This window comes from Taklimakanibacter lacteus (assembly GCA_003576695.1).
Lineage (GTDB): Bacteria > Pseudomonadota > Alphaproteobacteria > Rhizobiales > Aestuariivirgaceae > Taklimakanibacter > Taklimakanibacter lacteus.
Genome location: QOZQ01000003.1, coordinates 112,980 through 527,499, shown reverse-complemented (window position 1 = coordinate 527,499; position 414,520 = coordinate 112,980). Strand labels below are relative to the sequence as shown.

General features: G+C 63.1%; 394 protein-coding genes, 1 tRNA gene, 2 pseudogenes and 1 riboswitch (1 of these 398 running past the window's edge). Of the genes and pseudogenes, 162 read left to right on the top strand and 235 right to left on the bottom strand.

Annotation, left to right across the window (positions count from 1 at the left end):
- Positions 1–121 precede the first annotated feature (121 nt).
- The 3 genes from DT068_RS08150 to panB form a co-directional block, all read right to left on the bottom strand.
- Positions 122–781, bottom strand: a complete 660-nt coding sequence (locus DT068_RS08150) for a tetratricopeptide repeat protein (protein ID WP_162914059.1) — start codon at positions 779–781, stop codon at positions 122–124.
- 114 nt (positions 782–895) lie between these two features.
- Entirely contained in the window at positions 896–2,260 is a 1,365-nt protein-coding gene (locus DT068_RS08145; RefSeq protein WP_119389276.1) for a multicopper oxidase family protein, read from the bottom strand.
- 40 nt (positions 2,261–2,300) lie between these two features.
- A complete protein-coding gene (gene panB / locus DT068_RS08140; RefSeq protein WP_119389275.1) occupies positions 2,301–3,119 on the bottom strand; it encodes a 3-methyl-2-oxobutanoate hydroxymethyltransferase in 819 nt (272 codons plus the stop codon).
- A gap of 187 nt (positions 3,120–3,306) precedes the next feature.
- Here panB and msrB point away from each other — a divergent pair, with 187 nt between their 5' ends.
- Positions 3,307–3,765 carry a peptide-methionine (R)-S-oxide reductase MsrB gene (gene msrB / locus DT068_RS08135; RefSeq protein WP_368904539.1) on the top strand — a complete coding sequence of 153 codons (459 nt, stop codon included), beginning with the start codon at positions 3,307–3,309 and terminating at the stop codon, positions 3,763–3,765.
- On the top strand, positions 3,762–4,274 hold the full coding sequence (msrA, locus tag DT068_RS08130; RefSeq protein ID WP_119389274.1) for a peptide-methionine (S)-S-oxide reductase MsrA: 513 nt from the start codon (positions 3,762–3,764) through the stop codon (positions 4,272–4,274). Before msrB ends, msrA begins: the two co-directional genes overlap by 4 nt.
- A 41-nt stretch (positions 4,275–4,315) precedes the next feature.
- On the opposite strand, the gene DT068_RS08125 is transcribed toward msrA, so the two are convergent.
- From DT068_RS08125 to DT068_RS08105, 5 genes are all read right to left on the bottom strand, one after another.
- Positions 4,316–4,861 (bottom strand): NnrU family protein, encoded by a 546-nt coding sequence (locus DT068_RS08125; protein ID WP_368904538.1) that lies wholly within the window; start codon positions 4,859–4,861, stop codon positions 4,316–4,318.
- 11 nt (positions 4,862–4,872) lie between these two features.
- On the bottom strand, positions 4,873–5,448 hold the full coding sequence (locus DT068_RS08120; protein ID WP_119389272.1) for an NnrU family protein: 576 nt from the start codon (positions 5,446–5,448) through the stop codon (positions 4,873–4,875).
- Positions 5,449–5,511: 63 nt separating this feature from the next.
- Entirely contained in the window at positions 5,512–5,814 is a 303-nt protein-coding gene (locus tag DT068_RS08115; protein ID WP_162914058.1) for a hypothetical protein, read from the bottom strand.
- 95 nt (positions 5,815–5,909) lie between these two features.
- Positions 5,910–6,233, bottom strand: coding sequence for a hypothetical protein (locus DT068_RS08110; RefSeq protein ID WP_162914057.1), 324 nt, complete (start codon positions 6,231–6,233; stop codon positions 5,910–5,912).
- Positions 6,234–6,268: 35 nt separating this feature from the next.
- A complete protein-coding gene (locus DT068_RS08105) occupies positions 6,269–6,598 on the bottom strand; it encodes a hypothetical protein (protein ID WP_119389269.1) in 330 nt (109 codons plus the stop codon).
- Positions 6,599–6,861: 263 nt separating this feature from the next.
- On the opposite strand from DT068_RS08105, the gene DT068_RS08100 reads away from it, so the two are divergent.
- Complete coding sequence (locus DT068_RS08100) at positions 6,862–7,662, top strand: class I SAM-dependent methyltransferase (protein ID WP_119389268.1); 801 nt, start codon at positions 6,862–6,864, stop codon at positions 7,660–7,662.
- Between the two features lie 54 nt (positions 7,663–7,716).
- Here the strand turns inward: DT068_RS08100 and DT068_RS08095 are convergent, their stop codons facing one another.
- Both DT068_RS08095 and DT068_RS08090 read right to left on the bottom strand, forming a co-directional pair.
- Positions 7,717–8,481 (bottom strand): SDR family oxidoreductase, encoded by a 765-nt coding sequence (locus DT068_RS08095; RefSeq protein ID WP_119389267.1) that lies wholly within the window; start codon positions 8,479–8,481, stop codon positions 7,717–7,719.
- Between the two features lie 110 nt (positions 8,482–8,591).
- On the bottom strand, positions 8,592–9,119 hold the full coding sequence (locus DT068_RS08090; protein ID WP_162914056.1) for a hypothetical protein: 528 nt from the start codon (positions 9,117–9,119) through the stop codon (positions 8,592–8,594).
- Between the two features lie 95 nt (positions 9,120–9,214).
- Between DT068_RS08090 and DT068_RS08085 the strand changes: the two genes are divergently transcribed.
- Both DT068_RS08085 and DT068_RS08080 read left to right on the top strand, forming a co-directional pair.
- Positions 9,215–10,582 (top strand): 3' terminal RNA ribose 2'-O-methyltransferase Hen1, encoded by a 1,368-nt coding sequence (locus tag DT068_RS08085; protein WP_119389265.1) that lies wholly within the window; start codon positions 9,215–9,217, stop codon positions 10,580–10,582.
- Positions 10,579–13,155: a polynucleotide kinase-phosphatase gene (locus tag DT068_RS08080; RefSeq protein WP_119389264.1), complete on the top strand. Its 2,577-nt coding sequence runs from the start codon at positions 10,579–10,581 to the stop codon at positions 13,153–13,155. The genes DT068_RS08085 and DT068_RS08080 overlap by 4 nt, the downstream gene beginning before the upstream one ends.
- An 11-nt stretch (positions 13,156–13,166) precedes the next feature.
- On the opposite strand, the gene DT068_RS08075 is transcribed toward DT068_RS08080, so the two are convergent.
- From DT068_RS08075 to DT068_RS08060, 4 genes are all read right to left on the bottom strand, one after another.
- Positions 13,167–13,988, bottom strand: coding sequence for a class I SAM-dependent methyltransferase (locus DT068_RS08075; RefSeq protein WP_119389263.1), 822 nt, complete (start codon positions 13,986–13,988; stop codon positions 13,167–13,169).
- A gap of 73 nt (positions 13,989–14,061) precedes the next feature.
- Entirely contained in the window at positions 14,062–14,955 is an 894-nt protein-coding gene (locus DT068_RS08070) for a carbohydrate ABC transporter permease (protein ID WP_368904535.1), read from the bottom strand.
- A gap of 4 nt (positions 14,956–14,959) precedes the next feature.
- Entirely contained in the window at positions 14,960–15,919 is a 960-nt protein-coding gene (locus tag DT068_RS08065) for a carbohydrate ABC transporter permease (RefSeq protein ID WP_368904534.1), read from the bottom strand.
- A gap of 93 nt (positions 15,920–16,012) precedes the next feature.
- Positions 16,013–17,395 (bottom strand): ABC transporter substrate-binding protein, encoded by a 1,383-nt coding sequence (locus DT068_RS08060; protein ID WP_119389261.1) that lies wholly within the window; start codon positions 17,393–17,395, stop codon positions 16,013–16,015.
- Between the two features lie 226 nt (positions 17,396–17,621).
- Here DT068_RS08060 and DT068_RS08055 point away from each other — a divergent pair, with 226 nt between their 5' ends.
- Complete coding sequence (locus DT068_RS08055) at positions 17,622–18,401, top strand: SDR family NAD(P)-dependent oxidoreductase (RefSeq protein WP_119389332.1); 780 nt, start codon at positions 17,622–17,624, stop codon at positions 18,399–18,401.
- 10 nt (positions 18,402–18,411) lie between these two features.
- Here the strand turns inward: DT068_RS08055 and DT068_RS08050 are convergent, their stop codons facing one another.
- The 4 genes from DT068_RS08050 to DT068_RS08035 all read right to left on the bottom strand — a co-directional run bounded on the left by DT068_RS08050 (position 18,412) and on the right by DT068_RS08035 (position 21,649).
- Positions 18,412–19,890 carry an amidase gene (locus DT068_RS08050; protein ID WP_119389331.1) on the bottom strand — a complete coding sequence of 493 codons (1,479 nt, stop codon included), beginning with the start codon at positions 19,888–19,890 and terminating at the stop codon, positions 18,412–18,414.
- Positions 19,891–19,987: 97 nt separating this feature from the next.
- On the bottom strand, positions 19,988–20,725 hold the full coding sequence (locus DT068_RS08045) for a copper homeostasis protein CutC (protein WP_119389260.1): 738 nt from the start codon (positions 20,723–20,725) through the stop codon (positions 19,988–19,990).
- Positions 20,722–21,312: a type II toxin-antitoxin system VapC family toxin gene (locus DT068_RS08040; protein ID WP_119389259.1), complete on the bottom strand. Its 591-nt coding sequence runs from the start codon at positions 21,310–21,312 to the stop codon at positions 20,722–20,724. Before DT068_RS08040 ends, DT068_RS08045 begins: the two co-directional genes overlap by 4 nt.
- A 1-nt stretch (position 21,313) precedes the next feature.
- On the bottom strand, positions 21,314–21,649 hold the full coding sequence (locus DT068_RS08035) for a hypothetical protein (protein ID WP_368904532.1): 336 nt from the start codon (positions 21,647–21,649) through the stop codon (positions 21,314–21,316).
- A 137-nt stretch (positions 21,650–21,786) separates the two neighbouring features.
- On the opposite strand from DT068_RS08035, the gene DT068_RS08030 reads away from it, so the two are divergent.
- Complete coding sequence (locus DT068_RS08030; protein WP_119389258.1) at positions 21,787–23,412, top strand: N,N-dimethylformamidase beta subunit family domain-containing protein; 1,626 nt, start codon at positions 21,787–21,789, stop codon at positions 23,410–23,412.
- Here DT068_RS08030 and DT068_RS08025 read toward each other — a convergent pair.
- Entirely contained in the window at positions 23,409–23,831 is a 423-nt protein-coding gene (locus DT068_RS08025; RefSeq protein ID WP_119389329.1) for a VOC family protein, read from the bottom strand. The two genes, DT068_RS08030 and DT068_RS08025, sit on opposite strands and share 4 nt — an antisense overlap.
- 105 nt (positions 23,832–23,936) lie before the next feature.
- On the opposite strand from DT068_RS08025, the gene DT068_RS08020 reads away from it, so the two are divergent.
- Together DT068_RS08020 and DT068_RS08015 are read left to right on the top strand one after the other, a co-directional pair.
- The gene (locus tag DT068_RS08020; protein ID WP_119389257.1) at positions 23,937–24,719 is read left to right on the top strand and encodes a helix-turn-helix domain-containing protein; all 783 of its coding nucleotides are present in this window, start codon (positions 23,937–23,939) and stop codon (positions 24,717–24,719) included.
- A gap of 65 nt (positions 24,720–24,784) precedes the next feature.
- Positions 24,785–26,815 carry a molybdopterin-containing oxidoreductase family protein gene (locus DT068_RS08015; protein ID WP_119389256.1) on the top strand — a complete coding sequence of 677 codons (2,031 nt, stop codon included), beginning with the start codon at positions 24,785–24,787 and terminating at the stop codon, positions 26,813–26,815.
- 12 nt (positions 26,816–26,827) lie between these two features.
- Here the strand turns inward: DT068_RS08015 and DT068_RS08010 are convergent, their stop codons facing one another.
- The 3 genes from DT068_RS08010 to DT068_RS08000 are packed head-to-tail and all read right to left on the bottom strand — an operon-like array spanning position 26,828 to position 30,590.
- Complete coding sequence (locus DT068_RS08010; protein ID WP_119389255.1) at positions 26,828–29,137, bottom strand: xanthine dehydrogenase family protein molybdopterin-binding subunit; 2,310 nt, start codon at positions 29,135–29,137, stop codon at positions 26,828–26,830.
- On the bottom strand, positions 29,134–30,117 hold the full coding sequence (locus DT068_RS08005; protein WP_119389254.1) for an FAD binding domain-containing protein: 984 nt from the start codon (positions 30,115–30,117) through the stop codon (positions 29,134–29,136). Before DT068_RS08005 ends, DT068_RS08010 begins: the two co-directional genes overlap by 4 nt.
- Positions 30,114–30,590 (bottom strand): (2Fe-2S)-binding protein, encoded by a 477-nt coding sequence (locus tag DT068_RS08000; protein WP_119389253.1) that lies wholly within the window; start codon positions 30,588–30,590, stop codon positions 30,114–30,116. Before DT068_RS08000 ends, DT068_RS08005 begins: the two co-directional genes overlap by 4 nt.
- Before the next feature lie 165 nt (positions 30,591–30,755).
- On the opposite strand from DT068_RS08000, the gene DT068_RS07995 reads away from it, so the two are divergent.
- The 3 genes from DT068_RS07995 (at position 30,756) to DT068_RS07985 (ending at position 33,892) form a co-directional block, all read left to right on the top strand.
- Positions 30,756–31,376, top strand: a complete 621-nt coding sequence (locus tag DT068_RS07995) for a TetR/AcrR family transcriptional regulator (protein WP_119389252.1) — start codon at positions 30,756–30,758, stop codon at positions 31,374–31,376.
- Positions 31,377–31,486: 110 nt separating this feature from the next.
- Positions 31,487–32,653, top strand: coding sequence for a M20 aminoacylase family protein (locus DT068_RS07990; RefSeq protein ID WP_119389251.1), 1,167 nt, complete (start codon positions 31,487–31,489; stop codon positions 32,651–32,653).
- Positions 32,654–32,692: 39 nt separating this feature from the next.
- Entirely contained in the window at positions 32,693–33,892 is a 1,200-nt protein-coding gene (locus DT068_RS07985) for a diaminopropionate ammonia-lyase (RefSeq protein ID WP_119389250.1), read from the top strand.
- Between the two features lie 8 nt (positions 33,893–33,900).
- Here the strand turns inward: DT068_RS07985 and DT068_RS07980 are convergent, their stop codons facing one another.
- Positions 33,901–34,386 (bottom strand): Lrp/AsnC family transcriptional regulator, encoded by a 486-nt coding sequence (locus DT068_RS07980; protein ID WP_119389249.1) that lies wholly within the window; start codon positions 34,384–34,386, stop codon positions 33,901–33,903.
- A gap of 152 nt (positions 34,387–34,538) precedes the next feature.
- Here DT068_RS07980 and DT068_RS07975 point away from each other — a divergent pair, with 152 nt between their 5' ends.
- Entirely contained in the window at positions 34,539–34,997 is a 459-nt protein-coding gene (locus DT068_RS07975; RefSeq protein ID WP_119389248.1) for a VOC family protein, read from the top strand.
- A 77-nt stretch (positions 34,998–35,074) separates the two neighbouring features.
- Here DT068_RS07975 and DT068_RS07970 read toward each other — a convergent pair whose 3' ends face one another.
- Positions 35,075–35,899, bottom strand: coding sequence for an alpha/beta fold hydrolase (locus tag DT068_RS07970; protein WP_119389247.1), 825 nt, complete (start codon positions 35,897–35,899; stop codon positions 35,075–35,077).
- A gap of 119 nt (positions 35,900–36,018) precedes the next feature.
- Here DT068_RS07970 and DT068_RS07965 point away from each other — a divergent pair, with 119 nt between their 5' ends.
- A complete protein-coding gene (locus DT068_RS07965) occupies positions 36,019–37,002 on the top strand; it encodes a GlxA family transcriptional regulator (protein ID WP_119389246.1) in 984 nt (327 codons plus the stop codon).
- 54 nt (positions 37,003–37,056) lie between these two features.
- Here the strand turns inward: DT068_RS07965 and DT068_RS07960 are convergent, their stop codons facing one another.
- Positions 37,057–37,509, bottom strand: coding sequence for an SRPBCC family protein (locus tag DT068_RS07960; RefSeq protein WP_119389245.1), 453 nt, complete (start codon positions 37,507–37,509; stop codon positions 37,057–37,059).
- A gap of 53 nt (positions 37,510–37,562) precedes the next feature.
- Between DT068_RS07960 and DT068_RS07955 the strand changes: the two genes are divergently transcribed.
- Positions 37,563–37,910: an ArsR/SmtB family transcription factor gene (locus DT068_RS07955; protein ID WP_119389328.1), complete on the top strand. Its 348-nt coding sequence runs from the start codon at positions 37,563–37,565 to the stop codon at positions 37,908–37,910.
- Here DT068_RS07955 and DT068_RS07950 read toward each other — a convergent pair.
- Positions 37,907–38,908 (bottom strand): SIS domain-containing protein, encoded by a 1,002-nt coding sequence (locus tag DT068_RS07950; RefSeq protein WP_119389244.1) that lies wholly within the window; start codon positions 38,906–38,908, stop codon positions 37,907–37,909. The two genes, DT068_RS07955 and DT068_RS07950, sit on opposite strands and share 4 nt — an antisense overlap.
- A gap of 70 nt (positions 38,909–38,978) precedes the next feature.
- Between DT068_RS07950 and DT068_RS07945 the strand changes: the two genes are divergently transcribed.
- Positions 38,979–39,821 (top strand): PfkB family carbohydrate kinase, encoded by an 843-nt coding sequence (locus DT068_RS07945; RefSeq protein ID WP_119389243.1) that lies wholly within the window; start codon positions 38,979–38,981, stop codon positions 39,819–39,821.
- Here DT068_RS07945 and DT068_RS07940 read toward each other — a convergent pair.
- Positions 39,816–40,916, bottom strand: coding sequence for a LacI family DNA-binding transcriptional regulator (locus tag DT068_RS07940; protein WP_119389242.1), 1,101 nt, complete (start codon positions 40,914–40,916; stop codon positions 39,816–39,818). The two genes, DT068_RS07945 and DT068_RS07940, sit on opposite strands and share 6 nt — an antisense overlap.
- 242 nt (positions 40,917–41,158) lie before the next feature.
- On the opposite strand from DT068_RS07940, the gene DT068_RS07935 reads away from it, so the two are divergent.
- The 5 genes and pseudogenes from DT068_RS07935 (at position 41,159) to DT068_RS07915 (ending at position 45,174) form a co-directional block, all read left to right on the top strand.
- Positions 41,159–42,037, top strand: coding sequence for a transporter substrate-binding domain-containing protein (locus DT068_RS07935; protein WP_368904530.1), 879 nt, complete (start codon positions 41,159–41,161; stop codon positions 42,035–42,037).
- A 37-nt stretch (positions 42,038–42,074) separates the two neighbouring features.
- Complete coding sequence (locus DT068_RS07930) at positions 42,075–43,004, top strand: amino acid ABC transporter permease (protein WP_119389241.1); 930 nt, start codon at positions 42,075–42,077, stop codon at positions 43,002–43,004.
- Complete coding sequence (locus tag DT068_RS07925) at positions 43,001–43,771, top strand: amino acid ABC transporter ATP-binding protein (RefSeq protein ID WP_119389240.1); 771 nt, start codon at positions 43,001–43,003, stop codon at positions 43,769–43,771. The genes DT068_RS07930 and DT068_RS07925 overlap by 4 nt, the downstream gene beginning before the upstream one ends.
- 15 nt (positions 43,772–43,786) lie before the next feature.
- Complete coding sequence (locus DT068_RS07920) at positions 43,787–44,740, top strand: ornithine cyclodeaminase family protein (RefSeq protein ID WP_119389239.1); 954 nt, start codon at positions 43,787–43,789, stop codon at positions 44,738–44,740.
- Positions 44,741–44,779: 39 nt separating this feature from the next.
- Positions 44,780–45,174, top strand: a pseudogene (locus DT068_RS07915) (arginase family protein).
- On the opposite strand, the gene DT068_RS07910 reads toward DT068_RS07915, so the two are convergent.
- Complete coding sequence (locus DT068_RS07910; RefSeq protein WP_119389238.1) at positions 45,171–45,878, bottom strand: SOS response-associated peptidase; 708 nt, start codon at positions 45,876–45,878, stop codon at positions 45,171–45,173. The pseudogene DT068_RS07915 and the gene DT068_RS07910 overlap by 4 nt on opposite strands.
- 133 nt (positions 45,879–46,011) lie before the next feature.
- Between DT068_RS07910 and DT068_RS07905 the strand changes: the two genes are divergently transcribed.
- Positions 46,012–46,224 carry a hypothetical protein gene (locus DT068_RS07905; protein ID WP_119389237.1) on the top strand — a complete coding sequence of 71 codons (213 nt, stop codon included), beginning with the start codon at positions 46,012–46,014 and terminating at the stop codon, positions 46,222–46,224.
- On the opposite strand, the gene DT068_RS07900 is transcribed toward DT068_RS07905, so the two are convergent.
- A complete protein-coding gene (locus tag DT068_RS07900) occupies positions 46,221–46,742 on the bottom strand; it encodes a MarR family winged helix-turn-helix transcriptional regulator (RefSeq protein ID WP_119389236.1) in 522 nt (173 codons plus the stop codon). The genes DT068_RS07905 and DT068_RS07900 overlap by 4 nt on opposite strands.
- A gap of 84 nt (positions 46,743–46,826) precedes the next feature.
- On the opposite strand from DT068_RS07900, the gene DT068_RS07895 reads away from it, so the two are divergent.
- Complete coding sequence (locus tag DT068_RS07895; protein WP_368904529.1) at positions 46,827–47,270, top strand: DoxX family protein; 444 nt, start codon at positions 46,827–46,829, stop codon at positions 47,268–47,270.
- 144 nt (positions 47,271–47,414) lie between these two features.
- On the opposite strand, the gene DT068_RS07890 is transcribed toward DT068_RS07895, so the two are convergent.
- Positions 47,415–48,608 (bottom strand): lytic murein transglycosylase, encoded by a 1,194-nt coding sequence (locus DT068_RS07890; RefSeq protein ID WP_119389235.1) that lies wholly within the window; start codon positions 48,606–48,608, stop codon positions 47,415–47,417.
- A 362-nt stretch (positions 48,609–48,970) separates the two neighbouring features.
- Between DT068_RS07890 and DT068_RS07885 the strand changes: the two genes are divergently transcribed.
- Positions 48,971–49,507 carry an RICIN domain-containing protein gene (locus DT068_RS07885; protein WP_119389234.1) on the top strand — a complete coding sequence of 179 codons (537 nt, stop codon included), beginning with the start codon at positions 48,971–48,973 and terminating at the stop codon, positions 49,505–49,507.
- A gap of 40 nt (positions 49,508–49,547) precedes the next feature.
- Here the strand turns inward: DT068_RS07885 and DT068_RS07880 are convergent, their stop codons facing one another.
- A complete protein-coding gene (locus DT068_RS07880; RefSeq protein ID WP_119389233.1) occupies positions 49,548–50,801 on the bottom strand; it encodes a flavin-dependent oxidoreductase in 1,254 nt (417 codons plus the stop codon).
- 168 nt (positions 50,802–50,969) lie between these two features.
- Positions 50,970–51,869 carry a LysR family transcriptional regulator gene (locus DT068_RS07875; RefSeq protein ID WP_119389232.1) on the bottom strand — a complete coding sequence of 300 codons (900 nt, stop codon included), beginning with the start codon at positions 51,867–51,869 and terminating at the stop codon, positions 50,970–50,972.
- 110 nt (positions 51,870–51,979) lie between these two features.
- Here DT068_RS07875 and DT068_RS07870 point away from each other — a divergent pair, with 110 nt between their 5' ends.
- Complete coding sequence (locus tag DT068_RS07870; protein WP_119389325.1) at positions 51,980–53,026, top strand: zinc-dependent alcohol dehydrogenase family protein; 1,047 nt, start codon at positions 51,980–51,982, stop codon at positions 53,024–53,026.
- A gap of 18 nt (positions 53,027–53,044) precedes the next feature.
- On the opposite strand, the gene DT068_RS07865 is transcribed toward DT068_RS07870, so the two are convergent.
- Genes DT068_RS07865 through DT068_RS07850 form a run of 4 tightly spaced genes read right to left on the bottom strand, consistent with a single transcriptional unit; the run spans position 53,045 to position 55,560 of the window.
- A complete protein-coding gene (locus DT068_RS07865; RefSeq protein WP_119389231.1) occupies positions 53,045–53,461 on the bottom strand; it encodes a GFA family protein in 417 nt (138 codons plus the stop codon).
- A 14-nt stretch (positions 53,462–53,475) separates the two neighbouring features.
- Positions 53,476–54,237, bottom strand: a complete 762-nt coding sequence (locus DT068_RS07860) for a DUF899 domain-containing protein (protein ID WP_119389230.1) — start codon at positions 54,235–54,237, stop codon at positions 53,476–53,478.
- Between the two features lie 31 nt (positions 54,238–54,268).
- Positions 54,269–55,009: a hypothetical protein gene (locus tag DT068_RS07855; RefSeq protein WP_162914055.1), complete on the bottom strand. Its 741-nt coding sequence runs from the start codon at positions 55,007–55,009 to the stop codon at positions 54,269–54,271.
- Positions 55,010–55,026: 17 nt separating this feature from the next.
- Entirely contained in the window at positions 55,027–55,560 is a 534-nt protein-coding gene (locus DT068_RS07850) for an SRPBCC family protein (protein ID WP_119389228.1), read from the bottom strand.
- Between the two features lie 101 nt (positions 55,561–55,661).
- Between DT068_RS07850 and DT068_RS07845 the strand changes: the two genes are divergently transcribed.
- Both DT068_RS07845 and DT068_RS07840 read left to right on the top strand, forming a co-directional pair.
- Positions 55,662–56,882, top strand: a complete 1,221-nt coding sequence (locus DT068_RS07845) for a winged helix-turn-helix domain-containing protein (protein WP_119389227.1) — start codon at positions 55,662–55,664, stop codon at positions 56,880–56,882.
- A gap of 27 nt (positions 56,883–56,909) precedes the next feature.
- Positions 56,910–57,548 carry a Vgb family protein gene (locus DT068_RS07840; RefSeq protein ID WP_119389226.1) on the top strand — a complete coding sequence of 213 codons (639 nt, stop codon included), beginning with the start codon at positions 56,910–56,912 and terminating at the stop codon, positions 57,546–57,548.
- Here the strand turns inward: DT068_RS07840 and DT068_RS07835 are convergent.
- The 6 genes from DT068_RS07835 to DT068_RS07810 all read right to left on the bottom strand — a co-directional run bounded on the left by DT068_RS07835 (position 57,545) and on the right by DT068_RS07810 (position 62,812).
- Positions 57,545–58,480, bottom strand: a complete 936-nt coding sequence (locus DT068_RS07835) for a hypothetical protein (RefSeq protein WP_119389225.1) — start codon at positions 58,478–58,480, stop codon at positions 57,545–57,547. The genes DT068_RS07840 and DT068_RS07835 overlap by 4 nt on opposite strands.
- Positions 58,481–58,809: 329 nt before the next feature.
- On the bottom strand, positions 58,810–59,175 hold the full coding sequence (locus DT068_RS07830) for an MmcQ/YjbR family DNA-binding protein (protein ID WP_119389224.1): 366 nt from the start codon (positions 59,173–59,175) through the stop codon (positions 58,810–58,812).
- A 164-nt stretch (positions 59,176–59,339) separates the two neighbouring features.
- Positions 59,340–60,248 carry a sigma-70 family RNA polymerase sigma factor gene (locus DT068_RS07825; protein ID WP_162914054.1) on the bottom strand — a complete coding sequence of 303 codons (909 nt, stop codon included), beginning with the start codon at positions 60,246–60,248 and terminating at the stop codon, positions 59,340–59,342.
- Positions 60,245–61,000: an SDR family oxidoreductase gene (locus DT068_RS07820; protein ID WP_119389223.1), complete on the bottom strand. Its 756-nt coding sequence runs from the start codon at positions 60,998–61,000 to the stop codon at positions 60,245–60,247. The genes DT068_RS07825 and DT068_RS07820 overlap by 4 nt, the downstream gene beginning before the upstream one ends.
- Before the next feature lie 98 nt (positions 61,001–61,098).
- A complete protein-coding gene (locus DT068_RS07815) occupies positions 61,099–61,599 on the bottom strand; it encodes a methyltransferase family protein (protein ID WP_119389222.1) in 501 nt (166 codons plus the stop codon).
- Between the two features lie 73 nt (positions 61,600–61,672).
- Positions 61,673–62,812 (bottom strand): OpgC family protein, encoded by a 1,140-nt coding sequence (locus DT068_RS07810; RefSeq protein WP_119389221.1) that lies wholly within the window; start codon positions 62,810–62,812, stop codon positions 61,673–61,675.
- Between the two features lie 250 nt (positions 62,813–63,062).
- Here DT068_RS07810 and recQ point away from each other — a divergent pair, with 250 nt between their 5' ends.
- Positions 63,063–64,853 (top strand): DNA helicase RecQ, encoded by a 1,791-nt coding sequence (gene recQ, locus DT068_RS07805; RefSeq protein ID WP_119389323.1) that lies wholly within the window; start codon positions 63,063–63,065, stop codon positions 64,851–64,853.
- Between the two features lie 103 nt (positions 64,854–64,956).
- On the opposite strand, the gene DT068_RS07800 is transcribed toward recQ, so the two are convergent.
- Complete coding sequence (locus DT068_RS07800; RefSeq protein ID WP_368904528.1) at positions 64,957–66,057, bottom strand: lytic murein transglycosylase; 1,101 nt, start codon at positions 66,055–66,057, stop codon at positions 64,957–64,959.
- A gap of 130 nt (positions 66,058–66,187) precedes the next feature.
- Here DT068_RS07800 and DT068_RS07795 point away from each other — a divergent pair, with 130 nt between their 5' ends.
- The 3 genes from DT068_RS07795 to DT068_RS07785 all read left to right on the top strand — a co-directional run bounded on the left by DT068_RS07795 (position 66,188) and on the right by DT068_RS07785 (position 68,026).
- Positions 66,188–66,463 (top strand): type II toxin-antitoxin system Phd/YefM family antitoxin, encoded by a 276-nt coding sequence (locus tag DT068_RS07795; protein ID WP_438816416.1) that lies wholly within the window; start codon positions 66,188–66,190, stop codon positions 66,461–66,463.
- Complete coding sequence (locus DT068_RS07790) at positions 66,460–66,897, top strand: hypothetical protein (RefSeq protein ID WP_119389218.1); 438 nt, start codon at positions 66,460–66,462, stop codon at positions 66,895–66,897. Before DT068_RS07795 ends, DT068_RS07790 begins: the two co-directional genes overlap by 4 nt.
- A 91-nt stretch (positions 66,898–66,988) precedes the next feature.
- The gene (locus DT068_RS07785; protein WP_119389217.1) at positions 66,989–68,026 is read left to right on the top strand and encodes an MBL fold metallo-hydrolase; all 1,038 of its coding nucleotides are present in this window, start codon (positions 66,989–66,991) and stop codon (positions 68,024–68,026) included.
- A 52-nt stretch (positions 68,027–68,078) separates the two neighbouring features.
- Here DT068_RS07785 and DT068_RS07780 read toward each other — a convergent pair whose 3' ends face one another.
- Positions 68,079–68,519, bottom strand: a complete 441-nt coding sequence (locus DT068_RS07780; RefSeq protein ID WP_119389216.1) for a hypothetical protein — start codon at positions 68,517–68,519, stop codon at positions 68,079–68,081.
- A gap of 76 nt (positions 68,520–68,595) precedes the next feature.
- Complete coding sequence (locus DT068_RS07775) at positions 68,596–68,847, bottom strand: hypothetical protein (protein WP_368904527.1); 252 nt, start codon at positions 68,845–68,847, stop codon at positions 68,596–68,598.
- A gap of 309 nt (positions 68,848–69,156) precedes the next feature.
- Between DT068_RS07775 and DT068_RS07770 the strand changes: the two genes are divergently transcribed.
- Entirely contained in the window at positions 69,157–69,585 is a 429-nt protein-coding gene (locus DT068_RS07770; protein ID WP_119389214.1) for a hypothetical protein, read from the top strand.
- 58 nt (positions 69,586–69,643) lie between these two features.
- On the opposite strand, the gene DT068_RS07765 is transcribed toward DT068_RS07770, so the two are convergent.
- The 6 genes from DT068_RS07765 to DT068_RS07740 all read right to left on the bottom strand — a co-directional run bounded on the left by DT068_RS07765 (position 69,644) and on the right by DT068_RS07740 (position 75,783).
- Positions 69,644–70,051, bottom strand: coding sequence for a cupin domain-containing protein (locus DT068_RS07765; protein WP_119389213.1), 408 nt, complete (start codon positions 70,049–70,051; stop codon positions 69,644–69,646).
- 794 nt (positions 70,052–70,845) lie between these two features.
- Positions 70,846–71,346: a cupin domain-containing protein gene (locus tag DT068_RS07760; RefSeq protein ID WP_368904526.1), complete on the bottom strand. Its 501-nt coding sequence runs from the start codon at positions 71,344–71,346 to the stop codon at positions 70,846–70,848.
- Positions 71,347–71,493: 147 nt separating this feature from the next.
- Positions 71,494–72,096, bottom strand: coding sequence for a L,D-transpeptidase (locus tag DT068_RS07755; RefSeq protein ID WP_119389212.1), 603 nt, complete (start codon positions 72,094–72,096; stop codon positions 71,494–71,496).
- Between the two features lie 109 nt (positions 72,097–72,205).
- On the bottom strand, positions 72,206–73,078 hold the full coding sequence (locus DT068_RS07750; protein ID WP_368904525.1) for a DUF4253 domain-containing protein: 873 nt from the start codon (positions 73,076–73,078) through the stop codon (positions 72,206–72,208).
- Positions 73,079–73,258: 180 nt separating this feature from the next.
- Positions 73,259–74,044, bottom strand: coding sequence for a DUF899 domain-containing protein (locus DT068_RS07745; protein ID WP_119389321.1), 786 nt, complete (start codon positions 74,042–74,044; stop codon positions 73,259–73,261).
- 128 nt (positions 74,045–74,172) lie between these two features.
- Positions 74,173–75,783, bottom strand: a complete 1,611-nt coding sequence (locus DT068_RS07740) for a winged helix-turn-helix domain-containing tetratricopeptide repeat protein (protein ID WP_119389210.1) — start codon at positions 75,781–75,783, stop codon at positions 74,173–74,175.
- 78 nt (positions 75,784–75,861) lie between these two features.
- On the opposite strand from DT068_RS07740, the gene DT068_RS07735 reads away from it, so the two are divergent.
- Both DT068_RS07735 and DT068_RS07730 read left to right on the top strand, forming a co-directional pair.
- A complete protein-coding gene (locus DT068_RS07735; RefSeq protein WP_119389209.1) occupies positions 75,862–76,080 on the top strand; it encodes a hypothetical protein in 219 nt (72 codons plus the stop codon).
- A gap of 388 nt (positions 76,081–76,468) precedes the next feature.
- Positions 76,469–77,641: an aminotransferase class I/II-fold pyridoxal phosphate-dependent enzyme gene (locus tag DT068_RS07730; protein WP_119389208.1), complete on the top strand. Its 1,173-nt coding sequence runs from the start codon at positions 76,469–76,471 to the stop codon at positions 77,639–77,641.
- A 128-nt stretch (positions 77,642–77,769) separates the two neighbouring features.
- Here the strand turns inward: DT068_RS07730 and DT068_RS07725 are convergent, their stop codons facing one another.
- The 4 genes from DT068_RS07725 to DT068_RS07710 all read right to left on the bottom strand — a co-directional run bounded on the left by DT068_RS07725 (position 77,770) and on the right by DT068_RS07710 (position 83,075).
- A complete protein-coding gene (locus DT068_RS07725; protein WP_119389207.1) occupies positions 77,770–79,029 on the bottom strand; it encodes a three-Cys-motif partner protein TcmP in 1,260 nt (419 codons plus the stop codon).
- Between the two features lie 32 nt (positions 79,030–79,061).
- Positions 79,062–79,844, bottom strand: coding sequence for a DUF5131 family protein (locus tag DT068_RS07720; RefSeq protein ID WP_119389206.1), 783 nt, complete (start codon positions 79,842–79,844; stop codon positions 79,062–79,064).
- 327 nt (positions 79,845–80,171) lie between these two features.
- Complete coding sequence (locus tag DT068_RS07715; protein WP_368904524.1) at positions 80,172–81,278, bottom strand: DUF8611 domain-containing protein; 1,107 nt, start codon at positions 81,276–81,278, stop codon at positions 80,172–80,174.
- A gap of 168 nt (positions 81,279–81,446) precedes the next feature.
- Complete coding sequence (locus DT068_RS07710; protein ID WP_119389204.1) at positions 81,447–83,075, bottom strand: ABC-F family ATP-binding cassette domain-containing protein; 1,629 nt, start codon at positions 83,073–83,075, stop codon at positions 81,447–81,449.
- Between the two features lie 456 nt (positions 83,076–83,531).
- Between DT068_RS07710 and DT068_RS07705 the strand changes: the two genes are divergently transcribed.
- The 6 genes from DT068_RS07705 (at position 83,532) to DT068_RS07680 (ending at position 87,931) form a co-directional block, all read left to right on the top strand.
- Entirely contained in the window at positions 83,532–84,344 is an 813-nt protein-coding gene (locus DT068_RS07705) for a prephenate dehydrogenase/arogenate dehydrogenase family protein (protein WP_119389203.1), read from the top strand.
- Positions 84,345–84,349: 5 nt separating this feature from the next.
- Positions 84,350–84,712, top strand: coding sequence for an ArsR/SmtB family transcription factor (locus DT068_RS07700; RefSeq protein ID WP_119389202.1), 363 nt, complete (start codon positions 84,350–84,352; stop codon positions 84,710–84,712).
- Positions 84,693–85,172, top strand: coding sequence for an SRPBCC family protein (locus DT068_RS07695; RefSeq protein ID WP_119389201.1), 480 nt, complete (start codon positions 84,693–84,695; stop codon positions 85,170–85,172). The genes DT068_RS07700 and DT068_RS07695 overlap by 20 nt, the downstream gene beginning before the upstream one ends.
- Before the next feature lie 182 nt (positions 85,173–85,354).
- Entirely contained in the window at positions 85,355–85,930 is a 576-nt protein-coding gene (locus tag DT068_RS07690; protein ID WP_119389200.1) for a Spy/CpxP family protein refolding chaperone, read from the top strand.
- Positions 85,931–85,982: 52 nt separating this feature from the next.
- Positions 85,983–86,669 carry a response regulator gene (locus DT068_RS07685; RefSeq protein ID WP_119389199.1) on the top strand — a complete coding sequence of 229 codons (687 nt, stop codon included), beginning with the start codon at positions 85,983–85,985 and terminating at the stop codon, positions 86,667–86,669.
- A 5-nt stretch (positions 86,670–86,674) separates the two neighbouring features.
- The gene (locus DT068_RS07680; RefSeq protein ID WP_119389198.1) at positions 86,675–87,931 is read left to right on the top strand and encodes a sensor histidine kinase; all 1,257 of its coding nucleotides are present in this window, start codon (positions 86,675–86,677) and stop codon (positions 87,929–87,931) included.
- Positions 87,932–87,994: 63 nt separating this feature from the next.
- On the opposite strand, the gene DT068_RS07675 is transcribed toward DT068_RS07680, so the two are convergent.
- Together DT068_RS07675 and guaA are read right to left on the bottom strand one after the other, a co-directional pair.
- Positions 87,995–88,915 (bottom strand): SMP-30/gluconolactonase/LRE family protein, encoded by a 921-nt coding sequence (locus DT068_RS07675; RefSeq protein ID WP_119389197.1) that lies wholly within the window; start codon positions 88,913–88,915, stop codon positions 87,995–87,997.
- A 5-nt stretch (positions 88,916–88,920) separates the two neighbouring features.
- Complete coding sequence (guaA, locus tag DT068_RS07670) at positions 88,921–90,468, bottom strand: glutamine-hydrolyzing GMP synthase (protein ID WP_119389196.1); 1,548 nt, start codon at positions 90,466–90,468, stop codon at positions 88,921–88,923.
- Positions 90,469–91,052: 584 nt separating this feature from the next.
- On the opposite strand from guaA, the gene DT068_RS07665 reads away from it, so the two are divergent.
- The 8 genes from DT068_RS07665 to DT068_RS07630 all read left to right on the top strand — a co-directional run bounded on the left by DT068_RS07665 (position 91,053) and on the right by DT068_RS07630 (position 99,839).
- Positions 91,053–92,405, top strand: a complete 1,353-nt coding sequence (locus tag DT068_RS07665) for an ABC transporter substrate-binding protein (RefSeq protein ID WP_119389195.1) — start codon at positions 91,053–91,055, stop codon at positions 92,403–92,405.
- A gap of 245 nt (positions 92,406–92,650) precedes the next feature.
- On the top strand, positions 92,651–93,571 hold the full coding sequence (locus DT068_RS07660) for a carbohydrate ABC transporter permease (RefSeq protein ID WP_119389194.1): 921 nt from the start codon (positions 92,651–92,653) through the stop codon (positions 93,569–93,571).
- Complete coding sequence (locus DT068_RS07655) at positions 93,568–94,425, top strand: carbohydrate ABC transporter permease (protein WP_119389193.1); 858 nt, start codon at positions 93,568–93,570, stop codon at positions 94,423–94,425. Before DT068_RS07660 ends, DT068_RS07655 begins: the two co-directional genes overlap by 4 nt.
- Positions 94,426–94,448: 23 nt before the next feature.
- Positions 94,449–95,543: an ABC transporter ATP-binding protein gene (locus DT068_RS07650; RefSeq protein ID WP_119389192.1), complete on the top strand. Its 1,095-nt coding sequence runs from the start codon at positions 94,449–94,451 to the stop codon at positions 95,541–95,543.
- A complete protein-coding gene (locus tag DT068_RS07645; protein ID WP_119389191.1) occupies positions 95,543–96,613 on the top strand; it encodes a Gfo/Idh/MocA family protein in 1,071 nt (356 codons plus the stop codon). The genes DT068_RS07650 and DT068_RS07645 overlap by 1 nt, the downstream gene beginning before the upstream one ends.
- Positions 96,610–97,578, top strand: coding sequence for a threonine ammonia-lyase (locus DT068_RS07640; protein ID WP_368904523.1), 969 nt, complete (start codon positions 96,610–96,612; stop codon positions 97,576–97,578). The genes DT068_RS07645 and DT068_RS07640 overlap by 4 nt, the downstream gene beginning before the upstream one ends.
- Entirely contained in the window at positions 97,575–99,278 is a 1,704-nt protein-coding gene (locus tag DT068_RS07635; RefSeq protein ID WP_119389190.1) for a GMC family oxidoreductase, read from the top strand. Before DT068_RS07640 ends, DT068_RS07635 begins: the two co-directional genes overlap by 4 nt.
- A gap of 159 nt (positions 99,279–99,437) precedes the next feature.
- The gene (locus DT068_RS07630; protein WP_368904522.1) at positions 99,438–99,839 is read left to right on the top strand and encodes an endonuclease domain-containing protein; all 402 of its coding nucleotides are present in this window, start codon (positions 99,438–99,440) and stop codon (positions 99,837–99,839) included.
- A gap of 358 nt (positions 99,840–100,197) precedes the next feature.
- Here the strand turns inward: DT068_RS07630 and DT068_RS07625 are convergent, their stop codons facing one another.
- Complete coding sequence (locus tag DT068_RS07625) at positions 100,198–100,605, bottom strand: hypothetical protein (RefSeq protein ID WP_162914053.1); 408 nt, start codon at positions 100,603–100,605, stop codon at positions 100,198–100,200.
- A gap of 206 nt (positions 100,606–100,811) precedes the next feature.
- On the opposite strand from DT068_RS07625, the gene DT068_RS07620 reads away from it, so the two are divergent.
- Positions 100,812–102,464, top strand: coding sequence for an ATP-binding protein (locus tag DT068_RS07620; protein ID WP_162914052.1), 1,653 nt, complete (start codon positions 100,812–100,814; stop codon positions 102,462–102,464).
- A gap of 7 nt (positions 102,465–102,471) precedes the next feature.
- Positions 102,472–103,089 carry a response regulator transcription factor gene (locus DT068_RS07615; protein WP_162914051.1) on the top strand — a complete coding sequence of 206 codons (618 nt, stop codon included), beginning with the start codon at positions 102,472–102,474 and terminating at the stop codon, positions 103,087–103,089.
- 27 nt (positions 103,090–103,116) lie between these two features.
- On the opposite strand, the gene DT068_RS07610 is transcribed toward DT068_RS07615, so the two are convergent.
- A complete protein-coding gene (locus DT068_RS07610; RefSeq protein WP_162914050.1) occupies positions 103,117–103,461 on the bottom strand; it encodes a hypothetical protein in 345 nt (114 codons plus the stop codon).
- 720 nt (positions 103,462–104,181) lie between these two features.
- The gene (locus tag DT068_RS07605) at positions 104,182–104,463 is read right to left on the bottom strand and encodes a hypothetical protein (RefSeq protein WP_119389185.1); all 282 of its coding nucleotides are present in this window, start codon (positions 104,461–104,463) and stop codon (positions 104,182–104,184) included.
- 318 nt (positions 104,464–104,781) lie between these two features.
- Between DT068_RS07605 and DT068_RS07600 the strand changes: the two genes are divergently transcribed.
- From DT068_RS07600 to DT068_RS27940, 3 genes are all read left to right on the top strand, one after another.
- A complete protein-coding gene (locus DT068_RS07600; RefSeq protein WP_119389184.1) occupies positions 104,782–105,375 on the top strand; it encodes a thermonuclease family protein in 594 nt (197 codons plus the stop codon).
- Between the two features lie 341 nt (positions 105,376–105,716).
- Positions 105,717–106,121: a hypothetical protein gene (locus tag DT068_RS07595; protein WP_119389183.1), complete on the top strand. Its 405-nt coding sequence runs from the start codon at positions 105,717–105,719 to the stop codon at positions 106,119–106,121.
- Positions 106,122–106,400: 279 nt separating this feature from the next.
- Positions 106,401–107,180, top strand: coding sequence for a hypothetical protein (locus tag DT068_RS27940; RefSeq protein WP_162914049.1), 780 nt, complete (start codon positions 106,401–106,403; stop codon positions 107,178–107,180).
- A 114-nt stretch (positions 107,181–107,294) separates the two neighbouring features.
- On the opposite strand, the gene DT068_RS07580 is transcribed toward DT068_RS27940, so the two are convergent.
- Together DT068_RS07580 and guaB are read right to left on the bottom strand one after the other, a co-directional pair.
- Complete coding sequence (locus DT068_RS07580) at positions 107,295–108,587, bottom strand: RsmB/NOP family class I SAM-dependent RNA methyltransferase (protein WP_119389180.1); 1,293 nt, start codon at positions 108,585–108,587, stop codon at positions 107,295–107,297.
- A gap of 48 nt (positions 108,588–108,635) precedes the next feature.
- Positions 108,636–110,105 carry an IMP dehydrogenase gene (guaB, locus tag DT068_RS07575; protein WP_119389179.1) on the bottom strand — a complete coding sequence of 490 codons (1,470 nt, stop codon included), beginning with the start codon at positions 110,103–110,105 and terminating at the stop codon, positions 108,636–108,638.
- 365 nt (positions 110,106–110,470) lie between these two features.
- On the opposite strand from guaB, the gene DT068_RS07570 reads away from it, so the two are divergent.
- Positions 110,471–110,920 (top strand): BA14K family protein, encoded by a 450-nt coding sequence (locus DT068_RS07570; protein WP_119389178.1) that lies wholly within the window; start codon positions 110,471–110,473, stop codon positions 110,918–110,920.
- Positions 110,921–111,150: 230 nt separating this feature from the next.
- Here DT068_RS07570 and DT068_RS07565 read toward each other — a convergent pair whose 3' ends face one another.
- Together DT068_RS07565 and DT068_RS07560 are read right to left on the bottom strand one after the other, a co-directional pair.
- Positions 111,151–111,888 carry an RlmE family RNA methyltransferase gene (locus DT068_RS07565; RefSeq protein ID WP_119389177.1) on the bottom strand — a complete coding sequence of 246 codons (738 nt, stop codon included), beginning with the start codon at positions 111,886–111,888 and terminating at the stop codon, positions 111,151–111,153.
- Positions 111,885–112,913, bottom strand: a complete 1,029-nt coding sequence (locus DT068_RS07560; RefSeq protein WP_368904521.1) for a Ppx/GppA phosphatase family protein — start codon at positions 112,911–112,913, stop codon at positions 111,885–111,887. Before DT068_RS07560 ends, DT068_RS07565 begins: the two co-directional genes overlap by 4 nt.
- Positions 112,914–113,190: 277 nt before the next feature.
- Between DT068_RS07560 and DT068_RS07555 the strand changes: the two genes are divergently transcribed.
- From DT068_RS07555 to DT068_RS07545, 3 genes are all read left to right on the top strand, one after another.
- Positions 113,191–114,051: a sensor histidine kinase gene (locus DT068_RS07555; RefSeq protein WP_119389175.1), complete on the top strand. Its 861-nt coding sequence runs from the start codon at positions 113,191–113,193 to the stop codon at positions 114,049–114,051.
- Positions 114,052–114,065: 14 nt separating this feature from the next.
- Entirely contained in the window at positions 114,066–116,042 is a 1,977-nt protein-coding gene (locus DT068_RS07550; RefSeq protein ID WP_368904520.1) for an ATP-binding protein, read from the top strand.
- Between the two features lie 263 nt (positions 116,043–116,305).
- Positions 116,306–116,379 (top strand) — tRNA-Gln (locus DT068_RS07545).
- 101 nt (positions 116,380–116,480) lie between these two features.
- On the opposite strand, the gene minE is transcribed toward DT068_RS07545, so the two are convergent.
- The 27 genes from minE to DT068_RS07415 all read right to left on the bottom strand — a co-directional run bounded on the left by minE (position 116,481) and on the right by DT068_RS07415 (position 145,616).
- Positions 116,481–116,753 (bottom strand): cell division topological specificity factor MinE, encoded by a 273-nt coding sequence (gene minE, locus DT068_RS07540; RefSeq protein ID WP_119389174.1) that lies wholly within the window; start codon positions 116,751–116,753, stop codon positions 116,481–116,483.
- The gene (minD, locus tag DT068_RS07535; protein ID WP_119389173.1) at positions 116,750–117,565 is read right to left on the bottom strand and encodes a septum site-determining protein MinD; all 816 of its coding nucleotides are present in this window, start codon (positions 117,563–117,565) and stop codon (positions 116,750–116,752) included. Before minD ends, minE begins: the two co-directional genes overlap by 4 nt.
- 22 nt (positions 117,566–117,587) lie before the next feature.
- On the bottom strand, positions 117,588–118,295 hold the full coding sequence (gene minC, locus DT068_RS07530) for a septum site-determining protein MinC (RefSeq protein ID WP_119389172.1): 708 nt from the start codon (positions 118,293–118,295) through the stop codon (positions 117,588–117,590).
- Positions 118,296–118,448: 153 nt separating this feature from the next.
- Positions 118,449–120,569 (bottom strand): adenylate/guanylate cyclase domain-containing protein, encoded by a 2,121-nt coding sequence (locus DT068_RS07525; protein WP_119389171.1) that lies wholly within the window; start codon positions 120,567–120,569, stop codon positions 118,449–118,451.
- Entirely contained in the window at positions 120,566–121,693 is a 1,128-nt protein-coding gene (locus tag DT068_RS07520; protein WP_368904519.1) for an ABC transporter substrate-binding protein, read from the bottom strand. Before DT068_RS07520 ends, DT068_RS07525 begins: the two co-directional genes overlap by 4 nt.
- Positions 121,694–121,917: 224 nt before the next feature.
- Positions 121,918–122,196 carry a hypothetical protein gene (locus tag DT068_RS07515; RefSeq protein WP_119389170.1) on the bottom strand — a complete coding sequence of 93 codons (279 nt, stop codon included), beginning with the start codon at positions 122,194–122,196 and terminating at the stop codon, positions 121,918–121,920.
- Positions 122,197–122,287: 91 nt separating this feature from the next.
- On the bottom strand, positions 122,288–122,821 hold the full coding sequence (locus DT068_RS07510) for a hypothetical protein (RefSeq protein WP_162914048.1): 534 nt from the start codon (positions 122,819–122,821) through the stop codon (positions 122,288–122,290).
- Between the two features lie 16 nt (positions 122,822–122,837).
- Positions 122,838–124,034, bottom strand: a complete 1,197-nt coding sequence (locus DT068_RS07505; protein WP_119389168.1) for a gluzincin family metallopeptidase — start codon at positions 124,032–124,034, stop codon at positions 122,838–122,840.
- Positions 124,035–124,156: 122 nt separating this feature from the next.
- Positions 124,157–124,933 (bottom strand): TfuA-like protein, encoded by a 777-nt coding sequence (locus DT068_RS07500; protein WP_119389167.1) that lies wholly within the window; start codon positions 124,931–124,933, stop codon positions 124,157–124,159.
- 8 nt (positions 124,934–124,941) lie between these two features.
- Positions 124,942–126,153, bottom strand: coding sequence for a YcaO-like family protein (locus tag DT068_RS07495; RefSeq protein WP_119389166.1), 1,212 nt, complete (start codon positions 126,151–126,153; stop codon positions 124,942–124,944).
- Positions 126,150–129,209, bottom strand: a complete 3,060-nt coding sequence (locus tag DT068_RS07490) for an ATP-binding protein (RefSeq protein WP_119389165.1) — start codon at positions 129,207–129,209, stop codon at positions 126,150–126,152. Before DT068_RS07490 ends, DT068_RS07495 begins: the two co-directional genes overlap by 4 nt.
- A gap of 85 nt (positions 129,210–129,294) precedes the next feature.
- On the bottom strand, positions 129,295–129,981 hold the full coding sequence (locus DT068_RS07485) for an ABC transporter ATP-binding protein (RefSeq protein ID WP_119389164.1): 687 nt from the start codon (positions 129,979–129,981) through the stop codon (positions 129,295–129,297).
- Positions 129,978–130,727 carry an ABC transporter ATP-binding protein gene (locus DT068_RS07480; protein ID WP_119389163.1) on the bottom strand — a complete coding sequence of 250 codons (750 nt, stop codon included), beginning with the start codon at positions 130,725–130,727 and terminating at the stop codon, positions 129,978–129,980. Before DT068_RS07480 ends, DT068_RS07485 begins: the two co-directional genes overlap by 4 nt.
- Positions 130,720–131,655, bottom strand: a complete 936-nt coding sequence (locus tag DT068_RS07475; RefSeq protein WP_119389162.1) for a branched-chain amino acid ABC transporter permease — start codon at positions 131,653–131,655, stop codon at positions 130,720–130,722. Before DT068_RS07475 ends, DT068_RS07480 begins: the two co-directional genes overlap by 8 nt.
- 10 nt (positions 131,656–131,665) lie before the next feature.
- On the bottom strand, positions 131,666–132,586 hold the full coding sequence (locus tag DT068_RS07470) for a branched-chain amino acid ABC transporter permease (RefSeq protein ID WP_119389161.1): 921 nt from the start codon (positions 132,584–132,586) through the stop codon (positions 131,666–131,668).
- A gap of 241 nt (positions 132,587–132,827) precedes the next feature.
- Complete coding sequence (locus DT068_RS07465; protein ID WP_119389160.1) at positions 132,828–133,970, bottom strand: ABC transporter substrate-binding protein; 1,143 nt, start codon at positions 133,968–133,970, stop codon at positions 132,828–132,830.
- Between the two features lie 61 nt (positions 133,971–134,031).
- On the bottom strand, positions 134,032–135,258 hold the full coding sequence (locus DT068_RS07460; RefSeq protein WP_119389316.1) for a phenylacetate--CoA ligase family protein: 1,227 nt from the start codon (positions 135,256–135,258) through the stop codon (positions 134,032–134,034).
- A complete protein-coding gene (locus DT068_RS07455) occupies positions 135,255–136,067 on the bottom strand; it encodes an ABC transporter ATP-binding protein (RefSeq protein ID WP_119389159.1) in 813 nt (270 codons plus the stop codon). Before DT068_RS07455 ends, DT068_RS07460 begins: the two co-directional genes overlap by 4 nt.
- 94 nt (positions 136,068–136,161) lie before the next feature.
- Positions 136,162–137,478 (bottom strand): ABC transporter substrate-binding protein, encoded by a 1,317-nt coding sequence (locus DT068_RS07450; protein ID WP_119389158.1) that lies wholly within the window; start codon positions 137,476–137,478, stop codon positions 136,162–136,164.
- Between the two features lie 58 nt (positions 137,479–137,536).
- Positions 137,537–138,619: a branched-chain amino acid ABC transporter permease gene (locus DT068_RS07445; RefSeq protein WP_119389157.1), complete on the bottom strand. Its 1,083-nt coding sequence runs from the start codon at positions 138,617–138,619 to the stop codon at positions 137,537–137,539.
- A gap of 1 nt (position 138,620) precedes the next feature.
- Positions 138,621–139,580, bottom strand: coding sequence for a branched-chain amino acid ABC transporter permease (locus tag DT068_RS07440; RefSeq protein WP_119389156.1), 960 nt, complete (start codon positions 139,578–139,580; stop codon positions 138,621–138,623).
- Positions 139,577–140,374, bottom strand: coding sequence for an ABC transporter ATP-binding protein (locus DT068_RS07435; protein WP_119389155.1), 798 nt, complete (start codon positions 140,372–140,374; stop codon positions 139,577–139,579). Before DT068_RS07435 ends, DT068_RS07440 begins: the two co-directional genes overlap by 4 nt.
- Positions 140,371–142,338, bottom strand: coding sequence for an AMP-binding protein (locus DT068_RS07430; protein WP_368904516.1), 1,968 nt, complete (start codon positions 142,336–142,338; stop codon positions 140,371–140,373). The genes DT068_RS07435 and DT068_RS07430 overlap by 4 nt, the downstream gene beginning before the upstream one ends.
- A 278-nt stretch (positions 142,339–142,616) precedes the next feature.
- A complete protein-coding gene (locus DT068_RS27935) occupies positions 142,617–142,757 on the bottom strand; it encodes a hypothetical protein (RefSeq protein ID WP_162914047.1) in 141 nt (46 codons plus the stop codon).
- A gap of 214 nt (positions 142,758–142,971) precedes the next feature.
- The gene (locus DT068_RS07425) at positions 142,972–143,457 is read right to left on the bottom strand and encodes a GNAT family N-acetyltransferase (RefSeq protein WP_119389154.1); all 486 of its coding nucleotides are present in this window, start codon (positions 143,455–143,457) and stop codon (positions 142,972–142,974) included.
- Entirely contained in the window at positions 143,444–144,622 is a 1,179-nt protein-coding gene (locus DT068_RS07420) for a low temperature requirement protein A (protein WP_368904515.1), read from the bottom strand. The genes DT068_RS07425 and DT068_RS07420 overlap by 14 nt, the downstream gene beginning before the upstream one ends.
- 193 nt (positions 144,623–144,815) lie before the next feature.
- Positions 144,816–145,616: a DUF1194 domain-containing protein gene (locus DT068_RS07415; RefSeq protein WP_368904514.1), complete on the bottom strand. Its 801-nt coding sequence runs from the start codon at positions 145,614–145,616 to the stop codon at positions 144,816–144,818.
- Between the two features lie 185 nt (positions 145,617–145,801).
- On the opposite strand from DT068_RS07415, the gene DT068_RS07410 reads away from it, so the two are divergent.
- The gene (locus DT068_RS07410) at positions 145,802–146,713 is read left to right on the top strand and encodes a DMT family transporter (RefSeq protein ID WP_119389153.1); all 912 of its coding nucleotides are present in this window, start codon (positions 145,802–145,804) and stop codon (positions 146,711–146,713) included.
- On the opposite strand, the gene DT068_RS07405 is transcribed toward DT068_RS07410, so the two are convergent.
- The 5 genes from DT068_RS07405 to mtnA form a co-directional block, all read right to left on the bottom strand.
- On the bottom strand, positions 146,710–147,795 hold the full coding sequence (locus DT068_RS07405) for a sn-glycerol-3-phosphate import ATP-binding protein UgpC (RefSeq protein ID WP_119389152.1): 1,086 nt from the start codon (positions 147,793–147,795) through the stop codon (positions 146,710–146,712). The two genes, DT068_RS07410 and DT068_RS07405, sit on opposite strands and share 4 nt — an antisense overlap.
- Before the next feature lie 3 nt (positions 147,796–147,798).
- On the bottom strand, positions 147,799–148,644 hold the full coding sequence (gene ugpE / locus DT068_RS07400; RefSeq protein WP_119389151.1) for a sn-glycerol-3-phosphate ABC transporter permease UgpE: 846 nt from the start codon (positions 148,642–148,644) through the stop codon (positions 147,799–147,801).
- Between the two features lie 198 nt (positions 148,645–148,842).
- Positions 148,843–149,724, bottom strand: coding sequence for a sn-glycerol-3-phosphate ABC transporter permease UgpA (gene ugpA / locus DT068_RS07395; RefSeq protein ID WP_119389150.1), 882 nt, complete (start codon positions 149,722–149,724; stop codon positions 148,843–148,845).
- A 48-nt stretch (positions 149,725–149,772) separates the two neighbouring features.
- Complete coding sequence (gene ugpB, locus DT068_RS07390) at positions 149,773–151,083, bottom strand: sn-glycerol-3-phosphate ABC transporter substrate-binding protein UgpB (RefSeq protein WP_119389149.1); 1,311 nt, start codon at positions 151,081–151,083, stop codon at positions 149,773–149,775.
- A gap of 208 nt (positions 151,084–151,291) precedes the next feature.
- Positions 151,292–152,389, bottom strand: a complete 1,098-nt coding sequence (mtnA, locus tag DT068_RS07385; RefSeq protein ID WP_119389148.1) for an S-methyl-5-thioribose-1-phosphate isomerase — start codon at positions 152,387–152,389, stop codon at positions 151,292–151,294.
- Between the two features lie 231 nt (positions 152,390–152,620).
- On the opposite strand from mtnA, the gene DT068_RS07380 reads away from it, so the two are divergent.
- Positions 152,621–153,778, top strand: coding sequence for an IS110 family RNA-guided transposase (locus DT068_RS07380; RefSeq protein WP_119389147.1), 1,158 nt, complete (start codon positions 152,621–152,623; stop codon positions 153,776–153,778).
- A 555-nt stretch (positions 153,779–154,333) separates the two neighbouring features.
- Here DT068_RS07380 and DT068_RS07375 read toward each other — a convergent pair.
- Positions 154,334–155,002 (bottom strand): glutathione S-transferase family protein, encoded by a 669-nt coding sequence (locus DT068_RS07375; RefSeq protein WP_119389146.1) that lies wholly within the window; start codon positions 155,000–155,002, stop codon positions 154,334–154,336.
- Between the two features lie 86 nt (positions 155,003–155,088).
- On the bottom strand, positions 155,089–155,703 hold the full coding sequence (gstA, locus tag DT068_RS07370; protein WP_119389145.1) for a glutathione transferase GstA: 615 nt from the start codon (positions 155,701–155,703) through the stop codon (positions 155,089–155,091).
- Between the two features lie 106 nt (positions 155,704–155,809).
- Here gstA and DT068_RS07365 point away from each other — a divergent pair, with 106 nt between their 5' ends.
- The 3 genes from DT068_RS07365 to DT068_RS07355 all read left to right on the top strand — a co-directional run bounded on the left by DT068_RS07365 (position 155,810) and on the right by DT068_RS07355 (position 158,608).
- Positions 155,810–156,274, top strand: a complete 465-nt coding sequence (locus tag DT068_RS07365; protein ID WP_368904512.1) for a MarR family winged helix-turn-helix transcriptional regulator — start codon at positions 155,810–155,812, stop codon at positions 156,272–156,274.
- Positions 156,275–156,754: 480 nt separating this feature from the next.
- Positions 156,755–157,888 (top strand): type III PLP-dependent enzyme, encoded by a 1,134-nt coding sequence (locus DT068_RS07360; protein WP_119389144.1) that lies wholly within the window; start codon positions 156,755–156,757, stop codon positions 157,886–157,888.
- Between the two features lie 177 nt (positions 157,889–158,065).
- On the top strand, positions 158,066–158,608 hold the full coding sequence (locus DT068_RS07355) for a GNAT family N-acetyltransferase (protein WP_119389143.1): 543 nt from the start codon (positions 158,066–158,068) through the stop codon (positions 158,606–158,608).
- Positions 158,609–159,072: 464 nt separating this feature from the next.
- Here DT068_RS07355 and DT068_RS07350 read toward each other — a convergent pair whose 3' ends face one another.
- From DT068_RS07350 to DT068_RS07335, 4 genes are read right to left on the bottom strand one after another with little or no spacing between them, the layout of a single operon-like run.
- Positions 159,073–159,540, bottom strand: coding sequence for a GNAT family N-acetyltransferase (locus DT068_RS07350; protein ID WP_119389142.1), 468 nt, complete (start codon positions 159,538–159,540; stop codon positions 159,073–159,075).
- The gene (locus DT068_RS07345; protein WP_119389141.1) at positions 159,537–160,568 is read right to left on the bottom strand and encodes a histone deacetylase family protein; all 1,032 of its coding nucleotides are present in this window, start codon (positions 160,566–160,568) and stop codon (positions 159,537–159,539) included. Before DT068_RS07345 ends, DT068_RS07350 begins: the two co-directional genes overlap by 4 nt.
- A gap of 7 nt (positions 160,569–160,575) precedes the next feature.
- Positions 160,576–160,869, bottom strand: coding sequence for a type II toxin-antitoxin system RelE/ParE family toxin (locus DT068_RS07340; RefSeq protein ID WP_119389140.1), 294 nt, complete (start codon positions 160,867–160,869; stop codon positions 160,576–160,578).
- A gap of 3 nt (positions 160,870–160,872) precedes the next feature.
- The gene (locus tag DT068_RS07335) at positions 160,873–161,118 is read right to left on the bottom strand and encodes a type II toxin-antitoxin system ParD family antitoxin (RefSeq protein ID WP_119389311.1); all 246 of its coding nucleotides are present in this window, start codon (positions 161,116–161,118) and stop codon (positions 160,873–160,875) included.
- Positions 161,119–161,213: 95 nt separating this feature from the next.
- Here DT068_RS07335 and DT068_RS07330 point away from each other — a divergent pair, with 95 nt between their 5' ends.
- Positions 161,214–162,554, top strand: coding sequence for an aspartate aminotransferase family protein (locus tag DT068_RS07330; protein WP_119389139.1), 1,341 nt, complete (start codon positions 161,214–161,216; stop codon positions 162,552–162,554).
- Between the two features lie 316 nt (positions 162,555–162,870).
- Here the strand turns inward: DT068_RS07330 and DT068_RS07325 are convergent, their stop codons facing one another.
- Positions 162,871–163,680, bottom strand: coding sequence for a DUF8605 domain-containing protein (locus DT068_RS07325; protein ID WP_162914046.1), 810 nt, complete (start codon positions 163,678–163,680; stop codon positions 162,871–162,873).
- 9 nt (positions 163,681–163,689) lie between these two features.
- Entirely contained in the window at positions 163,690–164,724 is a 1,035-nt protein-coding gene (epmA, locus tag DT068_RS07320; protein WP_368904511.1) for an EF-P lysine aminoacylase EpmA, read from the bottom strand.
- A gap of 95 nt (positions 164,725–164,819) precedes the next feature.
- On the opposite strand from epmA, the gene efp reads away from it, so the two are divergent.
- Positions 164,820–165,392 (top strand): elongation factor P, encoded by a 573-nt coding sequence (gene efp, locus DT068_RS07315; protein ID WP_368904510.1) that lies wholly within the window; start codon positions 164,820–164,822, stop codon positions 165,390–165,392.
- An 870-nt stretch (positions 165,393–166,262) separates the two neighbouring features.
- Here the strand turns inward: efp and DT068_RS07310 are convergent.
- Both DT068_RS07310 and DT068_RS07305 read right to left on the bottom strand, forming a co-directional pair.
- Positions 166,263–166,751, bottom strand: a complete 489-nt coding sequence (locus tag DT068_RS07310) for a hypothetical protein (RefSeq protein WP_119389136.1) — start codon at positions 166,749–166,751, stop codon at positions 166,263–166,265.
- A 68-nt stretch (positions 166,752–166,819) separates the two neighbouring features.
- Complete coding sequence (locus DT068_RS07305) at positions 166,820–167,683, bottom strand: heme/hemin ABC transporter substrate-binding protein (RefSeq protein ID WP_119389309.1); 864 nt, start codon at positions 167,681–167,683, stop codon at positions 166,820–166,822.
- Between the two features lie 211 nt (positions 167,684–167,894).
- Between DT068_RS07305 and DT068_RS07300 the strand changes: the two genes are divergently transcribed.
- Positions 167,895–170,042 carry a TonB-dependent receptor domain-containing protein gene (locus tag DT068_RS07300; protein WP_368904509.1) on the top strand — a complete coding sequence of 716 codons (2,148 nt, stop codon included), beginning with the start codon at positions 167,895–167,897 and terminating at the stop codon, positions 170,040–170,042.
- A gap of 11 nt (positions 170,043–170,053) precedes the next feature.
- A complete protein-coding gene (locus tag DT068_RS07295) occupies positions 170,054–171,133 on the top strand; it encodes a DUF2218 domain-containing protein (RefSeq protein ID WP_368904508.1) in 1,080 nt (359 codons plus the stop codon).
- Positions 171,134–171,143: 10 nt separating this feature from the next.
- Here DT068_RS07295 and DT068_RS07290 read toward each other — a convergent pair whose 3' ends face one another.
- Genes DT068_RS07290 through DT068_RS07280 form a run of 3 tightly spaced genes read right to left on the bottom strand, consistent with a single transcriptional unit; the run spans position 171,144 to position 173,495 of the window.
- Positions 171,144–171,644 (bottom strand): hypothetical protein, encoded by a 501-nt coding sequence (locus DT068_RS07290; protein ID WP_119389135.1) that lies wholly within the window; start codon positions 171,642–171,644, stop codon positions 171,144–171,146.
- Positions 171,645–171,660: 16 nt separating this feature from the next.
- Positions 171,661–172,863, bottom strand: coding sequence for a class I SAM-dependent RNA methyltransferase (locus tag DT068_RS07285; protein ID WP_368904507.1), 1,203 nt, complete (start codon positions 172,861–172,863; stop codon positions 171,661–171,663).
- Positions 172,860–173,495, bottom strand: a complete 636-nt coding sequence (locus tag DT068_RS07280; protein WP_119389134.1) for a thiamine diphosphokinase — start codon at positions 173,493–173,495, stop codon at positions 172,860–172,862. Before DT068_RS07280 ends, DT068_RS07285 begins: the two co-directional genes overlap by 4 nt.
- 57 nt (positions 173,496–173,552) lie before the next feature.
- Positions 173,553–173,659: riboswitch (TPP riboswitch) on the top strand.
- A 152-nt stretch (positions 173,660–173,811) separates the two neighbouring features.
- On the opposite strand from DT068_RS07280, the gene thiB reads away from it, so the two are divergent.
- From thiB to thiQ, 3 genes are read left to right on the top strand one after another with little or no spacing between them, the layout of a single operon-like run.
- Entirely contained in the window at positions 173,812–174,810 is a 999-nt protein-coding gene (gene thiB / locus DT068_RS07275) for a thiamine ABC transporter substrate binding subunit (protein ID WP_119389133.1), read from the top strand.
- Entirely contained in the window at positions 174,786–176,366 is a 1,581-nt protein-coding gene (locus DT068_RS07270; protein WP_368904505.1) for an ABC transporter permease family protein, read from the top strand. The genes thiB and DT068_RS07270 overlap by 25 nt, the downstream gene beginning before the upstream one ends.
- The gene (gene thiQ, locus DT068_RS07265) at positions 176,363–177,058 is read left to right on the top strand and encodes a thiamine ABC transporter ATP-binding protein (protein ID WP_119389132.1); all 696 of its coding nucleotides are present in this window, start codon (positions 176,363–176,365) and stop codon (positions 177,056–177,058) included. Before DT068_RS07270 ends, thiQ begins: the two co-directional genes overlap by 4 nt.
- 19 nt (positions 177,059–177,077) lie before the next feature.
- On the opposite strand, the gene DT068_RS07260 is transcribed toward thiQ, so the two are convergent.
- From DT068_RS07260 to DT068_RS07245, 4 genes are all read right to left on the bottom strand, one after another.
- On the bottom strand, positions 177,078–178,994 hold the full coding sequence (locus tag DT068_RS07260) for a DUF2207 domain-containing protein (protein ID WP_119389131.1): 1,917 nt from the start codon (positions 178,992–178,994) through the stop codon (positions 177,078–177,080).
- 10 nt (positions 178,995–179,004) lie between these two features.
- Positions 179,005–179,571 (bottom strand): LemA family protein, encoded by a 567-nt coding sequence (locus DT068_RS07255; RefSeq protein ID WP_119389130.1) that lies wholly within the window; start codon positions 179,569–179,571, stop codon positions 179,005–179,007.
- 114 nt (positions 179,572–179,685) lie between these two features.
- Positions 179,686–181,494, bottom strand: a complete 1,809-nt coding sequence (locus tag DT068_RS07250) for a trimethylamine N-oxide permease (protein ID WP_119389304.1) — start codon at positions 181,492–181,494, stop codon at positions 179,686–179,688.
- Positions 181,495–181,760: 266 nt separating this feature from the next.
- Positions 181,761–182,246 carry a flavin reductase family protein gene (locus DT068_RS07245; RefSeq protein WP_119389129.1) on the bottom strand — a complete coding sequence of 162 codons (486 nt, stop codon included), beginning with the start codon at positions 182,244–182,246 and terminating at the stop codon, positions 181,761–181,763.
- 143 nt (positions 182,247–182,389) lie between these two features.
- On the opposite strand from DT068_RS07245, the gene DT068_RS07240 reads away from it, so the two are divergent.
- A complete protein-coding gene (locus DT068_RS07240; RefSeq protein WP_119389128.1) occupies positions 182,390–184,774 on the top strand; it encodes a trimethylamine N-oxide demethylase in 2,385 nt (794 codons plus the stop codon).
- A gap of 73 nt (positions 184,775–184,847) precedes the next feature.
- On the opposite strand, the gene DT068_RS07235 is transcribed toward DT068_RS07240, so the two are convergent.
- Positions 184,848–185,156, bottom strand: coding sequence for a GIY-YIG nuclease family protein (locus tag DT068_RS07235; protein ID WP_119389127.1), 309 nt, complete (start codon positions 185,154–185,156; stop codon positions 184,848–184,850).
- A gap of 83 nt (positions 185,157–185,239) precedes the next feature.
- Here DT068_RS07235 and DT068_RS07230 point away from each other — a divergent pair, with 83 nt between their 5' ends.
- Entirely contained in the window at positions 185,240–186,091 is an 852-nt protein-coding gene (locus DT068_RS07230; protein ID WP_119389126.1) for an LssY C-terminal domain-containing protein, read from the top strand.
- A gap of 7 nt (positions 186,092–186,098) precedes the next feature.
- Here DT068_RS07230 and DT068_RS07225 read toward each other — a convergent pair whose 3' ends face one another.
- Positions 186,099–187,211 carry a DUF2332 domain-containing protein gene (locus DT068_RS07225; RefSeq protein ID WP_368904503.1) on the bottom strand — a complete coding sequence of 371 codons (1,113 nt, stop codon included), beginning with the start codon at positions 187,209–187,211 and terminating at the stop codon, positions 186,099–186,101.
- On the bottom strand, positions 187,174–188,544 hold the full coding sequence (locus DT068_RS07220; protein ID WP_119389124.1) for a trimethylamine monooxygenase: 1,371 nt from the start codon (positions 188,542–188,544) through the stop codon (positions 187,174–187,176). Before DT068_RS07220 ends, DT068_RS07225 begins: the two co-directional genes overlap by 38 nt.
- A 158-nt stretch (positions 188,545–188,702) precedes the next feature.
- Here DT068_RS07220 and DT068_RS07215 point away from each other — a divergent pair, with 158 nt between their 5' ends.
- Positions 188,703–189,269 (top strand): hypothetical protein, encoded by a 567-nt coding sequence (locus tag DT068_RS07215; RefSeq protein WP_119389123.1) that lies wholly within the window; start codon positions 188,703–188,705, stop codon positions 189,267–189,269.
- Here the strand turns inward: DT068_RS07215 and DT068_RS07210 are convergent.
- Entirely contained in the window at positions 189,266–189,694 is a 429-nt protein-coding gene (locus DT068_RS07210; protein ID WP_119389122.1) for a VOC family protein, read from the bottom strand. The two genes, DT068_RS07215 and DT068_RS07210, sit on opposite strands and share 4 nt — an antisense overlap.
- Before the next feature lie 110 nt (positions 189,695–189,804).
- Here DT068_RS07210 and DT068_RS07205 point away from each other — a divergent pair, with 110 nt between their 5' ends.
- Both DT068_RS07205 and DT068_RS07200 read left to right on the top strand, forming a co-directional pair.
- Complete coding sequence (locus DT068_RS07205; RefSeq protein ID WP_119389121.1) at positions 189,805–190,056, top strand: type II toxin-antitoxin system Phd/YefM family antitoxin; 252 nt, start codon at positions 189,805–189,807, stop codon at positions 190,054–190,056.
- A complete protein-coding gene (locus DT068_RS07200; RefSeq protein WP_119389120.1) occupies positions 190,053–190,469 on the top strand; it encodes a hypothetical protein in 417 nt (138 codons plus the stop codon). The genes DT068_RS07205 and DT068_RS07200 overlap by 4 nt, the downstream gene beginning before the upstream one ends.
- Positions 190,470–190,479: 10 nt before the next feature.
- Here the strand turns inward: DT068_RS07200 and DT068_RS07195 are convergent, their stop codons facing one another.
- Together DT068_RS07195 and DT068_RS07190 are read right to left on the bottom strand one after the other, a co-directional pair.
- Positions 190,480–191,118, bottom strand: a complete 639-nt coding sequence (locus DT068_RS07195; RefSeq protein ID WP_119389119.1) for an NrsF family protein — start codon at positions 191,116–191,118, stop codon at positions 190,480–190,482.
- A complete protein-coding gene (locus DT068_RS07190) occupies positions 191,115–191,666 on the bottom strand; it encodes a sigma-70 family RNA polymerase sigma factor (RefSeq protein WP_119389118.1) in 552 nt (183 codons plus the stop codon). Before DT068_RS07190 ends, DT068_RS07195 begins: the two co-directional genes overlap by 4 nt.
- Positions 191,667–191,842: 176 nt before the next feature.
- On the opposite strand from DT068_RS07190, the gene DT068_RS07185 reads away from it, so the two are divergent.
- From DT068_RS07185 to DT068_RS07165, 5 genes are all read left to right on the top strand, one after another.
- The gene (locus DT068_RS07185; protein ID WP_119389117.1) at positions 191,843–192,112 is read left to right on the top strand and encodes a BufA1 family periplasmic bufferin-type metallophore; all 270 of its coding nucleotides are present in this window, start codon (positions 191,843–191,845) and stop codon (positions 192,110–192,112) included.
- Positions 192,112–192,396 (top strand): BufA1 family periplasmic bufferin-type metallophore, encoded by a 285-nt coding sequence (locus DT068_RS07180; protein ID WP_119389116.1) that lies wholly within the window; start codon positions 192,112–192,114, stop codon positions 192,394–192,396. Before DT068_RS07185 ends, DT068_RS07180 begins: the two co-directional genes overlap by 1 nt.
- 64 nt (positions 192,397–192,460) lie before the next feature.
- Entirely contained in the window at positions 192,461–193,315 is an 855-nt protein-coding gene (bufB, locus tag DT068_RS07175) for an MNIO family bufferin maturase (protein WP_119389115.1), read from the top strand.
- 7 nt (positions 193,316–193,322) lie between these two features.
- The gene (locus DT068_RS07170) at positions 193,323–194,099 is read left to right on the top strand and encodes an HvfC/BufC N-terminal domain-containing protein (RefSeq protein ID WP_119389114.1); all 777 of its coding nucleotides are present in this window, start codon (positions 193,323–193,325) and stop codon (positions 194,097–194,099) included.
- Positions 194,100–194,573 carry a DoxX family protein gene (locus DT068_RS07165; protein WP_119389113.1) on the top strand — a complete coding sequence of 158 codons (474 nt, stop codon included), beginning with the start codon at positions 194,100–194,102 and terminating at the stop codon, positions 194,571–194,573.
- 125 nt (positions 194,574–194,698) lie between these two features.
- On the opposite strand, the gene DT068_RS07160 is transcribed toward DT068_RS07165, so the two are convergent.
- Complete coding sequence (locus tag DT068_RS07160) at positions 194,699–195,526, bottom strand: SDR family oxidoreductase (RefSeq protein WP_119389112.1); 828 nt, start codon at positions 195,524–195,526, stop codon at positions 194,699–194,701.
- A gap of 77 nt (positions 195,527–195,603) precedes the next feature.
- Here DT068_RS07160 and DT068_RS07155 point away from each other — a divergent pair, with 77 nt between their 5' ends.
- Positions 195,604–196,479 carry an arginase family protein gene (locus DT068_RS07155; protein ID WP_119389111.1) on the top strand — a complete coding sequence of 292 codons (876 nt, stop codon included), beginning with the start codon at positions 195,604–195,606 and terminating at the stop codon, positions 196,477–196,479.
- Here the strand turns inward: DT068_RS07155 and DT068_RS07150 are convergent.
- From DT068_RS07150 to DT068_RS07120, 7 genes are all read right to left on the bottom strand, one after another.
- On the bottom strand, positions 196,476–196,883 hold the full coding sequence (locus tag DT068_RS07150; RefSeq protein WP_119389110.1) for a GFA family protein: 408 nt from the start codon (positions 196,881–196,883) through the stop codon (positions 196,476–196,478). The genes DT068_RS07155 and DT068_RS07150 overlap by 4 nt on opposite strands.
- Before the next feature lie 31 nt (positions 196,884–196,914).
- Complete coding sequence (locus tag DT068_RS07145) at positions 196,915–197,331, bottom strand: hypothetical protein (protein WP_119389109.1); 417 nt, start codon at positions 197,329–197,331, stop codon at positions 196,915–196,917.
- A gap of 74 nt (positions 197,332–197,405) precedes the next feature.
- The gene (locus DT068_RS07140; RefSeq protein WP_119389303.1) at positions 197,406–198,692 is read right to left on the bottom strand and encodes an FMN-binding glutamate synthase family protein; all 1,287 of its coding nucleotides are present in this window, start codon (positions 198,690–198,692) and stop codon (positions 197,406–197,408) included.
- Positions 198,693–198,980: 288 nt separating this feature from the next.
- Positions 198,981–199,838: a GltB/FmdC/FwdC-like GXGXG domain-containing protein gene (locus tag DT068_RS07135; protein WP_119389108.1), complete on the bottom strand. Its 858-nt coding sequence runs from the start codon at positions 199,836–199,838 to the stop codon at positions 198,981–198,983.
- A complete protein-coding gene (locus DT068_RS07130; protein WP_119389107.1) occupies positions 199,826–200,761 on the bottom strand; it encodes a class II glutamine amidotransferase domain-containing protein in 936 nt (311 codons plus the stop codon). Before DT068_RS07130 ends, DT068_RS07135 begins: the two co-directional genes overlap by 13 nt.
- Before the next feature lie 37 nt (positions 200,762–200,798).
- Positions 200,799–202,271: a glutamine synthetase family protein gene (locus DT068_RS07125; protein WP_119389106.1), complete on the bottom strand. Its 1,473-nt coding sequence runs from the start codon at positions 202,269–202,271 to the stop codon at positions 200,799–200,801.
- Positions 202,272–202,369: 98 nt separating this feature from the next.
- Positions 202,370–203,716 carry an NAD(P)/FAD-dependent oxidoreductase gene (locus DT068_RS07120; protein ID WP_119389105.1) on the bottom strand — a complete coding sequence of 449 codons (1,347 nt, stop codon included), beginning with the start codon at positions 203,714–203,716 and terminating at the stop codon, positions 202,370–202,372.
- 156 nt (positions 203,717–203,872) lie between these two features.
- On the opposite strand from DT068_RS07120, the gene DT068_RS07115 reads away from it, so the two are divergent.
- The 7 genes from DT068_RS07115 (at position 203,873) to DT068_RS07085 (ending at position 209,372) form a co-directional block, all read left to right on the top strand.
- Positions 203,873–204,628: a FadR/GntR family transcriptional regulator gene (locus DT068_RS07115; RefSeq protein ID WP_119389104.1), complete on the top strand. Its 756-nt coding sequence runs from the start codon at positions 203,873–203,875 to the stop codon at positions 204,626–204,628.
- Positions 204,629–204,769: 141 nt separating this feature from the next.
- Positions 204,770–205,627, top strand: coding sequence for a DMT family transporter (locus DT068_RS07110; RefSeq protein ID WP_119389103.1), 858 nt, complete (start codon positions 204,770–204,772; stop codon positions 205,625–205,627).
- A gap of 85 nt (positions 205,628–205,712) precedes the next feature.
- The gene (locus DT068_RS07105; protein WP_119389102.1) at positions 205,713–206,081 is read left to right on the top strand and encodes a nuclear transport factor 2 family protein; all 369 of its coding nucleotides are present in this window, start codon (positions 205,713–205,715) and stop codon (positions 206,079–206,081) included.
- Positions 206,082–206,144: 63 nt separating this feature from the next.
- Positions 206,145–206,951 (top strand): helix-turn-helix transcriptional regulator, encoded by an 807-nt coding sequence (locus tag DT068_RS07100; protein ID WP_119389101.1) that lies wholly within the window; start codon positions 206,145–206,147, stop codon positions 206,949–206,951.
- A 66-nt stretch (positions 206,952–207,017) separates the two neighbouring features.
- Positions 207,018–207,884 carry a phytanoyl-CoA dioxygenase family protein gene (locus DT068_RS07095; RefSeq protein WP_119389100.1) on the top strand — a complete coding sequence of 289 codons (867 nt, stop codon included), beginning with the start codon at positions 207,018–207,020 and terminating at the stop codon, positions 207,882–207,884.
- Between the two features lie 96 nt (positions 207,885–207,980).
- Complete coding sequence (locus DT068_RS07090; RefSeq protein WP_119389099.1) at positions 207,981–208,448, top strand: J domain-containing protein; 468 nt, start codon at positions 207,981–207,983, stop codon at positions 208,446–208,448.
- A gap of 15 nt (positions 208,449–208,463) precedes the next feature.
- Positions 208,464–209,372: an MBL fold metallo-hydrolase gene (locus tag DT068_RS07085; RefSeq protein ID WP_119389098.1), complete on the top strand. Its 909-nt coding sequence runs from the start codon at positions 208,464–208,466 to the stop codon at positions 209,370–209,372.
- A gap of 60 nt (positions 209,373–209,432) precedes the next feature.
- Here DT068_RS07085 and DT068_RS07080 read toward each other — a convergent pair whose 3' ends face one another.
- Positions 209,433–210,284: a carbon-nitrogen hydrolase family protein gene (locus DT068_RS07080; RefSeq protein WP_119389097.1), complete on the bottom strand. Its 852-nt coding sequence runs from the start codon at positions 210,282–210,284 to the stop codon at positions 209,433–209,435.
- A 70-nt stretch (positions 210,285–210,354) separates the two neighbouring features.
- Positions 210,355–211,227 carry a LysR substrate-binding domain-containing protein gene (locus DT068_RS07075; protein WP_119389096.1) on the bottom strand — a complete coding sequence of 291 codons (873 nt, stop codon included), beginning with the start codon at positions 211,225–211,227 and terminating at the stop codon, positions 210,355–210,357.
- Positions 211,228–211,438: 211 nt separating this feature from the next.
- On the opposite strand from DT068_RS07075, the gene DT068_RS07070 reads away from it, so the two are divergent.
- From DT068_RS07070 to DT068_RS07050, 5 genes are all read left to right on the top strand, one after another.
- Entirely contained in the window at positions 211,439–212,551 is a 1,113-nt protein-coding gene (locus DT068_RS07070) for a 2-aminoethylphosphonate--pyruvate transaminase (RefSeq protein ID WP_438816418.1), read from the top strand.
- 30 nt (positions 212,552–212,581) lie between these two features.
- Positions 212,582–213,847, top strand: coding sequence for a phosphonoacetate hydrolase (gene phnA / locus DT068_RS07065; protein WP_119389094.1), 1,266 nt, complete (start codon positions 212,582–212,584; stop codon positions 213,845–213,847).
- 14 nt (positions 213,848–213,861) lie between these two features.
- Positions 213,862–215,322, top strand: a complete 1,461-nt coding sequence (gene phnY, locus DT068_RS07060) for a phosphonoacetaldehyde dehydrogenase (protein WP_119389093.1) — start codon at positions 213,862–213,864, stop codon at positions 215,320–215,322.
- A gap of 61 nt (positions 215,323–215,383) precedes the next feature.
- Positions 215,384–217,060, top strand: a complete 1,677-nt coding sequence (locus DT068_RS07055; protein ID WP_119389092.1) for a Na/Pi cotransporter family protein — start codon at positions 215,384–215,386, stop codon at positions 217,058–217,060.
- A complete protein-coding gene (locus DT068_RS07050) occupies positions 217,057–217,863 on the top strand; it encodes a phosphodiesterase (RefSeq protein WP_119389091.1) in 807 nt (268 codons plus the stop codon). Before DT068_RS07055 ends, DT068_RS07050 begins: the two co-directional genes overlap by 4 nt.
- A 99-nt stretch (positions 217,864–217,962) precedes the next feature.
- On the opposite strand, the gene DT068_RS07045 is transcribed toward DT068_RS07050, so the two are convergent.
- The 7 genes from DT068_RS07045 to DT068_RS07015 form a co-directional block, all read right to left on the bottom strand.
- Positions 217,963–218,397: a TadE/TadG family type IV pilus assembly protein gene (locus DT068_RS07045; protein WP_119389090.1), complete on the bottom strand. Its 435-nt coding sequence runs from the start codon at positions 218,395–218,397 to the stop codon at positions 217,963–217,965.
- Positions 218,387–218,827, bottom strand: a complete 441-nt coding sequence (locus DT068_RS07040; RefSeq protein WP_119389089.1) for a TadE/TadG family type IV pilus assembly protein — start codon at positions 218,825–218,827, stop codon at positions 218,387–218,389. The genes DT068_RS07045 and DT068_RS07040 overlap by 11 nt, the downstream gene beginning before the upstream one ends.
- A 6-nt stretch (positions 218,828–218,833) precedes the next feature.
- Entirely contained in the window at positions 218,834–220,060 is a 1,227-nt protein-coding gene (locus tag DT068_RS07035) for a pilus assembly protein TadG-related protein (protein WP_119389088.1), read from the bottom strand.
- Positions 220,061–220,226: 166 nt separating this feature from the next.
- Positions 220,227–221,105, bottom strand: a complete 879-nt coding sequence (locus DT068_RS07030; protein ID WP_119389087.1) for an ABC transporter permease — start codon at positions 221,103–221,105, stop codon at positions 220,227–220,229.
- Positions 221,102–222,103, bottom strand: a complete 1,002-nt coding sequence (locus DT068_RS07025; RefSeq protein ID WP_368904499.1) for an ABC transporter permease — start codon at positions 222,101–222,103, stop codon at positions 221,102–221,104. Before DT068_RS07025 ends, DT068_RS07030 begins: the two co-directional genes overlap by 4 nt.
- Complete coding sequence (locus DT068_RS07020) at positions 222,096–223,181, bottom strand: ABC transporter ATP-binding protein (protein ID WP_119389085.1); 1,086 nt, start codon at positions 223,179–223,181, stop codon at positions 222,096–222,098. The genes DT068_RS07025 and DT068_RS07020 overlap by 8 nt, the downstream gene beginning before the upstream one ends.
- A gap of 184 nt (positions 223,182–223,365) precedes the next feature.
- The gene (locus tag DT068_RS07015) at positions 223,366–224,535 is read right to left on the bottom strand and encodes an extracellular solute-binding protein (RefSeq protein ID WP_368904498.1); all 1,170 of its coding nucleotides are present in this window, start codon (positions 224,533–224,535) and stop codon (positions 223,366–223,368) included.
- A 203-nt stretch (positions 224,536–224,738) separates the two neighbouring features.
- Between DT068_RS07015 and DT068_RS07010 the strand changes: the two genes are divergently transcribed.
- From DT068_RS07010 to DT068_RS06980, 7 genes are all read left to right on the top strand, one after another.
- On the top strand, positions 224,739–225,263 hold the full coding sequence (locus DT068_RS07010; protein WP_119389083.1) for a hypothetical protein: 525 nt from the start codon (positions 224,739–224,741) through the stop codon (positions 225,261–225,263).
- A gap of 6 nt (positions 225,264–225,269) precedes the next feature.
- Positions 225,270–226,187: an O-fucosyltransferase family protein gene (locus tag DT068_RS07005; RefSeq protein WP_119389082.1), complete on the top strand. Its 918-nt coding sequence runs from the start codon at positions 225,270–225,272 to the stop codon at positions 226,185–226,187.
- A gap of 157 nt (positions 226,188–226,344) precedes the next feature.
- Entirely contained in the window at positions 226,345–227,568 is a 1,224-nt protein-coding gene (locus tag DT068_RS07000; RefSeq protein WP_119389081.1) for a CaiB/BaiF CoA transferase family protein, read from the top strand.
- A gap of 51 nt (positions 227,569–227,619) precedes the next feature.
- The gene (locus DT068_RS06995) at positions 227,620–227,922 is read left to right on the top strand and encodes a virulence factor (protein ID WP_119389080.1); all 303 of its coding nucleotides are present in this window, start codon (positions 227,620–227,622) and stop codon (positions 227,920–227,922) included.
- Between the two features lie 23 nt (positions 227,923–227,945).
- Positions 227,946–228,914 (top strand): methyltetrahydrofolate cobalamin methyltransferase, encoded by a 969-nt coding sequence (locus tag DT068_RS06990; protein ID WP_119389079.1) that lies wholly within the window; start codon positions 227,946–227,948, stop codon positions 228,912–228,914.
- Positions 228,915–228,920: 6 nt separating this feature from the next.
- On the top strand, positions 228,921–230,954 hold the full coding sequence (locus DT068_RS06985) for an ASKHA domain-containing protein (protein ID WP_119389078.1): 2,034 nt from the start codon (positions 228,921–228,923) through the stop codon (positions 230,952–230,954).
- 155 nt (positions 230,955–231,109) lie between these two features.
- On the top strand, positions 231,110–233,131 hold the full coding sequence (locus DT068_RS06980) for a CHAT domain-containing protein (RefSeq protein ID WP_162914044.1): 2,022 nt from the start codon (positions 231,110–231,112) through the stop codon (positions 233,129–233,131).
- 64 nt (positions 233,132–233,195) lie between these two features.
- On the opposite strand, the gene DT068_RS06975 is transcribed toward DT068_RS06980, so the two are convergent.
- Complete coding sequence (locus DT068_RS06975) at positions 233,196–236,306, bottom strand: efflux RND transporter permease subunit (RefSeq protein WP_119389076.1); 3,111 nt, start codon at positions 236,304–236,306, stop codon at positions 233,196–233,198.
- Positions 236,306–237,415: an efflux RND transporter periplasmic adaptor subunit gene (locus tag DT068_RS06970; RefSeq protein ID WP_119389075.1), complete on the bottom strand. Its 1,110-nt coding sequence runs from the start codon at positions 237,413–237,415 to the stop codon at positions 236,306–236,308. Before DT068_RS06970 ends, DT068_RS06975 begins: the two co-directional genes overlap by 1 nt.
- 83 nt (positions 237,416–237,498) lie before the next feature.
- Between DT068_RS06970 and DT068_RS06965 the strand changes: the two genes are divergently transcribed.
- Entirely contained in the window at positions 237,499–238,104 is a 606-nt protein-coding gene (locus tag DT068_RS06965) for a TetR/AcrR family transcriptional regulator (protein WP_119389074.1), read from the top strand.
- A 63-nt stretch (positions 238,105–238,167) separates the two neighbouring features.
- Positions 238,168–238,983, top strand: coding sequence for an oxidoreductase (locus DT068_RS06960; RefSeq protein ID WP_119389073.1), 816 nt, complete (start codon positions 238,168–238,170; stop codon positions 238,981–238,983).
- Positions 238,984–239,050: 67 nt separating this feature from the next.
- On the opposite strand, the gene DT068_RS06955 is transcribed toward DT068_RS06960, so the two are convergent.
- Entirely contained in the window at positions 239,051–239,959 is a 909-nt protein-coding gene (locus tag DT068_RS06955; protein ID WP_119389072.1) for a LysR family transcriptional regulator, read from the bottom strand.
- A 69-nt stretch (positions 239,960–240,028) separates the two neighbouring features.
- Here DT068_RS06955 and DT068_RS06950 point away from each other — a divergent pair, with 69 nt between their 5' ends.
- Positions 240,029–240,829: a phytanoyl-CoA dioxygenase family protein gene (locus tag DT068_RS06950; protein WP_119389071.1), complete on the top strand. Its 801-nt coding sequence runs from the start codon at positions 240,029–240,031 to the stop codon at positions 240,827–240,829.
- Positions 240,830–240,979: 150 nt separating this feature from the next.
- Positions 240,980–241,702, top strand: coding sequence for an alpha/beta hydrolase (locus tag DT068_RS06945; protein ID WP_119389070.1), 723 nt, complete (start codon positions 240,980–240,982; stop codon positions 241,700–241,702).
- 6 nt (positions 241,703–241,708) lie between these two features.
- On the opposite strand, the gene DT068_RS06940 is transcribed toward DT068_RS06945, so the two are convergent.
- The 11 genes from DT068_RS06940 to DT068_RS06890 form a co-directional block, all read right to left on the bottom strand.
- Positions 241,709–244,585: a patatin-like phospholipase family protein gene (locus DT068_RS06940; protein ID WP_119389069.1), complete on the bottom strand. Its 2,877-nt coding sequence runs from the start codon at positions 244,583–244,585 to the stop codon at positions 241,709–241,711.
- Between the two features lie 16 nt (positions 244,586–244,601).
- A complete protein-coding gene (locus DT068_RS06935) occupies positions 244,602–246,125 on the bottom strand; it encodes a c-type cytochrome (protein ID WP_119389068.1) in 1,524 nt (507 codons plus the stop codon).
- 10 nt (positions 246,126–246,135) lie between these two features.
- Positions 246,136–247,713, bottom strand: a complete 1,578-nt coding sequence (locus DT068_RS06930) for a c-type cytochrome (RefSeq protein WP_119389067.1) — start codon at positions 247,711–247,713, stop codon at positions 246,136–246,138.
- Entirely contained in the window at positions 247,710–248,588 is an 879-nt protein-coding gene (locus tag DT068_RS06925) for a hypothetical protein (RefSeq protein ID WP_119389066.1), read from the bottom strand. Before DT068_RS06925 ends, DT068_RS06930 begins: the two co-directional genes overlap by 4 nt.
- Before the next feature lie 19 nt (positions 248,589–248,607).
- A complete protein-coding gene (locus tag DT068_RS06920; RefSeq protein ID WP_119389065.1) occupies positions 248,608–249,570 on the bottom strand; it encodes a hypothetical protein in 963 nt (320 codons plus the stop codon).
- Positions 249,567–252,029: a hypothetical protein gene (locus tag DT068_RS06915; RefSeq protein WP_368904497.1), complete on the bottom strand. Its 2,463-nt coding sequence runs from the start codon at positions 252,027–252,029 to the stop codon at positions 249,567–249,569. Before DT068_RS06915 ends, DT068_RS06920 begins: the two co-directional genes overlap by 4 nt.
- Before the next feature lie 443 nt (positions 252,030–252,472).
- A complete protein-coding gene (locus DT068_RS06910) occupies positions 252,473–252,784 on the bottom strand; it encodes a hypothetical protein (protein WP_119389064.1) in 312 nt (103 codons plus the stop codon).
- Between the two features lie 18 nt (positions 252,785–252,802).
- A complete protein-coding gene (locus DT068_RS06905) occupies positions 252,803–253,678 on the bottom strand; it encodes a hypothetical protein (RefSeq protein ID WP_119389063.1) in 876 nt (291 codons plus the stop codon).
- A gap of 138 nt (positions 253,679–253,816) precedes the next feature.
- Positions 253,817–255,367, bottom strand: a complete 1,551-nt coding sequence (locus tag DT068_RS06900) for a trimethylamine methyltransferase family protein (RefSeq protein ID WP_119389062.1) — start codon at positions 255,365–255,367, stop codon at positions 253,817–253,819.
- Positions 255,364–256,281: a pseudouridine-5'-phosphate glycosidase gene (locus DT068_RS06895; protein WP_119389061.1), complete on the bottom strand. Its 918-nt coding sequence runs from the start codon at positions 256,279–256,281 to the stop codon at positions 255,364–255,366. Before DT068_RS06895 ends, DT068_RS06900 begins: the two co-directional genes overlap by 4 nt.
- Before the next feature lie 82 nt (positions 256,282–256,363).
- A complete protein-coding gene (locus DT068_RS06890) occupies positions 256,364–256,759 on the bottom strand; it encodes a winged helix-turn-helix transcriptional regulator (protein WP_119389301.1) in 396 nt (131 codons plus the stop codon).
- Between the two features lie 108 nt (positions 256,760–256,867).
- Between DT068_RS06890 and DT068_RS06885 the strand changes: the two genes are divergently transcribed.
- A complete protein-coding gene (locus DT068_RS06885; RefSeq protein ID WP_119389060.1) occupies positions 256,868–257,470 on the top strand; it encodes an NADPH-dependent FMN reductase in 603 nt (200 codons plus the stop codon).
- Between the two features lie 125 nt (positions 257,471–257,595).
- Here DT068_RS06885 and DT068_RS06880 read toward each other — a convergent pair whose 3' ends face one another.
- Together DT068_RS06880 and gcvA are read right to left on the bottom strand one after the other, a co-directional pair.
- Positions 257,596–259,161 carry a trimethylamine methyltransferase family protein gene (locus DT068_RS06880; RefSeq protein ID WP_119389059.1) on the bottom strand — a complete coding sequence of 522 codons (1,566 nt, stop codon included), beginning with the start codon at positions 259,159–259,161 and terminating at the stop codon, positions 257,596–257,598.
- Positions 259,162–259,183: 22 nt separating this feature from the next.
- The gene (gcvA, locus tag DT068_RS06875) at positions 259,184–260,098 is read right to left on the bottom strand and encodes a transcriptional regulator GcvA (protein ID WP_119389058.1); all 915 of its coding nucleotides are present in this window, start codon (positions 260,096–260,098) and stop codon (positions 259,184–259,186) included.
- 218 nt (positions 260,099–260,316) lie between these two features.
- Here gcvA and DT068_RS06870 point away from each other — a divergent pair, with 218 nt between their 5' ends.
- Positions 260,317–261,897, top strand: a complete 1,581-nt coding sequence (locus DT068_RS06870; RefSeq protein WP_119389300.1) for a trimethylamine methyltransferase family protein — start codon at positions 260,317–260,319, stop codon at positions 261,895–261,897.
- Positions 261,898–262,414: 517 nt separating this feature from the next.
- On the opposite strand, the gene DT068_RS06865 is transcribed toward DT068_RS06870, so the two are convergent.
- From DT068_RS06865 to DT068_RS06785, 17 genes are all read right to left on the bottom strand, one after another.
- Positions 262,415–263,896 (bottom strand): aldehyde dehydrogenase family protein, encoded by a 1,482-nt coding sequence (locus DT068_RS06865; RefSeq protein ID WP_119389057.1) that lies wholly within the window; start codon positions 263,894–263,896, stop codon positions 262,415–262,417.
- Positions 263,897–263,905: 9 nt separating this feature from the next.
- Positions 263,906–264,730, bottom strand: coding sequence for an HpcH/HpaI aldolase/citrate lyase family protein (locus DT068_RS06860; protein WP_162914042.1), 825 nt, complete (start codon positions 264,728–264,730; stop codon positions 263,906–263,908).
- The gene (locus tag DT068_RS06855) at positions 264,727–265,524 is read right to left on the bottom strand and encodes an HTD2 family dehydratase (RefSeq protein WP_368904495.1); all 798 of its coding nucleotides are present in this window, start codon (positions 265,522–265,524) and stop codon (positions 264,727–264,729) included. The genes DT068_RS06860 and DT068_RS06855 overlap by 4 nt, the downstream gene beginning before the upstream one ends.
- Before the next feature lie 70 nt (positions 265,525–265,594).
- Positions 265,595–266,752 carry an acyl-CoA dehydrogenase family protein gene (locus DT068_RS06850; protein ID WP_119389054.1) on the bottom strand — a complete coding sequence of 386 codons (1,158 nt, stop codon included), beginning with the start codon at positions 266,750–266,752 and terminating at the stop codon, positions 265,595–265,597.
- A complete protein-coding gene (locus DT068_RS06845; protein ID WP_119389053.1) occupies positions 266,753–268,078 on the bottom strand; it encodes an MmgE/PrpD family protein in 1,326 nt (441 codons plus the stop codon). It abuts the gene before it with no gap.
- On the bottom strand, positions 268,075–269,229 hold the full coding sequence (locus tag DT068_RS06840; RefSeq protein WP_119389052.1) for a CaiB/BaiF CoA transferase family protein: 1,155 nt from the start codon (positions 269,227–269,229) through the stop codon (positions 268,075–268,077). The genes DT068_RS06845 and DT068_RS06840 overlap by 4 nt, the downstream gene beginning before the upstream one ends.
- A 111-nt stretch (positions 269,230–269,340) precedes the next feature.
- Positions 269,341–270,303 carry a LysR family transcriptional regulator gene (locus tag DT068_RS06835; RefSeq protein ID WP_368904494.1) on the bottom strand — a complete coding sequence of 321 codons (963 nt, stop codon included), beginning with the start codon at positions 270,301–270,303 and terminating at the stop codon, positions 269,341–269,343.
- 102 nt (positions 270,304–270,405) lie between these two features.
- Positions 270,406–272,313: a hypothetical protein gene (locus DT068_RS06830; RefSeq protein ID WP_119389050.1), complete on the bottom strand. Its 1,908-nt coding sequence runs from the start codon at positions 272,311–272,313 to the stop codon at positions 270,406–270,408.
- The gene (locus tag DT068_RS06825) at positions 272,310–272,774 is read right to left on the bottom strand and encodes a hypothetical protein (protein ID WP_119389049.1); all 465 of its coding nucleotides are present in this window, start codon (positions 272,772–272,774) and stop codon (positions 272,310–272,312) included. The genes DT068_RS06830 and DT068_RS06825 overlap by 4 nt, the downstream gene beginning before the upstream one ends.
- A gap of 34 nt (positions 272,775–272,808) precedes the next feature.
- Entirely contained in the window at positions 272,809–274,782 is a 1,974-nt protein-coding gene (locus tag DT068_RS06820; RefSeq protein ID WP_119389048.1) for a flotillin domain-containing protein, read from the bottom strand.
- 60 nt (positions 274,783–274,842) lie between these two features.
- Entirely contained in the window at positions 274,843–275,532 is a 690-nt protein-coding gene (locus tag DT068_RS06815) for a bacteriorhodopsin (protein ID WP_119389047.1), read from the bottom strand.
- A gap of 9 nt (positions 275,533–275,541) precedes the next feature.
- A complete protein-coding gene (locus tag DT068_RS06810) occupies positions 275,542–276,960 on the bottom strand; it encodes an ABC transporter permease (protein ID WP_368904493.1) in 1,419 nt (472 codons plus the stop codon).
- Positions 276,957–278,324 (bottom strand): ABC transporter permease, encoded by a 1,368-nt coding sequence (locus tag DT068_RS06805; RefSeq protein WP_119389046.1) that lies wholly within the window; start codon positions 278,322–278,324, stop codon positions 276,957–276,959. Before DT068_RS06805 ends, DT068_RS06810 begins: the two co-directional genes overlap by 4 nt.
- Positions 278,325–278,385: 61 nt before the next feature.
- The gene (locus DT068_RS06800; RefSeq protein ID WP_119389045.1) at positions 278,386–279,342 is read right to left on the bottom strand and encodes an alpha/beta fold hydrolase; all 957 of its coding nucleotides are present in this window, start codon (positions 279,340–279,342) and stop codon (positions 278,386–278,388) included.
- Between the two features lie 13 nt (positions 279,343–279,355).
- Positions 279,356–279,760: a hypothetical protein gene (locus DT068_RS06795; protein WP_119389044.1), complete on the bottom strand. Its 405-nt coding sequence runs from the start codon at positions 279,758–279,760 to the stop codon at positions 279,356–279,358.
- A 38-nt stretch (positions 279,761–279,798) separates the two neighbouring features.
- A complete protein-coding gene (locus DT068_RS06790) occupies positions 279,799–281,985 on the bottom strand; it encodes a YbhB/YbcL family Raf kinase inhibitor-like protein (protein ID WP_119389043.1) in 2,187 nt (728 codons plus the stop codon).
- Positions 281,986–282,087: 102 nt separating this feature from the next.
- Positions 282,088–283,236: an ABC transporter substrate-binding protein gene (locus tag DT068_RS06785; protein WP_119389298.1), complete on the bottom strand. Its 1,149-nt coding sequence runs from the start codon at positions 283,234–283,236 to the stop codon at positions 282,088–282,090.
- A 686-nt stretch (positions 283,237–283,922) separates the two neighbouring features.
- On the opposite strand from DT068_RS06785, the gene DT068_RS06780 reads away from it, so the two are divergent.
- From DT068_RS06780 to DT068_RS06765, 4 genes are read left to right on the top strand one after another with little or no spacing between them, the layout of a single operon-like run.
- The gene (locus DT068_RS06780; RefSeq protein ID WP_368904545.1) at positions 283,923–284,777 is read left to right on the top strand and encodes a metal ABC transporter substrate-binding protein; all 855 of its coding nucleotides are present in this window, start codon (positions 283,923–283,925) and stop codon (positions 284,775–284,777) included.
- Positions 284,774–285,673 (top strand): manganese/iron ABC transporter ATP-binding protein, encoded by a 900-nt coding sequence (locus DT068_RS06775; protein WP_119389041.1) that lies wholly within the window; start codon positions 284,774–284,776, stop codon positions 285,671–285,673. Before DT068_RS06780 ends, DT068_RS06775 begins: the two co-directional genes overlap by 4 nt.
- Positions 285,674–286,531: a metal ABC transporter permease gene (locus DT068_RS06770; RefSeq protein WP_119389040.1), complete on the top strand. Its 858-nt coding sequence runs from the start codon at positions 285,674–285,676 to the stop codon at positions 286,529–286,531.
- Positions 286,528–287,385: a metal ABC transporter permease gene (locus DT068_RS06765; RefSeq protein WP_119389039.1), complete on the top strand. Its 858-nt coding sequence runs from the start codon at positions 286,528–286,530 to the stop codon at positions 287,383–287,385. Before DT068_RS06770 ends, DT068_RS06765 begins: the two co-directional genes overlap by 4 nt.
- Positions 287,386–287,486: 101 nt before the next feature.
- On the opposite strand, the gene DT068_RS06760 is transcribed toward DT068_RS06765, so the two are convergent.
- Complete coding sequence (locus DT068_RS06760) at positions 287,487–287,924, bottom strand: Fur family transcriptional regulator (RefSeq protein ID WP_368904490.1); 438 nt, start codon at positions 287,922–287,924, stop codon at positions 287,487–287,489.
- A gap of 141 nt (positions 287,925–288,065) precedes the next feature.
- Here DT068_RS06760 and DT068_RS27930 point away from each other — a divergent pair, with 141 nt between their 5' ends.
- From DT068_RS27930 to DT068_RS06745, 4 genes are all read left to right on the top strand, one after another.
- Positions 288,066–288,806 (top strand): hypothetical protein, encoded by a 741-nt coding sequence (locus tag DT068_RS27930; RefSeq protein WP_162914017.1) that lies wholly within the window; start codon positions 288,066–288,068, stop codon positions 288,804–288,806.
- The gene (locus DT068_RS06755; protein WP_162914041.1) at positions 288,803–289,720 is read left to right on the top strand and encodes a homocysteine S-methyltransferase family protein; all 918 of its coding nucleotides are present in this window, start codon (positions 288,803–288,805) and stop codon (positions 289,718–289,720) included. The genes DT068_RS27930 and DT068_RS06755 overlap by 4 nt, the downstream gene beginning before the upstream one ends.
- Positions 289,717–290,139, top strand: coding sequence for a GFA family protein (locus DT068_RS06750; protein WP_119389036.1), 423 nt, complete (start codon positions 289,717–289,719; stop codon positions 290,137–290,139). Before DT068_RS06755 ends, DT068_RS06750 begins: the two co-directional genes overlap by 4 nt.
- 392 nt (positions 290,140–290,531) lie before the next feature.
- Positions 290,532–291,215: a Crp/Fnr family transcriptional regulator gene (locus DT068_RS06745; protein WP_119389035.1), complete on the top strand. Its 684-nt coding sequence runs from the start codon at positions 290,532–290,534 to the stop codon at positions 291,213–291,215.
- A gap of 198 nt (positions 291,216–291,413) precedes the next feature.
- Here the strand turns inward: DT068_RS06745 and DT068_RS06740 are convergent, their stop codons facing one another.
- The 8 genes from DT068_RS06740 to DT068_RS06705 form a co-directional block, all read right to left on the bottom strand.
- A complete protein-coding gene (locus DT068_RS06740) occupies positions 291,414–293,465 on the bottom strand; it encodes an ABC transporter ATP-binding protein (RefSeq protein ID WP_368904488.1) in 2,052 nt (683 codons plus the stop codon).
- On the bottom strand, positions 293,458–294,321 hold the full coding sequence (locus DT068_RS06735) for an ABC transporter permease (protein ID WP_119389297.1): 864 nt from the start codon (positions 294,319–294,321) through the stop codon (positions 293,458–293,460). The genes DT068_RS06740 and DT068_RS06735 overlap by 8 nt, the downstream gene beginning before the upstream one ends.
- Positions 294,318–295,259 carry an ABC transporter permease gene (locus tag DT068_RS06730; RefSeq protein WP_368904543.1) on the bottom strand — a complete coding sequence of 314 codons (942 nt, stop codon included), beginning with the start codon at positions 295,257–295,259 and terminating at the stop codon, positions 294,318–294,320. The genes DT068_RS06735 and DT068_RS06730 overlap by 4 nt, the downstream gene beginning before the upstream one ends.
- 146 nt (positions 295,260–295,405) lie before the next feature.
- The gene (locus tag DT068_RS06725; RefSeq protein WP_119389033.1) at positions 295,406–297,067 is read right to left on the bottom strand and encodes an ABC transporter substrate-binding protein; all 1,662 of its coding nucleotides are present in this window, start codon (positions 297,065–297,067) and stop codon (positions 295,406–295,408) included.
- Positions 297,068–297,122: 55 nt separating this feature from the next.
- Positions 297,123–298,304: a mandelate racemase/muconate lactonizing enzyme family protein gene (locus DT068_RS06720; protein WP_119389032.1), complete on the bottom strand. Its 1,182-nt coding sequence runs from the start codon at positions 298,302–298,304 to the stop codon at positions 297,123–297,125.
- Complete coding sequence (locus tag DT068_RS06715; protein WP_119389031.1) at positions 298,301–299,413, bottom strand: mandelate racemase/muconate lactonizing enzyme family protein; 1,113 nt, start codon at positions 299,411–299,413, stop codon at positions 298,301–298,303. Before DT068_RS06715 ends, DT068_RS06720 begins: the two co-directional genes overlap by 4 nt.
- A gap of 3 nt (positions 299,414–299,416) precedes the next feature.
- Entirely contained in the window at positions 299,417–300,100 is a 684-nt protein-coding gene (locus DT068_RS06710; RefSeq protein ID WP_119389030.1) for a GntR family transcriptional regulator, read from the bottom strand.
- Between the two features lie 66 nt (positions 300,101–300,166).
- The gene (locus DT068_RS06705; RefSeq protein ID WP_119389029.1) at positions 300,167–301,093 is read right to left on the bottom strand and encodes a LysR substrate-binding domain-containing protein; all 927 of its coding nucleotides are present in this window, start codon (positions 301,091–301,093) and stop codon (positions 300,167–300,169) included.
- A gap of 70 nt (positions 301,094–301,163) precedes the next feature.
- On the opposite strand from DT068_RS06705, the gene DT068_RS06700 reads away from it, so the two are divergent.
- Positions 301,164–302,054, top strand: a complete 891-nt coding sequence (locus tag DT068_RS06700; RefSeq protein WP_119389028.1) for a fatty acid desaturase family protein — start codon at positions 301,164–301,166, stop codon at positions 302,052–302,054.
- Here DT068_RS06700 and DT068_RS06695 read toward each other — a convergent pair.
- Positions 302,051–302,686, bottom strand: a complete 636-nt coding sequence (locus tag DT068_RS06695) for a DUF1638 domain-containing protein (RefSeq protein WP_119389027.1) — start codon at positions 302,684–302,686, stop codon at positions 302,051–302,053. The genes DT068_RS06700 and DT068_RS06695 overlap by 4 nt on opposite strands.
- Before the next feature lie 28 nt (positions 302,687–302,714).
- A complete protein-coding gene (locus DT068_RS06690) occupies positions 302,715–303,419 on the bottom strand; it encodes a corrinoid protein (protein ID WP_119389026.1) in 705 nt (234 codons plus the stop codon).
- A gap of 215 nt (positions 303,420–303,634) precedes the next feature.
- Between DT068_RS06690 and DT068_RS06685 the strand changes: the two genes are divergently transcribed.
- Both DT068_RS06685 and DT068_RS06680 read left to right on the top strand, forming a co-directional pair.
- A complete protein-coding gene (locus DT068_RS06685) occupies positions 303,635–304,909 on the top strand; it encodes a cysteine desulfurase-like protein (RefSeq protein ID WP_119389025.1) in 1,275 nt (424 codons plus the stop codon).
- Positions 304,910–305,001: 92 nt separating this feature from the next.
- On the top strand, positions 305,002–305,808 hold the full coding sequence (locus DT068_RS06680) for a hypothetical protein (RefSeq protein ID WP_119389024.1): 807 nt from the start codon (positions 305,002–305,004) through the stop codon (positions 305,806–305,808).
- Here DT068_RS06680 and DT068_RS06675 read toward each other — a convergent pair.
- From DT068_RS06675 to DT068_RS06650, 6 genes are all read right to left on the bottom strand, one after another.
- Positions 305,774–306,916, bottom strand: coding sequence for a PQQ-dependent sugar dehydrogenase (locus DT068_RS06675; protein WP_119389023.1), 1,143 nt, complete (start codon positions 306,914–306,916; stop codon positions 305,774–305,776). The two genes, DT068_RS06680 and DT068_RS06675, sit on opposite strands and share 35 nt — an antisense overlap.
- Positions 306,917–306,989: 73 nt before the next feature.
- Entirely contained in the window at positions 306,990–308,369 is a 1,380-nt protein-coding gene (locus tag DT068_RS06670) for an aminotransferase (RefSeq protein ID WP_119389022.1), read from the bottom strand.
- Between the two features lie 19 nt (positions 308,370–308,388).
- The gene (locus tag DT068_RS06665; protein WP_162914040.1) at positions 308,389–309,447 is read right to left on the bottom strand and encodes an ABC transporter ATP-binding protein; all 1,059 of its coding nucleotides are present in this window, start codon (positions 309,445–309,447) and stop codon (positions 308,389–308,391) included.
- A gap of 8 nt (positions 309,448–309,455) precedes the next feature.
- Complete coding sequence (locus DT068_RS06660) at positions 309,456–310,304, bottom strand: carbohydrate ABC transporter permease (protein WP_119389021.1); 849 nt, start codon at positions 310,302–310,304, stop codon at positions 309,456–309,458.
- A complete protein-coding gene (locus DT068_RS06655; protein ID WP_119389020.1) occupies positions 310,301–311,203 on the bottom strand; it encodes a carbohydrate ABC transporter permease in 903 nt (300 codons plus the stop codon). The genes DT068_RS06660 and DT068_RS06655 overlap by 4 nt, the downstream gene beginning before the upstream one ends.
- A 31-nt stretch (positions 311,204–311,234) precedes the next feature.
- Positions 311,235–312,464: an ABC transporter substrate-binding protein gene (locus DT068_RS06650; protein ID WP_368904486.1), complete on the bottom strand. Its 1,230-nt coding sequence runs from the start codon at positions 312,462–312,464 to the stop codon at positions 311,235–311,237.
- Positions 312,465–312,658: 194 nt separating this feature from the next.
- On the opposite strand from DT068_RS06650, the gene DT068_RS06645 reads away from it, so the two are divergent.
- Complete coding sequence (locus DT068_RS06645) at positions 312,659–313,840, top strand: ROK family transcriptional regulator (protein ID WP_119389019.1); 1,182 nt, start codon at positions 312,659–312,661, stop codon at positions 313,838–313,840.
- A gap of 130 nt (positions 313,841–313,970) precedes the next feature.
- Here DT068_RS06645 and DT068_RS06640 read toward each other — a convergent pair whose 3' ends face one another.
- The 8 genes from DT068_RS06640 to DT068_RS06605 all read right to left on the bottom strand — a co-directional run bounded on the left by DT068_RS06640 (position 313,971) and on the right by DT068_RS06605 (position 322,314).
- Positions 313,971–314,900, bottom strand: a complete 930-nt coding sequence (locus DT068_RS06640) for a glycosyltransferase family 8 protein (RefSeq protein ID WP_162914039.1) — start codon at positions 314,898–314,900, stop codon at positions 313,971–313,973.
- Positions 314,901–314,905: 5 nt separating this feature from the next.
- Positions 314,906–315,925 carry a betaine--homocysteine S-methyltransferase gene (gene bmt / locus DT068_RS06635; RefSeq protein WP_119389017.1) on the bottom strand — a complete coding sequence of 340 codons (1,020 nt, stop codon included), beginning with the start codon at positions 315,923–315,925 and terminating at the stop codon, positions 314,906–314,908.
- 52 nt (positions 315,926–315,977) lie between these two features.
- Entirely contained in the window at positions 315,978–316,814 is an 837-nt protein-coding gene (locus tag DT068_RS06630) for an MBL fold metallo-hydrolase (protein WP_119389016.1), read from the bottom strand.
- Positions 316,815–316,820: 6 nt separating this feature from the next.
- The gene (locus DT068_RS06625; protein WP_438816417.1) at positions 316,821–317,366 is read right to left on the bottom strand and encodes an RES family NAD+ phosphorylase; all 546 of its coding nucleotides are present in this window, start codon (positions 317,364–317,366) and stop codon (positions 316,821–316,823) included.
- Positions 317,332–317,703 carry an antitoxin Xre/MbcA/ParS toxin-binding domain-containing protein gene (locus DT068_RS06620; protein WP_119389014.1) on the bottom strand — a complete coding sequence of 124 codons (372 nt, stop codon included), beginning with the start codon at positions 317,701–317,703 and terminating at the stop codon, positions 317,332–317,334. The genes DT068_RS06625 and DT068_RS06620 overlap by 35 nt, the downstream gene beginning before the upstream one ends.
- A gap of 81 nt (positions 317,704–317,784) precedes the next feature.
- On the bottom strand, positions 317,785–318,729 hold the full coding sequence (locus tag DT068_RS06615) for a dimethyl sulfoxide reductase anchor subunit family protein (protein ID WP_119389013.1): 945 nt from the start codon (positions 318,727–318,729) through the stop codon (positions 317,785–317,787).
- A gap of 4 nt (positions 318,730–318,733) precedes the next feature.
- The gene (locus tag DT068_RS06610; protein ID WP_119389012.1) at positions 318,734–319,492 is read right to left on the bottom strand and encodes a 4Fe-4S dicluster domain-containing protein; all 759 of its coding nucleotides are present in this window, start codon (positions 319,490–319,492) and stop codon (positions 318,734–318,736) included.
- On the bottom strand, positions 319,489–322,314 hold the full coding sequence (locus DT068_RS06605; RefSeq protein ID WP_368904484.1) for a molybdopterin oxidoreductase family protein: 2,826 nt from the start codon (positions 322,312–322,314) through the stop codon (positions 319,489–319,491). Before DT068_RS06605 ends, DT068_RS06610 begins: the two co-directional genes overlap by 4 nt.
- Before the next feature lie 219 nt (positions 322,315–322,533).
- Between DT068_RS06605 and pdxR the strand changes: the two genes are divergently transcribed.
- A complete protein-coding gene (gene pdxR / locus DT068_RS06600) occupies positions 322,534–324,027 on the top strand; it encodes a MocR-like pyridoxine biosynthesis transcription factor PdxR (RefSeq protein ID WP_119389010.1) in 1,494 nt (497 codons plus the stop codon).
- Between the two features lie 6 nt (positions 324,028–324,033).
- Here the strand turns inward: pdxR and DT068_RS06595 are convergent, their stop codons facing one another.
- Complete coding sequence (locus DT068_RS06595) at positions 324,034–324,912, bottom strand: extensin family protein (RefSeq protein WP_119389009.1); 879 nt, start codon at positions 324,910–324,912, stop codon at positions 324,034–324,036.
- A 62-nt stretch (positions 324,913–324,974) separates the two neighbouring features.
- On the opposite strand from DT068_RS06595, the gene DT068_RS06590 reads away from it, so the two are divergent.
- The 13 genes from DT068_RS06590 to DT068_RS06530 all read left to right on the top strand — a co-directional run bounded on the left by DT068_RS06590 (position 324,975) and on the right by DT068_RS06530 (position 338,444).
- Positions 324,975–325,955 carry a DMT family transporter gene (locus DT068_RS06590; protein ID WP_162914038.1) on the top strand — a complete coding sequence of 327 codons (981 nt, stop codon included), beginning with the start codon at positions 324,975–324,977 and terminating at the stop codon, positions 325,953–325,955.
- A gap of 152 nt (positions 325,956–326,107) precedes the next feature.
- Positions 326,108–327,226: an alanine dehydrogenase gene (gene ald / locus DT068_RS06585; protein ID WP_119389007.1), complete on the top strand. Its 1,119-nt coding sequence runs from the start codon at positions 326,108–326,110 to the stop codon at positions 327,224–327,226.
- Positions 327,227–327,311: 85 nt separating this feature from the next.
- Positions 327,312–328,391 (top strand): flavodoxin family protein, encoded by a 1,080-nt coding sequence (locus DT068_RS06580; RefSeq protein WP_119389006.1) that lies wholly within the window; start codon positions 327,312–327,314, stop codon positions 328,389–328,391.
- 39 nt (positions 328,392–328,430) lie between these two features.
- Entirely contained in the window at positions 328,431–328,814 is a 384-nt protein-coding gene (locus DT068_RS06575) for a CidA/LrgA family protein (RefSeq protein ID WP_119389005.1), read from the top strand.
- Positions 328,811–329,530 carry an LrgB family protein gene (locus DT068_RS06570; protein ID WP_119389004.1) on the top strand — a complete coding sequence of 240 codons (720 nt, stop codon included), beginning with the start codon at positions 328,811–328,813 and terminating at the stop codon, positions 329,528–329,530. The genes DT068_RS06575 and DT068_RS06570 overlap by 4 nt, the downstream gene beginning before the upstream one ends.
- Positions 329,531–329,639: 109 nt before the next feature.
- Positions 329,640–329,921, top strand: coding sequence for a cupin domain-containing protein (locus tag DT068_RS06565; RefSeq protein ID WP_119389293.1), 282 nt, complete (start codon positions 329,640–329,642; stop codon positions 329,919–329,921).
- Between the two features lie 9 nt (positions 329,922–329,930).
- A complete protein-coding gene (locus tag DT068_RS06560) occupies positions 329,931–330,689 on the top strand; it encodes a Stf0 family sulfotransferase (protein WP_119389003.1) in 759 nt (252 codons plus the stop codon).
- 37 nt (positions 330,690–330,726) lie between these two features.
- The gene (locus DT068_RS06555; RefSeq protein ID WP_162914037.1) at positions 330,727–331,398 is read left to right on the top strand and encodes a 2OG-Fe(II) oxygenase; all 672 of its coding nucleotides are present in this window, start codon (positions 330,727–330,729) and stop codon (positions 331,396–331,398) included.
- Between the two features lie 82 nt (positions 331,399–331,480).
- Positions 331,481–333,241 carry a sulfoacetaldehyde acetyltransferase gene (gene xsc, locus DT068_RS06550; protein ID WP_119389001.1) on the top strand — a complete coding sequence of 587 codons (1,761 nt, stop codon included), beginning with the start codon at positions 331,481–331,483 and terminating at the stop codon, positions 333,239–333,241.
- Between the two features lie 30 nt (positions 333,242–333,271).
- On the top strand, positions 333,272–334,756 hold the full coding sequence (locus tag DT068_RS06545) for an MDR family MFS transporter (RefSeq protein WP_119389000.1): 1,485 nt from the start codon (positions 333,272–333,274) through the stop codon (positions 334,754–334,756).
- Between the two features lie 8 nt (positions 334,757–334,764).
- Complete coding sequence (locus DT068_RS06540) at positions 334,765–335,793, top strand: acetate/propionate family kinase (protein ID WP_368904482.1); 1,029 nt, start codon at positions 334,765–334,767, stop codon at positions 335,791–335,793.
- 131 nt (positions 335,794–335,924) lie between these two features.
- The gene (locus DT068_RS06535; protein ID WP_119388998.1) at positions 335,925–337,010 is read left to right on the top strand and encodes a TAXI family TRAP transporter solute-binding subunit; all 1,086 of its coding nucleotides are present in this window, start codon (positions 335,925–335,927) and stop codon (positions 337,008–337,010) included.
- Between the two features lie 45 nt (positions 337,011–337,055).
- Positions 337,056–338,444 (top strand): SEL1-like repeat protein, encoded by a 1,389-nt coding sequence (locus DT068_RS06530; RefSeq protein ID WP_119388997.1) that lies wholly within the window; start codon positions 337,056–337,058, stop codon positions 338,442–338,444.
- A 55-nt stretch (positions 338,445–338,499) separates the two neighbouring features.
- Here the strand turns inward: DT068_RS06530 and DT068_RS06525 are convergent, their stop codons facing one another.
- Positions 338,500–340,143, bottom strand: coding sequence for a L,D-transpeptidase family protein (locus DT068_RS06525; protein ID WP_119388996.1), 1,644 nt, complete (start codon positions 340,141–340,143; stop codon positions 338,500–338,502).
- Positions 340,144–340,208: 65 nt separating this feature from the next.
- Positions 340,209–341,558: a glutamine synthetase family protein gene (locus tag DT068_RS06520; protein WP_119388995.1), complete on the bottom strand. Its 1,350-nt coding sequence runs from the start codon at positions 341,556–341,558 to the stop codon at positions 340,209–340,211.
- Between the two features lie 171 nt (positions 341,559–341,729).
- On the opposite strand from DT068_RS06520, the gene DT068_RS06515 reads away from it, so the two are divergent.
- A complete protein-coding gene (locus DT068_RS06515) occupies positions 341,730–343,007 on the top strand; it encodes an NAD(P)/FAD-dependent oxidoreductase (protein WP_119389292.1) in 1,278 nt (425 codons plus the stop codon).
- A gap of 9 nt (positions 343,008–343,016) precedes the next feature.
- Here the strand turns inward: DT068_RS06515 and DT068_RS06510 are convergent, their stop codons facing one another.
- From DT068_RS06510 to DT068_RS06480, 7 genes are read right to left on the bottom strand one after another with little or no spacing between them, the layout of a single operon-like run.
- Entirely contained in the window at positions 343,017–343,748 is a 732-nt protein-coding gene (locus DT068_RS06510) for an aspartate/glutamate racemase family protein (protein WP_119388994.1), read from the bottom strand.
- A gap of 21 nt (positions 343,749–343,769) precedes the next feature.
- Complete coding sequence (locus tag DT068_RS06505) at positions 343,770–344,750, bottom strand: ABC transporter ATP-binding protein (RefSeq protein ID WP_119388993.1); 981 nt, start codon at positions 344,748–344,750, stop codon at positions 343,770–343,772.
- On the bottom strand, positions 344,740–345,726 hold the full coding sequence (locus tag DT068_RS06500) for an ABC transporter ATP-binding protein (protein ID WP_119388992.1): 987 nt from the start codon (positions 345,724–345,726) through the stop codon (positions 344,740–344,742). The genes DT068_RS06505 and DT068_RS06500 overlap by 11 nt, the downstream gene beginning before the upstream one ends.
- 42 nt (positions 345,727–345,768) lie before the next feature.
- Positions 345,769–346,968 carry an amidohydrolase family protein gene (locus tag DT068_RS06495; RefSeq protein WP_119388991.1) on the bottom strand — a complete coding sequence of 400 codons (1,200 nt, stop codon included), beginning with the start codon at positions 346,966–346,968 and terminating at the stop codon, positions 345,769–345,771.
- 19 nt (positions 346,969–346,987) lie between these two features.
- A complete protein-coding gene (locus DT068_RS06490; RefSeq protein WP_119388990.1) occupies positions 346,988–347,920 on the bottom strand; it encodes an ABC transporter permease in 933 nt (310 codons plus the stop codon).
- A 13-nt stretch (positions 347,921–347,933) separates the two neighbouring features.
- Positions 347,934–348,926, bottom strand: a complete 993-nt coding sequence (locus DT068_RS06485; RefSeq protein ID WP_119388989.1) for an ABC transporter permease — start codon at positions 348,924–348,926, stop codon at positions 347,934–347,936.
- A 58-nt stretch (positions 348,927–348,984) separates the two neighbouring features.
- Positions 348,985–350,577 carry an ABC transporter substrate-binding protein gene (locus tag DT068_RS06480; protein WP_119388988.1) on the bottom strand — a complete coding sequence of 531 codons (1,593 nt, stop codon included), beginning with the start codon at positions 350,575–350,577 and terminating at the stop codon, positions 348,985–348,987.
- Positions 350,578–350,799: 222 nt separating this feature from the next.
- On the opposite strand from DT068_RS06480, the gene DT068_RS06475 reads away from it, so the two are divergent.
- The 3 genes from DT068_RS06475 to DT068_RS06465 all read left to right on the top strand — a co-directional run bounded on the left by DT068_RS06475 (position 350,800) and on the right by DT068_RS06465 (position 353,811).
- Complete coding sequence (locus DT068_RS06475) at positions 350,800–351,558, top strand: GntR family transcriptional regulator (protein WP_119388987.1); 759 nt, start codon at positions 350,800–350,802, stop codon at positions 351,556–351,558.
- Between the two features lie 76 nt (positions 351,559–351,634).
- Positions 351,635–352,303, top strand: a complete 669-nt coding sequence (locus DT068_RS06470; protein ID WP_119388986.1) for a flavin reductase family protein — start codon at positions 351,635–351,637, stop codon at positions 352,301–352,303.
- A gap of 50 nt (positions 352,304–352,353) precedes the next feature.
- Entirely contained in the window at positions 352,354–353,811 is a 1,458-nt protein-coding gene (locus DT068_RS06465; RefSeq protein ID WP_368904481.1) for an amidohydrolase family protein, read from the top strand.
- Here the strand turns inward: DT068_RS06465 and DT068_RS06460 are convergent, their stop codons facing one another.
- Complete coding sequence (locus DT068_RS06460) at positions 353,812–353,994, bottom strand: DUF3008 family protein (protein ID WP_119389291.1); 183 nt, start codon at positions 353,992–353,994, stop codon at positions 353,812–353,814.
- Between the two features lie 64 nt (positions 353,995–354,058).
- Between DT068_RS06460 and DT068_RS06455 the strand changes: the two are divergent.
- Both DT068_RS06455 and DT068_RS06450 read left to right on the top strand, forming a co-directional pair.
- Positions 354,059–354,415: pseudogene (locus DT068_RS06455) on the top strand (ABC transporter permease); the annotation flags it as partial.
- Between the two features lie 240 nt (positions 354,416–354,655).
- Positions 354,656–355,489: a universal stress protein gene (locus tag DT068_RS06450; protein WP_119388983.1), complete on the top strand. Its 834-nt coding sequence runs from the start codon at positions 354,656–354,658 to the stop codon at positions 355,487–355,489.
- A gap of 75 nt (positions 355,490–355,564) precedes the next feature.
- Here DT068_RS06450 and DT068_RS06445 read toward each other — a convergent pair whose 3' ends face one another.
- From DT068_RS06445 to DT068_RS06415, 7 genes are all read right to left on the bottom strand, one after another.
- Positions 355,565–356,572, bottom strand: coding sequence for a sodium:calcium antiporter (locus tag DT068_RS06445; protein ID WP_119388982.1), 1,008 nt, complete (start codon positions 356,570–356,572; stop codon positions 355,565–355,567).
- A 204-nt stretch (positions 356,573–356,776) separates the two neighbouring features.
- A complete protein-coding gene (speB, locus tag DT068_RS06440) occupies positions 356,777–357,772 on the bottom strand; it encodes an agmatinase (protein ID WP_368904480.1) in 996 nt (331 codons plus the stop codon).
- Between the two features lie 3 nt (positions 357,773–357,775).
- The gene (locus DT068_RS06435; RefSeq protein WP_119388981.1) at positions 357,776–358,864 is read right to left on the bottom strand and encodes an ABC transporter ATP-binding protein; all 1,089 of its coding nucleotides are present in this window, start codon (positions 358,862–358,864) and stop codon (positions 357,776–357,778) included.
- A gap of 4 nt (positions 358,865–358,868) precedes the next feature.
- Complete coding sequence (locus DT068_RS06430) at positions 358,869–359,717, bottom strand: ABC transporter permease (protein WP_119388980.1); 849 nt, start codon at positions 359,715–359,717, stop codon at positions 358,869–358,871.
- Positions 359,717–360,571, bottom strand: coding sequence for an ABC transporter permease (locus tag DT068_RS06425; RefSeq protein ID WP_119388979.1), 855 nt, complete (start codon positions 360,569–360,571; stop codon positions 359,717–359,719). Before DT068_RS06425 ends, DT068_RS06430 begins: the two co-directional genes overlap by 1 nt.
- A 99-nt stretch (positions 360,572–360,670) precedes the next feature.
- The gene (locus tag DT068_RS06420; RefSeq protein WP_119388978.1) at positions 360,671–361,750 is read right to left on the bottom strand and encodes an ABC transporter substrate-binding protein; all 1,080 of its coding nucleotides are present in this window, start codon (positions 361,748–361,750) and stop codon (positions 360,671–360,673) included.
- A gap of 106 nt (positions 361,751–361,856) precedes the next feature.
- Positions 361,857–363,242: an aspartate aminotransferase family protein gene (locus DT068_RS06415; RefSeq protein ID WP_119388977.1), complete on the bottom strand. Its 1,386-nt coding sequence runs from the start codon at positions 363,240–363,242 to the stop codon at positions 361,857–361,859.
- Positions 363,243–363,540: 298 nt separating this feature from the next.
- Between DT068_RS06415 and DT068_RS06410 the strand changes: the two genes are divergently transcribed.
- The 5 genes from DT068_RS06410 (at position 363,541) to DT068_RS06390 (ending at position 369,172) form a co-directional block, all read left to right on the top strand.
- A complete protein-coding gene (locus DT068_RS06410) occupies positions 363,541–364,935 on the top strand; it encodes a circularly permuted type 2 ATP-grasp protein (RefSeq protein WP_368904479.1) in 1,395 nt (464 codons plus the stop codon).
- Positions 364,935–365,882 (top strand): alpha-E domain-containing protein, encoded by a 948-nt coding sequence (locus DT068_RS06405; protein ID WP_119388975.1) that lies wholly within the window; start codon positions 364,935–364,937, stop codon positions 365,880–365,882. The genes DT068_RS06410 and DT068_RS06405 overlap by 1 nt, the downstream gene beginning before the upstream one ends.
- Complete coding sequence (locus DT068_RS06400) at positions 365,879–366,688, top strand: transglutaminase family protein (protein ID WP_119388974.1); 810 nt, start codon at positions 365,879–365,881, stop codon at positions 366,686–366,688. The genes DT068_RS06405 and DT068_RS06400 overlap by 4 nt, the downstream gene beginning before the upstream one ends.
- A gap of 19 nt (positions 366,689–366,707) precedes the next feature.
- Positions 366,708–367,445 (top strand): proteasome-type protease, encoded by a 738-nt coding sequence (locus DT068_RS06395; protein ID WP_119388973.1) that lies wholly within the window; start codon positions 366,708–366,710, stop codon positions 367,443–367,445.
- A 116-nt stretch (positions 367,446–367,561) separates the two neighbouring features.
- Positions 367,562–369,172 carry an OpgD/OpgG family glucan biosynthesis protein gene (locus tag DT068_RS06390; RefSeq protein WP_119388972.1) on the top strand — a complete coding sequence of 537 codons (1,611 nt, stop codon included), beginning with the start codon at positions 367,562–367,564 and terminating at the stop codon, positions 369,170–369,172.
- A gap of 193 nt (positions 369,173–369,365) precedes the next feature.
- Here DT068_RS06390 and DT068_RS06385 read toward each other — a convergent pair whose 3' ends face one another.
- From DT068_RS06385 to DT068_RS06370, 4 genes are all read right to left on the bottom strand, one after another.
- Positions 369,366–370,982, bottom strand: coding sequence for an ABC transporter ATP-binding protein (locus tag DT068_RS06385; RefSeq protein WP_119388971.1), 1,617 nt, complete (start codon positions 370,980–370,982; stop codon positions 369,366–369,368).
- Positions 370,983–370,986: 4 nt separating this feature from the next.
- Positions 370,987–372,108 (bottom strand): ABC transporter permease, encoded by a 1,122-nt coding sequence (locus DT068_RS06380; protein ID WP_119388970.1) that lies wholly within the window; start codon positions 372,106–372,108, stop codon positions 370,987–370,989.
- On the bottom strand, positions 372,101–373,024 hold the full coding sequence (locus DT068_RS06375) for an ABC transporter permease subunit (protein WP_119388969.1): 924 nt from the start codon (positions 373,022–373,024) through the stop codon (positions 372,101–372,103). The genes DT068_RS06380 and DT068_RS06375 overlap by 8 nt, the downstream gene beginning before the upstream one ends.
- Positions 373,025–373,093: 69 nt before the next feature.
- Positions 373,094–374,674 carry a peptide ABC transporter substrate-binding protein gene (locus DT068_RS06370; protein ID WP_119388968.1) on the bottom strand — a complete coding sequence of 527 codons (1,581 nt, stop codon included), beginning with the start codon at positions 374,672–374,674 and terminating at the stop codon, positions 373,094–373,096.
- Between the two features lie 186 nt (positions 374,675–374,860).
- On the opposite strand from DT068_RS06370, the gene dxs reads away from it, so the two are divergent.
- On the top strand, positions 374,861–376,789 hold the full coding sequence (dxs, locus tag DT068_RS06365) for a 1-deoxy-D-xylulose-5-phosphate synthase (protein WP_119388967.1): 1,929 nt from the start codon (positions 374,861–374,863) through the stop codon (positions 376,787–376,789).
- Here the strand turns inward: dxs and DT068_RS06360 are convergent.
- Positions 376,786–379,515 carry a hypothetical protein gene (locus DT068_RS06360; protein WP_119388966.1) on the bottom strand — a complete coding sequence of 910 codons (2,730 nt, stop codon included), beginning with the start codon at positions 379,513–379,515 and terminating at the stop codon, positions 376,786–376,788. The two genes, dxs and DT068_RS06360, sit on opposite strands and share 4 nt — an antisense overlap.
- 125 nt (positions 379,516–379,640) lie before the next feature.
- On the opposite strand from DT068_RS06360, the gene DT068_RS06355 reads away from it, so the two are divergent.
- From DT068_RS06355 to DT068_RS06345, 3 genes are all read left to right on the top strand, one after another.
- Positions 379,641–380,843: a trans-sulfuration enzyme family protein gene (locus DT068_RS06355; RefSeq protein ID WP_119388965.1), complete on the top strand. Its 1,203-nt coding sequence runs from the start codon at positions 379,641–379,643 to the stop codon at positions 380,841–380,843.
- A 131-nt stretch (positions 380,844–380,974) separates the two neighbouring features.
- Positions 380,975–382,528 (top strand): D-aminopeptidase, encoded by a 1,554-nt coding sequence (locus tag DT068_RS06350; protein WP_119388964.1) that lies wholly within the window; start codon positions 380,975–380,977, stop codon positions 382,526–382,528.
- 20 nt (positions 382,529–382,548) lie between these two features.
- The gene (locus DT068_RS06345) at positions 382,549–382,770 is read left to right on the top strand and encodes an antitoxin (RefSeq protein ID WP_119389289.1); all 222 of its coding nucleotides are present in this window, start codon (positions 382,549–382,551) and stop codon (positions 382,768–382,770) included.
- A gap of 217 nt (positions 382,771–382,987) precedes the next feature.
- Here DT068_RS06345 and DT068_RS06340 read toward each other — a convergent pair whose 3' ends face one another.
- From DT068_RS06340 to DT068_RS27925, 4 genes are read right to left on the bottom strand one after another with little or no spacing between them, the layout of a single operon-like run.
- Positions 382,988–383,839 (bottom strand): CDP-alcohol phosphatidyltransferase family protein, encoded by an 852-nt coding sequence (locus DT068_RS06340; protein WP_368904478.1) that lies wholly within the window; start codon positions 383,837–383,839, stop codon positions 382,988–382,990.
- An 11-nt stretch (positions 383,840–383,850) separates the two neighbouring features.
- Complete coding sequence (locus DT068_RS06335) at positions 383,851–384,555, bottom strand: phosphatidylserine decarboxylase (protein ID WP_119388963.1); 705 nt, start codon at positions 384,553–384,555, stop codon at positions 383,851–383,853.
- Between the two features lie 50 nt (positions 384,556–384,605).
- Positions 384,606–386,516: an ABCB family ABC transporter ATP-binding protein/permease gene (locus DT068_RS06330; protein ID WP_119388962.1), complete on the bottom strand. Its 1,911-nt coding sequence runs from the start codon at positions 386,514–386,516 to the stop codon at positions 384,606–384,608.
- Positions 386,513–388,288, bottom strand: a complete 1,776-nt coding sequence (locus tag DT068_RS27925; RefSeq protein ID WP_162914035.1) for a LysM peptidoglycan-binding domain-containing protein — start codon at positions 388,286–388,288, stop codon at positions 386,513–386,515. Before DT068_RS27925 ends, DT068_RS06330 begins: the two co-directional genes overlap by 4 nt.
- Before the next feature lie 121 nt (positions 388,289–388,409).
- On the opposite strand from DT068_RS27925, the gene DT068_RS06320 reads away from it, so the two are divergent.
- Positions 388,410–389,000, top strand: a complete 591-nt coding sequence (locus DT068_RS06320) for an LOG family protein (RefSeq protein ID WP_119388961.1) — start codon at positions 388,410–388,412, stop codon at positions 388,998–389,000.
- A gap of 43 nt (positions 389,001–389,043) precedes the next feature.
- Here the strand turns inward: DT068_RS06320 and DT068_RS06315 are convergent, their stop codons facing one another.
- The gene (locus DT068_RS06315) at positions 389,044–389,985 is read right to left on the bottom strand and encodes a homocysteine S-methyltransferase family protein (RefSeq protein WP_119388960.1); all 942 of its coding nucleotides are present in this window, start codon (positions 389,983–389,985) and stop codon (positions 389,044–389,046) included.
- Between the two features lie 109 nt (positions 389,986–390,094).
- Here DT068_RS06315 and DT068_RS06310 point away from each other — a divergent pair, with 109 nt between their 5' ends.
- On the top strand, positions 390,095–391,198 hold the full coding sequence (locus DT068_RS06310) for a GlxA family transcriptional regulator (protein ID WP_119388959.1): 1,104 nt from the start codon (positions 390,095–390,097) through the stop codon (positions 391,196–391,198).
- Here DT068_RS06310 and rarD read toward each other — a convergent pair.
- From rarD to cysS, 3 genes are all read right to left on the bottom strand, one after another.
- Positions 391,136–392,074: an EamA family transporter RarD gene (gene rarD / locus DT068_RS06305; RefSeq protein WP_162914034.1), complete on the bottom strand. Its 939-nt coding sequence runs from the start codon at positions 392,072–392,074 to the stop codon at positions 391,136–391,138. The genes DT068_RS06310 and rarD overlap by 63 nt on opposite strands.
- Positions 392,075–392,165: 91 nt before the next feature.
- Positions 392,166–393,767, bottom strand: a complete 1,602-nt coding sequence (gene cimA, locus DT068_RS06300) for a citramalate synthase (protein WP_119388957.1) — start codon at positions 393,765–393,767, stop codon at positions 392,166–392,168.
- Positions 393,764–395,092, bottom strand: a complete 1,329-nt coding sequence (cysS, locus tag DT068_RS06295) for a cysteine--tRNA ligase (RefSeq protein WP_119388956.1) — start codon at positions 395,090–395,092, stop codon at positions 393,764–393,766. The genes cimA and cysS overlap by 4 nt, the downstream gene beginning before the upstream one ends.
- Before the next feature lie 402 nt (positions 395,093–395,494).
- Between cysS and DT068_RS06290 the strand changes: the two genes are divergently transcribed.
- From DT068_RS06290 to DT068_RS06275, 4 genes are all read left to right on the top strand, one after another.
- Positions 395,495–396,331: a DMT family transporter gene (locus DT068_RS06290; protein ID WP_119388955.1), complete on the top strand. Its 837-nt coding sequence runs from the start codon at positions 395,495–395,497 to the stop codon at positions 396,329–396,331.
- Positions 396,328–397,215, top strand: coding sequence for a DMT family transporter (locus DT068_RS06285; RefSeq protein WP_119388954.1), 888 nt, complete (start codon positions 396,328–396,330; stop codon positions 397,213–397,215). The genes DT068_RS06290 and DT068_RS06285 overlap by 4 nt, the downstream gene beginning before the upstream one ends.
- Positions 397,216–397,277: 62 nt before the next feature.
- On the top strand, positions 397,278–398,162 hold the full coding sequence (locus tag DT068_RS06280) for a DMT family transporter (protein ID WP_162914033.1): 885 nt from the start codon (positions 397,278–397,280) through the stop codon (positions 398,160–398,162).
- A gap of 104 nt (positions 398,163–398,266) precedes the next feature.
- Positions 398,267–398,575, top strand: a complete 309-nt coding sequence (locus DT068_RS06275; protein WP_119388952.1) for an alkylphosphonate utilization protein — start codon at positions 398,267–398,269, stop codon at positions 398,573–398,575.
- 79 nt (positions 398,576–398,654) lie between these two features.
- On the opposite strand, the gene DT068_RS06270 is transcribed toward DT068_RS06275, so the two are convergent.
- The 3 genes from DT068_RS06270 to DT068_RS06260 form a co-directional block, all read right to left on the bottom strand.
- Positions 398,655–398,933, bottom strand: a complete 279-nt coding sequence (locus DT068_RS06270; RefSeq protein WP_119388951.1) for a hypothetical protein — start codon at positions 398,931–398,933, stop codon at positions 398,655–398,657.
- 98 nt (positions 398,934–399,031) lie between these two features.
- Complete coding sequence (locus tag DT068_RS06265) at positions 399,032–399,400, bottom strand: DUF983 domain-containing protein (protein ID WP_119388950.1); 369 nt, start codon at positions 399,398–399,400, stop codon at positions 399,032–399,034.
- The gene (locus DT068_RS06260; protein WP_368904476.1) at positions 399,393–399,596 is read right to left on the bottom strand and encodes a ribbon-helix-helix protein; all 204 of its coding nucleotides are present in this window, start codon (positions 399,594–399,596) and stop codon (positions 399,393–399,395) included. The genes DT068_RS06265 and DT068_RS06260 overlap by 8 nt, the downstream gene beginning before the upstream one ends.
- 170 nt (positions 399,597–399,766) lie before the next feature.
- Between DT068_RS06260 and DT068_RS27920 the strand changes: the two genes are divergently transcribed.
- Entirely contained in the window at positions 399,767–400,114 is a 348-nt protein-coding gene (locus DT068_RS27920; RefSeq protein ID WP_162914032.1) for a hypothetical protein, read from the top strand.
- An 80-nt stretch (positions 400,115–400,194) separates the two neighbouring features.
- Here DT068_RS27920 and DT068_RS06250 read toward each other — a convergent pair whose 3' ends face one another.
- A complete protein-coding gene (locus tag DT068_RS06250) occupies positions 400,195–401,592 on the bottom strand; it encodes a class II 3-deoxy-7-phosphoheptulonate synthase (protein ID WP_119388948.1) in 1,398 nt (465 codons plus the stop codon).
- A gap of 265 nt (positions 401,593–401,857) precedes the next feature.
- Here DT068_RS06250 and DT068_RS06245 point away from each other — a divergent pair, with 265 nt between their 5' ends.
- Positions 401,858–402,139 carry a hypothetical protein gene (locus DT068_RS06245; RefSeq protein ID WP_119388947.1) on the top strand — a complete coding sequence of 94 codons (282 nt, stop codon included), beginning with the start codon at positions 401,858–401,860 and terminating at the stop codon, positions 402,137–402,139.
- Here DT068_RS06245 and DT068_RS06240 read toward each other — a convergent pair.
- The 3 genes from DT068_RS06240 to DT068_RS06230 all read right to left on the bottom strand — a co-directional run bounded on the left by DT068_RS06240 (position 402,132) and on the right by DT068_RS06230 (position 404,377).
- Complete coding sequence (locus tag DT068_RS06240) at positions 402,132–402,353, bottom strand: DUF2093 domain-containing protein (RefSeq protein WP_119388946.1); 222 nt, start codon at positions 402,351–402,353, stop codon at positions 402,132–402,134. The genes DT068_RS06245 and DT068_RS06240 overlap by 8 nt on opposite strands.
- A gap of 84 nt (positions 402,354–402,437) precedes the next feature.
- On the bottom strand, positions 402,438–403,874 hold the full coding sequence (gene xseA / locus DT068_RS06235) for an exodeoxyribonuclease VII large subunit (RefSeq protein ID WP_119388945.1): 1,437 nt from the start codon (positions 403,872–403,874) through the stop codon (positions 402,438–402,440).
- A 44-nt stretch (positions 403,875–403,918) separates the two neighbouring features.
- The gene (locus DT068_RS06230) at positions 403,919–404,377 is read right to left on the bottom strand and encodes a BA14K family protein (protein ID WP_119388944.1); all 459 of its coding nucleotides are present in this window, start codon (positions 404,375–404,377) and stop codon (positions 403,919–403,921) included.
- Positions 404,378–404,504: 127 nt separating this feature from the next.
- On the opposite strand from DT068_RS06230, the gene purD reads away from it, so the two are divergent.
- From purD to DT068_RS06205, 5 genes are read left to right on the top strand one after another with little or no spacing between them, the layout of a single operon-like run.
- Positions 404,505–405,776, top strand: coding sequence for a phosphoribosylamine--glycine ligase (purD, locus tag DT068_RS06225; protein ID WP_119388943.1), 1,272 nt, complete (start codon positions 404,505–404,507; stop codon positions 405,774–405,776).
- A gap of 16 nt (positions 405,777–405,792) precedes the next feature.
- Positions 405,793–406,950, top strand: coding sequence for an adenylate/guanylate cyclase domain-containing protein (locus DT068_RS06220; protein WP_162914031.1), 1,158 nt, complete (start codon positions 405,793–405,795; stop codon positions 406,948–406,950).
- 55 nt (positions 406,951–407,005) lie between these two features.
- The gene (locus DT068_RS06215) at positions 407,006–407,911 is read left to right on the top strand and encodes an alpha/beta fold hydrolase (protein ID WP_119388941.1); all 906 of its coding nucleotides are present in this window, start codon (positions 407,006–407,008) and stop codon (positions 407,909–407,911) included.
- Entirely contained in the window at positions 407,908–408,993 is a 1,086-nt protein-coding gene (locus DT068_RS06210; RefSeq protein WP_119388940.1) for a phosphotransferase family protein, read from the top strand. Before DT068_RS06215 ends, DT068_RS06210 begins: the two co-directional genes overlap by 4 nt.
- Positions 408,990–409,826 carry a patatin-like phospholipase family protein gene (locus DT068_RS06205; RefSeq protein ID WP_119388939.1) on the top strand — a complete coding sequence of 279 codons (837 nt, stop codon included), beginning with the start codon at positions 408,990–408,992 and terminating at the stop codon, positions 409,824–409,826. Before DT068_RS06210 ends, DT068_RS06205 begins: the two co-directional genes overlap by 4 nt.
- Positions 409,827–409,848: 22 nt before the next feature.
- Here the strand turns inward: DT068_RS06205 and DT068_RS06200 are convergent, their stop codons facing one another.
- Complete coding sequence (locus tag DT068_RS06200; RefSeq protein ID WP_119388938.1) at positions 409,849–410,307, bottom strand: nucleoside deaminase; 459 nt, start codon at positions 410,305–410,307, stop codon at positions 409,849–409,851.
- 31 nt (positions 410,308–410,338) lie between these two features.
- Here DT068_RS06200 and DT068_RS06195 point away from each other — a divergent pair, with 31 nt between their 5' ends.
- Both DT068_RS06195 and DT068_RS06190 read left to right on the top strand, forming a co-directional pair.
- Complete coding sequence (locus DT068_RS06195) at positions 410,339–411,142, top strand: pseudouridine synthase (protein ID WP_438816415.1); 804 nt, start codon at positions 410,339–410,341, stop codon at positions 411,140–411,142.
- Positions 411,143–411,343: 201 nt separating this feature from the next.
- Positions 411,344–411,976 carry a LysE family translocator gene (locus DT068_RS06190; protein WP_119388936.1) on the top strand — a complete coding sequence of 211 codons (633 nt, stop codon included), beginning with the start codon at positions 411,344–411,346 and terminating at the stop codon, positions 411,974–411,976.
- A gap of 16 nt (positions 411,977–411,992) precedes the next feature.
- On the opposite strand, the gene DT068_RS06185 is transcribed toward DT068_RS06190, so the two are convergent.
- Positions 411,993–412,412 carry a type II toxin-antitoxin system MqsA family antitoxin gene (locus tag DT068_RS06185; protein ID WP_119389285.1) on the bottom strand — a complete coding sequence of 140 codons (420 nt, stop codon included), beginning with the start codon at positions 412,410–412,412 and terminating at the stop codon, positions 411,993–411,995.
- 129 nt (positions 412,413–412,541) lie between these two features.
- Between DT068_RS06185 and rsmD the strand changes: the two genes are divergently transcribed.
- Complete coding sequence (rsmD, locus tag DT068_RS06180; RefSeq protein ID WP_119389284.1) at positions 412,542–413,099, top strand: 16S rRNA (guanine(966)-N(2))-methyltransferase RsmD; 558 nt, start codon at positions 412,542–412,544, stop codon at positions 413,097–413,099.
- A 1-nt stretch (position 413,100) separates the two neighbouring features.
- Here the strand turns inward: rsmD and mutL are convergent, their stop codons facing one another.
- On the bottom strand, positions 413,101–414,520 hold the 3' portion of the coding sequence (gene mutL, locus DT068_RS06175; protein ID WP_119388935.1) for a DNA mismatch repair endonuclease MutL. Its footprint extends 353 nt past the window's final position; only the last 1,420 of its 1,773 coding nucleotides appear in the window; the start codon falls outside the window, past its right edge; it ends in the stop codon at positions 413,101–413,103.

Here is a 414,520-nt window from a genome sequence, read left to right as displayed (position 1 = left end):
TCGGGATCATGCTTTTCCTTCCGCATGATCTGATCCGAAAAGTCGAGCAACTTTTCGGGATCATGCTTTTCCTTCCGCATGATCTGATCCGAAAAGTCGAGCAACTTTTCGGGATCATTCTCTATTTTTTCGCGCTCAAGAGCGGTGTCAGCACTTCCAGCAGCGTCTGGGCGCGCTGGCGCAGTTCCAAGGCTACGCCTTGATCGGCAATGATTGCGTTAAGATAGCGGTTCGCCATGGTGTAGTCGCCGGTGCGGTAGGCCGACAGCGCGAAGATCTCGCGCGCAAGCCCGCGCCAGGGGCTCTGCTCGTTGTCGAACGAGCCGAGCCTGGTGATGAGTTCGGCCGGGGCCAGCTTATCGACGAGCGCATAGCCCGCCCGCAGCCTGGCCAGGTCGCGGATCGATTGCTCGTTGTTCTGGTCGTTGGCGATGGCGTCATAGAGGGCAACACCTTCATCGGTCTTGCCGGCTGCCGTGAGCGCCGCCGCCTGGCGCAGGCTCGCAAGCTTGGCGTAGCCCTTGTGCTCGATCGCGGCAAAGGCGGCATCGGCATCCGCCGTCTTGCCCTCACCCTGGAGCTTGACCCCCTCGGTGAAGACGCGGGCGGCCGTTTCAGACTGGCTCAGCTGCCAATACTGCCAGCCCTTGAAACCCCCGACGCCGAGCACGATGGCCACTGCCAAGGCCGTGAAATAATTGCCATATTGAGCCCAGAGCTTCTTGGCCTGGTCTTGGCGGACTTCCTCGTCCACTTCTCTGAACAGCGATTCATCGCTCACTTTTGGGGGCTCCCGAATGACGGCTTTAAGGCTTTGATGAAGCTGCTAATTTAGCCAAACGGCCAAATCAAGGCAAATCGACCTCGCCGGCCCTGGCCGGCATTCCCGGCGAGATCAGCCGGTAACCTCGAAGGAGGTGATGAGGCCGGAATCGACCCGTTCCGCAATGGTGCTCTGGATGCCCCATTTGCCGGGATTATCGGCCACGAAGCCCAGCTTAACCTGCTTTTCGGCCGGGATCACCATCGTGTCGCGGAAAGGCTGCGGCTGCTCGTCGATGACCTGCCAGACATGGCCATGGATATGGAGCGGCTGGTCGAATTTGGTCCGGTTGTCGACCGCGAGGATCACCGTCTCGCCCCGCGCGAAGGTGGCCCAGGGGTCGGCTCCCAGGCCCGCCGTCCCATTGATGGCCCAGGCCATGCCTCTTTCGAGAAGGGACCTGAGGTCGAGCCTCTCGCCATCGAAGACCGCCCCCGTCATGCCGCCCTTCTCGCCACCTTCGAGAAGGAAGGGAACGGTCTTCGCCGCAGCCATGTCGAGACTGGCGGAAACCGGATTGGGCGGCAGGGCGAAATTATCGGGAAGTTCCGTTTTGACGGCGGGACCTTTGCGCTCGAGATAGGCCGCTTCGATGATGTCTTCGAACAAGTTGACGGCAAGCGTGATGCTTTCTTCGCCCTCCTCCACCAGGAGATCGCTTCTCTGCCCCGGCGCCAGGACAAGGCCCGAAGCACCCAGCTGGCGGGGTGGCACCGGCTGGCCATCCTCGGCGATCACCAGCGGATCGGCGCCCTTGACCAGCAGGGACATGGTGCGGACATTGGCGGCGTTGAGGACACGCAGGCGCACGAGCCCTGCGGGCATGTCGATCTTCGGGCGGTAGCTGCCATTGACCGTGAACCAGTTGCCGAGGCGTCCTTGCGCAATGGCGTCTTCGAGGTTGCCGAATGTGTCGGCCTCGATCTGGCCGTCATCGGTGAGCCGCCAGTCGTCGAAGACCAGCGTCGTGTCGGCGAGTCTGGTGAACGGCTCCTTTTCCTCGACCACCACCATCGCATAGAGTCCCATCTCGCGTTGCCGCGACACATCGGCGACCGGCGACAGCCAGAAGGTTCCGGCATCGGGGGCAGCGAAGACGCAGTCGAAGGCATTGTCCACGCCCGGCGCCACGCTGATGCTCATCATGCCGGAGGGGCCGCGGATGCCGTACCAATGCAATGCGACCGGCCTGTCGAGCTCATTGAGGAAACGCAGCTTGAGTTCCTCACCCTGGCGGGCGCGCAGCACCGGGGGCGGCCATTCACCGGACAGGCTTTCGAGCCGCGCCGCCGGACGGTCGCCCTCCATGAGCTTCGCTGCAACCGGACGCATCGTCAGGACGGTGAAGCCGTCTTCCGCCGTCTGGGCGAAAAGCCGACCAGGGAGCGCGGCAAAGGCAGCACCGCTTGCGACAAAGGAGCGCCGTGAGAGGATCATCGATCTCCCCCTTTACGATTCGGCACTCCTTATAGCAGGTTCAGTCCTTGATCTCGTAGGTATTCGCCGGCGCCGGGAAGCTCCGTGCACGGACTTCCGTCGCATAGGAGCTGATCGCCTTTTCAATGGCCTTGCCGACTTCACCGAATTCGCGCACGAACTTCGGAACGCGCGGCGACAGGCCCAGCATGTCTTCCATCACGAGGATTTGACCGTCGCATTGGGCCGAGGCGCCAATGCCGATGGTCGGGATCGGTATGGCCTTGGTGAGCTTCGCCGCCAAGGGCTCGACCAGCGCCTCGAGGACGACGGCGAAGGCGCCGGCTTCGGCCACCACCCGCGCATCCTCCTCGATCTCGGCCCACTGGTCACGCTTGCGACCTTGCGTCTTGAAGCCGCCCAGCACATTGATCGATTGCGGTGTCAGCCCGATATGCGCCATCACCGGAATGCCGCGCTCGGTGAGGAAGCGGATGGTTTCGCCCATGCGCCGGCCCCCTTCGAGCTTGATGCCGCCGCATTGGGTTTCCTTGATGATGCGCGCCGCGTTCTGGAAGGCCTGCGCCGGGCTCTCCTCATAGGATCCGAAGGGCATGTCAACGACGACGAGCGCCCGCTTGGCGCCCCGCATCACGGCGCGGCCATGCATGATCATCAGCTCGAGAGGCACCGGCAGGGTCGATTCAAAGCCGTGCATCACCATGCCCAGCGTGTCGCCAACCAGCAGGAAGTCGCAGTATTTATCGGCGATGGCCGCGGTATGGGCATGATAGGAGGTGAGCGCGACGATCGGCTCCCTGCCCTTGCGGGCGGTGATGTCGGGCGCGGTGAGGCGTTTCTGGTCGCTATGCAGTGACATAGCGGGGAACCTATCCCGCTCGGCTGCCTTGGGCAACCTGTTGATTTTGCACATCTGGTCCATGGTAAAGCCGCTTTCTGGCCGGCAGGGCGCGCATGGTGCATATGCTGTAACGAAGTGCCGGGGATCGACGAAAGAGCCGTCGAACCCCATATTAAGGCCCGAACTTCGGACATGGAGGACAATCTTGAAAACCTATAAGAAGACCAAGGAAGCCCTTTCCAGCCTGACGCCCGAGCAGTTTCGGGTCACCCAGAACAGCGGCACCGAACGCCCCTTCGCCAATGAATTCTGGGATCACAAGGAGCCCGGCCTCTATGTGGATATCGTCTCTGGCGAGCCGCTCTTCACCTCGCTCGACAAGTTCGACAGCGGCTGCGGCTGGCCGAGCTTTACGACGCCGGTCGATGCCGGCAATGTGGTCGAGAACCGGGACCTGAGCCACGGCATGATCAGGACCGAGGTTCGCTCGGCGCATGGCGACAGCCATCTGGGCCATGTCTTTCCCGATGGCCCGCGCGACGCCGGAGGCCTGCGCTACTGCATAAACTCGGCGGCGCTGCGCTTCATCCGGGTGGATGAGCTGGAAGCCGAGGGCTATGGCGACTATGCCAAGCTGTTTTCAAAGGAAGGAGCCCGCGCATGAGTGCCACGACTGAACGTGCCATCCTGGCGGGCGGCTGCTTCTGGGGCATGCAGGATCTCCTGCGCCGCTATCCGGGTGTTCTCTCCACGCGCGTCGGCTATTCGGGAGGTGACGTAAAGAACGCCACCTATCGCAATCACGGCAGCCACGCCGAGGCGATCGAGATCATCTTCGATCCCGCCAAGATCAGCTTCCGCGCGCTTCTGGAATTCTTCTTCCAGATCCATGACCCGTCGACATGGAACCGGCAGGGCAATGACATGGGTGCCAGCTATCGCTCGGCAATCTTCTACACGTCCGAGGAGCAGCGCAAAGTGGCGGAAGACACGATCGCCGATGTGAATGCATCGGGCCTGTGGCCAGGCAAGGTCGTCACCGAGCTCGCCCCTGTCGGCGATTTCTGGGAGGCGGAAGCCATGCACCAGGATTATCTGGAGCGCTATCCGAATGGCTATACCTGCCATTTCGTCCGCCCGAACTGGAAACTGCCGAAGCGGAACGCGGCTTGAGCAACTGAACCAGGTGCCCGCATCGGGCACCTGGATGTCGATCACAGCGACAAGGTCACCACCGGCACGCCCGTGAACAGCGGGTGGAGTTGCGCCACGACGCCATAGAGAGCGACGCCGATGACCAGCGAGATCACGTCATGGCCCTCGCGCACGATCGGCGACGGGCGCACGTCATTGACGACGCCGAGCGCCATATGCGCAAGCGCATAGACGAGCATGCCGCCGAAGAGGATGAGGCTTGCGCCATCGCCATTGGCGAGCAAATGGCCGACCGCCCAGAAGGCGACGGCCAGAGCCAGGGGAAAACGCAGCTTCTGGCGCCATGAGCCGCGAAACAGAAAAATCCCGAAACAGAGAAATGCCGGAAGGACCAGGACGAAGGTGGCGATCCTGCCCCAGGATGGCGCGTCATAGACGGGACTGAAGGGCGCCGTCCGCCAGCCCATGATGATGAGAACCAGCGGCAAGAGCGAGAGCAGGCCGAAGCCCGGCCCATAGAATTTGCCGAACCGCTGACGCCCTGCTTCGCGCAGGTGCGGGACAGCGAGGGTCAGGTGGCTGGCGGCAAAGAGGACTACGCCCAAGGCAAGCAGGATCATGTGAGGACGGGAACTTTGAACACGTAAGGATGGATGACGAAAAGGAAGACGAGATAGAGGATCACGCCGATGATCACGGCTCTGATATCCGACTTCACCTGCGGCTCATGCTGCGGAACCAGGCCTCTCGCCGTCGACAGGATGATGTCGAGCACGGCGAGCACCAGGATCGAGCCGAAGAGATACACATCCGGCCGCTCGCCATTGGCAAGAAGATGGGCAAGAGCCCACAGGCCGAAACCGATTGACATCGGCTGCTTCAGCCACAGTTTCAGATAACCCTTGCCATGCGAAGCGCCGATGAAGATGAAGGCCAGGAGCACCAGCCCCATCGCGGCATGGCGCGTCCAGGGAGCAGGTGTGTAGAGATAGTCGTCGGGCTCGAGCATGCCGCGCGTCGTATAGAAGCCATAGATCATGAGGCCGAGGCCGATGACGGAGACGAGCGAGAACAGGCCTTTATAAGGCCCTTCGCCCAGGCGCGCGAGCAGCCGATCGCGCGGCCCGCGCAACAGCATGGCCAACAGATGGGTGCCGATGAATATGACGATGCCGATGATGAGCAGGCTCATGATGGTTCCTCGCGAATGCTGGGTAATGTGGCCTGGTATGTCTTCCTGGTCTGCGCCGGCGGATCAGCGGCCGTAATAACGGCAACGCCAGCCTTTGCTGGTCCAACTGAGCATCAAGGTCGTGGCGTCGAACTGCTCGCGGCACAATTCATAGGCCTCGCTGCGCGACATCGCCTTGCGGCCCTTCTTGCCCTCACCCAGGCATATTGCCGTGGCACTGTCCGCGCTATTGATCACCTTGATGGGCGAGCGGCTGTAAAGGGTCGAGCAGGCCCAGGCCTGATCGTTCAACTTGGGATCCCAGTCGCGCGCCTCTGCCTCGCGCGTCGCGAAGGACAGTCCGGCGCAGAACGCCATGGCTGCCATGAACGCCGCTACGCGGCGGTGATTCTCTTGCCGTGTCATGGTCCGGCAAGTGTGCCACCAAACGCCCCCGGGGTGAAGTAGCGCCGCCGGACGTCTCAGTAGCGCCCGTAATAGAGGCAATGCCAGCGCTTGCCCTTCTTCTGGACGACGACGGTCGTGGCGCTGAATTTCCTCTTGCACCACTCGAAGACTTCCTTGCGGCTTGCCTCTGCGCCCGGCCCTTCCTGGCACACGATCTGCCCGTTCTTCTTGATGACGACACCGGTAATGTCCTTGCCGTAATGCGACCGGCAAATGGCCATGGCCTGTTTGTGCGATGGCCGCGCCGCCTCGGCAGGTGCCGGCATGTGGATCAGTGCCAGCAAGGAAAGCATGCCGGCAAATGTCGAAACAAGCACTGCTGCTCTGGTTACGGTCATGGGAATCTCTACCATGGGAAAAGTTGGTCAGTGACCTAGAAGCTGGTGCGCGGCTTATAGCGGCAAACCCAGCCACTCTTCTTCTTTTGAAGCATGATGGTTGTCGGACCAAATTTCTTCCGGCAACTCTCATAGGCCTCGGCGCGCGTCATCTCGCGCCTCACTTGCCACTGGCAGGTGAGCGTCCCGTTCTTGTTGACAATCACATTCGTAACCTTCTTGCCGTATTTGGCGCGGCAGGCGGCCATAGCCTGCTGGTGCGTGGGCTTCGCCGCCTCGGCGGGCGCCTGGATATCGCCGGCAACGAAGAGCAAGAGAAAAAGACAGGCGCCGAGCCGGATGCCCGCCGTCCAGAGCGATGACATGAAATCCCCCGGTTGTAGTTTACCAACGCCACAGTAGCGGGTCGGAAAGCTGCCGCAAGAGAAAAGGTTAACGCGGCGACGAGAAAATAAACCGAAACAATATCAATGTCTTATGCTCGCACCTGCGTCATTGCATTCCCAGGCAAAGACGGATTTCTCAATAATGCGCGCCGCCAAAAGAAAGAGTTCCCCTCGCCCATCAATATCGTATAGGTTGCGCCGCATTGGGCGCCCAATTCTCTTTCAAACTCACAAGGTGGAAGATGACTCAGACTGCCCAATTCGACGCCTGGAGCGCCGGCCAGAATTACGAACATTTCATGGGACGCTGGAGCCGCCAGATGGCGGCGAAGTTCGTTGCCTGGCTTGTGCCGCCGCGCCGCGCCAGCTGGCTCGAGGTCGGCTGCGGCACCGGCGCACTCACGGCAACTGTCCTCGCCGGCTGCAATCCGAAATCGATCCTGGCCACGGATCCCTCCAAAGACTTTATCGCCTATGCACATGCGCAGGCGAACGACAAACGGGTGCGCTTCGAAGTGGCGGACGGCCAGCAATTGCCGGCATCCAATGCCGATTTCGATGTGGTCGCCTCCGCTCTCGTTCTCAATTTCATTCCCGACAAGGCCAGGGCGCTTTCCGAGATGAAACGCGTGCTCAGGCCGAAAGGTCTCCTCTCCTTCTATGTCTGGGATTATCCGGGGGGCGGCATGGGGTTCATCGATGCCTTCTGGAAGGCTGCCGCCGCGATCGATCCCGGGGCCCGGGCGCTCGATGAAGGCACGCGCTTTCCGTTCTGCACGCGCCCCGGACTGGCCCAGCTCTGCGCCGATGCCGGCCTGCCGGCGCCGGTCATCGATGCGCTCGAGATCGAAACCGCCTTTCCGGATTTCGAATCCTTCTGGCGGCCCTTCACCCTGGGTGCGGGGCCGGCACCCGGCTATTGCGCGAAGCTGCCGGAGGAGGAGCGCAACCGCCTCAAGGCCAAGCTCGCCGAGATCGTCGGTGGCGATGGTCCCATCAATCTTGTCGGGCGCGCCTGGGCGGTGAAGACGACCTTGCCGTGATGCGATGCGGTGGCGCAATGAGAGAACAGGATGTGAAGGCGATCGTTATTCCAGCTATGTCCGGTTGATCGACACGCCGCCATCGACCATGAGCGCCGAGCCCGTCATGAAGCTCGATGCATCGGAGGCGAGAAACAGCGCCGAGCGGGCAATTTCCTCAGGCTCGGCGAGGCGCTTCAGCGCATGCAGTCCCTCGACGAAGCTCCTGATCTCGGGCGTGTTGATGACGCTGCGGCCCATCGGCGTATCGGTGCCGCCGGGCAGCAGCGCATTGGCCCTGATCCCTTGGGCGCCGAACTCCGCGGCGATGACCTGCATCAGTCCAACCAGGCCGGCCTTGCCCGCCGCATAGGCGCCAAGATTGGGAAAGCCCACCGTGTGGCCGACAAAGGTCGAGGTGAAGATGAGCGAGCCGCCGCCCCGCTCGAGCATCGCCGGAACCTGATATTTCGCCGCCAGGAAGGCGCTGGTTAGGTTGGTGTCGATCGTCTCGCGCCAGCCGGCGACACTTATTTCCGGGACCGGCACCATCTCTCCCATCGTGCCGGCATTGTTGAAGGCGATGTCGAGGCCGCCAAATTCTTCGCAGGCCTTGTCGACCAGCTTGCGGGCAACCTCTTCGCTCTTTACATCGCCGGCGACCGGGACGGCCACGCCACCGGCGCGCGTGATCTCATCGGCGGTTGCTGCGAGCTCCGCTTTACCCCGCGCACAGAGAACAAGCCGTGCTCCTTCCGCGGCAAAGAGCCTGGCAGCAGCACGGCCTATTCCCGAACTTGCACCTGTGATGATAGCGATCTTGTCGGCGAGAGATGGCATGAGAGGAGTCCTTCATTGAATGATGCTCCTTCCTGATCCCTCAGCCGGCGCAACGCAGCCCGTTTCATGCGCGGCAAAAATGAAAGGATGCCTATAATTGCGAGACGACGCTATCGGGCCCGTTTCGCGGCGAAGGTCTGCTGCACGCGCCAGCCATTTCCCGTCCACAGCTCATTGCGCCAGGCGAAGGACTCCGCCCCGATATCGGCGAAGGACCAGCGCATGCGCGGCACCTCGCCTTGCGTCGTCTCGAGCACCACCTCATCGCCGATCCGGCGCGCGATGAAAGTCCGCACCACATGATGCATCGGCCCGATCCAGGTCGATTGCCACGCCTCGATCGCCGGATCATAGAATCTGAGGCTGGTGCCATATTCATAGAGATCTGCGCTCCCGCCACGCTCCGCCCGCGGCGGCACGATCCAGATATCCTGGATGCCCCTGCCCTCGAGTATCCATGAGAAGTGCCATTCGCCGCGCTCCTCGCGGCTGAGCCTGCCCGCCTCGTCGAACCAGGAGACCACGAGATCCCAATCGCCGATGAAGGGCGAGAAGATGCGCTGTCCGGCCGGTATGTCGGGATGCGCGTTTTCGGCCGACAACGCCGCGAGGAACTGTGCCGTGGATGGAAGTGTCATCGTCTTTCGTCCCTGAACTTACCCTGGTCCGGTATAGCGGCAAAGACTGCGGACTTCACGCTGGATAAACTTCCGGTGCTCGGCTATCTGACGGCATGTTTCTGTCGATCGCCACCACGCACCGGCCGGCCACCGATCTGGGCTTTCTGCTCCACAAGCATCCCGACCGGCTGCATGAAGTCGAGCTCACCTTCGGCAAGGCCTGGATATTCTATCCCGAGGCCCGTGAGGAGCGTTGCGAAGCGGCCCTCGTTCTCGACATCGATCCCATCGGGCTGGTGCGCGGCAAGGGCCAGGGCGACGGCCTCCTCGATCACTATGTGAATGACCGGCCCTATGCGGCGTCCTCCTTCCTCTCGGTAGCCTTCAACAAGGCCTTCCGTACCGCCATGGCCGGCACCTGCGCCGTGCGGCAGGATCTTGCCGACAGCGCCATCCCGCTCGAGGCGGTGATCACGCCTGTGCCGATGCGGGGCGGCGAGGCCCTGGTGCGCCAGCTCTTCGAGCCCCTGGGCTGGAACATCGTCGTCGAAACCCTCGGGCCTGCGCAGAAACTCTATGCCCGGCTGAAACTTGCAGGCTCAGCGCGGCTCAGCACCTTGCTGACCCATCTCTATGTCCTGATCCCCGTTCTCGACGACACCAAGCATTACTGGGTCGGCGAGGATGAGATCGACAAATTGCTGAAGCGCGGCGAAGGCTGGCTCGACAGCCACCCGGCCAAGGACCTGATCGTCAGGCGGTATCTGCGCCATCGCGGCATCCTGGCGCGTGCGGCGCTCGAAAGGCTGGCGCCGCAGACGCAGGACGAGGCGGTCGAGCCCGAGGTCAAGACGGCGCCCGAGGAGACGCTCGAAGCCCCGATCCGGCTGCATGACGCGCGCCTCGAAGCGGTCACCGCGGCATTGCGGGCCATAGGTCCCAAGAGCGTGGTCGATCTGGGCTGCGGCGAAGGCAAATTGCTGCAGCGTCTGGTGCGCGAAAGCTGGGCGCGCCAGTTGATCGGCCTCGATCCGGCCATCCATGCGCTCGAACGTGCTTCACGGCGGCTCAAGCTCCAGCAGCCAGGCGGACCGCCGGAAGGCCGCATCGCGCTCATCCATGGTTCTCTCACCTATCGCGACGAGCGCTGGGCGGGCGCCGACGCGGCAGCCCTGGTGGAAGTCATCGAGCATCTCGATCCCGACCGCCTGCCGTTGATGGAGCGCATCGTGTTCGGCGAAGCGCGGCCGAGGACGGTGATCGTGACGACACCCAATGCCGACTATAATGCGCTCTTCCCGACGCTCGCTGCCGGCGCCTTCCGCCATCCTGACCATCGCTTTGAATGGACGCGCGCCGAATTCGGGGCCTGGGCGGACCGGATCGCTTCGGCTTACGGCTATCAGCCGGCGCTCAGCTTCATCGGCCCGGAAGATGCGCAATTGGGCGCGCCCTCGCAGATGGCGGTGTTCAGCCGATGAGGAACAGCGACCATCATATCGAGATTCCCGATTTCTCCCTGATCGTGCTCATCGGCTCGTCGGGATCGGGCAAATCGACCTTTGCAAGCAAGCATTTCCGGCCGACCGAGGTGATCTCGTCCGATCATTGCCGTGGCCTGGTCAGTGACGATGAGAATGATCAGAGCATCAGCGGCGATGCCTTCGACCTGGTGCGCGAGATCGCCGGCAAGCGGCTGAAGAACCGCCGGCTGGCGGTCATCGACGCCACCAATGTGCGCGCCGCCGACCGCAAGGGCTGGATCGAGCTGGCGCGCCGATGGCATGCCCTGCCGGTCGCCATCGTGATCGATCCCGGCATCGACATCTGCATCGAGCGCAACCGGACGCGGCCGGACCGGCCGTTCGGCGGCGAAGTGGTGCGCCGGATGGTCTCGGAAATACGCCGCGGCCTGCGCGGCCTCGAGCGCGAAGGCTTCCGGCAGGTGTGGAAACTCTCAAGCGCCGAAGCCGTGGAAGCTGCCACGCTGGCGCGCGTGCCGCTGTGGACCGACAAGCGCACGGAGCATGGTCCCTTCGACGTCATCGGAGATGTCCATGGTTGCGCCGATGAGTTGCAGGCGCTTCTTGCCAAGCTCGGTTATGAGGTCGCCTGGACCGGCAGCGCTGGAGAACGACAGGTTGCCGTCACGCATCCGCAAGGGCGCAAGGTGGTCTTTGTCGGCGATCTCACCGACCGCGGCCCAAACTCGCCCGATGTCCTGCGCATCGCCACGAGCATGGTGGCGGCGGGCATCGCCCATGTCGTGCAGGGCAATCACGACCGCAAGCTCGAGCGCTGGCTGGCCGGCCGCGAGGTCGCGATCGCGCATGGCCTGCAGCAGACGATCGACCAATTGCAAAGCGAGAGCGAGAGCTTCCGCGCAGCCCTGCCCAAATTCCTCAACCAGTTGCGCAGCCATGTCTGGCTGGACCAGGGCCGGCTTGCCGTCGCGCATGCCGGGATCAAGGCCGAGATGATCGGGCGCGGGTCCGGCGCCGTGCGCGAATTCGCGCTGTTCGGCGAAACCACCGGCGAGATCGACGAGTTCGGCCTTCCGGTGCGGGCCGACTGGGCCGCCCACTATCGCGGCGACACCACGGTCGTCTATGGGCACACGCCGGTTCTCGCAGCCGAATGGGTAAACAATACGATCTGCATCGACACGGGCTGCGTCTTCGGCGGCAAGCTCACGGCGCTGCGCTGGCCGGAGAAGGAGCTGGTCGAGGTCGCGGCCGGAAAGGTCTGGTGCGAGCCCGTGCGTCCGCTCGCTGCGAAGACAGCGGATGCCTCGGCGCAGGCCGCTGCCGACCAGCTTCTCGATATCATGGATGTGACCGGCCGGCGCTGGATCGATACCGAGCTCAGGGGCCGCATCGTGGTGGCGGAAGAGAATGCCGCCGCGGCGCTCGAGGTCATGAGCCGCTTCACGCTCGCCCCGCAATGGCTCGCTTACCTGCCGCCGACCATGTCGCCGTCGGAGACCAGCCTCGCCGAAGGCTGGCTCGAACGCCCGGAAGAGGCCTTCGCCCATTTCCGCGAGCGCGGCGTGGTCGAGGTCGTGTGCGAGGAAAAGCATATGGGCTCGCGCGCCATCATCGCTTTGTGCAGATCTGCCGAAACTGCCCGGGCACGCTTTGGTGTAACGGGGAATGAAACCGGCGCGATCTGGACGCGCACCGGCCGCGCCTTCTTCAGCGACGGCCAGATGACCGAAGGCGTCCTCGCCCGCCTGCGCGGGGCGGCCGATACCTTGAGCCTGTGGGAGGAACTGGGCAGCGACTGGCTGCTGCTCGACGCCGAGATCATGCCCTGGTCGGCCAAGGCGAACAGCCTCATCGAAAGCCAGTATGCGCCGGTCGCCACCTCATCCGCCGAAGGCTTCGCCGCGGTGAACGAGGCCCTGGACCGGGCCAGCGCCCGCTCCGGCGATTTTGCCGTATTGCGCGAGCGCTTCGCCGGGCGTGCGGAGCGCGCCGCCCTCTATGGCAAGGCCTGGGCGCCCTATGTCTGGCCGGTCACGGGCATCGGCGATCTCAAGATCGCGCCCTTCCATCTTCTGGCGAGCGAAGGGCGCGTGTGGTTCGACGAGGATCACGTCTGGCATATGACGCTCGCCGACCGTCTCGCCGATGCGGATGCCGGCATCGTCACCCGAACGCAGTGGCGTGTCGTGGCGCTCGCCGATGAAAATGCTTGCGCCGATGCCGTCAGCTGGTGGGAAAGCCTCACCGGCGCGGGCGGCGAAGGCATGGTCGTCAAACCGCGCAACTTCGTCAGCCGCGGAACGAAGGGCCTGATCCAGCCCGCCCTCAAGGTGCGCGGCCGCGAATATCTGCGCATCATCTATGGTCCCGAATATGATGCGCCGGACAATCTCGTCCGGCTGCGCCAGCGCGGCCTTGGCGGCAAGCGGGCGCTTGCCTTGCGGGAATTCGCCCTTGGCCATGAGGCGTTGAAGCGCTTTGTCGCGCGCGAGCCGCTGCGCCGCATCCATGAATGCGTCTTCGCCGTGCTGGCGCTGGAAAGTGAGCCGATCGATCCCCGGCTGTGAGTTGGCCGCGATCAATCGCTTCGGCGCGCCAGTATCGCAAAGCGCGAGAGCCGCTTTTCGCTCGCCAGCGCGGCCGCAGTTTCGAGGAAGCGCTGCTGGCCGAAATACGCCTCATCGCCTTCGATCTTGCGCAGATCGGCTTCCCGCCGCGCCCGGGCCGCGAGCCAGCCCGCGGCGTTCATGGCCATGTTGCGGGTGCGGTCCTCGACGCGCTCGACCTCGAAGCCCGCTTCTCTCAGCAACATCTCATCGAGCCCCTCGGGCACGAACATGAAAAGACCGATCGAGGCGCGGATGGCGATCTCGGTATTGGTGATCGGCCCCGTCAGCACGATCGGGTCGGTGAACAGCAACCGCCCGCCCGGCTTCAGCACGCGCCGCCATTCTTCCAGCACATGCGGCCGGTTGGGCAGGTGATTGATCGCATCGATGCAGGTGACGGCATCGAAGCTTTGCGCGGCGAAGGACAGACGCTCGCCGGCATTGCCCTCATAGAATTTGGTGCGGCCCTCATAGCCGAGCTCGCGGGCATTGGCCTTGGCGCTGGCGATGGCTTCGCTGTGCAGATCAAGCCCCGAGACATGGCATCCGGTCTTCTGGGCGATGCGCAAGGTCGGCTTGCCCGAGCCGCAAGCGATGTCCAATAACTGGCTCGATCTGGTGAGGCCCAGCCATGAAATGAAAAGGTCCTGCTCCTCGGCCGTCAGCCAGCCTGTCTGGCCGATATCCTCGCCAAAGGCCTCACGCCTTATGTCGCCATAGAGATCGGTCGCGAAATTGCGATAACTCGCACCGTAAAGATCGACGCGCTTGTCGGTTGGGGAGGTCTGCATAGCCTCGTCCTCGCCTTAATTGCGCACTCAGTCGATGGTTAGGCCGCACGAGCTGGAAATGCAAGCGAACCAACTAACCCTTCACGACGCCTTCCATCAGCCCCTTGAAGAAGAGCTTCTGGGCGAAGGTGAAGGCGACTATGCCGGGCGTCACAACCAGCACATAGACGGCGGCGAGTGCCGGCCATGACCACTGGCCGAGACCGCCCTGGGCGCCGGCGAGGACGACCGGCATGGTGCGCGCGATCTGGTCGTTGGTCAGCGTCGAGCACAGCAGGAACTCACCCCAGGCGGTGACGAAGTTGACGATGAAGATGACGACAAGGCCGTTGCGCGCCATTGGCAGCACGATTTCCCACAGGGTCCGGAACGGCCCGGCGCCATCAACCTCCGCGGCCTCCACCACCTCATGCGGCACCAGCTGGAACACGCTTCTCATGATGAGCACGCTGATCGCCAGATTGAGCGTCACATAAGGCAGGATGAGGCCGGACGTGCTGTTGATGAGATTGAGAAAGTCCTGGATCTCATAGATCGAGATGATCGACACGACGCGGGTCGGGAAATAGAGCGAGATCAAGAGCGCCGCCACGATGAGCCCGCCGCCCTTGGGCTTCATGTGCACGAGCGCATAGCCCGCCAGCACCGCGCAGACCGTGGTGATGATCACCGTGCCGGTCGTGACATAGATGCTGTTGAGAAGGTTGATCGGGAAAGTGTCGATCTTGTCGAACACATAGGCGTAGTGGCCGAAGTCGAAGCGCCGCGGCCAGAAATCGGGGCGCATGGCATCGGAGCGCGACTTGATCGACATCATCAGCACCCAGGCGAGCGGCGCCAGGATGACGATCATGAAGAAGTTGATGATGGCGTGGCGGATGATGGCGTGGCGGTTCTCGCGGAACCAGCCCGGCTCCGGCGTCACCCGGGCGGCACTGCGTTCTGTCGAAGCGAGGACCATGGTCATTGGGCTAACCCCTGGGTCGGAAGATGCGGATGAGGAAGATCATGACAATCATCATGCCGACCGCACCGATCATGCCGATCGCGGCGGCGAAACCCTGGCGCCACAGGCCGAGCTTGAAGGCCTGGTCATACATGAAGATGGTCCAGGTATAGGTCGGCGAGTCGCGGTTGAAGCCGCCGAAGATGAGATACTCGTCGATCACCGCCATCGCCGTTCCGAAGCGCAGCACCACCAGGATCATCATGATGGGGGCCAGCGCGGGGCGCGTAATGTGCCAGAAGATCGACCATTCGCTGGCGCCGTCGATGCGCGCCGCTTCCGGCAGGTCCCTGGGGATGGCGGCGAGGCCGGCGAGGAAGAAGATGGTGTGATAGCCGAGCCCCCACCACACTTCCATGATGGCGATGGCGGGCAGCGTCAGCGGCGTGCCGCCGAGCCATTGCGGCGCGTTCTGCAAGGTGAACAGGCCGAAGATGTCGACCAGCAGGTGGTTGATCGGGCCGACCTGGTAATTGTACATCCATTTCCACAGCACGAAGACGAGCGTGCTCGGGATGACCGCCGGGATCAGCAGCACGACGCGATAGACGGTGGCGACGCGCTGGTTGGACACCCTGTCGACCAGGATGGCGAGCAGCAAGGGCAGGATGATGGTTCCCGGCAGGAACATGATCGTGAACAGCGCCGCCCGCCACAGGCTCGCCCACATCAATGGGTCGTTGAACGCGGTGATATAGTTGGCGAGTCCGACGAACTTCGCCGGCTCGCTCGAGAGATACTGGTAGTCGGTGAAACTGATCCACAGGACCCGGAAGATCGGATAGGCCTGATAGCCGGCGAAGAACAATATGGCCGGCAGCAGAAACCACCAGGGTGTCATGCCATGGCGAAGCGCCGTCAGGCGCGCGCCGAAACTTTCGGCATGCCGAGCGGTCATCTGGTCGGACAAGGTCGTTTCTGCCATGCGCTATGCTAACGGAACAGACAGGCCAAGCACATCGGGGAATGACGAGGGAGAACCGGGGCGGCAAGCCGGCCCCGGTTCCCGCGCCCTCTCCTACTGCTTGCCGCGCGCGATTTCGGCCTGGACCGCGTCCACGACCTTCTTCAGCGCCGCCTTCGGATCGGCTTCCTCGCCCTTGAGATAGGTTTCCCAGATGGGCTTGCCGATGACGAATTGCTGCAGGCCGAAGATATGGTTGGTGATCGCCTTCGCCTTGTCGAGCTGGCCGCGCACCAACGGCACGAAGTCGAGCATCCAGTCCGGCTTGTTGGCTTCCCAGCCGGCATAGATCGACTTGTAGGGCGGCAGCTGGCCGGGATGCGCAGCCGACGTGCCGGCAATCGAATCCTGCCAGATCTGCGCATCATAGGTCAGCGCCTTGATGTACTCCGCCGCCTTCTCCTTGTTCTTGCCGTATTTGAACAAGGCGCAACCCGTCGTCCAGAACACGGTCGAGCCTTCGCCATTGGCGAATTTCGGCAAGGGCCCCATACGCAGCTGCTTGGGATCGTCCCAGTTCGACGCCATGCGCAAAGGCGCATTGAAGTACTTGCTGAAATAACCGACGCGCTCGGCGGCAAAAGCCACTTCGTCCGGCGTGCCGTTGACGCCGCCGTCGGAAGCGCCTTCGAGCAGGATGTCGGGGTGCGACACGCCCATGATGCTCTTCATCAGCTTCAGCGCTTCGACGGCCGCGTCGCTGGTGAAGTCGAACAGGCCTTCGGAGGTGTAGACGTTGCTGCTCATGCTGTGGGTGAAGGGCGCCAGCGACCGCCAACCATGCGAATCGAAGGTGGCGCCGAAGGGTGCCGCCTGCGATTCGACGATCTTCTTGGCGTTGGCGAGATGATCGTCCCATGTCATCGGCGCTTCATCCTTCAGGCCGGCCTTGGTCGTCACGCCCGAATGCCAGGAATTGCCGATGACGTCGAGGAAGAACGGCCAGCCATAGAGCTTGCCGTCGATCGTGTTCTCCTCGCGGATCGAGGGGATCATGTCGTCGATAACTTCCTTCGGGATGTAGTCGTCCCACGGCTCGATGACGTCGGCCGCCTTCATCGCCGACATCTCGACGAACGGCGTCTGGCCGACATAGACGTCCCAGGTGCTCTCCTTCTTCTTGGCTTCCGCTACGAAACGCTCGATGCCGAAGCCTTCGACGGGCGCGATCTGGTAATTGAGGCCGGGGAACTTCTCGTTCACCTTCGGGATGCCGGGGTGAAGATCCTCAATCCACTGATAGAAGGTCGGCGTCAACGGGCGGTCCTGCGCTCTGGCCGAGCCGATACCGTTCTTCGCCGCGGTTCCCACGCCGGCGAGGCCGAGACCGGCCACCAGGCTGCGCGTCAGGAATTCACGCCTGTCGATGCTTCCCTGCTGCAACAAACGGGCGAGAGTCTGCTGCAGTCTGTATTCCTCATCCTTGCGTATTGTCATTGTCTACTCCCGGAATTTGATCAGTCTTCTATGGACTTCATCTGCAGGCGAATGAATTCGCCTTCGCAACTTCCAACCCTGCAAGGGTTGCCGCCGGACTTGACTGCCGGCCTGGCTCACCGGCTCAACGCTCTTCGTGCCCTCCCCTCTCAAAGTCTCGACAGGGCGGAGCGGCTAGATTATCAGATAAACGCATCGTGCCAAGATGCCTTGCGAGGAGAAGCCCGTGAATGTGCTCGATCGTTTCCGTCTGGATGGAAAGCGTCTCTTCGTCACCGGCGGCAGCCGGGGATTTGGCCGGGTAATTGCGCTGGCGGCCGCGGAGGCCGGCGCCGATATCATCCTTAATGGACGCGAGTCCGCGGCCCTCGAGAAGACCGCCGCGGAGGTACGCGAGCGCGGCCGCCAGGCATGGACTTATCCGGCCGATATCGCCGTGCCCGAGATCTGCGAGGCGTTGTGCCAGCGCGTGCTCGCCGAAGCCGGCCCGATCGACATCCTCGTCAACAATGTCGGTGGCCGCAATCTCGATATCGCCGTCGAGGACACCGACCTTGCCACCTGGCGGAAATTCGTCGACCTCAATCTGACCCATTGCTTTCTCGCCACCAAGATCATCGGCGGCGCCATGCTCAAGCGCGGCTCGGGCCGCGTCATCAACATCGCCTCGATCAGCGGCATGATCGCCAATCGCGGCATTGGCGGGCGCCACTACGAGACGACCAAGGCGGCGCTCATCCATTTCACCCGCGCCACCGCGGCCGACTGGGCGCCGCGCGGCGTCACCGTGAATGCCATCTGTCCGGGCCTGTTCATGACCGAGCCCAATGTCGCCTGGGCCGAGAAGCATCCGGAAGTGATCGAGACCTTCGTGCGCCAGGTGCCGATGGGGCGTACCGGCGAGCCGCATGAGATCGGGCCGCTCGCCCTCTATCTCGCCTCGCCGGCCTCGAGCTATGTCACGGGCGCCGCCTTCGTGATCGACGGCGGCTATACGCTGTGGTGACGCAGGGTTTCTAGAGCTTGCACTTCTTGTAGCTATCCATCCACGGACGCCGGCGCTCGAATTCGGCGCTGGCCGCGAACACATCCTCATCGGCATAGCGCTTGCCGACGATCTGCAGGCCCACGGGAAGGCCGTTGTCGGCGAGGCCGGCCGGCACCGTCGCTGCCGGATAGCCGATGAAATTGATGAGATAGGTCATGCACCAGCCGATCAGGCGGTTGATCGGCTGGCCTTCGATCTCCCTCGGCCCCACCGTGTTGCCGTCGGTCGCATTATCGACCGCCAGGCAGGCGAGCGTCGGCGACACCATATAGTCATAAGTGTCGAGCACCGGGCGCAGCGCGTCGAAGACTTCCGTGCGCATGGCCTCATCGGCAAGATATTGCGCAGCACTCATGCGCCGGCCGATCTCGTCCCAATGCCAGAATTCGGGCGGGAAATCATCATGATGGTCGCGCATGAGGTCGATGCCCTGGCGCTTGAAGCCTTCCAGCGCCGCCACCTGCTTGGGCGCGATGAGCCGGCACCACATGTCGGAGAGCTCCATATGCGAGCGCGGGATATTGATCTTGACCTCCTCGACATGGGCGCCCGCTTCTTCGAAAGCCTTCAGTGCCTTGTCGACGACCGCGATGACCCGCTTGTCGACCGGGAAGACGCCATAGTCGCGCGTATAGGCGATCTTCTTGCCGGCGATCGATTTCCTGAGCGCGCCCATGAAGTCGACGCTACCTTCGATGGCGTAGGGATCACGCGAATCGTAGCCCTGCAGCACCGACATGGCGAGCGCCGAATCCTCGACGGTGCGGGTGATCGGGCCTTCGAAGATGAAAGGGATGTTGCCGCTGAAGGCATCGGGCCTGGTCACCAGGGGCACGCGGCCGAAAGCGGGCTTGTAGCCGAAGACGCCGCACCAGGAGGACGGGATGCGGATCGAGCCGCCGCCATCAGTGCCCTCGCACAGTGGCAGGAGGCCCGCCGCCACGGCGCCGGCGCTGCCGCCGGAGGAGCCGCCGGTATTCTTGGTCAGGTCGAAGGGATTGCGCGAAGGGCCGAACAGGTAATTGTCGCAAGTGCCCCGGAAGCCGAAGACCGGGCTGTTGGTCTTGCCGACCATGACGGCGCCTGCCCTCTCCATGCGCTCGGCAAAAATGCAATAGCTGTCGGCGACATAATCCTTGAGCGCGCGGATGCCGCCGAAGGTCGTGACCCAGCCCGGCTTGAAGTCGAAGCAATCCTTCATCGCGATCGGCACGCCGTGGAACGGCCCGACGGCGTCGCCGCGCATGATGGCCGCTTCCGCCTGCTTTGCCGCCTTGCGGGCGTCGTCATAGCCGAAAATGATAAGCGCGTTGATCTTCGAGTTATGTTTCTCGATACGTGCAATGGCGCTGTCCACCACCTCGACGGGCGAGACCTCCTTGCGGCGAATGCGTGCCGCCAGTGTCGTCGCCGAGTCCGCTTTAGCCAGCTCTTCCGTTGCCGACATCTTCATTTCCCCGTGATCTCGAATGCACATATCAAACTGACATGCACGGAGATGTCGAGCAACCTTGGCGCGAAGCGGCACGGCTATGCGAAAATCGCTACCCCGGCTCTTTCCCCATCACCGCGCGAATGATCGCCGCCGACGTGACGAAGCGATCATATTCGGGGGCGCGCAACTCGCCGCCCATATAGACATGGTGGCGGCGGAACTTCATGCCGCCGGCGACGGCCTCGCGGCCGGCGAAATGGATCTCGCGCGGCTTCGCCTCGGCAATGATCCGCACTGCATTGCGCGCATTTATGCCGCCGCCCGGCATGATGATGATCCGCTCGCCGGCGCGGCGGATGAGCTCGATGATGAGCGGCAAGCCTTCCAGCACGCTCGGCTCCTGGCCCGAGGTCAGGACCCGGTCGACGCCCAGGCCGATCAGCGTCTCCAGGGCTTCGAAAGGATCGCGCGTCATGTCGAATGCGCGGTGGAAGGTCACCGACAGCGGCCGCGCCCGGGCGATCAGTTCACGCGTGCGGTCGGCATCGACAATGCCGTCTGCCGTGAGGATACCGATGACGACGCCATCGGCCCCCTCCGCCCTGGCGGTGTCGATATCGGCCTGCATGACGGCGAGTTCATCGTCATCGAACAGGAAATCACCACCGCGCGGCCTGATGATGACCTGGAGGCCTATCCCCTCGACCTTGCGGGCTTCGCGGATCATGCCGCGGCTCGGCGTCGTGCCGCCCTCCAGCAGATTGGCGCATAATTCGGCGCGATGCGCTCCCGCTTCCCTGGCGGCGCGCACGCCCGCGATTGAATCCACGCAGATTTCATAAATCATTTTGATCTCATCACTTGTTGCCGCTCTTGCCGGTAAAAGAGCGCCCGCCCATCGGGAACCAGCTGCAGCAGTATATCGTAGTCAGCCACATTGGCAGTCAGAACGACGAACCCCAGCTTCAGCGCTTGCAGAAACAGCACACAATCATTGAGCGCCCTCAATTTCCGATCGACCGCATACCCTTGAAGGCGACAAAGGACGCCCGACAACAGCGCTGCTCTCCCGAGCACGTCGGAATCCGGCGTGTTGATCCGATGCGCCGGCATGGCTTGAATCTGTTTGCGTATCTCGTTGATGACTCCCGGCGTGCGGGGATCGTCGGGCCTCAACACACCGACGCTGTGCATCAACTCTTGTATCGCGATGGTCGAGTGGTTGATTTGCCGCCGTCGGATCAGTTCATCGAGAATAGCAGGCGATCTGTTCTGCATCTGATCAATATAGACACATGTATCGAGCAACAGTTCCTGCCCGGCCAGCTGATCCTCGGCAATGAAGGACAAATCCCGATCCGGTCGCCGAGCAAGTGTCCTCTGCGGATCGAAACGCGCCCAGCGTCGCGCGGCGTCAGAGTCGAATGCAGCCACCTCAGAAGCCGAGCTTGATGTCGGAATCCACTTTGCCCCGCGACTCCTTGAAGACCTCGGCGAACCTGTCCTCCAGCGCAATATTCGCCAAGGCGAACTCTATCAAGTCCGTGTCCGTTTCGATGCCCGTCCGCCTCTTGGCCTGATCTATCAGCTTCCGGCTGACTCTGCCGCCAATTCGACTGTCCTTCTCGTTCAACAATCCAGACCGCTCGGCAGCCTTGATGACGGGTTCAACGCGGGCGGCACGTAATTCAAGGTAGAGGCCGACGATGGTCTTTGCCGGCCTGGGCGACTGCCCACGGCGGCCGACATGGCGCTTGGCGATCTTGGACATCGGAAACCCTTCGTTGGACAATTTCCTGCTTTGTCTAACATAAGCCGCAACCTACCCCAGTTCAAGCGGCATCGCGCTATCGCCTCTGAACCCAAGCAGGCTTTTGAAATAGAAGAATATTTGCTACTGCGCTGCAGATGGTCGACGTTCGGCAGCCCTCCGATGAATGGCTCGCGCAAGCGGTGCTCGGTAACTACGCCGAACGTCCGCGCGCCGAAAATCTCGAGCGCCTGCGCATATGGTCCTATTGCGATGCCCAGTCCTATGCGCCGGGCGAGACGGTCAGGATTCACACCTGCACAAACGCCCGCACTTACAGTCTTCACGTCATTCGCGATGGCCTCGCGCAGGAAATGGTGCTCGAGCGGAAGGGATTGCCCGGCAAGCTTCATCACATTCCGGAAGACTGCTCGGTGAATGGCTGCTCCTGGCCGGTTGCCTTCGAATTCGAGATCGACGATGACTGGCGCTCAGGCGCCTATATCGTGCGCACGAAATGCCTCGATGGCACCAAGGTCGCCGACACGCATGATCATCTTTTCATCGTGCGGCCGAAGTCTGCCAAGACACTGCCGGGCCGCCTGCTCCTGATCGCCGCGACCTCGACCTGGACCGCCTATAATGACTGGGGCGGATCGAACCACTATCAGGGCTTCACCGGTCCCGAGGGCAATCTCTTTTCTGCCCAGCTCAGCATCCTCCGGCCTTTCGCCAGGGGTTTCATCAGCCTGCCCGCTGACGTGCCACGGCCGACGCTGATGGAGCCGCCCGGCAGGATGGCGCTGCCGTGCTATCCGCATATGGAATGGGCTTACGCCAACGGCTTCAGCAAGAAATATGCCTCGGCCGGCTGGGCCAGCTATGAACGGCATTTCGCGCGCTGGGCCGAGGCGCAAGGTTATCAGCTCGACATCATCGCGCAGAGCGATCTCCATTCCCGGCCGGAAATCCTGCCGGCCTATTCGTGTCTGGCGATGGTCGGCCACGATGAATACTGGTCATGGCAGATGCGCGATGCGATCGATGCCTATGTCGATCGGGGCGGGCATGTGGCGCGCTTCGCCGGCAATTTCATGTGGCAGATCAGGCTCGAGCAGGAAGACCGGATCCAGATCTGCCACAAGTATCTCGCGACCAGGAACGATCCCTATATGACGAGCGGGCCGCGCCATCTGGTGACCGAATCCTGGGAAGCCCGCGAGATCGGCCGACCAGGCGCGCTCACTTTCGGTTTGAACGCGACGCGCGGCCTCTATGCCGGCTGGTCCGGCTGCTCGCCGCGCGGCGCCAAGGGCTTCCCGGTCTATCGTCCGGAGCATTGGGCCTTCAAGGATACCGGCCTTTATTATGGCGATGTGCTGGGCGCGCAGTCGGTCATTTTCGGTTATGAGGTCGACGGGCTCGACTATGAGATCAGAGGCGGCCTGCCCCATGTCGCACCCGGCGAGCTGGCGCCCGAGGGACTCGAGATCCTGGCGCTCGGCCTCTCCTCGACCATCGAGGAAGGTCCGACCATCGTGCCGGGCAAGGTCTTCCTCGGCAGCGAGGACGCCGAATATGTCGCTTCCGTCCTCAAGGGCTCATCCGATGTGCCGGCAATCGAGGCCACCAAGCGCGGCTGCGGCATGATCGTGAATTTCCGGCGGGGCAAAGGCGAAGTCTTTCACGCCGGAACCTGCGAGTGGGTTGCGGGCCTCCTGCGCCGGGACGAGATGGTCATGCAGGTGACCCGCAATGTGCTCGACCGGTATTTGCGGCCTTAATCTTCCGGCAGGAAAGCCGGATTGTAGATGATCTCCCAAAGGTGATCGTCGGGGTCCTGGAAATAGCCGGCATAGCCGCCCCAGAAGGTCTTCTGCGCCGGCTTGATCTCGCGCGCGCCGGCGGCGATCGCTTGGCGCATCACCTCATCGACCTCCCTCTCGCTCCTCACATTGTGGCCAATGGTGAATTCCGACGGGCTACGGCCGATCTTGGCGACGCCGGCATCGTGAGCGAGATTGTCGCGTTCGAAGAGCGCCAGCTTCAGACCACTCTGCAGATCGATGAACACGACTGCGCCATGCTCGAACTCGGTCCCAATGATACCTTCGGTCGGAAGGCCGAGGCCGTCGCGATAGAAGCGCAAGGATGTTTCGAGGTCATCGACACCAATGGTCAATACGGCAATTCTCGGTTTCATCATGTCTCTCCTTCATCCGATGCCCATAATCTGGCCGTGCAGCGCCCCTGTTTCTTGAACAATTCGGCCAATCGCCTGTCCCGAAAAGATGCTACCCTGTCGGTCATGAAAGATGGAACCGCAGTACCGGCCTTGACTACCGGGTGGTTCACGGAGCGTCCCGTAGCACCAGCGCTCAGCGAGAGCTTCAGCCATGTGTGGACGCACCGGATGCCCGAGGTCGGTGCGCCGCCCGTCATCGTGACGCCCGATGCGACGATCGATGTGCAGTGGATCGAAGGAAAGCTCCGCGTCGCCGGGCCCGACAAGTCGCCACAGACGGAAGTCCTCAAGCCGGGTACGACCGTCATCGGTTTCCGGTTCCGCCCCGGTGCAGCCGCGCAATGGCTGGGCACGGCGGCGCATGAGCTGCGCGACCAACGCGTGATGCTGGATGATCTGTGGGGTGCAAAGGCAAGGAGGCTGGCGGACCATGTGGGCGGCGATGAGGACGTCACCGCGCTTATCGCTTCGCTCGAAGGCGCCTTGGCGGGTGCGATGCCGGCGCGCATTGCGGCAGACAAGGTCATGATCGCCGCCTTCACCTTGATCGAGAGAGGCCCGCCGCCCGGCGTGTCTCTCATCCCCTGGCTCGGCCGCGCATTGGCCCTGAGCGAGCGGACCTTGCGGCGCCGGTTCGACGAAGCCTTCGGCTATGGCCCCAAGACACTCGACCGTATCCTGCGCTATCAGCGCTTCCGCAAGCTCAGCCACAAGGCGCCCCGAACATCGACCGCGCTGCTGGCAGCTGAAGCAGGCTATGCCGATCAGGCCCATCTGGTGCGCGAGAGCCGCCGTCTGACCGGCCGGACACCTTTGGCGCTCGCCAGGATGCGGCGCTCCGGCTGATTGGCCTGAGCCGACATCCGCCAAGTGGACAGGCCGCGCGCCATCGCCTCATGCTATAAGGCGGCATGGCACAGTCCCAGATCATCAAGACCACCTGCCCGCGGGATTGCTATGATGCCTGCGGCATCACCGTCACGAAGCGGAACGGCGTCATCGCCAATGTGCTGGGCGACCCGGATCATGCGATCACGCGGGGCGCCCTGTGCGGGAAATGTGCGATCGCCTATAATGGCGCCTGGCGCGATCCGGCTCTGCGTCTGACCACGCCGCTGAAACGCGTCGGTGCCAAAGGCAAAGGCGAGTTCACAGCCGTCACCTGGGACGAAGCCCTGGGCGAGATCGCGGCGAAGCTCGGGCGCCTCATCGGGACCGGCAAGAGCCGCAGCATCCTGCACACGCATTATACCGGGACCGTCAGCCTCATCGGCGGCACTTTTCCCATTCGCTTGTTCAACCGCATCGGCGCCACCGAGGTCGATCCCGACACGGTGTGCAACAAGGCCGGCCATGCGGCGCTCGAGCTCGTCTTCGGCAGTTCCGCGGAAGGCTTCGACCCGCGCTCGGCGAAGGATGCAAACTGCATCATCGTCTGGGGCGCCAACCCGTCCCATTCCGCCCCGCACCAGGACAAGCACTGGCTGAAGGACGCACGCGCAGCCGGGGCCAAAATCATCGTCGTCGATCCCATCGCGCATGACACGGCGAAAGCGGCCGATATCCATCTGAAGCTCAGGCCCGGCAGCGATGCCGCACTCGCCTTCGCGCTGCTTCATGTCGTGCGCGCCAGAGGGCTTGCCGATGAGGCTTTCCTCACCCGTCATGTGCTCGGTTCCGAGGAGCTGATCCCGGCGATCGAGGCGATGACGCCGGCGCGCGCGGCGGAACTGTGCGGCGTGCCCGCGACGCTCATCGAAGAGGCCGCCATGGCCTATGCGGCGGGTCCCTCGCTTCTGTGGCTCGGCCAGGGCGTGCAGCGCCAGCCGCAGGGCGGCAATGTGTTCCGCGCCATCGCCGCCCTCATCGCCTTTACCGGCAATCTCGGCAAGAAGGGGGCAGGCTTCTGCTACCTGAATGGCGCGCAACTGCGCGGCATCGACCCGGCGAGCCTGACGGCGCCCGAGCTCGCCCGTGACGGCACGGGATCCATCAGCCATATGGACCTCGCCGCGGCGCTGGAAGACCCGGACAAGTCTCTCGCCTTCATCAACTGGAACAATAACCCCGCCGCCTCGTCGCCCGAGCAGAAGCGGCTGCGCCGGGCGCTCACCCGTGACGATCTCTTCCATGTCGCCATCGATCTCTTCCACACCGACACGACCAACTATGCCGATATCGTGCTGCCGGCGGCGAGTTTCCTCGAATTCGACGATCTCGTTTTGTCCTATTTCGACCTCACGGTGTCGGCGCAGGTGAAGGCGGCCGACCCGCCCGGCGAGGCGCTGCCCAATCAGGAGATCTTCCGCCAGCTTGCCCGCGCCATGGGCTGTGACGATCCCCTCCTGTTCGAACGGGATGATGATCTCATCGCCCGGCTCCTGGCGCAGACGCCCTATCGCGGCAACTTCGCCGATCTCGCGAAGCTCGGCACGGTGACCGTGTTTCCTGAACCGCGCATTCAGTTCGCCGATCTTGCCTTCGCGACACCGTCCGGGCGCATCGAGCTGGCGAGTGCCCGCGCCGAGCAGCAAGGTCTGCCGCGCCTGCCTCTGCCCCATGCCGATGCACCGCCCGAGCATGGGCGTTTGCGCATCCTCTCGCCCGCTTCCTTGTGGCTGATGAATTCGAGCTATGGCAATGACAAGGTCATCCGCCGCCGGCTCGGCCCGCCGACCCTCACGCTCCATCCCGATGATGCGGCGCAAGCGGGCTTCGCCGCGGGCGATCCCGTCCGCATCGCCAATGAAACGGGTGAGCTCACCCTCGCCATCGCCATATCGGATACGGCGCAGCCCGGCATGGGCATCGTTCATAAGGGCCGCTGGCCCGGCTCATCGCTGGGCGATGCCAATGTCAATGCGCTGGTCTCAGGGCGCAAGAGCGACATGGCCGAAAGCACCGCCGTTCACGGCACCGAGGTGCGCCTGCTGCATCCGTGAAGCCGGACTTGCTCAGTCGCCCAGCAGCTTCTCCAGCGTGATCGGCAGCTCACGAATGCGTTTGCCGGTCGCGTGATAGACCGCATTGGCAATGGCGGGCGCCACGCCGACAATACCGAGCTCGCCCACAGCCTTACCGCCCAAGGCTGAGGCATGGAAGTCCGGTACGCCGACCGAGATCACCTCGATATCGGGAATGTCGGCATTGGTGGCGATGAGATAGTCGCCGAGATTGTTGTTGATCACGCGGCCCTGGCGCGGATCGACGAGGCCCTCCTCGAGCAGGGCCTGGCCGATGCCCATGATGATGCCGCCTTTCCACTGGCTCTCGGCGAGCTTGGGGTTGTACAGCCTGCCTGAATCGAGGGCGGAAACGACGCGCGACACGCGCACCGTGCCGAAATCCTCATCCACCCTGACCTCGATGAAATGCACACACCATGCATGGAGCGAATAATCACCATCGGTCGGCGAGCGCATGCGGGTGATGGTGTTGTAGGTCGCAAGCTTGTCGGCGGCGCTGTTGGCGTTTTCCGGCAAGGTATCGCGCTGGACTTCGATCTTGTCACGTCCGAGACGGCGCAGCAGTTCCGCAATGGACATGCTCTCGCCGCCGCGCGGCGGCGAGATCACGCCGTCGGCAATCGACAGCGTATTCGCCTGCAGTTCCCTGAAGGGCGACTTCGGATCATTGATGGCAAGGCCGATCAATTCATCGCGCGCCGCGGTGGCGGCTTTGTGCACGGCGCCCGTCATGAGATTGGCAAGCTGCGAGCCGCCGGCGACGGGTGCGCCCGGCAAGGCGGAGTCGCCGAGCTTCACCTCGATTTGCTCGACCGGCATGCCGATCGCCTCGGCCGCGGTCTGGGCCAGGATCGTGTAAGTGCCCTGCCCCATATCGATGCCGCTGCTCGCCACCTCGGCACGGCCGTCGGCGAAGATGCGCACCAGCGCTTCGCCTGCGGTGCGGCGCACCGGATAGGTGCCGGCCGCAACACCCCAGCCGATCAGATGATGGCCGTCGCGCATCGAGCGCGGCTTCGGGTTGCGCTTCGCCCAGCCGAAGGCCTTCGCACCCTCCTCATAGGCCTCGCGCAACCGGCGCGTCGACCAGGGCTTCTTCGCATGCGGATCCTCTTCGGCATAATTCAGGAGCCGGATCGCCACCGGATCGATGCCGACCTCATAGCTGAGCTCATCGATGGCGCATTCGATGCCCCAGGCGCTCGGATTCTCGCCCGGCGCCCGGAGCGCGCAAGGCGTCACCGTATTGACCGGCACGATATTCTGGCGTGCCGACAGATTGGGCGTCGCATACATGAGTGCTGTGACCGAGGCCAAAGGCTCGACCCACACGCCATCGACCGAGGTCTCATTGGCGCCCTTCTGGACGATCGAGAGCAGATTGCCTTCTTTGGTGGCGCCAAGCGACAAGGTCTGGCGCGTCGCCGGCCTGCCGCCGAAAGCAGTGAAGGTCTGCGGCCGCGTGACCGCGAGCTTCACCGGACGGTTCAGCATCTTCGCCGCCATGGTGGCAATCGCGCCATGGCCAAGTGCGAAAGCCTTCGAGCCAAAGCCGCCGCCGACATAGGGCGATATTAGCCGTACCTTTTCGTCAGGCAGGCCATACCATTCGGCATAGTTATGGATCATGAAGTTGACCCACTGGCTCGGCTCCCATACCGTGAGCATGTCGCCCTGCCACTCCGCCACGAGGCCATGCGGCTCGATCGGCACATTATATTCACGCGGCGTCCTGTAGGTCTGCTCAATGCGCACGGGCGCCTCGGCGAAGGCCCTTCCGGCATCGCCCCAGGCAACCGCCATGGCGTCGAGCGGATTGCCCGCGCCCGATTTCGGGTCGTCGTAGCTGGGGATGGACTCCTTCTCCTCATAGTCGATCCTGAGGAGGCCCGCCGCCTCGCTTGCCTGCTCGAAGGTCTCCGCGATCACCGCCGCTACATGCTGGCCGGTGAAATTGATCTCGCGCGTCAACGCCAGATAGGGCTTGTCCGATGAGGGCGCCCCCGTCCAGGTAGTTATGGGCTTCAGCGGCATGACATTGTCCGGCGTGATCACCAGCAGCACGCCCGGCGCTGCTTCCGCCGGCTTGCTGTCGATCGCGCGAATATGTCCGGATGGGATCGTGCTCTGCACGATCACCGCATAAGCCATGTTGGCGGGATGGTGCTCCAGCCCATAGCGGGCCTGGCCCTTGATCTTGGCCGGTCCATCGATGCGCGACAGGCGGCTGCCGAGCGCCGACGCAGCACCGCCGTCGGTGGAATCGCCGCGCTTCATTTTCGCTGCAACTGGGGTCATGCGAGGCCTCCGACTTTGAGGATGGCGCGGGCGATGACACGCGGCGCCAGATCGATCTTGTAGTGATTGTCACCCTGCGCGATGGCGCCTTCCATGGCGAGCAGGCTGGCGCGCATTACCGTTTCCGGCTCCAGCGTTTTGCCTTTCAGCGCCTTCTCCACCGCATGAGCACGCCAGGGCTTCGTGGCGACGCCGCCCAATGCCACGCGGATGTCGCGAATGGTCCTGCCATCGGCTTCGAGATCGAGTCCGACCGCGGCGCTGGCGGCCGCGAATTCGTAAGACTGGCGGTCGCGCACCTTGAGATAGGTGGAGCGTCTGGCCGCTGCCGATGCGGGAATGCTGACCGCCGTGATCACCTCACCCGGCTCGATCGCCTGTTCGCGATCGGGCGTTGCTCCGGGCAGAAGGAAGAAGTCATCGACCGGCACCTTCCTGTCGCCCAGATGCACGATGGCATCGAAGGCGACGAGCGCCACGGCGAGATCGCCCGGATTGGTGGCGATGCAGGAAGAGCTCGTGCCGAGCACCGCGTGATTGCGGGTGATGCCGCCCCGCGCCGCACAGCCCGATCCCGGCTGGCGCTTGTTGCAGGCGGCAAAGGAATTGGGATCGCGGAAATAGGCGCAGCGCGTACGCTGCATGAGATTGCCGCCAATGGTCGCCATATTGCGCAATTGCGCCGAGGCCGCCTGCCACAGCGCCTCCGACACGGCCGGGAATTCGGCGCGGATCGCCTTGTCGTCGGCCACATGGCTCATCTTGGCGAGTGCCCCCAGATGAGCGCCCTCCCTGGTCACCTCGATCGCATCGAGGCCCTTCAGATGGGTGATGTCGACCACATGGTCGGGCCTGGCGACGCCGCATTTGGCGAGATCGAGCAAGGTCGTCCCGCCCGCCAGCAGCATGGCGCCGGATTGCTGCGCGAGACGGCGCGCATCTTCAACGGAAGCGGCGCGGGCATAGGTGAAGTCCCTCATGACAGCGCCTCCCTGGCTTCGCGCACGGCGGCGACGATATGCGGATAGGCGCCGCAGCGGCACAGATTGCCCGACATATATTCGCGGATCTCGGCATCGGACGAGGCATGGCCTTCCCTGATGCAGGCGACCGCCGACATGATCTGGCCCGGCGTGCAATAGCCGCACTGGAAGGCATCATGCTTGAGGAAGGCGGCCTGGACGGGATGAAGCTCGGCGCCGTCGGGCGTCAGGCCCTCGACGGTGGTGATCTCCCTGCCCTCGACCTGGGCGGCGAGTGTCAGACATGCGAGCACGCGCTCGCCATCGACATGGACGGTGCAGGCGCCGCACTGGCCCTGGTCGCAGCCCTTCTTGGAGCCCGTGAGGTTCAGGTGCTCGCGCAGGGCATCGAGCAAGGTGACGCGCGGCTCGATCACGAGCTCGCGCGCGACGCCATTGACGTGAAGCTTGATTTTCAGGGGTTTGCTCATGGATGCGGGCCTCACTCTGCCGCCCTGCAAAGGGCTGACATTTCGGTTCCGGATGGGGTAACAATTCGAAGGCGTCCCGGATATAATCGGAGGCGCCTCCGTTTATCAAGCTAAGAGATCAGGGATGGCGATTCAAGACCCCAATTGGGACGCGCGTGTGAAATAATGGCAAAGCGTCCCGCCAAATCTCGCCAAGCTGTCCCTGCCCCGGCGGAAAAGGCGCTGCGCGCCGATGCCCAGAAGAATCGCGACAAGCTCATCAAGGCGGCCGGGCTCGCTTTCTTCCAGCATGGCATCGACACATCGCTCGAAGAGATCGCCGAGCGCGCCGGCGTCGGCATCGGCACGCTCTACCGGCATTTTCCCACCCGCGAGCATCTGGTCGAGGTCATCTACCGGCGCGAGGTCGAGGAGCTTTGCCAGGCAGCCGAAGCCCTCGCCCGCAAGTATCCACCCGATGTGGCGCTGGCCGAATGGATGCAGCGCTTCGTCGATTACATCGCCGCCAAGCGCGGCATGGCCGACAGCCTCAAGCTGCTCGTTGCCAGCAATTCCGAATTCTTCGCCGAATCCTCAGGCCGGATCCCGGCCGCGCTGCAGAAACTTATCGATGCCGCCATCGCCTCCGGCACGATCCGCGCCGATATCGAAAGCTCGGATGTCATGCATGCACTCTCCGGCATCTATGGCGCCCCCAAGACGGCTGACTGGCGGGAGCGGTCGAAGCGATTGGTCGCGTTGTTGATGGATGGGCTAAGGTTTGGCGCAGTGAACTCCAAGTCGTGACGTTCATTTCGCAGCTTTTCTGCGTTTCGGCATAGTTTTCGCCGAACTTAACAGGCCTTAATCGGGCAAATGTGGACTGCGCCATCAGGCCAATACCCAGGGAGCCCTCCATGCCGACGACGCCGGAAGCAAGCCAGATCGACGCCGCCAGGGAATGGCGGCGCCATCTCCATTCCATCCCGGAGTTGGGCTTCGGCGAGCATAAGACTTCCGCCTTCGTCGCCGAGAAACTTCGCTCCTTCGGGCTTGAGGTGCATCAGGGCATCGGCCAGACCGGGGTGGTCGGCATCTTGCGCAAAGGGTCCGGCAGCCAGGCGATTGCGCTGCGCGCCGACATGGATGCGCTCAAGATCACGGAGCAGACCAACCTGCCCTATGCCTCGACGCATCAGGGCCAGATGCCTGCCTGCGGCCATGACGGCCATATGGCCATGCTGCTGGGGGCCGCCCATCATCTGAGCCGGCATGGGCAGTTCTCCGGCACCGTCCATTTCATCTTCCAGCCCAATGAGGAGCATGGCCGCGGCGCCAAGGCGATGATCGCCGATGGCCTGTTCGAGCGTTTCGCCTTCGCCGAGATCTACGGCATCCACAACATGCCCGGCATGCCGGTCGGCGCCTTCGCGACGCGCGCCGGCCCGCTGATGGCTTCGGAAGACAATTTCGAGATCCGCTTCCGCGGCAAGGGCGGCCATGCGGCGCGCCCGCAAGTGGCCAATGATCCGATCGTCATTGCAGCGCATGCGATCCTGGCGCTGCAGACGATCGTGTCGCGCCGCGTCTCAGCGCTCGATACCGCCGTCGTCTCGGTGACGGAAGTGCTGACCGACGGCACGCGCAATGTGCTGCCCGAGACTGTGATCCTCAAGGGCGATACGCGCAGCTACCGCCCCGAAATCCAGAAGATCATCGAAGCCGAGATGCGCCGCATTGCAGCCGGCATTGCCCAGAGCTTCGGCGCCGAAGTGGATGTGACTTACACGCAGGAATTCGCCTCGACCGTCAATCACGATAGCGCCAGCCAGCATGCGCTTGCTGCCGCCAGGGCGACGCCCGGCATCGACCGCGTCGATGCCGAGCCTGAGCCGCTGATGGGCTCTGAGGATTTCGGCCTCTTCCTCAACCACAAGCCCGGCAATTTCGCCTTTCTCGGCAATGGCGTGGATGGTGCCAACGGCCAGCCGCTGCACAACCCGCATTACGACTTCAATGACGCGGCCCTTGGCCCCGGCATCGCCTACTGGTCGTCGATCGTGCATCGCAAATTGCCGGCCTGAACAGACAATCAAGAAGAACCGACAGATGGGAATGCCTCTATGATCATCGAGACCGCCACCGCCTTTGTGCCCTCCGCCGGCACGCGTCCCAGGCTTGACGCCCTGCCCTGGTGGTGCGCCGCCGGCGCCTCGGCCGAGCCGCAGCAATATCTGCAAGCCTTCCCGCATCATCCACCGACTCCCCTGCTCCCCCTCAGGGCGCTGGCGAGCAAGCTCGGCATTGCCAGTCTTCACGCCAAGGATGAATCCTTCCGCCTCGGCCTTTTGAGCTTCAAGGGTCTGGGCGGCGCCTATGCGGTGCTGCGCGTCGCGCAGAAGCGGGCCGAGAAGGCGCTTGGCCGCAAGATATTGCCGGCTGAGATCACCTCTCCCCAGCTGCGCGAACTCTGCGCCGAACTCACCGTATGCTGTGCCTCCGACGGCAATCACGGCCGCTCCGTCGCCGCCGGCGCCCGTCTCGTCGGCGCCCGCTGCAAGATCTTTCTCCATGCCGGGGTGAGCGAAGAGCGCGTCGCCCATATAGAGCGGCTCGGCGCCGAGATCGTCCGCATCGCCGGCTCCTATGATGATTCCGTCGCCGAGGCGGCGCGCTCGGTCGACCGCCATGGCTGGGTGCTGGTTCCCGATATCGTCGCGGCGGATGATCCGGACGCGGCGCAGATCTGCGGCCATGTGATGGAAGGCTATTCGATCCTGGTCGATGAGATCCTTGCCGAGGCGCAAAGGCGGAGCTTGAGCTTCACCCATGTCTTCGTGCAAGCGGGCGTCGGCGGCATTGCCGCCAGCATCTTCGGACACTGGACAGCGATGACACAAGGCGAAAAGCGCCCGCGCTTCATCATCGTCGAGCCCGAACGCGCGGCATGCCTCACCGAAAGCGCCCGCGCCGGCCGCCTCGTCATGCTGCCGCATGGACCGGCCACCATCATGGCGATGCTCGAATGCCAGCGGCCCTCGCCGCTCGCCTGGCCGGTCGTCCATGCGCTGGCCGATGCTTATGTCACGGTCTCGGAAGACGACGCGCGCAAGGCGGTCAGGCATCTCGCCTGGCCCGAAGGCGCAGATGCTGTGATCGAAGCGGGTGAATCGGGTGCGGCGGGGCTTGCCGGGCTCGAGCGGCTGCTGAGCGATGAGCGCCTTGCCGCCGAGTTGAAGCTCGATCGCCATGCGAAGGTCCTGGTGATCGTCACCGAAGGCCCGACCGATCGCAGCATGTGGAGCGGCGCCAGGCGCCGATAAGCCACAGGTCACTCGGTGAGATGGTATTTGGTCGTGAACTTGACCGTCTGCATCGCGGCATAGGTCTGGAAGGCCTTGACGTTCTTGTCGCCGAAGAAGGCGTGTTCGGTGAATGCGCCATAATCCTCCATGGACGCGACGCGCACCACCAGGATGAAATCGGCATTGCCGGTAACATAATAGCACTGGGTCACTTCAGGGTAGCTCGCGATGCGGCGCTTGAATCCATCGAGCAGGTCGCGCTGCTCGCGCTCGAGCGAGACCAGCACGACGAGGGTCACCGGCGTTCCCGCCGCATCGCCCGAGATCAGCGACACATCGGCCGAAATGGCGCCCTCGGCGCGCAGTCGCTTCAGCCGGCGCTGGCAGGCGGTCGCCGATAGCCCCACTTTGCCAGCCAGTTGCTCCGTCGTCAGGAGATTATTCTCCTGGACGATATTCAGGAGCGTGATGTCGAACTGATCGAGTTCCGGCCCGGTCTTGCCGTGCTTCATGTCTGCCTCCTGGCATTGCCCCTTCCTCATAAGGCAGGCTTCGCAGATTCTGCAAAACTGTCGGAACCCTGCCGTGCCCCGACCGTTAAAGCCCTTGAACAACCGCGCCTCCGCGGCTGCTCGTCCTGTTCCCGAAACACAAGGAGAGCTCCATGGCAGTGAAACCTATTCCTGACGGCTATCACGCGGTAACGCCCTATGTGACGGTTCGCGGCGCCGACAAGGTCATCGAATTTCTGGGCCAAGCATTCGATGCGGAAATGACGCATGAGCCGATGAAACGCCCGGATGGATCGATCATGCATGCGGAAGTGAAGATCGGCGATTCACGCGTCATGCTGGCCGATGAAAGCGAGCAGGCACCCGCGTCGGCGGCGACTTTCTATCTCTATGTCAATGATGCGGATGCGGCCTACCAGCGCGCCGTCAAGGCAGGCGGCAAGAGCGTCATGGAACCGATGGACATGTTCTATGGCGACCGCTGCGGTGGCGTGAAGGATTTCTCCGGCAACAGCTGGATGGTGGCAACGCATAAGGAAGACATCTCGGTGCCGGAGCTGAAGAAGCGCGTCGAGGCCTTCCTCAGGCAGCAGAAGGACAAGGCGGCGTAGCCTTATCTTATCTCTCTTACAAATAAATCCCCTTCTCCCGTGCGCAGCATGGGAGAAGGGGAAAATGTGGAGGGAGATTACCCTTTGATGAACGCCAACAGATCCGCGTTGATCGTCGCGGCCTCGGTCGTCGGCATGCCATGCGCGAAGCCCTTATAGGTCTTGAGCACGCCGTTCTGCAGGAGCTTGGCGGAGAGCGGCGCTGAATCGGCATAGGGCACGATCTGATCGTCATCGCCATGCATCACCAGCACCGGCACCTTGATCTTCTTCAGGTCCTCGGTGAAATCGGTCTGCGAGAAAGCAACGATGCCATCATAATGCGCTTTGGCGCCGCCCATCATGCCCTGGCGCCACCAGTTCCAGATGACCGCCTGCTGCGGCTTGGCGCCCGGCCGGTTGTAGCCGTAGAACGGGCCCGCCGGCAGATCATAGTAGAATTGCGCGCGGTTGGTTGCGACCTGCTCCTGGAGACCATCGAACACGTCCTTGGGCAGCCCGCCCGGATTGGCCGGCGTCTTCACCATCAAGGGCGGCACCGCGGCAATGATCGCCGCCTTCGACACACGCGCCTCGCCGTGACGGGCGATGTAATGCACCACTTCGCCGCCGCCGGTCGAATGGCCGACATGCACCGCATCCTTCAGATCGAGATGCGCCGTCAGCGCAGCAAGGTCGTCGGCATAGTGATCCATGTCATGGCCGCTGCCGACCTGGGTCGAGCGCCCATGGCCGCGGCGGTCATGGGCGATGACGCGGAAACCCTTGTGCAGGAAGAAGAGCATCTGGGCGTCCCAGTCATCGGCGGAAAGCGGCCAGCCATGGCTGAAGACGATGGGCTGGCCCTGGCCCCAGTCCTTATAGAAGATGTCGACGCCATCCTTGGTCTTGATCATAGGCATGTTTTTGATTCCTTTTGCTAAAAGCGACATTGACCGTCTTTGACATGGAAAAGATAGGGCATTTGGCCCATGATGCGGATTGGCAAAACTGACATTCTGCAAGGCAAAACTGACAAACAATGTCCAAAGCGCCCATCGCCGAAATCGCCATTCTCGACTACCGCCACTGCCAGCGCGCGGCACTCCACGGCCTGACCGATCTCTTCTGCGAGGCCAGCCGCCTCTCGCGCGAGCTTGGCGGCAAAGATGCCGCCACCTTGCGCGTCACCCATTGGAGGGCGGGGCCCGAAGCCCAGACGGTGGAAGTGAGCTTCGACACGCATGAAGGCGTCCCATCGCGGCCCAGCGTCGTCATCGCGCCGCCGACCCTTGCCGGACCGCCGGCGCTGGAGACGAGCCGGTCCTTCGCGGCCTGGCTCGCTGAAAGGCACAATGAAGGTGTCACGCTCTGCTCGGTCTGCGGCGGCACTTTCCTTCTTGCCGAGACCGGGTTGTTGCGTGACCGTAAAGCCACGACGCATTGGGGCTATGCTCCCGTGCTCAAGAAACTTCATCCCGAGATCCATGTCGATGGCGACAAGCTGATGATCGATGATGGCGATATCATCACGACGGGCGGGATCATGTCGTGGACCGATCTCGGCCTCAAGCTGGTCGGCCGCTTCCTCGGCCCGACGGTCATGCTGGCGACGGCGCGTTTCTTCCTCATCGACACGGCCGGGCGCGAGCAGCGCTTCTACAGCACCTTCACGCCCAAGCTTCATCATGGCGATGAGGCGGTGCTGAAAGTGCAGCACTGGCTGCAGAAGGACGGTCTTCGGCAAGCGACGCTGGCCGATATGGCGGCACATGCCGGGCTCGAGGAGCGTACCTTCATCCGCCGCTTCCGCAAGGCAACCGACTTCAATCCCACCGAATATTGCCAGCGCCTGCGCGTCGGCAAGGCGCGCGAGATGCTGGAGCTCACCAACCGCACCGTCGACCAGGTGGCCTTCGATGTCGGCTATGAGGATGCAAGCTCCTTCCGCAAGGTGTTCCAGAAGGTGGTGGGACTGAGACCCGCGGACTACCGCAAGCGCTTCGCGGTGAGGCCGGCGGCATAAGGCAAATCCCGCCAAAGTTACCCGACTTTGGCGACAGGGATTTGCTCAGGAATGCTATTTGTAGAAGCCCTGGCGCAGATTTATGCCGTGCTCGATCCACATTTTGAGAGCGCACAGCATGCCGGTCCAGCCCTCGCAATTGCCGTAGGAGGCGCTACGGCCCTTCTCCGTGTCGGACCAGCCATGCTCTGCAATACGCACCAGCGTGCGGCCATCATCGAGCGGCTCGAAGGTCATGGTGACCGTTGTGCGCTTGACCGTTGCCGAACCTTCGGCCGCATCCCATTCGAGCACGATGCGCTTGTCCTTCTCGACCTCGATGACATGGACCGGAAAGGCGCCGGGAAAATCGTGAAAGTCCCAGGTCACGACGGCGCCCGGGGCAAGCCTGCCCTTGGCGCCGCCGGTCGTAAAATATTGCGAGAGCTGCCTGGGATCGACGACCGCCTCGAACACCTCGCTCACCGGCTTGGCGATCCTGCCGCCCACCGAGAATTTAAGTTCCATGGCTGGTTCCTTTCGCTTCTCTTCTTTCCACTAATATGTTATATATTTATAACATGTCAATTGAAGATCGAGACGACCTTCTGTTCAAGGCCTTGGGGCATCGGACCCGGCGGACCATGCTCGATGCCTTAAGGGAAGGCCCGCTCACCACCGGCGCGCTGTGCGATCTCCTGCCCCGGCTCGACCGCTGCACGGTCATGCAGCATCTTAATGTGCTGGAAGAGGCCGGACTCATCATCGCCGAAAAGCGCGGCCGCGAGCGCTGGAACCATCTGGATGCGCTGCCGATCCATGGCATTCACGAGCGCTGGATCGGCCCCTACGCCGCCTATGCCGCCCACATGCTGAGCCGGCTTAAAAAGAGGGTCGAGTCCTCCCCTTCAGCGAGGCAGAAAGCTTAGTAGTTGCTGATCTTCTTCATGTAGCGGCGGCCTTCGAGCATAGGCTGCCTGCGCAGATCCGCCAGCCGGTAGGCGAATTTCCACAGAGTATCGAAGAAGACGAGCGGCTCGACATATCCTCTGAAGCGGGCATCGATGGCGGAAAGATCGAGTTCTGCGCTGTCGAGAATGAGGATGTTGCTCTCCGCCCCATAGCGCAGAAGGAAATCCCGGGCCCGCTCGGCCAGGCGGCGCGTCTCGTCAGAGCCGATCAGCACAATGAAAGCGGCATTTTTGTCGACCACTTCGAAGGGGCCATGGAAGAACTCATTTGCATGCACGGCTTGTGAATCATACCACTGCATTTCCATGAGCACACAGGTCGAGAAGGAATAGGCGGCGCCATAAGAGGGGCCGCTCGCCAGTGTGTAGATGGCGGACTTGTCCTTGAAGTGTGGTGCAAAATCGGCAAAGCGGTCGGCGAAAACCTGATGCGCCCTGTCGATCGCCGGCTGAAGGGCCGAAAGGCTTGTGAGCACCGGCGCCACCAGATCAATCCCGTCAGTGGCGCGCAGCACACCGGTCAGCAGCATGTAAAGGACCGCATAGTTGCTGTCGGCAGCGTCGATCGCAATGCCGGTCGTGTAGGAAGCCTGATAGGCTACAGTGAAGTCCGAGGCTTTGGCCAGCGGCGAGGCCGGGTCGAGGGTCATGGCGACGGTGAGCGCCCCCTTCTCGCGCGCGTGCTGCGCAGCGCGCGCCGTCTCGCGCGTCGTCCCGGTCTGCGAGCACAATATCACCAGGGCATTGCGGCCAAGCCTCTGCGGGGCGCGGCACACGAAATCATCCGCATTGAAGATGTCGGAGGACAATTTCGTCGAATGCCTGTCGATGAAATATTTCCCGCCCTGCATGATCGACAGCGAACCGCCGCAGGCGACAAGGAAGACATGCGAGATGGGTCGGGCGGACAGCGGTTGCAATGCGGCTTCGATATCCCGGTTCAATTCAGTCTTCATCTTCTCTCTCGATTGACAGGCTGAAATCAATGTGCGAACGTTCTCACATATTGTCAATGAAAAAGCCAACATGGTCAGTATCGCCGCGATAGGCGACAATGTCGTCGACTGCTACCTGTCGCGGAACGAGATGTTCCCCGGTGGCAATTGCCTCAATGTCTCGGTGTTCACCCGCCGCTTCGGCGCGCGCTCGGCCTATGTCGGCGCCATCGGGCGCGACGAGGCCGGCGATGTCATTCATGCCGCGCTCAAGGCCGAAGGCGTCGATGTCAGCCATTTGCACCGGCTCGCCGGGCCTACCGCTTACTGCATTATCGGCCATCGCAATGCCGAGCGCCTGTTCCTGAGCTTCGATCTCGGCGTGTCGATATTCACGCCCGACGCGGATGATCTGGCGTTCCTCGAGTCTTTTTCGGCGGTACATGTCGGGCAATCAAGCGGACTCGATGCGCATGTCGCGGCAATCGCGAAGCGCGCTCCCCTTTCCTATGATTTCTCCACGCGGCGCGAGCCTAGGCATCGCCGCACCATCGCCCCGCTCTGCTTCCTGGCCGCGCTGTCGGGCGGCGATCTCTCAGAGGAGGAGGTTGCGGCGGTCAGCGGTGAACTCCTCTCTTGTGGAGCCAAATGGGTACTGGTGACACGCGGCAAGCAGGGCGCGGTGCTGGCCCATGGAGACGCGCGCTGGTCGGTCGCTGCACATCCGGTCGAGGCCGTCGATACGCTGGGGGCGGGCGACACTTTCATCGCGCGCACGCTCTATGGTCTTCTTGCCGAAGAAAAACCCGATCAGATCCTCTCCGCCGCTGCCCTGGCAGCCGCCGATACCTGTCGCTATTTCGGTGCGGTCGGGCATGGCGCGCCGATCGCCATCGCCGCCGATGTCGATGCCCTGAAGCTCAAGACTTCATGAGAGCCGGGCGCGCGCCACCGAGCCGCGCCGGGTGAGCGACAATTCGAGAGTTACGTGGCGGGGCGGACTCTCGCTGCCCGACAGGCGATCGAGCATCAAGCGCGCCGCCGTCTCGCCCATCGCGGTCAAAGGCTGCACCACCGCCGTGATGGCAGGCTTGAGAAAACTCATCCAGTCGAGATCATCGAAGCCAATCAGTGAAAGCTCGTCCGGGATTGCGAGGCCCAACGAAGTGATGGCGTCGATGGCCCCCGCCGTCATCAGACCGTCAGCGGTGAAGAGCGCCGTCGGCCGGCCCGGCAGGCGCAGCAGCTGCAAGGCCTGCAGCCGCGCCGCCTCCAGCGAGTAAGCGCCGACGCGGCCAATGAGCGCCCGGTCGATCTCTATTCCGGCGGCGAGATGCGCCTCGACATAGCCGAAGAGACGCTGCCAGCTCGGAAAAAGATTGGCGGGCTCGATGCTGCGCGAGGTCACCCGCGCAACGAAGGAGGCAATGTCACCCGAATCCCAGCGCTCGAGCTCCGCCAGAATGGCGATGCGCCGATGACCGGCCTCGATCAGGCTTGCTATCGCCTCGCGCGAGGCCCTGCGGTTGTCGACGGTGACCGCATCGGCACGGAGCCCATTGACCATGCGGTCGAACTGCACGATCGGGCAGCCCTCCTTCAGCGCTTTCCTCAGATGATCGGAACGCTCCGTATCGCAGGGCGCCACGATCAGGCCATCGACCTGCTTCTCGAGCAGCAGCTGCACGGCTTCCAGCTCGCGCGCCAGAAGCTCGTCGCTGTTGGTGATGAGCACGCCAAAGCCTTCGGCGCGCGCCACATCCGCGACGCCGCGCAGGATGCTCGAATAAAATGGGCTCTGGATGTCGCCAGCGACGACGCCGATGGTCTTGGTCTTGCCGGTGATGAGGCCGCGCGCCAGGAGATTGGGGCGATAGCCGAGTCGCTCGGCCGATGCCTTGACCTTCTTCTTGATCTCATCGCTCGCATAGCCGTATCCGCCCAGCACCCGCCCGGCCGTCGCCGTCGAGACGCCCGCAAGCCGGGCAACCTCAGTGATGGTCGCTTTGTCGATGCGTTTCTCAGCCATGACTCAAGTGCATCTTCGGAATCACCAAGCCTTTCCCTCTAGCGTGCCCGGAGGCGGCTGCAAACTGCCGGAAGCAGCCTGTCCAGAGGTGTGAGAACATTCTCCATTTCATGCTTGACGACCCAGCAGACCTCATGTTTGTATTGTGAGAACGTTCGCACAATATGCGGCCGTGATCAACCATCGCGTTCGGGCACGTTATCCGGAGCGCAAGAACAGGCACAAAGCACAGGGAAAACGTCATGACCTATGGCATGCAGACTTTACGGAACTGCGGCGGCGCCTTGCTCACCGCCGCCGCCCTTCTCACCTTCGCGACCGTCCAGGCGGTGGCCGGCGGCATCGACCAGAAACTGCACGACGCCCTGCCCGACCAGTACAAGACCAATGGCGTCAATGTCGCGGTGTTCAATGACTGGCCGCCGGATGAATTCGTCGAGAACAGCGAGCTGAAAGGCTGGAGCGTCGACATGGCCAAGGCGATGTCGGAGAAGCTCGGCGTCGAGTTCAAATTCGAGGCGACCAGCTTCGAGGTCATCATTCCAGGCCTCGTCAGCAAGCGCTTCGATGCCGGCTTCTCTTCCTTCGGTGTCACGGAGGAACGCCTGCAGGCGCTCGATTTTGTGCCGCAGCGCCGCGAAGGCACCGCCTATGCCTCGCTCAAGGGCAAGAATTTCAACATCCAGAGCGAAAAAGACCTGTGTGGCCACAGCGTCGCCGTCCTCACCGGTGCCTGGGACTTCCAGTATCTGACCAAAGTGAGCGCCGAAACCTGCCAGGGCGTGAAGCCGATCGACCTGCAGCAATTCACCACCCAGAACGCGGCCGAGCTCGCCGTGTCGTCCGGCCGCGTCGAGCTGGTCGCGGCGGGCTCCGCCAAACTGCAATATATGGCCAAGCAGACCGGGACCTTCGAGGTCTCCACCTTCGTCAGCAATGCCGTCTATAACGGCATCGGCATCCGCCGCGGCGATGCGCTCGGGCCTGTTCTGCGGGACGCGCTTCAGTCTATGATCGATGACGGAAGCTACAAGCAGCTGATGGCCAAGTGGGGCGTCGACGGCAGCGGGATGCTGGACAAGGCGGTCCTGGTCGACCAGGCCCATCCCGATCCGAAGTAACGCCATTACCGAAGGCCCATCCAGCCCGGAGTGCCGCATGGGCCAATCGCCAACGCCGTCCCGTCCCGATATCCACGCCACCAAGCCGGTTCCGGTCCGGCATCCGGCGCGCTGGATCGGCGGGGCGGCCCTCTTTCTCTTCGTCTTCTTCTTCATCCGCCTGCTCGTCACCAACGAGAACCTGCAATGGCCGGTGGTGGCGCATTACATGCTGAGCCCCGAGATCCTCAAAGGACTGGGGCGCACCTTGCTGCTCACCTTCCTCGCCATGATCTTCGGCCTCGCCATCGGCATCGTGCTGGCGATCATGCGGCTGTCGAGCAACCCTGTCTTCCAGGCGGCGAGCTGGTTGTGGATCTGGTTCTTCCGTGGCGTGCCGCCCCTCGTACAACTCGTCTTCTGGTACAATCTCGCTTTGCTCATACCGAACGTTTCCATCGGCATCCCCTTCGGCCCGCAACTATGGGAAGGCAGCACCAATCTCCTGATCACGCCCTTCACCGCCGCGATCCTCGGCCTCTCCCTCACTGAAAGCGCCTATGCGGCGGAGATGATCCGGGCCGGCATCCAGGCGATCAATATCGGCCAGACGGAAGCCGCGGCGACGCTCGGGATGACACGGGCCCAGATCCTCAGGCGCATCATCCTGCCGCAGGCGCTCCGGATCCTCATTCCCCCAATCGGCAATGATACGATCTCGATGCTGAAATTCACCTCGCTCGTCAGCGTGCTGGCGTTGCCCGATCTCCTCTATTCGGCGCAGATGATCTATTCGCGCACCTATCAGACGATCCCACTGCTTATCGTTGCCACCATCTGGTATCTCATCCTTTCGACGGTTTTGACTTTCGCCGAGCACTATATCGAGCATCGCCTCAATGGCCGGCCCCTGGCGCTGGGCGCCGTGTTCAACTCGCTCTTCAAGAGCAGGTTCTGGTCGCTCAGGCGCCAGGAGGCCCGCTCATGACCGAGGCTCAGCCCCTGCTCAAGGTCGAGCGGCTGTCGAAGAGCTTCGGCACACACCAGGTGCTGCGCAATATCGATCTTGCCGTCGAGGCCGGCGATGTTATGTGCATCGTCGGCCCGTCGGGCTCGGGCAAAAGCACCCTGCTGCGCTGCCTCAACTATCTCGAGACGCCCGATGCGGGCGCCGTCTTTCTCAGCGGGGAGCCGATCGGCGTCAAATGGCGCGGCAATACGCTCTATGAGATGTCCTTCAACGAGCTTGCGGTGCAGCGCCAGCGCATGGGCATGGTTTTCCAGAGCTTCAACCTGTTCCCGCACAAGACCGCACTCGAGAACGTCATCGAAGCGCCGATCGTCGTGAAGCGCAAGAAGAAACCCGACGCGATCGCCGAGGCTACAGCTCTCCTCAAGAAGGTGGGGCTGGCGGAGCGCGCGCATTATTATCCCAAACAGCTCTCGGGCGGCCAGCAACAGCGCGTCGCCATTGCACGCTCACTCGCCATGCAGCCGGCGCTCATGCTCTTCGATGAGCCGACCTCGGCGCTCGATCCCGAGCTCGTCGGCGAGGTTCTGGCGGTGATGCGCCAGCTCGCCGAGGACGGCATGACCATGGTGGTGGTCACCCATGAGATGAGCTTTGCCCGCGATGTCGCCGATCACCTGGTATTCATGGATGAGGGAGTCATCGTCGAAGCAGGAAAACCGAAGGACGTGCTCAGCCATCCACGGCACGCCCGCACCAAGGCCTTCCTCGCCCGTGTCATCTGAACCGGACTTGTAGCGATGCGACATGCCGATGCCGAAACCGTCGAAAGCCTGCTCGACTATCCGGGCCTGATCGAAGCTTTGCGCGCTGCTCATCGCGCCGATCGGATGCCGCAGCGGCGCGTCGATGTGATGAGCGATCAAGGCGATGATGCCAACAAGTTCGTTTCGCTCATCGCCTGGGCCAGCGGCGATCTTATTGCGGTCAAGCTCGTCGGAGTGTTTCCGGGCAATACCGCACTTCAACCGCCGCAGCCCTCGGTGCAGGGCCTTGTCGCCCTGATGAGCGGTGTGACGGGCGCGCCGCTCGTCACCGCCGACGGCGCGGCGCTCACCTTCCGCAAGACCGCAGCCGACTCGGCGCTCGGCGCCGACTACCTGGCACGCCCTGATGCGCGAACCTTGCTCGTCATCGGCGCCGGCGGGCTGGCGCCGCATGTCATCGCGGCGCATCTGGCGGTCAGGCCCTCGCTGGCGCGCGTCCTCATCTGGAACCGCACGGCGGAGAGGGCCGCTTCATTGGCCGACAGGCTCCGGCATCTGCCGGTTTCGATCGCGCCGGCCACGGATCTCGGCGCCACATTGCCCGAAGCCGACATCGTCTCCTGCGTCACCATGGCGACGGAGCCCCTCGTCCTGGGGCGGCTGCTCAAGCCTGGCGCGCATGTCGACCTGATCGGCGCCTATCTGCCCGAGATGCGCGAGGCTGATGATGATGTCGTCCGGCGTGCCGGCCATATCTTCGTCGATACCCGAGCCGGCTGTGAAGGCTCAGGCGAGATCGCCACACCGCTTGCCCGCGGCCTCATCACGCAGGAAAACATCATCGCCGATCTCTTCGATCTCAGCACCGGCCGGCATTCGGGGCGGGCATCGCAAGACGAGATCACCATGTACAAGAATGTCGGCGGCGGGCATCTCGATCTCTTCACCGCGCGCCATCTCCTCGCAAGGATGGACGCCGTGTCATAGCCTTCGTCACGGCTGGTCGGCAAGGCTCACGCCCGGATCATGGAAGAAAAGCTGGTCGATCGCCTGATCCAGGTCGGCCTGCGCACTATCAACGGCCATCATCGCCAGCAGTTCGAACGCTTCGGCGTCGAGGTCATCGAGGCGCATCGCTGCAACGGACCGCTGAAGCTCGATCTCGAGACGCCGGTCTATATTTCAATGGATCTCGATGCGCTCGATCCGGCCCATGCGCCGGCGTCACCTTCCGGGAACCGGGCGGCCTCACCACCCGCCAGGTGATCGACTGGGTCCACGCAATCGGCCAGCCGATCGTCGCCGCCGATATCGTCGAATTCAATCCGCGCTGCGATATGTCCAACATGACGGAGAATGTTGCGGCGAAGCTTCTGAAAGAGATCGCCGGGATGATGGTGAAGACGGAGCAGCCCGACTAAAGCAGCGCAGCTTGCACGGCAGCTCGCTCGATCAAGTCGGCCGTGTCGTTCCTGACACTGCCGACTCTCTGATCGACCGGCCATGCCGCAAGCCTCGGGGCAGGAAACGGGGCGAGCATGGCCTTGAGTTCATTGTCGTTCACGGCATCTTCACCCAGCCACTTGTCCCAGTTCTCAGAACCGATGATGACCGGCATGCGGTCGTGAACCGGTGCCAGCAGATCATTGGCCTCGGTTGTGATGATTGTGCATGACCTTGTCCATTCACTGGTTTCCGGATTCTTCCACGGTTCCCACAGGCCACCCAAGGTCATGATATCATGGTTTCCCATGGCGAAGGCGAAGGGCTGCTTGTCGGCCACACCTGAACGGCGCCATTCATAGAAGCCTCCGACAAGCACAAGGCAGCGGCGTTGAGCCTTCCATGCACCTTTGAAGGCTGGCTTCTGGTCGATCGTGTCGGCACGCGCATTGAACGTGTTGCCGAGCTTCTTCGGATCTTTCGCCCAAGGCGGAATGAGCCCCCATCGCATCGGCTCGATCGTGCGCACTCCATCGGTCGATGTCATTACCGGTAGCGGCATTGTCGGCGGCACATTGTATCGGCGCGGCAGTGTCCACAGCCAGCGGTCGCCACGCCTTTTCTTCAGCGGGTTCAATTTGATCTCGGAAACTTCCTCAGGATCGAAGACGCGGCCGCACAATTGGAGCGTTCCTGCTTTCTCATAATGACTTTTTGTTCCTTATATGTTCTAGTTCGAGGCGAGCGGCTTGTCAACTAAGGCAGACTTCCATGCGATACACTTTGCGTCGGTTGAAATTATCATGACGCGGCCAATGAGCTTTTCCGACCGGCAGCATTTCATTCAGACGCTTGCGGTCTGCCGCAATCTGGCAATCACTTGTGGACAGGGCGAACATCGTGACTCGGCCCTGCAATACAGATGCAAGGAATTGATCGACTCCATCGACGACGTCGCCGGTGAGCTTGTGGGAGACTCGAGCTATTTCAAGATCGTGGACGTCAATCCAGCCGCCAAGGGAGATTAATCCGCCTTTCGCTGCTCCAGGGCGGCAAGGAGTTTGCACAACAGCTCCGCCAGGGCTTCTCGCTCGCTCTCAGGGAGAGCCGCCAGCATGGCAAGCTCATTCGCCATGTCGGCGCGGAAAGCCGCTTCGGCAAGGCGTATGCCTTTCCGGGTCAGGCGCGCGGAAAAGCTGCGCCGGTCCTCGCTCGATTGCTCGCGGACGATCAGGCCAACTTCCTCGAGCTTCACGAGCCGGCTCGTCAATCCTCCGGAGGTGAGCATCAGGGAGGTGTAGAGTTCCGTCGGCGTCAGCCGATAGGGCGGGCCAGACCGGCGCAAGGTGCCGATAACATCGAACTCGCCGCGATCTATGCCGTGCGCGGCAAAGACGGCGCTGATCTTGGGATGGAGACGCTGTGCCAGCCGGTTTATCCGGCCGAACACCGACATTGGCGACGTGTCCACATCCGGCAGCTCGCGCGCCCATTGCCGGCGAAAGCGGTCCACATCGTCGCCGGGAACTTTTTCATCCACAGTCATGGCCACCTCATATATCTTGACAGCAAGATATCTCTCATGCCAGTTATCTTGCCAACAAGATATATGACAACAGGAGCTTTCCCCATGCAACAGGCAACTTCGGCAAATGCGACAGGCGGCTGGCGCCGCCAGATGAAGGCCACGCCCATGGTGTTGACCGGTCGCGTGCTCAGCATTCTCTTCGTGCTCTTCATCCTCATTGCCTCGGTCACGCCCAAGCTGTTCTTCCCCGATGCCAACGACGCTTATCTGGCGCAGCTCGGCTGGGCCAAGCAATATATGCCGCTCATCGCCGCCATCGAGATCATCGGCGTGGTGCTCTATGTGATCCCGCGCACCAGCCTGCTGGGTGCGGTATGGATGACCGGCCTGCTTGGCGGCGCGATCGCCACGCAGCTGCGCGTCGACAATCCCCTCTTCAGCCACCTCCTGTTCGGCGTCTATCTCGGCCTCTTCATGTGGGGCGGCCTGTGGCTGCGTGATCCGCAGTTGCGTGCCCTGTTCCCGATCAGGAGAAACAAGCCATAATGCCAGCCGATGCTGCCCGTCACCGTCGATCCTGCCAGAATCCGCGAGTTCAAGACCGCCGCAGGCTTCTGCACATGGCGGGGAAATATGCTGCGCCAGCCTGGTGCGGGTCGCTCCCAAGGCGTGATCCGTCTTCGCGGCCGGTCAGTTCCCCGCCAGAACTTTCAGGATGCGCGTGCCGGGCCGGCCGGTTGGCTTGAGGCCTGCCTTCTTCTGTGCTGCCTTGATCGCCACGATAGTCAGCGGGCCGATGCGGCCATCAGCTTCGCCCCGGTAATAGCCCTTGGCGATGAGGAGCTCCTGCAGGCGCTTGCGATCCGCGCGGTCGAGGCCCGGATCATCGGTCGGCCAGGCGGTCTTGAACGCGCCGCCGCCCCTCAGCCGGTCCGCCAGATGGCCGATCGCCAGCGCATAGGCTTCCGCCGCATTATAGGAGAAGAGCACATCGAAATTGCGCGAGACGAGGAATGCAGGGCCCGTGGGCCCGGCCGGCCTGATCAATCCGTAGGAACCGCTCCTCGGCAGCGCCTTGCCGTCGGCGCGAAGGATGCCCTGCCTGGCCCAGGCGGCAATGGGTGCCTTGCGCGAGCGGCCGACCGAGCCTGAATAGGAGCCGGGAACTTTCACCTCGAAACCCCAGGGCAGGCCCGACTGCCAGCCGGCCTTTTTCAGGAAATTGGCGGCGGAAGCGAGCGCATCGGGCACCGAGCGGATCGTGTCGCGCCTTCCGTCGCCATCGAAATCGACGGCGAGCCTGCGATAGGTCGAGGGCATGAACTGCGTCTGGCCGAAGGCGCCGGCCCAGGAGCCGTTGAGGTCGGAGAGCTTTACGTCGCCCGCCTGGACGATGCGCAAAGCCTGGATCAGCTCGGCCGTGAACATGGCCGGCTTCTTGCCGGCGCAAGCGACATTGGACAGCGCATGCGGCAGGAAGAAGATGCCCTTTTCCTGGCCGTAGTCGCTTTCCACGCCCCAGAGGGACGCCAGAATGAAGTGATCGACGCCATAGGCCCGCTCGACCGCGCGCAAGGTCTTGTCATGCACGCGCAGCATCTTCGCCCCATCGGCGAGGCGCGCATCGTCGACCAGAAAAGCCATGTAGTCCCAGATCGCCAGGCGGTATTCGGGCTGGGTGCGCGAGAAGCGCACCGCTTTCTCATCGAAGGTGATGCCCTTGAAAGCAGCGTTGACGATATCGGCACGGATGCCGGCTTTCAGCACCTGGGCGCGCACGCTTTTGGCACAGCTTTCGAAGGAAGCGAAAGCGGGCGTGGCGAGCGGAAAGGCCGCGAGGGCCAGAGCCCCAAGGCCTATCTGAAGACGAAAACTGCGAGTCATATGAGCCATCCCGAATCATCACCACGAGAATTTGGCTTCAATTAGCCCGGCGGGAGACCCAAAATAAGACTGCCGATGTGACTATTCGCACCGACGCCTCCCGGCTTCGTACATAGGATCCGCCCAGTGTTTCAAGCACGCCCGGAAATCCCGAGGAGGACACCATGCGGAAATGTGCTCTCGTGCTTGCTTTGCTGATCGCCTTGAGCCCGGCTTTAGCCGCCGACCAAGTCGATAAAGCTCGTCCAGTTCTAGAAGGTGCCGGACCAGCACAAGGCCTTCATCAAGGACTTCAGCGCTCCTGAGCCGCTCGAATAGCGGCCTTCATCTCAAACTTCAACAGCGTCGGTAGGAGAAAGATCATGACCAATCATGTGCGTGCTCGTCTTTTCTTCACGGCCGGCCTGTTGGGATCGGCCTTGCTGCTCGCCAACGGCGTCCCTGATCGCTCGCTTGCCGCGACCGATCAGGTGATGCTGATCAACATGCAGACCAGCAAATGCCTGACGATTGCCGGTGGGATGAGCACCGACAACAATGTCGAGGCGCTGCAATTCACCTGCGACAGCCATCCCTCGCGGCGCTGGCGGCTGGTGCGCATGGGCAGCGCCTTCCAGATCAAGAATCTGCAGACCGGCAAATGCCTGACCATCGCCGGCGGCGTCAGCACCGAGAACAATGTGACGGCGCTGCAGTTCAATTGCGACAGCCATCCGTCGCGCCGCTGGCGCATCAACCGGGTGGGCAGCGGCTTCCAGATCCAGAATGTGCAGACCGGCAAGTGCCTGACCATCGCCGGCGGCGTCAGCACCGCCAACAATGTGACGGCGCTGCAGTTCACTTGCGACAGCCATCCCTCGCGCAAGTGGCAGGTCAAGGCGTCGGTAATCATCGACTAAGCGAGCGGGGACCTTTGCGGTCAGAGGCGGCGTTGCTGATTCAGCGCCGCCCGAGATTGACCTGCTCGCGGCTATAGCCCGCGAGCGATGCATAGCCGCGCACGATCGCCTCGCGCTCGGCAAAGCTTGCGACATCCTCGATATCATCGAAGCCTTCGGGCGCGCGGGCCTCGACCAGGTCGATGACGCCTTCCGGTCCGCCGCGCCGGTTGTTGCGCACGATCTCCGCCGTCATTGGCCGGCGTTCGGCGTCATAGGCGGCGAAGGCTTCCGCCACATCCGGCATCGCCGTCAGGTGGCGCGCCAGAGCCGCGGCGTCGAGGATCGCCTGGCTGGCGCCATTGCTGCCGACCGGATACATCGGATGTGCCGCATCGCCCAGCAGGGTCGTGCGGCCGAAGGACCAGCATGCCACCGGATCGCGGTCGCAATTGGGATATTCATAGAAAGTGCCGGTGGCCTCGATGATCCTGGCCGGCTCGACAAAGCCCAGGCGGAAGCTGTCGGCGACGAAGGCCTGCACCTCCTGCGGCCGCGCGGTGGCATTCCAGTCCTCGCGGCGCGGCGGCGGGCCCGAACCATCGGCGATGCGCGCCATGATGGCCCAGTTGGTCAGGCGCGTCGCGGGGCGCGCCGGATCGGAATGGATCGGATAGAAGACGAATTTCGCCGCATTGCCGCCGGCGATCATCATGGTGCGGCCATCGCCATGGACCGGCCATTCGGTGGCGCCGCGCCACAGCATGATGCCGCTCCACAGCAATGGCCCCTCTTGCGGGTAGAAGATGCTGCGCACGCGCGAGTGGATGCCATCGGCGCCGATCAGACCGTCGCCCGCCGCTTCGACACGTCCGCCTTGCGAGCGGCTTTCGAACCGTGCCGTCACGCGCCCGTCGCCTTCGGCGAGATCGACCAGCCGGCGATCCGTGTGCAGCCGCCCGGCGCCCAGGCGCTCGAGAACGGCGCCCAGCAGGACGCCATGCAGCTTGCCGCGGTGGATGCTGAATTGCGGCACCTCATAGCCCGCATCGAGGCCGCGCAATTCGCGCCATACCACCTGGCCCAGCCGGTTGGTGTAGATCAGCTCGCGGGTGCGGATCCCGGCAGCATCGAGCGCCGGCAGCAAACCGTGCTCCGCCAGCTCCTTGACCGCATGCGGCAGGAGATTGATGCCGACGCCCAACTCGCGCAGCTCCTGCGACTGCTCGAAGACCTCGACATCGACGCCTGCCCGGTTGAGCGCCAGCGCCGTCACCAGGCCGCCAATCCCGCCGCCGATGATCAGAAGCTTCATCGTCTCTCCCTGACCGGAATGTCTCCAGGAAAAGTCTATATGAATATTGCGCACCATCTCAAGATAACGAGCCGTCAAGTCCAGCCGTCAAGGCGGGAAGATTTCAACCTGCTCTAAAAGTCCGGCATGGGATATTCGCCAGGTGACTGACGTCGATCGTCCGCGGCATCAGTCCATCATCGCCGGCAGGCGCGCCGCCAAGGCATCGATGAGGACCCGCACGCGCAACGGCAGGAACGGTGCGCGCGGCCACAAGGCCGAGCTGGTGAACTCGCTTCCGGGTTCGTCGAACAGCCGGACAAGCTCGCCCTGCGCAACACGCGCGCGGATCAGCCAGCAGGGCAGCCAGGCGAGACCAAGCCCGGCAACGGCGGCATCGCTGATGGCTTCGAGGTCATCGAGCCTGATACGCCCCTTCATGGCGATCTCGTCCAGCCTCCCCTGCTCGCCGGGAAACAGCCAGCTTCTGGTATGGCGCGGATTGGCATAGTCGATCGCCTGATGCACGGCGAGGTCGTTGAGGGTGGCGGGACGGCCATGTCTTTCGAGATAAGCGGGCGATGCGCAGACCGTCATGCGCTGCCGCGCCAGCGCACGCGTCATCAAGGCGGGATCATCGGGCAGCTCACCGTTGCGCACAGCAAGATCATAACCCTCCTCGATGAGATCGATCGGCCGGTCGGTGAAGGCGATCTCCAGCACCAGCGCCGGATGCCGGCGCGCCACATCGAAAAGAACCGGCGCCGCGCAGTGGCGGCCGAAGGCGACCGGCAGCGTGACGCGCACCTTGCCCGCCGGTTCCAGGCGGCCGGATTCGAGCGCCAGCTCAGCCGCTTCCAGCTCCTTGAGGGCGCGCAGGCAACGCTCATGATAGGCAAGCCCATCCTCGGTCAGGCTCAAGACCCGCGTCGTGCGGTGGCACAGCCGCACGCCAAGCCGCGCCTCGAGCCGCGCCACCGCCTTGCCGACGGCCGAGCGCGACACATTGAGACGCTGGGCTGCCGCGGCGAAACTGCCCGCTTCCACCACAGTGACGAATTCGCGAATGCCGCTCAGCGTGTCGGTCATGACTCTATCATTGTAGATTTGAAGGATACATTTAGCGGAAAAACTTCCCGCACTGCAACTCCACAAGCGCGAATATGCTGCCGACCTCTCATCCAACGGAGGCGAAAACCATGAATCAGCATGTGAAGGCGAGCACGATGAAGCGCTGGACGCTCAAGGCAATCGGGCGGGACAATCTCGATTTGCGCTCTGCCGCCGTCCCTGCTCCCGGGCCGGCTGAGATCCTGGTGAAAGTCTCCGCCGTCTCGCTCAATTATCGCGACCTGCTTGTCATCGATGAGGGCCTCGGCTTTTCACCCGGCAGCGAGCCTTTCGTGCCGGCTTCCGATGCTGCGGGCATGGTGGTTGCAACCGGTGGCGATGTCAGCCGCTTCAAGGCGGGCGACCGGGTGATCTCGACCTTCATTCCGGGCTGGATCGATGGGTCCGGATTTGGCACCGCGCGCGAGCCGAACTCCCTGGCGCTCGGCGGCGCCATGCAAGGCGTTCTTTCGAAATATGTCCTGCTCGATGAGGATTGGGCGGTGAAGGCGCCGGAGAGCCTGAATGATGCCGAAGCGAGCACGCTGCCTTGCGCCGGCCTCACCGCCTGGACGGCGCTGGTCGAGCGCGGACATATCCATGCCGGCCAGACCGTGCTGGTGCAGGGCACGGGCGGCGTGGCGCTCTTCGGTCTGCAGCTCGCGCGCGCCCATGGCGCCGAGGTCTTCGTGGTCTCGGGCGATGACGACAAGCTCGCGCGCGCCAAGGCGCTCGGCGCCACCTATGGCATCAACCGCAAGAAGGAAGACTGGGTGGAGGCGGTGTATCACCTGACGGGCGATCGCGGTGTCGATCAGATCCTTGAAATCGTCGGCGGCGCGCATCTCGGCCAGTCGCTCAAGGCAGCGGCGGTGTCCGGGCGCATTTCGCTCATCGGTGTGCTGGAAGGCTTCGACATCTCGGGCCATTTCCTGCCCTTGGCGCTCAAGCGCCTGACGGTGGACGGTATCCAGGTCGGCCATCGCAGCGGGCTTGAGGGGCTGGTGCGCGCCGTCGACCGCACCGGCCTCAAGCCGGTGATCGATGCCGAATATGAACTGGCCGACTTCCCCCAGGCCCTCGATCACCTGGCGCGCGGCCCGTTCGGCAAGATCGTCGTGAAGATGCCGGGATGACATCCCGGCATTCCTCGCCTATATCGGCGGCATCCTGTCGAATTTGGGCAAAGCCGGATCGACGTGATCCCAAACCTGGCTGCTCACTGTATAGGTTATCACTTGCGGCTTGTAGCGGGCAGGATCATCGAGGCTTCCCGCATGGATGGTGAAGAAGTCGGGCATCGCCGAAAAACTCAGATAGACGGGGGTTCCGCAAGTGGGGCAGAAGCAATGCGTCTTCACATTGCCGCTGTCGCCGGCAATGTCCCATTGCGCTGCCGCGCCCGAGACCTTCACATCCTTCACGCTCGGGAAGGTCAGGTATGATCCATGCCCCGTGCCGCTCCTTTGCTGGCAGTGGCGGCACTGGCAATCGACCATCGCCAGGGGCTCGCTTGAGATCTCATAGCGGATGGCGCCACAGGCGCAGCCGCCAGTATAGGACTTGCTCATATATCTATCTCCCTTCAAGCCTTTCCATATTCATCGTGGCGGCGCCACCACAGGCCGCCCTCCTCGTTGCGCCCGAGAGGCGCGCGGTCGAGCCACTGATACATGCCCCACAGACCATCCAGCCCGCGCGCAAAGGCGGAATAGGTGTGATAGATGACGTCGTCCGCGCGGATAAAGCTGCTCATGCCCGGCCTTTCGCGTGTAAACGCCGCGGCATCGGTTCCCGCCATCGCCGCGTGCCTGGAAACCTCCCCTGCACCGTCCGTCTTTTTCCATCCGGGCTCGCGCACATAATTGTACTCGATGCCATCGCGCTGCTGCGCTTCGGTGAAGGAGACATTGAAATCGAAATTGAAGTCGCCGCCCAGCGAGGACGCCCAGGGGAAGGTCCATCCCAGCCGCTGCCTGTAGGCCTTGAGCCTGGCGAAGGATGCGCGCGACACCGCCCAGAGCATGACGTCATGCTGCGCCAGATGCACGGCAAAGCCGTTGAAGCCATCGGCGATCGCCGAGCAGGACGGGCAGCCTGCCTTGTAATCGGGACCGAACATGAAGTGATAGACGAGGAGCTGCGAGCGGCCCTGGAACAGATCCTGAAGCGCCACCACGCCCTTGTCGGTCTCGAACATATAGGGCTTGTCGATCCTGACCCAGGGCAGCTCCTGGCGGCGGCGCGCCAGCTCATCGCCCTGCCTGGTATGCTCCTTCTCCGCCTTCAGGAGATCGAGCCGCGCCTTGAGCCATTCCCCGCGCGTCGCTGTCAGATGATTGGCCATCGTCGTCTCCTTTCGCCTCGATCCGGGGGGCTTAGTGCTGCGTATGATCGAGGCACAGCACATTGCGATAAGCGCACAGCTCATCGACGAGTTCCTTCTCGTCGGCCAGGATCCTCGCCTTCTCCGCGGCACCCACCATCTGGATCATGTAGCTCTGCTCGCCATTGCCCTGCCGGTCGATGAAGGGCGACTGCAGGCTCGCCGGATTGGCGAGATCGGGAAGTGCCCCGATATCCGCATTGGTGAGGAAGGGCGCATAGAACATGAGATGCGGCATGGCCATGGTGTGGACCTCGAGATCGGGCGGTCCGATGGTGCGCATCACGGGGCCGATCATGTAGGAAAGCCCCGGCTTCTCGGGAACCTTGTAGGTCCTGTCGCGGTAGCGCTTCTCGATCTCGGCCTTGAGCGCTTCAGGGCCCAGCCCCTGCGCCCGCAATGCTGCGGCATCTCTCACATATTTCAGATAGGTTTCGGCGCCCGCCGCGTCGTAGCAGACCGCGTAATAGATATCATTGCGGAAATCGGCCAGTTCCCACTGGGTGCGCTGGACAAGACAGGCGACGCCGCTCGTCCCCTCACGCGAGAGCCGATACCCTGTCTTGGGATCGAGGAGATAGACAGTGGCCTTGTCGCGCATGGCCGGCGGCAGCGCGCTCAGCGCGAAGCGGGTCTCGAGCCGGGGCGGCATCTGGTCGAGCGTGGTGCCGGCGGCATAGGCTGGCGCTGCAGCGATCATCGCGGCGGCGGCGAAGGCAAATCCGAGGTTCATGATGGTCTCCCTGAAGATCACGCCATGAAGCGGCGGTCATAGTCCTGGCGCAGCCTTGTCCAGCCTTCCCAGAAGGGTTCGGGCTCAAGTCCGCGCGAGCGGATGACAAGAATGTCGAGATGCATATGCCATCCGGCCGCGATGGCGAGCAGCGTGCCGCGATCGCTCAATCCGCGATGCGTAACGGTCAACAGCACCTTCTTGCCCTGGGGCTCGAGCGCAAAGGTCACTTCACCCGTGTCATCCCAGCCGATCGAGAGCCGGCGCGGCGCATCGAGCTCGGTGATCCGGCTCTCCATCCGGTATTCTTCCTTGAACCCTTCCGGCTGCCTGGCCGGCGGATCGGACAGCTCGTTATTGCGCCAGACGAACTCGAACGGGGCGCCCAGCTTCAGCTCCATCTCGCCCGCGGCCAGCCATTGGCGGCGCAAGTCGTTCTCGGTGAGGGCGGCCCAGACAAGTTCCACAGGCCCCGGCAACAGGCGCTGGATGGTCAAGGTCTCAGATGCTGACAACACGCCATAGGGGCTGAGCGTGGTGAGGTCGTTCATCGGTCGTCTCCTTTCACGAGGTTGTTGTCAGACAGAGTAGTGACGGCTATCGAAAGGGTGGGAGTGACAAGTGTGGCGGGATTTCGGATCAAGGACGGCAGATGGACTCGCTGATCACGGCCGCGGCGCAGGCGCTGGCCCAGGGTGACCCGCTTGGTGCGCTCAAGCGGGTGGCGCTGCGCGAGGATGCGGCGGCGCTGGCGCTGCGCGGCATCGCGATGGCGCAGCTCGGCGATCTCGAGCGGGCGCGGGCGCTGCTCAAACGGGCGGCCCGCGGCTTCGGCGCGAAGGAAATCGTGGCGCGGGCGCGCTGCATCCTCGCCGAGGCCGAGATTGCGCTGGTCTCGCGCGATCTCGGCTGGTCCGCCACGGCGCTGGCGCAAGCGCGCGCCACGCTCGAAGACCATGGCGACAAGGTGAATGCCGCCCATGCGCGCTATCTGGAGATCCGCCGCCTGCTTCTCCTGGGCAAGCTCGATGCCGCGGAAACAGAGCTGGCCCGGCTCGATCCGTCGCCTTTGCCCCCGGCACTGCGCGCGGCGCATGAGCTGGTCGTGGCGGGCGTCGCGATGCGGCGCATCCGCAGCCACGAGGCGCGCGACGCGCTGATCCGCGCCAGACGGGCGGCGCGCCTTGCCGCCATTCCCGCACTGACTGCCGAGGTCGAGAGCGCCAACCGCCTGCTCGCGCTGCCGGCGGCGCGCCTCATCGCGCGCCAGCATGAGCAGCCACTGCTCCTCGCCGAGGTCGAGGCGCTGCTCGCCTCGAAGACGCTGGTCATCGATGCCTGCCGCCATGCCGTGCGCGCCGGAAGCGTGGTGGTTTCGCTGGCCAGCCGTCCGGTGCTCTTCGCGCTCGCCCGGGCGCTCGCCGAAGTCTGGCCTGACGATGTGACGCGCGATGCGCTGCTGGCGCGTGCTTTCGGGGCGAAACATGCCGATGAATCGCACCGGGCGCGCCTCAGGGTCGAGATCGGGCGGCTGCGGCGCATGCTGAAAAGGCTCGCCGGCATCAGCGCCACCCAGCGGGGCTTCCGCATCGAGCCGGCGCGCGGCCGCGACATTGCCGTGCTGGCGCGCCCCGTCGAGGAGAAGCATGCGGCGGTGCTCGCCTTCCTCGCCGATGGCGAATCCTGGTCAAGCTCGGCCCTGGCGCTGGCGCTCGGCTCCAGCCAGCGCAGCGTGCAGCGGGCGCTCGATGATCTCGCGGCGACGGGCAAAGTGCAGTATTTCGGGCGCGGCCGGGCGCGGCGCTGGATGACCCCGCCGGTGCCCGGTTTCACGACGACATTGTTACTCCCGGCGCCGCTGCCGAGCGGCTAGTTTAAGGGCAGCAAAGAGGACAGACCCATGAAGCAATCCGCCGCCCAGATCATTCGCGAATATGGCCCCTTCCCCGGCGCCGACAATGTGGCCGGCGTCACCTTCGATGGCAGCAAGGTCTGGTTCGCCTCGGGAGAGAAGCTCAACGCGTTCGACCCCGACACGGGCAAGACGGTTCGCGCCTTCGATGTCGCCGCGCATGCGGGCACTGCTTTCGACGGCGAGCACATCTATCAGATCGCCGAAGAGCGCATCCAGAAGATCGATCCCAAAACCGGCCGCGTGCTGAAGACGATTCCCGCTCCCGGCAATGGCGGCGATTCCGGCATGGCCTGGGCCGAGGGCTCGCTGTGGGTCGGAGAGTATCGCGCCCGCAAGATCCACCAGATCGATCCCGAGACCGGCAAGATCCTGCGCAGCATCGACTGCAACCGCTTCGTCACCGGCGTCTCCTGGGTCGAAGGCGAGCTGTGGCACGCCACCTGGGAAGGCGATGAGAGCGAGGTGCGGCGCATCGATCCCGGCACCGGCGAAGTATTGGAGAGCCTGCAGATGCCGGCCGGCGCCGGCGTATCGGGCCTCGAATCCGACGGCGCCGACAGGTTCTATTGCGGCGGCGGCGAGAGCGGGAAGGTGCGCGCCATAAAGCGGCCGAAAAGGACCTAGGCATCGAAGCGCCAGAAGCGCCCCTCACGACGCTTGAGCTTTTGCCTGAGCCAGCGCGGCTGCGCCGGCAGCAGGAAGTGCGGCGGCTCGTCGGTCTTCTCGAAGCAGAAGCGCTTAGGCAGGTCGGTATAGAGAGAGCGCGGCGGCTTCCCTCCTTTTATCCGTTTGATTTTGCAGCCGGTATCGAAATCGTGGAACCAGACGCGGGAAATGCCGCACAAGCCGATCAGGACGTGGAGAGCGGCCGCCAGTACGGCCTCGCTCCACATGGCCGCATGCGGCGCCAGAATGCTCTCCACATAGATCCTGAGCCGGTCGCGCGCGGCTGGCTCCTTGAACCCTCCCCAGCCTTGAATGGCGTCGGCAAGATCCTCGCCGGCATGCCTGATCCAATCATTCTGCACTTCCTCGATCAGCGCTTCGCCCGAAGCCGCATCGATATCGATGCGAGCCCAGCCCATCGTGTTGCGCCCATTCAAATTCACCGGATGGTACCCGCAGACGAAAGGCAGGTTTTCAGCACCGCAAACCAATCGCCGGTATTCCGCATCATGGCGGCGCGAGAAGTTGAGCTGCAGCACGAGCTGGCGGCGTGACCGCGATGTCTGGTTCCACTGCCGGTCGCAAGTCTTCCGCGAGCCCCAGGTGGCGAAGCTCAATACGTAAGTCTCGAACTCCTGCGGCCAAAGCATCAGGAGATCGTCACGATCGAGCCAGCCATCGCTCCTCGAGGCGGCAAGCGCTTTGATGGCGGGGCGATCGAGCAAGCGTCCATAGCGGCCTGCTCGCAGAGTCCGGATGGGCAGGCGCGGCCGCAGAATAGTCTCCAGCAGCATCACGGCATAACGATCCTTGTAGTAGCGAAAAAGCAGACGCCCCTGTTTCGTGTCGGCATCCGCTTGCGCCGGAATGAGGAAATCGCGGTCGATCATTGATCGTTGTCCAATGGCTCGGCCGCCCCGCGGCCATGGATGGACGGAGGGTGCGGCGTGACGGCACGACAGGCGCGCAAGCGCGCGTGGTCACGCCATCAGAGGTTCAGATTTTCAGGATGTGGCTGGTCGCAGAGCTTTGCCGGCTAGCTTGCCGGCGCAATAAGGAGCGGCCGGGCGTTTCGGGCGCCCGGAAGACCTGCGCACAGTATGGTGCGATCTTCCATCATCGGTCCTGCTCCAGCAAACGCGCTCATGGCGCGGGCTGCGCAATTGGCACAAAATCTGCCGCAGCGCAAGTGTTCAATCAAAAACGCGGGTTCAGTCGATCACCCGAATGACAGTCCGAGCTCCTTCTGCTTCTTCTTCGACAGGCCCTGCACCACGATCCGGTGCGAGGCCTTGAGATATTCCCTGAGCTCCGCATCCCTGAGGCCGGGTCTGGCATAATGCTGGATCCATTTCATGCCACGCGACGCGAGATAGGGTGCCGGCCTGAGACCCGGCTGGTCTTTCAGCACTTCATAGGCGATGGGGGAAACCTTGAAGGTGATATGCGGATGCTCACCCTCGTCCCAGCCACCGACGGCGAAGACCTTGCCGCCCACTTTCCACACATGCGAGCCGCCCCATTGCATCACATAGGTCGTGGCCGGGAGCGAGCCGCAGAAGATGTTGAATTTGTCATAGGTCATCGTACGTCCCACACGGATACAGGGAAAATACAGGGAGAATCCGAGAATTTTGCGGTCCGCTCCATCTTCGCTTTTGGAAGCAAGTACCGCGATATCAGCAGCTTATCGGAATTGCGCCGCACTGCACAGCGGGGAAATCGCGCATGCCTGAACAGGAAGACGCTCTATGAGGAGCTGGCCAGCACCAGTTCCGCGTCGGCGATGGCATAACGGACATAGCGGTAGTCGCGGATGAAGCTTATCCGGCCGTCCTGCCATTCGAGCCACATTACATAGCTGGGCTTGCGACCATCGCGACCGTCGAAAACCGCGATCACTTCTTTGCCCTCGAGCCAGGCCGGAGCGAGCCTCAGGCCATCATGTCCGGCATAGACAGTGAAGAATTTGCCGACATCCGTCTTGCCCAAACGCTGAGGATGGGCAGATTGGACGAGCCTCACATCGTCGGCGAGCAGCGCCCGCAAGGCGTCCCAGTTCTGCTGGTTGAACAGCGTCACATAGCGTGTCACTTGCGGCGACACCGGCGGCATTTCGGCGAGCGATGCGGCGCGCCCATTGATGTCGCGCAGACGCGCCCGCCCGCGCGCCAGATGGCCTTTCACGGCATCGATCGAGAGGTCGAGAAGACTTCCGATCTCGGCCAGCGATTCGCCCAGCACATCCTTCAAGATGACGACGCTGCGCTGCGGGATGGGGAGCTCCGCAAAACGCGACACCGCCGTCTTGACCGCTTCCTGGCGCATCAGAGTCTCCACCGGATCAGGGCTTTCCGTATCGGCGACATCGAGGGCAGCCTCGATGGGCTCTACCTTGCGCACAGCACGGCCGCGCAACACATCGAGCGCACGATTGTGGGCGATCTTGAACAGCCAGGGGCGTAGCGGCGGCGTCTCCTCCAGGTCTTCCAGGCCGACGAAGGCGCGCACCAGCGTGTCCTGCACGATGTCCTCGCCGTCGATGACCGAGCCCATGAGACGTGCGCAATATCGATGCAGCTCAGGGCGCAGCTCGCTCGCCGCGGCGAGGAGGCCGATCAGGCGTTCGGTATGCTGGACGCTCCCTTCCCGGCTCACGCGACTCCCTCGATAATTGTCACTCCCGTGTCGCCCTTCAGACCGAAGGCGAAGCCATCAGCATATTTCGGATCATCCAGCACCGAAACAACCTTCTCGCCGAACGCGCGGGGCGGCATCGGAACGCCGAAGCGCTGCAGGACCTCTTGCGCGCTGATGCCCTCGGCCTTGGCATAGGCATCGGCGCCGGTGTCGCCGACGCCGGTGCCGCCCACCATCTGCAAGGGCACGATCACCTGGAAGCGGATGCCGAGCTTCTTCTGCGCCACAATATTGTTGGCATATTTGGCCATGAGCCACAGCATGCGCTTGGCGCCGGCATAGCCGCCGGAAAGCGGCGATCCGTTATTGGCCGCACCACTCGAGCCCACGAGCACACGGCTTCCGGGCTTCAGCGGCAGATTGAGCGCCGCCTTCATCCAATAGAGCCCCGCCTTGACGTCGGTCTCCCAGGGGGCGGTGAAATCCGCCCATTCCATCTGGTCGAGGCTGCCCATGCGCGGCTTGGTGCCTGCGTTCAGCGCCAGGATATCCGGCCGGATCTCGGCCAGGATGCGCTGTGCCGCGGTCTCATCCACAATATCGGCGGCGACCGTGGTGACCCCAAGTTCGGCGCGGACGGCGGCGAGCGCATCGGCATCGCGGGCGACGACCGTCACATGGGCGCCCCCGGCGACGAGCGCTTCCACCAGCCCGCGACCGAGGCCACGGCTTCCGCCGGTAACGACGGCAGTCTTATCCTTGAGGCTCATTTCTCTGCTCCTTGATCGTGATCCCATGTCGCCAAGACGATCGAGGAGCGAAAAAGGAGTCAAAAAAGGTCAAATGAGTTCCGGGATGTTGAAACCGGCTAAATCCAGCGGCGCACGCGGGCCTTGTAGGTGCGATACTCCTCGCCGAACAGCTTCTCCAGATAGGCCTCCTCGCGGGCCACGACGCCATAATTGATGACCACGGCAAGCGGCAACAGCAGGATCAGGATCCACAGGCTTTGCACGCCGATGCCGATGCCGGCATAGACGAGGAACATGCCCACATAGATGGGATTGCGGGTTCTGCCATGAATGCCGGTCGTCACCAGCGCGCGCGTCGGCTCGTTTGTGGGCACCGGCGTCCCGGCGGTCGAGAAGTTTCGAATCCCTGCGGCAAAGACGGTGAGCCCGACGAGGATCAGAACGCCGGCAACGATCCAGGTGAGAAGGTCCGGCCATGGCGGCGAGAACGGCAAGGGCAACAGGTAGTGGAGCAGATAGCCGAGCAGAAGGCTGGCAAGAAAGATGAAGGGCGGCCGCGCGATGACGCCCGCGGTTGCGGTGTCGGCCATATGGTCGTGAGCCGGGTCGCTGCTCATGCTGTCCTCCGCAGACGCAATCCCACTATGACAACCGGGGCATCATTCTGCAAGGATGGAGCGGCGGGTCTGTCTATGCCGCTTGCGCGGCGCGGCTGCGGGGCGCGGGACGGCCGGCATCCAGCGCATAAGCGAGGAGCATGGGAAGGGTGAACACGCTCAGGATGAGGACCGTGTCATGGAGGACGCCGCCGCCCCATTCATAGCGCAGGATGGCGCCCGCCATGGCGAGAAGCGAGCCCAGGCAGAAGACGGGCAGCGAATGGCGCCCCATGACGGTGAGCGGGTTCGACGGCGGAATGCGGCGCAGCCATTCGCCAAAGGGCGAGATCATCACCACATAAGCGAGCGCCAGTATGTGCAGCAGGCGCGGCAGGGCGAAATAGGTCTTGTCGAAATTCCACAGGCGCTGCGGGATCAACGTGTCGGCAGGCTTCCAGGCCGAATAGCCCAGCCTCACCCAGGCACAGGCGAAGACAAGCCAGGCGATGCACAGCCAGAACAGAAGCGGGTTGAATTCAGGCATGCGCCCCTCGCGCGACCACAGCCCCGAGATGAAGCCGATCACGAACAGAAGCTGCCAGGCAAAGGGATTGAAGAACCAGCCGCCCGGTATCGGGTAGTTCGGTATGTTGAGCCCGTACCAGCCGGCGGCGAGCCACAGTACCAGCGACGCGGCGAAGAGCAGCGCGCGGCTCATCCGCGCCAACCACATCATGACGGGCAGCAGCGCCAGGAAGACCATATACATGGGCAGGATGTTGAAATAGCCGAGCTGGTGGCCGAGCAGCACCATGCCGACAAAGGCCGCGGCCGTGTTCTCGAAGAACGTCTTCAGGCCGACATTATAGATCATGTCATGGACATAGCCCGGCCGCGCGAAGACCATGGCGGCGGCGCAGAACAGCGCCAGGGCCATCATCGTCGTCACGATGTGGCTCGCATAAAGCATGGCCGAGCGTTTCAGCGCGCCGAGCGAGGCGCTCACTGCCTGCCCTTGCGCAAAGCGCGGGAAATAGGCATTGGCCGAGGCAAAGCCCGCCAGCAGGACGAAGATTTCCGCTGCGTCGGAGAGGCCGAAATTGATGGTGGTGAAGCCCGCGTAGAAATTGTCCGGCACATGATTGATGAAGATCATCGCCAGCGCCAGGCCGCGCAGGAAATCGACGCGATGATCGCGGCTCGATATCTGTTCGCTTGAGGGTGACGTCATGCTGCCGACTGCCGCTACCTTCCGTTTTACCTGCCCTTCTGGAAGGCCCGGCGGAGTCGTCAAACGATACGCCTATTGGACCCGAGGCGCATAGATCGTTGCCGCCACAATCCGGCAGCTTGATGGCAAGGATCGGCTCCCCTGAGTAAGGTCGTCTGCCCGGGCAGGCCGGCCTGGTGCTGTCGAATTGCGAGCGCGTCCCCCGGGAAATGGGATAGTGTCGAAAACCTCTTCCATGATCGATTCTAGCATGCCGGCCGATCCCCTCTCCATCCTCACCAGCGTCTATGGCTATGACAGTTTTCGCGGCCGGCAGCGCGACATCATCGATCATGTGCTGGCGGGCAACCACGCTTTCGTGCTGATGCCGACCGGCGGCGGCAAGTCGCTGTGCTACCAGATCCCCGCCCTCATCCGCCCCGGCCTCGGCCTCGTCGTCTCGCCGCTCATCGCGCTGATGGAAGACCAGGTGGCCGCCTTGCGGCAGGCCGGCGTGAAGGCGGCGGCGCTCAATTCGAGGCTCTGGGGGCCCGAGAAAGAGCTCCTGTGGCGCGAGGCCGAGGAAGGCGAGCTCGACCTTCTCTATATGGCGCCGGAAACGCTCTTGAAGCCCGAGAACATCGCGCGGCTGAAGGCGCAGCCCTTGTCGCTCATCGCCATCGACGAAGCACATTGCGTCTCGCAATGGGGCCATGATTTCAGGCCCGAATACCGGGCACTCGATTGCCTCGCCGGGCTCTTTCCCGGCGTGCCGCGTCTGGCGCTTACCGCCACGGCCGACACGCCGACGCAAGCCGAGATCGTCCAGCATCTCGACATCGGCGACGGCAACAGATTCGTCTCGGGCTTCGACCGGCCCAATATCCGCTATGGCGCCGCCGAGAAGGTGAACACGACCCAGCAGGTGCTGCATTTCCTCAAGGCCCGCAAGGGCGAAAGCGGCATCGTCTACTGCCTCTCCAAGCGCAAGACGGAAGACATGGCAGAGGCTCTGAACGACCACGGCTTCACGGCGCTGCCCTATCACGCCGGCATGGAGATGAAGGCGCGCGAGGCGAACCAGCGCCGCTTCCAGCATGAGCAGGGCCTCATCATGGTTGCCACCATCGCCTTCGGCATGGGCATCGACAAGCCCGATGTGCGCTTCGTCGTGCATGCCGATCTGCCGGCCAGCATCGAAGCCTATTACCAGGAGACCGGGCGCGCCGGCCGCGACGGCCTGCCCGCCGAGGCGCTGATGCTCTATGGGGCGGCGGACATGGTGCTGCGCCGCCGCTTCATCGAGGAAGGCGATGCGCCCGATGCGCGCAAGCAGGTGGAACGCCGCAAGCTCGACGCGCTTCTGGGCTTCGCCGAATCCTCGCAATGCCGGCGCCAGGTGCTGCTGCGCTATTTCGGCGATGACGGCAGGCCGTGCGGCAATTGCGATGTGTGCCTCGATCCGCCTGAGACCTTCGATGGCGCCATCGCCGCCCAGAAGCTGTTGTCCTGCATCTATCGCACCGGCGAGCGCTTCGGCCAGGCGCATGTCGTCTCGGTGCTGCTCGGCGAGCATGACGAGCGCATCGACCGCCTCGGTCATGACAAGCTTTCGACTTTCGGCATCGGCCAGGAGCATGACCGCAATGCCTGGCGCTCGATCCTGCGCCAGCTCATCGCCCATGGCCTGATCACGGTCGATGTGACGGGCCATGGCGGCCTCTCCATCTCGCAAGAGGGCCGCCAGTTCCTGCGCGACAGACCGGCGCTCAGCCTGCGGATCTTAAAAAAGACGAAGCGTGACCGCAAAGCCCGCCGGGCAACGGTCGACACGCTTCCTGCGGCCGACGAGGCCCTGTTCGGGAGATTGCGCGCCAAGCGCCTGGAACTCGCCAAGGCGCAGAATGTCCCGCCCTATGTCATCTTCCACGACAAGACGCTGGCCGAAATGGCCGCCCGGGCGCCACGCAGCATCGCGGAGCTGGCAGGGATCCCCGGTGTCGGCGAGACGAAGCTCGCCAGATATGGGGAGGCGTTCCTCGAGATCATCAATGGCAGCTAAGGCGATGAGGCGCATGACATCTGCCCCTGTTCGAGGGCGGTGCATGGCAATTATCCGACCTCGAGACCAATGTTCTCGACGCGGTCGATGCGGCGGTCATTGCCTAATTATTTCCCGTCAACACCTCCAGAATGCGCGCACCGGGCCGGCCTGTCTCCTTCAGGCCGGCCTTTCTCTCGGCGAGCCGGATCGCGGCGGCGGTCAGCGGGCCCATGCGCCCGTCGGCTTCACCCTTGTAGAGACCCTGCGCGATCAGCAGTTCCTGCAGGCGCTTGCGCTGGGCGCGCGACAGGCCCGGATCATTGGTCGGCCAGGCCTTCGTGAACGCGCCCTTCCCTTTCAGGCGATCGGAGAGATGCGAGATCGCCAGCGCATAGGATTCGGCCGCGTTGTACGAATAAAGCGCATCGAAATTGCGCGACACCAGGAAGGCCGGTCCGTTGCGCCCCGCCGGGCGCAGCAAACCGTAGGAGCCGGACCTGGGCAGGGCTGAGCCATCGGCGCGCGTGACGCCCCTCTTCGCCCAGGTTGCCGGTGAGGCTTTCTTTCCGCGGCCCACCGGGCCTTTGTATTTGGCGGGCAGTTTCACCTCGAAGCCCCAGGGCAGGCCCGAGCGCCAGCCGGATTTCCTGAGGAAGTTGGCGCTGGAGGCGAGCGCATCGGCGACCGAGTTGACGATGTCGCGCCTGCCGTCGCGGTCGAAATCGACCGCCAGCCTTCGCCAGGTCGAGGGCATGAACTGGGTGTGGCCGAAGGCGCCGGCCCAGGATCCGTGCAGGTCCTTGAGCTTCACATCGCCCGCAGCCGCGATCTTCAGCGCCTGGATCAGCTCGCCCCTGAACATCCGCGCCCGGCGCCCCGAGCAAGCCAGGCTCGCCAGCGCCCGGGGCAGGAAGAAATCGCCTTCGATCTTCCCGTAATCGCTCTCGACACCCCACAAAGCGGTGAGCACGAAACGGTCGACGCCATAGGTCTTTTCGATGGCGGCCAGGGTCTTGGCCTCGATGCGCATCATCGTCCGGCCGTCGGCAATGCGCGCCTCATCGACCAGGAAGGCCATATAGTCCCAGATGGCGAGCTTGTATTCCGGCTGGTTGCGCGAGAAGCGCACCACCTTTTCATCGAACCTGATGTCGCCGAGCGCGGCCGTGACAATATCGGCCCTGACGCCGGCCTTGAGCGCGTCGCCGCGAATGCCCTTCACGCAGGCCTCGAAGGGAACCGCGCTTGCGGGCGTCGCGAAAAGGCATGCGAAGGCAACACAGGCGGCGAGTGGGAGATCCTTGAAAATCCCTTGGAATATCCGTATATTTCGAATTATTCGAATAATCCGAGTGCCGGTCATGGTCAAGATCAGTTCAACCGAATTCATCAAAACGCCTGGCGTCTTCCAGGACCGGGCTCAGCGCGAGCCCATCGTGATTCTCAAGCACAATCGCGAACATACAGTCCTTCTTTCCGCTGAGGAATACCATCGGCTTAGACGGCGTGACCGCCAGGTGTTTCACACCGGCGAGCTTTCGGACGCGGACATGACGGCCATCACCGCCGCCGAGCCGCCGGCAGAGGCAGCCCTCTTCGATCACGAGCTTGAGACGAAGAAGGCGTGAGCCTTCCCGAGCCAAAACCCGGCCTCGTAATCCGCTACTCCTATCTGTGGAGTCATGAACACGCTTTGGGGCGCGAAGAAGGCGTCAAGGATCGCCCTTGCGCCGTGCTGCTCGCGACCAGGACGGAAGCCGGCGATCTGCGTGTCATCGTCCTGCCGATCACGCATGTTCCACCTCGTGATCCCGGAAGCGCTGTCGAGATTCCGCCGCCAACCAAACGGCGCCTCGGCCTTGACGATGACCAGTCATGGATTGTCCTGAGCGAAGGCAATATCTTCACCTGGCCGGGACCGGACCTTCGTTTTGCGCGAAATGGCGGCCCGGCCAGCGTCGCTTTAGGCTATCTTCCCGCCGGGCTGTTCACCCTCATACGTGACCGCTTTCTGGCACTACATGAGAGGAACAAGGCGCGGTTCGTGCGGCGGACCGAATGATCCCCCGCAGTCCAAACGGTTATCGAAATCCGCTCGCCGCTATGACACTATATATGTCATCACAGGCTCTTCGTCCTGATAGAGGCATGCGATGATCTTCCGTCAGCTTTTCGAACCGGTGTCCTGCACCTATTCCTATCTGATCGCCAGCCGGCGCGGCGGCGAGGCGCTCATCATCGATCCGGTGCTGGAGAAGGTCGACCGCTATCTGCAACTGATGAAGGAGCTCGATGTGCACCTCGTCAAGGCGGTGGACACGCATCTCCATGCCGATCACATCACCGGCCTCGGCGCCCTGCGCGACCGCACCCACTGCATCACCGTGATGGGCGAGCAGAGCAGCGTCGATGTGGTGTCGATGCGCATCGCCGACGGCGACAGGCTGACCATCGAGGGCGTCAGCATGGATGTGATCTATACGCCCGGCCACACGGATGACAGCTACAGCTTCCACATGCAGGACCGCGTCTTCACCGGCGACACGCTGATGATCCGCGGCACCGGGCGCACCGATTTCCAGAATGGCGATCCGCGCGCGCAATATGAATCGCTGTTCGGCCGCCTGCTGCGCCTGCCGGACGAGACGATGGTGTTCCCGGCCCATGACTATAAGGGCGACACGGTGTCGACGATCGGCGAGGAGAAGGCCTTCAATCCGAGGCTGCAGGTGAAATCGGTCGAGGAATATGCGGCGCTGATGAACAGCCTCAAGCTCGGGAACCCCAAGATGATGGATGTCGCGGTCCCCGCCAATATGCGCCAGGGCCTGCACCAGGAAGAAGTGGCGCGGCGCGGCTGGGCCTATCGGGCGAAAGAGGCCAGGGATATCGTCGGCCAGCCCGGCGTGGTGCTGATCGACCTGCGCGAGAAGGACGAGCGCAAGCGCCATGGCAGCATTCCGGGCGCGTTGCATGCACCCTACCCCGAGCTGCCGGAGAATATCGGCGTGGGCGGCATGCTGCGCAAGCTCGCGGAGACCGAAGGCCACAAGCAGCTTCTGTTCTACTGCGCCTTTGGCGAGCGTTCCGCCATGGCGGTGCAGGCGGCGCAGGATGCCGGCATCGCCTCGGCGCGCCATATCGAGGGCGGTATCGCCGCCTGGAAGAAAGCCGGCGGCGCCCTCGGCTGATATCTGCCGCCATCCTGCTTGGCGGCGGCCCTGTGATCGCGCCGGCGGCGGTTCAGTGGGTCGCCTTGCAGGTCCCGAACGCCGTCAGCACCACCTCATGAGACACCACGGTGAAGGAGACGCCGTCCTCCGCCCGGGAGGTCTGGATGACCCATCCCGTGGCCCCGTCCACACCTTGCAAGGTCAGGTTCTCGCCCGTGCTCGACAGCGTATCGATGGTGGAGACATGCGGAAGCCCGCCGGCGCTTACGCTCGCGATCACTTTGTCGGTGTAGTGGATCAGGAGCTTCGCCGGCAATGCAAGCTCGCCAAGCGACTTGCTCTCGGCGCAGCCGCCATCCGCCTTGCAAAGCTGCGCCTTCGTCAGCGTGCAATCGGCCGGCGTCGGCAAGGCTTCCACCTGGGGCGTGGCCTTGTCCGTCGTGGCTTCCTGGGCAAAGGCAGCGCCGGTCATGCAAGCGAGCGCGAGCACCGCGATTGTAAATCTGTCCATGGGCATGCTCCATTGTGTTTGGGCCGGTCGGGACCGCGCCCGTGCGGACTCGTTGTTTCAGATTAACAATCCGGCTCTAGTAGCAGGGCGGATAGGGCGGATAGCCGCAATAGGCCGGACCATAGACCCGCGGCGGCGGGTAATAGACCGGCGGAGGTCCGCCATAGTAATAGTGTTTGTGATGCCTGTGCCCGCTGGACGCAATGGCGGAGCCCACAATGGCGCCGGCGACCAGGCCGCCGACCAATGCGCCGCCGTGATGCGCCCGGGCCGGCGTGCCGGCTGCGATCATCAGGCAGGCGGCCGCGGTCAAGGCGGTCAGTTTCATGGGTGACATCAGGTTCATCACTTGACCTCCGTCTGAAAAGTCCTGCGAGAGCCGCCGCCGACTGTCCCGCTCATCCTCGGTCTTCCCCGGCACGATGTCAACCCTGCGCGCGCTTCGGCGTGAATTAAATGTGTTAATTACGCAACGGCAGTTAAGCATGTCGAAATTGCGCCTTGCATCGAGGGATCGCACGGCGCGAAAATGGCGGAAGTCCGGGCGTTGACAGGTACCGGCACGCCGGACCGGCAATGAATCGGATGTGACGGCTCCCATCGACCGCCCCCGCGGTGAAGAAGGAGGATGCCCTCAATGTTTGAATTCAGCAACATCATATGGCGGCATGCCGCAATTGTCGCGATCGGCCTCGCCGGGCTGGGAGCGGCGCCGGCTCTGGCCGCGGGCGGCGCCTGCGCCGGCGTGAAGGTCGAGGTGACGCAGGCGCGCAAGGGCGAATACGCCCCTCTCGTCGCCTCGGCGATCGGGAACAGGATCAAGCCCGCGCAGGTGACGTTCAACGCGATCCTGGAGAGCGGCGACTGGAGCGCGGCCTATGTCTCCACGCCGGTGAGCGACGATGGCGTGATGTTCTTCCAGAGGGTCGGCGGAAAGAAGCGGCTTCGTGACGTATGGGGCGGCTATGCCGAAGCCTCGGAAAAGCCCGAGCTGGTGTCCTGGGCGCGCAAGCTCGGCGTCCCGCGGAATCTGGCAAGGTGTTTTGCCCAGGCCATGACGGAGTAACGCGCAAGGCGATCCGGCTGCCCGGTTCCGCCGGCCGCGAATTGGCACATTCCGGTCGTCAGCCCTGAGCCCGCAACGTCTTCCACGACGCGTCCTTGGCGACATCGACCAGCTCATAGCCCATCGGCCCGACGCAGGGACCGAGAATGGCGACGATCCTGGCCGGGGTGTCTGCGACATTGAACGAGGCATGCACGACATCGGCCGGAATGAAAGCGGAATCGCCCGGCCCCAACAGGCGCTTGTCGCGGTCGACCCACTGCTCGACCTTGCCCGAGACGACGAGGATCACCTCTTCCTGGTCGGGATGCTTGTGGAAATCATGCCCCTTGCCGGGCTCGAGGCCGACATCGATCACGGTGAGCTGGCCGGCGCCGGTGCTCGGCGGATGGCTCAGCCAGCGCAGCGTACCCCAGTCCTCGGTCTGCGCCGCGACCTCCCTGGCCATGACGAATTTACCCGGCATCTCATTCTCCCTGACGACCCAGCGCCTTCAGGATTGATCCTATAGACAGTGCGGCCCTGCCCGACAATTGCCTCGGACAATGCGGCGAGCGTCACAAGGGGGGCGGGCTTTCCCCGGAGGGCTATCGAATGCGGGTTGGCAGGGCGCCTGACGCGCCTCCGCGCTCTCCATCATTTCCCCTTCTCCCGCTTGCGGGAGAAGGTGCCCAATAGGGCGGATGAGGGTGTTGGTTCAGCATGCAGTGGCCTTCGATGTTGGGCAAACAGCAGGCTTGAGCTCGCGGAATGCTTCGCAGTGTCAGCACGAAGGACACCCTCATCCGGCGCTTTGCGCCACCTTCCCCGCAAGGGGCAGGGCTGTCCGGGGAAAAAGTGCGAGGCATTCGTAGAATGCCCGCAAGAGCAGGGATATAACCTTATCTTTGACAACCGAGACTCAGAACTCACCTCGGTTTCCCTTCGCCCGTGCGCAGCATGGGAGAAGGTGGCCGAAGGCCGGATGAGGGCTCTTCGGTCCGACCTGCTCAGGTGTATGCCAACGTTATCGCGGAACCTCGGTGCTTTTGGGGCACGTGACAAGAGCCCTCACCCGCCCTCTCGCCTTCGCGAAGCCGAGGTTTCGTCCCGACAGAGCAGATAACTTCCGCTTCGGCGGAGCAAGGTCGGGCACCCTCTCCCATCCTTCGGACGGGAGAGGGGGAAATGATTGGACGAGTTCGACACCGAATTCATTTTCCCCGGACAGCCCTGCGCAGGCGGGAGAAGGGGAACGACGAACGGCAAGCAGAGAAATCCTTATATGCGATCGCCCTGGCTTTCCCCGGAGGGCTCTTCGATGACGACGCCGTAGCGCGCGGTGATGGCGGCGATCTTGTCCATTCCCGGATGGCCCTCGGCGGTGGCCGCATCCAGCTCGACGAACATCCTGTCGAGGCCGACGCTGGGCGCCGAGAGGATCAGGACGCGCGCCGTCTCGGCGCCGACATTGCGCAACGCATGACGCCGGCCGCGGGCGCCGAAGAAGAAGCCACCGGCTTTCAGCAGATGCGGTTCCGGCGCGCCTTCGAACGCGATCTGGAGCTCGCCGCTCAGGCCATAGAAGGCCTCGTCCTCGTGCGTGTGGGTGTGCGGCGGCGCGCCCGAGCCCGGTGGGAACACGGCCTCCCAGAGCGAGAATGATCCTCCCGTCTCCTCGGCCGTCGCCTTGTAGATATGGGTGGCGGTGAGAACTTTCAGCGTCGCGCCGGCGCCGGGCGCGCGCATGAATGATGTCCTTGCGGTTGTCTTTGCATCCATTCTTTCCTCCTTTCCGCATGAGGCTGGTGAATGTGGATCTTCTTTTCGTCGGCGATGCGACGAAAATGTGCAAAGCTGCTGGAACTCCGCCACAGACTGACGGAGTTCCGCCTGTCCTAAATCGCCGGCATGGCCGTGAAAGGCCGATCAGGCGTCGGGCGGCAGGATCACCACGCGCGCGCCGAGCTGGACGCGCTCATAGAGATGGATGATGTCGATATTGATCAGGCTGATGCAGCCGGCGGTCGTCTTCCTGCCGATGAGCGAGGGTTTGACCGCGCCATGGATGCGGATCACCGTGTCGACATCGCCCTGATAGAGATAGAGCGCTCTTGCCCCCATCGGATTGTCCTTGCCGCCCGGCATGCCATGGATGTGCTTGATCATGTCGGGGAACTCAGCCAGGTGCTCGGGCGTCGGCACCCAGATGGGCCACTTCTCCTTGCGCCCGATCGTGGCCTCGCCATACCAGGACCGGCCGGCCTTGCCGACGCCTACGCCATAGCGCGTCGCCCGGCCGTTGCCCTCGACGTGATAGAGGAACTTGTCCCCGGTATTGACGACGATGGTTCCCGGCGGCTCGTTCGTCGCATAGTCGACGCTGCGCCGCCTGAACTTGAAGGGAATTTCCTTTGCATCGGATTCGAAGACCGGGAACGGCTCCCCGGCCAGCGCGAAGGCTTCACGGCGCCCGGTAAAAAGCCCCGAGGCGAGTGCGGACGCCATCAGCGCGCGGCGTGAGATTCCCATGGCTGTTCCCCTGTGGTGAGGTGATTCCTAATATCACGCCGCCCTCAGATCAATATGCCTGCGTCAGATGCGGATGAGAACGACGCCCGGGACCTGCCCGGCTTTGCGCTCAATCCCACCAGAAGTACCACCAGTCATTGGCCATCAGGTCGGCGGCGAGCGCGCTGTAGCTCTGGAAGCCCTGATCGATGATGTCGGCGCAATAGACATATTGATCACGCGCCAGCGCCAGCGCCTCCTCCCGAGTCCGGGGCCTGCCGGCCACGCGCAAATTGATCGTGTCGAAGCTCATGCCGATGAGCTCGGCGCCGTAGCGGTCGCGCCAGCTCCGGAGCGCCGCGACATGATATTCGGGCGCCGGGCACTCGTTCCACCCGCCCCAGCGCAGATAGGCCGGAATGGTGGTCCAGTCATCGGTCGGCGCGATACCGATATGGACTTTCGAGAACGGCTTGCCGGTCAGGATATCTCTGACGACCGTGAGCCCCGCGGAGGGCTCAGGCGTGGCGGGCCAGTCGCCCAGCGGCGGCTCGTCGGGCTGGTTTTCCATCGCCGCCAATATCTCTTCTTTCGATAAGGTCCGTGTGCCTCCTTCATTCATCTCGACGACTTTGGGAAGCGTCATATTTGGGTTTGCGCCGAATTGAGCCTTGAATTGCTGGAGAAAGAATTCTTCGTCCTCTTTCTTCCGCTTGGCGAGATCGTTCGGAAAACTGATGCCGTCAGCGAGCCTGACGATGTCTTCAACGGCCTGAAGCGGAGGCGTGCCCGGAATATCGGGGCCGAAGGGCGTGAGCAGATTGCCCAGGCGATCCGTCTCGTCGCCCCCCAGGATGACGGGCGTTCCCTGACCGGCCGATTTCAGTTCCTGCCATTTCGCCAGCGCCTGTTCGCCCGGCACCTCGATCAGCTTGAGCGGGAACTTCTCCAGCGCCTTCCGTTCATATTCCTGCGCCCGCCGTTTCATCTCCTCCGTCGTCATGGCCCCCGACCTCCCTGGAATTGCCGCGGCGATCGATCCGGTCAGGAACCCCGTCAACATCTGTCGCCGCTGCATCGCCTGCCCCCTCACAGCATGTCGTGTTTCTCCTACCACGGGCCGCCCCTGGAATCATACCGCAATATCCGCTGATCCGGGGCCTGGAGAGCAGCCAGCCTTCGCTTAGCTGCAGCACGAACCGGCCTTGTCCTTCCCGCGCGGCGCCGGCTCATAGCGGTCGTGGTGGCGCACCCATTCCATCTTGTGATCGACGTCGCGCTCGCCCCTGCCCTCAGGAGTCAGATCGAGCATGCTGTAGGTGCCCATCATCACCTCGACGCCCCTCGCATAGGTCGAATAGGCGTGGAAGATCGTGTCCGCCTCATCCTTGATGAACACGCTGATGCCCGGCAGTTCCTCGTAGCAATGAGACGACGTGCCGTAATTATAGCGGCAGGCATCGCCCGCCACCTCGTCCGGCGTGAAGCTGACGCCGAAATCATAGTTGAAGTCGCTGCCGAAGGACGACACCCAGGTGAACTTCCAGCCCATGCGCCGGCGGAAACGCTCGATCTCGGCGAAAGGGGCGCGCGACACGGCGATGAAAGTGACATCGCGATGCGCCAGATGGACATTCATGCCGTCGCTGTGGTCGGCCATGTAGGAGCAGCTCGGGCAGCCTTCCTCCCAGCCGGGGCCCAGCATGAAATGCTGCACCAGCAGCTGGCGGCGGCCGTCGAACAGCTGGCCGAGCCGCAGCCTTCCCGTGGGCGCCTCGAAGACATAGTCCTTGTCGATGCGCATCCAGGGCAGCTGGCGGCGCTCGCGCGCGACCTCGTCGCGGAACCTCGTCAGTTCCTTCTCGCGCGCCAGCAGCTTCTTGCGTTCGGCGACCCATTGCTCCCGGGATACGATGCGATGGCTTCCGGCGCCTGTCTGCGACATGGCATTGGTCACATGTGTGTTCATGGGATTGCTTCCTTCCATTCGGCTCTTGCGCTGTTGGTGTTCTCACCTGCGAACACTTAAGCGCTGAGGTCGGGACGGTGGGAGTGACAAATCTGGCGAGATTCAAGCCGATGCGGGCACAGGCCCGATCAGGATCGGGAAGCAGCCCGCTCCGGCAGGCCCGCCTTTCTGAGATTCTGCCGCAGATGTTCCCGGGCAATCGCATCGGCATAGGGTGCGAGCTTCGGGTCCGTCCATTTCCCGACCGTCGCACCGCGATCGAGCTCACGCGCGCGCTGAACCGATGTCCGCGCCTGTTGCCGGTTTCCGGCGGCGGCGAAACTCGCGGCCTGATAGAGGCGCAGGACGGCGCTGTCGAGCGAGCGCAAGGCCGCGAAGGTGGCGATGGCCTTGTCATACTGGCCGGCATCGAAATAGATCTGGCCCAGCTGGGCCGTGTACCATTCATAGTGAAACGGATTGAGGCGCATGGCCTTCAGCGCATATTCGACGCCCTCTTCCGCCCTGCCGGCATAGCTCAGGCAAAGCCCAAAATCGGTCATCACCTCGGCGTCGTTGGGATTGCAGTCGAGGCCCTTGCGGAAGGCCTCGAGCGCCACGCCGTGATTCAATGAATAGAGATTGAAGCTGGCGAAGGCCCAGTGCGACCAGGCCTCGCCGTCGTCGCAGGCAATCGCCTTCATGGCCCATTGGCGGGCCAGCTCCATCGAGGCGGCGTAGTCGTCGGCCCAGCCGCAATAGGCGTCGACCGTGTGGCTCAACGACATCTTGCTATAGGCCTTGGCAAGTCGCGGATCGCATTCGATGGCCATGGCGAGTTCCTCCCTGGCGCGGGCCTCGCCTTCCTTGGTGAAACGGCAGGTGTCGTAGGCGCGCTGCAGATGATCGAGCGCGACGAAACTCGCGAGGCCTGCGGACTTGCCGCGCTCACGCCAGGCCTTGCCCAGCCTGCCGCCATAGCCCGAGGCCAGCGTGCCGATAATCGTGCCGGTGATCTCGTCCTGGACCGCGAATATGTCCGTCAGCTGCCGGTCATAGGTCTCGGTCCACAGCTGCCGGCTCTCGGCGCCGTCGACAAGCTGCACCGAGACGCGGATGCGCTCGCCCGCCTGCTGGACGCTGCCCTCCAGAATGTAGCGAACCGAAAGCTCGCGCGCCGCCTCGGCCGCTGTCACCGTCCGGTTGCGGTAGGCCAGCGTCGAATACCGGTCGATGACGAACAATTCGTGATAGCGGCCGAGATTGGCGACGATGTTGAGCGCCAGTCCGTCGCAGAAGATATCCTGCGCCGCATCGCCGCTGAGATTGGCGAAGGGAAGCACGGCGATGGATGGCTTGCTCGCCGGCATCGCCTCATCCGCGGCGGGTGCCGCCGATGACGCCGCTTCCGGCCGGGGGCCGGCATATTTGTAGCCCCTTCCGTGCACCGTCGTGATCATGCCGGCCGCGAGCGCCTTGCGCAGCGCCGATACATGGACCTGCAGCGTGTTCTCCTCCACGACGAGGCCCGGCCAGACCGTGGCGAAGAGCTGCGCCTTGCCGATCACCTCGTCCGGCTTCGCCAGCAGGAGGCTGAGGATGTCGAAGGACCGCGCCGAAAGCTCCACCGGTCCCTCAGGCCCGAGCAGCAGCCTTTCGGTGGGCTTCAACCGGTAATGCCCGAACTGCAGGTCCATTCCGAGCCTCCCTTGATCGACGATACGATAATCGAAGCCGGTCCTGGAAGCGAATTTCAGCATTCTTCAGGACTCTTCAGGTCGGCGCCAGGGACCTGAGCGGGCAGCGGTGTCATGCTCTGAAAGTCGCAGGAGGACGCCATGACCGATCTTTCCACTGCCGCACCGATCAGGATCCGCCGTCCCGGCCTGAAGCGGCCGGGTCTTCCGGGGCTCGCAATCGGCGCATCGCTGACGGGCCTGCTTAGGCTGATGGGCGATGCATTCAGGCTGGCCTATGTGACACCCTATGCCGGCCCCCATCGCCCGAAGCGGACCGCCGCGGAGGATGATCTCGAAGGTCGCGATCCCACCTGGTGAGCTGCTGGCGACGGTTCGGCCGGCCATATCCACGACAAGCAAACCCGGTTTGAAGCCGGAGCAAGGCGTCCCCGCCGACCGCAGGGCAATCGCATATGGGTTGGTAGACGCCTAACGCGCCTCCGCGCTCTCCATTATTTCCCCTTCTCCCGCTTGCGACCGCTTGCGGGAGAAGGGGAACGGCTAACGGCAAGCAGAGAAATTCTCATATGCGATACCCCTGCCGCCGACCGGGAGGGGACCTGACGGATTTCACAGGGTATCGTCAGCCATTTGCCCGCCCGCCTGCCCCGCATCAAGCTTGCACTCCTCTGGTGACGCCACATCGTGCTGCCATTGGCGTCAAAGCTCGGCTACACAGAAGCTGAGATGCGCAAAGGGGAATTCCATGAAGCTTGTGTCGGACCGGGCCGTTGCGGCCGCTGCCGAGCTCGATACCGTAAGCGACTTCTTCCGGACCTACCGGATGGGCGTGCCCGACGAGCAGGTCCGGGCCGATCTGACCTTCGGCAATCCGCATGAGATGGCGCTGCCCAGGCTGGTGGAGAGCCTGAAGCGGCGCATCGAGCCCCGGCGGGTGGACTGGTTCGCCTACAAGACGAGCGAGGAGGAAGCGCGCGACGTCGTCGCCCGGGCGCTAATGGCAGAGCTTGGCCTCGCTTTCGAGCCGGAGGATATCGCCATGACGCCGGGCGCATTCGCGGCCATCGGCGTCGCCTTCTCCATGCTGATGGATCCGGGCGATGAATGCATCATCCCGATGCCCGGCTGGTTCGCCTATACGACCATGCTCAGGGCCCGCAACACCGTGCCGGTGAAGGTTCCGCTCGACGATCGCACCTGGGATCTCGATGTCTCAGGCATAGAGCGGGCGATCACGCCGCGCACCCGCATCGTCATCATCAACACGCCGCATAATCCCACGGGGGTCGTCTATTCGCGCGAGAGGCTGAGCGAGCTTGCCCAGATGCTGCAGCGCAAGTCGGCCGACATGGGCCGGCCCATCTTCATCCTGTCGGACGAGCCCTATCGCAGGATCCGGTTCGACGGCGTTCACTACACCAGTCCGGCGCAGGTCTATCCCTGGACGCTGATCGACTACAGCTATGCCAAGATCCTGCTCGCCCCCGGTCTGCGCCTCGGCTACCTCGCAATCTGCCCCGATATGCCTCAGGAGGCGCGTGATGAATTGCGCCAGCTGGCGATGAGCGTTCAGATCTCGCTCGGCTGGGCCTTTCCCGACGCGCTCGCCCAATATGCCGTGGCCGACCTCGAGACCGTCTCGATCGATATCGAAGCCTTCCGGAAGAAGCGCGACCGCGTGCTCGGTGCCCTGACCCAGTGGGGCTACACGCTGACCAAGCCGCAAGGCACATTCTACATCTGGGGCAAGGCCCCGGGCGGCGATGCTCACCTCTTCACCCGCCGGCTGGCCGAGCACGGCGTCTATGTGATGCCCGGAACGCTGTTCGAGCGCCCGGGTGAATTCCGCATCAGCCTGACCGGCAGTGCCGAGATGATCGAAGCCAGTTTGCCAGCGTTCGAGGCAATGAGCGCATAGCAAGTTGAATCAGCTTAAGTAGCCGCCACCGTGGCCCTCCGTCCGTCGACGGGGTAGTAGTATTGGCACCAAGGATTTCTCATCGGCTTTTGTTTCTTCATTGATGCGATTCTCGGGCAGCGTCGATACTACACCTTTTTCTTATCGGAATCGTTCAAGAACATGGGGAAGAAGCTGCGCTGCCGTTTCATCTTAAGTGTATCACTCGCAATGATGCTGGATGCCTTTCGACGCTCGCCGCCTTGCTCCGTAATGACTTCGAGATCCGGATTTTCAATCATCACCGCGTGGATTTCATCCATGTGGGCAGGAGTCATGTTGTAGATACTTCCGTAAAACTGGCTCATGCTGACAACGTCGCCAAAATCAGTCACGAGGCGCGGCACGTCATCGTACAGCTGTTGTTTAGCGGCGTCGCGACCTGAAACATCGAACAAGTAAAGCGCATTGGCATCGTCACGTGGATCATAGGACAGCATGTGCAGGCCAGAACGGCCGAAATGTGCCTGCATAGAGCTGTTCCGATGCAGGATGTTGTTATATTCCTGACGCGCTCGATAGCTGTTGGCGAAGTGTATGAGCCAGTATCTCCATCCTTCTGGGTTGTTGATGGAGAAGGGGCTGACATATGAGGCGCAACTGCGAAATGCGTTAAACACCAAACGCTCTGCCCCACCCAACCACCGTGTGTTACTCATGCGCTCCTCGAGTGGTGACAAATCCCCTGGAGAAATCCCGAGGAAGCCAAGCTGCGAACTCAGAAGAGTTGGATTGGTTCTATTGAGGAATGCCAATAGGGAAGAAATCGCGAAAGTGTAAAAAATTTCGGCAGAAGTGAATGATGAGAGGATATCAGTTAATGTTCCGCGATCCACGTGACTGTTGCCACATTGATCAAGATTAAAAAGAACGTTCTGATAGCGCCCCCTACTCAACAGTTCCTTAACTTCGGGGAATACCATCTCGAAGGGATCATTTCGATATTCGACCTCGAGGTGCAAACGAGGCACCTCCTCCTTTATGGCGGCCAGCATCGGTGCAACGCGCGTCTTGAGCAGTTCTACGGTCTCCGGGTCGCCGTCATTTAGAACGAGAAAACACTCGATATCCAACGGAGACATTCCTTCCGCATTTCGACGAACGTTAAATAACTCTGTTGCCGTGCGGAGTTCCTCGACAAAAATCAGAGGCGAACCCGGCTCCCCGCCGGCATATCGCCCGCCGCCAGCAAATCCATCAACAATGGCGAGGCGAAATTTGCTTTGCTGCGGGAAGGCGCAGCGTACGGCCAAGTACCGGCCAATGTACTCTCGAAGAATTTTGTGTTTGCGCTTGGTATGTTCTTCGAGAACGGCACCTTCATGCCATAAGTACGGTTTTTCGACCATCAGCCCCCGCAGGGATTCTCAATGTATGCCAACTAAAATTCGGTGTTCGGCGACGTCGGCATATTGTCCCAAACTTTCCCGCGATACTCGCGCCCATTAGCTTTCTTCGAGCGGCGCTTGTTGTCTTTTCCCCACGTGCCCCACTGCTTGAAGAAGAACTTGGTGTCATAAACGGAGCATTGATCATATATCTCGTCAATCCACTCTTCACGGATTGGACGAGCGGCCCTACCGCTCTCTCCACCAACTATTGCCCAATGGACGCCGGCCAAATTCACCGGCCCAACTGGTCCAATTAGTGGCTCAAAGGAGATAAATCGAATGTGGGCTGGCACCACGCGCAATGCATCAATACGTGGTGTAGCTTCGGCGTTCTCCACGCTCGTTCCCAGCCAAACGTTGGGTAGCACATCCTTTATAACATTCTGCACAATCTCGGCCATCCGCTCTGGGCGCTTGGTGAGAATCTGGTAGTGATGCCGTGGCGTGTCCTTCATGACCTGCCACACCTTGGCAATGAAGCCATCGCTCACACCCTCATGAAAGAGATCACTCATCGAGTTGACAAAGATCTTCTTTGGCTTCTTCCAGCCACGCGGCATAGAAAGGGCCTGATGATCTTCACGAACAATTCCATTCCAGATGGTACGTTTTCCACTCCGACGTGTTAGGCCTTGATACTTTCCGATACCCATCGCTTCCAGACGCTTGGCCATCTCCATCGCGTAGCAGTTAGTGCAGCCTGCACTGACGATCGAACAGCCTGCAACAGGATTCCAGGTGGCATCGGTCCATTCGATTTGTGTTTCGGCCATCAACAATACTCGCACTGTTTTGTAGTCCGGTCTCAAGCTACCGGAGTTCTGCCCTTGCCGAAATCCCGATTCACGTCTCTGTTGTTTCCGAAATGAAATTTACCACATCCAGAACAAAATGTGAACAACTAAAAGAGGTTCAGTCCATCTGCCGTGTTTGGCGCCTTCAGTCGGCTGTTGGAGGCTCAGCTGAGCATGCCGAGGCTTTGGAAGAAGAGCGATCATGCGAATGCGTTGGAAGGTGTTCCGGCTATCGGGTAGATGTGAGGCCCGCAGATACAACTGGTCGCAGTATCCTTTATGTGCCTGAATCTCGATCGTATGAGCCTAAGCCACTTTTGGTTTAACGCCATCATTCGCATGAGGTCGTTGCTTCCGCCGCCGTCCGGGTCCGTGTTCCTGCCAGACTAAATCCATATCGATGCCCTCTTCCAGCGCAGCTTTCATCTTCTTCCGTGCGTTATCTGAAAAGCGGTCGTGCTTTGCCTTCCCAAATTCAAATGTGTGGCGGCACGTCGCATCTTCATCGATCTTCAAGCTGCGTCTGAGCGCCACTGCTCGGGGACCGGTGAGCTTCAGTACCTTCGCCAGTTCAGACGCTCCCAGATAGAATTTTTTTTGTAGATCTACCTCGCGCAGCGCTGCAGCCGCTTGCGGATCGTCACCAGCGACGAACCTGACAGGAGCGCCTTCCTTCTTTGAGAACCGCACCACCACTGCAGGTCCATCACCTTCCATGCCACTCACAATGGTGTTGAGCCTCGGAAAGACTTCGCCAAGTTTTTTCCTCGCCTTTGCTGCTTTTTCGATCCGGTTGATATCCTTCTCCGAAATCTGAACTTCGTCGACAACAAGGCCTTCCATGGCAAGAAGCCCACGTATGCGCGCCCGAGCCTCGTCTCGCTTTCTTTTGCCTGGCTTAAGAAGATCGGTGATCAGCTTGTACTCACGGTCTATTAGAAAGTCGAAACCACCCGGAGGTTTGGTCGACACGGGCAATATGCGGGCGGGTATCCGAGACGACAAGTCGAGGGCGAGCGCCCGCTTCATGTAAGCGTCGAATACCGTGATTAGTGCCCGCGTATGCAGGTAAAGAAGGTCCTCTTCAACGATCGTGAACCAATGCTGCTCGGCATCACGTAGCGCATCGATCATACGCATCGTTCCGGCCTCGATCTCGGTAAGTCCATGATGTTGTCTGCATAGATCGAGACATCGGCCGAACCCGATACTCTTACCGCTTTTGTCGTCAAAGACCTTTACTTTGTTTTGGACGAGTACGGCCTTAAGCAACATCTCGCAAGCGTGTTGAAGGTGCAGCAACACCGAACAAATACGACCATCATCATCATAACTATTGAACGTGCCCATTGCCATCCGCATAGAGCAAACAGCCTTGTGCGACAATGTCTTGGCATCCCGAACGAGCGGCACGTTGGGTCACTCCCGACGACCATAGTAGCAAATTTGTGGACCGCCTCAACTATCAATGACCCGGCATCGATGATGTTAGCCAGGTCGTTGGAGAGGTTTCTCCCAATCCCCACTCAATCGTCCTCGGACGGCTTCAAGGCGATGGCTCTCAGCGCGAAGACGGGCCCCCTAACCCCCCGGATGCAGCCCCGGCGCCTCCTGGCCCGTCCTTGCCACATATTCCGTATACCCCCCGCCATACACATGCACGCCCTCGGGGGTCAGTTCCAGCACCCGGTTGGAGAGCGCGGCCAGAAAGTGGCGGTCATGCGACACGAACAGCATGGTGCCTTCGAATTCCCTGAGGGCCTCCACCAGCATCTCCTTCGTCGCCATGTCGAGATGGTTCGTCGGCTCGTCGAGGACCAGGAAGTTCGGCGGATCGAACAGCATGATGGCCATCACGAGGCGCGCTTTCTCGCCGCCCGACAGAACCCGGCAGGGCTTTTCGACATCATCGCCCGAGAAACCGAAGCAGCCGGCGAGCGTGCGCAGCGCCCCTTGCCCCGCATGCGGGAACTCGGCGTCCAGCGTCTCGAACACCGTGTTGTCGCCGTCGAGCAGATCCATCGCGTGCTGCGCGAAATAGCCGAGCCGCACATTGGCGCCCACATTGACCGTTCCCTCATCCGGCCCGGTCGCGCCCGCCACCAGCTTCAGCAGCGTCGATTTTCCGGCACCATTGGCGCCCAGCACGCACCAGCGCTCCTTGCGGCGCAGCTGGAAATCGAGCCCGGCATAGATCGGCTGCTGGCCATAGCCCTTGTGAACATTCTTGAGACTCGCCACGTCATCGCCCGAGCGCGGCGGTGAGCGGAATTCGAACTGCACCGACTGGCGGCGCCGCGGCGGCTCCACGCGCTCGATCTTGTCCAGCTTCTTCACCCGGCTCTGCACCTGGGCCGCATGCGAGGCCCGCGCCTTGAAGCGCTCGATGAACTTGATCTCCTTGGCCAGCATCGCCTGCTGGCGCTCGAACTGCGCCTGGCGCTGCTTCTCGCTCAAAGCCCGCTGCTGGTCATAGAAATCGAGATCGCCCGAATATGTCGTGAGCGATCCGCCGTCGATCTCCACCACCTTGCCGATGATGCGGTTCATGAAGGCGCGGTCATGCGAGGTCATCAGCAGCGCGCCTTCATAATCTTTCAGGAAGGCCTCCAGCCAGATCAGGCTTTCGAGGTCGAGATGGTTCGAGGGCTCGTCCAGCAGCATGCCGTCGGGCCGCATCAAGAGGATGCGGGCCAGCGCCACGCGCATCTTCCAGCCGCCGGAGAGCTGGCCCACATCACCATCCATCCGCTCCTGGCTGAAGCTCAGGCCCGCCAGCACCTCGCGCGCGCGGGCGTCCAGCGCATAGCCATCCAGCTCCTCGAAGCGGTGCTGCACCTCGCCATAGCGCTCGACCAGCGCATCCATCTGATCGACCTGGTCGGGATCGACCATCGCCGCCTCGAGGCTCGCCATCTCACTGATGAGCGCGCTCACCGGCCCCACGCCATCCATCACCGCCCTGACGGCACTCTGGCCCGACATCTCGCCTACATCCTGGCTGAAATAGCCGATGGTCATGCCGGGATCGATCGTGACCAGCCCGTCATCGGGCTTGTCCTCACCGGTGATCATCCGGAACAAAGTCGTCTTGCCGGCGCCATTGGGCCCCACCAGCCCCACCTTCTCCCCCTTCTGGATGCCCATCGAGGCATCGATGAACAGGATCTGGTGGCCGTGCTGCTTGCTGATATTGTCGAGGCGAATCATAGGTTTATGCTGTGTGGAAGAGGCTGGAGTGCTGTTCGGGTGAACCGCCCGCCGTCACAAGGTGACCGTCGCGAACGAAGGTGCGGGGACATAGCATGCTGAAGTGATTGGACAAGGGGATTTTGGAGGCTGCGCCAGACCGGACGCTCAGTTGAGATCGTCCCGGCGCTCTATCTTTTTGTTTGCGCATCGGATTATCCGAAAGCCGCAAAGCGCGTGATCAGGAAAAGTGGAGATTTCATGCGGAGATACACACCGTGCCCCGGGCAGTCTTGATTGACATTCCATCCGCGCGCCGCTAGGTCACCGGCATGATCAAAGCACTCATCGCCGCCACGCTTTATTACGCCCCGCTTTCATAGCGGCGGGTGTGCTTTCGTTGTTCAACCGCTGCCTGGCCAGCGGTTGATTTCAAACAGGACGCCTCTGGCTTCGCGGCCCATCAGAGGATCGTCCATGTCAAAAAGTAGCAATACCACATCAAGCTTGACTGTCGGCATCATAGGCTTCGGCGCTTTCGGGCAGCTGATCGCGCGCCACATCCGGCCGCATTTCCAACTGTGCGCCCATGACCCCGCGCCCAGCCGCGAGCATATCGCCGAAGGTCTGGGGGTCGCGCTCACCAGCCTCGAGACGGCGGCGCGTTGCCCGGTGGTCGTGCTTGCGGCACCGGTCGGGCGCCTGAAGGAGATCGTCGAAGCCATCGCGCCCCATATCCGGCCGGGCGCGCTCGTCCTCGATGTGGGATCGGTGAAACTGGGACCGGCCGATATCATGAAGCGTGGGCTGCCGGCGCATGCCGAGATCGTGGCGACGCATCCGCTGTTCGGCCCGCAAAGTGCGCGGGACGGGATCGCGGGGCTGAAGATCGCCGTCTGTCCGATCCGCGGTCGAAGCGCACTTCGCCTGGCCGCGTTCCTCAGGCATCGACTGCGTCTGAACGTCATCATGACCACGCCCGAGGACCATGATCGCGAAGCGGCGACGGTCCAGGGGCTGACCCATCTCATCGCCAAGGTCCTGGTGCGGATGGAGCCCTTGCCCAGGCGCATGACCACGAAGAGCTTCGATCTCCTGATGGAGGCCGTGAACATGGTGCGCCACGACGCGCCTGAGGTTTTTGCGGCCATCGAGAGCGCCAACCCCTATTCGCCGGGCGTCCGCCGGAGATTTTTCGAGCTTGCGGCGGCGCTCAATGATGAACTGGCGGATGGAAAGAAAATCCATTCCCGCCCCTTGCAGGAAGCCGAGGCACAGGCTAATTACTGAACCATATGGTTCAGTATATGACCACCCGCCTCGATGCCTCCTTCGCCGCCCTCGCGGACGCGACACGGCGCGGCGTGCTGCAGCAGCTCGGCCGTGCGGACGCGTCGATCACCGAGCTTGCGCAAAAATTCCACATGACCCTCACGGGCATGAAGAAGCATGTCGGCGTGCTGGAGAAAGCGGGGCTCGTCACCACCCAAAAGATCGGGCGGGTGCGGACCTGCAGGCTGGGCCGCAGGCGGCTCGCGGAAGAGGCGGCATGGATCGATGGCTATCGCCAGCTGTGGAGTGCCCGCTTCGATGAGCTGGACATGATTATCGAGGAACTGAAGCTGAAGGAGAAAGCCGATGGGCGAAAGAAGCGATGACCGCATGACGGTCGAACGGAAATCCGAGCGCGAGCTCATCATCACGCGGATCTTCAACGGCCCGGCGCGCATCGTGTTCGAGGCGTGGACCCGGCCTGAACTGTTCAAGCGCTGGTGGGCGCCGAAATCGATGGGCGTGCCCCTCCTCTCGGTCGAGATGGATGTGCGTGCCGGCGGCACCTACCGCGTCGTGTTCGGCCACAATGAAGCGGAGTCCGCGGCCTTCGTTGGCCGGTATCTCGAAGTGATCCCCAATGCGCGCCTCGTCTGGACCAATGAGGAAAGTGCTGACGGTGCGGTGACCACAGTGACCTTCGAGGAAAAAGACGGCAAGACGCTGCTGACCCTCAGCGAGCTCTATCCCACGAAGGAAGCCCTCGACGCCGCGGAAGGGATGGACATGTCCGAGCAGTTCGCGCAGCTGGACGAGTTGCTTGTCACGCTGGGCGCTGGTGCCTGAGGGTCGGACGTTGCCGAAATCTCCCTCTCCGCGAAGGCGAGAGCGTGGGGAGGGAGAAGTATTCCAGAGCGCCGTGCTGAGGCCGTCTCCCCGATCCTTACAAAACTTTACAATGGAGAGAAGCCCGCGAAACGAAGGCCGCGCATATTGCCGTCATCCATAGTGAATGACGGAGACCGATCATGACCGACCAGACCAATCTCACCCAGGGGCGCGAAGGCGCCGGGCAATCCCCTCCCCGCCGCATGCGCGGGCTGCTGTTCACCCTCGTTTTCGTGCTCGCCGCCGGCCTGACCGGCGTGTTTGTCGGCCAGGCCATGAGCGAGGAGTCCGGCTGGGGCCATGGCTTTGGCGGATGGCACGGGGGATGGATGGGTGGCCGGCCTGATCCGGCGCAGATCGAGGGTCATGTCGACCGCGCGATCCGCCATCTCGCCATCGAGATCGACGCCACGACGGAACAGCAGGACAAGCTCAGGGTCATCGTGAAGGGCGCCCTCAAGGACCTTCTGCCGCTCATCGATCAGAAGCATGCGGCCCATGAGCGGGTGCGCGACCTCCTCACCCGGCCCACCATAGACCGCGCCGAGCTCGAAAAATTCCGTGCCGACAAGATGGCGGCGTGGGATGCGGCGAGCAAGCGGATCGCGCAGGCCCTCGGCGATGCGGCCGACGTCCTCACCGCCCAGCAGCGCCAGAAGATCGCCGATTTCCTGGCCGAACGGAGAGGCTTCTGGCACCGGTGGCATCGAGGTTGAAGCATCGGCCCGAAAAGTGTGCAAGCCGATGCGCAACATATAGAATAGCCGCGTGAGCGAGCGAATTCTCCTGATCGAGGACGACCCTCGCCTTGCCGAGATGGTGAAAGACTATCTCGGCGGGGCGGGCTTCAGCGTGACGGTCGCCGCCAGGGGTGCCGCCGGCATCGCCGCCCAGGCGCACGGGGCCTTCGACGCCCTGATCCTCGATCTGATGCTTCCCGACATGGATGGGCTCGAAGTCTGCCGCCGCATCCGGGCCGAGGCCGATACGCCGATCCTGATGCTGACGGCGCGCGGCGAGGCCATGGACCGAGTGGTGGGGCTCGAGCTCGGCGCGGATGATTATCTGCCCAAGCCCTTCGAACCGCGCGAGCTCCTGGCGCGGCTCAAATCCATATTGCGGCGGGCCAAAGGCGGCCGGAAATCGGAGATCCTGCATTACGGCCGGCTCGAGATCGATGTCGCGGCGCGCGAGATCCGTCTCGACGGCGAGGCCTGTGCCCTGACCAGCCATCAATTCGAGCTGCTGCTGGCGCTGGCCCGGCATGCCGGCAGGGTCCTGTCGCGCGACGCGATCATGGATCTCCTGAAGAACCAGCGGCTGGAGGCGTTCGACCGCTCGATCGATGTGCATATCTCGCGCATTCGCGCCGCGATCGAGGACGACCCGAAGAAACCGCGCCGGGTGATCACCGTGCGCGGGGCGGGCTATGTCTTCGCCAAGGCGCAGGATTAGTCCGCATGCGCCGGCTGTTCCACAAGATCTATCTCACCATCATCGCGAGCCTCTTCATGGTGGCCATCGTCGCGGGCGCCGGCTGGCATCTGGGACCGAACGGGTCGCCCGCCAACCAGGCCTTCGAGCTCGCGGGCAAGCTCGCGGCCGCCGCCTTGCCGCCGGCCGAGGCTGCGCCAAATGCACAACAGGACGCGCTCACACAGCTCACCGATCAGCTCGATGCCGATCTCGCTCTCTTCGATGCGGCAGAGCGGCTGATCGCTTCCGCCGGAGACCCGCTTCCCCCGCCCGGCGCCAGGCCAGGTCACGCAAAGGGCGGCTGGGTCCGCGGTGCTGGCGGTCCCGCCTGGTCACTCTCCCTGCCTGACCGGCGCTGGCTGGTCGTGCGCCCGCAGGCGCATCACCGGCCATCGGCCTTCGGCCTCATCCTGTTCCTGGGGAGCATCGCGCTGCTGGTGGCGCTTTGTGCCTATCCCTTCGTGCGCGGCCTGACCCGAAGGCTGGAACGGCTGCAGGCGGGCGTCGAAACGCTGGGCGCCGGCAATCTCGCCGCGCGCGTGAAGGTCGAAGGCCGCGACGAGGTGGCAGGGCTCGCGGCCAGCTTCAACCGGGCGGCCTCGCGCATCGAAGAGCTGGTGAGCGCCCATCGCCTGCTCCTCGCCAATGCCTCGCATGAGCTGCGCACACCCTTGTCGCGCATTCGCCTGGGGATCGAGCTCTACCGCGAAACGGGCGCGCCCCGGCACAAGGCCGATCTCGAGCGTGACATTGCCGAGCTCGACCTTCTGATCGATGAGATCCTGCTCGCCAGCCGCCTCGACGCCGTGGGCACGCTGCAGCGCACCGAAGAGGTCGACCTGCTGGCGCTTTCCGCCGAGGAGGCCGCGCGCTTCGATGACTGTGCGGCCGAGGGGGAGCCGGTCATCATCCGCGGCGAGGCCAATCTGCTGCGCCGCCTGATCCGCAACCTGCTCGAGAACGCCAGCCGTCACGGCAAGCCGCCGATCCGGGTGGAGGTCAGGCGGCAAGGCGCCAGCGCCATAGTGGAGGTGGTGGATCACGGCCAGGGCATCGCCGCGGCCGAGCGCGAACACATCTTCACGCCCTTCCATCGGCTGAAGGCGGACGCCCAGGGCTCGGGCCTCGGGCTGTCGCTGGTGCGCCAGATCGCGCGGCTGCATGGCGGCGATGCCATCGTCGCCCCACGGCCCGGCGAACCAAGCTGCTTCAGGGTGACCTTGCCGCTATCGAGCGGCTGATTTCAGGGCTGGGGGCACATTGTCGATAGTGCCCGGCGGTTCGACGCGATGCCATAGACCAAACTATTCGAAAGGCAAGCGTAGCCCCGGCTCGCGCCAGCGCATCCGGGCAAGGCGCCCCGTCGTCGAGAGCGTGATCCAGGCGGTGCGCATATCCGGCCCGCCAAAGCATATGTTGGTCGGCATGATGTCCGGCATCTTCACGATGTCGACAATCTGGCCTTCCGGAGACACCGTCGTGATCTCCCCCTCCATCAGCGTCGCGATCACGATATTGCCGGAAGCCGCAATCGCCAGGCTGTCGAGCCGGCGGTAGCCGGGCAACTGACAGACAAGCCGGCCGCCATGCGGGCTTGGCCATGGCCGCTTGCTGAGGGAGCCGGAACCCGTAATGTCCCACGCCCAAAGCCGTCCGGTTTCCGTTTCGGCGAGATAGACGACCTTGCCGTCAGGCGAAATTCCCACGCCATTGCCGCCGCCCGGAACCGGATGAGCGGCCTCGACAATGCGCGAGCCATCGGCGGCCGCCCAGTAAAGACCGCCATGATCGCGGTCGCGGGGGCGCGATTTTCCGAGATCGCTGAACCAGAAGCCTTCGGCCTGATCGAACATGAGATCATTGGGCCCGCGCAGGCGATGGTCGCCGGCGCGGTCATAGAGCCGCTTCAGCCTGCCGGTCTTCGGGTCGAATGTTTCAATTCTGCCCGTTTCATAATCCGCAGCCTGGCCCGTCGGGCGCAGGAAGCCGCCTGCGTCCGTGAAGGTGAACCCGCCATTGTTGCATATATAGAAGACGCCATCCGGCCCGACGGCAAGCCCGTTGGGTCCGCCAGGAACGTCCGCAATCAGCGACTTCGAGCCATCCGCCGCCACGCGCGTGATGCGCTGCGCCGCAATCTCGACAAGTGCCACGCTGCCGTCCGGCATCGCCACCGGCCCTTCGGGGAAACGCAAGCCGTCGGTGATGATTTCCAGATTGCTCACCTCTTCTACTCCCACTCGATCGTCCCCGGCGGCTTCGACGTGATGTCATAGACCACGCGGTTGATGCCCTTGACCTCGTTGATGATGCGGGTCGCGGTGCGCGACAGGAAGTCGTGGTCGAAATGGTAGTAATCGGCGGTCATGCCGTCGGTCGAGGTGACGGCGCGCAGCGCGCAGACATAATCATAGGTGCGGCCGTCGCCCATGACGCCCACGGTCTGCACCGGCAGGAGAACCGCGAACGCCTGCCAGATCGCGTCATAGAGGCCGGCTTTGCGGATCTCGTCGAGATAGACGACATCGGCCTTCCGCAAAATGTCGAGCTTGTCGCGCGAGATGGCGCCCGGCACGCGGATGGCAAGACCAGGCCCCGGGAAAGGATGGCGGCCGACGAAATGCTCCGGCAGTCCCAGCTCGCGGCCCAGCGCCCTGACCTCGTCCTTGAACAATTCGCGCAAGGGCTCGATGAGCTTCATGTTCATGCGCTCGGGCAGGCCGCCGACATTGTGATGCGACTTGATCGTGACCGATGGGCCCCCGGTGAAGGACACGCTTTCGATCACATCGGGATAGAGCGTGCCCTGCGCCAGGTACTGGGCGCCGCCCACTTTCTTCGCTTCCGCCTCGAACACGTCGATGAACAGCTTGCCGATGGTCTTGCGCTTCACTTCGGGGTCGGTCACGCCTTCGAGGTTCGACAGGAACAGCTTCGAGGCATCGACATGGACGAGCGGGATGTTGTAGGCCTTGCGGAACAGATTCACCACCTCATCCGCCTCGCCCGCCCGCATCAGCCCGTGATCGACGAAGATGCAGGTGAGCTGCTCGCCGATCGCCTCATGGATGAGGACGGCGGTCACGGCCGAATCGACGCCGCCCGAAAGCCCGCAGATCACGCGGTCGAAGCCCACCTTCTTCTTGATGCGATGGATGGCGTCGTCCTTGAAGGAGGCCATCGACCAGTCGCCGCGGCAGCCGCAGATGTCGATGACGAAATTGCGGTAGAGCCTTCCGCCATCGGGCGTGTGCACCACTTCGGGGTGGAACTGCACCGCATAGAACTGGCGCTTCTCATCGGCGATCGCCGCATGGGGTGCGCCGTCGGACGTGCCGATGACCCGGAAGCCCGGCGGAATGGCGGAGACGCGGTCGCCATGGCTCATCCACACCTGGTGGCTCTCGCCCTCCTCCCACACGCCCTCGAACAGCGCATTGTCGCTCGTGATCTTCAGGAAGGCGCGGCCGAATTCGCGGTGGTCGGAGAGCTCGACCTTGCCGCCGAGCTGGGCACACATGGTCTGCTCGCCATAGCAGATGCCGAGCACCGGCAGGCCCAGCTTGAACACTTTCTCGGGCGCCCTCGGGCTTTCGCCCTCAGTCACGCTGGCGGGGCCGCCGGAGAGGATGATGCCTTTGAGATCGGGCCAGCTAAGCGCCTTTTCGGCCGACTGGAAGGGAACGATTTCCGAGTAGACACCGGCCTCGCGCACCCGTCTGGCGATGAGCTGGGTAACCTGCGAGCCGAAATCGATGATGAGAATGCGGTCTGTCATGGCGAGCGCATAAAGGAGAAGGCATGAGTCCGCAAGCCAGTCCGCAATGCTCTGATTTCGGTGGGCTTTCCCTTCTCATAAACACCGTCATCCCGGCAAAAGCCGGGACCCCTTGAATAAGCAGAAGCGGGCGGCGCTGCCCGCGCTTCACCCAATCGGGCTTTCTCCTCTCCCCATCACCGTCATCCCGGCGAAAGTGACGGCCAGGGTGCCGTCACTTTCGCCGGGATGACGGCCAAGGCCAGGGGCGCCGTCACTTTCGCCTGCATGACAGCGATGATGGAGCATATGCCCCATTTCATGGCAGCTCGAACATGGAATTGAAAACACAATCGCTCATAATCGAACATTCGGATTTCCAACGGGCCGGACTGCGAAATTTGACGTTGCCGTCATGATTTTCTTCTGCACAGGTGACAAAATCTCCTTGACCCGAACACTCAATCTGACACCATCGAACACAATCACTAGAACTTGAACATTCCAGATCATTCTCTGGGATCCGGGGAGCATCTTCCAAGCCGACAGAACGTCAGACCCAAAACAAACACGGGGAGTGAATCATGAGCAGTGATTTTCCGACTATGAACAGACGTGCCCTCCTGCGCAGCGCAGCACTTCTCGGCGCCACGGCGCTCGGCTCGAGCCTCATCCACATCCCCTTCGCAGTGGCGACGGAGTTCAAGCCGGCGTCGGGTGAACCGGTCTATTTCCGCGGCTGGCAATTCCGCACCGATGTCGTCCAGAACAATGTCGACACCTACAACAAGGCCTTCGAGGGCAAGGTCGACTACGCCACGGTGACCGGCGACTATCCGGCGATCATGGAAAAGGCGCTCATCGCCAATGAGCAGCTCGACATGATCTATGCCAATCCCTCGAGCGCCGTTCGCTATAATGGCGGCGGCTGGGTGCTGCCGGCGTCCGAGCTTCCCGACGGAAAGGAAATCGCCGACGGCATGTATCCCAATATCCGCGAGGCCTGGTCGGTCGACGGCAAGCTCCTCGGCCTCTCCTATTTCGTCACGACGCGGGGCGCCGTGCATGTCTTCACCAAGCCCTATCTCGCCGCGGGCTTCACCGAAGACCAGCTGCCGGCCAGCTGGGACGCGCTCTACGACATGGCCTATGCGCTCAAGGAGAAAGGTGTGGCGACTCCGATCCTGCCGCACTGGTTCGCCGAATATTTCGGCATCTCCTGGGGCTTCGTGCTCGAGGTGATGAACAGGGGCGGCCAGGTCGCCGACCCCCAGACCCACAAGCCGGCCATGACCCTCGACGGCCCCGCCGGCAAGACGCTCGAAGCGTGGAAGAAGCTGTGGAAGTCCGGCCTCGTTCCGGAAGAGATCTTCTCCTACAACGAAGCGGCCTATATCGATGCCTTCCGCTCCGGGCGCTACATCTTCTCGCCGCAGCAGCTCTATGATCTCAAGACCTTCAACGACAAGGCCCAGTCGGGCGATGTCGCGGGCCATGTGACCATCCTGCCCAGCAAGGAGCAGTCCTGGGGCCTGATCGACTCCGCCCTTTATGTCATGACGGCGCGCAAGGGCCGCTCCGACGCCGCGACCGACGACGTCAAGAAATTCGTCAGCTGGTATGGCTACAAGGACGAGAACGGCAAATATGCCGTGGCCAGCCGCTGGCTCAAGGAGAACATGCTGTTCTCGGCCTACAAGGATGTCATGGAAAGTGAGGAAGCGCGCGCCGCCGTGTCCTCCTCGCTGATGCGCCCGGAAGACTATGACCGGGTGCTCGGCGTCTATTCCAAGACGCCCTATCCGAACGGCATCTGGAATGTCGTGTGGTCGGAAGAATTCAACTTCTGGCTCCGCGAAAAGCTCTTCGCCTTCCTGCAGCAGGATCTCGACGCCGAAAGCGTGATCAACGAGGCCAATGCGAAGATCACCGAGCTCAACGAGAAGTACAAGATCTGATGCGTTGATGACGAGACAAGAGAATGCGCTGCATCCAGTTTCCCTTCTCCCGTCCGCAGGATGGGAGAAGTTGCCCAAAGGGCGGATGAGGGCTCTTTCTCGAAACAAAGAATGCTTTCGATGGCATCTTACATTGCAGGCAAAGAGCCCTCACCCGGCCGTTGGCCACCCTCTCCCATTGCTTCGCAACGGGCGAGGGGGAATCCAGGCGAGAGGGGATCTTATGATGAGGCAGGCTATCGCCCATGGCTGATACCGTCCGCTCCCAGACTCCCGCCCCTCCCCGCACGGCCGAGATCAGCACGCTCTCATTCGCGCTCGTCGTCTCGGTTCCGGTCCTCATCTTCCTTCTCGTCGTCGTCGCCTATCCGCTCGCTTATGCGCTTTACCTGAGCTTCCATGAGATCCGCTTCTTCGGCGGCTATTCGGCGACGTGGAACGGCATTGCCAATTACAGCAAGGTCCTGACCGACCAGAGCTTCTGGAGCTCGCTCGGGCGCAGCTTGCGCTTCACCGTCGTGACCGTGATCCTCACCCTCGCCGTCGGCCTCGGCCTCGCCTTGATCCTGAAGCATCTGCCCGGCAAATGGCGCTGGCTGCGCGCGCTCATCATCCTGCCCTGGGCGGTGTCGCCCTATGGCGCCGGCATCCTCTTCACTTATCTCGGGCGCGGCCAGACCGGCATCGGCACGGCGCTCGCCAACTGGCTCGGCTCCGAGCACACGGTCGCCCTGATCTCGGCCAGCTTCGTCATCGAATATCTGGCGGTGGGTGCGGCCTGGAACATGGCGCCGCTCGTCGCCTTCTTCCTCCTTGCCAATATGCTGACGACGCCGGCCAGGCTCTATGACCTCGCCAAGATCGACCAGATGTCGCCCCTCGAGACTTTCCGGCATGTGACGCTGCCGCCCCTGCGCTTCACCCTCTTCGTCTTCAGCTGCATCACCACCGTGCTGGCGATGAAGACCTTCGACTATATCTTCACGGCCACGCAAGGGGGGCCCGGCAGCGCCTCGGCCGTCCTCACCTACACGCTCTACAAGATCAGCTTCGTCAATCTCGACCTCGGCTATGGCGCGGCCATGTCGTTCTTCCTGCTCGCCGTGATCCTCGGCGCGACAGGCCTCCTCTATCTCCTCTGGGGCCGCCGGGAGGAACGCCAATGACCTCCCGCAACGCCCGCACCCTGTGGCTCGTCCTCGCCGTCGCGGTGGCACTGCTATGGACGTTCCTCCCCATGTACTGGGTGGTGAAATATGCCTTCATGACCAAGACCGAGATCGCCCGCTTCCCGCCGATGCTCTATCCGCATCAGCCGAACCTCGCCTCGTTCTTCAACATCTTCGGCTATGACTACACGCTCAGCGACGGCACGGTGTTCAAGGCCTCGGGCCAGGCACGGCAGATCATGCTGGGCGTGCGCAACAGCCTCATCGTCGCCCTCGTCGTCACGATCATCACCACCCTCGTCGTGGTGCCGCTCTCCTATGTCTTCGCCAGGCTGCATTTCCCGTTCAAGGGCAAGCTCCTGGCCGCGATCCTGCTCTCGGTGTCGCTGCCGCCGGTGTCGACGCTCATTCCCTTCTACACGCTTTATGTGCAGCTCGGTCTCACCGGCACGCTCACCGGGCTCATCATCGTGACGCTGACCATCACCATTCCGATCGTCGCCTGGATGCTCATCGGATTCTTCCGCAACCTGCCGCCGGTCGAGCTTCTCGCCCGCGTCGACGGCTTCAGCCGGCTCTATACTCTGGCCCGCATCATCGTTCCCATGGCGAAGAGCGGCATCCTGGTGGCCGCGGTCATCGCCTTCCTGTTCTCATGGAACGAATATGTCTATGCGCAGATCCTGGTGACCGGATCGAATGCGGTGACGCTGCCCGCGGCGATGTCCGGCTTCCTCTTCCAGGTGCCGGAACCGGCACAGCTCGCGGCGAGCCTCCTGCTCAGCCTGCTGCCGCCCTTCTGCATCGCCTTCTTCCTGCAAAAGCACATCGCCGAAATGCATATCGCCTGAGACCACAAGGAGCCTTCCCGCCCATGGCCCGCATCGAGCTGCGCAACATCGTCAAGACCTATGGCAGCCACCATGCCGTGCATAATCTCGACCTCGAGATCGAGGATGGCGAGCTCCTGGTGCTTCTCGGTCCCTCGGGCTGTGGCAAGTCGACGACGATGAACATCATTGCCGGGCTGGACGAGCCGACCTCCGGCCAAATCCTGTTCGACGGTGCCGACGTCACCGGCCACTCGCCGCATCAGCGCAATATCGCGATGGTCTTCCAGTCCTCGCTGCTCTATCCGCATCTCTCGGCGCGCGACAATATCTATATGAGCCTGAAGCGTTCCGGCCTGTCGAAGCCGGAGATCGAGGCGCGTATCGCCCATGCCGCCCAGACGGTGGATGTGATGCATCTCCTCGACAAACGGCCGGGACAGCTGTCGGGCGGCGAGCGCCAGCGTGTCGCCACCGCCAAGGCGATCGTGCGCGAGCCCGCGGGCTTCCTGCTCGATGAGCCTTTGTCGGCGCTCGATGCGGCGCTCAGGCTGTCGCTGCGCGCCGAGCTCGTCAACTTGCAGAAACGCATCCGCACCACGATGATCTTCGTCACCCACGACCAGATCGAGGCGATGACGATGGGCGACCGCATCGGCGTGATGCGCAAGGGCCGGCTGGAGCAGATCGGCACGCCGACCGACATCTATAACCGGCCCGAGACCCTGTTCGTCGCGGGCTTTGTCGGGGTTCCGCCGATGAATTTCCTCAAGGGCGCCCTCGAGAAGGCCGATGGCAGGCTCTGGCTGGTCAATCCGTCGCTCCGGATGGAGATCACCGGCGAGTTCGCCCAGGCCGCGCCGCAGAAGGAAGTCATTCTCGGGATAAGGCCGCATCTGATGCGCCTCACCGAAGCGGGCGCCGCCGCCTTGCCCCTCACCGTCTATGCCATCGAGCAGCTCGGCAATGAAGCGATCGTCATCTGCGACGAGCCCGGCGGCGGGAAAATCCGCGTCGTCGCGTCTGCGGGCTTCAGCGCCGCGATCGGCGCGAGGCTCAATGCCACTTTCGACAGTGCCGCGGCCCGCCTCTATGATCCCGCCAGCGAACGTGTCCTCGCCACGAGCGGCAAAGCCTGATGCCCCCTATCGATGTGAGCCGCCCGCTCCGGGTCGCCATTGCGGGCTTCGGCCAGGCCGGGCGCTGCCATGCCGAGACCTGGGCGATGATGCCGGACGCCGTCATCGCAGGCGTCTATTCGCAACGCCCCGATATCGAAGCGCCCGCCATCGCCCGTATTTGCGGTCCGGAGGTGCAGGTCTATTCCGACTATGAACGCATGCTGGCAGAGAGCGGCTGCGACTTCGTCTCGATCTGCACGCTGCACGACACGCATGCGGCGCAGGCGATCGCGGCGGCGCGGCACGGCAAGCATTTCATCGTCGAGAAGCCGGTCTGCCTCACGCTAGAGGATCTCCTCGCGGTGCGCCGCGCGGTCGACAGCGCCGGTATCAGGGCCTTTGTCGGCTTCCAGGAATTCCATTACGGCCAGCTCCAGGCGACGATCGAGGCGGTTCACAAAGGCTGGCTCGGCCGCGTGCATCTGGCCGAGATCGAGTATTTCAACGGCATCGGCCCCTGGGTGCCGCAGCATTGGTGGGCCCGCACCCATAAGATCGGCCGTTCGTCGATGCTGTTCTGCGGCTGCCATCCGCTGATGATGCTGATGCTGGTCATGAAAGGCGTGAAAGTGGCCGAGGTCGAAGCCTTCGCGACGAAATCCGGCGCGCCCGATTTCGCAGGATTCGAATATGCGACGACCCAGGTCAATCTCATCCGTTTCGCGGACGGCCGGCTCGGCAAGGTCACGTCCTGCCTCGACAGCCTCCATCCCTATTATTGGCGCAACACGCTGATCGGGTCGGAAGGCAGCCTCATCGATACGAGGATCATGAGCCGCGTGATGCTGCCCGGCCTCGATCCCAAGGGCTGGCAGCATTTGGCGACCCGCTCGATCAATGATGGAGGCGACGTCACGCCCGACATGTTCAGGCCGATGTTCGAGCGCATCCTCGCCAATCTGCGGCACGACGAGCCCATGCCCTATTCCGGTCTCGACGAGGCCTTCGAGATGCACCGCGTGCTGTTCGCCTGCGACGAGGCGGCGCGAACCGGCCGGCCGGTGGCGCCCGACACATCCCTGCCATGACCACGCCCGCCATCACCCTTGCAGCCATCGAAGCCGCGCAGAGGCGCATCGCCGGCCATATACGCCCGACGCCGATGATCGAGGTCGCGCAGGTGCGGCAGCGCCCCGTCGCCAATCCCCTGTTCCTCAAGCTCGAATGCCTGCAGGTGACGGGATCGTTCAAGGCGCGCGGCGCCGTCAACCGGCTTCTCACCACGCCGCCTGATGTGCTGAAGAACGGCATCGTCACCGCCTCGGGCGGCAATCACGGAATGGCGGTGGCGCGAGCCGGCCTCATGGCGGGCATCCCCACCACGATCTATCTGCCGCCCAATGCCTCGCCGGCCAAGGTCAGGGCGCTCGCCGAGTGGAATGCGAGCGTCCATGTCGTGGGCGAGAAATGGGACGATGCGGATGCGGCCGCCCGCGAGCACGCCGGGCGCCATGGTGCTGTCTATTTCCATCCCTTCAAGGATCCCGACATCGTCATCGGCCAGGGCACTGTCGCCCTCGAAATGCTCGACGCTGTCCCCGAGGCGGATGTCTATCTCGTCGCCATCGGCGGCGGCGGGCTGATCGCCGGCCTTTCCACCGTGGTTCATGCGCGCAATCCGAAAGCGCGCATCATCGGTATCGAACCGGTGGGCAGCCCGACATTGCACGCGGCCCTCGAGGCCGGCGGCCCGGTCCGGCTCGAACGCCAATGGACCCGTGTCGCCACCATGTCCTGCGGCATGACGGCGCCCATCATCTACGACATCGTCGCGAAGCACGTGGAGGAGATCGTCCTCGTCGAGGACGAGCATCTCATCGCCGCGGCGCGCTGGATCCTGGCCGAGCTCGCGATCCGCGCCGACCTGTCGGCGGCGGCGGCGATCGCGGCCCTCAGCCTCGGCAAGATCAGGCTCAAGCCCTCTGAGCGCATCAGCACGCTCATCTGCGGCGCCGATGATGCCGCACTCGAAAATCGGGGAACCGCCGGATGAGCGCCAACGAGGCTGACTACGTCATCGTGGGCGGCGGCTCGTCGGGCTGCGTGCTGGCGGCACGGCTCAGCGAGAACCCCGCCGTCAAGGTCATCCTCCTGGAAGCCGGCATCGATGCGGCGCGGCCGGAGGATTTTCCGGACCTCGCCAGCCCCTATCCGGGCATCGCCTATTCCAATCCGCGCTACACATGGAAGGGCCTCACTGCCTCGCTGCCCTATCGCGGCTCGAACCGGCCGGAAGGCCGGGCCACGCGCTATGAGCAGGCGCGCGTGCTGGGCGGCGGCTCGGCGATCAACGGCATCGGCGCCAATCGCGGGGCTCCGGGCGACTATGACGAATGGGCTTCGCTCGGCGTCGAAGGCTGGTCCTTCGCGGAGTGCCTCCCCTATTTCAGGAAGCTCGAACGCGATCTCGATATCGACAACGAGTTGCATGGCAAGACCGGCCCCTTCCCGATCAGGCGCCGGGGTCCGGAAATCTGGACACCCTTCACCCATGCGATGCTCGCCGTCTGCGCCAAACGCGGCATTCCCTTCCTTCCCGACCAGAACGGCGCATGGGAAGACGGCACCTTCGAGATGGCCGTCAATATGGACGAGCAGAAGCGCCGCGTCAGCACGGCTTGGGCCTATCTGACGCCCGAGGTACGGCGGCGGCCCAATCTGGACATCCGCACCGAGACGACGGTAGAGCGCCTCCTCATCGCCGAGGGTCGGGCCAAAGGCGTGCTGGCGCGACGCGACAATGCGCAGGAGGAGATCAAGGCGCATCGCGTCGTGGTCTGCGCCGGGGCGCTGGCCAGTCCCGCGATCCTGATGCGCTCCGGCATCGGGCCCGCACCGCATCTGGGCGATTGCGGCATCGAGACGGCGGTGAACCTGCCAGGGGTGGGACAGAATCTGATGGAGCATCCCTCTTCGGGGATCGTGCCCTATCTCAAGAACCCGGCGCGGCAGAAAGGGCCGCTCGATTATCACATCCCGATCGGCTACCGGTTCTCATCGGGCGTCGAGGGCTGCCCGCCCGGCGACATGCACATGAATTTCGTGACCCGCGCCGCCTGGCATCCGGTCGGCGGGCTCTTGGGCTCGGTTTTCTTCTGGGTCAACAAATCCTATTCGCGCGGCCAGCTGCTGCTCAATCCCTCGGCACCGGAGGGACCGCCGCGCATCGATTTCCGCATGCTCTCGGACCGGCGCGATCTCACGCGGCTGGCGGATGCCTTCGAGCGCGCGGTCGGCCTCGCCACCGATCCGAGCCTGTCATCCGTCGTCTCGGGGCTTTATGCCGGTGGCATGTCGGAATTCGGCAAGCGCTTCTCGAAGCAGACGCGGACGGGTGCGCTCGTCACCGGGATCGGCGCATTGGGCCTCGACATGATGGGCAGGCATCGCGAGAAGATCTTCCCGCATCTTTTGTCGAATTTCGACGATCCGCGGCGGCTCGCCGGCAACAGGCCTGAGCTCGAGGCCTATGTTTCCGAGACGGTGGGCGGTGTGTGGCATCCCTCCTGCACCTGCCGCATGGGACCTGAGAGCGACCGACTGGCGGTGACCGACGCCCGCGGCAAGGTGCGCGTGCTCGACGGCCTCTATGTCAGCGACGCCTCGATCATGCCGACGATCCCTTGCGCCAACACCAACCTGCCGACGATCATGATGGCGGAAAAGATCGCCGACGGACTGCGGAAAAATTAGACCAGCGCCGGTTCGCGTATATTTTTTCCTCCCCTTGTGGGGAGGGCGAGTACCTATGAATTTCTAAACCAGGCAAGTCCTCTCCAAACTTTCCCCCTCGCCCGTTGCGAAGCAATGGGAGAGGGTGGCCGAAGGCCGGGTGAGGGCTCTTAAGCTGGCGTGCTGGAGATCGTTGCGATACCTTTTGTCATGGCTCTCACCGAGGAAAAGCGCCTTGAACAGGCACGCCGATTGCGCCGCAGCCAGACGCCAGCAGAGGCGCGCCTCTGGTCAGGCTTGCGTGGTCGCCGTCTCCAGAACCGCAAATTCCACCGCCAATACCCGATCGGACCGTTCACGGTCGATTTTCTGTGCCGTGATGCCCGCCTTGTGGTCGAGTTGGATGGCGCAACACATTCGGAGGACCATGAGATCGCCTATGATACCAAGCGGACGGCGTATCTACGTTCACAAGGATATAGAGTTCTTCGTATCCTGAATGACGATGTCTATCATCGCTTCAACGATGTGATGGACATGATCCTGCTGGTGCTGGCTGGGGATCTTCCAGAAGAAAAGTAAGGGCCCTCACCCGGCCTTCGGCCACCCTCTCCCATTGCTTCGCAACGGGCGAGGGGGAAAGTTTGGAGAGGACTTGCCTGGTTTAGAAATTCATATGCGATTGCCCTCGCCGCGAGGGGGAGGGCAAATTGACGAAATCATCGCAAACGCGCGCCTGCCCGCCGACGGCAGAATCGCACAGCATCTCCGCATTAAGCGCGATGATGATGGCGGCGATCACTGCCAACACGGCAGCTGAAGACGGGTGTCACAAAAATTGGAGACGCCTCCCTCGGGGGATCCGGGGTGGGATCGGGAGGCGTCTCCATGCGCCGCCCCGCGGGAGCCGAACGGCACATCAACGGCAATCGCGGGATGATCAGTACGCGCTGCCGCAGATTTCACAGCTCAGCGCGCCCGCATCTTCCAGCATCGGTTTCAGGAGCGTGCGCCGTCCGCGCAGCATCCAGCAATAGGGACAGTACGGAGGATGGCGGTGCAGCTCGAGACTGTAGATGTCGAAGCGCACGCGCGCCAGCAGCCCCGCCTCCTGCTCCTCCTTCAGATGCGCCAGTCTGAGCCGGCCTCTTGCCTGCTCGGGCTGCTCCTCCAGGCGCTCTCTCTCCGCCATGACGGCCGGCAGCGCGAGAGCCAGATTGCTGGCAAAGAATCCGGCCTGCTCGCACAGTTTCTCGATCAGGCCAGCTGCCGGCCGCGGAGCGTGCTCACTGCTGGATGGGCTGTTGCTTTCCAATCGGGCCATCGGGAATGAGATTGTCGAATCCACGCAGCGAAGGCTAGCTTCCGGGAAAAGACGGCGGAATAGGTGGCACTACCCATAGGGTCCGCATGCCGGCATGCGGCATTTTCGGCTCGTGACCGCGCGCCGGGAGCTGTATCATTGCGGTCATTGACAGGAAGCAAGGAATGCGTCCGGTGCAATCATCGCCGCAATACAAGTTCCCACCCATTCGCCCGCCATATCCGGCAAGAATGGCAGATGCCGTCAGTCATGTCGGGATGCGTCTGCGCGACTCGATGCGGTCGCTCTCCGTTCACAAGATCGTGAGCCTGGCGCTCTACTGCGTGTTCTTCATCATCCTTCAGGAAGCCACGAACTTCTTTCCGCTCGCGCGCCTCGCCGCATCGCCGTGGAGCCCGGAGACCGGCCTTACAGTCGCAGCCGGCGTTCTGCTGGGCTGGCTGGTCATACCGCTTGCGATGCTGTGCCACATCATCGCCGACTCGATGACCAGAGGCGCGCCGTTCCTCACCGTCGAATTTCCCGCCAGCCTCCTCTATGCGCTTGCCTATGCCGGACCGGGGCTCATCGTGCGCAAATGGCTTCAGGAATTCGGGCATGAGTCCATACGCTTCCTCATGCGGTTCATCACCCTCACTCTCATTGCCGCCTTCACCTTCGCCGCCAGCCAGGCGGGGCTCGCGGTCCTGATCAGGAATGTCCCTGTCGAAGAACTCGTTTCGCCGGCCTTTACCCTGGCGGTCGGCGACATCATCGGCATACTGACGGTGTCGCCCGTCTTCCTGCTGGCGCTACGCGACGAAAATATCCTCGGCTATATGCGCCAGCATGTCGTCGCCCTGCTGCTCTGCGTCCTGGCGATCGTCCTGATATCCCTGTTCGTCTTCGGCCTCGACAGCACCGACGATTTCAAGTTCTTCTATCTCCTGTTCGTGCCCGTCGTCGCGCTGGCGGTCGTCCTGGGGCTGAGTGGCGCGATCGCCGCCGTCCTGATCACCGACACCAGCATGATGGCGATCATCTACTGGCGCGAGATCTCGCCCTCGACGGCGACCGAGCTGCAACTGCTGATGATCTCGCTGTCGGTCACCGGCCTCGTGCTCGGAACCATCGTGCATGAGAGAGGCATCTTCAAGCAGGCGCTGATCCTGAGCCAGGAGCGGCTCAGCGAGAGCCAGTCGCTGCTGCTTCATTCATCGCGCGTGTCGGTCGTGAGCGAGATGACCACCGCTCTCGCGCATGAGCTCAACCAGCCGCTCTCGGCCATCAAGACCTATTTGCGCGCCATTCAAAGGGTTCAGGGGCGCACCGGCTCGGACCCGGCCGAAATCCAGCATCTTCTCGATGAAACGGTCGCGCAGGTCGACCATGCCGGCGGCCTGATCAGCAAGACCCGGAAGTTCCTCAAACGCGGCGCCACGCCGGTCAGGAAATCCAATCTCCGCCACATCATCTCGACGAGCCTGGCGCTGATGGAGGCCGAGCTCAGGCTGGCCCATATAGAGACGGTGCTGCAGCTGCCCAAGGCGATGCCGCCCGTATGGGCGAGCGAGATCGAGATCCAGCAGGTCATCATAAACCTGCTGCGCAACGCCAAGGATGCGGTCGCGGCAAAGAAAGGCGGCGAGCGCAGCATCACCCTGTCGGTGGGGCAGATGCCGCAGCCCGGCCTCGTCAGGATTGCGATTACCGATACGGGCGTCGGCGTGCCCGAAGAACTGCGCAGCCAGCTGTTCCAGCCCTTTGCCACCTCCAAGAAGGACGGGCTTGGCCTTGGCCTCGCGCTGTGCCGCAGCATCGTCACCACCCATGGCGGCGATATCTGGCTCGATCAGGACATCCCCAATGCGACCTGCTTCGCCTTTACCTTGCGAACCGTCTGAATCTGTGGTGGCGAGCAAACAGGCCCGCATAGCCGTCGTCGACGATGTGGCGGCGGTGCGCAATTCGCTCAAGGCCCTGCTTGCGACATACGGCTACGAGGTGATGACCTATGAGCGCGCGGAGAGCTTCTTCAGCGCCATGGCGGATTCCCCTCCGAGCTGCGTCCTGCTCGATGTGCGCATGCCCGACATGGATGGACTGACGGCGCAGCGCCTGCTGACGACGAAGATGCCCGGCGTGCCGGCGATCATCATCACCGGCCATGGCGACATCGACATGGCGGTACAGGCCATGAAGGAAGGCGCCTTCGACTTCATCGAAAAGCCGATCGATGACCAGAAGCTCGTCGCTTCAGTGGCCGGAGCGGTGGAGAAAGCGGCGCACCGGCATGCGGCGGAAGCGAAACGCGCCGAGATCCTTGAAAGATACCGCCGCCTGACGAAACGCGAGCGCGACGTGCTCAAGCTCGTCGCCCAGGGCTATTCAAGCTTCGCCATCGCCTCGCTGCTCTCCATCAGCATCAGGACCGTCGACCACCACCGGGCCAGCATTCACGCCAAGATGGAGGCCGCGAGCCTTTCCCAGCTGATCAAGCTGGCGCTGGAGATCGAGAAGGATTCCTGAGAAAGCCAGTCGCAGCCGCCGGATCGTTCACGTACTTGGCTCGCCCGGCGATCCCGCAATGGGGGCCGCCAAATCAGGCGCCTTCGTGAGCTCAGCGGCGCAGAGAACGCCTGCCGCCGCGAGCGGCTCGTCCATGCCGGCGAGCGACACCCAGCCGCCTTTCTCGAGAATGCCGGGCCGGTCCGAGGCCGGGGTGTCCTTGAGCACCGAAAGCTCGGATTCAAAGCCCGGGTTCTCCCTGAATTTCCGCACACAGGCAGCCGCCACCAGCTCGGCGCGGGCATCTGCGGCCGCCTGGCGCGCCAGCCTTTCCGCCGCGTCGCGAGTCGTCCAGCCGCCGGCCGTGAATCCGATGGCGACGGTCGCGGCCACGACGCCAATGCATGACCAGAACCACAGCGGCTTCGATGGGCGAAATCGGTCCCATCCCTCCTGACAATCTTCCCAACGCTCTGCGAAGGTCCGGTCTTCCATGGCTTCCTCCAGCCAAACTCAGGCGTGCCCGGCGGCGCGCTCGGTTTGCGGTTGCTTCTCTGCCCTTCGAGTATCAGCCACCGGCGCGCGAGTTCGGTATAGGCGTTATTACCTATTGGTGCGTTCCTGTCGGCGAGGCACAGTGATCCGAAGGGAGGTTGGCGCAACTTGCGTCAATGGGCGTGGCCAATGGGATCTCCAAAATTCCATGCGGCGGCTGGTCACGCCCACCATTTCCATCGAACATCGCCGACAAAAAAATGGCCGCACTGTCACGGGATCGAGTTCGGACAGCGCAGCCCGCCTCCATGATCGAGGCGATGCCGAGGGTAGCTCATGGAGCCGTCCTTCCGGAATAGGCGGCACTGCCTAGAATGCTTCAGATCCCCGATACGATCCCGAGCGCGGCGCCAAGGACTGTCCACCAGAACACGATGGAGGCCCCTCTTCGAAGCCCTCGCGCGCGCAGCGAAGTCGAGGCCCGCCAGCGAAGGCGTCGAGCGCCGGCGGGCCCCTTCCTGGAGAGCCGCCAGAAGGGAGCGAGGCGGCAGCTCCGTTCAGTCCTCACGCCGGCTATGCTCGCTCGGACACGCATGGGAAATAACCCTTCCTGGACGTCTAGTCATTCTTCGCATGCCTGATCCAGTCGTGGATCGCGCCGGCGATCACGCCCACGCAAATTCCCGACAGCATCGTGCCGCCGATCACCAGGCCGAAATCCTCGCCGGCATTGAGGCCGGCAAAGTCACCCAGCGCGTATTCGACCGCCACCGAGAGCGCTATGAACACAAACGTTCCGACGAACACCGGTTGCGCCAGACTGGATGACCGATCCGGCTTATGAAATCGCCTTCCGGCCTGTGTCTTGGTGTCGGCATGCGAATCCATCTGGCCGATCATGTTGATCCCTGTATTTTGTGGCTTGATTTATTGGCACATGGCGCCGGCAAGTTGGATAGGCAGGATTGCCCACTTCCGGGCCGGCACACATCGCGGCGTGTCTAGAGTTGGGCCGCACTGCGATGTGGAGAGATCGAGGGAGAGAACAGTGCGGCCCCAGTTAAGTGGCTAGACGATCCCATCTTGGGGTCACAGGCGCTCAATTTGAAATAGGTGGGACTACCTATCTGCTCCCAGCTGCGCCGCAGAAAACTGGGCAGTTCCACCCATTTTCATCCTGCGCTCGCGGACATATCGACGTCCGTGGAAACCGCCTGCATGCGAGCCTGGATGACTGGACCATACCGGAACACCGCCCGAGAAAAAGCCCCGTCGCTGGTGCCGCGAATTCGTCGGCAGCATTCGCCGGATGCCCGCAGCTCGAAGAGCGCAGCACTGGCGGGCGACGACCAATGGTTCGCCTATGGCCTCGCGGTCGTGGCGCTTCTGTTCCTGATCCTCATTCATGCCCATGGCGGGCCGGGTGCAATGGTTTCAGGGCCGGCCAGCATTGTCGATGGCGATACGCTGCGGATCGGTCGGCAGGAAATCCGGATCCGGGGAATTGAAGCCCCTGATGCCGGGCAGGCATGCCGGCGCCCGCAAGGAGTCTGGGACTGTTCGCGAGCGACCATCGTTGCCATGGCGAAACTGATCGCGGGCCGGACAGTTCGCTGCGAAGGGAGCGAGCGGGACGGGCATGGCCGATTGATCGGGCACTGCTCGACCGAAAGCGTACCCGACATCGGCGCCTGGCTGGTTTCGGCTGGCCTGGCTCGAGCCTTCATCAGGCAATCGAGCGAGTATGTCGATCTGGAGAGACTGCCGCGAAGCAGGAACCTCGGCATCTGGCAGTCAACGACGCAGAAGTGAGAGTGAAAAGCCCTACCCGTCCACAGCAAGGTCCCACAGCATCTTCACGTTGAGTGCTATGATGATGGCGGCGATGATCGCCGACACGACAGTGAGGCATCGCCCCGGTCGCGGCGCCATGCGGTCGATTACGGCGGCTGATCACTCGCCCATGATATAGCATGTGCTATGTCTCTGACAATGGACTAACTCTATATCCTATGTAGGGCGCGCTTCGTCGGGGCGTCGCGTTGATAGTTCCACTCCCTCTTGCGGTGAGGGGAATTTTCATGCCCATCCCAAAGAAGACATGATCAACTGGCACATCGGGGCATCGTTGGTTTCAAGAGGTTCCCTTAACCATGAGCGAGACCGAGCCGATAAGCCCCACCCATGACCTGCGCGTTTCCGAGCCGATGGAACCGCCGAAACCGCCCGCCAATGCCCAGCCGGGCCCGTTGCCCTATGGCGGGACGCAAGGCAAAGTCGACTATATGGAAGCGCGCATCGCCAGCATCGAAGCCCATGTCGATCACATGCGCGACGATATCGGCGACACCCGCCTCGATCTGCGGGAAATTGCGAAATCCGTGGCTTCCCTCAGCGGCGAGGTCCGGGAGCTCGACAACCATATTGGCCGCCTGCCCGGCAAGGGCTGGATGTTCTCGGCCCTCCTCATCTTCACCGCCGCCATCTGCGCCACGATCATCTATCTCGAGCAGATCCGCCAGTATCTGGGCGTGGTCCTGCCCAGCACGGCGCCTTAGAGAATATCCCGCCAAGGTTGAAGATCTTGGCGACAAGAATTTGCGAGATTAACAAGCGGCTCCAAGTTTTAATCGTGAAGCGGGCGACATTCATCATTGTCACTCGTCGTGCTCCATTGCGGAATTACTGAGCCAATTCACCATAATATAGCGCTTCAACTTAGAGATTAACGGACCGAATACTTCAGAGATTTGCGGCATATCGAAACCTCCAAGAAGAAACTTGGATTTCTGTACGGGAGTGTTTCATCAATGCGGGTTTCACGGCGGACTCTTAAAATGGCAATGGGCGCAGCTTCGCTGGCCGCCTGTCTTGCCTTCTCAACCTCACTCACTTTGGCCGAGGCTGGCGGCGGTGGCCTCGGTGGTGCCATTGGTGGCGCGGTTGGCGGCGCGGTCGGAGCTGTTGGCGGCGTCGTGGGCGGCGCGGTCGGCGCGGTCGGCGGCGTGGTTGGCGGTGTCACCGATGGTGTCGGCGGCGCTTTGGGCGGTGGCGACACCGCCGGGTCGAGCGCCAGTTCCAGCGACGCTGCGGGCACGGCCGGCAACAGCAAGAAGAAGGGCCTCGCCGCCAAGGCGAAGCTCAAGCTCAAGCTCGGTCAGAAGACGCTGGTGAAGACCAATTTCAATGTCGGCGTCCTCAACAAGAAGAGCCTCGTCAACGCCAAGGCCAAGGTCGGGGTCGGCAATCTCGTCAATGCGAAGGCCGGCGCCAAGGCGCTGGCGGGCGATGGCACGCTAGTCGGCGCCAAGGCCAAGCTGGCTGTCGGGCAAAGTATCAAAGCCGGCGTGGGTGCCACGGTCGGCACCGACGGTATCGGCGCCAATGTGAATGTCTCGCTCGGCGGCGGCGGCAAGGGCACGGGTGGCGGCGGCAAGGGCACCACCTCCGGCGATCGCGACGCGATTGCGAGCCAGATCGCCTCGCTGTCGAATTCCGAGCGTATCAAGCTCAAGAAGAAATGCGGCGCGGTGCTGGCGGCGCCCGAAAGCTACAGCCGCGATGCCACGCTCCTCTGCCGTGTCCTCGCCGAGCTCTCGGTGTCGCAGGCGAATTGATCCGGGATTCCCTCACGCTCTGATTCCCCTTCCCCTTGCGGGAAGGGGAATTCAATGCCCGCCCGATTGAGGCGACGTTGAAGTCCTCCCTGCAAATCCCTGCATCTTGCCTGTTTATCCCTGCTTTCGCAGGGGGGCTATGAAGAAGCCGTCCGTCTGATGGCTGAGCGGCGTCAGCAGCAACGTGTCCCTGCCTGCCCCCGCCGAAGCGGGCGGCTCGGTGCCAATGGCGCTCCGCCACTGGCCGGACAAGGGAATCGACTCGAAACCGGAATGGGCCGACAGGAAGGCTTCGATCTGGTCGTCATTCTCCTGCGGCAGCACCGAGCAGGTGATGTAGATGAGCCGTCCGCCCGGCTTCACCAGGGCGGCGCCGCGCGCGAGCACCGCTCGCTGGTCGGCCATTCGTGTGCCGAGCTGCTTTTCGGTGAGGCGCCATTTGGAATCGGGGTTGCGGCGCCAGGCGCCCGATCCCGAGCAGGGCGCATCGATGACGACGCAATCGACTTTTCCCCTGATGGTGTCGAGTCTTGCCCCTTCATCCGAACCTATCACTTGAACATTGCGCGCACCCGCCCGCGTCAGGCGCTCGAAGATCGGGCGCAGGCGGTGCTTGTCCTGGTCATAGGCATGGATCTGGCCCTTGTTGCCCATGAGAGCGGCGAGCGCCAGGGTCTTGCCGCCGGCACCGGCGCAGATATCGGCCACCTGCTCGCCGGGCCTGGCGCCCGACAGAAGTGCGGCCACCTGGGAGGCCGCATCCTGCACCTCATACCAGCCCTTGCCATGGGCGGGCTCGGCCTCGACATGCGGGTTGCGCTTGTCGGGACCGGGGGCGGCGAGCCTCACGCACCAGGGCGACAGCGGCCCCGCAACCGCGTTGAACTTCTCCAGCGCCTTGAGCACCTTGGGGCGATCGGCCTTGAGAATGTTGGCCCTGAGATCGATGGGCGCCCGCTCGGCCAGCGCGCGCCCCTGTTGTGCCGCCATTTCGCCGAAAGCGCGCGCGAAGGAGGAAGAGAGCCAGTCGGGATAATCTCCCGCGATATGAGCTGGCGCATCGGCCGACGTCTCGCGCGTCAGCGCCTGCGTCTCATCGCCGGTGAGGGCGCCCGGCCCATGCTCCTCGGCGAAGGCATGTGCGATCTCTTCGGGCGACCGCTTCCAGATCTCGCCGAGCGCCGCCAATACCAGCGCACGCGGCGCGTCGGCTCCCATGCGATGCGCCAGCGAGCTCTTCCGGCGCAGCACGTCATAGACCAGCGTGCCGATCGCATGGCGATCGCCGGCGCCGGCAAAGCGATGCGCCCTGCCCCAGTCCTTCAGGGCTTCCGATGCCGGACGATGGCGGCCAAAGATTTCCGCCAGCACCTCGATCGCCGCCGCACCGCGCCCGCCTTCACGCATGGCAAGAGCCCTCGCACCTCGGCGCGAGGGTGGTGGGGCGGCCCAACCTCACCCCTGCCTCTGATAGTTCGGCGCCTCGCGCGTCACCATCACGTCATGCGGATGGCTTTCGCGCAGGCCCGCATTGGTGATGCGGATGAACTGCGCCTTGGTCTGCAGATCGGCAATGGTCGCGGCTCCCACATAGCCCATGGCGGCGCGAAGCCCGCCGACGAGCTGGTGCAGCACCGCCCCGACCGCGCCCTTATGCGGCACTTGGCCCTCGATGCCTTCCGGCACGAGCTTGAGCTGGTCCTTCACCTCCTGCTGGAAGTAGCGGTCCGCCGAGCCCCGCGCCATGGCGCCGACCGAGCCCATGCCGCGATAGGATTTGTAGCTGCGGCCCTGATAGAGGAACACCTCGCCCGGGCTCTCATCCGTGCCCGCCAGGAGCGAGCCGATCATCGCCACGCCGGCGCCGGCGGCCAGCGCCTTGGCGAGATCGCCCGAATATTTGATGCCGCCATCAGCGATCACCGGCACGCCCGCTTTGGCTGCGGCATCGGCGCAGTCCATGATGGCCGAGAGCTGCGGCACGCCGACGCCCGCCACCACGCGCGTGGTGCAGATCGAGCCCGGCCCGATGCCGATCTTGACCGCATCGGCGCCCGCATCGATGAGCGCTTCCGTCGCTTCAGCGGTGGCCACATTGCCGGCGATGATCTGCACCTTGTTGGAGAGCTTCTTGATGCGCTTCACCTGGTCGATGACATGGACCGAATGGCCATGCGCGGTGTCGACCACCACGAGATCGACGCCCGCATCGATCAGAAGCTCGGCGCGGGCGAAGCCCTTGTCGCCGGTGCCGGTGGCCGCGGCAACGCGCAGGCGGCCCTGCTCGTCCTTCGCGGCATGGGGATGATGCGCCGCCTTCTCCATGTCGGTGACGGTGATGAGGCCGACGCATTTGTAACTCTCATCGACGACGATCAGCTTCTCGATCTTGTATTGGTTGAGGAGCCTCGTCGCCTCGTCGCGGTCTACGCCCTCGCGCACGGTGACGAGATTGTCCCTGGTCATCAGCTCGGCGACCCTCATCTTGGAATCGGTGGCGAAGCGCACATCGCGGTTGGTGACGATACCGACCAGCGTGCCCGAGCCTGAGACCACCGGAATGCCGGAGATGTGGTGCTGCTCCTTGAGGCGCATGAGGTCGCCCAAGGTCGCATCGGGACCGATGGTGATCGGGTTGATCACCATGCCCGACTCGAAGCGCTTCACCTGGCGCACCTGCTCGGCCTGCTGCTCGGCGTCGAGATTCTTGTGGATGACCCCAAGGCCGCCGGCCTGCGCCATGGCGATGGCAAGGCGGGCCTCGGTCACCGTGTCCATGGCGGCCGAGATGATCGGGATCGAGAGCTGGATGTCGCGGGTGATGCGGGTCCTGGTCGAAACCTCGGCCGGCAGCACGGCGGAGGCGCCGGGTTTCATCAGCACATCGTCAAAGGTCAAATATTCCGGGATCTGGCGCCTGGCCATTGGCCAACCTCCGTAAAAGCACTCATCGTGCAAAGAGACTCAATCTGGGTTGGCGCTGGCTCATAACACTCAGGTGAGTTCCCCGGCAAGCGGCAAAGCGCCCCTGCCCGGCATTATGGCTATGTCTTTGTTCGGGCGTAGTATTCCGAGGCCCCCGGCGCTGTCCAATCCGCAACAATCCGTCACAATTACCCGGCGACGGATTTGGCCATGCATAGCCGTCTTGCCTTTGTCCGCGATCCGGGGGCAACCCGACCTGGACGAATGGCCGGTCCCGCGGTGATCCACCGCAGACCATGTGAAGGAACGAAGCCCGGCGTCAGGCATTTGACCATCAACGCGCCCGGCCTCGAAGGAGTGCCTCGATGAAAAGCAAAACCCTTGCTCTGGCAGCGGCCGCCGTGATGGCCGGCTTTCTCGGCTTCGGCAGCGCCCAGGCTGCGAATGTGATGTCGGGCGCCAGCACGCTTCCCGCCGTCGAAAAGACGCAGAACACGAATGTGCAGAACGCGTCGCATAAGTCGCATAAGAAGTGGCGCAAATGGCGCCGCGGTGGAAACTGGCGGCGGCATCGCCGGCATGGTTTCGGCGGCAGCGGTGTGTTTCTCGGCTTCGGCCTGGCGCCGTTCTATGGCGGTTACTCGCCCTATTACGCCGAGCCCTACTATGCCGAGCCCTATTACATCGAACCCACCGGCGGCAGCCGGCATGTGCGCTACTGCCTCGATCGCTACCGCACATACAATGTGCGCACCAACAAATTCCGTGGATACGATGGCTATCTCCATCGGTGCAGAAGCCCGTACCGCTACTGACGGCTAGTTGGCGGTTTTGTGAAAGCGGGGCCGTGATGGCCCCGCTTCCATTTTTCTCATACTCCGTCATCCCGGCGAAAGCCGGGACCCATTGAATAAGCCCAAGCGGGCGGTTCCGAGAGCCATCAGACGGCACGGCACTCTTGTCTGGTTCGAGTTGCTTGGAACCTTGTATGAGGATGCATGCGGTGTGCGGGTGAGCACTGCTGGCACCACCCGTCGGCACTTATTCAGGGGGTCCCGGCTTTCGCCGGGATGACGGTATTTCCAGTCGGATCTCTATATCCCAGCGCCAGCACGAAGAGCTCGGCGGAATCCTCGCGTGAGGCGGAGGGCTTCACGTGGCGTACCGTCTGGAAATGCTGCTTCATCATCTTCAGCATCTCGCCCTCGGTGCCGCCGCGCAGCACCTTGGCGAGGAAAGTGCCGCCGGGCTTCAGCACATCCTTCGCAAACTCGAAGCCGGCTTCGGCGAGCGCCATGATCTTGAGATGATCGGTCTGGCGATGGCCGGTCGCATGCGCCGCCATGTCGGACATCACGACATCGGCCTTCTCGCCGCCCAGGGCCTCGATCAGGAGTTGCGGCGCATCGTCGTCGAGGAAGTCCTTGTGAAAGATGGTGACGCCCGGGATCGGGTCCATGCCATGCATGTCGATGGCGATGACGCGACCCTTGCCTTCGCGCGCCTTGACCCGCTCGACCGCCACTTGCGACCAGCCGCCGGGTGCCGCCCCCAGATCGACGATGCGGCCGCCCGATTTGAGGAAACGGAACTTGTCGTCGATCTCGCTCAGCTTGAAGGCGGCGCGCGAGCGGTAACCGAGCTTGCGGGCTTCCGCGACATAGGGATCGTTGAGCTGGCGCTCGAGCCAGACCTTCTGCGAGACGGTGCGGCCCTTGCCGGTCTTCACCCGGACCTTCAGGCGGCGCGTGTTCTTGATCGAGGATCCACCCGGGCGGCTCATGCGATCTCAGTCCCGTAAGTGCCGTCGGTCTTCATCATCAGCGTCAATATCCCTTCGCGCAGGCCCCGGTCGGCGACGCGGATGCGCGACGCCGGGAAGGCCCGGCAGATCTCCTCCAATATGGCGCATCCGGCAAGTACCAGATCGGCGCGGTCGCGGCCGATGCAGGCATTGTCCATGCGCTCGTCATAGCTCATGGCGAGGAGCTCGGCGCAGACCCTGGCGATGTCGTCACGCTTGAGCCAGCAGCCATCGACGCGGGCGCGGTCATAGCGCCTGAGGCCCAGCTGCACGCCGGCGATCGTCGTCACCGTTCCCGACGTGCCGAGAAGATGCGCGGGCTCAGCCGCACCGCCCGTGCGGCTGCGGACCCGGTCGGCGAAACTGGCGATCATCGGCCGCAGGAACATCCGCATGGAGTCGTATTTGGCGCCATCGACATCGACGCCGCCGAAGCGCTCCGACACGGTCACAACACCCGCGGCCAGCGATGTCCAGGTCAGGATCTCATGGCGCTCGTCCTGCCTGGCAAGCCACATCAGCTCGGTGGATCCGCCGCCGATATCGAAGATGAGCGCCGTCTCGGCGTCCTCGGCCAGCAAGGGTTCGGCGCCGACAGCGGCGAGCCTCGCCTCCATCTCGCGCCCGATGATCTCGAGCTCGAGCCCCACTTCCTCACGCACCCGGGCAATGAATTCCTCGCCATTGGCGGCCATCCGGCAGGCCTCGGTCGCGACCAGTCGCCGGCGCCCGACCCGGTGCCAGGTGAGCTTGTTGGCGCAGATGCGCAAGGCATCGATGGTGCGCTTCATGGCGGGCTCGCTCAAGGCGCCGCGCCCGGTCAGACCCTCACCCAGGCGCACGATGCGGGAGAAGGCATCGACGACGGCAAAGCCCGAAGGCTCCGGCGACGCGATCAGCAGGCGGCAATTATTCGTGCCAAGATCGAGGGCGCCATAATAGGCATCGCCCCGCTCGGGCCTCTGTTTTGGCGATGCACGAGCCTCCCCCTTGAGGGAGCTCAAGCTCCCGGACGGGCCTTCGTGCCGCCGGGCGCGGGGGTTCCCCGCACCGCTTCTGGCGTCCACTTTTGCAAACCTTTCGGCCTGGCACCCGGGGCTCGGCCTGGCCATTAACCAGGCCCGCAAACGCCGTCGCCGGCAATCCTACTGTTGGAGGCAGATTAACAGCTTGGGCAGGCTAGTCAAAGATCGGCCCACAAAGCGACAAACCGCAACTGTTTGTTAACGCCAAATTATCCGTTTGCCCGCTATTTTTTCCTCTTTAGAGGCGACCCAGTTCATGCGTACTTTCGGGCCCAGGTGGTTCAAGACAGACTCGCTTATTGCCGAATATTCCGACCATTTCGGCCAGGCGATCACCCGGCAGAAGCAGTCGCTCGCCCTCAATGCCGCCAAGGTCGAGGCGGAACTCGCCTCCAAGGCCAAGTCCGAATTCATCGCCAATATGAGCCATGAGCTCCGGACCCCGCTCAATGCCATCATCGGCTTCTCCGACATGCTGAGCACCCTCAAGATCTCCGAGCCGGCCCGCGTCAGCCAGTATTCCGGCTATATCAAGCAGGCCGCCGACCATCTCCTTGCCCTCATCAACGGCATCCTCGATGTCACCAAGATCCAGGCGGGCAGCATGGTGATCGAGCGCCAGGCCATCGATATCGCGCCCATCGTCGAATCCTGCCTCCTCATCATCGAGGCGAAGGCCAAGGAAAAGGACATCATGGTGGCGAGCGAGATCGATGTCGAGCTGCCGCAGCTCTATGCCGACCCGCTGAGGATTAAGCAGATCCTGATCAACCTCCTGGGCAATGCGGTCAAGTTCACGCCCAGCAAAGGGCGCGTCGGGTTCCTGGCGAGCCCGGCAAGCGAGGGCTTCGTCAGCCTCACCATCTCCGACAACGGCACCGGCATGACGGTAGGCGACATCGAGACCGCCATGCGCCCTTTCGGACAGGTCGATTCCGGTTTCAACAAGAAGCATGAGGGCACCGGCCTCGGCCTGCCGATCTCGGCAGCGCTCGCCAAGCTCCATGGCGGCAGCCTCACCCTCAATTCAGAGAAGGGCAAGGGCACGCGGGTTACCGTGTTCCTGCCTGTCTATGACAGAAACCATCACCCCGAAAACGCCCAGAGGCGTCATTGACCGGCGAGAAAACCATGATGCAAACGGCTCAGGCCACGACGACGGCCCCGGTAATATCCGGCACGGTGGAAAGCATCGAGCGCATCGGGCGCATCGTCGCGGTGACCGGCGGCCATGCCATCATCCTGCTCGATGCGGCCGACGGCAAGGATCAGCGCTCCACCAGCCATTGCCCGGAAATCGGCACCTTGCTCAAGGTCGACACGGTCAACTCGGTGACGCTCGCCCTCGTCTCGGCGCTGAGCTCGCCGATGCCGTCGCATGCCCAGAGCGACCAGGAACTGCGCATCATCGAGGTCGAGTTCATCGGCGAGCTGCCGAAGGACGAGCAGGGCCGGCCGAAGTCGTTCCGGCGCGGCATCTCGACCTATCCCTCACTCGGCAATGTCGTTTTCCGGGCCAGCAAGAGCGAGCTGTCCAAGGCCTATGCCTGCGATACCGACACCGCCATCCGCATCGGCCATATCCAGCAGGACGCCTCGATCCCGGCCATGGTCAAGATCGACGAGCTGCTCGGCAAGCACTTCGCCGTGCTGGGCACCACCGGCACCGGCAAATCCTGCTCGGTGGCGCTGATCCTCAGGCGCATCCTCGAGAAGAATCCGCAAGCCCATGTCGTCCTGCTCGACGTGCACCGCGAATACGAGCAGTCGTTCAACGAATGGTCGGAGGTGATCAGCCCCGAGAACATGACGCTGCCTTTCTGGCTGCTCAATTTCGAGGAGATCGTCGAGATCCTGATCGGCAACCAGCCGAACCGCGAGGCCGACATCGAGATCCTGCGCGAACTCATCCCCATCGCCAAGCAGCGCTATATGAACAACCAGCGCAAGGACAAGGCGCATGTGCTGCGCACGCGCGACCAGGGCGATGGCACCAATGTCGGCATCGACACGCCTGTCCCCTATCGCGCTTCCGATCTGGTGGCGTTGCTCGACGAAAATATCGGCAAGCTCGATCTCAGGGGTGAGCTCTCGCCCTACAAGCGGCTGAAGGCGCGCGTCGAGACGATCTCGCGCGATCCGCGCTATTCCTTCATGTTCGGCAACCTCACCGTCCAGGACACGATGGCGGCCACGCTGTCGCGCATCTTCCGCATTCCGGTGGCCGGCAAGCCGATCTCGATCCTGGAGCTCGGCGGCCTTCCGTCCGAGATCATCAATGTGGTCGTCTCGGTGCTGGCGCGGCTCGCCTTCGATTTCGGCCTGTGGAGCGGCGGCCAGATCCCGATCACCTTCGTGTGCGAGGAAGCGCACCGCTATGTGCCGATCGACCGCACGCTCGGCTTCGAGCCGACCAAGCGGGCAATCTCGCGCATCGCCAAGGAAGGGCGCAAATACGGCGTGTCGCTCTGCCTGGTCAGCCAGCGCCCGGCCGAGCTCGATCCCACCATCCTGTCCCAGTGCAGCACCATCTTCTCCTTCCGCCTCAGCAACGAGCGCGACCAGGAGATCCTGAAAGCCGGCATCTCGGACGCGGCAAGGAGCCTGCTCGAATTCATGTCGACCATGGGTGCCGGCGATGCGATCACCTTCGGCGAAGGTGTGGCGCTGCCGACCCGGGTCAAGTTCGACATGCTGCCGAGCCATGCCTGGCCGAAAAGCAACACCGCCTCCTTCACCGAGGGCTGGGCGCGCGGCGCGCCGAGCGAGACATTCCTGCAGGACGTCGTGGCCCGCTGGCGCCAGCAGTCCTTCGGCTCGGTCAGCGCCGAGACTGGCGAAGCCGCCGCCACGCCGCCGCAGCCTGAACCCGTGCAGCGGCCCACTGCCCCGCAGCGCCAGCCCGCGGCGGCCTCGACCTATGCGGCCTCGGGGCCATTGCCCGGCCAGGGCCAGGCCGGCGACTTCCAGGGCATCGGGTCGCGCCTGCGCCGCACCCTGCCGCCGCTTGCGCCCGGCGAAGCGCCGCTGGCGCCTGCGCCCGCCAAGCCCGACGCGGCCGGCGCACAGCCCAGCCTGTCGAGCCTGATGAAGCAGTTCAGGGCGTAAATCGCGCGGGTGCCGACGACCCTCATTTTTTGGATACAGGGAAAATACAGGGAGTTTTGTGCAAATTCGCGCCTCCAGCCGCGGCTAATTCGCCGATTACTCAATGACTGCAATGCCTTGCGCGAAAATTGCCGCCGTAGGCGAACAGGAACGGGAACTGCAGTATACAGGGCGCATCCCTGCAGATCAGGTCAGGCAGCCTCGGACTTGCACAAGCCCGTCGGTGCGTCTATCTAGGCGCTGGCCTTCGCGCCACGAGCGCTTGGGGAATCGTCTAACGGTAGGACAGCGGACTCTGACTCCGCCAGTCTAGGTTCGAATCCTAGTTCCCCAGCCAGCCTTCGCTCGCGAAGCGAGAGAAGGCTGCCGCGCCGTAGCCTGAAAGGCGAAGGCGGGCCGCCTGCCGCGAGCTACGGCTCGGCAAGCCAGCTAAATCCCTCAAGCCGCCCCGGACTTCGGCATGTCGAACTTGTTGGGGATCTCGATATCCACTTCGAGCACCGAGACCGGATCGCCGCGATCCATGCTGATGCGCACCCGGTCCGGATCGAGCGATATGTGCTTGGCGACCACGGCGAGGATCTCCTCGCGGAGCACGTTGAGCAGGTCGGGCTGGCTCGACGCCTTGCGTTCATGGGCAAGCAGGATCTGCAGGCGCTCGCGCGCCACCGGCGCCGAGCCCCCTCTGCGGAAGAACCTGAACACGCTCATGCCGCCCTCCGTCCGAAGAGCTTGTCGAACAGTCCCCTCTTCTGCATCGGGATGGTCATCGAGACGCTTTCGCCCTGCAGCCGCCGCGCCGCCTCCATATAGGCGCGGCCAGGGCCGCTCAGCCGGTTGCCGAGCGTGACCGGCGCGCCGACATTCGATGCGCGCAGCACATCCTCGCTTTCCGGGATGATGCCGAGCAGCGGGGTGGAGAGGATCTCGAGCACATCGTCGATCGAGAGCATCTCGCCGCGATGGGCGCGTGCCGAGTCATAGCGCGTGATGAGCAGGTGCTTGTCGATGCGGCCGCCATTCTCCGCCAGCTTGGTCTTCGAATCGAGCATGCCGATGATCCGGTCGGAATCGCGCACCGACGACACTTCGGGATTGGTGACGATGATGGCGGCGTCGGCATAGCGCATGGCGAGGATGGCGCCACGCTCGATGCCGGCCGGACTGTCGCAGATCACCCAATCGAATTTCTCGCGCAGCTCGGTGATGACCCGCCCGACGCCCTCCTCGGTCAGCGCGTCCTTGTCGCGTGTCTGCGAGGCGGGCAGCAGCCAGAGCGTCTCGAGCCGTTTGTCGCGGATGAGCGCCTGGGAAAGCTTGGCCACGCCCTGGATGACGTTGATCAGGTCGAAGACGACACGGCGCTCGGCGCCCATGACCAGATCGAGGTTGCGCAAGCCGACGTCGAAATCGACGACGACAACCGTCTCACCCGTCTGCGCAAGCGCTGCACCAAGTGCCGCCGTCGTCGTGGTCTTGCCGACGCCCCCCTTGCCAGATGTCACGACCAGGACTTTACCCATTCTCACACCCTCCTTTCACAATTCAATTCAGCGCCGTGATCATCATCACATTGTCGTTCAGCCAGGCCTGCATCGGCCGGCTGCGATACGAAGCGTCGAGCTCCTCGGCTGTCCGGTAATAGCCATTGATCGCCAGGAGCTCGGCTTCGATTTTCTGGCAGAAAATGCGCGCCTGCGAATTGCCCATATGGCCGGCCATGGCGCGGCCGCGCAGCGTCCCATAGATGTGGATCGAGCCCCCGGCCACGATCTCGGCGCCCGATCCGACCGAGCCCAGCACGCTCACATCGCCGTCCGGATGGATGATCGACTGGCCGGAGCGCACCGGGCGATCGATCAGGAGCGATGCGGCTTGTTTCGGCGCCGGAGCGGGAGCGGGCGGCTGTTCCGGCCGCGTCAGCGCGACGATCTCTGTGGAATTGACCGGGCGCCCGGAAAGCAACGGCGGCAGATCAGGCCCAAGCTGCGCCGGATCGGCGCCTTCGAGGCCGATCACGCGGATATCGCGCTCGAGCAGGCAGCCGACCAGATGAGAAATGCCAGGTCTGTGCAGCTTCACATTCGCCAGGTCGAGCACGACTGGCCGGCCTGCGAAGAAGCCCGGCGAACGCGCCAGCCAGCTGTCCAGTTGCGCCAGCCATTCGATGATCGGCCCTTCCGGCGTGAAGACGAAGGCCATGTAGGATCGCCCAAGAAAGCGCATGGTGCGTTGTTGGCTGGCGATCGACATGACTGACCCGGTTCCCGCGACGTTTAAGAGTTCATTAACCTCCACTCTTATGGTTAATGGAAGATTAACGAACGCGCCTTTTGCCCTGCCGCGGCCATTTCGGATCGTGTTTGTCCACAAGCGAGCGCCGAAGCTTGCGTTGAATGACGATCGTCATTCCTGCGGCAGCCGCCTCGCGAGGTCCTCCTGCATGCGCCGCAGTTCCTCCATCGCGTCGCCGATCTGCTGGCGGCTCGGGATGTTGACCGACACATGCCGGCCGGCCAAGGTCACCGCATCTCCCGCATCGGCCGCGCTGAGCCCGTTCAGGCGGTAGCATCCGACCGGCCGGGCGAAGCCCTTCATGGTGAACTCGCCCATGGGCGTTGCATCGACGGCATCGCGGATGAGAAGCCAGGTGGACTCCGCGATCATGATGGTGCCCGCCTCGGTCGACGCCTGGAGTCTCGCGGCAAGGTTCACCGGACCGCCGAGAGCGGTGTAATCAAGGCGATGCTCGGAGCCGAAATTGCCCACGGTGCAATAGCCCGTGGTGATTCCCATGCGCACGCGCAAGGTCTTCGATATGCCCTTCTCCTGCCAGGTCCTGTCGAGTTCCCGCACCCTCTCGCTCATGCGCAGCGCCATGCGCGCGCAGCGCAGCGCGTCGTTGCGGTCACCCTCGGTCTCCGGATCGCCGAAGAAAACCATCATCGCATCGCCGATGAACTTGTCGAGGGTGCCGCCATGCTCGATGGCGATCTTCGACATCTCGCTGAGATAGGTGTTGACGAGGAAGGACAGGCGCTCGGGCTCCATGCTGTCGCTGATATCGGTGAAGCCCGCTATGTCGGAGAAGAAGATGGTGAGGTTCCTGCGCGCCAGCGCCGCCTGGACATCCCCCTTGGCCTTGAAGATCGAATTATAGATCTGCGGCGACAGATATTTCGCGAGGCGCTTGGCGACGCTCTCGAGCTTCGAGGTGCGCTCGGCCACCAGCCGGTCGAGCGTGTCGGTGCGGGTCTGCACCTCGCCCGCCATGCGCGTGAAGGTGCGGGCAAGCTCGCCGAGCTCATCGGTGCGCGTGCGCACGGAGGCCAGGCTCGCGGGCTCGAAGCGCCGCTCCTCGAAGGCCGCGGCCGCATTGGTGATGCGCACCACGGGGGCGGTGATCTGGCGCGCCACATACCACCAGCCGATCAGGAACGCGCCCAATATGCTGACGGCGTTGAGCGTCAGCAGCAGCTTGCTGCCGACATCGATGGCGCGGTTCGAGGCGGCGACCGCATCCCCGGTCCTGCCCTCGACATCGGCAACGAGCCGGTCGACATCGCCCGTCAGTCGCGCCGCGATTGCCCTTGCCTCGCCGGCCAGGGCCTCGGCACTCTGCGTTTCGACCAGGAGATCATGGCGCGGCGCGAAGATGCCTTCGGTCCCTTCGCCGAGATTGATGAGGCCGTCGACGAGAACGCGCAGCACGTCCGCCTCGTCCCCGCTGACGGATCCGTGCGCCGTGCGGAACCGGGCCGCCGCCGCCTCGAAACGCTCGCGCAAGGGAATGAGCAGATTGGCGTCGGGCAGGTTCGTGGCTTCCGCCAGAAGGCCGCCCAGCAGGTTGCCCTCGATGCCGAGTTGCGCGATGGCGGCATATTCGAGCAGCGCCTCCTGCGAATAGCGCAGCTCCGCCGGAACGGGCGCCACATCGCCAAGGGTGCGGTATCCGGTCACCAGGAACAAGGTTGCATCATCGAGAAGCGGGGTGAGCCTCTCGATCAGGCGGCGATGCAGTTCGACGGCGCGGTCGCGGCGGTCGGCCAGCTGCGCTCTCAGCACGAGCTGGCGGCCAACCGACTGGTCAAGCCGGTCGAGGACGAGGGAGACCTCGCTGGTCGCCTTCCTGATGCCGGTGATGAGCGCTTGCGGATTGCCGGGATCGGTGGCGCTGGCGGTCTGTCTTTCGAGATCATCGATCAGCTCGATCATCACCTGCTGATGGCCGCGCACCGCATTCATGAGGCGTTCGCGCTCAACCTCGTCGGCAGCCGAGACAAGCGCCGGCGCGGTGGCGGCGATCAGCGCGCTCTGCTGGGCGAGCCTGAGCGAGTCGGTCATCGAGGGAATATGCTCGCGCGTGATGCGCCGCTGCAGCTGTCCCAGCTCGACAAAGGATATCCAGGCGACGAGGCTCGCCGCCAGGATGAGCGCCACGGCACCTGCAATCGCCACATAGAGCTTGACCGAAAGGCCGATACGCGGCCGCCGGCGTGGGCTCGGGCTGACCGTGTCGGCGCTCATGGCGTCAGCCGCTCGGCCGGGACGACTTCGCCTTTGCGGATCACGGTCAGGAATACCTGGTCGGAACCCTGATTGTCTCCCGCCCCATAGCGCAGCATGAAGCCGCCGATGTCGAATGTGCCCGTATCGACCAGCGCCTTGAGGAAGCTCTCGCGCGTAGGCTGTGCGCCGGCCCTGGCGAGCACATCGGCCGCCAGCCGGCCGGCGATATAGCCCTCGAGCGAGCCGAAGGACGACCGCGCCGCCGCATCATTGGCGACAAGGGCCTTGCGGTATTGGGCGAGCAGCGGCAGCGCGTCAGCTTCGGGAAACGGCACCACCTGCGTGATGTAGACGCCGTCCCCCGCCTCTCCCAAGACGGAGGCGAGCGCGTCGCTGCCGACGAAAGAGAGATTGAAGATCAGCGCATCGACGCCAAGCTTGCGGGCCCATTGAGTGAAGGTGGCGCTCGGCTGGTAGGCGCCGATGACGATGATCGCCTCGGGCTTGAGCCGGTTGAGGCTGAGAAGCGCCGTCTTCACAGCAGTGGTGTTGCGCATATAGGTGCCGGTGCCGACGAGCTCGAGATGCCGCTTGTCGAGCGCTTGGCGGACGCCGGCGAGGCCGCCCCGGCCGTAGGAATCATCCTGATAGAGGACCCCGATGCGCGAGATGCCGCGATCGGAGATCAGCCGATCGATGATCGCCTCGGTCTCCTGGAAATAGGAGGCGCGGACATTCACGACATTGGCGAGGGCCGGATCGCGCAGGAATTCAGCGCCGGTGAAGGGGGCGATGAAGGGAACGCCGGCGGCGCGCGCAATGGGCTCGCTCGCCGCCGATGTCGGCGTGCCGACCGCCCCGATCAGGGCAAAAACGTCATCATCCTTGATGAGCTTCATCGTATTGGCGATGGCGAGCTCCGGCTCGTAGCGGTCGTCATAGCTGCGCAATTCCAGGCGGCGTCCGTCGACGCCTCCGCCCCGGTTCACCTCCTCGAAGGCGGCGAGGATGCCGCGGCGCATCTCGGTGCCCAGATCGGCGGTTGGCCCGCCGAGCGCCGCCGACTGGCCGAACAGGACGCGTCCGGGCGTGACGCCAGGCGTTTGCGCGCCCGCTGCCGTCGCCAGCAGCCAAAGCAACACCGCAACAACGCCCGTCCGGCACCCTTTCATCGCACCGCCCATGAAAACCGCGTCACACTCCCGACTGGGATGGTCCACCAGCCTACATCGCCGAACGATTCGGGAGAACGGCAAGACTCAGAGGCCGATAACAGGGTTAATCCTTACTTGGCGCGAGTTCCCGGCGTGGTTGCCTCACGTCGTACAGGCTGTCCGAAGGCGGAGACCAGTGCCCTGCCGCCGAACTAAGCGAGGTCGTCGTCCGCGATAGTGTAGGTCGCGCCATCCATCGGAAAATCATACTGCGGCAGTCTCTTATACTTAGGCGCGGTGCCGGTATTCACAGCGGCTTCGAATCTCACATGGCCGAACGCCGTATCGCTGGTTGAGCTGGCGGCCTCGAACACATATTTATCGCCGGCCCTGATATCAGCCTTGCCGGAACAGTCCGGATCGATCAGGTCTTCATATCTGACGTGCTTGTCCTTCTTGCCCGAGACTTTGACAGTGAATCTTATACTCATTCCTCGTCTCCCGGTTCGTGGCTGCCGCGCCTGAAACGAAAATCCGGAACGCCGGGCGTTCTGATGGAATCGCCCCGGCGTTCTATTTATCCTAGGCGCCTCCCGGCCTGTTGAGCTTGCCATTGCGATGCGCGAGCTGCATGTGATTGCCATAGGTGTTGGGCGACCGATTGCCCGGAAGATTGGCTTCGAGGATGAGCGTCTCGGCCAGGTCGAAATTCAGCGTGAGCTCCATGAGATTGGTGCGGGCGCGCACCGCCCACATGAAATAGGGCGCGCTGAAGCCGCAACCATTGGCCGGCGCTCCCGAATTCTCGACGATGAACAGCTTGGGTTTTTCGAGCCGATAGCAATGGCCTTCATAGGAATAGCCATAGACGGCGGCGATCGAGACATCCTTGGGCTCCAGGGGCTTGTTGCCGGCCTTCGAATTGACCTGCAGTTTCAGCACCTTGTCGCCGAAGGGCAGCGTGGCCGCGCTCTCATCGGGATTGAGCTTGATGCCATAGAGGGTGAGCTGGTCGGGATAATAGTCATGCGGGTTGGGTGGCGCCGGAATGTCATCCGCCAATGGCGCAGGGGAACCGCCGCTGCTCGATCCGGTTGAAGAAGTCGACTTGGCCATCAAAAATCCTCCTTGCCTAAATGATCTCGCGCCATGCGAAATTGTCCTCGATGCGGTCGGTGAACATGCCGCCACGTCCCTCGCCCGCGGCAGCGACCATCGCCGCAGCCGCGGCCTGGTAGTCGAGCCGATCGGGCTCGAGCCCGCTCCATGAGCGCACCAATATCTCGCCCACGATGTCGCGCGCATCGGCGAGTGCCGATTTGAAGGCGAAATGGCGCGACTGATAGGAGCCGAGCGAAAGGGAAAGCTGGTCCTCGAGCTCTCCGCCGGAATAATCGGTGCGCAGATTCCAGAAATCGCTTGGATGCAGGTCGCTCAGGCCGCGCTCGAACAGCAGCGCCTGATAGATCTCGATCAGCATGTCGAACAACGCAGCGCCAAAGGGCTTCGAGAGATCATGCACTTCGCTGCTCACCTCGCCCATCTTGAGCGAATGGCTGAACAGGCGCACCTGCTTCTCGTCGGAAAGCTCGGCGAAACGGTCAAGCTCATTGACCACCAGGAGATTGCCGCGCGTGCGCCGCAGGAGCAGGTCGAGCGCGGTGTCAAAATGCAGAAGGCTGATCAGCGCGATGAAGTCCGCGACAGCCTCGTGATAGGCGTAGTATTCATGCGGCGGCTCACGGCGCGGCAGGCCCATGACGCCGAAGATGACGAGATGGCCCATCTCGTGGGCGACGGCATCGAAATTGAGGGCGAAGGGCTGGGTCGTTCCGCGCGCCTCATCCTCGCCCATCTCGAGAAAGCCGAAACCCGACTGCGCGTTGCCCCAGGGAAGCCGCGGCACGATCTCGAGGCGCTCATAGGTCGGCTGGAAGAACCAGGGAATCTCCCGCCCGAGATAGCTCTCGCATATGTCCAGCACCCGCCTCGAGCAGGCGAAGACATGCGCTGCCTGGAACTCGCGGCTCGCCGGGTCAAGATGGTCGAAGTGACCGTCGGGGCCGGCTATAGCGGGCGGATTGCAGGCGCCCGCATAGGGCGGCAGATAGGGAAACTCATAAGGCGCCTTGGCGAGGACCGGATCGATGACATACATGCGTCGGTCAGCGGGACCCGGCCCGATCCGATCGGGCGGCGTCGATATCCAGACCGTCTCCGGCTGCTCATAGCCCGGTATGAAGGAAGGCTGCGGAAAGATCCTGAACCGCGTGCCCAATCGCGCGCTGGCGCCACGCGTCTCCGCCTGCCATTGACCAATAGCGTCCATGCAGCCCGCATTCTTGAAGCCCCGCCGGAGACGTATCACGGAAGGCCGGTGGAGTCATCCAGAGACCCGGCCTCCGATGCCTATCGCGTTTACTATGTCAGAATCGAAACCACCCGCTGCGGTCATGAGCACGGCCCGCCGGTCTTCCGGTCCCACAGCCCGTCCGCCGCCAGATCATGCGCCCATGCCTCGGTCATGCGGAAAGCGGGCGGCGTGTGCCGTGGCGCCGGGATATCCGGCGCTTGTGCGAGCCTTGTCAGGAGACTGATTGCATCAGCCCGCTTCTGATCGATCGCCCTGCCCGGCAGCCAGCGTTCCAGCCGCCCAAGGGCTTCAGCCCAATGTGGAAATGCCTGGCGGGCGTCCCCGATGAGGCGTCCATAGCTGCGCTCGACAAAAGGCGTGGCGCGCGCCCGCTCTTCGAGCGCCTTTCCCTGCTCGCACGAAAGCACATGCTCCCGGCAGGCGCGGCGCAAGGTGAGGCGCATGCTGATCAGGGCTTCGCTCAAGGGCTCGGCGCCGAGCTCCGACGGCGTCATCGCGACCGCCACCTCGTCATCATCCGCCAGCGGCGTCTGGGCATACCAGCGGTAGATGAAGCCATGGCCCTGCATGCCAATCGCCGTCAGCTCGGCGGCACGGATGGCGCCGATGCTTGCCGCCCCAAAGACGGCAACGCCATTCGAGCATGCCCAAAGGATCTCCTTGTGGCGCACTGCCGGCACGCTGCCGAACACACCATCGATCAGCACCAACGCTTTCGGCCGATGGGCCTGGCAGGCCCGGACGATGGACCCCTGTTCGGCAGGCGGCAGATAGGTGGCCGGCAGAATGGCGGAAGCTTCGGCGCGTTTGAGTGTCGGTCCTAGAAAGACGACGATGTCCTGTGCCTCGACCATGGACACGCTCAGTTGAAGTGGCGCAGAGGCGGCGCCACCAGGCGCACGACCTCGAGCTTGGGGATGTCGGTGCTGAACAGGGGAACGACCAGCGCGGCCGCTGCGCCGGCGTCCTTCAGCGTGGCCGCGACGGCGGCGAGCGCCGGGGCGCCGGAAGCCGGCGCCTCTCTGCCGGCCGGCATCGGTAGCGTGGCTGCGGGTGAACGAAGCTCATCGCGCCACTGTGCCAGCTGCGCGCGGTCGGGCTCGCGCGGATAGGCGCTTCGGGTCAGGTCCTCGCGGGCCCCTGCAACAGCGGTAAGACGGGCCTGCGCCGCCTCCGCCAGCGCCTTGGCCAAAGCGCGATCCGGCGTGAAGTCGCAACCGAAGCCAACGCCCGGCAAGGGCGCAATCTCGCGATGCCTCTCCCCTTCGATGACCTGGCAGCGATAGACCGGCAAGCCATGACCGGCGGTCACCTGCCAGATGCCGGTGATGAGATCTGCTTGCGCCAGGGAAGCGAGGATCGCGCTGGCGCGCGGACCAGCGACACTTGCGGCATCGATCCGCCATTCGCGATGTCTCTGCGGGTTGCGCTCGGCTGCGGCGACGCTGGCCCGCTCAATGATCTCGAAAGCGGCGTGAAGAATGGCTGCCGGGAGATTCTGTGCCGCGGCAAGGCCGGTGGTTGTTCGCGGAAAGGCAACCGGATGCGGCGAGGGATAGGTATAGACCGTGTCGACCAGCGCCAGCGGCACCGGCCGGATCGTACGGGTGAAAAGATCATAGCCGTCGATCCAGGTCAAAGGCAGCCGATCCCAGCCGACATCGAAGCCATGCACGATCGCATCCGCATAGAGACTGCGAATCTCATCACCCAGATCACACGCGCGGGCCGTGGTGATGCGCCCGGGGTCGATACGCTCGGCCGCCCAGGTCTCGAGCGACTCCATCAGCGCGGATGCGGCCGCATCGATCAGCCGCCGTCCCTTGCCCTGCGACACGGCGTTGGACAGCGAAAGCGGCCGCACCGCCTGGGCTACGGCAATGCCGCCCTGATCGAGGCGCGTAAGGGAGCCGAGACGGGTGATGCCGAATTGACGGCGGGCGGCGAAGACGGTCTCGACCAGGCTTTGGGTCCGGCGCTCCTGCTCCTCTTCGCCAAGATCGGATGCCCCGGCACAGTCCCGGTCGAGATGATCCGGCAGCAAGTCCAGAGACGGCACAAGTCCAGCCGTCACGTCGCCATCCCGGGCCGGAACCGCGCAAGGCGCTGCAGGTCGGCGCGCGCGCGTGCGGCAAGCGTCGCCGCGTCCTGCTCAATCGCGATGGCGAGCGCAAGATTCAAATCCGCTTCCGCTTCCGACCTGGGCTGGCCAAGCGCCTGGCGCAGCCTGGCCCGCGTCCGATAGAGCTCAGCCAGCCAGAATACCTGACCGCTCTGGCGTGACTGCTCGATGGTGGAATCGAGAACGGCGATCGCTTCCGCATACCGGCCGAGGCGCTCGAGGATCTCGGCGCGCATGCCGCCATGCATGGAGACATTCTCCTCCGTTCCGATCTTGCGCTGCAGCGCATAGCCTTCGTCGAACTCGGTCGGCCCCATATCGAGATCGCCGCTCATGGCGCGCGCCCAGCCGCGAAACAGTGCGGCCTTGGCGGTGGCGCCGGGCAGGCCATGCTTGGCGCCGAGCTCGGCCAGGCGGTTGGCGACGGCGATGACCCGCTCATAATCCTTGCGATAGTGCTGGACGCCGACGGCATAGTCGAGCGCATGCACCGTGCTCTCGAGATGATCGATATGCGCCGCCCACTCCATCATTTCGGCCAGGCTTTGCGCGGATGCCTCGTCATCGCCGATGAACCACTGCGAGAAAGCGCGCTCGCCCAGCGCGCAGACCTTGGCGTCATGCCCACCATAGCGTATGCGGCTGCGGCGCGCGCGCTCCTCATCATAAAGTGCGAGCCCCTCCTCGACACAGTGCAGGCAGCTCTTATGCAGCCCCGCGTCGATATTGGTCGCCCAGGCGCAATGCAGGGACTGGAGACGGACTTCCGGATCGGCAGCCCCCTCCAGGTCATGCAGGATCACATCCGAGCGCTGGCGCTGGGTTGCGTAGTCGGGCGCCGTGAACCACCAGCCCCAATAAAGTGGAAACCATTGCGACCGGTCACCCTCGATACGACTGGCGCTCAGGCTGACCCCTTGCTCATAGACGGCGCGCGCCCGCTCCGAGCCTCTGCCATGCAGGGCCGCGGAAACCGGCCCGCGCACGGTGAGCAAGCGTAATCTGAGCTCGGCCAGATTATCCGCTTCGGCCTGCGACTTGGCGAACTGCTCCTCGGCGAAATCGAGCAGGTGATCGGCCTCCTGAACCGCCGATCGCACCACGCAGGATTCGGCGGCCAGGATCGAATAACGTGCCGCCTCAACTGGCTGCCCCGCCTCGCTGCAATGCCAGGCGAGCAGTTCATCGGGCATTCGCGCGACCGCGCCGGCCACAACCAGGCGAACGATCTTGGCCTGAAGCTCGCGCCGGTCGGATTTGAGAAGGTTGTCGTAGGCGGCCTCCTGGATGAGCACGTGGCTGAAGCGGTAGGTGGGCCCCACTGCGGCGGGCCGCACAATTCCCGCCCGCACCAGCTCATGGATCGCCACGTCGAGCGAGACAGGCAAGCTTTCCGTCTCGACCATCTGGGCGAGGAGATCCAGCCCGAACTCACGCCCGATGACGCTCGCCATCTGGGCCACGCGGCGCAAGGCGCCGAGGCTTGCCAGACGTGCCGCGGCCAGGTCCTGCAGGCTCACGATATTGCCTTCGCGCAGCAGCGCTTCCCACTCCTTCGGTCCGGAGCCCTCCGGCATGCGTTCTTTCAGCAAGTGGGAAAGCTCTTCCGCAAAGAGGGGCACGCCATCGCTCTTGGCATGGATGAAGGAGGCAAGCTCCCGTGGCGGCGGCACCTGCCAGATCGACGCGAGCAGCTGCGAGATCGCGACCTCATCGAGGCGCGGCAGCACGATCGGCATCACATTGGTGTGGCGCAGGAGGTCGGTGGCAAAACTTTCGCGCGATGTCACGAGAACAAGGATCGGCCGCGTCTCGATCCTTTCGCACAGGCGCGCGATGGTGGCCTGGGTCAGCGTATCGGCCCAGTGCAGGTCCTCAATCACGACGAGCCGTGAACCGCGGCGCGACCAGTCAACGATGAGATCGAGCACAACATTGAGCGCCTGGCCGCGAACCTCTTCCGCGGAGGCCCCGACGGACCAGGGCGCGGCAGCCCCCTGATCGCCGCTGCCGCTGCCCAGCAGGAAATCCAGAAGCTGCGCGCTCGCGGCGGACACGGCAAAGCCGCGGGCCTCGAAATACCGGCGGATAGCATCGGGATTGATCGCCTGCAGCGTCTTGTCATGCGCGACAACCGCCTGGCGCAACTGATCGAGGAAGGGGTGCAGCGGTCGCCGGTTGCCGCGCGGCTGACATTGAAAGACGAGCGTATCGCCGTCGGCTTCCGCGAGCTCGCGACGGATCTCGGCGACCAGCCGCGACTTGCCCAGCCCCGCTTCACCTTGCAGGGCCACGAGCTGTCCCGTTCCCTTGAGGGCGTCCTGCCATCGCCTGCGGCAGAGATCGAGCTCTTCCTCGCGCCCGATCAGGGGCGCGGCGACGCGCCGATGCGCCGAGAAGCGATCGACATGGGCCAGCCGGGCCGTCGGCTGCCACAGGCGGATGGGCTCGGCAAAACCCTTGAGATGGCGATCGCCCATGGGCTCGAAGGCGAATGCTCCGCGCGTCAGCCGGTATGTGGTGTCGGCGACGACAACGGTATTCGGCTGCGCCTCCGACTGGATGCGGGAGGCAAGCGCCGGGGTGATGCCGACGATCTCGGTCGGGTTCGGCAGATTGCTGTCGCGCGTGTCGGCGACCACGACCAGCCCCGTCGCCACACCAACCCGCAGCTTGAGGAAGGAAACATAAGGCCGTCCCGGCTTGCTGCAGCCCTCCACCATTTCAAGCGCGCACGCCACGCCGCTTTCGGCCGCATCCTCGAAGGGATCAGGCAAGCCGAAATAGGCGACGCCACCATCGCCCTGGACCCGCTCCAGATAACCGCTGTGGCGCTTGATCGCCGCGATCGCATCCTGATGCAGCAGTCGCTGCATGGCACCGAAATCTTCCGGGTCAAGCTTGTGCAGAAGCTCGGTCGAGCCGACAATATCGTAAAAAAGCGCAGTTACCTGCCTGCGCTCGCCCGATAGCGTACCGGTTGACGGGGATTGTTGAGCGGCCGCCATTCAGACTCACATGATTATTTGCCGCCCAAAGGTTAGCCTAATCCAGCCTGAAATCCAGCGCGAGGGATTTTGTCCGCCCGGTCAATCATACGCCCAAATGGCGCTGCTGAAGCTCCGCCGTGAGCTCCTCCGCCTGCCCGCTCCACACGGTCCGGCCCCTTTCCAGGATGAAGCAGCGGTCGGCTACCGGGAAGAGCTCGGCCAGGGTCTTGTCGACGATGAGGATCGACTGCCCCTCGCCTTTGAGCTTCCGGATCACCGCCCAGATTTCCTGGCGCAGCAAGGGGGCGAGACCTTCGGTCGCCTCATCGAGCATGAGGAGCGTCGGATTGGTCATCAGGGCGCGGCCTATGGCCAGCATCTGCTGCTCGCCGCCCGACAGAGTGCGTGCCGGCTGGCCGCGGCGCTCGGCGAGGCGCGGAAACAGCTCATAAAGACGCGCCAGCGTCCATGGCCCGGGCCGCGCGGCAATGAGCAGGTTCTCAGCCACTGTCAGGGTCGGGAAGCAGCGGCGGCCTTCCGGCACAAGGCCGATGCCGAGCCTCGCCCGCTCATGCGGGCGCAGACCCGACAATCCCCTGCCGGCGAAGCGAATGTCGCCGCCACTTCTCCCGGCGAGCCCCAGTATGGCGCGCATGGTGGTCGTCTTGCCCATGCCATTGCGCCCGAGAAGCGCCACGGCCTCTCCCTGCCCGACTTCGAGATCGACGCCGAACAGCACTTGCGAGGCGCCGTAAAAGGCTTCAACGCCTGAGAGCGCGAGAAGATTCATGCACGCTCCCCCAGATAGGCGCGCTGCACCTCCGGATCCTTGCGGATCTCGTGCGGCGGGCCGCTGGCGATGATGCGGCCATAGAACAGCACCGAAATGCGGTCGGCGAGCGCGAAAACGGCGTCCATGTCATGTTCGACCAGCAGGATCGGCGCCTCTTCGCGCAAACCATCGAGGAAATGGGTGAGGCTCTTCGAGCCTTCCGGTCCCATGCCGGCCATCGGCTCGTCGAGCAGGAAGGCGCGGGGATGGAGCCCCATCGCCATCGCGATCTCGAGCTTGCGCCTTTCGCCATGTGAGAGCTCTGCCGCCGGGATCACGGCACGGTCCTCAAGCCCCACTTTCTCCAGCATCGCCATTGCGGGCTCGATCAGCGAGGCATCGCGCATCACCGGACGCCCGAAGCGGAAGCTCGATCCCTGGCGCGCCTGCACCGCCAGCATCACATTGCGCAAGGCGGAGAATTCGGGAAGAAGCGAAGACACCTGGAAGCTGCGGGCCAGCCCCAGCTTGGCGCGGGCGGCCGTATCCAGCGCGCCGATATCGCGACCGCAGAAATGGATAGTGCCGCTGTCGGGGCGGACGCCGCCTGCGATCTCATGGATGAGCGTCGATTTGCCGGCGCCATTGGGACCGATCAAGGCATGGACCTCGCCTTCGCGCAGATCGAGCGTCACATCATCGGTGACCTTGAGCGCGCCGAAGGACTTGACGAGACGGGAAAGGGCCAGAACAGCCTCAGCCATTGCGGGCCTTTCCGGCAATGAGCCCGATGAGGCCGCCTTTGGCGAAGAGCACCGTGCCCAGGAGAACGAGCCCCAGGAAGAACTGCCAGCGCTCGGTCAGCGATCCGAGCAGGAATTCCATGAGCACGAACAGTGCAGCGCCGGCGAGGGGGCCGAAGAGCCGTCCCGTGCCGCCCAATATGATGATGACGATGAGCTCGCCCGACAGATGCCAGGACAGCATGGACGGGCTCACGAAGCGGGTGAGATCGGCATAGAGCGCGCCGGCGACCGCGGTGATCATCGCGCTCAGCACGAAGGCCGTGAGGCGAATGGGAAAGGGCGAGACGCCAAGGGCCGCGAGACGCGTCTCGTTCTGCCGCGCCGCCTGCAGCGCCGCGCCGAAACGGCCATCGCGCAGCCAGGCAAAGAGCAGCAGGCCCGCCAGCAGCAGCACATAGCAGATCAGAAAGAAGGGCAATGGCTTGAGCGTGTTCACGAAGGGAAACTGGTTTCGCACCGCGAGCGGAAGCCCGTCCTCGCCGCCATAGGCCGGCCAGGAGATCACGAAATAATAGATCATCTGGGCGAAGGCCAGGGTGATCATGATGAAATAGACGCCGGATGTCCTGAGGCTGACGGCGCCGATGAAGGCCGCCATGATCCCGGCCACGAGAGCGGCAACGATCCAGATGGGCGGCATCGCCGTCATCTCCTGCGCGGCGAGAATGCCCGCGGCATAGCCGCCAATGCCGAAGAAGGCCGCGTGACCGAAGGAGACGAGGCCGCCGAGGCCAAGCGCCAGATTGAGGCCGACGGCGGCGAGCGCCAGGACCGCGACCCGCGTCGCCAGCGTGACATAGAAGGCTTCGCCAGCGGCAAGCGCCAGCAAAGGTGCTGCCAGCAGCAGGAGGGCCAAAGCGATATTGATCCAGCGCTCGCGTTCCATGGGCGCCTGCCTAAGATGTCACGGCAAACAGGCCGCGCGGCCTGAAGGCCAGGATGAGCGCCATGACGATATAGATCAGCATGGACGCCAGCGCCGCCCCGACCGTGGTTGCCTGCGACGGGTCCATGACGAGGGAGAAGATCTGCGGCAGCAGGAAACGGCCCATCGTGTCGGTCACGCCGACCAGGAGAGAGCCGACCAGGGCGCCCTTGAGCGAGCCGATGCCGCCAATGACGATGACGACGAAAGCGAGGATCAGGACGGGCTCGCCCATGCCCACCTGCACCGACTGGTTGACGCCGACCAGGGCCCCGGCAAAGCCCGCAAGTGCCGCGCCCAGGGCGAAGATGATCGTATAGAGCGTCGCGATATCGACGCCCAGCGCCGCCACCATCTCGCGGTCGCTGGCGCCGGCGCGGATGCGCATGCCGATCCGGGTCCTGGCGATGAGGAGATGGAGCCCCGCCGCCACGGCGATCCCGACCAGGATGATGGTGAGACGATAGAGCGGATATTCGATGCCGCCCGGCAAGGTGACCGAGCCCGACAGCAAGCCCGGCATATCGAGATAGAGCGGGAACGGCCCGAACAGCCAGCGCATGGCCTCCGAGAAGATCAGGATGAGCGCGAAGGTCGCCAGCACCTGATCGAGGTGATCGCGATCATAGAGCCTGCGGATGACGACCCATTCGACGACGGCGCCCGCCGCCGCAGCCGCGGCGATGCTGGCGGCAAGCCCCAGCCAGAAGGATCCGCTCCAGGCGGCGACCGCCGCGCAGGCGAAGGCGCCGACCATATAGAGAGAGCCATGGGCCAGGTTGATGAGGCCCATGACTCCGAAGACCAGCGTCAGGCCTGCCGCCATCAGGAACAAGGTGACGCCGAACTGGACGCCGTTCAGCACCTGCTCGACGAAAAGGGCGAGCGACACTTAGGGTACGAAATCTCCCTCCGCCGCGCGAAGCGCGGGGAGGGTGGCCGCCCGCAGGGCGGACGGGTGGGGTTTCTCAGCCGGAAAGCATTGGACGATTGCGCCAAGCACGCTGGGAGCACCCCTCTGGCGAAATATCCCTCGCGGAGACACCCCACCCGTCGCGCGTGCCGCGCGCCACCCTCCCCGCCTCCGGCGGTGGAGGGAGAATTTGGGGCGACTTGCGATCACCATCCCTGCCCTACATCTTGCACTCTGCCGCATAGGCGTCCTGGTGGTCCTTGAAGCTCACGCCGATGATCTTGTTGGTGAGGGTGCCCTCTTCCTTCACCACTTCGCGCACATAGATGTCCTGGATCGGGTGGTTGTTCGGGCCGAATTTGAACTTGCCCCTGACAGACTGGAAGTCGGCGGCCTTGAGGGCAGCGCGGAAGGCATCGGCATCCATCACGCTCGCCTTGCCGAGCGCCGCAAGGACGAGATTGGCGGTGTCATAGCCCTGGCTCGCATAGAGCGACGGCAGCCTCTTATATTCCGCCTTGAAGGTCTCGACGAATTTCTTGTTGGCCTCGTTATCCAGATCCTTCGACCATTGCGAGGAATTCTTGACGCCCAGGGCCGCATCGCCGATCGCGCCCAGCACATCCTGGTCGAAGGAGAAGCCCGGACCCATGACGGGGATCTTGATGCCCGACTGGGCATATTGCTTCATGAAGGCGATGCCCATGCCGCCCGGCAGGAAGAAGAAGACCGAATCCGCCCCCGAGGCGCGGATCTGGGCGATCTCGGCGGCATAATCGGTCTGGCCGAGCTTGGTGAAGAGCTCGCCCCCAAGCTCGCCCTTGTAGAAACGCTTGAAGCCGGTGAGCGCATCGGTGCCCGCCGGATAATTGGGCGCCAGGATGAAGGTCTTCTTGTAGCCCGCCTCGGTGGCGTAATTGCCCATCGCCTCATGCAGATTGTCGTTCTGCCAGGCGACGTTGAAATAGTTCTTGTTGCATTTGGCGCCGGCCAGCGCCGAAGGTCCGGCATTGGGCGAGAGATAGAAGATGTCCTGTCCGACCGCATTGGGCACCACCGCCATCGCCAGGTTCGACCAGATGATGCCGGTCAGGATCTGCACCTTGTCGCTCTGGATCATCTTGTCGGCGATCTGCACCGCAAGCTCGGGCTTCTGCGCATCGTCCTCGACAAGAACCGTGACATCCTTGTTGCCGGATTGCTTGAGGGCCAGCATGAAGCCGTCGCGCACATCGACGCCGAGCCCGGCGCCGCCGCCCGACAAAGTGGTGATCATGCCGATCTTGACGGGTTCCGCGGTGGCAGCGTTCGCCGCGATCAAGGCGCATCCCATCATCAAAGCCGCAGCCAGTATTCTCTTCATTCCTCACTCCCTGGAGTTTCTGGTGATCTCTTGAAATTCTAGCTGAAAACGCAACCTCTTCTCAATGCCGCTCATCGGCAATCACCTTGCCGTCATTGGGCAGGCTGCCTGGGGCGGCAAGGGCGATGTCGCAGCGCAAGTTGGTGGCGGAGGCGGCCGTCTCCTTCAGCGCCGCGGCCAAGGCGTCGGAGGGCTCGGCCGTTTCCGCCATCAGCACCGCATTGTCCTGCTCATGGGCGCGGCTGATCACCAGGCGCAGACGCCTGATCCCGGGATGACGGCTGGCAATGGCGGCGATCTGCTCCGGGCGCACGAACATGCCGCGCAGCTTGGCCGTCTGATCGGCGCGTCCCATCCAGCCCTTGATGCGCTGATTGCTGCGTCCGCAGGAGCTCCTCCCCGGCAGCAAAGCCGTCATATCGCCCAGCGCGAAACGGATCAGCGGCCTGTCGGGATCGAGCAAAGTCACCGCGATCTCGCCAACTTCACCCTCGCCCACCGGGTCGCCGGTGCCGGGACGCAGGATCTCGAGGATGATGTCTTCATTGAGCACCAGCCCGTCGCGCGCGCTCGTCTCATAGGCGATGCCGCCCAGATCCGCCGTCGCATAGGCCTGATAGGCGTCGATGCCGCGCGCCTTGATCTCGGCCTGCAGTGAGGGCGGAAAGGCCGCACCCGAGACCGACGCCTTGCGCAGAGATGAGACATCGCGCCCGAGCTCCTCGGCCTTGTCGAGGATGATCTTGAGGAAGTCGGGCGTGCCGCAATAGGCGACCGGCCTGAAATGGCCGATGATGTCGATGATCTGCTCGCTGTTGCCGGGGCCTGCCGGGATGACGGGACAGCCCAGCGCCCGCGCCCCCGAATCGAGGATGAAACCGCCCGGGGTCAGATGATAGCTGAAACAGTTGAGGACAATGTCGCCCGGGCGGACGCCGGCGGCGAAGAGGATACGGGCATAGCGCCATTCATCGCCGGCCTTCGTCTCGGCTTCATAGATCGGTCCCGGCGATACAAAGAGCCGGCCCAGCCGTGACAGGGGAAGAGCCGACATCCCGCCAAAAGGCGGTGCCGACTTCTGCATGTCGGGCAATGCCGATTTGCGCATGACCGGCAGTTGCGCGAGCGCCGCGCGCGTGGTGACTGACTCGGGATCGATCGCGCGCAGATGTGCCTGCCAGGCCGGGGCCAGCCTGGCGGCCGCGATGATGCGCGGCAGCGCGCTGAAATGCGCCCGTTCGCGCTCGGCGGTGTCGATGGTCTCGCGCGCGTCATAGTGATCGCTCATGCCAGCCATCTCTTGCGCCTCTTATAGCTCTTCACGGCGCGGAACGAGCGCCGGCCCTCGCCGCCCACCCCCAGATAGAACTCCCGCACATCCTCGTTCTCCTTCAGCTCGGAAGCCTTGCCGTCGAGGACGATGCGCCCGGATTCGAGAATATAGCCATGGGTCGCATAGTTGAGGGCGATATGGGTGTTCTGCTCGGCAAGCAGGAAGGAGACGCCTTCGGCCTGGTTGAGCCGGCGGACGATCTCGAAGATCTCCTCGACCAGTTGCGGGGCCAGCCCCATCGAAGGCTCATCGAGCAGGATCATCTTCGGCTTCGACATCAGGGCACGGCCGATCGCCGTCATCTGCTGCTCGCCACCTGAAATATAGCCGGCCTGCGACAGGCGCCTCACCTTGAGACGCGGGAAATAGGAATAGACGAGTTCGAGATCGCGGCGGATGCCGGCGGCGCCGTCCTTGCGGGTGAAGGCGCCGGTCAGGAGATTCTCCTCGACGGTGAGATGGCCGAAACAGTGGCGCCCTTCCATCACCTGGATGCAGCCGCGGCGCACGAGGTCATTGGGCGACAGCGCATGCACCTGTTCGCCGCGGAACAGGATGCTGCCCTTGGTCACCTCGCCCCGCTCGGCATGGAGCAGGTTGGAGATCGCCTTGAGCGTCGTGGTCTTGCCGGCGCCATTGGCGCCGAGCAGAGCAACGATGCCGCCCGCCTCGACGTTGAGCGACACGCCCTTCAGCACGAGGATCACGTGATCGTAGATCACCTCGATATTGTTCACGGCGAGGATGGGGGTGGCAGCTGTCATGCTCGCGACACCAGTTCTGCCGGCACCCCCCCACCCCTAACCCCTCCCCGCAAGGGGGAGGGGAAATGATGGTTGGGATTTCGCCGACCTCTGCTCAATTCGCGCAAGGCTCGGTGCGCTGAGGCCACGGCTTGTTCGCCTCGGCATAGGTCTTGGCCGCGTCCATCAGCATCGGATTGACCACATCCGACATCGGATCGAACCAGTCGGAGGCTTTTTCCCATTTCTCGCCGGTCCAGCGCTGCGCGTACATCTTGTGATTGCCCGAGTGATTGTCGCAGGTGACCTTGACCGGCGCGATGAAGCCCTTGAGGCCGGCGGCGTCGATGCGCGCCGCGTCGATATTCAGGTTCTCGATACCGACGCGCATGTCTTCCGACGTGATGACCTTCTTGCCGGTCTTCTCCTGCGCAATCCGGATCGCCTCGGCGATATAGAGCGAGTTGACGACACCGCGATTATAGAGGTTCTCACCGAATTTGGCGGGATCCACCTTGCTCTTGCCGGCATCGACGACGAACTTCTTGATATCCTGCATCACCGGGAAGTCGGTGCCCACCGCGTGGAAATTGAGCGCGGTGTATCCCTTGGCCTGGGCGCCGCCGCCGCGCGCGTCGTCCTCGCCGCCCGACCACCAGATGCCGATGAACTTGTCCATCGGGAAACGGATCTTGGTCGCCTCCTTGACGGCGGTCGGGTTCATCGCGCCCCAGCCCCACATCACCATATAGTCGGGCTTGTCGCGGCGGATGTTCAGCCATTGCGACGACTGGTTCTGCATCTCCTTGCCGGGCACGGGATATTTGAGCAGCGTGTAGCCGTATTTGGCGGCGAACTGCTCGAAGAGCGGTATCGGCTCCTTGCCATAGCCGGCATCGAGATAGATGAAGCCGATCTTCCTGTCCTTGAGCTTCTCCAGGCCGCCTTCCTGCCCGGCGATATATTCGATGACGCCCGAGGCGCCGTCCCAATAGGTCAGCGGCGGATTGAATATCCAGGGAAAGGTCTTGCCGTCGGCCGCCGCCGAAAGGCCATAGGCCATGGACAGGATCGGTACCTTGTCGACCGAGGCCCTGGGGATCACCGCCAGCGTGATGCCGGTCGAATAGGGATTGAAGACGAGGGATTTCTTCGCCTTCGCCTGCTCGTAGCATTCGACGCCCTTCTGCGTGTCGTAGCCCGTCTCGCATTCGTCAAAGGCGATCCGGACGCCGTTGATGCCGCCGTCGCGCTCATTGAGCATGGTGAGATAGTCCGCCATGCCATTGGCGATCGGGATCCCCGAACCCGCATAGGGCCCGGTGCGGTATGTCGAGAGCTGCACATAGACCGTATCCTCGGCCAAAGCGGGTGCCGCGCCGGCGAGGATGCCGGCCAGCATGGTTCCTGCAATCAAAGCTTTGAGTTTCATGTCTTCCTCCCAAACATGGCCCAGTGGCCTCTTGATGAAAACTTACCCCGACCATCCCTCACGCATAAGGAAACGGCCAGACACGCAGCTTCTCCTTCCCGATCTGCCAGAGCCGCGCCAGGCCATGCGGCTCCCAGATCAGGAACAGGATGATGAGCACGCCGACGATCATCGAGGTCAGATGCACGACATTCTCGGCACCTATGTCGATCCCGATCATGGGCAGACCGTTGCGCAGGAAAATGGGCAGGATCCAGATGAAGGCGGCGCCGAAATAGCAGCCGATCAGGCTGCCGAGCCCGCCGACGATCACCATGAAGAGAATCTGGAAGGACAGAGTGATCGAGAAGGCGGCGGGCTCGACCGAGCCCAGGTAGAAGAAGACGAACATGGCGCCGGCCACGCCGCAAATATAGGACGAGACGGCAAAGGCCGAGAGCTTGGCGATGAGCGGGCGCACGCCCATGAGCTCGGCGGCGATATCCATGTCGCGGATCATCATCCAGGAGCGTCCGATGCGGCCGCGGACGAGATTCTTGGCGAGCAATGTGATGAGCGCCACGATGGCGAGCACGACGATATAGCGCGTCACGGAACTGGCATTGGGACCGGTGAGAACGAGGCCGCCGATCGTGTTGCGCTCAGGCGAATCGATGGCGCCCGAGACATTGTAGTTGTAGAGCCAGCCGATGCGGATGAAGCACCATTCGAGAAAGAACTGGGCGGCAAGCGTCGTCACCGCGAGATAGAGGCCCTTGATGCGCAAGGACGGCAGGCCGAAGACGATGCCGATCGCGGCCGAGAAGACGCCGGAGAGCAGGATCAGCAGGATGATATTCGCTTCCGGGAACGAGGTGGTGAGCTTGTAGCAGGCATAGGCCCCTGCCCCCATGAAGCCGCCGGTCCCCAGAGACAATTGCCCGGCATAGCCGGTGAGGATGTTGAGGCCGATCGTCGCCAGAGCGAGGATGAGGAAGGGAATGGCGATGGCGTCGAGGATGAAGTCATCGGCCAGCAGCGGCACGGCGATGAAGGCAAGCCCCAGGATGGCGAAGAGCCCGATGCGATCCTGGCGCAGCGGGAAGATGGCCTGGTCCGCCGCATAGGTCGATTTGAACTGGCCGGCCTCGCGATAGAGCATGCTACACCCGCTCGATGATGCGTTCGCCGAACAGACCTTGCGGCCGGAACAGCAGGAAGACCAGAGCAATCATGTAGGCGAGCCAGGATTCGATGCCGCCGCCCAGGAGCGGGCCCCAATAGATCTCGCCCAGCTTCTCGCCGATGCCGACAATGAGGCCGCCGACAATGGCGCCCGGCACCGAGGTGAAGCCGCCCAGGATGAGGACAGGCAGGGCCCTGAGCGCAATGATCTCGAGCGCGAAGGACACATCCGATCTCGCCCCCCACATGATGCCGGTGGCCAGCGCCACGATCCCTGCGGCGAACCACACGATGGCCCAGATCTGATTGAGCGAGATGCCGACCGAAAGGGCCGCCTGGTGGTCATCGGCCACGGCGCGCAAGGCGCGCCCGATCCGGGTGCGGTTGAAGAACAGGCCGAGCCCCGCCACCATGAGGATGGCGATCACCGCGGCCGCAATGTCGATATGCTGGAGGATCACCACACCCCGCTCGCCGAAGGGAATCTCGGTCGAGCCGGTGGGAAGGCCGAGCTCGGTGGTGATCATCTGCTTGGGTTCGCCGCCGAAGACGAGCTCGCCCAGGCCGACGAGGAAATAGGTCAGCCCGATCGTCGCCATCAGCAGGATGACATGCGGCTGGTTGACCAGTGGGCGCATGATGAAGCGCTCGACCGCCAAAGCCAGGAGGCCCATGACGGCAATCGTCAGCACAAGGGCCAGGAGGGCCGGAACGCCCTTCTGATAGAGCCCCACCAGGGTCAAGGCGGCGAAGACGACCATGATCCCTTGCGCGAAATTGAACACGCCCGAGGCCTTGAAGATCAGCACGAAGCCAAGTGCTATCAGGGCATAGAGGATGCCGGAGACGAAGCCTTCCCACAGGACCTGGGCCAGGAAATCCGGCGCATCTGCCATCTGGACGAAGGGCGCAACGAGAATGTCATACAGGAGGCTCATCGCGACTTCTCCTGATGCGCGACACCCAGATAGGCATCGATGACATTCTGGTTCGACTTCACCTCATCGGGCGTGCCGTCGGCGATCTTGCGGCCGTAATCGAGCACCACGACGCGGTCGGAGAGATCCATCACCACGCCCATGTCATGTTCGATCAAGGCGATGGTGGTGCCGAATTCATGGTTCACATCGAGGATGAAGCGGCTCATATCCTCCTTCTCCTCGAGATTCATGCCGGCCATCGGCTCATCGAGGAGGAGCAGCTCGGGCTCCATGGCGAGCGCCCGGCCAAGCTCGACCCGCTTCTGCAGTCCATAGGGCAATTTGCCGACCGGGACTTTGCGCACATGCTGGATCTCGAGGAAGTCGATGATTTCCTCGACCTTGCGGCGGTGGGCGATCTCCTCCTGGCGCGCCGGTCCCAGATGGATCAGCTGCCAGAAGAAGTTGCGGTGCATCTTGAGGAAGCGGCCCGACATGATGTTGTCGAGCGTCGACATGCCCTTGAACAGCGCCACATTCTGGAAGGTGCGGGCGATGCCCGATTTCGCCGCCTGGTGCGGCTGCATCGCCTTGCGCACCCGGCCCTTGAAGGTGATGGTGCCCTGCTGCGGGTGATAGACGCCGTTGATGACATTGAGCATCGAAGTCTTGCCGGCGCCATTGGGTCCGATGATGGCGCGGATCTCACCCTTGCGGATGTCGAAGGAGATGTCGGTGACCGCCTTCACGCCGCCGAAGCGCAGCGAGACATTGTGGACATCGAGCATGATCTCGCCCGTCGCCCGCGTCATGCCGCCGCCTCCAGCCTGGGAACGGGTGTCACGGCCACGTCGCGGATCACCACTTCGCCCTCGAGCAGTCCCTTGCGGCCGTCCTCGAAAGTGACTTCGGTGCGGATCGTGCCTTTCTCCGAGCCGTCATAGAGCGCCTTCACCAGGGACGCATAGCGCTCGGTGATGAAGCTGCGCCTTACCTTCTGGGTGCGGGTCAGTTCGCCGTCATCGGCATCGAGCTCCTTGGGCAGAATGAGGAAGCGGGCGATCTGGGCGCCGGCCATTTGCGGCTCGGCTGCCAGCGCCTGGTTGACCTCCTCGACATGCTTCGCGATCATGTCATAGACGCGGGGATCGGCGGCAAGCTCCTGATAGGAGGCATGCGCGACATTGTTGCGCTCGGCCCAGTTGCCGACCGCCACCTGATCGATATTGATGAAGCAGGCCACATGGTCGCGGGCATCGCCGAAGGCGACGGCTTCCTTGATGTTGGGATAGAATTTGAGCTTGTTCTCGATATATTTCGGCGGGAACAGGCCGCCCTGCGAGAGCCGGCCGACATCCTTGGCGCGATCGATGATCTTGAGATGGCCTGAGGCGTCGAAGAAGCCGACATCGCCGGTGCGGACATAGCCGTCCCTGGTCTTCACCTCCGCCGTCTTCTCGGGATCCTTGAAATAGCCCTGGAACACGCCCGGGCCGTTGAACTCGACCTCGCCCGAAGGGGCGAGGCGGATATCGACGGAAGGTGCGGGCCTGCCCACCGTATCGGGCTTGATCTCGCCGTCGGGCTGCAAGGTGATGTAGACGGAAGCCTCGGTCTGGCCATAGAGCTGCTTGAGGTTGACGCCGATCGAGCGGTAATAGCTGAAGATCTCGGCCCCGATCGCCTCGCCCGCCGTATAGCCGACCTTGATGTTGGAGAGGCCATAGCGGTTGCGCAGGGGCGCGTAGACGAGCACATCGCCCAGCGCGTAATGCAGCCTTGCTGTGAGCGGCACCTTCTCGCCGCTGAGTATCCGCTCGCCCCACCGGCGCGCCACTTTCAGGAAATGCGCGAAGATCCAGCGCTTGAGCCGGCCCGCATCCTCCATGCGCACCATGGTGAGGGTCAGCAGGTTCTCGAAGACGCGCGGTGGCGCGAAGACATAGGTCGGCCCGATCTCGCGGCGGTCGTGGATGATGGTCTCGGCTTTTTCCGGGCAGCTGACGCAGTAGCCGGCAAGGATCGCCTGGGCATAGGAGAAGACGTGATCGCCCACCCAGGCCATGGGCAGATAAGCGATGATCTCGTCCGTCTCGCTCAGGCCGTCAAAGGCGATGCCGATGCGGGCGCTGGCGATGAGATTGTCATAAGTGAGCATCACGCCCTTGGGCCGGCCGGTGGTGCCCGACGTATAGAGAATGACCGCTATGTCCTGCCCTGTGCCCTGGGCGATCGCGCGATCGAGCGCCGCTTTCGCGGCCTTGTCCTGCAGCGCCGTGCGGCCTGCTTCGACGATATGGCCAAGCGCATGCAGCCTTTTGTGGTCGTAGTCCCGCAGCCCCCTCTTCTCTTCATAGAGGACGGCAGCGAGCGCCGGCAGCCTTGCCTCGACCGACAGGATCTTGTCGACCTGCTCCTGGTCCTCGACGATGGCGAAGCGAACTTCCGCATGTTCGAGGACGAAGGCCATCTCCTCGGCGACCGAATCCGAATAGATCGGCACCGGCACCGCGCCCAGCGATTGGGCGGCGGCGATCGACCAGTAGAGATAAGGCCGGTTGGAGCCGATGATGGCGATCTTGTCGTCACGCCGGGCGCCGAGGCCGGCCAGGCCCGCGGCAAGAGCCTTGATGAAATCGGCCGCCTCGGCCCAGTTCCACGATTGCCAGATGCCGAAGTCCTTGTGGCGCATCGCCGGGCGCCGGCCACGCGTCAGCGCATTGTGAAGAATGAGTTTGGGGAATGTGTTTTCAGTTGCCTGATCGAGCTCAGACAAGCCTTCCTCCCGGTTCGATCGGGCTCACCCGCCCGATGGAGTTCTAAGCGCCTTCTGATGGACGCTCTTTCACTCCTCTTCACGCCGGTCCCGCCGAGACCGGCACAAACACTGAAAGGCAATCGACCTTGTTTTTCTCCGGGCGTCAAGCTTTCGCTGTCTAGACTTTAGAACAGTGCCGCCCGGAATCTAAAGATCCGGGCGGCACCATTTCGTGTTTGTAAAGCCGTGACTGCGCGCTCCCTGATCGACCTGTCGCGCAGTGGAAGCGGGGGAAGTTACTTCTGCGGCGCGGGTTGCCTCCTGTGGCGCAAGCGCTGGGCAAGCTTCCCATGATGCTTGCGCTTGGACTCGGCCTTGACCGCACCCAGAAGGACTTCCTCGTAATCGTATTCGAACCACTCCTCGAAGACAGGCATGACAAACTCACTTGACTGAAAACACCGACGCAACAGCCAAAACGGTAGCATCTGGACGGCTTAAAACCAGCCCCGAAAATCGCGACAAAATGGGCCCAAAAACCTGCGAATTTCCTGCATTTCCATAGGAAAAAGCGCATGGCTTTTGGCATGAAAACCGGGCTTGACAACGGCAAGCCAAGGCGCAGCCGCACCTGTTGCGGCGACCCGAAAATCAGCTAGGAATATTTTTACTCAGATAACGGACGGTCTTGCTGGAACCGCGCAACGTCTGGCTACCGATTGGAGCAAAACCCAAGGTGGCGTGGAAGGCATCGGACACCGGGTTGGGCGGGTCGGAATTGACCTCGCAGACCACCCTTTTATGGCCGGCGGCAGCTGCCCTAACGAAAAGATCCTGGTAAAGCGCCCTTGCGTAACCTTTGCCGCGAGCCCCGGGCCCGGTGATGATCCGGTCGACATAGGCGAAATCCGGGAAGCGGTCGCGGAACCACAGGAAATTGGAACTGTCATAGCGGGCGCGCTGGTCGAAGACGATGAGAAAGGCATCGACGCCGCCAATGCGGGTGGCAAGAAAGGCCTCCTCCACCATGGCGGCGAGCTTCGCCGCGTCCAGAAACGAGGTCTCGACGGCAAACTGATTGTTGAGCGCCAGCACCTTTGCCTGGTCGCCCGGACCGATGGGCTCAATTGTGATCATGCGCGATGGTCTCTCTCACTTCCCTGGCCGTCCCTTTTTCCGCGGCAGCGACAATGCAGAGCACGGCCGTGGTTGCAAGGCTCAATAGCACGGGCGAGAAGACGCCCGACAAGGCAAACAGCGCCACAAGCGCCACGACCGCGAGGAGCTGGACCTTCGGCAGGCGCCCGGTGATCGCCCGGCGGAACAGGAGCGTGCCGATGAGATAAAGCGCCGGGCCGCCGACAAGGGCTGCCGCCATCTTCAGATCGGCATGGCCTTCGGGATGCGCCAGGGCGAATTCATCGCCCACCGCCGTCACGATGATCCCGGCGATGATGAAGAGGTGGATATAGGTATAGGCAATGCGGGCGAGGCGACCGGGATCGCCCGACGACGTCATGGTCACCGTGCCCCGTTCGGCGCCGGTATTGAAGTAGATCCACCACATGGCGACGCTCGCCACGAAGGCCGACAGGAAGGCCAGCACGACCGGCCAGTCCCAGGCGAGGTCCGCAAAGGTGGCGCCCGTCACCAGGACGGATTCACCCAGCGCAATGATGACGAAGAGACCGCAGCGCTCGGCGAGATGGCCACCCTCGACATTCCAGTCGGTCGTGACCGAGCGGCCAAGGCCCGGCGTCCAGAAGCCGGTGGAGGGCCCGGCATATTCGATGACGAGCGCCAGCAGCCAGAGGATGAGCCGCAACTCGCCCTCGGCGAAGCCGCCCGCGATCCAGAACACGCCCGAGACGCAGAGCCAGGCCAGGATGCGGAGGAAGTTCAAGGTAAGCGAGGCATGCCCCCTGATGCCCCACAGCGTGAACAGCGTGCGCCCCACCTGCATCGCCACATGCATAAGGGCGAAGACGAGCCCCAGCTCGGCGAAGGCCTTGGGGATGGCGGAGGACATGATGAGCCCCAGGAGCATGATGGCGAAGAGCATCAGCCTGACCGGCAGGCGCTCGGGGTCGAGCCAGTTGGTGACCCAGGAGGTGTAGATCCACACCCACCAGACGGCCATCATCAGGAGCAGCGTCTCGACAGCTCCCATAGGCGTAAAATGCGCCAGCAGCGCGTGGGAGAGCTGGGTTATCGCAAAGACGAAGACGAGATCGAAGAACAATTCGACGAAGGTGACGCGGGCATGCTCATGCCCTTTGCGCGCGCGCAGCAGATGTCCCAAGCACTCCCCCCTGAGCAGTTAGCGTGCATCAAAGCCACAACCCTCACCCAGAGGTGCGAGCGCAGCGAGCCTCGAAGGGTGTGCTGCAGCACTCTCGCTCCATCCTGACAGGCGCTTCGAGGCCCGCCTGTGGCGGGCACCTCAGCGTGAGGGTACTTGTACGGATAGCTTTATTAGAGACACCGCCTCGCGTCTATTCCCGCATCCACTGCTCGCGCAGCCTCTCCCCGATCATGCAATCGATGCGCGGCCTGGCCTGCTGCGTCTCGACCACCTTGACGATCCGTAGCGGGCGCGACGCGATCTCCAGCACCAGCTTGCGGCGGATGGCCGTGGCCAGCTTCTGGATATCGGTCACCGGCACCAGGAAGGCCCCGGTGCCGCCGATGACGCAATCCTCATAATAGATATCGAGATTCTCGATCGAGGCAAAACCGCCCGGCCGCTTGATCATGATCGGCAGGCCGTTGATGGTGACGCCGGCGGCGATCAGGGGATCGCGGGCGACCGTTACCGGCACGCCCATATTGTTGGGACCATCGCCCGAGACATCGATGACCTGGCGGTCGCCCCTGATGCCATTGCCCGCGAAGCTCGGGCCCACGAAGAGCAGGCCGTTGGCGATCGACGTGCCATGCTCGCGCGAGATGGGGGCGGCGGCCAGCTGGTCGGCGAATTTATTGGCCGCCGCCGCACCGTCAATGATCGTCCACGCCACCAGGGGCCTCTGATAGGCGGGGCCGGCCCATTCGACATAGCTCACCGCGATGCGGCCATGGGGGCCGGAAGCAATGGCGTCGATCACATCCTTATGGCGGAAGGCGGCGACATAGCCGTTGCGCTGCAAGGCCTGCTCGTCCATGTCCATCGAGCGCGAGACGTCGACCGCCAGGATAAGCTCGAGATCGACCGGCATATCGGCGGCGGACAGGATCGAGACCGGAAAGATGGCGGCGAGAAAAGCCGCGAGGAGCCTGAATGTTCCGCGCCGCACGCAAAGCCTCCTTTGCCGCCGTCCTGTGAAGAGACTAGGCGCGGCGGCATCGGGGTCAATGGGCCGCCTCATCACGATCCGGTGCATGAAACTCATGGACACCCCAATGTTTCGCACTGGCAGTCGCGTGGCGCAGGCGGTAGAATCCCGGCCGGCGCCCTTCCCGTCCCTCAGGATCTCACCACATGACAAGCGGCCATCCGGCGCGGAAAGCGCGCATCGGCATCATCCTTGCGGGCGTGGCGGCGTTGACGCTTGCGATCAACGACGTCTCGGTGCCGTTCGCTTATGCGCAAGGCTTCAACCCGCCGACCGTGGTGCTGGCGCGCTACATCTTTCTGCTGGGAGGCCTCGTCCTTGCCCTGCCGCTGCTGGGCCTCGGCTTCAGGCTGGCGCGCAACCACGCATTCCATGCGCTGGGTTCCGGCATCACCGCCGCCATCGGGGCGCTCGGCCTCCTTGGCTCCTTCGCCTATATCCCGGTGAGCCTCGGCGTCGTCATCCTCTACACCTTCCCGATCATCACCACCCTCCTCGAATGCGCCCAGGCCCGCCGGTTTCCGGGCGCAATCGAGCTCGCCTGCCTCATCGCGGCATTGATCGGCGTCGGCATCGCCATCGGCCTCAATGACATGAGCCTCGATCCCAGAGGAATCGCGCTTGCCGGCCTGTCGGCGGTGGGCTTCGCCATCTCGATCTTCTGGAACAGCATCAAGCTCAGGACCGCCGACGGCACGATCGTCACCTTCTATATGGCGATCGCGGGCGTGGCGACGGCGGTGCTCTATCTCAGCCTGACGCAAGGCCTGGCCCTGACCGGAGCAGGCTTCACCGGCTGGCTGCCGCTCGCCGTCACCTGCTTCTTCTTCGCCATCTCCTATATCGGCATGTTCAAGGCGGTGGAGCTGGCGGGCGGCGCGCCCACCGCCATGGTGCTCAATCTCGAGCCGGTCTTCGCCATAGGCCTCGCCGCCCTCTTTCTCGGCGAGGCGCTAACCCTGCCGCGCCTCCTCGGCAGCGCGCTGGTCATCGGGGCGGTGGTGCTGTCGGAGTTCTCGCGCGGGCGCAAGGACGTCGCGGTGGAGCTGGCGGGTTAGTTCAGCCTCTTCTTGCTTTCGGGATCGAAGAGATGCGTCGCGGCGCGGTCGAGGACCACGGGCAGGTGCTCGCCGACGCGGACGGTCCTCGTGCCGGGAAGCCGGACGACGAAGTCCCGCCCCTTCTTGCCGCCTTCGAAATAGCAATGGGCGAGCGCGTCGGCGCCCAGCGTCTCGACGGCGGAAACGGTCAGGAGCAAGTCGACCTTCTCCGTCTCGCTCACCGCGATATGTTCCGGCCTGATGCCGAAGAGGACCGGTGCGCCGACCGCCGGCAAATGCAGGCGCAGATGGTCGAGATCGATCGTCCTGCCCGCCACCACGACACCGCGGCTCTCGGCCGCGACCCTCGCCTCGATGATATTCATGGCGGGCGAGCCGATGAAGCTCGCGACGAAGACGCTGGCCGGCTTCAGATAGACATTCATCGGCGTGTCGATCTGCTCGGCCCGGCCGCCATTCATGACGACGAGCCGGTCGGCGAGCGTCATCGCCTCGACCTGGTCATGCGTCACATAAAGCGACGTGGTGCCGACCTCGCGCTGCAGCGCCTTGATCTCGAGGCGCATCTGGACGCGCAACTTGGCATCGAGATTGGACAGAGGCTCGTCGAACAGGAAGGCGGCCGGATCGCGCACCAAAGCGCGGCCCATGGCGACGCGCTGGCGCTGGCCGCCCGACAATGCGCGGGGCTTGCGGGTGAGATAGGGGCCGAGCTCCAGCATATTGGCGGCGCTGCTGACGCGCTCGGCGATCTCGGTCCTGTTCTTGCCGGCGATCTTGAGGCCATAGGCCATGTTCTCGAAGACGGTCATATGCGGATAGAGCGCATAGTTCTGGAACACCATGGCGATGTCGCGCTCGCGCGGCTCGAGCTGGTTGACGACGCGCTCGTCGATCTCGATCGTGCCCGAGGTGATCTCCTCGAGACCCGCCACCATGCGCAGCAGCGTGGACTTCCCGCAGCCCGACGGACCCACGATCACGATGAATTCGCGGTTGGCGACATCGAGCGAAATGCCGTGGATGACCGGGTTGCGGCCGTAATCCTTGCGGACATCCTTCAGTGAGATCGTAGCCATGTTTCACTTCTCGCTTTCGACAAGGCCCTTGACGAACCAGCGCTGCATCAGGACGACGACCAGGATGGGTGGTGCTATCGCCAGGATGCAGGTCACCATGACGAGGTGCCATTCGGTATCGGCATCGGCGAAGGAGATCATCTTGCGCAAGGCGATGACGATGGTGTTCATCGAGTTGGAATTGGTCATCAGCAGCGGCCAGAGATATTGCGTCCAGCCATAGATGAAGAGGATGACGAAAAGCGCCGCGATATTGGTGGCCGACAGCGGCAGCAGGATGTCCTTGAAGAAGCGCCAGGGCCCGGCGCCGTCGATGCGCGCCGCTTCGAGCAGCTCGTTGGGAATGGTCATGAAGAACTGGCGGAACAGCAAGGTCGCGGTCGCCGACGCGATGAGCGGCACGATCAGGCCGGCATAGGTGTCGATGAGGTTGAGATCGACCATCACCTTGTAGGTCGGCAGGATGCGCACCTCGACGGGCAGCATAAGTGTGATGAAGATGATCCAGAAGAACACCATGCGCAAGGGAAAGCGGAAGAACACGATGGCATAGGCCGACATCAGCGAGATGATGATCTTGCCGATGGCGATACCGAGCGCCACGATGGTCGAATTGAGGAGAAGCGTGCCGACGCCGACGCCACCGATGCGCCCGACGCCGCCGAACAGAGCCTCACTGTAATTGGCGAGGAACTGGTCGCCCGGCAAAAGCGGCAGAGGCGGGCGCAGGATCGTCTGGAGCGAATGGGTCGAGGCGACGAAGACGTAATAGATCGGGAAGGCGACCACGATCAGGCCGAGGATCAACCACAGATGGGCGAATAAACGGCTGCGGGCGCGTGCGATCATGGCGAGGGCCTCGCACCATCCCCTTTCTGTCCATATTCCCCTTCTCCCGTGCGCAGCATGGGAGAAGGTGGCCGACAGGCCGGATGAGGGCTCTTTGGTTTAGACGACCGGAAGAAAGAGCCCTCACCCGCCCTCCGGGCACCCTCTCCCATCCTTCGGACGGGCGAGGGGGAAAACTGGTTAGAGTGCCGTGCAACCCTACCCATAATGCACCCGCCTTTCGATATAGCGGAACTGGATGGCGGTGAGCGCGATGACGATCACCATCAGGATCACCGATTGCGCCGCCGAGTCGCCCAGGATCAGATTGACGAAGCCGTCATTATAGACCTTGTAGACCAAGGTCTCGGTGGTCTTGCCGGGGCCGCCCCCGGTCACCGCATGGATGATGCCGAACGTGTCGAACAGCGCATACACGGTGTTGACGACGAGCAGGAAGAAGCTCGTCGGCGCCAGCAGCGGAAAGACGATCGTCCAGAAGCGCTTCCGGGCGGTTGCGCCATCGATCGCCGCGGCCTCGATCAATGTCCTCGGGATCGCCTGGAGGCCGGCGACGAAGAAGATGAAATTGTAGCTGATCTGCTTCCACGACGCCGCCATGATGATCATGGTCATGGCCTGCGGGCCATTGAGCAGCGGGTCCCAGTTGAGCCCCATGAGCCGCAGCGGATAGGCCAGCGTGCCGAAGGACGGATTGAACAGGAACAGCCACAGCATGCCGGCAATGGCGGGCGCCACCGCATAGGGCCAGATCAGAAGGGTGCGGTAGAAGGTCTTGCCGCGGATGACCTTCTCGGCCTGGACGGCGAGGAGGAGCGCCACCGCCATCGAGATGAAGGCGGTGGCGATGGAGAACACGACCGTGACGGTGATCGAGTTCACATAGGCGGGATCGGCAAGGACGCGCTTGAAGTTGGACAGGCCGACAAATTGGGTCTTCAGCCCGAAAGCGTCCTCGCGCAGCAGCGATTGCCTTAGCGCCTGGCCCGCCGGCCAGTAGAAGAAGACAACCGTGATGGCGAGCTGCGGCAGGAGCAGCAGGTAAGGCAGGAATTTGTGGGGAAAGGTCGCCCGGTTCATCGGTGCGCAGGAAGCCGCCCGCCCGAACGGGCGGCCCCTGCCCTGGATCTAGTTGCCGAGCGCCTGCTTGATCGCCTCATTGCCGCGCTTGACGGCGCTGTCGAGCGCCTGCTGGGCGGTCTGCTCGCCCGCCAGCATCTTCTCGAACTCCTCATTCTCGATATCGCGCACTTGCGGCAGGTTGACGAGGCGCACACCCTTCGAATTGGCGGTGGGCTCCTTGCCCATCATCTGGGTGATCGGCGTCTCGCGGCCGGGATTCTGCTCATAGAAGCCCGACTTCTTCGTCTCCTCATAGGCCTTGAGCGTCACCGGCAGGTAGCCCGACTTCTGGTGCAGATAGGTCTGAACCTCGGTCTTCGACAGATAGGCGAAGAACGCCGCCACACCCTTGTACTGATCCGCCGACTTGCCGGCGAAGACCCAGAGGCTGGCGCCGCCCGGTATGGTGTTCTGCGGCGCCCCCGGCGCGTCGCTGTCATAGGGCAACTGGCCGATGCCGTATTTCATGCCCGATTTGACGATGTCGCCGAGACCGCCCGATGATTCCGTGAAGATGCCGCATTCGCCGGCGAGGAAGATCTGCTTCGCCTCGGAGGTGCGGCCGCCATATTTGAAGGTGCCGTCCTTGGCGAGATCGGCCAGCGCCTGGAAGTGGTTCACGAAAAGCGGCTTGTTGATCTCGAGCTCGGCATCCTGGCCGGCAAGGCCGTTCTCCTTGGTGGCGAAAGGCGTGTCGTTCCAGGCGGCGAAATTCTCGGTGTGGATCCAGGTGAGCCAGGTCGAGGTGTAGCCGCAAGGTGCGGCCCCGCTCGCCTTGATCTTCTTGGCGGCATCCCAGACCTCGTTCCAGGTCTTGGGCGGATTGTCGGCATCGAGCCCCGCTTTCGCGAAGATGTCCTTGTTGAAATAGAGAATGGGGGATGAGGAATTATAGGGGAAGGACAGCATGGTGCCGTCGGGGCGCGAATAATAAGCGACGATGCCCGGCAGATACTGACTCTTGTCGAAGGTCATGCCGGCATCGGTCAGAACCTCGGCGGCGGGCTTGATGGCGCCTTCGGCATTCATCATCACGCCGGTGCCGACATCGAAGACCTGGATGATGTCGGGCGGCTGGCCGGCGCGGAACGCGGCAATGCCGGCATTGAGGGTCTCCGGGTAAGTGCCCTTGAAGACGGGAACGAGTTCAAAATCCTGCTGGCTCGCATTGAAGTCCTTGGCGATCTTGTCGACGACCTCGTTATTGGCGCCGGTCATGGCATGCCACCAGGAGATCTGGGTCTTGGCAAAAGCGGGACCCGCTGCCGTTACGGCCATGGCCAGGAATGCGGCGGCAAGCATTGAACGTCGTTTCATGGATTTCGCTCCCAATTCACTGTTGAGTCAGTTTCTTATTGTTTGGTCATTTTTGCAGCCCGATGACACCGGAGTATTTCATCGTAGCGAGCCGAAATATGAGCCCGCTTTTCCACACTTGGCAATCGGAAATGGGTTAGCCGTTCGTCGAACAACCCATCGCGGGTTCGCCGAATCCGGACCTGTCTCTTACTGGCACAGTCGGAACCTATTGAGCGCGCTCGGGAAAGGCCTTGGCGATTGCGCCCTTCTCCGCCTTGACCACGCCGCGCTCGGTGATGAGGCCGGTCACATATTTCGCCGGCGTCACGTCGAAGGCGTAATTGGCGACCGGCGATCCCGGCGCCACGACATCCACCGTCTCGATGCGTCCGTCCCTGGTGATGCCGGTGAGCTTGGTCACCTCATCGCCGGAGCGCTGCTCGATGGGGATTTCCTTCACCCCGTCATTGACGGTGAAATCGATGGTCGGCGACGGCAGCGCCACATAGAAGGGCACGGCATTGTCATGGGCGGCAAGCGCCTTGAGATAAGTGCCGATCTTGTTGCACACATCGCCCGAGGCGGTAGTGCGGTCGGTGCCGACGATGCACAGATCGACAAGCCCGTGCTGCATCAGATGGCCGCCGGTATTGTCGGGAATGACAGTGTGCCTGACGCCGTGATGGCCGAGCTCCCAGGCGGTGAGCGAAGCGCCCTGGTTGCGCGGGCGCGTCTCATCGACCCAGACATGGATCGGGATGCCGCCCTCATGCGCCATATAGATGGGCGCCGTCGCGGTGCCCCAGTCGACGGTCGCGAGCCAGCCGGCATTGCAATGGGTGAGGACATTCACCGTCTCGCTCGGCTTCTTCTTCGCGGCAATCGCCTTGATGAGCGCGAGACCATGCCGGCCGATCGACTGGTTGATCGCGACATCCTCCTCGCAAATCTCGGCGGCGCGTCCATAGGCGCGCCCGGCTCTCTGCGCGGGCGGGAAGTTCCGCAAGGCCTTCATCATCTCATCGAGCGCCCATTTGAGATTGATGGCCGTGGGGCGCGTCGCATGCAGGCGCTCATAGGCCTTCGACAGCGCCTCGTCCGACGCATCGACCCGGGCCTGCAGCGCCATCCCATAGGCGGCGGTGGCGCCGATCAGCGGCGCGCCCCTGACCAGCATGTCCTTGATGGCGAGTGCGGCGTCTTCGAGCGACCGCAGCGTCACCGTCTCGAAGCGATGCGGGAACTTGGTCTGGTCGATGATCTCCACCGACCAGCCATCCTGGTTGAGCCATATCGTTCGGTAAGGCTTGCCGTCGACTTTCATTGCCGCTCCTCGTTCGAGGGCGCGAACCTGCGCGAGCATCGGCGACGAGTCAACCAATTCCCCTCCCCCTTGTGGGAGGGCTATCGCATATGGAATTTTGCGAGGCTCTTGGAAAGGAGAAATTACTCCCTCCAGTTCCCCTTCTCCCGTCCGGAGGATGGGAGAAGATTCTATGGGGCGGACGACGAGGGTAAGATGCCCAGTGTCGTTACACCATGGATGGAGTGAGCCATGCCAAGTGATCTGAGCAAATCCCTCGTCGCCCTCAAGCAGGATAGCACGTTGATTGCGGTTATCGAGTTGAGTCTGTCGAACTGGCTGGTTGCTGGTCTTGTGCCGCGATTGGATCGCCAGCCGCGCAAGAAGCTCGGCGCCGACCCCGAAGCGCTGTTGGCCTTGCTGCAGCGCTGGCGGGATGAGGCGGTGAAGGTAGGCCAAGCGATCGAGCGCATCGCAGTGGCCTATGAAGCCGGCCGTGACGGCTTCTGGCTGGCTCGCTGGCTCAGGTCGCGTGGCATCGAAGCCCATGTGATCCACCCGAACAGCATCCCAGTGCCGCGCGAGCATCGTCGCGCCAAGAGCGACCGGCTCGATACCGAGCTCCTGCTGCGGGCTTTTCTGGGCTGGCTGCGCGGTGAGCCGAAGCACTGTCATATGGCGCAGATCCCCTCCATCGAAGAGGAAGATCTGAAGCGCCCCAATCGCGAGCATCAGCGGCTGGTCAATGAGCGGACCTCGCTGATCAACCGTCTGAAGGCCTGCCTGATCCGCTTCGGCATCCGCAACTTCAATCCCAAGCTCAAGACCGCCAGCGAACGGCTTGCAGGACTGCTCACTCCGGAAGGTATGCCTCTGCCCGTCAATACCCTCACCGAGCTCGGCCACGACCTGGCCAGGCTGCATCTGATCAAGACGCAGCTCAAGGAGATCGAAAGCCGCCGGGCCAAACAACTGGCTGCGGAGCCAAAACACAGGCACGCCACCGCGGTAGACCAATTGACCCGCGTGGTAGGTCTGGGGGTCGAGACCGCCGACATGCTGGACAGCGAGATGTTCTGTCGGCCGTTGCGTGACCGCTGGGCGGTCGCCCGTTATGGCGGGCTCACTGGCTCGCCCGATGAGAGCGGGCAAAGGCGGCGCGAGCAAGGCCTGGCGCGCGCCGGCAATGGTCGGGTCAGACGTGGCATGATCCAGTTCGCCTGGCGCTTCCTCAGATTCCAGAAGGACAGTCCACTGGCGCAATGGTACGAGCGCAAGACACAAAGTGCGCGCAAGGATGTGCGCAAGCTGATGATCGTGGCGCTTGCCCGCAAGCTGCTCATCGCCTTGTGGCGCATGATTACTCAGGGTGTGATCCCCGAAGGCATCAGGTTGTGCCAGGCAGTTTAAGAGGAAGAAAGCAAAGGAGGAGGCTGGACAGCGTTCATTTGAAGAGAGGTTTTGGCACTCAGTGCCATTCACGACCCGGGGTGATGGCTGACCGTTACACCACCATGGCTTTGATGCCGCGGAGAAGATTGGAGCCAGCATCACGGAACTTGCCGCAGATGCGCATGACTGCATCATGGTTCGGTCCTCAGGGCCACCGTATACAAGGCTGTGGCGGAAGTCTTCGCCACATCATGCAAGTTCCCCTCAGGTCGTTCGCCTCGATCCATCACCTGTGCACCCGTCTTGCCAAACTGAAGGAGTAAAAATGTGTGAAAGCGATCTTGACAAAAAAAGCCCCATACAAGGTGGCCGACAGGCCGGATGAGGGCTCTTTCTCGAAGCACGCGAAGCCTTCAAAAGCTGTTCTTGTTGTAGGCAAAGAGCCCTCACCCGCCCTATCGGGCACCCTCTCCCATTGCTTCGCAACGGGCGAGGGGGAAAAATGGAGACAGCCTACCTGGCTCAAGAATTTTCATATGCGATTGCCCTTCCCACAAGGGGGAGGGTAAATGGCTACGCAGCCTCCAGCAGCAGTCCCGACATATGCGAGTGGCGCTCAAGGATGAAATCATGCAGCCTTGCCGGATAATCCTGCGCCACGGCCGAGGCCACCGAGGCACGCGCCTTCAGGGCCTTGCGCCAGCGCGCGAGCTTCGGCTTGCCGGCCAGGATGCCGAAATCCTCGATGGTGTCGAAGACGTCGAAATAGCGGAAGACCGGGCCGAAAGCGGCATCGACCAGATGGAAGGTTCCGCCGTCGAACCAGGGTTCCGCCTTGACGCGGGCCTCGAGGCGCTCGAAGCGCTGGATGAGGTCACGGCGCTTCTGTTCGAAAGTCTCGGCATTCGTCGCGGTATAGAACCCCCAGATGTCGGAGAGCACGACGCTTGCGAATTCGATCCAGGCGCGATGATCGGCGCGCCTGACGGCGTCGGAGGGATGCAGAGGCGGCGCGACCGTATCTTCGAGGAATTCGGCGATCACCGTCGATTCGAAGATCACGTCGTCCTCCACCTTCAGCACCGGCACCTTGCCGAGCGGCGAGATTTCCAGGAACCAGTCCGGCTTCTGGCTGAGATCGATATCGATCCTTTCGAAATCGACACCCTTCTCCTTGAGCGCGATCACCGCCCTTTGCACATAGGGGCATAGAGCGTGGCTGATGAGAGTGAGTTTCGTCATGGGGCCTCACATTGTCTGCATGAAATGTTCTTCTCACCCGGCCGAAGCCGGGTGAGCCATCTTCCCCGCAAGGAGAAGGGACAAGACTAAGCGGCGATCAGGCCTTCGGCCTTGAGCGCTTCCTGCACCTTGGGACGGGCGGCGACCCGGTCCATGAAGGCCTGCAGATTGGGGAAGCTCTTCAGGTTCATGCCGAGGAAATTCACCCAGTTGATGATGGTGAAGGCATAGGCATCGGCGGCGGAGAAAGTCTTGCCGAGGATGAAGTCGTTGCTCTTCAGATGGGCGTCGAGCTCGGCGAAACGCTTGTTGAGCTTGTCCTTGACCGCCGTCTTGGTCTCGGCCGGGGTGTCCTTGTACCAGAGCCAGGAGAAGTTCTTGTGCAGCTCCGTGGCGACGAAAGCCAGCCACTGCTGGGCGCGGTAGCGCTCGGGCGTTCCCGCCTTCGGCATCAGGCCCGCTTCCGGCTTCTGGTCGGCGAGGAACTGCACCAGCACATTGGCCTCCGTCAGCACCGGCTCATCCGCCTTGACGCGGATCGCCGGCACATAGCCGCGCGGATTGACATCATAATAGTCGGTGCCGTCGGTGAGCTTGTGGGCGGCAAGGTCGACCTTCTCGAGATCGAGTGCGATGCCGGCTTCCTTGGCCACGATATGGGGAGCCAGCGAGCAGGCACCGGGCGAATAATAGAGCTTCATGTTAGTCTCCTTTGGGACTCAGTTTGATGCAAGTGCATTGACATTAATGCAGTTGCATCTATATGTCAAGCTTGATGCAGATGCATGAATCTCTAGGATAGCGGCGATGGCCGAGGAAAAGCGGATCGACAAGGTTTTGCATGTCTGGGTGCGGCTCATCCGCGCCCATGACAAGGTCGTGCGCAAGGTCGAGGCTGCGGTGAAGGCCAAAGGGTTGCCGCCCATCGCCTGGTATGACGTGCTGCTCGAGCTCTCGCGCGAAGGCGGGCGCCGGATGCGGCCGCTGGAACTCGAGAAGGAACTGCTGGTCGCCCAGTACAATCTCTCCCGCCTCCTCGACCGAATGGAGGCGGCGGGACTCATCGAGCGCATCGCCTGCCCCGGCGACGGGCGCGGCCAGATGATCCAGCTGACGGCGGAAGGCCGCGCCATGCAGAAGCGAGTCTGGCCGGCCTATCGCGATGCCGTCGAAGAGACTCTGGGACCCGATCTTCCGGAGAAGGACCTCGAGCAGCTGGCAAAACTTCTCGGCGCCATCGGCGGTCACCTCCGTCCAAACGCTTGCGATTAAGGTTCTATAAAGAACCCTTTGAAGCCCCACGCGATTTTTCGGGTTCCGGGCAAAATTTTTCTTGAATGCGACGTGAGAATCCATCATATCACGGTCGCCCAAAGTCGCACGTGCCTGTGGGCGTCCCCCGGATCCTCAAGAAGGTCTCCGGGACGGTACTAGGGACATGATCCCTAGCGGTCGGTCAAGACCGCGGACGCCTTGAAGCAACGACGGTGCGGGCTTTTTTGGTCTCGGACTGGCTGGTCCAACAGTCAGCGTTACTGAAGAGGCACCACTTTCCTTGCCCGAAGTGCGGATGGGATTTCCCTCCAATCAAAGGCAGACAAACCGCGGTGAATGCGAGGCGCGCAAGCGCCCGGACAATCATCGCACTCGACGGCCCGAAAGGCGGCCGGCCCGTTCCCGTCTCCATCGCGGGGGCGTGCCATCGCACCTCCAAGGCCATCCACTGCTGACCCTGATGGGGGAGATACGCCTATGGCCACGCAACGCATGATCGACTTCCTCGCCGACCGACGACCCGAGGGCCCCTGCCTCGTCGTCGACCTCGAGATCATCCGCGACAATTATCTCCGCTTCGCCCGCGCCATGCCGGCCACCCGCATCTTCTATGCGGTGAAGGCCAATCCGGCGCCCGAAGTGCTTTCGCTGCTCGCCGGCCTCGGCTCGTCCTTCGACACGGCTTCGGTGCCCGAAATCGAAATGGCGCTCGCCGCCGGCGCCACGCCCGACCGCATCTCCTTCGGCAACACGATCAAGAAGGAGCGCGATGTCGCGCGCGCCCACCAGCTCGGCGTGTCGCTCTATGCCGTCGATTCCATCGAGGAAGTCGAGAAGGTCGCCCGCGCCGCTCCCGGCGCCCGCATCTTCTGCCGCATCCTGACCGATGGCGCCGGCGCCGAATGGCCGCTGTCGCGCAAATTCGGCTGCGCCACCGAGATGGCGATCGACGTGCTGGACCGCGCCCATAAGCTCGGCCTCCAGGCCTATGGCATCTCCTTCCATGTCGGCTCGCAGCAGACCAAGACCGATGGCTGGGATTCGGCCCTGGCCCAGTCGGCTCAGATCTTCCGCACGATGGCGGAGCGCGGCATCACCTTGTCGATGGTCAATCTCGGCGGCGGCTTCCCGACCCGTTACCTCAAGCAGGTTCCGGGCGTCGGCGCCTATGCCCAGGGCATCGAGCAGTCGCTCGCCAGGCATTTCGGCAATGCCATCCCGGAAACGATCATCGAGCCGGGCCGCGGGATGGTCGGCAATGCCGGCGTGATCAAGGCGGAAGTCGTGCTCGTGTCGAAGAAGCATGCCGACGACAAGGCGCGCTGGGTCTATCTCGACATCGGCAAGTTCGGCGGCCTGGCCGAGACGATGGAGGAAGCGATCCGCTATCCGATCCTCTCTGAGCGTGACGGCGATGCCAGGGGCCCCTGCATCATTGCAGGTCCCACCTGCGACAGCGCCGATGTGCTCTATGAGAAGACGCCCTACGACCTGCCGCTTTCGCTCACCGTCGGTGACGAGGTGCTGATCGACAATACGGGCGCCTACACGACGACCTATTCGTCGATCGCCTTCAACGGCTTCCCGCCGCTGCAGACCTACATCATCTAACTTCAGCGATCCCGAGATGCCTGCCCTGAGCTTCAGGTTTGGGGCGGCATCAGAGGCGGGCGCGCTTCCCGCCAAAGTTGCTCGACTTTGGCGACAAGGAAGCGCGCAAAAGTAAATTAATCGAGCCCTTTTTCCCACTCGGGTCCCCCGAGTGGGAAGGGCTCTATAGAGGCCAGAATGGTCACCATCACGCCTGAAACTGCGACCGATCTTCCGGCCCGCGAAGCCCTTCTCGACCGCGCTTTCGGCAAGGCCGAGCGCCGGCGCAAGACATCCGAACGGCTGCGCGAGAACCGCCTGCCGGCGGAAGGCCTTGCCTTCACCGCGCGCAACCGCCGCGGCCGGGTCATCGGCACGCTGCGCCTGTGGGACATCACTGCAGGATCGGCCGGTCCGGCGCTGCTGCTCGGGCCGCTTGCCGTCGACTGCGCCTATCAGAAGCGCGGCATCGGCGGCCGCCTGATGCGCCATGCGATCGAGGAGGCCCGCAAGCTCGGCCACAAGGCCGTGCTGCTGGTGGGCGATGAGCCCTATTACGGCCGCTTCGGCTTCTCGCGCTCGAGCGTCGAAGCCTTGAGCCTGCCGGGACCGGTGGCGCTCGAGCGCTTCCTCGGGCTCGAGCTTGCGGCGGACTCGCTTGCTGGCGCCGAGGGCATGATCTCGGCCAGCGGGCGGATGATCCCGGTCAATGACGACACGGCGGTGCGCCAGACGGCGTAAGCGCGCTCCCCGATCACTCGCGTCAGTGGGGCGAGGGTTTACTTCCCTCCATCCGTCACCCCGACGAAAGTCGGGGGCCCACTAAATTGGTGAAGCGCGGCGAGCGCCGCCCGGTTGCGCTTATTCAATGGGTCCCGGCTTTCGCCGGGATGACGATAAATGGGGCTGCCATCTTGCCTTTGCGGACGGACGCGTGCGAGATTCGGGAAATGTCAGAATGGTATGAAGCGCGCCGGAAGCTTGCGCCGCGGCCGCGCCCGCAAACAGCCCCGCTGAGAATGAAAATTCCCTGCTCGACTTTCCAAGTCATTGATATCGTTCAGGGTGGAAGTTTTTCGCTAAAATTCCCTGTAATTCCCTGTAATTCCCTGTATCCGAACCCCGGCCAGGCCGCCGAAGCCGGGGACTTGCTTACCGGTAGACCACTCGTTTTTCACCGGTGAAACACCCCGAGACCCACCAGATCATCCGGTGAGAAACTCAGTGACCTTGTCCTCTTCGAGGACGAACAACCGGTCCTTGTCGTTGCGCACGAAGCCCAGACGCTCATAAAAGCGCGCCGCGCCCTCATTCGTGTCATAGACTTCGAGCTTGATGAAGCGGGCACCCTTTTGCCTCCCGCGGCGCGCCGCTTCGCGCAGGAGCTTCACACCGAGACCCTGGTTGCGCGCTTTCCCGTCGATGAAAAGGTCGACGACATAGAGCCCCTTGGCATCGCGCCAGGTCGAATAGGTGAGGAGCGTCAGGCAGGCGCCGAGAATGCCGCCCGCATCCTCGGCCAGGGTCACATCGATGAGGTCGCCATGGGCAATGAGACTTTCGGCAGTGAGCTTGGGGATGACATCCACGCCCGTATCGCGCGCCAGACCCTGGACCATCGCCACGACCTGCGGCGCATCTTCCCCGCGCATGGGCCTGATGGTCAGCGTCATGATCCAAGTCCTTCGAGCAATGACGCCAGATTGGCGCCCAGGCTTGCCGAGGGATAGCCGCCTTCCTGCACCGCCAGCATCGGCAGCTTCAGCCCGGCAAGGTCGCGGCCGATCGTGGCGAAATCGGCCGTCTCGATGGCGAAGCCCTGGAAGGGATCATCGATCGCGATATCGAGCCCCGCCGCGATGACGAGCATATCGGGCGCAAAGTCTGCGATGCGGCGGAAGGCTTTCGCCAGCGCCGCGCGATAGTCATCGATCCTTGTGCCGCGCGGCAGCGGCAGATTGAGGTTGAAGCCTTCGCCCGCGCCCCTCCCGGTCTCTTCCGCATAGCCCCAGAAGAAGGGATAGAAGCGCTTCGGATCGGCATGGAGGGAAACCGTGAGGATATCGGCACGGTCATAGAAGATCGCTTCCGTGCCATTGCCGTGATGCACGTCGATATCGAGGATCGCCACGCGCCGCCCGGCGCGGGTGAGTATTTCCGCCGCCAGTGCCGAATTGTTGATGTAGCAGAAGCCCGCCGCGACATCGGAGGCCGCATGATGTCCGGGCGGCCGGCACAGCGCATAGGCAAGCGTCTCGCCCTCGAGCATCAGGCCAGCTGCATGAGCGGCCGTCGCGGCGCTGGCTTTCGCCGCGTCCCAGGTCCTGTCCATGATCGGACAGGAGCCGTCGCCCAGATGATAGCCCACTTGCCCCACGACCGAATCCGGATAGCCGACCGGCGCCAGGCTGGCGCGTCCCAGCGCATGGATATTGGGGGCTGGAGTATCCGCCGCCTCGGGCTGGCGGTGCCAGCGCTCCCACAGCGTGTCCATGAAGGCGAGGTAGCGTGGCGCATGCACCAGAGCCAGGGTCTCGTTGCCGATCGGCGCCGGCGCAACCAGCCTGCCGCCGGCACGCTTTACGCCCTCGAGCAGCATGTCGATGCGCTCGGGCCGTTCCGGCATGGGTTTCGGCTTGCCGGCGACCATGAAGCTCGGCGGATTGTGCAGACGTTGCATGTCGGCGAAGACGGTGAACATGATTTACCTAAGAAGCATCGTCGGCCCAATCCTCATGCCCGTGCCGCACGCGGATAATGAGAATATCGTCGCCTACTTCGATCCGATAGACGACAAGATGAGCTTTGAAGGGATGGATGCGCACGGGTGGTGATATTTCGAGGCGCTCGCGCGCCATGCGAGGATTGGCGGCGATCAGATCGAGGATCGCGAACAGTTCATCATGATACTGCCTGGCTTGTGAAGTCCCGAACAGGCGGATACCAGCCTCAGCAATTGCGATAATGTCTTCTTCCGCTGCACGAGACAGAAGAAAACCCATGAGTTATTGCCGCGCCTTGGTCCGCGTCACCGCCGACGAAAAAAGCTCATCTTTTGAACGATTGCCGGCACCACTTTTCGATCCTTCATCGACGAAACGCTGCATGGCGGCAATCTTGCCGCTGCGTTCCTGATCCTTGCGAATGAGATCGCGCACGTAGTCGCTGGCATTGGCGTAACGCCCTGTTTTCATTTGTGCTTCGACCCAGTCTTTCATAAGATCAGGCAGGGATACATTCATAGTCGCCATGTCGGCCTCCATAACGCGAGCATGACACAAATTGGCAAAGATTGTCAAAACTCTAACCTGCGCATTACTCACTTTCATTCCATGAGATACTCCGCATGACCAAGCAGCCGCTTCCCGCCAGCATCACGACAGCCGGCGCCAATCTTCCCAAGGCCAAATGGGCCAAGGGCAGCTACATTCATGATGCCAATGGCAAGCAGTATATCGACGGATCGAGCGGCCCCGCCGTCTATTGCATTGGTCACGGCAATGAAGAGGTGAACGCCGCCATCGCCGACCAGCTTTCACGCATCGCGCATGGCTATCGCTACAACTTCACCACCGATGCCTTGGAAGAGCTGACCCAGATCGTGGCCCAAAAATGCGGCGGCAGCCTCAAGCACATGGTGTTCGTCACCGGCGGGTCGGAAGCGGTGGAGAGCTGCCTGAAGCTCGCGCTGCAATATCATGCCGCGAAGGGCGAGATGAGCCGCCGTCGTTTCATCGCGCGCGAACGCTCCTGGCATGGCAATACGCTGGGCGCGCTGTCGGTGTCGGGTTTCCTCGAAAGGCGCGCGGCTTTCGAAGGGGCGCTCGTCCCCGCCTCCCATCTCTCGCCTGCCAATGTCTATCGCCCGCCCGCGGGCGCCACAGCCGAAACCACGGGCGAAGCCTGTGCCAAAGAGCTCGAGGACGAGATCCTGCGGCTCGGCGCGAAGAATGTCGCCGCCTTCATCTTCGAGCCGGTGGTCGGTGCCGCCGGCGGCTGTGTCCCAGCCCCTCCGGGCTATTCCAGGCGCGTGCGCGAGATCTGCGACCGGCACGGCATATTGCTGATCGCGGACGAGGTCATGTCGGGCGCCGGGCGCTGCGGCCCCTGGCGGGCTTTGGCGCATGACGGGGTCGAGCCCGACATCATGTCGGTCGCCAAGGGCCTGGCGGCGGGCTATTTGCCGCTGGGCGCGGCCGTCTATTCACAGAAGGTTGCCGACGCGATCGTCCCCGTCCATGGCGGTGCCCTCACCGGACACACATTCACCGGCCACACCGCCTGCTGTGCCGCGGGCGTCGCGGTGCAGAAGATCGTCACGCGCGAGAAGCTGGTCGAGCGGGTGATGGAATGGGGGCCGAAGCTTGTCGACATGATGCGCGAGGCAACCTCCGACATCGAGGCGGTGGGCGACATTCGCGGCCGCGGCTTCTTCCAGGCGCTCGAGCTGGTGAAGGACCGCAAGACCAGGGCGCCCTTCCCGGCCGAGCTCAAGCTTTATATGCGCATTCGCCAGCAAGCCCTTGAAAACGGACTCATTTGCTATCCCGTGGGCGGCAATGTCGATGGCGTCGCCGGCGACTGCGTGATCCTGGCGCCGCCCTATAATGCGAGCCCGAATGAGCTCGGCGAGATCGTCGACAAGATGGCGAAGTCGATCCGCCAGGTGCTGGCGAGCGTGAGGTAGCGCGTTCCACATTCAATTCCCCTCCCCCTTGTGGGGAGGAATTTGAAAGGGCTGTTGAAGGGGAGCTTTACTCTTCTTCATTTCCCCTTCTCCCGTCCGGAGGATGGGAGAAGGTGCCCGAAAGGGCGGATGAGGGCTCTTCCTCGAAGTATGCGAGATTCTGAAAGCATTGAGTATCGGGACTAAGAGCCCTCACCCGCCCTTCGGGCACCCTCTCCCATTGCTTCGCAACGGGCGAGGGGGAAATTGGAGGTGGCTCGCCTACTTCGGAAATTTCAAATGCGATTGCCCTCCCCCTTGTGGGGAGGATAAACCTTTACGACTTCCCATTTCCTGACAAGATCAACGCACTCCCCCTGAGTGCGTCGCGGAAGGCATCGTCGAAATTCACATCCTTGATCGTCCAGCCATGGGCAGCCTTGCCGTCGAAGAGCCGCCATTCCGCCGCCCAGCCCAGCGTGCCCTTGTTCCAGACAAGCTTTCCGGTGAGAGCGAGATCAGCCCCCACAGTCTTGGCCAAGCGGCCGAGCTTCTCGGGCCCGGCTGAAGACAAGGTGTTGGCGATGAGCCCTTCCCTGGCGAAGTCGGCTTCGCTCGGCAGCATCACGGGCATGCCGGTCTGCCAGGACGCCGCAACGAGCGAATCCCGCTGATCGCGGCCAAAGGTGCCGTCGCTTGCCAGCGCATAGACGTTGGAAGCGTTGTCGACGACGAGGAACAAGGCAAGCCGCGGACGCTTGCCGGCCCATGGCTTGCTTCCCAGCCGCTCAAGGGCGGCATCCACCATATGCGGATCGAAAGTGATCGTCAGGTAATAGGGCCGGTCGCGCGTGCCCTGCTCGTCATGGATCTGTCTGCCTGCGAGACGATCGCGAAAGCTGTATTCCGTGACGAGCAATGTTCCCCCGGCGGCGAGTTCCGCGGCGCGCGGATCGCGCAGCAGCCGGGCATCGCCCGACACCTTGGCCAACACGTCGAGCAGCAAGCCGGGCACAGCGGGAATCCGGATTTCATCGCGTATGCCGGTGACCAGGGTGCGGCCACGGTAGAGATCACTCTCCGCACCCGCGGCCCATGCAATGCCATTCGCCACCAGAACCAGAAGCAGGACATAGACAGGGCGCATGGGCATTTCCTAGTTGAAGGGGGTCCAGATCACCTGGTCGATACGGCCGGCGCCGGTCGCCAGCATCACCAGCCGGTCGAGGCCAAGCGCTACACCGGAAGCTTCCGGCATCGTCTCCAGCGCCTCAAGAAAAGTCTCATCGATCGGATAGCGCTCGCCATAGAGCTTCTGCTTCAGGGCCATATCGGCCTCGAAGCGGCGGCGCTGCTCGACCGGATCGGTGAGCTCGCCGAAGCCATTGGCAAGCTCGACACCGCAGGCATAGAGCTCGAAGCGCTCGGCGATGCGCGGGTCCTTCGGGCTGACGCGCGCGAGGGCCGCCTCGACGGCCGGATATTCGAAAAGCACGGTCGGCCGGCTTTGTCCCAGTTGCGGCTCGACCTTCTCGACCAGGATGCGGCTGAAGATGTCGGACCAGGAATCATCCTTGGCAAAGGCAATATCTTGCGCCTCGGCCTGCGCCGCCAGCGCTTTCCGGTCGGCGCCTTCCGCGCTCAGGGTCGCCAGAAGGTCGATCCCGGCATGGCGCGAAAAGGCCTCCGCCACGCTCAGATACTCCGCTTCGCCGGAGGGATCGCAGGTCTTGCCGCGCCAGGTGAGCGCATTGCCGCTCACGCGGGACGCCAGCTTCAGCATGCCCACCGTGTCGGCGATGATCTGCTCATAGGGCTCATTTGCCCGATACCATTCGAGCATGGTGAATTCGGGCGCGTGGAGCGGGGTGCGCTCGCGGTTGCGGAAGCAATGGACCATGCTGAAAATGCGCTTCTCGCCGGCGGCCAGCAGCTTCTTGCAGGCAAATTCGGGCGAGGTGTGCAGGTAGCGGTCTTCGCTCGAGCCGTCGGGATTGACGAGCGGCGCCTTGAAGGCATGGAGATGGGTCTCGTTGCCGGGCGAGACCTGGAGCGCCCCGCAATCGACCTCGAGGAAATCCTTGGCCCGGAACCAGTCGCGGATCGCTCCCACGATGCGGCCCCGCATCATCAGGAAAGGCCGACGGTCGGCATGGATATCGGGGCGCCACCAGGGCGAAACAGGTGTCAAAACAAAGAACTCCGGCAGGGCTTGGCTTATGGCATGGCGGCTGCTAATACCCGCCCAACCCAATTCAGCAAATGCTTTATTTATAGAGAGATTTCGTGGCCAAGATCATCGCAAGCGCCGTGCGTAAAGGCAATGTCATCGAGCATGAGGATGGCAAGCTCTATGTCGTCCTGAAGGCTGAAAGCTTCCACCCGGGCAAGGGCACGCCCACCACCTCGATCGACATGCGCCGCATCTCGGACGGCGTGAAGACGGTGGTGCGCTACAAGACGACCGACCAGGTCGAGCGCGCTTTCGTGGAGACGCTGCCGTTCAACTATCTCTATCAGGACGGCGACCAGTATGTGTTCATGAACCCGGATAATTTCGAGCAGATCCACCTGCCCGCCGACCTCATCGGCGACAGTGCGGCCTATCTCCAGGAAAACATGGAATGCATGATCGCGCTGTTCAACAGCGTGCCGATCACCATCGAATTGCCGCAGCGCGTGACGCTCGAGATCGTCGAGACCGAGCCTGTCATCAAGAACCAGACGGCGGCCTCCTCCTTCAAGCCGGCGGTGCTGTCGAATGGCGTGCGCACCGCGGTGCCGCCCCATATCGCCACCGGCACCCGCGTCGTCATCGCGACGGAAGACGGCTCTTACGTTGAGCGCGCGAAGGACTGATCCTTCGCCTCGTCACCGAATCTGTCATCCCGGCGAAAGCCGCTATCGGATTCACACATCGCAGAAGGATAGCCACTTACCCTCGCCCCGCTTCAGCGGGGAGAGGGAGGGACCCATTGCGACCTTGCTCCGCTGAAGCAGTAAGATTCTGCTCTGTCGAAGGAAAATCTCGGCTTCGCGAAGGCGAGAGCAATGGGAGGGTGAGGGGCCCGCGGGGATTTGGCCTTGAGTCTTCGATCAACACGGTAACGCAAGCCCATTGCCCCTCACCCTTCCCACCGCTGCGCGGTGGGCCCCTTCCCTCTCCCCGCTGCGCTTCGCTTGCAGGGCGAGGGTAAAAGCCTCACCCGACAGATGTGACCGAAGCGTAGGCTTCAATCACCAACTTCCGGAAAAAGTGTCGTTGCAGGATCGCGCGAAGCCCGGGCGGCGCATGGGCCGGAGCCGATCATATGGGATGCCTGTCCAGCACGACCGCGTGGCGGTCATGCACAGGGGTAGCCGGATATTTATCTCCGCTCGAGAACAATCTGCCCGAGATCGGTCGGCATTTTGCCCCCTATTTCAACTGGATCACTGCGATAGCGCGTCCTTGCGCCTTCGCAAGAAATCTCCACGACATATGAGCTGCGACCGGGAGGTCCGGTCGAAGAAAAAGTGAATTCGCCAGCGATCTCACGATAAACAACACGGGGGCCGCCCGCTGTAGAAAACAGCTCCAAACGGCACTTTTCAAAGAGCTTGCGATTACCGTCCGATACGCGTCCTGTTATCTCCAGCCTGCCATCAGCAGCCAATGGCAGACAGGCGCTCACTATCAGGGCTATTGACGCTGGAATTACGAGCCTTGGCATCACGCCTCGATCTCGGTCACGGCGATGGCCAAAGAGCGGTCTCTCCTTCCAAACTCAAGCACTGATTGACGATCGCTCCATCAATATCGCCGCCTTCACGATAAGCGCGCTGCCAACAGTCACTCAATGCACTGCTTCTCGCAAAACCTCCCCAACCATTTTTTCTTATGGCACCCAAATACCTGACAGCGCGGTCAGTCCCCAAAGAGGCTGCGCCCAGCAGCAATGAGTAGCCTTCCTCCTGTTCGCCCTTCTTGTCTTTCTCGTTCATATCCAGCTTGCCATGATACATCAGGGTACCCAGCGCGAATTGCTCTTCTGGGCATCCTGATCCGGCACCTGGAGCCAAGGCGTCATATACGCCTTTGTAATCTCCGGACTTGAGAAGCTGGCCAATAGCCTCTCCCTCATCCTCCGACAGACAACGTTGCGTAGATCCGGCGGCGGCCGACCATGTCAGCGCAACGGCAATTCCGATTGTGGCGAGCGCGTCACGCCATTTCATTGTCTTTCCCGCATCCCTCACCACCCAGGTGCCAGCAAGGCTCGGGGCAAACTGTGGCAATTTTGGCTTCAATCGCCAACTTCCGGATAGAGCGCCGTTGCGAGGTCGCGCACGGCCTGGGCGGTGCGGGGGCCGAAACCGATCATATAGGGGCCATCGAGCACGATCAGCGCGCCGTTCTTCGCAGCGGGCGTCGGCTTGAGCGCCGGGATCGCGAAGACATGATCGGCGGTTGGCCCACCCTTGCCGTCGCTCATCAGGAGGATGGCGTCGGGCGCCGCCTCGAGCAGATACTCCTCCGATGCCGCCTTATAGCCCTGCATCGCGCTCATCGGATTGATGCCACCGGCATAGGTGATGATGGCATTGGCGGCCGTGCCGGCGCCGGCGGCGCTCAGGCGGGTGAGGCCATGGAAAAAGACGACCTTCTTGCGCTTCACGGGCGGGATCGCCGCGGTCAGGCGGGTCGCTGCGGCGAAATCGTCTCGTACCGACTGGGTGAGGCGCTTGCCCTCTTCTTCCAGCTTCAGGGCACCGGCGACCAGCGCGATCTTCCTTTCGATGCCTTCGAGTGTGTTGTCCTCAGGCACCAGCAGCAGCGGAATGGCGGTCGTCTTCAGGACCTCGACCACCGGCGGCGGTCCGATATCCTCGGACGCGATGATGAGGTCAGGCGCCAGCGCCAGCACGCCTTCCGAGGAAAGCGCGCGTCGATAGCCGACATTGGGCTTGGCGAGGGTCTCGGCCGGGTAGCGGCTGCCGCGGTCGACCGCCACGACCCGCTTGCCCGCGCCCAGCGCATGGACGATCTCGGTGACATCGGAGCCCAGCGTCATGATGCGCTGCGCCGGCCCGATTTCGACCTCGCGCCCGGCTGCGTCGATGACCGTCTGGGCTCCCGCCTGCGGCATCAAAGCAACCAGGAGAAGCATGCTGCAAAGCACCCACAGGCGCCGGCCGACAAGTGAATTCGCCAAGAGATTCAACCTTCTGTAGAATTTTTATGAGAATGTGATTCAACGGTCACATAATACTTGACTATATTAGTCAGGATTAAATAAGCAAGGGGTGCAATCCCGAGCCCGCCGGAAACCATCCCTGGTTTCAGCCAGCCATTGATCCTCATCAGAAGGAGATGTGGCTGTGCCACGCATCAAGACCATACTCATGGCGGGAACCGCTTTGGCGTCCGTCCTTGTCCTCACCCCCTCCCCGGCTGCCGCTCAGAGCACGACGAAGCCCAAGGCCGAAGAGCAGCAGGAGGCGGAGACCTCCACCGCCAAGGCCGACCGCGAGACCCTGCTCGACACCATCACCATCTCGGCGACGATGATCAACGAGGCGGTGTTCGATTCGCTTTCGGCAACCTCCTATGTGGGAGACAAGGACCTCGAGCGCATCCAGGCCAATACGCCGGCCGACATCTTCAAGACCACGCCCGGCGTCGGCGCCTCGATGAATGGCGATGACCCGGCGACCGCCATCAATATCCGAGGGCTCCAGCAATATGGCCGCGTCGTCGTCACCCTCGATGGCGCGCGCCAGGATTACTGGCGCGTCGGCCATGGCTCGGGCTCCTTCTATATCGAGCCCGATTTGCTCAAGGCCGTGACCGTGATCAGGGGCCCCGTCTCCAATGCCTATGGCTCGGGCGGCATTGGCGGCCTCGTCGCCTTCGAGACCAAGGATGCGGGCGACTTCCTCAATGCCGACGAGCAATATGCGATCAGCGAGAAGATCGCCTATGAGAGCAATGGCGAGGGCTTCACCACCAGCACCACGGCGGCGATCCGGCCGCATCAGGCCTTCGACATCATCGGCAATGTAAACTGGCGCGACCGCGATGCCTATGAGGACGGCCATGGCGATGAGGTGCGCTGGACCGGCGAGGAAGTGACGAGCGGCTATGGCAAGGCGACCTTCCGCCCGGCGCAAGGCCATGAGATCAAGCTCGGCGCCATCATCCAGCGCTACGAGGACTATGTCACCGGCTCCAGCGGATCGACCTCCGCAACCTTGAGCCGCTATGATGCCGATACGATCAACAACACCTATACCGCGAAATACACCTATTTCGATCCCGACGACCGCCTGCTCGATTATGCTTTCACCGCCTATCACAACAAGACGAAGGCCGAGCAGACGCAGGTGTGGCCGACAAGTTCAATCGGCAATTTCCGCTACTATGACGTGCGCACCACAGGCATATCGGGACACAACTCCTCGCGCTTCGATTGGATGGGCCTCGCCCACACGCTGACCTATGGCGGCGATTATTACTATCTCGAAGGGGAATCCTCCGCCTCGCATTTCGGCCAGGGTGAAGCCCAGGCCTATGGCGGCTTCCTGCAATGGATGGGTCACTACAGCAGCTGGCTCGAGCTCATCGCCGCCATCCGCTATGACGGCTATCATCTCGACGGTGAGACCAAGGGCACGACGACGACGCCGCCCGAGGACGAGTCGCTGGATGGCGACCAGGTGTCGCCCCGCTTCACGGTCGGTGTGACGCCCTTCACCGGCTTCCAGCTCTTCGGCGGCTATTCGGAAGGCTATCGCGCCCCCGGGCTTCAGGATGTCTTCCGCGGCTCCGGCGCCCACGACACGGCCGATGGCTATATTCCGAATTTCGGGCTGAAGCCCGAAGTGGCCAAGAGCTGGGAAGGCGGCGTCAATCTCAAATATGACGGCATCCTCACCGAGAGCGATATCCTGCGCGGCAAATTCACCGGCTTCTACACCAAGGTCTATGACTATATCGAAACCGACTTCACCATCACGCCGCGCATGACCGACAATATCGGCACGGCCCGGCTGCAAGGCGTGGAGGCCGAGCTCATCTATGATCTCGGCTGGGGCTTCATCAACCTGACGGGCGCCCTCATCGATGCCGAGCTGATCGACACCGACAATCCGAAATACAAGGGCCAGCCGCTGGAGAATGCGCCGCTCGACAAGTTCTCGGCAACGGTGGGCTTCCGCGCCTTCGAGGACCAACTCATCTTCGGCGGCCAGTATCTGGCGGTGGGCGAAGTCAAGCGCACCCAGCGCTCTTCGGGCACCAATCCCGGCCAGGTCGACGGCCCGGCGCAATATAGCGATGCCTTCGAGCTGGTGAACCTGTTCGCCAACTGGATCGTGTCGGAGAATCTCAAGATCGATCTCGCCGTCGAGAACCTGTTCGATGTCGCCTATACTGATCCGCAAAGTGCGTGGAGCTACACGTCCGATGTCGAACAGGGCAAGGGCCGCACCTTCAAGATCGGCGTCACGACGCGGTTCGGCGGATGACGGGAGCCAGAATGATGACTGAACTGAAGGCCGAAGCCCATATCGCGATCCCCTCGCCCGCCGACTATGTCGAGCGGATCGCCGACCGGCTGTTCAGCTTCGATGCCGTGGTGACGAATGAGGGAAGCGGGATGGATTTCCGCTTCCCCTTCGGCCAGGCGTCCCTCGGTCTGTCGCCGGACGCGCTCACCGTGCGCATCCGCGCCGGCGATGCCGCCAGGCTGGCGCGGCTCAAGGATATTCTCGCGACCGCCATCGAGGTCCATGCCAGGCGCGCCCAGCCACGCATCGTCTGGCAGGGCGATCTCGCCGGCGACAGGCGGCTGGCCCAGTTCCGCGAGATGCGGGTCGCCGGCATCGAGGATCTGACGCCCCATATGCGGCGCATAAGGCTCAAGGGCGAGAATCTCACCCGCTTTGCCGAATTCGACGGCATGCATGTGCGCGTGCTGTTCCCGACGCCGCAGGTACCTGAGCCCGGATGGCCCGAGGCCGGGCCGAATGGCCTGCCTGTCTGGCCGGCGGAGGACCGCCGCGCGCCGGCGCGTGTCTATACGATCCGCAAGCTCGATGTCGCCAGGGGCTTCATGGAGATCGATTTCGTGATGCATGGCGATGAGAGCATCGGCTCGGGCTGGGCGGCTTCGGCCAGGCCCGGCAGCATCGTCGGCATCATGGGACCGCTCGGACGACCGGTGCGCTCCGCGCAGTGGTATGTGCTTGGCGCCGACGAAACCGGCCTCCCGGCGCTGGGACGCATCCTCGAGAAACTGCCCGCCGCCACCAGGGGGTTCGCCTTTGTCGAGGTCGCCGATAAGGGCGAAGAGCAGATCATTGCGCATCCACCGGGTTTCGAATTGCACTGGATCCACCGCAACGGAAAGGCGCCGGGCGAGGATGCACGCCTCGCCGAGACCATTTGCGCGGTGAGCCGTCCTGCCGGCACCAAATGCTTCAGCTGGTTCGCCGCCGAGGCGGAGGCGGCCAAGCAAGTGCGCGAGCACTGGCGGGGGAAGCTGGGGCTTGGCAGAGACGAGACTTTGGCGGCCGCCTATTGGCGGCGCGGCGCGCTCGGGCCGATGGCGGGGTGATTTCCATCTATCAGCTATCAAGCCACCTCGATACGATTGGAAGTCCCCAGTTCTTCCTCGCCATTCTCCTGGCACTTTCATAGGCAGAGAAATTCTGGCCAGACCGGGCAATGGACCGAAGGCTGTCATCGACATCCTGAAGATCGACAGTTACAGAGACGCCCCGGCTCTCAAAGAACTCCATGGCGAGCTGAACGTTTACGCGCAAAGTGATCAGCAGCATCGTCTCCTCAAAGATGAACTCATCCCCAATGCTCATCACGTGCCGCAAGCGGGCCACATCTTTTTGCATTCCGGCAATGGCTTTCGAGAGACTCCCTGCGGATATCTTCTGGCTATCAAGCGCAAGACGCCATTTGTCGGCAAGAGGCTGAGGAATCTTGTCATGATGAAGCAGATTGACAAACTCGCCGAGCCTGCAGATCGCCTGATAGTCGCTGACATGGGCTGAGCTGTACTTCAGGTAATCCGCCCAATTTTCCATGAGCGCTTTGCCAATCCGGTCGGTCATCTTCCCCGATCGCCTTCTATCCGCGCAAAAGCAGCGCCACTATCTCCACATGCGCCGTGAAAGCAAACTGATCGACAGGGGTCACGCGCATCAGCCGGTAGCCGCCTTCGACCAGGATGCGCGTGTCACGGGCGAAGCTCGCCGGATCGCAGGAGACGGCGACGACGGTCTTCACGGTCGATTTCGCCAGTTGCCGCGCCTGCGCCTCGGCGCCGGCGCGCGGCGGGTCGAAGACGACGGCATCGAACTCGTTGAGCTCGCGCGCCATCAGCGGCTCGCGGAAAAGATCGCGGACCTTGGCGTCGACGGGCTTGAGGCCGGATGCGCGGCGGGCGGCGTCGGTCATGGCCTCGATCGAGGGCTTGTCGCTGTCGGCGGCGAAGACCTGCGAGGAGGCTGCAAGGCGGAGCGCAAAGACGCCTACGCCTGAGAAGAGATCGGCAACTTTCTTCGCCTTCTTCACATTGTCGATGACCAGCGTGGCCAGGACCTCCTCGCCTTTCTGCGTCGCCTGCAGAAAGCTCCCGGCAGGCAGGCGCAAGCGGATCGCGCCAATGGCGATATCCGGCAGAAGACGCGTCACCAGGGGCTCGCGGTTGAGAGAGATCCGCGCCAGGTCCTCGCTGTGGACAAGAGCGGCAAGCTCAGGCGGCGCCTTACGCCTTGTCGTGATGTCGACATCGAGGCCCATGTCGCTTGCCGTGAAGGCCACATCGCAATCGCCGATGAGCTCGCCGATGCGGCGGGCGATCCTGGGCGCCGGCGCCAGAGCGGGCACAAGGATGGGACAATAATCGAGCGGGTGGACGGCGTGGCTGCGCACGGCATTGAAGCCCGCAACCACGCCCGCCGGTGTCTTCGCGACATGCAAGGTGGCGCGCCGTCGCCCCTCGCCCTCAGCATCGATCAGCGGCTCGACCACCGCGGCGACGCCCTGGTTCTTCAGCGCGGTGGCGACGAGACTGCGCTTCCACTGGCGATAGGCATCGGCCTGCCAGTGCTGGATCTGGCAGCCGCCGCATTCGCCGAAATGCGGGCAGAAAGGCTCGATGCGCTCAGGACTGGGTGAGAGGATTTCCGTGAGGCGCGCATGCGTTCCGGAAATCTCGGCCTCGACGGTTTCGCCTGGCAAAGCATAAGGCACATAGACCGGTCGCCCGCCCACCTGGCCGACGGCCTCGCCATGACGGCCCATTTCGGCAAGCTCGAGCTTGGTCACATCTTGCTCTCGGGATAGGTGAGCGCCACCGCATAGCCCTGGCTGAGCCTGACCGTGACCGGCCCCATGGCGATGTTCGACACGGTGAGGCTCGATCCTAAGGGCACGGAGCGGTTGGTGAGCGGCCATTTCACCCCTTCGAGGTCTAGCCCGGCCAGGTCGGTGAAAGGAATGACGCTGATGCGGGCGCCGCGCGGCACATCGAAATGATGCGTGCCGTTGAGGATCGGATAGGCCTCCTCATGGCCCGAGGTGATGAAGGACGCCACCCGCCTCCGCCCCAGTTTCAGGATCAGGCCCAGATGGGCGAGCGCATGATCGGCCTGGCCGCCAAGCCCGCCCACCATGATGATCTCGCGCGCGCCCAGCCGCATCGCCTCATCGACCGCGATCTCGCCATCGGTCTTGTCCTTCTCGGGCGGGAAAGCATGGCGGACGACATCCTTGTGCCTCTCGGCCAGGTCATCCGGGGTCGAATCGAAATCGCCGACCCACAATTCGGGTGTCAGCCCCAAAGTTTCGGCATGCGCCATGCCGCCATCGGCCGCGATGATGCGCGCCTTCTGTATCTGGGACTTGAGGCGTCTTGTCGCCGTCAAATCGCCGCCGAGAAGCACAACGAAACGGGTCATTCTCTAGGAATAACAGATGAAGCTTGCCAGCGCACCCCTCAATGCCTATCTTCGCCCCCGCTCTCAACGGGGTGCTCAAAGTCTTGAGCTGAGAGGCCTTTGCAGGCCAACCCGCTGAACCTGATCCGGATCATGCCGGCGGAGGGATTGCGAGCGGGTCTTCGAACCCCTTCCTCCTTCATCCGGTGTAGAGCGCTTCCCGCCAAAGTTGCTCGACTTTGGCGATAAGGAAGCGCTCCACATTTAAGTTTTCGAGCCTTCTTGTCCCGTTCGGATTGAAGCAATCCGAACGGGGAAGGCTCTGTGGAGGATAACAATGAAGAAACTTCTCTTCACCTTATTGGCCTTCTGCGTTCTGTCGAACGTGGCGCGGGCCGAGACACTGACCGTCTATACCTATGAAAGCTTCGTCGCCGACTGGGGCCCCGGCCCCAAGGTGAAAGACGCCTTCGAGAAAGAATGCAACTGCACGCTGAACTGGGTGGCGGTGACCGATGGCGTCGCCATGCTGAACCGCCTCAAGCTCGAAGGCTCAGGCACGCAAGCCGATGTCGTGCTCGGCCTCGATACCAACCTGACGGCCGAAGCCAAGGCGACCGGCCTGTTCGGGCCGCATGGCCAGGATGCAAGCAAGCTCACGCTCCCCATCGCCTGGACCGACGACACCTTCCTTCCCTATGACTATGCGCATTTCGCGGTGGTCTATGACACCGAGAAACTGCCGAAGGACAGGGCCTATGCGAGCCTCAAGGATCTGGTCGAGGGCTCGCCCGAGGAGAAGATCATCCTCGAGGATCCGCGCACCTCGACGCCGGGCCTCGGCTTCCTCCTGTGGGTCAAGTCCGTCTATGGCGACAAGTCGGCGGAGGCGTGGGCGAAGCTCAAGCCGCGCATCCTCACCACGACGCCGGGCTGGTCGGAGGCCTATGGGCTCTTTACCAAGGGCGAGGCGCCAATGGTGCTCTCCTATACGACATCGCCCGCCTATCACATCATCGCCGAGAAGACCGAGCGCTACCAGGCGATGAAATTCGCCGAGGGCCACTATCTCCAGGTCGAGGTCGCGGGCCTCATCGCCAACTCGCCGGAGAAAGCCCTGGCACAGAAATTCCTCGCCTTCATGGAAGGCCCGGGCTTCCAGGATGCCATCCCCGAGAACAACTGGATGTTCCCGGCGGGCCAGACAACGGCGCCGCTGTCGCCGGCCTTCGACCGCATGGTCAAGCCCGACAAGACTTTCCTGTTCACGCCTGAGGAAGTGGCCGACAATCGCCGCGCCTGGATCGATGAATGGCTCAATGCGATGAGCAGATGACAGGATCGAGCTTCAGCCGCTCAAGACTGGCCGCCAGCCTGCCGCTGGCGGCCATAGTCTTGGCGGTGCTGGCCGGCATCGTTCCCGTCGCCCTCATAGGCATCGATGAGGGCATCATCACCGGCCATATCATCGATGCCTATGTGCTGCGCATCCTGTGGTTCACCTTGCTGCAGGCGGGACTTTCGACCATCCTTTCGGTGGCGCTCGCCATTCCGGTGGCGCTCGCTCTGGCGCGGGTCGATTTCATCGGCCGCCGTCTCCTGCTGCGCCTCTTCGCCCTGCCGCTGGCGCTGCCTGCCATCGTCGTGATCCTCGGCATCGTCACCGTCTATGGCCGTACCGGCTGGCTCAGCTCCCTCATCGGCAGTCCGCTCAATGTCTATGGCCTCGCCGGCATCCTTCTCGCCCATGTGTTCTTCAACCTGCCGCTGGCGACGCGCCTGCTGCTGCAGCAGCTCGACGGCATCCCGCCCGAGAGCTGGCGCCTGGCGGCCCAGCTCGATTTCACCGAGCGCGCCCGCTTCCGGCTGATCGAATGGCCGCAGATGCGAGGAAGCCTGCCCGGCATTGCGAGCCTCGTCTTCCTGCTCTGTGCCGCGAGTTTCGCCGTGGTGCTGACGCTGGGCGGCGGGCCGTCGGCCACGACGCTCGAAGTCGGCATCTATCAGGCCTTGCGCTTCGATTATGATCCGGCGCGGGCGACAGTGCTGTCGCTGCTCCAGCTGGCGCTCTGCGCCCTCCTCGTGCTGCTCGCCGGGCAATATGCCAATGCGGTGCAGAGCTGGCCGTCGCTGCGCCGGAAGCCCGACCGGCATGATGCACAATCGCCGCTCCGCTCGCTGATATTGTCCGTCATCATCGCAGCTGCGGCGCTCTTTGTCGGTGTGCCGATCGCCGCGATCGTGATCGCAGGCGCGCTCGCCACCTTCACCTGGTCCGGCCTCCTCCATGCCACGCTCACCAGCCTCGCCATCGCGCTGCCCGCCGCGGCCCTGAGCCTCGCTCTGGCCTGGCCCCTGGCGCAAGCCAGCGCCCGGGCCGCAAGCCCTTCATGGCGCTCGCTCCTCAATCTCTCGGCCCTTCTGACCCTCATCGTGCCGCCGGCCGTGCTGGCGACCGGCTGGTTCATCCTGGCGAGCCGGTCGGGCCTCGCCCTCAGCGCCGCCCCCTTCCTGGTCATCGCCATGAATGCGCTGATGGCGCTACCCTTCGCGCTCGGCACGCTCAGCACTTCGGTGCAGCAGGCCATGGCGCAGCATGACCGGCTGTGCGCCAGCCTTGGCATCGGCGGCTTGCGCCGCCTCATCCTCATCGACCTGCCGGTGCTGCGCCGCCCGCTCGGCCTCGCGGCCGCCATGGCCTTCATGCTCTCGCTCGGCGATCTCACCGCCATCACCCTGTTCGGGTCGCAATCGCTGGTGACGCTGCCGGCGCTCATCTATGCGCAAATGGGAAGCTATCGCATCGACGCGGCAGCGGGCTCGGCTCTCGCTTTGGCGCTGTTCTCGATGGTAATCATCACGCTTCTGGACAAGTGGGCGGCCAAAGCATGATCAGGCTCGACAACATCCATTTCCGCTATGACGACTACACCGCCGATTTCGATTTCGAGATCGCGAAGGGTGAATTCGTCGCGGTCATCGGCCCGTCGGGCTCGGGCAAGTCGACGCTGCTGTCGCTCATCGCCGGCTTCGATGCGCCGCAATCCGGCCGCATCCTGCTCGACGGCAAGGATATGACCCGGGCGCCACCCTCGGCGCGGCCGGTGACCATGGTGTTCCAGGACCATAATACATTCGCTCATCTCGATCTGTGGACGAATGTGGCGCTCGGCATCTCCCCCTCACTCAAGCTCACCGCGACAGAGAAGCAGGATGTCGATGAAGCTTTGGCGCGCACCGGGCTTGCGGCACTGGCCCGGCGCAAGCCCGGCGAGGTCTCGGGCGGCGAGCGCCAGCGCGTCGCCATCGCCCGGGCATTGCTGCGCGATGAGCCGATCCTGCTTCTCGATGAGCCCTTCGCGGCGCTGGGGCCGGCGCTGCGGCGCGAAATGCTCGATCTGGTGAAAGAGCTGCAGGCCGAGAAGACCTATACCGTCATGCTGGTGTCGCATAATCCCGAGGATGCGCTATACGCGGCGACGCGCACGGCCTTCCTCGACAATGGCCGCATCCTCGCTTTCGAGCCGACCAGGCAATTGCTGCAGCGCCGCGACCTGCCCGAGCTCGAGAGCTATATCGGGTAGTGAGATGCGCTCGCTTGCACTACCAGCCCGAACCGCCGCCACCACCGCCGCCGCCGCCGGATGAGCCTCCACCACCCGAGAAACCGCCGCCGGAACTCGAGGCGGAGCCCGGCGGCACGGATGCCGATGACGTGGCACTGCTGAGGCTTGAGCCGACGCTGTCGGTGAAGCTTCCAACATTGCCGGGGTTCCAGTGGCTACCGGAATACCAGACAGGTGAGGCCGCGGCACCTGCTGCCGCCGCGGCGGCGAGAACGGTGGCGAATTTCGCGTTCCACTCATTCTCGCAATCGAGCGCCAGGGCGAAAGGCAGGTAGCGCTCGAAAAGCTCCGGCGTCTTTTCCGGCGGATGCAGCACCTTCAGGCGCTCTTCCTCCGCCGTCTGCATATACATGCGGAAGCCTTCGATCTGGTCGAGCCGCCGGCGCCCGGTGATGGTGGGGGCGCGCAGCAATTTGTGGAAGACGAAGGCCATGATGACGAGGAGGATGGCGCCGCCGGCCAGCGCATAGAGTCCCGGCGATGCGGCGTTGAAGAAGATCATGGCGGGGGCCGCGCCGCCGACGAGGAAGAACGGCAGGAGGAAGCCCAGCGAGAAGATCGAGCCAACCTTGGCGAGGATGCCACGCCGTTGCCAGAACCCCCTGACGAGGGTCCAGCTGATGACCAGCAATATGCCCCACCAACCGCCGCCCCAGACCGACAGGAACAGGCCGACAAAGGCATCTTCGCCCGGCAGCAACGCTGCGCCGGCCAGCAAGACCAGAATCGAAAGCGCGACGCCGCCCCACAGCCATTTGAGGTTGCGCATGAAGGTGACGCCTTCATTCTCCTTCTCGAGCATGTCCTCGATCGCGCCCTTCATGGCGCGCACGGTCGCGTGATTGGACTTCTCGAGCTCGGTCGTGCCGCGCGGTATGGCTTTATAGAGAGCGGCTTCTGCCTGGGTCAGCGGCTGGGTGCCGTCATCCTTGCGCTGGATAGAGAAGTCGCCGTCGTCCTCGATGATCTTGAGGCGACCCTTGACGGCGAGGCCGACCAGTGATGCAGCGAAAGACTTGTCGTCGAAACCCTGCTTCCAGATATAGCGCATGCCGGCGGGGCCAAGGCCCGCGGGCGGCGTGAATAGCGGAATGATCGTGCCGGCCGGCGGGTCACGTCCGACCCGCATCCAGGCGAAGAGATAATAGAGGAACGATACTACGACGCCCGCCAGTATGGCGAAGAAGCCGAGATTGTCCTTGACCGCCTCCCCGGTCTTCTCGATCTCGGTCGGCGCCGTCACGAAGCCTTTCGGCCAGCCGACCGCGACGGTGAAGCCCTCATAGGGATTGAGCCCACGGGTGGTGCGCGCCTGATAGCGATCGCCCGTGCCCTGGATGACCTCGGCGTCGCTGCCGCTTGCGCCTTGCGGACCGGTATATTCGGCATGCTGCCTGATGGTGGCGCCGGGCGGCAGCTGGATGACGGTCTCGGCCTTCTCGATCGGGAAGGTCCAGGAGCTGCCGGTCACATTCCAGTAGAGCTCGTCATAGTCGGTGAAATAGCCGAGCTGGCGCGTCGTCTTGTAGGTGATCTCGTAAACATGCGGGCCATTGTCGAGGAAGACATCGGCGCTGCCGATGCGGATACGCTTGCCATTGTCGATCGACAGGACGGTGAAGGGCTCATCGCGGCCGTCGCGCTTCACATCGAGGACCTCGAAGCCGACGACATAATTGAGACCCTTGCTGTCCTTGTACCGGGTCGGGAAATCGCGCTGGATGCCGCGCTTGATCTCGGCTCCTTCCGAGACGACGGCGATCGTCTCCTTGACCGTCAAGGCGGAATCGGCACCGATCGTCACCTCGCTCAAGAACGAGGTGATGCGCTCGGCCGCAGCCACGTTGCCGGTGGCCGCCAGCAGCAGCGCCAGAGAAAACAGCAATGCGCGCATGGCTATTTGCCTATGAAGCCTTGTTGAATTCCACCTTCGGCACCTGGCGTGCCGCCTGGTCGCCGATCTCGAAGAATTCGGCCTTGGTGAACTGGAAGAAGCTCGAAATAATATTGGTCGGGAAGGATTCGATCATCGTGTTGAAATTGCGCACCGCGCCATTGTAATAGCGCCGCGACAGCTGGATCTCGTCCTCGACGCCGGAAAGCTTGTCCTGCAGGTCGCGGAAATTGGCGTCCGCCTTGAGCTCAGGGTAGGCTTCGGCAATGGCGAAGAGCCGGCCCAGCATGCCGGTCATCGCCTGGCTCACCTGCGACTGCTCAGTGACGGAGCCGCCCGAAATGCTCTTGGCGCGCAATTCGGCGAGGTCGCGGAACAGCTTGTCCTCATGCGAAGCATAGCCCTTCACGGTTTCGACGAGGTTGGGGATAAGGTCGGCCCTCCGGCGCAGCTGCACATCGATGCCGCTCCACCCCTCAGCGACAAGATTCTTGTTCTTCACCAAGGCGTTGTAGGCATAGATCAGGTAGCCGCCGACAACGACGATGATAGCCAGAATGATGAGGCTCAGCGACATTGATTCCTCCCCTGTTATGGCGGGGGAGTATCGGCGGGTGATGGAATCCGATCAAGGCAAATAAAATGGCGGTCCTTTCGAACCGCCATTCGCGCCCTCACAGGTTTTATTCGCCTATCCCGGCATGACAAAGAACCAGTTGGCCACCAGGACCACGATCAGCCCGGCCGCCAGAGCGAGATAGGGCAGCATGCCGGCCTTGCGCTCGCCCATATCGCCTTCCCTGAGACCGAGATCGGCCAATGCTCCGGCCGGGAAGCGACCGCCATCCTGCACATAATGGCGGAAGGCGAAGATCGGCAGGATGAGAGCGGCAAAGACCGCTCCGACCAGCAGAATGCTTCCGCCATAGCCCCACACTTTGGCGCCGGCGCCGAGGAACAAGGCATTCACGAAGGCCAGAACCGTGTTGAGCCCGATCAGCCATGTCGGCGCTTTCCAGGGACGCGTGATGTGTGCCGAGTCGATGCGATGGATCCAGCCGGCGTTGAGGTTGAGGAAGTTGAAGATAATGTAGCCGACATTCGACACGGCGAGCACGAAGAAATAACCGGCAACGTCGGACGCGATGGCGAGCAGGAACAGATTGAAGGCGAAATCCGTCCACATTGCCCGCGTCGGCGCGCCATGCGAGTTGACATGGCTCAGATAGCGCGGCAGCCAGCCATCCTTCGACCCCTGATAAAGCGTGCGCGAGGAGCCGGCCATCGCCGTCATGATGGCGAGAAACAGCGCCAGGATCATCAGAATCACCAGGATCTGCGTCACCACCTTGCCGCCACCGACCAGGCCGGCAAGCGCTTCACCGATACCGGTGCCGTCAACAATGCCGGGCGCCTGCATTCCTGAAGCCCCCAGGACACCCTGGAAGGTGAAGGGGATGAGGAAGAAGAACAGGATGCAGAGAAGGCCCGAATAGAAGATGGCCTTGAAGGTGTCGGTCTTCGGGTTCTTCAATTCACGCGTATAACAGACCGCCGTCTCGAAGCCGTAGGTCGACCAGGCGGCGATATAGAGGCCGCCGAGGATCAAGGTCCAGCTGCCAATCGTCCAGGCGCCGGTGTCAGTTGCCGCAGGCGGCACCAGGGCCGTCACATTCATCGTGTCGACCTTGCCCAGGAGAATGGGCAGCACACCGATGACGACAAGCGGCACAAGCACGATGATCGCCAGCCATTTCTGCGCGCCGGCGGTCGAAGCGATACCGCGATGCTGGATGGCGAAGATGATCAGCATCAGGATCGCACCGATGAAAAAGGTGGCATTGAGATGCGCCTGGGCCAGGTAGGGGATATTGAATGACAGAAGCGACCAGGTACGGACCGTCGGCGTGAGTGCGGCAACCGCATCCTGGGTCAGGAGTGCCGTCATCGCATCCTGCGCCGTCCTGCCGGCATTGGCGGCCAGCCATTCGACGACGCGCGGCGACTCGGCCGTGAGCGTCGAGGCCTTGGCCGTCACCCAGTCGAGCACCATTTGCGAATCCGCCGCGGGGATCGGACAGAGCGCGTTCAAGATGTAGCCCGCCGCGATGGCGCAGCCGAGCGACAGCACCGGCGACCAGGCGAACCAGTTGCACCACACCGAGAGCGGCGCGATGAATTTTGAATAGCGCAGCCAGGCGGTGGCGCCATAGACCGAGGCGCCGCCCGACTTGTTGCCGAACATGCCGGCGATCTCGGCATAGGTGAAGGACTGCAGGAAGCCCATGATCATGGAGATGATCCAGACCAGGAAAGCGAACTTGCCCGTCGTCGTGGCGATGCCACCGATCGAGAAGAGCACCAGCGGCGGCACACCCGCCGCCACCCAGAATGCGCCGCGCCAGTCGATGGCGCGGTGCAGCTCGCCGGATTCGGTTGTGACCAAACCCGGCGAAACCGTCGCGCTGGCTGCTCCGCCAGCGCCCTGTTTCGTCGTCATGAGCGACATCTCCATATGTTGAAGTGACACCTGCCGGCCAGCGCCCGAAGCGCCCCATCAGGCCGGCTGTGATCAGTACAATGGGAGAGAGGTCGGTGAGGCGCGGCTGCGCCTTCCTTCCCTGATGACCACGCTAGCCCGGATCTTTTTCGCCCGGCTATCAGCATGAGCGTTCCCCACTAATCGCCCTTGCGGGCCAGCCGCACGAGCGGCTGTAGGGATGCTAAAATGGTATGAATTTGGTTTCAAGTGGTAATAATTGGGCTCTATTTGGTTACCAACCGATAATCGCCATGCCAGAAGATCAAGGGGCGGCCATGGGGATCGTGATCGAAATTGGTGACCTCGCCGACAAAAATCACATGGTCGCCGCCCTGATAGGTATAGGCCATACGGCATTCGAAGACGGCGAGCGCATTGGGCAGGATCGGACAGCCGGTCTCCCAGGTCTCGTAGTCGATGCCAGCCCATTTGTCGTCGAGCGAGCGGGCAAAGCGGCGCGATATGTCATCCTGGCCCTCACGCAGCACATTGACCGCGAAATGATCTGCCGAAAGGTATGATTTAAAGCTGTAAGCGCGCTTGCCGAGGCTCCACAGGACGAGCGGCGGGTCGAGGGAAACCGCGCTGAAAGAGTTGACCGTGTTGCCGACAAGCTCGCCCTTGGGACCACGGGTCGTGACGATGGTGACACCGGTCGCGAAGCCGCCAAGGGCAGTGCGGAAGGCGCGGACGTCGATGGGCGCAGTCATTCGGCTTCTCCGAGAAACATCTGCGCTTTTAGCGCCGGATGGCAATAAATGGATAGGTTTTCGCGCGTAGCTTTACCGCAAAACCAATCACGCCCAATTTCATACCATTTGCTTTCCGTAGCTGTTAGCGTTAGCCTTCCCATATGAACAGGTTCGAAAAGAGCTTTCAGAACCATCCCATCGCCAGCATCGCACCGCGGCCCAGCATCATCCTCAGGCCCGGCATGCCGGCCCTGCCCCCGGGCACGGAACGCTACAGGATTCCGGGTGGCGGGTCTCTTTCCCTGGAGATCAAAGCCGGCGACCGCATCACTGTGACAGATATCGAAGGCGGGCAGCCTTGCGAGATCATCGCCGCAGGTCCCGACGGTCAAAGCGACCCCGCCATCCTGGGCGCTAAAGGCGCCGGCGATCCGACCGGCCTCAAGGCAATGCTTGCCGAAGACAATGACTCAGCGCTGCGGGCCCGCAAGGCATTGGCGCGGCGTCACATCGATCTGGGGCAAGCCAGGGCGATTCGCCTGTTCGGCACGATGTCGCCCGCCGGCAGCCGCCAAAACTTCACGGCGGGGCGCGATGGCACTCTCGTCATCGGCGCGCCCGGGGCCAAGATGGATGCCGAACTGCAGGACACGGCGACCCCCATCGAGGTCAGGATCGAGCGGGCGAAGCCCGCGCCAGGCAAGACCCTCGATGTGCTGCCCGAGCCGCTCGCCGATCCCCTGCAGGAAATCCGCGTCGGGGCAAGAACGGCGAAGGCCTATCTCGTGCGCGCCGGCGAATACATCCAGATCATCGATGTCTCCGGCCGGCAAATGACGGACTTCCAATGCTTCTCGCAGCGCAAGCTGGATAAGGGCCTGGAGAATGCCCTCGATGGCACGGTGACGCGCACGCTGACCGGACGCGCCTATCCGACACCGGGGCTGCTCTCGAAGATGTTCGGCTTCGACTTCGAACCCCTGGTGGAAGTCGTGCAGGACACGGTCGGGCGGCATGACTTCTTCGCCACCGCCTGCAACAGCCGCTACTATGACGATGTCGGCTATCCTGGGCATGTGAACTGCACGGAGAATTTCAACCGCGCGCTCGCTCCCCATGGTGTCGCCGCGCGCAAAGGCTGGGAAGCGATCAACTATTTCTACAACACCCGGATCGACGACCATAACCAGATCACCTTCGATGAAGCCTGGTCGAGACCCGGCGACTATGTGCTGATGCGCGCTTTGACCGATCTCGTCTGCGTGTCATCGGCCTGTCCCGATGACATCAATGTGGGCAATGGCTGGGATCCGAGCGACATCCATGTGCGCACTTATTCCGACAAAGAAAAATTCTCGAGAGCGGTGGCCTATCGCATGACCCCAGACGCCGATCCCCAGCTCACGCGCGAGACCGCGTTCCATCCGCGCTTTTCTGCGCTCACCCGCAACTATACCGAATATCGCGGCTTCTGGCTGCCGCAGCGCTTCAACAATGACGGACCGGTCGAGGAATACTGGGCCTGCCGCGAGCGCGTCGCGGTAATGGACCTGTCGCCGTTGCGCAAATTCGAGGTGACCGGCCCCGATGCCGAGGCGCTGCTGCAATATTGCCTGACGCGCGATATCCGCAAATTGTCGCCGGGCCAGGTCGTCTATACCGCGATGTGCTACGAGCATGGCGGCATGATCGATGACGGAACCGTGTTCCGCATCGCCCAGAACAATTTCCGCTGGATCGGCGGCGATGAGTATAGCGGCATCTGGCTGCGCCAGCAGGCGGAGAAGATGGGCCTCAAGGCCTGGGTGCGCTCATCGACCGATCAGTTGCACAATATCGCCGTGCAGGGCCCGAAATCGCGTGAGCTTCTCAAGGAGATCGTGTGGACGGCTCCGGCTCAGACCGCCATCGGCGAGCTCGACTGGTTCCGCTTCACCGTCGGGCGCATCGGTGGCTTCGAGGGTGTCCCCATCGTCGTGTCGCGCACCGGCTATACGGGCGAGCTCGGTTATGAAGTCTTCTGCCATCCCAAGGACGCGACGGCCGTCTTCGACGCGGTGTGGGAGGCGGGGCAGAAGCATGGCCTGTCGCCGCTGGGTCTCGAGGCCCTCGACATGTTGCGCATCGAGGCCGGGCTCATCTTCTTCAATTACGAGTTCTCCGACCAGATCGATCCCTTCGAGGCTGGCATCGGTTTCACCGTGCCGCTCAAGAGCAAGACCGACGACTTCATCGGCAAGGCAGCACTCGTCGAGCGCAAGGAGCATCCGCGCCACAAGCTCGTCGGCCTCGATATCGACGCCAATGAGGCGGTCGGCCATGGCGATTGCATCCATATCGGCCGCGCCCAGATCGGCGTCGTGACCAGCGGAACGCGCTCGCCGCTGCTCAAGAAGAACATCGCGCTGGCGCGCGTCGATGTCACCCATGCCGAGATCGGCACCGAGGTCGAGATCGGCAAGCTCGACGGCCATCAGAAGCGCCTGCCGGCCCGCATCGCGCGCTTCCCGCATTTCGATCCGGAAAAGACAAGGCCGCGGAGCTAGAGACGGTCCCACACACGCTTCTCTCCACACCCCTCACCCTGAGGTGGCCGCGTAGCGGCCCTCGAAGGGTCCTTCAGGATGGGGCTCTAGCCTTCCCGCCACTTCGTTTCGACAGCACCTGGATCAAGTCCCAATCGCCTCTGATCAGCGCCTCTTTCTTGGCGCGCGACCAGCCCTTGATTTTCCGCTCCGCGAAGATTGCGTCCGCGATCAAGACAAAATGTTCGGAGTAAACCAAGCGAACCGGAAGCCGCGACGCCGTGAATGCGCTCGGAGAGAGTTTCATTTGATGTTCAGATAGGCGTTGGTCTGGCTCTTCAGCGCGCGTCATGCCTGTATAGTAGGTACCGTCGGCACAGTGCAGAATGTACACCCAAGGCATATGTGTTCTATCTATCCTGATGGACCCTTCGAGGCCCGGCTTTGCCGGGCACCTCAGGGTGAGGGTTGTTGAGAAAACGTAGCATGGTCTCAAACCGTCAACCGTCTCGATCGTACCCTACTTCTCTTTCCCAGCGCGGCCGGCGTGCGCTCATCTTCCTTGTGGCGCTGGTCGCTGCCTATGTGCTCGCCACCTATGTCATCCTGCCCTTCGCCTGGTCTCACTATGAGCATCAGAAGGGCCTGGAAGACCTGCCGATGGTGACCCGCACCGCACAAGGCATTCCAGGTGGTCCGATCAATATCGGGCTGGTCGGCAGCCATGAGGATATCGCTTTCGCCATGCAGGCCATCGGCTGGTCGCCGGCCGATCCGCTGACGCTGCGCTCGAGCATCGCCATCGTCGGCAGCGTGATCCTCGACCGCTCCTACAAGGATGCGCCGGTCAGCCCCCTCTTTCTCGGCGGGCACCGCGAGGAGCTTGCTTTCGAGAAAGAGGACGGAGCCAGCGCCGACCGGCGGCACCATGTGCGGCTGTGGCAGGTCCTGGCGAAAGGCGCTGAAGGACGGCCGGTCTGGCTCGGCTCCGCCACTTTCGACAAGGGCGTGGGCCTCAGCCATTATACAGGACAGGTCACGCATCATATCGCTGCAGATGTCGATGCCGAGCGCGATTATCTGAGCGCCAGCCTCACCGGGGCACGCATGGTGGTCACCACCTATCAGGTTTCCGGCGTCGGGCCGACGCTGTTCGGGCGCAATGGCGGCGGCGACAGCTACTATACCGACGGGGAGATCCGCGTCATGGTCCTGACTGAGCGCGGCGCCATCAATCCGCAGCCGCCCGCCGACCTGCCCAATCCGCCGATCATCGAGCTGAAGGATGATCTCTGGCGCGGGGTACGCCAGGCCGCTGGCGGTCTGCCCACCGACTAGATGACTTTCAGGAGCGAGGCGCCAGCCATTTCACCCAGCTTCCATGCGGATCGCCGGTGGCCAGGAGGTGATCCTCACCTGATGGCCACACGCGCAACCTGAGCGAAAAAGCCTTGTCCAGCTCCGGATCGACCTCGAAGCGCAGCCAGGAAAGCGGTGCGTCGCGTGTCGCCGAGGCCCCTGCCCGCTCCATATGGCCGGCGATGCGCTCCTGGCTCGCTTTCGGGAAATACTGGAAGGCGATCGAGTGGAAGAGCACCTGCTGCTCGCCCCAGGCCGTCGTCGCCGCAAGCTTGCGCTCGACCCAGGCTGCGGCATCGACGCGCTCGATCTTCACCGGATGATGCTGGGCGATCGCGAGTGCTGAGGTGAGACGCTTCACGCGCTGCGCCTGATCGGGCCAGACATAGGCCAGAAGCCGCTCGCGATCCTTGGCCGCGGTCGCATCGAGGGGCGAGAGATCGCAGCCCTCGCGGCTCACGATACGGGGCGACAGGTTGGGCGGCGGTGGCCCATCCCATTCCGGCGTCAGGAAAAGCGCAGCGCCGGCGGCGCCAAAGACATCTTCACCGAAGCGATAGGCATAGCGGTCGAGATTTAGATTGAGGCCGGCGCTGGCGCCCACTTCGTAAAGCCGCATCGGCAAGGGATAGCGCGCGGCAAGCCAGCACAGGCCGGCATAGAGGATAGCGGAGCGCCCGACCTCGTTGGTCTGCGGCGGTAGAGCGAGCCAGGGCGCGATATTGGCCTCGGCCGCCGCCAGCGCCTCCCGCACCTTGGACCAGAGCACGTCACCGTCCGGCACGGGATTGGGCGGATAGAGACGCTTGAGCTCGGGCAAGAGCCCCTTGCGCACCAGCCCGTTCAGAGCGCCGGCGAAGCGCAAGGGCACCGAATCCGCCTTCGAATCGGGATCGCCCTGCCAATCGAGGATCGTCTCGCCAATGGCGGTCGAGCGGTCGAGCCGCTCGCCGGCGAGCGCACAGAGGAGCGAGGTGAAGGGCGATCCCAGATCGCGGCACCAGCCCGCCTGCAAGCGGAAGGCCTGGCGGACCCGCTCTTCTCCGTCAGATGCGGCCGACTTACTCGGCGGCCTTCCTGTGGGCTCCCGATTTGCCATCGCCCAGATAGGTCTCCATGGAATCATCCATGGCGTCAACCCAGGTCGTATGATGCTTGGGCGACATGTTGCCGGTCATCAGGGAGCGATAGGCATTGTTGCGGAAGCCCATGATGTTCTCGACCTTGTGGTGCTCCCACTCCATGAAGGTCTTGTTCGTCGCCTCGATGTCGAACTTCGGATAGTCGATCTCGGCCAGGAGCTCCTTCACATAGTCGCCCTGGAACCAGATCATCTGCTCGGCATTCTCGAGCTTCTCCTCGCGCTTGCGCCAGGCCTTGCTGTGCTTGATCATCTTGTCCTTGGACGGCAGTTTGATGCGTCCCATGATGACATCGCGCGCATACCAGGCCTGGGCGTCGAACATGTTGAAGGTGTAGAACTGGTCCTGCATGCCGATATAGAAGAGCTTCGGGTTTTCCTCCCACACGACGCCCTTATAGAGGCCCAATGGCCACATCCGGTTCGCCGTCTTGAGGCGCAGATCGTCGGGCAGGAACGGGAAGTGGTGCAGATAGCCGGTGCATAGGATGATCGCATCGACCTCTTTCGATGAGCCGTCCTTGAAATAAGCGGTCTTGTTCTCGAGCCGCTGCAGCAGCGGACGTTCCTCGAAATTCTTCGGCCAGTTGAAGCCCATGGGCTTCGAGCGATAGCTCGCGGTGACCGACTTCGCCCCATATTTCCAGCATTGCGAGCCGATATCCTCGGCCGAATAGCTGCGCCCGACCACGAGGATATCCTTGCCCTTGAATTCGAGCGCGTCGCGGAAATCATGGGAATGCATCACGCGGCCGTTGAAGGTCTTCAACCCTTCGAAATAGGGAACATTGGGGGTCGAGAAGTGGCCGGAAGCGACGACGACGTAATCGAACTCCTCCGAATACATCCTGTCCTTCTTGCGGTCATGCACGGTGACGGTGAATTTCTTCGTCTTCTTGCTGTAGGTCACCATGCGGGCGGGCGTCGAGAAGCGCACCCATTTGCGCACGCCCGCTTTCTCGACGCGGCCCTTGATATAGTCCCACAGCACGGCGCGCGGCGGGTAGGAGCCGATCGGCTTGCCGAAATGCTCCTCGAAAGTGTAGTCGGCGAATTCGAGACATTCCTTGGGGCCGTTCGACCACAGATAGCGGTACATGCTGCCATGGACGGGCTCGCCATATTCATCGAGGCCAGTGCGCCAGGTGTAGTTCCACAGGCCGCCCCAGTCGGCCTGCTTCTCGAAGCAGACCACTTCGGGGATCTTGGCGCCCTTCTTCCTGGCCGACTGAAAGGCCCGCAACTGCGCCAGGCCGGACGGACCCGCGCCAATCACTGCTACTCTTGCCATTGCCGAAGCTCTCCTCCATTCACCGCCCCTGCCACACCGGCGGAGCGTGTTTATTTTGACTCTATGACCAATTCTGACCACTATTAGGCCAATTCTGAACCAATTTTGCAACCGTAAAGACGCATGCTGCGGTGCGACATTGGTCTAGAAAGAAGGCCATGAAACGACTCTCCAACAGCGAACTCAAGACCAGCTTTATCGCCTGGCAATGCCGGCTCAGGCAGATGGCCATGCGCGACCATGGCGGGGTGCCCATGCCGGGCTTCCGGCCACAGGTTTCGAGCCTCAGGGGCGAGATCGTCATGCCCGAGATGACCGTCCTCCTGGTTCCCGAGCAGCCGGAGGAGAGTACCGCTTTCTTCAGGTTCCAACTGCAGAAGACCCATGACCACCGTCTGGCCTTCGAGGCCGGGATCAAATATCTGGCGGCGGATTACTATCAGTTGCCGGAACTCTTCTCGGACGAACTCACCGCCGTCTTCGCCAAGGGTTCGGCGATGGCCGATCGGCTCGTCAAGCTCAAGACCGTGCTCCTCGACTTCGAGCAATATGCGCAGCGCTTCCGCCTGGCCTGCGCGGTCAAGCGGCTGGCGGCGCGCGATATCTCGCGCGAGGCAAGTCTCTGGCACAACCGGCTGTTCAATCCTGGCCTCGGCAATGACGTCGAGGTGCTGAGCTTCCGGCCCAACTGGAAGAATGCGATGGCGGAGCCCTGGCCGGGCTAGAACCTGATCTCAACCGAAGCTGCGCTGCGCCTGGCTTCGCCGTGATAGACGGCCTCGATATTATTGCCATCAGGATCGAGCAGGAACGCCGCGTAATAACCCGGATGATAGGGACGTTCGCCCGGAGCACCATTGTCCCAGCCGCCATTCTCAGCTCCGGCCTTGTGGAAGGCCTCGACCATCGCCCGATCCTTGGCCTGGAAGGCGAGATGATGGCGGCCGGTCAGTTTGCCCTGTGCTGCCTGGCTGTCGGCGGTCGAGACAAACAGCTCGTCCGCCCAGAAATAATCCTTGGCACTGCCGCCTATCGGAATATTGAGCACTTTGAAAATCGCTTCATAGAAGCGGCGGCTGGCGCCGAGATCCCTCACCACAAGCTGGATGTGATCGATCAGCCGTCCGCGATGCAGTTCCTGGGTTTCCATGCCGGTTCCTCCGTCTCCGGTCGCAACGCGGAGCCGGATGCTTCTGTTTCATTCACTTGACAAAAAAGCAAATAATACGTATAATTCGCATTATCATTTGAGAGGCTCTAATGAAGCTGTTTACGACGGTCGAACTCGTGCGCGATCTGAAAGCCGTGACTATGGCGGCTGATCGGCAACCCGTTGCAATCACTCATCACCGTAAGCCGCGCTATGTCCTCATGACCTTCGAGGACTTCCAGAACATCCGCAAGGCCGACCCGCGGCGAGTGTATGGTCCGGGCGAAACGCCGGCCGAACTCGCAGAGATCATTCTTCCCGAACTCGACAAGCTGATTGAGGAAGGAAAGAAAGGCAGATGACTGCGGCCCTGCCGCCAAAAGGTTCTGTTTTGACCTATCCCTATCTTTGGCGCTGGCAGTCGGAGAACGGAGAAACCGAAGGGCGAAAGGATCGCCCGGTCTGTTTGTTGCTTGCGATCTTGAAATCCGACGTGACGCATCTCGTCTTGCTGGCCATCTCAGGCACCCCGCCGCGCTCCGATCAGGCCGCCCTGCTCATTCCTGCTCTCGAACGACGCCGTGCGGGCTTGCGCGAGTGGAAAGAGGCATGGATCACGGTCTCGGAATACAATTACGATGTGGCGGAGACTTCCCACTACTTCGATCCGAATACTGAGATTCTCGGACGCTTCAGCTCGTCCTTCCTCGCCAAGATCGCCGCCGCGGTGCGCCCGTTCATCGGGCAAGCCTCCGCTCGCATCGATCGCATTTAGGTCCACCCGCCTACCAGGCGAGCCAGCGCTTACCGGCAAGGTAGCCGACCAGCGTCACCAGGCCAATGGCGAGCGAATACCAGGTCATGACGAAGAGCGGGCTGTCATCGGTGCAATGGCTGGCATAGAGCGTGGCGGCGATGCCGCCTGCGCCCAAGCCCGCCAGGGCGCCGGCGAGGCCGGGCCGGGCCGGCGCGCCCTGGCGCAGAGCCCACAGGAAAGCCGTCAGCGGCACAATCGACAGCAACGGGATGACCGTCAAGCAGACGCGCGCATTGGTACCAATGAGGCGCGGCATCCAGGTCGCGGACGGCATGACGACAAGCTCGGCCACAACGGCGAGGAGCAGCAGGCCGGGCGCGATCGCAATGCCCCAAAGCCAGCGTCCGGGCGATGCTTCGGGGCGCAGGACCTGCAGCGCCAAGGCGATCGCACTTGCGGCCAGCGTCAGGGTCACGACGAATTTGAACAGGAAGCGATAGGTCTCGACCGCCGCGGCGATGTCGTTCCTGAAACCAATTATGGACAGGAACAGGACCGCAGCGATGACGGCGCCTCCGGCCGCTGCCGCCATGATCGCCGCCTTGGGCTTCGGCGGCTTCGCGGCGCGGTCGGCTACGAGTGCCGTAATGAGATCATCGGTCTTCACTTCTTCTGCTCCCGGTAGATCATGGCCAGCGCCTTGACCGCACGATGCAAGGTCACGCGAATGGCCCCTTCCGTCATGTTCAGGCGTTCCGCCGTCTGGCGCACCGAGACGCCCTCGATGGCGAGAGAGCGCACGACATTGCGCTGTTTCTCGTTGAGATTGTCCAGCATGCGATGGACGTCATAGTTATCGAGCGTCACGTCGCTGTCCTCGGCGGCCAGGCTTTCGGCCACGTCTTCAATCGGCACCTGGGCATTGCGGCCGCGGCGGCGCATCAGATCGATGAACTTGTTGCGCGCGATGGCCGAAATCCAGGGACCGATGGGGCGGTCCTGGTCCCAGGTCTGGCGCTTCAGATGGATGGCGAGAAGCGTATCCTGGACGACATCCTCGGCCTCGCTCGCGCCCAGCCCGAAGCGGCCCAGATTGCGCCGTGCCGTAGCGCGAATGGAAGGGGTCACCGCCGTCAGGAAAGCCCTGTAGGCAGCCTCATCCCCAGCCATGGCGGCACGCATCAGCACGGCCCATTCCTCTTCAACGGCACCCATATATTCCGCGTCTTCCCTTCTTCGCTCACCGGGGCCAAATCGTTACAACCGTCCCGAACTATCACGTTGGCGTGTCAGGCGGCAGAAAAATTCGCACTCACTGTAATGCCGCCAGCCCATTCCGCGAAGAGCCCCATATGAGCCAACAGGGGCTCATATTCATATGGAGGAAAGACATGAATCGCCGCTCGCTCCATCTCGCTTTGGCGGGATCGCTCGCCTCGGCCGTGGCCCTGCTCGCCATTCCGGCCCAGGCCCAGGAAACCGAGAAATGCTATGGCGTCGCCATGAAGGGCCAGAATGACTGCAAGGCCGGCATGCATGACTGCAAGGGCCATTCGACTGTCGACTATGACGGCGAATCCTTCAAGCTGGTGCCGAAAGGCACCTGCACCTCGATGGAGACGCCTAAGGGCAAGGGCACATTGGAGCCGATGAAGGGGTAATGGCCGGCATCGCCTCAAAAGCCATCCTGGCCGCTTCGCTCGCCACCGCCGTTTCTCTCCTGAGCCTTCCTCAGGCGTCGGCCGCCGACGAGAAGGAGAAGTGCTACGGGGTGGCGCTCAAGGGCCAGAATGACTGCGCCGCCGGGCCCGGCACCACATGCGCCGGGACCTCGAAGGTCGACTACCAGGGCAATGCCTGGAAGCTCGTTCCCAAGGGCACCTGCGTCACGATGCAGACGCCCCTTGGGCCAGGCTCGCTTGCCCCCATTACCCGGCCTTCCTGACACGAAATCGCGGCGAAGCTCGTTGTTCGGGCTTCGCCGCCAACCCAGTAACCGGAGGGAAGCCATGCAACTCAGCCACTTGCCTCGCCAGTCGGGGGTCGGCTTCAAGCCCGAGCATTTCTCCGCCATCAGGGAAGGCCGGCAACCGATCGGCTTCTTCGAAGTCCATGCCGAGAACTACATGGGCGATGGCGGCCCGCCGCATGCACATCTCAGATACATCAGAGAGAACTATGCGCTCTCGCTGCATGGCGTCGGTCTGTCGATCGGCTCGATGCAACCGCTCGACCGCGACCACCTCGCGAGACTCAAGAGCCTGTGCGATCGCTACGAGCCTGAGAGCTTCTCCGAGCATCTCGCCTGGTCGAGCCATGATACGGTGTTCCTGAACGATCTCCTGCCGTTGCCCTATACGCATGAAACACTCGACCACATCGTCGAGCATGTCGACCAGGTGCAGTCGACCCTCAACCGGCAGATGCTGCTCGAGAACCCAGCCACCTATCTGCTCTTCGCCGAAAGCACGATCCCGGAAACCGAATTCCTTGCCGAGATCGCACGCCGCACCGGTTGCGGCCTGCTGCTCGACGTCAACAATGTGTTCGTGTCGGCGACCAATCACAAGCTCGACGCGGAAGCCTATCTCGCCTCCTTCCCGCTCCAGCATGTCGGCGAGATCCATCTCAGCGGCCATGCCGAGACGATCGATGAAGCGGGCGCACCTCTCCTCATCGACACGCATGACAAACAAGTCGCCGATCCGGTCTGGGCACTCTATGAAAGTGTGATCGCGCGCTCAGGCCCCGTGGCGAGTCTCGTCGAGTGGGACGACAATATTCCGGCTTGGCCCGTATTGCGGGCCGAGGCGCAGGCGGCACAAGCCATCCTCGATCGGGCCCGTCGCCCGGCCGCCGCGTGAGGGCGCCATGACCCAGGTCACGCAAGCCAGTTTCGCGGCCCCCCTGCTCGATCGTTCGAAGCCGCCGCCGTCCGGTCTCAGATCCTGGACGGGTGCGGAGCCGGTGCGGCGCTATGGCGTCTATCGCAACAATGTGGCCACGGGACTTGCCCGCGCGCTCGCGGCACGCTTCCCCGTGACGGAGAAGATCGTGGGGGAAGACTTCTTCACCGCGATGGCGCGCGACTATGTGCTCGAGCATCCGCCGTCCTCGCCGGTGCTTCTACATTATGGCAATAGCTTCGCCGATTTCGTCGCGGGCTTTGCGCCGGCGGCAAGCGTGCCATATCTCGCGGATATCGTGCGGCTGGAGGACGCGCAGGTGCGCGCCTATCACGCAGCGGACATCGCCTCGGTCGACCCGCAAGTCCTCACCCGGATCGCGCCTGAACGGATGGCGGGACTCACATTCATCTTCCACCCGGCCGCTTCGGTGCTACGGTCGGCCTATCCCGTCGTCACCATCTGGTCGATGAATTCGGGCGAGCAGCCTCTGACACCAATTGCCGACTGGCAGGCGGAAGACGCGCTCGTCACGCGGCCGGAGCTTGCCGTCCTCACCCGTCGTATCGCCCCCGGCAGCACCGCCTTTCTCCTCGCGCTGATGGCGGGCGACGGGCTGGCCGGCGCTTTCGGGAAAGCCCTCACGGTGGACGAGACCTTCGATCTCGGCGGCAATCTCGCCGATCTCCTGCGCTCGGGCGCCGTCATCGACATCCTCTCCGAACCCCCGTTGGAGGCGTGAATGGACAAGGCGATCGCAAATATTCCGGCAGCGGCCCTGATCAGGAAGGCCATCGGCCTGTGCGAGCAGATTCCCTATTCGCTCATCGCGCTTGCCGCGCGTGTCTTCCCGGCCGCCGTCTTCTGGCAATCGGGCCAGACCAAGCTCGACGGCTGGCAGGTCTCCGACAATGCCGTCTATCTGTTCCGGGAGGAATATCGGCTGCCGCTTGTCGATCCCGCGATCGCAGCGCATCTCGCCGCTTTCGCCGAGCATTTTTTCCCCATCCTGCTGGTGCTGGGGCTTGCGACACGCTTCGCCGCGCTGGCGCTCCTTGTCATGACGCTCGTCATCGAGATCTTCGTCTATCCGGATGCCTGGCCGACGCATGGCACCTGGGCCGCATGCTTTCTCATTCTCATCGCCAGAGGTGCGGGCGCCTGGTCGCTGGATCACCTGATCAAGGTGCGGAACAACTCTAACTCCTCATCGTAAGCGATCACCTCTCCCCCATTTCGTCATGGCCGGGCTTCGACTCGGCCATCCAGCCCGTCCGTCAAATCAGTTGTACATAGTAGAGACTGGATGGCCGCCTCAAGGGCGGCCATGATGAACTTGGGTTAAAGCGGCGGCGGCTGCGGCGCCGAGTCGGCGCAGCCCGCGACCTGCTGATCGAAATCGATGATCGATCCCGTCATCATTCCGGATTCATCGCTGGCGAGATAGGCGATGGCGCGTGACACCTCGTCGGTCTTGAGCAAGCGGCCGAAAGGCAGCTTCGTCTCGGCCTCCACCAGCCAGCCGTCCTTCGCATCGTGATAGGTCTTCATGATCCGGTCCTCGCCCGGCGTATCCATCCAGCCGATGCACAGGCCATTGACCCTGATGCGATGGCGCATGAGGCTGAAGGCGACATTCTTGGTGAGGGTGATGAGCGCCCCCTTGGAGGCGCAATAGGCCGTGATGAAGGTCTGCCCGCCATGGCCCGACATCGAGATGATGTTGACGATGGTGCCGCCCGATTTCTCGCGCTTCATCAGCTTGGCGGTGTCTTGCATGAGGAAGAACGGCGCCCTGACATTAACCGCGAACATCTGGTCGAAGAGTTCAGGGCTCGTGTCCCAGATGGTGCCGCGATCGGTGATGCCGGCGACATTGACGAGAATATCGGCGCGGCCGAAAGCCTTGTCGGCGGCAGCAACGACGGCGCGGCTGTCGTCCACCTTGCCAAGATCAGCCTTGATGAAGACCGTCTCGACGCCCTTCTTGGCGAGTGCCGCCTTGACCTTCTCGCCATTCTTCTCGTTGCGGCCGCAGATCACCACACCCTTGGCACCCCGATCGGCAAAGAGATGCGCCGTCGCTTCGCCCAGGCCCTGCGTGCCGCCTGTGATGATGGCGACTTTCCCCTCAAGAGAGGACGATGCGAATGCTTCAGCTGTGCTCATGACTGGGTTCCCGCGGTTGAAAGGGAGATATTTCTAGCGCTGGAGCGGCCATCCAGAAAGTGGCAAAGTTTCCGGCCATGCCGATTTATCGGATCATAGAAGCTCCATCCGTCCTCGGCCTCTGGCCCTCGGGCGTCCAGCACGCGCCGCAGGTGCTCATGGAAATGGGACTGGGCGTCGGACTTGGCATCGCGGAGACAAAACGCATCGAGCCACCGGCCTATGACCCCCGCCGCGATGCCAGCACCCACATGCTCAATCCCGCGGGCCTTGTCACCTATACGCATCTCCTCGCGACAGACGTGTGGGACGCGGTAGAGGATGGGGCCGTACCCATCGTGCTTGGTGGTGACTGCAGCATCCTGCTCGGCCCCGCTCTGGCGCTACGTGAACGTGGCCGGCACGGACTTCTCTTCGTCGACGGCCATATGGATTACTGGGATGCCAGGATCGAGCCGACCGGCGAGGCTGCCTCGATGGATCTCGCTTTGGTGACGGGACATGGAGCCGCAGCACTCTCCAATATCGATGGGCTATCCCCCTATTTCCGCCCCGAGGATTGTGTCGCCTATGGCACGCGCGACCATCTCTACAGTTCCGATTTCATCGAGACGCCCTATCCTTCGACTCTCATGCGCATCGATGTGAAGGAAGCGCATGCGCTGGGCCAGGCCGGCGTGGACCAGGCCCTGGCGCGATTGACGAATAACCGTCTCGATGGCTTCTGGATCCATTTCGATGTCGATGTGCTGGACGACGAGATCATGCCGGCGGTCGACTACCGGATGGAGGACGGCTTGTCCCATGCCGAGCTGAAGCGCCTGCTCGGCGCCGCTTTCGCTACGGCCAAGGTGAAGGGCATGACGCTCACCATCTATAATCCCAATCTCGATCCGCAGCGCAGTGCTGCACGCAATCTCGTGGCGGCACTGATCGAGATCTTGAAACCTTAGCCCGGCTCTTCCGGAAACTGCGCGGCGTCAGGGGGAATAATCATCCCCGGCAGCTTGCGCGACGTCCAGATATGGATGGCCTTCGCCATGTCGATCGGCTGGTCGAGCGATCCACCCTTGAGGACGACGATGTCGGGCGCATCCTGAGGCTCGTCCCACAAACGGCTCCCACAATGCGGACAGAAGGCACCGTTTATCTGGAGCCCGCTGTCGCCCCGACGCGACCAGAATTTCGGCTCGCCTTTCGTGATCCTGAAGCCCTCACGCGGCGCCGGGAGCGACATGCCGAAGGCGGAAGCCGATTGCTTGCGGCATTCGGTGCAATGGCAGATGAAGAGCGCAAAGGGCTCGCCGGCGCATTCATAGCGCACGGCACCGCACTGGCATCCGCCGGTTCGTGTCATGGCCCCTGTCTATGACAGAGGCGGGAGGCGATCAACCGACCTTGCGATAGGCCTTGTTGAGCTGCACCATCGGGTGGTTGGGCGACATCTGGAACTTGATCAGCAATTCGCGCGCCATCATATCGCGATCCTGCTGGTTGTCGGGCAGTTTCACATTCTTCGGAATGCGCACCCAGCCATTGCAGTTGCGATCGAAGATGGCGGGCTCGCCCTCTTCGTAACCCATATGCACGTCCTCGAGCCAGTTGAGGTCGTCCCAGCCCATGAATTCCATATAGCCCTTGAGGAAGGGCGTGATCCGCGTGTAGTCGGGTATCAGGTTCACGTCATAGCGGTAACCGATATGCTGCCCGATCTCCTTCTCGCGCGAGGAGGAAAGGCCGGCCTTGTCCTTGATGAACTGGTCGACCGACTTGATGTCCGAGCCTTTGTAGCTTGTGCCTGCCATTGTTCTGCTCCTTCGGAGAAACTCCCCACCCCCTGCCCCTCGCCGCAAGGGGGAGGGGAACGGGGCAAAGCTTCTCAGTATTTGTGGTAATTCCCGCCTTCCATGCCGACCGTGTAGTTGGTGCCGGCGAGCGGCACCTTGCACATGGCGGAAGCTTCCATGGTGAGGGCGGCGAGATCCTCAGGCTCGAGCGAATGGATATTCGTCTTGCCGCAGGCACGGGCCAGCAACTGGGCTTCCATGGTGAGCGTGTGGAGGAAGTTGTAGACGCGCTCGGCCGCCTTGTCGGGGTCGAGGCGCTGGCGCAGCACCGGATCCTGGGTGGCGACGCCGACCGGGCAACGGCCGGTGTGGCAGTGATAGCAGAAGCCGGCATCGACGCCGATCTCGGACGGATAGTCGGTGACGCCCTCGATATGCTTGTTGCAGTTGAGGGCCATCAGCACCGAGTGGCCGATCGCGATCGCGTCGGCGCCCAAGGCCAGGGCCTTGGCGACGTCGCCGCCATTCCTGATGCCGCCGGCATAGACGAGCGAAATCTCGCCCTTCTTGCCGAGCTCATCGATGGCGCGGCGCGCCTCGCGTATGGCTGCGATGCCGGGGACGCCGGTGTCCTCGGTCGCAATATGGGGACCGGCGCCGGTGCCGCCCTCCATCGCGTCGATATAGATCGAATCCGGATCGCACTTCACCGCCATGCGCACATCGTCATAGACACGCGCGGCACCGAGCTTGAGCTGGATCGGGATCTCCCAGTTCGTCGCCTCGCGGATCTCCTGGATCTTGAGGGCGAGATCGTCGGGCCCCAGCCAGTCCGGATGGCGGGCGGGCGAGCGCTGGTCGATGCCGGCGGGGAGCGAGCGCATCTCGGCGACCTGGTCGGTCACCTTCTGGCCCATCAGATGGCCGCCGAGACCGACCTTGCAGCCCTGGCCGATGAAGAATTCGCAGGCGTCGGCGAGCCTGAGATGATGCGGGTTGAAGCCATAGCGCGACTGGATGCACTGGTAGAACCATTTCATCGAGTAGCGGCGCTCGTCGGGGATCATGCCGCCCTCCCCCGAGCAGGTAGCGGAGCCTGCCATGGTCGAGCCGCGGGCAAGCGCGATCTTGGCTTCATAGGACAGCGCGCCGAAGGACATGCCGGTCACGTAGACCGGAATGTCGAGCACCATCGGGCGCTTGGCGCGCGGGCCAATGACGGTCTTGGTGTCGCATTTCTCGCGATAGCCTTCGATGACGAAGCGCGTCAGCGTGCCGGGCAGGAAGGTGAGATCGTCCCAATGCGGGATCTTCTTGAACAGCGAGAAACCGCGCATGCGATAGCGGCCGAGCTCCGACTTGATGTGGATATCGTTCATCACTTCGGGCGTGAAGATCTTGGACGAGCCCAAAAGATATTTCTTGCTCTCGGCCGGCGCGCGCGAAAGGGCTGCAAGTCCGGTCGCGGTGCGCTTCACCGCGCCCTTGCCATTGGTCTTGGCAAGCGCTGTCACGCGCGGCCTTGCCTTCGTCCTGGCTTTCACGGGTGCCGATTTCGCTTTGGTTTTCTTGGCTGGTTTCTTAGCCATTGCAGGTCCTCACCTTATTTCGTCATCCCGGCGAAAGCCGGGACCCACCAAACTCATCCCACGAATCCTGGACCAAACTCAGAGCACCAGCTTCTTTTCGCCGGGCTCGAGATTGTCGTAGTTCCACAATTGCTTGCCGGCGACGATCTTCTTGAAATGGCCGATGCCCTTGGAGGGCAAGAGCCCGTACATCTTGAGCTTGCGGGTCAGCCATTCGCGATCGAGATCGGTCATCTCGCCCGGCACCGCATCGACGCCGAGGCTCCTCGCCTCGCCGCCCAGATAGATGGTGCCGTCATACATGGAATCGCCCAGGTTCTTGCCGGCATTGCCGCAGATCACCATGCGGCCGCGCTGCATCATGAAGCCGGTGAACGAGCCCGTATCGCCGCCGACGATGATGTTGCCGCCCTTCTGGTCGATGCCGGTGCGCGCACCGACGGACCCCTTGCAGACGATATCGCCACCGCGCAGCGCAGCGCCGAACTGGGAGCCGGCATTCTTCTCGATGAGAATGGTTCCCGACAGCATGTTCTCGCCGCAGGCCCAGCCGACTCGGCCCTTGACCTTCACATTCGGCCCATCGAGCAGGCCGAGCGCAAAATATCCGCAGGACCCCTCGATATAGAGATTGAGCCGGTTCAGGATGCCGACGGCCAGCGAGTGCTTGGAGCCCGGATTCTTGAGCACGATCGTGCCATAGCCGCGGTTCATCAGGTCGCGCAGCTGGGCATTGATCTGTTTGGTGTCGAGCTTCTCGCAATCCAGCTCGGCGCGCTTGTTGAAGTCGACATCCGGCGCATCCGGGTAGCCGTAGCCGCCGCCCTCCTCGGTCACATCGAAGAAGCGCTGTTGCGTCTTGCCGCGCAAGGCCTCGGTGTGCATGCCCAGGTCATGCGAGACATGGGCCTGCTTCGTCGTCGTCAAGCCCGCCATACGCGAACCTCCTCATCATAGGGATCCCAGGTGTCGATCTCGTGCGGAATGACGGCGCGGATCGCCACTTCTTCCGAAGCCAAAGCGACGAGGTCGTCGCTTTCGTAGAGCACCATGGGCTTGGCGGCCATGGTGTCCTTGGCCATGCCAAGCGCGTCCTTGGTCGAGACGAGATAGGTGAAGACGCCGTCGATGTCCTGGATCGACTGGCGCAGCGACTCTTCGAGCGTCGCGCCATGTTCGAGATTATAGGCGGTGTAGACCGCGAGCAGTTCCGAATCGCAGTTCGACATGAAGCGATGGCCGCGGCGCTCGAATTCACGCCGCATCATCCAGTAGTTGGTGAGCTGCCCGTTATGGACGACGGCGATGTCGTTATAGGGATAGGCCCAGTAGGGATGCGCCGAGCGGATATCGACATCGGACTCGGTCGCCATGCGGGTGTGACCGATGCCATGCGTGCCCTTGAACTTGCGCAGGTCGTACTGCTGGGCGACGCGCGCCGCATCGCCCAGATCCTTGATGAGCTCGAGGGCATTGCCCATCGACAGTATCTCGGTGCCTTCGACATCCTCGACATAATCGGCGAGCTTCTTCATGTCGCCGTCATACTGGATGCGATAGCGAAAGGCGTAGTCGGTGACGTCTTCCTTGTCGATGATCTGGACGCCCAGCGTGGCCAGGCGCTCCTCGACCTTGGCACGCCGGCGCTTCACCTCGTCGACAATGTCGAAGCCCTTCGCCATGTCTTCCTGCTCGGCCACCTTGAAGCGCATCACATATTCATTGCGCCCCGGCGTGCCGTAGATCGCATAGCCGGTCGAATCGGGGCCCCTATGCTTGAGCGACTGGAGCATCTGGGTCATTTCCTGACCGATGTTCCCCGATCCGTTGCGGTGGATGAGCCCTGCTATCCCGCACATGATTAGCCTTCCTTTCTCATGCCCGTCGTTACGGAAACTAGGGCAGACAGTTCAGATAGGTATCGAGATCCCACTGCGTCGATGTGTGGAGGAAACGCTCCCACTCATCGCGCTTGTATTCGTCATAGAGGCGATGCATCTCGCCCGGCATCGCCGACTTGATGACGTCGTCCTTCTTGAGCGCCTCCAGCGCATCGCCCAGGGTCATCGGCAGGCGCTTCACCTGCTTGCCGGCCTCCATGGCGGCATAGATGTTGCGCTCCTCGGGCTTGCCCGGATCGATCTTGTTGCTGATGCCGTCATCGGCGGCCCTGAGGATGGCGCCCGCCATGATGTAGGGGTTCACCATCGAGTCGACCGCGCGGTATTCGAAGCGGCCGGGGGCCGAGATGCGCAGGCCCGTTGTGCGGTTCTGGAAGCCCCAGTCGGCGAAGACCGGCGCCCAGAAGCCCGTGTCCCACAGCCGGCGATAGGAATTCACCGTCGAGCAGCCGATCGCCGTCAGGGCACCGAGATGCTTGACGATGCCACCGATCGTATAGAGGCCGATCTTGCCCGGCATTTGCTTGTCCTTCGTGTCGGGCATGAAGGTGTTCTCACCGCCGCGGCGGTACATGTAATTGTTCTCGAAGCCGGGCAGGTTCTTGGGATCGTTGCCCAGCGCCTTGAACTCGTCCTTGCCGCCCTTCCACAAGGAGACATTGTGGTGGCAGCCATTGGCCGACACGCCCATGAAGGGCTTGCACATGAAGCAGGCGATGATGTTGAACTCGCGCGCCACCTGGGCGCAGATCTGGCGGTAGGTGGTGAGGCGGTCGGCGGTTCTCAGCGCATCGTCATAGTTGAAATTGAGCTCGAGCTGGCCCGGCGCGTCCTCGTGGTCGCCCTGGATCATGTCGAGGCCCATTTTCCGGCCATATTCGATCACCCGCATATAGACGGGGCGCAGGCTCTCGAACTGGTCGATGTGGTAGCAGTAGGGATTAGAATAGCCGCCATTCGGGTTGCCGTTGTCGTCCTTCCTGAGCCACATCATCTCGGGCTCGGTGCCGTGGCGCATGCGCAGGCCATGGTCCTTCTCGAACTGGTCATGGATGCGCCTGAGATTGCCGCGGCAGTCGGAGGTCAGATAGGCGCCGGGATTTTCCTTCTCCTCGCGATTGCGGAACAGCGTGCAGAACATGCGCGCCACGCGCTTGTCCCACGGCAGCTGCATGAAGGTCTCAGGCTCGGGAACGCCGACCAGCTCGGCCGCTTCCGGACCGTAGCCCAGATATTCGCCGCGCCGGTTCATGAACAGGTTGACGGTGGCGCCATAGACGAGCTGGAAGCCGCCATTGGCGATGTTCTCCCAGTGATCGGCCGGAATGCCCTTGCCCATGATGCGGCCGGTGACCGAGACGAACTGCAGATAGAGATATTCGATGCCGAGCTGATCGATCTTCTTGCGCACCTGCTTGATCAGCTCATCGCGGCCGTCGGTCTTGATGAATTTCTCATAGTCGCTCATGTGGCGTTTTCCTCTTTGTCGTTTTCCGGTTCCTGGTTGCGTAGGGAAGCCTAACGTGATCGAACCGGTTTGGTAAATTCAGAAATGGCGGGCGGCATTCAGCTCCACGGGAACGGGCTGTTGGAAACGGGATGCAGCTTGCCTTCGGCATAGCGCGAGAAGCGGAAAGGCTCGAGCAGGCGCGATTTCTCGCCGACGATCTCCTGGGCGGCGAGCTTGCCGACGCCGATCATCTTGTAGCCGTGGTTGGAATCCGCGATGATGAAGACATTATCGCGGAAGACGTCGAAGACCGGGAAATTGTCGGGTGTGAAGCAGCCGAGCCCGCCCGATTTCTCGTCCTTCTTGTAGATGCCGATCTTGCCTTCGAAACGTTTCTGGCAATGCGCCAGCATCGAGCACCAAGTCTCGATGAACTCATCGCCGACGATGAAATCAGGCGAATCGGGGCCGTAAGGGTCGATCGCGACATTGTCGGGCTCACCCTCTACCTTGTAGGGCGACGCGCCGCCCTGCACGCCGCCGAAATTGAAATCGGGCTTGTAATAAAGGCCCCACAATTTGTCGGTCAGAAGCCTTCCATCGACATCGGAATAAAGCGGCGCATCGGTGTCGACATGGATGACCGGCGGCATCTTGCCGTCATTGGTCTTGTGCATGTTGGGATCGACGCCGAGGGTGCCTTCCTCGAGGCACCAGTATTTCCACATGCGCACCCCGTCATGCATCTTGCCGTCGCGCCCCTTGATAGAGACGGTGCGCGGCAGATCGAGCATGTTCCAGACCTGGTTGACCCAGGGCCCGACGCCGACCACCACATAATCACAGGCGATGCGGCCCTTGCTGGTATTGAGCGCGGTGACGGCCTGCGAATTGCTGCCGAACTCGAAGCCGTTGACGGTGACGCCGGTCATGATGCGCACACCCTCGGCTTCGGCCTTGGAGGCGAGGCCGTAGATCGAGGCGGTGTTGTTGGCGTAGCCACCCTTCTTCTCGTGCAGCACCGAGGTGATGCCCTTGGCCTGCCAGTCGTCGAACAGGCCTTTCATATAGGTCATCGAATCCTTCTCGCCTTCGATGAAGGTCGAGGAATAGCCGATGGCCTTCTGCTGCTCGTAGATGGTGCCGACCTGCTGGTGCATGACTTCGGGCGAGATCTGCATATAGCCGACGGGATGGTAGGAATAGGCCTTGGGGTCACTCTCCCACACCGATACCGAATGCGCCATCAATTCGCGCATCGCCGGCTGGTAGTAATTGTTGCGCACGACGCCGCAGGCGATACCCGAGGCGCCGGCGGCGATTGAGGTCTTGTCGATGACGAGGATGTCCTTGCCCGACCCCTTGCCTGTTTCCCTGAGCTTGAGCGCCAGATGATAGGCCGTCGAGAGGCCGTGAATGCCGGCCCCGATGATCGCGTATTTCACGCCGGACGGAACTGCCATGAGCCTCGCCTTCCTCCTTGGAACCCAAGCCGGAGCAGATTGGGCTGAACCGGTTTGAATGCTTTTTTCGGGACAAAACCCGCGGTTCTGGCATAATGATCCACAAATTCAGACCGATTGCAAACCAATTTTTGCCAATTACAACCAATTGCGACCATGACCCCAGACCTGCAAGACGACCTGATCAAGCCGCGCAGCGGTCTCGAAACTGAAGGGGAGGATCCCCAGCTTGTCGCTACGAGAGGCGCCAATTCCATCACCTCGCGGCTCAAGCGGGCGATCGAAAGCGGCGTTTACAGTGATGGCGACCAGCTGCCGCCCGAACGCCAGCTTGCGGTGGCTTTCGGCACGGCGCGCTCCACCATCCGCAAGGCACTGGACCAACTCGAGCAGAGGAATCTTGTGGTGCGCCGGGTCGGCTCCGGCACTTTCATCAGCTATCAGGGCCCGGTGCAGGACGCGATGTCGGATGTCACCGACCTCATCTCGCCCCTGCAGCTGATCGAGGCGCGCATTGCCATCGAGCCCTCGATGTCGCGGCTTGCGGCGCTGCACGCCTCGGCGCGCGATCTCGACGCCATCGAAAGCATCCTGCTCAGGATCGAGGCCGCGACCGACGACCAGGACCTGTTCACCAAGCTCGATTCGGAGTTCCACCTGGCGCTGGCGCGCTGCTCGCGCAATCCCCTGCTCTATCGGCTCTATCAGCACATCAACACGGTGCGCAATCACGCGCAGTGGGAGCAGATGAAGCAGATCATCCTGGTGAAGGAGAAGATCGACATCTACAACCAGCAGCACCGTGCCATTTTCGAGGCTCTCAAGATGCGTGATCCGGCGACGGCCGCCGATCTCATCTCGAAGCATCTCGAAACCGCGCGCCAGGATTTGGTAGGTGCCGACAGCATCTGAGCACACAAGCTTGGCAAATTGTGCGAGATTTCACAGATCATTCTCCCTCTCCCGTCCATCCTCCGGACGGGAGAAGGGGAAACTTTGCAAGGGCGCTCGCTCTGTCGTGCATGTTGCAGCCGCAAATATGATTGCCTGCGCATGAACCCCGTTCTGCTCGGATCGCTGGCGGCGCTGTGCTGGGGCACGCTCGATTTCCTGGCCGGCAAGGTGAGCCGCGCCATCGGGCCGATCCATGTCACCGTCACCGTAACGGCTATCGGCCTTGTCCTGATCACGCTGTGGCTCTGGGCCTTCGGCGCCTTTCCATCGCTGGTGCAGGACGGAATCTGGTGGCCGCTCCTCGCCGGGGCTGGCTATGCCCTCGCCACCCTCTGCCTCTTCGCCGCCATTGCCTCGGGGCCGATATCGCTCGCCGTGCCGGTGACCATGTCCTATCCGGCGACGAGTGTCGTTGTCGCCACAGCACTCGGCAACGCGCCCAGCGCGGTCCAGCTCTTCTTCGTCGCCCTCATTCTGGCGGGCGTCCTGCTGGTCGCCCTGGGCGAATATGAGGACGGCGAAGCCCAGGCCGCCGGTCAGCGCCGCCGTACCCTCATCCTCGCCACGCTTGCTCATCTGACTTTCGTCTTCGCGGTCTTCGTCGGGCAGAAGTCGGCAGCCCAATTCGGCGAGATCGAATCCGCCTGGATCTCGCGCCTCGCCGGCACCGCCGTCATGCTGCCTCTGCTTTTCCTCTCCAGGGAGAGACTGCGCAACCAGATACCGCATCTGCCCCTCCTCACCATGATGGCCTTTCTCGACGCGCTGGCGGTCTCGCTCCTCTTTGCCGCCGGCAGGACGGCGCAGCCCGAGCTCGCGACGGTCTGCGGCTCCGCCTCGGGCGCCATCACTGTCATCCTCGCCTGGATATTCCTCAGAGAGAAAATTGCCCCGATGCGCTGGCTCGGGGTCGCCGCGACCTTCTCCGGCGTCGCGGTACTTTCGGCGTTCAAGTGAATGCGCTCTTCTCATTACCTGCCACGTAATTGAGTGCCCGTCGCGCCTTCGTCATGCTGTGCCGGTCAGAACGAAGGAGACAACCATGACCGATGCCGCCCATATAGCCGACCGCTATATCGCCGTATGGAACGAGACCGATCCCGCCCGCCGCAGCGCCCTGCTGGCCAAAGGCTGGAGCGCAGATGCGACCTATGCCGATCCCCTGATGAAGGGCGAAGGCCATGAGGAAATCGGCAAGCTCATCGGCGCCGTGCAGGCGCGCTTCCCGGGCTTCCGCTTCACGCTCGACGGCCGCGTCGACAGCCATGGCGACAAGCTCCGCTTTTCCTGGTCGCTTGGCCCAGAAAGCGCCCCTGAAATGATCAAGGGCACCGACTTCGCCACCACCGAGGACGGGCGCCTGAAATCCGTCACCGGCTTCCTCGACAAGGTGCCGGCAGGGGCGGCCTAGACTATCCTGAAGCCGGCGCGGACACTCTATCCTGTGGTCCGCGCCGCGTCTGGAGATCCGAGGATGAAGACTGCCACCGCCCTGAAGGCCGGCGATTATTTGCGCAGCTGGCGCCGCCGCCGGCGCCTGAGTCAACTCGATTTCGCGCTCGAGGCCGAAATTTCACAGCGGCATCTGAGCTTCCTCGAAAGCGGCCGCGCAATGCCCAGCCGCGAGATGCTGCTCCATCTGGCGGAACGGCTCGACGTGCCACTGCGCGAGCGCAATGCCATGCTGCTCGCCGCCGGCTTCGCACCCGTCTATGCCGAGCGCAACCTGGAGGATCCGGCCATGGAAGCGGCGCGCGGCGCGATCGAGATGGTGCTGAAAGGACATGAACCCTTCCCGGCGCTGGCCGTCGACCGGCATTGGATCCTGGTCGCCGCCAATGCGGCGCTTGCCCCCCTGCTCGCCGGCATTGACGACAAAATGCTTCTCGAAGCACCTGTCAATGTCATGCGGCTGGCACTCCACCCGCGGGGTCTCGCGCCACGTATCGCCAATCTCAGCGAATGGCGGGCGCATCTCCTCGACCGTCTGCGCCGCCAGGCCGCAGTCACGGGCGATGATGTGCTGGCCGGGCTCTTGCAGGAGCTTTCGGCCTATCCCGTCAATGGCACGCTCACCAGCCTGCATTCCCCGGCACCGGAAGATCACGGCGGCGTCTTCGTGCCTCTCAAGCTGGTGACCGGTCACGGCCTTCTGTCGTTTCTGTCCACCACCACCATATTCGGCACCCCGCGCGACATCACCCTTTCCGAAATAGCGGTCGAGGCCTTCTTCCCAGCCGATGCCGAAACCGGCCGGATCATCCGGCAGCTCGCCGCCTGACAGGGGCGGATTTGCCTGTTGCGAAATATCGACTATCCTCGCCGACGCCATTCCAGCGAGGGTTTCATGATCGTCATCACCCAGAAGCATCTTGATGATTTCGCCCGCGATGGTTTCGTCGCCGTCGAAGGTGCGCTGTCACCGGATGAGATCGCAAGCGCCCGATCGCGCTTCAAGCCGATGTTCTCCGGCAAGTTCGAGACCGGGCTTTATCCCGATGAATGGAACTGGCGGCTCGGCCGCGACCGCGAGGACCTGACGCGCCAGATCTGCAATGGCTGGAAATCCGATCTCACCATCGCCTCGATCGTGCTGAGAAGCGATGTCGGCGAGGCATGCGCCAGATTGCGCGGCTGGCCCGGCGCCCGCATCGGCCAGGACAATGTCATCTGGAAGCCGCCCGGCGGCAAGCCGCTCGGCTTCCATCAGGACGATTCCTACAATGGCTGGATCGTGCCCGGCGAAATGATGACGTGCTGGATCACGCTCGACGACACCAAGGCGTTCCAGGGCACGATCGAGCATGTGAGGGGCTCGCATCGCTGGCCCATCTCGCCGCCCATCAAGCAATTCCACGCGCCCGACGACGCGCTGGCCGACCTCAAGCCCGCGGCGCAAGCGGCGGGCATCTCCGATTATGAGATCGTGCCGATCGAGGTGCCGGCGGGCACGGCGGTGTTCCATCACGGCCGCACCTGGCATGGGTCACGCGACAACAAGGGCACCAATCCGCGCCGCTCGGTCATCGCCCATTGCATTTCGTCCACAGCAAAATTTCACCCGCACGACATCAGCTACATTTACTCGCGCTACAAGAAGGCGGGCTCGACGGAGATGGACGAGAGCTATTTTCCCGTGCTCTGGCAACAGGATGGCTACCGGACTTCCTGGCTCGACGGCTATATGGCGAAGGGCCGGGCCGCGGCTGCGTAAACCAAACCGATTAAATTTTAAGGACAATTATAATAGTTCTCTAGCCGCCTATCGGGCAATCTCCGGTCCTAGTTTCGGTACCGGAAGTGCTGTCCCATGTTTGGATCGAGTGAATCAGAACGGCAACGTGTCGCGGTCACGCTGACGCTCGCCTCCGGCGACATGCTGAACGGACATGTGTTTCTCGGACGGGCGCAGAAGCTGCGCGACCTGCTCAACAACCCCGACAGCTTCATCGATTTCGAAAAGCGCGACAGCACGGTGACGATGATCGCCAAGCGCGCCATCACGGCGATCGCCGCGATCGACCTGCCGCGCACCGATCATCTCACCAGGCGCGCGAACAGTGCCGCCACCTTCGATCCCTATCACACGCTGGGCGTCGATCCGGGCGCCAATCCGGGCGAGGTGCGCGCCGCCTATCTCGCCAAGGCCAGGCTCTATCATCCCGACAAGCTCGCCAGCAAGGATGTGCCGCGCGAGGTCGGCGACTATATGAACGCCATGTTCATCCGCATTCAAAAGGCCTATGACGAGCTGGACACGACCAAGATCCCGACCTGACCTTCCAGCAACCGAATGACGATCGAAACCAATCCCGTCGCGCACTTGCGCATCCTGAAGCCGTTGCCTTTCGCCTATGCCTTCTATGACGGGCGCATTCCCGGTGTGCGGCTGCATTCGGAAGACGAGAACTGGCTCGATGATGGCGGCTTCTCGCTCGGCACCGCCAGCTATGTGCTGGTCGACGAAGACGACGCGCTCGTCTATGACACGCACATGTCGCTCGCGCATGCGCGCAAGATCCGCATGTTCCTCGACCGCCTCGGCCTCAAGCGCATCCGTGTCGTGCTCAGCCACCATCATCTCGATCATATTGCCGGCAATGAGGCCTTCGCCGATTGCGAGATCATCGCGCATGAGCGCACGCTCGCGCATATGAAAGCCAACCAGGCCGGCATCGAGGACGGCAGCTATCACGGCCTCCCCGCCATCTCGCCGCTCATCATGCCGACCGTCACTTATGAAGACCAACTCAAGCTCGATGTCGGGCGGCTGCGCGTGCATCTCAGGCACGCCAATATCCACAGCGACGATGCGACGCTTCTTTATATCGACGATCTGTCCCTGCTGTTCGCCGGCGACACGCTGGAAGACACCGTGACCTATGTGGCCGAACCGCATGCGCTCGACACGCATCTGAGCGAGCTCGACCGGCTGTGGAGCTGGCCCATCTCACGCATCCTGCCCAATCACGGCGACCCGCTGGTGATTTCGGCCGGTGGCTATGAGAAGACCCTCATCAGGGCCACCCAGCAATATATCCGCACCCTGAAGCGCTGCGTTAACCAGCCGGAGCTGCGCTCCGAGGACCTGGCGACGCTCATCGCCGGGCCGCTGCAGGCCAAATGGGTGAACTACTTCGCGCCCTATGAGGCGGTCCATCGGAGCAATGTCGCGAAGGTCGTCGCGGCGCAGTCGAGCTGAGGCCTTCGATTTTTCCGCATCAGCCTATCCAAAGGTCTGCAATTTTTCGGGCCGATGCGCCTATTCGGCGGCGACCGCCGGCATGATGCTCTCGACCGCGAAGGGCCGGTCATGGGTGAGCGAGGGAATGCGCGCCCTGGTCTTCGCCACTTCGGCGAGATCGATCTCGGCAACGATGACGTTCTCGGCCTCGCCGCCATCGGCCAGCACCCGTCCCCAGGGATCGATGATGAGGGAATGGCCATAGCATTCCGAGCCGCCGGCCAGCGTGCCATACTGGCAGGGGGCGATCACATAGGCACCATTCTCGATCGCGCGCGCCCGGTTGAGCACATGCCAATGCGCCTTGCCGGTGATGCGGGTGAAGGCTGCCGGCACCGCCAGCATCTGGGCCCCGGCCTTGGCGAGCGTGCGGTAGAGCGCGGCAAAGCGCAGGTCGTAGCAAATGGACAGCCCGATCGGCCCGCCGATGCAGGGCGAGAGCACCGCTTCGGCGCCCGCCATGATGGTGGCCGATTCACGATAGGAGTGGCCGTCGCCCAGATCGACGTCGAACATATGGATCTTGTCATAGCGCGCCGCGACGGCACCATCGGGCGACAGCATGTAGCCGCGATTGAAAATGCGGCCGTCGGCCGATTTCACGCCGATCGAACCGATGAGAATCCAGGCCTTGTGGGCGCGGGCGAGCGCCGCCATGGCGGGCAGCACCGGATGGTCACTCTCGGGCACGGCGAAAGGATGCAGCATGCCGTCCTTGGTATCGAGTCCGGCACAATATTCGGGCAACGCCACGAGCTTGGCGCCCTTCGCGGCGGCCCTGTCGACCAGCTTCGACAGGATGGCGATATCGGCCTCGACATCCGGCGTCGCGCAGTTCTGGACGCAGGCCGCGATGAATTTCTGAACCATGGAACAGCAGTCTATACCAATGCTGCGCGATGTCACTTCTCAACTTTGAGAGCTTGACCAAGCGGCAAGGTTAGCGCCGCAGCAGGCCCAGCACGGCGCGGATGATGTGGAGATCGCTGCGCGCGGCAAGGCAAACCAGCCATTCGCTCATGCTCGCCGACCAATCGCTGAAGCGCAAGACATGCAATCTCGCATCCGGCACGATCTCGGCGGTCGAGATGATGCCGATGCCCATGCCGCCCGCCACCGCCTCGCGCGCGGCCTCGCGGCTCTCGATCTCGATGACATTGGCGATCGGCAATGACCGACGCGCCGCCTCCTCGACCAGCAAGGTGCGGGTCACCGAACCCTCCTCGCGCAGGACCACCGGCTGGCTCAGGAATTCGGCAAAGGAGATTTCGGCGCGCCGGGCGAAGGGATGCGACGCCGCGGTGAAGGCGGTGACCGCATCGTCGCGCAGCAGTCGCGCCTGATAGGCCTGCTGTGGCGGCGTCTCGGCGATCACGGCGAAATCGATCTCGAAGCGATCGAGCCGGTCGAGCAGCTGGGCCGAGTTGCCGGCGACGAGGCGCACCGCGACCTTGGGATAGCGCTCGCGGAAGCGGCGGATGAGCGGCAGGACATGGGTGGCGGCATCGGCGCCGATGACGAGGCTGCCTTCCTCCAGGCCCTTCGCTTTTGCCAGGAGCTCGAGCGCTTGCGCCTCGGCCTCGAACATCCGCTCGGTGACGGCCAGGAGCTTGCGGGCAAAGGCGGTGAGCTCCACCCCGCCGCGCCGGCGCAGGAACAGCTCCGAGCCATAGGCATCCTCGAGCTTGCGGATATGATCGGAGATCGCCGGCTGGGTAAGCGAGAGCCTTTGCGCGGCTTTGGAAAAGCCGCCATTCACCGCAACAGCGTGAAAGGCCTTGAGCTGGGCATAGCGCATGGCCCTGTAATACATCAGTCAAACTTATATTCAATATATGATCTTACGATTTGACTTATATTCGGGACGGGAGCGAAATGCGTATGTGGGATCAATCAACGCCCGATCCCTTCTCCTTAGGCCCTCCCCGATCATGGGGAGGGCCTCATTCGAGGCCCCCATGAGCACCACCGCCCTTGCCGCTTCCTTCTCCCCCACCTTCAATGGTCCCGAAGGCCAGGAGGACATGCCCTATCTGCTGACACCCGGCCCCCTCACCACCTCGCGCGGGGTGAAGCTCGCGATGCTGGCCGATTATGGCTCGCGCGACATCGAGTTCCGCCAGATCGTCAAGCAGATCCGCGCGAGCCTGCTCGACCTCGCCCATTGCAACTCGAACTACGAATGCGTGATCATGCAGGGCTCGGGCACCTTCGCCATCGAAGCGGCGCTGGGCAGCTTCTGCCCGTCCAAGCGCTACAAGACGCTGGTCGTCTGCAACGGCGCCTATGGCGAGCGCGCCGCCAAGATCCTCAACCGTCTCGGCCGGCCGGTGGTCACGCTCGACAAGGGCGACAGCGAGGCGCCGACGCCCGACGAGATCGTCAGCGCCCTCAATGCCGACCGCACCATCAGCCATCTGTGGCTCGTCCATTGCGAGACCACATCGGGCATCGTCAATCCCATCCAGGCGATCAGCAAGGCGGTCCAGGGCCGGGCACTCACCATCATGGTCGATGCCATGTCCTCCTTCGGCGCCATACCGATCGACATGAGCGGCTGGAATATCGATGTGATGGTGTCATCCTCGAACAAATGCATCGAAGGCGTGCCGGGCTTCTCCTATGTGCTGGTGCGGCGTCCGATACTCGATGAGAGCGAAGGCCAGTGCCATTCGGTCGTGCTCGACCTGCATGAGCAATGGACGGTGCTCGAGCGCACCGGCCAGTTCCGCTTCACGCCCCCCACCCATGCGCTGGTCGCCTTCCAGAAGGCGCTCGAGGAATTTGCCCGCGAAGGCGGCATTGCGGCGCGCGCCGCCCGCTACCAGCGCAATGCCGACGTGCTGGTGCGCGGCATGCGCGAGATGGGCATCCAGACGCTGCTCAGCGACGATGAGGCCGGGCCCATCATCCAGACCTTCCTCATGCCGCGCGATCCCAATTTCCAGTTCGACACCTTCTACGAAAAACTGCGCCAGAAGGGCTATGCCATCTATCCCGGCAAGCTCACCAAGCGGCCGAGCTTCCGCATCGGCACGATCGGGCAGCTCGACGAGACCGTGATCCGCAACGCGCTCGTCGCCATCCGCGAGGTGCTGCGCGACATGAATGTCGCCGACCGGCATCCCCTGGCCTGAGAAAGAGATTCAAGGAAAAGAGCCAAACCCATGATCCAGAATCGGAAAACCGTGTCGGTGAACGGCCGGACCTATGCCTGGCCGCAAGCGCCGCTGGTGGTCGTCTGCTGCGACGGCAGCGAGCCCGCTTATATGGACACCGCGCGCAGCCAAGGACTCATGCCCTATCTCGACCGCATGATCGGCAAAGGCGAAAACCGCCTCGGGCTCTGCGCCATGCCGAGCTTCACCAATCCCAACAATCTGTCGATCGTCACCGGCCGGCCGCCCGCCGTCCACGGCATCTGCGGCAACTATCTCATCGATCCCGAGACCGGGCGCGAAGTGATGATGAACGACCCCAAATGGCTCAGGGCGCCGACCATCTTCGCCGCGTTCCAGAAAGCCGGCGCCAAGGTGGCGGTGGTGACGGCCAAGGACAAGCTCAGACTCCTCCTCGGCAAGGGCCTCGTCTTCGACGGCAGCGCCATCTGCTTCTCGTCCGAGAAGGCCGACAAGGCGACGCTCGCCGAAAACGGCATCGAGGATGCGCGCCAGCTCACCCATATGAAAGTGCCCGATGTCTATTCGGCCGAGCTTTCCGAATTCGTCTTCGCTTCGGGCGTCGCCCTCCTCAAGAGCATGCGGCCCGACCTCATGTATCTGTCGACGACCGACTATATCCAGCACAAATATGCGCCGGGCACGCCCAAGGCGAATGACTTCTACGCCATGATGGACCGCTATCTGGGCGAACTCGATGCGCAGGGCGCCACGGTGGTGATCGTGGCCGACCACGGCATGAAGGACAAGCATCTCAGCAATGGCGAGCCCGATGTGCTCTTCCTCCAGGACGCACTCGACCGGAAGTTCCGTGCTGGCCAGACCAAGGTGATCCTGCCGATCACCGACCCTTATGTCGTCCATCACGGCGCGCTCGGCTCCTTCGCCACCGTCTATCTCTATGGCCCGAAACCCGAAGACGTTACCAGCTTCATTGCCGGCCAGCCCGGCATCGATGTGGTGCTTGCCCGCAAGGAAGCTTGCGTCCGCTTCGAGCTGCCGGAGGACCGGATGGGCGATCTCGTCGTCGTTTCAGGCGGTCCGACACACAGCAAGGTCATCGGCACCAGCCGCGACAAGCACGACCTGTCAGGCCTCAGCGAGCCCTTGCGCTCGCATGGCGGGCTGTCCGAGCAGGAGATCCCCATCATCGTCAACCGCAAAACCGAAGGCCTTCCCGCCAGCTTGCGCAATTTCGATGCCTTCGCCATCGGCTGCAACCATATCGCGGCGCACCGCGAACAGGCGGCATAGGAAACCCCGACGCCATGAACAAGATCACCCCCACGCGCAAGATCATCAAGGAAGCGATGCGGATCGGCGGCAAGCCGGTCGCGGCCGACGATGTCGTTCCGGTCCATTATCCCTATACGAACGAGGTCATCGGCACGGTGCCGGCGGGGCGCGCGGAACATGCGGCCAAGGCCTTCGCCGTCGCTAAAGCCTTCAAGCCGAAGCTCACCCGCTATGAGCGCCAGCAGATCCTGTTCCGCACCGCCGAGCTCATCCGCGACCGCAAGGACCAGCTCTCCGATCTCATCACCCTCGAGCTCGGCCTGTCGAAGAAAGACTCGCTCTATGAATGCGGTCGGGCCTATGACGTCTATTCGCTGGCGGGACAGCTGGCCATTCTCGATGACGGCCAGATCTTCTCCTGTGACCTGACACCGCAAGGCAAGCCCCGCAAGATCTTCACCAAGCGCGAGCCGGTGGGCGTCATTTCGGCCATCACGCCCTTCAACCACCCGCTCAACATGGTCTCGCACAAGGTGGCGCCGGCCATCGCCACCAACAACTGCGTGGTGTGCAAGCCGACCGAGCTTACGCCGCTCACCGCCATTGCGCTCGCCGACATCCTCTATGAGGCTGGCCTGCCGCCGGAAATGTTCCAGGTGGTGACCGGCTGGCCCCGGGACGTCGGCGATGAGATGGTGATGAACCCCGACATCGACGTCATCACCTTCACCGGCGGCGTCAAGGTGGGCAAGATCATCGCCGGCAAGGCCGGCTACCGGCGCGCCGCGCTCGAGCTCGGCGGCAACGACCCGCTGATCGTGCTCGACGATCTCTCCGATGCCGATCTCGGCAAGGCGGCCGAGCTTGCCGTCCAGGGCGCCACCCGCAATTCGGGCCAGCGCTGCACGGCGGTGAAGCGTATCCTGGTGCAGGAGCGGGTGGCCGACAAATTCGTCGCGCTCGTCCTCGAAAAGGCGAAGAAGATCAAGTTCGGCGACCCAATGGCGCCCGAGACCGATCTCGGCACCGTGGTGCATGAGCAGGCGGCGGCCCTGTTCGAGCGCCGCGTCCACCTGGCCGAGGCGCAGGGCGCCAAGGTGCTCTATAATCCGGGCCGCAAGGGCGCCCTCCTGCCGCCGATCACGCTCGACCATGTGCCGCATGAATCCGAGCTCGTCTTCGAGGAGACCTTTGGCCCGATCATCCCGATCGTCAGGGTGCCCGATGACGATGAGGCGGTGATCCGGATCTCCAATTCCACCCCCTTCGGCCTGTCCTCAGGCGTGTGCACCAACCGGCTTGACCGGATCACGCGATTCATCGAAGGACTGAATGTCGGCACGGTGAATATCTGGGAAGTGCCGGGCTACCGGATCGAAATGTCGCCTTTCGGCGGTATCAAGGATTCCGGCAACGGCATCAAAGAGGGCGTCCTGGAGGCGATGAAATTCTACACCAATGTGAAAACCTGGTCCCTGCCCTGGCCCAACTGACGGCGCCCGACGCTGGCGGATCCACACATCGCCGCGACACTGCTTTCGCCGGGGACCGGCCGTGACCGCCGGCACCATCGTCATCATCGAGCTCCTGGGCGGCGTCGCCATGCTGCTGTGGGGCGTGCGCATGGTGCGTACCGGCATCATGCGCGGCTGGGGCGATCGACTGAAGCAGTTCATCCAGCAGCGCCTCGGCAACAATGTCTCGGCCTTTGCCGCCGGCGGCATGGCGACGGCAGCACTCGGCAGCGCCACCGCCATGGCGCTCATCGTCGCCGGGCTCGCGGCCAGCGGCGCCATCGGCACCTCGGTCGGCCTTGCCGTGCTGCTCGGCGCCGATGTGGGCTCGGCCCTCGTCTCGGCGCTTTTCGCCTCGTCGAGCTCATACGCGCTCTGGCTGTCGCCGCTCCTGCTGTTTGCGGGCTATGTGACTTTCTCGACTTCGAACGAGTTCCGGCCGCATAATTTCGGGCGCATCCTCATCGGCTTCGGGCTGATGCTGCTGTCGCTCAGGCTTATCGTCGGTGCCACCGCCCCCTTGCGCGAGGCGAGCCTCTTCCACGAGGCGCTCTCGGCCATCGGGCGCGAACCGGTCCTGGCCTTCCTGACCGGTGCGGTGCTCGCCTGGCTCTGCCACTCAACGCTCGCCGTCATCCTGCTCATCGCTTCCTTCCTCGCCAATGGCAGCCTCGATGTTCCCGGCGCATTGAGCTTCATCCTCGGCATCAATTGCGGCGGCGGCCTGCCCTCGGTCACGGCAACCTTCAACCTGTCGCCGGAAGCGCGCCGCCTGCCGCTTGCCAATCTGTTCTGCCGCGGCACGGTGTCGATCGCCCTTCTCTTTTTCGTCGGCTGGATTGCGCCCTATGTGACGGCGCTGCCCGTCGGTCCGATCGAGCAGGCGGTCGTCTTCCATGCCGGCTTCAACCTGCTCGCCGCCCTGGCCTATCTTCCTCTCACCCGGCAGGTGTCGCGGCTCATGCGGCGGATCGTGCCTGATCTCCAGGCAGCACCCGACAATCTGAGCCAGCCGCGCTATCTCGACCAGATGGCGCTGGCCACCCCAAGCGTCGCGCTCTCCAATGCGGCGCTCGAGACGGTGCGCATGAGCGAGCTGCTTGACCGCATGTTCGATACCGCCATCGTCGCCTTGCGGAGCGGCAGCCTCGAGAAGCTGAAGGAACTCAAGACCCTCGATGAGCGGCTCAACCGCTACCAGACCTCGGTGCATGGCTATCTCTCGGACCTCACCCAGTCGGAGCTCGAGAAGAGCGACACCAAGCGGGCGCTCGAAATCATGCTCTATGCCAGCAATCTCGAGCATGCGGGCGATGTCATCCATCTCAACCTGGCCGACCGGATCAAGGCCAAGGCGAAGCAGAGCATCAGCTTCTCGGTCGAGCAGCACGCCTCGCTCGACGACCTCTGCCTCATCATCAGCCATTCGCTCAGGCTCGCCACCGGCGTCCTCACCTCCAACGACATAGAGGGTGCCAAGCGGCTGATCGCCCAGAAGAACACTTTCCGCGCGCTCGAGAACAAGATCATCGACGAGCACTTCCGTGAGAGCGGCAAGGCGCGTGGCGCCTCTTTGCGCAAGAGCGCGCTTTATGTCGACATGATCCGTGACCTGCACAGGGTCAACTCGCATATCGTGTCGGCCGGCTACCCGATCATCGAGGCCGCCGGACTCCTGCGCGATTCCCGCATCCGGCCGGAGAAGAAGACGAAATGAAGTTCATCCATGTCAGCGACCTGCATCTGGTTCCCAAAGGAGACAAATTATGGGGGCTCGATCCGTTCGCCCGCTTCGAGGCCTGCCTCGACGACATCGTCAAGTTCCACGGCGATGCCGCCTTCGTGGTGGTCAGCGGCGACCTCACCGAGAAGGGCGAGGTGCTGGCCTATCGGCAGCTCGGCGCGCGGCTCGCCGATTTCCCGATCGAGACGCATCTGATGCTCGGCAATCACGACGATCGCGGACATTTCCTGTCGGCCTTTCCGAACGCGCCGCGCGATGAGGCGAGCTTCGTTCAACATGCCTTCGTGCGCGACGACGCCGTCTTCCTGCTGCTCGACACGCTGAAAGGTCCGCCCTCCTCGGCCGGGCTCTATTGCCCCCAGCGCAAGGCCTGGCTCAAGGCGGAGCTCGCCAAGGCGGGCAAGCGTCCCGTCTATCTCTTCATGCACCATCCGCCCTTTTCCATCGCGCATGACCTCATGGACCTGATCATGCTCGACGATGCAGATGAGTTTCTCGACCTGCTGCACGGCCATGCGATCAGGCACATCTTCTTCGGCCATGCGCATCGCCCGATCAGCGGCCAGTTCCGCGGCTTGAGCTTCTCGGCGCCGCCCAGCCTCGTTCACCAACTGCCGCTGGTCTCGGGTTCGGTGGCGACGGTCTACAGCGACGAGCCGGCGATGTATGCCGTCGTCCATGCCACCCCCGACAAGGTGCTCGTCCATATGGACGCCTATCTCAACAGGGCGCCGGCGGACATGGATCCGGAGGCCGAGCGCGGAGACTGGTATTAGCCCCGCCAAGGGCCTGCCCGAACCCGATCCGGGGTTCAGGCGACAGGGATTTGCTTCAACATATTGATCTGGCGCGATTCCGCTTCGCCGGGAGGCACGCTAGGGATTGATCACCAGGAACACTTCGGCGGTCTGCTGATAGGCTCCCTCGTATTTGGGAATGAAGGGAACGGCGATCGTATAGGGGTAGCGCGCCGTGAGACGGGCAATGCTCGAGCCGTAGCTGTCGGTCTCGACCGTCATCGTCAGGGTGACCGCTTCCTCGCCATAGACCATGAGCTTCTTGTCGAGATCCGCTTGCAGCTCGCTTTGCGTCAGGGTTGGATTCATCTGCAGCTTTCTCGCCGTCTCGGCGAGCGCGAAGTGGACATTCGAGACGGAATGCATGACGGCGCCGACGGCGAAGATGCCGAGCACCAGAAGAGTCAACAGCGGGAATACAAAGGCGAATTCGACGGCGGCCGTCCCGGAGCTGCAGCGCAACAGGTCCCTGAAACGACGTGCCGGCCGGGGCGAGGCCGTCTCAGCGCACACGAATGACTTCCTCGCGGCTCGTCTGCATCTTGGCCGTCGCGAACAGGTTATGGAGAGGCGTATCGATCGATCCGCTCGCGGTAATGATCACCGACATGTTGGGGATGGCGCCGGTTCCCGTGCAGACGGACGTGCATGCGCTCGTCGTGCCGGCGCATGAGCATTGCCGCACGACCTGAACATCCGCGTCCCCGGGCTTGTTCGTCCACGACAGCAGCACGGCGTTCTTCGCGGCAGCGATATCGGCACCGCCTTGCAGGATATAGTTGGCGCCGGTCTTCACCGCGCTGCGCATCTGCAGGCTCTGCGTCGCGTAAGTCCATCCGGTTACTATGCCGGCCAGCATCATGATGAGGACCGGGGCCGCTATGGCGAACTCTACGGCGGAAACCCCTCCGCTGTGATACATGAACCGGCGAAAAGCTGTCATGATGCGTTACTCGACGAGCTTCACCAGTTCCGCCGCCGGGATGGCGGTCATGCCGTGAGCGCTGCAGTCCTTGCTGATCTCGGCATTGCCCGACCATTCGACCGTCAACCCCACCACCTGGGTGCAGCCGTCGGCGCCGGAAAAATCACCGAGGAACTGAATGGCCTGGCTGGCGAAATAGATGGCGCCGGTCAACTGCGAATCGGCAGTGCCGTTGAAGCTGTTCTTGGTCGCGCCGGTATCGGCGCGGTCGCCGAAGAACAGTATCCCCGCATAGGTGCCCGTGGTCGCCGCGCTCAGATTCACGGTGGCCGTGCCGTTCATGCTGACGCGCGCGCCATTGGTCAGATAGAACATGACGCCCGAGCCGGATATATCGGCATTGGCATTGACCTTCAGGTCGCCGCCCGACACGACATAGACGCCCGGATTCAGCGTCATCGTATCTTTCAGCGTCAGACCGCCGCAATAGGTGCCGGCGCTCAGCGTCGGGCCACTGGCATCCGCGCAGGTGCCGTCGACGGCCGGCGCCGCCACTTCGCCATAGGGATCGGCGACCGGCGAAACGCCGACTTGGGCGGATTTGCAATCGTCCAGAATCGTGGTGGCCAGCAGGCTGGCGCCGCCGACCGAATAGATGCAGCTGGTCTGGAGCTTGCCCGACCCCTGTACCGTCACCGCGTCACTGGCCAGAGAATTGGCCATGACGCTGCACTTCTTGAACTTGCTGATCGAGCTGCCGGAAAACAGCGCCGCCTTGGAGGCGGACTTGTCGAGCGCCAGGACGCAGGCGCTGCCGGCATCCTCATAGGTTGCGACGGCGCGCGCCCTGACGGTGACCGGGGCCTGGGTGAAGAGCGACGAGAAAAACCGCTCGGCACCTTCCTCGAGCACGACCTCGACCGCCTTGGAGTTGATATGGGTTCCCGAATGCGGCGGCGAATTGAGCTCCGCCGAGCCGATCGATGAGTCGAATCCATTGGTCACGGCGACCGCCTTCGCGGCGGTCAGGACGTCGTCGTATTTGGAGCCGGCGCGCTTTTCCAGGGCACCCGCATAGGCTGCCGCATCGGCGGCAGCCTGCAGTTGCAAGTCCTTGTAGTACCAGTAAGAGGTCTCGACGCCGAAAGCGGCGCCAGCCACCACCAAAGGCATGGACGCCGCAAAGGCAACCGCCGTACTTCCCCGTTCGTCCCGTAGAAGGTCCTTCAGCCAGCCGGAAAATCTTATCATTTTGTCGCCGTCAGAGACTTTTCTGCATGAATAGTTTCCGAACCCTGACAGGGATTGTTGAAGCCGGTGTTGCACGAACCTCTACAATCTTAGCGAATAGCGGCTGCAGACCTGTTTACGCGACGGGATATTTACGAATATCGTTAAGACCGGGCGACGCCTGAGGTCAGGCTACAGCCGCCGCGAGATCGCCACGCTCGGCAAGCTTGGCACGCTCGGCGATCCTGGCGCTCCGGCGTTCCTCCCGCCGCTTCACGACTTCATAGGCGATGGCGCCGAGAAGCGAGAGCGCGATGATGATGACGGCGAGCGCCGATAGAGCAGGCGTCGTGCCTTGCCGGACCTCGCCCGCGAGAACGGTCACCAGCGTCTTGTCGGCGAGGATGGCGAAGGTCGTCGTATTGTAGTTCTCGAAGGAGGACAGGAAGGCGATGACGGAGGCGGAAACCAGCGCCGGCCTGAGAAACGGCAGCAGGATGTGCCAGAAGACCTGCGGATAGCTGGCGCCGAGGTCGAGAGCGGCCTCCTCCTGGGCGCGGTCGAAGCGCTGCAGGCGCGCCATGATGATCAGCAGGCAATAGGCGGCGATGAAGCTCGACTGGCCGAATATCGACAGCATGATGCCTTTGTAGAAGAATCCGCGGGTTCCAGTCATCTCGGAGAAATCGCGCCAGAAGATCACGGTCGAGATGCCGATGATGACGCCGGGCGTCAGCACCGGCGAGACCGTCACCAGATAATAGAGGGAGCGGGCGCGGTGATAGATCTGGTTCATCACGACGGCGGCGGCGAGTCCGACCGGCACCGACACGCAGATGACGCCGATGCCAATGATGATCGAGTTCCTGAGCCCCTCCATCATGGCGCGGTGGTTCCACAATTTGACGAACCAGTCGAGGGTGAAGCCCTCCAGCGGGTAGGCGCTCGGATAACTCGGCGTGTTGAAGGCGGTGACGCTCATGACCGCAAGCGGCCCGAAGAGATAGGCGAAGAACAGAGCGACATAGAAGCCGATCATCACCTTGATGATTGTCTGCGAGCTCATTTTATCGTCTCCCCGAGGCTGACCTTGAAGAGGCGCAGCATCAGCATCACCAGAGCGATACAGCCGGCCAGCAGCAGGAAGGCGTAAGCCGCGCCTCGCGGCCAGTTGAAGGCCTGGAAGAAGAAATCATAGACGATCGAGGTGAACCACAGGGTCTTTGGTCCGCCGAGGAACTGGGGCGCTGCGAGCGAGCCCGCCGACAGCATGAAGACCATGGTGCAGCCGGACGCGATGCCAGGCTTGGCATAGGGAATGACCACGTCCTTGTGGATACGCCACCACGGGGCACCGAGATCACGCGCAGCTTCGATCTGGTTTTTGTCGAGGCTTTCCACCGCATTGTAGAGCGGGAACATCATCACCAGCAGATAGGCGTAGGAGAGGCCGACATAGAGGCCGACATTGCTGCCGAGGAAATCGATCGGCGCGTCGGTGAGGCCCAGCCCCATCAAAGCCTGGTTGATCAGCCCCTTGCTGGCCAGCAGCAGGCGCAGCGAGAAGGCACGCAGGATCTCGTTCACCCAATAGGGCACGATCAGCGCCAGCATCAGGAGGCGTACCTTCTGAACGCTGCCGGCCTGCGCCATGTAATAGGCGAGAGGATAGCAGATCGCGAAATTGAGCACCGTCACGATGGCCGAGATAACGAGGGTGAAGATGAACGCCCCCATATGGGTGGTGTTGATCTCGCCATCGGTCGGCTGGACGAAGAAGGAGCGATACTGCTCGGTCGTCAGGATATCCTTGGGTCCGCCACGATCGGCGGCGACGAGCTTCGGATGAAAGCTCTCCTGCACCATGTAGAGATAGGGCAGCACGACCAGGAAGAGCGTCCAGAAGGCGACGAGCGCGATGAAGACGATGCCGAGCGTCGTGCCATTGCGCTCGAAGAAGCCCTTGTGGGTCGGATCATGGGCGAAGCGCCGCTCGTAGCGCGCCATCGCCACGAAGACGGCAATGACGAGAAACGGGATCAGATAGACGAGCAGCCTACTCACTGGCCAACCTTCCTTCCGGAAGCACCAATCCCAGGTCGGGATCATAGGCGACGGATGCCTCTACCCCTTGCTCGGGGATCTTCACGCTCTCGAGGCGCCCGACCGTCAAGGTGATGTCCTTCTTTTCGGCACCCTTCAGGAAGATATGCGTGGCATTGCCTTCGAAGGCGACATTGAGAACCGTCGAAGTGATGGTCGCGTCCTTCTCGCCCTTGCCGAGACGCAGCGCCTCGGGCCTGACGAACAGAATGGCCTTATCGCCTTTCTTGACTCCCAATGGATTGCGCCCGCGCAAGGCGCCGAAAGGTGTTTCGACGACGGCGCCGGATTTGTCCGCCTTGGCAACGCGCCCGGCAAAGGGATTGTTCTCGCCCACGAAGGAGGCGACGAATGAGGTCGTTGGCATGTCATAGACGGCCTTGCCGTCGCCCACCTGCTCGATCACACCATTGTTCATGACCGCGATGCGGTCCGACATGGTGAGCGCTTCGCCCTGGTCATGGGTGATATAGATGAAGGTGATGCCTACGCGCTGCTGGATTGCCCTGAGCTCGTTGCGCATGTGCTGGCGCAATTTGAGGTCGAGCGCCGACAGTGGCTCATCGAGCAGCAGCACCTTGGGCTCGACGGCGAGCGCGCGCGCAATGGCGACACGCTGCTTCTGCCCACCCGAGAGCTCGCTGACCAGCTTGTTGCCCTGACCCGGCAAGGCAATCAGGCTGAGGAGCTCGTCGGCCTTCTTCATGCGCTCAGACCTGGAGACGCCGCGCACACGCAGGCCGTAGGTGATGTTCTCGGCCACTGTCATCAGCGGGAACAGCGCCAGGTTCTGGAAGATGAGGGCGGTCGGGCGCTTGTTGGCGCCGATCCCGATCATGTCCTGGCCGGCGATGCGCACCACACCCTCGGACGGATCGAGGAAACCCGAGACGGTGCGGAGGATGGTCGTCTTGCCGCAGCCCGACGGCCCCAGAAACGAGAAGAACTCCCCGCCCGCGATCTTGAGCGAAGCCTCCTTCACGGCGGTGAATTGACCAAATCTGACGGTAACGCGATCCAGTTCGACGTCGGCGCTCATCCCCTGCCCTATCCCTGCAAGCCCTACCCGCAGCTTCATTCGAAGTCTTGTTGGGCATCAGTAAAAACTGTTCCGGCGCAACGGTCCAGAACAATTCGTAATCTGGACCAGCGGATCGATGGAAACAGAACCGGCCCCGACGATAGCGCCGGGACCGGCTTGTGCATCATTCGCGTCAGGCCGATCAGGCGGCCTTGAACTTGTCCGCATACTGGCTGCGGATCTCGGCATACCAGGTCGGCTCGACCGGCCAGGGCCAGAGATTCTTCAACGCATCACCCGGGAACGCTTCCTGGAAGATCTTCTTGGCCTGATCCGACAGCAGGGCGTCGGCGCCGGTCACCACCGGGTTGTAGCCCGAGCCTTCGGCCAGATGGGCGGACGATTCAGGAGTTGCCAGGAAGTTCAGGAACTCATAGGCCTGATCGATATTCTTGGCCGACTTCATCAGCGACAGACCGTCGACCCAGGCAATGGCGCCTTCCTTCGGCGCCGTGTAGTTGACGGGCTTGCCCTCCTTCTTGAGGGAGATCGGCGGTCCGTCCCAGGTCAGGCCGATCCACACGTCGTTCTCCATCAGGCCCGATTTGGTGTTGTCGGCCGAATCCCAGAACTGCTTGACCCAGGCCTTGTGCTCGATGGCGAAGGCCAGGATCGGATCCCACAGCTTCTTGAAGGATTCCTCGTCCTTGTAGCCATCCTTCATGCGGTTGGACGGCATCTTGCCGCTCGCATCCCACCACAGGCCGATGCTCAGGAGATAGGAATGCGGACGGCCCTGCACATGGCCCTTGACGCCTTCGTCCCACAGCGAGCCAAAGGACAGCTGCGCCGGATCGCCCTTGTAGAGATCGGTGCGGTAGGAGATCGCTTCCGATCCCCAGACATGCGGAAGCCAGTTGAGACCGCTGTCCCATTCCCATAGCTCCTTGGCGCTGCCCAGCATCGAGGGAATGATATTGCCGATGTTCTTCAGCTTGTTGGTGTCATAGGGCGCGAGAACGGCAAGGTCCTTGTATTGCGGCGCCCGGTTCATCGTGGGTGAGCACAGGTCGAAGCCCTCGCCGCCGGTCGCCTGGAGCTTGTTGATCTGCTCCTCATTCTGCGAGAACGGCGTGGTCGAGACCTTGATGCCGGTTACCTTCTCGAAATCCGGAATCACCGGATCGGGGAATTCATCCGACCAGTTGAGGATCGAGAGCTCGCCCGACGAAGACCAGGCGCGCTTGAGGTAGAGCGGGCTCGTGAAGCCCACGGCGCCTGCGGCGATGCTCGCCTTGAGCAGGCTGCGGCGGCTCATCTGGGCGGCACGCACCAGATCCAAAGTCGCCTTTTTGGGATCGTATTTCGTCATCTGTCTCCTCCGAGGTGCCACCGGACCATTCCACCGGCACCAGTAAACGCCCATAATCCATTGGCCGGCAAGCCCGGCTTCTTCCTTGATTTCAGTGTAGTATGACGGGCAGATGAACGCCGGGCAATGGGGTATGGCGTCCTGGCTCCATGTCAGCCGGCCGGCTGGACCTCAGCCTCCGGACAGGTACAATCGATTGCACCATGCAGAATGCCTTCGCATCCTCGCCTCCTGCCACCGGCCCGACAGTGACGGTGTCCTATGATGATCTCGCCGCCGCAGCCGACCGGCTGCTGACGGCTGACGGCCTTTCGAGCTTGGCCGAGGCGTGCGGCAAGGCCTGCGCCTTCCTCGAGGCCTGTTCCTATCCGGGTCTTGCGCTGTTGTTCGAAGCCCTCGACACGACCCCGCCGGACGCGCGTCACCCCGACCTCGTGCCCGATTCACTCGGCCTCGATCTCGGCAATGCCTCCTGCGTGTTCCTGGCGCCGCGCATCATGCGCCTGGTGGAGCAGCAGGGCCGGCTCTTCCTGCGCAATGTCCGGCACGGGCTCTATCTCGTCCCCTTCTCGGTCACCGCCAATATCGGTATCGGCTGCCCGGTCGATCCGGCCTTCGCGCTGGGTGGCGAGCGGACGAGGAATCCCTTTGAGGAAAAGCTCGCCTTGGCGCGGCGGGATGGCGTTGCCGTCGCCGAGTCGCTTTGGCGCCGGGCACGGGTTGCCTGAGCCCGCATGGCCGAGCGTATCATCCGCATTGTCCCTTACGGCCGATTGGCCAATCAGATGTTTCAGCTGATGATGGCTGAAAGGCTTCGCCGGTCGATCAAGGGCGCGAAAATAGTCGGGCACTCGCTGCCCGAATGGAACCTGGTCGGTGAAAAGCCGCCCATGGAGAATGCGCTGAGCGTCACGGTGCGCGCCTCGGTCGTGCCCATCGAGCAGGTGATCGAGTTCGCCAACGCGGTGGACTATATCGATATCAAGATCATGTCAGTGACGCTGCGCTATGCCTATTTCCGCACGCTGCTCGACCACTTCCGCGCGCTGTTCCGCGATCCCAAGGTCCCGGAATATACCGAGGCCCCAAAGCCCGACAATCTTGTCATCCATATCCGCCTCGGCGACGCCCTCACCGGAAGCAACAGATCCTACATGCCGCTTCCCATCTCCTGGTATGACGAGCTCATCCAGCGAACCGGCCTCGAGCCGGTCTTCGTGGGCGAGATCGGTACCGACATCTACAGCGAAACGCTCCAACGCCGATTCCCGACGGCGCGGTTCCTGACGCAGGACCGCATGCGCGATTTTCATTTCGTCAGGAGCGCGACCCATGTCGTTCCGGCGATCGGAACCTTCTCATGGCTCGCCACCTGGCTCTCGGAGACAGCCCGGACAATTTACTTCCCGGTGGCCGGTCTCTTCCATCAAACCGCCATACCCGACATGGACCTGCTGCCGGTGGATGACCCCCGCTACCGCTTCTACCGGACCGCGCTGCAGAAATGGGACGCACGTCCGGACCAGCTGGATTTCCTCCTCAACAGCAACCACGATCTACGCCCCGTCAGCCGGTCCCATCTGAAAACCTTCTATTCGCCGCGTATCGGAACCTACGGGCTCGACATCAAGCCTTGGCCTCTGGTGCGATAAAGCATGATCCGGAAAAGTGGATATGGCGTTTCCGGGAAAATCATCACGCTCTCACCGGCAAGCTGGGCAAACCGCTGACCCGGAGCGGCGCGCCCCACAAAATTTGCAGGCCGTCAGGAGTGAGGCTAGAAGCATGCTCCCCCCTTTGGAGAGACTCATGCCCGGCCCCTTGCAGAATATCCGCGTCCTCGACCTCACCCGGGTTCTGGCCGGCCCGTGGGCGACCCAGATTCTCGCCGATTTCGGTGCCGAGGTGATCAAGGTCGAGAAGCCCGGCGAGGGTGACGATACGCGCGGCTGGGGGCCGCCCTTCCTCACCAATCCGGACGGCACGCGCGGCGATGCTGCCTATTACCTCTCCGCCAACCGCGGCAAGAAATCGGTCGCCATCGACATGGCCAAACCCGAGGGCCAGAGGCTCCTGCGCGAGCTTGCCAGGCAATCCGATGTTCTCATCGAGAATTTCAAGGTCGGCGGCCTGAAGAAATACGGGCTCGACTATGAAAGCCTGAAGGCGATCAATCCCAGGCTCATCTACTGCTCGATCACCGGCTTCGGCCAGACCGGCCCCTATGCGCAGCGCGCCGGCTATGACTTCATGATCCAGGGCATGGGCGGCATAATGTCGGTCACCGGCCAGCCCGACGGCGCGCCGGGTGCGGAGCCGATCAAGGCCGGGGTCGCCTATGCCGATGTATTCACCGGGCTTTATGCAACGATCGGCGTGCTGGGCGCCCTCTATCACCGCGAGCGCAGCGGCGAAGGCCAGTATCTCGACCTGGCGCTTCTCGACACGCAGGTCTCGGTCTTGGCCAACCAGGCGCTCTATTATCTCGTCAGCGGCGTTCCGCCGAAGCGGGTCGGCAACGCCCACAACAACATCGTGCCCTACCAGACCTTCGCCACTGCCGACGGCTTCATCATCATCGCAGTCGGCAATGACCGGCAGTTCCGCGAATTCACCAGGATCGCCGGGGTTCCGGAATTCGCGGACGATCCGCGCTTCCAGACCAATCGCGGCCGCGTCGAGAACCGCGAGATTCTCATTCCCCTGCTCAAGGGCCCCATGCAGCAGCGCACGACCGCCCAATGGGTCGAGGTCCTGGAGGCTGTCGCTGTCCCCTGCGGGCCGATCAACATGATCGACCAGGTTTTCGCCGATCCTCAGGTCGCGGCCCGCGGGCTCAGGCTCGCGCTCCAGCGGGAGGACGGGACGGTGACGCCGGGCGTCGCCAATCCGGTACGCTTCTCGGCGACGCCCGTCGCCTATTCCAAGGCGCCGCCGGCGCTCGGCAACGCCACCGAAGAGGTGCTCCGCCGCGTGCTCGGACTTACGTCGGAAGAGGTTGCCAGGCTTCGGGATTCGGCCTCCATCGGGTAAATGTCGCTTTCGGACGGACTCGGACAGCAAGGACAGGTCATAGAACTCCCCATGGCAAATCTCGTGATCACCTATTGGCGCGACATCCCCTCAGTCGTCTCGGTCAAGGCCGGGCGCAAGGAGGAGAAGCGCATGCTTTCCGAGCGCTTCCAGGAGGCCATCGACATGGCCGCCATGCGGGGCGGCGCCTCCGATACCGACGCCTATCTGGCCGACTGGCGGCGCGCCGAACCGATTGCGGTCGGCGATGATCTCGCCGCCGAGGCGGACAAGGCAAAGTCCGACCTGGAGGCTGCTTTTGACAAGGACCGGCTCAAGACGCTGATCGCCAATGGCGGCGCGGCAAAATCCTGAATTTCCACCTTTCGAGGACGAAGATGACCCAGACCCTTATCGCTTCAGAGAAAAAGCAGTTCCTGATCGGCTTCGACCGGCCCTTCTGCGTCATCGGCGAGCGTATCAATCCCACCGGCCGCAAGAAGCTGGCGGCCGAGATGCAGGCCGGCAATTTCGAGACGGTGATCAAGGACGCGCTGGCCCAGACCGAGGCCGGGGCCAATGTCCTTGACGTCAACGCCGGTGTCACCGCCGTCAACCCTAATGAGACCGAGCCGCCGCTCCTCAAGCAGACGATCGAGATCGTGCAGTCGGTCACCGACCTGCCGCTCTGCATCGACTCCTCGGTGACGGCGGCGCTCAAGGTCGGCCTCGAGACTGCCAAGGGCCGCCCGCTGGTCAATTCGGTGACGGGCGAGGAAGAGAAGCTCGAGGCCATCCTGCCCCTCGTCGCCAAATATAATGTGCCGGTGGTCGCCATCTCCAATGACGAGACCGGCATCTCGGAAGATCCCGATGTGCGCTTCGAAGTGGCCAAGAAGATCGTCCAGCGCGCCGCCGATTTCGGCATCAAGCCCGAAGACGTCGTCGTCGATCCTCTCGTCATGCCGATCGGCGCCATGGGCACGGCCGGACAGCAGGTGTTCCGCCTGGTGCGGCGCCTGCGCGAGGAGCTCAAGGTGAACACGACCTGCGGCGCCTCCAACATCTCCTTCGGCATGCCTAACCGGCGCGTGCTGACCGGCTATTTCCTTGCCATGGCGGCTTCGCATGGCATGACGTCGGCGATCATGAATCCGCTCCATGACGAGGACATGCATGCTATTCTTGCCGCCAATGTGCTCAACGGCACCGACCGGAACTGCAAGGTGTGGACCAATAAGTTCCGCGAGATGTCGGCGCCGGCCGCGGTATCGCAAGCCGTCGGCGCTGGACTGCCCGGTGCTTCCGGTGAAGATGTCGAAGCCCGCCGCCGGGCGCGCGAGGAGCGCCGGCGCCGGCGCGGATAATTGAATATGGCCGAGACGCCTAGCGACGCTCTCATCGTCTTCACGCCCTCCGGCAAGCGCGGGCGGTTCCCGATCGGCACGCCCGTGCTGCAGGCGGCCCGTTCGCTCGGCGTCGATATCGATTCGGTCTGCGGCGGGCGCGCAATATGCGGGCGCTGCCAGATCACCATCGGCGAGGGCGAATTCGCCAAGCACGGTATCCGTTCGACCGCCGCCCATCTCTCGGAGTACTCCGCCGTCGAGAAGCGCTATGACGACAAGCGCGGGCTTCTCTCAGGGCGCCGGCTCTCCTGCCAGACCAAGCTCTTGGGCGATGCCGTCATCGACGTGCCACCCGAGAGCCAGGTGCACAAGCAAGTGGTGCGCAAGCGCGCCGAAGCGCGCGACATTGAAATGAACCCGGCGACCCGCCTCTTTTTCATCGAGGTGGAGGAGCCAGACATGCATAAGCCCTCCTCCGACCTCGAGCGCGTCTATCGCGCTCTCGAGGAGCAGTGGGACGTGAAGCATGTGTCGTGCAATCTCGCCATCATGCAGAACCTGCAGAAGGTGCTGCGCCAGGGCGAGTGGAAGATCACAGTCGCCGTGTTCTCCAGGCCTGCCGGCGGCGGCAACGTCCTCACCGCAATGTGGCCCGGCTTCCATGACAGGGCCTTCGGCTTGGCAATCGATGTCGGCTCGACCACCATTGCGGCACATCTGTGCAATCTCTCGACCGGCGATGTCGTCGCCTCCTCCGGTCTGATGAACCCGCAGATCCGCTTCGGCGAGGATCTGATGAGCCGCGTCTCCTATGTGATGATGAATCCGGGTGGAGAGAAGGAAATGACGGCGGCCGTGCGCGAGGCCTTGAACACGCTCGCAACGCAGGTCGCGCAAGAGGCCCAGATCGACAAGACCGATATCCTGGAAGCCGTGCTGGTCGGCAATCCGGTCATGCACCATCTCTTCCTCGGGATCGACCCGACCGAGCTCGGTGGCGCCCCCTTCGCGCTCGCTACCGGGCTGGCGGTGACGCGGCCGGCGCACGAGCTCGATCTCGACCTCAATCCCGGCTCGCAAGTCTATGTGCTGCCCTGCATCGCGGGCCATGTCGGTGCCGACACGGCGGGCGTGGTGCTGTCCGAATCGCCGCAATATTCCGAAGACAACATGCTCATCGTCGATGTCGGCACCAATGCCGAGATCGTGCTTGGCTCGAAGAGCCGGCTGCTGGCCTGCTCCTCGCCGACGGGTCCTGCCTTCGAGGGCGCCCAGATCACCTGCGGCCAGCGCGCCGCGCCGGGCGCCATCGAGCGCATCCGCATCGACCCTGAGACACTCGAGCCGCGCTACCGCGTGATCGGCTCCGATCTGTGGTCGGACGAGCCGGGCTTCGAAGAGGCGGTCGCCTCGACCGGCGTCACCGGCATTTGCGGCTCCGGCATCATCGAGGTGATCGCCGAAATGTATCTCGCCGGCATCATCAACCAGGATGGCCTCGTCGATGGCGCGATGGCGGAGAAGTCCCCCCGCATCCGTGCGCACAAGCGCACCTTCAACTATGTCGTGCGCGAGGGTGAGCCCTTCATCGCCATCACCCAGAATGATGTGCGCGCCATCCAGCTTGCCAAGGCGGCGCTCTATGCCGGCACACGTCTTCTCATGGACAAGCTCGGCATCGACCGCGTCGACCGTATCCGTCTCGCCGGCGCCTTCGGCAGCCATATCGATGTGAAATTCGCGATGATCCTGGGCCTCATCCCCGATTGCCCGCTCGACAAGGTGCAGTCGGCCGGCAATGCGGCCGGCACGGGTGCCCGCATCGCGCTCCTCAATGCGAAGGCGCGCGATGAGATCGAGCATGTCGTGCGCCGCATCGAGAAGATCGAGACCGCGGTCGAACCCCTGTTCCAGCAGCATTTCGTCGAAGCGATGGCCATCCCGCACAAGACGGCGGTATTCGCCAATCTGGCCAGGGAAGTGAAATTCCCCGAGCCCAAGACCATGTCCCCGCCCGATTCGGATGGCGGCGAGCGGCGAAGGCGCCGGCGAGGCTGATCTGCGTGGTCACGGCCGGTGGCTGTCCGGCCAAACATGAATCCGCCTCGATTCCCGGCGACGAATTGGCTAGGTTCCGCTCGGAACTGGAAAACGCCCGCGAAGGTCCGTCCCCCGCCATGATCTTTGTCTGCTCGCGTCTGCTCGCGATAGTCATGATCGCCATCGCTCTGATCGAGCCGGCGCCGGCAGAAGAAACCCCCGCCATCCTCCTCAAGCCCGAGGGCAGCGTCTTGGTCCGCAGCGATCCCGCCGTCAAGGCGCTGCTCGATGCGGCGCTCGAAGCGGCAGCAGAGGGCGACAATGCCGCCATCGGGAAGGCCATCGGCGAGGCGGCGGCGCTCATCGACAAGCAGAAGGGCGCGTCCGGCCGCCACATGACCGCGCTGCATCAGGAAGCGGCGTCCGATTATGCCATTGCCGGCAACAGCGAGGCGGCTCTGGCGCATGGGCGGCGGGCCATCGCGCTGGGGCGCAATCTCGCGGCAAGCTACCTGTTCTATCGCGACACGGCCATCGCCATGCCGGTCTTCGAGCAGACCGAGCCCTTCCGCGACTTCCTCTCGACGGCGAGCACGCTCATGGAAGGCGCCGATGCGGCGCTGTCCCGGCAGGTGACGGACGAAGCCTTCCGGGCCGCGCAACTTGCGCATATGACACGGGCCGGCTTCGCGGTCTTGCGTCACCAGGCAAGGCGCGCCGCCAGCGAGGGGCGGCAGAGCGATGAAGTGAAGTTCGTCCATATGATGGCCGATGCGCTCGGGCCTTATGCGCAGACCGAACGCGAGATTGCCGCGGGGCTGCATGGCGAGCCTGGCAGTCCCTATCGCCTGCAGAAGGAAGCTTTGCAGGCGAACCAGGGGAAGCTGCTGCGGGATGCGGTCGCCCTCATCGCCAAGGAGAAGATCGACATTGCCGGCATTCTGCTGCCGCGTCCGCTCGGCGTGGATGAGGTCGCCCGCCTGCTGGCGCCGGACGAGGCGCTTGTCCTTTTCGTCGAAGGCAACATGGCCGAGGTCCATGCCTTCGTCGTCACGCACGACGCCGTCCGCTGGAGCGAGGTTCCGGTCAGGATCCTCGATATCGACGCGCTGGCGGCGCGGTTCCGCGGCGCCATCGGCGCCCCGCTCGGCCGCAGTGCCAGCGTCCTCGCCACGGCCGACCAGCTTGCCGATGATAGCAATGCCCTGATGCCGGCATGGCAGCTCTATCGCGACCTGCTCGGCCCGTTCAGTCGAGAGCTTGCCGGCAAGAGCCATCTCATGGTCGTCGCCGACGGCACGCTGGCGAAACTGCCCTTTGAAGCCCTGCTGACGCAGGCGCCCCCGCAAGGCGCGGCTGATTTCCGCAAACTGCCGTGGCTGGTGCGCGAACATGCCGTGACCGTGCTTCCCTTGCTTTCCACCCTCACCGCGCGCGAGCAGCCGGCGCCGGCGGGCGCCGATGCGACGCAAGGATTCCTGGGCATCGGCAATCCCGATTATGCCCTGATGGCCGGCAAGCCCGGCGTCATCCGCGCCGTCGAGGCCATGGCAAGGCTCAAGCCCTTGCCTGAGTCCGAGGGCGAGATCCGCCGGATCGCCGCGGGGCTCGGGGCGACGGCACAAGACATGCTGTTCGGCCAAAATGCGTCCGAGAAGAACCTTCTCGCCTTGTCGGAGAGTGGTGCACTGGCGCGCTACAGCGTGCTGATGTTCGCCACCCACGGCCTGCTGCCAGGCGAGATCGATGGCCTCTTCGAGGCGGCTCTCGCTCTGACGCCGTCGGAAAAGGAGTCGCGCCAGTCGCTCGTTCCCTCGGCCACGGGCCTCATGGTCGTCGCCGACGGGTTACTGACCACGTCCGAGATCCCACAGCTCAGGCTCAAGGCCAGCATCGTCGTTCTGTCCGCCTGCAACACCGGCGCCGACAGCCCGATCGATTCGGAAGCCTATTCGGGTCTCGCCTCGGCCTTCCTGAGCGCCGGGGCGCGATCGGTCCTTGTCTCGCACTGGCCGGTGAACTCGGACGCGGCCGTCGCGATCACGACGGCCACCATGCGGCACTGGACCAGCCGCCGCCCCGGACGGGATTTCGCGCTAGCCTTCCGCCAGGCGCTGCTCGATGTCATGCAGACGAGCCCCGAGGCCGCGCGGCCTTCCTACTGGGCGCCCTTCTCGCTGCTCGGCGAACCCTAATTCAGGGCGGCCGATGTCGGCGCTTCAGGGCCGCTGCCGCCTGCCCTGCTCCCGCAACAGAGCCCTACTCGGCGGCCATTGCCGTACGCAGTTCCGGCTCCTCCAACGATTCCTCATGTATCTCGTCTGCAATCGGCTTGATCCGGAACCACGCGGCATAAAGCGCGGGAAGGAAGAGCAGGATCAACACCGTCCCGACCGCCGTCCCGCCGATCAGCGTATAGGCCATCGATCCCCAGAAGACGGAATGCGTGAGCGGGATGAAGGCGAGCACGGCAGCAAGAGCGGTCAGGATCACGGGCCTCGTTCGTTGCACCGTGGCCTCGATGACGGCGTGATAATCGTCAAGGCCGCCAGCACGATTCTCCTTGATCTGCTCGGTCAGGATCAGCGTGTTGCGCATCAGGATGCCAGCCAGTCCGATGAGCCCGAGAATGGCATTGAACCCGAAGGGCTGGTTGAAGATGAGCAGCGCAGGCACGACGCCGACAAGGCCGAGCGGCGCCGTCAGCAGCACCATGGCCATCATCGAGAAGGACCGCACCTGCAGCATGATGATGATGAGCGTGGCCGCGATCATGGCCGGGAAGATCTTGCCCAACGCGTCGTTGGCCTTGGTGGCCTCCTCGATCGATCCGCCCATTTCGATGCGGTAGCCGGCCGGAAGGGATGCGATCAGCGGCTGAAGCGCGGTCATGACCTGCTTGGAAACCTCCGGAGGCTGCGTAGCCTCATTGATGTCCGAGCGGACCGTGATGACGGGCGTGCGGTCGCGGCGCTTCAGGATCGGCTCCTCCAGACGGACTTCCGAATGGCCGATCTGGTCGAGTGGTATCTGCCGGCCATCCCGGCTCATCAGCGAGAAATCCGCCAGGCGCGCCGGGTCCAGCCTCCCAGCCCCGGCACTGCGTGCCACGATGGGGACGTTGCGGATGTCCTCACGGACTTGCGTGACGGGAATTCCGGTGAGGAGGAACTGCAGCTGCTGGCCCACCTCCGCCGGTGACAGGCCAATGAGATTCAGCCGATCCTGATCGGGCACGAAGCGCAGCACAGGCGTACGGTTGCCCCAGTCGCGGTTGGCCTCCCGCACATCAGGGACGCCCCGCATGATGTCGAGCGCCTTTTCGGAAATGGCGTAGAGTTGCGTGGGATCGGGTCCCATGATCCGGAACTCGACCGGGAAGACTGAGGGGGGACCGAAGACGAACTGTGTGACGCGCACATAAGCCTCAGGTGCCAACCCCTGGACCACCGCCTCACGGAGCCTATGCTTCAGGACCTCGCGCGTTTCTGCGTCCGGTGTCAGCACGACGATCTTGGCGAAGGCAGGATCAGGCAGCTCCGGCGACAGCGCCAGGAAGAATCTCGGCGCGCCCTGGCCGACATAGCTCGTGACGATCTTGGCCTCGGGCTGCTTGGCGAGCCAGTGCTCGAGCTTCTCGACCGCTTCTGTCGTCGTCTCGATGCTGGTGCCTTCCGGCAGGCGAACCTCCACCAGCACTTCGGGGCGATCGGATGTCGGGAAGAATTGCTGCTTGACCGCGCCCATGCCGACGACCGAAAGAGCGAAGGCGATGGCTACGATGCCGCTGGTCAGGAATTTGTGGCGGACCGCAAAAGTGATGAGCCGCCGCAGGCGGCGATAGTTCGGGGTGTCGTAGATCGCGTGATGACCGCCTTCGACCGGTTTGATCGCGGGCAGCATCTTCACGCCCAGATAGGGCGTGAAGGCCACTGCGACGATCCAGGAGACGATCAGCGCGAAGCCCACGATCCAGAAGATGTTGCCGGCATATTCGCCGGCCGTCGAAGGCGCGAAGCCTACGGGAAGGAATCCGGCGACCGTCACGAGCGTTCCGGACAGCATCGGCGCCGCAGTGTGGCTCCATGCATAGGCCGCAGCCTTGATGCGGTCCATGCCTTCCTCCATTTTCACCACCATCACCTCGATGGCGATGATGGCGTCGTCCACGAGAAGACCGAGCGCCAGGATGAGAGCGCCGAGCGTGATGCGGTCGAAGAACCGGCCGGTCTCCAGCATGATGAGGAACACGACGGCAAGCGTCAGGGGGACGGCAGCTGCCACGACGATGCCGACACGCCAGCCGAGGCTAAGGAGGCTCACCAACAGCACCACGCCGAGCGCCATCGCGAACTTCATCATGAATTCATCGACCGCCGAAGTGATGTTGACGGCCTGGTCTGTCACCTTGTCGAGCGTCATCCCGAGCGGCAGCGTCTGTGCAATGGCCGCCGTCCTGTCCTCCAGCGCCTTGCCAAGCGCCAGACCATCCCAGCCTTCTTGCATGACCACCGCGAGTTCGATGGTCGGCTCCCCCTGATGTCGGATGATATAGGTCGGAGGATCCTCATAGCCGCGGCGAACCTCGGCAATGTCGGAAAGCTTCAGTGTCCGCCCCCCGGCGACGATCGGCGTGTCGGCGATCGCCTGGGTACTGTCATAAGCGCCGTCGATCCGTATGAAGACCTGCGGCCCTTTGGTGTCGATCGAGCCTGCGGGTGTGACGGTGTTCTGTCGCTGCAAGGCGGCAACGATATCCTGTGCCGATACACCGAGGGTTGCCAGTTTGGCATAGGAAAACTCGACGAATATCTGCTCGGGACGTTCACCGAGGATGTTGATCTTCTTGACGCCGGGCACATGCAGCAAGTCCTGGCGAATGGTCTCGGCTTGCCTTGCGAGATCCCGCATCGGCATGCCCTTCGCCTTGAGGGCGTACAGGGCGAAGCTGACATCGGAATATTCATCGTTGACGAAGGGCCCGTAGACGCCGGACGGCAGGTTGCGGGCTTCATCGCCAAGCTTCTTGCGCGCCTGGTAGAACTCTTCCTGCACGACAGATGGCGGCGTGCTGTCCTTCAGCGTAACCGTCATATATGCATAACCTGGCCGTGTGGTCGTCTCCACCCGATCGTACCAGGTCAGCTCCTGGATCCGTTTCTCCAACGGTTCTGCGACGAGATCCTGCATCTCGCGCGCGGTAGCGCCCGGCCATGCCGTCGTCACCGTCAGAGTCTTGATGGTGAAGTTGGGGTCCTCCGCCCGGCCGAGCATGAAGAAGGCGTAGGCGCCCGCGGCCGCCAGCAGGAGGATGAAGAACAGGGTGACGGCCCGTTCGCGGACCGCGATCGCGGAAAGGTTGAGGCTCATCAGCTGCCTCCGCCTTCGGACTCAGTCCTGACACGAGCGCCTTCCCGCAGAAGATGAGCGCCGAGCGAAACAATCGGATCATCAGAGCTCAGTCCGGAGATCACAGCGGCTTCGCCGCTCACCCGAACAAGCTTGACGGGCCGAAAACGCACCGTCGAGGTGCTCCTGTCCAGAGCCCAAACGCCGGTCTTCTGGCCGTCATCGAGCACGGCTCCCAGCGGCACCTCGATTTCAGACTCACTCGCCTGGCTGGCCAGCCGAAGGGTGACCGTCGCACCAAGCGGGGCTGTCGCAGCCTCGCCGTCGAGCACATAACGAGCCTCATAGGTACGGGTCTGGGGATCGGCGGAGTCCGATAGCTGGCGCAGATGCGCCTTGTAACGGTGTCCATCGCCTCCATATATGCTGGCCTCGGCCAAAGAGCCGATTGCCGGCCGGAGCGTTTCGGGGAGCGCCACCACCGCTTCGCGGGGACCGGCTTTTGCGATCCGGACCACGGTCTGGCCTGCAGAGACGACCTGCCCCGGCTCGCCCAGCGTTTCGACCACTGTTCCATCGGCGTCCGCCACCAGCACTGAGTAAGCCGCCTCATTCCGGGCGACTCGCGCTTCGGCTTCGGCGGCGGCGAGTTGCGCCTCCGCCGTATCCGACGCTGCCTTCGCCTGCTCGTAGCGCTGCTGGGAGACCCACCCTTTCCTGGCCAGGCTGGCATATCGCCGTTCATCGGCCGTCGTCTGAACGACAGATGCGCGCGCTGCGGCAACGGCGTTGTTCTTCGCGGTGAGCGCTAGGCTGAGGTCGGTCTCGTCGATCCGCATCAGCGGTTGACCGGCCTTGACCTGCTCACCCGTATCCACAAGCCGTTCCACGATCTTGCCGGCGACGCGAAAACCAAGATTGCTCTGCACTTTCGCCGCTATGAGGCCCGTGAAGCCGCGCTCGGATCCGGTCACCGACGCTGCCGTCACCAATCTGACGATCGGTGGTTCCTGCCTCGGGTCGCCGACGGCAGATGCCTCCTGCGGGCGAATGGATAATGTGGCGAATGCGACCGCCCCTGACACTGCGATCAGGATGCCCCCCAGGACGATGACCGGTCTTTTTTTCATGACATTCGCCTCATAAAAATAGATTGCATTCACACTCTATATCCTATATAGATGTCGAACGCAATCTAAAAAAGAGGTCAACCATGCGCACGAGCCGCATCCAGGCTGAGGAAAACCGCCAGAGGGTTATCGATGTGGCTAGCCGCCTTTTCCGGGAACACGGTTTTGACGGCATCGGCCTTAAGGACCTGATGGAAAATGCCGGGCTGACCCAGGGCGCGTTTTACAAGCAGTTCGAGTCAAAGGACGACCTGGCGGCGCAGGCTGCCGAGCGGGCGCTGGAGAGCGCTTCCCGCCGGTGGTCAGCCGCGGCTGCAGCCAATCCTGAAGACCCGCTCGGCGCGGTGATCGCTTTCTATCTCAGCATGGAGCATCGCGAGGAAAGGAGGGACGGCTGCCCGGTCGTGGCGCTCGGCTCGGATGCCGCCAGGCAGAGCGCCAATGTGAAGGCTTCGTTCGAAACGGGGACCAGGCAATATCTCGAGATGCTTGGCCCATGGATCGACCCGGCCAAAAGCAGGAGATCGCGCGCCAAGGCCATGGCCGTCCTCTCGACAATGGTCGGCGCGGTGCTCCTCTCGCGCGCTGTCAATGACGAGCAATTGTCAAAGCAATTCCTGCAAGCAGGCGCCCTGGGCGTGCGGGCGGCGTTGTCCAAAGGCGACGCCCAGCCGGCGACACGCCGATGAGGATGTCCGCGCTTCTTGGTGCTTCTCTCACCCCCCAATCTAAATAAAGAAGAAGTGAATTTCATGAGCAAGACCAATCACGGCGTCGCCCTGGTGACGGGGGCATCCACCGGCATCGGGCACGCCACGGCCAAAACCCTGCAGAATGCGGGCTTTCGTGTATTCGGGACCAGCCGTCGCGCGGCCGCCGAACGATCCGATGGCGTAACCATGCTGTCCTGCGACGTGACGGATGATACATCCGTGGCCAAGCTGGTCGATGAGGTGCTGGCCAAGGCCGGCCGCATTGACCTGCTTGTCAACAATGCCGGCATTGGCCTGCTGGGCGGCGCGGAGGAATCCTCGGTTGCCCAGGCGCAGGCGCTGTTCGACGTAAACGTCTTCGGCGTCCTTCGCATCACCAATGCGGTGTTGCCGACGATGCGGCATCAGGCGAAGGGCAGAATCGTCAATTTGAGTTCGGTGCTGGGCCTGATTCCAGCTCCCTATTCCGCGCTCTATGCGTCGACCAAGCATGCCATCGAAGGCTATTCCGAATCGCTCGACCACGAACTGCGCCCATTCGGAATTCGCGTTGTGTTGGTCGAGCCGGCCTATACCCGGACCTCCTTTGAAGAAAATCTCGCCAGACCTGATCAGTTGCTTGATATCTATGGCCGCGCCCGTGCCGGCATGAATATGATCCTTCGGAAAGCGATGGAGACAGGCGATGCTCCCGAGGTTGTCGCAGAGACGGTCTTGAAGGCAGCGACCGCTTCCGTTCCCCGGAGGCGTTATGCGGCGGGGAAAATGGCGCGCCAGGTCAGCTTCCTGCGCCGCTTCGTCCCGGAATCCGCTTTTGACAAGAGCCTGCGAAAGCAGAACGGGCTGCCGGTCTGACATCGTCACATCATGTGCCGACCTCTTGCCTGCGGCGGTCACGGTGTCTCCTTGCTGCACGCCAAGCTCACGCCGCAAAGCGGCTCTTGATGAACGCGCGCAAGGCAAGCGCCGCCGGTGTCGGCGCCTCAGCTTTCGCCCAGGCGAGCAGGATGCGCTGGGCCGGCAATCGGTCGGAGATCGGCCGGATCGCGAGCCTGGCGCCGTCATAGCTCTGGTCACCCTTGGGCCGCGTATAGGCGACAGCGATGCCGAGCCCGTTCGCCACCATGCTGCGCTGGAGCTCGAAAGAGGACGCGCGCGCCGCCACATCGACCTCGAGGCCCTGGCCGTTGAACAGCCCCACCACATGCTGCCAGCTCAGCGCCTGGTCGGTGAGGATCAGCGGGTGCCTCGCCAGATCGGCAAGCGCCACCGATGACCGGCGCGCCAGGGCATGACGGGCGGGCAGCATGGCATAGGGCGCAAGCTCAACCAGCGTGTGGCGCGCAATGTCGGGCCCGAGGCCCAGATCATAGGTCAGCGCCAGGTCGATCGATCCCTTGCCGAGCCCCCTGGCCAACTCATCGAAGCCGGCATCGCGGAAGTCGACCGTGACCTCAGGCTCCGCCTTGCGGAAGGCGCCGAGAAGACGCGGCCCCAGATAAGGGGCGAGATCGGTGAAGCAGCCGAGCGTCACCTCACCCAAGACTCCACCTGCATGGGCCAGCGCATTGAGCTGGCCCGCATCTTCGAGAAGCTTGCGCGCCGCGCGAATGAAACTGTTGCCGAAAGCGGTCGGCGAGACGCCTTCGCCCTTGCGGCGCACGAACAGCTTGCGGCCGTAATGCGCTTCGATCTGGGCGATGGCGACCGAGATGGAGGGCTGCGACACATGAAGCCCCTCCGCCGCCTTGGTCACATTGCCGGTATCGGCCGCCGCCACCGCATAGCGCAGCTGCTTGAGGGTCAGTGATAGGAAATCTTGATGTTTCATATTATCAAACATTATTTTACTTGATGTTTGGCGCCATGCAACAGTGCTGGACAGCACAGGAGGGCATGCATGGGCAAATATGTGAGCGCCGAAGAGATCGCGGATTATGAGCGCGACGGCGTCGTCTGCATCAAGGGGCTGTTCAAGGACTGGGTGCCCCAGATCAGCGAGGGGATCGAGCGCAATATGCGCGAGCCCAGCCAGTATGCGGCCGAGAATCTGAAGGCCGGCGAAGGCGGGCGCTTCTTCGACGATTACTGCAACTGGGAGCGTATTCCGGAGTTCACTGAGCTCATCCGCAAGTCGCCAGCCGCCCAGGCCGCGGCCGAGCTCATGCAGTCGACATCGGCTCAGATCTTCCATGACCATGTGCTGGTCAAGGAGCCGGGCACCTCGAAGCCCACGCCCTGGCATCAGGACGCGCCCTATTATTTCGTCGATGGCGCGCAGACGGTGAGCTTCTGGGTGCCGGTCGAGCCGGTGAAGGAGGCGACTTTGCGCTGCATCGCGGGTTCGCATAAATGGCCCAAGATGGTGCTGCCGGTGCGCTGGCTGTCGGAGCAGAATTTCTATGCCGGCGAGCACGACTATCTCCCGGTGCCCGATCCCGATGCCGAGCCCGGCAAGCACAAGGTGGTCGAGTGGCAGATGGAGCCCGGCGATGCCGTGGCCTTCCACTACAAGACCGTGCATGGCGCTCGCGGCAACAATTCGGACCGGCGTCGGCGTGCTTTCTCGATGCGCTGGGTGGGCGATGACGCGCATTATGTCACGCGGCCCGGCCGCACCTCGCCGCCCTATCCCGGCCATGACATGAAGGACGGCCAGCGGCTGCGCGAAGACTGGTTTCCGGTGATCTGGCGGCAATAGAGCGCCGGACGTTCCAATTGAATCTCCCGACGCCCTATCTCTTTGATTTGCGCATCGGATCAGCCGAAACCGCTTCGATGCTCCGGCTCCTGCCATAAAGTGGGCGGAAAGGGCGCCTCTACTGGAGCCTCTTCCGCTCCGGGGGCCACCATGAGATTGCTCGCTCTGCTCGTCCTGCTTGCCATTGGCGCAGTTCCGGCCAAGGCGCAGGAGCCTGTCTCCTTCACCACATCCGACGGCATCACCGTCTATGGCGACTACTATGCCGGCCCCAGGGCTGAGGGACCGGTGATCCTCGCCTTCCACCAGGCCGGCTTCAACCGTCTCGAATATCGCGAGATCGCGCCGCGCCTCGTGAAAGATGGCTTTTCGGTCCTCGCCATCGACCAGCGCTCGGGCGGCAACTATGGCGAGGTGGAGAACCGCACCGCGAAGGAAGCGAAAGGCTTCTGGGTCTTTACCGATGCCCTGCCCGATCTCGAGGCGGCACTCAACCGGGCGCGCGAGAAACACCCCAAGAGCAGGATCATCGCCTGGGGCTCAAGCTATTCGGCCTCGCTCGCCATCATCCTGGCCTCGAAGCACAAGGATGTCGCGGGCGTGCTCGCCTTCTCGCCCGGCGAGTATTTCGACGGCAAGCCGTCAGTGCGGGCGGCGGCGAAAGAGGTCACGGTACCGGTCTTCATCACTTCGCGTGGCGACAAGGAGAAGGTCATCGCCAGGCTGATCCTCGAGGCGCTCGCCTCCAAGGACAAGACGCAGTTCATCCCCGACAGCACCGGCGTGCATGGATCGAGCGCGCTGCTCCAGCCGCAAGGCAAGTCGGACGAATACTGGAAGGCGACCGAAGCGTTTCTCGCGAACTTCGAGTAACCCCGCCTAAGTTTTCATCCTGAAGCGCCGGTTGCTGCGCAGATTCGCCAAGGAGGGCCGCCCGCCGGCAAACAGGGCGGCGAGATCGAGCTCATCGATCATCTGCTCGCAGATCCGATAGCCCACTTCGCGATAGGCTTCGAACTGCTCCTCATCGAAGAACTGATCGCCGGTCGACTCATTGGGGAAATCATGATGCGCGCCGCGATAGCCCTTGGCGCCGATCGCCAGCCTCATGATCAGGGCCGACTTCAAATAGATGATGATGCCCATCCTGGGCCAGCCCTTGCCGCCGCGCTCGCCATAGTCGATCCGGCCGACGCAATAGCCCTTCTCGGCGAATTCGGCGCCTTTCGGATAGTCGGTCAACTGGGCGCTGGCGATCATCCGCGCCGGGCTCGAGTCTTCGAATCCGCGTTCGCCCGTCTTCTTGACCTGCATGTCGAAATGCACCGTTGCGCCGAAATCCTGAGCCACCCGCTGCACCGCCGTGACCAGATCGCTGTAGGAGGAAGCATTGTCCTGCCCGCCGTCGCAGACAATCATCAGGCCGCAGCGCCGGCGCACCAGTTCGTAAACCGCGAGATTCTCGAAATGGCCGCCATCGGCGATCTCCAGCCATTTCGAGTCTTCCCGGTAACCGCGGCGCACCAGCGCATAGAAGCCGCCGGGCCAGAAATGATTGGGGCGCAGCGGCAGAAATCTCGGTACGCCAAGCCGCGGATTGGGAATCCAATAGCCCAGCCTGACATTGAGCAGGCTCATGGCCAGGGACACAAAAGTACTGCGGGTAAGGCCGCGACCGCCGGCGGCGCCGCGCGGATTGGCGGCAGCACCCGAGATGGCCATCGCCGAGGCCAGCGTCATGTCCTTGGTCGAGGATTTCCCGGTCTTGTGCCAGCCGGTGGCGGATGATCCGATGAATTCCGGCGTCAGGATGAAATTGTCGCCGCCGCGCTGGCGATATTTCCGTTCGCTCGAATTGGTCAACACCACATTGGCGTTGATGATCTGATACGGGCCCTTGGACCAGACCTTGCTCCAGCAATTGGCCAGACGCCACTCATTGGCGGCGGTTGCCGCGGCGTTGCTGTCGCCCTTCAGGGTCAAGGCGTCCGGCAGGAAGGCTTCCATCAGGCGGTCACGATAGAAGCGGTGCAAGCCGATATGGTTGGTGTTGACGAACCAGCCGCCCAGAAGTGCTGCGATGACGGCGGCGCCGATCAAGGCGCGGGGCAGCAACTCGCCTTCCATGAAGGTCAGAGCCAGCCGATGGCCCAGCAGCAGGATGCCATAGGCGAACAGTGCCGCGCCGACGATGATGGTGATCTGGGTGAGCCTCGTATTGCCGCGCACCCGGTTCAGCATATTGCCGGCGAAGGTGATGCCGAGCCCCAAAGCCGCCCAGACGCCGCCCAGGCCATAGTTGATATAGTGGCTCACCAGCGGCAGGCTGCCGATGACGAGAAAGGCAATGATGTAGACGAAGACATGGCCGAAGAACCATTCGAAGACGCGCCGGGAGCTGTATTGGATGAGCGCCGGCGTCGGGCTTTGAATCTCCGCATTTGAGTCCCCGACCGCCTGCCCGCGGAGCATGTGCCGCGTGAGCAAGGCGACGACAAAGCCGGCGAAGCCGATGAAGGCGATGCCATAGACGAAGAGGAGGGCTTCCGGAAGCCTCCCGAGAATCGACCAGCCTTTGTCCGGAATGAGGTAATCGGCAAGGTAGCACGAGCCCAGGATCAGCAGCAGGCCGAGCAAGGCCATGCCGCTCGTTTTCTGTTCCACGCCTTTCAGTCCCTGCAGAGGACTTTGCCGGGTGATGTAGGCGACTGCCAATACCGAGACGACGAGGACGATGAGCCAGAGGATGACGGCGGTCGTCGGCGGCGGCAACGCCGCAATGGCCTCTGATCCGCCAGGCGCGAAGAGCGCCTTGATCGCAGGGAGCATCCAGAAGGCCATGACCGCAAGCAGCATGAAGCCGGACAGGATCGCGAGCGCGACCAGCAGCCAGCTGTACCACTTCGTTCTCGCTTCGGCCGGCACCGCCGCATCGGCCGATTTCTGGTCCTCATCCGCCTCTGTCAGGCTCGTCCATGACAGCAGAGAGTGATTGAGACTGCCGAGAATGAACAGCCCCAAGAGCGCCAGCGCCAGGATGAGCATCAGGAGAAAGGCCGGCGGAATCGTCTGGTTCAATTCCAGTTGGCCGTTCGACCCCACCGCCTCGGCAGCCGTTTCGAGCGTGCCCGGAGCCACCATGCGCACGGCGAAAGGCAGGCCCTTGAGGAAAGGCAACCGTCCTGCCGCATAGATCAGCCCCATCACCAGCGCCGTAACCGGTACCCAGATCACCAGATTGAGCAGGATGGCGCGCGCCACCACGGCAAGGCCGGACCAAAGGGTGAGACCATTGCCCGGCGCCAGATAATTTCCCTGGACGCGCAGATATTGCAGCGGCGTAAGCCGCTTTTTGCCGTCAACCGGATCCGGCGCCGGCTCGGGCTCCGGCAGGCGTGGATCGCGTATGCCGAAAGGAAGGTTACCTCCCGTGTCGTAGCGGCTTTCATAATCGGGTTCGCCGGGCGCGTTGCCGCGCAGCCACCAGGTGAGCGCCGAGCCTATATAACCGCCGCCCGACACGGTCGAGAGATAGTCCACATGCTTCAAAAGGCCAGCGCCGGCGAGCTTCTGCATGATGCCGAGCGAGACGGTGGCGGATCTTATGCCGCCACCGGAAAAGGCGAGGCCAATCGTGTAAGGCCCCTCGCGCGGTGCCGCGCGCTGCAGGTTCTGCAAGAGCTTCCTTGGCGCATCGCGCCGCTCGCCCACGGTCGCAAGCTCTTCCAGCAGCATTTGCTTGTCCGAGTTGCCCATTATCCCGCTTCTCCGCTTACAGGGTTTTCAGATATTCGATGAGCTGCTGTTTCTCGACGTCCGTCAGCTCGGTGCCATAGGCATGGCCGAGCCGGCCATTGCCCGGCAGCTCCGTGTCGAACAGAAAATTGCTCGGGCAGGATGGCTCCTCGCGATCGGAAACGAAGCCCATATTCACCGGATCATAGACATCGCAGCCGCGATAGAAGGTGAGGCGGCGCTGCTGCGGCCGCGTCAACAACTCCTTGAGATTGGCCACGGCGCCATTGTGCAGATAGGGTGCAGTCAACCAGAGGCCCGATATCGGTCCCGCCATATAGCCCTTGCTCTTGACCATATTGGCGCGCCGCACGCCCATCTCCAACGCCACCTTGTTGGCGCCGTCGGCATCTTCCTGCCGCCAGGTGTCATAGCGTTCGCGGTCGGTGCCGATATCCTCGATCGGAACCACCTTGCCGAAATATTTGCCACCGGTCTCATGGCAGTCGGCGCAGTTCGCCTGGTAGAGCACCCTGCCCGCCCGAACCGCCGGGTCGTCCACAGGCGGCGCAAGCGGATATTTCGGCGGTTTCACGCGCTGCAGATAGGCGCGGATGTCGCGCATCTGTTTCTCGAAATGGGGACCGGGTGGTGCGCCAAGACCCAGGGCGGAATCCATGATCACCGCAAGGGGATCCAACGTCTCGCCGGCCCAATTCATCGACTGGCCCTCGCGCGCCGAGAGATTCCAGATTGCCGGGAAATCGGCATTGCCGGTCGTCTGGTCGGTGTGGCGGTCGGCATCGAGCAGGAAGAACTTGGTGAGATTCATCGGGTCGTCCCGGCCGGGGCCCCAGTCGGGCCGCTTCATGCCGGGGCGGAAATCATCCTGGTCCATCCAGGCGAAGCCATCGACCTGCTCGAGTATCCTCGCGCGCACGACCGGGATCAGGGCGTGATAGATCGCCCAGTCATCCAGCCCCATCTTGAAGTTGCGCTTGATCTCCTCCCACATTCCCTTGAAGCTGAACTTCTCGTCATTGGCGGCGCAGCGCAGGAAGCGCAGGAATTCCTGTGATTGCGTCGTATGCGATGGCCCTGTCGGCACGATGATCGGCTTGTCGGCCACGCTCATGCGGTAGCTCGCCGTGTGGCAGATGGCGCAGGTCTGGGTGATGCGGTCGAAGCCCAGTCGGCGCTTGGAGAAGCCCACCGGCAGCTCGCGCCCCTCCTCCCAGGGCAGGCCGAAGGCGCGATAGCCACCAAGCTTGTTGCCGGGCAGGCAATGGGGAAAGACGCGCGGCAGGACATAGAAGATCGGATAGGGAATGCCACGATCGTTCTCGGCATTCATCGAGCCGTATTTGAACTGCTCTTCGGCGATATTCGCGCGGCAGCCCTCCTGATGCGCCTTCTCGACATCGGCGCAGACATCCTGCGGCTCGACATAGAAGAACTTGTAGTTGGAATAGAAAACGACGCAGACGCCGAGAAGAAGCAACAGCAACGGGCCGCTCAGGAACCTGATGACGCTTCTGCGTATGGTCTCGTAAATCGGCATGTTCGGCCTCTCAGAAGGTCTTGAGATATTCGATCAGCGCATTCTTTTCGGCATCGGCAAGGTCAGTTCCATAATCATGGCCGAAACTGCCATTGCCCTTGCAGATCTCGGCGTCACAGGTGCCACGGTTGTCGGGCGCGGTGGCGCCGCATTGCGCCAGGCCTTCAGCCTTGGTGGCGTAGCAGAAGAGATAGGGCTTCGTTCCTTCGGAGATCTGGCCGGGCCGCGAGACGAAACCCATGTCGTCCGGATCATAGACGGTGAAGCCGCGATAGAAGGCGGCTGGACGCTCGCCCGGCGGCTTGAGGAGGTCGCGCAGCGACGGCACCGACCCATTGTGAAGATAGGGCGCTCTCAGCCACAGCCCGTCGAGCGGCATATTGGCGTAGCCGTCACTCTTTCGAAAATTCTGAAAGCGCTCCTCGGCATCACCGACATAGAGCGCGCTCTGATTCAGCATCAGATCGTAGCTGTAATTGTCGAAGCGGTAGCGGTCGGTGCCGATCTCCGCGATCTTCGTCGTCTGCCCCACCCATTCGCCGCTGAAATCGGTGCCTGAGACGCCATGGCATTTGGCGCAACGCGCCTGGTAGACCGGCTGGCCCTGGGCTGCGAGCCCCTTGTCGACCGGGAAGTAGGAAGCGAAGCTCGGCGGCTTGGCGGTCAGTACCCATTTCTCCATCAGGCCAACGGATTCGCGGTCGAGAATGGGAAAATTGGCGCCGGTGCCGAAGGCTGCCGAACGGTTCCGTTCCTCGAGCTTGTTGTTGTTGCCGTCCCAATGCAGCCACATATGGCGCTTCTGTTCCTGCAGCCAGATGGAGGGGAAGTCGACGACGCCGATACGCTCTTGCGGCGGGATGTTCTGGCGCGGCCAGTTCATCAGGGCCTTGGCGGGCGAGAATGTGTCGAAGCGGCCGGGACCGAAGGCCGGCTCGTCGAGCGTGAACTCGAAGCGCTCGCTGATATTCTCGATGAGCTGCTTCATCTGCTTGACGCCGATGAAGCGCAACGCCATGCGGTTGATGAAATCGAGATCCACCTTCTGATCGTCGATCGCCTTCAGAATATCATCCGCCGTGAAACGCGGGTCCTGAGCGATCGTCGTCAGGAAGTTCTGGAAACCTTCGAGATCGACCGTGTTGGCCGGCATGCCGAGCACGATCTCAGGCTTGTCCTTGTCCGATTTCCGGATCACGCCCGCATGGCAGACCGCGCAATTGAGGAAGATGCGCTCGAGCCCCATGAAATTGCGCATGGTCGTGCCGACCGGGCGCTGGTGGCGCGGGCGTGGCGCGCCATCGGCGAATTCTTCGGTGATGAAGCCGAAGGCGCCCCAGCCTTCCGCCTCGCGGCCCCTGGGGAGCTTGTCTCTGAAGAGCACGGGTAAGACCTGCCAGACGGCAAAGGGAATGCCGAAATTCTTGTCGCCACCCGTCGAGCCATATTTGAACTGCAGCGCGGGATTATCCGCGAAGATTTCCGGTTCGTCGCGGCTGAGGCGCCAGCCGAAATAGAGTCCGGTGATGATGAGAAACGCCAACAGGACCTTGATGATTCGCCGCCAGGGAAGCACTGCCAGGTTCATGGGCTGTCTGCCTCCTCGATCAACTGCATGGCATCCGCTTCGGCGGTCAGACCCGACTTCCACACCGGAATGGACCGGCGCGGCGTTTCCGGATCGAAAGCACCCTTGGTCTCCATGGCATCCATCGGCGCCATGCCAGCTTCCACCAATGAAGCCGGATCGCGGTTGGGGATCTTCGGATCGGTGATCGACAGCCCGTCAGGAAAGGCCGCCGTCAGGGCGTCGATCATCGGCTGCGATGACGGCTTGCTCGCTGCCACATGTTTCAGCCGGCTTGCGGCGGCGATCCGGTTGGCGCGCTGCACCGAGCGGGCAAACTGGTCGATGCCGTCGAAATCCTGGCGTATGACCAGACCCTCCACCTTACCTGGAAGCCTGGCCGCGACGCGCGGATTGGCGTTGCTCTCATCCCAGGGGGCGGCCGAGAAGATCGGCCCGCGCGACTGGTGGCAGGCGTGACAGGTGGCCTCATCGATCGCGGTGAAGCTCTGTTGCCCTCCGTCGCGATAGTTCTCGACCTGGAGGAAGCGGAATTCTCCCGCTGCTTCATCGAAGGCGATAATCTCCAGCGCGGCCACGGCAGGCTGATAGCCGATGAATAGACGGTCGCGCAGCCTGATCCCGGCCTTGCCGTCCCGGCTAACCGCCAGGACGATGCGCGGCGATGTGAAATAATCGGGATCGGCCGCGAAGCGCTGCAATGACCGGCCGAGCGGTATGAAGCCCGTCTGCAGCCGGGCGCCGGTGCGCGAGGCAAGGTCATCGACCAACGCCGAGATCGGGTAAGGCAGAGACGGCTCGCCATTCCCGGCCGGATAAAGCTGGTCGAAGACCGTCGCCGCGATGGCCGGGTTGACCGCCAAGGCCAGCGTCAATGCTGCAAGGCCCGGCGCCCTACTGAGCCGCAACTTCGCTCGGTTCGCCAGCCCAGCAATCTTCTTCAACGGCCCTGCCGTCCAAGAAAGCCTGCAGGCCATCGCTCATTTTCTCCGGATCGTAGACCGTGAAATTCAGCAGGAAAATTCGGTTGGCATAGGCGCGGCCCAGATAGAAGCCGGGACGCACCATGCGGATCTCATCGCGGATGGCGAGGCCGCCGCGCCCCGCCAGCGCATCGGGCCTGTCCATGTAGCCCGGAAGATCATGCGAATAGGCATAGTCGATGATGATCGATTCACGCCTTCCATCGAGCAGGCTCTGGCCGCAATAGAGCTTGGCGGGGAACAGGAGCCATGCGGTGGTGCGCGGGCTGATCCACGACAGGAGGCCCGTGCGCGCGATCTCTATCTTCTCGATCCTGCTCTCATCGTCGATCAGCGCCTTCAATGGCGCAAAGTCCTCGATGACATTGCGCAGCACGCGCTCGTCGCGATAGAAGCGCTTGCCCTTCCACAGCCCCTTGCCGAGCTTTTCGAGACCGGCAATCTTGGCATCGGCGCCCTTCCCAAGCCCGCCGCCCAGAATCTCGGCCAGACGCGTGCGCAAGCCGTCTTCGCCCCGCTCGAAGAACAGATCGCCGCGAAGCACGCCATCCGGAATGGGCCCGGCTTTCAGCCGCGCATAAATCTGGTCGATCTCTTCCTGGCTCATAGCCTTGAGATTGGCAGGCGTGAGCTTGGCCAGATCGGCGTGGCTCAGCGGCACGTCATGCTCGACCCGGGCGAAGTCGACGCGGAAAACCCGTGACGGGTTGTCGGGATCCTTCAGGGACGTATCTTCCAGCGCCGCAAAGGGAATATCCGGTCGCGGAGGCAGCGGCTCCTTGCGCAAGCCGAAATAATAGAAAGCGGCAGCGGCGGCGATGAGCAGCACGCCACCGCCGAGCAGGATCTTGCGCATGGTGGAGATGAGCCTCATAGCGTGGCCACGAAAGCGATGAGGGCATCCTTGTCCTGATCAGACAGGGTTTCACCGAAGCGATGCCCGCGGTTCTCGACGCGGTCGAGGATGTTGGAATAGAAGCTTTGCACGAATTTGTCGCGATCGGCGACCAGATCGAGGACGGTCGGCCGGTCTTCGACAATCGCGTCGAGAATGAAACGCCGCAATCCGCTCTTGAGCTCGGCGAGCCGCGCAGCGTCGAGGATGCCGGCATATTTTTCATCCAGCTTCTTCTCATTGGTGCGCTGGAGCACCGCATCCTGGATGAGGTCCTTGAAGCGCAGGCTGTTGATGGCAAGGGCCGGATAGCCCTTGGGGACGCGCAGGCTGATCTCGATGCCGAGACGCTCGTTCAGCTCCGGATTCTGCAATTTGGGCGCGATCGGGATGATGATGTCATCGGAGAGCAGATGCATCTTGTCGATGCGGCTTTGCGGATTGAGCATGTCGCGCATCGAGGCGACATAGAGCGCGAAGCGTCCGGCGACGCTCGTATCATAGGGCGTGCAGGCCGGTGGGTTGGCGAGTGGCTTACCGGCCGCGTCCACATAGGGCTGATCGTAGAAATCGACCGCCTTGTCCGCGGGCTTGCCGCAGATTTCAGGCCCGATGGCATTATTGTGCATGAAAGGCGCATGCGCCCAGGCGGAGAGCAGCGAGACATTGCGGTCATAGCCGCGGCCGGAACCGGCCATGACTTCCGGGCGCGCCGGATCGCGCGGCCGCTCGCGCAGGTCGATCGCGGCATATTGCTCCCAGACGCGCGACGGCATGTGGTTCGAATGCATCGCGCGGCCGGCATAGGTACCGACCTCGCTCGCCGGCTCCACTGCATCATTGCCCAGCCAGTCGGCACGCAAGGTCGGATCGCCCGGCACGGTCGCCAGGAAATCGGTGTTGTCGAAGGGCGGCTTGCCGCTCGAATGGCAGCTCGCGCATTGCTGCGCATAGATATCGCGCCCGCGCTTCACGGCGCCGGGGAAGAACGTTCCATCGAGCTCGGCCTCGAGGGCCGCGGGCGAGGCAAGGCCCCGCGCCTGCCACAGATCGCTCGGGCGCGCCGACAGGAAGAACGCCTTCAGGTCCGGCAGGCGGTCCTCGATGGCGCGGAAGCTGGCGCAGTCGCGCCGGCATTGACCGATGTCGAAGGGCGTCTGGCCGTAATTGCGCTGCTTCGGATCGGCGGCGCGCAGGTCAGGTATGTGGTTGAGCCAGCATTGCTCAGAGCATGAGCCGATGTTGAAATAGACGCGCTGGATCGCCTCCTCGGTACCGATCGAATCCTCGCCGCCTTTGAGGATGTTGGGCACCAGCTCCTTCTTGCGCGAGCGCTGCCAGCATTTTCCGGGCTTGCCCGGCTCGCACCAGCAGTCATCGACCGATGTGCCGGCGGCGCATGCATCCGCCTTGCGCCACTTCAATATGTCATGCTCATGCAGCGGGCGGCGGGCGAAATTGATGATCGCATTCATGGTGCCGGGATTGGAGACATAGTCCATCGGCAGCGCCGAGGTATCGACGATGCCGGGCCGCGCCCGCGCGATCAATTGCCATTCGAGCGCATGCTTGCCGAAGCCGGAGCCCAAGAGATTGGACACCCGGCTGTACTGGTTGCCGACCAGGCCGTCGATATTCTCCCAGGCGGGCTTGTTCGCGTCGAGCGGCGGCTTGCCCGGCTTGTAGCCGATATGACAGCCACCGCAGGCCATGCCAATGCGGAAGGGCGGCTCGACCGAGCCGTCGAGCAGCCGGTTCGGTTTCGTTTGCTTGTCACCGGGATAGATATCGAGGGCGGCGCGATAACCCTCCCAGGATTCGAGACTGCCATTGAGCTTGAGCCATGCTTCCTTCTTGAAGCGCGGATTGGGAAATTTGCGCAGGCCTAATATGCCGGTCGAGGTGCCGAAATGCAGGTCGCACGCATTCTGGCGCTGGTCCTTGTCGGCGACGGGGGCGTCCTTCAGGTCGCAGGCGGGGTCGCGATAGCCGGTCTTGCCGATGAAGGACAGGAGTGCCGCATCGCCCGGGCAATATTGGAAGCCATAAGTTTCGGCGAGTGACTTGGCCGGGCAATTGGCATCGCCCGGAATGCAGCAATCGGGATCGGGAATGCCGCCCCAGGCCTGGAAGATATCGCGCTTCTTCTCAGCCGCCAGAATACCGTACCAGTCGATGGCGCCGCCGAGGCGCTGCTGGAAGCCATAGGTGAAGAAGCGGTCGTTGAAGGCCGTGGCGTTGAACCAGATCTCGCTGCCGGCACGCTCTGAGGATGACAGGGGCGCCACTTCCTTGGCGTAGCCTTCGCTCAAGGAAGATTGCGCATGGGCGGCGAGCGTCATCAGCAGCAGGCAGGCGATCCACACCGCCATGCTGGCGAGTATGGGGCCGATAAATCCTTGCAGCCGATAGCGGCGATTGACAGACGAACGAGGCACGAAACGCTCCAACGGGTTGAACCGATGAACGCTCTCGGTCTTCCTCAGGATAGTTTCTTGGCCCTCGTCACGAACTATAACCGAGACGCGGAAACTTGCAATCGCAGGCCATCATCCTGAGGCGCTCACGCGGTTTGAATATGCCAATTGTTGCAAAGCGCCCACACTCATCTGTGTCTTTTTGAGACACATCCGCTTGGTGGGGACTCGTAACTTTCAGCAGTCATTGGATTCATAACCGATGCGAGGTCCGGCATTCTGTGCGAAATGCCACATTCCATCGTCAAGAGCAGCGATGGGACCCCCGATATTGGGCCTAAGTCCGCTTCCGTGCGTCATTGGCACAGACGGCCGGACGCCCTAGATCCCGAGCAGTCGAGTAACAAACGGAGGCGGATCGGGCCGTCTATCTCCCATACCCAGAGATCGAGGCGAGTTTCAGTTCAGAGAAAAACCAAGACCGCCGAGAGAGCCTTAAAGATCTCATCTGCCGTCACGAGAGCATTTGCAATTTGCTCTCTCCGTTCCTTGACGCGGTTGAGCGCACCTGCAGATGCCTTGAATTGAGCCGTCAATGCAGCATAGGACTCCCCCAGCAAATTCGGCTGTCCGGTAATTTTCGCGTGCTCAGCATAGAGTCCCGTTAGACTCTTCGAAATGTTGGTTTTGTCACTGCTTTTTGCCTTGTCGTAGGCAAGCAGAAGCTTGACGATGGCTTTATGTATTTTGTTGGCGGCCTCACTGCGAGTGGCCATGGTCTTCCTCCAAATTGCTCATGCTTTGGCAATAGCGGTGCGAAGTAGATCGAGTTCGCCGGCTAGCTTGCGAAATTCCGCAAGAGTGGCTTTCAGATCGATATCGTCAGAGAGAAGGGCGTAGTGAGCGTCGAGCAGCTTACCCAGGATCTCTCCTGTCCGGTCAAGTACCTTTATCCGGCTTTGAAATTGCTCCGCGGCTCCATTCGCATCCACATATTCGTGATAAAGCTCTGCACCAGTCGTCGGCATCTCGCGCAGCCGGTTCAGCGTGCATTGCTTGCGCTCCAGCCAGGCGGCATACCGCGTGTTCAGCGCGCTCTTATTCTTCTCTACGTCCTGTATCAGTTTGATCGCCCCGGCTTTGAGCACGTTGTCTGTTTTCTCGACCACTTCGCGCACCCGACGGCGCAATCCATAGTCAAACAACCTGATACCAATGGAGGTGGTTGTCTTGATCGCCGGCGCAACAACGGGCGAGACTGCTCCCCCTTGCGAGGCTGCACTCTTCTCAACAAAGCCCGCCGCCGATACCGCGAAGCCATCGCCTGCTGCCTCGAGCTTTTTCACGCCCGCTGGATCCACCGCCTGCGAAAGGGCCGTTGCATACTCCTCAACCGCTTTGAGAAAGAGAACCTGCTCCTTGATCGCCGCGGATGACTTATCCGGCTGGCGAACCGGAAACATCAGCCGAGCATCCCTGAGATAATCGCATGCTCCGGACTCGACGTTTGCAACTTTTATCAGATCGACTTCAGTCTGCTGCGCGCTGGCATACGCGTTCGCCACCGTGCTGGCTGATTTTCCGAACTCGGCCGACTGCTCGAGAGTCGGAGATGACGAACAGGCAGCGAGAAACGCTGCAATAATCAGCAGAATAGAAACTTGTTTCATTGGAGGCCTCCCCAGACCTTCCCTTAGGTAAGCACAATACTTGGGGTGAGCGCAATCAGATAATTACTGCAACAATGACATCGGGCACTGCTTCGGTCGCGGTTTCACACGTCAAACACTTGAGTTATTTGACAATTCCTAGAAATCCGTCTTCTCGCCGCCTTCCTGCTCGCGCTTGGCGACGAAGGCGTCGATCTCCTCGGCGATGGCGGGATCGAGCGGCGGCTGCTGATATTCGGCGAGCGCGCGCTTCCACACTTCATTGGCCCTCTGCCAGGCCTGCGGGCTGCCGGAAGCCTGCCACTGGCTGTAATTGCGCCAGTCGGAAATGATCGGCGAATAGAAGGCCGACGAATAGCGGGCCAGCGTGTGCTGGGCGCCGAAGAAATGGCCGCCCGGCCCCACTTCACGCATGGCATCGAGACCCAGCGCATCCTCGGAGAAATCGAGGGGCTTCAGGAATTCCATCACCATCTGCAGGAGGTCGGCATCGAGGGCGAATTTCTCGTAGGAGGCGACGAGACCGCCTTCCATCCAGCCGGCCGCATGCTGGATGATATTGCCGCCGCCCATGATGGCGCCCCACAAAGAGAAGACGCTCTCATAGGCGGCCTGGGCATCGACCATGTTGGCCGCATTGGTGTTGGAGGTCCGATAGGGCAGTCTGTAGCGGCGCGCCAGTTGCCCGCCCATGATGCAGGCCTTCATGTATTCAGGCGTGCCGAAGGCCGGCGCTCCCGACTTCATGTCGACATTGGAGGTGAAGCCGCCATAGACGAAGGGCGCTCCCGGATTGGCGAGCTGGGAGAGCGCCAGACCGGCCAGAGCTTCGGCATTCTGCTCGACAATGGCGCCGGCAATCGTCACCGGCGCCATGGCGCCCGCGAGCGTGAAGGGCGTGCAGACGACCATCTGGTTGTGGCGCGCCATCTCGATGATGCCCATGCCCATCGGGTCGTCGAGCTTGAGCGGCGAATTGGTGTTGATGACCGTGTAGCAGGACGGTTCCTTCAGGAACTGCTCGCGGGTCAGCCCGCGCGCGATACGGGCGATCTCCATGCCGTCGAACAGCCGGGCGCGGCCGGTCGAGATCGTATAGAGGATCTTGTCCGAAAGCCTGACCTTGTTGCGCATGATATGGAGATGGCGCACCGAGGCGTGGACATCGAGCGCATCGACCGAGCCGCCGCCCGCCGTGTGGATGCAATTGAAGAACTGCGACAGGCGGATGAAATTGGCATTGTCCTCGAGCGTGCCAGGCCTCCTGCCGCGGTCCATATCGGAGCAGTTGGGCGGGCCGCCGACGGGGGCAAAAGCGATCCATTTGCCGCCGATCTGGATATTGTGCGCCGGATTGCGTGCATAGAAGGTGAATTCGGCAGGCGGCGTCTTCAGCGCTTCTTCGACGATGTCGCGCCCGATCCGCACCCGCTCGCCCTCGACCCTGGCCCCTGCCCTGCCATAGATCTCCCGCGCTTCCTTGTTGAGCACATCCATGCCGATTTCCTCGAGCACATCGAGGGAGCGGTTGTGGATGGTCTCGATCTGGTCGTCGGAGAGGATGCGCGACGGCTCGAGCGTCAGCTTCGGCTGGGCGAAGGGCAGTTGCGGGATCTTCGCGTGCTTGGCATCGGGCCTGCGGCCGCGACCGCGCGAATGATGGCGGGCTTCGTTGTCGATGAGGGTCATACCGTCTCCCAATAGGCCCGGGCGATCCGGGCGGCGACAGATGCGTTGTTCTTGACGAGCTCGATATTGGCGGCGAGCGAGCGTCCGGCCGTGGCGCGGGCAAGCCTGGCGAGGAGGAACGGCGTCACATCCTTGCCCTCGATCTTCTCGGCCTGCGCCTCCTCGACCGCCTTCTCGATGAGGGGCGTGATCTCGCTTGCCGGGATCTCGAAATCGGCCGGGATCGGATTGGCGACAACGATGCCGCCCCTGAGGCCCATTTCCCACTTGGCCTGCATCAGGGCCGCCATCTCTTCCGGCCGGTCCACCCGCATCGGGCATTTGAGGCCGCTCGAGCGCGAATAGAAGGCCGGGAATTCATCGGTGCCATAGCCCACGACCGGAACGCCCAGCGTCTCCAGCCGTTCGATGGTGAGCCCAAGATCGAGGATGGCCTTGGCGCCGGCGGTCACGACGGCGACATTGCTGAGCGCCATCTCGCCGAGATCGGCCGAGATGTCGAAGCTCGTGGCGGCGCCGCGATGGACGCCGCCAATGCCGCCGGTGGCGAATATCCGGATCCCGGCCAGTGCCGCGATCCGCATGGTCGAGGCGACCGTCGTGGCGCCGTCGCGACCCATGGCCACCGCATGCGGCAGGTCCCTGGTCGAGAGCTTGGTGATCGAGGCACCGTTGCGGGCAAGCGTCTCGATCTCGGTCTGCGACAGGCCGACCTTCAGCTTGCCGGCCCGGACGGCGATCGTCGCCGGCACTGCCCCCTCCTCGCGGATGATGCTCTCCACCGCGAAGGCCGTTTCGGCATTCTGGGGAAACGCCATGCCATGCGCGATGATGGTCGATTCAAGCGCGACCACTGGCCGTCTTTCTTGAATCGCTGCAACAACTTCGGGGGCGATGTTGAGAAATTGAGTCATGCGACCTCAATGCCATTGTCCGAGCAGATCATGCCCAGGCCTGAACTAAAAGGGTGACGGCAATTCAACTCAGGACCGCCTTTCACAGCTTTGTCAGCTGCCCGGTTTTCGGCCGGCGGAGAGGTCGCGATGTGCCTTGCCGCTTGAGATGCTCATGGCCCCAGCCGGCAAGGACGCGGATGACGCTCTTCAGGCTTTCGCCATGCTCGGTCAGCGCATATTCGACCCTGGGGGGCACTTCCGGAAAGACGGTGCGGCTGATGATCCCGTGCTGCTCAAGGTCGCGCAACTGCGTGGTCAGCATATGCTGGCTGACGCCCCTGATCGCCCGGCGCAGTTCGTTGAACCGGCATTCGCGGCGCATGAGCTGCCACAGGATGAGTATCTTCCACTTGCCGCTCAGCACCGCGAGCGTCGCCTCGATCTCGGGTGGCGGCTCGGGCAGCTTCGCATGCGTCTTGCAGAGCTCGTCAGTCATGTTTTCCATACTATACAAGAAAATCCTTCCTACTTGAAAGATAGCTGCAAGAGCACAATTGTCCATGCTCCCGCACCGCAAGATCATTACAAATGGAGATGACTGTCTATGTCCAAGGCCAAGATTGCCGTCATTATCGGCTCGACGCGCGACACCCGTCTGGGGCCCAAACCCGCCGAATGGATATTCGATCTGGCCAAGGGGCATCCTGATCTCGATGTCGAGCTTGTCGATCTCAAGAGCTTCGATCTCCCCTTCTTCAACGAGCCGGCGTCAAATCTGTGGATGCCGAGCAAGGACCCGAGGGCGGTCGCCTGGCAGAACAAGATCGGCACTTTCGACGGCTATATCTTCGTTGTCGCCGAATATAACCGCTCGATCACCGGCGCGCTCAAGAACGCCCTCGACCAGGCCTACAAGGAATGGATGCGCAAGCCCGCCGGCTATATCGGCTATGGCAGCGTCGGGGCGGCCCGCGCGGTCGAGCATCTGCGCCTCATCAATGTCGAATTGCAGATGGTGCCGACGCGCTCGGGCGTCCATATCGGCGGCTCGGAATTCGCCAAGATCCATCCGATGATGGGCAACCAGCCCATTTCGGCCGTCGAAGAGGCCATCCTCCCCTCGGCCAAGGCGATGCTGGACGAGCTTGCCTGGTGGGCCAGGGCCACCAAGGCCGCGCGCAGCGAGGACGCACGGGCCGCCGCGTAGAGCCCCACACTCCACTCTGTCATCCCGGCGAAAGCCGGGACCACCGCCCGGCTGATTCTAGTCATTGGGTCCCGGCTTCCGCCGGAATGACGGTCAATGGTCGTCACTTTCGCCGGAATGACGGACTAAAAATCGGTCGGCGCGCCGCCTTCGCGCTTGCGGCGCTCGACGAATTCGTCGAGCTCGGCACGGATCGCCTGGTCCATGGCGGGCTCGCGATAATCGGCGAGCGCCTGCTTGTAGAGCTGGTTCGCCTTCTGCCAGGCCTCGGGCTTGCCGGCGGCGAGCCATTGCTGGTTGTTGCGCCAGTCGGAGATCATCGGCGCATAGAAGGCCGTCTCATAACGCGCCAGCGTATGGGCGGCGCCGAAGAAATGGCCGCCCGGCCCCACTTCGCGAATGGCCTCGATGCCGAGCGCGTCCTCGTCCGTCGCCAGCGGCTCGAGGAACTCCATGACCATCTGGATGAGGTCGCAGTCGAGGACGAATTTCTCGAAGCTGGCGACAAGTCCGCCTTCCAGCCACCCCGCGCCATGCATGATGAAATTGCCGCCGCCCATGGTGACGCCCCAGAGCGAGAAGACGCTCTCATAGGCGGCCTGGGCGTCGACGGCATTGGCGGCACAGGTATTGGAGGTGCGGTAAGGCACATTATAGCGGCGCGCCATCTGGCCGCCGACAATGCAGGCTTTCATATATTCGGGCGTGCCGAAAGCGGGCGCCCCCGACTTCATGTCGACATTGGAGGTGAAGCCGCCATAGATGAAAGGCGAGCCCTTGCGCACCAGCTGGGTGAAGGCCATTCCGGCCAGCGCCTCGGCATTCTGCTCGACCACCGCGCCCGCGACGGTGACCGGCGCCATGGCGCCGGCGAGGGTGAAGGGCGTCACGCAGACGATCTGGTTACGTGACGACATTTCCATGATGCCGCGCAACATCGGTGAATCGAGCTTGAGCGGCGAATTGGTGTTGACGATGGTGAAGAGCGAGGGCTCTTTCTCGAGCTGCTCCTGCGAGATGCCGCGCGCGATGCGGGCGATCTCGATGCCGTCGCAGATGCGCTCCTTGCCCAGCGAATAGGCATGGAAGGGCTTGTCGGTCAGTACCGCCATGTCGCGCAGGGCTTCGAGATGGCGGATCGACGCATGCAGGTCGATCGGCTCGACCGGATAGCCCGAGATGAAGCCGATGCAGTTGAAATACTGGGCGAGCTTCAGGAAATTGCGATAGTCGGCATGATTGCCGGCCCGCCTGCCATTGTCGAGATCGGCGCTGTTGGGCGGGCTGCCGACGGTGCCGAAGGTCATGGCCCGCCCGCCCACCTTGAAGCTGTTCTCGGGGTTGCGGGCGTGGAACATAAAGTCCTGCGGCGCCGAGGCGATCAGCTCCTCGACCATATGACGGTCGAAGCGCACGCGCTCGCCCTCGATCCTGGCGCCGGCCCTGGCGAGGAGGTCGCGCGCCTCGGGCAGCGTGAAGTCCATGCCGATATCTTCGAGCACGGTGAGCGAGGCATTGTGGATGGCCTCAACCTCATCGGCCGAGATGATCTCCATGGCGGGAAAGCGGCGCCGGCTCTTGCGGCGCGGCAATTGCGCGATGCCCCTGGCATGGGCGGCGGAGTCTCCACCACGGCGGCCTTCCCGGCGGCGGCGCTGCGGGGAGCTTGAGGTTTCGAGCGAGCTTTCCATGGTCGGATGATCCGTCGTGATGTCAGCGATAGGCCGCGAGATTGGGGTCGGCCGCCACCTGCTTGACCAGCCAGTCCTCGAACCGCTTGATCTTGGGCTTGAGCTTGTCCTCGGCCTTGCAGGCGAATTGCCAGCGGTGCCGGTGCGGCACCAGCAACGGGAAGGGCTGGACGAGCCGGCCCATGCGGATCTCATCGGTGGCGAAGGGGCCGATGGTCATGGCGAGCCCCCTGCCGTCGATCGCGGCTTCCTGGGCCAGGATATAGCTGTCGAAAGCCAGCCGGTCGGAGAGCTCGATATTCTTCACCCCTGCCCCTTCGAGCCACAGGCGCCAGTCCTCCTCGGCGGTATAGACATAAAGCAGCTTGTGCTTCTTGAGATCGGCCGGCGTCTTCAGCGCATTGGCGCCCTTCATGAGATCGGGCGCGCAGACCGGCGTCAGGAGCGAGCGGAAGAGCGGGCGGTAATTGTGGCCGGGCGACCGGTTGCGCGCCAGCACGATGCCGCAATCGACATTGGTCTCGTCGAAATCCCAGTCGAAATAGGCGGTCGACAATTTGACTTTCATGTCGGGATAGCGGCGCTCGAAATCATGCAAACGCGGGATCAGCCATTTGAGCGCCACCGTCACATAGACCTGGATGGTGAGCTCATTGTCGGCGACGATCGGACGCAAATTGCGCGTCTGCGCCTCGATCTGGTCGAAGGCGTCGCGCACCGGGGGAAAATAGGCATGGCCGGCCTGGGTGAGCTCGGCGCGCCTGGCATCGCGCTTGAAGAGCTGCAGGCCCAGCTGCTGCTCCAGCGCCTTGACCTGGTGGCTGACGGCGGAACGGGTGATGCCGAGCTCGGCGGCGGCCAGCCGGAAGGAGCCGAGCCTGGCGGCGGCCTCGAAGGCGGTGAGGGCGCGTAAAGGGGGAAGGTCGCGACGGGGCAAGTCAGTTCACCAGAAAATCCAGCGACCGCTCCTATAACACCTTGAAAATATGGGTGTTAAGTGGATCAAACGGAAACAAAGCCGGAATTGTGGTGAATTGTTTTCACCTGTGGCCCGATAAGATTGAGGCTTACGATTCCCGGGCGAACGGAGCACATTCCGCCGAAATGAAATTGGCGCGTGATCCAGTTTTCCGGGACAGGCGCGAGGAGCTTCAGATGACGGCAGTCGAGGACATTTCACGGCGGCGCGGCGGACGCGAGGCCCGCAAGGCGCTGAGAGCCCGCCCCATTCCGCGCGAGGAAGCGGCCGTCCGCCCCGGCATGGAAGGCGGCCAGTACCGGCCTTTGCGCGAGCGCGACATGGAGCGCATCCATGAGACGGCACTGACGCTGCTCGAAAAGGTCGGCCTCGGCCAGGCCATTCCCTCCTGCATCGAGGTCCTGACCGCCAAGGGCGCCTTCATGAACGAGCATGGCAGGCTGTGCCTGCCCAAGGCGCTCATCGAGGACACACTGGCCAACTGTGCCCGCGACTTCGTGCTCCATGGCCGCGACCCGAAGCACGACATGGAGCCCTGGGGCAACAAGGTCTATTTCGGCACCGCGGGGGCCGCCGTCCATGTCGTCGATGTCGGGACCCGGACCTATCGCGATTCCGTTCTCGTCGATCTCTATGACTGCGCCCGCATCGTCGACCAGTGCGAGCATATCCATTTCTACCAGCGCCCGATCACGGCGCGCGACATGCTTACCGGGCATGATCTCGACATCAACACCATGTATGCCTGCATGGCGGGCACGACCAAGCATGTCGGCACCAGCATGGTGGCGCCGGAGCATGTCGCCGAATGCCTCGAGATTCTCCATTATGTGGCGGGCGGCGAGGAGAAATGGCGGGCGCGTCCCTTCATCTCGCAATCGAACTGCTTCGTCGTGCCGCCGATGAAATTCGCCGAGGATGCCTGCCGCTGCCTCGAAGTGGCGGTCAGGGGCGGCATGCCGGTGCTCCTGCTCTCGGCCGGCCAGGCGGGCGCCACCGCGCCGGCAGCCCTTGCCGGAACGGTCGCGCAGGCGGTCGCCGAATGCCTCGCGGGCCTTGCCTATGTGAATGCCATCAAGCCGGGCGCCATCGCCATCTGGGGGCCATGGCCCTTCGTCTCCGACCTTCGCACCGGCGCCATGTCGGGCGGATCGGGGGAGCAGGCCTTGATCACCGCGGCCTGCGCGCAAATGGGGCATTTCTACCGCCTCACCGTCGGCTCGGCCGCCGGCATGTGCGATTCGAAGCTGCCCGACGTGCAGGCGGGCTATGAGAAAGGCGTCACCGCCTCGCTGTCGGCCATGACCGGCATCAACCTTCTCTATGAAAGTGCCGGCATGCATGCCTCGCTGCTCGGCTTCTGCCTGGAAAGCCTGCTCATCGACAATGACATGCTGGGCTCGATCAACCGCAATGTGCGCGGCATCGAGGTGAATGACGAGACGCTGTCGCTCGATGTCATCGCCAATGTCTGTATCGAGGGGCCGGGGCATTATCTGGGCCATGACCAGACGCTGTCGCTCATGCAGAAGGAATATATCTATCCGCAGCTCGGCAACCGCATGAGCCCCAAGGAATGGAACGAGGCGGGCCGGCCCGACATCGTCGAGCGCGCCACGGCGCGCAAGATGGAGATCCTCACCACCTATTATCCGGACTACATGCCGGAGTCGATCGACGACCTCATCCGCGCCAGGCACGACATCAAGCTGCCGCGCGAGGTGATGCGGCCGGGCGATCCGAGGTGGTTCAAGTAAGCCGCAAGGCCGGACGCTCCAGGCATGCCGTGTCGCGGGGAATTCGGGTGATTTCTCCGGGACTTGCAGGTTTCACGATGTCAAAGAACGAGGGGAAGCGCTTCGTTGATGTTTCGTTATTTCAAATTCGGTGGTTGAAAATGGTGTTCCTCTTAAGTCAGACCTGACCTAGAACATATACAGAACACGTACGCAATTGCAAGAGAAAATCTTATCTGAAGTTTGGCTTGATTGGTGCTCCCAGGTACGGATCTTTCTGGGGCGAAGTCTCTGCCGCTATAACACCCAAGCGAAATCACTATAATTTTGCGAAATTTCTGGTTCAGGACACTAGCGGCTCTCGAAGTACGAGTTCACTCCTCTTCACGAAAAGCACACTCTCCTGCTGCCCATTTTGGGCACACGATAGGTCTTAAGTAGCTGATGTCTTTGACTTGTCGTGCCCCTCGACAACTGGAGTCATTAGCCTTGCCGGCTAAAATCCTTGCCAGATGGAGGTTAGCCTACCGCTAACCCTTCAGTCGTGTTTGACAACCAGTGTCTTCAGCGTGGTGAAATCATGCAGTGCCGCCATGCCCTTTTCGCGGCCGTGACCAGACTTTTTGACACCGCCAAACGGCAATTCAATGCCGCCGCCGGCGCCATAGGCATTGATATAGACTTGGCCGCCCTTGATCTTGCGGGCGACACGCAAGGCACGCTTGCCATCCTGGCTCCACACACCGGCAATTAGGCCGAAATCCGTGCCATTCGCGGCGACGATCGCATCAGCCTCATCCGCGAAGGGAATGACCGACAGAACCGGGCCAAACACCTCCTCGCGCGCCAGGATATTCGATCGCGGCACCGGGCCGAACAGCTTGGGCGTGACAAAATAGCCGGCACTGGGCACACCTTCTGCGATGCCGCCTTCCGCCAGCAGTGGAATCGCGTCAGCCGCGGCACGGGTGGTGAATCTCTCGACCCGCTCATGCTGCCGTCGACTGATGAGGGCGCCGAGATCGAGATCCATCTCGGGTGTGCCGGCCCTCAGCCTGGCGAAGCGTTCGACCACCGCCGTGACGATGCGATCATAGCCGCCCTTCTCCACCAGTAAGCGCGCGCCCGCCGAGCAGGTCTGGCCGGCATTCTGGACGATCGCATTGACGAGGCTCGGGAGGGCGGCGTCGAGATCGACATCGGCGAAGACAATCTGCGGAGATTTGCCGCCGAGCTCGAGCGTGCAACCGATATGGTTCCTCGCCGCTTCGCTCTGGACGAGGACGCCGACTTCCGGACTCCCGGTGAAGGACAGGAAATCCACGCCCTTATGCGCGATAAGGGCGGCACCGGCCTCCGTGCCCAGCCCCGGCACGACATTGATGGCGCCTTCCGGAAAGCCCGCCTCCGCCGCCAGCTCGCAGAGGCGAAGCGGCGTCAGGCAGGCATCTTCGGCAGGCTTCATGACGGTTGCATTTCCCATCGCCAGCGCCGGCGCCAGTGAGCGCCCGAACATCTGTGCCGGGTAGTTCCAGGGTATGATGTGGCCGGTCACGCCATGCGGCTCACGCTCGGTGGCGACAAAATAGCCGTTGAGGAAGGGGATGGTCTCGCCGTGAAACTTATCGGCCGCACCACCATAGAATTCGAAGTAGCGCGCACAGGCGAGGATGTCGGCGCGCGCCTGCTTCATCGGCTTGCTGGTGTCACGCGCTTCGATCAGGGTGAGTTCGTCGATATGGTCGAGGACAAGCTGGCCAAGCCTGGCCAGAAGCCGGCCACGCTCGACGCCCGTCAGACGGCCCCAGTTGCCGCTCTCGAAGGCTTGTCTCGCGGCAGCCACCGCCCGATCGATATCGGCGACATTTCCGGCGGCGATCCGGGCGAAGACGGTTCCCTCAGCCGGAGCATAGACATCGATTGCCGCTCCTGAGGAGGCGGGACGCCACTCATTGTCGATGAAAATGCCCTTGGCCGGTGCGATTTGAAGGGAAGCCTGGTCAGCGGTCGTGTTTTGCATATCGGTCTCCTATGGCGCCTGGCGAAGTGGCATGACGCCGCGTCGCCGTGCTTTTGTCTCCAGCATCGCTTTGGCGCGCGCGACGATCGGCGCATCGATCATGCGCCCGTCGATGAGACACACACCGCCGTCGCGGTCGGCCTCGCTGACACGGCGTGCCCAATCGAGTTCTTCATCGGACGGCAGGAAATGGCTGAAGACGCCCGAAATCTGCGCGGGATGGATACATAATTTTCCCTTCGCGCCCGCGGACGCGGCATTCGCGCATTCACGGGCGAGCAGGTCCTGGTCGCTGACCGAAAAGCAGGGGCCATCGAGCGGCGCGGCTATGCCAGCCGTCCGGCTGGCCAGCGCCAGGATACACAGCACATGGCTCGCCATTTCAGCGGAAGCGCCAATTCCCAGGTCGAGAAAGAAGTCGGCCGGGCCGAAAGCCAGTTGGGTGACGGCGCGATGGCCGGCGATGGCTTGCACTTGGCTCACTCCGGCGGCCGTTTCGATTTGCGCCAGAAGCCGGGCTCCCGCGCCCAATCGCGACAAGAGGGCATCAAGATGGCCGGCAGATTCAACCTTGGGGACGCAGACCATGCCGATATTCAAGCGCACGAGCGCGGCGAGATCATCTTCATGCCAGAGCGTGCCTTCGGCGTTGACGCGCACGAATGCCGGTACCGGCAGGGACTGCAGGATGCCCAGATTTCCGCGCGCCTCATCCTTGCGGGCAGGCGGCACCGCATCCTCGAGATCGACGATGATGGCATCAGCCCCCGATTCTGCCGCTTTGGCGAAGCGATCCGGCCGGTCCGCGGGAACGAAAAGCGGGGCGATCATCATGCGCCGGATGCCTTTGCTTCCATATGGATCGTTCCGCCTGGCCCTTGCGTCCATAGCGAAATGTCATCACCGGTCGCCGCGGCGCAGACTTCGAGCGCTTTGCCCGCGATCGCGGCGACAAGGCCGCGACAGCTGAAGCGGCGCGGCGGAGCCCCGAGCTGGATGGAAGCCAGGTTGAGCAGCAGCGTCGCCTGCAGCGGCCCGTGAACGACCAGACCGTCATAGAATTCGACGCCTGTTGCATAGGGGTGATCGTAATGAATTCGGTGGCCGTTGAAGCTGACGGCGGAATAGCGGAAGAGCAGCGTCGGCGGCATGGCGATCGTCCAGCTCCTGTCGCGTGGCCGCGCATCGGTCGGGGCGTCGTGCGCAACAACTGGCGTCGACGACGGTCTTGCCGCTTCCCGATAGACGATCTCATGGCGCTCGCGAATGGCGAGGCCGCGACGGGTTTCATAGTCGTGATTGACGGTCACGAACCATAATTCGCCACTCCTGCCGATCTTGCGGTTGATATCGCCGATCGTCGAAACGCGGCGCGTCTGGTCGCCGACACGGAGCGCATCATGATGCTCGATCGCCCCGCCCGCCCACATGCGCCGCGGCGACGGCACCGGTGGCAGATGCAGGTTCTTGGCCGGATGCCCGTCCTCGCCCAGTGCCGCCATGGGCGCGATCGCGGGCGACAGGCACCAATGGATGCCGAGGGGAGCGTCACCCTCGGCAAGCGGCGCCAGATGGGGTTCGAAGATGGCACGAAAGCTCTGCGCCAGCCGGTCGGTGATCAGGTCCACGCTTTCGGTTCTGCGGCCGATCCATTCGGAGAAGGGTTTCGGTGCCTCTTCCATTACCGCGCGGCGACTATCAGTAGGACCGCGGCATGCCGAGCACATGCTCGGACAGATAGGCCAGGATCAGATTGGTCGAAATGGGAGCGACCTGATAAAGCCGCGTCTCGCGGAACTTGCGCTCCACGTCGTACTCCTCGGCGAAGCCAAACCCGCCATGGGTCTGGATGCAGGCATTGGCCGCTTCGTTGGAGGCGTCCGCCGCCAGCATCTTGGCCATGTTGGCCTCGGCACCGCAATCGCGTCCCGCCTCATAGAGGCGTGCAGCCTCCTTTACCATCAGTTCGGCAGCCCGCATATTGGCGTAGGCGCGGGCAATCGGGAACTGGATGCCCTGATTGGCTCCGATCGGCCGGCCGAAGACATGGCGTTCGCCCGCATAGCGCGCGGCCTTCTCGATCAGCCATTTGGCGTCGCCGACGCATTCGGCGGCAATCAGGATGCGTTCGGCATTCATCCCTGACAGGATATAGCGGAATCCCCGCCCCTCCTCGCCAATGAGATTCGCGGCCGGCACGCGCACATTGTCGAAGAACACCTCCGTGGTGGAATGGTTCATCATGGTGCGGATCGGGCGGATGGTGAGCCCCTTCTTGAGCGCTTCACGCATGTCGAGAATGAAGACCGACAGGCCTTCCGTGCGCTTCGTCACCTCATCGCGCGGCGTGGTGCGGGCCAAGAGCAGCATGAGGTCGGAATATTCCGCCCGGCTGGTCCAGATCTTCTGGCCGTTCACCACATAATGGTCGCCGTCCCGGCGCGCAAAGGTGCGCAGTGATGTCGTGTCCGTTCCGCTCGAAGGCTCGGTCACGCCGAAGGCCTGCAGCCGCAATTCACCCGACGCGATCTTCGGCAGATAGCGCGCTTTCTGATCGGCGTTGCCGTGCCTGAGCACCGTACCCATGACATACATCTGCGCGTGGCACGCCGCCCCGTTGCAGCCGGCCCGCTGAATTTCCTCGAGCACCGCTGCCGCTGCCGATAAAGTCAGACCCGCGCCGCCATATTCCTCGGGGATCAGCGTGGCGAGATAGCCGGCTGCGGTCAGGGCATTGACGAAGTCGGCAGGATAGGCGCGCTCGGCATCGAGCTTGCGCCAATACTCGCCCGGAAAGCGCTCGCACAGCTTGCGGACAGCCTCGCGTATGTCCCGGTGATCTTCCGAGTCGAACATTCAGGCCCTCCGCGCCAGTCCGGCGGTCTCGCGCTCGCTTCGGAACAGACCGAGAGAGCGTACCGGCCTGTCGTGAACCAGCGCGCCGATGTCCGACACAAGCCTTTCCAGAGCCGCCTCGGCCATGCCGCCGTCAGCGAGCAGCTGACGCGCTTTGGCCGAAAGTTCGCCAGCTGACAACTGGTTCTCGGGATCACCCTTGGCCTCGCGGCGGGCAGCGGTGAGCTTGCGTCCATCCGTGGTCTCGACGGCGAGTTCGACGCCCCAGGCTGCCGGATAGGCCTCATCGATAGCAGGCGACAAAGCGAGCGCGACTTTATCGCGCCCCGCCGCGGCACGCTGGCGCCCGTCGGCGTTGAAGCTGTCCTGCACGACCAGACCATCCCACAAAGCGATGGCGACGCAATGCTGGAGCGAGAACTTGGCACTATAGGGATCATTGGGCCGCGGACGATCGCACACGTCGAGCGCAGCGCGATAGGCACCGATATGGACCGACTTGACCGCAGCGCCCGCGAGCTTGCCATGCAGTTCAATGGCGGCATCGATCGCCGGATGCGTGTGACGGCAGCATGGCCACGGCTTGATCGACGTTCGCGTCAGCTCCCAAGGTCGCGCAGGGTCTGCCAGGATCGCCTCAGGGATTGGATCGGCGCACAGGCCAGCAAAGAAGCCCTTGTCGCCCTCGAGGATGCGATCGGGGCCAGTGAAGCCTTGCGCCGCCAGGAGCGCCGCCAGCACGCCTGATTCCGCTCCACGCGCAGTATGCAGATGCTTGCTCATCGCGCCCGAAGCCAGGAATTCCCAAAGGCCTGAAGATTGTGTGCCCGCATTGCCCAGAGCCCACACGCATTGGTCTTCGGAGAGACCGATGAGCTCGGCTGCAGCCATGGCAGATCCGAATGGACCGCAGGTCGAGGTATTGTGCCAGATGCGATAATGCGTCTTGCCGACCGCCATGCCGACCCGGCAGCAGGCCTCATAGCCAGCCAGAATCGCCTTCAGGAAGGCGACACCGCCGAGATCGCGCTCGTCGGCCATGGCCCAGGCAGCCGGAATGACGATACTGCCCGGATGCACGACGGAGTCGCGGTGGAGATCATCCATCTCGAGTATATGGGCAAGGCCGCCGAGATAGAAGGCGCGGCGCGCTACATCGCTCGCGTCGGGCGGCGCGACCGCCTTCAGCATGCGTGCCGGCTCGCTCTTCAGCGCGCCAAGCGCGCAAGCGAGCGTATCGAGGACGAAGAAGGCGGCCCATTGCAAGTCACCATCGGTGACGGGTTTGGCGCGGATGAGACGAACGAGATCGCGTGTCAGGCTCATGCCGATGTTCCTCTGTATGCTCTGGCCGGCGCACCATATTCCTGGCGCAGCCTGGCGCTGTGTTCACCAAGCTCCGGCACCCGGCCGAGCGCCGCCCTCCTGCCATCGACGATAACCGGCGGCGCCAGAACCTCCACCGGGCCTTGCACCGTTTCCACCGACATTGTGGTCGCGCCCTGATGATCGATCAGGTCGGCCATTGTCGAGATGCGGCCATAGGCGATCTTCACCTCGTCGAGCAATGCCGAGACCTGATGCAACGAGAATTTTCCCAGCACATTCTGGATGAGACCGTCGAGCACGTCGCGGTTGCTGACGCGTGATGTATTCCGGCTGAACCGCGCATCGTCGGCAAGCGTGTTATCCTGCAGGACGCGTGCGCAGAAGACCGCCCATTCGCGGTCGTTCTGGATTGAGATGACGACTTCACCATCCTTCGTGCGGAAGACGCCATAGGGTGCGATCGAGGGATGCGCCAAGCCAAGCCGCTTCGGTTCTTTCTCACCATAGCGTCGCGTCAGATAGGGCACATTCATATATTCGGCCATTGTGTCGAACAGCGACAGCTGGAGATGGGCGCCTTTGCCTGTGCGCGTCCGCGCCAGCAACGCCTCGAGGATGGCGGCATAGGCCGCCTGGCCGGTCGCGATATCGCAAATGGAGATGCCGACGCGGCTTGGACCCGAAGTCGCAGAACCGGTCACACTGGCAAGACCCGCTTCGGCCTGGATCAGCAAATCATAGGCCTTGCGACCGTGGTCCGGCGTGCCGTCGGCAAAACCGCCAATGTCACAGACGACCAGCCTCGGATGACGCTGGCGCAGCTCTTTGCTGCCGATGCCGAGGCGATCCGTGGCGCCGGGCGCGAGATTCTGGACAAAGACATCGGCACCGGCCAGCATGTTTTCGACCAGTTCCAGATCTTCCGGCGTCTTCAGGTCGACGACACAGGATTCCTTGCCGCGATTGTTCCAGATGAAATAGCTCGACAGGCCGCGCACGTAATCGTCGTAGCCGCGGGCGAAATCGCCTTCCGGCCGCTCGAGCTTGACGACGCGCGCGCCGGCATCGGCAAGCCTGGACGTCGCCAGGGGGGCGGCAACCGCCTGTTCCAGCGCAACAACGGTTATTCCCTCCAGCGTGCCGGCCATGAGGCATCCCTGTCCATTTTCATCGCCCCGAGGACACGACGACATGCCCTTGAAGTCAAATAGGATTTCGCAATGAGGGGTATAGCGAAATACTACATAGGGGCATCCGCGCTAACCATAGAGCGCCGGCCGCTGACTCTCCTCCGACAGTTCGGCGATCCACACGCGTTCCTTGACGAGTTGGCGCAGAATCTCCCAGGAGAGCTGGCCTACGGCCCTGGGCGCGGTCAAGAGCGGTCGCTCGGTGGAATAGGCCAGATAGACCTTGCGCGTCAGCACCGGCGCCTCGAAACGCCAGATCCGGAACCGGCCCGCTTCGGCCTCTTTGTTCACCGCCATGCGCGGCAGGATTCCGAAGCCCAGCCCGCGCTGCACCAGCTTCTTGATCTGGCTATAGGAATCGATCTCAATCGCTGGATTGATCGAGACCCGCGCCACCACTGCAGCGTCTTCAATCAATTCGCGCAGACCGTGGCCCGGTCCCGGAACGACCAATGGCAACTTGGCGGCGGCGCTCAATTTTACCTTGGACTTGGGGAGATCCGCCAGCCCTTCCATGGTCGCGTTCGAGAACAGGCAGATTTCTTCCGAAAGCCCATGATGCACCGCGAGCCCGCGCGGATCCGCCGTCGCATAGAGCATGGCGAGATCGATCTTGCCTTGCCTGAGCCATTCCAGGACATAGCCGCTCATCGCCTCGACGACCCTGATGCGCACATCGGGATAACGCTTTTTGGCCGCCTCTATCAGCGGCACCGCCAGCAATTCACCGACCGTGGCGGGCAGTCCGAAGCGGACCTCGCCGCGGGGCGCAATGGCCTCGCCGCGGACACTGTCATGGATCTCGGAAAACTCGGCCAGGATTCGCTTGGCGTGCCGCATCAGCCGCTCGCCCGCTTCCGTCGGGCTGACGCCCTGGGCTCCCCGATGCAGCAGCGCGACTCCAAGCTCTTCCTCCATATGCCGCACATGCTGGCTGAGCGCCGGCTGGGCGACATGCAGCTGGTTGGCCGCCTTGGAAAACGATCCGCTCTCCACCACCTTGGCGAAATATTTCAGTTGCCGAAGATCCAACCGGCTGCCCTCGCGCTTGGGATGCGACGCGATAACCCATATCGCTCCGTTATAGAGCTTAGGTGCGGATGGGGGCTTCTGTCTAGCTAAGGCCATGCCGGTTCAATCGCGGCGGACAATCTGGGTCGATTGCCCCGCCACCCGGCCGAGCAGTCGGGCGATCCAGGGTGGCGTCGCCGGCCGCTCAAGCCTGTTGAGAGCCGGTTCCAATGTCAGGCTGTGGCGCGGCTCGGACACGATGACGGACATGCGGCTCTGATAGGCAAACCACCAGACGATCAGGACGCCCAGTGACCAGAAGATGATCTGCCAGACCAGGAGGGAGGGAACGCCGAGCGCCACATTTCCGCCGGTAAACATCGGCTGGCTGAAGAAATCGTTGCCCAATATGGCGCCGGGACCCAAAGCGAGAAACGCCCAGATCAGGGTCAGTGACCACTTCGCACCGCGCGCCGCCGGACCGCCGAAATCGATGCGATGGTCCCGGGAAAGGACGTCATGCAGCCGCTGCCGATGATCGCGCTCGGCACCGCCATAGGTGAAGATCGAGACAAGGAAACAGGCGCCGAGATTCAAGGCGAGGCCCCAGGCGGCCGAGTGGATCGTCAACGGCCAGCGTCCCCAGGGCAGGTCGACGAACAGGCCTTCGAAAAAAATGAGGCCCAGAGGTTCGGTGAACAGCACGGCGATCGAGCCCAAGATCAACCCCGTCAGAACAGCACTGCGGCTGATCCAGGGCAGCCAGCACAGGCCGAGAAAGGCCGGCAGCAGCTGCGCCGACAAACTGAGGGCCAGAGAAGAGAATATCGCGGCACCTTGCGGTGTGACGCTGGCTATTGTCGCGGCCGCCAGATAGATGACGGCGAGAGCAATGCGCGCGGCGAGCTTCTGGCCCCGGCCGGTCAGCTCGGGCAAAATGAAGCGCTTCATCACCTCGATGGTGACGATGCTGGCACCGGAAGCGGCAAAGAAGGCGATGCCGATCAGCGAGGCCGACAACACGAGAAGCAGGAAGCCGATGGCGGCGAACTGATCCAACGAGGCGAGCCGCGATACGATTCCGGCAAAATCCGCCCCGGCAGCGGACTTCATTTCGGCGGCGATGATTGGCACGACGATGAGCAGCAGGCCCGCCAGGAGTCCGCCCAGGACCCAGACCTGGTTGAAGGCGAAAGCCTTGCGCGTCGATGTCGTGATGCCGAGAAGACCAAATCCGGGGCTGAGCACCACGCCGATCATCGACAGCGAAAAAGACAGGATGGCGATTGTCGTCCAAATGCCACCATGTGCCGATCCCTTGCCGATGCCCTGGCTGAACTGGATCACGCCGGGGATCTGGTCGGCCAGAATGCCGTCGCCGACGTCGATGCCGCGCGCCACGAAGGCCAGGCTCTCGAAGGTGACGCCGGCAAAGGTACCGGTAAATGCGATGAGGATGAGCAGCAACAGCGACAGGGTCGCCGTGACATAGATCACGGCGCGCCAACCGCCGACCGCCGAAAAGAGAAAGAGGAAGAAGGCCGCTACCCAGATCACCAGCCTGGCCGGCATCGCCTCGGCGCTTGCCGTCGCCATGAGACCGCCGGTCTCGGCCAGCAGATAGGCGATGACCGGTACGGAAAAGAGAAAGAGAACGCCCAGCAGCCAGAGGCGAATGGCGATGCTGTCGAAATAAATTCCCATGAGATCACCGGCGGTGCGGCTGCCGGTGATGCGCGCCGCCAGCCACAGACGCTTCTGGATCAGGACGCTCGCCAATGCGACAACGATCAGGCCGACGGCCACATGACTGCTTTGCAGGCCGTAGCGCGCCGTCAGCAGCAGATGATCGTGAAGACCGAGAGAGGCGGCAACGACGCCGGCGCCGGCGAAGATATAGGCCCAGGACGGCAAGGACCGCCCGGCATCGAGGAAGTCTTCTGGCCGGCCTTCCACATGGCGGGACAGAGCGGCGACATAGATCGCGTAAGCGATGAGAAAGGCGAGAGCGGTCGAAAGAAGCGTCGTCACCTGATGCCTCCGTCCGGCGTATCATTCCGCGTCCGCCGCGACCGGAAGTCGCTGATGACGTCGAACGCATCGAATGAACGACGCAGTCCGAAGCGGATGATCATATAGATGATGACGGCAGCAGCGATCGCAACGAAGCCCAGGCTGAGCGGCAGGAAATTGCGTGAAGCAAAATCCGGCGCCAGCAAGGCAGCGAGCGCCAGGGTCACAAGGGATGCCGCATAGAGCACCAGGCCGAGCGCTACTTCGCGCGTTGTGAAATCGCTGGCATAGACGGCGTTGGTGATCACGTGGCCGGCGAAGGCCGCGAGCACCGCAATGAAGCCTGCGGCGATGGCCGCGATGCCTCCCGCTCCGAAGCCATAGTCGAACAATATGACGGCGATAAAGCCGAGCGCCAGCCAGATGGCCATGACCAGCGCGTGCCGGTCCAGGGCCTCGGTCTCGTTCAGGGGCTGCATGGTGCGATTGCCTCACTTGACGCGGCGGCGCAAATCAATCGTCACTGTCCTTGGCCGGCTTATCGGGCCCCTGGAAGTTGCGGAACGACATGCCGCCGGCACTCCCGAGATTCTCGATCGGCAATCCCAGATCCTTCATGAGCCCATCCACGAAGGCGACCTGTGTGCGGTATTTCATTGCCGAATTGACCACCCGGTCGGTCATGTTACCGCTGCCGCCTCCCCCGCCACCGCCTTCGCTTCCCGCCATTTCCGAGGGGCTGTTGAGGCCGGGCAGGCCGTCCACCTGCAGGATCTTGATCGAGTCGATGTTCTCCATCGGCTTGACGGTCTCGCGGATGATATTGGGCAGGTTGCGCACCAGATTCTCATAGATGGCGCTGCGCCGGCTGGCATCGGAGCGCAAATTCTCCGATTCGTTGAGCAGGCGCTGTCCTTCCGCATCCTTGGCGTAACGCACTTCCGCCGCATTGGCTTCGGCGATCTCGGCCAGCGCCCGCATCTCGGTCGCCTCCTTCTCCGCCTTGGCGGCGGAAACAAGCCGCTGCGCCTCGCGCTCGTGCCTGGCGGATGCGGCGATCAGCTCGACCCGCTTCAGCCGGTCGGCGACTTCTTCTTCCCTGGCGCTGACGATTTCTTCCTCGAGCTTGGCCTGGACCTTCCAGGCCTCCGCCGCGTCGGTCTTGGCATAGGCTTCCTCGATCGACTTATTGATGACAGCGATCAATCGCTCCTTGTCGATGATCTCGACTTCCTTCTGCTGCTCGATCTCGTACTTGTCGACATATTTGCGCGCCGCGATGCGCAGCTCATCGAGCTCGCGGTTCGCCAGTATGTGGGCATCCTCGGTCTTGCGATAAGACGAAGTTTCCGCCAGCTTGATCTTCTGGTTCTTGACGATCTCGAGATGGACGATCTCCTCGTCCTTCTTCAGACGCTCGAGGTCGACATTGTAGCGCTTGGCGATGCGCGCCTTTTCTTCCTCGGCATCCGCATTCTCGCTGTTTATCCGGACCTCCCTGCGCGAATTGATCTCGACGAGATCGGTCTCCTTCTGCCTTTCGATCTCGAGCGCCCGGATCTCGTTGGCCGTATTGATCCGTTCCGCCTCGACCAGGCGGTCCTTGGCAATACGGATGCGCTCGGCTTCCTGCTCGGCCCGGACCTTGGCATTCTGGATGCTGATTGCCGAGGTCGAGCGCTCCTCCTCGATCTGGGCGAGCTGCGCCGCCCGCCTCGTTTCGATATCGCGGGCCTGCCCAATGCGGGCATATTCGAGGTCGCGATCGATCTCGATGGCGCGCTGCTCGGTCTCGTAATCCTTGAGCTTGATCTCGATGCGTGCCGCATTCTCGATCTGGTTGCGCAGCTTGCGGCGCTCCTCGATTTCCTCGGTAAGCCGGGTCAGGCCTTCGGCGTCAAAGGCATTGGCCGGATTGAATATCGAAATGTCGGTCTGGTTGAGGCTGGTCAGCGAGGCGTTCTCAAGCTCGAGCCCGTTGGCACCCAGCGTCTTGGTGGCAAGTGCGGCAACTTCGCTCATATAGCGGCCACGGCCGGTATGGATCTCGTCCATGGTCATCGTGGCCGCCACAGCGGCCATGGCGTCGATGAAGCGCCCCTGCACGATCTCCTTGAGGTCGGCAGCACTTTGCGTCCTCTCGCCGAGCGTGCGGGCGGCGGTCGAAACGCCTTCCCTGGTCGGCATGACCCGTACGAAGAATTCGCAGACGATATCGACACGCATCTTGTTCCTGGTGATCAAAGATTGCTCGCCGAGCCGCCGGATTTCGAGCGGAATGGCGTTCATGTTCACGCGCGTGATGTTATGGACGATCGGCACCACCAACGCGCCACCGCCCATGACCACGCGTTCGCCGCGCAAACCGGTGCGCACGAAGGACTGGTCCTTCGACGAGTGCCGGTAAAGCCAGTGCAGCAGATAGACGCCGATCGCGATGAGTATGATCAGCAGGATGACTACTGCGATTGCGTTTGCGCCTGTCATTTTGGAAGTCCTCCGCTTTCCTTCGAGACCGCCACCGGCGGCATGGAGTTTCTTTCCGCCTCAGAATCGTTCCTTGCCGGCAACGGCCAGGATGATCAGCGAGACGGTTATGAGATTGACGAGATCGGCGACCGTGTAGAGTACGATGATGCTGCGCACATGGCCGGTTCCGATCACCACATCGACGAAGTGCAGTATCGGATAGACCGCCCAGCCTATGGTAAGGATCAGGCGGATCCAGAAATAGCCGAGACGGATGTGGCGAGACGATTTGCGCACGGCATCGCTCATCGCACCGAAATACATTTCGCCCAGAATGTAGAGCCAGAAGGCTATCGACAACAAGACGCCGAGCGTCGGGTTGAAGATCTGGGCATCACCGAGAAACCGGCTCAGCACCATGAGGATCGCCGCCGCCGTGATGCGCCAGAACACGCCGACCGGCACCGGACCGACGATGCGGGCGAAAAAATAGACCGACGCCACCTGCAGCGGATGCACGACGAACCAGCCGATATAGCGCGGTGCCGCCGTCATCTGCTGCGAACTCAACCAGATCTGGGTGGTTTCGAGATAGTGGAAGCCGGAAGCGAGCAGCGCCACGCCGGCGAGCGCGACCGGCACCCGCCACCGCTCGGCGCTCCAGCTCATGCCGAGCAGCATCAGCGCCGCGCAAGCGAGCGTCGCGATCGTCGCGACCCCGAAGGATGTGCTGACCAGATCGCTGGATTGGAACAGTGTGCCTAACATGTGCTTCCCCTAGACTTGCGACCTGATGTGAGGCATGCGCCCATAGAGCGCGACCATCGGCAGTATCAGGAGCCCGAAGATGAATTGCTGCCACTCGTATTTGAGACCGATGCCGATCAGGAAGGCGCTGAGCACCTGCAGGACCAGGACACCGATCACCGTGAAACCGTAACCGCCATAGCCGCCCATGAGGGATGTTCCCCCGATGACGACTGCGGCAAGCGTAGTGAAGAGATATTGATCGCCGACGCCGATGAAGCCGCCGCCGCTCCAGCCGAGCAGCAGTGACCCGGTCAAAGCCGCGAAGCAGCCGCTGATCGTATAGGCCAGAGTCCAGTATTTGAACTCCGATACGCCGACGAGCTTGGCCGAGCGGCGATTGCCGCCGAGCGCATAGATATAACGGCCATAGGCAGAATAGCGCAGCGCGATGATGACGATGACGGCGAGCACGATCCACAGCAGGATCGTCGGCGGCACCGCGAGCCCGAAGGTGACGCCGTTCATCGCGGCGAGGTTCTGCAGCCAGCCGGGAACCGTGCCATAGACATTGCCGCTGAAGGACGAGCCGATGCTGGTGAGAATCTGCACGAATCCTGCGACCGCGAAACCCATGCCGAGCGTGAGGATCAAAGCCTGGCCCTGCAATCGGTAGGACAGCACGCCGTTGATGAGGCCGATGATGCCGCCGACCGTCAGCACAATGGCGAAGGCAAGCCAGGACGGAACGCCGAGACCGATCAGATAGAGCAGCCCGATATTGGAGGCGCCGATGACGAAGGGGATCGACAGATCGAGACCGCCGAGCAGCGCCACCAATGTCTGTCCGACGCAGGCGATGCCGAGGAAGGCGGCGAACAGCAGGATTGCCTTGATGTTGGGACCCGACAGGAAGCCGGGGATCGTGAATGAGCTGATCACGATCAGCGCCAGGAGGACGATGAGACCGATGAAGGCGCTACGGCCATGGACGAAGACGCCGCTGACCTTGAAGGCAAAGACCAGAATGGCCTCAAGCAGCAGAAAGCCGAGAAGGTTCGGCACCGTGCGGAATGCCGGGACGGTCGCGGTGACGATCAGATAGGCGATGAGGAGCAGGCCCATGGCGATGATCAGGGCGCGATTGCCCTGCCAGACGCCTTTGGCACCCGAAGCGGATCTCGCCCCCTCTCCAGTCTCGCTCTCCTGCACCGCGGCGCGGCGGGATTCGAATACGACCGCGACATAGTTGATGAGCCAGAACAGCACCGCGCTGGAGATCACCGTATAAAGAATGACGAGCTGGGCGCTCAGGCCCTGGGCGAAGCCGAGGCCGAAGCCCGCGCCGCCGATCAGAAGCGTGATGGCCAGGTTGAGCCAGACCAGGAAGGACGACCTTGGAATGAAGGCCATGGCCGGACGATCGGTCCTGGGGGAGAGATCGCTCATCGTTGCTCACCCAGAGAAGCGGGCTGATCCCCCGGAAGCGGCTGACTCTGGCCCGCCACAACGAAGAAGAGAAGCAGGATCAGAGCCGAGACGAATGCATAGAGGAAAGCCCCGAGACGAAGCGACAGAGCCTCCGCGACAGTTACCCGGATCGTGAAGGTGATCGCCAGGAGAACCGCAGCCAGCACGAACAGCACTTGCAGCAGCGGACTGAACGACGGCAGGCCGGCACCGGTCGGATCGCCCGGCAACAGTAGCAGGTAGCGGCCCAGGACATCGGCCGCGGGAACTGCAACCGGGGCCGTGCTCGTCGCAACATAGGTGGTCTGGGTGCTGACCTGCAGCATGATGCCGGCGACAATCGAGCCAAGGACCATGAATGCGGCGAAAGGCGAGATGAAATAGACATAGCGCCCGATGATCGGCACGAGCAGTGTGAGAAGCAGCGACAGGACCAGGATCAGCCCATAGAAGAGCTGCGTGACGAAGGCCTGGACGGCACCGAAATTGAACGTGGCAAGCACATAGCCGATGAGGAAGAGGTTGAGCGCACCGAGAAGCGCGCCGGTCACGCCGCCGCGTCCGCCCGACAGGCTGATGCCGCCGAGCACCAAAGCGGTGACGGCGGTCAGCGTCATCGTCGTGCCTTGCGTCGGGTCGCCCGATGCGATGAGCCCGGTGTAGCAGATCGCCGCGAGGCCTACGAACAATCCGGCAATCACATGCGCGCCGATACGCACGATATTGATCCTGACGCCGCTGGTATAGGCCGCCCGCTCGTCATAGCCCATCATCCTGAGATTGCCGTAGAAGGATGTGAGCGTGAACAGCAGCCAGCCGCCGGTTGCGATGACCAGCATCAATAGGACCGGCGAGAAGATGGTGTTGCCGAGTCCCCAGGATGACATCCAGTCCGGCGCCACACCACCAGGCCGGGGAAGGATCACCAGATTGATGCCGGTCAGCGCCAGGAAACCGCTCAGCGCGACGATGATCGGCTGGACTCTCACGACGATGATGATGAGCGCGAACAGCAGCTGGTAAAGAACCCCGATGCCGAGGGCGACGATGAAGACGCCGAGCGGTGAGGTCACGACGCCGAGCCCGTTCAGTTTCACCACCGAAACATTGATGAAGGCGAGCAGCGGACCGACGGCGAGATCGACCGTCCCACGTCCCGCGACTGCCAGTGCCATTAGTGCGTAGGTCGCGAGGATGAGCGGCGCCGAAACGATGATCGCGCTGCCGAAGCCCGACAGCGAAACGAGATTCGGCCCGCGGATCACCGCGGTGCTCAGCAGCACGGCGATCAGCAGGATCGGTACCAGCAGGTAGGTGTTCTGTGAACCCCGCGACTGCGACATCAGGTGGCCCTACGGCTTCCCTTGCAAGCAGGCGGACGGGCGCTGCCGCCCGCCCAGCCCATCAAAGGTCGATGACCCGCCGGCCATCGCCCGGACGCTCGTTCCGGCCGATGGCGCGCGAATCCGTGATGCCCGCCCGGGCGCCGAGGCCAGGAGCCTGGCCGCGGCGCTCCGGATCGAGCCCGAGGATCTTCTTCAGCACCGGCGCAATGACACCCTTGAACTTGACCGGGTCCTCCGAGGTCGGGAAATGGCCGCCGCTGAAAATGATACATTCGGAGTTCTTCACCTTCTCGGCGGTCCGTTCCGTCATCTCCGGCGTGCAGGCAAAATCATATTCGCCGGTCAGGAAGAAGATCGGCACCTTGCCGGAAATCTTGTGCACCTGGTCGCGCAGATCGGAATCGACGCTGTAGAAATAAAGGTCGCCCTTGAAGATGCCGGGGCCGCCCTGCGCATAATACCACCAGGTCTCCCAACGGTATTCGTCCGGCGATTCCGGCGACATCAGGCCGAAAACCGAAGTCGCCACCACTTCGCCCCCATGGATATGCGGATGATGCAGCGGGTCGATCCACCAGCCCGGGGAATAATCGCAGGCCTCGAGCGCGATCAGGGCGGAAAATTCGTTCTCGTATTTCAGCGCCAGCGCCAGGCAGACATTGCCGCCCATCGACTGCCCCATGATCACCGGCTTCTTGAGATCGAGCGCCCGGCAGAAGGCGACGATGAACTCGCAATAGAATCGGGTCGTCAGCTTGTACTCGTCCTCCATCAGGTAAAAGTCGGAGGGCGGGATAGACTTGCCGTGCCACGGCATGTCGAAGGCGATGACGCGATAGTTCTGGCTGATATCGGGATCGCATAGCTGGTGGCGGTACTGGCGCCCGTCGGTGCCCGCGGTATGCAGGCAGACCAGCGGAATGCCATCGCCATGCTCTTCATAGTAAGTGCGGTAGGTCTTGCCTTCGCACTGGACATAGACATACCGGCCGACAATCGGATCGTGGGTGTTCATGAGCGTAAATCTCCTAGACCTGTCTCATCAGCGAGAGCATGCGCGACAACGCGCGCAGATTCTGCCAGAAGGGCAGCGTGTTGCCGTCGATGACCAGTTGCTTGTGCAGCGGATGCGCCATCGCCCATATGTCGTTGAACATGGGCGGCGGGATCTTCTGGCTGAATTTGGACCAGGCGCTGCTTGGCGCCTTGAGGCCAAAATCATAACCCATGTCGTTGGGCGCCAGTCCTTCGGAGATGCGCTGGATCTTGCCGCTGCGGACATCGATCAGATATTCCGTGTCATCGACACCGAGCACAAACCGGCTGGTGAAGAAGCGCCCGATCACCGGCAATATCCGGTCGTCGTTGACGCAGCGCGCCCAGCGCTCGATCCATTCCAGATCGAAGCTCTTCCTTCCGCCATACTTGTTCATCTGATCCTCCCTCCAATCCTGAAAGACAATTTCGTGCATCAGCCGGGCAGCGGCTTCTCTGCCGGCCCATAGACGGCTACGAATGACGCCTGAGCGATCGTTACCGGCAGGACCGCCGCAGCGAAGACTGTCAGATCGGCATCGGTCGCTATGTCGAGCCTCTCCGCTTTCAGAGCGTAGATGGTGAATACATAGCGATGCTGCCGGTCTGGCGGCCACGGCCCGCCATAGCCGCGCCCGAAACCCGGTATCTTGAAGGTGACGAAGTCGCTGTTCAGCTCTCTGGCGCCATCGGGCAAAAGCGCGCTGCCACTGGCGCCCTCCGGCAATTCGCGAATGCCCACTGGAATGTCATGGACGAGCCAGTGCGCGAAGGCGCGGGGAAATTTGAACTCCTCGGGCAGGTCAGGATCGGTGATCGCGACAGCAAAGCTTTTGGTGCCGCTCGGGATCCCCGACCAAACGAGGCGCGGCGAAAGCCGGTTCGCCTCCGTGAATTTGCGTGGAATCACCTGGCCAGGAGCGATATCGGGGCATTTCAACTCGAACGCGGTCCCTTCCTGGAGAGTGCCATTCGGGCGTCGCGGCTCCGGCGTGACGGGTGGCGGCATCGGCCGCGCGCTATCATATCCGCCGTCGCCAACCGCCACCCTCTGGCCGACCACCACGTCCGCGACCGCATCATTCTGGTTCGCCGCCTCGCCCGGAAGCCGCGCCGTCGCCTTGCGGCCGAACATAGCATTAAGAATGACGTGGCTGTCATAGGGCGGCTCGAATTCCGACGAAATCGACCCGTTGTGGAAAACGTTCACCCGCGTGCACAGATTGAGAAACTCTTCGATCTCGCTCGACAGGAACACGACGGCATTGCCGCGCGAGGCGAATTCCCTGAGATTGCGATAGAGATCGAGCTTGGCGCCGACATCGATGCCGCGCGCCGGGTCATTGAGCACCAGCACGGCGGGCTTCTCGGCAAAGGAGCGTGCGATCAGCACCTTCTGCTGGTTGCCGCCCGACAGCGAGGTGATCAGGTTGCCGCGATCCCCCATCTTCACCGCCAGCTTGCTCGCCTCCCATTCGAATACCGGATTGAGCTTGGTGCGGTTGATGAGATTGAGAACCGAACCCAGCCGATATTCGGAGAACACCGGCAAAACAAGATTCTCGAAGATGCTGAGATTGGCGAAGATGCCCTCTTTCTTCCTGTCGCCGCTCACATAGCTGACATCATTGGCGCGCGCCGAATGCAGATCGACGATGTCGTTAGCTGCCTTGTCGCGCACCACGGAAATGCGCCCCCTGACCAGCGGCTGGATGCCGGCGAGGCAGCGCACGAAGTCGGCCTGTCCCTGACCATCGAGCCCGGTTACGCCGATGATTTCGCCCGGATAGAGTGCGAGATCGATCGAAGCGGCGTCGTCCCAGATGCGACCGTCGGTAACCCGCAGCAGCGGGCTGTCGCCTTGTCTTTGCGGGATGATCTGCGCTGTTTCTGCTCGCTCGCGCTGCGGACCGGCGATCAGCTCCAGAATCCTTGCTTCGGTGATTTCCGTCTTTTCCAGGCAACCCACATCGACGCCATCGCGCAGCACCGTCGCACGGTCGGCGATCCGCACCAACTCCGCAATGCGATGCGTGACGATCAGGATGCTGGTGCCGGTCTTCTTGAGCTGCCGCATCTTGCGGAACAGCCGCTCGGTCGCATCGAAATCGAGGGCAGCCGATGATTCATCGAGAATCAGCACCTTGGGTTCGGTAAGCAGCGCCCTGGCGATGGTAATCCATTGCTTTAGGCTCAACGGCAGTTCGCCCACCAGCGCCGACAGATCGAGATCAAAGCCGAGCAGCTCGCGCATGAGGGCGGCTGCCTTGTCGCGCTTTTCTTCCTGGTTCATCGCGGCGCCGATCAGGCCGTCGGCACCCAGATAGAGATTGTCGAGCACCGAGCATTCATCGGCGACCAGCACTTCCTGGAAGACGTTCGATATGCCGAGAAGGCGCGCTTCATAGGGCGAGGTGGCCGATTTTCCGAGAATTGAAACCTGCCCGCTGTCGGGGATGAGGACGCCCGAGATCACCTTGGCAAGGGTGCTCTTGCCCGACCCGTTGCCGCCAATGATGGCATGAACTTCTCCGGCGTGGGCGCGCAGGTTGCACCCTCCCAAGGCCACAGTCGGTCCAAAGGTTTTGACGACGGAGGAAATTTCGACGGTAGGATAGGCCATTGCCAAGCTAGTTCCCCATGCCCCGGGCCGGCAGTCAAGCGGTTTGGCCGCGCCGCGCCGCCCGATCCTTCAGCGGATCGGACGGCGACAGGGAACAGCTTCTCATTTCCCGTGGCTGGCGGGGTCGTATTTCTCTGGGTCGGCCGGGTGGAGGAAGAACTGGTCGAGATAGTCCTTTCCGGCCCAGCTCTCGATGCCGACATTGTACCAGCCGTCGGAATCCTCATTGCAGTTCTCGTCGAGGACCTTCGACAATTGCTCGAAAGTAAGCAGTTGCGGCTTGGTCAGGATCGACTGCACCTTGGGTCCCTGCCCCTGGAGCGTGCGCATCATGATATTCCAGGAGAATTCGAAGTCGTCACCGGGCGGCCAGGCCTGAATGGCGGCGCTGACATATTCGGGATTCTTGCGCCAGTAGCACAGCGCGCCAAGCTCGCCGCCGATGGTGAGCGGCACCATATCCCGTCCGCTCTGCTTGAGGGCCCTGAGGCCGCCCAGCTCCGATGCCGACTGGATAATAATGCCGTTCAGCTCGCCTGGATTGGTCGCGAGCCACTTCTGGATCTCGGCCTGTGCGATCTGGTCCGTCCACATGCCGGCGACCTGGCCGGCGACCTTGATGTCCGGATATTTCTCCAGCGCCTTGAGGATACCGACATTCTGCGAATCGGACGCCGAGGCGCCCGGAATACCTTCGACGACCAGTATGTTGCCCTTGCCGCCGATCTCCTTGGCCATCCATTCGCCCATCTGGACTCCGCCGGCGACGAAATTCGCAGAGGAGTTCACGGCGTAAGGCGACGTCAGGTATCCGATGCCGGAGAACACCGGAACACCGCGCTCATGCGCATATTGAACGGTCTGATTGAGGGCGGTCGGATTGGAGCAGCAGACGATGATCGCATCCACACCCTGGTCGACCAGCTGACGCATCTGCTGGATCTGCGTCGAGTCGTTCAGGTTGGACTGCGTGATGATGACGTCCTTGATCAGCCCGAGCTTCTTCCACTTTGGGATGATTTCATCCTGCAGCCGCTTCATGACGTCGGCGCGCCAGGTATTGCCGGCATAGGAACTCGCGTAGCCGATCGTCCAGGGCGGCGGGTTTTTCGCCTTCCAGTCGCGATAGGCGCTTTCGCCTATCGGCTGCATCGGATCGATCATGTTGGGATTGTAAAGCTCATCGCGGATTTGCTGCGGCAGTTCATCGACGCCGCCAGCGAGCGCCGGAACGCCGGCGACAACTGCCATGCCGAGCACGGCCGCCCGCAACCATTTTGCGTAAGGATTTGCCAATTTTTCCTCCCTCATGCCCCGGCACATTGGCCGTGACTCGTGAACTCATAACGAGTTCAGCCGGAACTATCGGACAAGGAATCTACGGCGGGTAATACATTTTTCCGATGAGCCGTATAAGGGGGCAGTATGGAGACGGTGCAGAAAGCTCCACCGACAAGGTGCCGGAAGCGAGCAGGTCGCCCGTTCGTTCCGCGAACAAGATTTCTCGCGACGAGTTTGCGCGTTTGTCGTCGCATCAGCTCGATCTGATGAGACGCGTCGGTATGGGATGGAGCAGATCGCCATCTCACCCAACAAGCCGGTTAATGTTCTCAGCCCAAATTCTCTATTCACTGCGCTTCACGCAAGCGCTGGCTCTTTCTGCACACACGGATTCTGCACACACGGAGCCATTCAACTAATTGATTCTATTGGCTTGCCGCCCCCCTCCATCACTGGGTTCACTCCCCTCAAGCAACCCGACCGTGATCGCCAGGGTGGCCTGATGTCACCTTCAATCTGCAAATGAGTTGCAATTGCAGGATATTCGTGCCATCTATTGCGAGTCATTCGCAACTGTAAGAGAGGCAGACACCATGTTCCATCTCGTCGGGCGCAGGAGCCTCCTGGCGCTCATCGCCGCCGCAGTCCTTGGCGGCATGGCCGGCGGCAGCGCCGCAGCCGAGAAGTTCAAGGCGGTCACCACCTTCACGGTCATCGCCGACATGGCGCGCAACGTCGCCGGAGACGCGGCGGTCGTCGAATCGATCACCAAGCCCGGCGCCGAGATCCACAACTATGCGCCGACACCCGGCGACATAAAGCGGGCGCAGGGCGCGCAGCTCATCCTGTGGAACGGCCTCAATCTGGAACTGTGGTTCGAGAAATTCTTCCAGAACCTGACCGACGTGCCGGGCGTGGTCGTCTCGCAGGGCGTCGAGCCGATGAGCATCGCCGAGGGACCCTATACGGGCAAGCCCAATCCGCATGCCTGGATGTCGCCGAAGAGCGCCCTCATCTATGTCGACAATATCCGCGACGCCTTCGTCAAATACGATCCTGCGAATGCCGAAACCTACAAGGCCAATGCGGAGGCCTACAAGAAGAAGATCGAAGGCGCCGTCGCGCCGATCCAGCAGAAGCTCGACAGCATTCCCGCCGACAGGCGCTGGCTCGTCTCGAGCGAGGGCGCCTTTAGCTACCTCGCCCGCGATTTCGGCATGAAAGAACTCTATCTGTGGCCGATCAATGCCGACCAGCAAGGCACGCCGCAGCAGGTGCGCAAGGTGATCGACGCGGTCAAGGCCAACAAGATCGCCGCCGTCTTCTCCGAAAGCACCGTGTCGGACAAGCCGGCGCGGCAAGTGGCGCGCGAGACCGGCGCGCTCTATGGCGGGGTGCTCTATGTCGATTCGCTGAGCGAGGCGGATGGCCCCGTGCCGACCTATATCGATCTGCTCAGCGTCACCTCCGATACGATCGAGAAAGGGCTGGCCAAGGGCCTGTCGCAATGAAGCCACCGGCTTCGCCCAGGGCCTCCGCGTCCCCGGATGCGGGGGCGGGTCTCAGCGTCAGCCGCGCCACTGTCACCTATCGCAACGGCTTCACGGCGCTGCGCGACGCCAGCTTCGCAATCCCGACCGGCACGATCACCGCGCTGGTCGGCGTCAACGGTTCCGGCAAGTCGACGCTGTTCAAGGCGATCATGGGCTTCGTCGGCCTGGCGCGCGGCGAGATCGCCGTGCTCGGCCAGCCGGTCAGCCAGGCGCTGAAGCGCAATCTCGTCGCCTATGTGCCGCAGGCGGAAGAGGTCGACTGGAATTTTCCGGTGCTGGTCGAGGATGTGGTCATGATGGGCCGCTACGGCCATATGGGCATGATGCGCCGGGCGCGCCCCGGCGATCACGCGGCGGTCGAAAGCGCGCTAGCGCGCGTCGGCATGAGCGACTATCGCAAGCGCCAGATCGGCGAATTGTCGGGCGGCCAGAAGAAGCGCGTCTTCCTGGCCCGCGCACTCGCCCAGGACGGGCGGGTGATCCTGCTCGATGAACCTTTCACCGGCGTCGACGTCAAGACCGAGGAAGCCATCATCGCGCTGCTCAAGTCGCTGCGCGATGAAGGCAGGGTGATGCTGGTCTCGACCCACAATCTCGGCAGCGTGCCGGAATTCTGCGACCGCACCGTGCTGGTGAAGAACACCGTGCTGGCGCACGGGCCGACGGCCGAGACCTTCACCCAGGCCAATCTGGAAAAGGCCTTCGGCGGCGTGCTGCGGCATTTCGTTCTCGCCGGCACCCGCGCCGATCCGCGCGGCGTCACGGTGTTCAGCGACGACGAGCGGCCGCTGGTGCTCTATGATGCGAAGCCGGCCCGGCAGCCGGCGCCGCGCCGGGACAAGGAGCAGGCCTGAATGGCGGCGCTCCTCGAGCCCTTCACCTACCAATACATGCTCAACGCCATGTGGGTCTCGGCGCTGGTCGGCGGCGTGTGCGCCTTCCTCTCCGCCTATCTGATGCTCAAGGGCTGGTCGCTGATCGGCGATGCGCTTTCGCATTCGATCGTGCCGGGCGTCGCCGGCGCCTATATGCTGGGACTGCCCTTCTCGCTCGGCGCGTTCTTCGCCGGCGCGCTGGCGGCCGGCGCCATGCTGTTCCTCAACCAGCGCACCAGGCTCAAGGAAGACGCCATCATCGGGCTCATCTTCACCTCCTTCTTCGGGCTCGGGCTGTTCATGGTGTCGCTGTCGCCCACCTCGGTGAATGTCCAGACCATCGTGCTCGGCAACATCCTGGCGATCACGCCGGAAGACACGCTGCAGCTGGCCATCATCGGCCTCGTGTCGCTGGCCGTCCTGCTGGTCAAATGGAAGGACCTGATGGTGGTGTTCTTCGATGAAAGCCACGCCCGCTCGATCGGCCTCGATCCCGCCCTGCTCAAGATCATGTTCTTCACGCTGCTCTCCGCCTCGACCGTCGCGGCTTTGCAGACGGTCGGCGCCTTTCTCGTCATCTGCATGGTGGTGACGCCCGGCGCCACGGCCTATCTGCTGACCGACCGGTTTCCGCGCCTGATCGCGATCGCCGTCGCGATCGGCGCCGCGACGAGCTTCCTCGGCGCCTATGCGAGCTATTTCCTCGACGGCGCCACCGGCGGCATCATCGTCGTGCTGCAGACTCTCGTCTTCCTGGCGGCGTTCTTCCTGGCGCCCAAGCACGGCATGATCGCGGCGCGCCGGCGTGCCGCCCGGGCGCTGGAGAGCGACCAATGAGCCTCGTCTCCCTCCTGCTCGAGCCCTTCCAGTTCGCGTTCATGACCCATGCGCTCGTCATCTCGGTGCTGATCGCCATCCCGACGGCATTGCTGTCCTGCTTCCTGGTGCTCAAGGGCTGGTCGCTGATGGGCGACGCCATCAGCCATGCGGTCTTTCCGGGGGTCGTGCTCGCCTATATCGCCGGAATTCCGCTCGCCATCGGGGCGTTTGCCGCCGGCATGGCCTGCGCCCTCGCCACCGGCTATCTCAAGGACAACAGCCGCATCAAGCAGGATACGGTAATGGGCGTGGTGTTCTCGGGCATGTTCGGCCTCGGCCTCGTCCTCTATGTGAAGATCCAGTCCGAGGTCCATCTCGATCACATATTGTTCGGCGACATGCTCGGCATCGGCCTCGCCGACATCGCCGAAAGCGCCGTCATCGCGGCGGTCACGGCGGGCATAATCCTGGTCAAGTGGCGCGATCTGCTGCTGCACGCCTTCGATCCGGCGCAGGCGAGAGCGGTCGGCCTGCGCGTCGGCGTCCTGCATTACGGCCTTCTGTGCCTCATCTCGCTCACCATCGTCGGCGCGCTCAAGGCGGTGGGCCTCATCCTCGCCATCGCCATGCTGATCGCGCCCGGCGCCATCGCCTTCCTGCTGACGCGCCGGTTCAGCGCCATGCTGGCCGCCGCCGTCATCATCGCGGTCGCGGCATCGCTGGCCGGCGTCTATCTGTCGTTCTTCATCGACAGCGCGCCCGCCCCCACCATCGTGCTGCTGCTCAGCATTCTGTTCATCGCCGCCTTCCTGTGGACGCGCCAGGCGCCCACGCCGGACACCGACGCGGAGAGCTCCGGCGGGGCGGTATAGCTAGAGCGCGATGGCTTTTCGTCGAGTCACCATCACGCTCTAGCTTCCTGTTTGCGCATGATTTTTCCGGAAAACCGGTATCCACTTTTCCGGATCATGCTCTATCTTCCGCGCCTGCGGCCGAGCTTCTCGGCATAGATCTCGAGCCTGTGGCTGACGATCCGGAAGCCGTGGCGGCGGGCGATCTCCTCCTGCAGCCTCTCGATCTCGGGCGAGGCGAACTCGATGACATCGCCGGTCTCGACATCGATGAGATGGTCGTGATGCTTGCCACCGGCCGTTTCATAGCGCGAGCGCCCGTCGGCGAAGGTGTGGCGCTCCAATATGCCCTTCTGCTTGAGCAGGTTGACCGTCCGGTAGACCGTGGCAATGGCGATCGAGGGATCAATGGCGGTGACGCGCCGGTGCAGTTCCTCGACATCCGGATGATCCGTCATGTCGGAAAGCACCTGCATGATGACCCGGCGCGGCCCGGTGAGCCGCAGCCCCTGCTCGCGGCACAGTGACGGCAAATCCGGTTTCACGGCGGAATTCGGCAACGCGATTCTTCTCCTGCTGACGCGTGTGTCTGCCCGCGCTTTATCGCAAATGACTCGCAGTTGCAAATCCTGGAAAGGCGCCGCGACCTCGTCAGACGGGCCGCCTCGGCCGCCGCAGCGCCAGCAAGGTGCGGCTGTCGCTTGCGGCTCGCAACCGGCCGCAAGCATCGATTTGCCTGGCTGGCGGCAGGGGCTAGACTCCTCGCCATGGAACACCCCGTCCTCACCGCGATCAGGCGCGAGAGCTTCACCCCCCTCGGCTGGTTCTCGCCCCGCCCGGACGACCGCACGCCGGAGGGCACGCGCTTCGTCATCATGGTCGGCAATGCGGGGCCGGAGATGTTCCGGCGCTTCGCGCGCGAGCGTGACCCAAGGCATGACCTGATGGACGACTGGTGCCGCGAGGTCATCGGCAGGCTCGCCCGCGATCTCGATGCCAGGGCCGTCTATCCTTTCGACAAGCCGCCCCTGCCCTTCCTCACCTGGGCCAGGCGCGCCAAGGCCGGCCATGTCTCGCCGCTCGGCATGAATGTCCATGCAACCTATGGCCTGTGGCATGCCTTCCGCGCCGCTTTGCTCTTCCCGGTCGAGTTCGACCTGCCGGCGGCATCGGCGGGTCCCCATCCATGCGAAAGCTGCGCCGGACAACCCTGCCTCAGCGCCTGCCCGGTTGGCGCCTTCTCCGGTTCAGGCTATGACGTGCCGCGCTGCATCGGTCATATCGCCTCGTCTGAAGGCACTGACTGCATGGAGGGCGGATGCCTTGCCCGGCGCGCCTGTCCGGTCGGGCGTCCCTTCACTTACGGGCGCGCGCAGATGCAGTTCCATATGCGCGCCTTCCGCAATGCCCATCACCCCTCTCCGACTGGAATATCCGCATGACCTACGCTCCCATCGCCCGCAAACTCACCAGGGGCGACATCATCATCCTCGATGGCGGCACCGGCACCGACATCCAGAGCCGCGGCGTGCCGATGGCCGGCGAGACCTGGTGCGCCGAGGCCAATCTCACCCATCCCGCCGTCGTGCGCTGCGTGCATGAGGACTATATCGAGGCGGGGGCCGAGATCGTCACCGCCAATACCTATGCGACGAGCCCGCTCCTGTTCAATGCTCTGGGGCGCGACGAGGATTTGATCAGGATCGACAGGGAAGCGGTGAGGATCGCGCGCGAGGCGGCCCAAGGCCGCGCCGCGGTCGCCGGCTCCTTCTCGGTCATGCGGCCGATGGACCAGGGCGTCGACCGGGTGAAAAAATACCGCGAATGGAGCGAGAAGGATGCCCGCGCCCTGATGCGGCGCAAGGCGCAGAGCATGGCCGATGCCGGCGTCGATCTCATCATGATGGAGATGATGCGCGATGCCGATTATTCGCTGTGGGCAACGGAAGCGGCGGTCGAAACCGGCCTGCCGGTCTGGGCCGGCATCTCGACCGAGCCCGGAGAAGACGGCAAGCTCACCGGCTTCGCGCGGCCCGACTGGCCGCTCGGCGATATCGTCAAGGCGCTTGCCGGAACGGGCGCGGATGTGATCTCCATCATGCACACGCTGCCCAATCACACGGGTGATGCGCTCAAGGTCGTGCGCGAGACCTGGCAGGGCCCGCTCGGCGCCTATCCCGAGAGCGGCTTCTTCAAGATGCCGGACTGGCAGTTCGTCGACATCATCGAGCCCACCGCCCTCGTCACCTATGCGCAGGACTGGCGGAAGATGGGCGCCAGCATCTTCGGCGGCTGCTGCGGCACCAATCCGCAGCATATCAAGGCGCTCAGCACGGCATTGCGGAGAGCGGCATGAGCGAGGCCAGAACCGGCTCCTGCCTGTGCGGCGCGGTGAAGTTCACGGTGACCGGTCCGCTGCGCGCGGTCATCGCCTGCCACTGCCGACAATGCCGCAAGCAGACCGGCAACTATATGTCGGCGACCGGCGCCAGAGATGAATATCTGAAGCTTACCGAGACGCGCGGCCTCAAATGGTACCGCTCGAGCGACACGGCGAAGCGCGGCTTCTGTGGCGAATGCGGTTCGACCCTGTTCTGGAAGGGCGATGGGCGGGATTATACCGCGATCGCCGCGGGCGCCATCGACGGTGCCACCGGCCTCAAGCTTGCCGGCCACATCTTCTGCGACGATGCCGGGGATTATTATGAGATCACCGGCGGCGACTATCAGCTTGGGCAATGGGCGAAGGATGTCGCGGTGCCGTCAGGCGATTGAATGCTCCGCTGGGGCGCCGACCTGCGCTCCATCTCTTTGATTTGCGCATCGGATTATCCGAAAACCGGGATGGCCGGGTTAAACCCGGCCACAAGCTTTTCGGTCCGATGCTCCAAAAAAGAAACGGCCGGAGCCGCACACGCCGTCATGTGCGACCCAGGCCCGCCGTCAGTTTCAGATTAGCCAATTCGATTTATAGGCTCCAATACCCGCACACCCATCGTAGGCCTCCGTCGGTGTGCATCAGTCGCCGTCCTGATGGCGCGATTCCTACCCAAATTCGGCGGCAATTGCAGTGATGGCCGTCACTTTTTTGCGTGCTAACATGGTTAGCGTGCAAATATTCTGGCGAAACCGGCGGTTTTACCGGCCGGATCAATATGTGAGGGGCAATGACGACAAGATCTCCGCGCATGCCCGGCATCCTGCCGGCCCTGCCCGAACACCTGTCAGCGCTGCTGTTCTCGAGCACGGAACGGCGTCACCTCGATGCCGGCGAGGTGCTCTTTGCTGCCGGGGACGCCGGTGACGGCTGCTACCGGCTTGAGCACGGCCTCCTCAAGGTGGTCATAAGCTCGCCCAAAGGTGACGAACGGATATTGGCCCTGCTCAGGCCAGGAGCACTCGCCGGCGAACTTGCCGTCATCGACGGGCAGCCACGGTCGGCATCGGTCGTAGCCGTCAGGGCGTGCGAGCTGAGCTTCATCAGCCGTGCCGTTTTCGAGAAATACACGCGACAGCATCCGGAAATCTATCGCTATCTGGTCAATGTGCTGGCGGCCCGGTTGCGTGAAACCGACAATGCGGTGGCGGCCGCCAGTTTCATGACCGTCAAGGCGCGCCTGGCGCGCACCCTGCTCGAGCTCGGCGAACTGCTCGGCGAAGAGGAGGACACAGGGCGCGTCGTGGTCCGTCACAAGATCCACCAGAGCGACCTTGCGGCGATGGCCGGAGTGGCGCGCGAGAATGTGAGCCGGGTTTTCAGCGACTGGACACGGCGCAAGACGATCTCACGATCGTCAGGCTATTATTGCCTCAACGACATAGCGACGCTCAAACGCAGCGTGGATTCCTAGAGTGTCGGGCGTTCTCATAGAATCGGCCCCGCGCTTTATCTCTTTGTTTGCGCATCGGGTTATCCGAAAGCCGCTTCGCACCTCCCGGCCCGACGCTCAAGAGGTGAGATTCCTCCCCATTCGTCATGGCCGGGCTTCGACCCGGCCATCCAGCCCATCCGCCAAACAGCTGCGCGCCGTAACGACTGGATGGCCGCCTCAAGGGCGGCCATGACGAGTTGGGAGGACGACCGTCTCAGAATGCTGATGCATTGAAATCCCTTGTAGCTTAGCCAGGTTCGCCAGCGGAATATGGCAGCGCAGCGCGTGCCCTGGCTCGGCTTCCGCGAGCGGCGGCTCCTGTGTCTCGCAAATAGGCCCCAGCTTGCGCGGGCAACGAGTGTGGAAGACGCAGCCCGAGGGCGGGTTGCTGGCGCTCGGGATCTCTCCCTCGAGCTTGATGCGCGCCCGCGACGCGCCGTCGAGCTTCGGCACCGCCGACAGCAGCGCCTCGGTATAGGGATGATGGGGGCCGGAGAAGACGCGCCCGGATGAGCCCAGCTCCATGATGCGGCCGAGATAGAGGACGGCGATCTTGTCGGCGAGATAGCGCACCACGCCCAGATCATGCGAGATGAAGACATAGCTCACCTGCTTCTCGGCCTGGAGATCGGCCAGCAGATTGAGGATCGCCGCCTGCACCGAGACATCGAGCGCCGAGGTCGGCTCGTCGCAGACGACGAGGCGCGGCTCGCCGGCGAAAGCGCGCGCGATCGCCACGCGCTGCTTGAGGCCGCCGGAAAGCTGGCGCGGTTTGGCGCTCAGATGGCGCTCCGACAATTTCACCGAGCGGATGAGGTCGCGGAGACGCGCCTTCAATGCTTCCCCACTCAGTCCGGCGAGCTGTTTCAGCGCCCGGCCGATGACATGGCGGATCGAATGGGCACGGTTCAGCGCCGAATCGGGGTTCTGGAAGACGATCTGCATCGCCTTGACCTCTTCATCGGTGCGCTCATCGAGCAAAGGCGGCAGCGTCCTGGCATCGAAGGAAATCGATCCGCCGGCATCGGGCGGCAGCAAGCCCAGCAGAAGCTTGGCGAAAGTGGTCTTGCCGCTACCCGATTCACCGACAAGGCCCAAGGTCTCGCCCACCTCGATGGTCAGCGACAGATCGGCGACCGCGCGCAGATTGTGGTCGCGCGAGCGAAAGGTCTTGTTGAGATTGTCGATCCTGAGGACCGGTTCCGGCGCCGTCCGGTGCGCCAGAGACCTCACTTCGGCCGGCGTCTGGCGCGGCAGCTCACCGGCGCGTGTGTGATAGTGGCAGCGCGAGAAGCGCCCGGCCAGATCGATGAGCGCCGGCAGCTCACGCCGGCAGCAGTCATCGGCCAGCGCGCAGCGTTCGGCGAAGGGACAGCCGGTGATGATGGCGCCCGGCAGCGGCAAGGATCCCGGGATCGTATCCAGGCGGTTCTGGCCCTTGTGCTCACCGGCGCGCGGCAGGCATCTGAGCAGCGCCACCGTGTAAGGATGGCGCGGGTCACGGAACAGAGCCTGCGTCGGGCCCTCCTCCACCAGCATGCCGGCATAGAGCACGCCGACCCGGTCGCACATCTTGGCCACCACCGCGAGATTGTGGCTGATGAACAGGATCGAGGTCCTGAATTCGCGCCGGAGCTCGGCGATCAGGTCGAGCACCTCGGCCTCGACGGTGGCATCGAGGCCGGTCGTCGGCTCATCGAGAATGAGAAGTGCCGGATCCTTGGCGAGTGCCATGGCGATGGCGACGCGCTGCTGCATGCCGCCCGACAGTTCATGCGCATAACGCTGCATGACGCGGGCCGGATCGGAAATGCGCACGCGCTTCAGCATCCCGGACGCGCGCGCCCGCGCGTCGCCGGCCGAGGCGCCGGCCAGCTCGAAAATCTCGGCGATCTGGCGGCCGACGCGCAAGGTCGGGTTCAGGGCCTTGCCGGGATCCTGATAGACCATCGACACGGTCCTGGCACGCAGCCGGCGCAGCGCGTCGCGGCCGAGCGTCGTGACATCCTCCCCGGCAATGGCGATGCGCCCGCCGGTGACGCTGCCATTGCGCGGCAGATAGCGCACGGCCGCCAAAGCGGCGGTCGACTTGCCGCAACCCGACTCGCCCACCAGCCCATAGGCCTCGCCTTCGCCGATGCGGAAGCTGACATCGCGCAGCACCGCCCGGTCGCGGCCCCTGGCGTGATAGGCGACATCGAGATGATCGAGCACCAGCGCGTCAGTCATCGAGCGCTCCCTGGACGCCATCGGCCACCAGGTTGACGCCGATGACGAGCGAGGCGATGGCGAGCGCATCGAACAGCACCGTCCACCAGAAGCCGCCGCCGATCATGCCGTAATTGGCCGAGACGCTGAGGCCCCAGTCGGGCGATGGCGGCTGGATGCCGAACCCCATGAAGCTCAATGTGGCGACCGCGAAGATGGCGTAGCCGAGCCGCACCGTCGCCTCGACCAGGATGGGGGGCAGAACATTGGGCAGGATCTCGACGAACATGATGTGGAGCGCATTCTCGCGCCTGAGCCTGGCGGCGGCGACATAATCGAGCTCGCGCTCGGACAGCACGGCCGAGCGCACGGTACGGGCGATGATCGGCGAGAAGGAAAGGCCGATGACCGAGACGACGGTGAAGGTCGAGGTGCCGAGCGCCACGATGGCAAGAAGCGCTATGATCACCACCGGCATCGCCATGAAGGCTTCGAGCACACGGCTCACGACGTCATCGACGATCCCGCGGAAATAGCCGGTGACGAGGCCGAGCGCCGTGCCGAAGATGGTGGCGATGAGCGTCGCGAGCGGCGCCACGGTGAGGATGTCGCGAGCGCCGACAATGACGCGCGAGAACACGTCGCGACCGAGCTGGTCGGTGCCGAACCAGTGCTCGGCCGAGGGCGGCATCAGGGAATTGATGATGTCGTCGGCCAGCGGGTCATAGGGTGTGAAGAACTCGCCGAACAGCGCGCAGAAGATCCAGAACAGCAGGATCACCGCGCCGGCCAGGAAAGTGCGCGAGCGGCCGAGGGCCGCCAGCAATTCGGCAAGCCGGCCGCGTTCCCGGCCGGGCGTGATGTCGGCGGCACTCATCTTTCGGCTCCCAGCCTGATGCGCGGGTTGAGCAGCGAATAGGTGATATCGGCAATGAGGGTGGCCGTCGCGAAGACGATGCCGATGATCAGGATGCCCGCTTCCAGCACCGGGAAATCCTTGCCGCGCGCCGCCGTGAAGATCAGCGAGCCGATGCCCTGATAGCGGAACAAGGTCTCGACCACGACCAGGCCGCCGATCAGATAGCCGGCCTGGGTGGCGATGACGGTGATGGTGGGGGTGAGCGCATTGCGCAGCACATGGCGGCGGATGACGGTGTGCCAGGGCAGGCCCTTCAGCACGGCGGTGCGCGTATAGTCCGACTCCAGCGCCTCGATCATGCCGGCGCGCGCCATGCGGGCGATATAGCCGAAGAGCACCAGGAACAGCGGCATCGAGGGCAGGATCAGATGATAGAGCTGGACCCAGAAGCCCGCCCCTTCCGGCCAGGCCGCGGCGATCGGCAGCCATTTGAGCCAGATGCCGAAGATGAGAATGAGCACGATGCCGGTGACGAATTCAGGCAGCACAGTCGCGGTGAGACCGCTCAGGCTGATGATGCGGTCGAGCGGGCGATTGACATTGAGGGCCGCGACGACGCCGCCCAATATGCCGATGGGCACCACGATGATGAAGGCGACGGCGGCGAGCTTCAAGGAATTGACCAGCGCGTCGAGCACGAAAGGCGCCACGGGCGAGCGGAAGACATAGGACGTCCCCATGTCGCCCTGGACGAAATTCGAGATCCAGTCCCAGTATTGGACGAGATAGGGCCGGTCGAGGCCAAGCGAGTGGTTGAGCGCCTGCACGGCCGATTCCTCGGCAAAGGGACCCAATATAGCGCGCCCGACATTGCCCGGCAGCACCTGGCCGCCGAAGAACACCATGAGGCTCAAGAGGACGAGCGTCACCAGCGACAAGGCAACGCGGCGAAGGATGAATGCGGCTATGGACGACTCCCCTGTTCGAAAGACCTGCCAGCCGAAGTCGAAGCTCCGGCCGGCAGGCCTATTCCAGAGCGCTCCCTTATCGCCAAAGTCGAGCAACTTTGGCGGGGAGCGCCTGCGGTGACAGCCCCATTCGATCAGGTCTTGGCGGCGCGGTCGAGGAAGATTTGCGACATCGCCGTCGGATTGACGCCCGTGACACCTTTGACGCTTGCCGACAGGTAATCGAAGAAATAGCCGTAGATCACCGGCGTCTCCTCGAGCAGCAGCTTCTGGATCTTGCCCGCATCGACCTTCTGCGCCTCGAGATCGAGGGCGGCGATATAGCTCGCCGCCAGCGTATCAAAATCCTTGTTCTTGAAATGGGCGGCATTCCAGGTGCCCTCGCTGCGCAAGGGTGCCGAGAGATAGACATTGGGCACGCCGCGATGGCCGTAATCGGTGATGCCCATGGTCGAATCGAGCCAGTTCGATTTGCCGAAGACGGCGTCGCCATAGTAGGTGCCCGAATCCATGACATTCAGCTCGATGTCGATGCCGATTTCCTTCACGGCATTCTGGATGAGCTGGGCATATTCCGGAATCTCCTGATAGCGCTGGGTGGTCAGCGTGATCTTCGTTTCGGGCTTGATGCCCGCTGCCTCGAGGAGCTGCTTCGCCTCTGCAATATCCTTCTGGCGCTGCGGCACCGATGCATCGGTCGAGGGATAGACCGGCGCGAAGGGACTGTCATTGCCGGGTTGCGCCCGGCCGCGCATCAGGCCCTTGACCAGCTTGTCGCGATCGAGGCTGAGCGCGATGGCACGGCGCACGCGCGGATCCTTGAAGGGATCCATGTCGTTGCGCATATGGACTTCATGGTGGGTGGCCGAGCTCTGGCTGATGATCGAATAGGCGGGATCATTGAGAAGCCCGGCGCCTGCCAGAACCGGCAACTGGTTGATGACATCGACCTGGCCGCCCTGCAGCGCCAGGATCTGCGGCTGGATGTCGGCGAAGAAGACGAACTCGACCCTGGCCGGCAGCGCCTTCTCGCCCCAGTAATCCTCATTGCGCACGAAGGACGCGCCGATCTTGGGCGTGTATTTCTCGAGCTTGAAGGGCCCGGTGCCGACGAAGTTCTTCTCGAAGTCATCGGCGTAACTGGCCGGCAGGATGATGGCGTTGTAGTTGTCGGAGGACAGGAGATACGGGAAATTGCCGTTGGCGGCATCGAGATGGAACTCGACCGTATAATCGTCGACCTTGCGGGCAGCGCCCTTGGAGAGGACGCCCGAGAACACCGAGAGCGCGTTCGAGGAATTGGCCGGATCGGCGAGACGGTTGATGGTCGCGACGACGTCGTCCGCCTTCATCTCGCTGCCTGAGTGGAATTTCACGCCCTTGCGCAATTTGAAGGTCCAGACTGTCCCCTTGTCATTGGGCGCCCAGCTTTCGGCCAGCATCGGCTTCAGGACGAGATCGGGCCCGTCCATGCACAGGAACTCGCCCGTCTGCTGCAGCATCACGAGGCCGCCGACATCGGGCACCTTGACGGGATCGATGGCGCCATTGGGCGCGCTGCAGGCGACGCGGATGGTGGCGCCGGCGGCACCTTCGGCGCGTGCCGGAGCGGCGATCACGCCGAAGCCGGCAGCCGCGCCGATCCGGCCGATCAGCGGCAGCGACAGGCCGAGCAGACTGCCATGGCGCAGGAATTCGCGGCGGCTGACGCGACCGGCGACAAGCCCGTCGATCAAATGGTTCTCGATCGGCGACCGGCTGCGCCGGATGAGGTCGAGCAAACGATAGTCTTTCATGGTCTGTCCCTTTCCCTGTTTGGCTTTGCGAAATGCGAAGCGAGTCTCCCTTTTCTCAGCTCAGCGGCAGGCGCCGGTATGTGCCCGGTTTATCCGGGTCGTGATATTTGTTGCAGGGTCCGCGTTTGAGAAAATCTTGATGGCAGGCGGAAAGTTTTTCAGCGGACAGCGTGACGCCGAGGCCCGGCCCCTCCGGCACGCGCACGAGATTGTTCTTCAGCGCGAATGGCCCCTCCTCGATCACATCCGTCATCTGCATGCGGAACAGCGACTGGTTGGGCTCGCGGATCCAGCCAAGTGCTGCGCAGAGATGCAAATAGGCGGCGCTGCCGATGCCGCTGTCGCCGCTGTAGCACCAGTAGTCGATGCCCGAATGCTCGCAGGCGCCGATGAAGCGGACAAGCCGGCCGATGCCACCCAGCACCGTCGGGTTGCTGACAATGGCATCCGGCACGCGCAATTCACCGGCGCGCGCGATGTCCACATTGTGGGTGGAAAAAGGAATGGAGCAATGGCGGCGCAATTCGCGCATGTCCTCGATGGTCGCGACCGGGTCTTCCCAGTTGCGGATGCCGAGCTCCTCCAGAGGCCGCGCCAGCTGACGCGCCGTCGCCAGCGAATAGGCCTGGTTGGAATCGATGCGGATCATCACGCCATCGCCAAGCCGCTTGCGGATCAGCTCAACCACCTTGAGCGAAATCTTCGGGTCCGCGGTCGAGAACTTGCCTTCGAAGAAGGTCGTGCCATGCCGCTCATGCAGCGACTGGCAATAATCGGCCACCGCTTCCGGCGTCTTCTCGCCCTTGACGGCGCCATCGCCCCGCAGCGAGAAATAGTCGGTGAAGGGAATGTCCTTGCGCACGGCGCCGCCCAGAAGCTGATAGAGCGGCTGGTTCCACGCCTTGCCGCGCAGATCCCACAAGGCCATCTCAATCGCGCCAAAGGCCATGATGCGGCTGCGGTCATTGATGCTCTGAACGCCGGTCCAGTAAGGCAGCGACACATGCTCGGCGCCGGCGATATCGAAGGCATCGCGGCCGATGAGATTGGGCGCCAGACTTTCCGTGATGATCCGGGCCGCGGCCGGTGTCGGCGCCTCACCCAGTCCTGTCAGCCCCTCCTCCGTCTCGACCTCGACGATGGTCGGCGAGAAGCCGTCGAGCTCGCCGAACACCCAAGCGTAAGGCGCATCGAGCCTGAGATTGATCGGCGTCGCCGTGATCCTGCGGATCTTCATTTGCCTTGGCCCAGTTCGAGGAAGGGGTTGCCGAGCCGCTCGGCCAGCACGTCGATGCCGAGGCCGGGGCCGTCAGGAATGCCCATGCGGCTTCCGTTGACCGGCGGCGGCGCCACCGCCGTCTTCACCGTCACCCAGTCATGGAAGGCGATGGCATGGAGGCGACGTTCTTCCGGCGTCGACAGCGACAGATGCGCCATGGCGGCGGTGTCGATCTCCGCACCACCCGTATCCTCGACCGTCACCATGAAGCCCAGCTCGACGGCGAGATCGCGCAAAGCCCTTGTCTTCGAGACGCCGCCGATACGTGAGATCTTGAGGGTCAGGCCGTCGGCCACTCCCTTGCGATGGATCTCCAGCAGGTTTTCCAGCGTGACGACCGATTCATCGAGCACCATCGGCTTGCCGAGCGAACGCCTGACCGACAGGCATTCATCGATCGAGACGCAAGGCTGCTCGAACACATAATCGATCTCGCGCGTCGCATCGGCGAATTGCCTCGCCTGGAAGGGCGTCCAGCCGGCATTGGCATCGCAGAAGATCACCGTGCCTTTCGGCACCGCAGCCGCCACCGCCGTCACACGCTCGATGTCGCCCTTGACGTCACCGCCGACCTTGACCTGCAGGCGCCTGAAACCATCGCCCACAATGCGCTGGGCCAGCTTTGCCATCGTATCGACCGATCCATGGGTGACGACGCGATAGAGCTCCGCCGTCTCGCTCTCGCGTCCGCCCAGCAAAGTAACGAGCGGCGCATCGGCAGCGCGGGCGGCGAGATCGCAGCAGGCCATGTCGAGCGCCGACTTCACATAGGGATGGCCCTTGAAGACGACATCCATCAGCCGGTTGACCTGCGCCAGAGCACGGGGATCGCGGCCGAGGAGATGCGGCGCCAACTCGGCGACGCCCGCTTGCGCGCCAGCCGCGAAGGCGTCCGAATAGAAAGTGCCGAGCGGGGCCATCTCGCCCCAGCCGACGAGGCCATTATCGGCTCCGAGGGAGACGATCACCGCATCGAAAGCATCGGCATGCCGGCCTTTCGACATCTTGTAAGGCCCATCCACAAAGGGCTGCAGCACGCGATAGGCCTTGATCGTCTCAATGCGCATTCTTCACTTCCGGTTCGTTTCGAGGCTGTGCGCATAGCTCAGCAATTCTTCAAAATCCCAATCGATATGCTCGCGCGCATGGCGCTTGGCGGCAGCCATGTCGGCGCCCTTCAGCAGGCGGACATAGTCCTCATGCATGTCGACCGCCGGCACCGGCTCGTTGCGGGCCTGCTGATGCAGCGCGAAATACATCTGCAGCCGGCGCGCCAGGCGCTGCCAGGTGTCAAGGAGGAGCGCATTGTCGGCCCATTCGTAGATGAGACTGTGCAGGCTGAGCGCCGTCTCGATCTGGCGGGTGGTGTCGAGCGCCAAGGTCGCCTGCTTCACTTGCGCATGGCGGCGGTTGAGCTCGACAGCGAAGGTCTCATTGCGCAGCGGCCAGACGCGCTCGATGGCGAAATCCTCGAGCGCGTGATGCAGCCCATAGGCATCCGCGATGTCCTTGGCCGTGACATTGATCACATAGGCCCCGGCATAGGGGATATTGGTGAGGAGCCCCTCCTGCACCAGCTCGCGGATCGCCTCGCGCAGGGGGGCGCGGCTCACGCCCATTTGCTCGGAAATGCGCAGCTCATTGACCTTCTGGCCGGGCTCGAGCTGGCCGGTGAGGATGGCGCGCCTGAGCCTCGCCACGATCTCGGCGCGGCGGGTCGTATCGACAATCGGCTCGAATTCAAGCTTGGCCATGGCCGCCCCGGAAGGAGTCTGGAACGGCGAATCAATCACATTGTCGACAATCTAGCAATATGACAGCTAAGCGAGAGCCGGCGAATTCACGGATTTCACACATTCGACAGCGAACCAGCCCCGGAAAGCCATGACAACGGCGCGCCTGGCACTTCTGAGCGGGACGGTCAGGCAATAAGGCTGGTTCAGTTCCAGGGCGCGACCGATCGGCCTGACGAGCCTGCCCTGCTCGACCGCTTCGGCAGCAAAAAGCCCCTGGCAAAGCGCTATTCCGAGGCCTGCCAGAGCAAGATCGAGGGCTGCCGCGGATGAGTTGACCGTCAAGCCGCGCTGGATTTCCCTCCCGGGTGCGATTGACATCGCCTCGAACCAGCCACGCCAGGAAGGGAAAGCGGCAGCCGCCGGCCCCCAGTCGGTGTGGATCAAGGGCATGGCGAGCAGATCACGCGCATCGCGCAGCGGACCATGCTTCTTCAGCAAAGCCGGCGTGCAGACAGGATGGACAGCATCGGTGACGATCGGCTCGGCGTCATGGTCGCGCTGATCGAAGCGCCCGTAGGAAAGCCTTATATCGATGAGGTCGCGTTCGAACGCGATCGGCTCCTCCTCGCCCCTGACGAAGATGTCCGCCTCACCATGAAGGCCGATGAAATCTGGCAGACGTTGGGGAAGCCAGCTCGTGGCCACCGATGACGGGACCGACACGACAAGGCGCGCGCGCTGCGCGCCACCCATGAGGCTGCGGGCGACGCCGTTCACTTCCTCGAAAGCCAGCGTCAGGCGGGGCAGGACCTCGCGGCCCGCTTCGGTCAGGACGGAGCGGCGGTTGATCCGATGGAACAGCTTGCGCCCGACATGATCCTCGAGCGTGGCGATGAGCTGGCTAACCGCGGCGGGAGATATCGAAAGCTCCCGGGCGGCCGCGGCAAAACTGCCGGTGCGGGCGGCGGCTTCGAAGGCCTGCAATGTCCTGAGCGACGGGAGCGCATTCATAAGTTTATCTTACCATAATGACAGGAATAGTCATTTTACGAAAGATGGTTTGTCGAATAGATTTCCGGCCATGGACCACCGCGAGATCATCACCTCCCTGTCGCAGGCCCAGCGCGACCAGCTGACCGAAAAATCGGATCGGCCGGGACTGACCGGCCTGCTTCTGCATTGGGGCGGCATCATCGTTCTGGGCATGCTGATCGCGATGAAGGTGCCGTTCTGGCCCCTGCTCATGATCCCGCAAGGCATATTGATCGTCTTCGTCTTCACCCTTCTGCATGAGACCATTCACCAGACCGCCTTTCGCAGCGCGTGGCTCAATGAGGCGATCGCGCGCGTGGCGAGCTTCCTGATTGCGCTGCCGGCGGACTGGTTCCGCTATTTCCACTTCGCCCATCACCGCTACACCCAGGATCCCGAGAAGGATCCGGAGCTCGCTTTCGCGAAGCCGGAAACGCCCAGGCAATATATGGTGCATGTGTCCGGCCTGCCCGTCTGGTGGGGCCATCTGAAGACGCTTGCCAACAACGCATCGGGACGCTGCCGCGACAGCTTCGTGCCGGCCAAGGGGCACGGCAAGGTACGCATGGAGGCCCGCGCGATGATCGCCGCCTACGCGCTGGTGATCGGGCTATCGGTCTATCTCAAGACACCGGTCCTGCTGTTTGTCTGGATCATTCCAGCCTTGATCGGCCAGCCTTTCCTCAGGCTTTATCTTCTCGCCGAGCATGGACGCTGTCCCTATGTCGCCAATATGCTGGAGAACAGCCGGACGACGCTGACCAACATCCTTATCCGCAAGCTCGCCTGGAACATGCCCTATCATGCCGAGCACCATTCCTATCCGGGCGTGCCGTTCCATCGGCTGCCGGAATTCCACGCTTTGATCGAGACACATCTCAAGCAGGTGGAAAAGGGCTATGTCCGGTTCAACGCCAGGTACCTCAGCGAAATGAGCTAGGCGCGGCTTTTCATCTCGTCCGCCAGCTCGCCATAGCCGACAAAACGATATTCATAGTCGAGGCCCAGGCGCCTGGCGGCGGCCATGGCGCGCTTGGCGAGCTCTTCATCGCGGGTCTGGGCGATATAGACGATCTTCCTGTAATTGCCGAAATACATGGGCAGCAGCTCGGGATGGCGGTCGAGGCCCATGCCGGCCCAGATCAGCTTGTCGAAATGGCGGGCCAGGTAGTCGGTGAGGAAGAAGGACGTCATGTCCTCGTCTTCCCGGCGCTTGAAAGCGTCATTGCCGGAGAAGAAGGCATAGCAATGGGGGCCTGGAATACGCTCGACGCCCTCCTCCTCGAGCAGCTTGTCGAGCAGGCCGCCGGTGCCGCAATCGCCATAGAGCACGAAGATCGACTTGTACTTGCCCTTGGCCTCGCGGATCTTGTCGCGGATGGCGGGCACGATGAATTGCGGCGTGTTGTGCCATTTGGCCGGCAGGCAGGCGACGTCGAAGGCCGTCCAGCGGTTGGTCTCGATCAGGTCGACGATCTCGCGCGCCAACGCCCCGCAGGCGATCAGGAGCACATGGCCCTGGCCGTTGAGGAATTCGAATTCCTCGGAAGGTTTGACATTGACGAAGGTCATGCGCCGAACCTCATTTCGGCGCCCGGGATCACGCAGACGCCGCCAATAGATTGTGCTTGCGCTTCATGAAGTCCTTCGCCGTCTCGACCGCGACCGCGGCGTCACGGCAATAGGCGTCAGCGCCGACAGCCTTGGCGAATTCCTCATTGAGAGGAGCCCCGCCAACCAGCACTATATAGTCATCGCGCATGCCTTTTTCCTTCAGCGTGTCGATGACCACCTTCATATAGGGCATGGTGGTGGTGAGCAGCGCCGACATGCCGAGGATGTCGGGCTGATGCTCGGCGATCGCATCGAGATATTTCTCGACCGGGTTGTTGATGCCGATATTGATGACCTCGAAGCCGGCACCTTCCATCATCATGGCGACCAGGTTCTTGCCGATGTCGTGGATGTCGCCCTTGACGGTGCCGATCACCATCTTGCCGAGGCGCGGCGCCCCGGTCTCGGCGAGCAGCGGGCGCAGGATGGCCATGCCAGCCTTCATCGAATTGGCGGCGAGGAGCACTTCCGGCACGAACAGGATGCCGTCGCGGAAGTCGATGCCGACGATGCGCATGCCCTCGACCAGCGCCTCGGTCAGGACCTTGTAGGGGGTCCAGCCACGCTCCAGAAGGATATGCACGGCCTCTTCGACCTCTTCCTTGAGGCCGTCATAGAGGTCGTCATGGACCTGCTGGGTCAGTTCCTCGTCGTTCAAGGACCTGAGATCAAGTTCGCCTTCGTCGCTCATTTACTGGTCTCCCGGCAAGGGCGTAGGCGTTTCCTTTTCGCCAAAGTCGAGCAACTTTAGCGGGAAGCGCTCTCGCCGTTCTTCTGAAGGCTAAATTAGCGCAAGGCAAGGGTTATTCCCCATCACCTGCGACAGGGATAGGGCAGAAACCGACCAGCTCTGGAACGGACCTGACGAGGGTGCTATGCGGAGGCCCCGCCAGCCAGAGTTCCCCCATGCCCCTACCTGCCTTCCCGATCGATGCCATTCGCGCCGAGTTTCCCGCCCTTGCCCAAAAGGACGGCAATCTTGCCCGGATCTATTTCGACAACCCGGCCGGCACCCAGGTGCCGCGGCAGGTGATCGACCGCACGCTCGAAGCGATGGTCGCGAAAAACGCCAATCTCGGCGGTTATTTCTCGACCACGGTCGCGGCCGATGAGCTGGTGAACGAAGCTCATCAGGCGATGGCGGATTTTTACCATGCCCGCTCGCCGCGCGAGATCGTCTTCGGCCAGAACATGACGACGCTGACGCTCCATATGTCGCGCTGCCTCGGTCGGAGATTGAGCCCCGGCGATGAGATCGTGCTGTCGCGCATGGACCATGACGCCAATGTGGCGCCCTGGCTGCTACTCGCCGAGGACCGCGGACTCACCGTGCGCTGGATGGATTTCGATCCGGAGACTTACGAGTTTGCCGAGGACGCTCTCACAAGCGTACTCAGCCCCAAGACGAAGCTCGTCGCCATGGGCTTTGCCTCCAACTGCACCGGCACGATCAATGACGTGAAGCGTTTCGCCGCGGACGCGCATCAGGCAGGCGCCCTCTTCTATGTCGATGCGGTGCAGCTCGCGCCCCATTGCGGCATCGATGTCCAGGAGCTCGGCTGCGATTTCCTCGTCTCCTCGGCCTACAAGTTCTTCGGTCCGCATCAGGGCATTCTCTGGGGCCGCGAGGCGCTGCTCGAAGAGACCTTCAGCTACAAGGTGCGCCCGGCCGGCAACGACCTGCCGCATAAGTTCGAGACCGGCACGCTGAGCCACGAAGGCATGGCGGGGACGCTGGGCGCCATCGACTATCTGGCAAGCCATGGCGACACACCCGGATCGTCGGCGAAGACCTATGACCATATGTCGGCGCGCGGCGCACGCATCCATCGCGCCTTCGATGTCTTCACCGACTGGGAGCATCATCTGTGCAAGCGCCTGATCGATGACCTGACGCCGTTCAAGGGCCTGAAGATCCGCGGCATCACCTCGGCCAATGCCGTGCATCGGCGCGTGCCGACGGTTTCCTTCACCCTCGATGGGCATAGTCCGGAAGTGCTGGCCAAGGCCTTTGCCGCCAGGAACATGTTCGTCTGGTCCGGCCACAATTACGCGGTCGAGCCCGTCACCCGCATGGGTCTCATGGACAAGGGCGGGGTGCTTCGCGTGGGCCTCGCCCATTACAACACCGAGGCCGAGGTCGATGCCTTCATCGCCGGGCTCGCTGAGATCGCCCGATAGGGATATTGCGAACGGAACGTTGTCACAGACGGAATTAACGCTCGTTCCCAAGCGTTCATAGGCGTAAGCTTGCCGGCGCCGGGAGACATCAGATGAGCGACACTTCACGCAATCCGGACCTGTCACCCTGGGTGCGCATCTTCACGGGCGCCGCCCTCATCGTGCTGATCGCGGGGCCGTTGCTGCTCTTCGCCCCGCAGGTGATCGCGCCGCGCTGGCCCTGGGCGATCGCGCCCTTCAATGCGCGCTTCCTCGGCGCCGTCTATGTCGCGGAGATGCTGAGCCTTGCCGTGCTGTTCCTGCAGAACCGCTGGTCGCCGGCGCGCGCGAGCTTCGTGGTGGCTTTCATCTTCACCTTCGTCGTGTCGGTCGCCTCGCTCATCCATCTCGAGTCCTTCGTCGGCACCCGCCGGGTGACCCTTTGGTTCATCCTCTATGTCGGCTACGCCGCGCTCACCGGCGGTGCCCTTCTGCTCTATCGCCGCCTGCCGGCCGTGCCGATGCTGCCCGTCGATGACGGCTTCCGGCGATTGCTGCTGATCGCCGGCGCCGTGATGACGCTCTATGGCGCTTTCCTGTTCGTGGCCCCCGGCATTGCCGCGGGCTTCTGGCCCTGGGGCATCGATGCGATGCATGGGCGGATCTACAGCGCGGTGTTCCTGGCGCCCGGCCTCGGAGCCTTGCTGCTGGCGCGCTCGGCGGCGCGCGAGGAATGCTTCGTCGGCGGCGTCTTCAATGGCAGCCTGGGCTTTCTCGCCATCATCTCCCTGCTGCTCGCCCATCTGCAGACCGGGCGTGCCAACTTCGCGAGCCCCGGCACCTGGCTGTGGCTCGTCATCTTCGCCGCCATCAGCGGGCTGGGGCTTATGATGGTCCGGGCTTCGCGGGCGACAGCTTGAGGATCATGCCGTCATCCTCATCGGTGATGACATAGAGACTGCCGTCGGCGCTCTGCGCCACGTCACGGATGCGAAGACCCAGCTCGCGCAGCAAGCGCTCCTCATGGATCACCTTGTTGCCGTCGAGCTCGAGGCGCACCAGCGCCTCTGCCCTGAGACCGCCGACAAAGAGATTGTTCTTCCATTGCGGGAAGAGCGCGCCCGTATAGAAGGCCATGCCGGAAGGGGCGATCACCGGCGTCCATTGATAGATAGGCTGCTCCATGCCGGGCATCTCGCTCCTGCCGCTGCCCACCGGCGTGCCGTTATAGTTCACGCCATAGGAGATGACCGGCCAGCCATAGTTCTTGCCGGCCTGCGGGATGTTGATCTCATCGCCGCCCCTCGGCCCGTGCTCGATCTCCCATAGCTCTCCCGTCGCCGGATTGATCGCCGCGGCCTGCGGGTTGCGGTGGCCATAGGACCAGATTTCCGGCAGGGCATCGGGCTTGTTCACGAAGGGGTTGTCGCCCGGCACCGTGCCATCCTCCATCAGGCGGACGACCTTGCCCAGATGCGAGTCGAGCTGCTGCGCCTGGACGCGGAATTTCGCCGCCGAGCGTTCGCCGAGCGTGACGAAGAGATGGCCACTGCCATCGAAAACCAGGCGGCTGCCGAAATGCATGTTGCTGCGCAGCTTCGGCTTCTGGGAGAAAATCACCCGGACTTCGTTGAGCGTGGTGGCATCCTCGCCCAGCCGGCCGCGCGCCACCGCCGTCGAGTTGCCGCCCTGTCCCGCTTCCGAGAAGCTCCAATAGATGAGGCGGTTCTCGGTAAAGTTCGGATGCACGGCGACATCGAGCAGGCCGCCCTGCCCGCCGGCATCGACCTTGGGAACGCCCTGGATCGCCTCGCCGATGCTGCCCGCCTGGGTGACAATGCGCATCCTGCCGCCGCGTTCGGTAACAATCATGCGCCCATCGGGCAGGAAATCGATCGCCCAGGGATGCGGCAGCCCATCGGCAATCGTGTCGACGGCGATCTTGCCCTTCTCGGTGTCGAAATTTTCCGCAGCGACAGCGGGGATAGCGCCAAGAAGAGCCAGCGAAAGCACCAGGACAAGCCGCATCTATCTCTCCCGAAATTCGCGAATCGATAGGAAAGATAATAATCCCAGCTTAAGTTCCCAACTCACCGATAGTTTACTTCCGCAGCCGCGAGTGAAGCTCCTTCAGGCTCTTCTCACAGCGCTCGGCGATCTCATCGACATCCTTCTCGGTGACGATGAGGGGCGGCGAGAAGCCGAGCGTGTCGCCCATGCAGCGGCCGATCAGCCCGTTGTCATAGGCGATCTGGTCGAAGGTGAGCCCCGCCTGCAAGGCCGGATCGAAGGGCGTGCGGCTTTCCCGGTCGGCCACGAGCTCGATGCCCAGCATGAGCCCAGCGCCCCGCACATCGCCAATGATCGGGAAGCGGTCGGCCATCGCTTCGAAATGGCCGCGCAGTCTGGCACCCATCCTGCGCACATGCTCGACGACATTCATCTCATTGTAGATGGCGATGGTCTCGAGGGCCACCGCGACGCCGACCGGATGGCCCGAATTGGTGAAGCCATGGCCGAAGGAGCCGCCGGCCTTGTTGAATTCATTCACCGCCTCATAGATCTCAGATCTGAGCACGACGGCGGAAATCGGGAAGTAGGACGAGGACAGGCCCTTGGCGAGCGACATCATGTCGGGCTTCATGCCGACCGTCTCCTTGCCGAACCAGTTGCCGGTGCGGCCGAAGCCGCAGACGATCTCGTCGCCGAGACAGAGAATGTCATATTTGGCGAGCACCGCCTGCAGCCTGGCGAAATAAGCCCTGGGCGGGACGATGATGCCGCCACCGGCATTGATCGGCTCGGCGATGAAGGCGGCGATCGTATCAGGCCCTTCGCGCAGGATGAGCTTCTCGAGCTCGCCCACCAGCCGGCCGATGAACTGATCCTCGCTCTCGCCGGCGAGCGTGCCGCGATAGGGATCGGGGCACAGCGTGTGCAGGAAGCCCGCAATCGGCAGGCCGAATTCGCGATGCATGAAGGTGAGGCCGCACATGGAGGCGGCGGCAATGGTCGAGCCGTGGAAGGCGCGGTCGCGCGCGATCACCTTGCGTTTGGTCGGCTTGCCGCGCACCGTGTGATAGACCCAGGCGAGCTTCACCATCGTTTCGTTCGCTTCCGAGCCCGAGGTGGCGAAATAGGCCTTGCCGCCCTTCATGCCGGTGAGCTCGAGCAGCGTCTCGGCAAGATCGGTCGCCGGCTCATGGGTGCGGTTGAAGAAGGTGTGGTAGAAGCCGAGCTCGCCATACTGCTTCGTGGCGGCGGCGGCGAGCCTGGCATTGTTGAAGCCGAGCGAAGCGCACCACAGGCCCGCCATGGCATCGATATAGGGCTTGCCGGCATCGTCGAAGACGCGGATGCCTTCGCCGCGCGTCACGATCAGCGGCCCCTGCTCTTCGAAGCGCCTGGGATTGGTCTGCGAATGAAGATGCGCCTTGACGTCGCGGCCGGCGATCGAGTTCGGCTTGAAATGCTGGTTCATGGCAGTCTTTCCTTGATGATCATGACAGAAGCTCGCCGCTTTCGCGGTCGAAGACGAGGAGTTGGGCTGAATCGATCTCGGCAAAAACGGCGGCGCCGGGGCTCAGCCGCGCGAAGCCCGGCAGGCTCGCCACCAGTGTGCCGCCTTCCCAGCCGAGCGTCACATGGGTGGCGGGGCCTACCGGTTGCACGAGCCGCACGGTTGCGGGGATGCCGGAGTGCCCGAGCCTTACATGTTCGGGCCTCACGCCGATCTCGACCTGCCGTCCGGGCCGGAGACTTCGCACGAGCGGCAAGGTGACGGATCCGATCCGGCAGGCGGACATGTTGCCAAAAGCGACGGTCTCGCCCGCCGCCAGCTCGATGCGCGGGCTGCCGATGAAGGTCGCCACATAGCGCGTCGCCGGGCGGGCATAGATCTCTTCCGGCGTGCCGAGCTGCTCGATGCGGCCTTTGTTCATGACCGCGATCCGGTCCGAGATCGACATCGCCTCCTCCTGGTCGTGGGTGACGAAGATCGAGGTGACGCCGAGACGCTGATGCAGTTCCTTGACCTCGGCACGCATGCGCAAGCGCAGGCCGGCATCGAGATTGGAGAAGGGCTCGTCGAACAGGAAGAATTTGGGCTCTCGCACCAGAGCGCGGCCAATGGCAACACGCTGCTGCTGGCCGCCCGATAATTGCGACGGCAGGCGATCGAGCATGGCGGAAAGCTCGAGCGAGGCTGCAACTTTCTCGACGCGGCGCGCGACCTCGACCGCATCGAGCCCCCGCATCTTCAAGGTGAAGCCGATATTGCGGGCAACCGTCATATGCGGATAGAGCGCATAGTTCTGGAACACCATCGCGACATCGCGCTCGACCGGCGAGAGATCGTTGACGCGCCTGTCGTTCATCAGGATGTCGCCCGATGTCACGTCCTCCAGGCCGGCAACCATGTTGAGAGTCGTCGTCTTGCCGCAGCCCGAGGCGCCCAGCAAAGTCACGAACTCGCCTTCGCTGATGATGAGATTGACATCGCTGCAGGCCTGATAGGGGCCGAAGGATTTCGAGACATGCTTCAGTTCTATGGCGGGCACGGCGATCTTCAGCCTTTCATCATGCCGTCCGCGAAGCCGCGGATGATCTGGTTGCGGAACAGGATGGCGAGCAGGATGACCGGCGCCACGCTGATGACGGCGGCGGCCATCATCTGGCCGAAGACGGTCTGGTACTGGCCGGCGAAATTGGCGATCACCAGCGGCGTGGTCTGCGCCTGCTGGCGGGTCAGGATGAGGGCGAAGAAGAACTCGTTCCAGGCTTCGACAAAGGCGAAGACGGCGGCGGCGCTCAAGGGCGGCAGCGAGATCGGCAGGATGATGTGCCAGAAGGTGGCGAAGATGCCGGCGCCATCTATGGCCGCCGCTTTCTCGATGCCGGCCGGGATGCCGAGGAAGAAGCCGCGCAGGATCCAGATCACGATCGGCAGGTTGAAGGACAGGTAGACGACGCCGAGCGAGAGCACATTGTCGATGAGGCCGAGCCGGCTGATGACGATGAAGAGCGGGATGGCGATGGCGATGCCGGGCAGCATCTGGGTGGCGAGGATCAGGAAGGAGATGTTGTTGGCGCGCGGCACCGGCAGGCGGGCCAGCGCATAGGCGGCCGGTGCGCCCAGCGCCAGAGCCAGCGCCGTCGAGAAGACCGCGACGATGAGGGAGTTCACGATACCCCGCCCGAGTGAGGCGGCAGCACCGATGACGGTCGAGAAGTTCTCCAGCGTGAAATTCCGCGGACTGAGATCGGGCGGCTGGGCGATCAGCGCCTTCTGCTCCAGCACGCTCGACAGGATGAGCCAGAGAACCGGTCCCGCCGACCAGCAGGTGAAGAGGATGAGCCCGGCTATCACCATGACCTGGCGCAGCGGTCCGCCCTGCTGGAGCCTGGCGAAGGTCATCGCGCACCTTTGATTTCGCGCGGCCACAGCAACCAGACATAGAGGGCGGCCAGCACGAAGGTCAGCGCGAAGATCACATTGGCGATGGCCGAGCCATAGCCCAGATCGAGGAAGTTGAAGGTCACGCGATAGGCAAGGAAATTGAGCAGCGCCGTCGCATCCGCCGGCCCGCCGCGGGTCAGCACGAAGACGAGATCGAAGACACGCAAGGACCAGATGGTCTGCAGCACGATGGCGATGGCGATGACGCCGCGCATGGTCGGCAAGGTCACATTGAGGAAGCTCTGCCAGGGCCCGGCGCCATCCATATAGGCGGCGCGATAGAGCGACTGCGGCACGCGCTGCAGTCCCGCCAGCATCAGCAACGCCACGAAAGGCACCGATTTCCACACATCGACGATGAGCAGGAAATTCAGCGCCGAGAACGGCGTGCCGAGCCAGACCTGGTTGTAGTCGATGACGCCGAGCGATTTCAGAAGCGCATTGAGGACGCCGTAATTGGCGTTGAGGATCCATTTCCACAATACCGCATTGGCGACCGGTGCGATCGCCCAGGGGATGATGAGAAGGATGCGGAAGAAACCCGATCGTCCAAAGGGATGATTGAGCAGCAAGGCGACGCCGAGACTGATCAGCGTCACCAGGATTACCTCCATGACCGAGAAATAGGCCGTGTTGAGCGCCGCCCGCCAGAAGACGGGATCCGAGAACAGCCGGGTGAAATTGCCAAGGCCGATCCATTCCTGGGTGACGGCACCGCCGGCGAGTTGCACCCGCTGCAGGGCCAAGAGGACCGAATCGACGATCGGATAGAACAATATGGCGGCGAGGACGATGAGCGCCGGTGCGACGAAGAACATCCCCGTTCTTCGCCGCCTGTGCTCAACTGTCGTCGTCATGCCGGCCCCCGCCGCCTGTCGATGCCTGTGCTCAGCCGCGCCGCTTGACGATCGCGGTCACGGCATCCTGGGCATCGGCAATCGCCTGCGCCGCGGTCTTGCTGCCCTGCAGCGCCTTCTGCACCTCGGTGCCGATGGCGACCGTCACCTGGTTGTAGTCGGCGGTGACGAAGCTGTCATAGGGATGCTTGGCCTGCTCGAGCACGACCGCGGCATTGGGCGCCTTGGCCTGGACCTCGGGATCGGCGAGCACCGAGAGCCTGATCGGCAGCCAGCCGGTGTCGAGCACCTGGCGCTTCTGCACCTCGGCATCGAGATAGAACTCGATGAGCTTCTGTGCCTTGTCCTGGTTCTTGCTCGCCTTGGTGATGGTCCAAGCATCGGTGCCGTCGATCGAGGCGCTGCCCTTGAGTCCCGCCGGGAGCACGGCGCTCGTCATCTTGCCGACGATCTGCGACTGCTTGGGATCATTGCCGGCATTCCACATGAAGGGCCAGTTCATCATCATGCCGGCACGGCCGGCGAGCAGCACATTGGTCGCATCATTGATGCCGGCATAGGAGATGGAGCCGGGATCGGTCGAGGGCATGAGGTCGACCATCATCTGCAGCGCGGCCACGCCTTCATCGCTCTTGAATGCCGGCATTCCGTCCTCGCCATAGACCTTGCCGCCGGCCTGCTGCAGGAACACCATCCAATAGCTCGCGGTGCCGCCGATGCCGGCCGGATCGCCATAGTTCAAGACGAAGCCGAAGCGCCCGTCGCGGGTCATCTCCTTGGCGCAGGCCTTGAATTCGTCCCAGGTCTTGGGCGCTTCCTTGAAGCCTGCCTGTTCCATCAGCTCCTTGTTGTAGAAGAGGGTCAAGAGCGAGAGGGTGAAAACGGCGCCATAGCGCTTGCCCCCCACCGTGGTGGTGGCGAAGCTGGTGGCCGGCAGGTCATCGACCAGGGCCTTGGGCAGGTTGTCGGCATAAGGGGTGAGGAAGGATTCGAATTCCGGCACCCAGCCGCAATTATAGGTGATGTCCCAGGGTGCTGCCCCCGAGGCGAAGGCCGTTGCCATCCGGTCATGCAGCTGCGGCCAGGCCAGCGTCTCATAGGCGACGGTGGCGCCATTGTCGGCCTGCCATTTGGCAAAGGCTTCTTCGGAGAATTTGGCGGCCCCGGGCGGCGCCGGATCGGGCGGCAGCGGCGAAAAGACATTGAGGGCTGCCGACTGGGCTTTGGCGCCCCCCTCGAACCAGCCGGGCATGGTGGTCATGGCGCCCGCCAGCGCGCCCGTCCCGAGGAATTGTCTGCGGTTAAAATTGTGGACCATTACCAAAACCTCCCTGTTTTCTTTGCTCTCTGAGGAGCATGGCGGCAGAGATTGACCCCAGATCGGGGTGATGTCAATAATTATTCAGTCATTCTGACTTACTAACTATAAACCTTTGCCTTTTTCGGGAATTTTCCATGCTGCTCAGCGCCACCAATGTCGTGAAAGCCAAGCTCATCAATCTGTGGGTGGTGTTCGATACGATCCGCATGAACAACGGCATCTCCCGCTCCGGCATTGCGGACGCGACTGGCCTTTCCAAACAGGCAAGCTCGGATCTCGTGGATGAGCTCATCGCCATGCGGTTCGTGCAGGAAACGAAGACGGCCGAAAGACGCGTCGGCAAACCCCCCACTCCGCTCGCCATCAATCCTTCCGGCGCCTTCTCGCTCGGCTTCCATGTCGATGTCGGGCAGATGTCGGCGATCGCCGTCAATCTCGCGGGCGAAGTGCTGCACCGGGAAGATCATGCGCTCAACGATCTCGAACCCGAGCATGCGGTGGTTCAGCTCGAACTGGCGACGCATCGGCTGATGCAGGCGACACAGATTCCCGAAGCGCAGTTCCTCGGCATCGGCCTTGCGACACCAGGCCCCTTCGCCGTGCCGGGCCTGAGCCCACCGCGCCTGCCGGGCTGGGATGGTCTCGCACTGCGCGGCCTTCTCAGCAAGGCAACAGGCTTTCCCGTATCGCTTGCCAATGACGGCCAATGCGCCATCGTCGCCGAATGGCGGTTCGGCGAAGCCGCAAGGCGGCTCACGAATTTCGTCTATGTCTATTTCGGCATCGGTCTCGGCAGCGGCGTCATGATCCATAGCGCGGCTTTCGGCGGCGCCAGCGGCAATGCCGGCGAGATCGGCCATATCACCGCGGTGCCGGGCGGCCATGACTGCATCTGCGGCAAGCGTGGCTGTCTTGAAACCTATGTGTCGGTCGACAGCGCCATGCGCTTTCTCTCGGCCCGCGGCATCGAGGTCGCCGGCCTGGCGGAATTCGCCGAACGCTTCGGTCCCGACGATCCTGCCCTCGCCGCCTGGATCGCGGAAGCGGTCGAACCCTTGCGCAACGGCCTCAATGCGATCGAGAACCTGTTCGATCCGCAGGTGATCATGCTGGGCGGCAATGCACCAGGCTGGCTGATCGATGCCTTCATGGCGCGGGCCGAGCCGCTCCTCCCCTCGGTCGGTCGGATCGAGCGGACGCTGCCGCGTATCATGAAGAGCGAGCTCGGGGTCGATGCGGTGGCACGAGGTGCCGCCGTACTTCCCTTGCTGGCGACCCTCAATCCACTCTATCGCGAACTCAATCCTTACGTGTGAAACGACGGATTACTGCCGCTTGCCCGTCTTCCCGTATCCGAGAAACGATAATGGGCAGGACAATGAGTGTAGCCAGTGAAGGACGGATGGCGTGAGAGGATCGCGCCAGCCCTGCAGGACGCGTGAGCCCTTATGCCGACCAGCCATCGGCAAAGCGCTGGGTCTTGAGAAAGGCCACAAGGCGTTCGCGAAAATCATGGTTGACCGGCCTTTCCGGAGCCTCTGCCGGCGGATCATCGGGAAAATCAGGCCAAGGCGATTGCGCGAACCAGCGCTTGAAGGCCTGAGCAAAGCGCGGCTCGCCGGCCCAGCCCTTCTGCCAGGGCTTGGGCCGGTTGACGAAATGATAGACATTGGGGCGGATCTCGTTCTCGAGATCGAGCAGCATGAAGTCGCCCATGAAATTGAAGCGCGGCGACAGCCTGGCAATGTCCCCTTTCAGAAGCGCGTTGAGCGCGCTCTGCTCGAAGCGCAGGCATAGTTGCGGGTTCTTCTCGATGAAGCGCAAGGTGCGGTTGCCGAGATCGGCTTTCGTCCATGCCTGGCGATCGATGACGGTGAGGCCGTTGTTGAAATAGAGCATGTCCGGCCTCATGCCGAGGCTCGAGCGATAGGCCTGGAACTCCGCCGCCAGATGGCCGCCGAAATCCATGTAGGAGATCATGTCGGTCGCCGCCGCCATGACCGCGCCGCCAAGGTCGAGCGAAATCAGCGGCGCCAGCCCCTCATTCACGATCGTCATGTCGGAATCGACCGGAATGATGCGGTCATACCGGGCGGGCAGCACCCGATCGAGGAAGAGCCTGCGGGTAATGGCATGCTCGCCATTGTTGTTGGTCGGAAGGTTGCGCGTCACATCATCGAAGGATGTGACGATCAGCTTGAGCCTGCCGCGCAAGCTCTCGTCGAGATCGGCGAAGCGCGGCCAGACATCCATCTCCTCGCAGACCAGGAAGAGATCGGCATCCGGCGGCAATCCACAATTGAGGATGTCGGAGGCAACGCTGAGCGCCGGCCCGAAGAACCGGCGATCAGGTGTCAGGCAAATGGCAGTCGGCACCGGTCCTAGTCGCGGGCGCGGCGGCGCTCGCGACGGGCCGCACCGGCGGCAGCCGTGTCGACGCCCTTGGCGAGCTCGGAGACCGCGCCCAGCCGCGTCTCGATCGTTTCGATCGAGGGACGCGCGCCCTTGCTATAGGTCTCAAGCGACTTGCGCATGGCCGCCAGATGATCGGGACTGGTGCCGCAGCAGCCGCCGATGATGCGGGCGCCGGCATCGAGCGCGATGCGGGCATAGTCCGCCATCAATTCGGGCGTGCCGGTATAATGGATATGGCCGTCGACATATTGCGGGATGCCGCAATTGCCCTTGGCGACGACATGCGCATCGGGACGCGCCGCGGTGATGCCGAGCACCGTGGCGACGAGCTCGGACGCGCCGACGCCGCAATTGGCGCCGATCGCCACCGGCTGGACGCTGAGCGTCGATGCCAGCTGGCCGAAAGCCTGCGGCGTGATGCCCATCATGGTGCGGCCGTTGGTGTCGAAGCTCATGGTGGTGACGATGGGAAGCCCGGCCTGGGCCGCGCCCTCCACCGCAGCGCGCAGCTCCTCTTCAGAAGACATGGTCTCGATCCACAGAACGTCGACGCCGCCTTCCTTGAGCGCCTTCGCCTGCTCGGCAAAAGCGGCAACCCCTTCCGCGTGGGACAGCGATCCGATCGGCTCGAAGATCTCACCGGTCGGACCGATGGAGCCGCCGACATAGACGGGCCTTGCCGAGGCATCGGCCTCGGCGCGGGCATTGCGGGCGGCGGCGATATTGATCTCGCGCACCTGGTCTTGCGCATTGTGCAGCTTCAGGCGGTGGCGGTTGCCGCCGAAGGTGTTGGTCAGGATGATGTCGGCGCCGGCCTCGATGAAGCGGCGATGCAGTGAGCGGACGCGATCGGGAAACTCGAAATTCCAGATCTCCGGGGCATCGCCCGAGGTAAGGCCCATCTGGAAATAATTGGTGCCGGTCGCCCCATCGGCGAGCAGCCAGGGGCGCGAATTCAGGGCTTCAACAAAGGACGGGCGGGTCATCGGACATTTCCTAAAGGATATATCATCATATAAACATATCTTTATATGAATTTCAACCGCCCTTATATGCCCGCCAGGGGCCATAAGATTGCGGTCCGGCCAGAAGGGCCAGTCGATCATTAATCACATAACGGTCCGGATTCTGGCTCGCCGGCGGCATGTCATGGTCGCGAATGGCCGTCAATGCCGCCTTGAGATCCACAAGATCATGCCGGGTTAGTTTCGGGGACTCATCCGTCCCCTCCTCGCCATGGGCGCCAAGGATGAGCATGTCGGCCGGCAACTGGCCGGTCAGCGTCTCGGCGCTCGCCAGATAGTCCGGCAGCGATGCGCCCGGTGTCTGGGCGTAGAGATTGCCGAGATAGAGAAAATCGGCAGCCAGCAGGACGCGACGCTCCCTGTCGAAGAGCGAAATCGATTCAGGCGAATGGCCGGGTGTGGCGATGATCTCGAGCCCTCTTCCGCCCAGATCGATGCGATGACCGATCGGCCACCAGCGTTTGATGATATGTGGCACCCAGGTCATGTCTTCATATGAGCCCAGGAACATTTCCTCGGGCGCATGCAGCAGGCCGTCCTTCTCGCAGGCGCGCAGCATCGGCAGATCGACAAGCGCCGTCTCGGGGAAGCGATGAAAATTGCCGGTGTGGTCGTAGTGAAGATGAGAAAGCAGCACAGTCACTGGCCGATCCGTGAGGCTCGCGACGACGGGAGCGATGTCGCGCAGGCCCGGTCCCGTATCGAACAACAGCGCCCGCTCGCTGCCAACGACCAGATAATTCCAGTTGATCTGATGATATTTCGGCTCACCGATGCCGTAGAGGCCGGAGCCGAAGGCCTCGATCAGATACCAGTCGTCAAACCAGTGCAGCTTGGGCTTGGACATCATGGGCCTTCACATCCAGGATTGTTGATTGCGCGGCAACAGCCCTTCTGGATCGATCGCCCTGAGGGACGGCGCATCCGGCTCGTTCCATCGCCAAAGAACCACGCAGCTCCCCCCAGGCGACATCGTGGAGGGATAGATCACGCCGTCAAAACCTTGGGCAAGAAGCCGCTCGCGAATGTCGTATGTTTTCGGATTGCGGCCCTTACCGAGGTCGTCGCGCCAGTTGCATCTGTGAATGTCCGGCGCGATCTTCCACTGGCTCATTACATCTGCAGCAGTGAGATCGGCCAGAGACGCACCCCCGAGCTCGATCTGTATGATGAGCGCGGGATGTTGGACGAATCCCTGATTGTACTCTGCCCATGCAGTCGAGAGCTCGCGTGCCGCATAGATTGCAGGCGAACCGACGGGATTCCAGCGACCGCCAAAACGCCTTGCGCCCTCTCCCGAAAGCGGCGCATGAGCCCAGCGCGGTACATAAGCTCTCCACAGCAGTTGAATGGAGGCGGCGTCTGCCTCACGCATAGACGCCGGAGCGCACTGCTTCGAGATAAGCCAAGACCTTGCCCGCCTCTCCCTCGCTCACGAGGTCATAGGCCGTCTTGCCTGCCCAGCCCGGAATCGGCTGATGCTTGAACCAGATCACGGCACGGCTCTCATCGCCCGTCATCTCAATCGCCATGGAAAGAATCCGCACCACGGGGCTTAGCGCCTGATCGACCTTGCGGGCTCCCGACTTGGCGGTCAGCGTATTTCGCGCCACCCCTATGAGCTTGGCCAGTTCCGATTGATTGATCCCCAACACTTCGCAGACACGCGGTGCAGATAAAAAGGGCGACTGCTCCTCGCTGAAATGACCGGCAGCGACTTCCAGACCAGCGGTATTCATCGTGAATCTCGCTCAGATTGATACATACCCGCTCAAAATAAGGGCAATTCAGGTAAAAATCAAGCTCGCTCAATGCCCAGATTACGCCCGTTCGGTGCCGTAATAGAGCGAGACGACATGCTGGGCTTCGGCGAAGAACAACCACCGTTCGACCGCGGCGGCGGCGGCGGCGAGCAGGAAGGCAAGCACGGAAAACGGGATTGCCAGCGTCGCTGACGGGATCGTCAGAACGGTTGCGAGAATGGCGAGCACCAGCAGGATCATCACCGTGCGGCGAAGCTTCTCGGCATGCTTGCGGGCCACGACAAAACCCATCTCCTTCATGATGAAGTTCTCGGCCGTATGCGGCACTTCCCATTGCCGGACCTTCTCGCCCTGTCGCGCAAGTCCGGTCGCCGCCTCGATGGTGCGAGTCTTGGGATCGCTGTCGATCCCGCGCCAATAGAGGATCTTCAGCACCAGCGTCAGGACCAGGGCGACGACCGCGAGACCGGCCTGGAAGATCTGATAGAGCCCGAAGACCGATGCGATGGCCATCAGGAGGACGGCGCCGGTCGCAAGCGCGAAAGCAAGATAGACCGGGACGGTCAGCGGCTGATGCCATTGCCTTATGGTGGTGAGGGTCGAATAGATCTTGGCGGTGCAGAAGACGGTGACGGCGCACATCAGCACGGTGGCCAGACCGGCAAGGCCAAGCCATCGCGGCTCGTCGAGGAAGCCCAGCCAGAGCGCGCCGAAGACAAGGGCCGGTGCGAAGGTGATGACGGAGGCCACACCCTCGCGCGACAGCCAGGACGATCGCCATTGCGAAAAAGCCCGCCAGGCGCGTTCGGGACGGCCCAGATGGAAGGTCGACGACAGAAGGCCGAGCGTGATCAGGCCCAGGGCAATCACCAGCGCCGTCCCGCCAAACCACAGGCTCGACGCCCGGCCGTGATTGAATCCAACCAATCCCAACAGCGCCAGCAGGCCATAGCCGGCCCCCGATGCGGTGGTGAACAGGATGACGGAATAGGCCGGATGCATCTGACTATCGGCTCAGCAGGCGATCGGCCCAGCGGAAGAAATCATCGACGCGCGACTTCCCCTCGCTCATCGTTTCAGGCTCGCTCGGTGTCGCTTTCATCTTCTCACTGCTGCGCTTGCGGGGCGGGAGATATTTGTTCACCGGCTTGTAGCCCATCTCCGGCAAGAGATCATAGCCGCCACGCTCGGCCACGAGACGCGACACTTTGCTCTCGGCATCCCCCAGATCGCCGAAATGGCGCGCCCCCGTGGGGCAAGCCTTTACGCAGGCCGGGACGCGATCCTCCACGGCGAAATTGTCGTTGTAGATGCGGTCGACGCAGAGCGTGCATTTCTTCATCACGCCATGGTCATAGTCATATTCGCGCGCGCCATAGGGACAGGCCCAGGAGCAGAGCTTGCAGCCGATGCAGGTTTCCGGATTCACCAGGACGATGCCGTCCTCGGCGCGCTTGTAGGACGCCCCGGTCGGACAGACGGTCACGCAGGCAGGCTCCTCGCAATGCAGGCACGAGCGCGGGAAATGCACGATGCGCGATTGCTCGTCCTCCGGCGCCTTCACCTCATAGCCGTGGATGCGGTTGAGCCAGGTGCCTTCCGGCGAAGCGCTGTAGGCCTGTCTGTCGTTGAGTGGCGCCGAATAGCCTTGCGTGTTCCACTCCTTGCAGGACGTGGCGCAAGCCTGGCAGCCGACGCAAGTGTCGAGATCGATGACGAGGCCGAGCTTCTTCTGGTTGGATGACGGCGTTGGAAGCGATGTCATGCGCGTCTCCTGCCGGCGATCCAGCCGAAACTCTTCAATGTCGGGAATTGCGGCGCGCTGATCCCGCTCCCGTCTTCCGCCTTTTCGATCCTGACGCGCAGATCATACCAGGCGGCCTGGCCCGTGACCGGATCGGAATTGGAATAACGATAGCCGCCGTCGCGCTCCGGCAACAACTCGGCGATCAGGTGGTTGAGCAGAAAACCCTTCTTCGCTTCCGGCGCATCGGGGGCGAGCGCCCAGGCGCCCGAGCGCTTGCCGATCGCATTCCATGTCCACACCGTGTGCGGATTGACGCCATCCATGAGCTTCACCTGCACCTTGATGCGGCCCGTCGCCGAGATGACATTCACCCAGTCACCGTCGCTCAGGCCCATCGCCTCGCCGCGCGAGCGCGCCAGATAGAGCCAGTTGCGGCCGAGAATCTGCCGGAGCCAGGCATTTTGCGAACCCCAGGAGTGATACATCGCCATCGGCCGCTGGGTGATCGCATGGAGCGGAAACTCCTTGTGATCGCGCAGGCTCTCTTCGAGCGGCTCATACCAGCCGGGCAAAGGATCGAAATAGGTGATGAGACGCTTGCGATACTCTTCGGGCGGCGTGATCGCGCCATGGCCTTCCGCCGCCAGGCGGAATTTCTGCAAGGGCTCGAGATAGAGCTGGAACACGATCGGATCGGGCCTGCCGATGAAGCCGAAGGAGGTCGCCCATTCGAGATAATCGCGGTTGGCATGGCGATAGTATTTCACATGATCGGGCAGCTCGTAGAACCAGTGGCAGCCATTCTCGATATAGCGCTCGAGCTGCTTCGGGTTCACGTCGCCGCGTCCGTGGAAGACGCCTTCCTTGCCGCGCCAGCCGGCCAGCGGTCCGATGCCGGGGCTGCGCTCATGATTGACCATGTAATCGGCATAGCCGCCGGGATAGCGCGGCGTGCCATCCTCATTCGTCATGCCGGTGAGGCCGAGCCTGGCACCCAGATCGAGCAGCACCGTCTGGAACGGGCGCACATCGCGATCGGGCTCGACGACCGGCTGGCGAATGGCATCGGCCGGGCCATCCGCTTCCGAGATCGGCCGGTCGAGCAGCGAGATACAGTCCCAGCGCTCGAGATAGGTCGTGTCGGGCAGGATCAGATCGGCATAGTGCACCATTTCCGAAGCATAGGCGTCGGAATAGATGATATGCGGGATGACATAGTCGCCTGTTGCTTCATCCTTCGCGGTGAGATGGCCCGTCGTCTCGGCGACATTCATCGCCGAGTTCCAGCTCATATTCGCCATATAGAGAAAGAGCACATCGATGCCGTAAGGATCGCGCTTGGCGGCATTGGCGATCACGGTATGCATCATGCCGTGCGCGGCGAAAGGCGCTTCCCAGGAATAGGCCTTGTCGATGCGCTGCGGCTTGCCGTCCTTGTCGATCAGCAGGTCTTCGGGCGCAGTGACAAAGCCCAGAGGTGGGCCGGGCAATGCAGTATTGGGCTTGACCTGCCCCGGCTTGCCGGCGGGCTTGATGCCGGGCGGTGCGGGCTTCGGGAATGGCGGGCGATAGCGGAAGCCACCCGGCACATCGATGGTGCCGAGGATGATCTGCAGCAGATGCAAGGTGCGGCAGGTCTGGAAGCCGTTCGAATGCGCCGAGATCCCGCGCATCGCATACATCGAGACCGGACGGCCGATCATCTTGTCATGGATGCGCCCGGCCCAGTCGCGCCAGCCGATATTGAGGCAGAGCTCTTCCTCGAAGGCCGTCTTCGCAAGCTCGGCAGCGATGCGGCGGATGGTGTCGGCCGGGATGCCGCAGGTCTCGGCGACTTTCGCCGGCGAATAATCGTCGGACAGGAAGCGTTCCGCCAGCAGCATGAAGGAAGGCACCGCGCGGCGGCCATCGACCAGCGTGACCTCGCCGATGAGCTTGGGCGATGTGTCGGCGCGATGGGCCGAGAGCGGCCGGCCGATCACCGCGTCATAGATCAAAGGCTCGCCATTGGCGTTGCGCGCGAAAGTCCCGTCATCGGCCTGGCCCGGATTGCGGATCACCAGCCAGGCGGCATTGGTGTAGCGGGCGAGATAATCGAGATCGACCTTCCGGTTGCGCAGCAACTCATGGATGAGGGCGCCGGCAAACAACCCATCCGTGCCGGGTCGGATGCCGATCCACTCATCGGCGATCGCCGAATAGCCGGTGCGCACCGGATTGATGGAGACGATCTTCACGCCCCGCGCTTTCAGCTTGCCGAGGCCGATCTTGATCGGGTTGGAGGCATGATCCTCGGCGACGCCGAACAGGAGGAAATATTTTGTGTGCTTCCAGTCAGGCTCGCCGAACTCCCAGAAGGAGCCGCCGAATGTATAGAGGCCGGCGGCCGCCATGTTCACCGAGCAGAAGCCGCCATGGGCGGCATAATTGGGGGTGCCGAATTGCGTCGCCCACCAGCCGGTGAGACCTTGCGACTGATCGCGACCGGTGAAGAAGGCGAGGCGCTTGGGGTCTTCGCTGCGCACTTTCGCGAGCCAGGACGTCGCAAGCGTGAGCGCCTCCTCCCATTCGATCTCGCGAAACTCACCCGAGCCCCGCTCGCCCACGCGCAGCATCGGCTTCGACAATCGGGCGGGCGAATAATGCTGCATGATGCCGGAGGCACCCTTGCCGCAGATCACGCCCTTGTTTACCGGATGGTCGCGATTGCCCTCGATATATTTGACCGTGCCGTCCTTCAGATAGACTTTGATCCCGCAGCGGCAGGCGCACATATAGCATGTGGTCGTCTTGATCTCGTCCCAGGTCTTGAGCGAGGTATCGATCTTGGGCTGGGTCATCAACGTCATGGGACTCGGGGACTGGCTGGCCAAACTAAAGGATGGGACCAGACTGAACCATAGGGCCAAAGACCGCGGATAGCAGGCGCCAGAAGCGTCTATCCGCTGAAATGTTAAGAGCTTGGCCACAGGCGTCGGGCCGGCCAGGTTGAGATCAATTCACCAGTTTCCATATTGTTGCCGGCAGTTTTGGCCCTATGATGGGTCCAGAGGTGCCCCTTGCGCGACTGGCTGGTTCATATACGACGCCACAATCATTCGAGCCTGCAGACGCAGATTCGCGAAGCCCTGGTGGCTGCCATCCTCGACGGGCAGCTTGCCCGCGACGAGCCCATCCCCTCGACCCGCAAGATGGCGAAGAGCCTCGGCGTGTCGCGCAACACGGTGGTGCTTGCCTATCAGGGGCTTCTCGATGACGGCTATCTGGCGGCGCGCGAGCGCTCCGGCTATTTCGTCGCCGACAAGGCGCTCGAGACCGCGATCAAACCGGCCAGGGCAGCTCCGGGCGCCGCACCGGCTCAGCCCGGCACCGATCCGCACTGGAAGGCGCGCCTCCTCAAGCATCCCGCCGCCCAGGCCAATATCTTCAAGCCGCTCGACTGGCAGAGCTACACCTATCCCTTCATCTATGGGCAAGTGGACCACAATCTCTTCCCGCTGGCCGAATGGCGCGACTGCGCCCGCCAGGCGCTCGGCAAGAAGTGGCTGGGCACCTGGACCAATGACACCTGGGCGTTCGATGACCCCCTGCTGGTCGAGCAGATCCGCCGCCGCATCCTGCCGCGCCGCGGCATCATGGCGAGCGATGACGAGATCCTGATCACGCTCGGCGCCCAGAATGCCCTCTATCTCATCGTGAGCCTGCTCGTCGACGAGAAGAGCCGCGTCGCCATGGAGGAGCCGGGCTTCCCCGACATGCGCAACATCTTCCGGCTCAAGACCCAAAAGGTCGCGCTGGTGCCGGTCGATGAGGGCGGCCTCACGCTCAATGACGACGTGGCATCGGCCGATCTCGTCTTCGTGACGCCGAGCCACCAGTTTCCGACCACCGCCACCATGCCCCTGGCGCGCCGCCTCGACCTTCTCAAGCTCGCCTCGCAGCGGAATTTCGTCATCATCGAGGATGACTACGAGTTCGAGACGAACTATGTGAACGAGCCCTGCCCGGCGCTCAAATCCCTCGATGACGAGGGGCGCGTCATCTATGTCGGCTCGTTGTCCAAGACCTTGTTTCCGGGCCTGAGACTCGGCTTCCTCGTCGGGCCGAAGGCCTTTGTCGAAGAAGCGCGCGCGCTGCGCCGGCTCATGGTGCGCCATGCGCCCAACAACAACCAGCGCACGGCCGCCCTGTTCCTGTCGCTTGGCCACCATGACACGCTGATCCGCCGCCTGCACAAGGCCTATCGCAGCCGCTGGGAAATCATGGGCGCGGCGCTCCAGACGCATATGCCGGATGCGGCCCGCATTCCCTCCTTCGGCGGCACCAGCTTCTGGGTCGAAGGCCCCAGGATGCTCGACAGCGAAGCGCTCGGCAAGCATGCGGCGACGCGCGGCATCGTCATCGAGCCCGGGCGCATCCATTTCGGGGCCGAGTCCGCGCCCAACAATTTCTTCCGCCTCGCCTTCTCCTCGATCGATGAGAAGAAGATCGAGCCCGGCATCAACCTGCTTGCCGAGACGATCGCCGAAGCGTCGAGGAAGGCCGCCGAATAAACGAAGCTACTCGCAAATCCGATAGTTGCCGGACTTGCCGTGGAGGCCGAGATCGAAGTGATAGTGCTCGGCATGGGCGGCATTGGCGCCAGGCCCCAACACTGTGGTGAAATAACCACAGGCCGAGACGCGCAAGGCCATCAGCCAGCGGCTTTCGACATTGTCCGTCCTGGCGACATTGGCGACAGGCAGGCTTAGTCTGTCCTCGAGCTTGAACGCCGCAATGTCGACGGCATTGCCGGCGGCATGCTCGCTGATCTTCGTGGTCGTGTCGCCATTGCGGGCACGGCATTCATAGCCGGGTCCGGTGGCAATCGCCGCCAGCGCCTCACCCGTATGAGCCTTGACCACGGGGGCTGCGACATCGGCCACCCACGAGGTGAAGCGCTTGGCGAAGATGCAGTTCAGGACCGGCGCGCCCGGGAAATCGACCTTGCCGGCCGGCGTCTCGATGGCGGTGATCCGCACCGGATTGACCACGGTGCATTTCCGATCGGCCGCCGGAATCTCGGCAATGGTGAAGCGCGCGCCAAGGGCACCGAGCTCGGTGCGGCAGCTTGCGAAATCATCACCGGGGGCCGGCTTGTCCTCTTCCGGCGCTTCAGCCTGTGGCTGCGCCGGCTTCGCTTCCGGTACGGGATCAGGCGTCTGTCCCCGCTCAGGCTTGGGGCGGGGAAGGACGATCACCGATGCGGTCTCGGGCTCGGCCTTCGGCTCCTCCAGCTGAGCCGCCTCGGGCTCGACAAATCCGGGTGCGGGCGCTGCGTCCAGAACCGGCTTGGGCTTCGGCAAAGGCGGCCTCACTCTTTCGGCCGCATCGACAGGTGAATGCGCAAGGATAAGACAACAGGCCAGCACGAACCCGCGCAGTGCTATGCATTTCATGCGAAGCCCCCATTTCCGCCGTCAAGTTCCCCAAGGCCTTGAACTGAGATATGGGCTGCAGCATGACCTCTCTCGCGCCCCAGGACAACAAGCTTCTTGCCATGCTCTGCGCCTGCGGCGCCGTCGGTATCGCCTCTTCCGGCGATACGGTCGTCAAATATCTGAGCGAAACTTTTCCGGTTCACCAGATCCTGTTCATCCGCTGCCTGATCGGGATTCCCATCCTTGCCTTCATCGTTCACAAGAATGCCTCCCTTGCCAGCCTGATGGGACCTGGTACGGCCTTGAGCCTAACGCGCGGGCTGATCATGAGTTCCGCCTATCTCGCTTTCATCCTGTCGATCGCGGCCATGCCGATGGCCGATTCCGTCGCCATCTATTTCGCCATGCCGCTGATCGTGGCGCTCTTGGCCGGACCCATGCTGGGCGAGCAGGTGAAGCTGCATCGCTGGATTGCCATCATCGGCGGTTTCATCGGCGTGATGATCATGATCAATCCGGGCGGCGGCGTGCTCGAGCCTGCGGCCTTCCTCGCCCTTTATTCGGCAGCGGGTTACGCGTTCTGCCAGACGCTGGCGAGGCGGGTGGTGCGTAATGTCAGCCCCTCCGCCATGGGCTTCCATACCAATGCCATGTATCTCGCTGTCGCGATCACGCTCGCCATCCTGTTCGGCGTCATCGACATGGGCGTCGTGGAGAACAAGAGCCTCGCCTTCCTGACCCGGCCCTGGCATTGGCCGTCGGCCCTCGAGCTCTCGGCCATGCTGCTTCTCGGCTCGACGGTGGCGGTCGCCATGGTGCTGTTCGGCATGGCCTATAAAAGCGCGGAGTCGAGCTTCGTCGCGCCCTTCGAATATACCGCCATGTTCTGGGCCATGGCCTTTGGCTTCCTGATTTTCGGCGATGTCCCCGGCCCCAGGACCCTGTGGGGCGGCGCCATCGTGCTGGCGGCCGGCCTGTTCATGCTGTGGGCGGACCGGCGAATCGACAGAATTTCCCTCAAATCGGCGGGGGTTGTCGGCACATCGCCCCCGGGAGTATAAGCCCGGCGCGCATAAAGGGCCGGCCAGAACTGGCCCGACGCAGCCAGGTGAACTGGTTCTAGAGGGCAACCGGCGACTAGCATAATTCCGACAACCATCAATCCGGATCGCGGCGCGTTCAGAGCCCCGCGTCCTTTGGGAGTTCTTCCATCATGCTGATTGGCGTTCCGAAAGAGATCAAGAATCACGAATACCGGGTGGGCATGACGCCGCTCGCGGTTCGTGAAGCCGTGCGCCACGGCCACAAGGTATGGGTCCAGGCAGGCGCCGGACTCGGCATTGGCGCCTCCGATGAAGACTACAAGACCGCGGGCGCCCAGCTCATCCCGACGCCCGAAGAGATCTTCGCCAAGGCCGACATGATCGTGAAGGTGAAGGAGCCGCAGGCGGTCGAGCGCAAGATGCTGCGCGAGGGCCAGATCCTCTACACTTACCTGCATCTGGCGCCAGATCCGGAACAGACCAAGGACCTGGTGATGTCGGGAGCCATCTGCATCGCCTATGAGACCGTCACCAATTCGCGCGGCGGCCTGCCGCTGCTCGCCCCCATGTCGCAAGTGGCGGGGCGCATGTCGATCCAGTCGGGCGCCCATTGCCTGGAGAAGGCGCAAGGCGGCTCGGGCATCCTGCTCGGCGGCGTGCCGGGCGTGTCGCCGGCCAAGGTCGTCATTCTCGGCGGCGGCGTCGTCGGCACCAATGCGGCAGCGATGGCCATGGGCCTTGGCGCCGATGTCACCATCCTGGAAAAGAGCACCGACCGGATGGAAGAGCTCGTCGCCCGTTTCGGCACGCAGCTCAAGACGCTTTATTCGACGCAAGGCGCTGTCGAGGATGAATGCGCCAAGGCCGATCTCGTCGTCGGCGGCGTGCTGATCCCGGGGGCCGCGGCGCCCAAGCTCGTGACCCGCAAGATGCTCAAGGACTGGAAGAACGGTTCGGTGCTCGTCGATGTCGCGATCGACCAGGGCGGCTGCGCCGAGACATCGAAAGCGACGACGCATGCCGATCCGACCTATGTGGTCGACGGCGTCATCCATTACTGCGTCGCCAATATGCCGGGCGGTGTGGCGCGCACCTCGACCTATGCGCTCAACAATGTGACGCTGCCTTTCGGTCTCAGGATTGCCGACAAGGGTTACAAGCAGGCGCTGCTCGAGGATCATCACCTCAGGGCCGGGCTCAATGTCTGCATGGGCAAAGTGACCTACAAGGCGGTCGCCGACGATCTCGGCTATGAATATGTGCCGGCCGAGAAGGCGCTCGCGGCCTGAGCAGATTTGACAGGCGCTTTCCGGCGTAGGACGGTCCCCGGAACAGCCCGCATTCCGGCGGGCTGCTTCCGGACGGAGCGGCGCCATGAGCAAGGTCAAAGTCCGCAAGGGAATGCCGAGCGTCGCCTTGAGCAAGGCGGAATTCGCCGAGCGCTTCAGGGCGCGCTTCCATGATCCGATCTTCGCCGCAAATGCGGAAGACATCGGGTCCCTGCTGCCCAGGGCCTGGACCTCCTATCATGACTACCACAAAAGCCCACGCACGCGGAAAGCGGGAAAAGGCTTCGCCGATCCCTCATACGACCTCCCGGTCGAATGGTACGCGACACATCAGGCCATTGCGAAGGCAGAGCGCGAGCATCGCAATCCGAAATCGCGCGCCCGCATCCTGATCATCAATGGATCGATGCGCAGTGACCAGTCATGCCCGGGCGAAATGTCGAAAAGCTGGCGGCTCACGACAATGGCGCGCAAGGTTGTCGAGGCCGAACGCGGTTTCGAAGCGGACGTCCTCGATCTCAGCCGTCTCACTTCCGAATATGGCCGCGTGATCTATCCGTGCAAGGCCTGCGTCTCGACCGCCATGCCGCTCTGTCACTGGCCCTGCTCCTGCTATCCCAATCATGCCATCGGCCAGGTGAATGACTGGATGAACGAGATCTATCCCCTGTGGGTCAGGGCGCAGGGGATCATGATCGTCACACCGGTCAACTGGTACCAGGCGCCGGCCGGGCTCAAGGCGATGATCGACCGGCTCGTCTGCGCCGATGGCGGCAATCCCGATCCGACCTCGACGCATGGCAAGGACCCGGCCGCCGCAAAGGCGCTCGAGCTCAAGGGGTGGCCCTATCCGCGCCACCTCGCCGGCCGCCTGTTCTCGATCGTCGTGCATGGCGATGCCTCGGGCACCGAGAATCTGCGCCGCATCCTGACCGACTGGCTCACCGATATGGGACTGGTCGCGGCGGGGCCCAAAGCCATCCTCGATCGCTATATCGGCTATTATCGGGACTATGCGACGAGCCATGACGATCTCGATGCCGACAGGGACCTGCAGGAAGAAGTGCGCAATGCGGCGCGTGTCCTCGTCGCGGCGGTCAGGCTGCAGCGCCGGGGCAAGCTCACGCAACCCGACGCCGGAATCAAGGATCCGCGACCAAAATAAGATTGACCCCTTGCTGCGCTTCGCTAGCTTCGGGGCTCGATGATCGAGGCTTTCGCACTTCTGCTCTTATGCCAGCTTGCCGGCGAAGTCCTGTCGCATGGCTTCAACTTGCCGATGCCGGGCCCGGTCGTCGGATTGCTGCTGCTGTTCGCCGGCCTGTTCGCGGCGCAGAAATTCGTTTCCGTCACGCCGCAGTCGATCAATGACACCTTGCTTGGCCGGGCGACCGGCGGATTGCTGCAGCATCTCTCGCTTCTCTTCGTGCCCGCAGGCGTCGGTGTCATCGACCATCTGAGCCTGGTCAACAGCTATGGGCCGGTTCTCTTCCTGGCGCTTCTCGTCTCCACGGCGCTCGCTCTTGCCGTGACCGCGCTCGTCTTTACCGGCGTCAAGCGCTGGCAGTCCGGCGGGAGATCGTCATGACGCCCGCCTTCGAGCTCTGGGTCTATCTTTCCTCCACGCCGCTTCTGTGGCTGACGGTGACGCTCATCGTCTGGATCGTGGCCGACCGCATCGCCCTCGCTTCGGGACGGCATCCGGCGGTCAATCCCGTGCTGATCGCGATCATCGTGCTGGGCGCCGTCCTGATCCTCACCGGCACCTCCTTCGCCACCTATTTCCAGGGCGCGCAGTTCGTGCATTTCCTGCTCGGCCCCGCCATCGTGGCGATCGCCGTGCCGCTCTACCGCAACTTCGACAAGGTGAAGGAAAACCTGCTGCCGATGGCGGCAGCTCTCATCGCCGGATCGGTGACGGCAGCCGTCTCGGCGCTCGGCATCGCCGCGCTCTTCGGCGTGCCCGATCCGGTGCTCGCATCGCTCGCACCCAAATCGGTGACGGCCGGCGTCGCCATGGGCATTGCCGAGAGATTTGGCGGCGAGGCCGCGCTCACCGCCGTCCTCGTCGTCACTACCGGCCTTGTCGGCGCCATCATCGTGACGCCGCTCATGAACGCCCTCGGCCTCAGGGACTATGCCGCGCGCGGCTTCGCGGCGGGCCTTGCCGCGCATGGCATCGGCACGGCGCGCGCTTTCGTGGTCGATGAGGTGGCCGGCACCTTCGCCGGCATCGCCATGGCGCTCAATGCGGTGGTGACCGCTCTCATCCTGCCCCTCATCCTCTATTGGTTCCTCGCATGATCCTTTCTGGCATGACGTGATGAGCGCGATTGGAATCTTGAAATCAGCCTGCCGCTGGACGTAAAACCGGCGCCCATTTTTGCAGATCACACGCATGAAGGAGAAGCCGATGTCCGGCACCGCGAAAGCCATCAAGCATATCGAGAACGACAAAGTGATCGTCACCGAATACCGCTTCGCGCCCGGCGCCAATACCGGCTGGCACCGGCACGGCCACGATTATGTCGTGGTGCCGCTGATGGACGGCAAGGTGAAGCTCCTCACCGCGCAGGGCGAGAACTTCGCCGAGATGAAGAAGGGCGTGCCCTATTTCCGCAACGAGGGCGTCGAGCATGACGTCATCAATGCCAATGACGGCGAATATGCCTTCATCGAGATCGAGATCAAATAGAACCGCAGCATGTTTGACGGATATATCATCTGCGGCACGCCGCGCACCGGCAGCACGCTGCTGTGCGATCTCCTGGCATCCACGAAGGTGGCCGGCAATCCCGATTCCTTCTATCGCCGGCAATCCATATCCTGGTGGGCCGGTGAATGGAATTTGCCGAGCCCCGACACGATGAGTAGTGATGAGTTCAACATATTGTTTCTCGAGGCGGCCATCAGGGCCGGAAAAGGCGAAACCGGCATCTTCGGCCTCCGGCTGATGCGGGAAAATCTGGACGAGCTCTCGGCGATCCTGGACCGGATATATCCGGGGCTTCCCTCGGACAGAGCGCGCTTCGAGAAGGCCTTCGGCAAGCTTCTCTATTTGCATCTCTCGCGCGAGGACAAGCTGGCGCAGGCCATTTCGCTGGTCAAGGCGGAGCAAACCGGGCTTTGGCATATCGCTCCCGACGGAACCGAGATCGAGAGGGTGGCGCCGCCGCAAGCCCCTCAATATGACTTCGCGCGGATCAGGCAGGAGGTCGCCGAGCTCGAGAGCTACGACGCGGCCTGGAATTCGTGGTTCGAGGAGCAAGGCATAATCCCGCTGCGCCTCTTCTATGAGCGGCTTTCCGCCGAGCCCGCCGCAACATTGATCCGCATCTGCGAGGCCCTCGGCGTTCCGGCGCCGAATGCCGCAGATGTCAGGCCCGGCGTCGCCAAGCTTGCCGATGAGACAAGCCTCGACTGGATGCGGCGCTATCGGTCGGACCTCAAAGCGGCGTCATAAAACTGTAAACTCCGCGACTAGAGTGCGGGCCCTGAAGATGGACCCGCATTTCACGCCCGAACAGCCCCTGCCCTCCTTCGCGCAGCATCTGGTGGCGCTCGACGGCATATTGCCCGAGGACGACTTCGCCCGGCTGGTCGAGGAGGTCGAGAAGCTGGTCGAGACCGAGCGCAGTTATCTGCCGGCACACAAGAAAGGCGGCACCGTCGCTTATGAAACACTGGAACGCCGGGCGCCCCGCCTGGTGGCGCTCTATCGCTCGCAAGCCTTGCGCAGCCTCGTCTCCAATATCGTCCGCCTGCGAGTCGAGCCGACACCTTTGCATGACCAAAGCTCCTGCTCGGTGCTCTTCTATGACAAGCCCGGCGATCATATCGGCTGGCACTATGATCATAATTTCTACAGGGGCCGCCATTTCACCGTCCTGATCCCGATGATCAACCGTGGGCGCGAGCCGAGCGGGCTTTCGCAGGCCCGTCTCATGGTGCGGCAGAGCCGTCGCGACCGGGTGATCGCCACGCCGCCCAATACGATGATCGTCTTCGAAGGTGCCGAAGTGCGCCATAAGGTTACCCCCATAGCGGAGGGCGAAAAGCGGGTAGTCTGGAGCATGACCTACTGCACCGATCCCCGGAACTCGGCGTTCCAGGGCGTGGCGCGACGGATCAAGGACACGGCCTTCTTCGGGTTGAGGGCGCTCTGGACCTGATCGCTTGCCGGAACTGGCGCTTTCATGGTGCCAGATGCCAGAATAGGGAAACTCACCCCCTCTTCCCGTCCAGGAGCCCGCCATGCCTAAAATGTCCGCTTCCGAAGCCTTTGTCGAAACGCTTGTCGCCTATGGCGTCAAGGATGTGTTCGGAATCGTCGGCTCCGCCTATATGGACGCGCTCGACCTGTTTCCGACCGCCGGCATCCGCTTCATCCCGACCGCGCATGAGCAAGGTGCGGGCCATATGGCGGACGGCTATTCGCGCGTCTCGGGCCGCCACGGCGTCTGCGTCGCGCAGAACGGCCCCGGCATCACCAATTTCGTCACCTCGACGGCGGCTGCCTATTGGGCCCATTCACCGGTGGTGGTGATCACGCCCGAAACCGGCTCGGCCACCATCGGCCTCGGCGGCTTCCAGGAGACCGAGCAGCTGCCGATCTTCTCCAAGATCACCAAATACCAGGCGCATGTCTCCAAGCATCCGCGCATGGCCGAGCTCACCGCGCGCTGCTTCGACATGGCGATGTCGGAGCGCGGCCCGACCCAGCTCAACATCCCGCGCGACAATTTCTACGGCGAAGCGGAGTACGAGATCGCCAAGCCGCGCAAGATCGCCCGCGGTCCCGGCGCCGATGCCGATCTCGACGAGGCCGCCGATCTTCTCGCCAAGGCGAAATTCCCGGTGATCGTCTCGGGCGGCGGCGTCATCTTCTCTGACGGTGTTGCGGAATGCGTGGCGCTGGCCGAGCAGCTCTCGGCTCCCGTCGTCAATTCCTATCTCCACAATGACAGCTTCCCGGCCAAGCATCCCTTGTGGTGCGGGCCGCTCGGCTATCAGGGCTCGAAGGCCGGCATGAAACTCATCGCCGAGGCCGATGTGGTGCTGGCGCTCGGCACCCGTCTCGGCCCCTTCGGCACGCTGCCGCAGCATGGCCTCGATTACTGGCCGAAGAACGCCAAGATCATCCAGGTCGACAGCGACCATCGCATGCTAGGCCTGGTGAAGCAGATCTCGGTCGGCATTGTCGGCGATGCGAAGGAAGCGGCGAAGGCGCTTTCCTACCGGCTCGCCAACCGCAAGCTCGCGGCTTCAGCAAATGCCGATGAGCGCAAGAAGAAGATCAAGGCCGAGAAGGACGCCTGGGAGAAGGAGCTCGACGGCTGGGCGCATGAGAAGGACGACTGGTCGCTCAAGATCGCCAAAGGCTCGCCCTATATGCATCCGCGCCAGATGCTGCGCGAGCTCGAGAAGGCGATGCCCGGCAATGCGATGGTGTCGACCGACATCGGCAATATCTGCTCGGTGTCCAATTCCTATCTGCGCTTCAACCAGCCCAATTCGATGTTCGCGGCGATGAGCTTCGGCAATTGCGGCTATGCGCTGCCCGCCATCATCGGCGCCAAGGTGGCGGCGCCCGACCGCCCGGCGATCGCCTATGTCGGCGACGGCGCCTGGGGCATGAGCTTCGCCGAGATCCTGACCTGCGTGCGCGAGGACATTCCGGTGACGGCGGTGGTCTTCCACAACAAGCAGTGGGGGGCCGAGAAGAAGAATCAGGTCGACTTCTACGATACCCGCTTCCTCGGCGTTAACCTCAAGAATCCGAGCTGGGCCGAGGTCGCCCGCTCGCTCGGTGCCGAAGGGGTCACCATCGACAAGCTCGGCGATGTCGGCGAGGCGCTGGACAAGGCCTGCGATGCCCAGAAGAAGGGCAAGACGACCGTCATCGAAGTCATGGTCACGCAGGAACTCGGCGATCCGTTCCGCCGCGACGCGCTCAAATATCCGCAGCGCGTGCTCGACAAGTACAAGCATACGAATGTGAAGGCTCCCGCTTGAGATTGGACCATTCCGCGCCCAGAAAGAGGAATGGAAAAACCTGAAACCGCGAGTCCTGCGCTAAGCCCGTCCGAGGTGCGCTCGATCATCATCGGCGTAATAACGGCGATGTTCCTGGCGTCGCTCGATCAGACCATTGTCGCAACGGCAATGCCGACGATCGGGCGCCTCCTGGGTGATTTCGAGCATCTCCCCTGGGTTGTCACGGCCTATCTTCTCACCTCGACGGCAGTCACGCCGCTCTATGGCAAGATATCCGACATCGCCGGCCGGCGGGTGACGCTCCTGGTGGCGATCGGCATCTTCATCCTGGGCTCCATCCTGTGCGCGCTGGCCCCAACCATGCTCGCCTTGATCCTGGCGCGCTCGCTTCAGGGCATGGGTGGCGGCGGGCTGATCTCGCTGGCGCAGACGATCATCGCCGATATCGTATCACCCAAGGAAAGAATGCGCTACCAGGGCTATATTGCCGGCGTCTTCGCGGCGTCGAGCATCGCCGGGCCGGCGCTCGGCGGCTTCATGGCGGAAAAGCTCCACTGGTCGGCGATCTTCTGGATCAACCTGCCGATCGGCCTCGTCTCTCTGTGGATGACGAACTCGCTGCTCAAGAAACTGCCGCGCCACGAAAAGCCGCACAAGCTCGACCTGCTCGGCGCTGCCATGATGATCATCGCCACGACCGCCTTGCTGCTGGCGCTGAGCCTCGCCGGTCCGCGCTATGCGTGGACATCGGGCACCATTCTTGGCCTCATCGGCGCCTTTGTCCTGTTCGCGGTCCTCTTCGTGGCGCGCCTCAGGACCGCGCCCGAGCCCCTCATCCCCATCGAGATCCTCGCCAACAGGGTGGTGACGATGAGCGTCATCGCAGCCTGTGCCGGCATGGGTGTATTCATCGGGCTCGCCATCTACATGCCCATTTTTCTGGAAGGCAAATATGGGCTTACGGCCAGCCAATCGGGCTTCACGCTCATCCCGCTGATGGTCGGCACTGTCGTCGGCGCCGCCTCCAGCGCCCGTATGATGGTCCATTTCAAGCATTACAAGCGTCCGACGATGATCGGCCTCGTCATTGCCGCCCTCGGCCTCGCGGTGGTTGCGGTGGACCCGCAGAATTTGCCGCTGTGGACATTCGCGCTGATCCTGACAGCGGCATCGATCGGCCTCGGCACGATATTTCCCCTCACCTTGCTGGCGATCCAGAACGCCGTGTCGCCGCATCAGATGGGCACCGCCACCGGCACCTTGAACTTCTTCCGCTCGCTCGGCGGCGCCCTCGTCGTGGCGGTCTTCGGGGCGATCGTGATCGGCAGCCTGCCGGCGGATATCGCCGCCCATGTCACCATGGAAAGCCTGGCGCATAGCTTCGCGGCGGCGGGCACCGACATCGCCTCGGTGTTCCGCTGGGTCTTCATTGCCGCGACCGGCGGCGTATTGCTGTCGCTCGCGAGCCTCCATCTGATCGAGGAGAAGCCACTGCGCGTCAATGTCCGGCCAGCGGCCCCAACAACGGAGTGAGACAGCCATTGACCATCCTCGTCCTCAATGCCGGATCATCGACGCTCAAATTCGCGGTGTTCGAGACGCGCAATGATCCCGTCTTGCGCTTCAAGGACCAGGTCGCAGGCGCAGGAGCCGAAGCGCTCAACGCCGTCTTCGCGCGCCTCGCCAGGGAAAACATCGCGGTGGCGCAACTGAGGGGCGTCGGTCACCGCATCGTGCATGGCGGCACCGAATTCTCCCGCCCGGTGGTCGTCGATGACGATATCGAGGCCCGGCTCAACGCCTTGCGGGCGCTGGCCCCCTTGCATCAGCCCTATGGGCTCGATGCGCTCCGGGCGATGCGGGAAGCCGCCCCGCATGTGCCGCAAGTCGCCTGTTTCGATACCGCATTCCATGCGAGCCAGCCCGAGATCGCCGCCCGCTTTGCCCTGCCCCGCGCCTATTTCGAGCGCGGCTACCGGCGCTACGGCTTCCATGGGCTAAGTTATGAACATGTTGTCCACGCGCTGCCCGCGGCCACAGGCAAGCCCCTGCCCGCCCGGCTTCTCATTGCCCATCTCGGCAACGGCGCCAGCCTTGCTGCGGTGCGGGAGGGAAAATGCGTCGCCACCACCATGGGCTATTCGACCCTCGACGGGCTGGTGATGGGCACAAGGCCTGGCGCCATCGATCCGGGCGTGGTGCTTTCGATCATGAAGGACGACCGGCTAAGTCTCGAGCAAATGGAGGAAATTCTCTATCGCAAGAGCGGTCTCCTGGGCTTGAGCGGCCTCACCAGCGACATGCGGCGCCTGCTCGAAAGTCCGGAGCGCCAGGCCCAGGACGCCGTCGAGGCCTATTGCTACTGGGCCGCCCGGCAAGCCGCTTCCCTGATCGCCGCCATGGGCGGGATCGATGCCATGGTGTTCACCGGCGGGATCGGCGAGAACGCCGAATTCGTCCGTGGCCGCATCATTCACCATCTCGCTTGGATAAATGGCTTTTCCGTGCATATCGTGCTAGCCAATGAGGAACTAATCATAGCCCGACATACGACAGGACTACTTACCTAACCAAGCGCGTTAAGAATCCTTAATAATGCCGGACGCCCGCCACAATCTCGGGCTTGATTAGATAAGTTCGGACAGGCCGGGGTGCAGTTCTGTCCGACACAGGGGACGGCATACAAGCTGGGAGACAAGGCATGAGTAGAGCCTTGAGAATGGTATGCGTACTCGCAGCGACCTTGCTCACAGGCGCCGGGTCGGTTCAGGGGGAAGACACCAAGGATATCGCCCGCATGAATGCGGGCGCCATTACGCTGATCACCGATGGCGGCAGCGGCCAGGCCACACGCTATGCGACTGACCTCGCGGTCCTGATGGAAGCCGAGCGCGACCTGCGCATCCTGCCCGTGATGGGACATGGCTCCGTCGAAGCCGTCCGCGATCTCCTGTTCCTCAAGGGCATCGACGCCAGCATCGTGCCCTCCGATACCATCGCCTATATGCGCAAGCAGGGCCTGGTCGAGGACATCGACAAGAAAATCACCTATGTCGCGCGCCTCGGCTCGGCGCAGGTCCATGTCATCGCGCGCAAGGACATTGCGAGCCTCGCCGATCTCGCCGGCAAGAACGTCAATATAGGTGCCGCGAGCGAGCCGCGCTTCGTCACCTCGACCATGCTGTTCGACTCGCTCGGCATCGCCGTCAAACCGGTCGACGGGCGCGAAGGCGATGCGGCCGCGCTGCTCAAGAGCGGCAAGGCCGATGCGATCGTCATCCTGGCACCGCAACCCTCGGCCATCGCTGAAGAGCTCGCGCGCACGGGCAAGTACAAGCTCCTCAATGTCACCGGCAATGATGAGCTCAACGAGATCTACACACCGGCGATCCTGACGGCCAAGACCTATGACGGCCTCGCGCAGGAGAGCGGCATGACCGAGACGCTGAGCGTCAGCTATGCGGTCGCTGTGTATAACTGGAAGAAGGGCACCGACCGCTACTACAAGCTGCGAAAATTCGCCGATGTGCTTTATTCGGGCATCGGCGATCTGCAGACCGGAAAGTGGCATGCGGCATGGAATGATGTTAATCTTTCCGCCGACCTGCCGGGATGGACCCGCTATGTCACCGCCGACGAGTGGCTGGACAACCACAAGCGCGCCCAGGCCGACAGCGAAAGCAAGGAAGAAGCGGCTATGAAGGCCGCGTTCCAGTCCTATGTCGAAAGGACGAAGAGCACCGGTCTCGAAGGCTTTGTGAGACTGAAGTCGAGCGCGTTGCAATAGCGCCAAGCGCATTGCGGTAGTGCCGGGGATGTGAGGGAGTTAGTGATGAAGTCGAGCGAGCGGCGCAAGACCGCCGAGGTGGAAGCCGAGGGGAGTAAACCTGAAGCCGAGCAGCCGGTCTGGTTCCTGGGGCGCGAGATCAAGAGCGCATCCGCCGAGGACAAGCCCACCGAGCCTGCGGGCGAAAACAAGGCGACGGCGGCGGAAAAGCCGGAAGCGCCGGGCGATGAGCCGAAACGCGGGCCGAGCCAGCTCGAAGCCTATATGCGCTATGCCAAGATGCGCGAGCCGCGCAATGATGACGATGAAATGCTGGCGCCCGTCAGGGCCCGGCGGTTCTCCCCTGGCGACACCATCGCCGGCAATGAGAACGAACCCGGCTGGGCGGATGATGCGCCACCAAGGCGGCGTCTGCGCCGCAGGACGCAATATGGCTTGAGACTGCGTGACGCGGTGCTGGCCGGCGTCGCCTCGGTCGCCGTCGGCGCGCTGGGTGGCGCAGTCGTCTATGACCGCGCCAATGATGGCGCGCTGAGCACGGCCGCCTTCGATTCCCTCGGCAACTTCCTGACCGGCCTCAATACGCCGGACGCCAGAACGGCCGATACACGGCCGATGGGCAGCAACACGCAGGACGAGCAAGAAGCCGCCGCTGCCATCAAGAAGCCGATCAGCACGGCAAGACTGGACGTCACGGACGCGACCGGCACCTTGAACACCCTCATCCCGCTCAAGATCAGCGCCGAGCCGGCCTTGCCGAACCAGGACATCAATTTGCGGCTCACCGGCCTGCCGGCCGATGCCTATCTGACCGCCGGCACCAAGGGCGCCGACAATGCCTGGATCCTGAAGCCTGGCGAGGAGATGGATCTGAAGCTGATGGTGCCGAGCCCACCGCCCTCACCGCTCCTGATCGCGGTCGATGCGATCGAGCCGCGCACCGGCGATCTCGCCGCGCCGACCGAAGAGATCAAAGTGGCGCTGGGCAATACCGGCACCGATACCACGGTGGCGCCGCCACAGGTCGAGCCGGCTTCGGCGCCGCCCACCGATGTGAAGCGAAATTTCAACTTGCCACCTGTCACCCAGCACGAGACCGCTGCGGCGCAGCCGATCCCTGCCCCGCTGGAGAAAGACAGCGAGACCGCGACCTCCGACAGCGATTCTCTGATGCGCAACGGCACCAAGCTCCTGGACCTCGGCGATATCAGCGCGGCCAGGGCCTTCTTCAGCAAGGCCCGTGATCTCGGCAACCGGGAAGCCTCTTTGCGTCTCGGCCAGACCTATGATCCGGTCGTGTTCCGCGACAAGAATGTGCAGGGCCTCAAGCCTGACCCGACAATGGCGCTCAAATACTACCTCGAAGCGCGCACCGCCGGCATCGAGGATGCCAATAGCGCGATCACTGGTCTCGAGACCTGGCTGAAACAATAGGCAGCCGCGCTGACAGCCGCCTCAGGGCCGCCATGACGGCGAAGGAAACGGCAGTTTACGACGTCGGGCGGCCGAACAACGCGTTATAGAGCTTGCGGTCGCGGCCATAAACATCGGGGCGGAACTCGATCATGCCGGCATCGCCCTTGAAGGCGGTGCCATAGATGAGATGGACCGGGATGTGATCGGTGAAGGACGCGCGCGTGGTCTTGCCGTTCGCCCAGGTGGCATTCATGCGCTCCTTCGACCAGCCGCCGAGATCGGGCGCCAGCGCGTAAGCCAGATCGACCGGTCGCGACAGGCGGATGCAGCCATGGCTGAAGGCCCTCGCGGTCTGCAGGAACTTGTCCTTCGACGGCGTGTCATGGAGATAGATATTGTGCTTGTTGGGCATCATGAACTTGACCTTGCCCAGCGCATTCTTCGGCCCCGGCTTCTGGCGGAAGGTGAAGGGAAAATTGCCCGGCCCATAGGCGAACCAGTCGATGCTGCCCCATGAGGCGAGCTTGCCGCCGCTGAAGACCTCGAAGTCGCCGGCATAGGCGTAAGGATTGCCGCGCAGCCGCGGCAGCATCTCCTTGGTGGCGATGCTATAGGGTACGGTCCAGGTCGGATTGAACTCGACATATTCGAGCTCGTCGGAGAATTCGGGTGTCTGTGTCGCCGGCGCCCCCACCACCGTGTCCATGCGGTCGATGATGGTATTGGCCTGGATGCGCTGCAGTTCGAACGCGGCGATGTTGACGAGGAAATGATAGTCGCCGAGGTTTTCCGGCATCCAGCGCCAGCGCTCCATATTGAGCATGATCTGGCGCACTCGCTCCTCGACCGGCACATTCATGGCAATGATGGTCTGCTTGCCGACGAGTCCCTTGGCCTCGAGCCCGTGGCGGGCCTGGAAGCGCCTCACTCCGATGGCGAGCTGCTCGTCATAGAAATCGGGATCGCCAGGCGTCTGCCACTCATAGTCGCCGGTCGCGCCGACCAGCCTGCGCACCTCCGCCACGCGCGGATCGGTCATGCCGGGCTTAAGATTGGCGCCGGGCTCCACCGTGCCCCAGCCGCCTTGCGCCGCAAGGTCGCGATAATGCACCAGGAGCTTCTTGAGCGCCTGGTATTGCGGGTTCCTGGGCTCGAACTCGTTGAGATATCTCGTCGGCTCGCGGTATTTGTTCAGGTCGGTCAGGATGCGCAGCACATCCACCGTCTTGCGGTTGCGGAACAGCCGCGGGTCGACCTTCTGCGGAATAACACGGCCGGTCTTCAGATCGGACGCATAGGCGACGAAGAACGACGAAAAATAGAGCTCGGTACGGGCAGCGCTCATCGGATCATCGGGGGCGAGCGTGTCGCGCAGGTCGATCAGCGTATCGACCGGATAGTCCGCGGGATTGAGCCCGTCATCCTCGGCATCGAGGAGACGCTGGATGAAAGGCGTCATCCGGCCGGTGCCGACCCAATAGACCGTGCCGGCATTGTCGACATAATGCGCCTTGAGTGCCGCCCTGATGCGCTCGAGCGGCAGCTCGAGGCGCTCAGGTGTCGCGAGCAGCACCGCGATCGAGGATGTCATGTCGCCATAAGACGGCCCGCTGGCGCGGTCGCCCTTGCCGGCGATGGATGGCGATGCGGTGACCAGCAGCAGGAAAGCCACTGACAGCATGACCGCAATGTCGATGCGACGGCGCAACAAGCTCATCACCCGGCCTCCGACTATCCCTATCCGCACCGTTCCATCATCGGCAATCCGGCTGATTCAGGCAATCACACATTCAAGAGCAGATATTCCCGCTCCCAGGAGCTGATGACGCGGCGATAATGCTGCATCTCCTCATGCTTGACGTCCTGGAAGGCCTCGACGAATTTCTCGCCCAGCACCTGCTTGAACGACTTGGTGTAGTTCAGCTTGTCGAGCGCCTCATCCAGGCTGATCGGCAGGGTATGGGCATAGCGATAGGCCGAGCCCTCCACCGGATCGGACGGCTTCAACCGCTCCACCATGCCGAGATAGCCGCAGGCCAGCGATGCCGCAAAGGCAAGATAAGGATTGGCGTCGGCGCCCGGCACGCGGTTCTCCACCCGCAAGTTCGAGGGATCGGAGGACGGCACGCGCAGCGACACGGTGCGGTTGTCGATGGCCCAGTGGACATTGGTGGGCGCATCCGATTCCGGCACCAGGCGGCGATAGGAGTTCACATTGGGTGCGGCGAGCGGAAGGGCGGCCGCCAGATAGCGCTGCAACCCGGCAATATGGGAAAGGAACAGTTTCGAGGGCTTGCCGTCGCGGCCGGCAAAGACATTCTTGCCGGTCTTGATGTCCATTACCGACTGATGGATGTGCATCGACGAGCCGGGCTCGTTCTCATGCGGCTTGGCCATGAAGGTCGCATACATGTCGTGCTTGAGCGCCGCCTGGCGCACGGTGCGCTTGAACAGGAACACCTGGTCGGCAAGCTCGAGCGGATCGCCATGGTTGAAATTGATCTCGAGCTGCGCCGGGCCGCTTTCATGGCTTAGCGTGTCGACATCGAGCTCCTGCGCCTCGCAGAAATCATAGATGTCCTCGACGATCGGATCGAAATCGTTGGCGGCATCGATGCCATAGGCCTGGCCGCCGGCCTCCTTGCGGCCGGAACGGCCAACCGCCGCTTCCAGCGGATAATCGGGGTCGGTGTTGCGCTTGACCAGGTAGAATTCGAGCTCGGGTGCTATGACCGGGCGCCAGCCCTTCTCCTTATAGAGGTCGAGCACGCGGCGCAGGACGTGGCGCGGCGATATATCGACAGGGTCGTCATTGAGATGGAAGGCATCGCAGATGACCTGCGCGGTCGGCTCCTTGTACCAGGGCACCAGCCTCATCGTGTCGAAATCCGGCTGCAGATAAATGTCGATCGCCGCATCGCTGACGGCGGCGGTCTCCCACACATAGCGGCCATTGATGGTAAGGGTGAAAACCTCTTCGGGCACGCGCAGGCCGCGCGATTTGTTGCCCTTCAAAAACTTCGACGGAGGCAGGATCTTGCCCCGGGCCGTCCCCGACATGTCGGCGACCAAACATTCGACTTCACTGATCCGGCGCTCGGCAATCCATTCCTCAAATTTCGTTTGCGACATGATACCCTGTAAAAGTGTTGCGACACCCCACTCTAGCGTGGTTCCCGGCGAAGTGGAATCACTTCGCCGAAAAATAATCACGTAAAATCAATAGGCTGGAGCAAATCTTCAACTTTTGCGGCTTTTGCTCTGCTTGACGGGGCAGAGCAGGCTTGGCATTGGTCAATGATCATGCCGGCTTCAATAGACGCGAAATCTTATTACCAGGCCTCCGCCCACCCCTTTCCCCCGCAACCCAGCCTCAAGGGCGACCTGACCGCCGATGTCTGTGTCATCGGCGCCGGGTTCACCGGGCTTTCCGCCGCTTTGGAGCTGGCGGAAGCGGGTTACAAGGTCGTCGTCCTCGAAGCCCGCGAGGTCGGCTACGGGGCATCAGGGCGCAATGGCGGACAGATCTGCACCGGCTTCTCACCCGGCCAGCAGCGCATCGAGGCGCAACTCGGCAAGGAAGATGCCGTCAAATGCTTCGCCATCGCCGAGGAAGCCAAGAAGCTCATCACCGACCGCATCGACAAGTACAAGATCGATTGCGATCTTCAGTGGGGATATCTGCATGCGATACCCAAGCCGTCGCAATTCGACGACCTCAGGGAATGGAAGGACGAGTGGGATGCACTCGGCTACACCGACACGCAGGTCCTGAGCAAGTCCCAGCTCGAGGAGCGGCTCGGCACCAGGATCTATCACGGCGCATTGCGTGAAGGCGGCGCGGGTCATTTCCATCCGCTCAACTACTGCCTGGGCCTTGCCAGGGCAGCCATTGCGGCGGGTGTGCGGATCTTCGAGAACTCGGCCGTGCTCGATGTCGATCAGGGGCCAATGGTCACCGCACGCACCGCCCAGGGCAGTGTCCGCGCCAAATTCCTGATCATCGGCTGCAATGCCTATATCGGCCGCCTGATGCCCGAACTCTATGGCCGCATCATGCCGGTCACCAGCTACATCATCGCAACCGAACCGCTCGGCGAGAACCGCGCCAGATCGCTCATCCGCAACAATGACGCGGTGGCCAACACCAACTTCATCGTCGACTATTTCCGGGTGACGCAGGACACGCGCCTGCTCTTCGGCGGCCGCGCCAGCTATTCGACATTGGAGCCGCCCAATCTCGGTGCGTATATGCGCCCGCGAATGCTGTCGGTATTTCCAGATCTCAAGGACGTGAAGATCGACCATGCCTGGGGTGGTTACATCGCCATCACCTCGAACCGAATCCCCGATTGCGGACGTCTCGGCACCAATATCTATTATGCGCACGGCTATTCGGGGCAAGGCGTTGCGCTTGCCGGCATGTATGGCAAGCTGATGGCGGAATGCGTGAAGGGCCAGTCGGAACGCTTCGATCTCCTGACGCGCGTCAGGCACCTGCCCTTCCCGGGCGGCCCGATCCGCACGCCGCTGCTCGTCGCCGCAATGCTGTTCTACCGGATCCGCGACGCGCTGAAGTGAAGCCGCCCGTCACTGCCTGGGCGCATAGGCCGCTGTGATGCCCCGATAGATCTTGGGCAGCGGGAAAGCGAGATCACCATGCTTGCTCGTCTTCAGCCCCAGGCCCACCAGGGCCTCGGCAAACTTTACCGCTGCGGCAACACCGTCAATGACAGGTATCTGCAAGCGATCCTCGATATGCTTGGTGAGATCGGCCATGCCGGCACAGCCGAGCACGATCGCCCCCGAATTGTCTTCGGCGATGGCGGCCTCGCATTCGGCCAGGATGCGCGCGCTCGCCGCCGAATTTGGATCTTCAAGATCAAGCACCGGAATACCGACGGCGCGCACGCGGCGGCAATGCTGTGTCATCCCATAGCTGCGCACCAGATGCTCGGCGATGATGCGAGTGCGCTCCAGCGTCGTAACGATCGAAAAGCCGGTGGCGACGAAGCTCGCGGCATGCATGGCCGCCTCGGCGATGCCGAGTACCGGGGCTGACGTGAATTCGCGCGCCGCCAGGAGACCCGGATCGCCGAAACAGGCGATCACATAGGCATCGGCGCCGGGATCCGCCTTGATCGCCTCGATCAGGCCGATGACGCTCATCGCCTCGTCATAATGTCCTTCGATCGAGGCGGCGCCCGACCTCGATGTCGAAGCGGCGATCTCGGTCGTCGGCGCCGCGACGAGGCGCGCCGCGGCGGCGATCGTCGCCGTCATGCTTTCGGTCGTATTCGGATTGATGAGACGTATGCGCATGCTGGAGAGCGCTCTTGCCGGTCAGGAAAGGTGGATTTCGCGGGCGTGATGGCACCGGATCGTCGTGGCGCCGAGGCGGGAGGCTTCAGGCGCCCCTGCCCGGCACAGATCGGACGCCAGCGGGCAGCGGGGATGATAGGTACAACCGGGTGGCGGGCTGATGGGACTGGGCAGGTCGACCGCCACGGGAATCCGCTCGCGGTCGGGATGGAGCAGATTGGGGACCGAGCCCAGCAGGAACTTCGTATAGGGATGTCTGGGGCGATCAAATATCTCGTCGGCCGGCGCCTCTTCGACGATGCGGCCGAGATACATCACCGCCACCCGATCCGACACATGGCGCACCGCCGACAGATTGTGGCTGATGAAGAGATAGGTCAGGCCGAGATCGCTCTGCAGGTCGGCGAGCAGATTGAGGATCTGCGCCTGCACCGACACGTCGAGCGCTGAAGTCGGCTCATCGCAGACGAGGAACTCCGGCTCGGCGGCGAGAGCGCGCGCGATGGAGATGCGCTGGCGCTGGCCACCCGAAAACTCATGCGGATAGCGCCCGGCATCACGGCTGCCGAGCCCGACCGTGTCAAGCAGCCCGTGCATGCGGCGCACGGTTTCCCTGGTATCTTCACATAGCCCCAGCTCGCGGATCGGCTCGGCGATGATGTCGCCCACCCGCCAGCGCGGATTGAGGCTGGCAAAGGGATCCTGGAAAATCATCTGCGTGCGCAGACGGCCCTTGCGGCCGCGCCCGGCGGCAAAATCGAACGTGCCGCGCGTCGGGTCCTGAAGGCCGACCACCATGCGCGCGACCGTCGATTTGCCGCAGCCCGACTCCCCTACGATCGCAAAGGTCGTGCCGCGCGGGATCGCGAAGGATATGCCGTCCACGGCCTTCACCATCCGCGACGGCTTGCCGAATACGGCGCGGTCGAGCCAGGACTGTGGAAGGGGAAACCAGCAGGCGATGTCGGAGGCGGCGAGAGCGGGTTGTTCGTCAAGCGACATGGCTCACCTCACCGTTCAGGTGCCAGCAGGCGGCTTCGCTCGTGCCGGCAGGCATCAGAGGCGGCCTTTCGCGGCGACATTGTGCCATGGCAAAGCGGCAGCGCGGATGGAAGGCGCAGCCTTCCGGCATGGCATTGAGGCGCGGCATGGAGCCGTCGATCTGCACCAGGCGTTCGCTGCGCTGTGTCAGACTGGGGATCGAACCGATAAGGCCCTTCGTATAAGGATGGCGTGGCGCGCGTATGATGGAGGCGACCGGCCCGATCTCGACAATGCGACCAGCATACATGACGGCGACCCGATCGGCGGTCTCGGCAATGACGCCCATATCGTGGGTGATCAGCATCATCGCCGTGCCACGATCGCGGCAGACGCGCTTCAGCAAGGCGGTGATCTGCGCCTGGATCGAGACATCGAGCGCGGTTGTCGGCTCGTCGGCGATGACAAGTTCGGGCTCGGCGCACAGGGCCAGCGCGATGACCACCCGCTGGCGCATACCACCCGAGAACTGATGCGGATACTGGGCGATCCGGAGCTCGGGTGACGGAATGCCGACCTCCTGAAGCAGCCTGACCGCACGCGCCATCGCACCGGCGCGCGATAGCGGCATATGCACCCGCATGGTCTCGATGAGCTGATCGCCCACCGTCAGCAACGGATTGAGCGAGGTGAGCGGATCCTGGAAGATGGCGCCTATGGTACGACCGCGCAGTTTCTGCATCTCGCGCAAGGGGAGCTGGTCGATGCGCCGGCCGCAGACATGGATTTCGCCTTCAGCGATGCGCCCTCCGGATTCGAGCAGGCCGATGACGGCCGCTCCGGTGAGCGATTTACCCGCCCCCGATTCGCCGACGACACCCAAAATCTCACCCCGCCCGATAGTGAGATCGATGCCCCTGATCGCCGTCAGCACGCCGCGCCGCGTCGGAAACTCGACGACGAGATTGCGAATGTCGAGAACTGCCTCGGCGGCCACCGATGCATGCGGTGAGATATGTATGGGGGCGGCGCTCACCGTTCAGGCCACTTCGAAGGGAGCCGCGCCATCGCGGGAGACCACCCGGCCGCGCTTCATCACAAGACGGCGCGGCCGGCAGGAGGCCACCGCCTCGGCCAAAGCCTCGCCATCGACCAGCATGAGATCGGCAATCCTGCCGGCGGCCAGGCCATAATCCCTGAGGCCCATCACCTTGGCTCCACCATGGGTCACGACATCGAAGATTCGCCTTATATCGCGGTCGCGGCTCAGATAGTTTCGCTCGCCCAGATACATCACGCGCTCCAGCATGTCACCGGTGCCCCAGGGATGCCAGCAGTCGCGGATGCCATCCGAACCCGAGCAGACGGTAATCCCGGCATCGAGTGTGCGGATCAGTGGCGGGCATGCCCAGCCCGATGGACCGGTCGTCATGACGGCGATCTCGCTTCTGGCAAGATCCTCCAGCATGCGGCCCACCACCAGATAGTCGTTATGGCCGAGGCAGAAGGCGTGGCTGATGGTGACCTTGCCGGCGAGGCCCTGCGCTTTGGTGCGCTCGACGATCATACCCATGGTGAAGAGGCCGAGTTCGCCCGGCTCATGCAAGTGGATGTCGAGCGGTTTGCCATGCTTGACGGCCAGGTCGAAGATCGTGTCGAGATGCCCCTTGGGATCCTTGTCCATCGATGACGGGTCCAGGCCCCCGACAACCTCGGCACCCATCGCCAGCGCTTCGTCCATCAGCTCTATCGTGCCCGGCCTTATCATCAGGCCCGACTGCGGAAACGCGACGATCTCGATGTCGATGAAGTCCTTGTATTTCTCACGCGTCGCCATCACGCCCTCGACACCTTTGAGTCCGTGCACGGTATCGATATCGACATGGCTGCGTATATGGGTCGTGCCGCGTGCCACCGAAATGGCCACCTGGCGGGCCGACTGGCGGGCCGGGTCGAGACCGAGCCTGGTCTTCATCTCGCGCTCATTGGTGATCTTGTCGATGAGCGCATAGCCGACGTCATTGACGTTCCACTTCATGCCGAAGAGCGTCTTGTCGAGATGGGTGTGCGCCTCGATCAGGCCCGGCAGCAGGATGGCGCCGGCGCCATCGACCACCTCGGCGCCGCCCGCGGCACCGGCAGGACCGATCGCAGCGATGCGGCCGCCGCTGATGGTGATGTCGGTCTGGACTTCCGCCCATGGACGGACATTCTTGATGATGACGGTCTTGTCGGTCACGGAAACTCCTTTCGCCAGATCATTGAAGCTTGGGGTTGAGCGCGTCGCGCAGCCAGTCGCCGAGCAGATTGACGACCAGGATGATTAGGCCGAGCTGGAAGGCCGGGAACAGAACCACCCACCAGCTGCCCGAGAAGAAATACTGGTTGCCGATCCGGATCAGTGTCCCCAGCGAGGGCTGGGTTACCGGCATGCCGACGCCGAGGAAGGACAATGTCGCCTCGGCCAGGATGGCGAGACCAAGATTGAGGGTCGCCGTCACCAGGACCGGCGTCATCACATTCGGCAATATGTGGGTCAGGAGGATGCGCGAAGTCCTGACCTCGAGAATCTTCGCGGCCAGCACATATTCCTTGCGCGCCTCGACCATGGCGGAGGCCCTGACGATGCGCGCATATTGCACCCAGGACGTGATGGCGATCGAAGCCATCAGGATGAGGGGGGCGCAGGCATCGCGCAGATTGACCGGCAGCAGCTCGCGGAACAGGGCGCTGACCAGGATCGCCACCAGCAAGGTCGGGATCGACAGCACGAAATCGCCGACCCGCATCAGGAGATTGTCGACATGACCCCCGGCGAAGCCGCAGATAAGGCCGACCGCAATGCCGATCGCCATGGAGGCAAGCACGCTGGCAAAGCCGATCAGCAGAGAGATGCGCGAGCCATAGAGGATTGCCGACAGCACGTCCCTGCCCTGCACATCGGTGCCGAGCAGATAGGGCGACTCCCCGCCGTCGCTCCAGATCGGCGGCAGCTCCGCCTTGTCGAGAAAGAGCTGGGTCAGGTCATAGGGATTTTGCACCGCGATCACGGGCGCAAGCAGGGCCGTGAGGGCCACGATGAGGAGGATCAGGGCCGAGATCAGGGCCGTCGGCGAACCGCGGAAGCTATAGGCCAGATCGCTGTCCCAGGCTTCGCTCAGGCGCTGGCGCCACAGTGCCATGCGCCCCATCTGGCCTGCTTCATCAATGTGCATGGTAGCCTCGCGCCGCGCCGGCCTGCCGCAATCTTGGATCGACCCAAAGATAGATCAGGTCGACGATCGTGTTGATGGTCACGAACATCGCCGACACGATCATCAGATAGGCCGCCATCACCGGCATATCGATGAACATGACGGCCTGCACGAAGAGCTGCCCCATGCCCGGCCACTGGAACACCGTCTCGGTAACGAGCGCGAAGGCGATCAGGTCGCCGATCATCATGCCGGTCATGGTGACGACCGGCATCAGGCAGTTCCTGAGCGCATGGCGGAAATGCACCAACCGGTTGGGCAGGCCGCGGGCGCGCGCAAATTTGACGTAGTCGGTGCGCAGCACCTCGAGCATCTCGGCCGTAACCAGGCGCATGATGAAGGAAATCTGGAACAGAGCGAGCGACAATGCCGGCATGACGAGCGCGCTGCGGCCCGAAGGCGTCAGGAGCCCCGTCGTCCAGCTGCCGAAATGCACAACATCGCCGCGCCCGAAGGCCGGCAGCCAGTTGAGCTGGACCGCGAAGATGAGGATCAGGAGGATGCCGATGACGAAGGACGGAATGGACACGCCAATCATCGAGAACATGGTGAGCAAACGGGCGATCGGGCTGCCTTTGCGGATCGCGGCATAGACGCCGAGCGGAATGCCGATGCTGAGCGCGATGATGGTGGAGACGAGGACAAGTTCGAGGGTAGCGGGGAAGCGTTCGGCGATCAGCGACATGACATCCTGCTGATTGCGGTACGATATGCCGAAATCGCCGTGCAGGGCGCGCGTGATGAAGAGCATGAATTGCATCACGAAATTCTGATCAAGGCCGAGGCGGATCCTGAGCGCATCGCGCTCGGCCTGGCTTGCCTGCTCGTTCAGCATGAGCTGGACGGGGTCGCCAAGGAACTGGAAGATCATGAAGGCGACGAAGGCCACGGCGACCATCACCGCCACCGCATTGCCGATGCGCCTGAGCACCATCGAGATCATGGACCTTGTCCTTTTGGGAGGCCGGGAACCGCGCTCTGCGGTACCCGGCCATCCGATTTCACTTATTGAGGACGGTCAGCCAGTGGCGCGACTTGTTGTCGGAGAGCTGCACCACGCTCTTCACGTTGGGGCCGAGCGCCCAGGCCATCGGCTGCTGGTGAAGCGGCAGGAAGTCGACATTCTGCTTGAGCTTCATAAGCGCCTTGGACTGGAGGGCCAACCGCTTCTCGCGGTCAAGCTCCTTGCTGGCGGAATCGATCAGCTGGTCCACCTCGGCGTCCTTCCAGCCGCCCCAGTTGAACACGCCGGATGTGCCAGTCTTGGAATGGGCGACCTGCACCAGGATCGAATAGCTGTCGATCATCGGCTCATTGGCCCAGCCGAGAATGCCGACATCGAACTTGCCGCTCTCGAACTTGACCGTCTGGATGCTGGTCGGCGCGGTGTCGAGATTGGGCTTGAGCCCGATGCGCGACCACATGGAAGAAACCGCCTGGCAGATCTCCTCTTCATTCACATAGACATTGTTGTCGCAGACGAAAGTGAAGCTGAAGCCCTCCTTGTAGCCGGCTTCGGCGAGCAGCGCCTTGGCTTTCTCGGGATCATGGCCGATGCGTTCGTCGAGCTCGGGGACATAGCCCGGGATCGCCGGCGCCACCATGGAGCCGGTGTTGCGCGACAGGCCACGCATGACCTTCTTCTGCAGAAGATCGATGTCGATGGCGCGGTACAGTGCCTCACGCACCTTGGCATCGTTGAACGGATTCTTGTCGCCCGTATCCGACGCAACGAGCTTGTCGGCACGGTTGAAAAGGAAGAAGACGGTGCGCAGCTCGTTGCCGGCCAGCACCTGGATGCCGGGCGACTGCTTGAGGCGCGGAATATCCTGCAGCGGCGCCCTCTCCATATAGTCGATCTGGCCCGACAGCAGCGCCGCGACGGCGGTCGCGGGCGATGAGATCGGAGTGAAGACGATGCGGTCGATATTGTGACGCGGCTTGTCCCACCACTCCTTGTTGGCCTCGAACACCGTTTCGGCGTCGGGCTTGCGCGATACGACCTTGAACGGGCCGGTGCCATTGGCATGGGTGGTGGCATATCCCTCGATGCCGGCGCCGACATCGGTCGGGGCCGTGGCATTATTGGCGACGAGCCATTCCTTGTCGAAGATGAGGATATTGGTCAGGTCGTTCAGGATGAGCGGGTAATTCTCGGTGACCTTGATGTCGACGGTGTAGTCGTCGATCTTTTCGGCACCTTGATAGGCCGGCAGGTTGCCGCGCAAGGGCGACTTCGGATCGCTCACGCGGGTCAGCGAGGCGATGACGTCATCGGCGGTGAACGGCGCGCCATCATGGAACTTCACGCCTTGGCGCAGATGAAAGCGCCGGACACCGGGCGAAATGTCATCCCACGACGTCGCCAGCGCCGGCTCGATCTTCAGCTGGTCGTCGTAACGCACCAGCCCTTCATAGACATGGTTCAGCGTCGAGATCGTGAAGGTGCTGCCATAGGAATAGGGATCGAGCGAGTCGATGTCGCGCGAGGCGCCCCAGCGCAGCTCGTCCGCGGTCGCCGAAGCCGCCAAAGGCAGCATCAGCGCCGCCATGATGCCCAGGCCGGGCAATGACAGCTTAGTCAGTGAGTTCATTGAAATCCTCCTCTCCGGATCATTTCCATCGGCAGCGCCCGTGACTGGCCTCGTTGAACGGCCAAGCCTGCCCTGCCCGTCGCGGCGTTCTGTGCGCCGCTTGATGCCTCTATGAGGCTGGAGGCATCGCATACACTATAACACGAAAACTGTATACATTTATTTTCAGATAGTGTAGACAATAGCCAGCGAGAGGGTGAGGCAGTATCGTGATCGGCAGGCATGATTCGCGGAAAGACAGATCGCTCGGAGACCGCCAGCCAGCAGGGGCTGAAGGCAAAACGCGCCAATCGCGCGGGCAATCTCGCCGATCATGTGTACACTTCGCTAAGGCGTGCGATCATCGAGCAGGCGTTGGCACCCGGAACGAAACTTCCCGAAGATTCCGTAGGAACGAGCTTTGGCGTCAGCCGCACCGTCGTGCGCAGCGCCATTGTCCGCCTCGTGGCCGAAGGCCTGATGGTGCAGCAGCCCAATATGCGCGCCACTGTGGCCTCTCCCAGCCTGGAGGAAGCGCGGGCCATCTTCCGAGTCCGGCGTGGGCTCGAGCGCATGGTCCTGGAAGAGCTCATGCCGCGGCTCGAAAGGTCGCATCTAACAAGGCTGCGCGCCCATGTGGCGAGCGAAGAGCAGGCGAAGCGTCACTCCGAACCCGAAACAATCCGGCTCTCGGGAGAATTCCATCTGCTGCTGGCGCAGTTCACCGGCAACGAATTGCTCATCCGCTATGTCAGCGAAGTGGTGTCGCGCGGCTCGCTGATCCTCGCCCTATATGGCCGCCCCCATTCTTCGGAATGCGCCGTCAACGAGCATCTGACGCTGATCGATGCGATGGAGAAAGGCGATCTGGCGGAAGCTGTCCGTCTCATGGACGAGCACCTCGTCGCCGTGGCTACCCGCGGCCTTCTCGACACCGATGTCAAGCGCGAGCGCAGCTTGCAGGATATCCTCTCCGCCTATCGACCCGCCGGCGAGGGCTGAATACCGGGTCGCCGCGGCCGTCTGCGTCCGCGATCCCCCTCCTCCATCATCTTCCCAAAACCAGGACAACCACTCCATGAGCGGGAAAACCAGCTTTGACTTCAGCACGCTGTCGGAACGCGAGAAATACAAGCTCCTGATCGGAGCCGTCGTGCCGCGCCCTATCGCGCTGGTGACGACCGTCGACACCGAGGGCCGGGCCAATGCTGCGCCTTTCAGCTTCTTCAACTGCCTCTCGGCCGAACCGGCAATTCTGGCTCTTGGCGTCGAGAACCATCGCAATCTCGGGCTCAAGGACACCGCGCGCAATATCCGCAGCACCGGCGTCTTCACCGTCAATATTGTTTCGGATGCCATTCTGGAGGCCATGAATGTCTGCGCCGTTCCTTTCGGCCCAGGTATCGATGAGCTGCAGGAAGCCGGCCTCACGGCAGTCGCCGGCGCCAAGATTGCCTGTCCACGCATCGCTGAATCGCCTGCGTCATTCGAATGCCGCCAGCATGTGACGTTGGAGATCGGCGCCTCGCGTCAGATCATTCTGGGCGAAGTGCTGGCCGCCCATATCAGTGCGACCATCGTCAATGACCGGTTTCATGTCGACCCCTATGGCCTCGATGCGATCGGCCGAATGGGCGGGCATGGCTATGCACGCACGCGCGACTATTTCGACCTGCCGACGATGACGGTTTCCGAATGGGAGGACGACAAGCGTAGCGCGGCCGCGGGGCGCAGGAAATCGGCCTGAATCGAAAAGAGAGCAAGGTAGTCAGCATGCGCGACGCCGGAAGAACCCTCATGACTGCCGACTGGGTCGTCGGGCATGTCGATGGCCACCATGTTCTCTATCGGCAAGGCGAAGTCGTCTTCGAAAATGGCGAGATCATCTTCGTGGGCCATGGCTTTGCCGGTGAAGTGGCCAGGCGGCGCGACTATGACCTCGCCCTGCTGGCGCCCGGCTTCATCGATCTCGATGCCCTGTCCGATCTCGACACGACGATCCTCTCCTTCGACAATCACCCCTCATGGCGGAAAGGACGTGCCTGGCCCAAATCCTATATGGAGGCAGGCCCCTATGAGATGTACTCGCTGGACGAGCTCGTCTTCCAGAAGCGGCACGCCTTTGCCCGGCTGATCCGCAACGGCATCACCACCGCTTTGCCGATCGCCTCCCTCTATTATCGCGCCTGGGGTGAGACCTATGATGAGTTTACCGGCGCCGCGCAGGCGGCCGAGGAGCTTGGCCTCAGGGTCTATCTGGGCCCTGCCTATCGCACCGGCAATCCGTTCGTCGTGGCGCCCGACCATATCGAGCTTCATTTTGATGAGGAGCGCGGCTTCAAGGGCCTCGCGGATGCGATCAGCTTCTGCAAGTCCTTCGAAGGCAAGGCGCAGGGCCTGGTCCGCACCATGCTGGCGCCCGACCGGATCGAGACATGCACGGCGCAGCTCCTCAGACGTACAGCTGCAGCCGGCGCCGATCTCGACGTTCCGGTCCGCCTGCACTGCGCGCAAGGCGAGTTCGAGCGCGACACCGTGCGCCGCCTGCATGACATGACCTCCATCGAATGGCTTGCCAGCCTGGATTTCATGTCGGAGCGCACCTTGCTTCCGCATGGCATCTTCGTCAGTCCGTCACGCCACATTCCGGGGCCAGGCCGCGACCTGGAGATGATCCGCGACGCCGGTGCCGCCATCGTCCATTGCCCGCTGGTATCGGCGCGCTTCGGCGACGGGCTTGAAAGCTTCACGCGCTATCGTGAGCTGGGCCTCAGGCTGGGGCTTGGCACCGATACGTCACCCCCCGACATGCTCCTCAATTTGCAGATAGGCCTCCTCGTCTGCCGGCTCGCCGACAGAGATGTCACGAGCTGCCGGGCCGAGCATTATTTCGATGCGGCGACACTGGGCGGCGCCGATGCGCTCGGACGATCGGATCTGGGGCGGCTGGCTCCCGGCTGCCGCGCCGACATCGTCGTCTGGGACCTCGCCGGCCCGGATATCGGCCAAGTCATTGATCCGATCCAGACCCTGATGATCAGCGCGACGGGACGGGATGTCCGCAGCGTTGTCATCGATGGCCGCTTCGTGATGGAAGAACGGGAACTGCCGGGGATGGATTTCGCCGCCGAGGCCCGGCGCGCGCAAAAGCAGTTCGAAGGCCTCGTCAGTCGCTATCCCGACCGGACCTTCGGTCATCCGACCGTGTCTGAAATCTTCTCTGCCGCCTATCCCGTGATTCCGCAGCCGGAATAGTCAGTGCTTATGTTCCGGCAAGCCCTTGCGCCTGGTCTCGGCGAACTCCTCGAGCTGCTTCTCGCTCATGGATTCGTACATTTCGCGAGACGCCCCCTTGAGCTTGCTCTTCTTCTGCTCGCCGCGCTTGGCTGCCAGGGCGGCGCCGGCCGCCTTTTGCTGGGCTTTCGATTTGGCAGGCATATTGGTTCCTCGCATCAATCCACTATCTTCGCGTCAACGCCCTCGGGGCGCAACCGGTTCCGCGCTCTTCATGGCAGGCGTCATGCTGTATCTGTTCTTCGGAACCGCAATCGGAATCTTCCTGGGTACGGTCGCTCGATCGATGCCGCAGCTCGGGCTCCTCTTCCTGCTCGTCGCTCTCCCGATGAACATTCTCTCGGGCGGCAACACGCCGCTCGACAGCATGCCACCTCTTCTGGAGGCCGTGATGCGCCTCTCCCCCTCAACCCACTTCGTGAGCTTCGCCCAGGCGATCCTGTATCGGGGGGCCGGGATCGACGTGGTCTGGCCGCAGTTCCTGGCCGTCGCTGTCGCCGGGGCGCTCTTCTTCCTCTTGTCGCTTATACGGTTTCGCAAGATCGCGGCGGCATCCCTAACCTGACCGTCGGCGCGGGCTATCGTCGCGACAGCACTCCCAGTCCCGGCTTTCCGGATTGAGCAAAGGGCCGGAAAGCACAAAGCCCGCATTGCTCAGGAAGCGAAAGGAAAAGCGAAGGTGGCGCTCCGTCCACGGGCTTGAGTTCTCCAGCGTAATCCTCAGGTCAGGCTTGATCTATATCAACATTGACTGCCCATTTTCTTGCGATTCTGCGCCCGTTGAAAAATGACCAAGAGTTGAAGCATGCTGAAAAATGCTCTCGTGCTCGTTGCCGATACGGCCTCCTCCGCCGTCGCGCGAAGATACGCAATTTCCCATGCAAAGAAGGCTGAGGCCGACATCGCCGGCCTGGCAGGGATTGACTTTTCTCATATTGAAGACCGAATGCTCGGCAGGGCTGGAACGTCGGCATATAGGATAGACCTCGGAAACACATTGAGGAAACAGGCCGCGGGTATCCGCCAACGGATGCACGACGTATTCCAAGCCGAATGTCGCGAGAACCACATCCTCTTCAACTGGCTTTCATTCGAAGGTGATCCCGTCGATACTGTGCAGCTTGCAGCAGAGACGCGCGATCTGATCGTTGCCGGTCACGACACCGGCTTCTGTGGCGAAGCACGCCAGCCGGTGGCCCAATTACTCGGCAAGCTGTTGATTGCATGTCCAAGGCCGGTCATCGTCTGCCCTGATGAAATGCCAGCAGGCAACGAAATCCTCATTGCGTATGACGGCAGTCCATCGGCAATGAGGGCTGTGCAGATGTTCGCATTGGGCGGCATCGGACAGGACGGGCCCATATGCGTGACGTCGATCGATGCGGACCAGGAAACCGCCACACGTCGCACTGTCGGTGCGGCGGCCTATCTGCGCGGCCACGGGTACAAGGTCACGGAAAATCCGATTACCTCGCGAGTCCACCCAGCGGAGGTGCTGAGAATAGAAGTCGCCGACCGGAAGGTCGGACTCTTGGTCATGGGCGCTTACGGCCATAGGGGACTGCATGAAATCTTCTTCGGATCGACCACGAGCTCCCTGGTCAACACCCCTCCCTGCGTGCTGTTTTTCTACCACTGACCTTTGTCGCGGCACCCACGCCCAGTTTCAAGAGACCGGTCAAGAGGGCGCGAGCCGCCTGCTGAGCTTTGGACGTCAGCTGCCCATCAGATAGACGGCATAGGCGCTAAAGAAATAGACCATCAGAATGCCGAGGCTCACCCAACCGATCGTACCACGGATTCGGGTTTCCGGCTTGTAAAGCATCGCCACAATGAAGATGCCGGACATGATCACTGCCGCGAATGCCGTGATCGCATGCGCGGGGGACACGCTCGATAGGAGCGGGCCTTTGATGTAGGCGACATCGTCCACAGCCAGCACGAGCATATCGAACAGGTTGCTGCCCAACAGATTGGCGATCGCCATGTCGGCAGCCTTTAGCCGCAATGCACTGATCGTAACCACGAGCTCGGGAATGGAAGTGGCTGCGGCTATCAGCAGCGTACCGACGAAGGTCGTCCTCCAGCCCATGATCGCAGCGATGTCGCTGCCAATGAAGGGCAACCATGTGCCGGCGGCAACCACAACCATCGCCGCGGCAGTGTAGCACCATACCGCCCTGCGAAGGGACACATCGTCCCTCTCAATCTTCGGCGGCGGCGCCACTGCACGCCTTTCATACGTGAAGGCGGCACGCATGGCGACGAAGTACAATACGACGATCAAAGGGGTGTAGATGCTGATGTGCAGGATCTGGACGTTCAGTCCGTCGCGGCTCAATAGGATCATTGCACCGACTGCACCAATCAGAACGATGCCGAAGCCCGCGGTCAGGATGTGGCCCTGGTCGATCCGCCGGTACATCGGCTCATCGCGACTCATCTCGTCCAGTAACACGATCATTGCAAGATTGAACACGCAACTGCCCAACGCATCACCTACGGCAATATTCGGCACGGCGGCAACGGCAACCGAACTGATGCCGGTGAACAGTTCGGGCAGAGAGGTCGCGGTGGCCAACAGGACGAGTCCAATCCAGGAGCGGGTGAGACCGGTCAGGCGGGCGATCACGTCGCCGTAACGGACCAACAAGGGGCCGGCAAGTCCGATCAGTCCGGCACAGAGGGCAAGCTCGAGCCACGGGATGAGGATGGGCGTCATGAGCGGGACCGTCGCCTGACCGCCGCCAGAGCTATCATGACAAGTTGCACCAGCAGCAAGGGAGAGAAGCTCGATATCGCGATGATCTTCCACATGGCCCAGGTTGGGACCGAAAGCGGAGGTGCAGGCTGGATGGAAGCGCTCTTCCGATCCGTTATGCCTATATCCACTGCCTTCCTCGCAAGATGAAAGATGGGAGAATGACTAATCCGGTAGCGGTGCGCCGCGGGCGCCCTTCTGCCAGGCCCTGAGGCACAGATAGTCGAGAACGATCGTTGCGCCGGCGAGTGCCGTGATCTCGGCATGATCATAGGGCGGCGAGACCTCGACCAGGTCCATGCCGACAAACTTCACGTCGGTGAGCTTGCGGATGATCGACAGGGCCTGATGCGAGGAGAGACCACCCGGAACCGGCGTGCCGGTGCCCGGCGCGAAAGCCGGATCCAGGCAGTCGATATCGAAGGTGAGATAGGCTTTTCTGCCGCCGACCGTGCCCGCGATCTCCTTCGCCACCTCGGCCGGCGTCATCTCATGCACCTGGTCGGAATAGAGGATCTTGAAGCCGAAGGTCCGCTCGCCATGGAAGGTGGTGCGGATGCCGACCTGGATCGAATGCTTCGGGTCGATGAGCCCGTCGCGCACCGCATAGTTGAACATGGTGCCGTGATCGACACGGTCGCCGTCATCGGGCTCGACATCGCGATGGGCATCGAAATGGACGAGCGCCAGCGGGCCATGCAGCTTGGCATGCGCCCTGAGCAAGGGGTAGGAGACGAAATGGTCGCCGCCCAGTGAAACGAGCTCGGCGCCCTTCTCGAGCACCGACAGCGCGTGATTGGTGATCGCCTCGGGCGCCAGGTCCTTGCGGCCCCAGTCGAAGAAGCAGTCGCCATAGTCGACGACGGCCAGCGTGTCGAAAGGATCGAACATCCACGGCCAGTACGGCCCCCAGGCGTGCTCGACGGAGGCCTTGCGGATCGCCTCGGGGCCGAAGCGGGTGCCGGGCCGGTTGCTCACCGCCTGGTCGAAGGGGATGCCGGTGACGGCGATGTCGACGCCGGCAAGGTCGCGCGTGTATTTGCGGCGCATATAGGACAAGGCGCCGGCATAGGTCGCCTCGAGTTCGGTGCCCTTGAGATTTTTCCGGCGAAAGGCGCTGTCCCCCGGTGTCGAGGTCAGCTTGGCGATTTCCAGGGTCAAGGTCTACTCCGTCAAAACCAGCGTGTCTTCGGGTGCCCAGTGGATCCATACCTTCTGGCCACGCTCGACGCCCGATCCGCCGGCGCGCTTGTCGTTCTGCACATTGACCGCGAGCTCGAGATCGTCCTTGCAGCGCACCACGACATGGCTGGTGTCGCCGTAATAGGCAACGTCGCGCACCTTGCCCTCGGCCGCAATCGTCTTGGCTGCCTTAGGCGGGCTGCCGGCTATCTTGAGCTTTTCGGGCCTGATTGCGATGGCGATGTCGCCTGTTGGACTACCCGTATGCGGCAGCTCGATCTTGCCCAGGCCCTTGGCATCGCAGACGATCTTCTTCGCCGTCGACGAGACGACCTTGGCATTGATCAGGTTCACCTTGCCGATGAAATCGGCAATGAAGCGGCTGGTCGGCTGCTCATAGAGCTCCGAGGGGGTGGCGATCTGCTGCACCGCCCCCTTGTCCATGACCGCGATGCGGCTCGCCATCGACAGCGCTTCATCCTGGTCATGCGTCACGATGATGAAGGTGATGCCGACATTCTCCTGCAGCCGCGTCAGCTCGAGGCGCATTTCGTCGCGCAATTTGGCATCGAGTGCCGAGAGCGGCTCGTCGAGCAGCAGCACCTTCGGACGCTTCACCAGAGCGCGGGCGAGCGCCACGCGCTGGCGCTGGCCGCCCGACATCTGGTCGGGCTTGCGCGCGGCAAGATGCGTGAGCTTGACCATCTCGAGGGCCTCGCCGACGCGGCGCTTGGTCTCTTCGGCCGGAACGCCCGTCACCTTCAGACCATAAGCGACATTGTCGGCGACCGTCATATGCGGGAAGACGGCATAGGACTGGAACACCATGTTGGTCGGGCGCTTGTTGGGCGGGGTGAGCGCCATGTCCTCGCCGCCAATGACGATCTGGCCCGAAGTCGGCGTCTCCAGGCCGGAGATCATGCGCAGGAGCGTGGTCTTGCCGCAGCCCGAGGGCCCCAGCAGCGCGAAGAACTCGTTCTGGGCGATGTCGAAGGAGACATCGTCCACGGCCTTGACGCCGCCCGGAAATGTCTTGGTCACGTTGCGCAGGGATACGATTGCTTCGGCCATGGTCCTAACCCTCGCCCGTCTTGGTGGGCGCCTGAAGTTTCATTGCGATGACGGTGGCGACGACCGTGATGACGATGAGCACGGTGGAGGCCGCGTTGATTTCCGGAGACACGCCGCGCCGCACCAGCGAATAGACCTTGACCGGGAAGGTCACGGTCTCGGGGCCTGACGTGAAAAAGGTGATGACGAAGTCATCGAGCGACAGGGTGAAAGCAAGCAGCGCCCCGGCGACAAGCCCCGGCATCATGAACGGCACGATGACATTCCAGAAAGTCTGCCACTCGCTGGCGCCCAGATCCTTGGAAGCCTCTTCGAGCTGCCGGTTGAAGCCGATAAGCCGCGAGCGCACCACCACCGCGACGAAGGGAAAGCAGAAGGCAACATGGGCGATGACGATGTTGGAAAGGTTCAGCGGCCAGGGCATCCCGACCGACCATTCCATCATGCCGGTGTTGATGAAGAACAGGAGCAGCGACACGCCCATGCAGATCTCGGGGATCACGATGGGCAGCGCCATCACGCCCTCATAGGCGGCCTTCATGGGGAAGCGGAAGCGCCACAGGAGCAGCGCCACCATGGCGCCGATGATGGTCGCGATGATGGTGGCGATGAAGGCGATGGCGAGCGAGTTGAGCAAGGCCTCCTGGAGGGCATCGTTGTTCCAGGCCTTCACATAGTTGTCCAGGGTGAAGCCGCGCCAGATGACGCCGCGCTTGTCGGTGTTGAAGGAAAAGGCGATCAGCGTGAAGATCGGCGCATAGAGAGCGACAAAGATCGCCGCAAACAGGAGCTTGAGCCACGTCCGGCTGCCGTAGTCGAGAGGACCCGAGCCGGGCTTGAGGGTCTGAGCCATCAGACATCCACTCCCTTGCTGCGCGACGCGAAGTAGGCCCTGAGAGCCAGCGCGCCGAAAGTCACATACATCAGGAGGAAGGAGAGTGCCGATCCGAAGGGATAGTCATTCGCCGCCTTGAACTGCCGCTCGATGACATTGCCGATCATGATGGCATTGGCGCCCCCCAGCATGTCGGGGGTGAGGAAGGAGCCGAGGCAGGGAATGAAGACGAGGATGATGCCGGTGATGATGCCGGGCATGGTCAGGGGCAGCGTCACCTTGAAGAAGGTCTGGACCTGCGAGCCGCCGAGATCGAGACTGGCCTCGAGGAAGGAGCGGTCGAGCCGCTCGATCGTGGCATAGAGCGGCAGGACCATGAAGGGCATATAGACATAGACCAGCCCCATGATGACCGCGCCGTTGTTATAGAGCATCTCGAAGGGCCCCAGACCGATCCAGCCCAGCACGAGATTGAGATAGCCCTGGCTGCGGAAAACCGCGATCAACGCATAGGTGCGGATGAGGAGATTGATCCAGAAAGGCAGGATCACCAGCAACAGCAGCAAAGGCTTCCAGCGGGCGGGCGCGAAGCAGATGCCGAAGGCGATCGGATAGGCGAGCAGCAGGCAGAAGGCGGTCGCCACCGCGCTGATCCAGATCGACTTCCAGATGATGGTCAGATAGACGGTATCGAAGGCCCGGACGTAGTTGGCGAATGTGCCGGTGAACGCCGTCTCGGTGATCGAGATCTTGTCGCTGAAGGAATCCTGGAACAGCCCGGCGAGCGGGATGAGGAAGAACACCAGGAGCCAGAAGGTGCCGGGCGTGAAGAGAGTCCAGAAAACCCGGAGATTACCCCTCCAACTGTCCACGATTGAGCGACTCCACCCCTGTTGTCGTTACGCCAATGCTAGAACAAAAGAACCGGAGACGGCAACCTGCCATCTCCGGTCCCGTTGGAACAGTGCCGATCACGCGGCCTGGACGCGGGTCCAGGTTTCGTCGCGCATTTTCGTGACGTCCTCGCCCAGATAGAGGGCGGGCTCGCATTTGGCCACCACCTCGGCCGGCGGGAAGATCGCCGGATTCTCGAGATAGGCCTTGTCCATCAGCTTCTTGGCCTCGGCATTGGGGGTGCCATATTGCACCGTCTTGGCAATCCCCGCCTCGACCTCAGGATCCATGATGAAGTTGATGAAGGCATGGGCGTTCTCGGGTCGCGGCGCGCCGGTCGGAATGGCCAGGCAGTCCTGCCACATCTCCGCCCCTTCGGTCGGGACGACATAGGAAATGTCGTCATCCTCCGCCATGACCTGAAGGATGTCGCCATTATACTCCATGGTGAGATCGACGTCGCCCGACGCGAGCAGGTCCTGCCCGTTGTCGTCGGCATAGACCTTCACGTTCTTCTTGCCGGCGATCAGCAGCTCCTCCACTTTCTTGAGCATTGCCGGGTCGGTCGAGTTGAGCGACTGGCCGAGATATTTGAGCGCCGAGCCGATGACGACCTTCGCGTCGCCGAGAAGCGCGATGCGGCCGGCATATTTGTCGTCCTCGAACAACACCTTCCAGCTGTCCACCGTGCCCTCGACCTTGCTCTTGCGGAAGCCGACGCCGACTGTGCCCCACAGATAAGGAACGGAGTGCTTGCGGCCCGGATCGAAAGCGGCGTCCTGGAAGACCGGATCGAGATTCTTGAAGTTGGGAAGCTTTGCATGGTCAAGCGGCGTCACCATATTGGCCTTGATCATGCGCTCGAGATTGTCGTTGGTCGGACAGATGACGTCATAGCCCGGATTGCCGGCCTTAAGCTTGGCGAACAGCTCGTCATTATCGGCGAAGAGATCCATCTTCACCTCGATGCCGGTCGCCTTCTCGAAGTCGGCGAGAGTCGTCTCGCCGATATAGGTGTCCCAGTTGTAGAAATTGAGCTTCTTCTCTTCTTCCGACAGCGAGTTACGCGGCAGGAATGTCAGCCCCAAGCCAAGAGCACCCAGCCCCTGCAGTATCGAACGGCGCTTTCGCGAGAATTTCGGTGTATAGCCTGTCATGATAGCTCCCTTATAGCTCCCTTGTTGTGGTTCCGGCCTTCCTGGCCGGTTGGATGATCAGCTGGCCCAAGCCTATGCCTCGGGCCAGCGCCGTTCAACATTAATTCTAGACCATTTCCGATTTGACATCGGCATAGGTCTTGTCGAGAGCGGCCCTGGCGAGGCGGATCATCTCGTCGATCTCCTTCTTCGAGATCACCAGAGGCGGCGACAGAACCATCGTATCCCAGCAGGCGCGCATGATCAGCCCGCCCGTGAAGGAGTGGTCGCGGCACAGGGTGCCTACCCGGCCGGGCTTCTCGAAGCGCTGCCTGGTCTTCTTGTCGCGCGCGATCTCGATGGCGCCGATCAGGCCGAGCGAGCGGGTCTCGCCGACAATGGGATGGTCGCGCAGGCTAGCCAGGCCTTGAGCGAAGTAGCCGCCCAGCTCGCGGGCGCGCTCGACCAGCTTCTCCTGCTCGATGATCTCGATATTGCGCAGCGCCACGGCACAGGCGGCGGGATGGCCGGCATAGGTCATGCCGTGGTAGAATTCCTCGCCCTTCTCGAAGAAATCCTTCATCAGGCGGTCGGAGAAAGCCACGGCGCCGATCGGCAGATAGCCGGAGGACAATCCCTTGGCCATCGGCACGATATCGGGCTCGAAACCCATGGCCTCGAAGCCCCACCAGTGGCCGGTGCGGCCAAAGCCGCAAATGACCTCGTCGGCGATGAGGAGAACGCCATATTTGCGGCAGATCTTCTGCACTTCCGGCCAGTAGGTCTTGGGCGGGATCAGGACGCCGGCGGCACCCTGGATCGGCTCGCCGATGAAGGCTGCGACATTCTCAGGCCCGAGCTCCAGGATTTTCTTCTCGAGATCGGCGGCGGCCTCGAGGCCGAATTGCTCAGGCGTCAGATCGCGGCCGAAATCATACCAGTAAGGCTGCTGGACATGGTGGAAGCCCGGCAGCGGCAGGCCGCCCTGCCCGTGCATGCCCTCCATGCCACCGAGGCTCGCAGCGATCATGGTGGAGCCGTGATAGCCGCGCCGCCTGCCGATGAACTGGGTACGATAAGGCTTGCCCATCAGCTTCCAGTAGTGGCGCACGAAGCGCACGATCGTGTCGTTCGCCTCCGAGCCCGAATTCACGAAGAAGATATGCTTGAAGCGCTCGGGCATGTGGCTCGAGATCTTGGCGGCGAGCTCGGTGGTCGGCACCGTCGTCGTCTTGAAGAAAGTGTTGTAATAGGGAAGATCGAGCATCTGGCGATAGGCGGCCTCGGCCAGCTCCTTGCGGCCGTAACCGACATTCACGCACCACAGGCCCGCCATGCCGTCGAGCAGCTTGTTGCCCTTGGCATCCCAGATCCACACGCCATCGGCCTGGGTCATCACCCTGGCGCCGCCTTCGGCATGGAAGGCCTTGTGGTCGGTGAAGGGATGGAAGTGGTGCGCGGTGTCCCGGGCTACGAGCTCGGCGATATTCAGGTTCTTGCTGTGGACGGTCATCAGTCATCTCCAGATTGCGGGAAAGCGGCCAAGAGGCCGGAAGCAATAGCGACGGAAATGACGGGTCTTACGGCTTATACCCGATGCGGGCGCAATGCAGCATGACCTCCTGCTTGAGGGTGCGCGACCCCGCCCTGAGGCAACCACCGGAGGCTGTGATGCGAAAACACATGACCCGACTATGCCATAAAGGTCGCGGCAAGAGCAAATCCCCATGAATCTGTTTGCATGGAGCGAGATTTCACCCCAATATTGCAGCGCAACAATAAGGAGACATATGGGGAGCATTTTCAACGAAATGTTGAATCCGGACGGTTCCGTCCGCGGCCCCTATGCGCAGATCCATGGCTGGGTGGGCTCGCTCGGCAAGGACAATGTCGAGCGCGCGCTGAAGGAGGCGGAAAGCATCTTCCGCCGGCTCGGCATCACTTTCGCCGTCTATGGCGCCGAGGAAGCCTCCGAAAGGCTGATCCCCTTCGACATCATCCCGCGCGTCTTCGCGGCCTCGGAGTGGCGGCGGCTCACCATCGGCATCGAGCAGCGGGTCCGGGCGCTCAATGCCTTCCTGCATGATATCTATCATCGCCAGGAGATCCTGCGCGCCGGGCGCATCCCCAAGGACCTCATTCTGCAGAATTCCGCCTTCGTGCCGCAAATGGTGGGGCTCAACCCGCCGCGCGGGGTCTATGCCCATATCATCGGCGTCGACATCGTCAGGGTGAGCGAGACGGAGTTCTATGTGCTCGAGGACAATTGCCGCACGCCCTCCGGCGTCTCCTATATGCTCGAGGACCGGGAAGCGATGATGTTTCTGTTCCCCGACCTGTTCAAGCAGCATCGCGTGGCGCCGGTCGAGAACTACCCGGCGATGCTGCGTCAGACGCTGGAAAGCGTCGCTCCGCAAGGTGCCGGCAGCGAGCCGACCATCGTGCTCTTGACGCCCGGCATCCACAATTCGGCGTTCTTCGAGCACGCCTTCCTCGCCGACGAGATGGGTGTCGAGCTCTGCGAAGGCTCCGACCTCTTCGTCGACAACGGCTATCTCTACATGCGCACGACGCAGGAGCCGAAACGCGTCGATGTCGTCTATCGCCGCATCGACGACGATTTTCTTGACCCCCTCACCTTCCGGCCCGAATCCGCGCTCGGCGTGCCGGGCCTTTTCGATCTCTATCGCGCCGGGCGCGTCACGCTGGTCAATGCGCCGGGCACCGGCATCGCCGACGACAAGGCGATCTACACCTACATTCCCGATGTCGTCGAATTCTATACGGGTGAGAAGCCCCTGCTCCGCAATGTGCCGACCTGGCGGTGCAACGATCCCAAGGACCTCGCCTATGTGCTCGCGCATCTCGCCGAGCTGGTGGTCAAGGAGGTCCATGGCTCGGGCGGCTATGGCATGCTGGTCGGGCCGACATCGACGAAGAAGGAAATCGAAGATTTTCGCGCGCGGCTCAAGGCCAATCCCAAGAACTATATCGCGCAGCCCACGCTGGCCCTGTCGGCTTCGCCGACCTTCACCGAAGCCGGCGTGGCGCCGCGTCATATAGATCTGAGGCCCTTCGTGCTGACCGGCGACCGTGTGCGCATCACGCCCGGTGGATTGACCCGTGTCGCACTCAAGAACGGCTCGCTCGTCGTCAATTCGAGCCAGGGCGGCGGCACGAAGGACACCTGGGTGCTGGAGGACTGATGCTCGGCCGTACCGCCTCATCGTTGTTCTGGATGTCGCGCTATGTCGAGCGGGCCGAGAACATGGCGCGCCTGCTCGAGGTCGGCTACCGCATCTCGCTGATGCCGCGCGCCATCGAGGGCCATCGCGACGAGTGGCGCTCGACCCTCACCACCGCCGCCTGCGAGGCGAGTTATTTCGCCAAGCACAAGGACATCACGACGACGGAGATCATCCATCATCTCCTGTTCGACGACGACAATCCCTCGAGCGTGCGCTCCTGCCTCAAGACCGCGCGCAACAACGGCCGTGCCGTGCGCACGGCACTCACCCGCGATGTGTGGGAGGTCCTCAACGGGACGTGGAACGAATTCGTCCTGGTCAGGCCCGAATCGATCACCAGCGAGCGGCTGCCCGGCTTCCTCGACTGGATCGAGCAGCGCGCCATGCTGTTCCGCGGCGCGCTCCTCGGCACCATGCTCAGGCACGATACTTATTTTTTTAGCCAGCTCGGCACGTTCATCGAGCGCGCCGACAACACCGCGCGCATCCTTGACGTCAAATACTACATTCTCCTGCCCAAGCCGAGCGATGTCGGCTCGGATGTCGACATCCAGCAATGGGCGACGGTGCTGCGCTCGGTCTCGGCGCATCGCGCCTATCGCTGGTTCTACCGCGACAGCACCTACAGGCCGTGGCTGGTCGCCGAGTTCCTCATCCTGCGCGAGGAGATGCCGCGCTCGCTCACCTTCTGCTATCAGTGGATTACCCGCGCGCTCGACGGCCTGGGCGAGGTCTACAAGCAGCGCTACGCCTGCCAGGACGAGGCGGTCGACATCTATGGCCGTCTCAAGCTCGGCAATATGGAGGACATCTTCCAGAGCGGCCTGCACGAGTTCCTGCAGGACTTCATGTTGTCCAACAATCAGCTCGCCGCGGATGTCGGCCAGACCTACAACTTCCCATGAATCTCCAGATTCGCCACGAGACCCGTTATGACTATGAGACGAGCGTGCGCTCGTCGATCCAACGGCTCTATCTGACGCCGGCCAATTTCGCGACCCAGAAGGTCATATCGTGGAAAATCGAGGCGCCGGGCATCGACAAGGCGCTCGCCTATGTCGACGGCTTCGGCAACCAGGCGCATGTCATCACCTCGCAAGGGGCGCACGACCATGTGAGCGTTCTTGCCCATGGCGTTGTCGAAACGAAGGACGCGGCGGGGGTCGTGAAGGGACTGCGCTGCCCCGCGCCCGACAACGTGTTCCTGCGGCAGACGACGGCAACCGAGCCGAGCCCGGCGCTCACCGAGCTGGCGCAGGCGGCGGCGGCAAAGTGCCCCAGGCCGCTCGACATGCTGCATGAGATCATGGGCCAGGTCAGGGCCCGCATCGACTATCAGATCGGCGCCACCCATGCCCACACGACGGCTGCCGAGGCGCTCGCCGACGGCAAGGGTGTTTGCCAGGACCATGCCCATGCCGTTCTCTCGGTGGCCCGGCTGCTCGGGATACCGGCGCGCTATGTCACAGGCTATCTGGTCACCGATGGCGAGGTTCCCGCCACCGCCAGCCATGCCTGGGCGGAGGCGTTGGTGCCCGACCTCGGCTGGGTCGGCTTCGACGCGGCGAACGGCAAGTGCCCGACCGCCGATTATGTGCGGGTAGCGACGGGTCTTGACGCGCAAGGGGTGGTGCCTGTACGCGGCAGCCGACGTGGCGGCGAGACCGAGAACATGACGGTTTCCGTAACGGTCCAGCCCGCCGAGCAATGAAGAGCGCCTGGAGCCTTGAATGACCTACTGCGTGGGATTGCTGATGAAGGACGGCTTCGTCCTGGCGGCCGATACGCGCACCAATGCCGGGCTCGACAATATCGCCACCTTTAAGAAGCTGCATAGCTGGTCGCAGCCGGGCAAGCGCGTCTTCGCGCTGGCGACGTCCGGCAATCTCGCCACCACGCAAGGGGTGGTGAGCCTCCTCACCGAGGGCACGCAGTCGCTGCGCAAGCGCGGTGCCGCCGACAACCTGTTCACCGCCAAGACGATGTTCCAGGCCGCGCAGATCGTCGGGCGCTCGGTGCGCGACGTGCAGCGCGGCGATGAGGGCCAGCTGTTCCAGTCGGAGGACACATTCTCGGCGAACTTCCTGTTCGCCGGGCAGATCGGCGAGGAGCGGCCGCGGCTGTTCCAGATCTATTCGGCCGGCAATTTCATCGAGGCGACCGCCGATACGTCCTTCCTGCAGATCGGCGAGCATAAATACGGCAAGCCCATTCTCGACCGGGTCAGCGATCCCGATATGCGCCTCGGCGAGGCCGCCAAGCTCGTCCTGCTCTCCTTCGATTCGACCATCCGGTCCAATCTGAGCGTCGGCATGCCGATCGACCTCCTGGTCTATCAGCGCGACACGCTCAAGCTCGAGCGGGTGCGCCGCATCGAGCGCGACAATCCCTATTTCCAGAAGCTGTCGAGCGAATGGGGCAAGGCGTTACGCCGCGCCTTTGCCGATATCGAGGAATTCGATATCTGAGCAATTCCTCCCTAAGGGAAGACAGAGTTCCACATTACGCCTTGTCAACTTGCGCGCTCGGCACCAGACGCTATTTTTGTTGCGGCGGCAAATGACAAAGAGGGACAATCTCATTGATGATAGGCCGCCGCGATTTCCTCGCCACCGGCAGCGCCGCTGCCATTCTCGCCGCCCTGCGCCTTCCCGAAAGCGCCCTTGCCGCGAACGCCGTGAAGCTCGGCCCGGAAAAGCGCTTTTCCTTCGACGCCCTGGTCGAACAGGCGCGCGCTTTGGCGGGCAGGCCCTACGAGCCGCCGCCGGCGCCGCCGCGCGATCTCCTCGAGCGCATCGACTACCAGGCGCATGGCCAGATCAGGTTCGACATCAGCCGGGCGCTGTTCGCCGACGGACCGGGACAGTTCCCGGCCACCTTCTTCCATCTCGGCAAGTATTTCCAGCTGCCGGTGCAGATGCATGTCGTGACCGGCAGCGCCGGCGACCAGGTCGAGCGCGAGATCGCCTATGACGCTTCCTATTTCTACATGCCGGCCGACAGCCCAGCCAAGCAGCTCCCCAGCAATTCGGGCTTCGCCGGCTTCCGCTTCCAGGAGAGCCGTCTCGGCGACCAGGACAAGCCCGACTGGCGCAAGAACGACTGGGTCGCCTTCCTCGGTGCCTCCTATTTTCGCGCCATCGGCGACCTGTACCAGTATGGCCTGTCGGCCCGCGGTATCGCCGTCAATGTCACCTTGCCCGACCGGCCGGAGGAATTTCCGGGCTTCACCCATTTCTACTTCGAGACGCCAAACGACGAGAGCAGCACGGTCATCGTCTATGCTCTCCTCGAAGGCCCGAGCCTTGCGGGCGCCTATCGCTTTGCCATGACGCGCCAGAAGGGCGTGGTCATGGAGATCGAGAAGGCTTTGTTCCTGCGCCAGGACATCGCCCGGCTCGGCATCGCGCCGATGACCTCGATGTTCTGGTTCTCCGAGACGCGCAAGCCCGAAGCGGCCGATTGGCGGCCCGAGGTGCATGACTCCGACGGCCTCGCGCTGTGGACCGGAACGGGCGAGCGCATCTGGCGACCGCTCAACAACCCGCCCGGCATCATCGACTCCTCCTTCCAGGACATGAATCCGCGCGGCTTCGGCCTGCTGCAGCGCGATCGCAACTTCGATCACTATCAGGATGGCGTCCTCTATGACCGCCGGCCCAGCCTGTGGGTCGAGCCCATGGACAGCTGGGGCCCGGGCGCGATCCAGCTGGTCGAGATTCCGACCAATGACGAGATCAACGACAATATCGTCGCCGCCTGGGTGCCGGCGGAGCCGGCCAGAGCGGGATCGAGCTACCGGTTCCGCTACCGCCTGCACTGGCTGGCCGATGAGCCGCATCCGACGAACATGGCGCGCTGCGTGGCGACGCGCCTCGGTAATGGCGGCCAGCCCGGCCACCCGCGCCCGCGCGGGGTCCGCAAGTTCATGGTCGAATTCCTCGGCGGCCCGCTCACCAAGCTGCCCTTCGGCGTCAAGCCGGAAGTGGTCCTGTGGTCATCGCGCGGCTCGTTCTCCTATGTCTTCAGCGAGGCCGTGCCGGACGGCATAGCGGGCCACTGGCGCGCTCAGTTCGATCTCACCACCGTTGGCATTGCGCCGGTCGAGCTGCGTCTCTTCCTCCGGAACGGTGCGGAGATCTTGACCGAAACCTGGCTCTACCAGTACCATCCGCCGGTGAACGAGCAGAGCTGAACAGATGTCTCCCTCCGCCGCCGAAGGCGGGGAGGGTGGCGCGCGGAACGCGCGACGGGTGGGGTCTCTACGCAGGGAGGCCTTGCAAGCAATTCATGCCACTCATCGGCATATTTCTCGCGTTGAGACCCCACCCGTCCGCCCTGCGGGCGTCCACCCTCCCCGCGCTTCGCGCGGCGGAGGGAGATTCACTTCACACCTTCGCTTCGGCGTGATCGACGAAGGCGGCGGCCATCAGCCGCTTGGTATAATCCTCATGCGGATGATCGAAGATCTGCTCGGGGCTTCCCTGCTCCACCATGCGGCCATCCTTCATGACCATGATGTGATCGGCCATGGCGCGCACCACGGCGAGGTCATGGCTGATGAACAGATAGGACAGGTTGTTCGCCTTCTGCAGGTCGCGCAGCAATTCCACGATCTGCTTCTGCACCTGGCGGTCGAGCGCCGAGGTCGGCTCGTCCAGCACCACCACCTTGGGCTTCAGGATGATGGCACGGGCAATGGCGATGCGCTGGCGCTGGCCGCCCGAGAATTCATGCGGATAGCGGTTGCGGTTGGCGGGATCGAGCCCCACTTCCGAAAAGGCCAGGGCGGCGCGCCGGTCACGCTCCTTTCCCGATATCGAGGGATCATGGACGAGCAGCCCTTCGGTCACGATCTGCCCGGCGGTCAGGCGCGGGCTCAGCGAGCCGAAAGGGTCCTGGAACACGATCTGCAGCTGCTTGCGCAAGGGGCGCATCTGAGCGGGATCGAATTTCTCGATGCTGCGTCCGTCGAACTGGATGGCGCCCTCGCTCGGCAGCAACTTGAGAAGCGCGCGCGCCAGGGTCGACTTGCCGGACCCCGATTCACCCACGATGCCGATGGTCTGGCCGCGCTTGAGGGTCACCGACACGCGATCGACGGCCTTCAGATAGACGGGGTCGCCCGCCAGGAAGCCACCACCGATCTTGAAGGTCACGCGCATATCGGTGCCGGCGAGCACGGTCGGCGCCGATTTCGGCACCGGCTCCTTGTGACCGGACGGCTCGGCCGCGAGCAGCGCCTTGGTGTAGGGATGCTGCGGCTGCGAGAAGATGGTGCGGGTATCGCCCTCCTCGACCACCTCGCCGAGCCTCATCACATAGACGCGGTCGGCGATGCGCCGCACGATATTGAGGTCATGGGTGATGAAGATCATGCTCATGCCGAGCCGCTTGCGCAGATCGGCCATAAGATTGAGGATCTCGGCCTGGATGGTGACGTCGAGCGCGGTCGTCGGCTCATCGGCGATGAGCAGATCGGGGTCGTTGGCGATCGCCATGGCGATCATGACGCGCTGGCGCTGACCGCCCGACATCTCATAAGGATAGGACTTCATGCGCCGCTCGGGCTCGGGAATGCGCACCAGCTTCAGCATCTTGATCGCTTCCTGGCGCGCCGCCTCCCTGCCGATCCTGCGGTGGCGCATGATCGGCTCCATCAGCTGGTTGCCGATGGTGTAGAGCGGGTCGAGCGAGGTCATCGGCTCCTGGAAGATCATGGTGACCTTGCGGCCGCGGATCTCGTTGAGCTCGGACTTCGACAGGTTGAGAAGATTGGCGCCGCGATAATCGATGGTGCCGGCAGCCTCGCCGTTCGAAGCGAGAAGCCGCATCGCCGCCATCATCGTCTGGCTCTTGCCCGACCCGGACTCGCCCACGACCGCCACCGTCTCGCCGGCCTTGACATGCATATTGATGCCCTTGACCGCATCGACGATGCCGTCGAGGGTGCGGAAGCGTATCTTCAGGTTCTCGACGGAGAGAATGGTTTCATTGCCCGCCATCGCGTCACCGGTCCTTGGGGTCGAGCGCATCGCGCAGGCCGTCGCCGACGAAGTTCAGCGCGAACAGGGTGGAGACGAGGAAGAAGGCCGGGAACAGCAGGAGCCAGTTGGCCGAGCCGATATTCTTGGCCCCTTGCGAGATGAGCACGCCCCAGCTGGTCATCGGCTCCTGGACGCCCAGTCCCAGGAAGGAGAGAAAGCTTTCGAGAATGATCACCTGCGGCACCAGCAAGGTCATGTAGATGACGACAGGCCCCAGCAGGTTGGGAACGATATGGCGCAGCAATATGCCCCACGATCCCACCCCCAAGGCTTCCGCCGCCTGGACATATTCCTGGCGCCTTATCGACAAGGCCTGGCCGCGCACGATGCGCGCCATGTCGAGCCACAGGACGGCGCCGACGGCCAGGAACATCAGCACGAAATTACGGCCGAAGAACACCACAAGCATGATGACGAAGAAGATGAAGGGCAGCGAGTAGAGAATATCGACGACGCGCATCATGATCTCGTCGGTCTTGCCGCCGGCGAAGCCGGCGGTGGCGCCATAGAGGACGCCGATGACGACGGCTACGAAGCCGGCGAGCAGGCCGATGGCGAGCGAGATGCGCCCGCCCATGAGAGTCCGCGCCAGGAGGTCGCGGCCGGTATTGTCGGTGCCGAAGAGGAAATATTCCTTCTTGATCGAGGCGCTCATGGTCAGTTTCAGGCCGTCCGGCGACTTGCTCTCGACGCGTGCGTCGTTGAAGGTGTTGGACCGGTCGAGATAACGCACGACGCGATCATCGATGGCCTTGGCGGATGAGACCGTCACGAAGACCCGCTCGTCCTGCTCGTGCCACTCTTCGAGATCGGCCCGCATGCGGCGCACCACGTCCTGCAGCGCCGTCTCGATCATGTCGGGACGAGGATAGGCAGAGAGGCTCGGCGGGGTACGCACATAGTCCTGATAGATCGTCGTATAGGGATGCGGCAGGAGATAGGGCCCGAAAACACAGACGATCGCCATCAGGGCCAGATAGATCAGGCTGAACATCGCCGCCTTGTTGGCCTTGAGCCTCGCCAGCGCGTCGGCCCACAAGGAGCGCCCGACAACCGGCGCATGGGACGCGGTGATGTCAGTCATAGCGCACCCTCGGATCGACCACAGCATAGAGGATGTCGACGATGAGGTTGAAGACGATGGTGAAGATCGCGATCACCACCACAGTGCCCATCACCAGAGTATAATCGCGGTTGAGCGCCGCCTCGACGAAATAGCGCCCGACGCCCGGTATCGCGAAGATCGATTCGACGATGATCGAGCCGGTGAGCAAGGCCGCCGCCGCGGGTCCCGAATAGGAGACAATGGGCAGCAAGGCTCCCCGCAAAGCGTGCTTGATGATGATGCTCCAGTCGGAAAGCCCGAGCGCGCGGGCGGTGCGGATATGGTGCGAGCGTAGCGCCTCGATCATCGAGCCGCGCATCAGGCGGGCGACGATGGCGATCTGCGGCAAGGCCAGCGTGACGATGGGTCCGATCTTGTTGGCGAAAGCGCCGCCGGCCCAGCCCGCCACCGGCACGAGGGCCAAAGTGGTGGCGAAGATGAGCTGATAGACCGGCGCGATCACGAAGGTCGGCACCGTGCTGCCCGCCGTCGCGGTGGCGATCACGGCATAGTCGGCCCCCTTGTTCTGCCGGAGTGCCGCGATGATGCCGAGCGCACTGCCGATGACGAGCGCCAGAATCAGTGCCGAGGCGCCGATCTGTATCGACACCGGCAACCCCACCTCGAACAATTCCTTCACGGTGAAATCGGGCAGGTTGTAGCTCGGGCCGAAGTCACCGTGCAGAAGATTGTTCAGATAGTTCAGATACTGCATCCACAAGGGCTCATCGAGACCGAACTGGCGATCCAGATTGGCCTTGATGACCGGATTGAGCCCCTTCTCCTGGTTGAACGGGCCACCCGGTGCGACGCGGATCAGGAAAAACGAGATCGTGACGATCACGAAGAGCGTCGGAATGGCAGTCAACAACCGCCGGAAGACATAGCGCAGCATGCGCGCCCCCCTATCCTGGCAAGGCGCAGCCGCCGTTCCCGATGAGAAACGGCGGCTGCTTCACCCCGATTATTCCTTGCTGATAAAGCGCGTCGGATGCACGTCCATGACGTTGTCCTCGTAGCCCTTAAGCTTCGGGGAAACGAGATTGTGGTAGCTGTAATAGAGCAGCGGCATGTTGCCGAGATCGTCGACCAGCACCCGCTCGGCTTCCGAGAGGATCTTCGAGCGCTCGGCCGGGTCGCCGCCGGCGGCGGCCGCCTTGTCCATCAGCTCTTCATATTTCGGGTTGTTGAAGTCCGAATAGTTGTTGCCGGAGGCCTTGCGCGAGATGCCGAGGAAGGTTTCCGGATCCTTGTAGTCGGCGATCCAGCCGGCACGGGCATAGTCGAAATCGCCCTTCTGCTCGAGATGGCCGTAATGCGTCTTGGTGTCGGTGTTGACCATCGTCACCTCGACGCCGAGCGGCTTCAGCTGCTCCTGGATGGCGACCGCCGTGTTCTTGTGGTTCTCAGACGTGTTGTAGCGGATCTCCAGCTTGAGCGGCTTGTCGGGTCCATAGCCCAGCTCGGTGAGGATTTTCTTGGCTTCATCCTCGCGGTCGATCTGAGACATCTCGGCATAGTCGGCGATCGCCGGCTCATAGCCCGCGATGCCCGGAGGCACCATGGAATAGCCGGGTAGCATGCTGTTGCCCCACACCTTCTCGGCGAGGAAATCGCGGTCGATCGCCATGGAGATGGCGCGGCGCAGCTTCGGATTGGACCACGGCTCCTTGTCGAGCTTCACGGCATAGTAATAAGTGCCGAGATAGGGGCCGATACGGACCTGATCGCCGAACTTGGCCTTGAGATCGGCAAGCTGCTCGAGCGGCATATCGTCATTCGAGTCGAGCTCACCCGCTTCGAAGCGCTTGATGGCGGTCGAGCGGTCTTCGGTCGGGAAATAATTGACGACGTCGACCTTCACCTGGTCGGCTTCGTAGTACTTGGGATTCTTGACCAGCTTGATATGGTCATTCGGCACGAATTCGGCCAGCGTATAGGCGCCGTTCGATACGAGATTGCCCGGCTTGATCCAGTCGGCGCCGAGTTTCTCGATCGAGGCCTTGTGCACCGGATAGTTGGCCTGATGCGTCAGCATTTCGAGGAAATAGGGCGTCGGCGACTTGAGCGTGATCTCCAGCGTATTGGCGTCCACCGCCTTGACCCCGAGCTCCTCAAGCTTCGCCTTGCCTTCATTGATCTCCTGTGCGTTCTTCACAACATAGAGCATGGAGGCATATTCGGCGGCGGTCGCCGGGTCTTCCAGGCGGCGGAAGGAGTAGACGAAATCATCGGCCGTGACGGGATCGCCGTTCGACCAAGTCGCCCCCTTGCGCAGGCTGAACGTATAGACGGTGCCGTCATCGGACATCTTCCAGCTCTCGGCGGCGCCGGGAATGACGTCGGCCTTGGCGTCCTGCATCACGAGGCCGGAGAACAGGTCGCGCAGGATATGCGCTTCATAGACAGTCGAGGTCTTGTGCGGATCGAGGCTTTCCGGGTCAGCCGAATTTCCTCGGTTATAGATCATTTCGGCGAAGGCCGCCGAATAGCTTACCGTCACGAGCGCCGTGGCGAGAAGCAATGAACGAAGACTTTTTTTCATATAGTTCCTCCCGTGTTGACGGCTCCGTTAAGGGCAGAATTGCCACGAGCCGTCGGTCTAGACCGGCGCACTATACCATCGCCTTTAGATTTGTCCCATGGCAAGTACGCTTCGTCAAAAGTGCAATATCCCCGCGTCAAACAAGGGAATTGCGCCCTTTGGGGCCTCCGCCTATGTAATCGGCGGATGACCAGAAGCGATCAGACACCCCTGCTCGATACCGTTAACGATCCGGCGGGCCTGCGCCGGCTCAGCCCCCGGCAGCTGCGTCAGGTCGCCGACGAGCTCAGGGCCGAAACCATCGCGGCGGCGGCCAAGACCGGCGGCCATTTCGGGGCCGGCCTCGGTGTCGTGGAGCTGACAGTTGCCCTCCATTACGTGTTCGAAACACCCGCCGACCGGCTGATCTGGGACGTCAGCCACCAGTGCTATCCGCACAAGATCCTGACCGGCCGGCGTGGGCAGATCCGCCAGATCCGCCAGCGTGACGGGATCTATGGCTTCACCAAGCGCTCGGAAAGCGCTTATGATCCTTTCGGCGCGGCGCACAGCTCGACCTCGATCTCCGCCGGTCTCGGCATGGCCGTGGCGCGCGATCTCAAGCAAGAGACCAACAATGTGGTCTGCGTCATCGGCGACGGCGCCATGAGCGCCGGCATGGCCTATGAGGCCATGAACAACGCCGGTGCGCTCGACACCCGCCTCATCGTCGTTCTCAACGACAACGGCATGTCGATCGCGCCCGCGGTCGGGGCACTCACCAATTATCTGTCCTGGCTCGTTTCCTCCCGCCCTTTCCTGTCATTGCGCGACATCGCAAAGCAGCTCGCCCTCAAATTCCCGCGCACCTTGCGCACCGCGGCGGAGCGGGCGGACGAATATGCGCGCGGCATGCTGACCGGCGGCACCCTGTTCGAGGAACTCGGCTTCTATTATGTCGGCCCGATCGACGGACACGATATCGATACGCTGGTTCCAATCCTGCAGAATGTGCGCGACGCGAAGCAGCTGGGCCCGGTCCTCGTCCATGTGGTGACGGAGAAGGGCAAGGGCCACCCCTTTGCCAGGCCCGACCGCGAGAAATACCATGCCGTCTCCAAATTCGACCCCGAGACGCTCGAAATGGCTGCGAGCGCGTCCAACGCGCCGAGCTACACGTCGATCTTCGCCAAGGCCCTGATCGCCGAGGCCGAGAAGGACGACAAGATCGTCGGCATCACGGCCGCCATGCCGTCGGGAACCGGGCTCGACAAGTTCGCCGGCCGATTCCCCAAGCGGATGTTCGATGTCGGCATCGCCGAGCAGCATGCCGTGACCTTTGCCGCCGGCCTCGCGGTCGAAGGCTTCAAGCCCTTCTGTGCCATCTATTCGACCTTCCTGCAGCGCGCCTATGACCAGATCGTGCATGACGTGGCGCTGCAGAGACTGCCAGTTCGCTTCGCCATCGATCGCGCCGGGCTCGTCGGCCAGGATGGCCCGACCCATGCCGGCAGCTTCGACACCGGCTATCTCGCCTGCCTGCCCGACTTTGTCGTCATGGCGGCGGCCGATGAAGCTGAGCTCGTCCATATGGTGGCGACCGCCGCCCAGATCGACGACCGGCCGTCGGCCTTCCGCTATCCGCGCGGCGAAGGCGTCGGCATCGACCTCCCCGAGCGGGGTATTGCGCTCGAGATCGGCCGCGGCCGCATCCTGCGCGAAGGATCACGAGTGGCGCTTCTCTCCTTCGGCGCCCGTTTGCAGGAATGCCTCAAGGCGGCCGAGCAGCTCAAGAGCCTCGGACTCCCGACGACGGTTGCCGATGCGCGCTTCGCCAAGCCGTTGGACGAGGATCTCGTCCGCCGACTCGTGCAGGGCCATGAGGTGCTGGTGACCGTCGAGGAAGGCGCCATTGGCGGCTTCGGCACCCAGGTGCTGCATTATCTGGCGCGCGCCAATCTGCTGGGCAGCTTCTGCCGCATCAAGACCATGCATTTGCCGGACCGTTTCGTCGCGCATGGAACGCCCAGGGAGCAGTATGAGGATGCCGGCCTCAACGAAAAGGCAATCGTCGCCGAGGTCATGGGCGCGCTGGACGACCCGGCGCACCGGCTCGACCTGAAGACCCTGGCCTAATCCGCTTCCTCTTGCTCCTCTTCCTCTGCCTGCCGCCGCCGGCGCCTCGGCGCCGTCCAGGCCCTGAGCTGCGGCAGGAGGATGAACAGCGCCAGCAGGCTCAGGCCTATGGCGATCAGGAGCAGGTCGCCGAATTGCTGCACGGCGCGCAGCGGCGAGAGAACGAGCGGCGCGAAAGCGGCGATCACCAGAAGCGCGGCGAGCAGCAAAGCACGCGGGCGCGCCGAGGCTGCCGGCGTCTCGCCTTCGGGCTTGGCGCCATACCAGTTCTCGGCCAGGATCGCCGCGCCGAGCGTGAAGCCCAGGAGCAGGATGAAGACCGCAATGCTCTCGGGATAGAGATGCATCCCCATCACGCCCGTGATGCCGAAGCCCAGGAGCGAGGCGGTCGCTGCCGGCAAGAGGATACGCAAGGTGCGGCGCAGGCTGCGATAGAGGATGAGCGGCATGGCCAGCGCGACCAGGAGCCAGCCGGCCAGATAGGCCGGCATGGCGGCCCGCATCACCGCCAGCCGGTCGGCTTCGGTCAGCGCGGCGCCGGCGGCCTGCGGCGCCACCCGGCGCAAGGCGGCGGCGAAAGGTTCGATATTGTCGGGATGGCGCGGCTGCACCTCGATGCGCCACAGGCCGCTGCGGGAAACATATTGGCGATAGATCGCCGGATCCAGCCGTTCGGCGGTCAGCGGATCGAGACGCGACAAGCGGTCGATGCGATCGAGCAGCAGCTGCAATCTGACAAAGAATGTCCGCTCGATCTGGCGCAGGACGGCCGGCGGAGCGGCGCCGTTGGCCTCGAGGAGCAGCAGGCTGCGGCGCAGCTCGTTGGCGGCCTTGGCGAGTTCCGGCGTCACCTGCGGCTCCGCGGCGATGCGTTGCAGGCCATCCGCAAGCTTCGCGAATTCGGCGCGCAGGAGGTCATCCGGCAAATCCTCGACCGCGGCGGTGTTGCGCGGGAACACCCCTTGCAGCTTCGCCAATATGGCCCGCTTGTCGGCCTCGCCCGAGGGCAGGAACGCCTCCACCCAGCGCACGCCCTCGACCTCCGGAAGGGCCGCCAGGCGGCGCACCAGCAGGCGCGCCGGATCGCCGGGCTCCGCCAGGATCTGGCCCGATGCCAGGAGCGAAGGCTCGCGCGCCGAAAGCTCGCGGAACAGACGCTCAGGCGCCGACGTGCCGGTCTGCGTCACCCCCGAAGGACTCTCGAAATGGGCCGCCGGCACCAGCAAGGCGCAGAGCACGGCGGCCGCGATGAGGGTCGCCGCCAGGCCGCGGCGCAGCGACCACCAGGAATAGCCGGCGGGCCGCGCCATGACGGTGTCAAGCCAGTGCCCCTGATCCCCTTCCCCCGCATCGTCGTCGGGATCGAACGATCGCGGCCGCAGCAGCGCCAGCAAGGCGGGCAGCAACGTCGTGGCGGCCATGAAGATGACCGCGCTCATGATGGCGATGATGACGGCGAGCCTCTGCAAGGACAGGAACTGGCCACCGGCGAGGGCGAGGCCGGTCGCCGACAGGCCAATGAGCCAGACCAGCAGCGGCAGGCCGAGCAATTGCGCCGGCAGCATCACCGAGGCGAGCCGGGAAACTCCCGAATACTCCGCCTCCTCCGCGCGCAGGATCAGGCCGATGGCGGTCAGGCTCAAGAGCCCCGAGAAAAGCACAGGGTAAGTCAGGCTCACGCGGTCGAAGGAGCCGATCGCGCCGAGCGACAGCGCGGTCGTGAGGATGAAGGTGATCGCCGCCGTGAACAGGACGATCATCACCGTGGCGAAGCGCGACAGGCCGAAGCCCAGGATGACCAGGAGCACGACGCTCGACAGCAAGGCGGGCAGCAGCAGGGCGCGGATATTCAGGGGCGGCGCCATGGCGCGCAGGACCGGCCGCCCGGTGAGCGCGATCGCGACGCGGCCGTCGAACTCGTTGGCGACCAGATCCGCCAGGCGGCGCGCTTCTTCCACCGCATGGCGCGTCGGATCGGCATCGGCGTCGGCGAGCGGAAAAGCGAGCACATACCAGCGCGGGCTTTCGATCGAGACGCCGTGCTCGATGAGCGACAGCCAGTCGAGATCGCGCCGCTTGCCGGCGATCTGCGCCTGCACGCTTCTGGCGGCATCGAGGAACAGGCCGGTCACCACTTCGGGCGAACGGCCTTCCGCCGCGACTTTCGCCACCTGGTCGGCCAGCACGGCAAGACCGGTCATATTGGGCGAGACGGACAGTGCCTGGAACAAGGGCGCGGAGCGCTCGATCCGGCCCACCATGGCGGCGACCTCCTCGTCGCTCAGATAAAGAACGCCATTGTCGTCGAAAAACCGCCCTGTTCCCGGCGCGAACACGTTGCGGAACACCGTCGCCTGCTCGGACATGCGGGCCGCCATGCGCTCGGCGCCGGCGCGCGCGATCTGCGGATCCCGGCTGTCGATAACGGCGACGATGCTCTCGCTCGGCTCGGAAAATTCGGCATTGAGCCGGGCCTGCTCATCGGCCAGCGCCGAATCAACACGCACCAGGACGCCATCCTGCAGCTGCACCTTCATGGCGATGATGGTGAAGACGAGAGCCGGTATCGCCAGCGCGATCCACAGGCCGATGACGGTCAGCGGATGACGGAAGGCGAAGCGCGCCATCCTGGCAAAGACATTCGGCCTCATCCGCCGCTTCTGCCTTTCGGGCGGCGGCGCGTAGCGGTCTTCCCAGGTCATGTAGTGCTGCGCCTCGGCGGGCAAGATCGGCGAATCCCCATCAGCCTGACATAAAGCCTTTCCAGTCGGATTGAAATCAACAGGAATGGGATTAAAAAGACTGCCCCGGTCCCGTCCTGTTACAGCTTGTGCAAATTGAGGGCAATTCCATGAACATTACCAATCGGCAGCGGGGCGTCAGGACGACCGCCATCCATGCCGGGGAGGGCATCGATCCGGTGACCCGGGCCTCCTCGCCCAATCTCGTAATGTCCGCCACTTTCGCCCCCACCGAGGCGACAGGCTTCTCGGCCCGCAACCGCGATGGCTATGAGGGCTTCGTCTATGCGAGACTCTCCAACCCGACCGTCAAGCAGCTCGAAGACAAGCTCGCCGCCCTGGAAGGGGCCGAATCCTGCCAGTGCTATGCTTCCGGCATGGCGGCCTCCAGCGCCCTCATGCTCGGCCGCCTCAGCCAGGGCGACCATCTCGTCATCTCGGACACGAATTATGTCGGCACGGCCGAGCTGGTGCGCGACAGCCTGCCCCGCTTCGGCATCGAGGTCACGCCGGTCGACATGTCCGATCTCGACTTGGTGGCTCAAGCCATCACGCCCCGCACCCGCATGCTGTGGGTCGAGACGCCCGCCAACCCGATCATGCGGCTCGCCGATATCGGCGCCCTGAGCGCGCTCGCGCGCGCCCGGAACGTGCGCGATGTGGCGGTCGATTCGACCTTCGCCTCGCCCATCGCCACCCGCCCGCTCGAGCTCGGCGCCGATTTCGTCATCCATTCGCTCACCAAATATATCGGCGGCCATGGCGATGCGATGGGCGGCGCCGTCCTCGGCCGCAAGAGCGACCTCGATGCCCTCAATCTCGAGGCGACCGTGCATTTCGGCGGCGTGCTCTCGCCCTTCAATGCCTGGCTGATCCTGCGCGGGGCCGCCACCTTGCCGATCCGCATGCGCGCCCATGAGGAGACGGCGCTGGCGGTGGCGCGGTTCCTCGAAGGCCACAAATATGTAAAGCGGGTGTTCTATCCAGGGCTCGCCTCCCATCCGCAGCATGATCTGGCGCGCCGCCAGATGAGAAATTTCTCCGGCATGCTGACCTTCCAGGTCGCGGATGGTCTCGCTGTGGCGAGGCGGATGGTCGAGAAGCTCGACGTCGTGCACTACGCCGTATCGCTCGGCCACCACCGCAGCCTGATCTACTGGATTCCGACGGCCGACCTGATGCGCTCGACCTTCCGCCATGAGGGCGAGCTTCTGAAACGCTACCGCGATTTCGCCGGCGACGGCGTGTTCCGCTTCTCGGTCGGGCTCGAGGATGCGGAAGATATCTGCGCCGATCTCGACCAGGTCCTGTGAAACCGTCTCCCAGAGCAAATCCCGCCAAAGTTGAAGACTTTGGCGATAAGGATTTGCTCCAATATTGATTTGGCGCGAATCCTTTTCGGCGAAGTGATTCCACTTCGCCGGGATGCGCTAGAAGGAACTACATGTCTGAAATCACCCGCGCCATTGCAGAACTCCCTCTGCGCTTCAAGGGACCGGGCGGTGCCGTCGCCGTCATCAAGGATGGCGCTGTCATCGCGCGCGAAGCCTGGGGTTATGCCGACCTGGCACGCTATCGGCCCTTCACGCCCGCGACGCTGTTTCCGATCTGCTCCATCAGCAAGCAATTCACCTGCGCCCTGCTGCTCGACCAGCTTGGCGATCCGGCGCGGCTCGATGCGGCCCTCAAGGCCAGGCTACCGGCGCTCGCAGAGCCGGCGCCCCGCGTCCTCCATCTCTGCCACAACCAGTCGGGCCTGCGCGACTACTGGGCGCTCACCGTACTGTGCGGCGCCGCGCCCGAGGGCGCCTTCCGCCCGGCCGATGCGACGAGCCTGATGGGGCGCACCCGGACGCTGCATTTTCCACCCGGCACGCAGTATTCCTATTCGAACGGCAATTTCCGGCTGCTGTCCGACGTCCTCGAAGACCATCTTGGAAAGCCTTTCGACGAGATGCTGAAAGCGAGGATCCTGACGCCCGCCGGAATGGCGACGGCGCGGCTCAATCCCGAGACCGGCAACCTGCCCGGAGGCGCCGTCGGCTATGAAGGCGATGACGCCTTCGGCTTCATTCCCGCCGTCAATCATATTCACTGGACCGGCGATGCGGGCATGGTCGCGACCCTTGACGACATGATCGCCTGGGAGCGTTTCATCGATGCGACCTATGGTGATGAAAGCAGCCTCTATCGTCGCCTGTCGGTGCGGCCGCATTTCGCCGATGGCCGTCCGGCGAGCTACGGCTTTGGTCTCGCCCATATGGAGAGCCAGGGCATTGTCGTGACCGGTCATGGCGGGGCGTTGCGCGGCTGGCGCAGCCAGCGCCTGCATGTCGCGCAGGAACGCCTTTCGGTGGTCGTCCTTTTCAATCATGAATCGAGCGCGCGCGAGGCGGCCTTTGCCGTGCTGCGCGCAGCGCTTGGCCAGGCGACGCCACCCAGGCCTGAAACCGCCTATGATCCCCAATGGACCGGCGCCTGGCATGAGCCCAGGAGCGGTCTCGTGCTCGATATCGCGCCGGCCAACGGAACGAAGGGGCAGTTGTCGGCACGCTTCACGACGGATGCCGAGATGCTGGCCCTCAAAAGCGAAAATGAAGCGGCGTCGCCCTCCATGACCTTGCGGCGCGACGGCGATACCATCCGAATGCTCCGTCCGGTCGACAATCTCGATGCCGAACTGACGCGCCTCTCGGGCCCCTCGCCCGCTGACGTTACCGGCAGCTTCCAATGCGGCGAGCTCGACTCGCTGTTCCAGGTGACGGCAACGGGGAACGCGACCTATGCCTCCTTCGAGGGCTTTCTCGGCAAGGGCGCGATGCAGCCGCTCTATCCGATCGCCGGCGACATCTGGCGCCTGCCCTGCCGGCGTTCGATGGATGCGCCCGCGCCCGGCGACTGGACGGTGCATTTCCACCGTGATGCGGCGGGCAAGATATCGGGCGTCACCGTCGGCTCCTGGCTGGCGCGCCGGGTGGCCTTCGAGACGCGCAAATAGGGCACATGCCGGAGATAGCGATGTCAGAGCAGAAGCGCGTGAGGTTGTTCCGAAATGGCCGCAGTCAGGCGGTCGGCATTCCCGAGGAATTTGAGTTGCCAGGCGATGAGGCAATTATTCACCGGGATGGCGATCGACTTGTACTCGAGCCGGTGCGGAAACAGGGGCTTCTTGCCTTGCTCAGAACGATGAAGCCTCTCGCGGAGGGCGCTCCCGAAATTGATGATCCTGCGCCCGATTGATCACTGATGTGCGATCCGCCTCCCCAGGCTAGTGTGAGGGTATGGACTCGCATCCCCATGCTGCCGATTCCTGCCGGCATCGACCGTTGACGACATCGCTCGAACAGCCAATGATCGCCGATGGTCGTCCCGACGCGAATATTGCGCTGGTGCAACGTCGCAACATGCTGCTTTCAGCGGCGCTGCGCTTTTGCTGGCCAAGCCGAAAGAGCCCTCGTCATGAAGCAGGCACCTGTTCGTCGGGTGCTTCCGTCTGGCGCTTCTCATACTCCGCCTTGTGGCGGCGATAGGAGCGGATGCCGACCGGCAGAAGTGCTATATAAAGGAGCGACATCGCAGTCAGCATTTCCCAGGTGAAGGCGATCAGGCTGACGATCGCCAAAGCGGCGACGCCCAAAAGCGGCAGCACGAGGTCACGACTGATGCGCGAGCCGAGCGTCTTGGCCGAGAAGGTCGGCACCCGGCTCACCATCAGCAGCGCCACGGCGGCGATATAGGGCAGCACCAGCCAGGCCACCTCATGGCCATCGGGAACAAGGCCGAGGAAGCCCAGATACATGGGCGCCATGGCAAGGCCGGCGCCCGCCGGCGCCGGCGCGCCGGTGAAGAAGTTCATCATCCAGGCGGGCTTGTCGGGATCATCGATCGCCACGTTGAAGCGTGCGAGCCGCAGGGCGCAGCAGATCGCCAGGCACAGAGCCACGAGCCAGCCCAGGCTCTTCAGCGAATTGAGCGACCACAGATAGATGAGAATGGCCGGCGCGACGCCGAAATTGACGAAATCGGCAAGCGAATCGAGCTCGGCCCCGAAACGCGAGGTTCCTTTCAGGAAACGCGCCAGGCGGCCGTCGATCGCATCGAGCACGATGGCGAGGATCACCGCGCCAACAGCCAGCTCATAACGCCCCTCCATGCCGAGGCGGATGGCGGTGACACCGCTGCACAAGGCCAGCAGCGTGATGAGATTGGGCACCAATATGCGGATCGGCACCTGCTTGAAGCGGCGCAGCCGCTGCTCGCGCCGGCTCCTGTCGATATTTTCGTCCTCGAGCCCTGGGAAATTCGTCACCTTTTGTCTCCCTAATTGCGCCTGCCGGTGCGCTCGCTCTCGGTGGAAGCGAGATCGGCAAACACGGTCTCGCCGGCCACCGATCGCTGACCGACAATGACAAGAGCGCCCACGCCTTGCGGCAGATAGACATCGACGCGGCTGCCGAAGCGGATGAGGCCGAAACGCTCGCCGGCCTTCAGCACATCGCCATCATTCACGAATTTCACGATCCGGCGCGCCACGAGGCCCGCGATCTGCACGACGCCCAGCCGGCGGCCGTCATCGAGCTCAAGGGTAAGCGCCTGGCGCTCATTGTCGGCGCTCGCCTTGTCGAGATCGGCGCTCAGGAACTTGCCCGGCACGTAGGCGATATGGGCGATGCGCGCATCGACGGGCGAGCGGTTGATATGCACGTCGAAGACATTCATGAATACCGAGATGCGGGTCACCGGCTCACGCGGCAAGTCGAGCTCGGGCGGCGGGATCACGGTTTCGATGGCGCTGATGCGGCCGTCGGCGGGCGAGATGACGAGCCCTGCCTTCAGCGGCGTGACGCGCTCGGGATCACGGAAGAAATAGGCGCACCACAAGGTCACCACCAGCGCCAGCAGCGCCAGGATATCGAGGTCGAGCCAGTAAAGTATCAGTGTGACCACAGCGGCGATGGCGACGAAGCGCCAGCCCTCGCGATGGATGGGCACAAGTGTCGAGGTGATGGTGTTGACGAGCGACATGTTTGAGCGAAACCAGTTTAGCCGAGGATTGTCACCAAATACAGGAGCGGTCAGTTAACGGCGCCGGTGACGATGCCGGGCCTGGCATCGTCTTCGTCGTCCGTGGCCTCGGCCTCCTCATGCTCGATATCGGCAAGACGGCGGCGGGCCTCGTCGGCCTCGCGCTGGCGATTCCACATCGAGGCATAGAGGCCGCGTTTCTTCAGGAGATCGGCATGCGTCCCGCGCTCGGCGATCGCGCCGTGCTCGAGCACGATGATCTCGTCCGCGTCCACCACCGTCGTCAGGCGATGGGCGATGACCAGCGTCGTGCGGTTGCGCGAGACCTGGCGCAAGGCGGTCTGGATCTCGCGCTCGGTCATGGAATCAAGCGCCGAGGTCGCCTCGTCCAGGATGAGGATCGGCGGCGATTTCAGGATGGTGCGGGCAATCGACACACGCTGCTTCTCGCCGCCCGACAGCTTCAGGCCGCGTTCGCCGACCATCGTCTCATAGGTCTTTGGCAGCGTCATGACGAAGGCGTGAACCTGGGCGAGACGGGCGGCGTCCTCGACCTCGGCATCGCTCGCATCGGGCCGGCCATAGCGGATATTGTAGCGCACCGTGTCGTTGAACAGCACCGTGTCCTGCGGCACCATGCCGATGGCGGCGCGCAGCGTTTTCTGGGTGACGCCTGCTATATCCTGTCCGTCGATGAGAATGCGGCCCGAGCCCACGTCATAGAAGCGGAACAGAAGCCGCGAGATGGTCGACTTGCCGGCGCCCGAGGGACCGACGATCGCCACGGTGTGGCCGCTCGGCACGCGGAAGGACAGGTCGCGCAGGATCGGTCGCTCCGGGTCATAGGCGAAATTCACGCGGTCGAAGACGATCTCGCCTTTTCCGGTGCGCAGGGGCACCGCACCCGGACGATCGGTGATGTCGGCCTCGACCTCGAGCAGCGAGAACATCTCCTCGACATCGATGAGCCCCTGCTTGATTTCACGATAGACCGAGCCGATGAAATTGAGCGGCATATAGAGCTGGATCATCAAGGCGTTGATCATCACGAAATCGCCGAGCGTCATCTGCCCGGCATGGACGGCATAGCCGCTCATCAGCATGGCGATGGTAAGCCCCACGGCGAAGATGAAGGCCTGGCCGGCATTCAATATGGCGAGCGATATCCAGGTCTTGATCGAGGCCTTCTCATAGCGGGCCATCGACAGATCGTAGCGGCGCGCCTCATGCTCCTCATTGCCGAAATACTTCACCGTCTCGAAATTGAGCAGCGAGTCGATCGCCTTGGTCGAGGCGTCGGTGTCGGCATCGTTGGCGACACGGCGGATATTGATACGCCATTCGGTGGCCAGATAAGTGAAGGCGATATAGGCGGCAACGGTCAGGGCGACCACCAGCGCATAGAGCCAGCCATAGGAACGCGCCAGGATGCCGCAAATGAAAGCGAGCTCGAGCGCCGTCGGCAGCGTGTTGAACAGCGAATAGCGCAGGATCGTGTCGATGCCGTTGGTGCCGCGCGAGATGACGCGCGACAGGCCGCCGGTGCGCCGCTCGAGGTGGAACCTGAGCGACAGCGCATGGAGATGGCGGAAAGTGCGCATGGCGAGCTCGCGCACCGCGCGCTGGCCGACCTTGGCGAAGATCGCATCGCGCAACTGTGCAAAGGCGACCATCATCACCCGGCCCAGGCCATAGGCCAGCACCATGAAGACGGGGACGACGACAAGCGCCGGCATGCCGTTCCTGAGGGTCAGCGCGTCGACGGCATATTTGTAGGCAAAGGGGGTGAGGACGGTGACGATCTTGGCCAGCACCAGGGCGATGATCGCCAGAACCACGCGAATCTTCAGGTCCATGCGGCCTTCCGGCCACAGCAGCGGCATGATGTCCCTGAGCGTCAGCCAATGGCTGCCGTCACCCCGGCGCAGCGCCGCCTGATGCGGCGTCAGTCCGCGTTTCATTGCGGCGCGCCGCCCTCGGCGCTGGTCAGCGGGTCCTTGCGCTTGGGATCGATCTGCTCAGGCGGGTTGGCATTGGGGATCGCGAAAATCTGCCCCGGATAGATGCGGTTCGGGTTGCGGATCTGATCCTTGTTGGCCTGGTAGATCACGGTGAAGCTCTTGCCGCGGCCATAGATGACGCGCGACAGCTTCCACAGATTGTTGCCCGGCTGGATGACGACCTTGCCGGTGCGCGGCTGGTCGGGGTCGGTGGTCTTCGCCGTCTGCTCGGCCGCGGCGGCGGCGGCCGTCGTGACTTCTTCCTTCTTGTCCGCGCTCACCGGCTGGTCGGGTGCCGGGCCCGAAGCCTCGGGTTCCGCCTTGGCGACCTCTGTAACGGTCTGTGGCTGGGTCTCCGCCGCCGGCGCCTGGGCTTCCGGCTGCTGCGACTGCGCCTGGGTCTCTGGCTGCCGGGTCTGCGACGGCTGGCTTTCGGCCGCCTGGGTCTCAGGCTGCTGGGTTTCGGGCTGCTGGGTTTCGGGCTGCTGGGGTTCCGCCGGCTTTGCCGCCTGGCTTTCGACCTCGGCGACAGGCTTGGCCTCACCCGGTTGCGGCGGCGTGGCTTGGGTCGCCTCCGTCGCGGGTGGTGTGTTCAGTGCCGCCACAGCGGCTGCATCCTCGCGCTGGAACGGCAATTCGATGCGGGCCATGACCTTGCCGGTCTGGTCGATCTGGTCGGCGCGCAAAGTATGGGTTCCGGGCTTGATGATGTCGGTGCCCGCAAAGGACCAGTTGCCGCCCGAGTCCACGATGGCATCGCCTACATCGCCATTGTCGACATAGAGCCTGATGGCGGTGCCGGGCTTCGCACGGCCGGAAAAGATGATGTCGCCCCTGTCGTTGTAATCGACCGCATCGAGGCGCAACGGTACATTCTCCGCCACCTTGGCGGGCTTGGCCGTGGGCTCGGTGGTTTCGGCCGACTTTTCCGCCGTCGCCGGCTCTTCCGTCTTGACCACCGTCTCGCCGGCAGGCGCCTTCGTCTTGGCGATGGTCTCGCCGGCCGGCGGCTCGGCCGCGGCCGTCTGCTGGGTCTCAGGTGACGTGACGGCCGGCTGTGTGGTGGTTTCGGCGGCCGCCGGCTGCTCCGGGGTGGCAGGTTCCGTGGTCCCGGCAGAGGCCTGCTGCTGGCTGTCACCGGCCTGCAGCACCTTCGTCGCGGCGCCGGGCTCGGTCAGGGCCACCATGGCCTGCTGGCCGGTCTTTTCCGGTATGGCGACGGCAATGGATTGCTCGAGCATCACGGGCTCGGAATCGGCGGATTTCTGCTCGACGGTGATCTCATGGGCTCCCTTGGGCAGCGGATTGTCGGGAACCACGACCCAGGACCCGTCGCTATTGGCTATGCCCTTGCCGATCACCTGCTCGCCCAGCTTCAAGGCGATCGCGGCACCGGGCTCGGCGCGCCCGGCGACGACCGCCTGCCCGTCGCTCTCCACCCTCACCGTATCGAGGCTCGGCTTGACCTCGGCTTCGACCTTGGGCGGCTCGGCGGGCTTGGTTTCAGGGGTTTCCGCCTGGGGCGGCTCGGTCGGCTGGACGGCAGCGGTTTCAGCCCCTTTTTCGGGCGTCTTGGCGGTTTCCTGGCTGGTCTCCGGGGCGGGGGTTGCCGCCGCTTCCGGCACGTTCTGGTCCGGGGCGGGAACAGGCTTCCAGCTCGTCATATTGAGCCCGGCCAGGGCGGCCAAGGTCGCCAGCGCGGCGCCAGTAAACACTGCAAGCGGGTTTTTCATTGTCGCGGTTCCATATTCCCGCCTGTAAATAATGAATAGTCATCGAATCTGCAAAGACTATGCAGTATCGGGGTCAGCTTGACGGGCGGCCATCGTACGACCAAATGACCATAGGAGAATCATGCGGCATCTTTGTGTTTATTGCGGATCGGGACCGGGACGGAATCCCGCCTACATGGCGGCGGCGCGGGCCCTTGGCATCCACATGGCCAATCAGGGCATCGGCCTCGTCTATGGCGGCGGCAGCCTCGGCCTCATGGGCGAGGTGGCGCGCTCGGTCATCGCCGGCGGCGGCCATGTCGTCGGCATCATCCCGGAGTTCCTCGTCAGCAAGGAGCGCATGCTGACGGATGTGAACGAGCTCATCGTCACCGCCAGCATGCATGAGCGCAAGATGACGATGTTCGAGCGCTCCGACGGCTTCGTCGCTTTGCCCGGCGGGCTCGGCACGCTGGAAGAACTGGTCGAGATCTCGACCTGGGCGCAGCTCGACCGTCATGCCAAGCCGATCATCATCTGCGACATCGATGACTACTGGGCGCCGCTCCTCACCCTCATCAGCCACATGCGCCAGGAAAAGTTCATCCGCGAAGGCCTCGAGCTCAAATTCGATGTGGTGAAGTCGGCCGAGCAGGTCGTTTCGGTGTTCGACGACAGGATCCGGCAATCGACCTCGAAGGTCCCGCAGGAGCCGATCCGCAAGACATTGTGAGAGTCGGGAGAGCGCGCGGCTCGCGCTCTCCCCTTTCGATGTCTCAGGCGACCATGCAGGCATCGGAAATCGCCGTCAGGTGACGGTGATCGGTGCCGCAGCATCCGCCCAGGATCACGAGATTGGGCAGCTTGGCGCGCAAGGCGTTGTAGCGCGCACCGAGATCCTCAGGGTCGCCGATGTCGATCTCGGTCGCTGCATCAAGCTCGGCATGGCTCTTGGTCGAGGAATTGGCCCGCAATCCCCAGATGCGGTCAAGCCAGGCGCCACCGCTCAGCACATCGTCGAAGTGCTCGGGATGGGCACAGTTGACCATGTAATAGAGCGGATAGGCTCCTGAGACCCTATCGACCGTCTCGATGGCCTCACGCAGGCCTTCGCCCGAAGGCAGCCTGCCGTCGGTTTCGACGGTGAAGGAGACGACCACCGGCATCTTGCGCGCTTGCGCGGCGCGCACGATGCCCAGCGCCTCATCGACATAGTTCATCGTCACCGCCGAGACCATGTCGGCTTCGCTGGCGGCGAACACGTCCATCTGCAGCATGTGAAAGCGCTGCGCCTCATCGGTGCTCATCCGGCTTTCGACCTTGTAGCCATCACCACGTGGCCCGATCACGCCGTTGATGATGAGCGGGGAAACCTGTCCTTCATATTCCTCGCGAAGCTCGCCTAGAAATTCGACCGACTGGCGATTGGCCTCGATGAGCTTGTCGCGCGAGAAGCCGAGCTTTGTTCCCCAGTCGAAGCTCGCGCGCCAGGTCGGCGTATCCAGGATGAAGCCCACCTTCCGGAGCCGCGCCAGCTCGAGATAGGGCCGGAAATATTTGCGCAGCTTCAGGCGTCCCAACTCATCGGTGATCAGCGGGAAGGAGGCGAAGCAGGGCAATTCGATGCCCTCATGAAAGACGAGTGTTGTTTCCAGTCCGCCATCGGTCAGGAATACACCACCCGTCATCTGCGGCAGCGCATTTCTGTATCTGGTCATGTGTCTTCTCCATCAAAGCGCCGGCGGTGGCCGGCGAAGGCGCATCGACCTAGCGAAAGACAGGCGGAGCCACTAAGGTCATTCCAGCAAGAAACCGGTCGATCCAGCCATGACAGCCGAAAAACGCCCCCTGAACGTCGCTATTCTGGCCCTACCAGAGGTGAGCGGCTCGACCTTGCACGGCATGTTCGACCTTTTCGCATCCGCCGGACGGGATTGGACTTTCCTGACCGAGGGACGGATCAGGCAAGGCGCTGCGAAACCGTATATCGTGGCGCGCGAGAACGCCCCGATCGCGGCTTTCAATGGCGTTACGATCACGCCGCATCACGCGCTCCGCGATTGCCCGTCGCCTGACCTCATCTGCGTCTCAGATTTCTTCATCGCGCCGCGTGAAAGCTGCGCCGGGCGCTTTGGCCCCGAGTTGGAGTGGCTCAGGCAGCACTATCGCGCCGGTACCGTCATCGCCGCGGCCTGCTCGGGCACCCTGCTCCTCGCGGAAGCCGGCCTCCTCGACGGCCATCAGGCGACAACGCATTGGGGCTATTGCGAGGCGCTCGCCGAAATGTATCCCAAGGTGCGCGTGCAGTGCGGCCGCACGCTGGTGACAAGCGGCGAGGAGCAGCGCATCATCATGAGCGGCGGCGGCACCAGCTTCCAGGACCTCGCTTTATTTTTGATAGCCCGTTTCATCGGTGTCGAGGAGGCCGTGCAGGTCGCCAAGGTCTATCTGCTCGACTGGCATGATTCAGGCGGGCTTCCCTATGCCGCGATGGTCTCGACCAGAAAGTCGTCCGATGCGCAGATCGCCAAATGCCAGGAGTGGCTGGCCGACAACTACAAGCGGAGCTCACCCGTCGCCCTGATGGTCGAGATGAGCGGACTTGCCGAACGATCCTTCAACCGGCGCTTCTTCCAGACGACCGGCCAGTCGCCCATGGACTATGTGCAATCGCTGAGACTCGAAGAGGCCAAGCAGATCCTCGAGACGACGGCGCTTTCAATCGAAGCTGTGGCTCAGGAACTGGGCTACGAGGATACGAGCTTCTTCAGCCGCCTGTTCCGGCGCCGCATCGGCGTAACACCGGCGCAATATCGCAAGCGCTTCGCCTCCTTGCGCAAGGCGCTGCAATCCTCGCGGTCCTGCTGGTCAGGCCTGGGCTGGCTCCTGGGCTTCCTGCATTCGCCGCCCTTCCTTTATGGCGGCATATGAATAGATGGCGAGCGCCACCCAGAGCAGCGCGAAGGACAGCCAGCGCCAGGCATTCATCGGCTCGCCGAAGATGAAGACGGCGGTCAGGAAGACGAGCGAGGGCGAGATATATTGCATGAGGCCGGCGGTCGAATAGCGGATGCGCTTGATCGCGGCGGCAAAGAACAGGAGTGCTGCGGCCGTGAGAATGCCGCAGCCTATCAGCATCAGGGTGTAGAAGGGCGTGGTCAGGAAGGCCGCCTCACCGGTGCCGCCCATCCAGGCGGCGATGGCGAGCGCCGGCAGGAAGATGATCAGGACCTCGATGAAGAAGCCCTGCGTGGCGCCGACATTCACCGTCTTGCGGATGAGGCCATAGAGACAGAAGGTCGAGCCCAGCATCAGGCCGAGCCACGGCACGACGCCCGCCGCAATGGTCTGGATGAGGACGGCGACGACCGCGACGGCGAGCGCCACCAGCTGCATGCGGGTGAAGCGCTCGCCGAGGAAAACGGCGCCCGCCACCACATTGAGCAGCGGGTTGATGTAGTAGCCGAGGCTCGCCTCGATGGTGCGGCCGTTCTGGATCGACCAGACATAGAAGCCCCAGTTGAAGACGATCAGCAGGCTCGTAAACAGCAGGGTGAGGAAGATGCGCGGGCTGGCCAGCGCCTTGCGCACATCGTCGAACTGGCCGAGAACCCAGATCACGACAACGGCGACGGCAAGCGACCACAGGCCCCGATGGACGGCGACCTCGAGCGGCGACACATCCTGGATGAGCTTGAAATAATAGGCCATCACGCCCCAGACGAGATGGGCGGCAACGCCATAAACGAGGCCTTTCTTGGCCTCGGACAGGTGGACGGCGGAAACCGGAGGATCGATGGCGGACATCAGGCCCGCGGGTTTAGCGCTCCCTTGCGCCTCGCACCACCCGGGACACGGCATGGGTCGCATGCCCGAGGCGCAAGCGAGGTCTGCATGCCTACGCCGCCCGGGAGACCTCTTCGCGCAGGAGCTTGAAGACGATCGAATCCGACAGGGCCTGGAAGGAGGCATCGACGATATTGGGCGATACGCCGACGGTGAACCAGCGATTGCCCTTGCCGTCGCGGCTTTCGATCAGAACCCGGGTCGTCGCTCCCGTGCCGCTGTTGAGGATACGCACCTTGAAGTCGGCGAGCTCGAGATCGTCGATGAAGCGCTGGAACTTGCCGAGATCCTTGCGCAAGGCGACGTCGAGCGCGTTCACCGGGCCGTTGCCCTCGCCGGCATTGATGAACACCTCGTCATCGACCTTCACCTTGACAACGGCCTCCGACACGGTGACGAGCTCGCCCAGCGCATTGTGGCGATGCTCGACGATGACCCGGAAGGAGAGCACATCGAAATAATGCGGCACCGAGCCCAGCATGCGGCGGGCCAGCAATTCGAAGGAGGCGTCCGCGCCGTCATAGGCATAGCCCTGCGCTTCACGCTCCTTCACCTCGCGCAGCAGCGCGTCGAGGCGCGGATCGGATTTCTCGACGTTAAGCCCGATGCGCGCCAACTCGGCCAGGAGATTGGACTTGCCGGCCTGGTCCGAGACCAGCATGCGGCGGCGGTTGCCGACAGTCTCCGGCGGCACATGCTCGTAGGTCTCGGGCTCCTTCACGATGGCCGAGGCATGGATGCCGGCCTTTGTCGCGAAGGCGCTGCGGCCGACATAGGGCGCCTGCCCGTTGGGGCTGCGGTTCAGGAGCTCGTCGAAGGCCCGCGACACATGGGTGAGGCTCGCGAGCTTCTCCTCCGTCACGCCAGTCTCGAAGCGCTCGGCGAATTCCTTCTTGAGCACCAGCGTCGGGATGATCGAGACCAGATTGGCATTGCCGCAGCGCTCGCCGATGCCGTTGAGCGAGCCCTGGATCTGGCGCGCGCCCGCCAGCACGGCGGCGAGTGAATTGGCAACCGCCTGCTCGGTGTCGTTATGGGCATGGATGCCGAGATGGCTGCCGGGCACCGTCTTCGCCACCGCGCGGACGATCTCGGAGACTTCCTGCGGCAGCGTCCCGCCATTGGTGTCGCACAGCACCACCCAGCGGGCACCCGCCTCGTAGGCGGTCTTCGCCACTTTCAGCGCATAGTCCGGATTGGCCTTGTAGCCATCGAAGAAATGCTCGCAATCGAGCAGCACTTCGCGGCCGAGCGCCTTGGCATTTTCTATGGATTCCCTGATGGTTAGAAGACTCTCCTCATTCGTCGTCTGAAGCGCAACGCGGACATGGTAATCCCACGCCTTGGCGACAAAGCAAATGGCTTTCGCCTTGGCGCGCAGCAGATCCTGGAGACCCGGATCATTGGAGGCCGAACGCCCCGGCCGCCGCACCATGCCGAAGGCCGTGAAGGTGGCGCGGCTCTTCCGCTCCTCGGCGAACAGCGCCGTATCGGTCGGGTTGGCGCCGGGATAGCCGCCCTCGATATAGTCGAGGCCGAGCTGGTCCAGCAGCCCCATGACGACCAGCTTGTCCTCGAGCGAGAAGTCGACTCCCGGCGTCTGCTGGCCGTCGCGCAAGGTGGTGTCGAACAGATAGAGGCGTTCGCGCGTCATCGCTTCACCTCCCAGCTCGTCGTCCCGTCCTTGTTGTCCATGAGGACGACGCCCAGGGCGTCGATCTCGGCCCGCAGCCGATCGCTTTCCGCCCAGTTCTTGGCGGCGCGCGCAGCAAGGCGCGCCTGGATCAGGGCATTGACCTTGTGCTCGTCGATCCTGGCCGCCTTGTCCTCGACATGCTTGCCGGTGAAGCCCAGCGCATTGAGGGTGGCGCCGAGCTGCATCTGGAAATTCGGCCGGTCGAGCGCGTGAAGCTCGGCAATGGCGCGCGGCGTGTTGAGGTCATCGCACAAGGCCTCGAGCACCGGCTCGGCGAAGCGAGCCTCCTCGGTGAGGCGCGCGGTGGCCGAATTGTAGAAGCCGTCGAGGATGCGCCGGCTTTCCTCCAGCCCCTTCACCGTCCAGTCGATCGGCTGGCGGTAATGGGTGCGCAGCATGTTGAAGCGCAGCACCTCGCCCGGCCAGTCCTTGAGGACCTCGTTGATGGTCAGGAAGTTGCCGAGGCTCTTCGACATCTTCTGCCCGTCGATCTGCAGGAAGCCATTATGCATCCACACATTGGCCATGACCTGCGAGCCGAAGGCGCAGCGCGTCTGCGCCACCTCATTCTCATGATGCGGGAAGATGAGATCGATGCCGCCGCCATGGATATCGAAGCGCTCGCCCAGATGCTTCCACGACATGGCCGAGCATTCGATGTGCCAGCCGGGCCTGCCTCTGCCCCACGGGCTGTCCCAGCCCGGCAGATCGGGGCCTGAGGGCTTCCACAGGACGAAATCCATCTCGCCCCTCTTATAGGGCGCCACATCGACGCGGGCGCCGGCGATCATGTCGTCGAGCGGGCGGCGCGACAGGCGGCCATAGTCCTTCATCGAGGGCACGTCGAACAGCACATGGCCCTCAGCTTCATAGGCATGGCCGTTGGCGATCAGCTTCTTGATGAGTGTGATGATCTCGGGGATGGTCTCGGTGGCGCGCGGCTCATGCGTCGGCTCAAGCACATTCAGCGCCGCGATGTCCGCGTGGAACTGCTTCGTCGTGCGGCTGGTCAGGTCGCCGATCGGGACGCCCTCCTCTTTCGCCCGCGCATTGATCTTGTCGTCTATGTCGGTGATGTTGCGCACATAGGTGACGTGCCCAGGCCCGTAGAGATGGCGCAGCAGGCGGTAGAGGACATCGAACACGATGACCGGGCGGGCATTGCCGATATGGGCATAGTCATAGACCGTCGGGCCGCAGACATAGAGGCGCACCGCCTTGGGGTCGATGGGCGTGAAGACGTCCTTGGAACGGGTCAGGGTGTTATAAAGTCTTAACGTCATAGGGTTCCTAAGAGCCTTCCCGATCGGATTGGAGCAATCCGATCGGGATAAAAGGCTCGTTTCCTTTATTCTTGAGCGTTTCCTTATTGCCAATGTCGGGAGACTTTGGCGGGAAACGCTCCAGGCTTGCCGGCCCGGAGGATCGCTTCGACTTGGAATTGAGGAAAAGCGGCCGCCAGCCAGCGTTTGTGCGCTAGATGCAAATAATAATGCCGCACATGTGAACGGCATATTTCCGGGCGGTGGTCATGGGGCGGCAAAATGGCGGAACTGCCCGCCTGCGTCAAGCCCGGCCCGTTCCGCAGGGTTGATATGACCTTTCCGGCCTAGCCCGCCCCTGGCGTCCCCCTTAAGGTCCCTCCCCATCAGGGAGAATCGGGCTTGCCGCAACAGTCGACCGGAATGGCCGCCATCTGGATGGCGGGCTGGCTTCTCAATACCCTGGCGCTGACCGTTGCCGGCCGCGAGCTCGGCCATGACATCCCGGTCTTCGTCATCATGATCCTGCGCAGCGTGATTGCCATGATCATCCTGACCCCGCTCATCCTCTATGAAGGCAATGTCGGGCAGCGCTTCGCCAATCTGCGCCTCAACATCATCCGCAACATCGTCCATTACGGCGCGCAATATGCCTGGTTCTCGGCGCTCATCCTCATCCCGCTGGCCCAGGTCGTGTCGATCGAATTCACCATGCCGATCTGGGGGGCCGTCATCGCCGCCCTGTTCCTCAGCGAGAAGCTCACCCGCTTCAAGCTTGCCGCCATCGCCCTCGGATTCATCGGCATACTGATGATCGTGAAGCCCGGCACGTCGTTCATCGACTTTGGCCATGTGGTGGCGCTGCTGGCGGCCGTCGGCTTCGCCGTCTCGGTCGCGCTTACCAAGGTCATCACCCGCAAGGACACGGCCCTTACCGTCATCTTCCTGATGTTCGCCATCCAGACGGTGATCGGCGCGGTGCCGGCCTGGCTCACCTGGAAATGGCCGGCGCCCGAAAACTGGGTCTGGGTCGCGGTCGTCGGCCTTGCCGGCACCTTCTCGCATTACTGCCTGTCCAAGGCGATCTCGCTTGCCGACATCACCATCGTCACGCCGATGGACTTCCTGCGCGTGCCGCTCACCGTGCTGGTCGGCTACTGGGTCTATAGCGAGGGCTTCGATCTCTACTCGGTCATCGGCACCTTGCTCATTCTCGGCGCCAACATGCTCAATCTCCTCAAGGCGAAACAGCCCGCATGAACGCCTCAGCCTCGTCGCGCCATGGTGTCGGCCTCATGCTGGTGGCGCTCGCCGCCCTGTTCTGGTCGACATCCGGCATCTTCGTGCGCCTGATCTCAGCCGACCTGATGACCATGCTGTTCCTGCGCGGCCTGTTCTCCGGCTCGGCCGTGATGCTGGTCTATCTCCTCATCGAAGGCAAAAGCGGGTTGCGCGCGCTCAGGAGCCTGTCGGCACCCGTCTTTGCCGTCGCCGCCTGCTCCGCCATGAGCATGATTTCCGGCATCGGGTCGCTGCGCTACACGACGGTGGCCGAGGCGCTCATCATCTATGCGACGGTTCCCTTCATGACCGCCGCCTTCGCCTGGATCTTCATCGGCGAACGCCCCACCGCCCGCACGCTCATCGCCAGCGCCATCGCGCTCAGCGGTGTCGCGATCATGCTGAAGGACGCCTCCTGGGACGGCAGCCTGTTCGGCAAGGGCCTTGCGGTGCTGATGACGCTCGGCATGGCCGGCATGACCACCATCATGCGGCGCCATCAGACCGTGCCGATGCTGCCGGCCATGGGGATCTCGGCCTGGCTGTGCTCCTTCGTCACCTTCTGGTTCGCCGCGCCTTTGTCCGTCGGGGCGCAGGATCTCCTGCTCTGCGCCCTTTTCGGCATCGTGCAGAATGCGACCGGCCTCGTCCTCTATGCCATCTGGTCGCGCAAGATCCCGGCCGCCGAGGCGACGCTGATCGCCGCCCTCGAAGTGCCCTTCACGCCGCTCTGGGTCTGGCTGTTCCTTGGCGAGGTGCCGGCCGGCGCCGTGCTGATCGGCGGCGCTGTCGTGATGGCCGCTTTGTTCGGGCATATCCTCACCGAAATCAGGCCGCGAAGGGCTCTGCCGCCGCCGGTGTGATGCTGCTGACAGATGCCGGCAAGCCTGTCGATGATAATGCGGGGCGAGCAAGGGGATCACGAATGGGCGGTGACAATCAGCGTTATCTGGGCTGGATCCTGGTCGGCCTGTCGGCCGTCGCCTGGTCGACCGCCGGCTTCTTCACCCGCCTCATCACGGAAGATGTGTGGACGATGCTGTTCTGGCGCGGCGTCTTCGGCGGGCTCGCTTTCCTGGTCATGGTGGCGGTGACCCATCGCGGCAAGGTTCTCCAGGCCTATGCGGGGCTTGGCGGCGGCGGCCTGCTTCTCGCCGTCACCTCCGGCCTCGGCATGATCGCCTTCATCTCATCGCTGATGCTGACGACGGTCGCCGATGTCTATGTGATCTATGCGACGGTGCCGTTCATCACCGCGGGCGTCGCCTGGCTCATCCTCGGGGAGCGCGCCTCGTGGAGCGTGCTTGCCGCCAGCGCGCTCGCCCTTATCGGCGTCGTGGTCACACTCACCGGTGCGGCCTATGGCGGCAGCCTCATCGGCCAGTTCATCGCCTTCCTGATGACCCTCACCATGGCGCTCATGGCCGTCATCCTGCGCTGGAAGCGCGACATTCCGGTCATGCCGGCACTCGGGCTGTCGGCCTGGATCGCCGCCTTCGTCGCCTTCTGGTTCTGCCAGCCCTTCAATGTCTCGACCTTCGATCTCGCCATGCTGGCGCTGTTCGGCGTGACGCAGAGCGCGCTCGGGCTTTTGCTGTTCGGACTCGGCTCGCGCATGGTCCCGGCCGCCGAGGCGACGCTGCTCACCGCGATCGATATCCCCTTGGCGCCCCTATGGGTGTGGCTCGCCTTCGGCGAAATGCCGGGCTTTCCTACGCTGGCGGGCGGCGTCATCGTGCTCGCCGCGGTCGCCGGCCACATGGCGTATGAGCTGCGCAAGCCCGCGGCGCTCGCGGTGTCCTCACCCTGAGCCTGGGTCCGACCGCGGCATAAACTCCGACGACCGCTTTTTTCCTCCGCCGACCGTCGATCATCGGCTATACGCGTCCGATCAAAGCAGAGGAAGAACGGAAGATGACCGGCACGGATGACGACTATGTCTATGACGAGGAGACCGGCGAGTGGATCACCGCCAGCGCAGCGGCGGCGAAGCGTGCCACGGACACCGTCGTCGAAGTCCGCGACGCCGTCGGCAACCTGCTTGCCGATGGTGACAGCGTCGTCCTGACCAAGGACCTGAAGGTCAAGGGCGCAGGCCAGACGCTGCGGCGGGGCACGGTCATCAAATCCATCCGCCTGACGGGGGACCCGCAGGAGATCGATTGCCGCTACGAGGGCATCAAAGGCCTGGTGCTGCGCGCCGAATTCGTCCGCAAGCGGTAGCTCTCAATAGTTTGTCCCAGGGACCCGATCCGGGAGGGAAGACCTGTTGCGATCGGGAATTTGCTCCAGCGTCCTGTCCTCATGCGTCCTTGGAAAGCCAACTCGCCGCAATGTCGTGAAAATGTCCGATCAGCTTGCGCGCGTCTTCGACATCGTGAAGCAATTTCAGGGGGGCGAGTCGCTGATGGAGAATTTCCGCCAGCTCGCCATCTGTGATGTTTGCGATGAGCTTCGACATCTCGGCGTAGAACGGAGGTCTTTCAGCGGCCTCCAGATTCATTACGTCGGCCATCCATGCCAGCAATCGCTTGTTGCGCTCGGTCAAGATCTGCTCGGGACTGCAGCCGTGCTTCTTCATGTCAGGGCCGGATCGCTCCCCTCCGGGCGCGAAACACGCTTCCGGGTTGCTTCGGTACAAGTTGCATAGAGAGACAAAGGCCTGGCTCTACTCGGCTTTCACTTTTCCGAGCCGACACAACCGGACCTCCAGATTATCCCGATGAACACGCCTTTCATTCGCGGCAGCAGAATAAGGGTAAGGGTCAGGGTGGCCGGCACGATCACGGCGGCCAGAACCCAGTCCGGCCAGGGATTGTTGGGCAGAACGCCGAGCAGGAACGGCGCAAGAATATGCCCGACGAGAAGGATGGTCGCCCATGCGGGTCCATCATCTGCGCGAATATGCCCCAGGCCCTCCCCGCAAGCTGCGCATTCCCCGACCGGCTTCAGATAGCCTGCAAACAGCTTGCCCCGCCCGCATTGCGGGCAGCGGCCCACGAATCCGCGAATCATTGCCTGCGAGAGCGGCTGCGAACGATCACTCATCTCCAGCCTTCATGCCTTGCGGCGACCATTTCACATGATGCTTGGCGAGGAACTCGCGGATCATCTGGCGCAGCGCCTGCGAGGGATTGGTATCAAGCCGCATGCACAGGTCCTCAAACGCCTTCTTCTTGTCGGGATCAATCAGGATCGTCAGACGTGCCGTCCGATTTTCCAGCATGACTTCCTGGTCTCTCACACGCCCCTCATCCGGTTGCCTTGCGCGCGCCAACAGTCGTGCAGGTGCCAAGTCGACATTCTCTCTATTAACATCAGCTTATAATTATCTTATAACTTCATTGCAATGGGGGCAAGATCAGGCCGTCCCCGCCCGGTCAGCGAGTGTTCTCTGTGTCCGGAGACGAGGGGATGACCAGGGGACCAGCCTGGGGCCGAGTTCCAGCGCCAGCAATTGGAGATGAGCAAATGCCCGTTTGGGGTCGCAAACTGTTTGGTTTAGTCGATTGGGCGCGCGATCAGGAAAAGATCGACCAGATGTGCCTGGCTGACGGCCGCTGGCGCGAATTCCTCATGGTCTCCGTCCAGGATCAGTCAAACCCGAGATGGCCCACAACCGTCTATATCATGGTGCCGGATCAGAACGTGCTCGCTGTCTTCCGGGGCTACGAACGGATTTCGAAAGAAGATCTCCCGCAGCGGGCCAGCCTGCTCTTCGGCGACGCCAATGAGTTCGAGAAGATCTTCAAATTCCGCTGACCCGGCCTTCGCTCCGGAAGCAACAGCGGCACACAGGCACGGTCACCTGGCAATCAGATGACCGTGACAGGTGAAGGGTGTTACTCGGCGGCTTCGGCCGCCTCGTCATCATCGGCGCGCGGCCTAAGCGACTGCTCCTTCTTCAGCTCCTCGGCCACCAGGAAAGACAGCTCGAGCGCCTGCGCCGCGTTGAGGCGCGGATCGCAGAAGGTGTGGTAGCGGTCGTTGAGGTCCTCATCCGACAGCGCCCTGACGCCGCCGGTGCATTCGGTGACGTCCTTGCCGGTCATCTCGACATGGATGCCGCCGGCATGGGTGCCTTCCGCCTGGTGGACCGCCATGAAGCGGCGCAATTCGGCCAGCACCTGGTCGAAGGGCCTGGTCTTGTAGCCCGACCGCGATTTGATGGTGTTGCCATGCATCGGGTCGCAGGACCACACCACGATGCGGCCCTCGCGCTTCACGGCGCGGATGAGCTCGGGCAGGTGCTTGTCGACCTTGTCGGCGCCATAACGGGTGATGAGCGTCAGCCGGCCCGATTCATTGTCCGGGTTGAGCACATCGATCAGCCGGATCAGCTCATCCGGGTTGAGCGAGGGGCCGCATTTGAGGCCGATCGGGTTCTTGACGCCCCTGGCGAACTCGACATGGGCATGATCGGGTTGGCGGGTGCGGTCGCCGATCCACAGCATGTGGCCGGAGGTCGCGTACCAGTCGCCGCTGGTCGAATCGACACGGGTCAGCGCCTGCTCGTAGCCGAGCAGCAACGCCTCGTGGCTGGTGAAGAATTCGGTCGAGCGCAGTTGCGGCGCGGTGTCGGGGTTGATGCCGCAGGCGCGCATGAAGCCCATGGCCTCGGTGATGCGGTCAGCCAGCGCCTGATAGCGCTCCCAGGCCGGACCGTCCTTCAGGAAACCAAGCGTCCATTTGTGCACATGCTCGAGATTGGCGTAGCCGCCCTGCGCGAAAGCCCGCAGCAGGTTGAGCGTCGCCGCCGACTGCCGGTAGGCCATGATCTGGCGCTCGGGATCGGGACGGCGCGCCTCGGGCGTGCCGGCGAAATCATTGACGATGTCGCCGCGATAGATCGGCAGCTCCTTGCCGTTCACCGTTTCGGTCGGCGCCGAGCGCGGCTTGGCGAACTGGCCGGCGATGCGGCCGACTTTCACCACCGGCTGGCTGCCGGCGAAAGTGAGGATCACCGCCATCTGCAGGAAGACGCGGAAGAAATCGCGGATATTGTCGGCTGAATGCTCGGCGAAGCTTTCGGCGCAGTCGCCGCCCTGGAGCAGGAAACCCTTGCCCTCGGCGACCTTGGCAAGCTTGCGCTTGAGCTTCCTGGCCTCGCCTGCAAAAACCAGCGGCGGATAGCCGGCAAGCTGCTTCTCGACATCCGCGAGCTTCGCGAGATCGTCGTAGACGGGCAGCTGCATGACCGGAAGATTGCGCCACGAGCTCGGTGTCCAGGCCTTAGCCATTTCGTCAACTCCACTTGGTTCCGGACATGACCGCCGGAAGCCCGCGGCTTATACACAGCTTGGGCCACGGGCGCCAGTTTTGCCTGTCATGCCAAAGGATCATTAAGCCCTCTTTGCCATACTCGCCGCCGAGCCTAGCGCGTGATCAGGAAAAGTGGACACCGGTTTTCCGTCCGATCACGCGCTAAGTATAAGATCCCGATCACGTTTATCGCTTCAGGTCGAACCGACCTGAAGTGATCGTGATCTGGGGCGAGGACCGGACATGAAGGATATTTTCGTTTCATCCCAATGGGATACACTCTGGACTTTCCTTCAGCAAGGCCGCCCGGCTTTGTGGGTTCTGCTCGCCGTCATCAATGGCGGCTTCCTGCTCCTCTGGATCTATGTGAAACTGGCCAAGGACCGCCCGCTGCGGCCGGCCAGCATCGGCATTCTCAGGGCGCTCTTTCTCCTCTTGAACATCGCCGCCATCTACCGCGAGGAAACGATCCGCATCCTGCGCTCGTCGGTGAATTACATGCCGTTCCTCGACCACCTCATGTGAGGCCGGTCTCGAGCAGCCGGCGGAATGCCGCCTCGGCCGAGGCATAGGCCTCCTGGCGCGCCACGCTCCAATAGGTCAGGTGCTCGATCTTGATCGGCATGCCGGTCACCGCGCAAATGACGTGATCGCCCTCGCTCAGCACCTGGAAATCGGCATCGAGATAGCGGAGCTTGGCCTCGCGGCCGCGCGGCAGGAAAGGTTCATGCCTGTTCATGGCGATTCTTTATTCCGCATTGCTTGTTGCGAAAAGCCGGTAGCCACCTTTTCGCGCAGTGCCCTAGATAGCGTGGCATGCCGCTCAAAACAATGACCCTTGCCCACCCTCGCGCGGCTTTGCGGGCTTGGGCCGCGCCGGCGGCGCCGTGGCGGGGCCTGCCGCCTGGGCGGCGATCTCGCCGTCATGGAACTCGATGCGCAAGTCCTGGCCGGATTTGATCTCGAAAGCGGCGCGCAAGGGGGCGCCCACCTCATTGCGCACCAGAGCGTAGCCGCGCTGCAGGACGGATTTGTAGGACAGCGAGGCCAGCAATTTGCCGCTCGCTGCGAGCGTCACGCGGCGCTGCTCGATCAGGCGGCGCATATCGCGGCGCAATTGCGCGCCGTGACGGGTAAGGAGGCGCGACTGCTCGGCCAGATTGCGGCGCAACGGCGTGGGCGTCAGGCTCGCCGAGGCTTTCTCCAAATCGCGGCGATGCAGCAGCGTGTTCTTGACGAGCCCCGAGCGCAGCCTTCCCGATATGCTGTCGAAGCGCTGGCGGGCGAGCGCCAGGATGTCGTCGGGGCGCGGCAAAGCGCGGGCCGCGGCGCGCACCCGGGTGCGGCGCTCCGTCATCAGCCGCTTGAGGCCGCGATCATGGCGGGCCGAGAGCGAAGCGACCTGGCTCAGGAGATCGGCGCGCACCGGCACGGCGCGCTCGGCGGCGGCGGTCGGCGTCGGCGCCCGCATGTCGGCGACATGGTCGATCAGCGTCCAGTCGGTCTCATGCCCCACCGCCGCGATGAGCGGGATCGTGCTTTCCGCCGCCGCGCGCACCACGATCTCCTCGTTGAAGCTCCACAGGTCCTCGAGGCTGCCGCCGCCGCGTGCCACGATCAGAAGATCGGGCTTCCTGGCCATGGCGTTGAAGCCCCTGATCGCCGCCGCCACTTCGGCGGCCGAGGTCTCGCCCTGGACGCGCACCGGCCAGACCATCACATGGCGCGGAAAGCGGTCATTGAGGCGATGCAGGATGTCGCGGATGACAGCACCCGTCGGCGAGGTGACGACGCCGATGACGTGTGGCAGGAACGGCAGGGCTTTCTTGCGCGCCTGGTCGAACAGGCCTTCGGCGGCGAGCTTGCGGCGGCGTTCCTCGAGCAGCGCCATCAGCGCGCCGGCGCCCGCGGGCTCGAGATTCTCGACGATGATCTGATAGGACGACTTGCCGGGATAGGAGGTGATCTTGCCGGTGGCGATCACCTCGAGCCCCTCCTGGAGCTTGGCCCGGAGCCGGTTGTAGCTGCTGCGCCAGAGCACCGCGTCGATGCGCGCGCCCTGGTCCTTCAGGCTGAAATAGCAATGGCCCGACGAGTGCGGTCCGCGGAAGCCCGAGATTTCACCCCGCACCCGCACATGCCCGAATGAATCCTCGAGCGTGCGCTTGAGCGCGAAGGAAATCTCGGAGACGGTGAATTCCGTCACATTGGCCTTCGAGGCCTCACGCAGCTCGCCGGTTTCGGGGTCGTGGTCGATCATGCCCCGACACTTGCCATGTCACGGCGCGCTGTCAATCGGCAGATTTACCTGCAAGGCAGGCGGTCGCCTTCATAGGTGACATAGGTGCCGGTGTCGGGATCGAATGAGCGGTATTTGGCTGAGCAGTAGGCCACCCATTCATCGCTGCCCTCCTCGGGGCGCACCGTGACGATCCGCTCGGTGGTGCGATAGTGCCGCACGACCGCGCGCTCACGGGGCACATAGGCGACGCGGTCGCGATCCATGCAGTCGGCATAGGCTTCATCATAGGCGTCGCGATAGCGTTCATCGGCGCCAGCGCCGCCGGTGATGACCGTGTCGAGTGTGCCGATGACGACACCGTCGACGATGCCGCGGCGCGGCGCTTCGCTGGCCGCGATGTCGCGCGCATAGGCCGCGCAGGACTCGGGGCCTGCATTGGCGGGAAGACTTGTGAAGAGAGCGGTCGACGCGATGAGCGCCGCCGCGCCGAGCAGAGGCTTGACCAAGGGTCGCTTGAACATGGGTTCCTCCAGTATTCTGCGAAATGCCGCCCTGTCGGCTAACGGCTCGTTCCCGGTGCAGTTCCGATAAAAATAGGCTTTTCCCGAACGCTGAATCTCGCCATAGGAGCCTCACAAGGAAGCCGCAATGACGCCACTCAATGTTCTTCTCATAGGCTCCGGCGGGCGCGAACACGCGCTCGCCTGGGCTATTTCGGCAAGCCCGCTTCTGGGCGATTTCTACTGCGCGCCCGGCAATCCCGGCATCGCCCGGCATGCCACATGTGTGGCGCTCGATGTGACTGACCATGGGGCAGTGATAAATTTCTGCCGCGAGAAGAAGATCGGCTTCGTTGTGGTCGGGCCGGAAGCGCCGCTCGTCGCCGGCATCGGCGATGATCTCAGAGCCTCGGGCTTCAAGGTGTTCGGCCCGTCGAAGGGCGCGGCACAGCTTGAAGGCTCGAAAGGCTTCACCAAGGATTTCTGCGCCGAGTTCGATATCCCGACCGGCGCCTATGGCCGCTTCACCGAACGCGACAAGGCCATCGCCTATGCGACCGCCAAGGGTGCGCCCATCGTCATCAAGGCGGATGGGCTCGCCGCCGGCAAGGGGGTGACGGTGGCGATGACGCTGGCCGAGGCGCAGGCCGCCATCGAGGATATCTTCGCCGGCCAGTTCGGCGCTGCCGAATGCGTGATCGAGGAATTCCTCGACGGCGAGGAAGCGAGCTTCTTTGCCCTGTGCGACGGCAGGAACGCGGTGGCCTTCGGCGCGGCGCAGGACCACAAGCGGGTCGGCGACGGCGATACCGGCCCCAATACCGGCGGCATGGGCGCCTATTCGCCCGCCCCCATCGTCAGCGACGCGATGGCCGAGCGGATCATGGCCGAGATCATCCGGCCGACGGTTGCCGGCATGGCGAAGCGCGGGCTTCCCTTCCAGGGCGTGCTGTTCGCCGGACTGATGATCGGCAAGACCGGACCCAGGCTCATCGAATACAATGTCCGCTTCGGCGATCCCGAATGCCAGGTGCTGATGATGCGGCTCAAGGACGATCTCCTGACGCTGCTCGTCGCCGCGGCCGACGGCACGCTCGACAAGGTATCGGTGCGCTGGCGCGACGCGGCGGCGCTCACCGTCGTGATGGCCGCCAGGGGCTATCCCGGACCTTATGCGAAGGGCAGCGAGATCCGCAACATCGCCGAGGCAAGCGAAGGCGATGATGTCGAGATCTTCCAGGCCGGCACTCAACTGAAGGATGGCAAGCTCGTCGCCGCGGGCGGTCGCGTCCTCAATGTCTCGGCCCTTGGCAAAGATGTCGGGGAAGCGCAAAAACGTGCCTACAGGTCTGTCGATCGCATCGACTGGCCGGAAGGTTTCTGTCGCCGCGACATCGGCTGGCGGGCCGTGCAGCCCTGACGCAACGGAGGCTCTGTTGGCGCTGTCCGACAAATTCGTCGATTGGCTGGTCGCGACGGCGGTCGGCGACAAGACGCTGCCCGACTTGCATCGCGAGCTGTGCGAGAAGCTCGTGGATCTCGGGATCCCGCTGTGGCGTTCCTCGCTCGGGCTCGAATTGCTCAACCCCGAGATAGAAGGATCGCAATTCCGCTGGGTCGCGTATGAGGTCAAGACCCTCGTCATGCCGCGCGGCTACGACACCGGAGAATACACCAACAGCCCGGCCAAGATCGTCGACGACACGCGCAAATCCTATCGCCGCAAGCTCGATAAGCCGGCAGACGACATGCCGCTGCTCGAGGAGCTCCGGCAATCGGGCGCCACCGATTATTTCATCACGCCGTTTCCCTTCATCGACCAGCAGCGGACGGCCCATATTTCCTTCGCCACGCAGAAACAGGGCGGCTTTTCCGAAGACGAGATCGCCGACCTGACCCGGGCATCGCTGCTGTTCAGCCCCTATGCCGAGCGGCGCGTGCTCAAGAAGATCACCTTCGACCTTCTCACCACCTATGTCGGCCGGCGCAGCGCCGCCAAGGTCTATGACGGGGCGATCGACCGCGGCAAGGCCGAGATCATCACCGCCACCATCCTGATCGCCGATCTCCGGGGCTTCACGCGCTATTCCGACACGCATCAGATCGACAATGTGCTCTCGACCCTGAATGATTTCTTCGACGCGCTGGTCGAGGCGATCGAGCCGCATGGCGGCGAGGTGCTCAAATTCATCGGCGATGCGGTGCTGGCGATCTTCCCGGCCGGCGACAAGCAGCAGCTCCCCTGCGGGCCGGCCATCGCCGCCGCCCTCGACACGCGCAGGAAGATCGCGAAGCTGAACGAGGAGCGGGCCAAGGCCGGGCGAACGCTGCTCAGATTCGGCCTCGCCCTCAATGTCGGCGAGATCGCCTATGGCAATATCGGCAGCCGGACGCGGCTCGACTTCACCGCCATCGGCCCCGCCATCAACCATACGAGCCGGCTGCTCGAAGTTGCCAAAAGGCGTAACCGCGATATTGTCGTCTCGGAAAGCTTCGTGCGCGCGGCGGGATCGGAATTCCCCAATCTCGGCTATCACTCCTTGCGCGACGTCGCCGGCGAGCAGCAGGTTTTCTATATCGCCGAAGAGGCTTGAGCCCCGTCGGCAATTCGCGCGACAATGGCTGCGGTCGACAAGCGGAGCGCCAGGCATGCCGGATCTCTTTCCTCATACGCGCGAGCATCGTGTCACCACGGATGGCGTCGAGATCTTCGCCCGCATCGGTGGCGAAGGACCGCCGCTGCTCCTGCTGCATGGCTATCCGCAGACTCACGCGATGTGGCACGCGGTGGCGCCCCGGCTCATGGAGCACTTCACCTGCGTCCTCGCCGATCTCCGGGGCTATGGTTTCTCCTCCTGCCCCGACAACGACGCCGACAACCGTCCCTATTCCAAGCGGGTGATGGCCCAGGACATGGTGGCGCTCATGCGGGACCTTGGACATGAGCGTTTCGCGGTCATCGGCCACGACCGCGGCGCCCGCGTCGCCTATCGCCTGGCGCTGGACCACAAGAAGGCGGTCACTTGCGCCGCTTTGCTCGACATCATCACGACCTTCGACATGTGGCATAATTTCTCGGTGCCCTTCGCCATGATGGCCTATCACTGGCTGTTTCTGGCGCAGCCGCATCCTTTGCCCGAGATGCTGATCGAATCCGCGCCCGTCGGCTTCCTCGACTACACGATGGCGCGCTGGACGAAGTCGAGGGATCTCTCCGCCTTCGATCCCCGGGCGCTCGCCGAATATCGCCTGCATTTCGCGACGCCCGAGCACATCCATGCCACCTGCAACGACTATCGCGCCAGCCAGACCTGCGATCTCGCCGACGATGAGGCCGACGAGAGCAAGGGCCGCAAGATCGCCTGCCCGGTCCTCGTCTTGTGGGGCGATGCCGGGATACCGAACCAGGTCCCCGATATCGTCGCACTCTGGCGGCGCTGGGCCAGGAAGATCGAGACGGCCGAGATCGCCGCCGGGCATTTCCTGCCGGAGGAGAACCCGCAAGCGACGCTGGATCACCTGCTGCCCTTCCTCGCCCGGCACGTGAAAGCATGACCTCCGAATTGCTCGACCGCCAATCGGCCTTCTCCGGCACGCGCGCGGCGAGCGGCCTTTCGGACCGCGACCGCGAGACCCTGACACGCTATCTGGAGCTCAATGTCGCCGGTTTCCGCGGCCCGCTCGCGGTGGCGCAGTTCAAGGGCGGCCAGTCGAACCCGACCTATCTCCTCACCGCCCGTTCCGGCAACTATGTGCTGCGGCGCAAGCCCTCAGGCAAGCTCCTGCCCTCGGCGCATGCGATCGAGCGCGAATACCGGGTGACGGCGGCGCTGGCGAAACTGGATTTCCCGGTGGCGCACCCGCTCCATTACTGCGCCGATGAGAGCATCATCGGGACAGAATTCTATGTGATGGCCCATGTGGCAGGCCGGGTGTTCTGGGAACCCTGGGCGCCGGGTCTCAATCCTGAAGATCGCGCAGGGCTTTTCGCATCCCTCAACGAGACGATCGCGCGGCTCCACGAGATCGACGCAAGTGCCGCGGGGCTTGGTGATTTCGGGAAGCCCGAAGGCTATGTGGCGCGCCAGGTCAAGCGCTGGTCCGAGCAGTATCGCGCCTCGGCCAGCGAGGAGATCCCGGAAATGGACCGCCTCATCGCCTGGCTGCCGCAGGCGCTCCCGGCGCAATCGGGCAGCGCCATCGTCCATGGCGATTTCCGCCTCGACAATTGCATCATCGATCCGGCCGAGCCCAAGGTGCTGGCGGTTCTCGACTGGGAATTGGCGACACTCGGCGATCCGCTCGCCGATTTTACCTATCATCTCATGATGTGGTTCATGCCGAGGTCCGAGCGCGGCGCCGGCGTCGGGTCGCTTCTCGGCCATGAACGGGACCCTGGAATTCCCGCAATCGAGACCTATATCGAGGACTACTGCACCAGGACCGGGCGTGCCGGCATCAGCGAGCTCAATGTCTATCTCGCCTATAATTTCTTCCGCATCGCCGCCATCCTGCAAGGGATCATCGGGCGGGTGCGTGACGGCACCGCCGTCAACCAGAATGCCGCCCGGATGGCAAGCGAGGTGCGCCCCCTGGCCCGGACCGCCTGGCGCTTCGCCGAAAGGGCCGGCGCATGAGCGGGCCTAGAATAGGCCTGGCGCTCGGCGGCGGCGCGGCGCGTGGCCTCGCCCATATTCCCATGCTCGAAGTCTTCGACGAATTGGGGCTGCGCCCTTCGGTCATTGCCGGCTGCAGCTTCGGCGCCCTGGTGGGTGCCGCCTATGCCTCGGGTGTCCCGGCCAGGGAGATCGGCGATCATGCCCGCCACATCCTCGCCAACCGCGTCCAGGCGGCGAAATACCTGTTCGGCGTGAAGGGCGCGCGGCTCGGCGACCTGCTCAAGCGCAAGAGCTTCACCTCGCTGCAGATCGACGGCGAGCAGCTCACCAGCTTCATCTTCCCGGATGGTGTGGCGGCCCATGTCGAAGACACGCAGATCCCGCTCAAGATCGTCACCACCGATTTCCTCGAGCGGCGCGAGCATGTCATTTCCTCGGGGCCGATGTGCCGGGCGGTCGCCGCCTCGATCGCCATTCCGGGACTCATCTCCGCCCCCGCTATCGACGGGCGGCTCTATGTCGATGGCGGCATCACCAATCCGGTGCCCTTCGACCATGTCCGCCCCGGCAGCGATCTCGTGGTCGCCATCGATGTAACGGGGCGCCTGCGCGAGCCCAGGCGCGCCCATCACAGCAACATGGAGCTCGCCATCGGCTCGATGCTCATCATGTTCCACCAGATCGCGGTGCTGCGCCGGCAGCAGAATCCGCCCGATGTCTATATCAACCCGCCGATCGAAGGCTTCATGGCCAATGACTTCTTCCGCATCACCGAGATGATCGAACAGGCGTCACGGGCCAAGGACGAGCTCAAGCGGGCACTGGAAATGCGAATCGAAAGAATCGCTTAGGCGGATTTCTTGAGAAAATGATTCAGCGCCGGTCGCGGAAGAATTCCTTCAGGAGCTTGCGACCCCTCGCCTCGCTCAGGCCGCCATAGACCTCGGGCGCATGATGGCAGGTGGCCTGGTTGAAGAAGCGCGGGCCGTGCTCGACAGCCCCCATCTTCTCATCGCCCAGCGCGAAATAGAGGCGCCTGAGCCTAGCGAAGGAAATCGCCGCCGCGCACATGGCGCAGGGCTCGAGCGTGACATAGAGGTCGCAAGCCACGAGGCGCTCGCTGCCGAGGCGCGCCGCCGCTTCCCGGATGGCGAGAAGCTCGGCATGGGCGGTCGGGTCCTTCAATTCGAGGGTGCGGTTTCCGGCCTTTGCCATCACATTGCCCGACTGATCGACAATGACACAGCCAATGGGGACCTCGCCGCGCCGGCCGGCTGATTCGGCTTCGGCAAAGGCCAGCGACATCGGCTCTGGCGGGGGCGGGTGCTTCATGCTTCCCTCACATGAACGCGAAAGGGGTGTGATGGTCAAGGAAAGCCCGAAGGAAAGCACATTTGAAGGTGAACGCATCGCCAAGGCGATCGCCAGGGCCGGCCTGTGCTCGAGGCGGGACGCGGAACGTCTCATTACGGAAGGCCGCGTCAAGCTCAACGGCAAGGTCCTCAACAGCCCGGCGATCAATGTGAGGCCTTCCGACCAGGTTTTGGTCGATGGCCGGCCCCTGCCGCAGAAGGAGGAGAGCCGCCTGTGGCGCTATCACAAGCCCGCCGGCCTCGTCACCAGCCACAAGGACCCGGAGGGGCGGCGCACCGTCTTCGACGCGCTGCGCGAGCAATTGCCCCGTGTCATCTCGATCGGACGGCTCGATATCAACACCGAAGGTCTGCTGCTCCTCACCAATGACGGCGAGCTGGCGCGGTTGCTCGAACTGCCGGCGACCGGCTGGGTCAGGCGTTACCGGGTGCGTGCCTATGGCCATCCCGACCCCGCGGCGCTGGAAAGGCTCAAAGGCGGCCTCACCATCGAGGGCATCCATTACGGCCCCATCGAAGCCTCGATCGACAAGGCGCAGGGCGACAATGCCTGGCTCAATATCGCCATCCGCGAGGGCAAGAACCGCGAGGTGAAGAAGATCTGCGAGCATCTGGGCCTGACGGTCAACCGCCTGATCCGCATCGCTTTCGGCCCGTTCCAGCTCGGCGATCTGGAGCGCGGCGGCATCGCGGAAGTGCCGGCGAAAGTGCTGGCCGAGCAGCTCGGACGAAAGGTCACGGTGCCCGACCGGAGGCCCGATCACCGCAAGGCCAAGACAGCGCGACGGGCTTGACGCTACGCAAGATTGTGCTAAACGCGCCCGCCATGACATTGAAACCCACCATCCCGCAACAAGACACGCGGCAAAACCGGCGTGCGCTTTCCTGCGCGTGATGACGAGGTCCAGCTAGATCCCCTTCCATCCCGCTCCAGCCCGCCCCTTCAATCCGGCGGGGCTTACCGAATTCCCTGCCTCATCTTTCAGGAGAATTCGATGACCTTTACCTCAAGCCTTCTGCCCGTCTTCATCACATCCATGGGCTTCGGCCTCGCGGTCGCAGCCCCCGTCGGCCCGATGTCGATCCTGTGCATGCGTCGCAGTCTGACCCATGGCTGGCGTCCTGGCCTTGCCACCGGCCTCGGCATTGCCGCGGGCGACGGCCTCTATGCCGCGGTGGCGGCACTCGGCCTCACCGGCATCTCGGAATTCATGCTGGCCTATGACCGCCCGCTGCATCTCGCCGCCGGCCTGTTCCTGCTCTATCTCGGAATCACGACCTTCTGGCGCAAGCAGGATGGTGGCGCGGCAGCGTCTGGCGCCGTCACGGCCTCGACCTTCACCGCCTTCTGGGGCTCGCTGCTCCTCACCCTCACCAACCCGCCCACCATCATCATGTTCGCGGCGATCTTCGCGGCACTGGCGCCCAAGGCCGGCTTCGATCCGGCCAGTGCTGCGGCCACCGTGGGCGGCGTGACCGTGGGATCGCTCCTGTGGTGGTGCGGCATCGTCGGCGGCGTGACACTCTTCCGCCATGCGCTGGGGGCGCGCGTGAGGCTGTGGATCGACCGCCTCGCCGGCAGCTTCCTCATGCTTTTCGGTGTGGCCGAAATCCGCCGCAGCCTGTGAACACCTATGAGCAGTGTTACCGCAAATCCTCGATCAATTCGGGATGACGATCGAGTAGACGCAGCAACTGACTGGTCGGGCCGCTGGGTTCGACCAGTCCTCTTTCATATTTGTCGAAAGCATTTTCCCCCACTCGGAGAAGTGTGCCCGCCTCTCGCTGCGACAAATTCAAGCGAGTGCGCACCCGGCGGATCGTTGATGGCGACGGTATCCCTTCGAGCTTCTCCTTGAGAGCACGCAAAGCCTGATCGGCGGCAGCCATGTCATCGCCGAGATGGGCGCCGTCATTTCCACCCTCTGGATAATAGCCCGGCAGATCAACGGTAACGCTCTCGCCCTTGTAGGTAACGACAAACGGCCGGACACCGCGGCGCAGAATCTCTCCCGTCTCCGGCGATACCATCGTATCGGGCAAGGTCTTGTTCGACGTCGCCATGATCATTTCTCCTAAACGGGAAATGCCACCATAATGGTGGCAAATCAAGCTTGGCGTCATAACTGCTCGACAAGACCGCATCGAATCTGCAATCGAGCCGGCAGTCTGTTGGTCCTAGTGGGAATGTTCATGCGCATCGTCGGGGGAAAATTCAAAGGCCACGGGCTCGCCGGTCCCAAGGGACAGGCCACGCGGCCGACTTCCGACCGGGTGCGGGAGGCGATCTTCAACATCCTGGCGCATGGGATCGAGGACTTTTCCATCGCGGATGCCCGCGTCCTCGACCTCTTCGCCGGCACCGGCGCCATGGGGCTCGAAGCCCTGTCGCGCGGCGCCCGCTTCTGCCAGTTCGTCGATGATTCAGCCGAGGCGCGCGGCGTGATCCGGCGCAATGCCGACGCCCTGGGCGTCATCGGCCAATGCAAGATCTGGCGGCGCGATGCCACGCGGCTCGGACCCGCGGCGCCGCAACCCGGCTTCGATCTCGTCTTCGCCGATCCGCCCTACAACAAGGACCTCGGCAGCAAGGCGCTCAAATCCCTGGTCGAAGGCGGCTGGTTCACGCCCGGGGCCATCGTCGTTGTCGAGGAAGCCGATCGTGCCACCCTCGCCTGCCCGCCCGAGCTCAGCGAGCTCGACCGGCGCATCTATGGCGAGACGCAGATCCTGATCGCGCGGGCGACCTGACTCAGCTCCTGCCGAACAGCCGCTCGATGTCGCTGAGCTTCAGCTCGATGAATGTCGGGCGGCCATGATTGCACTGGCCGGAATTGGGCGTCACTTCCATCTTGCGCAGCAGCGCGTTCATCTCGTCGGCGCGCAATTGCCGGCCCGAGCGCACCGAATGATGGCAGGCCATGGTGGCGAGGAGATGATTGACGCGCTCCTCGACCGTCGTGCTCTGGTCCTGGGCGAGATCATCGGCGAGATCGCGCACCAGATGCGCGATCCGGCCGCCGGACAGCGCTGCCGGCACTTCGCGCACCACGACGGAGCCTTCGCCGAAGGGCTCGAGCACGAGGCCGAGCTCGGCCAAAAGCGGTGCCGCCAAAGCAAGGCGCTCGACGGCGCCGGCATCGAGATCGATCACATCGGGAATGAGCAGAGGCTGGGTCGCGATCTTCTTTCCCGCGCGCTCTGCCTTCAGCTCTTCATAGACCAGGCGCTCATGCGCGGCATGCTGGTCGACGATGACGATGCCGTCCTCGGTCTGCGCCAATATATAGTTCTCATGGAACTGCGCCCGCGCCGCGCCCAAGGGATGCGGTACCTCTTCGGTCAGCGGCAGCGCCTCCTCGATGCGGGCCGAGGCGACATTGTCCATGGCGAAATGCGCCTGCTCCTCTTCCATGCCTTGCGGCGCGAAGCCGGCAAAGGCGGTTTCGACAAAAGCCGGGCGGCGCTGCGGCATCACCGGGCGGAGCGCGCTCAGCGTCGCGGCGGATAATCCGGCCGAGGTCCTGCGGCTGCCGCCGCCCAAGGCCTCGCGGATGCTCGAGACGATGGCGCCCCGCACCAAGGCTGAATCGCGGAAGCGCACCTCGGCCTTGGCCGGATGCACATTCACATCGACGAAGGCGCTGGGGCATTCGATGAACAGGCACACGGCCGGGAAGCGCCCGCGCGTCAGGAGATCGGCATAGGCGCCGCGGATGGCGCCGGCCAGCAGCTTGTCGCGCACCGGCCGGCCATTGACGAAGAAGAACTGCAGGCCCGCTTGCGCGCGATGATAGGTGGGCAGGCTTGCCAGGCCCCATAGTCTGAAGCTGTCCTTGCCGCCGTCGAAATCGACCATATTGGCGAAGACCTCCTCGCCCATGACCCGCGCGATGCGGCGCCTGCGGCCAGTGTCATCTTCCGCTTCCGGCGGCAGGTCGATGAGCACGCGTTCCTCGGAGGTGAAGCTGAAGCCGACATGGGGGGCCGCGAGCGCCAGGCGGCGCACCACATCGGCGGCTTCCGCCGTCTCGGCGCGCGGCGAGCGCAGGAATTTGAGCCGGGCCGGCACGGCATAGAAGAGATCGCGCACCTCGACCGTCGTCCCCTCGATGCGGGGCGCGGGCGCGGGCGCGGACTTCCGGCCGCCCGCCACCTCGATGCGCCAGGTG

What these genes read in the sequence shown, in the direction of transcription:
- DT068_RS08145 (WP_119389276.1), bottom strand. Translation starts at nt 2,260, where the DNA reads ATGATCCTCTCACGGCGCTCCTTTGTCGCAAGCGGTGCTGCCTTTGCC.
- panB (WP_119389275.1), bottom strand. Translation starts at nt 3,119, where the DNA reads ATGTCACTGCATAGCGACCAGAAACGCCTCACCGCGCCCGACATCACC.
- msrA (WP_119389274.1), top strand. Translation starts at nt 3,762, where the DNA reads ATGAGTGCCACGACTGAACGTGCCATCCTGGCGGGCGGCTGCTTCTGG.
- DT068_RS08120 (WP_119389272.1), bottom strand. Translation starts at nt 5,448, where the DNA reads ATGAGCCTGCTCATCATCGGCATCGTCATATTCATCGGCACCCATCTG.
- DT068_RS08115 (WP_162914058.1), bottom strand. Translation starts at nt 5,814, where the DNA reads ATGGCAGCCATGGCGTTCTGCGCCGGACTGTCCTTCGCGACGCGCGAG.
- DT068_RS08110 (WP_162914057.1), bottom strand. Translation starts at nt 6,233, where the DNA reads ATGACCGTAACCAGAGCAGCAGTGCTTGTTTCGACATTTGCCGGCATG.
- DT068_RS08105 (WP_119389269.1), bottom strand. Translation starts at nt 6,598, where the DNA reads ATGTCATCGCTCTGGACGGCGGGCATCCGGCTCGGCGCCTGTCTTTTT.
- DT068_RS08100 (WP_119389268.1), top strand. Translation starts at nt 6,862, where the DNA reads ATGACTCAGACTGCCCAATTCGACGCCTGGAGCGCCGGCCAGAATTAC.
- DT068_RS08095 (WP_119389267.1), bottom strand. Translation starts at nt 8,481, where the DNA reads ATGCCATCTCTCGCCGACAAGATCGCTATCATCACAGGTGCAAGTTCG.
- DT068_RS08090 (WP_162914056.1), bottom strand. Translation starts at nt 9,119, where the DNA reads ATGACACTTCCATCCACGGCACAGTTCCTCGCGGCGTTGTCGGCCGAA.
- DT068_RS08085 (WP_119389265.1), top strand. Translation starts at nt 9,215, where the DNA reads ATGTTTCTGTCGATCGCCACCACGCACCGGCCGGCCACCGATCTGGGC.
- DT068_RS08080 (WP_119389264.1), top strand. Translation starts at nt 10,579, where the DNA reads ATGAGGAACAGCGACCATCATATCGAGATTCCCGATTTCTCCCTGATC.
- DT068_RS08075 (WP_119389263.1), bottom strand. Translation starts at nt 13,988, where the DNA reads ATGCAGACCTCCCCAACCGACAAGCGCGTCGATCTTTACGGTGCGAGT.
- DT068_RS08070 (WP_368904535.1), bottom strand. Translation starts at nt 14,955, where the DNA reads ATGACCATGGTCCTCGCTTCGACAGAACGCAGTGCCGCCCGGGTGACG.
- DT068_RS08065 (WP_368904534.1), bottom strand. Translation starts at nt 15,919, where the DNA reads ATGGCAGAAACGACCTTGTCCGACCAGATGACCGCTCGGCATGCCGAA.
- DT068_RS08060 (WP_119389261.1), bottom strand. Translation starts at nt 17,395, where the DNA reads ATGACAATACGCAAGGATGAGGAATACAGACTGCAGCAGACTCTCGCC.
- DT068_RS08050 (WP_119389331.1), bottom strand. Translation starts at nt 19,890, where the DNA reads ATGTCGGCAACGGAAGAGCTGGCTAAAGCGGACTCGGCGACGACACTG.
- DT068_RS08045 (WP_119389260.1), bottom strand. Translation starts at nt 20,725, where the DNA reads ATGATTTATGAAATCTGCGTGGATTCAATCGCGGGCGTGCGCGCCGCC.
- DT068_RS08035 (WP_368904532.1), bottom strand. Translation starts at nt 21,649, where the DNA reads ATGTCCAAGATCGCCAAGCGCCATGTCGGCCGCCGTGGGCAGTCGCCC.
- DT068_RS08030 (WP_119389258.1), top strand. Translation starts at nt 21,787, where the DNA reads ATGGTCGACGTTCGGCAGCCCTCCGATGAATGGCTCGCGCAAGCGGTG.
- DT068_RS08025 (WP_119389329.1), bottom strand. Translation starts at nt 23,831, where the DNA reads ATGAAACCGAGAATTGCCGTATTGACCATTGGTGTCGATGACCTCGAA.
- DT068_RS08020 (WP_119389257.1), top strand. Translation starts at nt 23,937, where the DNA reads ATGAAAGATGGAACCGCAGTACCGGCCTTGACTACCGGGTGGTTCACG.
- DT068_RS08015 (WP_119389256.1), top strand. Translation starts at nt 24,785, where the DNA reads ATGGCACAGTCCCAGATCATCAAGACCACCTGCCCGCGGGATTGCTAT.
- DT068_RS08010 (WP_119389255.1), bottom strand. Translation starts at nt 29,137, where the DNA reads ATGACCCCAGTTGCAGCGAAAATGAAGCGCGGCGATTCCACCGACGGC.
- DT068_RS08005 (WP_119389254.1), bottom strand. Translation starts at nt 30,117, where the DNA reads ATGAGGGACTTCACCTATGCCCGCGCCGCTTCCGTTGAAGATGCGCGC.
- DT068_RS08000 (WP_119389253.1), bottom strand. Translation starts at nt 30,590, where the DNA reads ATGAGCAAACCCCTGAAAATCAAGCTTCACGTCAATGGCGTCGCGCGC.
- DT068_RS07995 (WP_119389252.1), top strand. Translation starts at nt 30,756, where the DNA reads ATGGCAAAGCGTCCCGCCAAATCTCGCCAAGCTGTCCCTGCCCCGGCG.
- DT068_RS07990 (WP_119389251.1), top strand. Translation starts at nt 31,487, where the DNA reads ATGCCGACGACGCCGGAAGCAAGCCAGATCGACGCCGCCAGGGAATGG.
- DT068_RS07985 (WP_119389250.1), top strand. Translation starts at nt 32,693, where the DNA reads ATGATCATCGAGACCGCCACCGCCTTTGTGCCCTCCGCCGGCACGCGT.
- DT068_RS07980 (WP_119389249.1), bottom strand. Translation starts at nt 34,386, where the DNA reads ATGAAGCACGGCAAGACCGGGCCGGAACTCGATCAGTTCGACATCACG.
- DT068_RS07975 (WP_119389248.1), top strand. Translation starts at nt 34,539, where the DNA reads ATGGCAGTGAAACCTATTCCTGACGGCTATCACGCGGTAACGCCCTAT.
- DT068_RS07970 (WP_119389247.1), bottom strand. Translation starts at nt 35,899, where the DNA reads ATGCCTATGATCAAGACCAAGGATGGCGTCGACATCTTCTATAAGGAC.
- DT068_RS07965 (WP_119389246.1), top strand. Translation starts at nt 36,019, where the DNA reads ATGTCCAAAGCGCCCATCGCCGAAATCGCCATTCTCGACTACCGCCAC.
- DT068_RS07960 (WP_119389245.1), bottom strand. Translation starts at nt 37,509, where the DNA reads ATGGAACTTAAATTCTCGGTGGGCGGCAGGATCGCCAAGCCGGTGAGC.
- DT068_RS07955 (WP_119389328.1), top strand. Translation starts at nt 37,563, where the DNA reads ATGTCAATTGAAGATCGAGACGACCTTCTGTTCAAGGCCTTGGGGCAT.
- DT068_RS07950 (WP_119389244.1), bottom strand. Translation starts at nt 38,908, where the DNA reads ATGAAGACTGAATTGAACCGGGATATCGAAGCCGCATTGCAACCGCTG.
- DT068_RS07945 (WP_119389243.1), top strand. Translation starts at nt 38,979, where the DNA reads ATGGTCAGTATCGCCGCGATAGGCGACAATGTCGTCGACTGCTACCTG.
- DT068_RS07940 (WP_119389242.1), bottom strand. Translation starts at nt 40,916, where the DNA reads ATGGCTGAGAAACGCATCGACAAAGCGACCATCACTGAGGTTGCCCGG.
- DT068_RS07935 (WP_368904530.1), top strand. Translation starts at nt 41,159, where the DNA reads ATGACCTATGGCATGCAGACTTTACGGAACTGCGGCGGCGCCTTGCTC.
- DT068_RS07930 (WP_119389241.1), top strand. Translation starts at nt 42,075, where the DNA reads ATGGGCCAATCGCCAACGCCGTCCCGTCCCGATATCCACGCCACCAAG.
- DT068_RS07925 (WP_119389240.1), top strand. Translation starts at nt 43,001, where the DNA reads ATGACCGAGGCTCAGCCCCTGCTCAAGGTCGAGCGGCTGTCGAAGAGC.
- DT068_RS07920 (WP_119389239.1), top strand. Translation starts at nt 43,787, where the DNA reads ATGCGACATGCCGATGCCGAAACCGTCGAAAGCCTGCTCGACTATCCG.
- DT068_RS07905 (WP_119389237.1), top strand. Translation starts at nt 46,012, where the DNA reads ATGAGCTTTTCCGACCGGCAGCATTTCATTCAGACGCTTGCGGTCTGC.
- DT068_RS07900 (WP_119389236.1), bottom strand. Translation starts at nt 46,742, where the DNA reads ATGACTGTGGATGAAAAAGTTCCCGGCGACGATGTGGACCGCTTTCGC.
- DT068_RS07895 (WP_368904529.1), top strand. Translation starts at nt 46,827, where the DNA reads ATGCAACAGGCAACTTCGGCAAATGCGACAGGCGGCTGGCGCCGCCAG.
- DT068_RS07890 (WP_119389235.1), bottom strand. Translation starts at nt 48,608, where the DNA reads ATGACTCGCAGTTTTCGTCTTCAGATAGGCCTTGGGGCTCTGGCCCTC.
- DT068_RS07885 (WP_119389234.1), top strand. Translation starts at nt 48,971, where the DNA reads ATGACCAATCATGTGCGTGCTCGTCTTTTCTTCACGGCCGGCCTGTTG.
- DT068_RS07880 (WP_119389233.1), bottom strand. Translation starts at nt 50,801, where the DNA reads ATGAAGCTTCTGATCATCGGCGGCGGGATTGGCGGCCTGGTGACGGCG.
- DT068_RS07875 (WP_119389232.1), bottom strand. Translation starts at nt 51,869, where the DNA reads ATGACCGACACGCTGAGCGGCATTCGCGAATTCGTCACTGTGGTGGAA.
- DT068_RS07870 (WP_119389325.1), top strand. Translation starts at nt 51,980, where the DNA reads ATGAATCAGCATGTGAAGGCGAGCACGATGAAGCGCTGGACGCTCAAG.
- DT068_RS07865 (WP_119389231.1), bottom strand. Translation starts at nt 53,461, where the DNA reads ATGAGCAAGTCCTATACTGGCGGCTGCGCCTGTGGCGCCATCCGCTAT.
- DT068_RS07860 (WP_119389230.1), bottom strand. Translation starts at nt 54,237, where the DNA reads ATGGCCAATCATCTGACAGCGACGCGCGGGGAATGGCTCAAGGCGCGG.
- DT068_RS07855 (WP_162914055.1), bottom strand. Translation starts at nt 55,009, where the DNA reads ATGAACCTCGGATTTGCCTTCGCCGCCGCCGCGATGATCGCTGCAGCG.
- DT068_RS07850 (WP_119389228.1), bottom strand. Translation starts at nt 55,560, where the DNA reads ATGAACGACCTCACCACGCTCAGCCCCTATGGCGTGTTGTCAGCATCT.
- DT068_RS07845 (WP_119389227.1), top strand. Translation starts at nt 55,662, where the DNA reads ATGGACTCGCTGATCACGGCCGCGGCGCAGGCGCTGGCCCAGGGTGAC.
- DT068_RS07840 (WP_119389226.1), top strand. Translation starts at nt 56,910, where the DNA reads ATGAAGCAATCCGCCGCCCAGATCATTCGCGAATATGGCCCCTTCCCC.
- DT068_RS07835 (WP_119389225.1), bottom strand. Translation starts at nt 58,480, where the DNA reads ATGATCGACCGCGATTTCCTCATTCCGGCGCAAGCGGATGCCGACACG.
- DT068_RS07830 (WP_119389224.1), bottom strand. Translation starts at nt 59,175, where the DNA reads ATGACCTATGACAAATTCAACATCTTCTGCGGCTCGCTCCCGGCCACG.
- DT068_RS07820 (WP_119389223.1), bottom strand. Translation starts at nt 61,000, where the DNA reads ATGAGCCTCAAGGATAAGACTGCCGTCGTTACCGGCGGAAGCCGTGGC.
- DT068_RS07815 (WP_119389222.1), bottom strand. Translation starts at nt 61,599, where the DNA reads ATGAGCAGCGACCCGGCTCACGACCATATGGCCGACACCGCAACCGCG.
- DT068_RS07810 (WP_119389221.1), bottom strand. Translation starts at nt 62,812, where the DNA reads ATGACGTCACCCTCAAGCGAACAGATATCGAGCCGCGATCATCGCGTC.
- recQ (WP_119389323.1), top strand. Translation starts at nt 63,063, where the DNA reads ATGCCGGCCGATCCCCTCTCCATCCTCACCAGCGTCTATGGCTATGAC.
- DT068_RS07785 (WP_119389217.1), top strand. Translation starts at nt 66,989, where the DNA reads ATGATCTTCCGTCAGCTTTTCGAACCGGTGTCCTGCACCTATTCCTAT.
- DT068_RS07780 (WP_119389216.1), bottom strand. Translation starts at nt 68,519, where the DNA reads ATGGACAGATTTACAATCGCGGTGCTCGCGCTCGCTTGCATGACCGGC.
- DT068_RS07775 (WP_368904527.1), bottom strand. Translation starts at nt 68,847, where the DNA reads ATGAAACTGACCGCCTTGACCGCGGCCGCCTGCCTGATGATCGCAGCC.
- DT068_RS07770 (WP_119389214.1), top strand. Translation starts at nt 69,157, where the DNA reads ATGTTTGAATTCAGCAACATCATATGGCGGCATGCCGCAATTGTCGCG.
- DT068_RS07765 (WP_119389213.1), bottom strand. Translation starts at nt 70,051, where the DNA reads ATGCCGGGTAAATTCGTCATGGCCAGGGAGGTCGCGGCGCAGACCGAG.
- DT068_RS07760 (WP_368904526.1), bottom strand. Translation starts at nt 71,346, where the DNA reads ATGGATGCAAAGACAACCGCAAGGACATCATTCATGCGCGCGCCCGGC.
- DT068_RS07755 (WP_119389212.1), bottom strand. Translation starts at nt 72,096, where the DNA reads ATGGGAATCTCACGCCGCGCGCTGATGGCGTCCGCACTCGCCTCGGGG.
- DT068_RS07750 (WP_368904525.1), bottom strand. Translation starts at nt 73,078, where the DNA reads ATGACGACGGAGGAGATGAAACGGCGGGCGCAGGAATATGAACGGAAG.
- DT068_RS07745 (WP_119389321.1), bottom strand. Translation starts at nt 74,044, where the DNA reads ATGAACACACATGTGACCAATGCCATGTCGCAGACAGGCGCCGGAAGC.
- DT068_RS07740 (WP_119389210.1), bottom strand. Translation starts at nt 75,783, where the DNA reads ATGCTGAAATTCGCTTCCAGGACCGGCTTCGATTATCGTATCGTCGAT.
- DT068_RS07735 (WP_119389209.1), top strand. Translation starts at nt 75,862, where the DNA reads ATGACCGATCTTTCCACTGCCGCACCGATCAGGATCCGCCGTCCCGGC.
- DT068_RS07730 (WP_119389208.1), top strand. Translation starts at nt 76,469, where the DNA reads ATGAAGCTTGTGTCGGACCGGGCCGTTGCGGCCGCTGCCGAGCTCGAT.
- DT068_RS07725 (WP_119389207.1), bottom strand. Translation starts at nt 79,029, where the DNA reads ATGGTCGAAAAACCGTACTTATGGCATGAAGGTGCCGTTCTCGAAGAA.
- DT068_RS07720 (WP_119389206.1), bottom strand. Translation starts at nt 79,844, where the DNA reads ATGGCCGAAACACAAATCGAATGGACCGATGCCACCTGGAATCCTGTT.
- DT068_RS07710 (WP_119389204.1), bottom strand. Translation starts at nt 83,075, where the DNA reads ATGATTCGCCTCGACAATATCAGCAAGCAGCACGGCCACCAGATCCTG.
- DT068_RS07705 (WP_119389203.1), top strand. Translation starts at nt 83,532, where the DNA reads ATGTCAAAAAGTAGCAATACCACATCAAGCTTGACTGTCGGCATCATA.
- DT068_RS07700 (WP_119389202.1), top strand. Translation starts at nt 84,350, where the DNA reads ATGGTTCAGTATATGACCACCCGCCTCGATGCCTCCTTCGCCGCCCTC.
- DT068_RS07695 (WP_119389201.1), top strand. Translation starts at nt 84,693, where the DNA reads ATGGGCGAAAGAAGCGATGACCGCATGACGGTCGAACGGAAATCCGAG.
- DT068_RS07690 (WP_119389200.1), top strand. Translation starts at nt 85,355, where the DNA reads ATGACCGACCAGACCAATCTCACCCAGGGGCGCGAAGGCGCCGGGCAA.
- DT068_RS07680 (WP_119389198.1), top strand. Translation starts at nt 86,675, where the DNA reads ATGCGCCGGCTGTTCCACAAGATCTATCTCACCATCATCGCGAGCCTC.
- guaA (WP_119389196.1), bottom strand. Translation starts at nt 90,468, where the DNA reads ATGACAGACCGCATTCTCATCATCGATTTCGGCTCGCAGGTTACCCAG.
- DT068_RS07665 (WP_119389195.1), top strand. Translation starts at nt 91,053, where the DNA reads ATGAACAGACGTGCCCTCCTGCGCAGCGCAGCACTTCTCGGCGCCACG.
- DT068_RS07660 (WP_119389194.1), top strand. Translation starts at nt 92,651, where the DNA reads ATGGCTGATACCGTCCGCTCCCAGACTCCCGCCCCTCCCCGCACGGCC.
- DT068_RS07655 (WP_119389193.1), top strand. Translation starts at nt 93,568, where the DNA reads ATGACCTCCCGCAACGCCCGCACCCTGTGGCTCGTCCTCGCCGTCGCG.
- DT068_RS07650 (WP_119389192.1), top strand. Translation starts at nt 94,449, where the DNA reads ATGGCCCGCATCGAGCTGCGCAACATCGTCAAGACCTATGGCAGCCAC.
- DT068_RS07645 (WP_119389191.1), top strand. Translation starts at nt 95,543, where the DNA reads ATGCCCCCTATCGATGTGAGCCGCCCGCTCCGGGTCGCCATTGCGGGC.
- DT068_RS07640 (WP_368904523.1), top strand. Translation starts at nt 96,610, where the DNA reads ATGACCACGCCCGCCATCACCCTTGCAGCCATCGAAGCCGCGCAGAGG.
- DT068_RS07635 (WP_119389190.1), top strand. Translation starts at nt 97,575, where the DNA reads ATGAGCGCCAACGAGGCTGACTACGTCATCGTGGGCGGCGGCTCGTCG.
- DT068_RS07620 (WP_162914052.1), top strand. Translation starts at nt 100,812, where the DNA reads ATGGCAGATGCCGTCAGTCATGTCGGGATGCGTCTGCGCGACTCGATG.
- DT068_RS07605 (WP_119389185.1), bottom strand. Translation starts at nt 104,463, where the DNA reads ATGATCGGCCAGATGGATTCGCATGCCGACACCAAGACACAGGCCGGA.
- DT068_RS07600 (WP_119389184.1), top strand. Translation starts at nt 104,782, where the DNA reads ATGCGAGCCTGGATGACTGGACCATACCGGAACACCGCCCGAGAAAAA.
- DT068_RS07595 (WP_119389183.1), top strand. Translation starts at nt 105,717, where the DNA reads ATGAGCGAGACCGAGCCGATAAGCCCCACCCATGACCTGCGCGTTTCC.
- DT068_RS27940 (WP_162914049.1), top strand. Translation starts at nt 106,401, where the DNA reads ATGGCAATGGGCGCAGCTTCGCTGGCCGCCTGTCTTGCCTTCTCAACC.
- DT068_RS07580 (WP_119389180.1), bottom strand. Translation starts at nt 108,587, where the DNA reads ATGCGTGAAGGCGGGCGCGGTGCGGCGGCGATCGAGGTGCTGGCGGAA.
- guaB (WP_119389179.1), bottom strand. Translation starts at nt 110,105, where the DNA reads ATGGCCAGGCGCCAGATCCCGGAATATTTGACCTTTGACGATGTGCTG.
- DT068_RS07570 (WP_119389178.1), top strand. Translation starts at nt 110,471, where the DNA reads ATGAAAAGCAAAACCCTTGCTCTGGCAGCGGCCGCCGTGATGGCCGGC.
- DT068_RS07565 (WP_119389177.1), bottom strand. Translation starts at nt 111,888, where the DNA reads ATGAGCCGCCCGGGTGGATCCTCGATCAAGAACACGCGCCGCCTGAAG.
- DT068_RS07555 (WP_119389175.1), top strand. Translation starts at nt 113,191, where the DNA reads ATGCGTACTTTCGGGCCCAGGTGGTTCAAGACAGACTCGCTTATTGCC.
- DT068_RS07550 (WP_368904520.1), top strand. Translation starts at nt 114,066, where the DNA reads ATGATGCAAACGGCTCAGGCCACGACGACGGCCCCGGTAATATCCGGC.
- minE (WP_119389174.1), bottom strand. Translation starts at nt 116,753, where the DNA reads ATGAGCGTGTTCAGGTTCTTCCGCAGAGGGGGCTCGGCGCCGGTGGCG.
- minD (WP_119389173.1), bottom strand. Translation starts at nt 117,565, where the DNA reads ATGGGTAAAGTCCTGGTCGTGACATCTGGCAAGGGGGGCGTCGGCAAG.
- minC (WP_119389172.1), bottom strand. Translation starts at nt 118,295, where the DNA reads ATGTCGATCGCCAGCCAACAACGCACCATGCGCTTTCTTGGGCGATCC.
- DT068_RS07525 (WP_119389171.1), bottom strand. Translation starts at nt 120,569, where the DNA reads ATGAGCGCCGACACGGTCAGCCCGAGCCCACGCCGGCGGCCGCGTATC.
- DT068_RS07515 (WP_119389170.1), bottom strand. Translation starts at nt 122,196, where the DNA reads ATGAGTATAAGATTCACTGTCAAAGTCTCGGGCAAGAAGGACAAGCAC.
- DT068_RS07510 (WP_162914048.1), bottom strand. Translation starts at nt 122,821, where the DNA reads ATGGCCAAGTCGACTTCTTCAACCGGATCGAGCAGCGGCGGTTCCCCT.
- DT068_RS07505 (WP_119389168.1), bottom strand. Translation starts at nt 124,034, where the DNA reads ATGGACGCTATTGGTCAATGGCAGGCGGAGACGCGTGGCGCCAGCGCG.
- DT068_RS07500 (WP_119389167.1), bottom strand. Translation starts at nt 124,933, where the DNA reads ATGGTCGAGGCACAGGACATCGTCGTCTTTCTAGGACCGACACTCAAA.
- DT068_RS07490 (WP_119389165.1), bottom strand. Translation starts at nt 129,209, where the DNA reads ATGGCGGCCGCTCAACAATCCCCGTCAACCGGTACGCTATCGGGCGAG.
- DT068_RS07485 (WP_119389164.1), bottom strand. Translation starts at nt 129,981, where the DNA reads ATGAATCTTCTCGCGCTCTCAGGCGTTGAAGCCTTTTACGGCGCCTCG.
- DT068_RS07480 (WP_119389163.1), bottom strand. Translation starts at nt 130,727, where the DNA reads ATGGCTGAGGCTGTTCTGGCCCTTTCCCGTCTCGTCAAGTCCTTCGGC.
- DT068_RS07475 (WP_119389162.1), bottom strand. Translation starts at nt 131,655, where the DNA reads ATGGAACGCGAGCGCTGGATCAATATCGCTTTGGCCCTCCTGCTGCTG.
- DT068_RS07465 (WP_119389160.1), bottom strand. Translation starts at nt 133,970, where the DNA reads ATGAAGAGAATACTGGCTGCGGCTTTGATGATGGGATGCGCCTTGATC.
- DT068_RS07460 (WP_119389316.1), bottom strand. Translation starts at nt 135,258, where the DNA reads ATGAGCGATCACTATGACGCGCGCGAGACCATCGACACCGCCGAGCGC.
- DT068_RS07455 (WP_119389159.1), bottom strand. Translation starts at nt 136,067, where the DNA reads ATGACAGCTGCCACCCCCATCCTCGCCGTGAACAATATCGAGGTGATC.
- DT068_RS07450 (WP_119389158.1), bottom strand. Translation starts at nt 137,478, where the DNA reads ATGAAACTCAAAGCTTTGATTGCAGGAACCATGCTGGCCGGCATCCTC.
- DT068_RS07445 (WP_119389157.1), bottom strand. Translation starts at nt 138,619, where the DNA reads ATGCTCTATCGCGAGGCCGGCCAGTTCAAATCGACCTATGCGGCGGAC.
- DT068_RS07440 (WP_119389156.1), bottom strand. Translation starts at nt 139,580, where the DNA reads ATGAGCCTCCTGTATGACATTCTCGTTGCGCCCTTCGTCCAGATGGCA.
- DT068_RS07435 (WP_119389155.1), bottom strand. Translation starts at nt 140,374, where the DNA reads ATGACGCGGGCGACGGGCGAGATCATGCTCGATGTCCACAATGTCTCG.
- DT068_RS27935 (WP_162914047.1), bottom strand. Translation starts at nt 142,757, where the DNA reads ATGCCTGTCTTCGAGGAGTGGTTCGAATACGATTACGAGGAAGTCCTT.
- DT068_RS07425 (WP_119389154.1), bottom strand. Translation starts at nt 143,457, where the DNA reads ATGATCACAATTGAGCCCATCGGTCCGGGCGACCAGGCAAAGGTGCTG.
- DT068_RS07410 (WP_119389153.1), top strand. Translation starts at nt 145,802, where the DNA reads ATGACAAGCGGCCATCCGGCGCGGAAAGCGCGCATCGGCATCATCCTT.
- DT068_RS07405 (WP_119389152.1), bottom strand. Translation starts at nt 147,795, where the DNA reads ATGGCTACGATCTCACTGAAGGATGTCCGCAAGGATTACGGCCGCAAC.
- ugpE (WP_119389151.1), bottom strand. Translation starts at nt 148,644, where the DNA reads ATGATCGCACGCGCCCGCAGCCGTTTATTCGCCCATCTGTGGTTGATC.
- ugpA (WP_119389150.1), bottom strand. Translation starts at nt 149,724, where the DNA reads ATGAACCGGGCGACCTTTCCCCACAAATTCCTGCCTTACCTGCTGCTC.
- ugpB (WP_119389149.1), bottom strand. Translation starts at nt 151,083, where the DNA reads ATGAAACGACGTTCAATGCTTGCCGCCGCATTCCTGGCCATGGCCGTA.
- mtnA (WP_119389148.1), bottom strand. Translation starts at nt 152,389, where the DNA reads ATGAAAGTCGACGGCAAGCCTTACCGAACGATATGGCTCAACCAGGAT.
- DT068_RS07380 (WP_119389147.1), top strand. Translation starts at nt 152,621, where the DNA reads ATGCCAAGTGATCTGAGCAAATCCCTCGTCGCCCTCAAGCAGGATAGC.
- DT068_RS07375 (WP_119389146.1), bottom strand. Translation starts at nt 155,002, where the DNA reads ATGACGAAACTCACTCTCATCAGCCACGCTCTATGCCCCTATGTGCAA.
- gstA (WP_119389145.1), bottom strand. Translation starts at nt 155,703, where the DNA reads ATGAAGCTCTATTATTCGCCCGGTGCCTGCTCGCTGGCTCCCCATATC.
- DT068_RS07365 (WP_368904512.1), top strand. Translation starts at nt 155,810, where the DNA reads ATGGCCGAGGAAAAGCGGATCGACAAGGTTTTGCATGTCTGGGTGCGG.
- DT068_RS07360 (WP_119389144.1), top strand. Translation starts at nt 156,755, where the DNA reads ATGGCCACGCAACGCATGATCGACTTCCTCGCCGACCGACGACCCGAG.
- DT068_RS07355 (WP_119389143.1), top strand. Translation starts at nt 158,066, where the DNA reads ATGGTCACCATCACGCCTGAAACTGCGACCGATCTTCCGGCCCGCGAA.
- DT068_RS07350 (WP_119389142.1), bottom strand. Translation starts at nt 159,540, where the DNA reads ATGACGCTGACCATCAGGCCCATGCGCGGGGAAGATGCGCCGCAGGTC.
- DT068_RS07345 (WP_119389141.1), bottom strand. Translation starts at nt 160,568, where the DNA reads ATGTTCACCGTCTTCGCCGACATGCAACGTCTGCACAATCCGCCGAGC.
- DT068_RS07340 (WP_119389140.1), bottom strand. Translation starts at nt 160,869, where the DNA reads ATGGGTTTTCTTCTGTCTCGTGCAGCGGAAGAAGACATTATCGCAATT.
- DT068_RS07335 (WP_119389311.1), bottom strand. Translation starts at nt 161,118, where the DNA reads ATGGCGACTATGAATGTATCCCTGCCTGATCTTATGAAAGACTGGGTC.
- DT068_RS07330 (WP_119389139.1), top strand. Translation starts at nt 161,214, where the DNA reads ATGACCAAGCAGCCGCTTCCCGCCAGCATCACGACAGCCGGCGCCAAT.
- DT068_RS07325 (WP_162914046.1), bottom strand. Translation starts at nt 163,680, where the DNA reads ATGCGCCCTGTCTATGTCCTGCTTCTGGTTCTGGTGGCGAATGGCATT.
- DT068_RS07310 (WP_119389136.1), bottom strand. Translation starts at nt 166,751, where the DNA reads ATGAAATGGCGTGACGCGCTCGCCACAATCGGAATTGCCGTTGCGCTG.
- DT068_RS07305 (WP_119389309.1), bottom strand. Translation starts at nt 167,683, where the DNA reads ATGCTTCTCCTGGTTGCTTTGATGCCGCAGGCGGGAGCCCAGACGGTC.
- DT068_RS07295 (WP_368904508.1), top strand. Translation starts at nt 170,054, where the DNA reads ATGATGACTGAACTGAAGGCCGAAGCCCATATCGCGATCCCCTCGCCC.
- DT068_RS07290 (WP_119389135.1), bottom strand. Translation starts at nt 171,644, where the DNA reads ATGACCGACCGGATTGGCAAAGCGCTCATGGAAAATTGGGCGGATTAC.
- DT068_RS07280 (WP_119389134.1), bottom strand. Translation starts at nt 173,495, where the DNA reads ATGACCCGTTTCGTTGTGCTTCTCGGCGGCGATTTGACGGCGACAAGA.
- thiB (WP_119389133.1), top strand. Translation starts at nt 173,812, where the DNA reads ATGAAGAAACTTCTCTTCACCTTATTGGCCTTCTGCGTTCTGTCGAAC.
- DT068_RS07270 (WP_368904505.1), top strand. Translation starts at nt 174,786, where the DNA reads ATGGCTCAATGCGATGAGCAGATGACAGGATCGAGCTTCAGCCGCTCA.
- thiQ (WP_119389132.1), top strand. Translation starts at nt 176,363, where the DNA reads ATGATCAGGCTCGACAACATCCATTTCCGCTATGACGACTACACCGCC.
- DT068_RS07260 (WP_119389131.1), bottom strand. Translation starts at nt 178,994, where the DNA reads ATGCGCGCATTGCTGTTTTCTCTGGCGCTGCTGCTGGCGGCCACCGGC.
- DT068_RS07255 (WP_119389130.1), bottom strand. Translation starts at nt 179,571, where the DNA reads ATGTCGCTGAGCCTCATCATTCTGGCTATCATCGTCGTTGTCGGCGGC.
- DT068_RS07250 (WP_119389304.1), bottom strand. Translation starts at nt 181,494, where the DNA reads ATGACGACGAAACAGGGCGCTGGCGGAGCAGCCAGCGCGACGGTTTCG.
- DT068_RS07245 (WP_119389129.1), bottom strand. Translation starts at nt 182,246, where the DNA reads ATGACTGCGCCCATCGACGTCCGCGCCTTCCGCACTGCCCTTGGCGGC.
- DT068_RS07240 (WP_119389128.1), top strand. Translation starts at nt 182,390, where the DNA reads ATGAACAGGTTCGAAAAGAGCTTTCAGAACCATCCCATCGCCAGCATC.
- DT068_RS07235 (WP_119389127.1), bottom strand. Translation starts at nt 185,156, where the DNA reads ATGCCTTGGGTGTACATTCTGCACTGTGCCGACGGTACCTACTATACA.
- DT068_RS07230 (WP_119389126.1), top strand. Translation starts at nt 185,240, where the DNA reads ATGGTCTCAAACCGTCAACCGTCTCGATCGTACCCTACTTCTCTTTCC.
- DT068_RS07225 (WP_368904503.1), bottom strand. Translation starts at nt 187,211, where the DNA reads ATGGCAAATCGGGAGCCCACAGGAAGGCCGCCGAGTAAGTCGGCCGCA.
- DT068_RS07220 (WP_119389124.1), bottom strand. Translation starts at nt 188,544, where the DNA reads ATGGCAAGAGTAGCAGTGATTGGCGCGGGTCCGTCCGGCCTGGCGCAG.
- DT068_RS07215 (WP_119389123.1), top strand. Translation starts at nt 188,703, where the DNA reads ATGAAACGACTCTCCAACAGCGAACTCAAGACCAGCTTTATCGCCTGG.
- DT068_RS07210 (WP_119389122.1), bottom strand. Translation starts at nt 189,694, where the DNA reads ATGGAAACCCAGGAACTGCATCGCGGACGGCTGATCGATCACATCCAG.
- DT068_RS07205 (WP_119389121.1), top strand. Translation starts at nt 189,805, where the DNA reads ATGAAGCTGTTTACGACGGTCGAACTCGTGCGCGATCTGAAAGCCGTG.
- DT068_RS07200 (WP_119389120.1), top strand. Translation starts at nt 190,053, where the DNA reads ATGACTGCGGCCCTGCCGCCAAAAGGTTCTGTTTTGACCTATCCCTAT.
- DT068_RS07190 (WP_119389118.1), bottom strand. Translation starts at nt 191,666, where the DNA reads ATGGGTGCCGTTGAAGAGGAATGGGCCGTGCTGATGCGTGCCGCCATG.
- DT068_RS07185 (WP_119389117.1), top strand. Translation starts at nt 191,843, where the DNA reads ATGAATCGCCGCTCGCTCCATCTCGCTTTGGCGGGATCGCTCGCCTCG.
- DT068_RS07180 (WP_119389116.1), top strand. Translation starts at nt 192,112, where the DNA reads ATGGCCGGCATCGCCTCAAAAGCCATCCTGGCCGCTTCGCTCGCCACC.
- bufB (WP_119389115.1), top strand. Translation starts at nt 192,461, where the DNA reads ATGCAACTCAGCCACTTGCCTCGCCAGTCGGGGGTCGGCTTCAAGCCC.
- DT068_RS07170 (WP_119389114.1), top strand. Translation starts at nt 193,323, where the DNA reads ATGACCCAGGTCACGCAAGCCAGTTTCGCGGCCCCCCTGCTCGATCGT.
- DT068_RS07165 (WP_119389113.1), top strand. Translation starts at nt 194,100, where the DNA reads ATGGACAAGGCGATCGCAAATATTCCGGCAGCGGCCCTGATCAGGAAG.
- DT068_RS07160 (WP_119389112.1), bottom strand. Translation starts at nt 195,526, where the DNA reads ATGAGCACAGCTGAAGCATTCGCATCGTCCTCTCTTGAGGGGAAAGTC.
- DT068_RS07155 (WP_119389111.1), top strand. Translation starts at nt 195,604, where the DNA reads ATGCCGATTTATCGGATCATAGAAGCTCCATCCGTCCTCGGCCTCTGG.
- DT068_RS07150 (WP_119389110.1), bottom strand. Translation starts at nt 196,883, where the DNA reads ATGACACGAACCGGCGGATGCCAGTGCGGTGCCGTGCGCTATGAATGC.
- DT068_RS07145 (WP_119389109.1), bottom strand. Translation starts at nt 197,331, where the DNA reads ATGGCAGGCACAAGCTACAAAGGCTCGGACATCAAGTCGGTCGACCAG.
- DT068_RS07140 (WP_119389303.1), bottom strand. Translation starts at nt 198,692, where the DNA reads ATGAACGATATCCACATCAAGTCGGAGCTCGGCCGCTATCGCATGCGC.
- DT068_RS07135 (WP_119389108.1), bottom strand. Translation starts at nt 199,838, where the DNA reads ATGGCGGGCTTGACGACGACGAAGCAGGCCCATGTCTCGCATGACCTG.
- DT068_RS07130 (WP_119389107.1), bottom strand. Translation starts at nt 200,761, where the DNA reads ATGTGCGGGATAGCAGGGCTCATCCACCGCAACGGATCGGGGAACATC.
- DT068_RS07125 (WP_119389106.1), bottom strand. Translation starts at nt 202,271, where the DNA reads ATGAGCGACTATGAGAAATTCATCAAGACCGACGGCCGCGATGAGCTG.
- DT068_RS07120 (WP_119389105.1), bottom strand. Translation starts at nt 203,716, where the DNA reads ATGGCAGTTCCGTCCGGCGTGAAATACGCGATCATCGGGGCCGGCATT.
- DT068_RS07115 (WP_119389104.1), top strand. Translation starts at nt 203,873, where the DNA reads ATGACCCCAGACCTGCAAGACGACCTGATCAAGCCGCGCAGCGGTCTC.
- DT068_RS07110 (WP_119389103.1), top strand. Translation starts at nt 204,770, where the DNA reads ATGAACCCCGTTCTGCTCGGATCGCTGGCGGCGCTGTGCTGGGGCACG.
- DT068_RS07105 (WP_119389102.1), top strand. Translation starts at nt 205,713, where the DNA reads ATGACCGATGCCGCCCATATAGCCGACCGCTATATCGCCGTATGGAAC.
- DT068_RS07100 (WP_119389101.1), top strand. Translation starts at nt 206,145, where the DNA reads ATGAAGACTGCCACCGCCCTGAAGGCCGGCGATTATTTGCGCAGCTGG.
- DT068_RS07095 (WP_119389100.1), top strand. Translation starts at nt 207,018, where the DNA reads ATGATCGTCATCACCCAGAAGCATCTTGATGATTTCGCCCGCGATGGT.
- DT068_RS07090 (WP_119389099.1), top strand. Translation starts at nt 207,981, where the DNA reads ATGTTTGGATCGAGTGAATCAGAACGGCAACGTGTCGCGGTCACGCTG.
- DT068_RS07085 (WP_119389098.1), top strand. Translation starts at nt 208,464, where the DNA reads ATGACGATCGAAACCAATCCCGTCGCGCACTTGCGCATCCTGAAGCCG.
- DT068_RS07080 (WP_119389097.1), bottom strand. Translation starts at nt 210,284, where the DNA reads ATGGTTCAGAAATTCATCGCGGCCTGCGTCCAGAACTGCGCGACGCCG.
- DT068_RS07075 (WP_119389096.1), bottom strand. Translation starts at nt 211,227, where the DNA reads ATGTATTACAGGGCCATGCGCTATGCCCAGCTCAAGGCCTTTCACGCT.
- DT068_RS07070 (WP_438816418.1), top strand. Translation starts at nt 211,439, where the DNA reads ATGCCCTATCTGCTGACACCCGGCCCCCTCACCACCTCGCGCGGGGTG.
- phnA (WP_119389094.1), top strand. Translation starts at nt 212,582, where the DNA reads ATGATCCAGAATCGGAAAACCGTGTCGGTGAACGGCCGGACCTATGCC.
- phnY (WP_119389093.1), top strand. Translation starts at nt 213,862, where the DNA reads ATGAACAAGATCACCCCCACGCGCAAGATCATCAAGGAAGCGATGCGG.
- DT068_RS07050 (WP_119389091.1), top strand. Translation starts at nt 217,057, where the DNA reads ATGAAGTTCATCCATGTCAGCGACCTGCATCTGGTTCCCAAAGGAGAC.
- DT068_RS07040 (WP_119389089.1), bottom strand. Translation starts at nt 218,827, where the DNA reads ATGACAGCTTTTCGCCGGTTCATGTATCACAGCGGAGGGGTTTCCGCC.
- DT068_RS07035 (WP_119389088.1), bottom strand. Translation starts at nt 220,060, where the DNA reads ATGATAAGATTTTCCGGCTGGCTGAAGGACCTTCTACGGGACGAACGG.
- DT068_RS07030 (WP_119389087.1), bottom strand. Translation starts at nt 221,105, where the DNA reads ATGAGCTCGCAGACAATCATCAAGGTGATGATCGGCTTCTATGTCGCT.
- DT068_RS07020 (WP_119389085.1), bottom strand. Translation starts at nt 223,181, where the DNA reads ATGAGCGCCGACGTCGAACTGGATCGCGTTACCGTCAGATTTGGTCAA.
- DT068_RS07015 (WP_368904498.1), bottom strand. Translation starts at nt 224,535, where the DNA reads ATGACGAAATACGATCCCAAAAAGGCGACTTTGGATCTGGTGCGTGCC.
- DT068_RS07010 (WP_119389083.1), top strand. Translation starts at nt 224,739, where the DNA reads ATGCAGAATGCCTTCGCATCCTCGCCTCCTGCCACCGGCCCGACAGTG.
- DT068_RS07005 (WP_119389082.1), top strand. Translation starts at nt 225,270, where the DNA reads ATGGCCGAGCGTATCATCCGCATTGTCCCTTACGGCCGATTGGCCAAT.
- DT068_RS07000 (WP_119389081.1), top strand. Translation starts at nt 226,345, where the DNA reads ATGCCCGGCCCCTTGCAGAATATCCGCGTCCTCGACCTCACCCGGGTT.
- DT068_RS06995 (WP_119389080.1), top strand. Translation starts at nt 227,620, where the DNA reads ATGGCAAATCTCGTGATCACCTATTGGCGCGACATCCCCTCAGTCGTC.
- DT068_RS06990 (WP_119389079.1), top strand. Translation starts at nt 227,946, where the DNA reads ATGACCCAGACCCTTATCGCTTCAGAGAAAAAGCAGTTCCTGATCGGC.
- DT068_RS06985 (WP_119389078.1), top strand. Translation starts at nt 228,921, where the DNA reads ATGGCCGAGACGCCTAGCGACGCTCTCATCGTCTTCACGCCCTCCGGC.
- DT068_RS06980 (WP_162914044.1), top strand. Translation starts at nt 231,110, where the DNA reads ATGATCGCCATCGCTCTGATCGAGCCGGCGCCGGCAGAAGAAACCCCC.
- DT068_RS06975 (WP_119389076.1), bottom strand. Translation starts at nt 236,306, where the DNA reads ATGAGCCTCAACCTTTCCGCGATCGCGGTCCGCGAACGGGCCGTCACC.
- DT068_RS06970 (WP_119389075.1), bottom strand. Translation starts at nt 237,415, where the DNA reads ATGAAAAAAAGACCGGTCATCGTCCTGGGGGGCATCCTGATCGCAGTG.
- DT068_RS06965 (WP_119389074.1), top strand. Translation starts at nt 237,499, where the DNA reads ATGCGCACGAGCCGCATCCAGGCTGAGGAAAACCGCCAGAGGGTTATC.
- DT068_RS06960 (WP_119389073.1), top strand. Translation starts at nt 238,168, where the DNA reads ATGAGCAAGACCAATCACGGCGTCGCCCTGGTGACGGGGGCATCCACC.
- DT068_RS06955 (WP_119389072.1), bottom strand. Translation starts at nt 239,959, where the DNA reads ATGAAACATCAAGATTTCCTATCACTGACCCTCAAGCAGCTGCGCTAT.
- DT068_RS06950 (WP_119389071.1), top strand. Translation starts at nt 240,029, where the DNA reads ATGGGCAAATATGTGAGCGCCGAAGAGATCGCGGATTATGAGCGCGAC.
- DT068_RS06945 (WP_119389070.1), top strand. Translation starts at nt 240,980, where the DNA reads ATGAGATTGCTCGCTCTGCTCGTCCTGCTTGCCATTGGCGCAGTTCCG.
- DT068_RS06940 (WP_119389069.1), bottom strand. Translation starts at nt 244,585, where the DNA reads ATGGGCAACTCGGACAAGCAAATGCTGCTGGAAGAGCTTGCGACCGTG.
- DT068_RS06935 (WP_119389068.1), bottom strand. Translation starts at nt 246,125, where the DNA reads ATGCCGATTTACGAGACCATACGCAGAAGCGTCATCAGGTTCCTGAGC.
- DT068_RS06930 (WP_119389067.1), bottom strand. Translation starts at nt 247,713, where the DNA reads ATGAACCTGGCAGTGCTTCCCTGGCGGCGAATCATCAAGGTCCTGTTG.
- DT068_RS06920 (WP_119389065.1), bottom strand. Translation starts at nt 249,570, where the DNA reads ATGAGGCTCATCTCCACCATGCGCAAGATCCTGCTCGGCGGTGGCGTG.
- DT068_RS06910 (WP_119389064.1), bottom strand. Translation starts at nt 252,784, where the DNA reads ATGGCCACTCGCAGTGAGGCCGCCAACAAAATACATAAAGCCATCGTC.
- DT068_RS06905 (WP_119389063.1), bottom strand. Translation starts at nt 253,678, where the DNA reads ATGAAACAAGTTTCTATTCTGCTGATTATTGCAGCGTTTCTCGCTGCC.
- DT068_RS06900 (WP_119389062.1), bottom strand. Translation starts at nt 255,367, where the DNA reads ATGACCCTCATCGACAACGAAGCCCGCCATCATTCGCGCGGTCGCGGC.
- DT068_RS06895 (WP_119389061.1), bottom strand. Translation starts at nt 256,281, where the DNA reads ATGACTCAATTTCTCAACATCGCCCCCGAAGTTGTTGCAGCGATTCAA.
- DT068_RS06890 (WP_119389301.1), bottom strand. Translation starts at nt 256,759, where the DNA reads ATGACTGACGAGCTCTGCAAGACGCATGCGAAGCTGCCCGAGCCGCCA.
- DT068_RS06885 (WP_119389060.1), top strand. Translation starts at nt 256,868, where the DNA reads ATGTCCAAGGCCAAGATTGCCGTCATTATCGGCTCGACGCGCGACACC.
- DT068_RS06880 (WP_119389059.1), bottom strand. Translation starts at nt 259,161, where the DNA reads ATGGAAAGCTCGCTCGAAACCTCAAGCTCCCCGCAGCGCCGCCGCCGG.
- DT068_RS06870 (WP_119389300.1), top strand. Translation starts at nt 260,317, where the DNA reads ATGACGGCAGTCGAGGACATTTCACGGCGGCGCGGCGGACGCGAGGCC.
- DT068_RS06865 (WP_119389057.1), bottom strand. Translation starts at nt 263,896, where the DNA reads ATGCAAAACACGACCGCTGACCAGGCTTCCCTTCAAATCGCACCGGCC.
- DT068_RS06860 (WP_162914042.1), bottom strand. Translation starts at nt 264,730, where the DNA reads ATGATGATCGCCCCGCTTTTCGTTCCCGCGGACCGGCCGGATCGCTTC.
- DT068_RS06850 (WP_119389054.1), bottom strand. Translation starts at nt 266,752, where the DNA reads ATGTTCGACTCGGAAGATCACCGGGACATACGCGAGGCTGTCCGCAAG.
- DT068_RS06845 (WP_119389053.1), bottom strand. Translation starts at nt 268,078, where the DNA reads ATGAGCCTGACACGCGATCTCGTTCGTCTCATCCGCGCCAAACCCGTC.
- DT068_RS06840 (WP_119389052.1), bottom strand. Translation starts at nt 269,229, where the DNA reads ATGGCCGGCACGCTGGAGGGAATAACCGTTGTTGCGCTGGAACAGGCG.
- DT068_RS06825 (WP_119389049.1), bottom strand. Translation starts at nt 272,774, where the DNA reads ATGCAGCCCCTGAACGAGACCGAGGCCCTGGACCGGCACGCGCTGGTC.
- DT068_RS06820 (WP_119389048.1), bottom strand. Translation starts at nt 274,782, where the DNA reads ATGACAGGCGCAAACGCAATCGCAGTAGTCATCCTGCTGATCATACTC.
- DT068_RS06815 (WP_119389047.1), bottom strand. Translation starts at nt 275,532, where the DNA reads ATGTTAGGCACACTGTTCCAATCCAGCGATCTGGTCAGCACATCCTTC.
- DT068_RS06810 (WP_368904493.1), bottom strand. Translation starts at nt 276,960, where the DNA reads ATGAGCGATCTCTCCCCCAGGACCGATCGTCCGGCCATGGCCTTCATT.
- DT068_RS06805 (WP_119389046.1), bottom strand. Translation starts at nt 278,324, where the DNA reads ATGTCGCAGTCGCGGGGTTCACAGAACACCTACCTGCTGGTACCGATC.
- DT068_RS06800 (WP_119389045.1), bottom strand. Translation starts at nt 279,342, where the DNA reads ATGAACACCCACGATCCGATTGTCGGCCGGTATGTCTATGTCCAGTGC.
- DT068_RS06795 (WP_119389044.1), bottom strand. Translation starts at nt 279,760, where the DNA reads ATGAACAAGTATGGCGGAAGGAAGAGCTTCGATCTGGAATGGATCGAG.
- DT068_RS06790 (WP_119389043.1), bottom strand. Translation starts at nt 281,985, where the DNA reads ATGGCCTATCCTACCGTCGAAATTTCCTCCGTCGTCAAAACCTTTGGA.
- DT068_RS06785 (WP_119389298.1), bottom strand. Translation starts at nt 283,236, where the DNA reads ATGGCAGTTGTCGCCGGCGTTCCGGCGCTCGCTGGCGGCGTCGATGAA.
- DT068_RS06780 (WP_368904545.1), top strand. Translation starts at nt 283,923, where the DNA reads ATGGCCGGCGGCAGCGCCGCAGCCGAGAAGTTCAAGGCGGTCACCACC.
- DT068_RS06775 (WP_119389041.1), top strand. Translation starts at nt 284,774, where the DNA reads ATGAAGCCACCGGCTTCGCCCAGGGCCTCCGCGTCCCCGGATGCGGGG.
- DT068_RS06770 (WP_119389040.1), top strand. Translation starts at nt 285,674, where the DNA reads ATGGCGGCGCTCCTCGAGCCCTTCACCTACCAATACATGCTCAACGCC.
- DT068_RS06765 (WP_119389039.1), top strand. Translation starts at nt 286,528, where the DNA reads ATGAGCCTCGTCTCCCTCCTGCTCGAGCCCTTCCAGTTCGCGTTCATG.
- DT068_RS06755 (WP_162914041.1), top strand. Translation starts at nt 288,803, where the DNA reads ATGACCTACGCTCCCATCGCCCGCAAACTCACCAGGGGCGACATCATC.
- DT068_RS06750 (WP_119389036.1), top strand. Translation starts at nt 289,717, where the DNA reads ATGAGCGAGGCCAGAACCGGCTCCTGCCTGTGCGGCGCGGTGAAGTTC.
- DT068_RS06745 (WP_119389035.1), top strand. Translation starts at nt 290,532, where the DNA reads ATGACGACAAGATCTCCGCGCATGCCCGGCATCCTGCCGGCCCTGCCC.
- DT068_RS06740 (WP_368904488.1), bottom strand. Translation starts at nt 293,465, where the DNA reads ATGACTGACGCGCTGGTGCTCGATCATCTCGATGTCGCCTATCACGCC.
- DT068_RS06735 (WP_119389297.1), bottom strand. Translation starts at nt 294,321, where the DNA reads ATGAGTGCCGCCGACATCACGCCCGGCCGGGAACGCGGCCGGCTTGCC.
- DT068_RS06725 (WP_119389033.1), bottom strand. Translation starts at nt 297,067, where the DNA reads ATGAAAGACTATCGTTTGCTCGACCTCATCCGGCGCAGCCGGTCGCCG.
- DT068_RS06720 (WP_119389032.1), bottom strand. Translation starts at nt 298,304, where the DNA reads ATGAAGATCCGCAGGATCACGGCGACGCCGATCAATCTCAGGCTCGAT.
- DT068_RS06715 (WP_119389031.1), bottom strand. Translation starts at nt 299,413, where the DNA reads ATGCGCATTGAGACGATCAAGGCCTATCGCGTGCTGCAGCCCTTTGTG.
- DT068_RS06710 (WP_119389030.1), bottom strand. Translation starts at nt 300,100, where the DNA reads ATGGCCAAGCTTGAATTCGAGCCGATTGTCGATACGACCCGCCGCGCC.
- DT068_RS06705 (WP_119389029.1), bottom strand. Translation starts at nt 301,093, where the DNA reads ATGAATGCGCTCCCGTCGCTCAGGACATTGCAGGCCTTCGAAGCCGCC.
- DT068_RS06700 (WP_119389028.1), top strand. Translation starts at nt 301,164, where the DNA reads ATGGACCACCGCGAGATCATCACCTCCCTGTCGCAGGCCCAGCGCGAC.
- DT068_RS06695 (WP_119389027.1), bottom strand. Translation starts at nt 302,686, where the DNA reads ATGACCTTCGTCAATGTCAAACCTTCCGAGGAATTCGAATTCCTCAAC.
- DT068_RS06690 (WP_119389026.1), bottom strand. Translation starts at nt 303,419, where the DNA reads ATGAGCGACGAAGGCGAACTTGATCTCAGGTCCTTGAACGACGAGGAA.
- DT068_RS06685 (WP_119389025.1), top strand. Translation starts at nt 303,635, where the DNA reads ATGCCCCTACCTGCCTTCCCGATCGATGCCATTCGCGCCGAGTTTCCC.
- DT068_RS06680 (WP_119389024.1), top strand. Translation starts at nt 305,002, where the DNA reads ATGAGCGACACTTCACGCAATCCGGACCTGTCACCCTGGGTGCGCATC.
- DT068_RS06675 (WP_119389023.1), bottom strand. Translation starts at nt 306,916, where the DNA reads ATGCGGCTTGTCCTGGTGCTTTCGCTGGCTCTTCTTGGCGCTATCCCC.
- DT068_RS06670 (WP_119389022.1), bottom strand. Translation starts at nt 308,369, where the DNA reads ATGAACCAGCATTTCAAGCCGAACTCGATCGCCGGCCGCGACGTCAAG.
- DT068_RS06660 (WP_119389021.1), bottom strand. Translation starts at nt 310,304, where the DNA reads ATGACCTTCGCCAGGCTCCAGCAGGGCGGACCGCTGCGCCAGGTCATG.
- DT068_RS06655 (WP_119389020.1), bottom strand. Translation starts at nt 311,203, where the DNA reads ATGACGACGACAGTTGAGCACAGGCGGCGAAGAACGGGGATGTTCTTC.
- DT068_RS06650 (WP_368904486.1), bottom strand. Translation starts at nt 312,464, where the DNA reads ATGACCACCATGCCCGGCTGGTTCGAGGGGGGCGCCAAAGCCCAGTCG.
- DT068_RS06645 (WP_119389019.1), top strand. Translation starts at nt 312,659, where the DNA reads ATGCTGCTCAGCGCCACCAATGTCGTGAAAGCCAAGCTCATCAATCTG.
- bmt (WP_119389017.1), bottom strand. Translation starts at nt 315,925, where the DNA reads ATGACCCGCCCGTCCTTTGTTGAAGCCCTGAATTCGCGCCCCTGGCTG.
- DT068_RS06630 (WP_119389016.1), bottom strand. Translation starts at nt 316,814, where the DNA reads ATGATGTCCAAGCCCAAGCTGCACTGGTTTGACGACTGGTATCTGATC.
- DT068_RS06620 (WP_119389014.1), bottom strand. Translation starts at nt 317,703, where the DNA reads ATGAATACCGCTGGTCTGGAAGTCGCTGCCGGTCATTTCAGCGAGGAG.
- DT068_RS06615 (WP_119389013.1), bottom strand. Translation starts at nt 318,729, where the DNA reads ATGCATCCGGCCTATTCCGTCATCCTGTTCACCACCGCATCGGGGGCC.
- DT068_RS06610 (WP_119389012.1), bottom strand. Translation starts at nt 319,492, where the DNA reads ATGACATCGCTTCCAACGCCGTCATCCAACCAGAAGAAGCTCGGCCTC.
- DT068_RS06605 (WP_368904484.1), bottom strand. Translation starts at nt 322,314, where the DNA reads ATGACCCAGCCCAAGATCGATACCTCGCTCAAGACCTGGGACGAGATC.
- DT068_RS06595 (WP_119389009.1), bottom strand. Translation starts at nt 324,912, where the DNA reads ATGAAATGCATAGCACTGCGCGGGTTCGTGCTGGCCTGTTGTCTTATC.
- DT068_RS06590 (WP_162914038.1), top strand. Translation starts at nt 324,975, where the DNA reads ATGACCTCTCTCGCGCCCCAGGACAACAAGCTTCTTGCCATGCTCTGC.
- ald (WP_119389007.1), top strand. Translation starts at nt 326,108, where the DNA reads ATGCTGATTGGCGTTCCGAAAGAGATCAAGAATCACGAATACCGGGTG.
- DT068_RS06580 (WP_119389006.1), top strand. Translation starts at nt 327,312, where the DNA reads ATGAGCAAGGTCAAAGTCCGCAAGGGAATGCCGAGCGTCGCCTTGAGC.
- DT068_RS06575 (WP_119389005.1), top strand. Translation starts at nt 328,431, where the DNA reads ATGATCGAGGCTTTCGCACTTCTGCTCTTATGCCAGCTTGCCGGCGAA.
- DT068_RS06570 (WP_119389004.1), top strand. Translation starts at nt 328,811, where the DNA reads ATGACGCCCGCCTTCGAGCTCTGGGTCTATCTTTCCTCCACGCCGCTT.
- DT068_RS06565 (WP_119389293.1), top strand. Translation starts at nt 329,640, where the DNA reads ATGTCCGGCACCGCGAAAGCCATCAAGCATATCGAGAACGACAAAGTG.
- DT068_RS06560 (WP_119389003.1), top strand. Translation starts at nt 329,931, where the DNA reads ATGTTTGACGGATATATCATCTGCGGCACGCCGCGCACCGGCAGCACG.
- DT068_RS06555 (WP_162914037.1), top strand. Translation starts at nt 330,727, where the DNA reads ATGGACCCGCATTTCACGCCCGAACAGCCCCTGCCCTCCTTCGCGCAG.
- xsc (WP_119389001.1), top strand. Translation starts at nt 331,481, where the DNA reads ATGCCTAAAATGTCCGCTTCCGAAGCCTTTGTCGAAACGCTTGTCGCC.
- DT068_RS06545 (WP_119389000.1), top strand. Translation starts at nt 333,272, where the DNA reads ATGGAAAAACCTGAAACCGCGAGTCCTGCGCTAAGCCCGTCCGAGGTG.
- DT068_RS06535 (WP_119388998.1), top strand. Translation starts at nt 335,925, where the DNA reads ATGAGTAGAGCCTTGAGAATGGTATGCGTACTCGCAGCGACCTTGCTC.
- DT068_RS06530 (WP_119388997.1), top strand. Translation starts at nt 337,056, where the DNA reads ATGAAGTCGAGCGAGCGGCGCAAGACCGCCGAGGTGGAAGCCGAGGGG.
- DT068_RS06525 (WP_119388996.1), bottom strand. Translation starts at nt 340,143, where the DNA reads ATGAGCTTGTTGCGCCGTCGCATCGACATTGCGGTCATGCTGTCAGTG.
- DT068_RS06520 (WP_119388995.1), bottom strand. Translation starts at nt 341,558, where the DNA reads ATGTCGCAAACGAAATTTGAGGAATGGATTGCCGAGCGCCGGATCAGT.
- DT068_RS06515 (WP_119389292.1), top strand. Translation starts at nt 341,730, where the DNA reads ATGCCGGCTTCAATAGACGCGAAATCTTATTACCAGGCCTCCGCCCAC.
- DT068_RS06510 (WP_119388994.1), bottom strand. Translation starts at nt 343,748, where the DNA reads ATGCGCATACGTCTCATCAATCCGAATACGACCGAAAGCATGACGGCG.
- DT068_RS06505 (WP_119388993.1), bottom strand. Translation starts at nt 344,750, where the DNA reads ATGTCGCTTGACGAACAACCCGCTCTCGCCGCCTCCGACATCGCCTGC.
- DT068_RS06490 (WP_119388990.1), bottom strand. Translation starts at nt 347,920, where the DNA reads ATGGGGCGCATGGCACTGTGGCGCCAGCGCCTGAGCGAAGCCTGGGAC.
- DT068_RS06485 (WP_119388989.1), bottom strand. Translation starts at nt 348,926, where the DNA reads ATGATCTCGATGGTGCTCAGGCGCATCGGCAATGCGGTGGCGGTGATG.
- DT068_RS06480 (WP_119388988.1), bottom strand. Translation starts at nt 350,577, where the DNA reads ATGAACTCACTGACTAAGCTGTCATTGCCCGGCCTGGGCATCATGGCG.
- DT068_RS06475 (WP_119388987.1), top strand. Translation starts at nt 350,800, where the DNA reads ATGATTCGCGGAAAGACAGATCGCTCGGAGACCGCCAGCCAGCAGGGG.
- DT068_RS06470 (WP_119388986.1), top strand. Translation starts at nt 351,635, where the DNA reads ATGAGCGGGAAAACCAGCTTTGACTTCAGCACGCTGTCGGAACGCGAG.
- DT068_RS06465 (WP_368904481.1), top strand. Translation starts at nt 352,354, where the DNA reads ATGACTGCCGACTGGGTCGTCGGGCATGTCGATGGCCACCATGTTCTC.
- DT068_RS06460 (WP_119389291.1), bottom strand. Translation starts at nt 353,994, where the DNA reads ATGCCTGCCAAATCGAAAGCCCAGCAAAAGGCGGCCGGCGCCGCCCTG.
- DT068_RS06450 (WP_119388983.1), top strand. Translation starts at nt 354,656, where the DNA reads ATGCTGAAAAATGCTCTCGTGCTCGTTGCCGATACGGCCTCCTCCGCC.
- DT068_RS06445 (WP_119388982.1), bottom strand. Translation starts at nt 356,572, where the DNA reads ATGACGCCCATCCTCATCCCGTGGCTCGAGCTTGCCCTCTGTGCCGGA.
- DT068_RS06435 (WP_119388981.1), bottom strand. Translation starts at nt 358,864, where the DNA reads ATGGCCGAAGCAATCGTATCCCTGCGCAACGTGACCAAGACATTTCCG.
- DT068_RS06430 (WP_119388980.1), bottom strand. Translation starts at nt 359,717, where the DNA reads ATGGCTCAGACCCTCAAGCCCGGCTCGGGTCCTCTCGACTACGGCAGC.
- DT068_RS06420 (WP_119388978.1), bottom strand. Translation starts at nt 361,750, where the DNA reads ATGACAGGCTATACACCGAAATTCTCGCGAAAGCGCCGTTCGATACTG.
- DT068_RS06415 (WP_119388977.1), bottom strand. Translation starts at nt 363,242, where the DNA reads ATGACCGTCCACAGCAAGAACCTGAATATCGCCGAGCTCGTAGCCCGG.
- DT068_RS06410 (WP_368904479.1), top strand. Translation starts at nt 363,541, where the DNA reads ATGTTGAATCCGGACGGTTCCGTCCGCGGCCCCTATGCGCAGATCCAT.
- DT068_RS06405 (WP_119388975.1), top strand. Translation starts at nt 364,935, where the DNA reads ATGCTCGGCCGTACCGCCTCATCGTTGTTCTGGATGTCGCGCTATGTC.
- DT068_RS06400 (WP_119388974.1), top strand. Translation starts at nt 365,879, where the DNA reads ATGAATCTCCAGATTCGCCACGAGACCCGTTATGACTATGAGACGAGC.
- DT068_RS06395 (WP_119388973.1), top strand. Translation starts at nt 366,708, where the DNA reads ATGACCTACTGCGTGGGATTGCTGATGAAGGACGGCTTCGTCCTGGCG.
- DT068_RS06390 (WP_119388972.1), top strand. Translation starts at nt 367,562, where the DNA reads ATGATAGGCCGCCGCGATTTCCTCGCCACCGGCAGCGCCGCTGCCATT.
- DT068_RS06385 (WP_119388971.1), bottom strand. Translation starts at nt 370,982, where the DNA reads ATGGCGGGCAATGAAACCATTCTCTCCGTCGAGAACCTGAAGATACGC.
- DT068_RS06380 (WP_119388970.1), bottom strand. Translation starts at nt 372,108, where the DNA reads ATGACTGACATCACCGCGTCCCATGCGCCGGTTGTCGGGCGCTCCTTG.
- DT068_RS06375 (WP_119388969.1), bottom strand. Translation starts at nt 373,024, where the DNA reads ATGCTGCGCTATGTCTTCCGGCGGTTGTTGACTGCCATTCCGACGCTC.
- DT068_RS06370 (WP_119388968.1), bottom strand. Translation starts at nt 374,674, where the DNA reads ATGAAAAAAAGTCTTCGTTCATTGCTTCTCGCCACGGCGCTCGTGACG.
- dxs (WP_119388967.1), top strand. Translation starts at nt 374,861, where the DNA reads ATGACCAGAAGCGATCAGACACCCCTGCTCGATACCGTTAACGATCCG.
- DT068_RS06355 (WP_119388965.1), top strand. Translation starts at nt 379,641, where the DNA reads ATGAACATTACCAATCGGCAGCGGGGCGTCAGGACGACCGCCATCCAT.
- DT068_RS06350 (WP_119388964.1), top strand. Translation starts at nt 380,975, where the DNA reads ATGTCTGAAATCACCCGCGCCATTGCAGAACTCCCTCTGCGCTTCAAG.
- DT068_RS06345 (WP_119389289.1), top strand. Translation starts at nt 382,549, where the DNA reads ATGTCAGAGCAGAAGCGCGTGAGGTTGTTCCGAAATGGCCGCAGTCAG.
- DT068_RS06335 (WP_119388963.1), bottom strand. Translation starts at nt 384,555, where the DNA reads ATGTCGCTCGTCAACACCATCACCTCGACACTTGTGCCCATCCATCGC.
- DT068_RS06330 (WP_119388962.1), bottom strand. Translation starts at nt 386,516, where the DNA reads ATGAAACGCGGACTGACGCCGCATCAGGCGGCGCTGCGCCGGGGTGAC.
- DT068_RS27925 (WP_162914035.1), bottom strand. Translation starts at nt 388,288, where the DNA reads ATGAAAAACCCGCTTGCAGTGTTTACTGGCGCCGCGCTGGCGACCTTG.
- DT068_RS06320 (WP_119388961.1), top strand. Translation starts at nt 388,410, where the DNA reads ATGCGGCATCTTTGTGTTTATTGCGGATCGGGACCGGGACGGAATCCC.
- DT068_RS06315 (WP_119388960.1), bottom strand. Translation starts at nt 389,985, where the DNA reads ATGACCAGATACAGAAATGCGCTGCCGCAGATGACGGGTGGTGTATTC.
- DT068_RS06310 (WP_119388959.1), top strand. Translation starts at nt 390,095, where the DNA reads ATGACAGCCGAAAAACGCCCCCTGAACGTCGCTATTCTGGCCCTACCA.
- rarD (WP_162914034.1), bottom strand. Translation starts at nt 392,074, where the DNA reads ATGTCCGCCATCGATCCTCCGGTTTCCGCCGTCCACCTGTCCGAGGCC.
- cimA (WP_119388957.1), bottom strand. Translation starts at nt 393,767, where the DNA reads ATGACGCGCGAACGCCTCTATCTGTTCGACACCACCTTGCGCGACGGC.
- cysS (WP_119388956.1), bottom strand. Translation starts at nt 395,092, where the DNA reads ATGACGTTAAGACTTTATAACACCCTGACCCGTTCCAAGGACGTCTTC.
- DT068_RS06290 (WP_119388955.1), top strand. Translation starts at nt 395,495, where the DNA reads ATGGCCGCCATCTGGATGGCGGGCTGGCTTCTCAATACCCTGGCGCTG.
- DT068_RS06285 (WP_119388954.1), top strand. Translation starts at nt 396,328, where the DNA reads ATGAACGCCTCAGCCTCGTCGCGCCATGGTGTCGGCCTCATGCTGGTG.
- DT068_RS06280 (WP_162914033.1), top strand. Translation starts at nt 397,278, where the DNA reads ATGGGCGGTGACAATCAGCGTTATCTGGGCTGGATCCTGGTCGGCCTG.
- DT068_RS06275 (WP_119388952.1), top strand. Translation starts at nt 398,267, where the DNA reads ATGACCGGCACGGATGACGACTATGTCTATGACGAGGAGACCGGCGAG.
- DT068_RS06270 (WP_119388951.1), bottom strand. Translation starts at nt 398,933, where the DNA reads ATGAAGAAGCACGGCTGCAGTCCCGAGCAGATCTTGACCGAGCGCAAC.
- DT068_RS06265 (WP_119388950.1), bottom strand. Translation starts at nt 399,400, where the DNA reads ATGAGTGATCGTTCGCAGCCGCTCTCGCAGGCAATGATTCGCGGATTC.
- DT068_RS27920 (WP_162914032.1), top strand. Translation starts at nt 399,767, where the DNA reads ATGACCAGGGGACCAGCCTGGGGCCGAGTTCCAGCGCCAGCAATTGGA.
- DT068_RS06250 (WP_119388948.1), bottom strand. Translation starts at nt 401,592, where the DNA reads ATGGCTAAGGCCTGGACACCGAGCTCGTGGCGCAATCTTCCGGTCATG.
- DT068_RS06245 (WP_119388947.1), top strand. Translation starts at nt 401,858, where the DNA reads ATGAAGGATATTTTCGTTTCATCCCAATGGGATACACTCTGGACTTTC.
- DT068_RS06240 (WP_119388946.1), bottom strand. Translation starts at nt 402,353, where the DNA reads ATGAACAGGCATGAACCTTTCCTGCCGCGCGGCCGCGAGGCCAAGCTC.
- xseA (WP_119388945.1), bottom strand. Translation starts at nt 403,874, where the DNA reads ATGATCGACCACGACCCCGAAACCGGCGAGCTGCGTGAGGCCTCGAAG.
- DT068_RS06230 (WP_119388944.1), bottom strand. Translation starts at nt 404,377, where the DNA reads ATGTTCAAGCGACCCTTGGTCAAGCCTCTGCTCGGCGCGGCGGCGCTC.
- purD (WP_119388943.1), top strand. Translation starts at nt 404,505, where the DNA reads ATGACGCCACTCAATGTTCTTCTCATAGGCTCCGGCGGGCGCGAACAC.
- DT068_RS06215 (WP_119388941.1), top strand. Translation starts at nt 407,006, where the DNA reads ATGCCGGATCTCTTTCCTCATACGCGCGAGCATCGTGTCACCACGGAT.
- DT068_RS06210 (WP_119388940.1), top strand. Translation starts at nt 407,908, where the DNA reads ATGACCTCCGAATTGCTCGACCGCCAATCGGCCTTCTCCGGCACGCGC.
- DT068_RS06205 (WP_119388939.1), top strand. Translation starts at nt 408,990, where the DNA reads ATGAGCGGGCCTAGAATAGGCCTGGCGCTCGGCGGCGGCGCGGCGCGT.
- DT068_RS06200 (WP_119388938.1), bottom strand. Translation starts at nt 410,307, where the DNA reads ATGAAGCACCCGCCCCCGCCAGAGCCGATGTCGCTGGCCTTTGCCGAA.
- DT068_RS06195 (WP_438816415.1), top strand. Translation starts at nt 410,339, where the DNA reads ATGGTCAAGGAAAGCCCGAAGGAAAGCACATTTGAAGGTGAACGCATC.
- DT068_RS06190 (WP_119388936.1), top strand. Translation starts at nt 411,344, where the DNA reads ATGACCTTTACCTCAAGCCTTCTGCCCGTCTTCATCACATCCATGGGC.
- DT068_RS06185 (WP_119389285.1), bottom strand. Translation starts at nt 412,412, where the DNA reads ATGGCGACGTCGAACAAGACCTTGCCCGATACGATGGTATCGCCGGAG.
- rsmD (WP_119389284.1), top strand. Translation starts at nt 412,542, where the DNA reads ATGCGCATCGTCGGGGGAAAATTCAAAGGCCACGGGCTCGCCGGTCCC.